This window comes from Streptococcus rubneri, from assembly GCF_004785935.1.
GTDB classification, from domain to species: domain Bacteria; phylum Bacillota; class Bacilli; order Lactobacillales; family Streptococcaceae; genus Streptococcus; species Streptococcus rubneri.
Genome location: NZ_SRRP01000001.1, coordinates 460,255 through 921,627, shown reverse-complemented (window position 1 = coordinate 921,627; position 461,373 = coordinate 460,255). Strand labels below are relative to the sequence as shown.

General features: G+C 40.0%; 422 protein-coding genes, 3 tRNA genes, 13 pseudogenes, 2 riboswitches and 3 other annotated features (1 of these 443 only partly in view). Of the genes and pseudogenes, 345 read left to right on the top strand and 93 right to left on the bottom strand.

Annotated elements, in window-relative coordinates; genetic code table 11:
• From E5S68_RS04670 to E5S68_RS04645, 6 genes are all read left to right on the top strand, one after another.
• Positions 1 to 973, top strand: partial view of an FtsW/RodA/SpoVE family cell cycle protein gene (locus E5S68_RS04670; RefSeq protein ID WP_135782547.1) — the 3' portion only. Its footprint begins 272 nt before the window's first position; only the last 973 of its 1,245 coding nucleotides appear in the window; the start codon falls outside the window, past its left edge; the stop codon is at positions 971 to 973.
• A complete protein-coding gene (locus tag E5S68_RS04665) occupies positions 974 to 1,531 on the top strand; it encodes a DJ-1 family glyoxalase III (protein WP_135782546.1) in 558 nt (185 codons plus the stop codon).
• A gap of 183 nt (positions 1,532 to 1,714) precedes the next feature.
• On the top strand, positions 1,715 to 2,278 hold the full coding sequence (locus tag E5S68_RS04660; protein ID WP_135782545.1) for an HAD-IA family hydrolase: 564 nt from the start codon (positions 1,715 to 1,717) through the stop codon (positions 2,276 to 2,278).
• 12 nt (positions 2,279 to 2,290) lie between these two features.
• Positions 2,291 to 4,240 (top strand): DNA topoisomerase (ATP-hydrolyzing) subunit B, encoded by a 1,950-nt coding sequence (gene gyrB / locus E5S68_RS04655; protein ID WP_135782544.1) that lies wholly within the window; start codon positions 2,291 to 2,293, stop codon positions 4,238 to 4,240.
• Between the two features lie 86 nt (positions 4,241 to 4,326).
• Positions 4,327 to 6,051 (top strand): septation ring formation regulator EzrA, encoded by a 1,725-nt coding sequence (gene ezrA / locus E5S68_RS04650; RefSeq protein ID WP_135782543.1) that lies wholly within the window; start codon positions 4,327 to 4,329, stop codon positions 6,049 to 6,051.
• Between the two features lie 107 nt (positions 6,052 to 6,158).
• Positions 6,159 to 7,271 (top strand): glycerate kinase, encoded by a 1,113-nt coding sequence (locus E5S68_RS04645; protein ID WP_135782542.1) that lies wholly within the window; start codon positions 6,159 to 6,161, stop codon positions 7,269 to 7,271.
• Positions 7,272 to 7,331: 60 nt separating this feature from the next.
• On the opposite strand, the gene E5S68_RS04640 is transcribed toward E5S68_RS04645, so the two are convergent.
• Positions 7,332 to 7,778, bottom strand: a complete 447-nt coding sequence (locus E5S68_RS04640) for a DUF1694 domain-containing protein (RefSeq protein ID WP_135782541.1) — start codon at positions 7,776 to 7,778, stop codon at positions 7,332 to 7,334.
• A 178-nt stretch (positions 7,779 to 7,956) separates the two neighbouring features.
• On the opposite strand from E5S68_RS04640, the gene eno reads away from it, so the two are divergent.
• On the top strand, positions 7,957 to 9,261 hold the full coding sequence (eno, locus tag E5S68_RS04635) for a surface-displayed alpha-enolase (RefSeq protein WP_006597394.1): 1,305 nt from the start codon (positions 7,957 to 7,959) through the stop codon (positions 9,259 to 9,261).
• 101 nt (positions 9,262 to 9,362) lie between these two features.
• Here eno and E5S68_RS04630 read toward each other — a convergent pair whose 3' ends face one another.
• On the bottom strand, positions 9,363 to 9,548 hold the full coding sequence (locus E5S68_RS04630) for a hypothetical protein (RefSeq protein WP_135782540.1): 186 nt from the start codon (positions 9,546 to 9,548) through the stop codon (positions 9,363 to 9,365).
• Positions 9,549 to 9,624: 76 nt separating this feature from the next.
• A complete protein-coding gene (locus E5S68_RS04625) occupies positions 9,625 to 10,635 on the bottom strand; it encodes a lactonase family protein (RefSeq protein WP_200773494.1) in 1,011 nt (336 codons plus the stop codon).
• Positions 10,636 to 10,810: 175 nt separating this feature from the next.
• Between E5S68_RS04625 and E5S68_RS04620 the strand changes: the two genes are divergently transcribed.
• The 3 genes from E5S68_RS04620 (at position 10,811) to budA (ending at position 14,075) form a co-directional block, all read left to right on the top strand.
• Complete coding sequence (locus tag E5S68_RS04620) at positions 10,811 to 11,980, top strand: AI-2E family transporter (RefSeq protein WP_048691022.1); 1,170 nt, start codon at positions 10,811 to 10,813, stop codon at positions 11,978 to 11,980.
• Positions 11,970 to 13,208: a tetratricopeptide repeat protein gene (locus E5S68_RS04615; protein ID WP_023027056.1), complete on the top strand. Its 1,239-nt coding sequence runs from the start codon at positions 11,970 to 11,972 to the stop codon at positions 13,206 to 13,208. The genes E5S68_RS04620 and E5S68_RS04615 overlap by 11 nt, the downstream gene beginning before the upstream one ends.
• Before the next feature lie 150 nt (positions 13,209 to 13,358).
• The gene (gene budA / locus E5S68_RS04610; RefSeq protein WP_023023795.1) at positions 13,359 to 14,075 is read left to right on the top strand and encodes an acetolactate decarboxylase; all 717 of its coding nucleotides are present in this window, start codon (positions 13,359 to 13,361) and stop codon (positions 14,073 to 14,075) included.
• A gap of 40 nt (positions 14,076 to 14,115) precedes the next feature.
• Here budA and E5S68_RS04605 read toward each other — a convergent pair whose 3' ends face one another.
• A complete protein-coding gene (locus E5S68_RS04605; RefSeq protein WP_135782538.1) occupies positions 14,116 to 15,777 on the bottom strand; it encodes an Rqc2 family fibronectin-binding protein in 1,662 nt (553 codons plus the stop codon).
• 179 nt (positions 15,778 to 15,956) lie between these two features.
• Positions 15,957 to 16,191 (top strand) — a binding site (T-box leader).
• A 132-nt stretch (positions 16,192 to 16,323) separates the two neighbouring features.
• On the opposite strand from E5S68_RS04605, the gene trpX reads away from it, so the two are divergent.
• The 35 genes from trpX to E5S68_RS04430 all read left to right on the top strand — a co-directional run bounded on the left by trpX (position 16,324) and on the right by E5S68_RS04430 (position 53,079).
• Positions 16,324 to 17,328 (top strand): tryptophan ABC transporter substrate-binding protein, encoded by a 1,005-nt coding sequence (gene trpX / locus E5S68_RS04600; protein ID WP_135782537.1) that lies wholly within the window; start codon positions 16,324 to 16,326, stop codon positions 17,326 to 17,328.
• A gap of 123 nt (positions 17,329 to 17,451) precedes the next feature.
• The gene (locus E5S68_RS04595) at positions 17,452 to 17,871 is read left to right on the top strand and encodes a chromosome partitioning protein ParB (protein WP_135782536.1); all 420 of its coding nucleotides are present in this window, start codon (positions 17,452 to 17,454) and stop codon (positions 17,869 to 17,871) included.
• A 313-nt stretch (positions 17,872 to 18,184) separates the two neighbouring features.
• Entirely contained in the window at positions 18,185 to 19,231 is a 1,047-nt protein-coding gene (gene pheS / locus E5S68_RS04590; RefSeq protein WP_023023788.1) for a phenylalanine--tRNA ligase subunit alpha, read from the top strand.
• Positions 19,232 to 19,233: 2 nt separating this feature from the next.
• Complete coding sequence (locus tag E5S68_RS04585; RefSeq protein WP_135782535.1) at positions 19,234 to 19,749, top strand: GNAT family N-acetyltransferase; 516 nt, start codon at positions 19,234 to 19,236, stop codon at positions 19,747 to 19,749.
• A 157-nt stretch (positions 19,750 to 19,906) separates the two neighbouring features.
• Positions 19,907 to 22,312: a phenylalanine--tRNA ligase subunit beta gene (gene pheT / locus E5S68_RS04580; RefSeq protein ID WP_135782534.1), complete on the top strand. Its 2,406-nt coding sequence runs from the start codon at positions 19,907 to 19,909 to the stop codon at positions 22,310 to 22,312.
• 234 nt (positions 22,313 to 22,546) lie between these two features.
• Positions 22,547 to 22,855 carry a hypothetical protein gene (locus E5S68_RS10840; RefSeq protein ID WP_061455075.1) on the top strand — a complete coding sequence of 103 codons (309 nt, stop codon included), beginning with the start codon at positions 22,547 to 22,549 and terminating at the stop codon, positions 22,853 to 22,855.
• A gap of 13 nt (positions 22,856 to 22,868) precedes the next feature.
• Positions 22,869 to 23,078: a helix-turn-helix transcriptional regulator gene (locus tag E5S68_RS04570; RefSeq protein ID WP_003002675.1), complete on the top strand. Its 210-nt coding sequence runs from the start codon at positions 22,869 to 22,871 to the stop codon at positions 23,076 to 23,078.
• A 2-nt stretch (positions 23,079 to 23,080) separates the two neighbouring features.
• The gene (locus E5S68_RS04565; protein WP_135782533.1) at positions 23,081 to 23,854 is read left to right on the top strand and encodes a DUF3169 family protein; all 774 of its coding nucleotides are present in this window, start codon (positions 23,081 to 23,083) and stop codon (positions 23,852 to 23,854) included.
• A gap of 11 nt (positions 23,855 to 23,865) precedes the next feature.
• Positions 23,866 to 24,759: an ABC transporter ATP-binding protein gene (locus E5S68_RS04560; protein WP_125335951.1), complete on the top strand. Its 894-nt coding sequence runs from the start codon at positions 23,866 to 23,868 to the stop codon at positions 24,757 to 24,759.
• Positions 24,756 to 25,970 (top strand): ABC transporter permease, encoded by a 1,215-nt coding sequence (locus E5S68_RS04555; RefSeq protein ID WP_135782532.1) that lies wholly within the window; start codon positions 24,756 to 24,758, stop codon positions 25,968 to 25,970. The genes E5S68_RS04560 and E5S68_RS04555 overlap by 4 nt, the downstream gene beginning before the upstream one ends.
• A 104-nt stretch (positions 25,971 to 26,074) precedes the next feature.
• Complete coding sequence (locus tag E5S68_RS04550) at positions 26,075 to 26,998, top strand: aldo/keto reductase (protein WP_135782531.1); 924 nt, start codon at positions 26,075 to 26,077, stop codon at positions 26,996 to 26,998.
• Between the two features lie 148 nt (positions 26,999 to 27,146).
• Positions 27,147 to 27,722, top strand: a complete 576-nt coding sequence (locus E5S68_RS04545) for a TetR/AcrR family transcriptional regulator (protein WP_048789192.1) — start codon at positions 27,147 to 27,149, stop codon at positions 27,720 to 27,722.
• Entirely contained in the window at positions 27,719 to 28,399 is a 681-nt protein-coding gene (locus E5S68_RS04540; RefSeq protein ID WP_048789191.1) for an ABC transporter ATP-binding protein, read from the top strand. Before E5S68_RS04545 ends, E5S68_RS04540 begins: the two co-directional genes overlap by 4 nt.
• 3 nt (positions 28,400 to 28,402) lie before the next feature.
• Entirely contained in the window at positions 28,403 to 29,548 is a 1,146-nt protein-coding gene (locus E5S68_RS04535) for an FtsX-like permease family protein (protein WP_048789190.1), read from the top strand.
• Positions 29,549 to 29,805: 257 nt separating this feature from the next.
• Positions 29,806 to 31,569, top strand: coding sequence for a glycerophosphoryl diester phosphodiesterase membrane domain-containing protein (locus tag E5S68_RS04525; RefSeq protein WP_135782530.1), 1,764 nt, complete (start codon positions 29,806 to 29,808; stop codon positions 31,567 to 31,569).
• Between the two features lie 285 nt (positions 31,570 to 31,854).
• A complete protein-coding gene (locus E5S68_RS04520; RefSeq protein WP_135782529.1) occupies positions 31,855 to 33,603 on the top strand; it encodes an ABC transporter ATP-binding protein in 1,749 nt (582 codons plus the stop codon).
• Positions 33,593 to 35,461, top strand: a complete 1,869-nt coding sequence (locus E5S68_RS04515; RefSeq protein WP_135782528.1) for an ABC transporter ATP-binding protein — start codon at positions 33,593 to 33,595, stop codon at positions 35,459 to 35,461. The genes E5S68_RS04520 and E5S68_RS04515 overlap by 11 nt, the downstream gene beginning before the upstream one ends.
• A 117-nt stretch (positions 35,462 to 35,578) precedes the next feature.
• On the top strand, positions 35,579 to 36,508 hold the full coding sequence (locus tag E5S68_RS04510; RefSeq protein WP_135782527.1) for an Rpn family recombination-promoting nuclease/putative transposase: 930 nt from the start codon (positions 35,579 to 35,581) through the stop codon (positions 36,506 to 36,508).
• Positions 36,509 to 36,792: 284 nt separating this feature from the next.
• Positions 36,793 to 37,170: a YbgA family protein gene (locus tag E5S68_RS04505; RefSeq protein WP_135782526.1), complete on the top strand. Its 378-nt coding sequence runs from the start codon at positions 36,793 to 36,795 to the stop codon at positions 37,168 to 37,170.
• On the top strand, positions 37,171 to 37,536 hold the full coding sequence (locus E5S68_RS04500; RefSeq protein ID WP_135782525.1) for a TIGR02328 family protein: 366 nt from the start codon (positions 37,171 to 37,173) through the stop codon (positions 37,534 to 37,536).
• Between the two features lie 364 nt (positions 37,537 to 37,900).
• Positions 37,901 to 38,188 (top strand): hypothetical protein, encoded by a 288-nt coding sequence (locus tag E5S68_RS04495; RefSeq protein ID WP_135782524.1) that lies wholly within the window; start codon positions 37,901 to 37,903, stop codon positions 38,186 to 38,188.
• Entirely contained in the window at positions 38,189 to 38,380 is a 192-nt protein-coding gene (locus E5S68_RS04490; RefSeq protein ID WP_135782523.1) for a hypothetical protein, read from the top strand. It begins immediately after the preceding gene.
• A 1-nt stretch (position 38,381) separates the two neighbouring features.
• Positions 38,382 to 38,555, top strand: a complete 174-nt coding sequence (locus tag E5S68_RS10510) for a hypothetical protein (protein WP_167470829.1) — start codon at positions 38,382 to 38,384, stop codon at positions 38,553 to 38,555.
• On the top strand, positions 38,552 to 38,833 hold the full coding sequence (locus E5S68_RS04485) for a hypothetical protein (RefSeq protein WP_135782522.1): 282 nt from the start codon (positions 38,552 to 38,554) through the stop codon (positions 38,831 to 38,833). Before E5S68_RS10510 ends, E5S68_RS04485 begins: the two co-directional genes overlap by 4 nt.
• Positions 38,834 to 38,886: 53 nt before the next feature.
• Entirely contained in the window at positions 38,887 to 39,099 is a 213-nt protein-coding gene (locus E5S68_RS04480) for a hypothetical protein (RefSeq protein WP_234697717.1), read from the top strand.
• 50 nt (positions 39,100 to 39,149) lie between these two features.
• On the top strand, positions 39,150 to 39,377 hold the full coding sequence (locus E5S68_RS04475; protein WP_135782521.1) for a 16S rRNA processing protein RimM: 228 nt from the start codon (positions 39,150 to 39,152) through the stop codon (positions 39,375 to 39,377).
• 251 nt (positions 39,378 to 39,628) lie between these two features.
• Positions 39,629 to 42,622: a type I restriction endonuclease subunit R gene (locus E5S68_RS04470; protein ID WP_135782520.1), complete on the top strand. Its 2,994-nt coding sequence runs from the start codon at positions 39,629 to 39,631 to the stop codon at positions 42,620 to 42,622.
• A 138-nt stretch (positions 42,623 to 42,760) separates the two neighbouring features.
• Complete coding sequence (locus E5S68_RS04465; RefSeq protein ID WP_135782519.1) at positions 42,761 to 45,340, top strand: AbiH family protein; 2,580 nt, start codon at positions 42,761 to 42,763, stop codon at positions 45,338 to 45,340.
• Between the two features lie 16 nt (positions 45,341 to 45,356).
• A complete protein-coding gene (locus E5S68_RS04460) occupies positions 45,357 to 46,574 on the top strand; it encodes a restriction endonuclease subunit S (protein ID WP_135782518.1) in 1,218 nt (405 codons plus the stop codon).
• Positions 46,575 to 46,587: 13 nt separating this feature from the next.
• Positions 46,588 to 48,180, top strand: a complete 1,593-nt coding sequence (locus E5S68_RS04455) for a TIGR04141 family sporadically distributed protein (RefSeq protein WP_135782517.1) — start codon at positions 46,588 to 46,590, stop codon at positions 48,178 to 48,180.
• Positions 48,181 to 48,203: 23 nt separating this feature from the next.
• Positions 48,204 to 49,811 carry a type I restriction-modification system subunit M gene (locus E5S68_RS04450; RefSeq protein WP_200773491.1) on the top strand — a complete coding sequence of 536 codons (1,608 nt, stop codon included), beginning with the start codon at positions 48,204 to 48,206 and terminating at the stop codon, positions 49,809 to 49,811.
• Between the two features lie 118 nt (positions 49,812 to 49,929).
• Positions 49,930 to 50,268 carry a type II toxin-antitoxin system RelE/ParE family toxin gene (locus tag E5S68_RS04445; RefSeq protein WP_135782516.1) on the top strand — a complete coding sequence of 113 codons (339 nt, stop codon included), beginning with the start codon at positions 49,930 to 49,932 and terminating at the stop codon, positions 50,266 to 50,268.
• Positions 50,261 to 51,343 carry a HigA family addiction module antitoxin gene (locus E5S68_RS04440; RefSeq protein WP_135782515.1) on the top strand — a complete coding sequence of 361 codons (1,083 nt, stop codon included), beginning with the start codon at positions 50,261 to 50,263 and terminating at the stop codon, positions 51,341 to 51,343. The genes E5S68_RS04445 and E5S68_RS04440 overlap by 8 nt, the downstream gene beginning before the upstream one ends.
• Positions 51,344 to 51,540: 197 nt before the next feature.
• Positions 51,541 to 52,392 carry a VOC family protein gene (locus tag E5S68_RS04435; RefSeq protein ID WP_135782514.1) on the top strand — a complete coding sequence of 284 codons (852 nt, stop codon included), beginning with the start codon at positions 51,541 to 51,543 and terminating at the stop codon, positions 52,390 to 52,392.
• 147 nt (positions 52,393 to 52,539) lie between these two features.
• Positions 52,540 to 53,079, top strand: a complete 540-nt coding sequence (locus E5S68_RS04430; protein ID WP_135782513.1) for an NADPH-dependent FMN reductase — start codon at positions 52,540 to 52,542, stop codon at positions 53,077 to 53,079.
• Positions 53,080 to 53,536: 457 nt separating this feature from the next.
• Here the strand turns inward: E5S68_RS04430 and E5S68_RS04420 are convergent, their stop codons facing one another.
• Entirely contained in the window at positions 53,537 to 54,232 is a 696-nt protein-coding gene (locus E5S68_RS04420; RefSeq protein WP_135782512.1) for a VIT1/CCC1 transporter family protein, read from the bottom strand.
• A gap of 191 nt (positions 54,233 to 54,423) precedes the next feature.
• Here E5S68_RS04420 and E5S68_RS04415 point away from each other — a divergent pair, with 191 nt between their 5' ends.
• The 7 genes from E5S68_RS04415 to trxA all read left to right on the top strand — a co-directional run bounded on the left by E5S68_RS04415 (position 54,424) and on the right by trxA (position 64,987).
• Entirely contained in the window at positions 54,424 to 55,461 is a 1,038-nt protein-coding gene (locus E5S68_RS04415; RefSeq protein WP_135782511.1) for a M42 family metallopeptidase, read from the top strand.
• Positions 55,462 to 55,564: 103 nt separating this feature from the next.
• Positions 55,565 to 56,146, top strand: coding sequence for an aminodeoxychorismate/anthranilate synthase component II (locus tag E5S68_RS04410; RefSeq protein ID WP_135782510.1), 582 nt, complete (start codon positions 55,565 to 55,567; stop codon positions 56,144 to 56,146).
• Positions 56,147 to 56,423: 277 nt separating this feature from the next.
• Positions 56,424 to 58,418, top strand: a complete 1,995-nt coding sequence (locus E5S68_RS04405; protein WP_135782509.1) for a peptide ABC transporter substrate-binding protein — start codon at positions 56,424 to 56,426, stop codon at positions 58,416 to 58,418.
• A 321-nt stretch (positions 58,419 to 58,739) separates the two neighbouring features.
• Positions 58,740 to 59,939 (top strand): argininosuccinate synthase, encoded by a 1,200-nt coding sequence (locus E5S68_RS04400; protein ID WP_135782508.1) that lies wholly within the window; start codon positions 58,740 to 58,742, stop codon positions 59,937 to 59,939.
• 12 nt (positions 59,940 to 59,951) lie between these two features.
• Positions 59,952 to 61,337, top strand: coding sequence for an argininosuccinate lyase (gene argH, locus E5S68_RS04395; protein ID WP_135782507.1), 1,386 nt, complete (start codon positions 59,952 to 59,954; stop codon positions 61,335 to 61,337).
• Between the two features lie 165 nt (positions 61,338 to 61,502).
• Positions 61,503 to 64,568: a CocE/NonD family hydrolase gene (locus E5S68_RS04390; RefSeq protein WP_135782506.1), complete on the top strand. Its 3,066-nt coding sequence runs from the start codon at positions 61,503 to 61,505 to the stop codon at positions 64,566 to 64,568.
• A gap of 104 nt (positions 64,569 to 64,672) precedes the next feature.
• On the top strand, positions 64,673 to 64,987 hold the full coding sequence (trxA, locus tag E5S68_RS04385; RefSeq protein ID WP_135782505.1) for a thioredoxin: 315 nt from the start codon (positions 64,673 to 64,675) through the stop codon (positions 64,985 to 64,987).
• Positions 64,988 to 65,363: 376 nt separating this feature from the next.
• On the opposite strand, the gene E5S68_RS04375 is transcribed toward trxA, so the two are convergent.
• Entirely contained in the window at positions 65,364 to 66,815 is a 1,452-nt protein-coding gene (locus E5S68_RS04375) for an alpha-amylase (RefSeq protein WP_135782504.1), read from the bottom strand.
• Between the two features lie 458 nt (positions 66,816 to 67,273).
• Between E5S68_RS04375 and E5S68_RS04370 the strand changes: the two genes are divergently transcribed.
• The 4 genes from E5S68_RS04370 to E5S68_RS04355 all read left to right on the top strand — a co-directional run bounded on the left by E5S68_RS04370 (position 67,274) and on the right by E5S68_RS04355 (position 74,562).
• Positions 67,274 to 70,384: a CocE/NonD family hydrolase gene (locus tag E5S68_RS04370; RefSeq protein ID WP_135782503.1), complete on the top strand. Its 3,111-nt coding sequence runs from the start codon at positions 67,274 to 67,276 to the stop codon at positions 70,382 to 70,384.
• 122 nt (positions 70,385 to 70,506) lie between these two features.
• Positions 70,507 to 72,081, top strand: a complete 1,575-nt coding sequence (locus E5S68_RS04365; protein ID WP_420880641.1) for a M20/M25/M40 family metallo-hydrolase — start codon at positions 70,507 to 70,509, stop codon at positions 72,079 to 72,081.
• 101 nt (positions 72,082 to 72,182) lie between these two features.
• The gene (locus tag E5S68_RS04360; RefSeq protein WP_126404466.1) at positions 72,183 to 72,926 is read left to right on the top strand and encodes an ABC transporter ATP-binding protein; all 744 of its coding nucleotides are present in this window, start codon (positions 72,183 to 72,185) and stop codon (positions 72,924 to 72,926) included.
• Positions 72,916 to 74,562 (top strand): hypothetical protein, encoded by a 1,647-nt coding sequence (locus E5S68_RS04355; protein ID WP_135782501.1) that lies wholly within the window; start codon positions 72,916 to 72,918, stop codon positions 74,560 to 74,562. The genes E5S68_RS04360 and E5S68_RS04355 overlap by 11 nt, the downstream gene beginning before the upstream one ends.
• A 192-nt stretch (positions 74,563 to 74,754) precedes the next feature.
• Here E5S68_RS04355 and E5S68_RS04345 read toward each other — a convergent pair whose 3' ends face one another.
• Positions 74,755 to 75,597: a DegV family protein gene (locus tag E5S68_RS04345; protein WP_135782500.1), complete on the bottom strand. Its 843-nt coding sequence runs from the start codon at positions 75,595 to 75,597 to the stop codon at positions 74,755 to 74,757.
• A 127-nt stretch (positions 75,598 to 75,724) separates the two neighbouring features.
• Here E5S68_RS04345 and E5S68_RS04340 point away from each other — a divergent pair, with 127 nt between their 5' ends.
• Positions 75,725 to 76,303 (top strand): TetR/AcrR family transcriptional regulator, encoded by a 579-nt coding sequence (locus tag E5S68_RS04340; protein ID WP_135782499.1) that lies wholly within the window; start codon positions 75,725 to 75,727, stop codon positions 76,301 to 76,303.
• A 26-nt stretch (positions 76,304 to 76,329) separates the two neighbouring features.
• Here the strand turns inward: E5S68_RS04340 and E5S68_RS04335 are convergent, their stop codons facing one another.
• The 3 genes from E5S68_RS04335 to coaA all read right to left on the bottom strand — a co-directional run bounded on the left by E5S68_RS04335 (position 76,330) and on the right by coaA (position 78,201).
• Positions 76,330 to 76,860: a DNA topology modulation protein gene (locus E5S68_RS04335; protein ID WP_135782498.1), complete on the bottom strand. Its 531-nt coding sequence runs from the start codon at positions 76,858 to 76,860 to the stop codon at positions 76,330 to 76,332.
• Between the two features lie 65 nt (positions 76,861 to 76,925).
• On the bottom strand, positions 76,926 to 77,174 hold the full coding sequence (gene rpsT, locus E5S68_RS04330) for a 30S ribosomal protein S20 (protein WP_023027010.1): 249 nt from the start codon (positions 77,172 to 77,174) through the stop codon (positions 76,926 to 76,928).
• A gap of 106 nt (positions 77,175 to 77,280) precedes the next feature.
• Complete coding sequence (gene coaA / locus E5S68_RS04325) at positions 77,281 to 78,201, bottom strand: type I pantothenate kinase (RefSeq protein WP_135782497.1); 921 nt, start codon at positions 78,199 to 78,201, stop codon at positions 77,281 to 77,283.
• A 95-nt stretch (positions 78,202 to 78,296) separates the two neighbouring features.
• Here coaA and E5S68_RS04320 point away from each other — a divergent pair, with 95 nt between their 5' ends.
• From E5S68_RS04320 to E5S68_RS04285, 8 genes are all read left to right on the top strand, one after another.
• Positions 78,297 to 78,890 (top strand): class I SAM-dependent methyltransferase, encoded by a 594-nt coding sequence (locus E5S68_RS04320; protein WP_135782496.1) that lies wholly within the window; start codon positions 78,297 to 78,299, stop codon positions 78,888 to 78,890.
• A complete protein-coding gene (locus E5S68_RS04315) occupies positions 78,887 to 80,164 on the top strand; it encodes a pyrimidine-nucleoside phosphorylase (protein WP_135782495.1) in 1,278 nt (425 codons plus the stop codon). The genes E5S68_RS04320 and E5S68_RS04315 overlap by 4 nt, the downstream gene beginning before the upstream one ends.
• A 22-nt stretch (positions 80,165 to 80,186) precedes the next feature.
• Positions 80,187 to 80,849, top strand: a complete 663-nt coding sequence (gene deoC, locus E5S68_RS04310) for a deoxyribose-phosphate aldolase (RefSeq protein ID WP_135782494.1) — start codon at positions 80,187 to 80,189, stop codon at positions 80,847 to 80,849.
• Complete coding sequence (locus E5S68_RS04305) at positions 80,836 to 81,225, top strand: cytidine deaminase (RefSeq protein WP_135782493.1); 390 nt, start codon at positions 80,836 to 80,838, stop codon at positions 81,223 to 81,225. The genes deoC and E5S68_RS04305 overlap by 14 nt, the downstream gene beginning before the upstream one ends.
• A 78-nt stretch (positions 81,226 to 81,303) precedes the next feature.
• A complete protein-coding gene (locus E5S68_RS04300) occupies positions 81,304 to 82,359 on the top strand; it encodes a BMP family lipoprotein (protein ID WP_120701814.1) in 1,056 nt (351 codons plus the stop codon).
• A gap of 137 nt (positions 82,360 to 82,496) precedes the next feature.
• Complete coding sequence (locus E5S68_RS04295; RefSeq protein ID WP_135782492.1) at positions 82,497 to 84,029, top strand: ABC transporter ATP-binding protein; 1,533 nt, start codon at positions 82,497 to 82,499, stop codon at positions 84,027 to 84,029.
• Positions 84,022 to 85,077 carry an ABC transporter permease gene (locus tag E5S68_RS04290; RefSeq protein WP_135782491.1) on the top strand — a complete coding sequence of 352 codons (1,056 nt, stop codon included), beginning with the start codon at positions 84,022 to 84,024 and terminating at the stop codon, positions 85,075 to 85,077. Before E5S68_RS04295 ends, E5S68_RS04290 begins: the two co-directional genes overlap by 8 nt.
• Before the next feature lie 2 nt (positions 85,078 to 85,079).
• The gene (locus E5S68_RS04285; protein ID WP_006596014.1) at positions 85,080 to 86,036 is read left to right on the top strand and encodes an ABC transporter permease; all 957 of its coding nucleotides are present in this window, start codon (positions 85,080 to 85,082) and stop codon (positions 86,034 to 86,036) included.
• 58 nt (positions 86,037 to 86,094) lie between these two features.
• Here the strand turns inward: E5S68_RS04285 and E5S68_RS04280 are convergent, their stop codons facing one another.
• Positions 86,095 to 86,982, bottom strand: coding sequence for a polysaccharide deacetylase family protein (locus E5S68_RS04280; protein WP_135782490.1), 888 nt, complete (start codon positions 86,980 to 86,982; stop codon positions 86,095 to 86,097).
• A 256-nt stretch (positions 86,983 to 87,238) separates the two neighbouring features.
• Between E5S68_RS04280 and E5S68_RS04275 the strand changes: the two genes are divergently transcribed.
• The 28 genes from E5S68_RS04275 (at position 87,239) to E5S68_RS04140 (ending at position 120,752) form a co-directional block, all read left to right on the top strand.
• Positions 87,239 to 87,937: a hypothetical protein gene (locus tag E5S68_RS04275; protein WP_135782489.1), complete on the top strand. Its 699-nt coding sequence runs from the start codon at positions 87,239 to 87,241 to the stop codon at positions 87,935 to 87,937.
• A gap of 14 nt (positions 87,938 to 87,951) precedes the next feature.
• Positions 87,952 to 88,671 (top strand): hypothetical protein, encoded by a 720-nt coding sequence (locus E5S68_RS04270; RefSeq protein WP_135782488.1) that lies wholly within the window; start codon positions 87,952 to 87,954, stop codon positions 88,669 to 88,671.
• A 303-nt stretch (positions 88,672 to 88,974) separates the two neighbouring features.
• Entirely contained in the window at positions 88,975 to 90,261 is a 1,287-nt protein-coding gene (locus E5S68_RS04265; RefSeq protein WP_135782487.1) for a homoserine dehydrogenase, read from the top strand.
• 1 nt (position 90,262) lies between these two features.
• Entirely contained in the window at positions 90,263 to 91,129 is an 867-nt protein-coding gene (gene thrB / locus E5S68_RS04260; protein WP_135782486.1) for a homoserine kinase, read from the top strand.
• Between the two features lie 168 nt (positions 91,130 to 91,297).
• Positions 91,298 to 92,221 carry a hypothetical protein gene (locus E5S68_RS04255; RefSeq protein WP_135782485.1) on the top strand — a complete coding sequence of 308 codons (924 nt, stop codon included), beginning with the start codon at positions 91,298 to 91,300 and terminating at the stop codon, positions 92,219 to 92,221.
• Positions 92,222 to 92,359: 138 nt separating this feature from the next.
• Positions 92,360 to 93,262 (top strand): UDP-N-acetylmuramate dehydrogenase, encoded by a 903-nt coding sequence (gene murB / locus E5S68_RS04250; protein WP_135782484.1) that lies wholly within the window; start codon positions 92,360 to 92,362, stop codon positions 93,260 to 93,262.
• Positions 93,263 to 93,468: 206 nt separating this feature from the next.
• Complete coding sequence (locus tag E5S68_RS04245) at positions 93,469 to 94,626, top strand: ABC transporter ATP-binding protein (RefSeq protein WP_135782483.1); 1,158 nt, start codon at positions 93,469 to 93,471, stop codon at positions 94,624 to 94,626.
• Positions 94,607 to 95,413, top strand: a complete 807-nt coding sequence (locus E5S68_RS04240; protein ID WP_135782482.1) for an ABC transporter permease — start codon at positions 94,607 to 94,609, stop codon at positions 95,411 to 95,413. The genes E5S68_RS04245 and E5S68_RS04240 overlap by 20 nt, the downstream gene beginning before the upstream one ends.
• The gene (locus tag E5S68_RS04235; protein WP_135782481.1) at positions 95,410 to 96,183 is read left to right on the top strand and encodes an ABC transporter permease; all 774 of its coding nucleotides are present in this window, start codon (positions 95,410 to 95,412) and stop codon (positions 96,181 to 96,183) included. The genes E5S68_RS04240 and E5S68_RS04235 overlap by 4 nt, the downstream gene beginning before the upstream one ends.
• Positions 96,180 to 97,250, top strand: a complete 1,071-nt coding sequence (locus tag E5S68_RS04230; RefSeq protein ID WP_135782480.1) for an ABC transporter substrate-binding protein — start codon at positions 96,180 to 96,182, stop codon at positions 97,248 to 97,250. The genes E5S68_RS04235 and E5S68_RS04230 overlap by 4 nt, the downstream gene beginning before the upstream one ends.
• Positions 97,251 to 97,524: 274 nt before the next feature.
• The gene (locus E5S68_RS04225; RefSeq protein WP_135782479.1) at positions 97,525 to 100,512 is read left to right on the top strand and encodes a CocE/NonD family hydrolase; all 2,988 of its coding nucleotides are present in this window, start codon (positions 97,525 to 97,527) and stop codon (positions 100,510 to 100,512) included.
• Between the two features lie 186 nt (positions 100,513 to 100,698).
• Positions 100,699 to 101,409, top strand: coding sequence for a glycosyltransferase family 2 protein (locus tag E5S68_RS04220; protein WP_135782478.1), 711 nt, complete (start codon positions 100,699 to 100,701; stop codon positions 101,407 to 101,409).
• Between the two features lies 1 nt (position 101,410).
• Entirely contained in the window at positions 101,411 to 101,740 is a 330-nt protein-coding gene (locus E5S68_RS04215; RefSeq protein ID WP_135782477.1) for a DUF2304 domain-containing protein, read from the top strand.
• Entirely contained in the window at positions 101,730 to 103,013 is a 1,284-nt protein-coding gene (locus E5S68_RS04210) for a lipopolysaccharide biosynthesis protein (protein ID WP_135782476.1), read from the top strand. The genes E5S68_RS04215 and E5S68_RS04210 overlap by 11 nt, the downstream gene beginning before the upstream one ends.
• Positions 103,003 to 103,785 (top strand): glycosyltransferase family 2 protein, encoded by a 783-nt coding sequence (locus E5S68_RS04205; protein WP_135782475.1) that lies wholly within the window; start codon positions 103,003 to 103,005, stop codon positions 103,783 to 103,785. Before E5S68_RS04210 ends, E5S68_RS04205 begins: the two co-directional genes overlap by 11 nt.
• Positions 103,786 to 103,794: 9 nt before the next feature.
• Positions 103,795 to 105,273, top strand: coding sequence for a DUF2142 domain-containing protein (locus tag E5S68_RS04200; RefSeq protein WP_135782474.1), 1,479 nt, complete (start codon positions 103,795 to 103,797; stop codon positions 105,271 to 105,273).
• A gap of 86 nt (positions 105,274 to 105,359) precedes the next feature.
• A complete protein-coding gene (locus E5S68_RS04195) occupies positions 105,360 to 106,301 on the top strand; it encodes a glycosyltransferase family 2 protein (protein WP_135782473.1) in 942 nt (313 codons plus the stop codon).
• Positions 106,285 to 108,192 (top strand): putative glycosyltransferase family protein, encoded by a 1,908-nt coding sequence (locus E5S68_RS04190; RefSeq protein WP_135782472.1) that lies wholly within the window; start codon positions 106,285 to 106,287, stop codon positions 108,190 to 108,192. The genes E5S68_RS04195 and E5S68_RS04190 overlap by 17 nt, the downstream gene beginning before the upstream one ends.
• 80 nt (positions 108,193 to 108,272) lie before the next feature.
• On the top strand, positions 108,273 to 109,124 hold the full coding sequence (gene rfbD, locus E5S68_RS04185) for a dTDP-4-dehydrorhamnose reductase (RefSeq protein ID WP_135782471.1): 852 nt from the start codon (positions 108,273 to 108,275) through the stop codon (positions 109,122 to 109,124).
• A 59-nt stretch (positions 109,125 to 109,183) separates the two neighbouring features.
• Positions 109,184 to 110,221, top strand: coding sequence for an acyltransferase family protein (locus tag E5S68_RS04180; RefSeq protein ID WP_167470828.1), 1,038 nt, complete (start codon positions 109,184 to 109,186; stop codon positions 110,219 to 110,221).
• 154 nt (positions 110,222 to 110,375) lie between these two features.
• Complete coding sequence (gene cps2T / locus E5S68_RS04175; RefSeq protein ID WP_135782469.1) at positions 110,376 to 111,524, top strand: beta 1-4 rhamnosyltransferase Cps2T; 1,149 nt, start codon at positions 110,376 to 110,378, stop codon at positions 111,522 to 111,524.
• A complete protein-coding gene (locus E5S68_RS04170; RefSeq protein ID WP_135782468.1) occupies positions 111,521 to 112,462 on the top strand; it encodes a glycosyltransferase family 2 protein in 942 nt (313 codons plus the stop codon). The genes cps2T and E5S68_RS04170 overlap by 4 nt, the downstream gene beginning before the upstream one ends.
• Positions 112,462 to 113,268, top strand: coding sequence for an ABC transporter permease (locus tag E5S68_RS04165; RefSeq protein WP_135782467.1), 807 nt, complete (start codon positions 112,462 to 112,464; stop codon positions 113,266 to 113,268). The genes E5S68_RS04170 and E5S68_RS04165 overlap by 1 nt, the downstream gene beginning before the upstream one ends.
• Positions 113,268 to 114,491, top strand: a complete 1,224-nt coding sequence (locus E5S68_RS04160) for an ABC transporter ATP-binding protein (protein ID WP_135782466.1) — start codon at positions 113,268 to 113,270, stop codon at positions 114,489 to 114,491. Before E5S68_RS04165 ends, E5S68_RS04160 begins: the two co-directional genes overlap by 1 nt.
• Positions 114,492 to 114,503: 12 nt before the next feature.
• Positions 114,504 to 115,853 carry a glycosyltransferase gene (locus E5S68_RS04155; RefSeq protein WP_135782465.1) on the top strand — a complete coding sequence of 450 codons (1,350 nt, stop codon included), beginning with the start codon at positions 114,504 to 114,506 and terminating at the stop codon, positions 115,851 to 115,853.
• Position 115,854: 1 nt separating this feature from the next.
• Positions 115,855 to 117,606, top strand: coding sequence for a rhamnan synthesis F family protein (locus E5S68_RS04150; protein WP_135782464.1), 1,752 nt, complete (start codon positions 115,855 to 115,857; stop codon positions 117,604 to 117,606).
• Entirely contained in the window at positions 117,603 to 120,122 is a 2,520-nt protein-coding gene (locus E5S68_RS04145) for an LTA synthase family protein (protein ID WP_135782463.1), read from the top strand. The genes E5S68_RS04150 and E5S68_RS04145 overlap by 4 nt, the downstream gene beginning before the upstream one ends.
• 141 nt (positions 120,123 to 120,263) lie before the next feature.
• Positions 120,264 to 120,752: an EbsA family protein gene (locus E5S68_RS04140; protein WP_135782462.1), complete on the top strand. Its 489-nt coding sequence runs from the start codon at positions 120,264 to 120,266 to the stop codon at positions 120,750 to 120,752.
• Here E5S68_RS04140 and E5S68_RS04135 read toward each other — a convergent pair.
• Positions 120,749 to 120,946: a ferredoxin gene (locus E5S68_RS04135; protein ID WP_167470827.1), complete on the bottom strand. Its 198-nt coding sequence runs from the start codon at positions 120,944 to 120,946 to the stop codon at positions 120,749 to 120,751. The genes E5S68_RS04140 and E5S68_RS04135 overlap by 4 nt on opposite strands.
• A 45-nt stretch (positions 120,947 to 120,991) precedes the next feature.
• Between E5S68_RS04135 and E5S68_RS04130 the strand changes: the two genes are divergently transcribed.
• From E5S68_RS04130 to E5S68_RS04030, 21 genes are all read left to right on the top strand, one after another.
• A complete protein-coding gene (locus E5S68_RS04130) occupies positions 120,992 to 121,435 on the top strand; it encodes an SAG1386/EF1546 family surface-associated protein (RefSeq protein ID WP_135782461.1) in 444 nt (147 codons plus the stop codon).
• A 10-nt stretch (positions 121,436 to 121,445) separates the two neighbouring features.
• Positions 121,446 to 122,129 carry a (d)CMP kinase gene (gene cmk, locus E5S68_RS04125; protein WP_135782460.1) on the top strand — a complete coding sequence of 228 codons (684 nt, stop codon included), beginning with the start codon at positions 121,446 to 121,448 and terminating at the stop codon, positions 122,127 to 122,129.
• Positions 122,130 to 122,149: 20 nt separating this feature from the next.
• Positions 122,150 to 122,280 (top strand) — a sequence feature (ribosomal protein L20 leader region).
• A 15-nt stretch (positions 122,281 to 122,295) separates the two neighbouring features.
• Positions 122,296 to 122,826: a translation initiation factor IF-3 gene (gene infC / locus E5S68_RS04120; RefSeq protein WP_006597373.1), complete on the top strand. Its 531-nt coding sequence runs from the start codon at positions 122,296 to 122,298 to the stop codon at positions 122,824 to 122,826.
• A gap of 33 nt (positions 122,827 to 122,859) precedes the next feature.
• Positions 122,860 to 123,060, top strand: coding sequence for a 50S ribosomal protein L35 (rpmI, locus tag E5S68_RS04115; RefSeq protein WP_001125942.1), 201 nt, complete (start codon positions 122,860 to 122,862; stop codon positions 123,058 to 123,060).
• 49 nt (positions 123,061 to 123,109) lie between these two features.
• Positions 123,110 to 123,469 (top strand): 50S ribosomal protein L20, encoded by a 360-nt coding sequence (gene rplT, locus E5S68_RS04110; protein ID WP_000124834.1) that lies wholly within the window; start codon positions 123,110 to 123,112, stop codon positions 123,467 to 123,469.
• 130 nt (positions 123,470 to 123,599) lie between these two features.
• Complete coding sequence (locus tag E5S68_RS04105; RefSeq protein ID WP_023023644.1) at positions 123,600 to 124,067, top strand: deoxycytidylate deaminase; 468 nt, start codon at positions 123,600 to 123,602, stop codon at positions 124,065 to 124,067.
• 121 nt (positions 124,068 to 124,188) lie between these two features.
• Positions 124,189 to 125,682 (top strand): hypothetical protein, encoded by a 1,494-nt coding sequence (locus E5S68_RS04100; protein WP_234697716.1) that lies wholly within the window; start codon positions 124,189 to 124,191, stop codon positions 125,680 to 125,682.
• 299 nt (positions 125,683 to 125,981) lie between these two features.
• Entirely contained in the window at positions 125,982 to 126,422 is a 441-nt protein-coding gene (locus E5S68_RS04095) for a hypothetical protein (RefSeq protein WP_135782459.1), read from the top strand.
• Positions 126,423 to 126,601: 179 nt separating this feature from the next.
• Positions 126,602 to 126,982 (top strand): hypothetical protein, encoded by a 381-nt coding sequence (locus tag E5S68_RS04090; RefSeq protein WP_135782458.1) that lies wholly within the window; start codon positions 126,602 to 126,604, stop codon positions 126,980 to 126,982.
• Positions 126,983 to 127,117: 135 nt separating this feature from the next.
• Positions 127,118 to 128,296 (top strand): hypothetical protein, encoded by a 1,179-nt coding sequence (locus E5S68_RS04085; RefSeq protein ID WP_135782457.1) that lies wholly within the window; start codon positions 127,118 to 127,120, stop codon positions 128,294 to 128,296.
• Between the two features lie 179 nt (positions 128,297 to 128,475).
• Complete coding sequence (gene metK / locus E5S68_RS04080; RefSeq protein WP_135782456.1) at positions 128,476 to 129,666, top strand: methionine adenosyltransferase; 1,191 nt, start codon at positions 128,476 to 128,478, stop codon at positions 129,664 to 129,666.
• Positions 129,667 to 129,820: 154 nt separating this feature from the next.
• On the top strand, positions 129,821 to 130,255 hold the full coding sequence (locus E5S68_RS04075) for a CopY/TcrY family copper transport repressor (RefSeq protein ID WP_135782455.1): 435 nt from the start codon (positions 129,821 to 129,823) through the stop codon (positions 130,253 to 130,255).
• Positions 130,252 to 132,480: a heavy metal translocating P-type ATPase gene (locus E5S68_RS04070; protein WP_135782454.1), complete on the top strand. Its 2,229-nt coding sequence runs from the start codon at positions 130,252 to 130,254 to the stop codon at positions 132,478 to 132,480. Before E5S68_RS04075 ends, E5S68_RS04070 begins: the two co-directional genes overlap by 4 nt.
• Before the next feature lie 47 nt (positions 132,481 to 132,527).
• Positions 132,528 to 132,737 carry a heavy-metal-associated domain-containing protein gene (locus E5S68_RS04065; RefSeq protein ID WP_135782453.1) on the top strand — a complete coding sequence of 70 codons (210 nt, stop codon included), beginning with the start codon at positions 132,528 to 132,530 and terminating at the stop codon, positions 132,735 to 132,737.
• Positions 132,738 to 133,027: 290 nt separating this feature from the next.
• Positions 133,028 to 134,290 (top strand): UDP-N-acetylglucosamine 1-carboxyvinyltransferase, encoded by a 1,263-nt coding sequence (locus tag E5S68_RS04060; protein ID WP_135782452.1) that lies wholly within the window; start codon positions 133,028 to 133,030, stop codon positions 134,288 to 134,290.
• Positions 134,291 to 134,302: 12 nt separating this feature from the next.
• Positions 134,303 to 134,854: a GNAT family N-acetyltransferase gene (locus tag E5S68_RS04055; RefSeq protein ID WP_135782451.1), complete on the top strand. Its 552-nt coding sequence runs from the start codon at positions 134,303 to 134,305 to the stop codon at positions 134,852 to 134,854.
• Positions 134,847 to 136,124 carry a CBS-HotDog domain-containing transcription factor SpxR gene (spxR, locus tag E5S68_RS04050; RefSeq protein WP_135782450.1) on the top strand — a complete coding sequence of 426 codons (1,278 nt, stop codon included), beginning with the start codon at positions 134,847 to 134,849 and terminating at the stop codon, positions 136,122 to 136,124. The genes E5S68_RS04055 and spxR overlap by 8 nt, the downstream gene beginning before the upstream one ends.
• A gap of 18 nt (positions 136,125 to 136,142) precedes the next feature.
• Positions 136,143 to 137,003, top strand: coding sequence for a methionyl aminopeptidase (locus E5S68_RS04045; RefSeq protein WP_135782449.1), 861 nt, complete (start codon positions 136,143 to 136,145; stop codon positions 137,001 to 137,003).
• Between the two features lie 87 nt (positions 137,004 to 137,090).
• Positions 137,091 to 138,068, top strand: a complete 978-nt coding sequence (locus tag E5S68_RS04040) for a YihY/virulence factor BrkB family protein (RefSeq protein WP_135782448.1) — start codon at positions 137,091 to 137,093, stop codon at positions 138,066 to 138,068.
• Between the two features lie 113 nt (positions 138,069 to 138,181).
• Positions 138,182 to 138,646, top strand: coding sequence for a MarR family winged helix-turn-helix transcriptional regulator (locus E5S68_RS04035; protein WP_135782447.1), 465 nt, complete (start codon positions 138,182 to 138,184; stop codon positions 138,644 to 138,646).
• The gene (locus E5S68_RS04030; protein ID WP_135782446.1) at positions 138,643 to 139,350 is read left to right on the top strand and encodes a B3/B4 domain-containing protein; all 708 of its coding nucleotides are present in this window, start codon (positions 138,643 to 138,645) and stop codon (positions 139,348 to 139,350) included. The genes E5S68_RS04035 and E5S68_RS04030 overlap by 4 nt, the downstream gene beginning before the upstream one ends.
• Positions 139,351 to 139,403: 53 nt before the next feature.
• On the opposite strand, the gene E5S68_RS04025 is transcribed toward E5S68_RS04030, so the two are convergent.
• On the bottom strand, positions 139,404 to 139,841 hold the full coding sequence (locus E5S68_RS04025; protein ID WP_135782445.1) for a GtrA family protein: 438 nt from the start codon (positions 139,839 to 139,841) through the stop codon (positions 139,404 to 139,406).
• Positions 139,842 to 139,870: 29 nt separating this feature from the next.
• A riboswitch (PreQ1 riboswitch) is annotated at positions 139,871 to 140,001 on the top strand.
• Between E5S68_RS04025 and E5S68_RS04020 the strand changes: the two genes are divergently transcribed.
• The 4 genes from E5S68_RS04020 (at position 139,999) to pulA (ending at position 145,970) form a co-directional block, all read left to right on the top strand.
• The gene (locus tag E5S68_RS04020; RefSeq protein ID WP_135782444.1) at positions 139,999 to 140,508 is read left to right on the top strand and encodes a QueT transporter family protein; all 510 of its coding nucleotides are present in this window, start codon (positions 139,999 to 140,001) and stop codon (positions 140,506 to 140,508) included. Its footprint overlaps the riboswitch before it by 3 nt.
• Positions 140,509 to 140,649: 141 nt before the next feature.
• Positions 140,650 to 142,608 carry an NAD-dependent DNA ligase LigA gene (gene ligA, locus E5S68_RS04015; RefSeq protein WP_135782443.1) on the top strand — a complete coding sequence of 653 codons (1,959 nt, stop codon included), beginning with the start codon at positions 140,650 to 140,652 and terminating at the stop codon, positions 142,606 to 142,608.
• Between the two features lie 8 nt (positions 142,609 to 142,616).
• Entirely contained in the window at positions 142,617 to 143,588 is a 972-nt protein-coding gene (locus E5S68_RS04010; protein ID WP_135782442.1) for a diacylglycerol kinase family lipid kinase, read from the top strand.
• 72 nt (positions 143,589 to 143,660) lie between these two features.
• Positions 143,661 to 145,970, top strand: coding sequence for a type I pullulanase (gene pulA / locus E5S68_RS04005; protein ID WP_135782441.1), 2,310 nt, complete (start codon positions 143,661 to 143,663; stop codon positions 145,968 to 145,970).
• 21 nt (positions 145,971 to 145,991) lie between these two features.
• On the opposite strand, the gene E5S68_RS04000 is transcribed toward pulA, so the two are convergent.
• Complete coding sequence (locus E5S68_RS04000) at positions 145,992 to 148,187, bottom strand: LTA synthase family protein (protein WP_135782440.1); 2,196 nt, start codon at positions 148,185 to 148,187, stop codon at positions 145,992 to 145,994.
• Positions 148,188 to 148,429: 242 nt separating this feature from the next.
• Between E5S68_RS04000 and E5S68_RS03995 the strand changes: the two genes are divergently transcribed.
• The 27 genes and pseudogenes from E5S68_RS03995 to E5S68_RS03865 all read left to right on the top strand — a co-directional run.
• On the top strand, positions 148,430 to 149,593 hold the full coding sequence (locus E5S68_RS03995; protein ID WP_135782439.1) for a class I SAM-dependent rRNA methyltransferase: 1,164 nt from the start codon (positions 148,430 to 148,432) through the stop codon (positions 149,591 to 149,593).
• On the top strand, positions 149,590 to 150,267 hold the full coding sequence (gene aroD, locus E5S68_RS03990; protein ID WP_135782438.1) for a type I 3-dehydroquinate dehydratase: 678 nt from the start codon (positions 149,590 to 149,592) through the stop codon (positions 150,265 to 150,267). The genes E5S68_RS03995 and aroD overlap by 4 nt, the downstream gene beginning before the upstream one ends.
• A complete protein-coding gene (aroE, locus tag E5S68_RS03985; protein WP_135782437.1) occupies positions 150,257 to 151,162 on the top strand; it encodes a shikimate dehydrogenase in 906 nt (301 codons plus the stop codon). The genes aroD and aroE overlap by 11 nt, the downstream gene beginning before the upstream one ends.
• Before the next feature lie 70 nt (positions 151,163 to 151,232).
• Positions 151,233 to 152,297, top strand: a complete 1,065-nt coding sequence (aroB, locus tag E5S68_RS03980; protein WP_135782436.1) for a 3-dehydroquinate synthase — start codon at positions 151,233 to 151,235, stop codon at positions 152,295 to 152,297.
• Positions 152,298 to 152,317: 20 nt separating this feature from the next.
• A complete protein-coding gene (gene aroC, locus E5S68_RS03975; protein WP_135782435.1) occupies positions 152,318 to 153,484 on the top strand; it encodes a chorismate synthase in 1,167 nt (388 codons plus the stop codon).
• A 12-nt stretch (positions 153,485 to 153,496) separates the two neighbouring features.
• Positions 153,497 to 154,603 (top strand): prephenate dehydrogenase, encoded by a 1,107-nt coding sequence (locus E5S68_RS03970; RefSeq protein WP_135782434.1) that lies wholly within the window; start codon positions 153,497 to 153,499, stop codon positions 154,601 to 154,603.
• A 95-nt stretch (positions 154,604 to 154,698) separates the two neighbouring features.
• Complete coding sequence (locus tag E5S68_RS03965; protein ID WP_135782433.1) at positions 154,699 to 155,037, top strand: YlbF/YmcA family competence regulator; 339 nt, start codon at positions 154,699 to 154,701, stop codon at positions 155,035 to 155,037.
• Positions 155,038 to 155,156: 119 nt separating this feature from the next.
• Complete coding sequence (gene aroA, locus E5S68_RS03960; protein ID WP_135782432.1) at positions 155,157 to 156,440, top strand: 3-phosphoshikimate 1-carboxyvinyltransferase; 1,284 nt, start codon at positions 155,157 to 155,159, stop codon at positions 156,438 to 156,440.
• Positions 156,433 to 156,918 (top strand): shikimate kinase, encoded by a 486-nt coding sequence (locus tag E5S68_RS03955; protein ID WP_135782431.1) that lies wholly within the window; start codon positions 156,433 to 156,435, stop codon positions 156,916 to 156,918. The genes aroA and E5S68_RS03955 overlap by 8 nt, the downstream gene beginning before the upstream one ends.
• Positions 156,909 to 157,763: a prephenate dehydratase gene (pheA, locus tag E5S68_RS03950; protein ID WP_135782430.1), complete on the top strand. Its 855-nt coding sequence runs from the start codon at positions 156,909 to 156,911 to the stop codon at positions 157,761 to 157,763. The genes E5S68_RS03955 and pheA overlap by 10 nt, the downstream gene beginning before the upstream one ends.
• A complete protein-coding gene (locus tag E5S68_RS03945; RefSeq protein ID WP_135782429.1) occupies positions 157,760 to 159,079 on the top strand; it encodes an LCP family protein in 1,320 nt (439 codons plus the stop codon). Before pheA ends, E5S68_RS03945 begins: the two co-directional genes overlap by 4 nt.
• Before the next feature lie 63 nt (positions 159,080 to 159,142).
• Positions 159,143 to 160,504, top strand: coding sequence for a 23S rRNA (uracil(1939)-C(5))-methyltransferase RlmD (gene rlmD, locus E5S68_RS03940; RefSeq protein ID WP_135782428.1), 1,362 nt, complete (start codon positions 159,143 to 159,145; stop codon positions 160,502 to 160,504).
• 208 nt (positions 160,505 to 160,712) lie between these two features.
• Positions 160,713 to 160,886: a hypothetical protein gene (locus E5S68_RS03935; protein ID WP_000159607.1), complete on the top strand. Its 174-nt coding sequence runs from the start codon at positions 160,713 to 160,715 to the stop codon at positions 160,884 to 160,886.
• On the top strand, positions 160,883 to 161,662 hold the full coding sequence (locus E5S68_RS03930; protein WP_135782427.1) for a replication initiator protein A: 780 nt from the start codon (positions 160,883 to 160,885) through the stop codon (positions 161,660 to 161,662). The genes E5S68_RS03935 and E5S68_RS03930 overlap by 4 nt, the downstream gene beginning before the upstream one ends.
• Positions 161,663 to 161,760: 98 nt before the next feature.
• Positions 161,761 to 163,119: a DNA (cytosine-5-)-methyltransferase gene (gene dcm / locus E5S68_RS03925; protein ID WP_135782426.1), complete on the top strand. Its 1,359-nt coding sequence runs from the start codon at positions 161,761 to 161,763 to the stop codon at positions 163,117 to 163,119.
• Positions 163,103 to 163,552, top strand: a complete 450-nt coding sequence (locus E5S68_RS03920; protein ID WP_135782425.1) for a hypothetical protein — start codon at positions 163,103 to 163,105, stop codon at positions 163,550 to 163,552. Before dcm ends, E5S68_RS03920 begins: the two co-directional genes overlap by 17 nt.
• Entirely contained in the window at positions 163,545 to 163,925 is a 381-nt protein-coding gene (locus E5S68_RS03915; RefSeq protein WP_000566546.1) for a thioredoxin domain-containing protein, read from the top strand. The genes E5S68_RS03920 and E5S68_RS03915 overlap by 8 nt, the downstream gene beginning before the upstream one ends.
• A 12-nt stretch (positions 163,926 to 163,937) precedes the next feature.
• Positions 163,938 to 164,171, top strand: coding sequence for a hypothetical protein (locus E5S68_RS03910; RefSeq protein ID WP_000840776.1), 234 nt, complete (start codon positions 163,938 to 163,940; stop codon positions 164,169 to 164,171).
• 2 nt (positions 164,172 to 164,173) lie between these two features.
• A complete protein-coding gene (locus E5S68_RS03905) occupies positions 164,174 to 164,761 on the top strand; it encodes a CPBP family intramembrane glutamic endopeptidase (RefSeq protein ID WP_135782424.1) in 588 nt (195 codons plus the stop codon).
• Between the two features lie 333 nt (positions 164,762 to 165,094).
• Positions 165,095 to 165,394, top strand: coding sequence for a hypothetical protein (locus E5S68_RS03900; protein ID WP_135782423.1), 300 nt, complete (start codon positions 165,095 to 165,097; stop codon positions 165,392 to 165,394).
• The gene (locus E5S68_RS03895) at positions 165,384 to 165,872 is read left to right on the top strand and encodes a hypothetical protein (protein WP_135782422.1); all 489 of its coding nucleotides are present in this window, start codon (positions 165,384 to 165,386) and stop codon (positions 165,870 to 165,872) included. Before E5S68_RS03900 ends, E5S68_RS03895 begins: the two co-directional genes overlap by 11 nt.
• Positions 165,872 to 167,749, top strand: coding sequence for a VirD4-like conjugal transfer protein, CD1115 family (locus E5S68_RS03890; protein ID WP_135783095.1), 1,878 nt, complete (start codon positions 165,872 to 165,874; stop codon positions 167,747 to 167,749). Before E5S68_RS03895 ends, E5S68_RS03890 begins: the two co-directional genes overlap by 1 nt.
• 20 nt (positions 167,750 to 167,769) lie before the next feature.
• On the top strand, positions 167,770 to 168,012 hold the full coding sequence (locus E5S68_RS03885; RefSeq protein ID WP_000627865.1) for a hypothetical protein: 243 nt from the start codon (positions 167,770 to 167,772) through the stop codon (positions 168,010 to 168,012).
• Between the two features lie 16 nt (positions 168,013 to 168,028).
• A complete protein-coding gene (locus E5S68_RS03880; protein WP_135782421.1) occupies positions 168,029 to 168,883 on the top strand; it encodes a VirB6/TrbL-like conjugal transfer protein, CD1112 family in 855 nt (284 codons plus the stop codon).
• Positions 168,884 to 168,936: 53 nt separating this feature from the next.
• Positions 168,937 to 169,296: a PrgI family protein gene (locus tag E5S68_RS03875; RefSeq protein ID WP_074324869.1), complete on the top strand. Its 360-nt coding sequence runs from the start codon at positions 168,937 to 168,939 to the stop codon at positions 169,294 to 169,296.
• Positions 169,247 to 171,604: a VirB4-like conjugal transfer ATPase, CD1110 family gene (locus tag E5S68_RS03870; protein WP_135782420.1), complete on the top strand. Its 2,358-nt coding sequence runs from the start codon at positions 169,247 to 169,249 to the stop codon at positions 171,602 to 171,604. Before E5S68_RS03875 ends, E5S68_RS03870 begins: the two co-directional genes overlap by 50 nt.
• Positions 171,605 to 171,768: 164 nt before the next feature.
• Positions 171,769 to 174,429, top strand: a pseudogene (locus tag E5S68_RS03865) (phage tail tip lysozyme); the annotation flags it as partial.
• Between the two features lie 30 nt (positions 174,430 to 174,459).
• Here the strand turns inward: E5S68_RS03865 and E5S68_RS10505 are convergent.
• The gene (locus tag E5S68_RS10505; RefSeq protein WP_167470826.1) at positions 174,460 to 174,648 is read right to left on the bottom strand and encodes a hypothetical protein; all 189 of its coding nucleotides are present in this window, start codon (positions 174,646 to 174,648) and stop codon (positions 174,460 to 174,462) included.
• Positions 174,649 to 174,666: 18 nt separating this feature from the next.
• Between E5S68_RS10505 and E5S68_RS03855 the strand changes: the two genes are divergently transcribed.
• From E5S68_RS03855 to E5S68_RS03775, 18 genes are all read left to right on the top strand, one after another.
• Positions 174,667 to 175,233 (top strand): PBECR4 domain-containing protein, encoded by a 567-nt coding sequence (locus tag E5S68_RS03855; protein WP_135782418.1) that lies wholly within the window; start codon positions 174,667 to 174,669, stop codon positions 175,231 to 175,233.
• A gap of 151 nt (positions 175,234 to 175,384) precedes the next feature.
• A complete protein-coding gene (locus E5S68_RS03850; RefSeq protein ID WP_014713375.1) occupies positions 175,385 to 175,795 on the top strand; it encodes a thrombospondin type 3 repeat-containing protein in 411 nt (136 codons plus the stop codon).
• A 47-nt stretch (positions 175,796 to 175,842) separates the two neighbouring features.
• Positions 175,843 to 182,061, top strand: a complete 6,219-nt coding sequence (locus tag E5S68_RS03845) for a helicase-like domain-containing protein (RefSeq protein ID WP_195412012.1) — start codon at positions 175,843 to 175,845, stop codon at positions 182,059 to 182,061.
• Between the two features lie 74 nt (positions 182,062 to 182,135).
• Positions 182,136 to 182,420 carry a DUF5962 family protein gene (locus tag E5S68_RS03840; RefSeq protein ID WP_000969640.1) on the top strand — a complete coding sequence of 95 codons (285 nt, stop codon included), beginning with the start codon at positions 182,136 to 182,138 and terminating at the stop codon, positions 182,418 to 182,420.
• Positions 182,413 to 182,721 carry a DUF5966 family protein gene (locus E5S68_RS03835; RefSeq protein ID WP_135782416.1) on the top strand — a complete coding sequence of 103 codons (309 nt, stop codon included), beginning with the start codon at positions 182,413 to 182,415 and terminating at the stop codon, positions 182,719 to 182,721. Before E5S68_RS03840 ends, E5S68_RS03835 begins: the two co-directional genes overlap by 8 nt.
• A gap of 250 nt (positions 182,722 to 182,971) precedes the next feature.
• A complete protein-coding gene (locus E5S68_RS03830) occupies positions 182,972 to 183,844 on the top strand; it encodes an Rgg/GadR/MutR family transcriptional regulator (protein WP_135782415.1) in 873 nt (290 codons plus the stop codon).
• A gap of 96 nt (positions 183,845 to 183,940) precedes the next feature.
• The gene (locus E5S68_RS03825) at positions 183,941 to 184,282 is read left to right on the top strand and encodes a PqqD family protein (protein ID WP_000157487.1); all 342 of its coding nucleotides are present in this window, start codon (positions 183,941 to 183,943) and stop codon (positions 184,280 to 184,282) included.
• Positions 184,272 to 185,321, top strand: a complete 1,050-nt coding sequence (locus tag E5S68_RS03820; protein WP_082782024.1) for a radical SAM/SPASM domain-containing protein — start codon at positions 184,272 to 184,274, stop codon at positions 185,319 to 185,321. Before E5S68_RS03825 ends, E5S68_RS03820 begins: the two co-directional genes overlap by 11 nt.
• A gap of 89 nt (positions 185,322 to 185,410) precedes the next feature.
• The gene (locus tag E5S68_RS10790; protein ID WP_267472554.1) at positions 185,411 to 185,536 is read left to right on the top strand and encodes an SSH motif RaS-RiPP peptide; all 126 of its coding nucleotides are present in this window, start codon (positions 185,411 to 185,413) and stop codon (positions 185,534 to 185,536) included.
• A 100-nt stretch (positions 185,537 to 185,636) separates the two neighbouring features.
• Positions 185,637 to 186,662: a radical SAM/SPASM domain-containing protein gene (locus E5S68_RS03815; protein ID WP_135782414.1), complete on the top strand. Its 1,026-nt coding sequence runs from the start codon at positions 185,637 to 185,639 to the stop codon at positions 186,660 to 186,662.
• Complete coding sequence (locus E5S68_RS03810) at positions 186,646 to 188,175, top strand: ATP-binding cassette domain-containing protein (protein WP_135782413.1); 1,530 nt, start codon at positions 186,646 to 186,648, stop codon at positions 188,173 to 188,175. The genes E5S68_RS03815 and E5S68_RS03810 overlap by 17 nt, the downstream gene beginning before the upstream one ends.
• Before the next feature lie 327 nt (positions 188,176 to 188,502).
• Complete coding sequence (locus E5S68_RS03805; protein ID WP_135782412.1) at positions 188,503 to 189,144, top strand: peptidylprolyl isomerase; 642 nt, start codon at positions 188,503 to 188,505, stop codon at positions 189,142 to 189,144.
• Between the two features lie 9 nt (positions 189,145 to 189,153).
• Positions 189,154 to 190,239: a thioredoxin domain-containing protein gene (locus tag E5S68_RS03800; protein ID WP_135782411.1), complete on the top strand. Its 1,086-nt coding sequence runs from the start codon at positions 189,154 to 189,156 to the stop codon at positions 190,237 to 190,239.
• Positions 190,240 to 190,289: 50 nt separating this feature from the next.
• Positions 190,290 to 190,523 carry a DUF5965 family protein gene (locus E5S68_RS03795; protein WP_000152426.1) on the top strand — a complete coding sequence of 78 codons (234 nt, stop codon included), beginning with the start codon at positions 190,290 to 190,292 and terminating at the stop codon, positions 190,521 to 190,523.
• A complete protein-coding gene (locus tag E5S68_RS03790; RefSeq protein ID WP_135782410.1) occupies positions 190,520 to 190,903 on the top strand; it encodes a DUF5945 family protein in 384 nt (127 codons plus the stop codon). The genes E5S68_RS03795 and E5S68_RS03790 overlap by 4 nt, the downstream gene beginning before the upstream one ends.
• A gap of 37 nt (positions 190,904 to 190,940) precedes the next feature.
• Complete coding sequence (locus E5S68_RS03785; protein WP_135782409.1) at positions 190,941 to 191,216, top strand: hypothetical protein; 276 nt, start codon at positions 190,941 to 190,943, stop codon at positions 191,214 to 191,216.
• An 81-nt stretch (positions 191,217 to 191,297) separates the two neighbouring features.
• A complete protein-coding gene (locus E5S68_RS03780) occupies positions 191,298 to 191,930 on the top strand; it encodes a DUF3990 domain-containing protein (RefSeq protein WP_135782408.1) in 633 nt (210 codons plus the stop codon).
• Positions 191,921 to 192,148 (top strand): hypothetical protein, encoded by a 228-nt coding sequence (locus E5S68_RS03775; RefSeq protein ID WP_135782407.1) that lies wholly within the window; start codon positions 191,921 to 191,923, stop codon positions 192,146 to 192,148. Before E5S68_RS03780 ends, E5S68_RS03775 begins: the two co-directional genes overlap by 10 nt.
• A 158-nt stretch (positions 192,149 to 192,306) precedes the next feature.
• Here E5S68_RS03775 and E5S68_RS03770 read toward each other — a convergent pair.
• Positions 192,307 to 192,468, bottom strand: a pseudogene (locus tag E5S68_RS03770) (transposase); the annotation flags it as partial.
• Here E5S68_RS03770 and E5S68_RS03765 point away from each other — a divergent pair.
• Positions 192,469 to 192,888, top strand: a pseudogene (locus E5S68_RS03765) (zeta toxin family protein); the annotation flags it as partial.
• Positions 192,889 to 193,266: 378 nt separating this feature from the next.
• On the opposite strand, the gene E5S68_RS03760 reads toward E5S68_RS03765, so the two are convergent.
• Positions 193,267 to 194,163, bottom strand: coding sequence for a tyrosine-type recombinase/integrase (locus E5S68_RS03760; RefSeq protein WP_135782405.1), 897 nt, complete (start codon positions 194,161 to 194,163; stop codon positions 193,267 to 193,269).
• 91 nt (positions 194,164 to 194,254) lie between these two features.
• Here E5S68_RS03760 and E5S68_RS03755 point away from each other — a divergent pair, with 91 nt between their 5' ends.
• Entirely contained in the window at positions 194,255 to 196,534 is a 2,280-nt protein-coding gene (locus E5S68_RS03755; RefSeq protein ID WP_135782404.1) for a tetratricopeptide repeat protein, read from the top strand.
• Here E5S68_RS03755 and E5S68_RS03750 read toward each other — a convergent pair.
• Positions 196,518 to 197,759, bottom strand: coding sequence for an aminotransferase class I/II-fold pyridoxal phosphate-dependent enzyme (locus tag E5S68_RS03750; RefSeq protein ID WP_135782403.1), 1,242 nt, complete (start codon positions 197,757 to 197,759; stop codon positions 196,518 to 196,520). The two genes, E5S68_RS03755 and E5S68_RS03750, sit on opposite strands and share 17 nt — an antisense overlap.
• A gap of 669 nt (positions 197,760 to 198,428) precedes the next feature.
• Between E5S68_RS03750 and E5S68_RS03745 the strand changes: the two genes are divergently transcribed.
• Entirely contained in the window at positions 198,429 to 200,498 is a 2,070-nt protein-coding gene (locus E5S68_RS03745; RefSeq protein WP_135782402.1) for an ATP-dependent nuclease, read from the top strand.
• On the top strand, positions 200,485 to 202,299 hold the full coding sequence (locus E5S68_RS03740; protein WP_135782401.1) for a UvrD-helicase domain-containing protein: 1,815 nt from the start codon (positions 200,485 to 200,487) through the stop codon (positions 202,297 to 202,299). The genes E5S68_RS03745 and E5S68_RS03740 overlap by 14 nt, the downstream gene beginning before the upstream one ends.
• A gap of 84 nt (positions 202,300 to 202,383) precedes the next feature.
• Here E5S68_RS03740 and E5S68_RS03735 read toward each other — a convergent pair whose 3' ends face one another.
• Positions 202,384 to 203,559, bottom strand: a complete 1,176-nt coding sequence (locus tag E5S68_RS03735) for an ATP-binding protein (RefSeq protein ID WP_023026930.1) — start codon at positions 203,557 to 203,559, stop codon at positions 202,384 to 202,386.
• A 364-nt stretch (positions 203,560 to 203,923) separates the two neighbouring features.
• On the opposite strand from E5S68_RS03735, the gene E5S68_RS03730 reads away from it, so the two are divergent.
• Genes E5S68_RS03730 through E5S68_RS03720 form a run of 3 tightly spaced genes read left to right on the top strand, consistent with a single transcriptional unit; the run spans position 203,924 to position 206,515 of the window.
• On the top strand, positions 203,924 to 204,286 hold the full coding sequence (locus tag E5S68_RS03730; RefSeq protein WP_042361122.1) for an SAG1252 family conjugative relaxosome accessory protein: 363 nt from the start codon (positions 203,924 to 203,926) through the stop codon (positions 204,284 to 204,286).
• A 2-nt stretch (positions 204,287 to 204,288) separates the two neighbouring features.
• Positions 204,289 to 204,654, top strand: coding sequence for a plasmid mobilization relaxosome protein MobC (mobC, locus tag E5S68_RS03725; protein WP_135782400.1), 366 nt, complete (start codon positions 204,289 to 204,291; stop codon positions 204,652 to 204,654).
• Positions 204,641 to 206,515, top strand: coding sequence for an SAG1250 family conjugative relaxase (locus E5S68_RS03720; RefSeq protein ID WP_135782399.1), 1,875 nt, complete (start codon positions 204,641 to 204,643; stop codon positions 206,513 to 206,515). Before mobC ends, E5S68_RS03720 begins: the two co-directional genes overlap by 14 nt.
• A 104-nt stretch (positions 206,516 to 206,619) precedes the next feature.
• Here the strand turns inward: E5S68_RS03720 and E5S68_RS03715 are convergent, their stop codons facing one another.
• A complete protein-coding gene (locus E5S68_RS03715) occupies positions 206,620 to 207,483 on the bottom strand; it encodes a helix-turn-helix domain-containing protein (RefSeq protein WP_135782398.1) in 864 nt (287 codons plus the stop codon).
• A gap of 204 nt (positions 207,484 to 207,687) precedes the next feature.
• Here E5S68_RS03715 and E5S68_RS10785 point away from each other — a divergent pair, with 204 nt between their 5' ends.
• The 8 genes from E5S68_RS10785 (at position 207,688) to E5S68_RS03680 (ending at position 217,307) form a co-directional block, all read left to right on the top strand.
• The gene (locus tag E5S68_RS10785; RefSeq protein ID WP_338104514.1) at positions 207,688 to 207,846 is read left to right on the top strand and encodes a PhrA family quorum-sensing system peptide; all 159 of its coding nucleotides are present in this window, start codon (positions 207,688 to 207,690) and stop codon (positions 207,844 to 207,846) included.
• 102 nt (positions 207,847 to 207,948) lie between these two features.
• Positions 207,949 to 208,173, top strand: a complete 225-nt coding sequence (locus tag E5S68_RS03710) for a lichenicidin A2 family type 2 lantibiotic (protein WP_135782397.1) — start codon at positions 207,949 to 207,951, stop codon at positions 208,171 to 208,173.
• A 6-nt stretch (positions 208,174 to 208,179) separates the two neighbouring features.
• The gene (gene pneA2 / locus E5S68_RS03705; protein ID WP_135782396.1) at positions 208,180 to 208,368 is read left to right on the top strand and encodes a two-peptide bacteriocin subunit PneA2; all 189 of its coding nucleotides are present in this window, start codon (positions 208,180 to 208,182) and stop codon (positions 208,366 to 208,368) included.
• Between the two features lie 116 nt (positions 208,369 to 208,484).
• Positions 208,485 to 211,475 (top strand): type 2 lanthipeptide synthetase LanM family protein, encoded by a 2,991-nt coding sequence (locus E5S68_RS03700; RefSeq protein WP_135782395.1) that lies wholly within the window; start codon positions 208,485 to 208,487, stop codon positions 211,473 to 211,475.
• Between the two features lie 349 nt (positions 211,476 to 211,824).
• Complete coding sequence (locus tag E5S68_RS03695; protein ID WP_135782394.1) at positions 211,825 to 212,529, top strand: flavodoxin family protein; 705 nt, start codon at positions 211,825 to 211,827, stop codon at positions 212,527 to 212,529.
• Positions 212,510 to 213,439: a M50 family metallopeptidase gene (locus tag E5S68_RS03690; protein WP_135782393.1), complete on the top strand. Its 930-nt coding sequence runs from the start codon at positions 212,510 to 212,512 to the stop codon at positions 213,437 to 213,439. Before E5S68_RS03695 ends, E5S68_RS03690 begins: the two co-directional genes overlap by 20 nt.
• Positions 213,436 to 215,544 (top strand): peptidase domain-containing ABC transporter, encoded by a 2,109-nt coding sequence (locus E5S68_RS03685; protein ID WP_135782392.1) that lies wholly within the window; start codon positions 213,436 to 213,438, stop codon positions 215,542 to 215,544. Before E5S68_RS03690 ends, E5S68_RS03685 begins: the two co-directional genes overlap by 4 nt.
• 23 nt (positions 215,545 to 215,567) lie before the next feature.
• Positions 215,568 to 217,307, top strand: coding sequence for a S8 family peptidase (locus E5S68_RS03680; protein WP_135782391.1), 1,740 nt, complete (start codon positions 215,568 to 215,570; stop codon positions 217,305 to 217,307).
• Positions 217,308 to 217,412: 105 nt separating this feature from the next.
• Here E5S68_RS03680 and E5S68_RS10900 read toward each other — a convergent pair.
• A pseudogene (locus E5S68_RS10900) lies at positions 217,413 to 217,661 on the bottom strand (IS5/IS1182 family transposase); the annotation flags it as partial.
• Between the two features lie 309 nt (positions 217,662 to 217,970).
• Between E5S68_RS10900 and E5S68_RS03665 the strand changes: the two are divergent.
• From E5S68_RS03665 to E5S68_RS03585, 15 genes and pseudogenes are all read left to right on the top strand, one after another.
• Positions 217,971 to 218,168 (top strand): helix-turn-helix domain-containing protein, encoded by a 198-nt coding sequence (locus E5S68_RS03665; protein WP_135782389.1) that lies wholly within the window; start codon positions 217,971 to 217,973, stop codon positions 218,166 to 218,168.
• Between the two features lie 997 nt (positions 218,169 to 219,165).
• Positions 219,166 to 219,387, top strand: a complete 222-nt coding sequence (locus E5S68_RS03660) for a helix-turn-helix domain-containing protein (protein ID WP_049498444.1) — start codon at positions 219,166 to 219,168, stop codon at positions 219,385 to 219,387.
• Positions 219,388 to 219,877: 490 nt separating this feature from the next.
• Positions 219,878 to 221,656: a recombinase family protein gene (locus E5S68_RS03650; RefSeq protein WP_135782388.1), complete on the top strand. Its 1,779-nt coding sequence runs from the start codon at positions 219,878 to 219,880 to the stop codon at positions 221,654 to 221,656.
• 513 nt (positions 221,657 to 222,169) lie between these two features.
• Positions 222,170 to 222,895, top strand: a complete 726-nt coding sequence (locus E5S68_RS03640) for a CPBP family intramembrane glutamic endopeptidase (protein ID WP_234697724.1) — start codon at positions 222,170 to 222,172, stop codon at positions 222,893 to 222,895.
• A 407-nt stretch (positions 222,896 to 223,302) separates the two neighbouring features.
• Entirely contained in the window at positions 223,303 to 223,794 is a 492-nt protein-coding gene (locus E5S68_RS03635) for a nucleotidyltransferase (RefSeq protein WP_135782387.1), read from the top strand.
• 119 nt (positions 223,795 to 223,913) lie between these two features.
• Positions 223,914 to 223,997, top strand: a pseudogene (locus E5S68_RS10615) (VOC family protein); the annotation flags it as partial.
• A gap of 78 nt (positions 223,998 to 224,075) precedes the next feature.
• Positions 224,076 to 224,396 (top strand): TfoX/Sxy family protein, encoded by a 321-nt coding sequence (locus E5S68_RS03625; RefSeq protein ID WP_135782386.1) that lies wholly within the window; start codon positions 224,076 to 224,078, stop codon positions 224,394 to 224,396.
• Positions 224,397 to 224,644: 248 nt separating this feature from the next.
• Positions 224,645 to 225,073 (top strand): aminoglycoside 6'-N-acetyltransferase, encoded by a 429-nt coding sequence (gene aac(6'), locus E5S68_RS03620; protein ID WP_135782385.1) that lies wholly within the window; start codon positions 224,645 to 224,647, stop codon positions 225,071 to 225,073.
• A 47-nt stretch (positions 225,074 to 225,120) separates the two neighbouring features.
• Positions 225,121 to 225,729 (top strand): Type 1 glutamine amidotransferase-like domain-containing protein, encoded by a 609-nt coding sequence (locus E5S68_RS03615; RefSeq protein ID WP_135782384.1) that lies wholly within the window; start codon positions 225,121 to 225,123, stop codon positions 225,727 to 225,729.
• Positions 225,730 to 225,835: 106 nt separating this feature from the next.
• Positions 225,836 to 226,714 (top strand): aminoglycoside phosphotransferase family protein, encoded by an 879-nt coding sequence (locus tag E5S68_RS03610; RefSeq protein ID WP_135782383.1) that lies wholly within the window; start codon positions 225,836 to 225,838, stop codon positions 226,712 to 226,714.
• 129 nt (positions 226,715 to 226,843) lie between these two features.
• Entirely contained in the window at positions 226,844 to 227,629 is a 786-nt protein-coding gene (locus tag E5S68_RS03605) for an alpha/beta fold hydrolase (protein WP_135782382.1), read from the top strand.
• Between the two features lie 21 nt (positions 227,630 to 227,650).
• Positions 227,651 to 228,505: an ADP-ribosylglycohydrolase family protein gene (locus tag E5S68_RS03600; RefSeq protein WP_135782381.1), complete on the top strand. Its 855-nt coding sequence runs from the start codon at positions 227,651 to 227,653 to the stop codon at positions 228,503 to 228,505.
• A gap of 46 nt (positions 228,506 to 228,551) precedes the next feature.
• Complete coding sequence (locus E5S68_RS03595; RefSeq protein WP_135782380.1) at positions 228,552 to 229,118, top strand: hypothetical protein; 567 nt, start codon at positions 228,552 to 228,554, stop codon at positions 229,116 to 229,118.
• A 142-nt stretch (positions 229,119 to 229,260) separates the two neighbouring features.
• Positions 229,261 to 229,481: pseudogene (locus E5S68_RS10670) on the top strand (hypothetical protein); the annotation flags it as partial.
• A gap of 48 nt (positions 229,482 to 229,529) precedes the next feature.
• Positions 229,530 to 230,336 (top strand): hypothetical protein, encoded by an 807-nt coding sequence (locus E5S68_RS03585; RefSeq protein ID WP_135782379.1) that lies wholly within the window; start codon positions 229,530 to 229,532, stop codon positions 230,334 to 230,336.
• 30 nt (positions 230,337 to 230,366) lie between these two features.
• On the opposite strand, the gene E5S68_RS03580 is transcribed toward E5S68_RS03585, so the two are convergent.
• Complete coding sequence (locus E5S68_RS03580; protein WP_135782378.1) at positions 230,367 to 231,386, bottom strand: hypothetical protein; 1,020 nt, start codon at positions 231,384 to 231,386, stop codon at positions 230,367 to 230,369.
• 117 nt (positions 231,387 to 231,503) lie between these two features.
• Between E5S68_RS03580 and E5S68_RS03575 the strand changes: the two genes are divergently transcribed.
• The 20 genes and pseudogenes from E5S68_RS03575 to E5S68_RS03480 all read left to right on the top strand — a co-directional run bounded on the left by E5S68_RS03575 (position 231,504) and on the right by E5S68_RS03480 (position 249,303).
• Positions 231,504 to 232,010 carry a YfbM family protein gene (locus tag E5S68_RS03575; protein WP_135782377.1) on the top strand — a complete coding sequence of 169 codons (507 nt, stop codon included), beginning with the start codon at positions 231,504 to 231,506 and terminating at the stop codon, positions 232,008 to 232,010.
• Positions 232,011 to 232,041: 31 nt separating this feature from the next.
• The gene (locus E5S68_RS03570) at positions 232,042 to 232,893 is read left to right on the top strand and encodes a CbrC family protein (protein ID WP_135782376.1); all 852 of its coding nucleotides are present in this window, start codon (positions 232,042 to 232,044) and stop codon (positions 232,891 to 232,893) included.
• An 18-nt stretch (positions 232,894 to 232,911) separates the two neighbouring features.
• A complete protein-coding gene (locus tag E5S68_RS03565) occupies positions 232,912 to 233,394 on the top strand; it encodes a hypothetical protein (RefSeq protein ID WP_200773499.1) in 483 nt (160 codons plus the stop codon).
• Between the two features lie 17 nt (positions 233,395 to 233,411).
• Positions 233,412 to 233,966 carry a hypothetical protein gene (locus tag E5S68_RS03560; protein ID WP_135782374.1) on the top strand — a complete coding sequence of 185 codons (555 nt, stop codon included), beginning with the start codon at positions 233,412 to 233,414 and terminating at the stop codon, positions 233,964 to 233,966.
• A gap of 10 nt (positions 233,967 to 233,976) precedes the next feature.
• Positions 233,977 to 234,474, top strand: a complete 498-nt coding sequence (locus E5S68_RS03555) for a hypothetical protein (RefSeq protein ID WP_135782373.1) — start codon at positions 233,977 to 233,979, stop codon at positions 234,472 to 234,474.
• A gap of 48 nt (positions 234,475 to 234,522) precedes the next feature.
• Positions 234,523 to 235,317: a DUF4261 domain-containing protein gene (locus E5S68_RS03550; RefSeq protein ID WP_135782372.1), complete on the top strand. Its 795-nt coding sequence runs from the start codon at positions 234,523 to 234,525 to the stop codon at positions 235,315 to 235,317.
• Positions 235,318 to 235,399: 82 nt separating this feature from the next.
• Positions 235,400 to 235,828: a hypothetical protein gene (locus E5S68_RS10835; protein WP_338104516.1), complete on the top strand. Its 429-nt coding sequence runs from the start codon at positions 235,400 to 235,402 to the stop codon at positions 235,826 to 235,828.
• Positions 235,821 to 236,837, top strand: a complete 1,017-nt coding sequence (locus E5S68_RS03540) for a hypothetical protein (RefSeq protein WP_135782371.1) — start codon at positions 235,821 to 235,823, stop codon at positions 236,835 to 236,837. The genes E5S68_RS10835 and E5S68_RS03540 overlap by 8 nt, the downstream gene beginning before the upstream one ends.
• 600 nt (positions 236,838 to 237,437) lie before the next feature.
• Positions 237,438 to 238,892, top strand: a complete 1,455-nt coding sequence (locus E5S68_RS03535; RefSeq protein ID WP_009730806.1) for an aminotransferase class I/II-fold pyridoxal phosphate-dependent enzyme — start codon at positions 237,438 to 237,440, stop codon at positions 238,890 to 238,892.
• A complete protein-coding gene (speE, locus tag E5S68_RS03530) occupies positions 238,893 to 239,753 on the top strand; it encodes a polyamine aminopropyltransferase (RefSeq protein ID WP_006596119.1) in 861 nt (286 codons plus the stop codon).
• Positions 239,750 to 241,009 (top strand): saccharopine dehydrogenase family protein, encoded by a 1,260-nt coding sequence (locus tag E5S68_RS03525; RefSeq protein WP_048717022.1) that lies wholly within the window; start codon positions 239,750 to 239,752, stop codon positions 241,007 to 241,009. Before speE ends, E5S68_RS03525 begins: the two co-directional genes overlap by 4 nt.
• Positions 241,009 to 242,136, top strand: a complete 1,128-nt coding sequence (nspC, locus tag E5S68_RS03520) for a carboxynorspermidine decarboxylase (RefSeq protein WP_135782370.1) — start codon at positions 241,009 to 241,011, stop codon at positions 242,134 to 242,136. The genes E5S68_RS03525 and nspC overlap by 1 nt, the downstream gene beginning before the upstream one ends.
• Positions 242,133 to 243,218: an agmatine deiminase gene (aguA, locus tag E5S68_RS03515; RefSeq protein WP_135782369.1), complete on the top strand. Its 1,086-nt coding sequence runs from the start codon at positions 242,133 to 242,135 to the stop codon at positions 243,216 to 243,218. Before nspC ends, aguA begins: the two co-directional genes overlap by 4 nt.
• A 9-nt stretch (positions 243,219 to 243,227) precedes the next feature.
• The gene (aguB, locus tag E5S68_RS03510; RefSeq protein ID WP_006596123.1) at positions 243,228 to 244,103 is read left to right on the top strand and encodes an N-carbamoylputrescine amidase; all 876 of its coding nucleotides are present in this window, start codon (positions 243,228 to 243,230) and stop codon (positions 244,101 to 244,103) included.
• A 72-nt stretch (positions 244,104 to 244,175) separates the two neighbouring features.
• Positions 244,176 to 245,486, top strand: a pseudogene (locus E5S68_RS03505) (IS1182 family transposase); the annotation flags it as partial.
• A gap of 76 nt (positions 245,487 to 245,562) precedes the next feature.
• A complete protein-coding gene (locus E5S68_RS03500; RefSeq protein WP_135782368.1) occupies positions 245,563 to 245,904 on the top strand; it encodes an NAD(P)H-binding protein in 342 nt (113 codons plus the stop codon).
• A gap of 126 nt (positions 245,905 to 246,030) precedes the next feature.
• A pseudogene (locus tag E5S68_RS10665) lies at positions 246,031 to 246,168 on the top strand (GNAT family N-acetyltransferase); the annotation flags it as partial.
• A gap of 223 nt (positions 246,169 to 246,391) precedes the next feature.
• A complete protein-coding gene (locus E5S68_RS03490) occupies positions 246,392 to 247,465 on the top strand; it encodes a DUF8617 domain-containing protein (RefSeq protein ID WP_135782367.1) in 1,074 nt (357 codons plus the stop codon).
• A 165-nt stretch (positions 247,466 to 247,630) separates the two neighbouring features.
• Positions 247,631 to 248,437 (top strand): alpha/beta fold hydrolase, encoded by an 807-nt coding sequence (locus E5S68_RS03485; RefSeq protein WP_135782366.1) that lies wholly within the window; start codon positions 247,631 to 247,633, stop codon positions 248,435 to 248,437.
• Between the two features lie 11 nt (positions 248,438 to 248,448).
• Positions 248,449 to 249,303, top strand: coding sequence for an ADP-ribosylglycohydrolase family protein (locus E5S68_RS03480; RefSeq protein WP_135782365.1), 855 nt, complete (start codon positions 248,449 to 248,451; stop codon positions 249,301 to 249,303).
• Positions 249,304 to 249,408: 105 nt separating this feature from the next.
• Here the strand turns inward: E5S68_RS03480 and E5S68_RS03475 are convergent, their stop codons facing one another.
• Genes E5S68_RS03475 through E5S68_RS03465 form a run of 3 tightly spaced genes read right to left on the bottom strand, consistent with a single transcriptional unit; the run spans position 249,409 to position 251,737 of the window.
• Entirely contained in the window at positions 249,409 to 250,125 is a 717-nt protein-coding gene (locus E5S68_RS03475) for an ABC transporter permease (protein WP_135782364.1), read from the bottom strand.
• Positions 250,122 to 250,937 carry an ABC transporter ATP-binding protein gene (locus E5S68_RS03470; RefSeq protein ID WP_135782363.1) on the bottom strand — a complete coding sequence of 272 codons (816 nt, stop codon included), beginning with the start codon at positions 250,935 to 250,937 and terminating at the stop codon, positions 250,122 to 250,124. The genes E5S68_RS03475 and E5S68_RS03470 overlap by 4 nt, the downstream gene beginning before the upstream one ends.
• Entirely contained in the window at positions 250,934 to 251,737 is an 804-nt protein-coding gene (locus E5S68_RS03465; RefSeq protein ID WP_135782362.1) for a MerR family transcriptional regulator, read from the bottom strand. The genes E5S68_RS03470 and E5S68_RS03465 overlap by 4 nt, the downstream gene beginning before the upstream one ends.
• 129 nt (positions 251,738 to 251,866) lie before the next feature.
• Between E5S68_RS03465 and E5S68_RS03460 the strand changes: the two genes are divergently transcribed.
• The 12 genes from E5S68_RS03460 (at position 251,867) to E5S68_RS03405 (ending at position 262,074) form a co-directional block, all read left to right on the top strand.
• Entirely contained in the window at positions 251,867 to 252,886 is a 1,020-nt protein-coding gene (locus E5S68_RS03460; RefSeq protein WP_135782361.1) for a DNA/RNA non-specific endonuclease, read from the top strand.
• Between the two features lie 202 nt (positions 252,887 to 253,088).
• Positions 253,089 to 254,837 carry a glycoside hydrolase family 13 protein gene (locus E5S68_RS03455; RefSeq protein ID WP_135782360.1) on the top strand — a complete coding sequence of 583 codons (1,749 nt, stop codon included), beginning with the start codon at positions 253,089 to 253,091 and terminating at the stop codon, positions 254,835 to 254,837.
• Positions 254,838 to 254,923: 86 nt separating this feature from the next.
• Positions 254,924 to 255,463, top strand: coding sequence for an RDD family protein (locus E5S68_RS03450; protein WP_135782359.1), 540 nt, complete (start codon positions 254,924 to 254,926; stop codon positions 255,461 to 255,463).
• Between the two features lie 59 nt (positions 255,464 to 255,522).
• Positions 255,523 to 255,966, top strand: coding sequence for an 8-oxo-dGTP diphosphatase (locus E5S68_RS03445; RefSeq protein WP_135782358.1), 444 nt, complete (start codon positions 255,523 to 255,525; stop codon positions 255,964 to 255,966).
• A gap of 214 nt (positions 255,967 to 256,180) precedes the next feature.
• The gene (locus E5S68_RS03440) at positions 256,181 to 257,041 is read left to right on the top strand and encodes a MerR family transcriptional regulator (RefSeq protein WP_135782357.1); all 861 of its coding nucleotides are present in this window, start codon (positions 256,181 to 256,183) and stop codon (positions 257,039 to 257,041) included.
• Positions 257,042 to 257,191: 150 nt separating this feature from the next.
• Positions 257,192 to 257,503, top strand: a complete 312-nt coding sequence (locus tag E5S68_RS03435) for a hypothetical protein (protein ID WP_135782356.1) — start codon at positions 257,192 to 257,194, stop codon at positions 257,501 to 257,503.
• A gap of 347 nt (positions 257,504 to 257,850) precedes the next feature.
• Complete coding sequence (locus E5S68_RS03430) at positions 257,851 to 258,606, top strand: alpha/beta hydrolase (protein WP_135782355.1); 756 nt, start codon at positions 257,851 to 257,853, stop codon at positions 258,604 to 258,606.
• A 167-nt stretch (positions 258,607 to 258,773) separates the two neighbouring features.
• Entirely contained in the window at positions 258,774 to 259,655 is an 882-nt protein-coding gene (locus E5S68_RS03425; protein ID WP_135782354.1) for a DUF4300 family protein, read from the top strand.
• Between the two features lie 54 nt (positions 259,656 to 259,709).
• The gene (locus tag E5S68_RS03420) at positions 259,710 to 259,901 is read left to right on the top strand and encodes a hypothetical protein (RefSeq protein WP_126404356.1); all 192 of its coding nucleotides are present in this window, start codon (positions 259,710 to 259,712) and stop codon (positions 259,899 to 259,901) included.
• Between the two features lie 53 nt (positions 259,902 to 259,954).
• Complete coding sequence (locus E5S68_RS03415) at positions 259,955 to 260,344, top strand: hypothetical protein (protein WP_135782353.1); 390 nt, start codon at positions 259,955 to 259,957, stop codon at positions 260,342 to 260,344.
• A gap of 67 nt (positions 260,345 to 260,411) precedes the next feature.
• A complete protein-coding gene (locus E5S68_RS03410; protein WP_135782352.1) occupies positions 260,412 to 261,263 on the top strand; it encodes a CbrC family protein in 852 nt (283 codons plus the stop codon).
• A 61-nt stretch (positions 261,264 to 261,324) separates the two neighbouring features.
• Positions 261,325 to 262,074, top strand: coding sequence for a CPBP family intramembrane glutamic endopeptidase (locus E5S68_RS03405; protein WP_135782351.1), 750 nt, complete (start codon positions 261,325 to 261,327; stop codon positions 262,072 to 262,074).
• Positions 262,075 to 262,245: 171 nt separating this feature from the next.
• Here the strand turns inward: E5S68_RS03405 and E5S68_RS03400 are convergent, their stop codons facing one another.
• Positions 262,246 to 262,866, bottom strand: coding sequence for a class I SAM-dependent methyltransferase (locus E5S68_RS03400; protein WP_135782350.1), 621 nt, complete (start codon positions 262,864 to 262,866; stop codon positions 262,246 to 262,248).
• 154 nt (positions 262,867 to 263,020) lie between these two features.
• Between E5S68_RS03400 and E5S68_RS03395 the strand changes: the two genes are divergently transcribed.
• The 8 genes from E5S68_RS03395 to E5S68_RS03360 all read left to right on the top strand — a co-directional run bounded on the left by E5S68_RS03395 (position 263,021) and on the right by E5S68_RS03360 (position 270,691).
• The gene (locus E5S68_RS03395; protein ID WP_135782349.1) at positions 263,021 to 263,608 is read left to right on the top strand and encodes a TetR/AcrR family transcriptional regulator; all 588 of its coding nucleotides are present in this window, start codon (positions 263,021 to 263,023) and stop codon (positions 263,606 to 263,608) included.
• Between the two features lie 161 nt (positions 263,609 to 263,769).
• Positions 263,770 to 264,519 carry a CPBP family intramembrane glutamic endopeptidase gene (locus tag E5S68_RS03390; protein ID WP_135783093.1) on the top strand — a complete coding sequence of 250 codons (750 nt, stop codon included), beginning with the start codon at positions 263,770 to 263,772 and terminating at the stop codon, positions 264,517 to 264,519.
• Positions 264,520 to 264,691: 172 nt separating this feature from the next.
• The gene (locus E5S68_RS03385; RefSeq protein ID WP_135782348.1) at positions 264,692 to 265,351 is read left to right on the top strand and encodes an ankyrin repeat domain-containing protein; all 660 of its coding nucleotides are present in this window, start codon (positions 264,692 to 264,694) and stop codon (positions 265,349 to 265,351) included.
• 193 nt (positions 265,352 to 265,544) lie between these two features.
• Positions 265,545 to 267,053: a glycerol kinase GlpK gene (glpK, locus tag E5S68_RS03380; RefSeq protein WP_135782347.1), complete on the top strand. Its 1,509-nt coding sequence runs from the start codon at positions 265,545 to 265,547 to the stop codon at positions 267,051 to 267,053.
• Positions 267,054 to 267,670: 617 nt separating this feature from the next.
• On the top strand, positions 267,671 to 268,435 hold the full coding sequence (locus tag E5S68_RS03375) for a (S)-acetoin forming diacetyl reductase (RefSeq protein ID WP_023023545.1): 765 nt from the start codon (positions 267,671 to 267,673) through the stop codon (positions 268,433 to 268,435).
• 174 nt (positions 268,436 to 268,609) lie between these two features.
• Positions 268,610 to 269,212, top strand: a complete 603-nt coding sequence (locus E5S68_RS03370) for a hypothetical protein (protein ID WP_135782346.1) — start codon at positions 268,610 to 268,612, stop codon at positions 269,210 to 269,212.
• Between the two features lie 109 nt (positions 269,213 to 269,321).
• Positions 269,322 to 269,957, top strand: coding sequence for a copper homeostasis protein CutC (locus E5S68_RS03365; protein ID WP_023023434.1), 636 nt, complete (start codon positions 269,322 to 269,324; stop codon positions 269,955 to 269,957).
• Between the two features lie 74 nt (positions 269,958 to 270,031).
• A complete protein-coding gene (locus E5S68_RS03360; RefSeq protein ID WP_023023432.1) occupies positions 270,032 to 270,691 on the top strand; it encodes an MmcQ/YjbR family DNA-binding protein in 660 nt (219 codons plus the stop codon).
• A 94-nt stretch (positions 270,692 to 270,785) separates the two neighbouring features.
• Here E5S68_RS03360 and E5S68_RS03355 read toward each other — a convergent pair whose 3' ends face one another.
• The 4 genes from E5S68_RS03355 to E5S68_RS03340 all read right to left on the bottom strand — a co-directional run bounded on the left by E5S68_RS03355 (position 270,786) and on the right by E5S68_RS03340 (position 274,183).
• Positions 270,786 to 271,448: a hypothetical protein gene (locus E5S68_RS03355; protein ID WP_023023430.1), complete on the bottom strand. Its 663-nt coding sequence runs from the start codon at positions 271,446 to 271,448 to the stop codon at positions 270,786 to 270,788.
• A gap of 139 nt (positions 271,449 to 271,587) precedes the next feature.
• Positions 271,588 to 272,856: an aminotransferase-like domain-containing protein gene (locus E5S68_RS03350; protein ID WP_135782345.1), complete on the bottom strand. Its 1,269-nt coding sequence runs from the start codon at positions 272,854 to 272,856 to the stop codon at positions 271,588 to 271,590.
• Between the two features lie 233 nt (positions 272,857 to 273,089).
• Entirely contained in the window at positions 273,090 to 273,737 is a 648-nt protein-coding gene (gene trhA, locus E5S68_RS03345) for a PAQR family membrane homeostasis protein TrhA (RefSeq protein WP_006596247.1), read from the bottom strand.
• A 2-nt stretch (positions 273,738 to 273,739) separates the two neighbouring features.
• Positions 273,740 to 274,183, bottom strand: coding sequence for a DUF1836 domain-containing protein (locus tag E5S68_RS03340; RefSeq protein ID WP_200773503.1), 444 nt, complete (start codon positions 274,181 to 274,183; stop codon positions 273,740 to 273,742).
• A gap of 95 nt (positions 274,184 to 274,278) precedes the next feature.
• On the opposite strand from E5S68_RS03340, the gene yaaA reads away from it, so the two are divergent.
• Complete coding sequence (gene yaaA, locus E5S68_RS03335; protein WP_135782343.1) at positions 274,279 to 275,013, top strand: peroxide stress protein YaaA; 735 nt, start codon at positions 274,279 to 274,281, stop codon at positions 275,011 to 275,013.
• Between the two features lie 149 nt (positions 275,014 to 275,162).
• Here the strand turns inward: yaaA and E5S68_RS03330 are convergent, their stop codons facing one another.
• Complete coding sequence (locus tag E5S68_RS03330; protein ID WP_135782342.1) at positions 275,163 to 275,609, bottom strand: MarR family winged helix-turn-helix transcriptional regulator; 447 nt, start codon at positions 275,607 to 275,609, stop codon at positions 275,163 to 275,165.
• Between the two features lie 299 nt (positions 275,610 to 275,908).
• On the opposite strand from E5S68_RS03330, the gene E5S68_RS03325 reads away from it, so the two are divergent.
• Complete coding sequence (locus E5S68_RS03325; RefSeq protein ID WP_135782341.1) at positions 275,909 to 277,087, top strand: pyridoxal phosphate-dependent aminotransferase; 1,179 nt, start codon at positions 275,909 to 275,911, stop codon at positions 277,085 to 277,087.
• Positions 277,088 to 277,281: 194 nt separating this feature from the next.
• Here E5S68_RS03325 and E5S68_RS03315 read toward each other — a convergent pair whose 3' ends face one another.
• A complete protein-coding gene (locus tag E5S68_RS03315) occupies positions 277,282 to 278,274 on the bottom strand; it encodes a cell surface protein (RefSeq protein ID WP_135782340.1) in 993 nt (330 codons plus the stop codon).
• Between the two features lie 295 nt (positions 278,275 to 278,569).
• On the opposite strand from E5S68_RS03315, the gene asnS reads away from it, so the two are divergent.
• The 4 genes from asnS to E5S68_RS03295 all read left to right on the top strand — a co-directional run bounded on the left by asnS (position 278,570) and on the right by E5S68_RS03295 (position 284,923).
• Entirely contained in the window at positions 278,570 to 279,913 is a 1,344-nt protein-coding gene (asnS, locus tag E5S68_RS03310) for an asparagine--tRNA ligase (RefSeq protein WP_135782339.1), read from the top strand.
• 224 nt (positions 279,914 to 280,137) lie between these two features.
• Positions 280,138 to 281,337, top strand: a complete 1,200-nt coding sequence (locus E5S68_RS03305) for an MFS transporter (RefSeq protein WP_135782338.1) — start codon at positions 280,138 to 280,140, stop codon at positions 281,335 to 281,337.
• Positions 281,338 to 281,453: 116 nt separating this feature from the next.
• Entirely contained in the window at positions 281,454 to 283,190 is a 1,737-nt protein-coding gene (locus tag E5S68_RS03300; RefSeq protein WP_135782337.1) for an ABC transporter ATP-binding protein, read from the top strand.
• Positions 283,187 to 284,923: an ABC transporter ATP-binding protein gene (locus E5S68_RS03295; protein WP_135782336.1), complete on the top strand. Its 1,737-nt coding sequence runs from the start codon at positions 283,187 to 283,189 to the stop codon at positions 284,921 to 284,923. Before E5S68_RS03300 ends, E5S68_RS03295 begins: the two co-directional genes overlap by 4 nt.
• A gap of 195 nt (positions 284,924 to 285,118) precedes the next feature.
• Here E5S68_RS03295 and E5S68_RS03290 read toward each other — a convergent pair whose 3' ends face one another.
• The 6 genes and pseudogenes from E5S68_RS03290 to E5S68_RS03265 form a co-directional block, all read right to left on the bottom strand.
• A complete protein-coding gene (locus tag E5S68_RS03290; protein ID WP_135782335.1) occupies positions 285,119 to 285,817 on the bottom strand; it encodes a hypothetical protein in 699 nt (232 codons plus the stop codon).
• A 15-nt stretch (positions 285,818 to 285,832) separates the two neighbouring features.
• Entirely contained in the window at positions 285,833 to 286,540 is a 708-nt protein-coding gene (locus E5S68_RS03285) for a hypothetical protein (RefSeq protein WP_234697726.1), read from the bottom strand.
• 116 nt (positions 286,541 to 286,656) lie between these two features.
• A pseudogene (locus E5S68_RS10660) lies at positions 286,657 to 286,814 on the bottom strand (IS30 family transposase); the annotation flags it as partial.
• Positions 286,815 to 286,875: 61 nt separating this feature from the next.
• Positions 286,876 to 288,030 (bottom strand): MFS transporter, encoded by a 1,155-nt coding sequence (locus E5S68_RS03275; RefSeq protein WP_167470825.1) that lies wholly within the window; start codon positions 288,028 to 288,030, stop codon positions 286,876 to 286,878.
• Positions 288,031 to 288,208: 178 nt separating this feature from the next.
• Positions 288,209 to 288,949, bottom strand: a complete 741-nt coding sequence (locus E5S68_RS03270; RefSeq protein ID WP_023026884.1) for an amino acid ABC transporter ATP-binding protein — start codon at positions 288,947 to 288,949, stop codon at positions 288,209 to 288,211.
• A complete protein-coding gene (locus tag E5S68_RS03265; protein WP_135782333.1) occupies positions 288,949 to 291,153 on the bottom strand; it encodes an ABC transporter substrate-binding protein/permease in 2,205 nt (734 codons plus the stop codon). The genes E5S68_RS03270 and E5S68_RS03265 overlap by 1 nt, the downstream gene beginning before the upstream one ends.
• 258 nt (positions 291,154 to 291,411) lie before the next feature.
• On the opposite strand from E5S68_RS03265, the gene E5S68_RS03260 reads away from it, so the two are divergent.
• The 13 genes from E5S68_RS03260 (at position 291,412) to E5S68_RS03190 (ending at position 304,042) form a co-directional block, all read left to right on the top strand.
• Positions 291,412 to 292,359, top strand: a complete 948-nt coding sequence (locus tag E5S68_RS03260; RefSeq protein ID WP_200773500.1) for a CPBP family intramembrane glutamic endopeptidase — start codon at positions 291,412 to 291,414, stop codon at positions 292,357 to 292,359.
• Between the two features lie 294 nt (positions 292,360 to 292,653).
• A complete protein-coding gene (gene uvrB, locus E5S68_RS03250; RefSeq protein ID WP_135782331.1) occupies positions 292,654 to 294,642 on the top strand; it encodes an excinuclease ABC subunit UvrB in 1,989 nt (662 codons plus the stop codon).
• Between the two features lie 14 nt (positions 294,643 to 294,656).
• Entirely contained in the window at positions 294,657 to 295,154 is a 498-nt protein-coding gene (locus E5S68_RS03245) for a GNAT family N-acetyltransferase (protein WP_135782330.1), read from the top strand.
• Between the two features lie 94 nt (positions 295,155 to 295,248).
• Positions 295,249 to 295,875, top strand: a complete 627-nt coding sequence (locus E5S68_RS03240) for an NAD(P)H-dependent oxidoreductase (RefSeq protein WP_135782329.1) — start codon at positions 295,249 to 295,251, stop codon at positions 295,873 to 295,875.
• A 632-nt stretch (positions 295,876 to 296,507) separates the two neighbouring features.
• Entirely contained in the window at positions 296,508 to 296,975 is a 468-nt protein-coding gene (locus E5S68_RS03230) for an 8-oxo-dGTP diphosphatase (RefSeq protein WP_200773501.1), read from the top strand.
• A gap of 105 nt (positions 296,976 to 297,080) precedes the next feature.
• A complete protein-coding gene (locus tag E5S68_RS03225) occupies positions 297,081 to 297,485 on the top strand; it encodes a PaaI family thioesterase (RefSeq protein WP_135782328.1) in 405 nt (134 codons plus the stop codon).
• A complete protein-coding gene (locus E5S68_RS03220; RefSeq protein WP_135782327.1) occupies positions 297,460 to 298,212 on the top strand; it encodes an HAD family hydrolase in 753 nt (250 codons plus the stop codon). Before E5S68_RS03225 ends, E5S68_RS03220 begins: the two co-directional genes overlap by 26 nt.
• A 127-nt stretch (positions 298,213 to 298,339) precedes the next feature.
• Positions 298,340 to 298,675 carry a zinc ribbon domain-containing protein YjdM gene (locus tag E5S68_RS03215; RefSeq protein ID WP_006597346.1) on the top strand — a complete coding sequence of 112 codons (336 nt, stop codon included), beginning with the start codon at positions 298,340 to 298,342 and terminating at the stop codon, positions 298,673 to 298,675.
• Positions 298,676 to 298,718: 43 nt separating this feature from the next.
• Positions 298,719 to 299,357 (top strand): Pr6Pr family membrane protein, encoded by a 639-nt coding sequence (locus tag E5S68_RS03210; protein WP_135782326.1) that lies wholly within the window; start codon positions 298,719 to 298,721, stop codon positions 299,355 to 299,357.
• Positions 299,358 to 299,601: 244 nt separating this feature from the next.
• Positions 299,602 to 300,123 (top strand): bifunctional pyr operon transcriptional regulator/uracil phosphoribosyltransferase PyrR, encoded by a 522-nt coding sequence (pyrR, locus tag E5S68_RS03205; RefSeq protein WP_006596278.1) that lies wholly within the window; start codon positions 299,602 to 299,604, stop codon positions 300,121 to 300,123.
• A 93-nt stretch (positions 300,124 to 300,216) separates the two neighbouring features.
• Positions 300,217 to 301,134: an aspartate carbamoyltransferase catalytic subunit gene (locus tag E5S68_RS03200; protein WP_048690641.1), complete on the top strand. Its 918-nt coding sequence runs from the start codon at positions 300,217 to 300,219 to the stop codon at positions 301,132 to 301,134.
• 89 nt (positions 301,135 to 301,223) lie between these two features.
• A complete protein-coding gene (locus tag E5S68_RS03195) occupies positions 301,224 to 302,321 on the top strand; it encodes a carbamoyl phosphate synthase small subunit (RefSeq protein WP_135782325.1) in 1,098 nt (365 codons plus the stop codon).
• On the top strand, positions 302,318 to 304,042 hold the full coding sequence (locus tag E5S68_RS03190) for an ATP-binding protein (protein ID WP_234697727.1): 1,725 nt from the start codon (positions 302,318 to 302,320) through the stop codon (positions 304,040 to 304,042). Before E5S68_RS03195 ends, E5S68_RS03190 begins: the two co-directional genes overlap by 4 nt.
• 64 nt (positions 304,043 to 304,106) lie before the next feature.
• On the opposite strand, the gene pepT is transcribed toward E5S68_RS03190, so the two are convergent.
• From pepT to E5S68_RS03175, 3 genes are read right to left on the bottom strand one after another with little or no spacing between them, the layout of a single operon-like run.
• Entirely contained in the window at positions 304,107 to 305,327 is a 1,221-nt protein-coding gene (gene pepT, locus E5S68_RS03185; protein ID WP_135782323.1) for a peptidase T, read from the bottom strand.
• A gap of 13 nt (positions 305,328 to 305,340) precedes the next feature.
• Positions 305,341 to 306,159 carry a Cof-type HAD-IIB family hydrolase gene (locus tag E5S68_RS03180; RefSeq protein ID WP_135782322.1) on the bottom strand — a complete coding sequence of 273 codons (819 nt, stop codon included), beginning with the start codon at positions 306,157 to 306,159 and terminating at the stop codon, positions 305,341 to 305,343.
• A complete protein-coding gene (locus tag E5S68_RS03175) occupies positions 306,156 to 306,908 on the bottom strand; it encodes a LexA family transcriptional regulator (RefSeq protein WP_167470824.1) in 753 nt (250 codons plus the stop codon). The genes E5S68_RS03180 and E5S68_RS03175 overlap by 4 nt, the downstream gene beginning before the upstream one ends.
• Before the next feature lie 192 nt (positions 306,909 to 307,100).
• Between E5S68_RS03175 and lepA the strand changes: the two genes are divergently transcribed.
• The 14 genes from lepA (at position 307,101) to E5S68_RS03105 (ending at position 321,403) form a co-directional block, all read left to right on the top strand.
• On the top strand, positions 307,101 to 308,924 hold the full coding sequence (lepA, locus tag E5S68_RS03170; RefSeq protein WP_135782320.1) for a translation elongation factor 4: 1,824 nt from the start codon (positions 307,101 to 307,103) through the stop codon (positions 308,922 to 308,924).
• Between the two features lie 140 nt (positions 308,925 to 309,064).
• Positions 309,065 to 309,733: a hypothetical protein gene (locus tag E5S68_RS03165; protein WP_200773502.1), complete on the top strand. Its 669-nt coding sequence runs from the start codon at positions 309,065 to 309,067 to the stop codon at positions 309,731 to 309,733.
• Positions 309,734 to 309,827: 94 nt separating this feature from the next.
• Complete coding sequence (locus E5S68_RS03160; protein WP_135782318.1) at positions 309,828 to 310,322, top strand: YkgJ family cysteine cluster protein; 495 nt, start codon at positions 309,828 to 309,830, stop codon at positions 310,320 to 310,322.
• Between the two features lie 1,099 nt (positions 310,323 to 311,421).
• Positions 311,422 to 312,120 (top strand): pyrimidine 5'-nucleotidase PynA, encoded by a 699-nt coding sequence (pynA, locus tag E5S68_RS03155; RefSeq protein WP_135783090.1) that lies wholly within the window; start codon positions 311,422 to 311,424, stop codon positions 312,118 to 312,120.
• Between the two features lie 50 nt (positions 312,121 to 312,170).
• Positions 312,171 to 312,920: a hypothetical protein gene (locus tag E5S68_RS03150; RefSeq protein ID WP_135782317.1), complete on the top strand. Its 750-nt coding sequence runs from the start codon at positions 312,171 to 312,173 to the stop codon at positions 312,918 to 312,920.
• 123 nt (positions 312,921 to 313,043) lie between these two features.
• Positions 313,044 to 313,316: a 30S ribosomal protein S16 gene (rpsP, locus tag E5S68_RS03145; RefSeq protein ID WP_006596292.1), complete on the top strand. Its 273-nt coding sequence runs from the start codon at positions 313,044 to 313,046 to the stop codon at positions 313,314 to 313,316.
• 19 nt (positions 313,317 to 313,335) lie between these two features.
• Positions 313,336 to 313,575 carry an RNA-binding protein KphA gene (gene kphA / locus E5S68_RS03140; RefSeq protein ID WP_135782316.1) on the top strand — a complete coding sequence of 80 codons (240 nt, stop codon included), beginning with the start codon at positions 313,336 to 313,338 and terminating at the stop codon, positions 313,573 to 313,575.
• Positions 313,576 to 313,618: 43 nt separating this feature from the next.
• Entirely contained in the window at positions 313,619 to 313,951 is a 333-nt protein-coding gene (locus E5S68_RS03135; RefSeq protein ID WP_135782315.1) for a MazG nucleotide pyrophosphohydrolase domain-containing protein, read from the top strand.
• 53 nt (positions 313,952 to 314,004) lie between these two features.
• The gene (gene rimM, locus E5S68_RS03130; protein WP_049496362.1) at positions 314,005 to 314,523 is read left to right on the top strand and encodes a ribosome maturation factor RimM; all 519 of its coding nucleotides are present in this window, start codon (positions 314,005 to 314,007) and stop codon (positions 314,521 to 314,523) included.
• Positions 314,513 to 315,229 (top strand): tRNA (guanosine(37)-N1)-methyltransferase TrmD, encoded by a 717-nt coding sequence (gene trmD / locus E5S68_RS03125; protein WP_135782314.1) that lies wholly within the window; start codon positions 314,513 to 314,515, stop codon positions 315,227 to 315,229. The genes rimM and trmD overlap by 11 nt, the downstream gene beginning before the upstream one ends.
• Before the next feature lie 134 nt (positions 315,230 to 315,363).
• Positions 315,364 to 317,628, top strand: coding sequence for a CAP domain-containing protein (locus E5S68_RS03120; protein WP_135783089.1), 2,265 nt, complete (start codon positions 315,364 to 315,366; stop codon positions 317,626 to 317,628).
• A 156-nt stretch (positions 317,629 to 317,784) separates the two neighbouring features.
• Entirely contained in the window at positions 317,785 to 318,528 is a 744-nt protein-coding gene (locus tag E5S68_RS03115; RefSeq protein WP_135782313.1) for a DeoR/GlpR family DNA-binding transcription regulator, read from the top strand.
• On the top strand, positions 318,525 to 319,436 hold the full coding sequence (gene pfkB / locus E5S68_RS03110) for a 1-phosphofructokinase (RefSeq protein ID WP_135782312.1): 912 nt from the start codon (positions 318,525 to 318,527) through the stop codon (positions 319,434 to 319,436). The genes E5S68_RS03115 and pfkB overlap by 4 nt, the downstream gene beginning before the upstream one ends.
• Complete coding sequence (locus E5S68_RS03105) at positions 319,433 to 321,403, top strand: PTS fructose transporter subunit IIABC (RefSeq protein ID WP_135782311.1); 1,971 nt, start codon at positions 319,433 to 319,435, stop codon at positions 321,401 to 321,403. Before pfkB ends, E5S68_RS03105 begins: the two co-directional genes overlap by 4 nt.
• Before the next feature lie 163 nt (positions 321,404 to 321,566).
• Here E5S68_RS03105 and tnpA read toward each other — a convergent pair.
• Positions 321,567 to 321,854 (bottom strand): annotated as a pseudogene (gene tnpA / locus E5S68_RS03095) (IS200/IS605 family transposase); the annotation flags it as partial.
• A 317-nt stretch (positions 321,855 to 322,171) separates the two neighbouring features.
• Between tnpA and E5S68_RS03090 the strand changes: the two are divergent.
• From E5S68_RS03090 to E5S68_RS02955, 25 genes are all read left to right on the top strand, one after another.
• The gene (locus tag E5S68_RS03090) at positions 322,172 to 322,546 is read left to right on the top strand and encodes a DUF1149 family protein (RefSeq protein WP_135782310.1); all 375 of its coding nucleotides are present in this window, start codon (positions 322,172 to 322,174) and stop codon (positions 322,544 to 322,546) included.
• Between the two features lie 3 nt (positions 322,547 to 322,549).
• Complete coding sequence (locus tag E5S68_RS03085) at positions 322,550 to 323,398, top strand: DegV family protein (protein ID WP_135782309.1); 849 nt, start codon at positions 322,550 to 322,552, stop codon at positions 323,396 to 323,398.
• Positions 323,399 to 323,407: 9 nt separating this feature from the next.
• Positions 323,408 to 324,175, top strand: a complete 768-nt coding sequence (dapB, locus tag E5S68_RS03080; RefSeq protein WP_135782308.1) for a 4-hydroxy-tetrahydrodipicolinate reductase — start codon at positions 323,408 to 323,410, stop codon at positions 324,173 to 324,175.
• Positions 324,172 to 325,392 carry a CCA tRNA nucleotidyltransferase gene (locus E5S68_RS03075; protein WP_135782307.1) on the top strand — a complete coding sequence of 407 codons (1,221 nt, stop codon included), beginning with the start codon at positions 324,172 to 324,174 and terminating at the stop codon, positions 325,390 to 325,392. The genes dapB and E5S68_RS03075 overlap by 4 nt, the downstream gene beginning before the upstream one ends.
• Positions 325,389 to 327,260, top strand: a complete 1,872-nt coding sequence (locus E5S68_RS03070; RefSeq protein WP_135782306.1) for an ABC-F family ATP-binding cassette domain-containing protein — start codon at positions 325,389 to 325,391, stop codon at positions 327,258 to 327,260. Before E5S68_RS03075 ends, E5S68_RS03070 begins: the two co-directional genes overlap by 4 nt.
• Positions 327,261 to 327,270: 10 nt before the next feature.
• Positions 327,271 to 327,801: a DUF308 domain-containing protein gene (locus E5S68_RS03065; protein WP_135782305.1), complete on the top strand. Its 531-nt coding sequence runs from the start codon at positions 327,271 to 327,273 to the stop codon at positions 327,799 to 327,801.
• A 136-nt stretch (positions 327,802 to 327,937) separates the two neighbouring features.
• Positions 327,938 to 328,897 carry an ROK family glucokinase gene (locus E5S68_RS03060; protein ID WP_135782304.1) on the top strand — a complete coding sequence of 320 codons (960 nt, stop codon included), beginning with the start codon at positions 327,938 to 327,940 and terminating at the stop codon, positions 328,895 to 328,897.
• 107 nt (positions 328,898 to 329,004) lie between these two features.
• Positions 329,005 to 329,844 (top strand): thymidylate synthase, encoded by an 840-nt coding sequence (locus E5S68_RS03055; RefSeq protein WP_135782303.1) that lies wholly within the window; start codon positions 329,005 to 329,007, stop codon positions 329,842 to 329,844.
• Positions 329,845 to 330,040: 196 nt separating this feature from the next.
• Positions 330,041 to 340,621: a CshA/CshB family fibrillar adhesin-related protein gene (locus E5S68_RS03050; RefSeq protein WP_135782302.1), complete on the top strand. Its 10,581-nt coding sequence runs from the start codon at positions 330,041 to 330,043 to the stop codon at positions 340,619 to 340,621.
• Positions 340,622 to 340,771: 150 nt separating this feature from the next.
• Entirely contained in the window at positions 340,772 to 341,284 is a 513-nt protein-coding gene (locus E5S68_RS03045) for a dihydrofolate reductase (protein ID WP_135782301.1), read from the top strand.
• A 207-nt stretch (positions 341,285 to 341,491) separates the two neighbouring features.
• Entirely contained in the window at positions 341,492 to 342,724 is a 1,233-nt protein-coding gene (gene clpX / locus E5S68_RS03035; protein ID WP_135782299.1) for an ATP-dependent Clp protease ATP-binding subunit ClpX, read from the top strand.
• Between the two features lie 11 nt (positions 342,725 to 342,735).
• Positions 342,736 to 343,332: a ribosome biogenesis GTP-binding protein YihA/YsxC gene (gene yihA / locus E5S68_RS03030; protein WP_135782298.1), complete on the top strand. Its 597-nt coding sequence runs from the start codon at positions 342,736 to 342,738 to the stop codon at positions 343,330 to 343,332.
• Between the two features lie 146 nt (positions 343,333 to 343,478).
• Complete coding sequence (locus tag E5S68_RS03025; RefSeq protein ID WP_135782297.1) at positions 343,479 to 344,177, top strand: glucosaminidase domain-containing protein; 699 nt, start codon at positions 343,479 to 343,481, stop codon at positions 344,175 to 344,177.
• 191 nt (positions 344,178 to 344,368) lie between these two features.
• Entirely contained in the window at positions 344,369 to 345,166 is a 798-nt protein-coding gene (locus E5S68_RS03020) for a formate/nitrite transporter family protein (RefSeq protein WP_135782296.1), read from the top strand.
• Positions 345,167 to 345,227: 61 nt separating this feature from the next.
• Positions 345,228 to 345,363 (top strand) — a sequence feature (ribosomal protein L10 leader region).
• 38 nt (positions 345,364 to 345,401) lie between these two features.
• Positions 345,402 to 345,902, top strand: a complete 501-nt coding sequence (gene rplJ, locus E5S68_RS03010; protein ID WP_126404284.1) for a 50S ribosomal protein L10 — start codon at positions 345,402 to 345,404, stop codon at positions 345,900 to 345,902.
• 76 nt (positions 345,903 to 345,978) lie between these two features.
• A complete protein-coding gene (gene rplL, locus E5S68_RS03005) occupies positions 345,979 to 346,347 on the top strand; it encodes a 50S ribosomal protein L7/L12 (protein WP_061564003.1) in 369 nt (122 codons plus the stop codon).
• A 204-nt stretch (positions 346,348 to 346,551) separates the two neighbouring features.
• Entirely contained in the window at positions 346,552 to 349,020 is a 2,469-nt protein-coding gene (locus tag E5S68_RS03000; RefSeq protein WP_135782295.1) for a dynamin family protein, read from the top strand.
• 27 nt (positions 349,021 to 349,047) lie between these two features.
• Positions 349,048 to 352,464: an ATP-binding protein gene (locus E5S68_RS02995; protein WP_135782294.1), complete on the top strand. Its 3,417-nt coding sequence runs from the start codon at positions 349,048 to 349,050 to the stop codon at positions 352,462 to 352,464.
• Positions 352,461 to 353,036 (top strand): HNH/ENDO VII family nuclease, encoded by a 576-nt coding sequence (locus tag E5S68_RS02990; RefSeq protein ID WP_244297649.1) that lies wholly within the window; start codon positions 352,461 to 352,463, stop codon positions 353,034 to 353,036. Before E5S68_RS02995 ends, E5S68_RS02990 begins: the two co-directional genes overlap by 4 nt.
• The gene (locus E5S68_RS02985; RefSeq protein ID WP_135782292.1) at positions 353,036 to 353,440 is read left to right on the top strand and encodes an SMI1/KNR4 family protein; all 405 of its coding nucleotides are present in this window, start codon (positions 353,036 to 353,038) and stop codon (positions 353,438 to 353,440) included. The genes E5S68_RS02990 and E5S68_RS02985 overlap by 1 nt, the downstream gene beginning before the upstream one ends.
• Before the next feature lie 144 nt (positions 353,441 to 353,584).
• Positions 353,585 to 354,028, top strand: coding sequence for a hypothetical protein (locus E5S68_RS02980; protein WP_135782291.1), 444 nt, complete (start codon positions 353,585 to 353,587; stop codon positions 354,026 to 354,028).
• Between the two features lie 122 nt (positions 354,029 to 354,150).
• A complete protein-coding gene (locus tag E5S68_RS02975; protein WP_135782290.1) occupies positions 354,151 to 354,621 on the top strand; it encodes a hypothetical protein in 471 nt (156 codons plus the stop codon).
• Between the two features lie 431 nt (positions 354,622 to 355,052).
• Positions 355,053 to 355,694, top strand: coding sequence for a hypothetical protein (locus tag E5S68_RS02965; RefSeq protein WP_234697728.1), 642 nt, complete (start codon positions 355,053 to 355,055; stop codon positions 355,692 to 355,694).
• Positions 355,695 to 355,854: 160 nt separating this feature from the next.
• Entirely contained in the window at positions 355,855 to 357,591 is a 1,737-nt protein-coding gene (locus E5S68_RS02960; RefSeq protein WP_135782288.1) for an ABC transporter ATP-binding protein, read from the top strand.
• Positions 357,592 to 357,603: 12 nt separating this feature from the next.
• Positions 357,604 to 359,388 (top strand): ABC transporter ATP-binding protein, encoded by a 1,785-nt coding sequence (locus E5S68_RS02955; RefSeq protein ID WP_135782287.1) that lies wholly within the window; start codon positions 357,604 to 357,606, stop codon positions 359,386 to 359,388.
• 308 nt (positions 359,389 to 359,696) lie between these two features.
• Here E5S68_RS02955 and E5S68_RS02950 read toward each other — a convergent pair whose 3' ends face one another.
• Positions 359,697 to 361,052, bottom strand: a complete 1,356-nt coding sequence (locus E5S68_RS02950) for an MATE family efflux transporter (protein WP_135782286.1) — start codon at positions 361,050 to 361,052, stop codon at positions 359,697 to 359,699.
• Positions 361,053 to 361,169: 117 nt separating this feature from the next.
• Between E5S68_RS02950 and E5S68_RS02945 the strand changes: the two genes are divergently transcribed.
• Positions 361,170 to 361,724: a GNAT family N-acetyltransferase gene (locus E5S68_RS02945; protein ID WP_135782285.1), complete on the top strand. Its 555-nt coding sequence runs from the start codon at positions 361,170 to 361,172 to the stop codon at positions 361,722 to 361,724.
• 130 nt (positions 361,725 to 361,854) lie between these two features.
• Here the strand turns inward: E5S68_RS02945 and E5S68_RS02940 are convergent, their stop codons facing one another.
• Positions 361,855 to 362,445, bottom strand: coding sequence for an Ltp family lipoprotein (locus E5S68_RS02940; RefSeq protein ID WP_135782284.1), 591 nt, complete (start codon positions 362,443 to 362,445; stop codon positions 361,855 to 361,857).
• 370 nt (positions 362,446 to 362,815) lie between these two features.
• Between E5S68_RS02940 and brnQ the strand changes: the two genes are divergently transcribed.
• The 3 genes from brnQ (at position 362,816) to E5S68_RS02925 (ending at position 365,593) form a co-directional block, all read left to right on the top strand.
• A complete protein-coding gene (brnQ, locus tag E5S68_RS02935) occupies positions 362,816 to 364,135 on the top strand; it encodes a branched-chain amino acid transport system II carrier protein (RefSeq protein WP_135782283.1) in 1,320 nt (439 codons plus the stop codon).
• A 159-nt stretch (positions 364,136 to 364,294) separates the two neighbouring features.
• On the top strand, positions 364,295 to 365,002 hold the full coding sequence (gene ccdA2 / locus E5S68_RS02930) for a thiol-disulfide oxidoreductase-associated membrane protein CcdA2 (protein WP_135782282.1): 708 nt from the start codon (positions 364,295 to 364,297) through the stop codon (positions 365,000 to 365,002).
• Between the two features lie 21 nt (positions 365,003 to 365,023).
• Positions 365,024 to 365,593 (top strand): TlpA family protein disulfide reductase, encoded by a 570-nt coding sequence (locus E5S68_RS02925; protein WP_135782281.1) that lies wholly within the window; start codon positions 365,024 to 365,026, stop codon positions 365,591 to 365,593.
• A gap of 185 nt (positions 365,594 to 365,778) precedes the next feature.
• Here the strand turns inward: E5S68_RS02925 and E5S68_RS02915 are convergent, their stop codons facing one another.
• Genes E5S68_RS02915 through E5S68_RS02905 form a run of 3 tightly spaced genes read right to left on the bottom strand, consistent with a single transcriptional unit; the run spans position 365,779 to position 368,556 of the window.
• Positions 365,779 to 367,014, bottom strand: a complete 1,236-nt coding sequence (locus E5S68_RS02915) for an NAD(P)H-dependent oxidoreductase (RefSeq protein ID WP_135782280.1) — start codon at positions 367,012 to 367,014, stop codon at positions 365,779 to 365,781.
• 18 nt (positions 367,015 to 367,032) lie between these two features.
• Positions 367,033 to 367,638, bottom strand: a complete 606-nt coding sequence (locus E5S68_RS02910) for an NADPH-dependent FMN reductase (protein ID WP_135782279.1) — start codon at positions 367,636 to 367,638, stop codon at positions 367,033 to 367,035.
• 24 nt (positions 367,639 to 367,662) lie between these two features.
• Positions 367,663 to 368,556: an FAD:protein FMN transferase gene (locus tag E5S68_RS02905; protein ID WP_234697733.1), complete on the bottom strand. Its 894-nt coding sequence runs from the start codon at positions 368,554 to 368,556 to the stop codon at positions 367,663 to 367,665.
• A gap of 245 nt (positions 368,557 to 368,801) precedes the next feature.
• Here E5S68_RS02905 and nox point away from each other — a divergent pair, with 245 nt between their 5' ends.
• The 14 genes from nox to E5S68_RS02840 all read left to right on the top strand — a co-directional run bounded on the left by nox (position 368,802) and on the right by E5S68_RS02840 (position 382,923).
• Complete coding sequence (gene nox / locus E5S68_RS02900; RefSeq protein ID WP_135782277.1) at positions 368,802 to 370,178, top strand: H2O-forming NADH oxidase; 1,377 nt, start codon at positions 368,802 to 368,804, stop codon at positions 370,176 to 370,178.
• A 108-nt stretch (positions 370,179 to 370,286) separates the two neighbouring features.
• Positions 370,287 to 371,828 (top strand): ClC family H(+)/Cl(-) exchange transporter, encoded by a 1,542-nt coding sequence (locus E5S68_RS02895; RefSeq protein WP_135782276.1) that lies wholly within the window; start codon positions 370,287 to 370,289, stop codon positions 371,826 to 371,828.
• Positions 371,829 to 371,922: 94 nt separating this feature from the next.
• Positions 371,923 to 372,792, top strand: a complete 870-nt coding sequence (efeO, locus tag E5S68_RS02890; protein ID WP_135782275.1) for an iron uptake system protein EfeO — start codon at positions 371,923 to 371,925, stop codon at positions 372,790 to 372,792.
• Between the two features lie 2 nt (positions 372,793 to 372,794).
• Positions 372,795 to 374,003 carry an iron uptake transporter deferrochelatase/peroxidase subunit gene (gene efeB, locus E5S68_RS02885; RefSeq protein WP_135782274.1) on the top strand — a complete coding sequence of 403 codons (1,209 nt, stop codon included), beginning with the start codon at positions 372,795 to 372,797 and terminating at the stop codon, positions 374,001 to 374,003.
• Positions 373,981 to 375,663: an FTR1 family iron permease gene (locus E5S68_RS02880; protein ID WP_135782273.1), complete on the top strand. Its 1,683-nt coding sequence runs from the start codon at positions 373,981 to 373,983 to the stop codon at positions 375,661 to 375,663. Before efeB ends, E5S68_RS02880 begins: the two co-directional genes overlap by 23 nt.
• The gene (gene tatC / locus E5S68_RS02875; RefSeq protein ID WP_135782272.1) at positions 375,653 to 376,372 is read left to right on the top strand and encodes a twin-arginine translocase subunit TatC; all 720 of its coding nucleotides are present in this window, start codon (positions 375,653 to 375,655) and stop codon (positions 376,370 to 376,372) included. Before E5S68_RS02880 ends, tatC begins: the two co-directional genes overlap by 11 nt.
• Positions 376,373 to 376,374: 2 nt before the next feature.
• Positions 376,375 to 376,572 (top strand): twin-arginine translocase TatA/TatE family subunit, encoded by a 198-nt coding sequence (locus tag E5S68_RS02870; RefSeq protein ID WP_023023286.1) that lies wholly within the window; start codon positions 376,375 to 376,377, stop codon positions 376,570 to 376,572.
• 256 nt (positions 376,573 to 376,828) lie between these two features.
• Positions 376,829 to 376,954, top strand: a complete 126-nt coding sequence (locus tag E5S68_RS10780) for a hypothetical protein (RefSeq protein ID WP_267471994.1) — start codon at positions 376,829 to 376,831, stop codon at positions 376,952 to 376,954.
• 57 nt (positions 376,955 to 377,011) lie between these two features.
• Complete coding sequence (locus tag E5S68_RS02865; protein ID WP_135782271.1) at positions 377,012 to 377,572, top strand: sugar O-acetyltransferase; 561 nt, start codon at positions 377,012 to 377,014, stop codon at positions 377,570 to 377,572.
• Positions 377,569 to 378,291: an alpha/beta fold hydrolase gene (locus tag E5S68_RS02860; RefSeq protein ID WP_135782270.1), complete on the top strand. Its 723-nt coding sequence runs from the start codon at positions 377,569 to 377,571 to the stop codon at positions 378,289 to 378,291. The genes E5S68_RS02865 and E5S68_RS02860 overlap by 4 nt, the downstream gene beginning before the upstream one ends.
• A 179-nt stretch (positions 378,292 to 378,470) precedes the next feature.
• Complete coding sequence (gene guaC / locus E5S68_RS02855) at positions 378,471 to 379,454, top strand: GMP reductase (protein ID WP_061563986.1); 984 nt, start codon at positions 378,471 to 378,473, stop codon at positions 379,452 to 379,454.
• Positions 379,447 to 379,542, top strand: a riboswitch (purine riboswitch). (Overlaps the previous gene by 8 nt.)
• Positions 379,543 to 379,616: 74 nt before the next feature.
• On the top strand, positions 379,617 to 380,198 hold the full coding sequence (locus E5S68_RS02850; protein WP_135782269.1) for a xanthine phosphoribosyltransferase: 582 nt from the start codon (positions 379,617 to 379,619) through the stop codon (positions 380,196 to 380,198).
• Positions 380,198 to 381,460, top strand: coding sequence for a nucleobase:cation symporter-2 family protein (locus E5S68_RS02845; protein ID WP_135782268.1), 1,263 nt, complete (start codon positions 380,198 to 380,200; stop codon positions 381,458 to 381,460). The genes E5S68_RS02850 and E5S68_RS02845 overlap by 1 nt, the downstream gene beginning before the upstream one ends.
• A gap of 116 nt (positions 381,461 to 381,576) precedes the next feature.
• Positions 381,577 to 382,923 carry an MATE family efflux transporter gene (locus tag E5S68_RS02840; RefSeq protein ID WP_135782267.1) on the top strand — a complete coding sequence of 449 codons (1,347 nt, stop codon included), beginning with the start codon at positions 381,577 to 381,579 and terminating at the stop codon, positions 382,921 to 382,923.
• Between the two features lie 177 nt (positions 382,924 to 383,100).
• On the opposite strand, the gene E5S68_RS02835 is transcribed toward E5S68_RS02840, so the two are convergent.
• Positions 383,101 to 383,283: a 4-oxalocrotonate tautomerase gene (locus E5S68_RS02835; protein WP_001117401.1), complete on the bottom strand. Its 183-nt coding sequence runs from the start codon at positions 383,281 to 383,283 to the stop codon at positions 383,101 to 383,103.
• A 112-nt stretch (positions 383,284 to 383,395) separates the two neighbouring features.
• On the opposite strand from E5S68_RS02835, the gene E5S68_RS02830 reads away from it, so the two are divergent.
• The 10 genes and pseudogenes from E5S68_RS02830 to E5S68_RS02785 all read left to right on the top strand — a co-directional run.
• The gene (locus E5S68_RS02830) at positions 383,396 to 383,980 is read left to right on the top strand and encodes a thymidine kinase (protein WP_135782266.1); all 585 of its coding nucleotides are present in this window, start codon (positions 383,396 to 383,398) and stop codon (positions 383,978 to 383,980) included.
• Between the two features lie 21 nt (positions 383,981 to 384,001).
• Positions 384,002 to 384,475 (top strand): GNAT family N-acetyltransferase, encoded by a 474-nt coding sequence (locus E5S68_RS02825; protein WP_135782265.1) that lies wholly within the window; start codon positions 384,002 to 384,004, stop codon positions 384,473 to 384,475.
• A 15-nt stretch (positions 384,476 to 384,490) separates the two neighbouring features.
• Positions 384,491 to 385,570 carry a peptide chain release factor 1 gene (gene prfA, locus E5S68_RS02820; RefSeq protein ID WP_003007273.1) on the top strand — a complete coding sequence of 360 codons (1,080 nt, stop codon included), beginning with the start codon at positions 384,491 to 384,493 and terminating at the stop codon, positions 385,568 to 385,570.
• Positions 385,570 to 386,406: a peptide chain release factor N(5)-glutamine methyltransferase gene (gene prmC / locus E5S68_RS02815; RefSeq protein WP_135782264.1), complete on the top strand. Its 837-nt coding sequence runs from the start codon at positions 385,570 to 385,572 to the stop codon at positions 386,404 to 386,406. Before prfA ends, prmC begins: the two co-directional genes overlap by 1 nt.
• Positions 386,393 to 387,004: an L-threonylcarbamoyladenylate synthase gene (locus E5S68_RS02810; protein WP_135782263.1), complete on the top strand. Its 612-nt coding sequence runs from the start codon at positions 386,393 to 386,395 to the stop codon at positions 387,002 to 387,004. Before prmC ends, E5S68_RS02810 begins: the two co-directional genes overlap by 14 nt.
• The gene (locus tag E5S68_RS02805; RefSeq protein ID WP_135782262.1) at positions 386,994 to 387,425 is read left to right on the top strand and encodes a GNAT family N-acetyltransferase; all 432 of its coding nucleotides are present in this window, start codon (positions 386,994 to 386,996) and stop codon (positions 387,423 to 387,425) included. Before E5S68_RS02810 ends, E5S68_RS02805 begins: the two co-directional genes overlap by 11 nt.
• Positions 387,426 to 387,436: 11 nt before the next feature.
• A complete protein-coding gene (gene glyA / locus E5S68_RS02800; RefSeq protein WP_135782261.1) occupies positions 387,437 to 388,693 on the top strand; it encodes a serine hydroxymethyltransferase in 1,257 nt (418 codons plus the stop codon).
• A gap of 8 nt (positions 388,694 to 388,701) precedes the next feature.
• Positions 388,702 to 389,676 carry a nucleoid-associated protein gene (locus E5S68_RS02795; RefSeq protein ID WP_135782260.1) on the top strand — a complete coding sequence of 325 codons (975 nt, stop codon included), beginning with the start codon at positions 388,702 to 388,704 and terminating at the stop codon, positions 389,674 to 389,676.
• On the top strand, positions 389,676 to 390,278 hold the full coding sequence (locus E5S68_RS02790; RefSeq protein ID WP_135782259.1) for a lysozyme family protein: 603 nt from the start codon (positions 389,676 to 389,678) through the stop codon (positions 390,276 to 390,278). The genes E5S68_RS02795 and E5S68_RS02790 overlap by 1 nt, the downstream gene beginning before the upstream one ends.
• A 228-nt stretch (positions 390,279 to 390,506) precedes the next feature.
• Positions 390,507 to 391,484: pseudogene (locus tag E5S68_RS02785) on the top strand (DUF1002 domain-containing protein); the annotation flags it as partial.
• Positions 391,485 to 391,674: 190 nt separating this feature from the next.
• Here E5S68_RS02785 and E5S68_RS02780 read toward each other — a convergent pair.
• On the bottom strand, positions 391,675 to 392,028 hold the full coding sequence (locus tag E5S68_RS02780; protein ID WP_135782257.1) for a hypothetical protein: 354 nt from the start codon (positions 392,026 to 392,028) through the stop codon (positions 391,675 to 391,677).
• Positions 392,029 to 392,264: 236 nt separating this feature from the next.
• On the opposite strand from E5S68_RS02780, the gene E5S68_RS02775 reads away from it, so the two are divergent.
• Positions 392,265 to 393,782: an NAD-dependent epimerase/dehydratase family protein gene (locus E5S68_RS02775; RefSeq protein WP_135782256.1), complete on the top strand. Its 1,518-nt coding sequence runs from the start codon at positions 392,265 to 392,267 to the stop codon at positions 393,780 to 393,782.
• Between the two features lie 145 nt (positions 393,783 to 393,927).
• On the opposite strand, the gene guaA is transcribed toward E5S68_RS02775, so the two are convergent.
• Positions 393,928 to 395,493: a glutamine-hydrolyzing GMP synthase gene (guaA, locus tag E5S68_RS02770; protein WP_135782255.1), complete on the bottom strand. Its 1,566-nt coding sequence runs from the start codon at positions 395,491 to 395,493 to the stop codon at positions 393,928 to 393,930.
• A gap of 138 nt (positions 395,494 to 395,631) precedes the next feature.
• On the opposite strand from guaA, the gene E5S68_RS02765 reads away from it, so the two are divergent.
• The 12 genes and pseudogenes from E5S68_RS02765 to xerS all read left to right on the top strand — a co-directional run bounded on the left by E5S68_RS02765 (position 395,632) and on the right by xerS (position 406,679).
• Positions 395,632 to 396,330 carry a GntR family transcriptional regulator gene (locus E5S68_RS02765; RefSeq protein ID WP_135782254.1) on the top strand — a complete coding sequence of 233 codons (699 nt, stop codon included), beginning with the start codon at positions 395,632 to 395,634 and terminating at the stop codon, positions 396,328 to 396,330.
• Positions 396,331 to 396,353: 23 nt separating this feature from the next.
• Positions 396,354 to 396,712 (top strand): annotated as a pseudogene (locus E5S68_RS02760) (glycosyltransferase); the annotation flags it as partial.
• Positions 396,709 to 397,686, top strand: coding sequence for an NAD-dependent epimerase/dehydratase family protein (locus E5S68_RS02755; protein ID WP_135782253.1), 978 nt, complete (start codon positions 396,709 to 396,711; stop codon positions 397,684 to 397,686). The pseudogene E5S68_RS02760 and the gene E5S68_RS02755, both read left to right, overlap by 4 nt.
• Positions 397,661 to 398,476, top strand: coding sequence for an MBL fold metallo-hydrolase (locus E5S68_RS02750; protein ID WP_135782252.1), 816 nt, complete (start codon positions 397,661 to 397,663; stop codon positions 398,474 to 398,476). Before E5S68_RS02755 ends, E5S68_RS02750 begins: the two co-directional genes overlap by 26 nt.
• On the top strand, positions 398,454 to 399,722 hold the full coding sequence (locus E5S68_RS02745; protein ID WP_135782251.1) for a F390 synthetase-related protein: 1,269 nt from the start codon (positions 398,454 to 398,456) through the stop codon (positions 399,720 to 399,722). The genes E5S68_RS02750 and E5S68_RS02745 overlap by 23 nt, the downstream gene beginning before the upstream one ends.
• Positions 399,723 to 399,733: 11 nt before the next feature.
• Complete coding sequence (locus tag E5S68_RS02740) at positions 399,734 to 400,678, top strand: 3-oxoacyl-[acyl-carrier-protein] synthase III C-terminal domain-containing protein (RefSeq protein WP_135782250.1); 945 nt, start codon at positions 399,734 to 399,736, stop codon at positions 400,676 to 400,678.
• A gap of 80 nt (positions 400,679 to 400,758) precedes the next feature.
• On the top strand, positions 400,759 to 401,091 hold the full coding sequence (locus E5S68_RS02735; RefSeq protein ID WP_135782249.1) for a putative DNA-binding protein: 333 nt from the start codon (positions 400,759 to 400,761) through the stop codon (positions 401,089 to 401,091).
• Between the two features lie 2 nt (positions 401,092 to 401,093).
• Positions 401,094 to 401,309, top strand: a complete 216-nt coding sequence (locus E5S68_RS10655) for a 2-oxoglutarate:acceptor oxidoreductase (protein ID WP_135782248.1) — start codon at positions 401,094 to 401,096, stop codon at positions 401,307 to 401,309.
• 17 nt (positions 401,310 to 401,326) lie between these two features.
• Entirely contained in the window at positions 401,327 to 402,898 is a 1,572-nt protein-coding gene (ffh, locus tag E5S68_RS02725) for a signal recognition particle protein (protein ID WP_006596361.1), read from the top strand.
• Positions 402,899 to 402,964: 66 nt separating this feature from the next.
• On the top strand, positions 402,965 to 403,732 hold the full coding sequence (locus E5S68_RS02720) for an alpha/beta hydrolase (RefSeq protein ID WP_135782247.1): 768 nt from the start codon (positions 402,965 to 402,967) through the stop codon (positions 403,730 to 403,732).
• Positions 403,733 to 403,837: 105 nt separating this feature from the next.
• On the top strand, positions 403,838 to 404,821 hold the full coding sequence (locus E5S68_RS02715) for an acetylxylan esterase (RefSeq protein WP_135782246.1): 984 nt from the start codon (positions 403,838 to 403,840) through the stop codon (positions 404,819 to 404,821).
• Between the two features lie 787 nt (positions 404,822 to 405,608).
• Positions 405,609 to 406,679: a tyrosine recombinase XerS gene (gene xerS, locus E5S68_RS02710; protein WP_003001539.1), complete on the top strand. Its 1,071-nt coding sequence runs from the start codon at positions 405,609 to 405,611 to the stop codon at positions 406,677 to 406,679.
• A gap of 88 nt (positions 406,680 to 406,767) precedes the next feature.
• Here xerS and E5S68_RS02705 read toward each other — a convergent pair whose 3' ends face one another.
• From E5S68_RS02705 to E5S68_RS02560, 29 genes are all read right to left on the bottom strand, one after another.
• A complete protein-coding gene (locus tag E5S68_RS02705; RefSeq protein WP_135782245.1) occupies positions 406,768 to 407,409 on the bottom strand; it encodes a hypothetical protein in 642 nt (213 codons plus the stop codon).
• A gap of 115 nt (positions 407,410 to 407,524) precedes the next feature.
• Entirely contained in the window at positions 407,525 to 408,415 is an 891-nt protein-coding gene (locus E5S68_RS02700) for a C39 family peptidase (RefSeq protein WP_135782244.1), read from the bottom strand.
• A gap of 14 nt (positions 408,416 to 408,429) precedes the next feature.
• On the bottom strand, positions 408,430 to 409,563 hold the full coding sequence (locus E5S68_RS02695; RefSeq protein WP_135782243.1) for a hypothetical protein: 1,134 nt from the start codon (positions 409,561 to 409,563) through the stop codon (positions 408,430 to 408,432).
• Between the two features lie 70 nt (positions 409,564 to 409,633).
• On the bottom strand, positions 409,634 to 410,260 hold the full coding sequence (locus E5S68_RS02690; RefSeq protein ID WP_135782242.1) for a putative bacteriocin export ABC transporter: 627 nt from the start codon (positions 410,258 to 410,260) through the stop codon (positions 409,634 to 409,636).
• A gap of 1 nt (position 410,261) precedes the next feature.
• Positions 410,262 to 412,271, bottom strand: coding sequence for a DUF1430 domain-containing protein (locus E5S68_RS02685; protein ID WP_135782241.1), 2,010 nt, complete (start codon positions 412,269 to 412,271; stop codon positions 410,262 to 410,264).
• A gap of 373 nt (positions 412,272 to 412,644) precedes the next feature.
• Complete coding sequence (lplA, locus tag E5S68_RS02675; RefSeq protein ID WP_006596373.1) at positions 412,645 to 413,634, bottom strand: lipoate--protein ligase; 990 nt, start codon at positions 413,632 to 413,634, stop codon at positions 412,645 to 412,647.
• A 228-nt stretch (positions 413,635 to 413,862) separates the two neighbouring features.
• On the bottom strand, positions 413,863 to 415,569 hold the full coding sequence (lpdA, locus tag E5S68_RS02670) for a dihydrolipoyl dehydrogenase (protein ID WP_135782240.1): 1,707 nt from the start codon (positions 415,567 to 415,569) through the stop codon (positions 413,863 to 413,865).
• A gap of 41 nt (positions 415,570 to 415,610) precedes the next feature.
• Positions 415,611 to 416,654: a dihydrolipoamide acetyltransferase gene (locus E5S68_RS02665; RefSeq protein ID WP_023918161.1), complete on the bottom strand. Its 1,044-nt coding sequence runs from the start codon at positions 416,652 to 416,654 to the stop codon at positions 415,611 to 415,613.
• A 552-nt stretch (positions 416,655 to 417,206) separates the two neighbouring features.
• A complete protein-coding gene (locus tag E5S68_RS02660; protein WP_023026810.1) occupies positions 417,207 to 418,199 on the bottom strand; it encodes an alpha-ketoacid dehydrogenase subunit beta in 993 nt (330 codons plus the stop codon).
• 16 nt (positions 418,200 to 418,215) lie between these two features.
• Entirely contained in the window at positions 418,216 to 419,184 is a 969-nt protein-coding gene (locus E5S68_RS02655) for a thiamine pyrophosphate-dependent dehydrogenase E1 component subunit alpha (protein WP_006596377.1), read from the bottom strand.
• A gap of 222 nt (positions 419,185 to 419,406) precedes the next feature.
• Complete coding sequence (locus tag E5S68_RS02650; protein ID WP_135782239.1) at positions 419,407 to 420,573, bottom strand: ATP-grasp domain-containing protein; 1,167 nt, start codon at positions 420,571 to 420,573, stop codon at positions 419,407 to 419,409.
• A gap of 21 nt (positions 420,574 to 420,594) precedes the next feature.
• Positions 420,595 to 421,335 (bottom strand): esterase family protein, encoded by a 741-nt coding sequence (locus E5S68_RS02645; protein WP_135782238.1) that lies wholly within the window; start codon positions 421,333 to 421,335, stop codon positions 420,595 to 420,597.
• Between the two features lie 38 nt (positions 421,336 to 421,373).
• Positions 421,374 to 422,201: an alpha/beta hydrolase gene (locus E5S68_RS02640; protein ID WP_135782237.1), complete on the bottom strand. Its 828-nt coding sequence runs from the start codon at positions 422,199 to 422,201 to the stop codon at positions 421,374 to 421,376.
• Between the two features lie 90 nt (positions 422,202 to 422,291).
• Positions 422,292 to 423,629: a methylenetetrahydrofolate--tRNA-(uracil(54)-C(5))-methyltransferase (FADH(2)-oxidizing) TrmFO gene (trmFO, locus tag E5S68_RS02635; protein ID WP_167470822.1), complete on the bottom strand. Its 1,338-nt coding sequence runs from the start codon at positions 423,627 to 423,629 to the stop codon at positions 422,292 to 422,294.
• Between the two features lie 174 nt (positions 423,630 to 423,803).
• Entirely contained in the window at positions 423,804 to 424,508 is a 705-nt protein-coding gene (locus E5S68_RS02630; RefSeq protein ID WP_135782236.1) for a DUF3307 domain-containing protein, read from the bottom strand.
• Positions 424,492 to 425,169 (bottom strand): SatD family protein, encoded by a 678-nt coding sequence (locus tag E5S68_RS02625; protein WP_135782235.1) that lies wholly within the window; start codon positions 425,167 to 425,169, stop codon positions 424,492 to 424,494. Before E5S68_RS02625 ends, E5S68_RS02630 begins: the two co-directional genes overlap by 17 nt.
• A 108-nt stretch (positions 425,170 to 425,277) precedes the next feature.
• Positions 425,278 to 427,365 (bottom strand): type I DNA topoisomerase, encoded by a 2,088-nt coding sequence (gene topA / locus E5S68_RS02620; RefSeq protein ID WP_135782234.1) that lies wholly within the window; start codon positions 427,363 to 427,365, stop codon positions 425,278 to 425,280.
• Between the two features lie 92 nt (positions 427,366 to 427,457).
• Entirely contained in the window at positions 427,458 to 428,300 is an 843-nt protein-coding gene (gene dprA / locus E5S68_RS02615) for a DNA-processing protein DprA (protein ID WP_135782233.1), read from the bottom strand.
• A 76-nt stretch (positions 428,301 to 428,376) separates the two neighbouring features.
• Positions 428,377 to 429,303 carry an ROK family protein gene (locus tag E5S68_RS02610; protein ID WP_135782232.1) on the bottom strand — a complete coding sequence of 309 codons (927 nt, stop codon included), beginning with the start codon at positions 429,301 to 429,303 and terminating at the stop codon, positions 428,377 to 428,379.
• 11 nt (positions 429,304 to 429,314) lie between these two features.
• Positions 429,315 to 430,085, bottom strand: a complete 771-nt coding sequence (locus tag E5S68_RS02605; RefSeq protein ID WP_135782231.1) for a ribonuclease HII — start codon at positions 430,083 to 430,085, stop codon at positions 429,315 to 429,317.
• Positions 430,072 to 430,923, bottom strand: coding sequence for a ribosome biogenesis GTPase YlqF (ylqF, locus tag E5S68_RS02600; RefSeq protein ID WP_135782230.1), 852 nt, complete (start codon positions 430,921 to 430,923; stop codon positions 430,072 to 430,074). Before ylqF ends, E5S68_RS02605 begins: the two co-directional genes overlap by 14 nt.
• Before the next feature lie 127 nt (positions 430,924 to 431,050).
• Positions 431,051 to 431,389 carry an ATP cone domain-containing protein gene (locus tag E5S68_RS02595; RefSeq protein ID WP_006597242.1) on the bottom strand — a complete coding sequence of 113 codons (339 nt, stop codon included), beginning with the start codon at positions 431,387 to 431,389 and terminating at the stop codon, positions 431,051 to 431,053.
• 71 nt (positions 431,390 to 431,460) lie between these two features.
• Positions 431,461 to 432,396 carry a 4-hydroxy-tetrahydrodipicolinate synthase gene (gene dapA, locus E5S68_RS02590; protein WP_135782229.1) on the bottom strand — a complete coding sequence of 312 codons (936 nt, stop codon included), beginning with the start codon at positions 432,394 to 432,396 and terminating at the stop codon, positions 431,461 to 431,463.
• A gap of 87 nt (positions 432,397 to 432,483) precedes the next feature.
• Entirely contained in the window at positions 432,484 to 433,560 is a 1,077-nt protein-coding gene (locus E5S68_RS02585; RefSeq protein WP_135782228.1) for an aspartate-semialdehyde dehydrogenase, read from the bottom strand.
• A 156-nt stretch (positions 433,561 to 433,716) separates the two neighbouring features.
• Positions 433,717 to 434,271, bottom strand: a complete 555-nt coding sequence (locus E5S68_RS02580) for a LemA family protein (RefSeq protein WP_135782227.1) — start codon at positions 434,269 to 434,271, stop codon at positions 433,717 to 433,719.
• Between the two features lie 2 nt (positions 434,272 to 434,273).
• Positions 434,274 to 435,275, bottom strand: a complete 1,002-nt coding sequence (locus E5S68_RS02575) for a DUF3137 domain-containing protein (RefSeq protein ID WP_135782226.1) — start codon at positions 435,273 to 435,275, stop codon at positions 434,274 to 434,276.
• Positions 435,276 to 435,633: 358 nt separating this feature from the next.
• Complete coding sequence (locus tag E5S68_RS02570) at positions 435,634 to 436,293, bottom strand: DNA alkylation repair protein (RefSeq protein ID WP_135782225.1); 660 nt, start codon at positions 436,291 to 436,293, stop codon at positions 435,634 to 435,636.
• Positions 436,283 to 436,816 (bottom strand): GNAT family N-acetyltransferase, encoded by a 534-nt coding sequence (locus E5S68_RS02565; RefSeq protein ID WP_135782224.1) that lies wholly within the window; start codon positions 436,814 to 436,816, stop codon positions 436,283 to 436,285. Before E5S68_RS02565 ends, E5S68_RS02570 begins: the two co-directional genes overlap by 11 nt.
• Before the next feature lie 79 nt (positions 436,817 to 436,895).
• Complete coding sequence (locus tag E5S68_RS02560) at positions 436,896 to 438,566, bottom strand: formate--tetrahydrofolate ligase (RefSeq protein WP_135782223.1); 1,671 nt, start codon at positions 438,564 to 438,566, stop codon at positions 436,896 to 436,898.
• A gap of 268 nt (positions 438,567 to 438,834) precedes the next feature.
• On the opposite strand from E5S68_RS02560, the gene E5S68_RS02555 reads away from it, so the two are divergent.
• The 5 genes from E5S68_RS02555 (at position 438,835) to E5S68_RS02535 (ending at position 442,964) form a co-directional block, all read left to right on the top strand.
• Positions 438,835 to 439,521 carry a phosphopantothenate--cysteine ligase gene (locus E5S68_RS02555; RefSeq protein WP_135782222.1) on the top strand — a complete coding sequence of 229 codons (687 nt, stop codon included), beginning with the start codon at positions 438,835 to 438,837 and terminating at the stop codon, positions 439,519 to 439,521.
• Positions 439,522 to 439,526: 5 nt separating this feature from the next.
• Positions 439,527 to 440,066, top strand: a complete 540-nt coding sequence (gene coaC / locus E5S68_RS02550; protein ID WP_135782221.1) for a phosphopantothenoylcysteine decarboxylase — start codon at positions 439,527 to 439,529, stop codon at positions 440,064 to 440,066.
• Complete coding sequence (locus E5S68_RS02545) at positions 440,063 to 440,635, top strand: ECF transporter S component (RefSeq protein WP_135782220.1); 573 nt, start codon at positions 440,063 to 440,065, stop codon at positions 440,633 to 440,635. The genes coaC and E5S68_RS02545 overlap by 4 nt, the downstream gene beginning before the upstream one ends.
• Before the next feature lie 156 nt (positions 440,636 to 440,791).
• Positions 440,792 to 442,510, top strand: coding sequence for a phospho-sugar mutase (locus E5S68_RS02540; RefSeq protein ID WP_135782219.1), 1,719 nt, complete (start codon positions 440,792 to 440,794; stop codon positions 442,508 to 442,510).
• 106 nt (positions 442,511 to 442,616) lie between these two features.
• The gene (locus tag E5S68_RS02535) at positions 442,617 to 442,964 is read left to right on the top strand and encodes a DUF6568 family protein (protein WP_135782218.1); all 348 of its coding nucleotides are present in this window, start codon (positions 442,617 to 442,619) and stop codon (positions 442,962 to 442,964) included.
• Between the two features lie 180 nt (positions 442,965 to 443,144).
• Here E5S68_RS02535 and mutY read toward each other — a convergent pair whose 3' ends face one another.
• From mutY to yjbM, 5 genes are all read right to left on the bottom strand, one after another.
• The gene (gene mutY, locus E5S68_RS02525; protein ID WP_135782217.1) at positions 443,145 to 444,299 is read right to left on the bottom strand and encodes an A/G-specific adenine glycosylase; all 1,155 of its coding nucleotides are present in this window, start codon (positions 444,297 to 444,299) and stop codon (positions 443,145 to 443,147) included.
• 90 nt (positions 444,300 to 444,389) lie between these two features.
• Positions 444,390 to 445,364 carry a phosphate acetyltransferase gene (gene pta, locus E5S68_RS02520; RefSeq protein WP_135782216.1) on the bottom strand — a complete coding sequence of 325 codons (975 nt, stop codon included), beginning with the start codon at positions 445,362 to 445,364 and terminating at the stop codon, positions 444,390 to 444,392.
• Positions 445,365 to 445,384: 20 nt separating this feature from the next.
• Entirely contained in the window at positions 445,385 to 446,275 is an 891-nt protein-coding gene (locus E5S68_RS02515; protein ID WP_135782215.1) for an RluA family pseudouridine synthase, read from the bottom strand.
• Complete coding sequence (locus E5S68_RS02510) at positions 446,272 to 447,090, bottom strand: NAD kinase (RefSeq protein WP_279635618.1); 819 nt, start codon at positions 447,088 to 447,090, stop codon at positions 446,272 to 446,274. Before E5S68_RS02510 ends, E5S68_RS02515 begins: the two co-directional genes overlap by 4 nt.
• Entirely contained in the window at positions 447,074 to 447,745 is a 672-nt protein-coding gene (yjbM, locus tag E5S68_RS02505) for a GTP diphosphokinase (RefSeq protein WP_135782213.1), read from the bottom strand. Before yjbM ends, E5S68_RS02510 begins: the two co-directional genes overlap by 17 nt.
• A 95-nt stretch (positions 447,746 to 447,840) precedes the next feature.
• On the opposite strand from yjbM, the gene E5S68_RS02500 reads away from it, so the two are divergent.
• From E5S68_RS02500 to E5S68_RS02475, 6 genes and pseudogenes are all read left to right on the top strand, one after another.
• Positions 447,841 to 448,404, top strand: coding sequence for a CYTH domain-containing protein (locus tag E5S68_RS02500; RefSeq protein WP_135782212.1), 564 nt, complete (start codon positions 447,841 to 447,843; stop codon positions 448,402 to 448,404).
• A gap of 66 nt (positions 448,405 to 448,470) precedes the next feature.
• Positions 448,471 to 449,427 (top strand): ribose-phosphate diphosphokinase, encoded by a 957-nt coding sequence (locus tag E5S68_RS02495; protein WP_135782211.1) that lies wholly within the window; start codon positions 448,471 to 448,473, stop codon positions 449,425 to 449,427.
• A gap of 9 nt (positions 449,428 to 449,436) precedes the next feature.
• On the top strand, positions 449,437 to 450,564 hold the full coding sequence (locus E5S68_RS02490; protein ID WP_135782210.1) for a cysteine desulfurase family protein: 1,128 nt from the start codon (positions 449,437 to 449,439) through the stop codon (positions 450,562 to 450,564).
• Positions 450,554 to 450,901 carry a DUF1831 domain-containing protein gene (locus E5S68_RS02485; protein WP_135782209.1) on the top strand — a complete coding sequence of 116 codons (348 nt, stop codon included), beginning with the start codon at positions 450,554 to 450,556 and terminating at the stop codon, positions 450,899 to 450,901. Before E5S68_RS02490 ends, E5S68_RS02485 begins: the two co-directional genes overlap by 11 nt.
• 29 nt (positions 450,902 to 450,930) lie before the next feature.
• A pseudogene (locus E5S68_RS02480) lies at positions 450,931 to 451,136 on the top strand (DUF4649 family protein); the annotation flags it as partial.
• Between the two features lie 96 nt (positions 451,137 to 451,232).
• Positions 451,233 to 451,880, top strand: a complete 648-nt coding sequence (locus tag E5S68_RS02475; protein ID WP_135782208.1) for a redox-sensing transcriptional repressor Rex — start codon at positions 451,233 to 451,235, stop codon at positions 451,878 to 451,880.
• Between the two features lie 113 nt (positions 451,881 to 451,993).
• Here E5S68_RS02475 and radC read toward each other — a convergent pair whose 3' ends face one another.
• From radC to gyrA, 4 genes are all read right to left on the bottom strand, one after another.
• Positions 451,994 to 452,677: a RadC family protein gene (gene radC / locus E5S68_RS02470; protein ID WP_135782207.1), complete on the bottom strand. Its 684-nt coding sequence runs from the start codon at positions 452,675 to 452,677 to the stop codon at positions 451,994 to 451,996.
• 65 nt (positions 452,678 to 452,742) lie between these two features.
• The gene (locus tag E5S68_RS02465; RefSeq protein ID WP_135782206.1) at positions 452,743 to 453,021 is read right to left on the bottom strand and encodes a porphobilinogen deaminase; all 279 of its coding nucleotides are present in this window, start codon (positions 453,019 to 453,021) and stop codon (positions 452,743 to 452,745) included.
• Positions 453,022 to 453,174: 153 nt separating this feature from the next.
• A complete protein-coding gene (locus tag E5S68_RS02460) occupies positions 453,175 to 453,924 on the bottom strand; it encodes a class A sortase (protein ID WP_135782205.1) in 750 nt (249 codons plus the stop codon).
• Between the two features lie 8 nt (positions 453,925 to 453,932).
• Positions 453,933 to 456,395, bottom strand: a complete 2,463-nt coding sequence (gyrA, locus tag E5S68_RS02455) for a DNA gyrase subunit A (RefSeq protein WP_135782204.1) — start codon at positions 456,393 to 456,395, stop codon at positions 453,933 to 453,935.
• A gap of 194 nt (positions 456,396 to 456,589) precedes the next feature.
• Here gyrA and E5S68_RS02450 point away from each other — a divergent pair, with 194 nt between their 5' ends.
• Together E5S68_RS02450 and E5S68_RS02445 are read left to right on the top strand one after the other, a co-directional pair.
• Positions 456,590 to 457,576 carry an L-lactate dehydrogenase gene (locus E5S68_RS02450; RefSeq protein ID WP_117744218.1) on the top strand — a complete coding sequence of 329 codons (987 nt, stop codon included), beginning with the start codon at positions 456,590 to 456,592 and terminating at the stop codon, positions 457,574 to 457,576.
• A 215-nt stretch (positions 457,577 to 457,791) separates the two neighbouring features.
• A complete protein-coding gene (locus E5S68_RS02445; protein WP_135782046.1) occupies positions 457,792 to 459,048 on the top strand; it encodes an ISL3 family transposase in 1,257 nt (418 codons plus the stop codon).
• 99 nt (positions 459,049 to 459,147) lie between these two features.
• On the opposite strand, the gene E5S68_RS02440 is transcribed toward E5S68_RS02445, so the two are convergent.
• From E5S68_RS02440 to E5S68_RS02415, 5 genes are all read right to left on the bottom strand, one after another.
• Positions 459,148 to 459,219: transfer RNA gene (locus E5S68_RS02440), tRNA-Arg, on the bottom strand.
• A gap of 231 nt (positions 459,220 to 459,450) precedes the next feature.
• Positions 459,451 to 460,650 carry a 30S ribosomal protein S1 gene (gene rpsA, locus E5S68_RS02430; RefSeq protein WP_006596419.1) on the bottom strand — a complete coding sequence of 400 codons (1,200 nt, stop codon included), beginning with the start codon at positions 460,648 to 460,650 and terminating at the stop codon, positions 459,451 to 459,453.
• 166 nt (positions 460,651 to 460,816) lie between these two features.
• A tRNA-Gln gene (locus tag E5S68_RS02425) sits at positions 460,817 to 460,888 on the bottom strand.
• A 49-nt stretch (positions 460,889 to 460,937) separates the two neighbouring features.
• A tRNA-Tyr gene (locus tag E5S68_RS02420) sits at positions 460,938 to 461,018 on the bottom strand.
• A 52-nt stretch (positions 461,019 to 461,070) separates the two neighbouring features.
• The gene (locus tag E5S68_RS02415; protein ID WP_006596420.1) at positions 461,071 to 461,301 is read right to left on the bottom strand and encodes a DUF2969 domain-containing protein; all 231 of its coding nucleotides are present in this window, start codon (positions 461,299 to 461,301) and stop codon (positions 461,071 to 461,073) included.
• Between the last annotated feature and the right edge of the window lie 72 nt (positions 461,302 to 461,373).

Sequence of the window (461,373 nt, the reverse complement as noted above, 5' to 3'; positions counted from 1 at the left end):
TTTTTATAATCCAAATTTGGTAGCTTCTACAGGTTCAAAAAACTGGGTGGCTTATAAGGGAATCAGTCTCTTCCAACCATCTGAATTTATGAAAATATCCTATATTTTAATGGTTTCTCGTTCCATTGTCCACTTTTTACGGAAAAATAGAGAAATGGATCGAACCTTGAAGAGTGATTGCTATCTGATTTCACAAGTCTTTGCTTATACCTTACCAATCCTGATTCTCTTGACCTTTCAGCATGACTTAGGAACTTCTTTGGTCTTTATTGCTATCTTTTCTGGATTGATCCTCATCTCGGGCGTTTCTTGGAAAATCATCCTGCCAGTCTTTCTATCTTTGGCAGGAGCGATCGCCCTCTTTTTAGCGGTCTTTCTATCTGATGGTGGTCGAGCCTTCTTACACCAACAATTAGGAATGCCGACCTACCAAATGAATCGGATCTTGGCTTGGTTAAATCCTTTTGACTATGCTCAGACCATGACCTTCCAGCAGGCTCAAGGTCAATTAGCTGTTGCAAGCGGGGGAATTTTTGGACAAGGATTCAATGTATCTAATCTCTTAATTCCTGTTAGAGAGAGCGATATGATTTTCACAGTAATCGGAGAAGATTTTGGTTTTATCGGTTCAACTGTACTTCTCGTGCTTTATATGTTTTTAGTTTACAAAATGTTGCGGATTACCTTGAAATCCAATAATCAATTTTATACCTATATTTCTACAGGTTTTATTATGATGTTGGTTTTCCATATTTTTGAGAATATTGGAGCTGTTACTGGTATTCTCCCTCTAACTGGTATTCCACTCCCCTTTATTTCTCAAGGTGGATCCGCTATTATCAGTAACTTAATTGGGATTGGCTTGTTGTTATCCATGAGCCACCAGAATCGAGTAGCTGAAGAACGAAAAAAAGAGGGGCGCCTTCTACGTCAAAAGCAATTGAGTCGCCTCCAAGAGAAAGGAATGATATAAATGGTCAAAGTAGCTGTATTGTTAGCAGATGGATTTGAAGAAATTGAAGCCTTAACAGTAGTGGATGTCTTGCGTAGAGCGGAGATTGACTGTCAAATGATTGGCTTTGGACAAGAAGTGATTGGCTCTCATGGAATCACTGTCAAGTCTGACCAGGTCTGGTCAGGCTCCTTAGCTGATTTTGACGGGATTGTCCTTCCAGGGGGGATGCCAGGAGCAGCCAACCTTCGTGACCATGATGGCCTCATTCAAGAATTGAAAGAGGCAAGGATAGAAGGGAAGATCTTGGCAGCTATCTGTGCTGCGCCGATTGTATTCGATCAAGCAGGTCTGCTTGAGGGGAAAAACTTCACCTGTTACGATGGCTTTGAACAGGAGATTGGGAATGGACACTATCTGAAAAAAGCAGTGGTCCAAGATGGCCGGATCTTGACCAGTAGAGGGCCGGCTACAGCTCTTGCCTTTGCCTATGCTCTTGTTAACCAGTTCGGAGGAGATGCTAGCAAACTCCGAGAAGGTATGCTTTATCAGGATGTCTTCGGGATGGAAGCTCCTTAATGGGGTAAAATGGTAAAATAAGAAGGTAGAAAGAACTCTACCTTTTTTTGTTTTTTACGTTTAATTTGTCTATGAGATAAAAAGGAATAAACAAGGAAAAATTAGTCAGTAGAGTGTAGGAAAAAACCGTGAAAATATGGGATTTACAAGCTATTTTTTCCAAAATATGGTATAATAAAAGCTATGGATTATCATGATTTTATATGGGATCTTGGTGGGACTTTATTGGACAATTATGAGACTTCTACAAAAGCTTTTGTAGCGACCTTACAGTTTTTCCAAAAGCAGGCTGATCATGATTCCGTTTATGCAGCTTTAAAAGTTTCTACTGATTATGCAGTTCAACAGTTTGCCCCAGATCTTCCTGATTTTTTGCTGGAGTATAAGAAAAGGGAAAAAGAAGCCCTTGAAAGACCATGCTTATTTGAAGGAACTGAGGAATTATTGGACCGCCTGACCAAGGCAGGAGCCCGCCATTTTTTGGTTTCGCACCGTGATCATCATGTGGTGATGATCTTGGAACAGACAGGAATCAGTCACTATTTTACGGAAGTCGTGACAGCTGATGACGGATTTCCTCGTAAGCCAGATCCAACCTCTATGTTGTATTTAAAAAATAAGTACGCCATAGAAAGTGGCTTAGTGATTGGAGACCGTCCGCTTGATATCGAGGCTGGCCAAAGAGCAGGGATGGCGACCTACTTGTTTGATTCCATGGATCAATTAACAAACTATATTTTTAATTAGAAAAGGGAAAGAATGACAGAAGAATTGAAGCAAGAAATGGCTGGTCAAGAATATGATGCTAGTCAGATTCAAGTTTTAGAAGGTTTAGAAGCCGTCCGGATGCGTCCAGGGATGTACATTGGATCCACTTCCAAAGAAGGACTTCACCATTTAGTGTGGGAAATCGTCGATAATTCGATTGATGAAGCCCTTGCTGGTTTTGCCAGTCATATCCAAGTCTTTATCGAAGCGGATAACTCGATTACGGTTGTTGATGATGGACGTGGAATCCCCGTGGATATCCAAGAAAAAACTGGACGTCCAGCTGTAGAAACCGTCTTTACCATTCTCCACGCTGGAGGAAAATTTGGCGGTGGTGGATACAAGGTATCTGGAGGACTCCACGGAGTTGGGTCGTCTGTTGTAAATGCCCTCTCCACTCAGTTAGACGTGCGAGTGCATAAGAATGGGCAAATTCATTACCAAGAATACAAACGGGGGCAAGTTGTTGCAGATCTTGAAGTGATTGGTGAAACAGACCGCACTGGGACAACTGTTCACTTTACTCCGGATCCAGAGATTTTCACAGAAACCACTGAATTTGACTTTGACAAGTTGAACAAACGGATTCAAGAATTAGCCTTCCTGAATCGTGGCTTGCGCATCTCGATTACGGATAAACGAGAAGGTCAGGAACAAACCAAGGACTACCACTATGAAGGTGGAATTGCAAGTTATGTCGAATATATCAACGAAAACAAGGATGTCATCTTTGAAACTCCTATTTATACAGATGGGGAAATGGAAGATATCACAGTTGAAGTTGCCATGCAATACACAACTGGCTATCATGAAACAGTCATGAGCTTTGCTAATAATATCCACACCCATGAAGGGGGGACTCATGAGCAAGGATTCCGTACAGCCCTAACCCGTGTCATCAATGACTATGCTCGTAAGAATAAACTTCTTAAGGACAATGAAGAAAATCTCACAGGGGAAGATGTGCGGGAAGGGTTGACAGCAGTTATTTCTGTCAAGCATCCAAATCCTCAGTTCGAAGGTCAAACAAAGACTAAACTTGGGAACTCTGAAGTGGTAAAGATTACCAACCGCTTGTTCAGTGATGCTTTTTCTGATTTCTTGTTAGAAAATCCGCAGATTGCGAAGAAAATTGTTGAAAAGGGAATTTTGGCTGCCAAAGCGCGTGTCGCTGCTAAAAGAGCCCGTGAAGTGACCCGTAAGAAGTCTGGATTAGAAATTTCAAACCTTCCAGGAAAATTAGCGGATTGTTCATCCAATAATCCAGCTGAAACGGAACTCTTCATCGTCGAAGGAGACTCTGCCGGAGGATCTGCTAAATCAGGACGGAACCGGGAGTTTCAAGCAATTTTGCCGATTCGAGGGAAAATCCTCAATGTGGAAAAAGCTAGTATGGATAAGATTTTGGCCAATGAAGAGATTCGTAGCCTCTTTACAGCTATGGGAACAGGCTTTGGTGCCGAATTCGACGTATCAAAAGCTCGTTATCAAAAATTGGTCTTGATGACGGATGCCGATGTCGATGGAGCCCATATTCGAACCCTCCTATTGACCTTGATCTATCGCTATATGAAACCAGTCTTGGAGGCTGGTTATGTCTACATTGCTCAACCACCAATTTACGGAGTGAAGGTCGGCAGTGAAATCAAAGAGTATATTCAACCAGGTGCCAACCAGGAAGTGGAATTGGCAGCGGCCTTGGAACGCTATTCTGAAGGCCGGTCAAAACCAACCATTCAGCGTTACAAAGGGTTGGGAGAGATGGATGATCACCAATTGTGGGAAACCACTATGAATCCAGAGCATCGCTTGATGGCCCGAGTGTCAGTCGATGATGCAGCAGAAGCAGATAAGATCTTTGACATGTTGATGGGGGACAAAGTTGAACCTCGTCGAGAATTTATCGAAGAAAATGCCGAATATAGTACACTGGATGTATAAAATTCAGCCATATTTGCCTATTATTCGAATTTTTATGATATAATAACTACGATTACTTTCAAGTAATACAATGAAGGAGTTTTTATATGTCTAGTGGACTAATTATTCTCATCATTTTCATAGGTTTCGTACTAGTTGTAGGATACTTTGTGGCAGTGTTATTGAGAAAGCGCAATGAAGCCTTACTGGCAGCACTGGAGGAAAGAAAAGAACAACTGTATAATCTTCCAGTTAATGATGAAGTTGAAGCTGTTAAGAACATGCACTTGATTGGACAAAGTCAAGTAGCATTTCGCGAATGGAATCAAAAATGGGTTGATCTTTCCCTTAACTCATTTGCAGATATTGAGAACAATCTCTTTGAAGCAGAAGGCTACAATAATTCATTCCGATTTTTAAAAGCAAAGCAAGCCATCAGAAGTATTGAGAGTCAAATTGAGTTGATTGACGAAGATATCAAAGCTATCCGTCAAGCTTTGGCAGAGCTAAAAGAACAAGAAGAAAAGAATAGTGGACGTGTGGTCCATGCCTTGGATATGTTTGAAAATTTGCAAAAGCAAGTAGCTTCTGACGTCGATGCATACGGACCTGCTCTCCCAGAGATTGAAAAACAATCTGAAAATATTCAAGTAGAATTTTCTCAATTCGTAACGTTGAACTCTTCTGGAGATCCAGTGGAAGCGGCTGAAATTCTCGATACCGCCGAAAATCATATCGTGGCCTTGACTCATATCGTTGAAAAGGTGCCTGCAATTGTAACAGCCGTTCAGAAAACTCTTCCGGATCAATTAGACGATTTGGAATCTGGTCACCGCAAGCTCTTAGAATCGGGATATCATTTTACAGAGACAGATTTGGAAGCACGCTTCCAGCAATTACATGCTTCTCTTAGAGATAACCTTTCAAATGTAGCATCTCTCGAATTGGATAATGCCATTTATGAAAATGAGCAAATCCAAGAAGAAATCAATGCTTTGTATGATATTTTCACACGAGAAATTGAATCACGCAAAGTGGTTGATAAATTGGTCAAAGCCTTGCCAGGTTATCTTGCCCACGCCAAAGAGAACAATGCCAACTTAGCAGCTGAGGTAGAACGTTTGAGTAAGACCTTTGTTAGCAAAGACCTGAACGACCACCATTTGAAAGAATTAGAAGCTGAATTAACAGCTCAAGAGCTGGTTGTAGAAGATGCATTGAAAGATACATCAGAAACTCAAAAAGCCTATTCTATTCTTCAAGAAGAATTAGAAGCGATTGAAGAACGTCTGAAAGAAATTGAAGATGACCAAGTAGCCCTTAGCGAAACCTTCTCTAAAATTGAGAAAGACGATGCTAATGCTCGTCAAAAGGTGAATATTTATGCCAATCGCTTACATGGGATTAAACGCTATATGGATAAACGGAATCTACCAGGAATTCCTCAATCCTTCCTAACTATTTTCTTTACAGCAAGTGATAATACAGAAGCTTTATTATCTGAATTGGAGAGTGATCGTGTCAATATCGAAAATGCTAATCGTCTCCTGGACATTTTGACAAACGATATGACTGAGCTTGAAGAGGAAACCTATCGATTGGTACAAAATGCGACCTTGACTGAGCAATTGCTCCAGTACTCAAATCGCTACCGTTCATTTGATGACCATGTGCAAGCTGCTTTCGATGAGGCCTTGTATATCTTTGAAAGAGAATACGATTACCCAGCTTCATTCAAAGTCATCTCTGACGCGCTTGAACTAATTGAACCAGGTGTGACAGAACGTTTCGTTACATCCTATGAAAAAACACGAGAATCTATTCGATTCTAAATCAAAACATCCAGGAGAGTCCTGGATGTTTTTTTATAGGATGAAATAAAATTAAACTAGCAAATGAATTGGAGATGAAAGAAATGCCCCCTGCAAAGAAAAAAATAATGAAGATTGTCATAGCACCAGATTCCTATAAAGAAACCCTAGCAGCAAGCCAAGTCGCTAGAGCTATCAAAAAAGGTTTTGAAAGCATCCTTCCTCAAGCTTCCTATGAGATCATGCCTATTGGGGATGGAGGCGAGGGAACCATGATAGCTATTCAGGAATCTATTAAAGGAACGTGGGCAACTGTTGATGTGGAGGGCCCCTTCGGTGAGGCTATTTCCTACCCTTATTTGGTGAAGGGGACTAGTGCCTTGATAGAAACAGCTGATCTGGTTGGTCTATCTTTGGTTCCTCAAGAAAAACGGAATCCCCTCCTGATTTCGACTAAGGGCCTTGGGCAAGTTCTTGCTCATTTGTTGGGGATTGGAATGAAGGATATTTATATTGGTGTAGGTGGTACAGCTTGCAATGATGGAGGCATTGGCATGGCTACAGCTCTAGGCTATTCTTTCTATCATCATGAAAAGTTACTTGAAAATCCAATGGGGAAAGATTTAGGAAAAGTAACTTCTTTTGTAAAAGAAAAAAATGGTGTTTCTTTTGATCAAACGAGGGTGCATATTTTAACTGATGTGACTAATCCCTTGTGTGGTCCTCAAGGAGCGACTAAAATTTTTGCTCCTCAAAAGGGACTCGATTTGAGTAAACTAGAAGAAGTGGACCAGGCCATGCAGTCCTTTTACCAACTCGTGAATCCTGAGTTAGTCCATTTGGAAGGAGGAGGAGCAGGAGGCGGATTAGGAGCTGCTTTGGTCGCCTTTGCAAAAGGAGAAATTGCTTCAGGAATTGATACCTGTCTCGATCTCATCGACTTTGATCGGCGTGTAAAAGATGCAAGCCTGGTCATTGTAGGAGAGGGGAAAATGGATGCCCAATCTCTCGCTGGAAAAGCCCCAATAGGAGTCGCTAGAAGGGTCAAAGGGGGGGTACCAGTAGTTGCTATTTGTGGAAGTTTAGGAGGAGACCTTCCTGATCTGACCTCCTACGGAATTGCAGCAACCTTTTCTGCCCTCCAAAGATTGATGAGCTGGCAGGAGCTCCAACAAACATCTTTCGAGCAACTTGTTGAAAGTTCAAAAAATATAGCTAGGCTTCTTAAATTAAACTTATAGCTAAGAAATAATGTAAAAAAAGCTTGAGACAAAAATCTCAAGCTTTTTCAAGGACCGAATTTATTTAAAAATACGAGACCATAAGGAACCTTTTTTCTCAACCTTTCTGGATGTAGAGGGTGCTTCTGGGATCATGCTGACAAGATTTTTTGCTTCTATTTCAAGGGCATGATCTGTGTGGAGGATGAGACCATAGGGAGAACCACTGCATTCTTCTGAAACGATCGTCGCCACGATACCATTCGTTTGAGCAACCTTTAGATAGAAGACCTGTTTTCCTTCGTCAATATTAGGAGAAATTTTGAGAAAAAGCGGTTGGTATTCCTCTAATAAAGAGGTCAAAATACTCCCCATTTCTTTTTCAAGTTCCCGTGAATGGGCATCTGCAATACTTGAGTAAGCGACAACCCGTTCTTGGTAAGTCTCTAAAAATTTTTTTTGTTCATCTGGTTTGAGACGATTAGCACCAGATGCTTTTTGTGTGATTAGTTTATTAATATCTTCCATAATAGAAGTATATCATATTTCCTCTAAGGAAGATAGAAGCAAATTTGAGAGTTTTCTCACAAAAAAGTGAAAATGGAATCGTTTTCTTCCGGCAAACCCCTGTTTTTTCTTGAAAAAATAGGGTAATTGCGGTATGATAGAGGTGTAAAAAAATTTAACTCAATAAGGAGAGTAGAAAATGTCAATTATTACTGATGTTTACGCTCGCGAAGTCCTAGACTCACGCGGTAACCCAACACTTGAAGTAGAAGTTTATACTGAATCAGGTGCTTTTGGACGTGGTATGGTTCCATCTGGAGCTTCTACTGGTGAACACGAAGCAGTTGAACTTCGTGATGGCGACAAGTCTCGTTACGGTGGTCTTGGAACTCAAAAAGCGGTTGACAATGTGAACAACATTATTGCTGAAGCAATCATCGGTTACGATGTACGTGATCAACAAGCTATTGACCGTGCAATGATCGCTCTTGACGGAACTCCTAATAAAGGTAAATTGGGTGCAAACGCAATCCTTGGTGTGTCTATCGCTGTAGCTCGTGCTGCTGCTGACTACCTTGAAATCCCACTTTACAGCTACCTTGGTGGATTCAACACTAAAGTTCTTCCAACTCCAATGATGAACATCATCAATGGTGGATCTCACTCAGATGCTCCAATCGCTTTCCAAGAGTTTATGATCTTGCCAGTTGGTGCACCTACATTTAAAGAAGCTCTTCGTTACGGTGCTGAAATCTTCCACGCTCTTAAGAAAATCCTTAAATCACGTGGTTTGGAAACTGCCGTAGGTGACGAAGGTGGATTCGCTCCTCGTTTCGAAGGAACTGAAGATGGTGTTGAAACTATCCTTGCTGCGATCGAAGCTGCTGGATATGTACCAGGTAAAGACGTATTCATCGGATTTGACTGTGCATCATCAGAATTCTACGATAAAGAACGTAAAGTTTACGACTATACTAAATTCGAAGGTGAAGGCGCTGCTGTTCGTACATCTGCAGAACAAATTGACTACCTTGAAGAATTGGTTAACAAATACCCAATCATCACTATCGAAGATGGTATGGATGAAAACGACTGGGAAGGTTGGAAAGCTCTTACTGAACGTCTTGGTAAGAAAGTTCAATTGGTTGGTGACGACTTCTTCGTAACTAACACTGACTACCTTGCACGTGGTATCCAAGAAGGTGCTGCTAACTCAATCCTTATCAAAGTTAACCAAATCGGTACACTTACTGAAACTTTCGAAGCTATCGAAATGGCTAAAGAAGCTGGTTACACTGCTGTTGTATCACACCGTTCAGGTGAAACTGAAGATTCAACAATCGCTGACATCGCAGTTGCAACAAACGCAGGACAAATCAAGACTGGTTCACTTTCACGTACAGACCGTATCGCTAAATACAACCAATTGCTTCGTATCGAAGACCAACTTGGTGAAGTAGCTGAATACCGTGGATTGAAATCATTCTACAACCTTAAGAAATAATCTAGTTAACTAGATACAAAAGATCCTTGAGTTTTCTCAAGGATTTTTTTGTTATCGAGCCAAACAAAAATCCTCAACTAGATAGTTGAGGAATCGTTTGATTAGAACAAGCCTTTGATTTTATCAACAGCACCGCTGACGAGATCGTTTCCAGCAACAAGGGCTTTCGCTTGTTCTAAGTAGTCACCAAGGTTCTCCTTGTTGTCATCGATAAATTTTTTAGCAGCATCGAAATCTTTCTTTTCGATCATTTCTTTGACTTGGTTAAACAAATCCATTGGGTTCATGAGGCTTCTCCTATAAACTATTTATTAATATCACTATTTAATCATTTTTCAACCAAACTAGCAAGGATTTTGATTCTTAGTTGAAGAGGACGCAAACCGCCTCTGGTACGTAGAAATCATGGCTCAATTCAGTCAATCTACCACTCGCTTTGTCGCGTTTAAAAACAGTAGCATTGTCTGAATCTTGATGGACAGCAATGAGGTATTCTTGGTCCGGACTAAGAATGAAATCACGTGGATTGAGTCCATTGGTTGGAACGATTTCCAGAAGCACTAAGCTACCATCTGCCAAGATTTCATAAACTGCAATGGAGTTATGGGCACGATTTGAGGCATAGAGGAATTTCCCATCCTCTGAGAGGCGAATAGCAGCGGCCCATTTTTGACCTTCATACTCTTTAGGTAGGGTTGAGATGGTTTGGAAATGTTCAAAGTAGCCAAGTCCGTCATAGAAAAGGACATCGATGGTAGCGTTTAATTCGTTAATGAGGTAGGCGGTCTTGTAATGAGAGTGGAAAATGATATGACGTGGACCAGCACCTGGAGCTGTTTGATAGGTTTGAGTCTTCGTTAGTTTACCAAGATCATCGACTTGATAGACCACTACTTGATCGGTACCCAAATCACAAGTGATGAGTAGCTTATCGGGAGTGAGATCTGCATAATGTACATGGGGACTCGCTTGGTTTTCGTGAGGTCCAGAACCCTGATGAGTCGCTTGGTCGACAAAGGTTAAATGACCATCTTCATGGATGCGATATGAGAGGACTTGTCCCTTGTGGTAGTTAGCTCCATAGACCAAGCCACGCGCCTCATCAACAGAGACATAACAGAGGGGCGCCCCTTCCTCGACCACATGATTGATTAACTGGTGATCAGGACTAAAGCTTGCAATGCCGCCAAGACCTTGCTCCGCACCCACACTGTATAAGAAACCAGCTTTTGAAAAAGCGAGATAGGTTGGGTTTGGCTCTTGAGCAACTAGTTCTAAGTCGCTAAGTTGACCAGTTCTTTCATCGAAGGAAGCCTTATAAATTCCTTTAGAGTCTCGTTTGGTATAGGTTCCGAAATAAATATCTTGCATCACATGCACCTCGACTTTGTTGATAGCTCCATTATATCAGAAAAGAAGGGGATGGAAAACGATTAGGTGAAGGATTGACAAGCTAAGCATTAAAAAAAAGCTCACATTTCAGCTATATCGTGAAATTATGGACTAAAAATGCTAAAATAAAGACAGATTGAAAACGAAGGAGATTCCCGTGGAACATAAAGAAAAAGATTTTAGTTTATCCTGGTTTTTTAAATGGTTTGTAGATAATAAAGCCATTACTGTTTTTCTAGTAACCTTACTGATGGGATTGAATATTTTAGTTCTCAGCAAGATTAGTTTTATTTTTACACCCCTGTTAGAGTTTGGAGCAGCAGTCATGCTACCAGTCATTATTTCAGGGCTCCTCTATTATTTGTTAAATCCAATCGTGGACTTTTTGGAAAGGCACCGAGTCAAACGGATCATTGCAATTTCCATCGTCTTTATTTTGATCGCGCTTCTCATTTTATGGGGCTTGGCTGTCGCTATTCCAGCTATTCAACATCAAGTTCTTAGTTTTATGAAGAACCTGCCAGATTACTTGGAAAAGGCCAATAGGACCATCGATGATGTCTTAGACAACAAAGTGTCGCCAGAAATCAAGCCTCAGCTGGATGAATGGACCAGCCAATTGTCGCAGAATATTACCAGTTGGGCGAGTTCTTTTTCCGCCCGAGCAGTCAACTGGGTCAGCAATCTGATTACTGTCGCCTCTCAGGTCATTATCGCTTTGATTATTATGCCTTTTATCGTCTTCTATCTTTTGAGAGATGGAAAGAACTTAAAAGGGCAAATCATCCGTTTCTTGCCAACCAAGATTCGTAAATCTGCAGACAAAGTACTGTCTGATGTCAATACACAATTGGCTAATTATGTCAGAGGTCAGATTACTGTTGCTATCATCGTAGCTTTAATGTTTATTCTTCTGCTTAAGATCATTGGGCTTCGTTACGCTGTGACACTCGGTGTAACCGCTGGTTTTTTGAACTTGATACCATACTTGGGCAGCTTCTTGGCCATGCTCCCAGCCTTAGTCTTGGGGTTGGTGGCAGGACCAGAGATGTTTGTCAAAGTCGTCATTGTCTTTATTGTTGAGCAAACAATCGAGGGACGTTTCGTTTCCCCACTTGTCTTGGGGAGTCAGCTCAATATCCACCCAATCACGATTCTGTTTGTATTGATTACTTCTGGCTCTATGTTTGGAATCTGGGGAGTCTTCTTAGGAATCCCGGTTTATGCTTCGGCTAAAGTAGTCATCAGTGCTCTATTTGAATGGTATAAAGAGGTCAGTGGTTTGTACGAAAAGGACGAAGTTGAGGAAATTCAAAGTGAAGAATAGTCAAAAAATTCTAGAAGCAATTGAGAAACAAGAGCTAGATCGTCTGCCAGCTTATTTGGATAAGGCTTTGCTAGAAGATGATCCAGCTACCTTGTTAGAATTGGGACAATATTTTGAAAGTATTGGTTTTTACCCAGAAGCCAAGCAAACCTACTTGCATCTGAGAGATGATTATCCAGAGGTCTATCTGAGTCTAGCCACTATCGTAGCGGAAGATGGACTAATGGAAGAAGCCTTTGCTTATTTGGAAGAAATCCCGGAAAGTTCGGAATGGTATCTAGCCAGTCTCTTAGTCAAGGCAGACCTCTACCAAAGTGAGGGCTTGGCAGATGTGGCTCGAGAAAAACTGATGGAAGCAGCGACTCTTTCAGATGACCCTATTATTCAACTAGGCTTGGCAGAGATTGATTTAGAACTTGAAAATTACCAAGAAGCCATTCAAGAGTATGCTCAGTTAGACAACCGTCTCATTTTAGAAGAAACGGGCATTTCCACATACCAGCGGATTGGCTATGCTTATGCGAATCTGGGTCGGTTTGAGTCTGCTATTGAGTTTTTAGAAAAGGCCTTGGAAATTGAGTTTGATGACCAGATTGCCTATGAATTGGCAACCCTTCTCTCTGACCGAGAAGAGTATCAACGTTCTCTGATCTACTTCAAGCAGATTGATACACTGTCGCCAGACTTTGAAGGGTATGAATACGGCTATGCCTTGGCTCTTCAAGCTGAAAATGACCGAGAAACAGCGTTAGCAATAGCAGAGCAAGGAATCCAAAAGAATCCTTTTGACGCTTATCTCCTCCTTCTAGCCTCCCAATTGGCCTACGAGTTGCACCAGCCAGAAAAAGCAGAGAAGTATTTGTTAGAAGCCAAAGAAGTTGCTGAGGATCTTGAAGATATCGCCCTTCGTCTGACAACTCTTTATCTGGAACAGGAACGTTATGAAGACGTCCTTGAATGGCAAGAAGTGGAAGTGGAAAATGTCGTCACCCGTTGGAATATCGCTCGTGCCTTGGTAGCACTCGAAGAGGTTGAAAAAGCGGCTCCGATCTATGAAGAGCTCTACCCAGATTTGAAAGAAAATCCAGAGTACTTAGAAAGCTATAGTTACCTCTTGAGAGAGTTGGGACAAATCGCAAAAGCCCGGGAAGTGGCAGAAGGCTATTTGCAGCTAGTCCCAGATGATGGGCAAATGCAAGCTTTCTATGAGAGCCTGTTAGAAGATTAACTACTTGACCCTTGAAGGGCGGGAATCAGAACAAGTGTGCATCCTTGTTCTGGCCCGCTCTTTTTTAATCAGTCTTTTCTGTCATTGTCCTTGAGAATGTGGTATACTGGAAGGGCTGAAAAGAAGACAAGATGAATGAGGGAGAAGATAATGGAACCGGTGAAATTGTTTCAATACAATACCTTGGGGGCTTTGATGGCTGGTCTCTATGGAGGATCCTTTACCATTAAAGAATTACTAGAGCATGGAGATCTTGGAATTGGGACCTTGGACTCCATTGATGGCGAACTGATTGTCTTAGATGGCAAGGCCTACCAAGCTAAGGGATCAGGGGAGGAGCCAGAGATTGTGGAAGTGGCCCCGGATGCGACAGTCCCTTATGCGGCTATCGTTCCCCATCAGGCCGAAGTGATTTTTCGTCAGCGCTTTGAGATGACAGATGAGGAATTAGAGGCTCGCATTGAATCTTATTATGATGGCGAAAATTTGTTTCGTTCCATCAAGATTCACGGTGATTTCGCCAAGATGCATGTGCGTATGATTCCCAAATCAACTTCAGACACCAAATTTGCAGATGTGGCGACCCATCAGCCTGAATTTACGCGAGAAAATGTTACAGGAACTATTGTTGGTTTTTGGACACCAGAGATTTTCCATGGGGTCAGTGTAGCAGGCTATCACCTTCACTTTATCTCAGATGATCATACCTTCGGAGGTCATGTCATGGATTTTGTTATCAAAGAAGGGATTGTTGAAGTTGGGGCCATTGATCAATTGGATCAACGTTTCCCTGTCCAGGATCGCCAATATCTCTTTGCTAAGTTTAATGTTGACCAGGTCAAAGAGGATATCAATAAAGCAGAATAAAACAAAAGGGCTGAGATGAATCTCAGTCCTTTTACGTTGTCTACTCGCTGATGCGCATAGATTTGATCTTTTCTTCTTCAGGGGTGACCCGTAGGGTTTTTTGACCGGTATAGGTTACAAAGCCAGGTTTTCCTCCGGTTGGTTTGTTGAGTTTTTTGGTTTCAATCATGTCGACTTGGACCAGATTGGAGAGGCGTCCCTTAGAGAAATAGGCTGCCAGCTCAGCTGCATCGGTTTTGACCTCATCGGAAGGGTTGAGGTTACCTGTAATGACCACGTGACTACCTGGAATATCCTTAGCGTGGAACCAGAGTTCGTCCTTTTTAGCCATTTTGAAGGTCAATTCTTCGTTTTGAAGATTATTCCGGCCGACCAGAATAATGGTCTTGCCGTCTGAGGCTAAGTACTTCTCTGGTTTTTTCCGTTTGTGGATCTTTTCTCGGTTGCGTCGTTTGATAAAGCCTGTTTGGATCAGCTCTTCGCGAATCTCGGCTACTTCAGAAAGGCTGGCTTGGGCCAGAGCAGTTTCGACTGTTTCCAGGTAGGAGATGCTTTCCTTGGTTTCTTGGATAAGAGAGGTCAAATGTTTGACGGCTTCTTTTAGCTTCTGGTAGCGCTTGAAGTAGCGTTGTGCATTTTGACTGGGGGTCAAGGCCTTATCCAAGGCAATGGTAATAGGCTGGTTGGTATAGTAGTTGTCTAAGGTGACTTGGTCTTGATCATTTGGGACTTGATGGAGGAAAGTAGTAAGCAGTTCGCCTTTTTGACGGAACTCTTCGGCATTTTCTGTCGCTGCCAGTTCGGCTTCCTGTTTGGCCAATTTTTTCCGGTTCTTTTCTAGGTCATTGTCCACCTTGCGGATCAGTTCCCCAGCTTGTTGTTGGACCCGGTCGCGCTCAGCCTTGTCCAAGTAGTAGTGGTCAAGTAGATCCGATAAGGTCTCGAAGGTCTCCTCCTGGCTATCAGCAAAAGCGAGAGCAGCAAAAGATTTTTTCGTTAGACGGGGATCTGTTGGAGCTTCAAAGAAAGCTCGGAAGGTTTTTAATTTTTCTCCCGTTTCTAATCGACTGGCTAATTCTTGAGCAGTATCTCGACCAATACCCTGGAAATGGGTTTGAAGGTTTTTAGGTGTCAACTCTTCTCGGTGAAGAAAGGCGAATAAGGCTTCGTCTTTAATGGTAAAGGGGTTGACCGCTTCGGTTTTTGGAGGAGCTACATAGGTAGAACCTGGCAAGAGGGTCCGATAGCTGTTTTGAGAGAAGCCCACATGCTTGATCGCTTCGATAATTTTTCCAGTCGTCTTGTCCAGAAGAATGATATTGCTGTGCTTACCCATGATTTCGATGATCAGGGTCACAGATATATCATCTCCAATCTCATTTTTATTAGAGACGGCAATTTCTAAAATACGGTCATTCTCCAGTTGCTGAATCTGCTCAATGACTGCCCCTTGGAGATACTTGCGCATGACCATGATAAAAGTATTAGGGAAGGCAGGATTCTCAAAATTGGTCTGGGTCCGTTGGATCCGACCAAAAACAGAGTGGGAAGAGAGCAAGAGTTTTTGATTCTTGCGGTTGCTACGAATTTGTAAAACCAACTCTTGTTCAAAGGGTTGGTTAATTTTTTGGATGCGACCATTTAGGAGTTCGCTTTGTAATTCATTCACCATATGGTGTAAAAAAAATCCATCAAAAGACATGGGGTTCCTCAACATTCTAGACTAATTCTAGTAAATTATATCAAAAAAGTGCCTGAAAACCCAGTAAGAAGGCGGTTTTCAATCCTTGTAAAAGCATCCGTTAGAAAATGAATTTCAGGAAATGACGAACGTTTTCAAAAAAAACATAAAAAAGTATTGACAAGGTTTACAGAAACATTTACAATGGATTCAATTAGAAAAGTAATAAATGAAAATTTAATAGAGAGCTCACGGTTGGTGGAAGTGGGTAGTGGACATTTATGAAATTGGACTAATGATGAGATGAATTTGAAACAATAAAAATTCGGTCGGCACACCTTATCGTGCAACTTGTTGCTAGACAAGACAGAGAGATGGGAGGAGTTTATCCATTTTCCCATAAGTGAGGTGGCACCGCGATGACACGTCCTCACATAGCTATAGCTATGTGTGGGCGTGTTTTTTGTTTCAAAAAGAAGGGAGAAAAGAAGATGAAGAAACGATGGCGACTCAGTCTTTAACAAAGATGCGAAAAAACGAAAAAAATAAATAATTGAGGTGAAAAATATGAAAAACAAACGTGTATTGGGAATGATCGGTGCTTTGCTAGCTATTATTTTAGTAGCAGTAGTCTATCCAATGTTAAACAATAAAAATGATGCCAATAAAGCAGATGGAACTAAAAAGGTAAAAGTCGGTGTCTTACAGTTGGTCAGCCACCCATCGCTAGACGAAATCTACAAGGGGATTCAAGATGGCTTGGCTGAAGAAGGCTATGACAAGGACAAGATTGAGATCGAATTCCTCAATGCAGAAGGGGACCAAAACAAGGTTGCTACCATGAGTAAGCAATTGGTCCAAAACAACAACGACGTTTTGATCGGAATCGCAACCCCATCTGCTCAAGGTTTGGCTAGTGCAACCAAGGACAAACCAATCGTCATGGGTGCTATCACAGACCCAGTCGGCGCTAACTTGGTCAAAGATTTGAAAAAACCAGGTGGCAATATCACAGGAGTATCTGACCACAACCCAACGGAACAACAGTTGAAGTTAATCAAAGAGTTGACTCCAAACGTGAAAACAATCGGTGTCCTTTACTCAACTAGTGAAGATAATTCTAAAACGCAAGTAGAAGAATTTACAAAATTGGCTGAAAAAGCAGGCTACAAGGTAGTTCCTTATTCAGTACCTTCTACAAATGAAATTGCTTCAACGGTTTCTGTCATGACTGGTAAAGTAGATGCCATCTGGGTTCCAATCGACAACACCATCGCTTCAGCCTTCTCAACGGTAGTCGAAGCAAACAAAACAGCTAAAAAACCAATCTTCCCAAGTGCGACAGCCATGGTCGAAGCTGGTGGTTTAGGGTCAGTCGTTGTCGACCAACACGATCTTGGAGTGGCAACTGGTAAAATGGCTGCGAAAATCTTGAAAGGTCAAAAACCAGGTGATACACCAGTCGAAATCTTCACAGATGGTAAATCTGTCATCAACAAAAAAGTGGCAGAAGAATTAGGCATTACCATTCCAGAATCTGTCTTGAAAGAAGCTGGACAAGTCATCGAATAAAAACAAAAGAATAACAAGAATGGCAGAGGAATTTGGCTTTGGCAGGTCTTTAAATCCTGACCTTTAAAAATGTCCACCAGTGCCCAGGACCAGCTTATTTTACTCTTGGTAGAGGAGAAAGAATTGAAAATCAAAATAACAGATCTTCATCCGACCCAACTATATTTATCAGAAAAGAAGTTACATGATATCCAGATGCTTGATCAGTCGGCGGAAATAATCAATGTGGATCCAATTAGTATTCTTGCGTTTGGAAATTGCTTCTTGATTACAGATGGGCATCACAGGGCATATCAGGCTTTATTGGCTGGTCGGGATACGATTTCTGCTGAGTTTGATAGAGATGGTGGTGATGAGTTCTATCATCTCTATGCGCAAGCTTGCGAGGAAAGAAAGATATACTCTGTTATGGATTTAAAACATCGTATCTTAGCTCAAGATGAGTATGAAGCAAAATGGTATAACTGGTGTGATGGTTTTAACCAAGCAGCAACTCTTCTATTGAAAAGGAAAGCAGATGAAACAGACAAGGCAAATAAATAATGCCCTGCGTCTTGTTTCTTTGTCTATTGAAATTAGTCTCATCTAACTTGTTTTTTAACTAAAAATCTGATAAACTAGAATGTAATTGAATAGAAATCTGCAAGACTAGTACCTCAAGGGAAGTGCAACAGGGAGAAGAGCCGTGACTGAAAGCTCTTTGCATGAAAGCTGAGTGAATTCACTTGCGCAAGGATTTAGAAATTAAGGTCTGAGTTTCAGATAAAAGACGGATGGTACCGCGTGTCAACGCTCCGAATGTGGGTGTGGCGCGTGGTTTTTTCTATGTCTGAGTGAAGACCATGATGGAGGAAATATGTCAACGATTGAAGAACAACTAAAAGCGCTTCGGGAAGAAACGCTGGCAGCTTTGAAGCAGATCTCTGCTGAAAACAAAAAAGAGATGCAAGAGTTACGCGTCTCTGTCCTTGGGAAAAAAGGTTCCCTTACTGAAATCCTTAAAGGGATGAAAGATGTCTCTGCTGAAATGCGTCCGGTTATCGGAAAACACGTCAATGAAGCGCGTGATGTCTTGACGGCTGCCTTTGAAGAAACAGCCAAGCTCTTGGAAGAAAAGAAAGTCCAAGCTAAATTGGCTAGTGAAAGTATCGACGTGACCCTACCAGGACGTCCAGTCGCAAGTGGTCATCGTCATGTCTTGACCCAAACCAGTGAAGAAATCGAAGATATCTTTATCGGGATGGGCTACCAAGTCGTCGATGGGTTTGAAGTCGAAAAAGACTACTACAACTTTGAACGCATGAACCTTCCAAAAGATCACCCAGCGCGGGATATGCAGGACACCTTCTACATCACAGAAGAAATCTTGCTTCGGACCCACACATCACCAGTTCAGGCGCGTGCTATGGATGCGCATGACTTTAGCAAGGGGCCTTTGAAGATGATCTCTCCAGGGCGGGTCTTCCGTCGGGATACAGATGATGCGACCCACAGCCACCAGTTCCATCAAATCGAAGGTTTGGTCGTTGGGAAGAATATTTCTATGGCAGACCTCCAAGGAACGCTTCAGTTGATCGTGCAAAAGATGTTTGGTGCAGAACGTCAAATCCGTCTGCGTCCTTCTTACTTCCCATTCACCGAGCCATCCGTTGAGGTCGATGTATCTTGCTTCAAATGTGGTGGAGCGGGATGTAATGTATGTAAGAAGACAGGTTGGATCGAAATCATGGGGGCCGGTATGGTTCACCCACGCGTGCTCGAGATGAGTGGCATTGATTCGACAGTCTATTCAGGATTCGCCTTTGGACTTGGTCAGGAGCGTGTAGCCATGCTTCGTTATGGAATCAATGATATCCGTGGCTTTTATCAAGGAGATGTTCGCTTCTCAGAACAGTTTAAATAATCATGTTAGTTAGAGTAAAAATCGATCAATTACAGACCTTACGTGACCTAGAGGTGGAAACCTATCGGGAGACCTTTGGTCCCTATATTGTTGAGGAAGACTTGGAAGAGTACTTCTCTACCGTGCTCTCTTTGGAGCAAATCGAGAAGGATCTGCTAGATCCAGAATCTGAAATCTATTTTGTCCTCAATGAAGAACAAGAAATCTGTGGTTTTCTCAAGATCAATTGGGGGCAAGCACAGACGGAGCCAGTAGAGATGGACAAGGCCTTTGAGATCCAACGGATCTATGTCAAAAAGGAATGGCATGGGGCTGGTTTTGGCAAGGAAATGTTTACCTTTGCGCTGGATCAAGCCAAGAACCGTGGCTTTGAGTGGGCTTGGCTAGGTGTCTGGGAACGCAACTTTAAGGCGCAAGATTTTTACTATCGCTTTGGATTTGAACGATTTAGTGAACACCAGTATATCACTGGAGATACCGTGGATACAGACTGGTTGTTGAGAAAGAAATTGATCTAGAAGGAACGAGAAACTTCTATTCTAGAGAAGGGGAGGTTACTAGACCTACCTAAACCAGCCTCGAGCTGGAAAACACAAAATGAAAGGATCAAAACGAGGGTGGATGGAGATCTAGGAAAGATATCTAGATTTCTGCTTAGCCCTTGGTATCTTACATATGTTAGTTAGTTATAAATGGTTAAAAGAATTGGTGGACATTGATGTGCCATCACAAGAGTTGGCTGAAAAAATGTCAACCACAGGGATTGAAGTAGAAGGTGTGGAATCACCCGCTGCTGGTCTCTCAAAAATTGTCGTCGGAGAAGTCCTGTCTTGTGAAGATGTGCCAGAAACACACTTGCATGTCTGCCAAGTCAATGTGGGTGAAGAAGAAGCCCGTCAAATCGTCTGTGGAGCACCAAATGTGCGCGCTGGCATCAAGGTCATGGTAGCTCTTCCAGGTGCTCGCATTGCGGACAACTACAAGATCAAAAAAGGGAAAATCCGTGGCTTAGAGTCACTTGGAATGATCTGTTCCCTTGGTGAGTTGGGCATTTCTGACTCCGTTGTACCGAAGGAATTCGCAGATGGGATTCAAATCTTGCCTCAAGATGCAGTGCCAGGGGATGAAGTCTTCTCTTACCTAGACTTGGATGATGAAATTATCGAACTTTCCATCACCCCTAACCGTGCAGACGCTCTTTCTATGCGTGGAGTTGCACATGAAGTGGCAGCCATCTATGACAAGGCAGTCAACTTTAAGGAATTCAGTTTAACAGAAACAGACCAAGCTGCAGCAGACGCTCTTTCTGTCAGCATTGACACAGACAAGGCACCTTACTATGCGGCTCGTATCTTGGACAATGTGACTATCGCACCAAGTCCACAATGGTTGCAAAATCTTCTCATGAACGAAGGTATCCGTCCGATTAACAATGTGGTTGACGTGACCAACTACATCCTGCTTTACTTTGGTCAACCGATGCATGCCTTTGACTTGGATACCTTTGAAGGAACTGATATCCGTGTGCGTGAAGCGCGTGCGGGTGAAAAATTGGTGACCTTGGACGGGGAAGAGCGTGAGTTGGAAACGAGTGACTTAGTCATTACTGTGGCTGACAAACCAGTAGCCCTTGCAGGTGTCATGGGTGGACAAGCTACAGAAATCTCTGAAAAATCTACTCGTATCGTCCTTGAAGCTGCTGTCTTTAATGGCAAATCTATCCGTAAGACAAGTGGTCGTCTCAACCTTCGTTCTGAATCATCTTCTCGCTTTGAAAAAGGCATCAATGTGGCAACAGTCAATGAAGCCCTTGATGCGGCAGCCAGCATGATTGCTGAACTTGCAGGAGCAACAGTGCGTAAGGGTATCGTTTCAGCAGGTCAGCTTGATACTTCAGATGTAGAAGTTTCTTCAACCCTTGCAGACGTTAACCGTGTCCTTGGGACTGATCTTACTTATGCCGATGTCGAAGATGTCTTCCGTCGCCTTGGTTTTGGCCTTTCTGGAAATGCTGAAAGCTTCACTGTCAGCGTTCCACGTCGCCGCTGGGATATTACTATCGAAGCGGATCTCTTTGAAGAAATTGCTCGTATCTATGGTTATGACCGCTTGCCAACTAGCCTTCCAAAAGACGATGGAACAGCAGGTGAGTTGACTGCGACACAAAAATTGCGTCGTCAAGTTCGGACGATTGCTGAAGGAGCAGGATTGACTGAGATCATTACCTACGCTCTGACAACTCCTGAAAAGGCGGTTGAATTTACGACTGCACCAAGCAACTTAACTGAGCTCATGTGGCCAATGACCGTGGACCGTTCAGTCCTCCGTCAAAATATGGTTTCTGGTATTTTGGATACAGTTGCCTACAACGTAGCGCGTAAGAACAAAGACTTGGCTCTCTACGAGATCGGAAAAGTCTTCGAGCAAACGGGTAATCCAAAAGAAGAATTGCCAAATGAAATCAACAGCTTTGCCTTTGCCTTGACAGGTTTAGTCGCTGAAAAAGACTTCCAAACAGCGGCAACACCAGTTGATTTCTTCTACGCTAAGGGAATCTTGGAAGCCCTCTTTGCTCGCTTGGGTCTTGAAGTGACTTATACAGCAACCTCTGAAATAGCTAGTCTCCATCCAGGACGTACAGCCTTGATTTCACTCGGGGATCAAGTTCTTGGTTTCCTCGGTCAAGTACACCCTGTGACGGCTAAGGCTTATGATATTCCAGAGACTTATGTGGCTGAGCTTAACCTTTCAGCTATTGAAGCAGCCCTTCAACCAGCCGCAGCCTTTGTGGAAATTACGAAGTTCCCTGCGGTCAGCCGTGATATCGCCCTTCTCCTCAAGGCAGAAGTGACTCACCAAGAGGTAGTCGATGCCATCCAAGCTGCAGGCGTGAAACGTTTGACAGATATCAAACTCTTTGACGTCTTCTCAGGTGAAAAACTGGGTATCGGAATGAAGTCCATGGCTTATAGCTTGACCTTCCAAAATCCAGAAGATAGCTTGACCGACGAAGAAGTCGCACGCTACATGGAGAAAATCCAAGCATCACTTGAAGAAAAAGTAGACGCAGAAGTGCGTTAAATCGTAAAAAGATGAAACAGTTGAGAATTTCTCAACTGTTTTTTTCTTACAGGATTTGCAAGTTATAGGCCTTGAAACCCTATTAAAATAGAGAAATTCCTTTAAGTACTCAAAATATCTATGTCAAGCATTCTTCTATTTTTGACAAATATTTTTATTTTTTTGACAAATATACTTGTCAAAAAGAAAAAGAAGTGTTACAATGATTTTAGTTGAAAGAAGGGGAGGTTTCTTATGGGAGCCATATGGATTCTTTTTATCCCTTTTCTGATTATGGTTTATGCGAGCTCAGAAAAGAAGATTAAAAGGTTGAACAAACGCATTAGACGATTAGAAAAACAAGTGAAAGGAAATCAAGACATGTCTAGAATTTTAGAAGAATTAAAAGGCCAAACGGCCACTGTTACAGTGAGTGGTGTTGGATTCGAGTATGAAATTTTGGATATCGACGAAGATTGGGTCAAACTGACTCGTGTGAATAATAAACAACAAAGAGAGACAAAATTAGTTCGCATCGAAGATATTCAAGGTATTCAACTATAAGGGGGCGAAAGCCATGATCTTAAAAAATCGACTGAAAGAGCTGAGGGCGCGTGATGGACTCAACCAATCCGAGCTAGCCAAGCTAGCAGGGGTCTCGCGCCAGTCCATCAGTCTCTTGGAGCGGGGGGAATACACCCCTTCGGTTATCATTGCCATCACCATCGCCCAAATTTTCAAGGAACCGGTGGAGAATGTTTTTAGTCTAGTAGAGGGAGAAGAATAAAAGTGAAAAAGAAGTATAAAGAAAGGTCAGCCCGTTTTCGTTTTTGGAGAAACATGGCCTTGATCCTTTTAGGAATAATCATTGGCTTTTTGACAGGTTATTTTGGTTCAGATCATCCTATTGAAATCCAAAAGCTATTTGATCGAGATATGCTCTATATAGGGTCAATCATTTTATATCTGGTGAGCTTCGGAATTGCGTCTACTTATCTCTTGTCGTCCCGCCAGTCTTATCAAATGATAGAGGAGACAGAAGATGAGGACGAAGCCTACCATTATGAAAGTCAAACGAGAAGGCTTTATGACTTGGCCGCGATTTTCAAAGGCATCATGATTGTTCCCTATCTATTAGTGATTTTCTTTTCTTGCCAAAAACTAGTCTATGAAGAAAAACTAACAGGTGTTTTTGGGAAATACACCATCCCGCTTATTTTCCTTGCTTTGCTCCTTCTTACTTTTGGACTGGAACATCAGTTTAGAAAAACCTTCAAACAGATTTATGGAAAAGCAATCCCACGCAATGCTAGTGGGGCAGAAGTCCGTGAATTAATGATGAGCATGATGGATGAGGCAGAGAAACAAATTTGCTATGAGGAGAACTTCGACATTGTCTTTAAGTTAAGCAATTATGTCTTACCGATTTCCTTAATGGCGATATTCTTAGTGGGCATTACATTCCAGGCAGATATCTTGTTAGCATTAGTAGTTGTATCACTGATTTATATCTATATCTTGGTCTCTCAGTACAAGATTACCAAACGTTACTATAAAGAGTAGAGGAGTTTTCTATGTTAGAAATCAGAAATTTAGAAAAGAGTTTTGGCAAAAAGCAAGTCTTGTTCGGCATTGACTTGACTGCGAAAAAAGGATCCATCTTAGGTTTGATCGGGAAGAACGGAGCAGGGAAGACCACCATCTTCCATAGTATCCTCCGCTTCCTAGAATACAGTGGCGATATCCAATTGGATGGCAAAGCAATCAGTCAAGAAACCTATAAGGAAATTGGTTACCTGCCAGAAGAGCGGAGCCTCATGCCTAAGTTGACCATCTATGAGCAAGTCCGTTACCTTGCCAATCTCAAAGGCATGTCAACAGCTGAGGTAAAGGAGAAACTTCCAATCTGGATGGAAAAACTCCAAGTAAAAGGGAAATTAACCGATAAGATCAAGAGCCTCTCAAAAGGGAATCAGCAAAAGGTGCAATTGATCATTACCATGATTCATGAGCCAAAATTGATCATCCTAGATGAGCCTTTTAGTGGACTGGATCCTGTCAATACAGAAGTCCTCAAGCAGGTCATCTTTGAAGAAAAAGAACGCGGTGCGACCATTATCTTCTCTGACCATGTCATGACCAATGTGGAAGAACTCTGTGATGAGTTGGTCATGATCCGTGATGGATCTGTGATTCTTTCAGGTCCCGTACAAGAAGTTCGTAATAGCTTTGGCAAGACTCGTCTCTTCGTATCCAATGACTTCAGTAAAGAGGAGTTGGAAGACTTGCCTCATGTGACTAAAGTGACTATGACCAAGCAAGGTCTATGGAAGTTGGTATTGGATGATGAGACAGCAGGTCCAGACCTCTTTGACCAGTTGACCAAGGGTCGCTATCTAGCAACCTTTGACCAACAAGCCCCAACCATTGATGAAATCTTTAAATTAGAATCAGGAGTAGAAGTATGAAACAGATGCTGATTGTTATCAAAGAAACTTATTTACGCCAAGTGAAATCATGGAGCTTTTTCCTGATGGTCCTTTCTCCCTTTCTCTTCATTGGATTGACGATCGGAATAAACTATTTCGTTGGCTCTTCTACCTCTGCTAAAAGCAACGTCGCCTTGATTACAGATCAAGCTCCTGTCAAGGAAGGATTGAAAGACACCGATGGCTTGACCTTTGACTATAAGGATGAAGCAGCAGCTAAAAAGGCTATGAAAGAGGAAGAGATCAAAGGTATCCTCACAGTTGAAGAAAAGAATGGCCAGCTAGAGGCTCGCTACCAGAGCGAGGATGCCATGAAGCCAGAGTTCAAATCAATCGTCATGGCAAAATTGAGTCAGGTCCAACAAATGCTCAATGTTTCTAAGGCAGACTTAAGCCAAGAGCAGTTAACAGCCCTTTCTCAACAGGTCTCATTGACTGAAAAAATTGATGAGAAGAAAGAAGGCCTGAAAATGGTGCAGACCATGGTAGCTGGAGGAATCGGTTTTCTTCTCTACATGATTCTGATCTTTTATTCAAGTATCACTGCTCAAGAGGTAGCCAGTGAAAAAGGGACCAAGATTATGGAAGTGGTCTTCTCAAGCATTCGCGCAACTCACTATTTCTATGCTCGTATGATTGGTCTATTCGGGGTGATTTTTACCCATATTGGTATCTATGCAGTAGGTTTGGGAGGCGTTTGGATCTTTAGAGATTCCATTCCGCTTGTGAAAGATATTTTATCACCAGACTCTCCTATTACTCAACATATTGGACAATCCATTTCCTTGAATACCTTCTTCTTTATCATTCTCGGAATCTTCATGTACGTGGTTCTCTCAGCTTTCTTAGGCTCAACAGTTGCTCGTCCTGAAGATACAGGGAAGGCCCTCTCTCCTCTGATGATGTTGGTGATGGTTGGATTCTTTGGAGTGACTACCTTGGGTAGCGCAGGAGATGTCCCACTATTGAAGATTGGATCTTACGTTCCATTCATTTCAACCTTCTTCATGCCATTCCGTACGATCAATGGCTATGCAAGTGGACTTGAATCATGGGGTTCATTCGGAATCGCCTTGGCCTTCACGCTCCTCGGCACTATGATTATTGGAAAAATCTATTCTAGCCTCATCTTACAAACGGATGACCTAGGCTTGGTCAAAACAGTTAAAAAAGCCTTGAGCTATCGCTAAAAGAGACACCTTCAGTAGATGCTGGAGGTGTTTTGACTTTCGAAAATCATTGCTGTTTGATCTTCTTTACATTATAATGAAAGTAGAATGAAAAGGAGGCGGACATGAACTATATTGAGTTTGCTGAAAATGAGCGTCTGTCCACGATTGTCCTTGGGATGATGCGAATCAGTCAGTTGAGTGAAGATGAGGTGGAGGCCTTGGTGGAGGCAGCCTTGTCAATTGGGATCAACACCTTTGACTTAGCAGATATCTATGGCGATGGCCAGTGTGAGGTCCTGCTGGGTAAGGTTCTCAAGCGTCGTCCGGATTTTCGGGACCAGATGTGGATCCAGTCCAAGTGTGGGATTCGCAAGGACGGCTTTACCTATTTTGATTTTTCCAAAGATTATATTTTGGATTCCGTTGATGGCATCCTCGAGCGTCTGCAGATCGAGCGCTTGGATAGCCTCCTCCTTCACCGACCGGATGCCCTCATGGAGCCTGAAGAGGTGGCGGAAGCTTTTGATCAGTTGGAGCAAGCGGGCAAGGTCCGTCATTTTGGGGTGTCCAATCAAAATCCCATGATGATGGAATTGCTTAAGACGGCTGTCAAACAACCTCTCAAGGTCAACCAGCTCCAGTTGAGTGCAGCCTTTACACCGAGCTTTGAAGCTGGTTTTCATGTCAACATGGAAGGCCCAAAAGCAGCTGTGCGAGATGGCAGTGTCTTTGAGTATTGTCGCTTAACTGATACGGTGATTCAAGCTTGGTCTGTCCTCCAGCATGGCTATTTCAAGGGGAATTTTGTCGGCAAAGAAGAATTTGCGGCTCTCAATCATGTCCTTACTGACTTGGCGAAGAAATATCAAGTTACACCGACAGCTATCGCCCTTGCTTGGGTCCTTCGCTATCCGGGTAAGATGCAGGCTGTCATCGGAACGACCAAGCCCCAGCATGTCCTTGAAGCAGGGAAAGCAGCAGAGGTGAATTTGACCCGCAAGGAATGGTACCAAATCTACTTGGCGGCGGGAAATGATTTGCCTTAGAATCTTGTTAGTAAACCAGATTCCACTCTTATCTGTGGACTGGTTTTTTGTTTTGTAGTTTTCAGATTTTTCTTGACAAGTCTTTCTTTTTTATGGTATTCTTTATGCAACAAGTGTTGCGCAACAAATGTTGCGTGAAAGGAGTCTTATGCCACCAAAGGTTAAATTCAGTAAAGAGGCTATCATTGGGATAGCTTTACAATTGGTGAGAGAAGAGGGCATGGCTAGTTTAACTGCTCGAGCATTAGCGGAGAAACTGGGAGCCACACCGAGAGTCATTTTTGGGCAATTTGCTAATATGTCCGAGTTACAAGCAGAGGTTATTGGTGCTGCGGAGATGGTCGTGGTGGAGTATATTCGCAAGGCCTTAGAAGATGAGAAACCTTTTCGATCTGTCGGGGTTGCTTATATCCTTTTCGCCTCAAAAGAACCCCAACTCTTTCAGTTGCTTTTCCAAAATCCTAGCAAAGATACGATTCGTCGCTTTCAAGATTTTCTCCCCATGAAGGATCATAGTTACCAATTGGTTCTGGATTCGATTGTTGCAGACTATCCTTTGACTGTAGAAGAGGCTAGTCGCTTGTACCAGCATCTATTTATCTACTCACACGGGATGGCCTCAATGGTTGCTTCTGGTATTTATCAGTTCAGCATGGAAGAAATGATTGGATTACTGACAGAGGTTTGTCAATCTCTCATCAAAGAAATGGTAGGAAAGAAATGATTCAACTAGAAAATGTGCACAAAAGTTACGGCCAAACCAAGGTTTTAAAGGGGATTGATTTGCAGATTCAGGACCAGGATGATGTGGTTATCCTCGGTCCTTCTGGATCGGGGAAATCAACTCTCTTAAATGTGTTATCAGGCTTAGAAAAGGTTGACGAGGGGCATATCCTCATTCAAGGACAAGATTTATCACAACTCACGGATGCTCAATTGACAACTTTTAGACGTGAGAAGATTGCCTTTATTTTCCAGCAGTATTATCTATTGCCGAATCTGACGGTTAGACAAAATGTAAAGATGGGAGCTGACCTGGCAAACAATCATGACTTTTTGCAGATCATAGAAGATTTGGGACTTGGCGATAAGCTAGACAAGTATCCGAGTGAATTGTCGGGTGGGGAACAGCAGAGAGTCTCCATTGCTCGGGCCTTGGCCAAAAAGCCAGAGATACTCTTCTTAGATGAGCCGACGGGAGCTCTCGATGAAGAAACAGGGCGAAAGATTCTAGACTATATCTGGAAATTGAAGGAAAAGCTGGGCTTTACCCTCATCATGGTGACGCACAACCAAAATATTGCGGATATGGCCAGAACCATCATTCGAGTCAATAGTGGCAAGATTACCGAAGTTGTGACCAATGATCAGCCTCAGACTGCTTATGAGATTGGATGGTAAGCCATGTTTTCAGTAAAAGATATTCGAAAATTAGTTGTCGTCAGCATCATTGGGGCTTGTGCGGTCTTTGTGGCCAATCTCTTCTTGAATTTTTACCTGGATATCGAACAGTTGGAGATTTCGAAAACCAATCCCATGATTCAGACCTATTATGATGCCCAGGTTTCGCTTTCCTGGATGGTGGCCATGGTCAGTGGGGTTGTCTTGTCCTTGACGTCGGTCCTTCTCATGTGTTTTTATATCAAACAATTTGTCGATGACCACAAGGAACAATTAGGAATTTTAAAGGCTTTGGGATACAGCAATGGCCAGTTAGCTAAACGGTTTTGGGTCTTTGGGCTCAGTTTTGGAGCTGGAGCGCTTCTTGGCTATTTCGCTTCTTTTCTTATGATGGGACATTTTTATGACTTTCGTAATGAGAAGGGGATCCTGCCAGAAATCACCATTCATTTTCATTGGCAGCTCCTTCTTGCCTTGGTGATACTGCCAACGAGCTTCTTTATGCTTCTCGCGATTGGTTATGCTAGAAGACAACTACAAACGCCGGCACTCCGCTTATTGAAAAAGTCCCCAATCCCAATCAAGGTCCAAAGGAGAAAGAGGACTCCTAAGAAAGAGAAGGCCTTCCTAAAAGAGCTGTCCTCATCGCTGATTTGGGGGAGAAAATCTATACTGTTTTTTGTAGTCTTTGGCTCTATGTGTTTTGCGGCCATGGTTCAATTGTCCTTTGGCCTCAGGGATTACACAGATGATATCATCCAAACCATGATGATCATGATTGGCTTGATCCTTTCTTTCTCGATACTCTTTTTGTCATTGGGGATTGTGGTCTCTGAAAGTCGCGAAACCTTGGCTCTTATGAAGGCTTTTGGCTACACCGATCGTGAATGCCAAGGTCATATTCTCTCTCCTTATCGTTTTTGGGCTTATTTAGGATTTGTTCTTGGGACAGCTTATCAATATGGCATCATGGAAATTTTGATTGGTGTGATCAAAGATACGGTTCCTGAAAAGATTGAGCATCACTTTGATGGGAATGTGTGCTTTTGGACCTTGATAGGTTTTGCTGTAGTTTACGAAAGCCTCTTTTATCTATCCAACAGAAAACTCCAAAAACAAACGATTAAAGAAGTGCTCTTAGCTGAATAAATAGAAAAGAGAGTGGGACAGAAATCGGTAATTCGTTAGAATTCGATTTCGTCGTCCCACCTCCGCACAGTTGAGTAGGGCTGTAAAAGCTGATGAAATCAGCGTAGTAGAGCCCACTCAACTACTGCGTCTTGCTCGACAATCTAAAGACAATTGAGAGGCCAGGACTTTTGTCCCAGCCTTTTTCTTGTAGAATCATTGACAGGGAGGGGCTTTTCCGCTATTCTAAGGGAATAAAAGAAAGGAAAGGGAATGAGATGAAACGGAGTTATTGGCAGGACCTGAAGGGGGCCTTTTACTTAATCTGGCGTAATAAATGGTCCTTCATCTCTGTGGGGATCCTTTTGCAGTTTGTGGTTGGTATAGGAGCTGCGGCCTTGAGTTGGGTCTTTCAACTGGCCCTCCTCTTATCGGGTGAGTCCAACATTGACAAGAACAATATCCTCACGACCTTGACCAATCCTCTGAGTCTAGTGGCTTTGATTCTCTTTGCCATCGTCTTCGCCTTTCTCTTTATGCTGGAGATGCGGACCATGATCGCCCTGATCTATCTGTCTCGTACGGATCAGCACCTGTCTTTTAAAAAGGTATTTCGCCAGTCTTTTGGTCGCTTAAAGGATTTTAGCGGTTGGAACCTGTTGCATTTTCTCTTTTATATGGTTCTGACTCTGCCCGTAGCGGGTCTCTTCATTGGCTCAACACTGACTGACGGTCTCTATATTCCGAACTTTATCACAGGGGAGTTTAGCAAGACGACTGCTGGGGCCATCGGCCTCTTCATAGTTCAATTGCTTCTGATTTATCTCAATCTACGTCTCATCTATACGGTACCCAATATCGTGATTGAAGAGTTGCCTTTTGGGGCTGCCATGCGTAAGAGTTGGGAGATGACCAAAAAAGGTGGGATTCGCCTTATTTTGCGGATCTTCTCCTTTGAGTTTATCCTTTCTGTTACGGGTATTCTCTTGATCCTTGGCCTGGTCTTTGCATCTAGTCAGCTGGACAAAACGGGCCAGCATATCTGGGTGCAGACTATCTTTTTGGTCTTGATCCGCCTCTATATTTTCCTCTTTTCTGTCATGTCTAAACTGGGAACCTTGGGAATCATCCTGGACAATGGCTGTGAGGCTCCGAGTAGCTCGGTCATCAAGACTCGAGGCTCTCGCAAGATGAAGGGCCTCTTTGTCCTGACCTTTCTTTTCCTCTTGGCTCAGTCAGGGATGGCAGCATTTGATTTAGCGACCTTAGAGGTCAATGATCAGGTAAAAATCGTAGCCCATCGTGGCTATGTGGCTAAGGGGGTAGAGAATTCCCTCGAAGCACTCGAGGCAGCTGCCAAGGAGAAGGCTTCCTATGTCGAGATGGATATCCTCTTGACCAAGGACCATCAATTCGTCGTCATGCATGATTACAATCTCAAACGCTTGGCAGGAGTGGACAAGGATGTCAAAGATATGACCCTGGCTGAGGTGCAGGGATTGAAGATCCAACAGGATGGTCATACCAGTCATATCCCCTCCTTTGAGGAGTTTGTCACCCGGGCCAAGGAGCTGAAGATGCCTCTCTTGGTCGAGCTCAAACCTTACGGTGCAGAACCAGAGAATTACGTAGATCTCTTCGTCCAAAAGATGAAGGAGTTGGGAGTTGAAAAGGACTATCCAACCATGTCCTTGGATCTGTCGGTGATGGAAAAGGTGGAGAAGAAAGCTCCGGAGATTAAGACTGGCTATGTCATTCCGATTCAGTTTGGACAATTTGAAAACACCTCGGTCGACTTCTTTGCGATTGAAGACTTTTCTTATCAGGAGGATTTGGTAACCCAGGCCCATGAGATGAAAAAAGAGCTCTATGTCTGGACCATCAATGACGAAGAAAAGTTAACGGCCTACCTTCAACGGCCGGTAGATGGAATCATCACGGATGAAGTAGCAGAGGCGCAAAGCCTGAAGAAAAACTTGAAGAAGAACAAGACCTACTTTGATCGCTTCTTAAGCTTGGTATCTCTCAGTACCAGTAAATAGAGATACGGTTTAAATAGAACTTTAGCTAACTGGCCTTCAAGATAGCTAAATCGGAATATTCGGTGGAGAGGATGACTAAATGTTTGATTTTTCTCCCATATTGCTCTATACTAAATAGTATGAATAACGAAAGTCGTCCCTACAGTCACGCTGTCAGGGCGCTTTCTGTTTCTCTAACTTTATTGTGCAGGAACGATCCTTTTCAGACCGAAGAGCTGTTTCTTTGTTCGGAAATGGACGTCTTGCTAACGAAAACTGTACTAACTAGTATTTTAGGAGGTATCTATGCTTCAGTCATTGATTGCTGAAATCAAGGAATACAAGAAACCCTCAGTTCTAGCCTCACTCTATATGGTGTTTGAGGTCATGTTTGAGATTTCTATTCCCTTTATCATGGCGACGCTTCTGGACAAGGGGGTTCAGAAGGGGGATATGACCACGGTTCTGACCTATGGTCTCCTCATGTTGGTCTTCGCCTTTCTCTCTCTTTTCTGTGGGATGCAGTCGGCTCGCTACGGGGCTTTTGCATCAGCCGGATTTGCTAAGAATCTACGGAAGGCGATCTTTAAAAAGATCCAAACCTTCTCCTTTGAAAACATCGATAGCTTCTCCTCAGGTGGTCTAGTAACCCGCATGATGACGGATGTGACCAATGTGCAGAACTCCTATCAGATGGTCATCCGGATCTGTGTGCGTGCACCGCTTAACTTGATTTTTGCCATTGTTGCTAGCTATCTGATCAATCCGCAGATGGCCATGATCTTTGTCGGAATCACTCTTTTCTTGGGTCTGGTTTTGGGTGTAATCACTAAGATTGTCTATCCACTCTTTACTAAGGTCTTCGAGGCCTATGATAACTTGAACAATAGCATCCAGGAAAATATCACCAACATGCGCGTGGTCAAGTCCTATGTCAAGGAAGAAGAAGAGACGGTTAAGTTTAAGAAGGCTTCTCGCTTGATCTACAACATGTTCATGAAGGCCATTCGCATCGTGATCTTGAGTAGTCCAGCCATGATGCTGTCCTTGTATGCTTCCTTTATCTTGATCTCTTGGATCGGTGCCCAACTCATCGTGGCTGGAAGCTTTACGACAGGTGAGCTGACCTCTATGTTTGCCTATGTCATGACCATCCTCATGTCTCTCATGATGTTTATGATGATCTTCGTCATGCTCTCGATCTCTATGGCATCTGTGGAGCGGATCAATGAAGTCCTTGGGACAGAGTCAACCATCGTCTCTCCTGAAAATGGTCTGACAGAAGTAGCAGATGGATCTATTACCTTCGACCATGTGAACTTCGCCTACACAGACGAAAATGGCGACAAGGCCCATGTCTTGTCCGATATCAACCTCAGCATTCGCTCGGGTGAAGTGATCGGAATCCTTGGGGGGACTGGTTCTGGTAAGTCTAGTCTAGTCCAGCTCATCCCTCGTCTCTATGATGTAGAGTCTGGTAGTGTCAAGGTAGCTGGTCAGGATGTGCGAAACTATGATCTAGACTATTTGCGCAAGCAAGTTGCCATGGTGCTTCAGACCAATGTCCTTTTCTCTGGTACCATCAAGGAAAATATGCGCTGGGGAAATAAGAACGCGACGGATGAAGAAATCATAGAAGTTTGTAAGATCGCTCAAGCGGATGAATTTATCCAGAACTTTAAGGATGGCTATGATACCATGATCGAACGTGGTGGGGCCAATGTCTCAGGTGGTCAGCGCCAACGTCTCTGTATCGCCCGCGCTCTCTTGATGAATCCGAAGATCTTGATCTTGGATGATTCGACCTCAGCTGTCGATACCAAAACGGATAGTCTGATCCGTCAAGGTCTAGCGACTAGTCTCAAGGACACGACCAAGATCATCATTGGGCAACGGATCTCTTCTATCCAAGATGCAGATCGGATCGTGGTCATGAATGATGGGAAGATCGATGCGATCGGTAGTCACCAAGAACTGATCGAGAGCAATGCCATCTACCGTGAAGTCTATGACATGCAAACCCAAGGGAAAGGAGGACAAGCAGATGAAGAATAAGAAAAAAGCTAGCTGGGACTCTCTCGTACGCTTGCTAGACTATATGTGGAAACAGTATAAGTTCGTCCTTCTTTTAGCAGCTGCCCTCATCGTAACAGCCTCCCTCTCCACGGTCTATATCACGTCCTCTATCCGGGCCTTGGTGGACCAATACATCCAACCCATGTTGGATTCAGGAAGCAAGGATTTTGGACCCCTCTTAACTTTCTTATCGACACTGGCTGTGATTGGAGTGGTGGGAGTTTTGGCCAACTATGGTTTCTCCCTCATTATGTCGACAGTGTCTCAGGATACCCTGCGCTCTCTACGAAACCAGCTCTTTGCCCGCATGCAAAAGCTCCCTGTCAAGTACTTTGATACCCACCAGCACGGGGATATCATGTCAATCTACACCAATGATATTGACGCTCTTCGCCAAGCAATCGAGCAGTCTATCCCTCAGCTCTTGCAGTCTGCCATCACCATCATCGGTGTAGCCGTCAGCATGATCATGATCAGCCCTCTCCTTTTCCTTCTCGTTCTTTCGATGGTCGGAGTCATGGCCTATGTCATCAAGGAAATCTCTGGTAAGTCTGGTCGCTATTTCGCTGACCAACAAAAGAACCTAGGGATTGAAAATGGCTTTATCGAAGAGATGATGTCTGGTCAAAAGGTGGTCAAGGCCTTCGTGCATGAAGAAGAGAGCATTGAAGCCTTTGAGCGGATCAATGACCAACTCTTTGAATCTTCTTATCAGGCCAACCGCTATGCCAATGTCTTGATGCCTGTCTTGGGGAACCTGGGAAATGTCTCCTTCGTCTTGACCTCACTGGTCGGAGGGATCTTCGCCTTGAATGGCATTAGTGGGCTCACCATTGGTGGCCTCATGGCCTTTCTCCAGCTCAACCGTTCCTTCAACGGACCAATCACCCAAGTATCGCAACAGTTGAACTTTGTCCTCATGGCTCTGGCTGGGGGAGATCGGATTTTCGATCTCTTGGATGAAGAAGTCGAAGTGGATGAGGGAAAAGTCACCTTGGTCAACTATGAAGAGGTCGATGGTCGCATGATCATCACTGATAAGAAGACCAACCTCTGGGCTTGGAAACACCCTCGGGAAAACGGCGACTACGAACTGGTCAAACTGGTCGGAAATGTCGTCTTTACCAATGTAGACTTCTCCTACAATGAGAAGAACCAAATCCTCTACGATATCAACCTCTATGCGGACAAGGGGCAAAAAGTGGCCTTTGTCGGCGCGACAGGAGCAGGAAAGACCACCATTACCAACTTGATCAACCGTTTCTACGATATCCAATCAGGATCTATCACCTATGATGGGATCGATGTGAAGCTGATCGAGAAGGCTTCACTCCGTCGCTCGCTAGGGATCGTCTTGCAGGATACCCATCTCTTCACTGGAACCATCGCAGAAAATATCGCCTATGGTCGATCAGATGCGACCCGGGAGGAAATTCTGGAAGCAGCCCGCATTGCCAATGTAGACTCCTTCGTCAAACATTTGGACCAAGGCTACGATACCGTCTTGAGCGATGATGGAGCCGGTCTATCCAACGGTCAACGTCAGCTGATCGCCATTGCGCGTGCTGCCTTGGCCAATGCGCCGGTCTTGATCCTTGATGAAGCAACTTCCTCGATCGATTCACGGACAGAGAAGATGGTCCAAGAGGGGATGGATCGCCTGATGGCAGGACGGACTGTCTTTGTCATCGCCCACCGTCTCTCAACCATCGTCAACTCGGACGTGATCATGGTCATGGACAAGGGACGCATCATCGAGCGAGGCAACCACGCTTCCTTGATGGCAGAACGCGGGACTTATCACCGCCTCTACACCGGTGGCCTAGAAATTGATTAACAAAAAAGTCTGAGCGTTGGCTCAGGCTTTTTTTCGTGGGAGCGAATCTTTTTACGAATGATATAAGTGAGGGAGGAGTTGGTTCTCCCTTATTAAGAATGTAAAAGGAGGAAAAAGATGCGCAAACGCCATCCCCATATTTCACCTACTCTGGATCTGATTGCGAAGAAAATTTTTAGTCTTCCAGATGTCACTGCAAAATTTATCCAAGAGGTCCTGGACTTATCCATCCGCTCGGTAGAAATCTTAGAAGGCAATCAAATCCATGAACAAGGTTTCCTAGGAGATTTCCCATTTGAAACTTCTGTAGATGTGCGGGCCAAATTGGATACAGGCCTAGAAGTCATTATTGAGATTCAAGTCATGAAGCAGGAGTATTTTGTCAATCGTTTTTATTATTATCTGGCCAACCAGTTGATTGAAAATGTCCGAAAGAAACGGAAGAAAGGCAAAACTCATCAGATGTACGAGGATCTGGTTCCAGTCTATGGGATTGCGATTTTGGAGAAAAGTATTTTCCCTGATGAGGCTTCTCCTGTAAATGTTTATGAAGTGCGTCATGCCATCCATGGTGGTCCCTTACTGTCCAATAGCAAGGGGAATCAGCGTCATAATCTATTGCGACTTGCCTTTTTAGAATTGGACAAGTATAATGAAAGTAGAGGGACGCAAGTGAGTGATCCATTGCAACAGTGGCTAGAATTCTTCGGGAATCATCCTTTTAGCCATCAACCTGATCAGGTGATCGAACAAGCAGAGTCACTCTTAATCCCATCCAATTGGACCAAGGAGGAAAAAGACATGATAGATGAACGCATCCGCCTCAGAGAAAACTGGAATATGTGTATGGAAACCTTGCTCAAAGAAACCAAGGAAGAAGCTGGCAAGATTGCATTAGAACAAGGTTTAGAACAAGGAAGAATGCAGGGGTTAGAACAAGGACGGGAAGAAGCTACCCTTCGTATCGCCCAAGAGCTCTTGGCCAATGGCTTTAGCACTGAGGATGTCCAACAGTATACCTATTTAAGTGAAGAGCAGATAGAATAGTTAAAAGCCTCCCTTTGATAGATAGAGAGGAGAGAAAGAGGCTAGGACAAAAGTCCTAGCCTCTCAATTGTCTTCGGATTATCGAGCAAGACGCAGTGGTTGAGTGGGCTCTACTACGCTGATTTCATCAGCTTTTACAGCCCTACTCAACTGTGCGGAGGTGGGACGACGAAATCGAATTCTAACGAATTATCGATTTCTGTCCCACTCTCTTTTTATGACTTAACTCATTTCCATGGTATAATGGGAGGACTATTTATAGAGAAGATCAAAAGGAGACAAGAGTGGATCAAAAACATCACTGTCAAGTCCTATGGGCGAAAAATAAATACCTGGTGCTCAGTCGTTCCAGTAATCTCTACAAGGAAATCCGGGAATACCTCAAGCAAGACCAGGTAGAGGTCAGCCACGTCGAAGGCTTGATCCAGCAAGCGCTAGCCCTGCCGGAAAATCGTGGCCAGGTCTCCAATGCCTTTCAGCATATCTGGGGCTATTTCAAAAAGCAGGCGACTCCTGAGGAAAAGGCGGACTTTATGTTGCTACTTGAGAAGTACCAGCATGGCCAAGCTAGCCAAGAGGATCTGATCAAGGGGATCCAAACCCTCCTTGAGCGCTACCCGAATCGCTACTTACAAGACTCGACGCTACTAGGAGGTCAATAGATGAGACTCTGGCACCAAGACTTGATTCCCAAACTCCCTCGTCCCCAGCTCCTGGGCCAACACCGGGAATGCTGCGCCCTTCGAGGCAATGGCTGGGGCAAGAAGCACGCGACGGTCAACTATGTCTTTGACTGCTCGCCCTATCGTCTCTATGCCTATCACCGCCTGATCATGGAGGAGATGACCGCTCGTGGCTACAAGGTCAGCCCAGAGTGGTGGGAGTCGACCTACCGTGGCAAGACCTGCCCAGCCTATCCAGAACTAGAAGAGGAATCTTTGAGTACCCCCATCTATCCCGAGCACCAGGCTACTTACCTCCAAGAATGCCTAGACAACCTAGCAGAAAAAGGGATCCATTTAGATTAAGAAAAACGAACCAGACCAGGTTCTTTTTTTGCGCGAAAAACCAACAAAATGTTGTAATTTTTTTTAACTGTAACAGGCTATGAAGCTTTGAAACTAAGCACTTTAGGACTCTATCCTAGAGTGCTTTATTCTTTTTACTACCTTTTTAGTTACCTATGACTGATTTTTTATAAATTGCTAATAGTTATCTAAAAGCTGAGATGCCGCTGTATTTTGCTAAAAACTATAGAGAGGGCGCTTTGTTAGCATAGGAATAGTCCTACGCTTCATTTTTGTTTCTTTAAAAAAATGAAGCACTTGTTAGGGTATATTGTACTTTAGTAAGTTAGGTATGCTATAATGCTTTTATTAGGAGGGTGGGGCGATGAGATGCAGTCAACAAGTATTAGACATGCTACAGCAAGCAGTCACTGGCCAGATTGATAATTTTTGGGACTTTTCCTTTAAGTTTAACGCTCTTTTGGGAGAAAATGAGGAGTTTGCCGAGGCTTGGTATAATGAAAACCCTGAAATGTTTGACGCTCTCAATGACTTTGAGCTGATGATGTTCTTAGAGGAACATGACCCAAGAGATAAGCAAGGATTTATCAATTTCCTAACACCTTACTGCGAACGAGCAAAGCAATTAGCCAATATTGAAAGGGATATTTAAATGAAGCTCTGGGAATTTAACCGTACAGATGTAGTTATTACTCTAAAAAATGGTGTGATAGTTAGAGGGTTTGTAGAGGACTATTGTGACGCCTTAGACAATGCAGAAGAGATGGACTCGTTGCTTGTAGATGTTAACGGTACTCTTTATGAATATTTTGAGGATGAAATTCTTAGTATCACAGAGGTTTAACATGAATTTATCAGAGGCTTTTTCTCAAATTGACTCAATGGGGTTGAGTTCTCCAAAGTTTAACCTATCTGAGATGACAGATGAAGAGCTATCACATTTGAGGTTTACTACGTTCTCAAAAGAAGATGAAGAGGATATCATGGCTGAACTCAAGAAAAGAGGTCTAGTGTTATGAAATACGGTCAACAAGTCTTAAATATGCTAAAAAGAGGAGTAGATGGTGATGTTGATGATTACTATGACTTTTTTCTTGAACTCACTGCCAAATTAGGCGAAGATGAGGCTTTTGCTGATGGATTGATAGCAGAGAATGAGCCCCTTTTTGACCTTATCAATGACGAACCAATGTATTTTTTCTATGTTGAAGAAGATACAGAAAATAGAGAATTGTGTAGGAAATTTCTTGAACCATACTACAACAAAGCAAAACAGTTAGTAAAACATAGCGCTTAGTACATTCTAGGCGTTTTCACCTGCAAAAAACACTTTGGGAAAGGAGACCGTAAATGAGTAAACAACTTTGGGACTACCTACGATCAAAAGTTCAGGTGGTAACTAGTGACGGTAAAGTTATAAAAGGCTTTGTCACAGATTTTATTGACGAAATGGACAATGATGAGCAACTATCCTCATTGACAATCCTAGCCCTGATGAACCAACTGAGATTTCTCTCTTTGAGAGTGAAATTATCTCAATTAAAGCAATCTAGTAGCGCTTAGAACAATCTAGGTGCTTTCACCTATCAAATCACTATGGGAAAGGATTTTTTATGGCGATATTAGATGATTTACAAGCGTTATATGATAACGGCTGGGACGCCTCTTTTGATTATAATGGTCAAGCTTGTGGGATTTTTCCTAATTCTGTTCATGATTTTGTAGTGGTTATTGGAGATAAGGAATATCAGGTATCATCATTAAATGAACTGATTTCTTTAAAAATTGGCGATAATACTTTAATAAATATTATGGATGGAATTGAAGTGCAGTATTATTAAAATAAAAAGCACCTATGACAGGTGCAATTTACTTGCTTACTGAACTCATCGATTTAATCCCTTTTAGTTACCCTTTGTATTTTATCTGCTTATTTATAAGCAATAAAATTTGGTAGAAACAGGAAAAGAAACAGAGCAGGCTTAGGCCTGTTTTTTTGCGCGAAAAACCAACAAAATGCTTTGAAAGCGTTAATTTCTTTCCCAAACATGCTATAATAATAGGAGATTATGTAGAGGAAAAGGATAGACGGATGAAGGCAGTAGCAACTCCAGAACTTGAGATTGAAAGACAGTTGATCCAGCAGTTGACATCAGGGGAGAGTCAGTGGACCTATCGTGAGGATCTCAAGAACGAAGACCAGTTATGGGATAATTTTTTTGACAAGCTCGCGCAAAACAATGTCGCCTTGCTGGCAGACCACCCCTTGACCGACCAGGAAAAGCGCCAAATCAAGAACCAGCTCAACTTTGTCAGCTATTATGAAGCAGCCAAGTGGCTTGCGGGTGAAAATGGTATCGCCAAGGTTGAAGTCCAACGTGAGGATGCCAGTCTAGGGACCATCCGTCTGGCGGTCATCTGGCGGGACAATATCGCAGCTGGTAAGTCGAGCTATGAAGTGGTCAACCAAGTCGAACGCGACAAGGCCTATCCGCTAGACCAGGATCGAAGGCTCGATACGACCCTTATGATCAATGGCCTGCCCCTCATCCATATCGAACTCAAGAGTCCACGAGTGGCCTTTCTAGATGCCTTTCACCAGATAAAAAAGTACGACCGTGAAGGCAAGTTCCGGGGCATTTACTCCAGTTTGCAGATGTTTGTCGTGACCAATAAGGTTGACACACGCTATATCGCTGCGGCCCGTGAAAGCAAGCTAAATAAGCAATTTCTGACCAAGTGGGTGGACAAGGGCAACCAGCCCATGATCGATCTCAATAGCTTTGCTCATGAGGTCCTCTCCATCCCCCGGGCCCACCAGATGGTCATGCAGTACTCGGTCATCGACGATAGCAAGAAAGCCCTCATCCTCCTGCGTCCCTACCAGATCCATGCCATCGAGGCCGTGCAGGAAGCCTCCCGCCGTCAAGAGTCAGGCTATATCTGGCATACGACCGGTTCAGGTAAGACCCTGACCTCTTACAAGGTAGCACGCAATCTCTTGCAGATTCCAGCCATCCAAAAGACCATCTTTGTCGTCGACCGCAGAGACCTGGACCAGCAGACGACCTCGTCCTTCCTCTCTTATGCGGCCAATGATGTCATCGACATCGACGAGACGGACAATACCCATGAGCTGGTCAAGCGCCTAGGGGGCAATGACAAGCGCGTGGTGGTCACGACCATCCAGAAAATCACAACCATGATGCGCAAGTTCGAAGAAGGGAAGTACCAGCGGGATGCTGGGAAGATCAAGGATTTGCGCGTGGCCTTTGTCGTGGATGAGTGCCATCGGGCGGTTACGCCACAGACACAAAAGGAGATCAAGGCCTACTTCAAGAACTCTCTCTGGTACGGCTTTACAGGGACTCCGATCTTCAAGGAAAACAAACGCAAACAAGTGGGAGACCTGGCTCAGACCACCCACCAACAGTATGGCGATCGCCTACATGAATACACTGTCAAGGAAGCCATCCATGATGGAGCGGTTCTAGGCTTTAAGGTCGACTACCGCAATACCATCATCTCAGATCTCCTAGAAGAAGAAATCCCAGACCAGGCCTATGAGGAAAAGGAGCACATGCTAGAAGTCCTAGATGCCATCCTCAATAAGAGCCAGCAACAGCTCAATATCCCTAAAGGGGTCGGAAAGAGCAATGAGGGTATCTTGACGGTCAAGTCTATCCCACGAGCACAGGCTTACTATAATCTGCTCAAGAGCATTCTCGCTGGCAAGGAGCGGGTCAAGGTCTCTGAGCGGGTCAAACGTTATTTGCCAGATTTTCCAAAGTTTACCATCACCTACTCAGTATCTGAAAATGAGGAAGAATCTATCGGCTACCAAGACCACATGAAGCAGGTCATGGAGGACTACAACCAAGAGTTTGGTACGCATTTTAGCATAGCGGATCTGCGGGGCTTTAATAGCGATATCAACAATCGCCTGGCCAGAAAGCAGGACAAGTACCTCTACCGCAATGAGCAGTTGGACCTGGTCATCGTGGTCGACCGTCTCTTGACAGGCTTTGATGCACCTTGTCTTTCTACGCTTTTTATCGATCGCAAGCCTATGCGCCCACAGGACTTGATCCAGGCCTTCAGCCGGACCAATCGGATCTTTGATGACAAGAAGCACTTTGGTCATATCATCACCTTCCAGCGCCCTCAAGCCTTTAAGGAAGCTGTCGACAATGCCCTCAAGCTCTACTCCAATGGAGGAGAAAATGAGGTCCTAGCACCAAGCTGGGAAGAAGAGAAGCGCAACTTCTTAAAAGCCTGGGCAGAGTTTAAAGGCCAAGTCACAGACTTGGAAGAAGAAGGAGTCGCCCTCGAGCAGGTCCCAACAGCGCAGCTCCGCAAGGTTGCTAAAGCCTATCAGGTCTTTGACAAGTACCAAGCTTCTATCCGCGTCTACTCAGAGTACGATAAGGAAGAGATCTATCGGGAAACAGGTCTTAGCGACAGACAGCTTGAAGCCTATCTAGGCTTCTATCAAAATATCCTGGCGGAGATCAAGAGCAGGGATCCAGAAGTGGACAGCCAAGATGAGCTGGATATCCACTATGAGCTGGAGTCTGTCCAAGTCGATGAGATCAACTATGCCTATATCCTGATGCTGATCCAGAGTATGATCCAGCAGGAGGAAAATGACGAGCAAAGCCTGAGTGACAAGGATATCGCAACTGTGGATAGCTATATCGAGAGACTGAATCGGACCAATCCAAGCCTAGCAGAGATCATCCAAAATCTCTGGACCCAAGTCCAAGAAGAGCCCGAACGCTACCGAGGACAATCCATCACCGGAGTCTTGGACCAGATGATCGAATCCATCATCGATAGCCATATCGTAAGCTTTGCCAAACGCTGGTATATCGGAGCTGACGAGCTGCGCTACTATATCCAACACTACCGCAAAGGCGCCAAAAAACAAGCTGGCGAAAGCCAACTGACCAAGAGCCAACGCTACAAAGACTACAAGGCAGAAGTAGCAGACGCCCTCAACCCACTCAGCTACAAAAAACAAATCAAAGAAGCCTATACCCAACTGATCGAAGAGGTGATTGAACCACTGAGAGTGGGGAGGTAGAGTTTTAAAACTGTAGTTAGATAATTGTTTAGATTTTTCATTTAAAATAATAATAATCTGAACTTAAATAAATATCATAATTTAGACAAATTTATTTATTAGTGTAATTAAGAACTAAATAGAGAGGTATTCATATAAATGTCTGAGGATATTATTGAAAATAAATTAGTACACTCTGATGTAATCAATGCTAATTCAAGCAATCCTAAAATGATTATAGTAGGAAACGGATTTGATATCAGTGTAGGGATAAAAAGTTCGTATAATAATTTTGTAGACCACTTGAGGGTTGAAGAGAAACTTGAAACAAATGAAGATATTTATAATTTTAATAAATTATTTTTACAAAAATTTGATGGGAAATCATTAAATTGGAACGATTTAGAGTCAATTTTTGAAAATCATATTAAAGAGATTAATGAGATAACTTACAATAGTGACGATGAAATCAGGAGTATATATAGTGTTACTGAAATAAATGCGTATCTTAAAGAGTTAGAAGATTTATTTTCGTCCTATTTGTCTGAATTTTACGAGAAATGGCATAATTCATACAGAGTTCAAAGAAATAATAAAAGCAGTTTGGTAGTTAATGAGGTTTATAAAAATATATTTAAAGATGCTGATGTAATTAACTTTAATTATACAAGTACTTTATATGATTTAAACCTAGTTCAAACTGGGAGTGTTAGTAATCAAAAATACTTTCAAGTACACGGATCTTTAATTGAGAAGAATATTATTTTTGGAGGTGGATTCACTGGGAATGAAGAGTACAGTGGGTTTAATGTTCCGGGTTCTATGGACAATGACAAACTGATTCGAATAAAAAAAGATACTTATTTATTTGAAAAACGCACCCAATTGATAGAGAAAATAAAGAAATATAAGAGAAATTCAGTTGATACCTATATTATAGGTCACTCTATTTATGGAAGTGATTTACCATTCTTGTCAAAAATATTTGAAAAATCAAATAGAATTTATTTGTTTTATTTTGGTAATGATTATCTAATCAAATTACAGAAGATTAATAAAATTTTGAATAACGATATCTTAGAAAAAATAGTTTTAGTACCATTCTATGATATTTTGGTCAAAGACAGTAAGAAAAATTTAGAATTTGGAGGCAATAATACTACTTCAATTCAGCTGGACAATAATGATATTGAATTATTGAAAAGAATGTTCAATGTATCTTTGCCGATAATATATCCTTTTGACAAATTCATACTGACTAATAAACTTTTTATATTCAATCAGTTTCAATATTTAAAAATATCGAGTATTATAGAGTGCGAATCTTTAAAAAAGATTTTAAGTTTTTTAGATATAAAAGAAACATACAATGAAAAACTTCATGTAATAATTGATGGAGTCGGAGCAAAATCTGATGATAGGTTGCTTTTGGATGAGTTGTTTGATATGAAAGAGTTTATTGAATGTATAAAAAATAGTGAATCTATTGAAATTACAAACTCATCGTTAAGTATTGAGAAACTAAAAAATTTAATTTCAAGTACTGAAAAATGTAGAAAAATAAAAATTAGTAATTGTGCAATTTATTGTGAAGGTGTTGAAAACGTTGAGATTGATATCAGTCAGCTTCAGAATATTGAATATTTTGAAATGTGTAAAAACAATATCAGTGAGGAACATATAGTAAATATCATTGCTTCTAAAAATATAATTAGTAACACTTTGAAAAAAATAATAATTCGTGAAAATGAAAATATTAAGATAGATTATTCTTTGCTAAATTTTGTTAGTAATAGTCGCTATATTGAATTGGATTATCCAGAAAATAGTGAGTTTGGTTACGATATTTACTTTCCCAATGTGTCAACATTCATTCTTGATGCTCAGGAAGTAGATGTGGATCCAATTATCACTGGAATTATTCTGTCTCCAAAAATTAGAAGTTTAAAATTGCTTGGTGTATCTTTGTCAGAGAAAACAAATGAAATAAAAGGAGAGACAGATACTTATAGATTTTCTTCGTTATTTAAGTTTGATGATAATAATCAAACAGATAAAACCCAATATTTGTCCAATCTGACTGAAATAGAAATATCAGTTTTTGATGGTAGTCAAAAATTAATATTTGATGTTGTTCCTAATCTTAGATATATTACATATAATGGCGAAGAGATGTCACTGTTAAATATGTGGGTTGAAGCACAAAATATACAACAAGAAGCAAATGATAAAAAGCGTGAGGAGATTAGAAATATAGAAAATAAGAAAGACAAAGACTCGACAGATACTTTAGGATTTACTTATATAAATAATCATAAGATAAGTAGGGGAGAAGAAAGTATTGAAGATAATCGAGAAAATACTAATATTAAAAAAATGTCTTTTGAAACAAAAGATGATGTCTTTGATGCAATTTTAAAGTATATTTCTGAAAATAAATTAAAACACTCCGAAAATGTAGATGAAGCAAATTATGTTGAGGCAAAAAACATTGAAAAAGAAATCAATGAATTTGCTAAAACATGGGCAGTTGATAGCCAAGCGTTGACTTTTTATGTACTAAATTTTGATGTTGAAAATAAAAATGAAAAACAATTTGGAGAAACGGCTCTAAAAGACACAGCAAATTATGAAGAGTATCCTCTCAAGAATAACAAAATTAAATTGATCTATAAACAAGAACTTAATACTGCAATAAGGAAATTTGCGACTACTCTACATAAAAAATATAGTTTGTGAATGGAGAGAAAAATAAATGGAAGAGAAAATCTTACCTATTTTAAGATTTGATAATTTTAACGATTATTGGCGGACGTCTTCGTTATTATCTCAAGTAGAAGTAAGAAGAGGTCTGACCTATAACCCAAACGATGTAAGAAGTAAGGGAGCACGGGTTTTAAGAAGCTCGAACATAGTAGATGATTCCTTCGTGATATCAGATGATGATGTGTTTGTAAGTAAAGACGTGATAAATATTCCCCGAGTAAGCAATGGAGATATTTTAGTAACTGCAGCTAATGGATCCACTAAGCTAGTCGGAAAACATGCAATTATAAAAAATTTACCAGATGATGAGATAGTTGTCCATGGTGGTTTTATGTTATTGTTTAAAACTGAGCAGAATTACTTCGTAAATGCTTGGATGAGTTCAAATGAGTATAAACGAGTGTTACAATTTGTACAAGGGGGAAATGGTGCGATTGGAAACTTATCTAGTGTAATATTGAAAAGTATGAAAATGAGCGTTCCATCTTTCTCTGAACAATCTGCCATTGGCTCCCTCTTCAGCACTTTCGATGACCTTCTGGCGAGATACAAGGATAATCTCACTAACTACCAATCACTCAAGGAGACCATGCTTGCCAAAATGTTTCCCAAAGCTGGACAGACTGTTCCCGAAATTCGTTTAGATGGATTTGAAGGTGAGTGGAAAGAAAGGACATTAGGCAGTTTGGGTTCTGTTGCTATGAATAAACGTATTTTTAAAAATGAAACTAGTGTAAATGGTGATATTCCTTTCTATAAAATTGGAACATTTGGAGGAACTGCTGATGCTTTTATATCTAAAGAAAAATTCAAAGAGTATAAAGAAAAATATCCTTATCCTGAAATAGGCGATATCCTTATATCTGCATCTGGCAGTATTGGTAGAACTGTTGTATACAACGGTGAAGCTGCCTATTATCAAGATTCAAATATAGTATGGTTAAAGCATGATCAGCAATTAGATAATTCATATTTGAAACAATATTATGGAATAATAAAATGGTCTGGAATTGAGGGAACAACAATAAAACGACTATACAATAAGAATATATTAGAAACGAATATCTTTTTACCTCCGAATGTAGCTGAGCAACAAGCCATCGGTGCCTATTTCTCAAACCTAGATAACCTCATCAATTCTCACCAAGAAAAAATTTCTCAGTTAGAAACACTGAAAAAGAAACTTTTGAAAGATATGTTTGTTTAAGATTGGAGAGACTATGACTGAAAGATTAAAAACTACTCAAATTTCTTTGTTTCTTAATAGCAAATCAGTTAAAAAATTTGAAGACTGTCTAAAAGATAAGATTAAGTATGATGAATACCCATTAAATAGTAAAATTGGACTAAATGGGAAAATATTTGTTCAGAAATCAGATCCTAAATTGCCTTCTTGGCAGGATGAGTTAAATCAACTATCTGCCCTAAAAATAAAGTTTTCTGAAAATGTTCCCAATAAAGCCGTGGTTGTAGTGAAGCTAAGAAATAGATTTTTTAGTATAACTTATGGGTATGGCAGATCAATGCTAAATGATTTAAAAATAGTTAGAAATTTTGGTTTGAAAGTAGCGGCAAATCTAATTGATAAAGATAAAATAAGAAGTATGAATATAACCAGTATTGAAGATGTCATAGTCTCATCCCAAAGACAAAGTTCAATTTACGCTTCTCAAGATATATTTGATTTAGATACTCGAAAAAATTTACTACAATCCGTTTCTGGAGCACCTAGTCAGGAAAGTGTGGCAACATTTCTGGTAGGAACAGATAGTTTAGTAGCTAGTCGAAAAATGAGTATAACTAACATTAAAGAAAGTATTGATTATTATTTTAGTAGCTATAAAAAAGATGATTATAAAAACAATGGTTTTTCATGGCTTGATAATATTTTGGAAGTGAGAGAAAAAAATTTAAAATCCGATTTAGATAATCAATTATACCTAGAGATAACAACGGGGAACTATCCAACCATTGCTCCTAATACTTTACTTGATTGGGAGAATATAGAAGGCTTTTTTCTTACTGGAACTGGAAAAAGAGAAAAAGAGTTTTCAATTGAAATTGATTCGAATGCATATTTCTCAACAATAGGAAAAAATAAATCAAATAGCTCTTTTATATCGTCTTTAAAACGGAATAAATTAGTTACCAAATATAAAGACACAGATGAGGAAAGAATAGTTGGAAGCTTATATTCATCATTAATTTTCGAAATAGATTATAACAAAGAAAAATATATTTTATGTTATGGTTCTTGGTATAAAATTAATAAAAAATTTTTTAATACTATAAAAACTGAAATTGATAATATTGTGGATACTATGCTTCCAATTGTTCTCCTAGCTTCTAATGGACAGAGTGAAGGAGATTTTAATAAAGCATTTTCTGCAAGTCATCCAGATTACTATATATTGGATAAAGAAATGTATCATGGGGATAGCTATGGAAGAAGTAGTGTTGAAGTGGCAGATATTGTGACCAAAGACAAAAAGTTAATTCATGTAAAAAAAGGAGGTTCTTCGTCAAAATTAAGTCATTTATTTTCTCAGGGTGTTGTGTCTGCCACTATATTAGCTCAGGATATTAAAATGAAAAAATTCATTAATAAAAAATGCGGTTGTAAAATACTGAATCTATCAGAGACAAATAATGAGTTGGAAATTGTATTTGCAATTTTAGATAAACGAGTAAAAGGAGGAGTAAGAAATTCTGATATATTACCATTCTTTTCAATGGTTAATTTATTCAATGCGATTCAACAATTAAAAAGCATGGGATTTAAATATTCAATTTTAAAAATTCCAGTAGTTTAAAAAGAAAGAAAAAAATTAGATCTATGATTAAAGAAACAACACAAACGTCCCAGTCGCTCTACCAAGCCCTGTGGAACTCAGCGGATGTTCTCCGCTCTAAGATGGATGCTAATGACTACAAGTCTTATCTCTTGGGCATGGTCTTTTATAAGTATCTGTCAGACAAGATGCTCTTTTTCGTGGCGGAGACCATGGAAGAAGGGACAGATAGTCTTGAGGATGCCCTTGAGGTCTATCGCAACTACTATGAGGATGCGGATACTCACGAGGATCTTCTTGCAGTCATGAAGGATGAGCTCAACTATATTATCAAGCCAGACTTGACCTTTACGGCTCTGGTAGCACGTGTCAATGAGGGGACTTTCCAGCTGGAAGACTTGGCTCAAGGTTTTCGTGATATCGAGCAGAGTGATGATCTCTATGAAAATCTCTTTGAAGATATCGACCTCTACTCTAAAAAGCTAGGGGCAACTCCGCAAAAGCAAAATCAAACGGTAGCAGCAGTCATGAAAGAATTGGCTGTGCTAGATGTGGCTGGTCATGCAGGCGATATGCTGGGGGATGCCTATGAGTATCTGATTGGTCAGTTTGCGACCGACTCGGGTAAGAAAGCAGGTGAGTTCTATACACCTCAGCCTGTAGCCAAGCTCATGACCCAGATTGCCTTTTTAGGGCGTGAAGACGAGCGGGGCTTTACCATCTACGATGCCACCATGGGATCAGGATCCCTCTTGCTTAATGCCAAGAAATTTTCTCACCAGCCTCAAACGGTCCAGTACTTTGGTCAGGAGCTCAATACCTCTACCTACAACCTGGCTCGGATGAACATGATTCTACACGGGGTTCCAGTGGAAAACCAGTTCTTGCATAATGCCGATACCTTGGACGAAGACTGGCCGACCCAAGAGCCGACCAACTTTGATGGGGTCCTTATGAACCCACCCTACTCAGCTAAGTGGTCTGCAAGCTCTGGTTTCCTCCAAGATCCTCGCTTCTCCCCATTTGGCAAGCTGGCGCCTCAATCTAAGGCTGACTTCGCCTTTCTCTTGCACGGTTACTATCACTTGAAACAAGACAATGGTGTGATGGCCATCGTCCTTCCTCACGGGGTTCTTTTCCGTGGCAATGCGGAAGGAACCATTCGCAAGGCCTTGCTGGAAGAAGGAGCCATTGATACCGTAATCGGACTACCTGCCAATATCTTCTTCAATACTAGCATCCCAACGACGGTCATCATTCTCAAAAAGAACCGGACCAATCGGGACGTATACTTAATTGATGCTTCTAAGGAATTTGACAAGGGCAAGAACCAGAACATCATGACGGATGCCCATATCGAGAAGATCCTCCAGGCCTATAAGAGTAGAGAAGACATGGATAAGTTCGCCCATCTGGCTAGCTTTGAGGAGATCGTCGAGAATGACTATAACCTCAATATCCCACGCTATGTAGATACCTTTGTGGAAGAAGAAGTAGAGCCACTGACAGATATCGTGGCTAAGATCAACCAAACCAACGCCACTATTGAGGTCCAGACAGCCTCCCTCCTAGACATGCTCAGCCAGCTTCATGGGACGACACCTGAAGCCGATGCCGAACTCAAGAAATTTGTCGAGGAGTTTAAGGGGTAAGGTATCAGTCTTTGATAAAATAAGTACCAGTTAATGAAAGTTTTAACTGGTCTTTTTGTTGCTAATCTGATACAATTAAATTACCTAAAAGGTAATTTAATTCAACAGAAAGGGACATATGAAGCTTATCTATACAAATAAAACTGTTGAAAAGCAGTGCACAGAGCTGAGGCGAGCGAAAAAGGATTTTTCGGATAAGATTGCTGTAAAGTTGCATCAGTTGATTACCTTTTTGGAAGCAGCAGATTCTTTGGCCAGTGTGATAGCTTTTCCTAAATATCACTTTCACCAACTCAAGGGGAAGAGACAGGGACAATTTGCTTTGGATATAGATGGTCGGAAAAGTTCCTATCGGTTGATTGTAGAATTTCGTGAGGAGGATCTAGAAAAGGTATTTCCTAGTCCTGTTGAAATTGAAATCCTAAAAATAGAGGAGGTCAGCAATCATTATGAGTAAAAAAATTGTTGAATACAAAGACCTGATTGCTTTTCATCCAGGTCAGTATGTTAGTGAGTTAATCGAAGATTACAATGTGACGCAGAAGGAATTTGCGGAGCGCTTAGGAGTTTCGGCAAAGACTGTCAGCAAGCTCGTCAATGCTGAGGAGTCGATCAGTAAGGAAACGGCGCATAAATTAGCCAAGCTAAGCGGAGTTGCCATGCAAACTTGGCTCAATCTTCAAAATGCTTATGATGTAAAAGTTGCAGAGATTGTAGAACAAAAAGAGCTAGAAGAAGGTAGCGAGAAAGAAATCAGTGAGGTGATTGATTTCAAGTATTTTAAGGAAGAAGGCTACGTGCCAGACAAACGCTATAGCTTGAAGGAAAAGATTATCGAGCTTCGCAAGATTCTAGGTGTTGCAAGTTTAGTAAACCTTACATCTTTTAACCATCTAGTCAGCTATCGGAATACGCGTGAGTTCACGACTAAAAGTATAGTCAACTCCAATATCATGCTGGAGTTGGCATCTAAAAAAGCACGTGATATAACGACTACTAAGCTCAATCGCAGAAAGCTTGAGAGAAGCTTGCCTGCTTTGAGAAAGTTGACCAGACAAAATCCTGAAGTCTTTCCTCAACGCTTATATGATATCTTGCTAGATTGTGGTGTTGTCCTAGTCGGTCTACCTGCTTTGCCAAATGCCAATCTAAATGGTGCTACGAGAAAATTTGGAAATGGTAGTGCCATGCTTTTACTCACAGATCGAAATAAAGCGTCCGATATTTTCTGGTTCTCACTTTTCCATGAGATAGGGCATATTCTAGAAAACGATTTTTCATCAGATGATGGAAATAGTGAATCCTACCGTCGTTCTGAGGAACGGGCAGACCAGTTTGCAAAAGATCTCTTGATTAGCCCAGAAGACTATCAGGCTTTTGTTGAAAAAGGAAATTTTGATAAGTCGGATATTCAACGCTTTGCTGAGGAAATCGATATCCATCCTAGTATTGTTTTAGGTCGCTTGCAGAAGGATCAGTATCTTGGATATGAGCAGTTCAGAGAGTTGAAGGTGAACTATTACTTTGTTTAAGTACATGGTGACTGAATAGGATTTTGTGTCTTGATGTGACTGTAAACTGTTTAGTTAAGGATTATCATAACTCACCCTCCTTAGTTTTCTAAGGAGGTTTTTCTGTCGAGTTATTTTATTTGCTTCTTTGGAAAAAGAGTGTATAATGTTGTAACACAAAAATTTACAACAAAAACAAAACCGAAAAGGAGATACCCATGACCTACGCCTACAATAGCAAGATTTACTTGGCAGAAGCTGCGCTCAATGTGAAAGACCTGGCGCGCCAGACCGCTTTTTATACTCAAATGTTGGGCTTAGAGATTCTGTCTCAGACGGAGGAGGAAGTTCTTCTTGGGGCTGGAGGCAAGCCCTTGGTCCATCTCATCCAAACGAATCGGACTGAGGCAGTTAAGGGGAGCTATGGTCTCTATCACATGGCTATTCTCCTACCTAGTCGGGAGGACTTGGCGGATGTCTTCAAGCATATGGCTGAGCTGAAGGTTCCCTTTGTCGGGGCTGCGGACCATGGCTACAGTGAAGCTCTCTATCTCGAAGATCCCGAAGGCAATGGTATTGAGCTCTACCGGGATAAGCCGGTGGCGGAGTGGGATATTCGTGAGGATGGCCGCATCATTGGGGTGACAGAGGAGCTATCTGCTCAAGAGATCTATGAAATGGGTCGCAAGGTGGAGCCCTTCCAGATAGCGTCCGCTACCCGCATGGGTCATATCCACCTCTCCGTAAGGGATAGCCGAGCAGCATCAGCCTTTTACCAAAAGGTGCTGGAATTATCGAATAAGTTTACTGCTCCATCTGCCAGCTGGATCGCTTCTGGAGTCTACCACCATCACCTGGCAGTCAATGAGTGGGCCGGCAAGCACTTGGCCAAACGGGAAGCCCAGCTTCCTGGCCTTGCCTATTACGTCGTCCACGTAGAAAAGAAAGAAGACTTGGTTGCCATCGCCGAGAGAGCAAAAGAGCAGGAGGCAGCTGTCACCTGGCTGACCTCAAGTGAGCTCGCGTTTACAGATCCGGATGGGATCGTGACTCGAGTCAGAAAGGTTTAGAAAGCCTGATAAATTAGGCTTTTTGATAGAAAAAAACTAAATAGTAAAAATTAGTGATATTTCAAGTTGTAATTCTTGACATTACATCTAGGCCGTGTATAATAGTTTTTGTAATAAATAGTCTTACAACAGAAAGAGAAAACAGCTATGAAAAACATTTTATTTATCGTCGGATCCCTTCGTCAAGGATCTTTCAACCACCAAATGGCTCAGAAAGCAGAAAGTCTTCTTGAAGGAAAAGCAACTGTGACTTACTTGGACTACAAGGACATCCCTATGATGAACCAAGATTTGGAAACGCCAACCTTGCCAGCAGTGCAAGCAGCTCGTGATGCGGTCCTTGCTACGGATGCCATCTGGATCTTCTCACCAGTCTATAACTTTGCCATTCCAGGTGTAGTGAAAAACTTGATCGACTGGCTCAGCCGTGCGCTTGACCTATCAGAAACTCGTGGCCCATCTGCCCTCCAAGACAAGATCGTAACCGTCTCTTCAGTCGCTAACGCAGGACACGAGCCAATGTTTGCGGCTTACCAAGCCCTCTTACCATTCGTTCGTACCCAAGTAGTGGGTGACTTCACAGGAACAATCGTTAACCCAGAAGCCTGGGCAACAGGTGAATTGGTCTTGACAGACGAAGCCATCGCAGGATTGGAAAAACAAGCCCAAGCCTTATTGGAAGCATGAGAAAAGAGAGTGGGACAGAAATCGGTAATTCGTTAGAATTCGATTTCGTCGTCCCACCTCCGCACAGTTGAGTAGGGCTGTAAAAGCTGATGAAATCAGCGTAGTAGAGCCCACTCAACCACTGCGTCTTGCTCGATAATCCAAAGACAATTGAGAGGCTAGGACTTTTGTCCCAGCTTCTTAGAATGTGGGCAAACTACTTTTTGCATAGACTATCTAGATGATTCATTAAAATAATGACTTTTATTTTTAGTCATTTAAGAAGAACAAAAACTTTCCGCTGTGAAAAAAGTGCCTGAAACGTAATTGTTTCAGGCACTCGGGAGTTTTGGAACCTTAGGTCCAAAACTAAGTCATGGAACTTCTACGAAGTTCGCTGACGTCCGTACTCACCTAAGGAAAGTTTTTTTGAAGATTAAATCTTCAAATTGAGCTGAGACTTCTGTCTCAGCTTTTTTTAGATACTAAACAATTGTCCGAAGAGATAGGTAACACCCATGGTAAGTAGTCCAATGACCAAGTTACGGATCATGGCTTGCTTGGTAGGGGCCTTTCCTAACTTGGCACTGGTGTAGCCAGTAAAGAGAAGGGAAAGGGCCACGATGATCACTGTTGCTGGGATCCGGATTTCTTTTGGAAAGAGAAGGATGGACAGCATAGGAGGAAGGGATCCGAGGACAAAGGCAACAAAGCTCGAGATGGCCGCATGCCATGGATTGGTAAACTCTTCAAACTCCAGGCCATACTTTTCTTCCACCAAGGCCTTGAGAGGGTGTTTGAGAAAGGCCCGCTCGGTCATGATTTGAGCAGCCGTTTCACATTCCCCATTTTGGATATAGGCTGCATAGAGGGAGTCTCGTGCAGCTTTTGGATTCCGATCCAGAAGGGCTTGCTCCCGACTCACAGCGGCTTCTTCTGTATCCTTTTGGGTCGATACAGACACGTATTCACCCCCCGCCATAGAGAAGGCACCAGCCAGAATGGCTGAAAGACCAGAGAGGAAGATGATCCAAAGGTTACTGGTCGCACTGGCAACCCCGATCACAACTCCAGCGATTGAGATAATGCCATCATTGGCACCGAGCACTCCAGCCCGTAAGATATTTAAGCGGTCGTTGAATGAAGCATCAAGACCATGTTTGGTTTCAGTCATACTCGTCTCCTAAGATTTATTTAGAATGATTATAATTAAAGTTGAGTGATTTTGCAAGCCTTTTGTCCTAAATGATAAAAGTCCGACAATTTAAGAAAAGACTGGGAGGATTTGTGGGTCCCTCGCTTTTTCTAGTTTTTTGTGCTGACTCGTGCTATAATCGTACTAGCAGATTATTGAAGGAGAAATTCATGAATCAAACAGTCGAATATCTAAAAGAACTCACAGCCATCGCATCACCGACAGGCTTTACGGAAGAAGTGGCAGCTTACTTGGTCAAGACTTTGACAGACATGGGCTACAGCCCTGTTCGGACAGCTAAGGGAGGCGTAACCGTTGTCCTCAAGGGGGAAAATGACGAGCAACACCGCTATATCACGGCCCATGTGGATACTTTGGGAGCAATTGTCCGTGCCATAAAACCAGATGGCCGTCTCAAGCTGGATCGTATCGGTGGCTTCCCTTGGAATATGATCGAAGGGGAAAACTGTACCGTCCATGTAGCCAATACAGGAAAGACACATTCGGGTACTATCCTTGTCCACCAAACCTCTTGCCATGTCTACAAGGATGCGGGAACTGTGGAGCGGACCCAGGACAATATGGAAGTGCGCTTGGATGAAAAAGTGACCAATGAAAAAGAAACGCGTGACTTGGGGATCGAAGTTGGAGATTTTATCAGCTTTGATGCTCGGACTATCGTCACAGATACGGGCTTTATCAAGTCTCGTCACTTGGACGATAAGGTCAGCGCTGCTATCTTGCTCAACCTTCTCCGCATCTACAAAGAAGAAGGAGTGACCCTTCCAGTAACGACTCACTTTGCCTTCTCTGTCTTTGAAGAAGTGGGCCATGGGGCTAACTCCAGTATCCCAGCTCAAGCTGTCGAATACTTGGCAGTGGACATGGGGGCGATGGGAGATGACCAGCAGACAGACGAGTACACAGTTTCTATCTGTGTCAAAGATGCTTCTGGTCCTTACCACTACGGTTTCCGTCAGCACTTGGTGGCCTTGGCCAAGGAGCAAAATATCCCTTACAAACTGGACATCTATCCTTTCTATGGATCCGATGCCTCCGCAGCCATGAGTGCAGGAGCAGAAGTTAAGCATAGTCTTCTCGGAGCAGGGATCGAGTCTAGTCACTCCTATGAGCGGACCCATGTGGATTCAGTGGTGGCGACAGAGCGCATGGTCGATGCCTATCTCAAGAGTGACTTGGTGAAATAAGGTTCGTTTTCGAAATCACTGTACTCCCTGATCACTTGTAATAGAGAGGGTTAATTACAAAATCCTATGAAAAGAATACAAAAGAAAAATTTGGAGATAGATAGTGATTTTACTAGTTGATAACTATGATTCTTTTACCTATAATTTAGCCCAATACCTCAGTGTTTTTTCAGAGGTGAAAGTCCTTCGAAATGATGATGAAGACTTGTATGAAGAGGCTGAGAAGGCAGCTGCTCTCGTTTTTTCACCTGGTCCAGGTTGGCCTGCGGATGCAGGTCTGATGGAGAGGATGATCCAGGATTTTGCTGGGAAGAAGCCTATGCTTGGAATATGCTTGGGCCATCAAGCTTTAGCCGAAGCATTTGGTGGTCAACTTCGTCTGGCAAAACATGTGATGCATGGGAAGCAAAGTCATCTGCTCTTTCAAACTCCTTCTCGAATTTTCAAGGGAATTGAAAACAATGTTCCCATCATGCGTTACCATTCATTGGTGGTAGATCAGTTGCCAGAGGATTTTGAAGTCACTGCCATTACAAATGATGACCAGGAGATTATGGCCTTACAACATAAGAACCTTCCGATTTATGGTCTCCAGTTCCATCCGGAGAGTATTGGTAGTCCAGATGGACTTAAGATGATTGAGAATTTTGTTTACTTGGTTCAAGACCAGCTGGGAGAAGAATGATTTAATTGAATCGCTGTTTCTTAAGTGATAACTAATTCGTCCCTCTCTACTGGGTAATCCAAAAAAAACATCAAATACTGATTTTCAGAATTTGGTGTTTTTTTGTTTTTCCCCTTGAAAGAAAGATTAGCAGGTGAGTCTTAAATTTTATTCTCAAATGGGGGTGGTAAAGACTTAAAGTTACAAAATTTAATAAATTTTCAGAAAATTACTTCTCTTCTGAAAATCTTTGTGATATAATCTTATGACAACCTTAAAAATTTATTAGGAGTAACAAATGAAAAAAAGAAACGTCATTGCTCTTGCAGGAGTAGCTCTCCTCTCATCAGCTCTCCTCGCTGCTTGTTCAGGTGGTTCTAAATCATCTAGCTCAAACTCAAGTGAATCAGGCCAAAAATTCTCCTATGTCTATGAGACTGAACCTGAAAACTTGAACTACATCACATCAGGTAAGGCTGCGACTCATGAAATCACAGGTAACTTGATTGATGGATTGTTTGAAAATGACAAATATGGGAATTTGATTCCTTCACTTGCAGAAGATTGGTCAGTTTCAGAAGATGGTTTGACTTATACTTACAAACTTCGTAAGGATGCCAAATGGTATGACTCAGAAGGAGAAGAGTATGCTGATGTGACAGCTCATGACTTTGTTACTGGGATCAAATATGCTGCAGACCACAAGTCGGAAATGCTCTATATCATTCAAAATTCAATTAAAGGATTGAATGAATACGCTGGTGGAAAGAATTCAGACTTCTCAAATGTAGGCATTAAAGCAGTCGATGATCATACCCTTCAAATCACTTTGAACCAAGCAGAGCCTTTCTGGAATTCTAAATTAACTCTTGGGATTACCTTCCCAGTCAACGAAAAATTCGTGGAATCTAAAGGGGATAAATTTGCTCAAGCGAGTGACACAAGCTCCCTTCTATACAACGGTCCATACATCTTGAAGAGCTTCACTTCTAAATCATCTATTGAGATGAGCAAGAATGAAAACTACTGGGATAAAGACAATGTTCACATCACAGATGTTAAGCTAGAGTATTATGATGGTCAAGATCAAAGTAAATTGGCTAATTCATTTGAGGACAACGCTCTCAGCCTTGCTAAATTGTTCCCAACAGGACCTGGATTTACAGATCAAGCCGAGAAATTCAAGGATGAAATCATCTACACTCCACAAGATGCTAGCACTTTCGTTATGGGGGTAAACATTGACCGTCAGTCATACAAGTACACCTCTAAGAAAACAGATGAAGAGAAATCATCTACTAAGAAAGCTCTTTTGAACAAGGACTTCCGTCAAGCGATCAGCTTTGCCTTTGACCGTGAAGCCTATGCTGCGCAGGCAAATGGTAAGGATGGTGCAAGCAAACTGATCCGTAACTTGTACATCCCACCAACATTCGTTCAAGCAGATGGCAAGACCTTTGGTGAAATGGTCAAAACTCAGTTGGTGACTTATGGAGATGAGTGGAAAGATGCCAATCTTGACGATGGGCAAAATGGTCTCTACGATGCTAAAAAAGCCAAAGAAGAGTTTGCGAAAGCGAAAACTGCTTTGGAAGCGGAAGGCGTGAAATTCCCTATCCACTTGGATATGCCTGTAGATCAAACCACTCAGTCAAAAGTTCAACGGACCCAATCCTTCAAACAGTCTGTTGAAGAAGTACTTGGTAAAGAAAATGTCGTGATCGATATCCATATGGTCTCAAAAGAAGATCTCTTGAACGTGACCCTCTTTGCTGCTAAAGCAGAAGATGAAGACTGGGATATTTCTGACAACGTTGGATGGAGCCCAGACTATCAAGATCCATCAACTTACCTAGATATCTTGAAAGCTTCTTCTGGTGAAAACACTCGTACCTTCCTTGGATTTGATCCAAGTGAAAACAACGAAGCTGCTAAAAAAGTTGGTCTCTATGATTTTGAGAAGATGCTTAATGAAGCAGGAGCTGAAACACAGGATCTTAACAAACGTTATGAGAAATATGCAGTGGCTCAAGCTTGGTTGACAGATAGTGCACTTGTGATCCCTACAACATCTAAGACAGGTCGTCCATTCTTAACTCGTGTAGAACCATTCTCAGCACCATTCGGCTGGACCGGTGGTAAAGGAAAAGACAACGTTGTTTATAAAGGCATGAAGCTTCAAGACAAGGCTGTTACTACAGAAGAGTACAACAAAGCTCTTGAAAAATGGAAGAAAGAACAAGCTGAGTCAGTTCAAAAGGCTCAAGAAGAAGTGAAATCTCACGTGAAATAAGCTTTACATAGATTTATAAGGAAAGAGAGAACGTAGTTCTCTCTTTTTATGCATTCCAAATAGCCGAAATTGGGCTTTTTACCCAATTTTAGGTCACTATCCAGCTAATCATTCTAGTTTAGCCGGTTTTTTTGATGCTTTAAATCACCTATATAAAAGGATTTGCAGACCTTTTCCTTCAGTTAAAAATGCTCATTAAAATATATGAATAATTATTTATAAAACGTTTATATTTAAATAAATATCAAAAATCGCTTGACTTTCAAAGTTTCATAAAGTAGAATGTTAAACAATATAATTTTAGAAGGTAGAGGTAATCCTATGGTTAAAGAGAAAGTCATACTAGCTTATTCGGGTGGTTTGGATACGTCAGTGGCCATTACATGGTTGAAGAAGGATTATGATGTCATCGCTGTCTGTATGGACGTGGGTGAAGGGAATGATTTGGACTTTATTCATGCTAAGGCCTTGAAAGTCGGAGCAATTGAATCTCACGTGATTGATGTGAAAGACGAGTTTGCAGAAGACTATGTCTTGGTTGCGCTACAAGGACACACCTTCTACGAACAGAAATACCCTCTAGTGTCCGCTTTAAGCCGACCATTGATCTCAAAAAAATTAGTCGAAATTGCTCATCAGACAGGGGCTACGACCATTGCCCATGGGTGTACCGGAAAAGGAAATGACCAAGTTCGTTTTGAACTTGCCATCGCGTCACTTGATCCAAGCCTTAAGGTGATTGCTCCTGTACGGGAGTGGAAGTGGTCGCGGGAAGAGGAGATCAATTATGCTAAGTCAAATGGTGTGCCGATTCCAGCTGATTTAGATTCCCCCTATTCGGTGGATCAGAATCTTTGGGGGCGTGCCAATGAATGTGGTGTTCTAGAAAACCCTTGGAATCAAGCGCCAGAAGATGCCTATGATCTGACAGTTACTCCTGAAGTGGCACCTGATACACCCCTTTATGTTGAAATTGAGTTTGAGGCGGGTATACCTGTTGCCCTAGATGGAAAGAAAATGAAGCTAGCTGATTTGATTTTGGAATTGAATGACTTGGCAGGTGCTCATGGCGTAGGTCGGATTGACCATGTGGAAAATCGTCTTGTAGGAATTAAGTCTCGTGAAGTCTATGAATGTCCAGGAGCTGTAACCCTCTTAGCAGCCCATAAGGAAATTGAGGATTTGACTCTGGTCAGAGAATTAGCGCATTTTAAACCTATTATTGAAAATGAGTTGTCCAATCTGATCTACAATGGACTCTGGTTTAATCCAGCGACGGAAGCCTTGATTGCTTATCTAAAAAAGACGCAAGAGGTGGTCAACGGGACGGCCAAAGTAAAACTTTACAAAGGCTCTGCAACAGTCGTAGCTCGGAAGTCAAGTAACTCTCTTTACAATGAAAGCCTAGCAACTTACACGAGTGCAGATACTTTTGACCAGGATGCTGCTGTAGGCTTTATCAAACTTTGGGGGCTACCATCTAAGGTTTACGCTGAAGTACAGGCCCATCAGGACAACTAGAAAGGATTGACCATGGCAAACCATAAATTGTGGGGCGGACGCTTTGAAGCCTCTTTAGAAGATTGGGTGGAAGAATTTGGGGCGAGCATCGGCTTTGACTATCGTCTAGCTCCATATGATTTGCAGGGCAGTTTGGCACATGTCAAAATGTTGGGTCAGACTGGTATTTTAACCCAAGAGGAAGCCAAGGCCATTGAGGAAGGCTTGGGAACTTTACTGGCCCGCTATCAGGCTGGAACACTGGCCTTCGATGTGGGTAATGAAGATATTCATATGAATATAGAATCCCTCTTGACCCAAGAGATTGGCTCTGTTGCTGGGAAACTGCATACGGCTCGCTCTCGGAATGATCAGGTGGCAACGGATATGCATCTCTATCTCAAGGATCAGCTACAGCAGATTGGACAGAAGCTATGGCATCTCCGTCAGGTTTTAGTAACGATAGCAGAAGAGCACGTCGAAACTATCATGCCAGGCTATACCCACTTGCAACACGCTCAGCCTATTAGCTTGGCTCATCACCTCTTAGCTTACTACCAAATGTTTACACGGGATAGTCAACGTTTTGCTTTTAACATGGAGCATACGGACCTATCGCCTTTGGGGGCAGCAGCTTTGGCGGGGACTACTTTTCCGATTGACCGAGAATTGACGGCTAACTTGATGGGCTTTAAAGGGGTGTATCACAATTCTTTAGATGCTGTCAGTGACCGGGACTTTATCTTGGAGTTTCTATCTAATTGTAGCATCTTGATCATGCATCTTTCTCGTCTCTGTGAAGAATTGATCCATTGGTGTAGTTACGAATACGGTTTTGTTAGTCTATCAGATACCTTTAGTACCGGGTCTTCCATTATGCCACAGAAGAAAAATCCGGACATGGCAGAATTGATCCGTGGCAAGAGTGGACGGATCTATGGTCATCTCATGGGGCTATTGACCATTATGAAGTCCTTACCACTTGCTTATAACAAGGATTTGCAGGAAGACAAGGAAGGCATGTTTGATACTGTGGACACCATTAAAAAATCGCTAGACATTATGGCGGGCATGCTATCCACGATGACGGTCCATTCGGATCGGATGCTGGCCTCCACCCAAGGGGACTTTTCAAACGCGACGGAATTAGCAGACTATCTAGCTAAAAAGGGCCTCCCTTTCCGTGAAGCACATGAGATTGTCGGTAAATTGGTGCTCGAATGTAGTAAATCTGGTTTCTATCTCCAAGACATTCCCTTCAGCCGTTATCAAAAACTATCTCCTTTAATAGAAGAAGATATTTATCAAGTCTTACAATCTCATACAGCTGTCCAGAAGCGAAATTCCTTAGGAGGAACAGGCTTTGAACAGATTAGTCTAGAACTAGAAAGGGCCAAACAAGACTTGGGAACTCTATAAATATAGAAGGAAACATCGCATAATGTTGCGGTGTTTTTTGCTGAGAAGGAGTCATGAAAGTGATAAAGGGAGGCTTTTATTACTAGAATCATCAATTAGAGATTGCTACAAAAGCGCTTACATAGTATAATGGAGGTGTTGATTACAAAAAAGTGAGGATTCTTTATGAAAAAGAAAACAATGGTTTCAATTGTAGCTTCGAGCTTGTTACTAGCCCCCTTTGTCCTGAACCAGGTGGTAGCAGCAGATGAGAATGTTCTTGAAACAAGTAATGCGACAGAGGTCGTAAATCAGGCTAGCTCTGAGCCGGTGACTAGTTCAGAATCTAGTCCGGTGGTTGCTACAGTTGCTGAAGATCAAGGAACGAATCGTCCAGAGGCCACTAGCTCCCAGCTACCTGCAAGTCCAGTTGTGGCTAAGCCAGTAGCTCTTCCTTCAGAAAAACCACTTACTGAAAACAGGGACGCTCAAGGGACTTCAAGCACGTCTGAAAGAAATGTCAGTCCTTCCGGAGACAATGGAGAGACAAGTCCAGTAGCTAGTCCCATCGCACCTGCTGGTCCAGTAGCGACAGGACAAGCCTTATCCTCCTATACGGGTGCCTTGTCTAAAGCAGAACTCAAGGACAAGGAATTAACGGTCCAAGATGCCGTTGATGAATTGCTTCAATGGGCTGCGACAGATTCTAAGCAGGTCGGTCAATCTGCTATGGATAGGGAACGTTTCGCTAAGAGTCTGGGCATGATTAGTAACCAAGATGACTTGAACCGCAAGGTTAGCCAAGAAGAGCTAACCAATATGTACGGCATCGCTAAAAAGCTCTACGACGCTTATCGCTCTGAAAAGAAAGCCCCTCTCTTTTTAAATGGGCGGGCCCAACCGATTTTCCCATATACAACTGGTGAAAAAGCAGATGAAGATTACCACTATGAGGATAGTGAAATTGTTCGTTTCCCAGTCTATGTAGAGACCGATTACGATACAGATGGGGATGGCAAGCGTGACTTAGTTAAGGCCATTGTCCAGTTGCCAAAAGCTGTTGCTAGGGGAGACTTTAAGGCAGCGACCATTCTTGAAGCGCGTCCTTATGTGGCAGGAACCTTGGATGAGAACTACGTGACCCTTGAAAGTCTGGGCTTACCAACAGATGGTTCCTACGATATGAAGAAGTTACGGGAGCAACCTGCTAAACGACAGGCTGTCGGAAGCTCTTCGACAGTCGAAGCAGCCAAGAAAGCCAAGGCTTCGGATTGGTACTACTACAGTCCCTACGAGTATATCTATGACTACGAAAACTTGAACTGGTACGACTATTTCTTGGTCAGAGGCTATGCCTTTATCTCCAGTGCTGGTCTAGGAACCAAGGGATCAGAAGGATTTAATACAACAGGTTCTGATCTCGAAATCAATGCCTTCAAGAATATTATCGAGTGGGTCAATGGCAAGCGCAAGGCCTACACCGATAAGACTAGCAATATCGAAATCAAGGCAGATTGGGCTACAGGAAATGTTGCCATGACCGGTCTATCCTGGGCTGGAACCACGACCTTTGGTGTGGCAGGAACAGGAGTTGAAGGCTTGAAGACCATCGTACCAGCTGCTGGGATCGCTTCTTGGTATGATTATTTCAACAGTCAAGGAACAGCTTATGGGAACCCACCATATAGTGATTTATCTTGGTTGTCCCTCTATGTCGGTACTCGGATTCTAGATGAAAAAGACTGGGCTGGTATTTGGCAAAATTATGCCAACTATATCAACCAGCTCAACAAGGATCAAAATGCGCATGAGCGCAATTACAGCGATGTCTGGAAGGAGCGGGATTATACCCTGCATCCTGAAAAATTCAAGACTAGCGCCCTCTTGGTTCACGGCTTGAATGATGACAACGTTAAAACCAAGCATTTTGAACTCATGTACGATGCCCTTAAGAAGGCAGGCCAAGATGTCAAACTCTATCTCCACCAAGGGGACCACGTCTATCCAGCCGCTATGTCTCGTGGCTATGGCATTAAGGCTCAGGGACAGGACTTCTATGATCTCTTGAATACCTGGCTCAGTCATTACTTATATGGAGTCGATAATCAGGTTGATAAGTTACCAGCTGTCTTGGCCCAAAACAACTATGACCCAAGCAAGTGGACCACTTATGATAACTGGAAGACCTCACAGCGCCTCTTCCTCAACGCTCAGTCGAAACGCTTGGAAGAAACCATTTCGAGCGATTATGCCGGAGCTGGTGTAGAAGTTGCAAAGCGCGATGAAACCGTTAGCCAGGGTTCTTCAAAAGCCAACATGACCTTTGTGTCAGAAGTGACAGAAGATACAACCATTAAAGGACATATCCCTGTTCACTTCAAGGCAGCCCTGGCTAAGGGACAAGGCAAGAACTTCCAAATCAATGCCCTCTTGGTCGACGTCTCTGATGAGGAATTTGATGTGGTCGGCAACGGTGGCGTCAAAGCAGATAAAAAAGCAGATGGCTTCTGGATGGGAAGTACCCTCTCTAATCTCTCTGTAGCAGAGTTTGAGACCATTAAGACAAAATACAAGGTTATTGCCAAAGGTTGGATCAACCTAGCCAACCCTGAGTCTGGCTATGATTCAGCAAGCTCAAGAAATAGTATTGAGCCAAAAGTTGGAGAATTTCACGACTATACGGTCCATCTCCAACCAAACCTTTATACGGTCAAAAAGGGACATAAGCTGGCCTTGGTCTTCAATACCTATGACCCATCAGACCTAACAGTGGAGAATCCTTATGAAGTGACCTTCAAGACGGATTCTATTCATGCGACTATTCCAATCGTAGAAGGTACTCGTTCGCAGGTAGCCTCTTATCTTCCTAACACGGCTGATACAGCATATGCTGCCCTTCCTGAGATTCAAGGGGCAAAATTAGTAGAACCAGCAATTCATTACATCGAAGAATACCATTTGCCAGTTCTTCCAGAGCCTGAAACATATGGTAGACCAGAGATTCCTGCTAGTCCAAGTCTTCTTCCTCTTGTTAAAACAGCTGAGCAAGAAACTACAAAACCAGAGTCTCTATCTGTTTCTTATGGACAAACATTTGTCTCCGAGACGGTTGAAGAAGCAACTCCAGCACAAGAAAAAGCAGGTCAGCTTCCTCAAACAGGTAGCACAGAAAACCAGCTGGGGCTCTCTGGACTAGCTGGTCTCATGGTATCTAGTCTTCTTTTCTGGAAGAAAAAGAAGGAAGAAATTTAAGCCGGAGATCTCGTAGCAAATATTTCTAAAAACTTGAATTTTGGTGTAGAATAAAGTTATCAATGAGTGATGAGTAGTAAAATCTACTGATCAAAGGAGGAACTATGGTACACGTACTTACAGATGCAAGATTTGAAGAAGAAACCAGCCAAGGTTTGGTCCTTGTAGACTTTTGGGCTCCTTGGTGTGGTCCTTGTCGGATGCAAGGTCCCATCTTGGAACAGCTAGCTGAAGAAATCCATGAAGATGACTTGAAAATTTTCAAAATGGATGTGGATGAAAATCCAAATACAGCTCGTAACTTTGGCATCATGTCGATTCCAACTCTCTTGTTCAAAAAAGATGGCCAAGTGGTCAAACAAGTAGCTGGTGTTCATACCAAAGAACAACTCAAAGCGATTGTGTCTGAATTGAGCTAAGAAGCTCTACTCAGACTAGTCAAGTCGAAAGAAAACACTTGTTCCTACCTCTTTTTATGAGGGAAAAGGAAGGAGTGTTTTTTTCTTTATCATTTCTATTGAAAATCTTGGGGTAAAGATTGACAGCGCTTACACGAAGTGTTAGAATGGACCTGTAGTTTGCTATAAAATATAAGAAAGAGAGTGGGACAGAAATCGGTAATTCGTTAGAATTCGATTTCGTCGTCCCACCTCCGCACAGTTGAGTAGGGCTGTAATAGCTGATGAAATCAGCGTAGTAGAGTCCACTCAACCACTGCGTCTTGCTCTACAATTCAAAGACAATTGAAAGGCTAGAACTTTAGTCCCAGCCTCTTTACTCGATTTCATTTTCTAGTTAGTCTGCCAAAACCCATACGCTGACGGCTCTTTCTGCAACTGGGAAATTAGCCCAGCCGTCTTCTTCAATTTGGACGGTATCTTGGTGGTTTCCAAGAGCATCGCAGTAGGTCCGTCCTGCATATGCTTGGCCGATTTCCATCCGTTTGTCAGATGCAGCAGCATTTGAAATGACGCAGGCGATAGGAGCAGACTCTTCAGTTCCAGATCGGGTCCAAGCGATACAGTTAGGATCGTCAAAGTAGTCTCTTTGTTCACCGTAGGCTAAGTCTTTGCGAATCCGAAGGAGTTGATCAAGCTCCGCTTGGAAAGATTGCTGGGCAAAATCGCCTGAGATTCCGTAATAGTCTCCATAAAAGACACATGGAATACCGGCTTCGCGGAGGAGAATAAGGGCGTAAGCAGCAGGCTTGAACCATTCACCGACTGTGGACTCTAAGGCTTGTCCTCTTTGGGTATCGTGATTATCGACAAAGGTTACCGCACTTTCTGGATGATTGCTTGCAAGAGTGCCATTGAAAATAGTCGTTAAATCAAAGTTTTCCCCTTCTTGGCTAGCTCTAAAGAGATTGTGGTGAAGGGCGACATCGACTAAGTCGAACTGATAGTCAATACTGGCCAGGTAGTCATTGTTGCTTTGTTCATCCCCATTCCAAAACTCACCAAATACATAGAAATCTTCTCCATATTTGTCCGTGATTTGTTGAATGAAGTTCTTCATAAAGAAAGAGTCGATGTGTTTGACCGCATCTAGACGGAAACCTTGAACTCCAGTGGTTTCGATAAACCATGTAGCCCATTGGTTGAGGTTTTCGACCACTTCTGGGTGTTTAAAGTCGATATCGGCATACATAAGATAATCATAGTTTCCATTTTCACTGTCAACGAGATCATCTTGTGCCCAACCTTTGTTGTCTCCTTGGATCTGGAAAATCCCACTCTTATTGCGGGAAGCATCGTAGTCTGTACCGGTAAAGTGGTACCAGTGCCAGTGGAAGTCATTGTAGGCTCCATTTCGGCCATCAAAGGTAAATTTTGTCCATCCTTTGATAGTAAAAGGCTCTGTCAAGACGATGGTACGATCGTTAGGGTCCACTTCGACCACTTCAAACTTTTCAAGGCCATCGGCAGCTGCTTTATGGTTGAGAACCACATCGGCCATGGGCTGGATCCCTTCTTCTTTTAAGGCTTGGATTGCTTGTAAGTAGTCTTCTTTGAAACCATACTTGGTACGGACAGTGCCTTTTTGGTTAAACTCGCCAAGGTCAAAAATATCATAGACGCCATAGCCGACATCATTAGCAGATGTTGCTTTAAAAGCAGGTGGCATCCAAACTTTACGAATACCAAGATTTGCCAGGTGAGGTGCATCTGTAACTAGGCGCGACCAGTGATGACCATCGGAAGGTAAGTACCATTCAAAATATTGCATTAAGGTTTGATTTTCCATTTTGTTCTCATCTTTCGTGAATAATGCCTTATTCTACCAAAAATAGGAAGATAGAGCAATCGTTTGCGCTTGACGTTAGGAAATCCCTAGAAAATTAATGATAGCTGCTTAAAAACCTCTTACCTCAAGATTTAAGAAGCTTAAAGCTTTCTCGGCCATTTGTTGTGGTCCTTTCTTTTAGGCATCTTGCTTCAAATTGTCTAATTTGGAAGAGACAAGTCTTGCCAATCTGTCTTAAAGGCCTGGGTTCTAGTTGAGAGTTAGGGAGTTTTTTAAAAAAATTTTTGAAGAACAATGATGAAAGGAGGGGGATCTTTAGATTCAAGAGGGGAGGTCTAGTTTATGAATCTAAAGAGGTTTCTAAAAAGAATTCTATTGTCTGCTTGCCAGTCGTTTTTTAGAGAAGCAGGTTTCCTAGATAAACGACTCAAAACTACATTTTTTTAAGGAGTTTGTATATGAAAAAATCAACCATCGTTTCGATTGTGTTTGCAAGTTTATTAATTAGTCCAGCAGTTTTAGCTCGCCATGTTCAGGCTGATGAAGTGGCTACCAATAGTGTAGAACCAGCATTGACCACTAGCCTAGAACCTGCAAGTCCATCTGAAGCAAGTCTTGCAACAGATAAAGGTCCAGCAGTCTCTGAGCTTTCCCCTAAGGTGGAAGTGTCCCATCAGCCTGAATTGAATATACCAGTAGCTGATACAAGCCCTGTGGCAACACCAGCAGTAACTAATCAGGAAACGACGACAAATAAGGCAGTTGTTGCAGAAAAGGATCCGGTCTCTCTTCCTGCAGACAAGCCGATTAGTGGGAGCCCTCAAACAAGTCTATCTCCTGAAGGAGATGGGGCAGAAAAAAGTGTCAGTCTTCTTTCTAGCGCTCCTAAGGTGACTCTTGGGGAACTTTCAGAGGTGACTGGTCAAGCTGTAGAGGAGCAAGAAGCTAAGAAGGATGCAACTGTGACGGATGCTGTCAACCAGCTCTTGAAGTGGGCGTCGACAAAAGATGGTCAAGTAGGAGCAACTGATAAGGATCGTTTAGCCTTTGCTAAAAGTCTTGGTATGATCAGTGAGGATACAGAAGGAACGGCTCCGGTGACTGACTTAGCTTCCATGGTTGAGGTAGCTAAAAAACTCCATGCGGCCTACCGCGCTGATCGCAAAGAACCTCTCTTTTTGAATGGACGGGCCCAGCCAATCTTCCCATTTTCACCGGGAGATGACATTGAGCATTATTCATATGAAAAGAGCGACATTGTCCGCTATATTGTCTATGTTGAGACGGATTATGATACCGATGGAGATGGCAAGCCAGACTTAGTGAAAACCTTGGTACAAGTTCCTAAGGCTGCAGTCAAGGGGGATTATAAAGCACCGACTATTTTTGAAGCCAGTCCTTACGTAACAGGTACGACAGAAGAACGCACCCTTGAGGGCTTGGGCCTGAAAGAAGGTGGGAATTTTGATATGGCAAGACTCTACAGCAAGCCAGAAAAGAGAAAAGCTATTAAAGAAGTCTCGACAGAAGAAGTGGCAAAGGCTGCAGATCCAAAAGAATGGTACTATGTTAATCCTCGTGAAAGCTCGGATGACTATACCCACTATGACTATGAAAACCTGAATTGGTACAATTACTACTTGGTTCGCGGTTATGCAGTAGTAACCAGTAGTGGTCTGGGATCCAAAGGTTCTGATGGGATTAATACGACTGGCTCTGACCTAGAAGTTGCGGCCTACAAGAATATCATTGAGTGGTTGAATGGCAAGCGTAAGGCCTATGCGGATAAAACCAGCAATCGTGAAGTAAAGGCTGACTGGTCTAGTGGAAATGTGGCAATGACAGGCTTGTCTTGGGCTGGGACAACGACCTTCGGTGTAGCCTCTACTGGAGTCGAAGGTCTGAAGACTATTGTTCCTGCTGCAGGTATCGCCAGTTGGTATGACCATTTTAACAGCCAAGGATCTCCTCTTGATACAGGAGCTTCCAATGACCTTTCTTGGTTGTCAGTCTATACCTCAGGCCGTATTCTTGATAAGGAAGATTGGGACAAGGTTAAGGACTACTATGCAGCCTATATTACCAAGCTTAATGAGCTCCAACACAAGGATGGCCACAATTACAACGAAGAGTATGTCAAACGTGACTACACCTTGAACGCAGCCAATTTGAAAGCTGCACCATTGATTATTCAAGGCTTGAATGACGACAATGTCAAGCCAAAACATTTTGAATTAATGGTTCAAGCCTTCAAGAAAGCAGGAATTGATCCGAAAGTCTTGCTCCACCAAGGAAACCATGTCTATCCATCTACCCGTTGGTCTGGGACTAATGTTGCGGGTCAAGCCTTCAATGATTTGATGAATCTATGGTACAGCCATTATTTGTTTGGAATTCGAAATGGAATTCAGTATCTGCCTGAAGTCACCGCACAGGACAACTTGGATCCGTCTAAGTGGCGAAAATTTGATAAGTGGGAATCAACCAATAGCATCAATGCGCGTGCTTATTCTAAGAGAGAGGATGTGACAGTATCTAGTGATTTCTATGGTACCGGTGAAAACTGGACCACCAGAAACCAAGATGCAGCCTTCCATTCATCTGCTGTCAGTGCCTCTTATGCTGCACCAGTCGATCAAGACATCACTATCAAAGGGCATATTCCTGTGAATTTTAGTGCTAGTTTCTTAAAAGGAGATAAGAAACATGCCCATGTCAGCGCGACCCTAATGGACGTTTCTGACGAAGAATTTGATGTTGTTAAAGAAGAAATCACCTATGATAAGGACGGCTACAGTACTCGTACCCTTGAAAAAGAAACCCTGGATGAAACGGGCTACTGGAGTGGTAGCAATTTGGACAGTCTCCCTCTGAAACGTTATAAGACGCACAAGGTCAAGAGTGTAGTCATTTCAAGAGGCTGGCTTAACTTGGCTAATCCTGGCTCTGGATTTGATTCAGCAAGTTCTAGCCACTCGATCGATCTAAAGGAAAATGAGTACCACAACTATACCATGTATTTACAACCGAACCTCTACACCGTTAAGAAAGGACATCGCCTAGTTTTGACGCTTCATGCTTTTGACCCAGACTTCATCTATTATGCTGATCCATACGAAGTCAAGTTTAAGACGGATTCAATCTCAGCAAGAATTCCGATTCTTGAAGATAGCCGTTCTCTCTTACTTCGTTACCAGCCAAATGAAAAGGATACCGAGTATGCAAGCTTGGCAGATCGTATTCTCCCAATCGCTAAGAAGAATCCGACGGTAGTGGAAGAAGCCGGTAAGGGCTCTGTTCCTGATCAGGCTAGTCATCAGGAACAAGAACCACCAGTCGGACGAGACCAAATGGACTTCCGTAAAGAACAGAAAGAAGAATTGGCTCAATTAGCACACGTCAGCGAAACCACAAGCCAAGGAGAGGAAAGTGTCACTCGCTTACCTGAAAAGGAGGAAACTCGCTTACCTGAAACTGGAGAGAAAGCTAATACCTTGACAGTCTATGGTTTGTTAGCAGTCCTTGTCACCAGCATGTGGAAAGTGGTTTATCGCCACAAAAAAGATTAATAATGTCCATTCTGTCCCCTTATGAGATAGAGAACAAAGGGATCTAGTCCAAGAGAAGGAGGCCTCCATTGAGATCCACAGAGTATTTCCAAGAACAAATTGCCACTATATTTCAAGAAGCCATGGCAATTCCCAGCTTTACCAATACCGAAAGTGAGCGTGGCATTGAGGATTATTTAGACCAGCGTCTCGCTTCCATTCCTTATTTCCAAGAGCATCCCCATCTGTTTGGTCGCTATCAGATTCCTCAGGATCATCTGCACAGGAGTATCAACTGGGCTTTAGTCGACAAAGGTAAGAAAAAAACTATGATCCTCTTTCACCACCATGACACGGTGGACTTAGAAGATTATGGTCCTCTTGCCTCTATTGCTTTGGATTCTGAAGCTCTTGCCCAGACCTTAAAAGAGATCGATCTTCGACCAGAGATGCAGGCTGATCTGGATTCAAAACAATGGCGCTTAGGTCGTGGCTCTTGTGATATGAAGGCGGCCTTAGCTCTCCAACTGGGAGTCTTAGAAGCTTATGCATCGGATCCAGCCGGTGGACAGGTCAACTTGCTTTATCTATCTGTTGGAGATGAGGAGTCCTATTCTCGGGGCATGAGAGCGTCTTTGGGCATACTCTGCCAATTAAAAGAAGAGTTTCATTTGGACTATGTACTTGCTATCGATTCGGAACCATTTGATTCTACTGATGCGCAAGAAAAAGTCCTACACATTGGAACGGTCGGCAAGCTCATGCCGGTTATCGTAGCTCAAGGGGTTCTCTCCCATATGAAGGAGCCTCTAAAGGGGATGAATGCTTTATCTCTCTTAGTAGCAGTGGCCTCAAAACTAGATCTTCATCCTGATTTATCAGACCGTGCTCTAGGCGAGCAGTCTCCTCTACCTTCTTGGTCTTATCTAAGGGATTTAAAGGACCAGTATGATGTATCGACTGTCCTTCATGCAGCAGGCTATTTTAGCGTTCTACATTTGAAAAAGACTCCCCAGCAGTTGTTCCAGCGAATTCAAGAATTGACCCAGGAGGCCTTAAATGAATTCTATGAAAAATACTGGACTCTACAAGAGAGAGCAGAACAAGAGCACCTTATTTCTCGACCACTAGCTATTAGTTATCAAGAATTAATGAATCGTTGCCAAGAGAAGGAAGGTTTTTCTGCCTTTCAAAAAGAGCGCGAGCAAGTGGCCTATCAAGAATTTTTGAAGGGTGTTAGCTACCAGACCATTGCCATTCACCAGATTCAAAGCTACTTAGACTTTCTGGGAGATAAGGATCCATTGGTGGTCATAGGTTTTGCTCCACCTTATTACCCGTCTATGAACTGCCGCTCCTTACCAAAAACGAGCCTTAAAATTGGGATTCTAGTAGATGACTACCGTCGTTATTTAGAAAAAAGAGGTCAATCCTTGAAAGTGGAAGAATACTTTATGGGTATTTGTGATACTAGTTACTGTGCCTTGGAAAAGGATGTTTCCACTTATCAAGTCGTGCTGGATAGTTTAGCGACACCTTCTCAGGTCTACGAATTAGATCTGGAAAAAATTGCTCAGATCCAAGTGCCAGCGGTAAACCTAGGTCCTTGGGGTAAGGAGCTTCACAAGAGGGGAGAACGAGTATTTATAGAGGATTTCTTAGATACGATTCCTACCTACCTCTTAAAACTCCTCTATCGCTTTAATGAATTACTCTAATTTTTTGGTTTTTCGTTGACACTTTTTTAAAATAGGAATAAAATATAAGCAATTACATGGAGATGTTCCGTTTTAAAAGAAGAAAGGCAGAAGGAGAATCTATGATTGAATTTCAAGGAGTCACAAAAGATTACGATGGGCATCTGGCATTGAACCACTTGAATCTGACCATTGAAGATGGGCAGATTGTCGGCTTGATTGGCCATAATGGAGCCGGAAAATCAACGACCATTAAGAGTCTAGTCAGTGTCATCACCCCAACGACCGGTAGCATCCTAGTAGATGGAAAGGACCTCTATAGCAATCGCCTAGAAATAAAGAAGAAAATTGGCTATGTAGCTGATTCACCAGATCTCTTTCTTCGTTTAACGGCCAATGAATTCTGGGAGTTGGTTGCCACGTCCTATGACATGAGCCAGCAGGAATGTGATGACCGCTTGGATCATTTGCTCCACCTTTTTGACTTTACTAGTCATCGCTATGAAGTCATCGAGTCTTTCTCTCATGGGATGCGCCAGAAGGTATTTGTTATCGGGGCTCTACTATCTGATCCAGACATCTGGGTTCTAGATGAGCCCATGACTGGTTTGGATCCCCAAGCCTCTTACGACTTGAAGCAGATGATGCGGGAGCATGCGGATAAGGGAAATACCGTCATCTTCTCCACCCATGTCCTCGAAGTGGCAGAGCAACTCTGTGATAAGATTGCCATCCTGAAGAAGGGGAACCTCATCTTTTATGGAACTATCGAGGAGCTGAAGGGGCAACACCCAGAACAAAGCCTAGAGTCCATTTATCTTGGACTGGCCGGTCGAAGAGAAGAGGTGAGTCCAGATGCGTCTTAAGATGGTTCGTCGCCTAGTGGATGTCAACATCATTTATGCTACTCAGCCGGCCCAATTAGCGAAATTTCGTAAAAAGCAGGAAAAGGATCCCACTAGGAAGGTCAATGTTTCCGCTCAGTCCATTCGGACCTATATTTTTATCGGTCTCCTTTATCTTTTCCTTTTTGGGATTCTCTCGAGTGCCAATGATTTTGTCTCTAGCCCTGGTCCCTTTGTCAATATGATTACGCTCTTTGCGCTCTTAGCTATATCACAAGGTTTGATGAGTTTTTACAATGTCTTTTACGAGAGCAAGGATTTGCAATTTTATCGTCCCTATGCCTTTTCGGATGCAGAAGTGATTGCAGGAAAGAGCATCTCGGTCATTTTAGTGCTCTTGATGGCCCTGCTTCCAATGATCAGTTATTTCATCATTCTGCCCATCCAAGCAGGGGGAAATATTCTGGTAGGGCTTCTTCTTGGCCTTCTTTGTGCCATGATTCTCCTCTCCATCCTCTTTTTGGGCACCTTGTTCTTATCCCACCTGATTACCAAATCAGCTATCTTTAAGAAGCACACGAGTTTGGTGTCTAACCTCATCATTGGCTTGAGTAGTCTCATTTCCATTGGAGCTTACCTCTATATTAATATGCTCCAATCAGAGCATTCGGTGGCTGGTGATCTGGTTACTCAACCCAGTATTTTTCCTCCGATAGAGGTCTTTCATAGCTTTATCTTGAATCCTTTGGATTCAGGAGCTCTACTTGGGATCTTGGCTTGGATTCTGCTTCTAGCGGTTCTCATTTGGCTGGTCAAAAGTCAGGTCTTGCCTCATTTTTATGATGCTGCCCTTGAGGTTTCTTCCAGCCATGCGGTTAAGGAGCGGGTGAGTCAGATGAAGGTGGGAGATCAGAAGGCCTTCCATCGCTTTACTGTTTCCTATCATAAACGGCTTCTAAGTGATGGTACCTTGCTGACGCAGGTCATCTTCATGATGGCGATTTTCCCTTATCTTTTCACATTTGGCTTGTTTTTAGGGGCGTCGCGAGCTTCCCTTCAAATTGAAAACTACCTCACACCCCAATATTTACTTCCCTTATCCCTCATCGCTTTCATGATCGGAGTCTTCAACTCTGTGGAAAGCTTGACCAGTATTGGGATCTCTTTGGAACGGGAAAATTTCGCTTATCTTCGTGCCCTTCCGATTGACTTCAAACGCTATTGTTTGAAGAAATTTTGGATTCTCTTTTCGGTTCAGTCTGCTTTGCCGACTGTGCTTTTGGTAGGGGTATCCTGTTACTTTGGTGTCCATCCCCTCTCCCTTCTAGCCATGCTTTTGATTTGGTTTTTGACCAGTTTGAGCTTGAGTGTGATCGCTTTTCGACGTGACTACAAGCTCTTAACGACTAATTGGTCGACTGTAACAGACCTGATGAACCGTAATAGAGGAAATGCAGCCCTGAGAGGATTATTGATCTTCGTATTTATTATCGTTATGCTAGTCCTGATAGGCTTTACCTTCTATCTATCCGCTGTGGCTTTCACTACCCTGATTGCTAGTGTGATTTATCTTCTCATTGCTGGTATAGGTGCTCTTGCGACTTACTTTATTTATAAAGGTACTTTCTACAAATTTAACCAAGAAATTGGTGAATAAAAAAGAGAGTGGGACAGAAATCGGTAATTCGTTAGAATTCGATTTCGTCGTCCCACCTCCGCACAGTTGAGTAGGGCTGTAAAAGCTGATGAAATCAGCGTAGTAGAGCCCACTCAACCACTGCGTCTTGCTCGACAATCCAAAGACAATTGAGAGGCTAGGACTTTTGTCCCAGCCTCTTTTTATGTTGATTTAAATTTCATAGCCGATTAAGAGGCCACCTTCTTCAGCATAGAAGCTACAGAGGCCTGAGGTCGGAAGAGCTTCGATATCCGCATTGGCGAACTTTTCATGGACCAAGGCAGAGAGTTGTTCTACGAATTTATCGTTGCGACGGTGAGCAATGGTGATATGCCCTCCTTTGTAGCCGGCTTTAAGCATCTCTTCAAAAGTAGTGGTAATAGCTTTCTTTTGGCCACGGGCTTTATGGAGAAGCTCCAGGGTGCCAGTATCGCTGGCTTGGCCGACCATACGGATGTTTAAGAGGCCGACAACAGTTCCGATAATTTTATTGAGTCGGCCATTTTTGACCAAATTATCGACCTTAGCAAGCACAAAGATCAGCTTGGTTTTTTCCTGGTATTTAGTAATGACTTCAACCACTTGATCAAAATCAAGGTCTTGAGCGATTAATTGATGGAGTTTGCGAACGAGTAGATCCACTTCACCACCAGCTGATAAGCTATCAATCACATGAATGTTGGTAGTCGGATGATCTTCTTGATAAAGTTTTTTAGCGACTTGAGCACTATTGTGGCTACCGGACAAAGTACCAGTGATGGTAACAACGATAATATTGTCAGCTCCCTCAAAGGCTCTCATATAGTCATCAGGACTAGGACAAGCTGATTTGGAAGCAGTAGTCGTTGCATACATATCTTCCATCATTTTATCTGTATCCAGATTAGCGTCGTCTGAATAGATGGTCTCACCAATCTGAATGGTAAGAGGCACTGAAACAAAGCTAGTATCTGGTGCAGCACTTTCGTAAGTACGATAATCACAGCCAGAATCTGCAATAATTTTCCATGTCATTTTTATTACCTCAAAATGTAAATAATTGTACATTGACAAGTGGTTAGTCTTTTTTTACAATTATATCATGAAGTTGCATTCTCTGAAAGCAGATACATTCAGATGATACAGATAGAAAGTAAGTGTTATGGCAGAAAGAAAGATATCAGAAAAATCCTTAGAAAATTTGAAACGGTCCAACCAAGAAAGCAATGCCATCACACGGGAATCCTTGGAGATTTCCTTGCTTCAGTTGTTGGATAAAAAGGACTTGAAAAAGATTACCATTTCAGAATTGGTGGAGAGAGCAGGAGTTTCTCGCGCAGCCTTTTACCGAAATTATGAGTCGAAAGAAGAATTGCTGGAATCCATCTTCCAATCAACTGTTTCGAATATTACCAAGTCTTTAGAGGGGTATAATTTTAAGACCGATTTGTACCAGATTTGGGTTTATCTCTTTAAAGAGGCCAAGAAGGAAGCACGCATTATCAGCTTGGCCGTCGATTATAATTTTGAGAAACTGCTTACCAAGGCTGTTTATGAGTTTCTGGAAAAGAGAAGTAAAAGTCAGAAATCCTCACAAGGACCGGCTAGTTATTTGAATTCCTTCCTCAGTTCAGCCATTGTCTCTGTCTTAGCCAAATGGATTAAGGATGGCATGAAGGTGCCAGCGGAGAAGATGGCTTCTTTAGGACTTCCCTTGTTTCCTCAAAAGAAAAGAAAATAAGAAAAATGATCTACTAGATCGAGTATTTACTTCGATTCCAGTAGATCATTTTTGATGTTATTGAGGAAACGGTCTAATTCCTTTTGGTTTTTGAGAGTGATGAATTTATCGGGATAGGTAGAACGGATATTTCGATACCTTTCTTTGGCATTCTTAGTTCGACCATCCCAAAGAATCCAACGGATGAATTCCCAGTCAAAGCGTTCAGGGCAACCTGCAGCCATACTCTCCCGGACTTTACCTTTATAGCGACGGTATCGTTTCCATCCTCTATAGAGGCAGTTCCAACGAGAGAAGTTGAGAAAGATAATGTAATCTGCTTGCTCCATTCTTTCCTCATAGCAACACCAAGAGTAATTGCCATCAATGACCCAGTCTCTATGATCGTTGAGAAACTGTTTCATCTCTTTCTCCATCCAATCCCGGTCACTGTCTATCCAACCCGGTTGAAATTGAAGGGTATCCATGTGGAGTTTGGGGATGGAGTAGGATCGGGCCAAGTTTTCAGCCAAGGTAGATTTTCCAGAACCAGAATAGCCGATAATCGTAATTTTCATCGTATCTCCTCATATGGAAGCAACAAAAAAAGCTCCGGAGAGCTCATTTTGTATGCAATTCTTGATTAGCCAAGTTTCGCTGCAAGACGTGCTTTATCACGGCTAGCTTTGTTTTTGTGGATCAAACCTTTAGTTTCTGCTTTATCGATAGCTGAGCTAGCAGCGCGGTAAAGTTCTTCAGATGGGTTTGCTTCAAAAGCTTTAATTGCAGTACGCATAGCTGATTTTTGAGCTGAGTTTTTTTCGTTGTGTTTAACGTTCAATTCAGCACGTTTGATAGCTGATTTAATGTTTGCCAATTTTTTCACCTCCAATGATATTCTAACTCTCTTATTATATCTGAAAACTTTTCTTTTGACAAGCCCAAACTAATTTTTCTTCGAATCGCCATCTTTTGGGGGTCATTTTGTTACAATCTCTTTATCTCTTAAGATAGATTTCATCAATCTCATGGTTGGCAGCTTTGTGCAGAATCAGTTCGGCTCGGTTTCGAGTGGGTTCGATATAGTCTTTTAGATTTAAGAGATTGATTGACTCCCATACCTGATGAGCGAAGGCTAGGACTTCAGCTTCTGGTTGCTGGGTAAAGCGGTGGTAGTAGTTGCTTTGGTCATCCTTTGCACGGTCCAACAACTTTTTAAAGCGATCAATATACCAAGACTCAATGTTGGCAACCTCAGCATCCACATAGATGGAGAAATCAAAGAAGTCCGTCATATAGAGTCGATCATTTTGAGGATTCTGAAAGACGTTGATCCCTTCAACAATAATGAAGTCTGCAGCTTGGATGGTTTGCTTCTGGTCAGGGACGATATCATAAATCTCATGAGAATAGACGGGAATCTGGTAACTCTGACCATTTTTTAGCTGATTCAGGAAATCCAAGAGAAGTTCCATATCATAGCTTTCAGGGAAGCCCTTGCGATTGAGAATGTTTTGTTCAATCAAGGTCGCATTGGGATATAAGAAGCCATCTGTCGTCACTAGCTCCACTGTAGAACCGGAAAAGGTTCGAGAAAGAAGGATTTGAAGGAGGCGGCTCGTCGTTGATTTGCCGACAGCCACAGATCCTGAAATTCCAATCATAAAGGGCTGTTTTTTGCTTTCCTGTTGGAGAAAGATGCCTTTAGAGAAAGCTAAGTCTTCTTTCGCTTTTTTGTAGATTTGAATTAAGTGTGTCAGGGGTAAATAAATGTCTGTTACATCTTGTAAACTAATAAGGTCATTAAAACTCTTGATGGAATTCAATTCCTCTTCAGATAGAGGAGGAGTTGATTTTCGGTGGAGATTTTGCCAAGTTTGTCGATTAATCTTTTCGAAGTGTAGAAATTCTTTATCCATTTCAAGCTTTTCCTCCATAGTGACCTTTAGTATATCAGTTTTAAGATCTTCTGTAAACGATTTAAAAATAGGTTAAATTATGCTATAATGCTAGTATGAGTAAAATGTACTATGATGAACATCCAGATGCTCAACATGATATCCATGAGTTACATGTGGTCCTTCTAGGAGAGCGGATGAAATTTTTTACGGATGCTGGTGTTTTTAGTAAGAAAATGATCGATTTTGGCAGCCAGGTCCTCTTGTCTTGTCTGTCTTTTCAGCAAGGAGAGGCGGTTTTGGACGTCGGTTGCGGGTATGGTCCTCTTGGTCTCTCTTTGGTCAAGGCGCAAGGGGTTCATGCTACTATGGTAGACGTGAATACACGTGCCCTTGATCTGGCTCAGAAAAATGCGGCTTTAAATCAAGTCAAAGCTAAGATCTTCCAATCCAATGTTTATGATGAGGTTGAGGGGTGCTTTGACCATATTATCAGTAATCCTCCCATTCGGGCTGGGAAAAAGGTAGTTCATGAAGTACTTTCTGGTAGCTTTGACCATTTGAATCCTGGTGGAGACCTAACCATTGTCATTCAGAAAAAACAAGGTGCTCCCAGTGCGAAAGCAAAAATGGAAGAAATCTTTGGAAACTGTGAAATCCTCAAAAAAGACAAAGGTTATTATATTTTAAGGAGTGAGAAAGTTACATGAGAGCTGTAGATATCATTCAGAAAAAACGTGATGGCATTGAGTTGAGTAAAGAAGAAATTCACTGGCTGATTGAGGGCTATGTAGCGGGAACAGTACCAGACTATCAAATGGCTGCCTTTGCCATGGCGGTTTATTTCAAGGGAATGACGACTCGAGAAATATCAGATTTGACCATGAAGATGGTGGAAACAGGGGAGCAATTCGACCTCTCTGTTATTAAAGGCATCAAGGTGGACAAACACTCAACAGGTGGTGTAGGGGACAAAGTAACGATTGTACTGGCCCCTCTAGTAGCCAGCTTTGGAGTTCCAGTAGCCAAGATGAGTGGTCGTGGATTGGGTCACACAGGGGGGACCATTGATAAGTTAGAATCAATAAAAGGATTCCAGATTGAGCGGACCCAAGAAGAGTTCATCAAACAAGTACAAGACATTGGTCTTTCTGTTATCGGCCAGTCGGATCAATTGGTCATGGCAGATAAGCTTCTCTATGCACTTCGAGATGTGACGGCAACAGTTGACACGATTCCCTTGATTGCGAGTTCCGTCATGAGTAAGAAGATTGCGGCTGGAGCAGATGCTATCCTTCTCGATGTTACCGTTGGAGAAGGGGCCTTTATGAAGACCATCGAAGAGGCGCGTGAATTAGCCCGCACCATGGTGGATCTTGGAAATGCTGTCGGTCGCAAGACCATTGCTGTCTTGACGGATATGAGCCAACCTTTGGGAACTAGTATTGGGAACCGATTGGAAATTCTCGAAGCCTTAGATATTCTTCAAGGCAAAGGCAAAGAAGACGTGACCCACTTCATTTGTGAATTGGCTCAAATTATGTTGGAGCTTGGCGGAGTGACGGCTAGCTTGGAAGAAGTCAAGCAACATCTGACAGCCGGCAAAGCTCTGAAGAAATTTGAAGAAATGGTCCTTGCTCAAGGTGGGGATTTAGAAGATCTCTACCGTCCAGTTCAGGTAAAAGAACAAGTGCCTGTCTATGCAGAAGAGGATGGCTATATTGCAGCCTTGCCTGCTATGGAACACGGTCTCTTTGCCATGCGTCTAGGGGCTGGCAGAGCAGTCAAATCAGATGATTTAGACTATGAGACAGGGATTGTTTTTGCTAAGAAAGTCGGGGATTCTGTTCAAAAAGGGGAGCTTGTTGCAACTATTTATACAAACTTAGAAATTTGTCAAAAAACCATTGCAGAATTCCAAAAAAATGTTAAAATACTAGACAAGGTTGAAAGCGTTTCAGAGATTATTGAAATCGTATCGTAATTCGTTTAGGGGAGATTCACTAATGAAATTAAACAAATACATAGACCACACACTATTAAAACCTGATGCACAACAGGAACAGATCGAACAATTGATCGAAGAAGCAAAAGAATATGATTTTGCAAGTGTTTGTGTGCAGCCAACTTGGGTAAACTTCGCTGCAGAGGGTCTACGTGATACAGATGTCAAAGTCTGTACAGTTGTCGGGTTTCCACTGGGGGCAAATACACCAGAAGTCAAAGCTTTTGAAACCGAGAATGCTATCCAAAATGGGGCAGATGAAATTGATATGGTCATCAATATTGGTGCACTTAAATCAAAAAATCTGAGTCTCGTTGAAGAAGATATTCAGGCAGTTGTAGATGCAAGCGGTGATCACCTTGTCAAAGTCATCATCGAAACCTGCCTCTTGACAGAAGATGAGAAGATTGTAGCGTGTCAGATTGCTAAGTTAGCAGGAGCTGACTTCGTGAAGACTTCTACAGGATTCTCGACTGGTGGGGCTACGCCTGAGGATGTGGCTCTCATGCGAAAAGTTGTTGGACCTGACATGGGGGTGAAAGCATCTGGAGGCACTCGTAGCTATGAGGATGCTCAAGCTATGATCCAAGCGGGTGCTAACCGAATCGGTACTTCCTCTGGAGTAGCCATCATGAAGGGAGAAGTAGCCCATGGCGACTACTGAGTTGATTGACCTAGCTGTAAAAACAAGCGAGAATGCTTACGTGCCTTATTCTCACTTTCCAATTGGAACTGTCTTAGTTACAGCAGAGGGAAAGATTTATACAGGAGTCAATGTTGAAAATGCGAGTTTCGGGTTGACCAATTGTGGTGAGCGAACAGCTATCTTCAAGGCTGTTTCAGAAGGCGAGCGTTCATTTAAGGAATTAATTATTTATGGTCAAACTGAAAAACCAGTTTCACCCTGTGGTGCTTGTCGCCAGGTGATGGCTGAATTTTTCGAGCCAGACCTACCGGTTACTCTGGTAGCCAAAGATAAATCGACGGTCGTGATGACGGTCAAGGAATTGCTTCCATATTCCTTTACAGATCTTACCTAGTAACTTCTGTAAAGGCGGTCTATTGACCCTTTCATTAATCCGCAACATAGTTGCATATCTTATTTAGGAGGTTCAGAAATGAACAAGAAACAATGGTTAGGCCTAGGTCTAGTAACTGTCGCTGCAATCGGACTTGCTGCATGTGGAAATCGTGCGTCTCGCAAAGATTCTTCAGATGCAAAAACTGATTTAAAAGCTGCTATCGTTACTGACACAGGTGGTGTTGATGACAAATCATTTAACCAATCTGCATGGGAAGGTCTACAAGCTTGGGGTAAAGAAAATGGTCTTTCTAAAGATAACGGCTTTACTTACTTCCAATCTACAAGTGAAGCAGATTTCGCGAATAACTTCAGTCAAGCTGCTACAAACGGCTACAAATTAGTGTACGGTGTTGGTTACAAACTTGCTCCAGCTGTTACTGCTGCTGCAGATGAAAATGCTGATATCAACTATGTTATCATTGACTCTGTTGTTGGTGATAAGAAGAACGTAGCATCTGCTGTTTTTGCAGATAATGAAGCTGCTTATCTTGCAGGGGTTGCTGCTGCCAAAACTACGAAGACAAACAAAGTTGGTTTCATCGGTGGAGCACGTGGTGAAGTTATCACTCGTTTTGAAAAAGGATTTGAAGCAGGCGTGAAGTCTGTAAACAAAGACATTTCAGTTGATGTACAATATGCTGAAGACTTCAACAACCCTGAAAAAGGTAGAACAATTGCAGCAACACAATACGCTGCAGGAGCTGACGTTATTTACCAAGCTGCTGGTGGTACAGGAGCTGGTGTCTTCAAGGAAGCAAAAGACTTGAACGAGAAGAAAAACGAAGGCGAAAAAGTTTGGGTTATTGGTGTAGACCGTGACCAAGTTGATGAAGGTAAATACACTTCAAAAGATGGTAAAGAATCTAACTTCGTATTGGCTTCTACTCTGAAACAAGTTGGTAAAACTGTTCAAGAAATCGCAACTCAAACTGCTGACGGTAAATTCCCAGGTGGAAAAGTGATCACATTTGGTTTGAAAGATGGTGGTGTTGATTTGACAACTTCAAATCTTTCTGAAGATGCTAAAAAAGCAGTAGAAGATGCTAAAAAACAAATTATTGATGGTAGTGTAAAAGCACCTGAGAAATAAAACCTTCCAGAAGCGATCCATCCTTCTTGGGTCGCTTTTTTATGAGGTGTTGAGACATTTTGTCTCAATAGAACTTACTAACTCGTTTAGCAGGTCCTACTGAAATAAAATATAGTTTTCTAGAAAGGAATATTCGAATGGCACACGAAAACGTCATTGAGATGCGTGAAATTACCAAAATTTTTGGTGAATTTGTCGCAAACGACAAAATCAACCTCGAATTGCGTAAAGGTGAAATTCATGCACTTCTTGGTGAAAATGGAGCTGGGAAATCAACCCTGATGAATATGTTGGCTGGTCTTTTGGAACCAACGAGCGGAGAAATTGTGGTCAATGGGAAATCTGAAAAACTAGATTCTCCTTCAAAGGCTGCTTCTCTAGGGATCGGGATGGTTCACCAGCACTTCATGTTGGTAGAAGCTTTCACTGTTGCAGAAAATATCATTCTTGGTAGCGAAGTAACGAACAAGGGTGTATTAGATTTGAAAAAAGCTAATGCAGATATTCTAGAGTTATCTGAACGCTACGGCTTGGCTGTGGATCCTACAGCAAAAGTTGAAGATATTTCTGTTGGGGCTCAACAACGTGTAGAAATCTTGAAGACACTCTATCGCGGAGCTGATATTCTGATTTTCGACGAGCCTACAGCAGTGCTAACTCCTGCTGAAATTTTGGAGTTAATGGATATTATGAAAACCCTCGTTAAAGAAGGGAAATCCATTATCCTCATCACTCACAAACTGGACGAAATTCGTGCCGTCGCAGACCGTGTCACAGTTATTCGTCGTGGGAAATCCATTCAAACGGTTAGCATCGAAGGTGCTACCAATAAAGATTTGGCAGAAATGATGGTTGGGCGCTCAGTTTCTTTCGTAACAGAAAAGGAAGAAGCGCAACCTAAAGAAGTGGTTCTGCAAATTTCTGACTTGGTCGTGAATGAAAACCGTGGTGTTCCTGCGGTCAAAGAACTATCTCTTGATGTTCGTGCAGGTGAAATTGTCGGAATTGCAGGGATTGACGGAAATGGTCAGAGTGAATTGATCCAGGCTATTACCGGACTTCGCAAAGTTAAATCAGGCAGTATCAAAATTAAGGGACAAGAAGTTGTTGGCCTTTCCCCACGTAAGATTACTGAAATGAATGTCAGCCACGTGCCTGAAGATCGTCATCGCGATGGTCTTGTGCTCGAAATGATGCTTTCTGAAAACATCGCACTTCAAACTTACTACAAAGAACCACTTAGCAAGAATGGTGTGTTGAATTACAATCAAATTAATTCCTATGCTCGCAAGTTGATGGAAGAATTTGATGTTCGTGCAGCCAACGAGATTGTTCCAGCAAGTGCTCTATCAGGAGGAAATCAACAAAAAGCCATCATTGCTCGTGAAGTTGATCGGAATCCAGATTTGTTAATCGTTAGCCAACCGACACGTGGATTGGACGTTGGTGCGATTGAGTACATCCATAAACGTTTGATTGGTGAACGTGATAAAGGGAAAGCCGTCCTCGTTGTCAGCTTCGAATTAGACGAAATTCTAAATCTATCAGACCGGATTGCTGTTATTCATGATGGAAAAATCCAAGGTATTGTGAAGCCGTCTGAGACCAACAAACAAGAGCTTGGTATTCTAATGGCTGGTGGAGAAATCAAGGAGGCTTCAAATGAATAAAAATACAAGACAAATTGCTATTCCTTTTATTTCTGTAATCCTAGGAATCATCCTCGGAGCCATTATTATGTGGATCTTTGGTTATGATGCTCTTTGGGGTTATGAAGAACTCTTCAAGACAGCTTTTGGTTCCATAAAAAATGTGGGTGAAATTTTCCGTACTATGGGGCCACTGATATTGATTGCTCTCGGATTTGCGGTAGCCAGTCGAGCTGGATTTTTTAATGTCGGCTTACCTGGACAAGCTTTGGCAGGTTGGATTGCGGCTGTATGGTTCGCTCTATCCTTCCCAGATATTCCTCGCGTTCTGATGATTCCTTTGACCGTCCTTGTGGCTGCAATTGCCGGTGGTCTCATTGGATTAATTCCAGGACTCCTACGAGCATTTTTGGGAACGAGTGAAGTGATCGTTACCATTATGATGAACTACATCGTACTGTTTGCTGGAAATGAAATCATCCGGAACTTCCCTAAAAAGTTTATGGTCGATTCTGAATCTAGTATCACAGTAGGAGCAAATGCAAGTTACCGCCTAGGGTTCTTGACAGAATTGACTAAGTCACGGATGAATATCGGGATCTTCATTGCCTTGATTGCTGTTGCAGTGATTTGGTTCATTATCAAGAAGACAACACTTGGCTTTGAAATTCGTTCTGTTGGTCTTAACCCCAATGCTTCAGACTATGCAGGGATGTCAGCTAAACGGACCATCATCCTTTCCATGGTGATTTCAGGGGCCCTCTGTGGGATCGGTGGAGCAGTAGAAGGAATTGGTACCTTCCAGAACGTTTATGTTCAAGCTGGTTCCTTGGCTGTTGGATTTAATGGGATGGCAGTTGCTCTACTTGCTAGCAATTCTCCTATTGGGATTGTCTTTGCGGCCTTCTTGCTTGGAACCTTGCAAACAGGTGCGCCAGGTATGACCACAGCGACTATCCCACCAGAACTTGTCAATATTGTGACAGCTTCGATTATCTTCTTTGTAAGTGCTCATTACATTATCGAAAAATACATCAAGCCTAAGAAACAAATGAAAGGAGTAGAGTAAGAATGAATACTGTTGCTATACTAACGATTCTTGTATCGAATATGCTGGTCTATGCTGCTCCCCTCATTTTCACTAGTATCGGAGGAGCCTACTCCGAACATGCTGGTGTCGTTAATGTCGGTTTGGAAGGTATCATGGTTATGGGTGCTTTCACAGGGGTTGTGTTTAACTTGACTTTTGCTAGCTCTCTTGGTGGCATGACAATCTGGCTATCTCTCCTTGCAGGTGGTTTGGTTGGTCTTATTTTCTCTGCCATCCATGCGGTAGCGACTATTAACTTCCGTGCTGACCACGTGGTAAGTGGTACAGTATTGAACTTGTTGGCTCCTGCCTTAGCCGTCTTCTTGGTAAAAGCCATCTATGGAAAAGGCCAAACCAACAACATCGATTTGTCATTTGGTAAATTTGATTTTCCTTTCTTATCTGATATTCCTGTCATTGGCGATATCTTCTTCAAGAATACAAGTTTAATGGGATATGTCGCGATTGGATTTTCATTTGTAGCATGGTTTATCATGTTTAAAACGAAATTTGGTCTTCGCCTTCGCTCAGTCGGTGAACATCCACAAGCTGCGGATACCCTAGGGATTAATGTTTACCTCATGCGTTACTATGGTGTGCTCATCTCTGGATTTTTAGGAGGAGTTGGGGGTGCCTTGTATGCGCAATCTGCTTCTGTCAATTTCTCTGCCACTACCATTGTGGGACCTGGATTTATCGCCCTAGCGGCTATGATCTTTGGTAAATGGAGCCCAATCGGTGCCATGCTATCAAGTCTATTCTTTGGACTTTCACAAGCCTTGGCGGTTGTATCTACGCAGATTCCTTTCCTTGCCCATATTCCTGGAGTATACCTCCGTATTGCTCCGTATGTGTTGACCATCATCGTACTAGCAGCCTTCTTTGGTAAGTCGGTTGCACCAAAAGCAGATGGTGTGAACTACATCAAATCGAAATAAAAGCCTCTATTATGGAGAAAGAAAGCACGAGTCATTCGGACTCGTGCTTTTTGTATGTTTATGGATTAGTTTGCATTTCGGTAAGTAGGTCTTCTGCTGTTGTAGTTGGTAAGATCCGCAGGCGTTTTAGTGAGTAGAGGCCATCGTCTAGACTAGCTAGTCCATTGTTGGTCGTTAAGCCCATTTTGTAACCATTGTTTTCTGCTATTTCCATGGTGAGATCAGAGTAGCGGCCGGAAGGGTAAACAATGGTAGTAGTGGTTTGATGGAGTTTCTTGTCTAGTACTTGTTTGGAAGTCGCCAATTCAGATTCCTGACGAGAGCTATCTGATCGGGCCAAATCTGGATGAGATACTGTATGACTCTCAAACGTCATACCTTGCGCTTTCATTTCTTTGATCTGATCGAAGGTTAAAACACTGGGTCTTTCTTCGTCAGAAAAGGAAGTAATGATATTGTTGGTTGCGGTCATTTGGTATTTTTTTAAGAGTGGATAGACTATGGTATAAAAGTCAGCAATTCCATCATCAAACGTTAACCAAACGACTTTGCCACCTTTCGGCAGTTCATTTTTTGTGAGCGCCCGATAAGCTTCTTCAGGAGTGAGGGTATAGTAGCCGGCCTTCTTTAAGGCTTTGAGATGACTTTCAAAGGTTTCTGGTGCCACGATGAGGTTGGCATTGGCTTCTTCTGATGGATCCATGTTATGAACCGAATGATACATAAGAATCGGAATTTTGACTGGTTTTTTTTGTTTGATCCACTGATGGCTAGCTATTCGTTGGGAAATCAAGTTTTCTTGAGATTTTTCTTGACTTGTAGTAGTGGGAGACAGTAGACGACCAACAATCAGAGTCCCTAAGACAAGCATGGATAGAATCAAAAAGGCATTTAAGAATAATAAGAGTTTGATTTTCTTTGGAACATATCTTTTTCGTATAGACATAAAAGCTCCTTTCTAAACATCTCTATTATAACATAAGAAATTGGTCAGTAAGGGACTGTTACGAAACTGTAAAAATCGTCCCCTTACTCTAGTCAGTAAATGTAAAAGATGTTTTAAAGGGCGCGCCGTTTTTTATAGTTAGTGACCCTACTATAAAAAAAATGGAAAGAAGACTAGTCTAGATATTTCGCTACCTTGAAAACGCATTCACATTAGGTTATAATAAATTAATAAAATATATTTAGGAGGCTTTTTCATGAAACATTGGCTCAAGAAATTTTTGTTTGTTGCCCTAATGGCTCTATGTGGACTCGCACTTGTAGGGTGTAATACAACTACGACTAGCCAAAAAACCACTAAGGAAACAAAATCAGAGAAAAAAATTGTCCAAAAAACGGATACACTTGAAGGAACCTGGGAATTAGTGGATGCTCCTATCACTCTTCAAAAGAGTATGATACTACGTGAATCAAACATCGATGCCTATCCTTATATTTTAGAAGATTTTGCTAAATTTAATCCTAAATTAATCATTTCTGGTGATTCTGTAGAATTCAAATATAGCTTAGATTATACAACTTTCTTTGATCACTTGTATGATAAAGTTGCAAAAAACGTCATGAAAAAAGAGGAATACTACAAGGCATACATTACGAGGCTTAAAGATAATGCTTCTTACTTCAAAGTGACAAAAATGAAAGTGCATCCTTCTAAGGCAAAATACACCTACTCTTTACCAGATGGTAGATTGGATGAGGCAAATAAAACCATTAGCTTTAAAGAAACACCGTCCTTGCTCATTAACTACTCATTTGGTACGACAAATTTAGTTTTGGATAAAATGACTTATCAATATGAGTGGAAGGGAGATACTCTGATCTTAACTGCTGAAGGAAACACTGAAAATGGAACATACGCAACCATGAAGATGACTTTCAAAAAAGTGTTGAAATAGAAAGGAGAAGTAACATGTTTAAATCATTCTTTAAAAAATATTCCATCTGTATAGCTTTCCTCCTGCTTTTCTTTCTTGTTGGATGCGCACAAAAAAATGTAGAAAAGACTACAAAAGAAAGTTCTTCTGCCTCTGTTTCGAAAGTAGAAAAAACAACACAAGAAACCTCTCCAACTCCTGTTTCTTTAGATGGCACATGGAAGGTTCATAATATTCGTGAAACTCTTGAAAGGTTTGCAATATATCAAAATTTCAAAGAGGACGGGGGGTTGAAACTTGTGAATTTGTTGTCTTCCCTTATCAATGCTGAGTTGACGATTAATGGGACCGACGTTCAATACCATATTGCTTATGACAATACTGAAGTCTTAAAATTAGATTACGAAGTTAGTGGAAGTTACAATTATGATTCGTTTGACGAATACATTCAGCATCTCCAGATGACCAAAGACTATTTGTCTAAGTTACCAAATAGCTCAGGTGGCTACAACGAGGATATGACAGCTGTTGATTTAACCATGAATGGGGGAGTTTTAGATCCAAATAAAGGAACTATTAGTTTCGAACGAGCATTGTGGCTCACACCAAATTTCTTTTTAATTCCAGATCCAGCTGGTACCTCACCAATTTATGAATACACGCTTGACGGTGATATCTTAACCTTAAAAATATCAGGGTATGACAAGTGGGAGGAAAATAACAAATATTACTTTATTCAATTTAAGAAAGAATAATGCCTATATTCGGAACGACCTCATTTGAACCTATTAAAGACGACCTCCTTCTCACAGAAAGTTTCTGAATTAATGTTAAAAACTGCTGATTGAGTATAGTGAATAACTTATTTGATACGATAGGGACAAAAATCCCTATCGTATTTTCTATAATGAAAAACCATAAAAAGTCATTGATAGATGAGCTAGTCCTATTGTTTTTTGAAAATAAAGAAGATTCTATCCTAAATAGTCATAGAAGTGGCCAGATACTGCATTTTTTTGATATAATGGAGCTATATTTTGAAATTCAAGGAGACGAAAATGTCTGTAAAAATTGCTTTATTAGGATTTGGAACTGTTGCGAGTGGAGTGCCGTTTTTGTTGAAGGAAAATAAAGAGAAGATTCTTCAATCAGCTCAGTCTGAGATTGAAGTGGCTAAAGTACTTGTCAAAGATGATGCGGAGAAAGACCGCTTATTAGCAGCTGGCAATGATTTTGATTTTGTGACTAATGTAGATGAGATCTTGGAAGATTCAGATATTGCCATCGTGGTTGAATTGATGGGGCGGATCGAACCTGCTAAGACTTTTATTACACGTGCTCTTCAAGCTGGAAAACATGTCGTAACTGCTAATAAAGATTTGCTTGCCGTTCATGGGGCTGAGTTGATTGCAATAGCCAAAGAACATGGTGTTGCCCTCTATTATGAAGCAGCAGTAGCTGGGGGAATTCCAATCCTTCGTACCTTGGTCAACTCTCTTGCTGCAGATAAGGTCACTCGTGTCCTCGGTGTGGTGAACGGAACATCTAATTTCATGATGACCAAGATGGTCGAAGAAGGTTGGTCTTATGAGGATGCCTTAGCTAAGGCACAAGAGTTAGGCTATGCGGAAAGTGATCCGACTAATGATGTAGATGGAATTGATGCGGCATACAAGATGGTTATTCTCAGCCAGTTTGCCTTCGGAATGGATGTACAATTTGACCAAGTCGGTCATAAGGGCATTCGTAAGATTACTCCTCAAGATGTTGCTGTGGCTCAAAGTTTGGGCTATGTGATTAAATTGGTCGGTTCTATTGAAGAGACTCCTTCCGGCCTTGTAGTAGAAGTAACTCCAACTTTCTTGCCAAAAGCTCATCCACTAGCTGGAGTTAATGGTGTCATGAATGCTGTCTATGTGGAGTCTATTGGGATTGGAGAGTCCATGTACTATGGACCTGGTGCTGGTCAAAAACCTACAGCCACTAGCGTAGTAGCAGATATTATCCGGATTGTTCGTCGCCTCAATGAGGGGACGATTGGTAAATCCTTTAACGAATACAGCCGTCCTGTTCAATTGGCTAAACCAGAAGATGTGAAGAGTGATTACTACTTCTCGATTCAAACACCAGACATGAAGGGACAATTGCTGAAGTTGGCACAAATTTTCAATCAAGAAGATGTTTCCTTTAAGCAAGTCCTCCAAGAAGGTGCCAAAGATTCTGTGGCAAGAGTTGTCATTATTACTCACCAATTGAATCAAACGCAACTGCAACACATCATTGAAAAAATTGATGAAGAAGCAGACTTTACCTTGTTGAATACCTTTAAAGTATTGGGAGAATAAGATGAGAATTACAGTACCAGCGACCAGTGCCAATGTCGGTCCAGGATTTGATTCTGTTGGAATCGCTGTTTCTAAGTATTTGATCATTGAGGTATTGGAGCCTCGAGCGAGTTGGCTAATCGACCATGACCTTGGAGAAGAAATTCCTACGAATGAGGAGAATCTCTTACTTAAAACGGCGCTTCAACTAGCACCAGATCTCCCTCCCCATCATCTTAAAATGATCAGTGAGGTCCCTCTAGCACGTGGCTTAGGATCATCTAGCTCTGTCATTGTAGCCGGTATTGAGCTAGCCAACCAGTTGGGCAACTTATCCCTTTCAGACCACGATAAACTGGAGATCGCCACTAAAATTGAAGGGCATCCCGACAACGTAGCTCCAGCCATTTTTGGGAATCTTGTGGTTGCTAGTTATGTGGATCAGCAAACCAATCATTTGGTTCTTCCATTTCCTGAATGTGCTCTGGTTGCCTTTGTTCCGAATTACGAACTAAAGACCAGTGATAGCCGGAATGTCCTTCCAAAAGAGTGGACCTACAAAGAAGCAGTTGCTGCCAGTGCGATTGCGAATGTGGCTATTGCGGCTCTTGCCAAGGGAGATTTGAGGACAGCTGGTCAAGCCATTGAGTCTGACCGCTTCCATGAACGCTACCGTCAACAATTAGTTGCGGAGTTTCCTGAGGTAAAGGAAGTAGCGCATCAACATGAGGCCTATGCAACTTATCTCTCCGGTGCAGGTCCAACTATTATGACCTTGCTCCCAGTTGATCATGCAGAAGCATTTGCTAAAGACTTGGAGTCTAAGGGCTTAAATGGTCAAGTCTTTGTCTTAAGCGTAGATACGAGAGGTGTTTCGGTTAAGGACTAAGCCAAGCGTATTTTAGATCAAAAAAAATGATTAGATAGGCCTTTAGGGTCTATCTAATTTTTGGATTCTATGATAAAATAATGGTGTTAAAAATTATTGGTCTGTCAAATTATTTTAGGATAAAAATAATGTTTTTGGTCCATTGATAGACAAAAGAGGGAGTATACAATGAAAGATTTTGAACGTCACCAACTGGCTACAGAACTTGGTTTGCAATTTGACCCAGAAACTTCAGTTATTTTTGGAGAAAATTCCGGCTACTTTTTCTTGATCCAGGAAACGGATAAAAATGTTTTTCGTATTACGATTTCTGTTAGCCGTGATGATGAAGACTATGGTGCAAGTGAATTGCAACAATTGGTTTCTGATTCTTCTGTTCTTAAAAGTATCGAACGAAACCAATATACAACGACGTACTTGGTTAAAACTGGTATGACCAAGAAAAAAATGAGTGAAAATATTCAACAGGCTGTGACTGATATTGCTCAATTGCTTCAAACAAAAGATTTCCATAATATTTGTGGGTTCACAGGTCAAGCTGGAGAAGTCGGTCTTTACCAGATTGATGATTCACTCTTTATCATGAATGAGGATAGTTTCCAACAAGTAGCAGCTCAACAAAAACTTGAAGCAGATTCTTATAAGAGTCAGAAAGAAAATGTCGTCATGGGAATCGTAGGAGCCTTTTTGGGGGCTATTCTCGGTGGAGCAGTTGCTTTAGTGATTGCGCGTTTAGGCTATGTGTCTTATATTTCTGGTTTTGTCCTTGGAGTCTGCATTGTTAAGGGGTATGAATTGCTAGGGAGAAAGTTCACCAAGAAGGGGGCTTTGATTTCGGTAGTCTTTATGCTTCTTGCCATCGTTCTTGTTCACCAATTCGACTATGCTTTCGAAATTGTGAAGCAGTTGGGCTATGATTTTACGGATGCCTTTGCTCTCATTAATGAAGCTGCCTTAGCTGGTGATGTTCCGGAAAATTATTTCTTTAATTTCTTCATGTTGCTAGGTTTCACAGGTATTGGGGCTGGGGTTGCTATTAGTTCAGCGATGTCAGTACAAAAGACTAGAGGACTCGTTCGTAAGATTGCCTAAGACTTCCCTCTTGAAAACACAATTTAATAGATAATATTCGGAATCAGTTAAAAGCTGGTTCCGTTTTTGACTTCCTAGTCGAAAAATAGGTCGCTTTTTGATATAATGGATGAGATAATGTAAAGAAAGAGTAGCGAGATGGAAATCCTAGAATTATTAAAAGAAGACTTAGATGGCATTGAGGTTTTGTTCAATGAGCCACTCAAGCAATATACCTATACCAAGGTGGGAGGGGCCGCAGAATATTTAGCTTTCCCTCGCAATCAATATGAATTAAAACGAATTGTCACTTTTGCCAATGCTCATGAGATTCCATGGATGGTTTTGGGGAATTCGTCTAACATCATCGTCCGTGATGGTGGAATTGACGGCTTTGTTATCATGTTTGACCATTTCCGTGATATCAAGGTTAATGGTTACGTCATTGAAGCAGAGGCAGGAGCTAAGCTGATCGATGTGACCCATGTGGCGCGCTATCATAGCTTAACAGGCTTTGAATTTGCTTGTGGGATTCCAGGTAGCATTGGTGGAGCTGTTTATATGAACGCTGGTGCCTATGGTGGTGAGATTGCCCACATTCTCCAATCGTGTAAGGTCTTGACGTCAGAAGGAGATATTAAAACCTTAACAGCAGAAGAATTAGCCTTTGGCTATCGTCATTCCAAGATCCAAGAGACAGGAGATGTGGTGATTGCTGCTAAGTTTGCCTTAGCTCCAGGTAATTATGATCAGATCAATCAAGAAATGGCTCGCTTGACACATTTGCGAGAACTGAAACAACCTCTCGAATACCCGTCTTGTGGTTCGGTCTTTAAACGGCCAGTTGGTCACTTTGCTGGTCAATTGATTAGTGAAGCAGGACTGAAGGGACACCGGATTGGTGGTGTAGAGGTTTCTGAAAAGCATGCTGGCTTTATGATCAATGTCGATCATGGTACTGCCAAAGATTATGAAGACTTAATCGCTCATGTCATCGCGACAGTTGAAAAATCAGCTGGTGTGACCTTGGAGCGCGAAGTCCGTATTATTGGGAAAGATTAAGGGTTCGAGATGGAATAAGGGCTACTCTAGGGTAGACCTTTCCTACTTTAGAAGGGGGGTGAGTGCCTATCGATACCGAAAATAGGTGGGGCAGTCTTATAAGTCCCCGAGAGGTGTTGGTGGTCTGACGGGTCCGCTCGTCAGCCTATGAGACTAGTTGGTTGGTCTCAGAAGGAAACGCATGAAAAAGAAGGAATTTATGTGAATTGAAAAAACCAATTATTGAGTTTAGAAATGTCTCAAAAGTATTTGAAGACAGCGATACAGTGGTTCTCAAAGATATCAACTTTGAGTTGGAAGAAGGGAAATTTTATACCCTCCTCGGTGCTTCAGGATCTGGTAAATCAACGATTCTGAATATCATTGCCGGTTTGTTAGACGCTTCAACAGGGGATGTCCTCTTGGATGGTGTTCGGATCAATGATGTGCCGACTAACAAACGGGACGTCCATACCGTCTTCCAATCCTATGCCCTTTTCCCACACATGAATGTGTATGAGAATGTTGCCTTCCCCCTTCGTTTGAAGAAGGTAGACAAGGCTGAAATCGAGAGACGAGTGACAGAAGTCCTTAAGATGGTGCAATTGGGAGGCTTTGAGAAACGTTCCATCCAGAAACTTTCTGGTGGACAACGCCAGCGGGTAGCCATTGCACGGGCGATTATCAATGAACCGCGAGTGGTCCTTTTGGATGAGCCCTTGTCTGCTCTCGATTTGAAGTTGCGGACAGACATGCAGTATGAGCTCCGTGAATTGCAACAACGCCTGGGCATTACCTTTGTTTTTGTAACCCATGACCAGGAAGAAGCGCTAGCGATGAGTGACTGGATCTTCGTCATGAACGAAGGAGAAATTGTCCAGTCAGGGACACCAGTTGATATCTACGATGAGCCCATCAACCATTTTGTTGCGACCTTTATCGGTGAGTCCAACATCCTTCCAGGGATCATGATCGAAGACTACCTAGTAGAATTCAACGGCAAACGCTTTGAGTCGGTCGATGGAGGGATGAGGCCAAACGAACCGGTCGAAGTCGTGATTCGTCCCGAAGACTTGCAGATTACACTGCCTGAAGAAGGCAAGCTGCAGGTGAAGGTGGATACGCAACTTTTCCGTGGCGTTCACTATGAAATCATTGCTTATGATGAATTAGGCAATGAGTGGATGATTCACTCGACGCGTAAGGCTATCGTGGGTGAGGAAATCGGTCTGGACTTTGAGCCTGAAGACATCCACGTCATGCGTCTCAATGAAACGGAAGAAGAGTTTGATGCTCGGATCGAAGAATACGTAGAAGTGGAAGAGCAAGAAGCTGGATTGATCAATGCCATCGAGGAGGAAAGAGATGAAGAAAACAACCTCTAACCTCTTTGTGGTCCCCTACTTTCTCTGGATTCTCCTCTTTGTCTTGGCTCCTGTAGCCTTGATCATTTGGCAATCCTTTGTCAATGTCCAGGGGCAGGGTTCCTTAGAGAATTATCAAACCTTTTTTACAGCGCAGAATTGGACTTATTTGAAGATGAGTTTTAACTCCATTCTCTACGCTGGGATCGTTACCTTTGTAACGCTTTTGATTTCTTACCCGACAGCTTATTTTTTGACCCAACTCAAGCATCGTCAACTCTGGCTCATGCTGATCGTCCTTCCGACCTGGGTCAACCTCCTGCTCAAGGCTTATGCCTTTATCGGGATCTTTGGTCAAGGGGGATCTATTAACCAATTCTTGAGCTTTATTGGGATTGGTCCTCAACAGATCCTCTTTACGGACTTTTCTTTCATTTTTGTCGCTAGTTACATTGAGTTGCCCTTTATGATCCTTCCTATCTTCAATGTCTTAGATGATTTGGATCCAAATCTCATCAATGCTAGCTATGATCTAGGAGCTAATAAGTGGGATACCTTCCGTCGGGTTGTCTTCCCGCTGTCTATGAATGGGGTTCGTTCTGGTGTCCAATCGGTCTTTATTCCAAGTTTGAGTCTCTTCATGTTGACGCGTTTGATCGGAGGAAACCGAGTGATTACGCTGGGGACTGCCATCGAGCAACATTTCCTCACAACGCAAAACTGGGGAATGGGTTCGACCATTGGAGTGGTCTTGATCCTTGCTATGCTCTTAGTCATGTGGGGAACGAGAGAAAGGAGTGAACGATGAAAAAGATTTCACGTATCTATTTAGGATTGATTTTCCTGCTCCTTTATCTACCAATCTTCTACTTGATTGCCTATGCCTTTAATGCTGGCGGGGATATGAATGCTTTTACAGGCTTTACCTTGGAGCATTTCCAAAGTCTCTTTGAGGATACGCGTCTCATGTTGATCCTCTCACAGACCTTCCTTTTGGCCTTCTTGTCAGCCTTGATTGCGACCATTATTGGGACCTTTGGGGCGATCTATATCTACCAATCTAAGAAGAAGTTTGAAGGACCGTTTTTGTCCGTCAATAACATCCTCATGGTGGCACCTGACGTTATGATTGGGGCTAGCTTCCTGATCCTCTTTACGACGATTAAGTTCCAGCTTGGCTTTGCCTCTGTCTTGATGAGTCACGTGGCCTTCTCGATTCCAATCGTAGTCTTGATGGTCTTGCCACGCTTGAAAGAAATGAACCGTGATATGGTCAATGCAGCCTATGATCTAGGAGCTAATCAGGTGCAGATGTTGAAGGAAATCATGCTTCCTTATTTGACACCTGCCATTATCGCTGGTTATTTCATGGCCTTTACCTATTCCTTGGATGACTTTGCGGTGACCTTCTTTGTCACAGGAAATGGTTTTACGACCTTGTCTGTTGAGATTTACTCACGTGCTCGCCAAGGGATTTCATTAAATATCAATGCCCTTTCTGCCCTGGTCTTCCTCTTCAGTATCTTACTGGTGGTCGGCTATTACTTCATCACTAGAGAGAAGGAGGAGACAGTATGAAAAAACTCTATTCATTCTTGCTAGGGATTGTCGTTGTAATCCTCGTGTTAGCGGGGCTAAGTGCCCGTCTTGAAGCCAAGACCAATCCAAAAGACAGTGACAAGCTGGTCATCTACAACTGGGGAGACTATATTGATCCAGAATTGCTCAAGGAATTTACCAAAGAAACAGGTGTTCAAGTCCAATACAATACCTTTGATTCTAATGAAGCCATGTATACTAAGATCAAGCAAGGGGGAACGGCATACGATATTGCTATCCCAAGTGAATACATGATCGCTAAGATGATGGACGAAAACCTGCTTGAAAAGTTGGATAAGTCCAAACTGAAAGGCTTAGACAATATCGACCCACGTTTCTTGGACTTGGATTTTGATCCGGACAATCAGTATTCAGTTCCTTATTTCTGGGGGACTCTTGGCATCATCTACAATAGCAAGATGGTTGATAAGGCTCCTGAGCACTGGGCGGATCTATGGAGACCAGAGTACAAGAATGACATCATGATGTACGATGGGGCGCGTGAGGTTATGGGGATTGGACTCAATAGCTTAGGCTATAGTCTCAATTCCAAGGATCCTCAGCAATTACAAGAGTCTGTTGATAAGCTCTATACCTTGATGCCCAATATCAAGGCCCTTGTAGCCGATGAAATGAAAGGCTACATGATCCAGAACAATGCGGCTATTGGGGTAACCTTCTCCGGTGAAGCCAGTCAAATGCTAGACGCTAATGAAGACCTTCGTTATGTGGTCCCATCAGAAGCCAGCAACCTTTGGTTTGATAATATTGTCATTCCAAAGACGGTGAAGAATAAAGAAGCAGCATATGCCTTTATCAACTTTATGCTTCGTCCAGAAAATGCATATAAGAATGCGCTCTATGTCGGTTATTCCACACCGAACAAAGAAGCTAAGAAGATGCTACCAGAAGAGATCCAAGAAGACCAGGCCTTCTACCCAAGTGATGACACGCTAAAGAATTTAGAAGTCTACGAACAACTTGGCAAGAAGTGGTTGGGCGTCTATAACGATCTCTACCTACAAGTGAAGATGTATCGCAAGTAGGATAAAATTCTATAAAAGTTAAAGCAAGTTTCTACTGGAAAAAAACCGGATTGAAACTTGCTTTTTTGTGTGAAAAGAGGGTTTGAAAACAATAAAATATTTATCATAGGTCCTTTCAATTATTTCAACTTTCAGAAAGATTATATTTATATGATACTTATTTATTTGATTTGACTATAAAGTGTGGAGGGATTACAATGGGAATGTAAACGCTGTCATTATATTTGAAAGGTCTTCCTTATTTCAAACTATAGAAACTTAAAGGAGTTTTATTATGAGGAAAAAGAAGTTGTCTATTATCTTGTCTGCTTTATTGCTCTCACCTATAGTAATAGCCACTCAGGTTCGGGCTGATGAAGTCTCCGAAAAGTCTACTGGAGCAGATACTGAACTAGTCGGTTTGCCAGAACTTGTTTCTACAGAAAATCCTCAGATCAATGCCCAGTATGAAGCTACAAGCCTTGAGTCAGTAGAGGAAGTAGATGCTGAGAAGGAGCGCCCAGTGGAGGTGGACGCTAGCAAGCTAACTGAAACTGACGATACTTTAGGAGGGTTACCGAAACCTTTATCGGTATCAGAAACGCCTGAAAAACTTTCTAGTCTGATTGAAAACCCACATGTGGCAAATCAGAATCTAAGTATAGGGGAAACAGCAGTTGAGTTACTCAAATGGGCAGAGGCCAAACCGGATCAAACGGGTGCAACGGTTGAAGATCGTCTTGAGTTTGCAAAGAGCTTGGGGATGATTCCAGATGGGGTAGGCAAGGATGGGCCTGTCCAGAATCTAAACCATATGATTTCAATCGCTAAGAAATTAAAAGAGGCCTACCGTGCAGAGAAGAAAGCACCACTAATCCTAAATGGAAAGACTCAGCCTATTTTTCCTTTTACTCCGGGTGATGTAGAAACTGGCTATTCCAATGAAAAGAGTGATATTGTCCGATTTGTGGTCTATGTCGAATCAGACTATGATACAGATGGAGATGGTAAAAGAGATCTTATTAAAACATTTGTTCAACTACCGAAAGCTGTTGCCAATGGGGATTTCAAAGCCTCTACTATCTATGAGGCAAGTCCTTACGTAGCAGGAACGACTAATAAGGAAACCCTTGGCGAAATTGGCCTAAAAGAAGAGGGCGAGTTTGACAACAAGAAACTCTATCGTTATGTAGATCCTCGTCGTCAAAATGGTTCTACTACGACTTTATCACATGCCAAAAAGGCGGATTCCAAAGACTGGTACTATAAAAATCCAAACGAGAGTGATGCGACCTTCACTCGCTACGATTATGAAAATATTAACTGGTACAACTATTTCTTGGTTCGGGGCTATGCGGTCGTCACCACATCTGGATTGGGAAGCTATCAGTCAGAGGGAATTAATACAACAGGAAGCGACCTGGAAGTAGCGGGTTATAAGAGTGTCATTGAATGGCTAAATGGCAAACGGGTTGCTTATACAGATAAGACATCGAATATTGCTATTAAAGCAGACTGGTCAAATGGAAAAGTCGGTATGACAGGCCTGTCATGGGCAGGAACCACTACTTTTGGGGTGGCTGCGACAGGAGTCGAAGGCTTGAAGACTATTGTCCCTGCAGCTGGAATCGCAAGTTGGTATGATTATTACAACAGTCAAGGTACGACCTTTAACGTCGGTCCTTATAGAGATTTGTCTCATTTGTCTGTCTATGTATCCAATCGGATTCTAGATCCAGCCGATTGGAGCAAGATTAAAGAGGACTATGCCCGCTACATTACTCAGTTGAATCGCGATCAACATAAACATGGCTATAATTATAGCGACATCTGGAAAAATCGCGATTATACCCTTCATCCAGAAAAATTCAAGGCCAGTGCCCTAGTCATGCATGGGCTAAATGATGATAATGTCAGAACCAAACACTTTGACCTCATGTATCAGACCTTGAAAAAGGCTGGACAGCCCGTGAAACTCTATCTTTATCAAGGGGATCATATTTATCCTGTCAATAAACGCTTCGGAATTAAAGAGGGCCAACAAAGTGTTAGTGACCTTCTCAATCTTTGGTTTAGTCACTACCTATATGATGCAGAAAATCAGGTAGAGTCTTTACCAGAAGTAACCGTGTCTAATAACTACGATCCATCTAAGTGGGAACACTATTCTAGCTGGGAGTCTAGCAATCAATTGACACTGAAGACCCTTTCTAGACGAGAGGAAGAAACCATTAATAATGATTACTATGGGGCAGGGATGGATTGGACCAATCGGGATTCTCATACCACCAAGCAATCGTCTACTGCCAATGCTTTGTTTGCAGCTGAGGCTACCGAAGATGTGACTATTAAAGGGCATATTCCCGTCCATTTCCAAGCTGCCTTAGCCAAGCTAACCAATCAAGAGATCAAAGACTACCAAGTCAATGTGCAACTGGTCGATCTCTCCGATGAGGAATTTGATGTCGCTTCCAATAAGATTACCTATGATGAAGCTGGCTACAAGTACCAAGAAATGCCTCTCAATACGCTTTCTGAATCAGGCTACTGGATGGGAAGCAATCTAAAAAATATTGCCAACAAACAATTTGGAACCATTAAAACCAAGTATAAGGTCATCTCTTCTGGTTGGATCAACCTAGCAAATCCTGATGCAGGCTATGCCTCCGCTAGCTCAGGTAGTAGCATCGATCCCAAGGTAGGAGAGTTTCGGAACTACACCGTCTATCTACAACCAAATCTTTACACGGTTAAGAAGGGGCATAAACTGGGCTTAGTCTTTACCACCTTTGATAGTAACTATGTCTGGACGGATGATCCGTACTCCTATCGCTTGAAAACACGGTCCATCGTAGCAGAAATACCAACTGTTCAAAAAAGTAGTCTTCGCTATGCTTGGTATGTTCCAAATGAAAAGGATGAGGCTTATCAGGTCCTTCCACTGGTTGAAGAACCCCTACCAGAGTATCCATTGGATCCCCTTGTACCATCCGTGAATCAGAAGGAGCAGACACCAAACAAGGAATATACACCATACAAGTCAGGTTCATTAGCAGTTAAGTCTAGCAAGAAGGATACGATGGCACCACTAGCTGTCAACTACCAACAAGAAACACCAGAGACGGTGGATGAAGAGCTCCCTCAAGTAAGCAGTACTCGTAAGGAAGGCCTTTATTTGCCGCAAACTGGAATGACCACCAACTTTGAAGTCACTTCAAGTGTATTAGGAATCGTTCTTTTAGTCGGAATGGGAATGATCCAACTAAAAGAAAGAGAAAATTAGTACTGTTAAGGACAGTGAGTACAAGACCATAATCGTCGTTTGAAGAACGGTTATGGTCTTTTTACTAATAAGTAGGAGAGATGATTTTTTAGTAGTTTGCGTACTTCTAAGCACTATCCTGAACTAGAAAAAAAGCCTTAAATATAGTATAATGAAGTGATACACTAAGAAGGGAAATTGTAAGGATTGAGAACTTCAGAATTGCTAATTATTATTCCTGCTTACAACGAAAGTGGGAATATTGAAAAGACAATCAAGATGATTGAAGATCATACTCCGGAGTTTGATTATGTTATTATCAATGATTGTTCAACGGATCATACTCTAGAGATTTGTAAGAAGAATCACTTTAATGTCATTGATTTACCCATCAATTTAGGAATTGGTGGTGCTGTTCAAACGGGTTATCAATACGCTGTTCAAGAGGGATACCAGTATGCAGTCCAAGTAGATGGCGACGGGCAACACAATCCGGAATTTATTAAAAATATGTTGAGGGTGCTTCAGGAACGAAAGGTCAACATGGTCATTGGATCACGGTTCATTGAAAACCAAGGTTTCCAATCCTCCTTCCTTCGTCGAATCGGGATCACCTTCTTTGAAAAATTGATTAAATTATTGACGGGACAGAAGGTAACTGACCCAACTTCAGGCTTGCGCGTAGTTGATAGGAAAGTGATTGAGGAATTTGCTAAGCAATATCCAAGTGATTATCCAGAACCTGAGACTATTGTTTCTCTCTTGATGTCAGGCTACTCGGTTACTGAAGTGCCAGTCTTGATGAATGAGCGAGAACATGGTGAATCATCTATTACCCTAAGTAAATCAGTCTATTATATGATTAAAGTGACAGTGGCCATGCTACTAGCAAGAATGACTGGAGGCCAAAAGAAGTAAGATGTTAAATATTTGGTTATCGCTTATTGTTATTGCATTTCTTGTTTACATACTTAGATTGGTTGTTAAACAAGTCGTTGAGATGAAAAATGTCATTTCTTGGCTCTTACTCTGTGTACTCTCTTTACCAGTAATCTGGTTTCCGAGAGTAATAGAAGGGGCATCTAAATTTATAGGGATCCAAGTTCCAAGTAATTTAGTCTTCTTTTTAGGTTTTTGTTTACTGGTTTATTTGAACTTTTCATTAACTCGTTTGACCTCTAAACAAGCCGTTCAAATTAGACAACTAGCACAAAAGATTGCTTTACAGGATAAGAACCATGAAGAGTAATCAAAATGTTTCAACAGAAAAAATCTATCTTTGGAATTTAATTGGGAATTTAGCTTTCTCAGGATCCTCTGTTTTATTTACTTTAATTGTGACGAGATTAACCTCTCCTATTGAAGCAGATTCTTTTAGTCTGGCATACGGTATTGCGGCTATTTTGGTAGTTGTTGGCATGTTTCAGGTTCGTAGTTATCAAGCAACAGATGTTTCTTTTAGACATAGTTTTACCAGTTATTTCTTAGCAAGGTGTATATCATTGACCTTAATGGTCCTAGTATTTTTTCCCTATTTATCAATCTCTAAAATTGACTTAAACGAGAGGGAAAAGGTTGCTATTATTGCTCTTTATGTCCTATTTCGTATGTGTGAAGCAATATCGGATCTATTTCAAGGTCTTTTTCAACAACATGAACGATTGGATATTGCTGGAAAGTCTATGACCATTCGGTACACTTTCAGTACTATTTTCTTATTTATTTTGCTCTATACTACTAAGTCCCTTGTAAGCTCTTTAACATTATTAGTAGTTCTTAATTTTCTTTTCGTTATGGGATATGATTTTGTGAAGGCAAGATCATTCGAGAGAATAGATTTTTCTTCTATAGAGTTTAAGAGTCTTTTAGTTGATGCATGTTCAATATTAAAAAATTGCATCCCCTTATTTATTAGTGGTTTTTTGCTAGCCTATATTTTCAATGAGCCAAGAATTGCAATAGATATGGAGATTCGGCTGGGTCACTTAATTGAGGGTACGCAAAGGGATTACAATATTCTTTTCATGCCAGTGTTCTTTATGAGTCTATTTATTTTAATTCTTAGACCTTTAACCACGCAATTAGCCATCTTCTGGAAGGATAAAGAATATAAAAGGTTTGATGGGATTATTGTTAAATTACTTGTGATTATTTTAGGACTTGGATTTGTTTTGACTCTAGTTGCTTATTTTATTGGGACTCCAATTTTGAGTGTTGTTTTTGGGTTAGATTTAAACCGATATAAAGAAACATTAGCTATTCTTGTATTTTCTGGAATATTATATTCGATTGGAATTGTATTTGGGGATGTGATGACTGTTTTAAGACGTCAATCCTATCTATTACCCGTCTATTTATTAATGTTTGTTGCCTCTAAATTGACAAATTTACAATTTGTACAAAGAAGTGGTCTATTTGGAGCGTCCCTTAGTTTTTTACTGGTAATGGTTGTATATTTTATTGGGAGTATTGTCTCTTATTGGATTGCAAGAAGGTTAGAAAGGAAGGATTATGTCCTTTAAAGATCAACATACTTGGGTAATTTGTGCCTATGGCGAAAGCCATTATTTAGAAAATTGTATTTTGTCCCTCAAAAATCAAACGGTGAAATCTCAAATTATATGTTACACCTCCACCTTACTTCCGTCTATTGAGGACTTGTGTAAAAAATACAATATTCCACTTTTCCATAAAGTGGGAGGGGGAATCGGAAAAGACTGGAACAATGCCCTCTCTTTTGTAGAAAGTCAGTATACAACTATTGCTCATCAGGATGATTATTACGAACCGACCTATCTGGAAAAGATTGCAAATAAGATCGGTGGTAAGGAGCAATGGAGCATTGCATTTTCTGATTATTTTGAGGAGAAAAATGGGACAGTCATTCCAGCGAATGCTAATTTAAAGATTAAATCCTTAATGTTACGAACTATGGCTGTTTTCCCGTCCTCGAAATGGTGGAGGAAGAGGATTCTAGCTTTTGGAAATCCGATTTGCTGTCCAGCAGTTACTTATAATTTAAGTGCATTAAAAGATTTTCAATTTGATGAAAAAATGAGAGTAAGTTTGGATTGGTATGCGTGGTACAAGATCAACCAGTACCCCGGCCAGTTTGTATATGTACCTGAGAAATTGATGTGCCATAGGATCCATGAAGAATCGGAAACCTCAAAGACAATTTCTGACAATACTAGGACGATTGAAGATCAGATGATGTATGAAAAATTTTGGCCAAAATGGATTGCGGATTTGTTAATGAATCAATATGTGAAAAGTCAGAAGACAAATAATTAGGAGGAGAGGATGAATTTTCTTATCGAAAGTTATGAGAGAAATAAAAAGTACGCCGTTGCATTTCTTGCTTTAGCATCCTGCATCGCTATTATTTATACAAAATGGTTTATTGATTTTCCTAAAATTGGTGTTTTGTGTGCCATCAGTTTTTCACTATTAATCTTCTTCTTACCTAAAAAAAATATTGGAACTTTTTTAGCCATGCTTGTAAGCGGAGTGGCATTTGCTATCATCACACCCGTTTTAAATACACCAGACGAGCAGGTCCATCTGGCTAGAACGATTCATATTGTCGAAGGTGATGTCAATATGGATAATAAAAATATTCATATTACGGAAGACTATTTTGATGTCTATAAGAATTTTAAAGCCCCTTTTACTAAATCCTCTTTATTTCATGAAGAGCAAACAACGAAACAGGTTGGATTCGGGAAAGAAACGGATTATCGAGCAACTAATTCATATTGGTTTATAGGATATCTTCCACAAGCAATCGGTTACGGAATAGGAAAAGTTCTTCATCTAAGCGTGGGTGTATCCTATTACTTGGGAAGAATATTTAATGTCTTTGCTTATTGTATTCTCGCCTTTATAGCGATTAAATTGAGTGGGAAGGCTAAGCAACTAATGACTATGGTTGCCTTGTTCCCAATGAACCTTGTACTTGCAGCTTCTTATAACCAAGACAGTGTTTCCTTAGGTTTGATTTACATCATTGTCTCTTTGTTTATTAATTTTGTAAGCAATGAAGACAAGATTGTTCAATTAAAAGACTTATTGCTATTCACTTCCTTGTGTCTTCTTCTGGTGACGATGAAATTACCATACGTTTTATTGATTGGCTTATTATTGTTTATTCCTAGGAAGAAAATAAATTGTAGGTATTATTACCTATTGGCTATTGCTTTAATTGCCCTTGTATTTGCATTTACAATATTCTGGTATGTTTTATCTCAGCAAGTGAGGATTGAAAATTTCAAACTAGATGGGGCTGATGTTAAGAACCAACTAATGAATCTTCTTACTAAGCCTAAATTGTACCTTCCAGTTGTTTTGAAGGAAGTTTTATTATCTGTTAGCCATTTAAACCAGTTGTACACTTTTGGTTGGTTGGACCTATCTATGTCAGAAGTTCTAATCCCTATCTATTCTCTCTATACGCTGATTACGTTTTCTAATGTAGGAAAAATAAAGTTACCAAAAGTTTCAGTGGTAGGTGCTTGCTTAGTATCTCTTGCGATTGTAGGATTGATTTCTTTAACACTATACTTAACCTGGACACCAGTTGGAAATGCTGAAGTACTGGGGGTACAAGGTCGGTACTATTTAGGAGTTGTTGCGTTGATGCTTCCTGTCATTTGTAGCATCTTTAAAAAACAAGAGTCAGAAGAAAAAACATTTTCTGATACATTTATTGTTCAAAGTAGTTTAATCGTTTTAGCTTTAACGGTGATTCATACAATTTCAGTATTATATGCTATTGTATAGGTGAATTAATCTAATTTTTACGTTAATACTAGGGGAAACCCTAGTTTTTTGTTACAATAGAAGGTGAAGTATACAAGGAGAGTGTTATGACAATATCAGTAGTAGTGCCCTGTTTTAATGAAGAAGAATCCATCCCTTTATTTTATGCAGAGATGGAAAGAGTTCGGGAAGTTATGGGTACTGAATTTGAATATATTTTTATCAATGATGGATCTTCGGACAATACACTATCCGTTTTGCGTGATCTCAATCTAGTTAATCCTAAGGCCCACTATATTTCTTTTTCAAGGAATTTTGGAAAGGAGGCAGCACTCTATGCTGGGCTCCAACATGCCAAAGGAAATTATGTGACTGTTATGGACGTTGATCTTCAAGACCCGCCAGAATTGCTCATTGAAATGAAGAAGCGATTGGATGAAGTTGTGGAATTGGATTGCGTTGGAACAAGACGGGTTACACGTGAGGGAGAACCACCCATTCGTTCTTTCTTTGCCCGAATGTTTTACAAACTCATTAATCATATTAGTCAGGTAGAGATGGTAGACGGGGCGCGTGATTTTCGTTTGATGCGTCGTCCAATGGTGGATGCTATCCTTGAGTTATCCGAATACAATCGTTTTTCAAAGGGGATTTTTGCTTGGGTCGGCTTTGAGACTCAATATCTGGAGTATAAGAATGTGGAGCGCGTGGCCGGGAAAACATCTTGGAATTTCTGGTCTCTCTTTAAATACTCTATTGAAGGGATTGTCAATTTTTCAGATGCTCCTCTAAATATTGCCTTTGTAGGTGGCCTTTTATCTTGGTTCCTAGCTTTTATCATGGTTGTATTTATAGTAGTGCGAACGCTGGTATTTGGAGATCCAACCTCTGGATGGCCTTCCTTAATGACAGTTATCCTTTTTCTGGGTGGTTTCCAATTGCTGACAATTGGCATTCTAGGGAAATACATTGGTAAGATCTTCATGGAGACCAAGAAACGTCCGGTTTATGTGATAAAAGAGAAAAGTGACAATGAAAAATTATTCTAGGAAACAGGGAACCATTAAGCTAAAGATCCATTCACTTTACGATAAAGTTGATACCATCCTTGATCAGCTTTTGCAGTGGAATGTTACTAAACGACTAAATAAAGTGGTAGACAGAGGAAACATTTTTTTTAATGGATTCCGTCATTCATTTTTTTACCTATTTTTGGTTCTGTATTCTATTTTCTTTACAGTCGTTTCTCAAAATGTCATTTTATTTCAAAGTCAGTCCTATGATTATGCTTTTCATCTATCTCGTATTGTCGGATTAGCTGAATCAATTAGTCATTGGGATCTACTTCCAAATCTAAATTTCTTATTTTCATATGGGACTGGATATGCTTCTCCTATGTTTTATGGAAATTGGCAATTCTATCCGTCAGCCATTGTTTACGTGATAAGTCAGGATGCAAATCTTTCCTATCTCCTCTTTGCCTTTCTGATTGTGGTTTGTACCTGTTTATCCAGCTATATTGTCATTGCTAAAATCATGTACAACAAGCTAGTAGCTTTGGCTGTTGCCTTGACCCTTCCTTGCTACTATACTTTGTTTGGATTTGGAATGACAATGGTTTTGCCTTTAGTTCCAATACTATTTTACGCTATCTACAGAGTAGTCTTTTTGAATAAAAAGAATCCTCTTTATCTTGGAGTTGTTGTAGCCCTATTGGTTCAAACCCATATTTTATCGACTATCATTTTAGCTATTGCCTCCTTTATTTTTTTATTGCTTAACTATAAGAAAATTACAATCGAAAAGCTAGCGTCTTTCGTATTTTCAATTGTATTTGCGCTCTTTCTTTCTGCAGGCTATATTTTCCAATACTTAGAACAAGTATCATCTCAAAAATTTTTATTTTCTTGGATGGGAAGGAGTTTCCCTGTGAATGTCAAAGATACATTTTCAGTACCCTATCCTTTTCAAGTAGATCGCTCTGGCTTTTATAAACCATTTACACCATTAGAATGGCCAATTCATCAAATGATTCGAACTGGTTTGATTGTCTTTACTTTCCTAGTTCTAATCTTTTATCGTCGAATCAGTAAGCTTAGTAAGTCGAGCTTTTTTGTCTGTTGGCTTCTGTATTTTATGGCAACGAGTCTTCTTCCATGGAGGTCCTTGTTGAAGTACAGTTTTATGGGAAGTATTCAATACTCAGGACGTCTCTTGTTTTTTATACCATTATTCTTTATTTTCTTTCTAGCTTTTGTTAATAAGAATGGGATTCTTTCGTTTATACTCTGTTGTTTGAGTCTTTCTTTCTTTTATAATAATTTGGTTCCAAATTATCATACGAGTTCGAAATACTATAAACAGATGCGAGTGGTGAATCGAAAGGACAATAAGCTTTTGAAGTCAACTTATAAAGGGAAAAAATCAAACTTTGTAAATCCTGTCGGGGACGAATATTATAACCTAGAGGTAGATAATCAGCGTGTTCGTGATCCTCATTTTTCTGAATTTCAATTAGGTAAGGGCCTGTCAGTTTCTAATGTAAATACTCAATATAATTTACTTGAATTCGATGTAGAGAGTGACTCTTCAAAAGGGAATACCAGTATGGTGGTTCCGCTCATCTGGTATAAAGGATATACCGTTAATTATTCAGAAGGAGCATCTGGTACAGAAGCGAGTATGGCTCATCGTTCATATAAGCAGGAAGAATTAAACAAAAATCAAAATTTAAGAAAACCAAAGCTAGCGGACAAAATTTTGAATGATGGAAAAATTTATCTAAAAATCAAAAGTTCAGGTCATGTAGCGATCTCATATCATAAAACCTTCCTTCAATATTTAGGTTATATAATTGAATCGCTTGCTTGGTTTGTGGTTGCTTATATTTTTAAAGTTGTCTATGAAAAGAAGAAAAATAAATCAATCAAAACCAGTTAAGACGAACTAGTTTTAAAAGCAGAAATCTTCTGCTTTTTTTGCTATAATGATAGGGAAAAAGCATTTGAAAGGAATTTAACATGATTTTAATTACAGGTGCAAATGGTCAACTTGGAACGGAGCTTCGCCATTTGTTAGATGAACGAAATGAAGAATATGTAGCTGTTGATGTAGCTGAAATGGACATCACAAATGCAGAGAAAGTAGATGAGGTTTTTGCGCAAGTGAAGCCAACGCTAGTTTATCACTGTGCTGCTTATACAGCCGTTGATGCTGCTGAAGATGAAGGAAAAGAGCTGGACTATGCTATCAACGTGACTGGTACGGAAAATGTAGCGAAGGCGTCTGAAAAACACGGTGCAACCTTGGTCTATATTTCTACGGACTATGTGTTTGATGGAAATAAGCCAGTTGGGCAAGAATGGGAAGTAGACGATCAACCAGATCCCCAAACAGAGTACGGTCGTACCAAACGTATGGGAGAAGAATTGGTTGAGAAGCATGTTTCGAACTTCTACATCATCCGTACAGCTTGGGTCTTTGGAAATTATGGTAAAAACTTCGTCTTTACGATGCAAAACCTAGCTAAGACTCACAAGACTTTGACCGTTGTTAATGACCAACATGGTCGTCCAACCTGGACACGTACTCTTGCAGAATTTATGACCTATTTGGCTGAAAACCGTAAAGAATATGGTTATTACCACTTATCAAATGATGCAGAAGAAGACACAACTTGGTATGACTTTGCAGTTGAGATCCTCAAAGATACGGATGTTGAAGTGAAACCAGTGGATTCTAGCCAATTCCCAGCTAAGGCGAAACGCCCACTTAACTCAACGATGAGCTTGGCTAAGGCCAAGGCGATAGGTTTTGTCATTCCAAGCTGGAAGGATGCCTTGAAAGAGTTTTACAAACAAGAAGTGAAATAATTAAAATGAAAAGATGGTGACATGCCATCTTTTCATTTGCTAATATGATAAGGAGAGTTATGAAAGAGAGAAAATTAAATATAGATTTACTTAAATGTATTGCAATAGTATTTGTCGTAGGTGTACATTTTTTTCTCCATACTAATTATTATGGACAGTCCTTTACTTTTAAAAGTATTTTCTTGTCATCTTTTATTTGGATGATTCTAATGACCTGTGTACCTTTGTTTATCATGACTACAGGCTATTTGATGAAAGATAAGACCTATAGTGAAGACTATTTTATAAAACTACTTCCAGTAATTGGAATTTATGCTCTTACAGCAGCAGTTTATACTTTCTTTGATATGAGAGTTGTCAATGAAGAATACCTCGGAAAGTTATTTGAAAATATTTTTTCCTTTAGTCACTATGCATGGTATGTTAATTTGTATATCGGCTTATACATGTTAATTCCTTTCTTGAATGCAGGTTTCAATTCGTTAACTAGCCGTAAGAATCAAGTTGTGGTTTTAGGTATTTTAGTGTTATTCACTATTGTACCGCCTACTCTTTCATTGTTGAACAACAATGAACAAAATTTTATGATTTTACCGCACATCATTCCAGATTATTGGAAAGGACTCTGGCCTATCACATACTATCTTCTTGGAGCTTTTCTCGCTTCATCAAAGAAGAAATCGAGTTTCAAGGAACTTGTTTTTGTTATTTTTATTCTTGATATTTTAAGTGTTTTTGGATTAGCAGCAATATCTGAAACTACCTTTGGTATCGAATATGGAGTTCTTCCGGTATTCCTATTGTCTAGTTTAATCTTTTATTCAGTTATACACTTAAAAGTCTCTATAAAAAATGAGTGGTTGCAAAGAGTTGTTCTATTTATTTCAAAGAATACTCTTCCAATTTATTTACTATCTGTGATTGGAGATTATTATTGGTACCCTAAAATGGTTGAGAAATGGGGGGATTTTACAAACATCTTCTCGAGATTTCCTCTGATTGTGATATTTTTGTTGATACAAGCTATCTTGATGACTTTCATTTTAAATACACTACTAAAATTTATCAAAACAATAATTCTGAAATTTGCTAAGTAAATGACTTGTTGAATGAATACATCATATTGAGTTATTCATATTAAATCAAGATTTTGATAGCGACTCTAGAGGGTCGCTTTTCTGTTTGAATTAGGCAAAAAGCCTAGAAAATGGTATAATTGAATAGACTGTAAATTGTTAGAAAGGGAATATTATGCAACACGTTTTTATTATCGGAAGTCGTGGGCTTCCGGCTCAATATGGCGGTTTTGAGACTTTTGTGGACCAATTGGTCTCCCATCAAGTGTCTTCGGAAATCCAGTACCATGTTGCTTGCCTTTCTAATGATCAAGCCTATCAACATTTTGACTACAAGGGTGTCGATTGTTTTACGATTAAAGCACCGAAACTTGGGCCAGCTCGGGTCATTGCCTATGATATGATGGCCATCAGTTATGCCTTGAAGGTTATCAAAAAGCAAGGAATTACACAGCCGATTTTTTATGTTTTGGGCAATACAATTGGGGCCTTTGTGGCACCCTTTGCGCGTAAGATTCATAAAATGGGTGGGAAATTCTATATCAATCCAGATGGACTGGAGTGGAAGAGGGCCAAGTGGGCTAAACCGATTCAAGCCTATCTCAAGTATTCTGAAAAAATCATGACACGCCATGCGGATTTGGTGATTTCTGACAACCCTGGTATCGAGTCCTATATCAAGGAAGCCTACCCTTGGTCCAAGACGACCTATATTGCCTATGGGACGGACTTATCTCCGACCAGCCTGACCAGTCAGGATAGGAAGGTCAGAGAATTCTATCAGAAATGGCAGACACAGGAGAAGAACTATTACTTGATCTTGGGCCGCTTTGTCCCAGAAAATAATTATGAGACCGCCATTCGTGAATTTATGATCTCTTCAACCAAGCGGGATTTGGTCATCATTTGTAACCATGAAGGCAATCCCTATTTTGAAGAGCTTCGAGCTCGAACGAGCTTTGATCAGGATCCACGCGTCAAGTTTGTAGGAACGGTCTACGATCATGACCTGTTGAAGTATATCCGTAAAGAAGCCTTTGCCTATATTCATGGTCATGAAGTGGGCGGGACCAATCCGGGACTCCTAGAGGCTCTTGCTCAGACGGACCTCAATTTGGTTCTAGGTGTTTCCTTTAACCAAACGGTTGCAAAGGACACAGCCCAATATTGGACCAAAGAAAATGGGAATTTGGCGCATTTGATCAACCAGGTTGATTCTTTAGAAGATGTATCTAAATGGGGTCAATTAGCCAAAGCCAACATGAAGCAAAACTTTACCTGGGAAAAAATTGTAGGTGAGTACGAGGAATTATTCTTATCATGAAAGTAAATATCTTGTTGTCCACCTACAATGGTGAGCAGTATCTAAAAGAGCAGGTCAAAAGTATCCAAGAGCAGACTTATCCAGACTGGCAACTCTTGATCCGGGATGATGGGTCAAGAGATGGTACGGTGGAAATCATTCAAGAGCTGGTAGCTCAGGATGAGCGCATTCGCTTTATCAATCAAGGTTCTATCGAAAATCTTGGTGTTATCAAGAGCTTCCATGCTCTTCTGAAATATGAAAAAGCCGATGTCTATTGTTTTAGTGACCAAGATGATGTCTGGCTACCAGAAAAGATTGCACTTCAGGTAGCAGAAGCCGAGAAACATCTGCAAGAAGAGCCTTTGCTGGTCTACACAGATTTAAAAGTGGTTGATGAAAACTTGAATGTGCAGCATGAAAGTATGATTCGCACCCAGTCTGATCATGCCAATACAGAACTGATTCAAGAATTGACGGAAAATACGGTAACTGGTGGAGTAGCCATGATTAACCATGCCCTGGCGGAATTATGGACAGGTCAGGAACAACATGCGCTTCTCATGCATGATTGGTACCTAGCATTGTTGGCAACTGCCTTCGGGAAGCTCATCTATATCGATCAACCGACAGAGTTGTACCGTCAGCACAGTAGCAATGTTCTGGGGGCTCGTACCTTTAGAAAACGGGTTAAAAACTGGGTTCGCCCTCATATTTTGTTTGCTAAATATTGGAATCTCATCGAGTCCAGTCAAGAACAAGCAAAAAATTTATTGGATCTGCCAGTCAGTCGCCAAAATAAAGAAATTATTGAGAACTTTGTGACCATCATGGACGTACCGCTAAGAGAACGTTTGAGACGGATTCGTCAGTATGGTTTCCGTAAGAACCGAGCTTTTCACACCTTTGTGTTTACTAGCTTGATTCTGACAAAGTTTGCATATCGAGGTAAAAAATAATGTTTGACGTTTTTAGTCAGAAAAATCGAATTTTATTACGAGAGTTAATTAAAACAGACTTTAAATTACGCTACCAAGGATCAGCAATTGGTTATCTTTGGTCGATTTTAAAGCCTTTGATGACCTTTAGTATTATGTATATTGTCTTCATCCGATTCTTACGCTTGGGTGGAGATGTACCCCATTTCCCAGTTGCCCTTTTGTTGGCAAATGTAGTCTGGGGGTTCTTCTCAGAAGCGACCTCCATGGGGATGGTGTCGATCGTTAGTCGAGGCGACCTGTTACGGAAGTTGAACTTCTCCAAACACATCATTGTCTTGTCCGCAATTTCAGGAGCAGCAATTAACTTTGTCATTAACCTTGTTGTGGTCTTGATTTTTTCATTCTTTAATGGGGTGACATTTTCTTGGATAGCCTTGATGGTCATTCCGCTATTCTTTGAGTTATTCTTGATGGCGACAGGATGTGCATTGATCTTAGCGACATTTTTTGTCCGTTTCCGTGACCTAGGTCAAGTTTGGGAAGTGCTCTTGCAAGCTGGTTTGTATGCAACGCCAATTATCTACCCGATTACCTTTATCGCAGATCGCAATCCATGGGCTGCTAAGTTGGTCATGATGAATCCCTTGGCTCAAATGATTCAAGACATGCGTTATTTCTTGATTGATAAGGCTAACACCCCAGTCTGGCTTTTGGTGGAGAATAAGTTCTTGGTACTGATTCCTTATGTCTTGCCAATTCTTATTTTTATCGCTGGCTTTGCTTACTTTAACAAACATGCTAAGAAATTTGCGGAGATTCTCTAATGACAGATAAACAAATTGCAGTAAAAGTAGACCATGTCAGCAAGTACTTTAAGTTGCCAACAGAGGCAACCAACAGTCTTCGGACAGCTATGGTTAATCGCTTCAAAGGCATTAAAGGCTATAAAGAACAGCACGTTCTTAAAGATATTTCTTTTGAAGTAGAAAAAGGAGACTTTTTCGGGATCCTCGGAAGAAATGGTTCTGGGAAATCGACTCTTTTAAAAATTATTTCAGAAATCTATGTGCCGGAAAAAGGTTCCGTCACCATCGATGGGAAGTTGGTATCCTTTATCGAGCTTGGCGTCGGTTTTAACCCTGAATTGACCGGTCGAGAAAATGTCTATATGAATGGTGCTATGCTGGGCTTCTCAACAGCTGAAATTGATGCCATGTATGATGACATCGTAGACTTTGCTGAGTTGCATGACTTCATGAACCAAAAACTCAAGAACTACTCATCAGGGATGCAGGTTCGTCTAGCTTTTTCGGTTGCGATCAAGGCCCAAGGTGATATCTTGATTTTGGACGAGGTCCTAGCAGTAGGAGACGAAGCCTTCCAGCGCAAGTGTAATGATTACTTCCAAGAACGGAAGAAATCAGGAAAAACCACTATCCTGGTTACCCACGATATGGGTGCTGTCAAGAAGTATTGTAATAAGGCTGTTTTGATTGAAAATGGTTTAGTGAAGGCAATTGGGAGTCCTGAAAATGTTGCCAACCAGTATAGTTTTGATAATACAGCTCCTTTGCAACAGGGAGGAGAAGCTGGTGGAGCGGGTAAGCCCAACCAGGAAGAACAAGTCTTGGTTGAAAACTTTCAGCTTCAGTTGTTAAGTTCCAACAAGTTACGACCCCAAGATAAGATTCACTTCCAAATTGATTTTGATGTACGTGAAGATATCCAGACATATATTGCACTGTCTTTAACAGATATCGATCGGAATATTTGGATCTACAATGATAATTCTATGGATCAGCTGATGAGTGGGGCTGGACATAAAACAGTTCACTACACTTGTTCCCTTCCAACGGTGAATGACTTGAAAATGAAATTAGAAGTGACAGTAAGGGATGCTGAAGGACAGATGCTGGCCTTTTCAGATGCTACGCAAACTCCACTAATTTTTATCAATCGAGATGATATCGCTTTGGATGATAAATCATCAATGGATGCAGCAAGTGGCTTAATCCAACGCAATGGAACATGGTCAATGACTGACTAGACTGAGGGAGATATGGAAACGACGCCTTTTGTTTCGATTATTTGTACAGTTTTTAATAAAGAACCCTGGCTTAAGAAGACAATCGATAGCTTCCTAGCGCAACAAACAGAGTTTGCTATTGAGATTATCTTGGTGGACGACGCTTCAAGCGATGGATCTCGCTCCATTATTCAGGACTATCAAGCAAACTACCCTAATCTGATTCGTGCTTTTTATCAGGATGAAAATCAGGGAATCGCCAAAACCTGGGTAGCTATCTGTAAGGAAGCGCGTGGGTACTACATTGCTCGCTGTGACGGAGATGATTTTTGGATAGATCCTTTAAAACTTCAGAAGCAAGTAAACTTATTGGCCAGTAAGCCAGACTGCAAATGGTCTAATACTGATTTTGATATCTATGATGAGCATGGCAATTTTGTTTCTAATGCTGGCTTTGCCAATCAGACGATTCCATTAGCAGATACCTATGAAAAAATGCTTGCAACTAGAGGCTTTACCATGGCATCGACCTGGTTAGTAGATCGAGACCTGATGTTAGATGTGAACCAAGAACTAGATCTTACGACATCAGACGATACCTTTAATCTACAACTGGAACTCTTTCAACGGACTTCTTTAGCCTATCTGGATGAAGCAACGGTTGCCTATACTATCAACCAAGGATCGGATTCTCGTCCTTGTGATTTTAGAAAATTGGAACGTCGCTTCCATAAGCTACTGCAAACTCAATTAGCCTATCTTGATAAATATCCAAATGCAGATTTTAAAGAGATGACAAAAATTCTCTTAGATCGTACTAATACTTATGAGATTCGCTTGTCTAAACCAATGGACTCCCTTTCACATATTGGGATGGAATCTGTTAAGATTTATTTGGGAGATGAAGAAAATACCTATTCGGAAGATCGCACTATGACTAAACTGCTTCAAAAAGAAGATCGTCTCACTATCGAAATTCCGAAAGGAACGTCGGTTATTCGAGTGGATCTTTCGGAACAGCCAAGTTACTACTCCCAGGTTGAGTTGAGAGATGCAAGAGGGAACCTAATTCCTCCAGTTTATACGAATGGTGTCGTCTCTGACGGCTATTATCTTTTCAGCGAGCCTGATCCACAACTGATCTATGATGTTGAGGAAGAAGGAATCTACTATTTAAGCTACAAGATGCTCTCAGTAGATGATCCTTCTGCATCTGATTATATCGGAAAAGTTTTTGCAGCTTCAATGTTGCAGTCTATTAATAACATGAAGAGACTAGAAGCAGAGCTGGAAACTGCGAAAGAAGCATACAGAACTGTTATTACTTCAAGACGTTGGACCATCCCAACAAAGATCTTGAAATTCTTAAGAATAAGGAAATAAGATGGAACGTTTACTTTTATATGTTCATTTTAACAAGTTTAATTTTATAAGTGGACATGTCCTTTATCAACTAGAAAAAATTCGTCCCCTGTATTCACGAGTGGTCTTCATCTCAAATAGCAAACTACCTGAAGACATCAAAGTTGAGCTATCACAAAGTCACTTAGTGGATGATATTGTAGAACGTCAAAATATTGGATTTGACTTTGCTGCATGGCGGGACGGAATGAAGACAGTAGGCTTTGATCAACTGGCTCATTTTGATTCTCTTACCCTCATGAATGATACTTGCTTTGGCCCTCTTTGGGATTTAGAGCCAATCTATCAAAAATTTGAGAATGATGATGAGGTTGATTTCTGGGGTATGACCAATTACCGGAAAGACAAGGATTTTAACGAGCATATTCAGAGTTATTATCTCAGTTTTAAAAAGCAGGTGCTAGAATCAAGTACCTTCCGTGAATTTTGGCAGGGTGTTCAAGATTTCACCAATGTTCAAGATGTGATTGATCACTACGAGACCAAGGTCACAACAAATTTCTTGGATGCAGGTTTTCGCTATAAGACAGTGTTTGATACCATTCAAGAAGACACAACGGGGATGCTCTACCCAGACTTTTCTTATTACAATCCTACAGCGATTCTCAATCATAAGGTTCCTTTCATTAAAGTCAAAACCATTGCCAACAATGAAGGGATCATGCCTTACATTTTTGATGAATTGGAGCGGGTTTCGGACTATCCATTGGATTTAATTCTCAACCACATGTCTATGATTGATCGTCCGGACTATCCGTATCTCTTATCTCGTAAGTATTTGAAAGATCAAGAACTAGATGGAACTTTTGATAAAAAAGTAGCAGTTCACCTCCATGTCTTTTATGTGGACCTCTTGGAAGAATTTTTGGATGCCTTTCAGGAGTTTCATTTCTCCTATGATCTATGGGTGACCACTGATCTAGAGGAAAAGAAGCTGGAAATCGAGCAAATCTTATCTCATCGTGGACAGATGGCTAGCATTTTGGTGACTGGTAATGTTGGTCGAGATGTCTTACCGATGTTGAAATTAAAAGATCAATTGTCACAGTATGATTATGTAGGACATTTTCATACCAAAAAATCTAAAGAAGCAGATTTTTGGGCAGGCGAGTCTTGGAGAAAAGAGTTGATTGACATGTTGGTGAAACCGGCAGATCAAATCCTTGCTAATATGGAGGGTAATCCAAAAGTCGGAATGACCATCGCAGATATTCCAACTTTCTTCCGATACAATAGAATTGTCGTTGCTTGGAATGAAGCCTTAATCTCACCAGAGATGAATAAGCTCTGGCAACGAATGGGAGCGACCAAGAGTATCAATTTTAAAAATCTCAATACCTTTGTTATGAGCTACGGTACCTTCGTCTGGTTTAAATATGAAGCCTTGTCTCCTCTCTTTGCTCTGAATCTAACAGAAGCTGATGTTCCTGCTGAACCCTTGCCACAAAATTCTATCTTGCATGCGATTGAGCGCTTATTGATCTATATTGCCTGGGATCAGAAATTTGATTTCAGAATCTCACAAAATCCGATTTCCCTGACACCGTTTATCGACAATAAGCAGTTGAACAATCGTGAAGATCTCCAGCCACATACCTTCGTGGATTTTAATCAAATCGGAGGGATTAAAGGTGCTTTGAAGTATATTGTAATAGGGCCTGCAAGAGCAGTGAAGTATATAATTAAAAGAATGATGATGAAAGCGAAGGAATGAAAAGAAAAAAGAAATTTGATTTGATTACGTTTTTGACTAACTTAAAACGTAAAATTACAAGAACACAATTTTATTATGCAACTACATTTGTGCTATTTTTCTTCTTTAATTTTTATCTAGCACAAAATAATTTGGCGATTCATAATAAGGCGACTGGAACCGTTCTTCAATATGTGAATTTTTTGGGAATTCTTTTTGGAATTAGTTTTGCATTGTTAGTGGTCATTATGTCCCAGTTTAACTTTAAAAAATGGTTCCCTTTAAAATTAATCGTTAGTTATTTTATCTACAATACCCTATCTTATCTTACGGAAATAACCCTTTATCTCAATAATCCAAAATATAAGGTGTGGAATTTACAGAAGAATCCATTCTTTCGAACGAATTCTTTTCTGGTAATAGGGATATTGTTTGCCTTGACCGTGGTACTTGTTTTGCTAAGGTATCATTATGATCGGGTGTCCAACCGTAAAAGACATAGGGATGAAATTAATGAAAATTATCAATATGTTATCCTTTCTCAATTATTAATTACCTTTATTGTTACGGATAAAAATTTTTCAACGTTAATATACCGAACGGATAACTTTTTGTACAAAGCCTTGGAGATTGGAAAGTATTCTGCTCAACAATTTTGGTTGACGAATGATTTCTTATTTTTTCTCTTTCCTTTGCTCTCTGCCCTTGGTTTTCTCTATACAAAAGGTCAAAGAGATTTTGTAAAGAATAAATCCAGTTTATCATTAGCATTTTTCTCTAGTGTAACTACGGCAATTGTTTTAAATTATTTCCTTCAATTTAGTTTGGGACGAACAGAGCCATTTCTTGGGATTCATTTCACTATTCCGGATGCTATCTTATTCCAGATATTGGTGCTGACAGCCGTGATTTTCTTTGTCTATATTTGTATCAACCAGTATTGGATTGCTTCTTGCTTGGTTCTCCTAGTTTCGGTGTTTTTTGTCATTGCTAACTTTATCAAATTTGGGATGAGAAGGGAGCCGGTTCTACCAAGTGATTTAACTTGGTTAAGTAAGCCAGCTACTTTGCTTGGTTTTGTTGATAGCTCCCAAATAGTTTTTACTGTCATGAGTCTGCTAGCGATAGTTGCTCTATCTGTATTTGGGATGAAGTTCTTTTTCAAGGGGAAAATCATTTCCTCTTGGAAGATCCAAGTACTTCTCATAATAACCATGTTTTTCTCTTTTCGAAATGTAATGTCTATCTTTTCAGACAAAGAAAATGGGAAAATTAGATCAAATGTTCCGATTATCACTACCTTGAATAACTACCAGGACATCAACTGGTTAGGCAATACCTCCAATGCTCGCTATAAAGGGCTTGCCTATGTTTGGATGAATCAATTGACCACAGAAGTGATTCAGAAGCCTGAAGGATATTCCAAGGAACGACTTGCAAAAATTCAAGAGAAGTACCGAAAATTGGCGGAGGTCATCAATAAAGAGAGAAACGGTTACTTGAGTGATCAGACGGTGATTTATATATTGAGTGAAAGCTTCTCTGATCCTAGAAAAATTTCAACGGTAGAAGTGACACAGAATCCAATTCCAAACATTGAAAATATTATGCAGACCCACACGAGTGGGCAGATGCAATCGGATGGTTATGGTGGTGGAACTGCTAATATGGAATTCCAGACCTTGACTGGTTTACCATTCTATAACATTTCTCAGACCGTATCAGTTTTGTATACGGAAGTATTTCCTAAAATTCACGATGTGCCATCGATTAGTAATGTTTATGCAACGGAGGATAAAATTGCGATTCACTTAGCTGGTAAATCTAATTATTCGAGGGATATTGTCTATTCCCGCTTGGATTTTAAAGATTTCATCACGACTAATACAAAGGGAGTCAAGTATAGAAATGAAGGCATTAGTCCTAGTGATGAGTCGACTTACGATTTAGTCATAGAGAATCTAAGTCCTCAAAAGGGACAATTCTTTTCAGTAATGACCATGCAGAATCATTCTCCTTGGCTGGAGGCAAATCCTGAAACGTTAGATGCCAAAGGACAAGGCTTTACTTCAGAGGAAAATTCTAAATTAACTTTCTATAGTCGCCTCCTTTATCAGACTGATGCTGCTACCCAAGCCTTCCTTGAAAAGTTATCGAAAATTGATAAAAAAATTACGGTAGTCTTTTATGGGGACCATTTGCCAGGCTTGTATCCAGAGTCAGCCTTCAAGGATTATCCAGAGGGACAGTATCAGACAGACTACTTTATTTGGAGCAATTTTGATGCTCCAAAAATGGACTACCCTTTGGTTAACTCGAGTGACTTCTCAGCTATGGTCTTTGAACAAACCAATTCTAAGGTATCTCCTTACTATGCTCTCTTGACTGAGGTCTTGAAAAAGGCCAGTGTCGATAAAAAGGCCCTTGAGGGAGAAGCGTTAGAAATTGCAGATGATTTAAAAATGGTCGAATATGATCTTATCAGTGGGAAGGGATATCTAACGAAAGATTTCTTTAAAGTTCCTGTAGCAAAATGATAAGTCAAACGGGCTTTGATGTAAGAATCTGATAGAAACGGTCTTAGGTTATTTGATGACTTAAATAATTTAAAATAGAACAGGCTTTCCTGTTCTATTTTTGCTAAATTTATGCTAAACTAGTAGGAGGGGGTTAAGCATATGATCAAGATTTTTGGAAAAATCCGCTACCATTGGCAGCCGGATCTATCAATGTTGATTACTTATTGGTCTTTATCAGTGATCCCAGTCTTTATTGGTCTGGCTCTTATGTATGAGAGTTCCAGTATTCCAACACTGGTACTATTTTCCTTTTTCCTCTTTATGGCTATGATGGCTGTAGGGGTTCATCGTTACTTTACCATATACGATGATGGAATCTTACGGATCATCACTGCAAACCCATTTACACCTATTAAAGTGCCTATTTCCAGTATTGATAAAGTTGAGGTTACAAAGAACTCCATCAGATTGATTTTTAATGATGGATCTAGAAGTCGTACCTTCTGCATGCGTAAGTGGCCTAAGAAATACTTTATTAATGCCCTGGCCTTAAATGACCATTTCAAGGGTGAGATTGAGTTGACGGATAATTTTATTCACGTAGATTACTACCAACTCTATTATGCAGACAATGAAAAAAGCTCTTAATCTTTGATCAGAGCTCGGGTAGGACAATTTTTGATAGCTTCTAGGACAGAGGCATCTTGGATAATTTCTTTTTCTAAGAGGTCTTCTGCAGAAGCAAATTTGACAATGCCATTGTCATGGTAGTCAAAGAGGTCAGAATAGGTTTGACAGAGCCCGCAGGCGATACAACGTTCTGGTATTAGAGTTACTTTCATACTTATATTGTAATGATTTTTAGAGGAAAACACAAGGAGGAAGTCATGGCAAAAGAACCATGGGAAGAAGAGATTTATGATGATGGAGAAGAAACATTGAAACGGACAAGTAAATTAAATGGAATCAAGGCAGATCGCCTATTAACAATTTTAGCCATTATTTTCTTTGTGATTGTAGTGATGATGGTTTGTCTTTTGATTTTCCTTTCAACAGGAGGAAGCGATAAGAAGAAACAAATGAATGGTTTCTACAATGGAGAGACCACAGTTGTATCATCAAGTAGCGCAGCTCCTGAAGCACAAAAATCAGAAGCTTCAAGTGATGATAAGCCAGAAGAAGGAACCATTACAGTCTTAGAAGGTGAAGGGGAAGCTGCTATCGCAGCTCGTGCAGGTATCTCAATTGCTGAGTTGGAGAAACTGAATCCTTCCCATATGTCTACTGGATCATGGTATGCCAACCCAGGAGATGTCGTCAAGATTAAATAAAGGATAAGCTATGAAACAGATTCAAATCGCGATTGATGGTCCTGCATCTAGCGGGAAGTCAACTGTTGCTAAGATTATTGCTAAAGAGCTAGGTTACACCTATCTGGATACGGGTGCCATGTACCGAGCAGCTACTTATTTGGCTCTCCGTCATGATTTGACTGAAGCAGATGTTGACCAGTTGGTTGATCTACTGAACCAATATCCTGTTAGCTTTGGTCGGTCTGAAGATGGCCAGCAATTAGTCTTCGTAGCTGATGTCGACGTGACACATCCTATCCGTGACAATGAAGTGACCAATAATGTCTCTTGGGTATCTGCCTTGGCACCTGTTCGTGAACGCTTGGTAGCGCAACAACAGCAGATTGCAGCTCAAGGTGGAATCGTGATGGATGGCCGCGATATTGGAACGGTTGTCTTGCCAGATGCAGAGTTGAAGATTTTCTTAGTAGCTTCTGTAGAAGAACGTGCAGAGCGTCGCTATAAGGAAAATTTGAGCAAGGGCATTGAAACAGATTTAGAAGTATTGAAAAAAGAAATTGCTGAGCGGGACTATAAAGACAGTCACCGAGAGGTTTCTCCATTGAAACCAGCAGCAGATGCCATTCATTTTGATACGACTGGTGTCGGGATTGATCAAGTGGTTGCATTTATTGAAGAAAAAGCAAAAAAAATCCTTGACAATCCATCATAAACTTGATATCATATAAAAGTTGAGAAAAGCAGAAGTGAGAACTTCTCGCCTTGCGACTAACGTTGTCTGGCCCCTACGGATCAAGTTTCAGAAATGAACTATAATCATGTAGTGCGGGTTTGCGTTAGCAAGTCCGCTCTTGTTTTTCTCTAAAATAAAAAAAGAGGTGAAAACCATAGCAAAGCAAGACTTATTCATCAATGATGAAATTCGTGTACGTGAAGTTCGCTTAATCGGTCTTGAGGGCGAACAATTGGGTATCAAACCACTTGGTGAAGCGCAAGCACTTGCAGACGACGCTAATGTGGACTTGGTTCTCATTCAACCTCAAGCTAAACCTCCTGTTGCGAAAATTATGGACTACGGTAAGTTCAAATTTGAGTACCAGAAGAAACAAAAAGAACAACGCAAAAAACAAAGCGTTGTGACCGTGAAAGAAGTTCGTTTGAGCCCAGTTATTGACAAGGGTGATTTCGATACAAAACTTCGCAATGCTCGCAAGTTCCTTGAAAAAGGGAACAAAGTGAAGGTTTCCATTCGCTTTAAGGGTCGTATGATCACCCATAAAGAGATTGGGGCAAAAGTTTTAGCCGACTTCGCTGAAGCAACTCAAGATATTGCTATCATCGAACAACGTGCTAAAATGGATGGTCGTCAAATGTTCATGCAGTTGGCGCCAGCAACTGACAAGAAATAATCTGTCAGAAAGTTAAAAAAAGGAGAAAATATCATGCCAAAACAAAAAACACACCGCGCATCAGCTAAACGTTTCAAACGTACAGGTTCTGGTGGACTTAAACGTTTCCGTGCTTACACTTCTCACCGTTTCCACGGAAAAACTAAGAAACAACGTCGTCATCTTCGCAAAGCATCTATGGTGCATTCAGGAGATTTCAAACGTATCAAAGCAATGCTTACTCGCTTGAAATAATCGCGTATTTGTAAGTAAAGAATTCTAGGAAATATTGGAGGAAATATAAATGGCACGTGTTAAAGGTGGCGTTGTATCACGCAAACGTCGTAAACGTATTCTTAAATTAGCTAAAGGTTACTATGGAGCTAAACACATCTTGTTCCGTACTGCAAAAGAACAAGTAATGAACTCTTACTACTATGCATACCGTGACCGTCGTCAAAAGAAACGTGACTTCCGCAAATTGTGGATCACACGTATCAATGCGGCAGCTCGTATGAACGGTCTTTCATACTCACAATTGATGCATGGTTTGAAATTGGCTGAGATCGAAGTAAACCGTAAAATGCTTGCTGACTTGGCTGTTAACGATGCAGCAGCTTTCACGGCTCTTGCAGACGCAGCTAAAGCAAAACTTGGTAAATAATTGATAAAGAGATCCACATGGATCTCTTTTTTTGGATGATGGAATCGGCTGTGACAGTGTCATCTTTTTTTCTTGCTGATTTCGTGCTATAATGAAAAAAATTAGAAGGTTTATGAAGGAGGATAAGACTGTGGGACACAAGCGATTAGCCTGGGATGAGTATTTTGCAGCACAGGCTTTGTTAATATCAAATCGAGCAACCTGTAAGCGGGCAAAGGTAGGTGCTGTATTGGTCAAGGATCATAAGGTGGTTGCGACGGGCTACAATGGCTCTGTCTCTGGTACAGAACATTGCTTGGATCATGACTGTCTCATGGTGGAAGGGCACTGTGTTCGAACCCTCCATGCGGAAGTCAATGCCATTTTACAGGGAGCCGAACGGGGGATTCCCAAAGGTTTCACAGCCTATGTGACCCATTTCCCTTGCCTCAACTGTACCAAGCAGTTGCTTCAAGTTGGTTGCAAGCGGGTGGTTTATATCCATCAATACCGTATCGATGAATATGCTGAGTACCTCTACCGTGAAAAAGAAGTAGAACTAGTCCATCTCCCATTGGAAGTGGTCAAAGAAGCTATTGCAGAGGCTGATTTTATTTAGATGATTTTGTCTTTGTGGGAAAGTTGGTTAAAAAAGGTTTAGTTTCTACTAATTCCATTTATAATTATTTTAAAGGAATTCTTCCTATCCATTTTAGGATGTGAATGAGAGGAAGGTGAATATGATGTCACGAAAGTTTTGGTATGGCCTCCTATTCCTTGTTCAAATTCTTGGAGTAGCGTATCAAGGTTTCTTGTTGCTGTCAGGATATACTGGAATTGGGGAGAACCATCCAGTGATTGGTTTTTCTTTGACACAGATACTGCTGTGGCTTGCCTTCCAAGTGAGTCTGACGGTTCTTGTCATGAGAAATGAAGAAAGAATAGAAGGCTTCCTTCCTTATAGTGTTCTATTGACCCTTAGTATGTTTTGGCCTGAGGCGCTGCCTATTGGTATCTATGGTAGCGGGTTTATGGTTGTATGCTTTCAAATCCTCTCTTTTGCTATCCTTATGTTTCTTATAGGGAAAGTGGATTGGCTACGATTATGTTCTTCGATTAGAAAAGAAAATACCTGGTATCCAATGCTTCCTCTTGTTTCCTTGGGGATCAGTATCTTACAATTGGTAGATCGGATTCCTGTTCTCTTACGCTTCTGGAATATATTGGATCATTCAAAATCTGATTTTTACTGGAGATTATTTGAAGTTGTGGACGATGAAGTTCTACTAATAGCCTTGCTAACTAGCTTTCTCATAATGAAGAATAAGAAATTTCTTGTGATCGTGACTTGTCTATACTGTTCTTTTTATGTTCCCTCAGTCTTACTAAACTTGCTTGTTTTAAAAACTACTTCACCAATCCCTTTTTACCATTCTGTCATTTCCCTTTACTTAGTTTATAGACAGAAGGAAAGTTTGCAGAAGCTGTTTGGGATGCAGGCAAACGCCTATACTGACAAAGAAGGGGGTGCAAGTGGAGATGAAGAAGGCACAGCTGAGCGGTTAAAAAGTCAAAGAAGCTCAAATGAAGGGCGCTCCGGAAATAAGGAATCTTCGTCCTTATTATCCTATTTGCTTTCTCACCCAAAACGGCTAGGCTATCCTAATTATTTCTCGCTAATCAGAGAAAAATTGTTTATTGCTCCACTTGTTATGTTATTTGGGAACCAATCGAGTGACAGAAGTGAAAGAGTAGTAACAAAGGGGTTAGAGGCTGGGCAAGAAAGGCCTACAGTGGACGTGACTTTGGAGCAAGCCGACAATAGCAATCAGTCGTTTGAGAACTCTAGACAGCCTGTTAACGGGGTCTTAACCAATAAAGAAAATGCATCGTCTCTTTATTCGTATCTTTTTGCTCTTCCCAAATGGCTAGGTCTTACTTATTATGGCTTGGGAATCATCGGTCTTTTACTAACAGGCCCTGTTGCATTCATATTCTTTTATGCAACCCATCTTCATTTGATCTTATTCACGATAGGATTTGCTTTATCCCAGTACGCTTTGAATATAGATTCTCGACTACTTTGGAGCACATCAAGTATATTCTACGTTCTATCTGTTGTAGTTGGCTTGATACTCCCTTTACAACTTCTATCCCTTTCAGTATTTATTGTTGTCATACTTGGTGCTATCTTTTGGGAAAAACGGCCAAAGGTACTGAGAGACAGGTGGTGAAGTGAAGGAGATTAAGAGCTAGACAGAATTATATATTTTAAGTTAAGTAGTTTCTGCTAGTTGTGTAGAAAACAGGGGTTAATCATTTGCCGATGTAAAAACATCAACTTTCTACCAGCTCTATGGGAGATGAAATGACAGTTTGCATTGGTTGTTCAGAAATTCAGTCTGCTCCTATAACTGATGTTAAACATCAAAAATAGTTGATTGTTTAATAAATCAATATAGTTAAGGTTTGACTGTGTTGGAAACTTCCTTAAATAAGAGTATTTAAAAGAGTAAAAGAGAGGGATGAAAGAATGGCACATCAAAATAAATATTTGGAAAGAAAAAATGAGATAGATAAGTCACTTGACGAGATCCAACACTCGGAAATGACTCAAAATGAGTCAAAAGAAGTTCGCTACACTTCTGGCTTGCTTTCAGTCGCCTTTTACCTATCCACTATCTATCTTGTATTGTTTATCTCTTTATTTGCCCTTTCGGATATCGGTTGGGGATTTGTCGTTTTGATTTTCCTTGGTCCAAATTTATTAAGTCTTGCGATTGGAGCCTTTTTACTTCGACTAGGGATGAAGAGAAGAAACAAAACCTTGCTCTATGCGAGTATTGGACTCTATCTGCTGTCTATCATCTTGGCTTTTGATCCAGACTGGGAAATTTTTCGAATTGCACCGATAGTTTTAGGTATTCTGGTTTTAATTGGAACGCTCCTAGTTAAAGACGAGAAAAGCTATTAATGAAAAGATAGGGATGGATAACTCTACTCAATAAAAAGTATTCGGGCTGATCAAAGCTATAATTAAATCAATTCTTCCTGTCGATTTTTGAGTGCTATTCTTTGAAAGAGTAAGTAAGAACCTTAGGAGAAAGTTATGACAGATCAACAAAATTATAAATCAAACCAAGAAAAGAGAGTGTGCTTGAAGAGAATGTTCAGCCACCAATTGTTGAGCAAGATCAACAAAAGCATGTCACTACTTCAGGAATTCTAACTCTTACATTTTACCTAGCTCTCGGCTATCTTGGCTTTGTTTTATGTGGTGCTATCGCAGTAGGACCATGGGTAATTTTGTACCTACTTAACATATTGCTTCATATGGTCTGTTTTATTATTGCGACCGTTCTACTACGGAATGGGAAAAACAAGGGGGATAAAACAACTCTATATGTAGCGACAATTTGTTATTTTATTTCTGTAATTGCGGTAAATGATCCGTATTGGCATTTTAATCAGTTTATATCATTTTTAATAGCTGGGATGGTTTTTATTGGAACTTTATTGCTTCCAAATGAATAATGATGATAGAAGATGGGATGAGAAATCCTATCTTTTTTATATAGCAAGAAAACTTAGAGTAAGCGGTTACAAAATGTGGTACAATGGGAGTGAATAAATCAATTTAGACTTTACTTTGATCGTGGAGGGAAACTTATGTCTAGAAAAACATGGTATCAGGGCCTAATTTATTTAGTAGTGTTTCTTTATATTTCGACTGTTTGGATAGCAGGTAGTGAAAATGGATCGGGTTCTTTAGAGCCGCTCTCTCTTCTATTTGACATACCGAAGTATGGGTTTATCTGCTGGTTTTTATGGAAAATTCAGGAGAGAAAACTAAATGTTGAAGGATTGGTAGGGCTTGCGATTTTATCATTTAGTCAATTTATTCATTCTCTCCTATTGTTTTACCTTAGTCCAAACAAGTCAATTATACTAGCAAGTTTATTTGGTATTTGTTTCCTGTCGACTTCCATGCTACTAAGGAAGGTGGAGCTGAAACAGCTCTTGGTTTCGTGGAAGACTAGACGTAGTTGGCAAACGGGGACTTGTTTTCTTGGCCTAGCATTAGCAACTTTTGAACTGTCTACTAATAGTCTATATTTTGCAGTTCCTTCTTATGTAATCATCCAGTATTTTCTTGCCTTTGCCTTTAATGTTGCTGTGGTTTTACTTTTTCTGCTCCTAATGACAAAAGAGGATTTAAGATCCTTAAAATTATATTCGACGATATTATTGCTACTGTGTTCGGTTAAAACAATTGGTTATTTGGTGCAACCTTATGATTTATCGTCTACAGTAATATTTTATCTTCTTTTATCTATTTACCAAGTGTGTCGTGTTAATGGTGTTTTTGATCAATATGCGATAGAAGGACTAGCTGAGAATGGATCGGAGGAAGTCAGTGAAACTTCTGAAATTAAACGATTGAAATCAGATGATACAGGGGATGAAGTGATAAAAGAAAGTCCTGAGCAAAGTGAATGTCAAGCTGATTCGGACAATGATCCAAAAGGGCTCTCGCTAAATTCCCCTTGGCTATGGACATCCTTGGCTATAGCTGTGTTAAGCCTCAGTTTTCTTTTTCTTGCCCTAATGAGTGCAGGAAGCTATGCGATCCTATATCTAGCTTTTACGTTTCTTTTCCATGGCCTTTATCTTATTGCGACAATTTTACTTTGGTTAGGAATGAAGCGGGGGAGAACAGGATTTTTAAGCGCAGCGATGGTATTTTTTGGGCTTTCCGTTTTTGTATCTCGTAGTCCTGTATCTATTTTGTTAGTAATTCTTATCTGGATTGGTTCTCGGGAGAGTGAAGAAGAAAGCACAAGTTAAAAAGATATAGTTTTAAACTATATCTTTTTCTTTTTAGAAAGAAAGAAGCTCTATAGGAAATTATGGTATAATGAAGTGTTATATGGTCCCGATAAGGTGATTGAAATTTATCGCTAATGGTTTTTCTATCAGTACTTTGTAACTCTATAACACTATTTTTTTAAGGGGGGACATTTTTTATGTCAGAACGTAAATTATTCACGTCTGAATCTGTATCTGAGGGGCATCCGGATAAGATTGCAGACCAAATTTCAGATGCTATCTTGGATGCTATTTTAGAGCAGGATCCAGAGGCACACGTGGCTGCTGAAACAGCTGTTTATACTGGTTCCGTTCATGTCTTCGGTGAAATTTCAACGACAGCTTATGTCGATATTAACCGTGTGGTACGTGATACGATTGCAGAGATTGGCTATACCAATACAGAGTACGGTTTTTCTGCGGAGACGGTAGGAGTTCACCCATCCTTGGTGGAGCAATCTCCAGATATTGCCCAAGGGGTTAATGAAGCCTTGGAAGTCCGTGGAAATACGGATCAAGATCCACTTGACTTGATTGGAGCTGGAGACCAAGGTCTCATGTTTGGTTTTGCGGTGGATGAGACAGAAGAACTCATGCCATTGCCAATCTCACTCAGCCACAAGTTGGTTCGTCGCTTGGCAGAGCTCCGTAAGTCTGGTGAAATTAACTACCTTCGTCCAGATGCGAAATCCCAAGTTACGGTTGAGTATGATGAAAATGACCAGCCAGTGCGCGTGGATACAGTTGTTATTTCAACCCAACATGATCCAGAAGTTACCAATGAACAAATTCATGAGGATGTGATTAACAAGGTTATCAAGGAAGTGATTCCAGCTTCTTACCTGGATGATGAGACTAAATTCTTCATTAATCCAACAGGTCGTTTCGTTATCGGAGGTCCTCAAGGGGACTCAGGTTTGACCGGTCGTAAAATCATCGTGGATACCTATGGTGGATATTCACGTCACGGTGGTGGTGCCTTCTCTGGTAAAGACGCGACTAAGGTGGACCGTTCCGCTTCTTATGCAGCTCGTTACATTGCAAAAAACATTGTAGCAGCAGGTCTTGCTAAGAAAGCAGAAGTGCAATTGGCTTACGCGATTGGGGTAGCTCAACCTGTATCTGTCCGTATCGATACTTTCGGTACAGGAACAGTCGCTGAAAGTAAACTTGAAAAAGCAGCGCGTCAAATCTTTGACCTTCGTCCTGCAGGAATTATCCAAATGCTGGACCTTAAACGTCCAATCTACCGTCAAACAGCGGCTTATGGACATATGGGACGGACAGATATTGATCTTCCATGGGAACGTTTAGACAAGGTAGAAGCCTTGAAAGAAGCAGTTAATTGATTAGATAGAAAGAATCTAGAACAACCGTTCTAGATTTTTTTATGAAATAAATCTACAAATGTAAACAAAACTATTGACAAGAAAAAAATAAGGTGTATAATTAAACTACAAATGTAAATATATTGTCTTTGATAGGAGATAGAAAGGAAAAACAATGGCGAAAATTTCAAGTGCTGAATGGGAAGTCATGAGAGTTCTCTGGACCAAGGGAGAAACGACTTCTACAGAAATAACCAAGATTCTCTCCACCAAGCAAGACTGGTCAGCTTCAACGGTAAAAACCCTCTTGGGACGGTTAGCAGATAAGGGCTATCTAACGAGCCGGAGAGAAGGTCGGACCTATTTGTATCAGGCTGTCCTTAATGAAGAAGAGGCCAATTTAACAGCTGTTCAAGAAGTATTAAGTAAGATCTGCTTGACCAAGCATCATCATTTATTGGGGAAATTGATCCAGCAAACACCAATGACGAAAGAACAGATCAAGGACTTGCAAGAGATTCTCGCCTCTAAGGAGAGCGTGGAGCAGGTTCAATGTGATTGCCAGCCAGGCCAATGTCATTGTGTCAGTCATGTGGAGGGAATTAAATGAAAGAAGAAACCTTTGTCGTCAATGGGATGACTTGTGCATCCTGTGTGATCAATGTGGAGAAAGCTGTCAACCATCTGGACGGTGTTGAAAAAGCGACAGTGAACCTAACCACTGAAAAAATGACAGTGGAATACAATGGGGAACCATTAAGTCCAGAAGCTATTTCAAAAGCGGTAGCGGATGCCGGTTATGAGGCAGTAGTATATAATCCAGATACAGCTAAGAGCCAAGAAGAGAGAGAAGGTGACAAGCTACAATTGATCCGAAAACGGCTCTTTTGGTCTTCCATCTTCACCCTGCCACTCTTTTATCTAGCGATGGGCCCCATGATTGGCCTACCAGCACCTGCATTTGTTTCACCTGATCGAGCACCTGTGGCTTATACTCTTGTTCTTTTGTTCTTGACCATTCCTGTGATGATCTTCGGACGAGCCTTTTATCGAAATGGCTTCCGGACCCTTTTAAAAGGCCATCCTAATATGGATGCTTTGGTGGCTTTGGCGACTAGTGCAGCCTTTCTTTATAGTCTTTATGGGACTTATCACATTTTGCTTGGTCACCACCATCACGTACACCAGCTTTATTTTGAGTCTGTAGCCGTGATTCTGACCCTGATTACTCTAGGTAAATATTTTGAAACCCTGTCCAAAGGACGTACTTCTCAAGCCATCAAAAAGCTCATGCATCTGGCTGCCAAGGATGCGACGGTCTTACGTGATGGAAAAGAAGTAAAATTGCCTGTAGAAGACTTGGTCATTGGAGATCAGATCCTGGTCAAGCCAGGTGAAAAAATAGCCGTTGATGGTCAAGTGGTTTCCGGACAATCAGCCATTGATGAAAGTATGCTGACGGGTGAATCAATCCCAATCCAAAAAACTGAAGGGAGTCCAGTTTACGCTGGTTCCATCAATGGTCAAGGAAGTTTGATCTATCAGGCTGAAAAAGTTGGTCGGGATACCTTGCTAGCACAAATCATTCAGCTGGTGGAAGATGCCCAACAAACCAAAGCGCCAATCGCTAAGATTGCTGATCAAGTGGCAGGAGTTTTTGTCCCTGTAGTTATGGGGATTGCCCTCTTATCTGGTCTCTTTTGGTATTTTATCATGGGTGAAACCTTCACCTTTGCTATGACGGTAACGATCAGTGTCTTGGTCATTGCCTGTCCATGTGCCCTAGGCTTGGCTACTCCGACAGCCATTATGGTAGGCACAGGATTAGGGGCAGAACATGGGATCCTCTACAAGAGAGGGGATGTCCTTGAGTTAGCTCATCAAGCACAAGTCTTGGTCTTCGATAAAACGGGGACCATCACTCAAGGAAAGCCTCAGTTGTCTTCTTCTTATACTTATGGACAAGCTGGGAATGCCTTACAAATACTAGCCTCTCTGGAAGCTAAGTCCGAGCATCCACTAGGACAAGCCATTCTGGATGCTGCCAAGGAAGCGCATATAGACATCTTAGAGATGGAAAACTTCTCTAGTCTAACAGGAAGAGGCCTTACAGCTAGCTATGCTGGGAAGGTTTATCTGGCTGGGAATCAAGCGCTCATGGAAGAGGAAGGGGTCGATATTCATCTTGCCAAGGCTGACTTGGAAGTCTTGACCCAGGATGGACAAACCCCGATTTTCTTAGCTGAAGATGGAAAACTCATGGCTCTATTTGGCGTAGCAGACCGCATCAAGGAAGATAGTTCAGAAATGGTTGCTAGTCTAGAAAAAATGGGCAAGAAGGTCATCATGCTGACTGGGGATAATGAACGGACTGCTCAAGCTATTGCTAAGAAGGCTGGAATCCAGCAGGTCATCAGTCAAGTCCTTCCTCAAGAAAAATCACGGGTGATCCAAGAGTTGCAAGCAGAAGGCAAGTCTGTGATCATGGTGGGAGATGGAATCAATGATGCACCGGCTCTTGCAACTGCTGATATCGGGATTGCGATGGGTTCTGGGACAGATATTGCCATGGAAAGTGCGGATATCGTCGTCATGAAACCGCAATTGATGGATGTTGTCCGGGCTTTGGAAATCAGTCGCTATACGATTAAGACCATCAAAGAAAACTTGTTCTGGGCCTTTATCTACAATGTTTTAGCTATTCCGGTGGCGATGGGCCTTCTCTATCTCTTTGGGGGCCCGCTCTTAAACCCGATGCTAGCAGGTCTAGCTATGAGTTTTAGTTCAGTATCGGTTGTACTGAATGCTCTAAGATTAAAGAGAAAAAAATTGTAAAAACTAGGAGAAAAATCATCTCCTCATGCAAAAGAAAGGAAAGAATCATGTCAAAAACATATGAAATTACAGGAATGAAATGCCAAGGTTGTGCCAATGCTGTCACTGAAAAACTATCTTCTGTAAAAGGCGTAGAAGAAGTAAGTGTCGATTTAGAAAAGAATCAAGTAACCATTGAAGGGAAACCTTGGAAATGGGCCTTGACCCGAGCTCTAAAAGGTAGTAAATATGAACTGGGTAAGCAAGTAAACCATTAAAATAAATGGAGTGTAACAGAAGGTGAAAAATAATCCTTATCTGTTACACTTCTTTTCTTTTTAATGAAAGAGGGAGGATTAGAACGACTCCTTCAATACTGGAATCTGGTAAAGCTGTCAAGGCTAGGTGCTGTCCACTGAAATAATTGTATAGAAAATTATAAATTGTAGAGATTTTGTTATCAAAATGTCATATGGATAGGCACGAACGAATAGAAAAAAAAGCCAATCTGTGATATAATAGATACGGTATTTTTACCGAATGATTGAAAGAGCTAATACTGATTAATATGAAAAAAATTATTATTAATGGAGGTCGCCCCCTAAAAGGAGAGGTGACCATTAGTGGTGCAAAAAATAGTGTCGTGGCCCTCATTCCGGCGACGATTTTATCAGATGAAATCGTGACCCTTGATGGGGTTCCAGATATCTCGGATGTTGCTAGTTTGATTGAAATCATGACCCTGATGGGTGCGACTGTGGAGCGAGATGGAGAAACCTTGGTCATTGATCCGCGTGGTGTTAAAGATATGCCAATGCCGTTTGGAAAGATCAATAGTCTTCGGGCCTCTTATTATTTCTATGGTAGTCTATTAGGGCGGTATGGTCGTGCGACAGTTGGTCTTCCTGGAGGATGTGATTTAGGTCCTCGTCCAATTGATCTCCACCTTAAAGCTTTTGAGGCGATGGGGGCCCAGATGACCATGGATGGTACCAGCATGAACTTATCTACCAATGGTGAGCAATTACACGGCACTGGGATCTATATGGATACCGTCAGTGTTGGTGCGACCATTAATACAATTCTCGCTGCGGTGAAGGCAAAGGGGCGTACGGTTATTGAAAATGCGGCCCGTGAACCTGAAATTATTGACGTCGTGACCCTTTTGAACAATATGGGGGCTCATATCCGTGGTGCCGGTACAGACATAATCACCATTGAAGGGGTTGATTACCTACATGGGACTCGTCACCAAGTGATTCCTGACCGGATTGAAGCAGGGACCTATATCGCCATGGCAGCTGCTATTGGACAAGGAATCCAAATTAATAATGTCCTTTATGAACACTTAGAAAGCTTTATTGCAAAACTAGAGGAGATGGGGGTTCGGATGATCATCTCTGAAGATAGCATTTTTGTCGAAAAACAAGAAGCACTGAGAGCTGTTCACATAAAAACCTCTCCGTATCCTGGATTTGCCACGGATTTGCAACAACCATTGACTCCTTTGCTTTTAACTGCAAATGGAAAAGGGACCATTATAGATACCATTTATCAAAAACGGGTCAACCATGTGGCTGAATTGATGCGCATGGGAGCAACCATTGAAACTGTTGGAGACCGTATCGTCTATCATGGACCAAATAAGTTGACTGGTGCACCTGTCAAAGCAACGGATTTACGGGCAGGAGCTGCTCTTGTGATTGCGGGATTGATGGCCGAAGGACAAACTGAGATTACCAATATTGAGTTTATCCTACGTGGCTATTCTCACATTATTGAGAAATTGCAACAATTAGGAGCAGACATCGCTCTTGTGGAAGAAGTATAAAGAAAGAAATTGATGAATATTTGGACGAAACTAGCTGCCTTCTCATTTTTTGAAACAGAGCGCCTCTTCTTGAGGCCCTTTCTATTCAGTGATGCAGCAGATTTTTATAAAATTTCTTCCAATCCCGAGAATCTTTCCTTTATTTTTCCAGCACAAGCCTCTCTTGAAGAATGTCGGTATGTCTTAGCCAATTACTTTTTAAGGAATCCCTTGGGAATTTGGGCTATCTGCGACAAGCAATCTGAGCAAATGATAGGTTCAATCAAGTTTGAAAAGTTAGATGAGATCAAAAGAGAAGCTGAACTTGGCTACTTTTTACATAAGGATTTTTGGGGGAAGGGTTTAATGACAGAGGCTGTCAAAGAGATTACCTTTTTGGCCTTTCAAGAGTTTCAACTCAAGCAAGTTCGAATCATCACCCACGTGGAGAATGTGGCTAGTCAGAAAGTAGCCTTACATGCAGGTTATTCGCTAAAGAGACAGTTTAAAGGAAGCGACCGCTATACCCGAAAGATGCGAGATTATTATGAATTTTGCATCGATAGAGGAGAATGGAATGAGTAAACATCAAGCTATTTTGGACTATTTAGAGAAGCTTCCAGTTGGAAAGCGCGTGAGTGTTCGAAGCATTTCTAATTATTTGCAAGTTAGTGATGGAACCGCTTATCGAGCGATCAAGGAAGCAGAGAATCGTGGAATTGTCGAAACTAGACCGCGAAGTGGTACGGTACGCGTTAAGTCTAAAAAAGCTGTCATAGAGCATCTGACCTTCCGTGAAATTGTTGAGATTACCAATTCTGAAGTTTTAGCAGGTCAAGAAGGGTTGGAGCGAGAATTCAACAAATTCTATATCGGAGCTATGACAGAAGAACACATTCTCGACTATGTATCAGAGGGAGGGCTCTTGATTGTTGGGGATCGGACCAATATTCAACGCTTAGCTCTGGAGCATGATAATGCTGTTTTGGTAACGGGTGGTTTTGAGGTTGATTCCTCTATTCTGGAGATGGGGAGTAAGGGGCAAATTCCGATTTTACGAACTAGCCATGATACCTATACCGTTGCGACCATGATCAACCGGGCCCTAGCCAATATGCAAATCAAGACAGATATTTTAACAGTAGAACAAGTCTATTCCCCAATGCACGAATATGGTTTTTTGCGGGAAACAGATACAGTTCGTGATTATCTAGACTTGGTACGCAAGAGCCGTTTTAGTCGCTTCCCTGTCGTCAACCAACACCAGATGGTAGTTGGAGTGGTGACCATGCGGGATGCAGGAGATAAGGCACCACAGACCACACTTGACAAGGTCATGTCACGAACTGTCTTTACAACGAATCTATCCTCAAGTATTGCTAATGTCAGTCAGCGGATGATTGCAGAAGATTTTGAGATGATTCCTGTTATTCGAGGCAATCAGACCTTGCTCGGAGTTATTACCCGTCGGGCTGTTATGGACCGGATGAGCAAGGAACAATTGTCTGGCTTACCAACTTTTAGTGAGCAAATCAGCCAAAAGGTAGTCCATCAAGCCAATCACTTTGAGCTAACAGTTGAACCTAGTATGCTTGAAAAAAGTGGGGTTCTCTCGAATGGTGTACTGACAGAAGTGTTGACAACTATCACTCGACAGCTAATGATGAATACAGGAAAGAACTTGATTATTGAACAACTCTTGGTTTATTATCTACAAGCTGTTCAGGTGGATGATACCCTACGAATCGAAACTCGAATTGTTCGCCAGACGAGACGGTCAGCTATTATTGATTTTGACCTTTACTTGAATTTGCAGTTGGTCTCTAAGGCGACAGTTACTTTGAAAATAAATTAGATTGGAATTACAAACATCATGATAACATTGAAATCACAACGTGAAATTGAAGCTATGGATCGTGCAGGAGACTTTCTTGCTAGTATCCATATCGGTTTACGTGATTTAATTAAGCCAGGTCTAGACCTTTGGGAAGTCGAAGAATATGTCCGCCGTCGTTGTAAGGAAGCCAATGTATTACCACTTCAAATTGGGGTAGAAGGCAGCGTGATGGATTATCCATATGCGACTTGTTGTGGCATCAATGATGAAGTAGCTCACGCCTTTCCTCGCCATTACATTTTGAAAGATGGTGACCTCTTGAAGGTGGATACGGTCTTATCAGAGCCATTAGACAAGTCAGTCGTCGACGTATCAAAGTTGAATTTTGATAATGTGGCACAAATGAAAAAGTATACCGAGAACTACTCTGGTGGTTTGGCAGATTCCTGTTGGGCATATGCGGTTGGAACTGTTTCTCAAGAAGTAAAAGACCTTATGGATGTAACCAAGGAGTGTCTCTACAAGGGGATTGAGCAAGCAGTTGTAGGAAATCGCATTGGAGATATCGGTGCGGCTATTCAGGAATATGCTGAAAGCAAAGGTTATGGTGTTGTCCGTGACTTAGTAGGTCATGGAGTTGGTCCAACCATGCATGAAGAACCAATGGTTCCCCACTATGGACGGGCGGGACGTGGTTTGCGTTTGCGTGAGGGCATGGTCTTGACCATTGAACCGATGATTAATACGGGTACATGGGAAATTGATACCGATATGAAGACAGGTTGGGCCCACAAGACATTAGATGGTGGACTATCTTGTCAGTACGAACATCAGTTTGTCATCACCAATGATGGTCCGGTCATTTTAACCAGTCAAGGTGAAGAAGGAACTTATTAAGAAATTGTAGAGGAAAGAATGGAGCTGAAGTCAAAGATCCGGTTTCGCTCTTTGCTCTTTTTTGATCTTGAGTTGGAAGGGGATCCTATGAAAAAGTTTATAAAATGGTTGCTCGAGCGACCGTTTATTAAGGGATTTATGCGCTTTTATATGGCTTCAGAATCGGATATCACAAGTATAGCAGTAGCCTATTATTTATTGATTTCTATTCTCCCCTTATTGCTGATTGCAGCCAATATCCTTCCCTATTTTAAAATTCGTCCGACACAGATTTTATTAACCCTGCGAGAAGTCTTACCGGCTTCTATGTATCGAATCGTCCTACAAGTGATTTCTAGTGTTTTGACGAAACCTTCTACTGGCTTGCTTAGCTTCTCTATCATTTCTGCATTATGGGTCTCCTCTCAATGCATTGCCTACTTGCAAAGGGCCTTTAATAAGAGTTATGGAGTGGAGAAGGAAAGGGGGATTATCTGGTCCAGAATTTTTAGTGTCCTGATTAGTTTTGCCTTACAAGGTTTATTTGGTCTCTCTTTACTTTTGACGATGTTTGGTCGCATGATTATTCGTTCAGTCTACCAATTTTTCGAGTTTGATGAAAGCCTTTATATCCGTCTCTTAACGATTACGGGGCCATCAGTTTATCTGCTTCTTTTTCTTACCCTACTCATGCTCTATTACACATTACCTAATATCAAAATTCCTAAGTTTCGCTATGTCTTCCCTGGGGCTATCTTTGTAACGGTGATTCTCTATGTAACCCTCAATATCTTCTGGAAGTATGTTGATCGTTATATTACTAATTTCTTGGATGCCCGTTTCTTCGGTTCAGTCCTCTTAGCGGTAATTATGTTTTGGTTTATTTTAGTTGCCAAGGTGCTGATTATCGGTTGCATTTTAAATGCTAGTGTGCAATATGCTATTGAAGCGAAATTTGAAACACGTGATGGTGATGTGGTGGCTAAATATCAATCGAGTCGCGTGGCTTTCCATCAGAAGAAATCCTCTTTTAAACGTCGTTTTCGTCTTAAGAAAATAGGAAAAAAGCCTGAGAAGGCTGAATAAGATTAGAATTGATTGTAAAAGTCAGGTGTTCCTGGCTTTTTTTAAAACATTTCTTTTGTTGCATTTGCAATAAAAATGTGTTAGACTATTTTTACGATGAAAGGAGGAAAACTATGACAATCCTACGGGAGATTGGTATTATTGCACGTGCCCTGGATTCTATAGCCAATATTGAATTTCGTGATTTGGAACTTGCTAGAGGTCAGTATCTCTATCTGGTTCGTATTGGAGAAGAACCAGGGATTATTCAAGAGGAATTATCAGATCGGCTAAAGGTAGATCGTTCCACAGTAGCCCGGTCTGTCAAAAAATTAGCCGATAAAGGATTAATAGAGGATCTAAAAGATAATACTAATCAAAAGTCCAAACAGTGGTTTCTTACGGAGAAGGGGAAAGCAGTTTATCCTTTTATTCTTGCAGAGCATCAGTATTCAGAGAAAATAGCTTTAGAAGGTTTTTCTAAAGAAGAAGCTATACAATTAGAAAAGTGGTTAGCTAAGGTAAGGATGAATGTTGCAGCTGATTGGGGATTGGTGAAAAAAGGTCAAAAAAGAAACTATAGTGAGGAAAAGAAATGAAATTTACAGTAGATCAAGAGTTTTGGGACTTATTTCCCCAAGCACAAGTAGTAGTGATGACAGTAGAAGGTATTGACAATCATGTCGATGAGAGCAAGGATCCTTATTTTAAGGATCTGCTCGACAAGGGAGTCGCACGATCAAAAATCTTCATTGATGATGAACAATTCACTGCCAGCCCTGTTGTTCAGGAATGGCGTCAGGCATTTACAAAATTTAAGACCAAAAAGGGAGCCCGTTCTTCCATTGAAGCTTTATTGAAACGTGTTTCGCAAGGACGGGAGTTTTATCCCATCAATCCGTTAGTGGATCTGTATAATAGTGTATCTCTTGCCTATGCTATCCCATGTGGTGGTGAGGATATGGAAAAATTAGCTGGAGGCTTATCTTTAGGGAAAGCCAAGGGTGGAGAGCCATTCTTCCCATTAGGAGCTGAGGAAGATGCTCCAGCTTTGCCGGAAGAGATCATCTATTATGACCAAGAAGGGGCTGTTTGCCGTTGTTTGAATTGGAGGGAAGCTCAAAGGACCATGCTGACAGAAGAAACTAATAGGGCTATTCTTGTGATGGAAGCAGTGACTGAAGAACAAGCAGAACGTGCCAAAGAAGCGATGGAAGAATTAAAAGTTTTGGTAAAGGACTATTTTGGAATAGAGGGAAAAATTTACCAACTAACAGCTCAACAAACGAGCCTAGATGTATAAAAAAATCGTCAGGAACAGTGTGTTTCTGACGATTTTTATAAATGTAGAGATTTTTATTTCTTGTTTCGGAAGACGAAGACTTTACTAAAAATATAATTGAGCACAATAATCAAAACTTGGGCAAAGATGGTTTCAATACCGTTAATAGCAGAACGATTCATGTTTACAAACTGACCAATAATCTGAGGATACTGAGTGACAAAAAGGAAGGTTAAAAGGACATCAAGTAGAAGAGTTCCAAGACGGGCAATTCCAAAAGCGATCAGTCTTTTGAACCAGCCCTTTCTCTCTTGCTTAAAAACGATGGTGTCATTGGTGACAAAGGCAAAGATAATCCCAGCAATATTTCCAATGATGGTAGCTAGCTGTTCTTGGTCAGTCCAGTGAAAAACTAGGAGCCGAGTAGAGACAGCAACCAGAGTGGTCGCCACACCAAAAAAGAGGTAGGCCAAGACTTCATTATCAAAAAAAATTTTTATATAGCTTTTCATACCATTTAGTCTATCATAATTCTATTTTTTATGCTATACTTGAAAGGTTGATTTACTTATCTCTTTTCCAAGGCTGAGAGAGATAGGAGCAACCCTTGGTGCTTAGCTTCTTTCACCAAGCATATTACACGCGGGAAAACCGCTAAAGGAGAAAATGATGAAAAACTATTCTGTTCGTGACATGGCCCAGATTGCCCTTGTCGCAGCCCTCTATGTTGTTTTGACCATTACGCCACCCTTGAATGCTATTGGGAGTAATGAGATCCAATTTCGTGTCTCTGAAATGCTCAATTTTATGGCTTTCTACAATCGGAAATATATCCTTTCATTGACAATTGGATGTATGATCTCGAACTTCTTAAGTTTTGGGATAATCGATGTGGTTGTTGGTGGTGGATCTACCTTGGTCTTCGTCACACTTGGGGTTTATCTATTTAAACGATTTGAAAAGGAAGAGCTTTTTAATGGATGGATTCGCAAGGATCATTTCTATTTCTCTATTTTCTTTGCCCTTTCTATGTTCACGATTGCTTTAGAATTGCATATCCTTAATGGTACTCCGTTCTTCTTAAATTGGTTAACCACCGGTATAGGAGAGTTTGCTTCCCTTATTGTAGGAGCGATTCTGATCAAACGTATTTCAAATCAAATTGATTTAACTCAATAAAGTACGAGTCTGAAGCATTGCTTCAGGCTTTTTTTGGTCATTGAAGAAGGTTTTTGGACGAGAAGCAAAAAAATGCTATTTTTTCTAGCAGGAAATAATCAGAAAGCCCACAGTATAGGCTTTTTATGGTAAAATAGAAGCATGGAAGCCAGAATAAAAGAGTTAGTAAATTTACTCAACCAATATGCGGAAGAATATTATACAAAGGATGCCCCATCAGTATCTGATCAAGAGTATGATCGTCTATACCGTGAACTAGTGGAATTAGAAGAAGCCTACCCAGAATTGATCCAAAAAAATAGCCCAACACATCGGGTGGGAGGGACGATTCTAACAGGATTTGAAAAATACCAGCATGAGTATCCACTTTATAGTTTGCAGGATGCATTCTCCTACGAGGAATTGGTTAGTTTTGATCAACGGGTTCGCAAAGAATTTCCAGCAGTCACCTATGTGTGTGAATTAAAAATAGATGGTCTGTCGATTTCACTAACCTATGTGGATGGCGTTTTACAGACTGGAGCTACACGTGGGGACGGAAGCGTCGGAGAAAACATCACAGAGAATCTCAAGCGGGTTCGAGATATTCCTTTAGTCCTGCCGGAGCCAGTTAGTCTGACAGTGCGTGGAGAGTGTTATATGCCACGTGCATCTTTTGATGCTGTGAATTTGATTCGACAAGAGAATGGGGAGGCAGAGTTTGCCAATCCTCGAAATGCTGCAGCAGGTACCTTAAGACAGTTAGATACTAAGATTGTTGCGGAGCGCAAGCTTGCTACCTTCCTCTATAATGAAGCTAGCCCGACAGATTGTACCAGTCAGGAAGCTGTTTTGGAAAAACTTAGTGGTTTGGGCTTTGTAGTTAATCCAAATCGCAAAATCGCTAATAGTATCGAAGAGGTTTGGGATTTTATTCAAGAGGTTGCAGATACTCGAGATCAGCTTGCTTACGATATCGATGGTGTAGTCATTAAGGTCAATGACCTGGCACTTCAAGAAGAACTTGGTTTTACCGTGAAAGCACCTAAATGGGCAGTGGCTTATAAGTTTCCTGCAGAGGAAAAAGAGGCCCAGCTTTTATCAGTGGACTGGACGGTTGGTCGGACAGGTGTGGTGACTCCAACAGCTAATTTGACTCCGGTTCAATTAGCAGGGACGACAGTTAGTCGGGCGACCCTCCATAATGTAGATTATATCGCAGAAAAAGATATTCGAAAAGATGATACGGTTATTGTCTATAAGGCCGGAGATATTATCCCTGCTGTTTTGCGGGTTGTTATGGATAAGCGGGTTTCAGACGAAAAATTAGCGATTCCAAGCCACTGTCCAAGCTGTCAGAGTGAACTCCTCCATTTTGAAGATGAAGTGGCCTTGCGCTGTATCAATCCTCTCTGTCCAGCTCAAATCAAGGAAGGTTTGGCCCACTTTGCTAGTCGGGATGCCATGAATATCACAGGCTTGGGACCAGCAGTGGTAGAAAAACTTTTTGCTAAGGAACTGGTTCAGGATGTAGCAGGCATTTATCGTCTTACTAAGGAAGACCTCTTACAATTAGAGGGCTTTAAAGAAAAATCTGCTCAGAAATTGGTAGATGCTATTCAAGCTTCTAAGTCTAATTCTGCTGAAAAACTATTATTTGGTTTGGGAATTCGTCATGTAGGAAGTAAGGCCAGTCAACTTTTACTTCAAGAATTTCATTCTATCCCAGCTATAGCAGAGGCGGACAGTGAGAAGATTGCAGCCATCGATAGTCTAGGAATGGTGATTGCAGAAAGTCTCAAGCGTTATTTTGCCCTAGAGGGCACACAAATTCTTTTAGATGAACTTAAGGTAGCTGGCGTAAACTTAGACTACCTTGGTCAAAAAGCTGCAGCGGATGCCCCACTAGCTGGAAAGACAGTTGTCCTAACTGGAAAACTCGAACGGTTAACGCGTTCAGAAGCTAAAGCAAAACTTGAAGCCTTAGGGGCTAAAGTAACAGGATCCGTATCCAAGAAGACAGATTTAGTCGTCGCAGGTAGTGATGCGGGAAGCAAATTAAGCAAAGCTCAGGAATTGTCCATCGAGGTACAGGATGAGGCCTGGCTTGAAAGTTTATAGAGGCATGTATGGAAGATAGAATTAAAAAAGCACGCGTAATTTATAATCCTACCTCTGGTCAGGAAATCATCAAGAAGAACATCGCAGAAGTATTGGATGTTTTAGAAGATGTGGGCTATGAAACTAGTGCCTACCAGACGACTCCTGAGCCTTTGTCAGCTCAACGGGAAGCTGAACGGGCAGCCAAAGCAGGCTTTGATTTAATTATTGCGGCGGGTGGAGATGGGACTATCAATGAAGTCGTTAATGGGGTTGCTGGTCTAGATCACCGGCCTAAAATGGCTTTTATTCCAACCGGAACCACCAATGATTATGCTCGAGCTCTGAAGATTCCTATGGGAGATCCTGTTGCAGCGGCTCGCATTATAGAGAAGAACCAAACGATTAAAATGGATATTGGTCGTGCATTTGGAATCAAATACTTTATTAATATTGCTGCAGCTGGGACTTTGTCAGAATTAACCTTTAGTGTGCCAAGTGATGTCAAATCCCGTTATGGCTATTTTGCCTATGTAGCAGAGGCTGTAAAGAAGCTTCCTAAAAATAAGACTCGTAAAGTTCGGATTGAACATGACAATGGAGTGTATCTTGGGCCAGTATCCCTCGTTTTCGTAGCTTTAACGAATTCTATTGGAGGGTTTGAAAGTGTGGCACCAGATGCTAAGCTGGATGATGGTAATTTTACATTGATTATGGTCAAGACTGCTAAACTATTTGATATGCTATCCCTCATAATGCAAGCTGTAAATGGTGGCAAACATGTCAATGATTCCAATGTTGAATACCTGAAAACCTCCAAATTGAAAATTGAAGTTTTGGACAATAAAGAAGAGTTGAAAATCAACTTGGATGGAGAATATGGGGGTGATACGCCAGTGGAGCTAGAAGTCTTCCACAATCACCTAGAGTTTTTTGCCAACATCGATGAAATAAATGACAATGCATTGGTTCATGCAGTTTATCAAGCAGAAGAACAATAGATCAAAATTGCGGAGAGTGGGCAAAGCCTCGTTCTTCTTTCAAACGGAAATGAGAAATAGGAAAATAGAAAGATGCATCAGTATCAAGTGAAAGTTCATTACCATCATCCGGTCGGAGATTATTTCTCACGGGATATGTGGAAATGGCATGAAGGGGTCTGGGGAGAGGAAGTCTCTTTCTCGAAACTAGATTATTTTGGAGTTGAAGGGAAGCTTGTCTATCGTAGTGAAAAACCACTGCAATCTGGGCATGTCATCTTCAAAGAAGGCAATTGGGTGAGTCAATCGGATGAATACCAAATCGAATTACTGCCTGAAGGGCGTGTCAGAGAAGTTTGGTTGATCCAAGGGGATGATACGGTGTATTATTCCTTGCAGGCAGCGATGACCAGTCATGAGTATAGTAGACGTAAGCCACATGCTTTTGATATGGCCACTCATCATGAAGAGTTCGATGCTCAATGGGCCTACCAAGGATGGTTGGGCTACCGTGAAGAGGAGAATGAATACCGCTTCAAATTATGGGCTCCAACAGCTAATAAGGTTGACCTCCTGATTTATGACTCCGTAGCGAATGATAGCCAAGTTTGGAAGGTTGTCCCAATGGTTCATGGACAGAGGGAAACCAGTGACCATATGAGGAATAATTGTGGGGTCTGGTATGCGGATATCTTAGGTAATCTTAGTGGACTATCCTATCAGTATAAGGTCTATTTTGACTACCATACAGAAATTGCGCGTGACCCCTATACGATTGCCACTAGTGAAAATGGCAAAAAATCCGCTATTCTTTCCAATCGTGATCGTGTCTTTGCCCCATTTCAATCAGAAGCCTATGAGCGTGCAGACTGGCGCCTAGAAAATCCTTGTCAGGCAGTCATCTATGAGATGCATGTACGAGATTTGACTATCTCTCCAAGTTCTGGTGTCGATCAAGCCTATCGAGGGACTTATCGAGGAGCTCACCAAACAGGAACTAAGAATGCTCAGGGTGATGCCACTGCTTTTGATTACATTAAGGAATTAGGGGTCAATGTGGTTCAACTGCAACCAGTTAGTGACCGCTATAAGAGCTATGATGAAGAGGGGAATGTTCTCTATAACTGGGGTTATGATGTACAGAATTATTCTGCACCTGAGACTTGCTATTCAACCAAGCCAGAAGATCCTAAGACCACCATGCGGGAACTGAAAGAATTGATTCACGCCTACCATGAAGCTGGAATTTCGGTTGTCATGGATGTCGTTTATAATCACATTTATTCGACGGAGGATGGAGCTTTTCAAACTACTGTGCCGGATTACTATTACCGGATGAATCCTAATGGTTCCTTCCAGAATGGAACAGGTGTTGGTAACGAAACTGCTAGTGAACATGAAATGTACCGTAAGTTCATGATTGATTCACTGACTCATTGGGTAACGGAATACAAGATTGATGGTTTCCGCTTTGACTTGATGGGGATTCATGATGTGGATACCATGAATGAAATTCGTGAAGCTATGGATGCTATAGACCCACGCATTCTCCTATACGGAGAAGGTTGGGACATGGGGACCGGCTTAGCACCAAAAGATAAGGCCAAGAAAGACAATGCCTATCAATTAGCTGAAATTGGTTTCTTTAATGATAGTGCTCGTGATGCTATTAAGGGAGCAGAGGTCTTCGGATCCATCAAACGAGGCTATGTTAGTCGGAAGTCAACGGAAGATATTATCGCACGTTCTGTTTTAGGCAGCGCTGAGTTGGGATCCTTCTTAACACCTAGCCAAGTTCTCAACTATGTTGAGGCCCATGATAATTACAACCTACACGATTTGCTTTCTTATGTCCATCCAACTGATTCCAAAGAACAAATTAAGAAACAGATAGAAGTGGCGACAGCTATGAACCTCCTCTTCCAAGGCATGTGCTTTATGCAGGTCGGCCAAGAGTTCCTGCGTACCAAGTTGGTTGCAACAGGAGAAGATGGAGAGGTAACAGCCCAAGATAGAGAAAGGGCTATGAACTCTTTTAATGCTCCAGATGCGGTCAACCAAGTTGATTGGAATCTGGTTTCTGTGCACAAAGATACCATTGACTATGTTCGTCGATTAATCAAGCTCAAGAAAACTCTTCCTGTCTTCTCACTAGATTCTTATGAAGATATTTACCAGCATGTCTTTGTCCATACAGCTGATATGGGAAGTGGTGTTGTTGTATTTGAACTTAACTGGGATAAACGATATCTAGTTATCTTCAATACTAGCGGTTTGCCATTCTATCTACAGAATGCCGACCAACTTCATCTCTTGGTCGGGAATAGCCGACACAAACGTCCATTCTACGTTGAAAATTTGACAGCCTCTGTCTTTGAATGGAAAAAATCAGATAAAAAATAATAAGGTTGGGAATTCCCAACCTTATTTTTTTTCTGATGAAGAGGATGAAGAAGAACTCGAACTATCCGAACCTGACGATCCACTTGAGGAAGAGGGGCTAAACTGTTCTGGATGGAGCTCTTTGTAGCTTGGAGCTTTGAAGAGATCAACCGTTGATTGATTGCCTCTCTGGCTATAAAGACTGGTTGATTCGACTCCTTTCTCTTTTTCGATTTTCTTCAAGGCTTTCATCGAATTATTGTAAGAGTAATCATCTGGATTAACTTTTCCAAGATCATTTCCAGTATAGAAGCGGAGGAGATCTCCTGTTTGGATACAATCACTGATCTGAAGCTGAAGATTGGCTGCCTCTCGGATTTTATCAAGTTGCTCTTTCGTTGTTTCATCCGGATTGGTAATCTCTTCGCCTGTTTTAGTATAATAGGTGCGCCCACTATAACTTGTATACTCTGGTGTTACAAAATAGTTAGAAGAACGGAATGCTACGATCTGACTGTGAGCAGGTGACAGGAGGTCTTGTCCGACTTGAAGGAAGTTCTTCGAATCAATTCCTAACAGGTGTTCCAATGTTGGAAGCATATCAATCTCACCACCGTAAGTTTCAATCACTTTCCCCTTGTCCATACCTGGAATCACTACCATATAAGGCACGCGTTGCAACATAGCATTGTCATAGCTAGACCAAGTTTCAGAATTCTTATCTAGCAAAGGAGCTAGAGCTGGATTCCGAGAGTTTGAAATACCATAGTGGTCACCGTACAAAACGATAATGGATTTCTCATATAAGCCAGAAGCTTTGAGATAATCGAAGAAGGCCTTAATGGATGAATCTAGATAATTGGCTGTTGCGAAATAACCATTAATGGTTTCATCCTGCGTTTCAGCTAGAGGGAATCCAATTTCATCGCCAATTAAACTGGTTGTATAAGGATAATGATTGGAAACCGTAATGAACTTCGTATAAAACGGTTGTTGCATGTGTTCCAAGTACTTGATAGAATCCTTCAACATGATCTTGTCGTTGAGTCCATATTGGAAGGAGTTGGTATCATCTTGCTTGGTAAAGTATGAGGCATCAAAGAAGTAATGGTAGCCCCATTGTTTATAGGCTGTATTACGATTCCAGAAGCTTCCTGCATTTCCGTGGAAAACAGCACTGGATTGATAGCCATTTTTAGAAAGAATGAAGGGTGCGGCTTGCTGGGTATTGGTACCACCATAGTTAACCATGAAGGAACCCTGGTTCAATCCGAACAAGCCCGTTTCAATCATCGTCTCTGCATCAGATGTCTTTCCAGCTTTTACCTGGTTAAAAACATTGGCAAATGCAAAGGTTTCATTTGAATGATAGAGCGAGTTGATAAAAGGGGTCACTTCGTATTCTTTGTCATCGATTTTTAATTTGTAATCGATCAAGAATTGTTGGAAACTTTCCAAGTGAATATAGATGACATTACGACCTTTAGCAAGACCGAAGGTTTCAGGATTTGGTTGAGCGTAATGACTAGCAACATACTCTTCAACTGGCTGCAAATCAACTTCTGATGCTTTGGAGCGTTCTTTGTTGGCCATGTAGGTCTGGTTAGCACTATAACCCAAGAAGGCCGGTAAACCAAGAGCACGAACAACATAGTAGTTAGAGAAGCCACGAGTCAATAATTCAGGCCGATCAATCTCAGCTAGGAAAAGGTTAGCCGAAAAGAGCATGGCAGATAAAGAAGTTACTGCAAAACTTGCCCGTTTATTAAAAGGGCGACGATCCAGCTTGACCAATTTCTTTATAAAGAGGAAAGCTAGAATCGGGAAATCAAGAATATAGATGACATCCCAAGGTCGGAATAATTCCAATGCAGCAGCTCCAAGACCAGCAGATACCTTACTAGAAGCTAGCATGGTATTGACCGTTACAAAATCTGTAAATTCTCGGTAGTAGATCGAATTGGAAATCAGCCAGATAAAAAGAAGGACATAGATTGTGAAGGCTATAAAATAAAACCGTTTGGTTCCTTTAATATAAAAAGCTAGTCCAATTAATAAAAGACTAATGGGAATAGGGTTGATCACTGCCAGAAATACTTGGTAGAATCCTTGAATATCTAAATTAAAGTCTACTGTATATGCCCACATGGTTTTAAACCAATAAAGCAAGAGTAGGGTCAAGACAAATCCTAGTCTGGTACTCATAAGATTGAGTATCTTTTGGGTAATTTTTTTCACAAAAATATACTTCCTTGTCTTATTTCCTAAAAATTTTCTTACATCAGTATACCATAATTTATAACGATTTGAAAATAAAGGCCTTTTATCTTATGCTATTTTAATGTGAATTAGTGATTGAAACGGAGATTAAATAAACAAATTAATCTCTTGTGTCAAACTGTTTGTAAAGGAAAAAGAAAAGACTCATTTAATAAGAAGTGACTTTGTGAATTTTCAAAAAATTTGTTATAATATAAGCCATGAGAAAGCTGACAGTAAACCGACAAGTTGAGAAGAAAATTCAAAAAGGTCATAAAATTTTAGAAAAAATTGACTTTGAAGAACTACCCATTGAGAACCAATTAGTAGAACTGGTATCTGGGTCAGGTCGTTCTTTGGGGACGGCTTACTTGTCCGAGCAAAATAAGGGTATAGGCTGGGTTCTTTCTTCTCAAAAGATTTCGCTAGATCAAGCTTATTTTACTAAGCTATTTAGCCAAGCCAAGGCTAAGCGTCAGTCTTACTATCAATCGGATTTAGATACAGCTTTTCGTCTCTTTAATCAAGAAGGAGATGGATTTGGTGGTTTAACCGTAGATCTCTATGGAGACTATGCTGTCTTTTCTATCTATAATCATTTTGTATTCAGTATCAGAGAGCTATTAGTTGCAGCTTTTCAGGAAGTCTTTCCAGAGGTTTTAGGGGGATATGAAAAGATTCGCTTTAAAGCTCCAGGTTATGAGTCGGCCCATCTCTTCGGCCAAGAAGCTCCAGAGACCTTCTGTATTTTAGAAAATGGAGTTCACTATCAAGTCTTTCTAAATGATGGCTTGATGACTGGGATTTTCTTAGATCAACACGAAGTACGTGCCAGCTTAGTAGATGGCTTAGCTACGGGGAAATCTCTTTTGAACATGTTTTCTTATACCGCGGCCTTTTCTGTAGCTGCAGCGATGGGGGGAGCATTAGAGACAACTTCTGTGGATCTCGCCAAGCGTAGTAGAGAACTATCAGAAGCTCACTTTTTGGCAAACGGATTAGAGTTGGACCAGCATCGCTTAATTGTGATGGATGTCTTTGATTTTTATAAGTATGCCAAACGTCATGAATTGTCTTATGACGTGATTGTTCTAGATCCACCGAGTTTTGCTCGTAATAAGAAGAGGACTTTCTCGGTGGCAAAAGACTATCATAAATTGATTGAACAATCTCTAGAAATCCTAAATCCTAAAGGAATTCTGATTGCTAGCACCAATGCTGCCAATGTCAGTCGAGATAAATTTAAAAAGGAAATTGAAAAGGGCTTTAAAGGCCGGAAACATCGCTATATCAGTGAGGTCGGACTTCCAGCTGATTTTCGATACAACGAAAAAGAAGAAAGTAGTAATTACTTAAAAGTATTTACGATTAGGGTGGATGAATGAAATTAGTTGTTTCTGTAATGCCTAGAAATTTGGAGGACGCTCAGGCTCTCGATGCCAGTCGCTATCAAGATGCAGATGTCATCGAATGGCGGGCAGACTTCTTGGATAAGAATGATATTCTACCGGTTGCACCTGCAATTTTTGAAAAATTTGCGGGGCGTGAAATTTTGTTTACCCTGCGGACTCGTCCAGAGGGAGGACAAATTGATCTCTCAGGTGATGAATATGTATCGATTATCCACGATATCAATACGATCTACCATCCAGATTATATAGATTATGAATATTTTAGTCACAAAGTTGAGTTTGAACAGATGATGAATTATTCCAATCTGTGCCTCAGCTATCATAATTTCCAGGAAACTCCTGAAAATATGATGGAGATTATGTCGGAGTTAACCAGCTTTACCCCTAAATTGGTCAAGGTATCTGTCATGGCTCATACCGAGCAGGATGTTCTCGATTTGATGAACTATACACGTGGCTTTAAAACGCTAAATCCAGAACAAGAGTTCGTCACCATTTCTATGGGGAAAATCGGCCGAATCTCTCGCATTGCTGCCGATTTAACTGGTTCGGTTTGGTCCTATGCAAGTGTTGGAGAAGAAAGTGCACCAGGTCAAATTAGTTTAACTAGCATGCACAAAATTCGGGAGATTCTAAATGGAGATTGATGGCTATACGCGAATGGCGGCCGTGATTGCCAATCCCATTCGTCATAGTATCTCACCCTTTATTCACAATCAGGCTTACCAACTAACCGCAACCAATGCAGTCTATCTTGCTTGGGAAGTGGAAGAAGAACAAGTTGAACCAAGTCTTCAACAGTTACGAGTACTCGATATGTTGGGCGCCAATATTTCCATGCCCTATAAGAAAAAGGTCTTGCCATTTTTAGATCAGGTAGATGGAAGCGCGCAACTTATTGGTTCGGTCAATACAATTGTTCAGAAAGATGGTTGTTTAACAGGCTACAATACAGACGGACTTGGTTTTCTAAAGAGTCTCCCCAAGACTTTTTCAATAAAGAATAAGAAACTTGTCCTTTTAGGAGCGGGTGGGGCTGCGACTGCTATTGTCGTAGAGGCTATTCGGCAAGGAGTTGGAGAGATTCATTTATTTGTTCGTCCAGAAAGTTTAACCAAGTATCAAGCTATCTTTTCTCCACTATCCCAAGCTCTTGCTTTTTCAATTGTCCTCCATGACTTATCCAGTCGGGATCAGTTGAATGCAACGATAGAAGGGACGGGTTTACTGATTAATGCTACAGGACTTGGAATGGATGGGGCTACTCTCCCTATTCCGAAAGACTTTAACTTTCCTAAAGGATGCCTAGTGGCTGACTTAGCTTATTTTCCCGCCAAGACACCTTTTCTTCAATTAGCAGAAGAACAAGGGGTTAGTTGTTTAAATGGTTTGGGAATGCTGTTTTATCAAGCAGAGCTTGCTTTTGAGTTGATGACCTCTACAAAGTTTCCGGAAGAAGAAGTATGGCAAGCCTTAAAGTCCAACTTTCCTAATTATGTATTAGAAAATGATGTTAGAAAACAGAAAAACTTAGTTAAGTAGCCTCTGTTTTCTATTTTTATACAATAGTGAAATTGTAATCTTTTTCACATGGATTTGAAAGGAGATCCTTATGAAGGTGAATGTTGATCTGCCAAAGAATGGTTATGATATTGTCATTGAGAATGGCGCAATCCAAAAGGTTGGAACTTGGCTCAGTCAATTATGGAAAGCTCAAAAAGTAGCAGTCATAACAGACAACCATGTGGGATCTCTATATGCAGGTCAGGTTGTGAAAAGCCTTGAAAGTAAAGGTTTTACAGTGGTTAGCTATGAGTTCCTAGAAGGAGAAGCCAGTAAAAATCTGACAACCGTTCAAAAAGTCTATGAATTCTTAGCCAAGAATGGCATGACACGATCAGACGGCATTCTCGCTCTTGGAGGTGGTGTTGTTGGTGATCTAGCTGGCTTTGTAGCTTCTACCTATATGAGGGGCATTCATTTCGTTCAAGTACCGACTAGTTTGACGGCTCAGGTTGACTCCTCTATCGGAGGTAAGACCGGAGTCAATACACTCTATGCTAAGAACATGGTAGGAACCTTTGCCCAACCGGATGGGGTATTGATTGACCCTGAAGTGTTGCGGACTCTTGGCCAGCGCGAGTTGATCGAGGGCATGGGGGAAGTCATTAAGTACGGTCTCATCGAAGATCCTGCCTTATGGGAAGAACTGGATCAAATGGATGGCTCCATTGAGTCTATTTATGAGCATGCAGAATCCCTGATTGCCCATTCCTGTCAAGTCAAGCGCAAGATGGTCGTCGAAGATGAGCTAGACCAAGGCATTCGCCTATATCTAAATTTTGGTCATACCCTTGGCCATGCGATCGAAGCAACAGCCGGTTATGGCCAGGTCATGCACGGGGAAGCCGTAGCGATTGGAATGGTGCAAGTTACTAAGGTGGCAGAAGCTAAGGGATTGGTTCAAGCCGGTTTAACGCAGGCTATTCGCCAAATGTGTCAAAAATTTGGCTTACCAGTAGAATTCCATACTTGGGATAAGGAAAAGCTTTATCAGGCCTTGACCTTGGACAAGAAGGCCAGGGGCAATCAATTGAAACTCGTTTTGGTACCAGAAATCGGGACTTGTCAAATCCATCCAGTCCCATTGGAAGAAATGAGAGACTTCTTACACTAGAAAGCGACAAAGGAGATAGCATGCGTTATTTAACAGCAGGAGAATCACACGGACCACGACTTACAGCTATTATCGAAGGAGTGCCAGCAGGGCTCCCTTTGACCGCTGATTATATCAACGTCGAATTAAAACGTCGCCAGAGTGGCTACGGTCGTGGAGCACGGATGAAGATTGAAAGCGATCAGGTCGAGATCACCTCTGGTGTTCGCCATGGCTTGACCATGGGAGGTCCTATCACCTTGAATGTCACCAATCTAGACCATCAAAAATGGTTGGAGATCATGTCTGTCAGTGATGTGGAGGAAAAGAAGAAGGGGCTTCGGAAAATTACCAAGCCTCGTCCAGGCCACGCCGATTTGGTCGGTGGCATCAAGTATCGTTTCGATGACTTGCGAAATTCTTTGGAACGGTCATCGGCTCGGGAAACAACCATGCGAGTAGCAGTTGGTGCAGTAGCCAAACGTCTATTGGAAGAGATTGGGGTTCAAGTAGCCAGCCACATCGTCAATTTCGGAGGAATCGAAGTAGAGGTTCCGGAAAATCTAACAGTTTCCCAAATCAAGGAAGCGGTCGCTCAATCAGAAGTTTCCATCGTTAATCGAGAGCGAGAAGAGGAAATCAAGGCCTATATCGATAGCGTGAAGAAAGAAGGGGAAACCATCGGAGGAATCGTCGAAACGATTGTAGGTGGTGTGCCTGTCGGTCTGGGTTCTTTTGTCCAATGGGATAAGAAATTGGATGCCAAGATCGCTCAAGGGGTTGTCTCTATCAATGCCTTTAAAGGTGTAGAGTTCGGGCTAGGCTTTGAAGCAGGTCGTCGAAAAGGCAGTCAAGTCATGGATGAAATTCTCTGGTCTGAGCAGGATGGGTATACTCGTCGAACCAATCATTTGGGTGGATTTGAAGGTGGTATGACCAATGGAGAGCCGATTATCGTCCGTGGTGTTATGAAACCAATACCGACTCTTTACAAGCCCCTCATGAGTGTCGATATTGAAACACACGAAGCGTATAAGGCAACGGTGGAGCGGAGTGACCCAACAGCGCTTCCAGCTGCAGGGGTTGTCATGGAGGCTGTGGTGGCAACGGTTTTAGCCACAGAAGTCTTGGACAAGTTCTCTTCTGATAATCTGGAAGAATTGAAGGAAGCTGTCGAGCGTCATCGGGCCTATACCAAAGCTTTCTAACTGGAGAAATAGATGGAAGAAAAGGTTGTTTATATTGTCGGTCTAGGACTGATTGGCGCTTCGTTAGCCATGGGCATCCGAAAAGCCCATCCTCAAGTAACTCTACTAGGTTATAATCGTAGTCAGGCCTCACGAGATATTGCTCTGAAGAAGGGAATTGTTGATGAGGTGACAGCTGATTTGGAAGATTTTGCTAGTCATGCAGATGTTATCATCGTCTCATTGCCCGTCAAGCAAACCATTCAAACCTTTCAGCAACTGGCGAGAATGCCACTGAAAGAAGGAGTCATTGTGACGGATGTGGGCTCCACCAAGGGGGCCATTGTAGAAGCTGGGGAAAATGCTTTTAGACATCTCCCAGTCCGTATTGTCGGCGGGCATCCCATGGCGGGGAGTCATAAGACGGGAGCTGCCTCAGCTGACTCCACCCTCTTTGAAAATGCCTACTATATTTTTACGCCAACAGCTACGACAGACCCAAGTGCGGTCTTGGAATTGAAGGACCTCCTCTCAGGGCTTGGAGCCCGTTTCATCGAGGTAGATCCAATAGAACACGATCGGGTTACTTCTCAGATCAGCCACTTTCCTCACGTATTGGCGGCTACCCTGATGGGACAAGCAGCTGCTTATACAGAGGAGCATAGCCTAGCTGGTCGCTTTGCTGCAGGAGGATTTCGTGATATGACGCGGATTGCAGAGAGTGAGCCTAGCATGTGGACTTCTATTTTACTGTCCAATCCAGCTGCTGTTCTCGAGCGGATAGCGGATTTTAAGGATCGTCTTGAGCAAGTTGCTGATATGATTCGCCAAGGAGAAGAGGATGCCATTTGGTCCTTCTTTGACCATAGTCGAAACCAACGGCAGCATATGCAGATCCATAAGAGAGGAGGGGTGGAAAGTACCTTCGATATTTTTGTGGATGTCCCAGATGAAGAAGATGTCATCCTTCGGATCTTGGAGCTGCTTCGTGGTACCTCCTTGGTCAATATTCATATTAATGAAGAAAACCGGGAAGATGTCTACGGGATCCTTCAGATTTCCTTTAAGACGGCTGCAGATCAAGCGCGGGCTGAAGCCCTGATCACCGAGCAAACGGATTATAGTGTGGTGATCAAATAGGACCAGAGGCTGATTTTAATAAAAATGAAACTTGGCTCTAACATTTTCCGGAAAATCTTTGTATAATAGAACTATTACTTTAAAGGAGTAGCAGAATGTCAAATATTTATGATTTAGCAAATGAATTATCTCGCGGACTTCGAGACTTACCAGAATATAAAGCTGTTGTGTCCAGCAAGGAAGCTATTGATACTGATCCAACTGCTAAAGCCCTCTTTGATGATTATCTCGCCTTTCAACATGAGTTGCAAGCAGTGATTCAATCAGGGCAAATGCCGAGCGCAGACCAACAAACCAAGATTCAAGAATTTGCTGGGAAAATCCAAGGAAATTCAGTAGTGAATGAATTTTTCGCAAAACAACAGCAATTGTCAGTATACATTGGGGACCTTGAGAAAATTATTTTTGATCCGATTGAGGACTTGTTTAAATAAGGGGAAAAGAGGTGGTTTGCCACCTCTTTCTTTGTCTAGGAGAGCATGACTCCCTAGAGGAGATTGAAAATGACCTTACTTTATGGTAAAATTTTTAGAAAAGCTTGAAGGGGTAAGGAATGAAATTACAAACAAATTGCAAAGGTTTGAATGGTATTATTCGTGTTCCGGGTGATAAGTCCATCAGCCACCGTTCCATTATCTTTGGAAGTATCGCACATGGAACCACCAAGGTCTACGATATATTACGTGGCGAAGATGTGCTCTCTACCATTCAAGTCTTTCGTGATTTAGGGGTTCAGATTGAAGACGATGGTCAAATGATCACCATTGAAGGGAAAGGGTTTGAAGCCTTTCAAACGCCTAAAAATGACTTGGATATGGGAAACTCCGGTACCTCGACTCGTTTGATTTCAGGTGTCTTAGCGGGAAGTCTTTTTCCTGTCACTATGATAGGGGATGATAGTTTATCCAAGCGTCCTATGGATCGGGTAGCTATCCCTCTTCGTGAAATGGGAGTGACTATTCAAGGTCAGACAGAACGCGATATGCTCCCTCTCCACTTTCAGGGAAGCAAACATCTAAGACCAATTCATTATTCCTTACCAGTCGCATCTGCTCAGGTGAAATCAGCCCTTCTTTTTGCAGCCATGCAGGCAAAAGGGGAGTCCCTTATTATAGAGAAGGAAGTTACTCGGAATCATACTGAAGATATGATCAAACAGTTTAGTGGCCAGATTAGTGTGAATGGCAAAGAAATTCGTCTGCGTGGGCCTCAATACTTACAAGGGTGTGAGGTGACGGTACCAGGTGATATTTCCAGTGCAGCTTTTTGGTTGGTGGCTGGTTTGATTGTCCCTAATAGCAAGATTCGACTAGAAAATGTTGGGATTAATGAAACTCGTACAGGAATCCTTGAGGTGATTGAAAAGATGGGAGGAAAGATTGAGCTTCTCGATAGGGACCCTCTTGCTAAGTCTGCGACGATTTTGGTAGAGACCTCCGACCTTCATGGAACGGAAATTTCAGGCGATTTAATTCCTCGCTTGATTGACGAACTTCCTATTATCGCTCTATTGGCAACCCAGGCTTCTGGGCAAACCATTATCAAAGATGCTGAAGAGCTTAAAGTCAAAGAAACCGATCGCATCCAGGTAGTGGCTGATAGCTTAAACGCTATGGGAGCTAAGATTCAACCAACAGCAGACGGTATGATTATTGAAGGGAAGACTTCCCTGCATGGAGCTAACCTGCAAACATATGGTGATCACCGTATTGGGATGATGGGTGCTATTGCAGCCCTTCTCGTAACAGATGGTGAAGTTCTGCTAGAGCGAGCTGAGGCAATTAATACCAGCTATCCAACCTTCTTCAAGGATTTGGAGATCTTATCCCATGGCTAAAGTTTTACTCGGTTTTATGGGGGCTGGGAAAACAACAGTTGGTCGGCTCTTGGATCCTTCTTTTTCAGACATGGACCAACTGATGATTGGTAAGTTAGGGATGCCAATCGCAGACTTTTTTACTCAATATGGAGAAACCGCATTTCGCCAGCAAGAGTCTCTCTTGTTGCAAGAATTACTAGCTAGTCTAGTACCTGTCATTTCAACTGGCGGAGGCATCGTTCTAAATCCGGACAATCGTAAACTACTTCAAGCGAATCCTTGTAATATTTATTTGAAAATTGATTTTGAGACCTTATATGATCGAATTAAAAAGGATCAAGACCATCAACGCCCCTTATTTCTCACCAATAATCAAGAAGATTTTAAAGTTTTGTTTGAGAAACGATTGCCATTGTATGAGGAAGTTGCTACCCATATCATAGACGTTACGGACAAGACACCAGAAGAAATTGTGGAGATTATCAGATGCTTGTAGCTTATTTAGGTCCAAAGGGATCCTTTACCCATCATGTTGCCTTAGAAAGTTTCCAAGATGCAGACCTATGCCCATACGGCTCTATTACAGAAGTTATCAAGGCCTATGAAAGAGAGCAGGTGGATTACGCTGTGATTCCTGTCGAAAATTCGATTGAGGGAAGTGTTCATGAGACCATCGATTATCTCTTCCACCAGGCGAATTTCCAAGCCATTGCTGAAGTGGTCTTCCCGATTAAGCAACAGTTGTTAGCATGCTCTATGGAGCGACCAATAGAGGTGATTTATTCCCATCCTCAGGCCTTGGCCCAGGGGAAGGCTTATATTCAAGAACATTTTCCACATGCTCGACTGGAGATGACGACATCGACTTCCTATGCAGCTCGTTATGTCTCACAGCATCCAGAACTACCGATTGCTGCAATTGCTCCATTGGAAGCTAAAAATGAATATGGCCTAATAGTTGTGGCAAGGGATATTCAAGAAATGGATAGGAACTATACAAGGTTTTGGATACTTGGCAGAAGCTCTTATCTAGTCAGTCCGTCTCTTAAAGTGGATGTACAGAAGGTCAGTTTGGCCATTACGCTACCAAGTGATGTTGCAGGTTCTTTGTGTCAAGCCCTATCTACCTTTGCTAATCGGGAATTAAACCTTACCAAGATTGAAAGTCGCCCTTTAAAGACGGCCTTAGGTGAGTATTTTTTCATTATTGATATCTTAGAAAGGCAAGCAGAACTCCTTGAGGATGCATTTGAGGAACTTGATTCCTTGGGAGTCCATATTAAAATTTTAGGCCAGTATTCGGTCTATATGCTAAAAGAAAATGAAACGGAGAAAGAATGAGCAGAGAATCAGAAAACTTATCCCATCATGAACAAAAGCGTCTAGAATACCTCTATTCAAACTATCATTACTTGAATGAGAAAGAACAGTTAGAGTACCAATACCTAAAACAAAAATCAGAAGGGCAAATAGAACAAGTTGTAGTGCCTGCTCTTGAAGAAGACATTCAAGAATCAGCTGGAAAATCTGAAGTAGTCTTTGATGACTTACCGGTCTATCCCAGCCGGACTCGGAAATCCAAGGCCAAGGATTCAGGTGTTGAACCTATGCCAAAGTTGAAACAGTCAAAAAAGCCTAAGAAAAAGATTCGTGTTAAACGGGTTTTAAAATGGTTAGCAGTCTTCCTCTTATTGGTTATTATTGGAATGGTTATTATGTTCTTCAAGGGCTTAAATAGTAAGCCAAGAGGAGACGCTAAACCTGCAGTCCAAGAATACTTTAATGGACAGAAAACCAAGGACGGAGTCAACATCCTTATTCTGGGAACAGATGGTCGGATCGGTGAAAGCTCAGAGGAGACTCGAACGGACTCTATCATGGTTGTAAATGTTAACAATAAGTCTGGAAAAGTTAAGATGGTCAGCTTTATGCGGGATACCTTGGTTCACATTGATGGCGTAAGTCAGCAGAGCGAACCGGATTATTCAGATTACTATGATCAAAAACTCAATACAGCCTTTACCATTGGGGAACAAAATAACAACCAAGGAGCGGAGTTGGTTCGTCAAATGTTGAAAGATAATTTTGATATTGACATCCAATACTATGCCATGGTCGATTTCCAAACCTTTGCGACGGCTATTGATACCCTCTTTCCAAATGGAGTGGAGATGAATGCGCAGTTCTCTAAGGTTGACGGCGAAAAAGTCAGTGAAGTTGAGGTTCCGGATGACTTAAATATGAAGGATGGGGTCGTTCCAAATCAGACCATTAAGGTCGGAAAACAACGGATGGATGGACGAACCCTCCTCAATTACTCTCGTTTTCGTAAGGATGATGAAGGCGACTTTGGTCGGACGAGACGCCAACAAGAAGTCATGTCTGCCATTGTTCACCAAATCAAGGATCCAACTAAGCTCTTCACTGGTTCTGAAGCACTTGGTAAGGTTTTTGCAATGACCTCGACCAATATTCCTTTCTCTTTCCTTTTGACCAACGGGATTGGGCTAGTCGGAAGTGCCAGCAAGGGAATTGAACGCATTACCATCCCAGAAAATGGGGATTGGGTCGATGCTTATGATATGTATGGCGGACAAGGTCTCCTAGTGGATTTTGAAGCTTACAAAAACAAATTGTCCCAAATGGGCTTAAGATGATATAATTAAGGGATAGGAGTCTGAAAACTCCATCCCTTTTATTTTTTAGAAAGATTGAACACCATGTTAAAGAAAAATGAGATTGTAACCGTTGAGATTGTCGATTTGACCCACGAAGGAGCAGGAGTGGCTAAGGTCGATGGCCTGGTCTTTTTTGTGGAGAATGCCCTACCAGGAGAAGTGATCCGCATGCGCGTGCTTAAAGTCAACAAAAAGATCGGCTACGGTAAAGTAGAGGAGTACCTAGAAAAGTCCCCTCACCGCAATGAAGAACTAGACCTGGCTTACTTACGAACTGGAATTGCCGACTTGGGTCACCTAGCTTATCCGGAGCAACTGAAATTCAAGGCCAAGCAGGTCAAGGATAGTCTTTACAAGATGGCAGGTATCTCTGATATCGAAGTACCCCTGACCTTGGGGATGGACCACCCTGTCCAGTACCGCAACAAGTCCCAAGTTCCAGTTCGTCGGGTCAATGGTAAGGTCGAGATAGGCTTCTTTCGGAAGAACTCTCATGATTTGATGCCAATCGAAGATTTCTACATCCAAGATCCAGTCATTGACCAAGTGGTCTTGGCGCTTCGGGATTTGATTCGTCGTTTTGATCTAAAGCCTTATGATGAGAAGGAACAGTCTGGCTTGATTCGCAATCTGGTGGTTCGTCGAGGACATCATTCTGGAGAAATCATGGTCATTTTGGTCACCACTCGTCCTAAGGTGTTTCGTGTGGACCAGTTGATCGAGCAGCTGATCAAGCAATTCCCAGCTATCAAATCTGTTATGCAAAATATTAATGACCAGAATACCAATGCCATTTTTGGGAAAGAATGGCGTACGCTTTATGGTCAAGACTATATTACGGATCAAATGTTGGGAAATGATTTCCAAATCTCTGGACCAGCCTTTTATCAGGTCAATACCGAAATGGCAGAGAAGCTCTACCAGACAGCCATTGACTTTGCGGAATTAAGAGAAGCGGATGTGGTCATTGATGCCTACTCAGGAATCGGAACTATTGGATTATCTGTCGCTAAGCATGTCAAGGAAGTTTATGGGGTAGAAGTCATCCCTGAAGCTGTGGAGAATAGCCAGAAGAATGCTAGTCTAAATGGCATCACCAATGCCCACTATGTCTGTGACACAGCTGAAAATGCCATGAAGAATTGGCTCAAGGAAGGCATCCAACCAACTGCCATCCTGGTCGACCCACCACGCAAGGGCTTAACCGAAAGCTTTATCAAAGCAAGCGCCCAAACAGGAGCTGACCGTATTGCCTATATCTCCTGTAATGTCGCAACCATGGCGCGTGATATCAAACTCTATCAAGAGTTGGGATACGAATTGAAGAAAGTCCAGCCAGTGGATCTTTTTCCGCAGACGCATCACGTGGAGTGTGTAGTGTTGCTACAACGAAAAAAAGGGTGAAAATCCTTGATTTTAAGCTATTTTACAAGCATTTTGTCTTTGTAGATAAAGGCAATTTTGACGTCAAAAAAGTTCTAAAAAGGCACATAGATGTATATGTATTTGTAGATGTTGTTTGCGCATCTGAAAAATGAATACAACAATAAATATTTATCTAAAGAGAGAACAATTGTATATTGTTCTCCTTTTTTTATTTTCTGGAGGGAAAATGACAAAAGAATTACAATCATCACGCTATATTGTCATTTCATTTTTAGTACGTGAAATGGGAATAGATATTGTTGAGGCCATCTCTCTTATGGCTGAATTAGAAAAAAGTGGCTTGGTTCGATTGGAATCAAGTGGAGATTTAATACTCAAAGAACTTGGAGGAGCGCTATGAAGCGAATTACCGCAAATCAATACCAAACTTCAGAACGGTATTATAAATTACCTAAAATTCTTTTTGAGGATGAGAAATATATGGATATGAAACTAGAAGTAAAGGTGGCTTATTCTATTTTAAAAGATCGTTTAGAATTATCTCTTAGTCGTGGTTGGATAGATGAAGAAGGAGCAGTCTATTTAGTATTTTCTAATTCTAAACTGATGAAGCTGTTAGGTTGTTCGAAGTCAAAATTATTGTCCATCAAAAAAATTCTTAAAGAATATGACTTAATTGATGAAGTCCAACAGTCTTCAAGTGAGAAAGGAAGACTAGCTAATAAGATTTATTTAGGGGAATTATCTTCTACCCCAGTAGCTAATTCAAACAGGCCTAGTGTTAAAAAAAGACTAGGGCAGGATGAAAATGAAACGGCCCCCGTCTCACATTTAGCCCCTAGTGAGACTGAAGTTAGTGAGACTAAATATAGTGAGACTGATTCTTTATTTATTGAGGATGAGGAGGAGAGGAATACTCAACCTATCTTGAAAAGAAATGTAGAAAAGGTCACAAAATATGATCGAGATTATATTTGGGGATTGGTACAAGATCAATTTAGACGAGAGGGGTTTTCTGAAACAGCCAGTGAAATTGCTATGACTGATTTTGAGAGAATCTATCAGTATGCTCTTGACAATGTTCGCTTTGTTAGACGAGCGGAAGTACTTGCTGAATTTGTGTTTAATGGCCTGTATTCTGTTTGGAATAACCGTGTTAGAAAAGGAGGTGGTTAGATGTCGTCAATCGAGTGGATATTAGTTTTGCTCATTTTAATTTCAAGCGGTATGACTCTTTGGGCATTGATAGTCGATCAGAAAGGGGTGATAAAGAAATGAGATTTATTGATTTATTTTCAGGTATCGGTGGCTTTCGACTTGGAATGGAAAGTGTCGGACACGAGTGTATTGGATTTTGCGAGATTGATAAATTTGCTAGAGAATCTTATAAATCCATTTTTCAAACGGAAGGAGAAATCGAATTTCATGACATACGAGATGTTTCAGATGACGAATTTAAAAAACTTAGAGGGAAAGTCGATATCATCTGTGGGGGATTCCCTTGTCAAGCATTTTCAATCGCAGGAAGACGATTGGGATTTGAAGATATTAGAGGAACTTTGTTCTTCGAAATTGCTCGGGCGGCCAAACAAATCCAACCACGTTTTCTTTTTCTTGAAAATGTTAAAGGCTTACTCAATCACGATAAGGGACGGACGTTCACCACAATCCTTACCACACTTGATGAGTTGGGGTTTGATGTTGAGTGGCAGGTGCTTAACAGTAAGGATTTTGGCGTTCCCCAAAACAGAGAGAGGGTGTTTATTATCGGACATTCTAGAAAGAAAGGTACCCGACTCCTATTTCCTTTCAGACGAGAAGGTCAAGCAACTAACTCTGAGACTTTAAAAACACTAGGAAATTTGAATCCATCAAAAAGTGGCATGAGCGGTAAAGTCTATTATTCAGAGGGGTTAGCGCCAACATTAGTTCGTGGAAAAGGAGAAGGATTTAAAGTTGCGATTCCTTGTATGACACCAGACAGATTAGAAAAAAGACAAAATGGTAGACGATTTAAGGAAAACCAAGAGCCAATGTTTACTTTGAATACTCAGGATCGCCATGGTATTGTTGTTGTTGGAGATTTACCAACTAGCTTTAAGGAGACTGGTCGCGTATATGGAAGTGATGGGTTATCTCCAACACTAACTACGATGCAAGGTGGAGATAAAATTCCCAAAATACTGATCCCAGAACCAATCCATTTTCTAAAAATCAGGGAAGCAACTAAAAAAGGGTATGCTCAAGCAGAGATTGGAGATTCAATCAATTTAGAAAGACCAAGTTCTCAGTATAGGCGTGGTAGAGTTGGAAAAGGTATAGCTAATACTTTGACAACTAGTGGTCAAATGGGAGTAGTAGTGGCTAGCTATGAAGGAGAAGATAAGCAAGTTTACCATGTAGCTGGTGTCTTAGTAGATGGACAATTTTACCGTTTGAGAATACGACGAATCACCCCTAAAGAGTGTTTTCGCCTGCAGGGATTTCCTGATTGGGCTTTTGAAGCTGCTAGAAAAGTCTCTAGTAATAGTCAGCTCTATAAACAAGCTGGTAATAGTGTAACCGTACCTGTGATTGCTGCAATCGCAAAGAAATTAAAAGAAATAGAGGAAAAAGATGAAAGCTTTAAATAAAGAGTCAATACTAGATTGTGACGAATTAGAAACAGAATTACATGATGCAGAAATCAAACAGCTGGATGAACAAATATTTTTAATGCCCAATTATCCATGTGAGTTTGAAGTGACATTTTTAGATGATTACCATAAAAAACACAACTATCCACTATTTTATGAATCCTATCTTCAAAACGTTATGGAATTCCTCGAAAGTCAGGATATAAAGAACGGAGCTGATGCCTTTGTAGATGATAATCAGAATCTTGTTTTTGTTTTATATGGACAAGGCTATCGAGCCGAGGGAAAAGAGGGAATACTTACAACCCAAGTAACTGTAAAAGCTTATGATGAAGACAAGCAACCGATTAACTTCGCAAATTTATTAGAATCCTTAATCGTATCAGAATATCAAATGGAACCGAATCTTTGGGAGGTCTCCCATGATTGATCTCTATCTAAGTAAAAATAGCCAAAGAAATCAACTTCTTTTAGACTTCTTCCAAAACTATGGCATCGAGGTATCTTGTCATTCAGTTTCTGAAATGACAAAGGACAAATTAATTGAGATGATGAGCTATTCTTCAGATTGTTTTGAATTTTTATCTCCCAATTTATTACGATTTAAGAACCGTGACAATCTAAGATTAACGGATTTCATTGAAATGATATTAAAAAATCCTGAACTAACCATCAGGCTTCCTCTTGCGGTTTCAAATAAGCGAGTTTATCCAAATCTGAATCTAGAGGAGGCTAGAGCTCTATTGCCAAGAGATACGAAACAATTGATTTACATGGCACAAACACATTATTTATCTAACTAAAGGAGAAGCAATATGGCAGAACGATTTTGGGAGAACTTGTCCATTATTTTGGCTGAAAGAAATATCAGCTGGATTGAGTTAACCAGAAAAATGTTTGCGGGAGAGTTTCACTATCCAAGTGAATTGAATCGTTTGTATCAAAAGATTCGGCACTACAAGATGGAACAACGAATGCCTCAAAGTCCATGGGTAGAAAGGATTGTGCAGGTATTAGATTTAGATTATGAAGATTTATTTCGGAGGTAACTATGAAAAGAATAATTCCAGTTTATATATTCCAACAAGTAAATGTCCTATTTGTATCTCTATACTTACTGAAATTTCTTTGTATCGGTGAGTTAACTATACTACAGATTCTCTATGGTACGTCGCTCATTTCTTTTTTATGGATGTATGATCAACGAAAACAAGTGGTCAAAGTCAATATGAAAACTAGGATGAAATGGCTTGGTATTGGATTTGTTAGCCTACTGATTATAAGTCTATGTTTTAGTCTAATCCATGCTCAAGGCACTACGAATCAAGCAAACTTAATTGGCCTTCAACATCAAGTTCCTTGGTTTTCATTTTTATTGTTCTTAATCAATGCGAGTATGGTTGAAGAATTTCTGTATCGAGAAATTTTATGGAACTTGGTCAGAAAATTAGATATTCGAGTTGCTTTGACAAGTGTTTTATTTGCCTTAGCACATCATCCAGGAACCATTCTAGCTTGGTGTTTATATATTTCACTTGGGATGTTTTTAGGGCTTGTACGCTACAAATCGGACTTATGGGGCAGTATGGGGCTACATTTGGTGTGGAACCTACTAGTTTATAGTTTGCTGCTTTTTTAGACCAAATTAGCTTGTTTTAGGGAAATGAAATGCTAACGTTATGTAACTATGTTAGTCTTTTATTTCAAAATCTTTGTTTAGTATGAATTTAGCTCTACAGAAAAATAAAAAATGTGATAAAAATTTCAACTACTCTTATCTATAATAAAGCTACCTGTTCTTTGAAAATTGAATCCACTCCGTCTTGATTAGCGTGCCTGTGTAAGTAGGGACTGAGAGTATTTCCCTGTGAAGGGCAACTGGCACAAGACGTGTGTGAGAATTTTCTAACAGACACGGAGTTTATCGTTACCAGACTCAAACGATGCGACAAACTAGATAAAGGAGTTAATCATGAAGGTAGTAAACTTATATGATTTGAAACAAATGGGAAATAAAGGTGGTTGTACCATCCAATTGATTCATCACTTTCCCTTTGGTATGGGCTTAGGACATCTCAAAAAAGACTACATTGAATTTAAACGTGTTGGTATCGTTGATGGGAAGGCAGTAGAAGTTACTCTTCGAGAACCTTATTCGAGAGATCTACTGCAGGTTGTCAAGTCAATTAAGCAACATCAGAAATTGATAGCTTATCGCTATAAAGAAGGAAAACTGCTATTTGTTAAGAAGGAGGTGTCAGATGTCCTCTGAACAACAGGAACGAATAGCAGTTCAATATGCAGAGCGTAGCCTTTTATTTACTGTAAGAAGTCTCTTAAAGATTCTAGAATGGTCTAGACGTCAGGCTTTAGCACAGGATTCCGCCTATAAGATAGGGGCACAGAAATTAGAAGAATTGCTACAATCTCCCTATTCGATTGATACAATTAATCTGAAAAAAGATTTTTTAGACAAACCAATTGATATAGAGAAGTTTAAAGCTTTTTTAGAAAAAGAAGAGATTCCTTTAGCCATCGCTTGGCAAGGGGATTCTCTGCATTTCTACACGAAAGACCGTTCGATTCTAGACAATCATTTAGATCATCTGTTAGAAAAAATGGTTAATGATCCGGAGAAATTAGCTGATCTTACCATGGATAAGTCATTAGACGATGCAATTGATGAGGCTAAATCCCAAATTACCTTTAGACAAGAAGGAGCCGTCAAACAGAAAGAGATGGTGAGATGATGTACAGTGGAAAGAAATTCCTACTATTCTCACTGTTAGGTATCTTACTAGGTTATCTTTTTCATCGTTTGACGCTTTTGTATGATTCCTATACTGGAAATAGCTTAGATAAATGGACTCATCTTCTAATGGAAGGTCAAGATGAAGTTCTTCAGTCGCCATGGAATGTTTCCTTTACTGGAAAATCCAGTGCTTTTTTTCTACTAGGCTTTGTGATGATGTTGCTGGTTTATCTCTATCTAGAGACTGGCAAAAAACAATACCGAGAAGGGGTAGAATACGGGAGCGCCCGTTTTGGAACTCTAAAAGAAAAGAAGCTCTTTTACGGTAAGAAATTTTCACATGATACGATCTTAGCACAAGATGTTCGTTTGACATTATTAGATAAAAAACCACCCCAATATGATAGAAATAAGAATATTGCGGTGATCGGAGGTTCAGGAAGTGGGAAGACATTTCGCTTTGTGAAACCCAATCTGATTCAGATGAATACTTCTAATATTGTAGTGGATCCTAAAGATCACTTGGCCGAGAAAACAGGCAAACTCTTTTTAGAACATGGCTACCAAGTAAAGGTGTTAGATTTAGTCAATATGAAGAACTCAGATGGCTTTAATCCTTTTCGCTATATAGAGACAGAAAACGATTTGAATCGCATGCTGACGGTTTATTTCAATAACACTAAAGGCTCTGGCTCCCGTAGTGATCCATTTTGGGATGAAGCTTCTATGACTTTGGTACGAGCTTTAGCCTCCTACTTGGTCGATTTCTATAATCCACCCAAAACAAGAGAACAGCTCATAGAAGAAAGTCGTTTAAGTCAAAAGGAATACCAAAACTTGTTGAAACGTCAAAAAAAAGAAGTGGAAGAGCGAAAAAAACGAGGGCGTTATCCAAGTTTTGCTGAAATCTCAAAACTCATTAAACACCTATCCAAGGGTGAAAACCAAGAAAAAAGTGTCTTAGAAATTCTATTTGAAAATTATGCTAAAAAGTATGGAACTGAAAATTTTACCATGCGAAATTGGGCAGATTTCCAAAATTATAAGGATAAGACTCTGGATTCTGTGATAGCTGTAACCACTGCTAAATTTGCCCTCTTCAATATTCAAAGTGTCATGGATTTGACCAAAAGAGATACCCTTGATATGAAGACATGGGGCCAGGAAAAATCAATGGTTTACTTAGTTATCCCAGATAACGATAGTACCTTTCGCTTTCTTTCAGCCCTCTTTTTTTCAACCGTATTTCAAACTCTAACAAGACAAGCAGATATTGATTTTAAGGGTCAATTGCCTCTTCATGTGAGAGTTTACTTAGATGAGTTCGCAAATATCGGAGAAATCCCAGATTTTGCTGAACAAACCTCAACAGTCCGTTCTCGAAACATGAGTCTCGTTCCTATTCTACAAAATATTGCCCAACTTCAAGGGCTCTATAAAGAAAAAGAAGCTTGGAAAACCATTTTGGGGAACTGTGATAGCTTAGTCTACTTAGGTGGTAATGATGAAGACACCTTTAAATTTATGAGTGGGTTACTCGGTAAACAAACCATTGATGTTCGAAATACTAGTCGTTCCTTTGGCCAGACAGGTTCAGGATCCCTTTCTCATCAAAAGATTGCTCGTGATTTAATGACACCTGATGAAGTCGGAAATATGAAACGGCATGAATGCTTGGTTCGAATTGCCAATATGCCTGTCTTTAAAAGCAAAAAATACAATTCCACTAAGCATCCAAACTGGAAGTACCTAGCCAATCAAGAAACCGATGAACGGTGGTGGAACTATCAGATCAATCCTTTGAATCAAAGACAAGAAAATCATCTTGAAGGCCTTAGAATTCGTGATTTAACTTTTGAATCTAGTTTAAAATAAAAATAGAAAAGAGGAAATAGATGATTACGCATTTTAAAGGTTTTGTTTATGGAGTAGACGCAAGTGCTATGTTTGCACAAGCTATGTCTTTGTTACAGAAGGGATTGATTGCGGTTGGTGCCTTTCTCGTTGTTGTAGGGATTGTCAACCTTGCAACCAATATTAAAGATGGTGGACCAGGTGTTCGGAATGCCATTCTTGAAATTGTCGGTGGTGTTATGGTAGGGGCTGCTGGAGCCTTTGTAACTCAAATTTCAATTTAGGAGGATAAACAATGACATGAATCTAAGTTTAGTCTCACCCTTTGTTTACCTTGCATCTGAAAAAATATCAGCTGAAAATTTATTTGAAGGATTTAATGTGGATTTACAATCTACGGTAGATCTGATTAAATCCCTATCTAGCTACAATCCAACAGTTTGGACTTACATGTCTAGTATTACTAAAAGTGTCATGCAGCCTCTTGGAGTTGCGATTTTATCAGTTGTTCTCATCTTAGAATTTTCGAAGATGGCAAAGAAAATTGCTAACTCTGGTGGAGCGATGACCTTTGAAGCCTTAGCGCCAATGCTGATTAGTTATATTATGGTCGCAGTTGTAATTACCAACACTACCGTCATTGTAGAAGCCATCATCGGGATTGCGAGTCATGCCATTGAACAAGTGGCCTCGATTGTGGCTCACGGTGGGGCAAAGTATGATACACTCTCTGGATTAAAAGGGTCAGGATTTATTGGCCGGATGATTGTGGGCTTTTTCGCCCTCCTCATTTGGCTTGTTCGGATAGTAAGTGCAGCCATGGTTAATCTTTTGGTATCTATTCGATTTATTCAACTCTACCTTATGATCCCATTTGCCCCTCTTACGTTTCCAACATTTTTAAGTGATGAATGGAAGTCTATTGGTATAGGCTATTTAAAAAATATTATGGTCTATGCGGTACAAGGGGTTCTTATTTTTCTGATTGTTTCTCTTGTTCCTTTGTTTGAATCTGCTGGTAAAATAGCTGTTTCAAATGGTGCAGGAGTCCTGCAATCACTTGCGATTATGTTTGGTAGTTTGGTACAAGCTATCTTACTGATTATTGCCCTCGTTGGTTCTCAACGTACTGCTCGCTCAATCTTAGGTATGTAATTAGATAAAGGCTAGGAAGTGGTTGCTTCTTAGCCTTTTTAGAAAGGAAAGTCATGAATACACGTGTTTTTAAAGACATCTCAAAATACCAACACAGGGCTTGGTTAGGTTTCACCACAAGACAAATCATCTTTGTTTTACCAGCCTTTATTGTCACAATTATTGTTTTGGGCTTGAATCTCTTTTTCTGGCAATTTGGAGATTGGTTTGTTTACGGTTTTGTGTTTGCTTTTACCATCCCCCTCTTGCTTTTTGGAGTCTATAAACCCAATGATTTATATTTTGAACATTATTTGAAATACCGTCTTCATTTTGAACTAACGATACCCCTACGCACAATTTCAGGAAAGAAAGGACTTGAACATGAAAAGAAAATCAAATACATTAAAGAAACAAAAAACTTCAACGACTAATAAAAAGGAAGAAGTTAAAGATAAAAAAGAGGAAGTGTTACCATCAACGGCTAATACTCTTTCCTATCAAGCCTTGTATCAAAATGGTCTGATGCAGGTAAAAGAAGATTATTTCTCACAAAGCTATTTACTTGGTGATGTCAATTACCAGACTGTTGGTTTAGAAGATAAGGGAGCAATCATTGAGAAGTATTCTGATTTGATTAACTCTTTAGATGACCAAACCAACTTCCAATTGACCATTTTTAATAAAAGATTGAATTTAGAAAAATTCAGACACAGTGTTTTGTATGAGGAAAAAGAAGATGGGTACGATAGCTATCGTAAAGAATTGAATCGGATGATGAATCAAAATTTAGATAGTGGTGAAAATAACTTTTCGGCTGTGAAACTGATTAGTTTTGGTAGAAAGGATTCTAATCCCAAACAAGCTTATCGTTCCTTGTCTCAAATAGGCGAATATTTCAAGAGTGGTTTCTCAGAAATTGATGCTCGATTTGGATCCTTGACTGGAGAAGAACGGGTGAACTTGTTGGCAGATATGCTTAGAGGAGAACACCATCTTCCTTTTTCTTATCGTGATTTAACGAGATCTGGCCAGACAACTCGTCACTTCATAGCACCTAATCTATTGGATTTTAAAAACAAGAATTACCTACAAATCAATGACCGCTTATTACAGATTGTCTATGTGAGAGACTACGGTATGGAATTAGGGGATCAGTTTATCCGAGACCTCATGCAAGGAGATCTGGAATTGATTGTAAGCCTTCATGCTCAAAGTTCGACCAAGGCAGATGCCATGAAGAAACTACGAACAAAGAAAACCTTAATGGAATCCCAAAAGATTGGGGAACAACAAAAACTAGCTCGTACAGGTATCTATTTGGAAAAAGTAGGTCATGTATTAGAAAGCAATATCGATGAAGCTGAGGAACTCTTAAAAACCATGACCGAGACAGGAGATAAACTATTTCAAACGGTCTTCTTGATTGGGGTCTTTGGTCAGGATGAAGAAGAACTCAAACAAGCCCTAGACACTATCCAACAAGTGGCCGGCTCAAATGACCTAATGATTGATAAACTTCCATATATGCAAGAAGCAGCCTTTAATAGTTTGCTACCATTTGGTTGTGATTTTTTAGAGGGAGTATCACGGAGTTTATTAACGTCCAATATAGCAGTGAACTCACCTTGGACTTCAGTAGATTTACAAGACCGTAGTGGGAAATATTACGGTATCAATCAAATATCAAGTAATATTATTACCATTGATCGCAGCCTATTAAATACACCGTCTGGTCTGATTTTAGGAACATCTGGAGCTGGGAAAGGGATGGCAACCAAGCATGAAATTATCACGACCAAAATCAAGGAATCTGGTGAAAATACTGAAATTATCATCGTGGATCCAGAAGCAGAGTACAGTGTCATTGGACGGACTTTTGGGGGAGAAATGATTGATATTGCGCCTGACTCCCAAACCTATCTCAATGTCCTTGACTTGTCTGAGGAAAATATGGATGAAGATCCTGTAAAGGTAAAATCAGAATTTCTTTTATCCTTTATCGGCAAGTTATTGGATAGAAAAATGGATGGAAGAGAAAAATCGATTATCGACCGAGTTACGAGACTCACCTATCAGTCATTTAAAGAGCCTTCTTTGGAAGAATGGGTCTTTGTATTGAGTCAACAACCAGAAGAAGAAGCGCAGAATTTGGCACTTGATATGGAACTGTATGTCGAAGGTTCTCTTGATATTTTTTCTCATAAGACAAATATTCAGACAGGATCTAATTTCTTGATTTATAACGTTAAGAAGTTAGGAGATGAGCTGAAACAAATCGCCCTTATGGTTGTTTTTGATCAGATATGGAATCGTGTCGTTCGGAACCAAAAATTAGGGAAGAAGACCTGGATTTATTTTGATGAAATGCAGCTTCTCTTATTAGATAAATATGCCAGTGATTTCTTCTTTAAATTGTGGAGTCGTGTCAGAAAATATGGAGCTAGTCCGACTGGAATAACTCAAAACGTCGAAACCTTATTGTTAGATCCAAATGGTAGACGGATTATTGCAAATAGTGAATTTATGATTCTCCTCAAGCAAGCAAAAAATGATAGAGAAGAACTGGTTCAACTCTTAGGCTTGTCAAAAGAACTTGAAAAATACCTTGCCAATCCAGAAAAAGGGGCAGGACTGATAAAAGCTGGTTCAGTTGTTGTTCCCTTTAAAAATAAGATTCCTCAAGGTACTCAATTGTTTGATATCATGAGTACAGATCCTGATAAAATGGCTTCTAATTAAGGGGAAGGTAAATGAAGGATAAAAGAGAAATCATACGTGCCCGAAAGGCATTTAGAAGAATTCTAAAAGATGAGAAGAAATTCTTGAAACAAGGAAAGAAGGAGGTGAGGAAACAGAAAAATGATTCCGCTGGACTAGATGAAAAAGCATGGAAAAAAGAGATAAAAGAAAAGCTAGAGGAGATGAGAGAAGCTTCAAAGGAGAGAGTAAGACAAGCAAATGAAGACTACAATCATATTCTTCAAAATAGTCCTCCATCTCTTTTGAATCGGAAAGAATTAAGAGACAGACGGTTGCCTCATGCTAGGAAACGATTGAAAATAGCCAAGAAGCAATTTAGAGAAGCCAAGGTAGAAGCAAAAGAAGAAAGAAAAGAGAGTCGTAAAGAAAGAAAAACCAATCAAAAATTTCTTTACAGTCAGGAATCGAAACATAAATCTAATTTTTCCTTTCAAGGGAAGAGTTTAGAAGAATTAAAAGCTAAGAAAGAAGTCAAGGCCGCAAAAGAGAATCTAAAATCTACTAAACAAGCCTATAAGTCCAAAAAAGTCAGTAGGAAAGCCAAAACTTTTCTTTATGTCCTTGGACGTGAAGGTGGAGAGTTAGCTTCAGAAAATGAAGATTTAGAAGCTTATCGCACTCTAAAAGATACCATTAGAAAAGGGAAACGCTACAGTCGGATTTCTTATAACCTTGGAAAAGCTAGTGTCAAAACAGGACAAGCAACAGGTCGTTTTACCAAGAAAAGGCTGACCAACACAAAAGAGCGATACCATCATTTTAAGGATGGAAAAGGATGGAAACTAGCGAAAGATAATCCAAGTTCCTTTAAAAATCGGTTTCGAAAATTAAAGAAACAAGGTCTTACAAGTGTCCGAAATATCTATCAAAAACTAAAAGCAGCCTTTTCCTTCTTTACATTTGCGGCTGGAAATCCTGTAACCTGGATAGTTGGAGGAATAGTCTTTCTTCTTTTACTTATAATGAGCTTCTTTTTAGGATTTTCATCTGCCAGTTTGATTCAACAAGATGAATTTGAATTAACAAAAGCTTATACCCACCTAACTTGGGAAGATGCAGAACATACTCGCACAAATGACAAAGGAATTACTTATTACACAAAAGTTGATGATGTGATGGGGTATATGAACTTTAAATTCCATGACTATGAGTTACACAAACCAGTTCACTTATTTAGTTCAGAAACTTACAAGGATTATCTGTCTACTTTGTGGCATGATTTAAACGATGGGGATGATTTGAAATCCATGCAAGACCTCTATGAAACTCCTAAGTATAAACTATCGAAAGACGATCAAGAGGAAATAAAGGAACTAAAAGAAGAGGGTGTCTATGCTTCCATGCAGGAATTGGACAATCCATTTGAGGGGAAAAGCAACGAAGATAGTCTAACCATGACTTATCGTTATGGATACTATGATTTAGACGGAAAACCTACTCTTCAGGAGTATATTCTACTAGAAGCGAAGGCTCACCAAACAATTGTCGCACCAATGGATGGTGTTGTATCTCTAGACGGAGATGATGTTATTCTAACTAACGGAAAAGGAGAGAATGAGAGTCGATTGACCTTGTATTCTATTCATAATGGCCGTGCGATTGAGGGGACAAGAGTCCTAACGGGTGATATTATTGGTGAAACACCAGACGATACAGGTTTGAAAGTTTCCTATCAAAAGTATAAAAACAAGAAAGAAAAATTGGTGTATGTCAATCCGCAATTTTATTTTCCAAAAGTCATTCAACTTCAGACCACTATCTTACCAGCCATTGGTCAGTTTGGTGGAGATGAGTTTGAACGAGCAAAACATATTTATGAGTTTTTGAAATCTCAAGGGGCAAGTCCCCAAGCCATTGCGGCAATTTTAGGAAATTGGTCGGTAGAGTCTTCTATTAATCCTAAACGAGCTGAAGGAGATTATTTATCTCCTCCTGTTGGCGCTACCGATTCCTCATGGGATGATGAAAGCTGGTTAGCGATTGGAGGTCCAGCCATTTATAGTGGTGCTTATCCTAATATTCTTCATAGAGGTCTAGGTTTAGGGCAATGGACAGATACCGCAGATGGTTCAACACGTCATACAGCTTTATTGAATTATGCACATATCAAAAATAAGAAGTGGTATGATTTAGACCTCCAACTTGATTTTATGCTTCACGGGGATAGTCCTTACTATCAAAGTTGGTTAAAGGATTTCTTTGGAAATACGGGCAGTGCAGCCAATCTAGCCCAACTCTTCCTTACCTATTGGGAGGGAAATTCTGGTGACAAACTACTGGAAAGACAAACCAGAGCAACGGAATGGTATTACCAAATTGAAAAAGGCTTTAGCCAAACAAATGGAGGACATGCAAAGAGTGACCCGCAATCCCTTGAAGGTGTCCGTGGAGACTTGTATGAGAATTCTGTTCCTGGTGGTGGAGATGGTATGGCCTATGCCTATGGACAATGTACATGGGGTGTTGCGGCTCGTATGAATCAATTAGGTTTAAAATTAAAAGGAAGTAATGGAGAGAAGATTTCAATCATTAATACCATGGGAAATGGTCAGGACTGGGTTGCGACAGCGTCAAGTCTTGGTGGAGAAACGGGTTCCACACCAAGAGCAGGTGCTATTGTTTCTTTTGTGGGAGGTACACATGGCACACCAGCCATCTACGGTCATGTGGCTTTTGTAGAGAAGGTCTATGATGATGGTTCTTTCCTTGTGTCTGAAACCAACTATGGTGGCAATCCTAACTATACCTTTAGAAAAATCTCGCAAGCAGATAGCGCTATTAGTTTTGCCTATACTACGAAATAGAAGAGTTTACACTTGAAATTTTAGCCATTTTCAGGTAGAATAAATAGTGTAGATGAGTGGTCGGCTCATGGTCAATCTGATAGTAATCTTGGACATAAGGGCCAAGCGGTGGCGGACACCAGAACGAAATCCGATAGCAATCTTGGACGTAAGGGCCAAGCGGTGGCAGACACCAGAATAAACCGACTGACTAGGTGGCTTACAGATTCTGTAAACCACCTTTTTTGTGAGGAAAAAATGGCAAATTCTAGAGATTATTGTAATCCAAATTACACCGAAAAAATAAAACTTCAGCATTTTTTTAATCAGTTACATATTGCGGCTTCTTTTTTTAAAGAGCACTTCGTTGGCAAAATCATGTATTATGAAACGGAAATAGAAAGTGTTGAACTTCATTTTTCACCTACTAATTTCATGCACCTATGTGGTGTTGATTACCGAAAAGGTGCAGGCAGTTTCTTTGACGATTGTTTAAATAGACATATCATAATTGATGAGTTGAAAATAAAAAAAGATGGAACCACGATGCAAAAGTTACAAGTTTTAGGATCCATTGAGGAATTATTGGGAAAACATGTTCATCTAACTGGTTCAGGACGTTATTTGTATTTGGAGTTTGACTATGCTCTACGTACAAGAAAACAGATACTAGCATTAACATTGAAAGAGACATCAAAGAAAATTGTTCCTCAATCTTTATTAGATTTGAAGAGAAAGACAGTATTTCCAAAAGGTCAAAAAGTAATTTCAATTTACTCAAAACATTTACAAACGTCGGAACTTTTTTATTATTTAAAAGATTAGTTTACATATTTTTTGTAGCATAATATATATTTTTATCATTTTAAGGAGAACGCAGTTTTGGCTCGTTCTCTTTTTTTGTTGTGATACTTCTTTCAAGGAATATTTGGTAGGATTGGAGTGAAAAAAGATTAACTAGGAAAGAAGGAAGTATATGGAAGCCATTTATCAACGTGATTCGGATCAAGATGGACTAACTGATGCTCAAGAATTGGCGCTAGGAACCAATCCTCTTAGCGCAGATTCTGATGGTGATGGACGTTCAGATTTAGTGGAAATAGAAGAAGGAACCAATCCCTTAGAAAAGGATTTACAAGACATAGACCAAACAAGTATCACTGAACCGTCCTCAGTATTTATGGAAATGAAACAAAAGATTTCAGATATGATGGAGAGTCACTACAAGGAATTTATACAGGCTCTGATTAGTATTGAAACAGGGATTGAAAACCAACAAGACCTAGAAGACTTATATACTTACTACATGAGAACGGATGCCGTTTCTCTTTTATCTAGTGATTTAGAAATCAGTCCTCAAGAGGTTGAAATGGAGATAGAGTTGTAGGGGAATCATGTGATTCTCCTATTTTCGTATAGATGAAAGGAGCGAGTATGGAAGTAATGCAATTATTGGCTATGTTTCGTGGAACAATTCCAAAAGATAGGGAGAAAATGGACCTATTTCTTCGTTATCAAGCGCAACATTTTGATGAGAAATGGCAGGATTTGGTAGAGAGTTTTTTGACTAAAGAGGGCAAAATAGAAGAGATACCTCATGTCTATTCGTTTCATCAAGATATTGTTTCTTTCCTAGAGGCCAGTTCTGAAAATAATGACCAAGATTTAGAAAGTTACACAAGAAAATTTGGACAAGCAGGTCTAAGTAAATTATCTCAATTAAGTAATTTTGAGAAAAACTTGGTGCTAGAAGTCGCAACCTATAACCTTTCCACTCGATTTTATATCCAATCTGAAAAAGAGAAGCTAACACCATTAAGTGAGCTTGTATTTCATCAGAATCAGGATGTCAATTTAGTCAATGTCTATCGGGTTGCGAATAATCTATCTGACCGTATTAGTAGAGATATAGAGGAATTTCTTCTAATGGTTGATTCCAAAGAACTAAAAAAAGAACTTCTTGAGATTCATTTTGAAGAAAAAGAGGGAGATGCTCTAGCCTATTTGGGTTCAGAATTGATGGCTACTTTAGATACCGTTACGGATCTTGTCCATCATGAAGAAAACTACACACAACTCCCACTGACACAAAAGCTGAAGATTATTACTCATTTTGATGAAGTGAAAGCTATAAGAGAAAAGTCTAAGCAAGTAGCGGAAGCGGTCTTACCTTTAGATAATATTGACCAGGTAGAAGAAAATGTGGAAGTTCATTCCCTATCTAAAGTAGATAAAATTGTAGAAGAAGCTTTGAGGGAATATCCAATCGGTTCACAAGTAAGTTATAAAGGACAAGTATTTCAATTGGTTTCGATTGAAAATGCACAGTTAAATGACTTAGTTCGCCTAGAGCTATTCAATGATTCTAACCAGTTATTTGAAGAGAACCCTATTTTATACTTGAACAGTTTGGAAGAGATTGAACAAGTATTGTCTCATGTAGAACTTGAAAAAGAAGATTCAGAGATTGAGATTAATCCATCAAGTGAAAGTCAGGAAATAGATTTGTTTTCCTACCTGGAAGAAGATAATGAAAAGGATAAGGAAATAAAACCTTTAATTTCAGGTATAGAAGAGACGGATGTTACTGTTCAAGATTTTGTTTTTCCAGATGACTTAGAGGACTTTTATCCTAAGACAAATCGAGAAAAGATTGAAACGAATATCGCCGCAATTGAACTTGTTAAAAGATTAGAAAAAGAGGGACGACAAGCGAATCCAGAAGAACAAGAACTACTAGCCAAGTATGTTGGATGGGGTGGTCTTGCCAATGAATTTTTCGATGAACTCAATCCAAAGTACGAATCAGAACGTTTAACTCTTAGGAGCTTAGTAAGTAAATCAGAATACTCCACCATGAAACAAAGTTCTCTTACAGCCTATTATACAGACCCAATGATTATTCGCCAGATTTGGCAAAAATTACTGGATGATGGTTTTGAAGGAGGAAGGATTTTAGATCCTTCTATGGGGGCTGGGAACTTCTTTGCGGCTATGCCTAGAAGTATACGAGAGAGGTCAGAACTCTATGGAGTTGAATTAGACAGCGTGACAGGCGCAATCGCAAAACAACTCCACCCCAATACCCATATTGAAGTGCGAGGATTTGAAGAAGTTTCCTATCAAAATAATAGTTTTGATTTAGTCTTAACGAATGTTCCATTTGGAAATTTTCGCATTGCAGATAAAAACTATGATAAACCTTATATGATTCATGATTACTTTGTCAAACACTCACTTGATTTAGTAAGAGATGGAGGACAAGTTTCGATTATCTCTTCTATTGGCACAATGGATAAGCGGACAGATAATGTCTTACAAGAGATTAAAACCAAAACTCATTTTTTAGGGGGTGTTCGTTTGCCGGATACGGCTTTTAAAAAGATTGCAGGTACTCGAGTGACCACAGATCTCCTCTTCTTTCAAAAGGATCAAGCAAAGAATCTTAATGAGGAGGAACTTGTTTTTAGTGGCTCTATTCCCTTTGAGGAGGATAAGCGTGTCTGGATCAATCCTTATTTTGATGGGAAATACAATACACAAGTTTTGGGTCAATATGAGGTACGTAATTTTAATGGAGGAACCCTCAATGTTAAGGGGGAATCAGAAACATTAGCTACTGACATAATGAAAGCATTAGAGAATGTAGAAGCACCTAAACAAATTGACAATTCTTTGAAAGCACCTGTTTTTATCCAAGAAGAAGTGGATAATTCTATCCCAAGTCGTATACGTGAGGACTTAACGCTCTATTCTTTTGGATATGAGGGAAATCAAATTTATTACCGAGATACGCATGGCATTCGGAAAAGTTCAAAAGTTGACGAAATTAGTTATTATGTAGATGAGAAGGGAGATTTTAAAGCTTGGGACAGTTCTTTGTCTGAACATAAAATAGACCGATTCGTGCAACTTCATTTGACTGATGAGGAAGCACTAGATGTTTACAAGTCAGAAGAAGCGAGTAAAAGGGGGAAATATAAGGGACTGTTCAAAAAAACTGTCTTTTATGAAAGTCCCTTATCGGATAAGGATATTAGTCGCATTAAGGGCATGGTTGATTTGAGAGAGACCTATCAATCCTTAATTGAAATTCAACGTCATCCAGATTATAGTCGGACAGATTTTCAGGTATTACTTAGTAAACTCAATCGTGACTATAATCGCTTTGTAAGTCAATTTGGATACTTGAATGCCTCAGTCAATCGGAACTTATTTGATAGTGACGATAAGTATTCTTTACTAGCAAGTTTAGAAGATGAATACATTGATTCTAAAGATCAGAAAGTAAAATATAAAAAATCTTTAGCCTTTGAGAAAGCATTGATTAGGCCGGAGAGAGTGATTGCAAGAGTTTCAACGGCTCTAGATGCCTTAAACTCTAGTTTATCGGATGGTAGAGGGGTTGATTTAGACTATATGGTATCAATTTATCCCGAACATAGCCAAGCTGCTATTTTAGATGAGTTAGGTGACCAGATTTTAATGGATCCAGAAAGTTATTTAAGAGGAGAAAGAAAATATCTTTCTAAGAACCAGTTTTTATCAGGAGACATTCTCAACAAGATAGAAGTAGTTCAACTATTAGTGGAGGAAAACAACCAAGAATATGATTGGAACCATGCTTTAGATTTGTTAGAATCTGTTCGCCCTCCAAGGATTCATCTGGCAGATATTGAGTTTAAAATAGGGTCACGTTGGATTCCTCAATCCGTTTATGGTAAATTTGCTTTTGAATGTTTTACCAATCGTGAATTTGAATTGTCTTCGCCAGATGTTGAACAAGTCATTGAAGTGAATCCTGTCGATGGCCAGGTTCATTTAAGGACATCATTTGCTTATCGCTATCCAAGTGCCAAAGATAGTAGTCTTGGAGTCAGTGGGTCACGTTATGATACAGGAAGAAAGATTTTTGAGAATTTACTTAATTCGAACCAACCGACGATTACCATGACTGTTACGGAAGGAGAAAAGAAAAAGACTATCACAGATTTGGAAAAAACCTCTGTTCTAAGAGCAAAAGAGCAGCATTTACAAGAGCTCTTTCAAGAATTTGTATCACGGTATCCAGAAGTCCAACAAGTCATTGAAGAAAGTTACAATCGTCTTTATAATCGAACGGTTAGTCGAGAGTATGATGGTAGCCATCTAGTCATTGATGGCTTGGCACAAAACATCAGTCTTCGCCCTCATCAAGAGAATGCCATTCAAAGAATCGTAGAAGAAAAAAGAGCTTTATTAGCTCATGAGGTAGGTTCAGGAAAGACCTTGACCATGCTTGGTGCTGGGTTTAAATTAAAAGAGTTGGGGATGGTTCATAAGCCCTTGTATGTGGTGCCCTCTAGTTTGTCTGCTCAATTTGGCCAAGAAATCATGAAATTTTTCCCTACTAAAAAAGTCTTTGTGACCACTAAGAAAGATTTTGTGAAGGCGAGAAGAAAACAATTTGTGTCACGTATTATTACAGGAGATTACGATGCCATTGTCATTGGGGATTCTCAATTTGAAAAAATCCCTGTCAGTAAAGAAAGACAGATGAATTATATCGAGGATAAACTCAATGAACTACGAGAGATTAAAACACATTCTGAAAATAAGTATACCGTTAAAGAAGCAGAACAATCAATAAGTGGTCTAGAGAAACAATTGGAAGAACTCCAACGTTTCAATCGTGATAGTTTTATTGATTTTGAGAACTTAGGAATTGATTTTCTCTTTGTGGATGAAGCACATCACTTTAAAAATATTCGTCCAATTACTGGACTTGGAAATGTAGCAGGGATTACCAATACAACCTCTAAGAAGAACGTGGATATGGAAATGAAGGTTCGACAGATTCAGGAAGAACATGATTTTAAAAATATTGTCTTTGCGACAGGAACACCTGTTTCAAATTCAATTAGTGAGCTGTATACTATGATGAACTACATTCAACCGGATATCTTAAAACGCTATCAAGTTGATTATTTTGACTCTTGGGTAGGTGCTTTTGGAGAAATTCAAAACTCTATGGAATTAGCTCCTACAGGGGATAAGTACCAGCCTAAGAAACGATTTAAAAAGTTTGTCAATCTACCTGAGTTGATGAAAATCTATAAAGAAACAGCCGACATTCAAACGCAAGATATGTTGGATTTACCTGTTCCAGAAGCTCGTATTATACCTATTGAGAGTGAGTTAACTGAAAACCAGAAACTCTATTTAGAAGAATTAGTTATGAGGTCAGATGCGGTTAAATGTGGAACAGTTGATCCAAGCCAGGATAACATGTTAAAGATAACAGGTGAGGCACGAAAATTAGCTATTGATATGCGTTTATTAGACTCTAGTTATAGTCTAGCAGACAATCATAAACTGCTTCAGGTAGTGGATAATGTTGAAAGAATTTATCGTGAAGGAATGGAAAATAAGGCTACTCAGATGATTTTTTCAGATATTGGAACACCTAAAAAAAAAGACAATGGCTTTGATGTTTATTCTGAGATTAAGGCTTTATTAGTTGATAGAGGAGTCCCTAGTAAGGAAATTGCCTTTGTACATGATGCCAATAGTGATGAAAAGAAGAATAGTTTGTCTCGAAAGGTCAATGCAGGAGAGGTGCGGATCTTACTTGCCTCAACTGAAAAAGGAGGAACAGGTTTAAATGTTCAGAGCAAGATGAAAGCAGTTCATCACCTGGATGTACCGTGGAGACCAAGTGACATTCAGCAACGCAATGGACGGATTATCCGACAGGGAAATGAAAACAAGGAAGTGGATATTTACCACTACATTACCACAGGTTCATTTGATAATTATCTATGGGCAACTCAGGAGAACAAACTCCGTTATATTAAGCAGATTATGACTTCTAAGGAGCCGATTCGTGCTGCAGAAGACATTGATGAGCAGACCATGACAGCTTCTGATTTTAAGGCACTAGCAACAGGTAATCCTTATCTCAAATATAAGATGGAACTAGAGAATGATCTAACTCTATTAGAAAATCAAAGACGCGCCTTTCAACGCAGCAAGGATCACTATCGTCATACAATCTCTTACTGTGAAGAAAATATGCCCATTCTTGAGAAACGATTAAGCAAATATGAAGGAGACATTCAACAGTCTGAAATGTCGAAAGACCAGGCATTTTCTATGACGGTAGGTAAGCAAGCTTTTGATCAACGATCTGAAGCAGGGGAATCCCTACACCGTCTTATCCGTCATAATCAAGCTGACAGCAAAGAATTCCGTACCCTAGCAAGCTATCGAGGATTTGACATTAAAATGCTTAGTCTTCCAACAAATCAACCTCTTCCTGAAACCTTCTCTGTTAAGATTGTAGGAGAAAATCAGTATTCTGTCAGTTTAGATCTGTATTCTCCTTTGGGGACAATTCAAAGGCTTCAGCATACGATTGATCACATTAAAGAGGACCAAGTGAAAACTCAGAACTTATTGGATGAATTAAAGGATAAATGGAATACTGCTAAAGTAGAAATTGAGAAAAACTTTCCAAAGGAAGAGGATTATCAAACTAAAAAGGCCGAATACGATGTACTCGCGCCATTGATTGAAACGGAAACGGATTTAGATATTATTGATCAGGCCTTAAGACAATTCCATGAAAAAGGAAAAGAAAAGCAAGAACAACTTTCTTTTGAATTGGAGTAAAAAATAGATACAAATAGCGGACAAGAAAAGAAAAGCGCGGTAGAATAAGGATAGAAAGAAACGAGGTAACAATTATGATGGAAGATACCTATTATCAATTAGAAGAGGCTTTGGTACAGGGATTTCAAACACCTGAAGAATACCAAGCCTACAAGGAACTAAAGGAACATTATGAGGAAGTGACAGGGGATTACAGTTTTTCTAAACGAGAACTTACTAGTCAATTGGAAATTGCTCTTCAGAATCATCGAGGTGTGGACTTTGAAGAACATGAGAAAGAGGAGTATTTGGACTTAGTTCAAAAATTAGAAGAGTTTGATTCCTCTCTTGCCACCCATTATCGTCAATTGATTGACTAGAAAGGAGAAAGTCATGAATGATTTATTCCTTATCCCAGTATTTTTTTTAGCAGTAGGAGGAATTCTCATTCTTTTATGGAGACTCTTTCTTATTGCCAGTGGACTTTTCCTTATTGGTTTTGTCAGTTTTCTTATTTTTGTAGAGGTCTATGGAATTTATTTATTCTTTACTGAACCGACCCTTTATATGGAAGATTTATCTCAGAATGGTCTGATCAGTTTTACAGTATTTTATGTAACTTTTAATCTAGCCTTTCTTGTCTTTGGTATTTTAAAAATTATCAGTTGGAAAAGAGAGTAAAAAAACAGTTGAACAAGGTTGTTCAGCTGTTTTTTATATAGGCGCTAAATTACAGAATTGTAATTATAAGGCGATGATAATGATGATTTCAAGTAAAATCAATATGAATCTTCTTTTGGGAATATTCATGTGAAACCTCCTTTAATAAATTAATAAAAACTTTAATTATTATGGTATAATCTAGTCATATTTTATCACATGGATAGATTTTATTTGAGATTTGTCCCATATTTGCTCATGGAGGTATAGGATGTTAAAAAAATTTGGAGAAATATATAAATTATTTAGAGAATCAAGAAAAATTACTCTTAGAGAGATTGAGCACAAAGGAATATCACGTTCACAGCTGTCTAGGTTTGAAAAGGGGGAGACAGATTTAACGATAACAAAATTTTTGTTGGCTCTTGAACAGATAAATGTTCCCATCGAGGAATTTATGTTTGCAGCTAATGATTTTAAAAGAGATCACTTTTATCAACTTATAGATGAAGTTAAGCAGTGTTTCCTTAAGAGAAACGTGGCTAAATTACATAAAATGTTGATTAAACTCATGGAAAATGATGATTTATCTATTTTTTCAACAATCGAAATTATTTTTTTAAAAATAAAATTACAAGAACTTTCTAACGAAGAATATTTCAGCGATACGGATATAAACAGAATAACCAATTACTTATTTAGTGTTGATTATTGGGGAATGTTTGAAATTTTATTATTTGGAAATATCATGTATATTTTCAATCATGAAACATTTCTATTATTATCTAAAGAGATGTTACATAGAACTGAGTTTTATCATGACATACCTAGTTATAGAAGAGTAATCGCTAGTATGGCTCTAAATGCTTTTATCATTTGTATTGAAAGAGATTATCTAACGGATGCAAAATATTTTGAAAAACAAATTTCGCATTTTTATTTTGATGAATCCGAAATTTATGAACGGTTGATTTTTACATATGCACGCTCTTTTTATGAATTTAAAAAAGAACAGACAACAAAATCAATCCTAAAAATGAGAAAAGTAATTGGATTTATGCGTGCAGCAGAATGTGAGAAACTTGCAGAAAGATATGAGGAGCATTTAATTAAAATATTAGCACCTTTATCAGATGATAAATGAAAGTGCAGATTTGGGACAAAATAGAATTAGATTTATAAAGTGATAAACTATGCTCGTAAGCTTACAAATATAATTTAAAGCAAAGAAGGGATAGTCATGGCTAGTTTAGAGAAATATGAATTGATGGAAACTGAACTAACAGCAATTAGTACAGCAGATTCAGAATTATCAATGAGGTATTATTATTCGAAACAGTTAGCCTGGCAAATGGAGCCAACGACAGGGGTAGTTTATATTTTAGATAAACAGATAAATAAAATGTTTTTACTGGAAGATTCCTCAAAAGATATTTGGCTTTCTTTTTCCAAGCAGAGGACTTATAATCAAGTTTTACTAAGCCTTTCTGAGATATATGGCTGTGACATTTCTGAAATTAAGTCACTGGTAGATGAGTTTGTACTAGAACTCTTAGAGAATGGACTAATTTATGAACTCTGAATTCTATGATAATGATATATACGCTTTAGCTTCAAAAAACAAAACATTACTATCTGTTACTATAGAATTAACAACAAGGTGTAATTGGCGGTGTAAGCATTGTTATCTTCCTTCGTATGTCACTAAGGGGATTTCAAGAGAATGTCTTTATGAATTGTTTCAGGATTTGAGAGAGATGGGGACGTTTGAATTGCTCTTTACAGGTGGTGAGATATTTACACGACCAGATACATTGGAAATTATTAGAGATGCTAGAGAGATGTTCTTTGATGTTAAATTGTTTACGAATGTTTCATTGTTGAATGAGGAGATAATTAAGGCGTTAGCTGAATTGAATATTTCTCAAGTATCATGTACGGTGTTTTCAATGAATGAAAATATCCATGATCAAATAACTTCAGTTAAAGGTTCACTAAAGAAAACGGTAGCCAATTTGAATTTATTAAAAGAATACGATATACCAGTGGAAGTTAAACAGATTATTCTTACTACCAACCAAAATTGTATTGATGAAGTGTCAGAGTTTTGTAAAAATATGAATTTTAAGCATTTAGCTACAACGAATATCTTTTATAAAACTGATGGTAATGCCACCCCGTCTATATTTCGTGTGAGTGATCAGTTCTTAAATGAGAATATAGTAAAAATAGACACAATTAGAAATTTTAGATGTTTCGAAAATAATTCAAGTATGTATGTCTGTAATGCAACAAGATACAGTTGTACTATTGAATCAAATGGAAATTTTTTAGCATGTAATAATTTAAACATGCCTATTGGAAACATATTAAACACTTCCATCAAGGATATTTGGTTAAATTCTACTACTTTACACGAGATTCAAAATAAGAAATTTAGCGAATTGGAGAAGTGCCCAAGTTGCCCACTTAATAAGTATTGCAATAGATGTAGTGGTATAGCATTACTTGAGGATAAATCTCTTTGGGGATGTTTAAAATCTGAGCGTCAAGTAGCTAGAGCAAGGTATGTTAATCAAGACTATTATTCTGGCATTGGTATAACGAGTTTTCATTGTTAATTTTTAGTTAGAGAGATATGAAGTGTTATTTTTAATTCCTCTGGAGAGAGGCATATAAGTACTACATGATGGGAAAGGAGAGAGGGTTCATGGCTAAAGTTTTCAAAAAACCACAATTGGTTGTTAAAACACCAACAGTTGTTGTCAGTAGTACAAAGTCAGCACTATGTAGTGGTGGAAGTTCTCATATTGTTGTTGACACAAGTAGTAACTAATCAACTTTTGATTAGACGTTGCTAAAGGTAATGCAAAGGATGATTAAATAATTTTAACTTGTATCATTCTTTGCTTACCTTTTTAGGAGTTGTGATATGCATGACTGAAACTATTAAAGATATAACAGATGTTATAAAATTATACCGAGAAAATCGTAATTTATACTCAGTAACGATTGAAATAACTTCGTTTTGTAATTGGAGATGTGAACATTGTTACATTTCAGAATATAATCAGAAAGGATTTGATTTAGATACTTTTAGAAATCTCTTAGTTCAATTACGAGAGTTAGGTACATTTGAAATTGTTTTTACAGGAGGAGAAGTGTTTGCACATCCTTTTGCTATGAAATATATTAAGATTGCTAGGGAAATGTTTTTCAATGTAATTATCTATTCAAATGTGTCAATGTTGAATGAGCAACGTATTGCAATTTTGTCAGATCTATATATTGATTATATTTCTTGTACAATATTCTCAATGGATAAAGAGATTCACGATCAGATTACCAATAAAAAAGGTTCATTGGAAAGATGTCTTCATAATCTAGAATTATTAAAGAAATTTGATATTCTAGTAGAGGTAAAAACACCTCTATTTTTACAAAACATTAACTCCATTGATAAAGTATATGATTTTTGTAAGAAAAATAATTTCAAATATAAGGTTGATACCCAAATTGTTCCAAGGAGAGGTACGATAGGAAATGAGGTTAGAGTGAAATCGTTGACTCTAAAACAACTAATTCCAATACAGAAAAAAATAGATGAAATAAATGGTGTTACTTTTGTTCATAAGAATGAAAATTTTTTAACGTGTAGTTCTGTGGAGTTATCACTATATATAACATGTTTAGGAGCAGTACAACCATGTTCTCTTTACAGTAGGAGTATTGGAAATATATATCTGACCCCTATCAGAGAAATATGGAATAGATCGGCTTTCAATAAGATAGCAAAATACACTTTAAAAAACAGTAAGAATTGTAGTACATGTGCGATTTCTAATTATTGTACGCAATGTCCTGGTATTGCATTATCAGAATCGGGAGACAGTAGAAATTGTTCTACGATATGCAAAAAAACAGCTTTAGCAAGGAGTATAGTCTATGCAGATTTATCTTAAACCGCTGCGTTGGTATCTTTTCTTTAATCTGGTTTTTGGTGGTATTTCCAATGTCTGCACTGCCTTGCTACCCTATTTCACCCAGGAATTGGTTAGGGGGCATTATCAAATTGCCTTGTATGGCTACTGCCTGGCGGTGTTGTGCTATCTGGGTTGCAACTATATCCAGATGCGTTTGGATTGGAAGCAGGCAATTCTCTTTTCCACTCATCTTAAAAATGACTGGTTTCAGGCGCTTTTGGAGCTGGGACACCACGATTTCAAGCAGAAAACGGTGGCAGAGTACATTTCCTATCAATCAAACGACCTAGATTCCTTGGAGAAGGACTACCTACCACCTCTTATGAGTTTTATCAAGCAAATTCTGAGGATTCTCATTTACACTGTGGTGATTAGTCGCACCATCAATCCTTTGGTCGCTTTGATTTTGCTTGTTTCGACAGCTGTCAGTATTCAAATTCCCAAGATTGTGGGGAAGTTAACCGCCCAACGTCGGCAGGTTTATCTAGAAAAGCAGGGAAATTACTATCGTACTTTGGAGGATTTGCTCAAGGGACACCATCTGGTCAATCAAGTCACCTTGTCTGGCTTTCAGGACCAGCAACGAAATGCTCTAAACACCTTGCAGGATAAGTATCTGGGCTATGGTTTGACCAAAATCATGGGTATCCTGCTGACGGGGCTTTCCTTTGAGTTTATCAGCATTGTCCTTTTCGCTTATCTCGCTTACTCCCTTGCCACCCAGCAGTTGGGCATTCCTGAGGTTGTGGCTAGCTTTGGCTATATCACTGCTTTTTCGGAGCCAATTCAGGAAATCCTATACGACTTGCAAATGCTGGAGTCGGTCAAACCTGTGGTGCAAAGTTTTCAAGCAATTGTCAGCTGTCCGTCCGCTGTTCAGGCACCTCAGATGTCTTTCGAGACCCTGATGCTAAACCATATCACCAAGCGACTGGGGGAGTCTAGCTTGACTATTCCCCACGTTGAAATTCGCAAGGGGGACAAGATTGCCCTCATCGGCGAAAATGGTTCTGGAAAGAGTAGTCTGCTCAACATTTTAAACGGGACTGACCGAGATTTTCAAGGCGAAATCTTACTTGATCATCTCCCTGTTCATCAACTCTGGGGCAAATTTGGTATGATTTTGCAGCAGGAGCATACTTTTATTTCTTCTTATGACAATAATGTCACCATTTTCAAGACTTTAGATGAGAATTTCAGGGATGAGGAGTTTGAAAAGACACCACCCCAATCTCTATCAGGTGGACAGCAACAACGCATGTATCTTAATCGTGAGAAAAATCGTCAGAGTCCGCTGATTATCATGGATGAGCCTTTTTCTGCCTTGGATGCTAGCCAGTTTCAAAAGGAATTGGACAAGGTTCTCAGCTTGCCAAGTGCTGTTATCATCACCCTCCACCGTCAAGAAGAGGCGTTAGAACGATTTGACCAGGTCTGGGAAATCAAGGATGGGGAGTTGGTTGTTGTGAGAAGAGTTCTAAAACATGACTAACATAAGCTTTTCAAAAGTTCAAAAGAGTTTTCATAAGAATGTGATTTTGGATATTCCTGATTTTCATCATCTATTATCTAGTCATTATAAAACTGATCATACGCTTTCAACGCATTTCGGTTTTTTTGGGGGTTTAAATGCCGTGCGCTTGTTTTAGTCAGGCCTCGTTTTTCCTGTGATCAGCTCGGTGAATTTGAGACAATTATTTGATAGTATTATAAAAAATTAAGGATTCTTTTTCAATGTAGAGTCCTTTTTCTATTGTGATACTTTTTTCAAGATTTATCTGGTATGCTTGACCTAGTTTTTATAGAAAGAAGGTCTAAGATGTTAAATAAAGTCAAAACTAAAGCCTTAATTAGTGTTGGAGCAGTGGCTGCAACTAGCTTTATTCTCATGATGGGATATACTGCTGGTCAACATTCTACTGCTAAACAAAGTCGTAAAGAGATTGAATTGGCTGCAGCTAAACTTGTAGAGGACAAACAAGCAGAAGATAAAGCAAGTATTTTGTCATCAGATACTGTAAAAGAATTTTTGACACAGTACTATACGAAAGAAAAGCTCGGAGAAAATAATACACGTATTCAACCTTATATGACTGAATCAGCTTATTCTCAAGAATTGTCAAGTCAAAATGATGCCATGAACCAAGTGTATAAGGATTATATTTTGGATTATCATTTTGAAAAAGCTAATATCTTTGTCAATCAGACTACGAATCAAGCCATTGCTATGGTGTCTTATAATGTAACCTATGTATCCGATTTAAAGAATGCCAACCAATCAAAGACCAATCAGACAGAAACCAGAACGGTTAAGTTGTCTTATTCGAAACTACCAGGTAAGTTATTGGTCAATCAAGTACAGGTTTGGAAATCTGGGTTAGATGATTTAGATAAGGCAACTCCTAAAACTTTAGAAGAATCATCATCAATACCATCACTGCCAAATACTACGACAAAATGATGATGTTTGATGAATATAGAGGAATGTAAGCAAATTTCAATTCTTGATGTAGCCAATCGTTTAGGTATCTACTTTAAACAAGTTTCGAGCAGTGTCTATGAGCATTCTGAACACGATTCATTTCGGATTTTTTCAACTACCAATACTTTTAAATGGTTTTCAAGAGATATTCAAGGTGATGTCATTGATTTTGTTCGACTTGTTAAGGGAATTTCCTTTAAAGAAGCTCTAGCCTTTCTTTCTGAAGAACCTTTTCAAAAAGAAGCTGTTCAAGAAAATAGAGATAGACCATTTTATTATCCTTTAAAGAGAATAGAAGATTCTAGCTGTAGTCTGGCTAGATATTATTTAACAGAATGTAGAGAAATCTCAGAAGAAATCGTACAAAAGATGATTCAACAAGGTTTGATAGCACAAGCCAGTTGGAAAACAAATGAAACTGTTGAACCTGTTATTGTTTTTAAAAGTTTTGATCATCGTCACAAACTGCAGGCAACAAGCTTACAAGGAATTTATAAGAATCACTCTCTTCCTAGAGAAAGGTTAAAAACGATTCTAAAAGGAAGCCATGGACATGTTGGAATATCCTTTGACATTGGTAAACCAAATAGACTGGTCTTTTGTGAATCGTTCATCGACTTGATGAGCTATTACGAACTTCATCAACAAAGTCTATCAGATGTTCGCTTGGTATCTATGGAGGGATTAAAAAGGTCTGTTGTCGCTTATCAAACTTTACGACTGATAGCTGAAGAAAATCAGAAGTTGGAATTCTTAGATACAGTAACACCTTCAAAGTTATTGCCTTTGATCAATACAATTCGTGATACCACTACCTATTTCAATAATCATCCTGATTTATTGACACTTGCGGTAGATTGTGATGATGCAGGTAAAGATTTTTCTGATAAGTTATCTCAATCAGGATTTCCTGTTTTACTGGATTTACCTGATAATGAATCTGGGAAAGAAAAAAGAGACTGGAACGATATTCTTCGGGAAAAGAAATCAGATTTACAATTGATGATCGAGACTACAAAAGAGACATTGAGGAATCAACCAGTAAGACAAACCTCTCAATGTTTAGAATTGTGATAACAAAATCAAGATGTTTTAGCTAATATTAGAATGAAGGAGGATCGTATATGACCATTATTGAACGCTTAGAAGAAAAGGTCACTAGGCAAGAGAGTAAGGTAGCAAGAGAGACAGAAAAACTCGCTACTTACAAAGAACAACTGGAGACAGCGATGTTTGCGACGTTCAAAAGGCGTCAAAGCATCAGTCACATGAGTTTTGAAGAAGCACTTGACCATGCCTTTGGTAAAGAAAGGCAATTCGATGATTCTGAATTTAGAAAGGATGAAATGAGTGAATGACAAAAGATTGGAATTTTAATCAGCCATTAGAAAGTAAATCAGAAAATCAAGGGGATTCAGATAAAATTGCGGCCTTATTTGGAAATCATCAAGGAGGTAATGAAGTAAATTATGAAGCAGCTTTTCAAAAGCGAAAACAAGCACCTGTGACGGAATCAAATCCTAGTTCTAAACCCAAAGTTGCAGAGGTTAGAACAGGAAAAGAGACAGATATCACTACAAGTTATCAGCAACATCTTAAAAGACTGATTGCGGATAACAATAGCGATATTGAAAGTAGTCAAAAGAAAATTGAAGGGCTACATACTTTGATTGACACAAAGAATAAAGACAATAAGAAATTGCAGTCAATTTATGATGCGATTTCCGAATTACACTAAGCAGTCCTGATAGGCTGCTTTTTTTGGGAGGTTATAGATGTTTACAACATTTTTTAAGAAAAACCAAGACAATGGTGATGTATTTAAGAAGCTAATTTATAGACTATCTGATATGTCTGTCCAAGATCTTGAAAAAATAGACCGACTGTTAGATATCATTTTTACTCCAAATCAAGAATCACAACAACTAAAAACAGAATCAACTTACAGAGAAGAAACTTTGGATGACACATTAAAGGAAGCTAAGAATCAACTTCATAAGGAACAATTGGAGAAGAATTTAGAGAGGTTTAGGAAAGACGGAAGGAAGTGAATAGTTTTATACAATTTTCTTTTACTTGAATAAAGTCTTGTGTTATACTTTTAGTATAGACTAGAGAAGGAAGTAAATATTTTGGAGTTGACTACCAAGCAGGAAAAGCAACTAGGTCAGACGCAGTGGTTTCATGCTACATTATTGAGACATTTAGAATCCTTAAAAAGTGGTATAGATGTTAAATTTAATTTAGGAAGTGAGCTAGATTTTGGTCCTGGTTTCTATATCACGCCTGACTTTGAACAAGCTAGAAAATTTATTAACAAGCAAGTTGAAGTATTAAATCGAAGCAGCTCTAATAATAATATTTTTGACTCAGAAGAAGAAGTAGGAATTATAGTAGAATTTCGTATTTCAAATTTTATAGAAATTTTTAAGAACCCTGACTATCATTGTCACTATTTTGCAAAACATAAAAAGTCAGAGTCAGATTTAGATTTTGCTGAATTTGTCGTTCAAAATCGGGAAAATCCAGATGAATTACAACACCATTTTGATTTTATCTATGGTGTTCAGACTGATGACAATCCAACCCAAGCTTTAGCTCGTTTTCGTCAGAATGAAATTACAAAAGAAGAAATGCTTGCTGAGTTTAGAAAACCATATTCTTTTAAACAATTATCCATCCACAACCAATCTTTTTGTGATATAATGAAAATAGAGATGGTTTATCAATCAAAAACAGGAGAGGAGTTACAAAAATGGCAGTAGTATCATTGGAAAATAATATTAGACTATATAGTTCAGAATTATTTCAAGCACTATTAAAAGCCTCTAATTATAAATTGGATAAGCGTATTGCTCAGACTGTTGCAGAAGGCTATGCTCGTAATCTAGATTATTCTGATCCTGAACTGATGCATGTTGGTGTAACTTCGGTTGCTAACAATCTGCTTACAAAAATTAAACAAGAGTATTTTAATGTATAGTATTTTAAAAAGCCACCGAAAAAGGAATTACTCTTTAAGGTGGCTTTTTTAGGAGTAAAGTTTAGGCTAGAAAAACAAGAAGTAACGCACCAAAAATGGTGCATTTCTTTTTTCTAAATGTTATGGCTCTTTGTCAACTGCAGTGGGTTGAAGAAAAGCTAAGATCTAGAAAGGACACATTTCGTCCTTTCTTTTTTGATGTTCAGAGCGATAAAAATCCGTTTTTTGAAGTTTTCAAAGTTTCGAAAACCAAAGGCATTTCGTTTGATGAGTTTAATGAGATTATTAGTCGCTTCCAATTTGGCGTTAGAATAGGGTAGTTAAAGGGCGTTGACGTTCCAAAGGAAACAGCACAACTCTTGAAAAGTATGGGATATGAAGTACAATTAGCTTTGATTGCGACAAAGCCTAAGCTGTCCTATCTGAGCACCCTTATCCGTTATGAAGAACTGTACGCTATCAATCCAGATCAAGCACGCGCAACTCCAAAAGAACATCATGATTTCATTGTAAATTATCTAGTTGATAATACAAGACAATTGGAAAAACTAGCTATCTTTGAAAGAATTCAAATTCACCAACGAGATAGAAGTTGTGTATACGATTCAGAAGAAGATAAAACTTCAGTAGCAACCGTTCTTCATGATTTACTATTTGGCGAATGGAATCAAGTTGAGAAAGAGATGCTTAAATCAGGAGAAGAAAGATTGAAAGATTTAACTAATCGAAATGGTTGTTAGATCTTAAGTTTTAAAATATAGTCTACTTATAACTTTTGTTAGTTGTTTAAGGTGGGCGAAACTTTTTTAGAACTAAAAAACGCATAGTCTCAGGTGTTGAAAAACTTGAAATTATGCGTTTTCTTGTGGGAAGATTTACTCCATTTTCTTCAGGAATTGAGATTTTGCCCATCTCTTTTTATTATATTTAAGGATACTTGAAAGTTATATTTTAGAAAAACAATTATGGAGTTCTTAATACGGAATATAGTATAAATGCTGATTCAAAGTGGAGTTTTGCATGCTTTTTGCTTTTGTTGAGTATAAAATCTATTAACTAAAGTCGAACTACAAACATTAATTTAAGATGAAGTAAACTGTAACCTTCGGAAATGTCTCTTACTCGATTTCAGAATGAATCACTGACATAGGATTGAAAGAACTAAGTATTTCTTTTTGTTTTGAATGAGATACGTGAGTATAGATTTGTGTGATTGATATAGAACTGTGTCCAAGAATTTGTTGAATATATCGAATATCTACATCATTATCTAGAAGCATTGTTGCAAAGCTATGTCTAAACATATGTGGTGTAATAGTTTTAGATAAGCTATTTTGTTCAACGATTCTCTTTAAAATTAAACGTACACTTTGCTCTGACAATGGTTTAGGCGAATGTTTTCCTGGGAATAGGAAATCATTAGATTCCTTTCCGTTTTTATTTATATATGTTTCTAATAAATTGAAGGTTGTTTGATCTCCTAAAAATAGGATACGCTCTTTCTTACCTTTTCCTATAATATGGAGTGTCTTATTGGAAAGATTAATATCTTTGAGATGAATGTGACAAAGTTCAGAAATTCTGATACCTGTTGAAAGTAATAGGGAAATAATTAGTAGATTTCTTTCAGCTTTTTGTTTTTGATAGTCAGTTTTAGATATAACTACTCTCTGCTCTAAATATGAAAAAATATTTTTCAGAATATCATACGGAATCGTTTTAGGCAATATTTTTTCAGTTCTAAATTGAAAGCGTAATTGATTGAAGGGATTCTCTTCAATTATGTGCTGGTATTTTAGATAGTTATAAAACACCTTTATACAAGCAATTTTTCTTCTTAATGTATTCGTTTTTATGTTAGATTGTGTCAACTCTTCGATATAGGATTCGACATTATCATAGTTTGAATTATAAAATTGCATAAGATCATTCTTATAAGCTCGAATCGTGTGTGAACTCAAACGCTTATGAGTTTTGCAATAATCTAAGTAAGTAGAAATAAGCTTATAATCCATAAAAATCTCCTTTATCAATAATCATGCTATTATAAACCTATTTGAGTGCTTTGTATAGTGATAATAAATTGTTATCGGTAGGAGATGTTTTATGTATTACGGTCGCGATACTGAAATAGAAGAATTAAAACAGCATTTTAAATTTTCTAGTAATGATAAAAATAGTTTATATATTATTAATGGTTTAAGTGGTAGTGGTAAAACCGAGCTAATCAAAGAGGTTTGTCAACAAGTTTACAGCCATGATAAAGAAGCCTTTATTCTCTACATTGATGTTATAAATGATGGGTTTGAAAGTAATAAATTTTTTGAAAATCTACTAAAAGGAGCGTATGTCCCAACACAATTCAGAAGAAATCTATGCTTATCAATACCTCAAAAATATTCGTTTTCAAATTATTTAAGAAAACAAAAACTAACAAATCTAACTCTGAAACATAGTTTTAGGTTAATCAGATCGTTTATTGCATTCGATACAACTTACAAAAAAGTAATTGATTATCCTTGGGAAGAAGTTATTACTGAAATAAAGGAGGGAATATTTGAAAATGATTTATATTTAAGATATTTCAGTCATGTTTCAAAAAAAATCCGTCTTAATATTATTATTGATAATTATCAATTTTTATCTGAAGATATAAAAATAAAATTTGAAGATGACTTTAATACACTTCAAAGCGGAATCTCTTTAACAATTATAAACCGAACAAATGATAAGATAAAATCGATTGATAAACTAGATACATTGGACAATTATACTCCTACTGTATTAAATTTATCGTATCTTACTGAGGATGAGTGTAAATTACTAATAAGAAATAAAATTGCTTTACTTGATAATGTCAAATTGAATCAAATATGGCAGATAACACAAGGTAATTATAAAGATATTGAATTAATTATTAACAGACTTATTGATAATCCAAATTCAGAATTATTTAATATTTCTGATATATATGACAAACTTCCAGATATTCAAAAAAATATACTTATCATATCATCGATTTTTCCTGCTGGTATGAGAAAAGATATAGTTTTTAACTACATTAAATCTATATTAGACGAAAATACTGAAGTAGTTGATTCTCTAAAATCCCTTATTGATGCAGGTTTTGTCTATATTAATGGAGATACAAATGATAAAATCAAAATTTCACACGAATCAATTGTAAATGGTATTTTAAATCACACAAATGCTTCTGATCTTCAATTAGTAACCAACAATCTAAAAATATATTTAGAGCAAACTATCCTATCTATAGGAGTTGGTGGCGAGTTAGCTTATTTAATTCACTGCTTAATAAATATATGTAATATTGAAGAGTTGCGGCAAAATGTAGAATATATCAAACAGTTACTTGAAATCGAATACAGGAAAAATTCATATTTTTACATTGTATCTTTGAGTAAGAAGATACTTCATTTAATAGAATTATTACCCGAAAAATACTTACATTATATATTGAACTCGTACCAGTGGATTTCTGATTTTAATGGAGGTTTAGCTATTTTAAACAGTCTTCAAAAAGATAATTATTCAAAAGATTTACAGCTATACTATCCTAGATTTCAAATTCAAAAATATGAATTTGAGGAGGCGCTAAAATCACTGGAAAAGTTAGAAAATTGCTCTGGAACATTACTCTACAAGCTAAATGCTTATGGTCATTTAGGTAAAGATCGAGAGGCAATTAAACTCCTTAATGAAAGCATGAATTCTGTAGAAAAAGACGACTTCTATTATATTATTTTACGAAATTCTGCTCATTATTTCCCAACTAAAGAAGCTACCGAAAATCTCAAACTAGCATTGGACTATTTTCAACGTAATGAATATCAAATACCTGTTGCAACAGTATATAATAATTTAGGTGTTGTTAATATCTGGGACGGAGAATATGATATAGCTTTAGAGAATCTAAATAAGGCCACAAAAATACTAAAAAAATATGATTCAAATGAAATTTTTGAACCATATTGTAATAAATCAATTATTTTTTTGATGAATAAAAATTATCAACAATCTCTGAAGTATATAAATAAATCACTTCAAGAATGTCCTAAAGCTTTGACCTTAGATATTAGGATGCTCAAGTTAAACAAATTAATTATTGAATTGATTTCTGAAAGAATCTCTTTTACAGAATTTCAAAATTCACTAAGAAATTTTGAGGAAGAAATTCCACTCATAGACGATCCTTGGTATAAATTTCAAATAGTATACAATTTACAACAATTTGATGATATTCCTTTTGTTTGTGAAAAAACTTATATTGATGATTATCAAGACGGACTCACTAAATACTATCTGTTGATTCCTTACAAAAAATATAATTTCTGTATAGGTCTTTCTCCTAATTGGAGATATTAATTTGTTCATGGTACTTGCGAATGAGATCTAAATATATGGAATAATCATATTGTTTATATTTTAATAAATTAGCTACTAGTTTAGCTAATTTTTTAATATCATCATCAGTATAGGATAAATTTGTAATTCCGATTGTTCCTAATCTTATTCCTGAAGTCGTCATTGGTCCGTGTGTATCATTTGGAATTTGATTTCGGTTAACTAATATTTTATGTTGAAAAAGTAGATTCTCTGCATCCTTACCACTCAAGTTTAGATTCAGTAGATTAACTAAAATTATATGAGTCTTTGAGTTTTTATAAACAACATCAACCCCTTCTTTACTTAATTGTTTTATAAACAATAAAGTATTTTTTATAACCTGTTGTGCATAATCTTGAATATCTATTGATAATAATTTGATTAAACAGATACATTTCGCAAATAATGCATTTTGTGTAGGACCTCCCTGTGTTCTTGGAAAAATTGAATTAGTTATTTTTTCTTCAAATATAGAACGATACATTAGTACTCCTCCTTGAGGCCCACGTAAGCATTTATCCATTGTAAAAGTAACGAAATCCACATATGGAAAAATCGACTTATGTAGCTTTGCCATAATATATAAAACACTATGGCAAATATCCGCTAAAATAAGGGTATTGGGGCTAACCTCTTTTATAATTTCATAAATTTGTTGATAATTAAATTCATTTCCATACGATGAAGCACCAATAATAATCAATTTAGGTTTATATTTATCTAATAATTCCTTTAATTCGATATAATCAATATTTAAATCATGATCTAAGTGATAATATTTTACAGTACCTTTGCCTGTATAAGTGTGTGAAATATGTCCTCCGTCTTTTGGAGATAACGATAAAATATAATCGTCACTTTCTAAAACACAATTATAGACTATTTGGTTAGCCTGAGTTCCTGAATGTGGTTGCACATTAACTCTATAATCACCAGGATTTAAATCAAAAAGTTGAAGACACAATTCTTCTGAATATATTTCAATATTATCCAATGAAGTACAATGAGGAAAAAAGCGTTTTTCAACAGCTCCCTCTGTTGGCAGAGTAGCGAGAGGGAAACTTTGAATCTCTAATACTTCGGTGAATGGATAGCTAATACATGCAGCAAGATTTACTACGCTATTCTGTTCTTGGTTATATGAATCAAGAATTTTATTTAACTTCTGATAGATTTCACCTTCAAATTTATTAATTTTATACACTGACTTCTCCTACCGATAACAATTTATTATCAGTAGTATATCATAAATTCATCTTTAGTAGCTTGATTTGTATAATGATTTTTTTAGTTAAAATTAAATGATATTGGCCAACTATAAAGTAAAACACTGTTTTGTAATTATATCGAATACCTTTGAGTCAATTAAAAACTTACAACAACTAGAGAGTTGTGTAATTTGAAGGAAATAAGTACAAGTTTATTAGAAAAGTAACATTTTATAGAATTATCACGAAAAATTCTAATTTTAGTATTATACTTTCTATTAATTTAGAACCTATTTTTTAATTTTTAAATGTTATAATAGCGTTATCAAGTAAAAGGGGCATACTATAATTGGTAACAATATAAAATTCTACGAAAGACACATGACCTGACAAAAACAGATTTGCTCGAATTGTATAAATTTTACGCAATAGCCCTTAGCTGTTATAAAAACGGAACAAGTACCATTTCAACAGAATTTATAGACACTATTTGCCAGGAATTCATAGAATATGTGTCTATGCTTTAAAAATAGATCAAGGTTAAGTATCTGTCACTCTTCAATGATGCCTTTTTGGGAAATATAGTAAGGTTGAGGAAGATATGTTGAAGGTGGAAAATAGCACTTAAAATTAAAACAATTGAATTTAGGAAACGAGGACAAGTAATGAAGTTAACAAAAATGGTTATTAATAATTTTAGATCTTTTGGGGAGTGTCAAGCAATTAACTTTAATAATCAAACTGTACTGATAGGGAATAATAGTTCAGGAAAGACAAGTGTATTACAGGCATTGAGTAAATTATTTTCAGATAAACAAAGTGATAGAATCATTCGAAAAAGTGATTTTCATTTACCAAAAGGGTTAAGACCTGGTGAAAACACAAGAAATCTTTTTATAGAAACTATTTTTGAGTTTGATGAACTTGATGGAACGGTCTATGGACCAGCCATTCCAACATTTTTCGAGCACTTTTCAGTTTCTCAAGATGGTGCAAAACCTTTTTTACGAATCAGATTAGAATCCTCCTGGGAAGATGATGGAACAGTTGAAGGAAGTATTGATACTCAAATTTATTATATTTCATCTGATGAAGATACTATTAGAGATGAAGACAAACATCGTGCTCCTAGAAAGGATTTGGATAAAATTAGGGTACTTTATGTACCTGCTTCAAGAACGCCTGAGAAGGAGTTGGGAAATGCTTCAGGTAGTATGTTAAGTAGGTTGGTAAATAGTATAAATTGGACCGAAGATGAGATAAATGAAATTACAGATAAAATTGATGAGTTGAATAACACCTTTTTATCTGAAAATGGAGCATTGACTCAGATCAACAATGAGATTCAGAAATCATGGGAATTATATCATGAAGATAACCGTTTTTCTCAAGCAGAGTTGATTATTAATTCTTCTGAGATGGGGGCAGCACTTAGACAGATTGCCTTAAAATTTTCACCAACAACCACTGAAGAAGCATTTACAGTTTCAGATCTAGGAGATGGACTGAGATCTATTTTTTATTTTTCACTTGTTGATTCGATACTTGATATTGAGTTAGAAATTAACAAAGACCGTGAAGAAAATCCTGATAATCCAAGATTTAAGTTGATTCCACCAGTACTAACTATCCTAGCAATAGAAGAACCAGAAAATCATATTGCTCCACATCACATTGGAAAACTGATAAAAAGGTTTAAGCAATTAGGCAATAATGACAACTCTCAAGTAATTTTAACGTCACATTCTCCAGCTATTGTAAAAAGAATTGACCCAGAAGATTTGAAGTATTTAAGAATAGAAAATAATGACAGAGTTCTTCAAACCATTGTTTCTGATATACAGCTACCTCCAGCTATAGATGAATCTTATAAATATATTAAAGGAGCAATTCAAGCTTATCCTGAACTATATTTTGCGAAGTTAATAGTTCTAGGTGAAGGCGACAGTGAGGAACTGCTATTACCAAAGTTTTTTGATTTACTTGGGAAAGAGGTAGATAGTTCTCAGATTTCAATTGTCCCTTTAGGGGGCAGACATGTCAACTATTTTTGGAAATTATTGAATGCTCTCAGAATTCCTCATATTACCTTGTTGGATTTTGATAATGAGAGATACGGTGGCGGTTGGGGAAGAATAAAATATATTTCTGAATATTTGTATGAGTTGAACACAGAGTTCCGAGAATGGTTCCGCACTCAGGGACTTGATTTCAGTGAGATTGGAGAACGAGAGTTTGAATCAATAGATGCACCACGCCTGAATAATTGGTTTAATAAACTCGAAGAATTTAATGTCTACTTTTCATCTCCTTTAGATATTGATTTCTTGATGCTACAACATTATAAAGACAATTATCTGAATACTTTATCCTCAATAGAAGGACCAGTTGTTTCATATAATGATTCGGATGGAAGTAGTAAAAAAGTGAAATTGAGTGATTTAGACTGTCTTGATAGATTGCAGTTAGAAGGTTTCAACAAACGTAAAGAGGAAGCAATAAGAGCTACTTTAAAAGATAAGAGTGGGTCAGGTGATAGTTTTACTGAAGAGGAAAAGAAACTCATGATTTGGTATCAATATTTCTTTTTAGGTAGAGGAAAACCAACAACTCACATGCAATTTTTATCATCTATTAGTGATAATGAATTAAAAAGATTTCTACCTCCTGTGTTTGAAAAAATGGTTAAACGAGCTGAAGAATTACTTGGAGTTATTGAACATGATGAAGAATGAAGAGTGGCATCCTAAAGTAGATATTAATATAGAGAAGGCTGCTTTAGGAGCTGCCAAGGATGTGACCAACTGTCTAGTCATTGCTGGACCAGGTGCTGGAAAAACTGAATTATTAGCTCAAAAGTTAGACTATCTTTTCTCTACAAATAAATGTATTTCTCCGAAAAAAATTTTAGCATTAAGTTTTAAGACAGATGCTGCATCAAATTTGAAAGAAAGAGTGAAAAAACGTTATGGGGCTGAATATGCTTCTCGATTTACCTCTCTAACTTATTCAGCATTTGAAAAGAGGATTTTAGACCAATTTAGAAATGTTCTTCCTGGAGAGATAAGACCGTCGAAAGATTATTTGATTGAAGAAATGGAAGTCATAAAAGAGGTTCTTTATAGAAATGGATTAAATACTACTGGAATGAGGATGAATAGCATTAAGGAAATTGCAGAAAGTATTGCCTTGAGTGATAATGATTCAATTATAAAAAATGATCTGTTAAAAGGTACTCAGAGTAATAAGCCAGTCCTTTTTTACAGACAAATAACAAAGTTGGCTACTCAAATAATAGCTAATAACGAATACGTCTGTAAAGCACTTCGAATGACATATGAATTTGTATTTTTAGATGAATTTCAGGATACTACGTATGACCAGTATAATTTATTAAAAATATGTTTTTTAGATTCGACTTGTAAATTGACTGCAGTAGGTGATAATAATCAAGCCATTATGAGATGGGCAGGTGCAAAGCCTGATATTTTTCCAGACTATATTCGAGACTTTAATTCAAATAAATATCAATTATTGATGAATCACCGCTCTGTACCTAAACTTGTAGAATTTCAAAAAGAGGTTCATCAGATATTAAATAGTAATCATAGATCTATTCAGACAAATAATTATCCAGAATTTCAAGAGGGTGAAATAACATTATTTGAATTTGAAAATGAAAGTTTAGAAGCTGAGTTAATTGCAAATGATATAGAATCAAAAATTCAAGGAGGTATACGACCATCAGAAATTTGTATCCTAGCAAAACAGAAGGTTGATGATTATAGTTCAAAATTGATAACTACATTAAACAGTAAAGGGATTAAAGCAAGAATTGAAAATGAATATCAAGAACTTTTAAAAGACCCTACTTGTAACCTATTATTAGATTTAATATCATGTAGTCAAGGAAAACGAGATCCTTTAATTTGGGAAAATATTAGTAATTTTTATGGAAATATCAATGGAATAGATGAATTTACTGATGATTTAATTTTAGCAAAATCTTATAAGGAGATTGACAATATAGTTAGTGATATTACTTACCTAATTTCAAATTTTATTCCCAATGAAGAAAGTATGATAAAATTAATTGATTGTATTATTGAAAAAATAGATGAAAAAAGAATTATTTCCAATTTTTCAACATACAATGGAAAAAGTGACCTAGATATCATTGTCAAGAACTTTTCAAAGTTATTATACATAGAATATTCTCAAACACAAGGTGAATGGCTAGATACAGTCTCTAGTTTCAAGGGTGAAAACTCAATTCCAATTATGACTATCCATAAGAGTAAAGGATTAGAATATGAGGTAGTCTATTTTCTAGGCTTGGAGGATTCTGCATTCTGGAGTTTTAATGATCAACCGGAAGAAGATAAAAGTGCGTTCTTTGTCGCACTTTCAAGAGCAAAAAGTCACTTAATATTCACATACTGTAAATTGAGAAATAATAGTCCGCAAAATAATAGAAATATTAATGAGATATATTCATTGTTGACTCAATCCAATTTAGTTGATGTTATTAATTAATAATGATTAAGGCATAGAAATTAGTTTTTTAGATAAACTAATTTCTATGCCTGTTTTATCTTTTTTACTAGTTAAAAAGATTGATTATAGTGGGTTATCAAGATATGTTTTTTGAAAACTATTCAATAATCTAACTAAGTTTAATTCAGTTAGATTTACTTGATTTTCTTGTATGCTATAATCAGGATTTTTATGTCTAGCTTTTTTATAGTAAAAATCGAAATCTTTTTCTGTAACTTCAAGTTGATTCACTATGTCTTTTGATGAGAATTTACTATTTATCAAGTTGTGAGTCTTTTTCAATTCTAATTTTGTGTCATAAATTACTATACTATTTTTAAATCTAGTTAAAGGATATTTTTCGAGACCAGGTATTGAAGAAAATACTTTCAGCAATTGGTACTTTAAAGTATTTTTGTATAAACAGTGATAATAAATAGTCTCCTGATAATCTATTTTAAAACTTTCTACTTCAGGGGAAGGGACTAGACAATTACCTTGATCTAAATACATAGCCATACATTCGTCAATTGTAAGATGACGATATCGAAGTTGTACTAATTGCCAATCAATATTAGTCTGGTATTGATTTAAACTATAAGGCATAGTTTTGAAACGATTTGCATCATCGTCGGCAAGTTTAATATAAAAATCGGGATTAGGATTATAAATAAAAAATCTTCCGTCTTCATTTTCAATGAAGAACCAATTTTTATAGTCTTTTAAAACATGAAAATACTGCTCTTTGATATTTAAGTCGGTATGATTAAACTTTTGAAACAACTTATTTATTAACTCAAAAGGAGCAGAGGAGTCTTTAGGAGTATTTATAGAGCCATTTCTAGCATATATTAATCCTTTTGGTAATGCAGTATCTTTCTTAGGCTTATAATCTTTTGTTAAAAATACAGGAACTTTATCTGTATCATGAATAATTAAGATGTCAATTTCTTTGTTGTCTATAGTTTCAGTTTGTATGCTAATTTTAATTTGATTATTTGTTGATATAAAGAGTTTATGTAGTAAATCTGTTAGATCTTCTTCATTTCTTCTATTATCATCATTGTTTACACCAATTATATCTAAAGTGATATTATCAATTCCAAAGATGATATAACAATCTTCGTGATGTGATGTATTGACAAAATTTAAGATATCACGCACCAATTCAGTTTTTGAATGATGCCATTTTTGTTTAAAATCATGAAACACATCTTCGGGAGTATTCAATAGTAAATGTATTTGATCAAGACTCAGCATTTTTATTTCTCCAAAAATTAGTTTACAGAAATTTTATCATAGAATCAGAGAAAGTCAATCACAACTATATTAGCTGTGATACCTTTTTCAAATCTTCCCTGTTATCCTAATATCATTCCTAAGAAAATCAAGTCTTGATTTTTGACTGGGGGTTTGGGGGCATAGCCACCATAGTTTCTTATCGTTGGCTGACAGAACTTAGAAGGTTTTGATCGGCTGGCGATATGATTTTTGGGATATTGTGGACACAATATCTGAGCTCGCAAAAGCCGAAAAAGAAACTTTTGAGGCTTTTAGGAAGTGTACTGACAGTGTGAGGCTGCCTTACATTGTCAGGCAAGTAATTTTTTGAAAGGATAAAACCATGAGACAAGATATTAAGTTAATCAGAAAACAATTCAGGATAACAAGACAGGAGGATAATAAGATAAAAGAAATGATGAGAGAACAGCAATTGGAGAGTTTCTCCGAATTCCTTCGCCAAAATTTATTGAAAAAAGAGTCTCACGAAGACGTTTTGATTCGCTGGTTTACTCTCTGGCAATCTCAAAAGATTGAACAAATCAGCCGAGATATTTTACAGGTGACTACCTTGGCTGAACAAAGCAACCAAGTCACAGCAGAGCACCTACGGATTATCTTGACCTGCGTACAGGAGCTAATAGCAGAGGTTAACCAGGCTATCCCACTTAGTCAAGACTTTCGGGACAAGTACATGGGAGGTTAGGGATGGAAAATCGTTACCGAACTAATCTTAAAAAAGTTTTTCTGACAGACCAAGAACTTGCGACCTTGTACGACCGTATCGGACAGAGTTGCTGTAAAAATTTCTCTGCTTATGCCAGAAAAGTTTTGCTTAACCCTAACATGACCTTCCTAACCATTGATACCAGCAACTATGAAGATCTGGTCTTTGAACTGAAGCGTATCGGAAACAACCTTAATCAAATTGCACGGACGGTCAATCAGACTCACATCTTAAAACCATGTGACCGTGAGTTGTTGGTACAGGGCATTGGTCAATTGATTAAAGAAGTTGAAAGTGACTTTAATATTAAATGCCAGCAACTGAAGGAGTTTTATGGTAGTCACTAAGCACTTTGCGGTTCACAGCACCAAGTACCGCAAGAGCCTCATCAAGTATATTCTCAATCCTGAAAAGACGGAGCAGTTGAAGTTGGTTTCTGATTTTGGCATGAGGAACTATTTGGTTTTTCCTAGTTATGAGGAGATGGTGGATATGTATGAGGCCAACTTAATTAACAATGACAGGCTCTACGATTCCAGAAACGACCGCCAACAGATCAAACAAACTAAAATCCATGCCCATCACTTGATTCAGTCTTTCTCGCCTGATGATAAGCTGACACCAGAGGAAATCAACCGCATTGGCTACGAGACCATTAAGGAACTGACAGGTGGAAACTTTCGTTTTATCGTGACAACCCACACAGATAGAAACCATGTGCATAATCATATCCTGATAAACTCTGTCGACCTCAATTCTGACAAGAAGCTCAAATGGGATTACGCTCAAGAGAGAAACCTTCGCATGATTTCTGACCGCTTGGCCAAGGAAGCAGGAGCAACGATTATCCAGCCTAACCGTTATTCGCACGAGAAGTTTGAGGCTTACCGCAAGACCAATCATAAGTTTGAACTCAAGCAACGGCTTTATTTTCTCATGAAACACAGCAAAAACTTTGAGGACTTTTTGGCCAAGGCTTCTGCTCTAAATGTGGAGATGGATTTTTCCCACAAGCACGCCAGATTCCTTATGACTGACCGAGAGATGAAACAGGTCATTCGCGGTAAGCAGCTGGATAAGAGACAGCTCTACACCGAGGACTATTTCCGAGAGCAGTTTGCGACACGAGCCATTGAGCAGCGATTGGATTTTCTTTTGCCTAGAGCCCGTGACCTCTCTCATCTTTTGGAAATGGCAGAGCAGTTAAACCTGACAATCTCCTTGAAGAAAAAGCATGTGACCTTTACCTTGACTGAGAACGGTCGAACCATTTCTATAGAGAATAAAAAGGTCAGTACGAAGAATTTGTACGATGTCCAGTTCTTTGAGGATTATTTTGACCAAAGAGAAAGCATAACAGAGTCTGACTTGACTAACTTTGTCTATGATTTGAAGACCTATCAAGAAGATCAGGACAAGGATAAACTCTCAAGTGAGGAACTCCTAACAGCCTATAAGGAGTTCAAAGAGAAACATGACCAGATTCAGGAGTTTGAAGTTGTTCTAGCCGAGTATCAGATTGATAAGGTGGTCAAGGAAGGTCTTTTCATCAAGATGAATTACGGCGTCAAAAAAGACGGCTTGGTCTTTATCCCAAACCGAAACTTGGATATTCATGAGAACGAACAAGACAAGTCCTACCATGTCTTTATACGAGAGACCGCCCAGTTTTTCATCTATAACAAAGAAAGTTCAGACCTCAATCGTTACATGAGAGGGCGTGAACTAATCCGTCAACTTACTCACGGCAGCACGCATATCCCTAAACGTAGGCGGTCAACCATTGCCAACCTCAAAGAGAAAATCGCAGAGGTGAATCTTCTTATCGAATTAGACCTTAACAATCAGTCTTACCAGGAAATCAAAGATGAGTTAATCAAGGAAATCGCCCAGCTGGATTTGACCATTACAGATTTGCAGGATAAGGTTGCTCATCTAAACAAGGTAGCAGAGGTCTTAATCAATCTCAACAACTCAGACCCAGAAAATAGAAGACTGGCAAAATATGACTATGCCAAGATGAACCTGACTTCAGCTATCAAACTGGAGCAGGTGGAGAAAGAAATCGAAGAAAATCAAAGATTTATGACTAAATGGATAGATGATTATGAATATAAGGTTAGGAGATTAGAGAATTTTATCAATATATTTGATAACACAAGAAATCAAAATGTTACTAAATTAGAACGGGAAACAAAATCAGTATAGTTATTTGAGATACCATGGAAAAATTATAAGGCTGATAGTATTAATTTCACTATCAGCCTTACAGGTTATTTAACGTTTCAGAAAAACTATAATGTCAAGATTAACTAAACAGTATCTAATTCTTTCAAATAATTTTCTATCTTCATCAACATTAAAGGATTGTTATAAATCTTGCATAGCTCTCTTGCTTCTATATAATAATTTTTGACTTGTTCTTTGTCTAGAAATTTGGCTCCAGCATTTCCTACAAGAATAAGTAGAGGAGCCAGTTGGTAGCTTGTCTGTCTTTGTTTACAGAGTTCAATCGTCTCAAGAGCTTCTTGGATGGCTTCGTTATATTTTTCCTTTGACACTAGGTAGTGAGCGTAGTTGTAACGAACTCTGATGTAGCCAAATAAAAACTCTTGATGCTCAAAATTTTTTGTCTGATATAACTCCATTAAATGAGAGTAGTTTGCCTCATATTCTTGTTCACGACCCACTAAGGAATAGAAATTAGATAGAGTATTTAATACCTTTAAATAAATCAGAGTATTTGAGGAGACTTTTAATAATATATTTTCCAATGAAGAAATAGCCTCACACTTACTGTCATATTGATAGAAGTCAATAATAGCTTTAATCCATTCAAGGTAAGTTCGATCTTCTAGTGTTAGAAAGCTACCTCTCTCTATCTCTATTTTATAAAGATATTCTAAATCGTTATAATTTCTATCATCCAATAGGCGAGCAGATAATTGCTTGAAATTAGAGAGGTTAGATTTAATTTCAATTTGTTCATTAAAAAAATAATCTAATGGTACTTCAAGTCGTTGTGAGAGTTTGAACAAAAGGTCTGCGGAGGGAATGAAATGCCCTCTCTCAATTTTACTAATCTGACTTTGTTCACAAATTCCTTCTGCAAGAGTTTGTTGGGAGAGTCTCAACTCTTTTCTTTTCAATCTGAATTTCTCTGCGAGTGTATTCATTAAAGATAATAAACCTTCCTATTTGCTTAATTTCATTATAAAATTTTTAGTTCAAAATAGCAAGTTAAAGGAATAAATAATTCTCTATGGTAATAAAAAAAAAAAAAAGTTCAAAATGTAATAAAAACAATTGACTAAGTAATATATATATGTTAGAATAAAAACAAGGAAACAGAAAGGGGTTTCATTGCATGAGAAAAAAACGTGGAAATAAAAAAATTAGTTACATTTGTATTACTAGGTGTTTTTATGTTTAGTAATACAATTCCTTACCAACAGTTTATTCAGAAAGATAGGCAATATGACATTCGAGTGAAGTCACAAAAGAAGTCTAATGGACTTGATGTAGGTAAGGCGGATTAAAACCCGATATTTTGCACGAGAATGAGAGAATTATAATTTATCTGAAAAAACGAAAAATATAGAGCAACTTATTTAACTTTTTATAAGGAGGAGTTATTAGTTATGACCAACTTTAATTCAAACGAAAAATTTTGTGGAAAAAGTTTAAAATCATTGTCTGCTGATGAAATGAGTTTAATTTATGGTGCATCTGATGGTGCAGAGCCACTTTGGACGCCTACTCCTACTATTTTGAAATCAGCTGCACGTAGCTCGAAAGTATGCATTAGTGCAATTATTTCTGGTATTGGGGGGATATTTAGCTACAATAATGATTGTTTGGGGTAAATTAAAATGAAAAATGATTTTGTAATCGGAAAGAGTTTGAAAGAATTATCCCTTGAAGAAATGCAATTGGTTTATGGTGGCACAGATGGTGCTGACCCTAGATCATCAATTATATGTTCTGCTACATTAAGTTTTATTGCATCATATTTGGGTTCAGCTCAGACTCGTTGTGGCAAAGACAACAAGAAAAAATAAAATATTCAATTTTAAAAATAAAAGTTGCTCTTTATTTTCCTCTCTCGTAACTAATAATTTTGAGAGAGGTTTTTTTTTAAAAACAATAGTAAGTCGTATAGGTTGGAGGTAAGTAAATGAAATATAAATTTAAAAATGTGCATAAAACATTGTTTATTAAGGAAAGATATCAAATATTATCTGAACGAAATGATAATTCCTTAAATAACTTTTCATTAAATAATTGGCGTTCTACAATGTCAATTATTTCTGAAAATACTTTTGAAGAAATGTTGAAATTAAATAATTACAATAAAAAAATATTTTCTAACACTGTGAACTATGATTATACCGAGGAACAGATAAGACTATATTCAGAATATGCCGAAAATTCGGAATGGTATAAATTTGCGGAGGGTTCATTTGAAATATTTAGAAAACATCCCCAAAGAATTAATTTTAAGAAAGATTTTTCTAGAATTTTGGAACCCTTTATTATTAATTTGCTTAAATTAATCAATAATTATCTAGAGAATAAAGAATACGAGTGGGTTGACAAGAATGGAAATATTTTTTCCTCTCTAGTATTTTATTTAGAAGATTTAATCTATCCTTGGATTGTTAAACCTTTGGTTTTAGAGATAAATTCATTGCGTGAAAAAGGTTTACTTGAAGGGGAATCGGAGCAGCAACGGTACAAATATTTTATAACATTGTTTGACAAGGAAGAGAATATATTAAATTTTTATAACAAATATCCCGTTTTACTGAGGCAAATATCGGAGTCTTGTCTTCGGTTCTATACTTATTTTATAGAAATTTTATCAAATTTAGAAAATGATTTTAGTGTGCTAGAAGAAGAATTAGGGCTAAGGGGGAAATTAAATGATATAAAATTTGGAAAGGGTGATACACACAGCCAAGGAAAAACTGTTTTGATACTCTTCTTTGATGACGCGAAAATTGTTTACAAGCCTAAAAATTTAATAATCAATAACTCACTAAATACTATTGCTGAGTATATCCGAAAGGTTGATGAAAAAATTAGGATAAGAATACCTCGAACTATTGCTTATTCGGATCACAGCTATGAAGAATTTATTGATTATCTACCTCTAGAGCAAAAGAAAAAATTACCTGAATATTATTATAATTTTGGTGTGCTTTTAGCATTTATATATTTATTTAATGGGTGTGATATACATTTTGAAAATTTGATTTCCTATGGAGATATGCCTGTAATAATAGACTTTGAAACAATGTTACAGCAACCTCTATTTGATGATAAAACTGGTCAGAGTTTGCTGGATACCCTGTTTCACAGGGTGACTCGAACTTTGCTTCTTCCAACAGAGGGAGTAAAAAGGGAGGATGGTCTTGATGTTGAGATTAGTGCTCTTACAGGAAGTTTTAAGAAGGATGCTTTTAATGGTCAAGTTTTAATTAATTTAAATACTGATAAGGTAAAGTTTGATATTGGGAAAATTGATTTTGAAGGTGGGAAAAACCTCCCTATTCGGGATGGTGATATAGAATTTGATAAGTATATAAAAGATTTCAAAAAAGGTTTTAGGGATTTTTATTTGATATTTGAAGAGTTAAATAAAACAGAAGAATTTAAAATGCTATTAAAAGCAAACTTGTATGGTTTAAAGACAAGGGTACTTTTTAGAGACACAAATAGCTATGCTTCAGTACTATCTTTTTTATATCATCCTGATTTTTATGAAGAAATGTTAGATAGAGAAAAAGCATTGGAAAATCTCTGGAGCAATAAGTTTTCTAATCAAGGTATTGTAGCAAGTGAATGTGAACAAATGAGGTTATTAGATATTCCGATTTTTTATACAGATACAAATATCAATGAAATCTACGATGATTTTGGAAATCATTTTATTTCCCTACATCAATTTTCTGGATATGACTATTTTATGAAATATTTACCTAATAATAATTTGGAAAATTTAGAAAAGCAACTTGATATCATTGAAATTTATTTTCCAAGCTTTGATCAGCGAAAAAAAGGATATAAATTAAACTTATCTAATAGAAAAAAACTCCCAAATGAAAGTTTAGTTACTATTCTGCATAATGAAGTAGAAAATATTGCAGACTCTTTGGTTATTAATAATATTTATGACGAATATCCAATTTGGAGTATACCTGTTAATTTTAAAGATTCTAAATGGTGTCTTGAACAAACGGGTAATGATATGTATAGGGGTAGAGCTGGAATACTACTGTTTATGTACTATGTAAAAGTATTGAAAGATAAATCATCATATACTCAACTGTACAATAAAATGTTATCTGCAATTCCGCAATCTGTTTCTTTATCTAAGACCACATTTGGTTTAACTGGGGATATAGGATATTTCATTGTTCTATCCATTATAGAGGATTACGATACAAATACTCTCCCATGCTTAAATTATATAAAGAGTGTTTTAACTGAGCTTGAAAAGACTGATTTTGCAAGTGTTTCAAACAAGTCTGACTATATTAATGGTCTTCTACCTTTAATTAATACACTGGTAAGATATTATAGGAGAGGAATAGAGAGGGAACGTGTTCTAAGGCTAGTATTAAGTTTAGGTGATACGCTATATAATGATGTAAGCGAGAGAGATAATAGTAATTTTGGATATAGTTTTGGCCATGGACTATCAGGTGTAATTTTTACATTAAAAAATATTTATAAAGTGACAAGACTTAAAAAATATAAAGAATTAATTTTACAACTAGTTCCTAGGGAGAAAATCAAAATTCATTCTTTGAAGTGGTGTAGTGGAGAATTTGGGACATTAGTTAATTATCCCCAAAGTGTTCCAGAGGGAATTGTAGCTAGTTTAGATAATGATACATTTTGCCATGGAAGTATGGCCATAATAAATTTTTACATCGACTACATGAAAGAAATGGATACTAGTATGGAATTGGAGTCTTTATTGTGCAGTGTTGTAATGAATAAATCAAAAGAAGGAGAGTATCGTATCGTCCAAACAAGCAATTTCCCAAATTTTTCTTTGTATACAGGTGTGACTGGTATTGCTTATACTTTTTTAAGGTATATCGCACTGAATCAGAATGACAAAAAGATAGTTATCCCCTCATTACTTGAGATCTAGCTTAATTTATAGTTTTGTTTCTAAAATAGAGGTGTCCACTCATTAAGCAATATAAAAATACCAAGATTGACTAGTTTAATATGTAATTCTATAAAATATTTTTAATAGTGTAGCTTTTCATTAGAATAATAATATAATAAAGAAAGGTTCTATTCTAATTGCTAAACGGCTTGAGGTATATGCTACTGTTATAGAAATGATTTTAAACTAAAATCAAAACTACTCCAAAAATAGTATTGATTTTGGTTTAATACAAAACATATGTAATAATGTGAGCCAACAAAAGTCTGTTTTTGTACCATACTATCTTGAAAAATCTACTAAATTCAAATTGAGAGGATGAATTAAAATGAATAAAATATTTATATATGCAGGAGTGCGAAATCATAACTCTAAGACTTTAGAGTATACTAAGAGACTTTCAAGTATCATTTCTAGTAGAAATAATGTTGATATATCTTTCAGGACACCTTTCAATTCAGAGCTAAAAATATCTAATTCTGATTCAGAAGAGTTGTTTAAGAAAGGAATTGATAGGCAAAGTAATGCTGATGATGGAGGTATTATAAAAAAAGAGTTATTAGAGTCTGATATTATAATTATCTCTTCTCCTGTATATTTACAAAACGTATCTGTGGACACAAAAAACTTTATTGAAAGGATTGGGGGGTGGAGCCATCTTTTTCGATTAGCTGGAAAGTTTGTTGTAACATTAGATGTTGCTGAGAGTAACGGCTCTGATAATGTGTCAGAATATCTTAAAGATATATTTTCATATATGGGAGGACAGATATTACACCAAGTTTCAATTACCAATTCACTCAAAGATATTGCAGAGGCTCAGTTGATGGAGGCAACTTATAAAATTGAAGATGTACTTGAAGGGAAAATTAAGTACAAAACAACGGATTATCAAGAAAGAGCTTACCAGACATTAAAATTAATTTTAGAAAATTATGATTCCGAACATTTTGAGAAGATGTATTGGGAGAAAAAACGCCTTTTTGAAGCTAATAGTTTAGAGGAATGGTATTATGTTGAAAATATTAAATAACTCTGTCATATATTTATGTTTGGCTCCGTTATTGTTCCTATTATTGATAATTTTTCCAAATGATTCATTAATCTATTTTTTTCGATTGATTTTAATTTCGTTAATATCAGTTATATTACATGAACTAGGTCATTTTTTAGTGGGAAGATGTTTATCTTATAAACTAGAGATGCTTGCTACTCCCTTTTTCTTCTATTTTAGAAAAAAAATATATTTCAAATTTCCAGTGTTATTAGCATTCGGTTATTGTCAAATGAGTAATAGAAACATTACTAATGAAAAAAATAGTGATAGGAATTTGGTGTTCTACTTCTTTGGGGGAGGTGGAGCTAACCTAATTGTCGCAATATTAGCACTTTTGGGATTTGTGCCGTACGCATCAGAATTTTTTATTTTGAATATAATTCTTTTTCTAGTTACGGTATGTTTACCAATTGATGGAACAGATGGCAATGCTATTAGAGAGATAGTTTTGTATTCAAAAGATTCAAAAACATATCAAAGATTCTTTGCGAATAGTTTCTATAATAATCCTCATATAACAATCGACGATTTTGCAAAATTAACCTCTAAAGAAAAATCTTTTTTTTCAAAATTTGAAAAATGTTTGATAAACCTTTACTTTGAAGTAAAAGGTGAAGGATCAGCATTTACAATTGCTAATAATGAAGTTTTTGATTCAAATATTCAGGAAAATATTATCCGTGAGTACTATAAATTACTACATAAATCTTCTGATTGGTTTATTCCACAGAACTTATCTTCAGAAGAAGTTGTTTTTACCTTGTCAAACTATATTTACTCGAAAAATAATAAATATTTAAAAAAGATTAAGTATCTAAAGAAATTAGTAGATTTTAGACAAGAAGAAATTATCGACTTTATTTTGAACAAGGAGGGAGTATTGTGAAAGTTCCAATGATATATCAAATGGAAAATTCAGAATGTGGATTAGCATGCTGTGCCATGATATTGAACTATTTTAAATATGAAATTTCTTTAAATGAACTACGTGAAATCTACCCATCATCCAGATCTGGATACTCTCTCCTATCTATAAGTAAAGTTTTAGGAGATTTTAATATAAGTTCCAATGCTTTTAAAGCTTCGGCAGGAGATTTAAAATCTCTCAGTTTCCCACTCATTTGCTTCTGGGAGAGTTCTCATTTTATTATTCTTGAAAAAATTAGTAAAAACAAATTTTATATTTTAGATCCTGCAAAAGGCAGGCAGAGAATGTCAATAAGTGAATTTGAAAGACATTATTCAAATATCATTTTAACATTTAAAAAGTTAGATAGCTTTATGCCTCATAAAGATAATAAAAAGTCGCCTGTTTTAAAATATTTTTTTAAGTATAGGAATAAGCTAGGGATTTTATTTTTTGTAACAGCATTATTGTATGTAATACAATCATTAGTACCTATAGCTAATAGACACATAATTGACATGAATTTCAAGGACGATTCGTATTCGTCTAGAATGTTATTTACTATATTATTTATATTTACTATTTCATTCTCACTAATGTATTTATTAAGACAGATATATGTTGCGTCTTTGAAATATATAATGGATAAAGAGATTAGCTATGACTTTATGAAACATTTGATATATTTACCTTACAGTTTTTATGAAAAACGTACTTTAGGGGATATACTTTTTAGAGCTAATTCTATTGTTTATATAAGAGAAATACTATCGAATAATTTTATAGCAGCTATACTTGATTTGTTAATGATTGTGGTTTATGCTGTGGTTTTATTTAGCTATTCTAAGTACATGGTGGTCTTTTTAATATCACTAAGTCTAGCTCTATCTATTGTAATGTATCCAATCATAAAAATCTCAAAAAATTTAATTGATAAAAATATAAAAGAAAAGGTTAATGTTCAAAATATTACTTCTGAAGTAATTTCTAAAAATAGTGATATTAAGCTAACTGGAGAAGAGGAATTTTGGATTAATAAATGGGATAATTTTAATACAAAACAGCTCATCATAGGTCGAAAACTTGATATACATTTATCAATTGTTAGTAGTATAACGAATGTTTTACAAATTATTCTCCCTGTTTTGACCCTTATTGTAGGTGTAAATATAAAAACATTCGAACAATTGACGTTAGGACAAATTGTAGCAATAAGTACAGTCTCACCATACTTTATTTCTCCTATAATTTCTTTAAGTGACAACTATATACAATTAATGTTATTAAAGGGATATTTTTTAAGAATAGAGGATGTGTTTAATACTAAATCCGAATTAATTCCAGAAAGAGTCAGTCAAGAAATAAAATTTGATAAAAAAATAGAATTAAAAGATATTTGGTATAAATATGGATTATTTGATGATTATGTTTTGAAAGGAATAAATGTTACTATTAAAAAAGGAGAAACTGTTGCTATTGTTGGAGAATCAGGTTCAGGTAAGAGTACATTAGCTAAAATTTTATTAGGTTTATTAGAACCTAATATTGGTTCAATAGAAGTTGATGGAGTAGAAAAAGAAGAAATTGGTCAAACATTGTATAGAAAGATTTTTGGAGCAGTGTTACAAAATTCAACCCTGAGTTATGGTACCTTAAGAGAGAATTTGACATTTGGACACTTTGTTTCAGATGAAGAATTAATGACAAATCTAAATTCAATTGGTCTTAGCAATGTAGTTAAATCTTTACCTCTTGGATTAGAGACAATCATCGCTGAAGAAGGTAATAACTTTTCTGGAGGACAGCAGCAAATGATACTTTTAGCTCGTTGTCTTTTGTCGAAACCTTCGGTAGTTGTTTTGGACGAAGCAACAAGTAGTTTAGATAATTTATCTCAACAAATTACAACTTCTTACTTAAGTGAAATCGGTACCACTAAGATTTTAATTGCACATCGACTAGATACTATCAAATCTGCAGATAAGATCTTAGTAATGGATAATGGTGAAATTGTAGAGATTGGGACCCATAGAGAACTTCTTGAATTAGGAGGCATTTATAAGCAATTGTATTCAAATAATTAGTTTTGGATTAAAAGGGTAAATTTATGAAGATTATGAAAAAAAAATATTGGACTTTAGCGATATTATTCTTTTGTTTGTTCAATAATTCTGTTACTGCTCAAGAAATACCTAAAAATCTTGATGGCAATATAACTCACACTCAGACTAGCGAAAGTTTTTCTGAATCTGATGAAAAACAGGTTGACTATTCTAATAAAGATCAAGAAGAAGTAGACCAAAATAAATTTTATATTCAAATCGATGAGGCAGAATTATTTGTAACAACAGATGAACATTTAGAAAAAAACTGTTGTAAATTGGAACTTGAATCACAATTAAATAACGATATCGTTAACTCTGAAAGTAATAATTTACTAGGCGAAGATAATTTAGATAATAAAATTAAGGAAAATGTTTCTCATCTAGATAATAGAGGAGGAAATTTAGAGCATGACGAAGATAACTTAGAATCGTCGATTGTAAGAGAATATAAATGGGATATAGATAAAGTTACTGGTGGAGGCGAAAGTTATGAATTATATCCCAAAAGTAATTCTGAAGTTGCAATTGCTATTTTAGATTCAGGAGTCGATTTACAAAATACTGGATTACTGAAAAATCTTTCAAATCACTCAAAAAACTATGTCCCCAATAAAGGATATTTAGGAAAAGAGGAGGGAGAGGAAGGAATAATATCAGATATTCAAGATAGATTAGGTCATGGTACGGCTGTTGTAGCTCAAATTGTAGGGGATGACAATATTAATGGAGTAAATCCTCACGTTAATGTTAACGTCTATAGAATATTTGGTACGTCGTCGGCTAGTCCAGATTGGATTGTAAAAGCAATTTTTGATGCTGTAGATGATGGCAATGATATTATCAATCTTAGTACTGGACAATATTTAATGATTGATGGAGAATATGAGGACGGAACAAATGATTTTGAAACATTTTTGAAGTATAAAAAGGCTATTGATTACGCGAATCAAAAAGGAGTAATTATAGTAGCTGCATTAGGGAATGACTCCCTAAATGTATCAAATCAGTCAGATTTATTGAAACTTATTAGTTCACGCAAAAAAGTAAGAAAACCAGGATTAGTAGTTGATGTTCCAAGTTATTTCTCATCTACAATTTCGGTCGGAGGCATAGATCGCTTAGGTAATTTATCAGATTTTAGCAATAAAGGGGATTCTGATGCAATATATGCGCCTGCAGGCTCAACATTGTCTCTTTCAGAATTAGGACTTAATAACTTTATTAATGCAGAAAAATATAAAGAAGATTGGATTTTTTCGGCAACACTAGGAGGATATACGTATCTTTATGGAAACTCATTTGCTGCTCCTAAAGTTTCTGGTACGATTGCAATGATTATTGATAAATACAAATTAAAAGATCAGCCCTATAATTATATGTTTGTAAAAAAAATTCTGGAAGAAACATTACCAGTAAAAAATGGTATAAAAGTGTTAAATATACCAAACGTATTGAGATATGATTTGAATATGTTACAATCAGAATATAAAAATGAACAAAGTTGGGATAGTTTCATAGATAATGTTAATTTAATTGAGTTGGAAGAGAGAATTCAAACTACTATTGAAATTAAACAAATAAACACACACAATATTATTACTATTGACCGAGAAGGGTACTCTCAAAATTATTTACCTAACACTTCAGAAAATACATATAATTCATTACAAGTCAGTTTAGTTGGAGTATTACTACTTTTTATAAGTATGGTAAATATTTTATGGGCTCAAAAAAGTAAATGAAAATAAAATTTGGAGCCCTCTGAAAAAGTAAGTCCTACAGTTCAACTAAAATGAGTCAAAAGAGGAATCTATCTCATAATTGGGTAGATTCCTCTTTACTTTTCTCTATTTTTGGTTGATTAATGTCATAATCCTCTTCATATTCTCCACTAATATGGTCGTGGTAGCCTGTAACTCCATGTTGAAAAGAACTGATGCCCTCGCAACATCAAAACTGTGCCTTTGTTTCAATTTCTCATTCTTAGCTTCAATCTTATACCGGTGCTTAGCCATTTCTTGAAAATAAGCCGTTTCCTGAAATCTTTTCTGAAAGTGATGGTCGTTGCTCTTGATTATGATGAAGTAGGTTTTACTATGACTTATCTTCTAGACAAAATACCTAACGAGGAGACGTTTGCTAAAATAGAGGTTTTAGGGGATTATTTATCGTGGGCTGAAAAAATTCTGGAAAAGTACAAATAGAAGAATCGTTCCAGGGTTTAAGTTCCTTTGGAACGTTTTTCAATATACTTTGTTATGGGACGGTTGCTCCGTTCATATCTTTTACTTAAGGATAAAGATCCCTCTAGCTTCTGATTTCTCTAAAAAAATCCTTTATGCAAGTTTTGCATAGGATTCCCTTTTTGATTTTTGAATGATTAAAATAATATCAGAAGGGTTTCTATGTATATTCGGATAAAAAATTTAAGAAAAGACAGAGATTATAATCAAAGTCAAATTTCACGATACCTAAATTGTTCCCAGTCTACATATTCAAGAATAGAAAATGGTATTCATGATGTTCCAACTCAATTCTTAAAGAAATTAGCAAAGTTATATGGAGTAACTACGGATTTTTTACTAGAGATGGATAAGGAATAATACCCTTCTTTTGTCCCTTGACAACTGAATAGACCAAAGTGGGACTTTAATCATTTGTAGAGCAATTTAGCCAGATACGCCGTGAGATGAGCGAGAACTGTCAGCTATAAAATAGAGTGGTACTCTATCAACCATGACACAAGTGAGGACAATGATACTTCTAACCGTTTAGGCTGCCATCGTAAAAAGATAGTGGGTGAAACTCCCATGAGTAGTAATATCACCAATCATTCCCACTGGGATCAACTTAGAGTAACTTGTTATTAGGAGGGAATGTTTTGAAATAATCAGTAGTAAAATATAGTGTGCAACTTTCAATGCTTAATTTTTTATACTCCTGAAATATGCTGACTAATAGTCACATAATCAAAATGTTGGAATTTATAAGTGTGAATAAAAGTTTTCATACTATGTCTCCTTGGTTTTTCTTTCTTAACTTATGTGAACTCTGTCAGAAAGTCAGGCTAAATCTTATTTAGTTATAAGTAATAGCTAGCTTCTATAGAATGATAATGAAAATTCTAGATTGGATTTGCATAATACTGTTATCAGTAGATCTTCTATCATTGATTTGTTTCACCGGTATTACAGAATCTCGGTTAGTTTTACAAATAAAAATAGAACGTTTTCTATCCTAACGACGAGCAGTATAAGCAGTTTTTTCCTTTGTTTAAATAAAACTAAAATTTAGTATTGTTCAGCTTCAGAGAAGTGCTTGTGTGATTGATTTGTGAATATTTTCTATAATTTTGTAATATTTTTGAGACTATAATATATTAGATAAACATTTCTTTTGTGTTTCACTTTATTTTACAATAAGACTAATTTTTGAAAGTCAGTAATTTTAAATAGTTGATAAAATCTTTGCTCTCAGACGGTTAATAGATATGCTTATGAGAAGTGTTTAATAAATTAATTTTAGTTCAAAATGTCCAGTTTGGACACTTTGAAAGATTTCTTAGTTTTATATATTATACTTTTCTCAGGAGAAAGCTAGATGTACAGACGTTTGAGAGATTTGAGGGAAGATCACGATTTGACCCAAAAACAAATAGCTAAAATACTTTCGTTTACAAACTCAGCTTATGCTAAAATTGAACGGGGTGAGCATGCCTTGACGGCAGATGTATTGGTAACTCTCTCAAGCTTTTACGATGTCAGTACAGACTATCTATTGGGATTGACAGATTTTCCTGATAAAATTCGCTTTAGAAAATAATCTCCTCAATTTCGTAGTGTGTGAAAATGAGGAGATTTTTTATTTGTTCTTTGACAATTGAATAGTCCAAAATGGTACTTTCCTCATTTGTGGAGCAGTTTTGAATGGCTCGCCATGATAAGAGCGACATTAAAACCATCAATAAAATAGAGCGATACTTTATATGCCATGATACAAATGATATACAATGATACTTCTGACCGTTCAGGCTGCCACCGTAAAAGAGCAGCAAGTGTAATTCTTATGATGACTTCATCAGTCATGCCATGGAGGAGATTGATAAAAGATAAAAGGGAAGTGATTTTTTGAAATCAAATTTAGAAAATTATATAGTCGAGCTAGAGATGCTAAATCTATTATTCCTAAAAAAACTTATTAGTGAAAAAGAATATGAAAAAATAAAGCTGAAACTGCGTAAAATATACACAAATTAGCTGACCTTTTTTATTGGTTGCGGTAAAATAAATGCAGATAAATAGGAGGTTAAGCCATGTCAAATAACGTTGAAATTATAAAAGCAAATCCTTTAGTAACTAGAAGAAATGATAATAGTGGTTCTTTATCGAGGAGAGTAGCAGCATATTGTCGTGTTAGTTCCGATAGTGATGATCAAAAAAATAGCTATGATTCTCAAGTTCGTCATTATAGAGAGTATATATCACAGCACCAAGATTGGAATTTGGTTGACATTTATGCTGATGAAGGGATTTCAGGAACTCAAGTTGGAAAAAGACAAGATTTTCAAAGATTGATTTCAGATTGCCTTGATGGAAAAATAGACTATATCATTACCAAAGCCATTGCTCGCTTTGCTAGAAATACATTAGATACTCTCAAATATGTTCGTTTGCTCAAAGATAAACAAATTGGTGTATATTTCGAAGAAGAAAATATTGATACTTTAACTATGGATGGTGAGTTGCTATTGACGATATTGAGTTCGGTGGCTCAACAGGAAGTTGAAAATACATCTGCCCATGTTAAAAAAGGTTTAAAAATGAAGATGCAACGTGGAGAACTTATTGGTTTTCAAGGTTGTCTTGGTTATGACTATAATCAAGATACAAAGTCGATATCAATAAATGAAAAAGAAGCCAAGATAGTACGTTATATTTTTGAACGATACATTGATGGTATTGGGGGTAGGGCAATAGCTAGAGAACTTGATGAACTAGGTTATAAAACTCCGAGAGGTCTTGATCACTGGCAAGATACAACAGTTTTAGGAATTATTAAAAACGAGAAGTATAAAGGTGATATTCTAATGGGAAAAACTTTCACTGTTGACCCCATTAGTAAGAGACGTTTAATAAATTTCGGTGAAGAAGATAAATACTACATTAAAAATAATCATGATGCAATAATTAGTCCAGAAATTTTTACACAGGCGCAAGAAATTAGATTACGGAGATCAGGAAACAAAAAAACCATAGCAAATACAAAAGGTAAACGAGAAAGATATTCAAGAATGTACCCTTTTAGCAGTAGATTAGAATGTGGTTTTTGTGGTACTGTTCTGTCTAGAAGAAGTTGGCACTCTAGTTCAGAGTACAAAAAGATTATTTGGCACTGTACAACATCTATAAAGAGAGGTAAAAAGTATTGCATTCATAGTAAAGGAATAGAGGAAAAAGCAATAGAAAATGCTTTTTTACAGAGCTACCAACAGTTGTTTTATGAAAATCATAACCTAACTGAAGACTTTCTTGAAATTATAAAAGAAGAGCTTACTGATGATACCTTAAAAGTGGAATTGAATAAGATAGTTAGTAAATTAAATTCGTTGTACAAAAAAGAAGAAAAATTAGTTTCAATGAATCTTGATGGAAAAATAAGTGATTCTGTATATGAAGATAAATTTAATCAAATACAAATTGAGAAAGAAAAACTTTTAGAAGAAAAAGTAAACTTAGAAGTAACTTTAAAATCAGAAGTTGATATAAAAAGTAGATTAGAGAATTTTAAAGAAATTTTAACTTCACAAAAGACTTTGACGGAGTTTGACAAGGACATTTTTGAAAGTATCGTTGAAAAAATAATAGTAGGCGGAATAAATTCTGATGGAGAAATTGATCCAGCAATGTTGACTATAATTTTTAAAACGGGAGATTCTTCGACTAAAGATGCAAAATCTTACAAATCTAAAAGAAAGAATGCTAAAATAGAAAACGATAAATTGTGTTTTAATGCCGTAACCGATGACGAAAAAAAGTGTACAAATAAAGGAAACAGCGCATGTCGAGTGTGTAAGTTTGTTAGTGAAACGTAGATAATCCTCAAACGCACCATATTGAGGCAGTATCACTGCTTGTACGAGCTGAGGTATCAGCGAAGTAGAAGCAGATGATCTGCCCATGCGACAAGGTGAGACCGAAGGTCGAGAAGGTGCCCTGGGGTATAGGACTCGTAGAATGAGGAGAGAAACCGACGAAATGATACGGTAAGTCTGAACCGCCGAGTGTGTGGCACTTTTGTCCAAACTTGATGTCAAGATGTAAATAATCCAGTAGACACTATGTTTAAGACACTGGGGTGGAATAGATGTCTATTACAAAAAAGAAGAGGGTAGATTTCTTCTGCAGATAAAGGGGAAGAATACTATGTTTTATTGGGCATAGCTGTATGGACCGTATGTTTAAGTTTTGTATCATAGATATGGACTATGTAATGCACGGATTATATAATTGGACATCAACAGCTAATAATAATGATGAAACCTTAGCCACTGCATTTGATCATGAACTTGCAACAAAGTTTGCTAAATAGTTTATGGAATTAAATAATGGGATTTATTTTTAAACAAAGACAAATTAGAATTTATGGAGGGAATAATTATATGTGGGGTTATACTAAAATAAAAAATAAGACATTCTATATAACAATGACGGGGATTGCTTTGATGGCTATATTATCTTTGACAAAGATAAAACCCGAAACATCCATTGCAGGAGCTTCAGTTATAGCAGGAATCCTATTTTTCTTTGTTGTCGATAACATGGACAAAAAATTGCAAATAGAATCAGGATTACGCTTTAAAACTTTTTTTAGTGATATGAAAAAACAATGGGTAATTCCTCTGGTACTACTTACAGTAGCTACGGCTATAGTGTCGGTGGTTATTGGAGATATTATATTTAATGGGATGTATTCTGCTCATGTTATTGGAAGAACAGATACAATGTTGTCCTATAATAAAATACCGCTTCTTACGATTCAAATAGTTATTGCAGCGTTAGTAGAGGAGATTGCATGGCGTGGATTTTTCCTTGGTAAAGCAATTAAATTTTTTCCATTTTGGGTTTGTGCATTTATGTCTGCTTTATTGTTTGCAATAGCCCATATTGCTATCGGAAACTTTGGACTCGTATTCTATGATGTTTTTACGATTTTTATTGACAGTATAATCTATGCCATAATTTATAAAAAGACAGGAAATTGTTTGATTACAACAGTTTCGCACATTCTTTGTAATGTAGCTGGAATTGTATTTTTAATGATATTTATGTAGTATTTTTGAATTTTATATATTTAAAGGTATCATATTAAACAAATACCAGTTTGTAGAGGTAATAACTTTTAACGATAACCTTATGCTATCGTTAAAAGGTCTATAGACATGTTGCCATATGCAGACAGGTTCACTTGACATACTTAGTGTTCACTCGTTTCACGTATAGTGTGTGAGTTTGTTAGTGACATGTGGATAATCGTTCAAAAATCAGAAGGACTAGAGATGTATATGTTGGAATTATATCAAAATCCTTCTTATAAAGATCTAGTCGCATTTGGGTCCTTAAAAGAAGGAAAAGAATTTGTATCCTAAACAACTGGATATACTCTAGAAAATGAAGGTGATTTTGTTTAAGGTAATAAAGTAGAAATAACGAACAGTTAGATGAAAGGTTTAGAATAAACATGAGTCTCTTATTTGAAGAATTTAAAACCATTTGTTTCCATTTAAATCGAGTCGGAATTACACCAACACTGATGGGTTCTTTGGGATTGGAGTTTAGAACGAAAGAAAATTGGGAGCCGTCTGACATTGACATTCATGTGCCTGGTGACCCTAGAGGTTGGGAAGCACCTGATCATCTCAGAATTTATGACTGGGACAAGATAATGAAAGTGATGAAAGACTTAGGCTACGTCTTAATAGACATTCATGAGCATGAATTCCAAAAGGATAGAGTGAGTGTTGAATTTGGAAGTATCGATTCCTTACCTGATTTTGCAGGAGTTTCGGAATCGGATATAGAGCTTATTCACATTGAAGGCATCACTTTTCGTCTTCCAAGTCTGGAGCAGTATCTAAGTATTTACAAAGCTTCTTCTCAAGACTCCTATCGAAATGATCACAATGACAATAAGGATTTTAAAAAGATCGAGTGGTTGGAAAGACATTTGTAAATTATCATATGAAAAGTAGTAAGTTGTAAGACTGGCTGCTATGTTATTTTTATTATCATTTTTATTGCTTATTTAATTTCTACTATATTTGCGAGTACTAGAATTAGTAATAAAAAGCAGGTGGAAAAATTGTAAAAGAGCCACAGGGACTTTTCTGGGGTGGATATCACGCATATTTTTCGGATTTAGATGGATATTATTGAGAAGTTTCTTGGAGACCCAATTTTCAATTTGATGAAAATGGACTATTGAAATTTTAGTAATTAAGGGAGATAGCAAAAATGGCTTCAAGTAAAGAATATTTAGATTTCATTTTAGAACAATTGTCCGAGTTGGAAGAAATATCATATAGAGCAATGATGGGTGAATATATAATTTATTATCGAGGGAAAATCATGGGTGGAATTTATGATGATAGATTTTTAGTGAAGCCTGTCAAATCTGCAATTGCGTATATGCCGAATGTAGAATACGAATTGCCGTATGAAGGTGCAAAGGAAATGCTATTGGTGGATAATGTTGACAACAAAGAATATTTAACCGGCTTATTCAATTCAATGTATGATGAGTTACCTGCACCAAAACCAAAGAAAAAGAAATAATAAAATCTCAGTTTATCTAGGTAATACCATTTAACGATAACCTTATGCTATCGTCAAAAAGTTTATAGAACAGACAAGACTACCTAGCATAATTAGTGTTCGCTCGTTTCATGTTGAGGTCGTACCACTGCTCTTCCAATCTGAGACAGTCGAAAAGTAGAAGGGGATGGTATTGGTATCAATCAATGAGTAACAAAGTAACAGCATGATTCGTAACATTTGCTTGTAATTCGCGGAGGAACATCAATATGGATGGAATAACAAAAGATTCTATAAAAACGGCTAAACTAATGAAACAATTATGGCCCCAATTGACCGATAAAGAAGCTATTGATGAAGTAAAAAAATATACGAATGGCAAAAATACTGCAATCTTTACTGAAGTTGAAGGTGACACAATTGTAGGTCTAGCACTATGTTCACTCAGATTTGATTATGTTGAAGGTTGTAAATATAGTCCTGTTGGATACTTAGAAGGGATTATTGTCGACGAGGAATATCGTTTAAAGGATATTGCTAAAAATCTCTGTAAAAAATGTGAGGAATGGGCGAAAAATAAAGGATGTAAGGAATTTGCAAGTGACTGTACTTTAACGAATACGGATTCTATAAGATTTCATCTCAATATTGGATTTCAGGAGGCAAATAGAATTATTCATTTTAAGAAGAAATTATAATTTCAGAACGTAGTCAAAATTTATGTATCTTTAGGAAGTGTGAAAGATTGGACGTACAAATTTTTTTGATGGGTGGAAATCCGCCGATAAAGAACCATACGATTGTTAATAAAATTGTGTCATCAAGGAAGATCGAAAGAATTGTCATTTTTACAGTTTATCGAGAAAATTGGGAACCGTATATGAAAAAGTACACGGAAGTTTTCCGAAGCCATTTTTCTAACCTAAACACTGATTACTTACTCTTGGACACTGAGCAGATTAATTTTGATAGCTATCTAGATGCTGATCTAATTATTATCGGTGGTGGAAATACGGAAAAGTATCTAGCTACTTATGTCAATCAGGAGTTCAAAAATTATATCGATCGTATGTTGAATAAAGGGGTGAAAGTTATGGGATTTTCTGCAGGAGCCCTATTATTAGGAGAAAAAGTCTATGTCTCACCTAATGATAATGTAGATCATCAGATAAAGATAAAAAATGGATTAGGACTTTTTAGTCAATTTTTAATTAGTGTCCATTATGATTCCTGGAATGATAAAGCTAATAAGGATAGAGCTGAAGAACTCGTTAATGTTCCCATAATTCCACTAAATGATCATTCCTGTCTTGTATTGGATAAACTTGGAAACATAACAGAGAAAATTGACTAGTTTTCATTATCTAAATCTTGATCTAGGTGACTAAAGTGTAGACGAACTGGATGGGTTACTAGTAAAAACTGCAAGAAGTGTTGGAAAGTGAATCGGAGAGTGCTTGATGGATTTTAGTAGTAAGATAGCCATAAATAAAGGCTGGTCAGATGATAAAAAATATTGTGTGACAGATCAAAATCAGCAAAAATATTTCTTGCGTGTTTCTGATAAGGATAAGTTAGATTCTAAAAAATTTGAATTTGATATGATGGAGAAAGTAGCTTCTCTTGGAGTTCCTATGTGTAAACCGATTAGCATAGAACTCTGCGATGACGAGGTACACTCTTTACACGAATGGATAGACGGGAAAGATGCAAGAGAAACCATTTTAATTGTTTCGAAAGAACAACAATACACTTACGGAGTAAAAGCAGGAAGAATCCTTCAAAAAATTCATTCACTTCCTGTTACAGAAGTTCGTGAAGATTGGGAATCCTTTTTTAATCGTAAAATTGATGACAAAATCAAAAAATACAAAGAATGCCCCGTTCAATACGAAAATGGTCAGATTTTTATTGATTATTTAAATGCAAATCGAGAATTGTTAAAAGACAGACCTCAGGTTTTCCAACATGGAGATTATCATATCGGAAATTTCATGATTGGTGAAGATGGAGAAATTTATGTCATTGACTTTGATCGATTTGATCTTGGAGATCCTTGGGAGGAGTTCAATCGCATTGTGTGGTCCGCTCAAGTTTCGCCTTCTTTTTCATCTGGTATGATAGATGGATATTTTGATGGTAAGGTTCCAGATTTATTTTGGAAACTTCTTGCTATCTATATTATAAATAACATAGTTGGTGCTCTGCCATGGTCTGTTCCTTACGGAATCGAAGAAATAGCAGTAATGCAACATCAAGCTAAGGAAATTTTAGAATGGTATGATAATATGGAGCAAATCATTCCTAGTTGGTATTTGATTGAGAAAAAGGCTGAATAATAAAAGAGCTTAAATATCAATTTGAAGAAACGTCAGGATTATTTGCTCAATTTCAAATATATCTAACTATCTTTAAAACAGATGATTTTTATCCCTACGAGTTAAAGTCTTACAGTAAGGAGTTTAAACATGAAATTCCATGAATTTGGTGATAAGAATTTGCCTCCTATCTTGCTGATACATGGCGGTGGTAGTTCTTGGTGGAACTATCTTCGCCAAGCACGATTCTTGTCAGAAGAATACCGTGTTATTTTACCTACTTTGAATGGCCACGGCGAAGAATATCAACTTGATTATGTTTCTACGGAAGATTCTGCCTTGGAAATCTTGGACTATATCAAAGAGAATTGTGGTGGAAAGTTGTTTGCGATTAGTGGTGTTTCACTTGGTGGTCAAATTGCTATGGAGCTTTTGTCCTTAGACAGCGAGATAGCTGAGAAGGCCATTATAGATGGAAGCCTCTGTATTCCTCAACCAAGGTTAGCTAAACTCAGCATCTTTCTAGTGTCCCTATTTGGCAAACTGATGTTCAGTAAATTCTCTTGTAAACTCCAGTTAAGCATGATGAACAAACTCTATCCTAAACTGGCTTATCCAGAGGAGATAAAAGCTTATTATTTGGAGGATCTGCCAAGGACGCCTATCAAAACATTAGTGACTATTTACAAAACCTATATGGGGCGTTACAAGCTCAAGGATACAATTTCTACTAGCAAGGCCAAGGTTCTGTATATCTATGGTGAAAAAGAAATGAACTGTGTGAAAGCATCGGCAAAATTATTTCTGCAGCTCCATCCCAATACGATCCTGTATGAAGCAAAGGGCTATAACCACGGCTATTTATCAGCTTATCTGCCTCAAGAGTGGATTGAGTTGGTGGTACCATTTTTAAAGAGCGACCCATTGGAAATCTGATATGCTGTAAGGAGAAATCTTATGCTAGGGGCAATAGTTGGAGACATTGTAGGTTCTGTTTACGAATGGGGCAACATTAAAACGAAAGACTTTCCATTATTTCGTGAGGATTGTTTTTTCACTGATGATACGGTAATGACCTGTGCTGTTGCTGAAGCCATCATGAACGGTAGTCAGAAGGATGACTTTATTGATGCCATGAAGAAATATGGTAGAATGTATCCCGATGCTGGTTACGGGGCTAGATTTGGGAATTGGATTGATGGCGACGATCGAGAACCTTATAATAGCTTTGGAAATGGCTCAGCAATGCGTGTTTCTCCATGTGCCTGGACCATGGATTGTAGTTTCTGTGCACGAACGGGAGCCTGGCCGTCCAGAAGAGCAGTTGCACGACTTTCTGCAGAGGTGACTCATAACCATCCAGAGGGGGTCAAAGGAGCTATGGCGACGTCTGATGCTATCTTTATGTGTCGTTATTACTTTGGAGGTTACAGTGGCGACTATGGAAAACCGATTAACGATAACCCTACAGAGTGCAAGAGACTCATCAAGGAATACATAGAGCAAGAGTATGGATATAATCTTTCTCAAACACTAGATGAAATTCGTCCTACTTATCGTTTTAATGAAACTTGCCAGAATACGGTACCTCAGGCCATCATTGCCTTTCTTGAAAGTACAGATTTTGAAGATGCTATTCGAAATGCGATTTCTCTTGGTGGGGATAGTGATACTCTTGCTGCTATCACAGGAAGTATCGCCGAAGCAGCTTATGGAATCCCTGATTGGATAAAGGACAAGGCCTATACCTATCTAGATGAGCCTTTGAAAGATGTGCTCAGACGATGGGAAGAAACGGTTGTAATAAAATAATAGATAGGCGTTATGCGGACCGATACTGAATGACGGAGGGTTATCGATGGTTATATTGGAATTGTATCAAGGTGATTATCAAAAGGATTTAGTCGCGTTTGATTCTTTAGAAGAGGGAAGAGCCTTTGTAGCGCAAATCCCGGGATATACTTTAGAAAAAGAAGATAGTTTTGATGTGGAGTATTTTAATCCAAAAAATCTACCGGATTATATGGAGATTGTCTTCAATGGAAATATTGTCCCTTTATCTAGATTTTCGTTTAATTCTGAGGAAAATGTGGACATTATTTGGAAAGAAATTTCGAATCTATCCGTTAAAAACGATAAAATGATCGAAGGAGCTACAAAAGTCGATGCATATGTCGTGAATAACGATGAAGTGAAAGCTTATGTCGAAGCCAGAGAATCTAACTTCCGCAAGGCAAAAGCATTCCTAGAAAACAAAGGGTATGAAGTTGACAGAAGCTTTTTCGGAAGTGAAGACGGCGAAGCGATTGTCTACAGAAAACGCGACACCGAAGATTGGCACTTCCTATGTCACTTAGACCCAATGTTTGTAGAGATTGAAGATGTCGAAGAATATGTGAAAGAAGCGATGGAAGATATTCAATAGTCAAACAAAGTTCTTTGTGAGTGTATGCCACTGCTTGAGTAGACGGATTGAGCAGTAAAGAGAAACATCTAGCACTATCTAGCTTCTTAAGGAGAAATATCTATCATGAAAATGGAAATCTGGAAAACCTATCTTGTAAAATAAGATTATCGCATTAATTCCTCAAGATATGATTAAACGGATTCCATTTTTTTTATAAAACATGCTATTACACGTACTGTTAAGAGAGTATCGCTCGAGTATCCGGAGTTGTATGCTGTAGCTGAACAAGAAGGCCAACTTCCTGAAAAGGAAGCTCAAGAATTGCGACAAATTCTTACAGATATTTTCCAAGAGAAAATGAACAAGCATAAGATTAAATAAGCTTTGAGATTTATCAATAAGATGTCGATTGAGCATTAGGAGTTGAGAATGGCAATTGATGGCGTTAAAATCATTGACAGTGATCAAGGGTATGACATTTACAATGAGGTAGTTGGTCGCTATAGAGATGGTGATCATGTAGGCAATATTATCAAGGATATCCTCGATGCGGAGAAAGATTACTGTCAAACAGACTTTTTTACAGAGATTTATTGGACTGCTCTTGCCTACTCACTGTGGAAGATTGGTCACCTGACAGACGATATCAGAGATAAAACCTTGGAGCTTATCAAAAAAGGGGCTGATCCATTTTGGTTGGAAATAGATTCAAAGGCTTTGAAGCAAAGGCAAAAGTTCTTGGATAAACTTGCTATCCAGTTGCAAACTGAAAATCCTAGACCTCTAAAGGTCACTAAAGCCAAAACTAAACGTAAACCTTATTTTGAAGAAGGAGATCTCCTTACTGTTAAGTTCCAAGATGAGTATGGTCTTGTCTTTTTATCTATGGTTGAGCAGAGTCCTAGAAAGCTTGAGTATCATTTGGCTTGCACACGCCTCTTACAAACAAAAAAGCCCTCCATCGATGGTTTTTTGACCAGTCAAATCTCCTGTAAGATGGACAATACAAAGTTTGCTCTCGTTACAGATTGCTGGTTCAATCACAAAGATTTAGGGCAATTATTAGAAAATATTGAAAAAATTGGACAGGTGAAACTTAGACCTTTTAGTCTTTGGATGTTGGCACCTGCCCAAAATTTAGAAGATATTTATGAAGAAATCACTAGAGATAAAGGTTCCTCTGGCCTTCGATTCATCGAAACCTATAAACTTGTCGACGATATTTTTCCAGTTTAATGCTTATGTGATAAAGGGGGAAATGGTGAATCATTCCCACATGCTATGTTGGGCTCTGACTCCATAGCTATCAATCGAACCATCTGAATTGAACTTGGATTCAATACGGTATCTTTTCCAGAGGTCGTAATCTGCTGTTTGGATGGTTAGGATAAAGTTGTTATCCTTATCAGAGACGTCATAATCAGCTGGATTGACTTCAAAGATATCGATTAATTTTCGTGTTTGAAAATCTTGGAGCTTGAGATTTGCTAGCTTGACATGATTGATGGAAATTTCTTCTAGTTGCTTGTTATCCTTAGGTGATCTGTAATAGGTGATGATGCAGTTTTTGAGCTGATCAGTATCTTTACCTGTGGGGGTAAGGCTCATAAAGCCAAAGGACTGATTATCCCGCTTGACTTCGAGAAGCTGACCGTAGTAGAAGTGGTCGTTTTTGGGATTGGTGATGGAGCTCTCTGCGCCTTTATCTCCAAAGGTATAGCCTTGGTCTAAAAGCTCGGAAGCCTTGGTCTCCCCGATAATGACAGTGGTATCTTGAATGGTTACTGGAACGGGTTGAGCTGGAAGGCCACTCATCATCATGCAAAACATAAAAACATAACTCGTTAAAAAAGCTGTCCCGATAAAAGCGTTGGTTGATGCATAGGCATGACTGTTTTGAAAGTTTTTTCTTATAGCTAATACGATAAATTTCCCAATACTTTTTAAAACCATACTAACAAGTACGATAAAAAATTGTTTTTTCAAACATTCATAAATGGCTTGAGGAAAGCTATTACCATGATAGTAGAAGCCAGCCAATACGAGTAGATTTACGATTAAATAGATTAGCAAGAACCAATGAATCTCTTTAAGGGCATTAGCATCAGTGGTTTCTTCATAGTCAACGTGAATTCTTCCTTGAACAGCTTGGCCAAGTTTGTAGATCCATTTTGGGACATCTTTCCTTTGTCTGACCGCAACTAGAAGTCTGATATAGAGATAGATAGTAAAAGATAAGGATAGAAAGAAAAGAGCATAAAACCCTAAAACAATACTAGTGAACATGACTATTCCCTCTATTTAACATTCAATAAAACAATTTCTTAGCTCCATTATAGCATTTTCTATAAAATAGAGCTAAAAACATCAGTATTATCCTACAAGATTCAAAGGAGAAAAATCATGGGAATGATTGCCAATTATCAATATTTACCAGACAATGAATTAGAACAAATAAAATGTCTTTCTAACCAAGAAGATGACTTGTTAGATTTTGCTGAGGATTCCGCTGATACTCATGATATCTTAATAGATATTGACAAAATGTGGGATGCTCTTCTCTTTGTCATGACAGGATTTAGTAGTTCAGAATTTTTGGATGACAATCCCTTGAGAGAAGCTGTTTTAGGGGTGACTCCTCTAGAGGATGTATCTGAATATATCGCCTATACTGAAAAATCGAGAATTTCGGCTATCAGTCAAGCTTTAGAAGAATTTGATATGGACAAGGCTTTGAAAGACTTTAGTATGGAAGCATGCAAGAAAGCCGACTTGTATCCTGATATTTGGGATTATCTTGAGGAAGAGGAAGAAATCAAGGATGATATTTTAACCTGCTTTGTCAAAATGAAAGACTTTTACAAGGAAATCTTAAACCACAAGGGGAATGTCTTAGTGACCATTTGTTAAGGTTTTTATATTCCATTAGAAAGGTAGTCCCATGAATCCATTTCTAGAAAAGTATATTACTTTAAAAAATCAATACATGGAACAAGATGGAAATTCTTCCAGTGTTGCGGCACTCTATGATTTAGCTGATGAATTAGCTAAGTCTGAGGATTTAGAAGCTAAAAAAGTCTTAGTTGACCTCTATGACCAATTGGGTCTCTACACTAGTGCCTATAGCTTATTTACCGAAATCTTAGATAAACCAGACCGAAAACAATTAAAGAAACTGAGCCGTTTACAAGAAATGAGTCAGAGTCATGGTGATCGTTTTGCCCTTCCTCGTCCTCTAAGAAAAGAAGAGAAGAAGCAAAGACAGGACTTGTTAAAAAACTTGCCTCATTTTCTCTATCATCCAGATCCCTTAGCTACAGGTTCATTTGTTGAAGGAGAAGCCAAGCTTTGTACATCTTGTGGGAAAGAAAGCAATGTTTATTATGCCTTGATCCCTTATTGTATCGAGGATATAGAATACCTTTGCCCAATGTGCATTGCAAACGGTCAAGCAGCTCAGAAATTCGATGCAGAATTTATCCAAGATGCCGAGTGGCAGGGTGAATTGGATCCAGAAAAGAATCAGCTGCTTTTTTGTCAGACCCCAGGCTACTCTAGTTGGCAGGGAGAATATTGGCTTTCTTGTTGCCAAGATTATTGTGCTTACTTGGGTACAGTTGGAACTCGAGAATTGAAGGATATGGGAATCGCTGAGCAAGTCTTGGCAGACTATGAAGCGCGTGAAGAATATCAAGAGATAGAGGACTACTTGGTCAAAGACGGGCCTATCTGTGGTTATTTGTTTAGATGTCTCCATTGTCAAAAATACCAGATCTGGGTCGATGCAGATTAAATCGAAATGTGATTAGCTATGAAAATTAAAGAGAAGACTATGGAAGAACTAGAATTATTCGAAGCCGCCTCCAAAGATTTATTTGATACTATGCAGGGATTTAAAGACAATCTATCTGTTCAATTTCCCCTATTAGATAGTGATAACTGGCAGTATGACAAGGGATCGATAAAAGTTTGTAAGGCTGATGAGTCAGGATTCAAAAAAAGATGTAGGGTCGGAATTAGCTACAACTTGAAAGTCTCCCTATTAAACGAAGATGCCGAGCAAATCTGGTTACTGTTTAAAGACTGGTTCAATACTAGCAGATTGGGTCAAGTTGAAAGAAATCCTAATAATGAGGATTTGGGAAGATATGTCTTCTCAGCAAGTTCCCCTCTAGGTGATCAGATAGATTGTTCGATTTATTTACCTAATGAGTGGAATATCCCTCAGATTAGCTTTTCAGGCTATCTAACAGCTCGTTATAGGGCTTGTGATCTTGATAAATTGCAAGAATAAGATGGAGGTTTTTAGAGATGAGAAAGATTGATTGGGACAAGATAAAGACTCTCTTAGATGCCTTGCTGGTCATTGATGAGTATCTAACAGATCCGAGTGAGGATTGGCTTAGACTCGTGATTAAGACTGAGGAAGACTATGGACTCCGATATCTTATTGACAATGGCTCTGGTGATTCTTTAGATGTGATTTTGACTGATAAAATGATCCTTATAAAAGGCTTTGATCATGAAAGTAGTTTAAGCCAGTTTGCTGCTGACGAGTGGAATCAAGATATCATCGATAGTTTTTATAAAGGACTGGATGAAAAGTATGTCTCACTTTATTCAGAAGACCAAAAAGATGAAACAACCTTCTTTATCTGGTATGATGGTCACGCGCATCAACAGACTTACCAAAATCAGGATGGCGGAGAATGGTTGCTCTCTTACCTTTTTGATAGCTTTGAGAGATTTCATGAGTTTGTGACTGACTATTATGAAATTACCGTAGATAAAGATTTACTTAGGAAACTCTACATGGATGGACAACTTTCAGACATAGAAGTAAAGCAATTAATCCAGGATGATTAAGAGGCTTATTATGAAAGTGAACTATAAAAATACCCCTGAAAAATATCAAACTGTAGCAGAAATAATCATCACACCATTGCTTGATTTACTCAAAAGTTTAACCTTGTTAGAAGAGGAAATTTTTGAGCATAACAGAGCACTGGATAAGGAAAAAGAAGCCCTTGGCATCCCATCTAATCAGCTTCACCCTTTGTGGAATGATCTTATGGATGACTATTTTCATAGACAAATACAACTTATAACTGGACGAGTGACTCAAAAATGCTTGGAAGGAGGAGTTCGAAATTCTTATGGCTCCCCAAGTGAGTATAACTATGTTCAAAGGAATGATTTTTCTGTAGATTTTATCATGACAAAAGCTGAAGAAGCAAGAGTCATCACCCATTATCAAGAAGCTTTAGAAATGAAGCATCAGTTTGTACTTAGATTGGTGGATGGAAATTGGCTACTTGATGAGAAATTCTACGGTTTTGAGGATGAGGAAACTTGGCATCTCGACTCACTTTGACCAAGATAGCTTTGCTTCCTAACTGATATGAAATAAAGGAGAAGTCCTATGAATTTTTTAAAAAATCTATTTACTAGTAAGAAAGAAAAGTCAGAGAAGAAAAAACAACTGATCTTGTCCATGACCCTCTTCAAAGACAAGCAGGCCTATTCTTTAGATCAGGTCGTTCAGGAATTGAAAACTCACTGGGGGCTTGAAATTTCTGAAGTTTCTGGGGATGATTCTAGTGCAACCTTTGTGATTGATGGTGCTCTCGTTGCGCTGGCTTTAATGGATTTACCTATCCCAAGTCAAGAATTTGAAGAATTGTATGCCTATTCTTACCTCTGGCAGGATGTTGAGAAGGAAACACAGGAGCACACACAACACGCCATTGTTTCTATTTTGTCTGACAATCTTTCGCCAGTAGAAACTTATTCCCTATTAACTAAAGTCAATGCCTCTATCCTAAAAACTAGTCAATCAGCTATTGGTATTTATCAGGGTTCTACCACCTTGCTCTTACCCAAAGATCTTTATCTAGACCTGGCTGACCTTTTGAAAGAAGAAATGCTTCCCCTTCAACTCTGGATTTATATGGGAATTATCAACCAGGGAGATAAAACTAGTATTTACACTTATGGTTTGAAAGAGTTTGGAAAAATTGAGATTGAAATTATCGAGTCTCCTATGAATAGCGATGACTTATATTATCTCCTCTTGTCTATTCTTCAGTATGTTTTAGGCAGTGATGTCACCTTAAAGGACGGTGAAACCATTGGCTTTTCAGAAGATCAAAAAATCAAAATCACTGAGTCAAAAGCAGTTTATTTGGAAGGCAATTCCTTGAAATTAGATGTTTAGACCATGATTTATAATTCAATGTCCTTCTTAGATTGGGGATTTTATGAAGCGTGATATAAAAAAGTATTATCTCTACTGATTTCTGGCCTATAGATTTGAAAAACTCTCTTGTAAGAATCCAAGTCTCAAGGAAATAAAACCAGAGAAGAGAGAAAAAATCGTTCTAGAGGCTACTCGAACTAGTCAAAAGATTATTCTAGTCCTTGGAATTCTTTATGTTTTGCTATATTCTGCTATGTTCATTTACCTAAGGCGCAATGATTTTCAAAATCCCTTATTGACTTGGTTTACTAACTACATCGACTATTTTGGGGGACTGATAAACGGAGAATGGGGCGGTAGTTGGCATCAAAAGCAAGCTAGTTTTTTGATGATTGCTATACTGGCTTTACCGATTGTACTGATAGAAGGAGGCCCCTTCTTCTTAATGGTTTTATTGATTGGGAATTGGACATTAAAGAGAAAGATAAGATTTGAGAGAGAACATAAAGGAGTAGAGAGCCATGGGTAGAACGGTGATTATAGGTACTTTAATTGCTTTTGCAATTTTTAATCTGCTACTCGGTCTGGGCTTTTATCTCTTTCTAAAAAGGAGGAAAGAGAATGGACAGTCATTGTACGAATCCCCTGTAAACCAACAAACTCGAACAGAAAAACTGGGTCTAGGCGAGATTTTGGTCTACCTGTCCCTGATTGCAATCGCAGGGATCTTTGCTTTTCAGACCTTAAATAGAGGCGGTGTGGGGAATTCTATTTTAGCTAAAATGATCCTCCTACCTGCTCTAATGGCCCTTTTCAATGCAAGAAAAAGGACTGGAAAGTCATTACTTGCCCTCCTTATAACCTTGATGGTCTTTCTAGTAGGAGTCATATTTCATCTCACGATTGGTTTGCCACCTCAAGCACCAATTTTGCAAATTAATGAAAGTAAAATCACGTTAGCAGAAACCAAAGCAAGTGATCTGATGGAAGCTGGATTTGATATCTATGTAAGACAAGGTGATGGTGGTAGCGACTACGAAGAACTCCTGACAGATGGCAGTTTCAAAAAGTATTCAGGAGATAAATCAGTCACTATCGAAAAAGGCTTCAGACTTGATAGCAATGCTGTTCCCTACGCTCCCTATCTCTTTGCAAAAGATGGCATAGTTCTTGGGAGTATTTCCTTTTACGGGGCAGAAGATAAGAACGTGGTTCTAGAAGATTCTAAGGTTATTCAGGTTCGATTTAACAAGGATAGCATTGAAGCAGCTAAGAAACATTCTATCACTTTGAAATTGGATGAACTCGACTTGACTAGTCGACTTGATGTTCCACGTGTTCAAGAAACTTTCAAAAAGCATCTATGGTCAATCCCACCATCAAATACAAGTGATGTCACTCAATTATGGTATGGATTACAGTGGTCAAGTAACAGTGACTCTCTATTTTGGAATGAGTATTATAGTCTTATCCATCTAGATGAAAATTATTTGATGACTGATTTTAAACTAGCTGCCAAAGTAGCGCGTGATGAGTAAATACGATTTTGAATAGTTGAATTTGCTTATGCCTATCTAAAGGAATTAATTTATTTAGTTCCTTTTTTTTTGTTTTTGATTTAAATTTAAAACGATTTCTATTTCTGGGTTGAATAAATTACACGAACTAAATATTAAATTGTTTTAAAAAAGTTCTGAAAATACTTTACAAGTCTCTGAAAACATGATATATTGATGAAGCTTAGAAAATGAGATGATGTTTTCTAGCAAATATAAACCCGAGTAAAAAATGCCTACGGACAGGCAGGGTTGAATGCCGAAGCGTGGTTGAAAAGCCACATTATTGATAGGGTTAAAAGCCTACTTTTATAAGTTGATGTTAGGACATTAGTTCTAATTCGTATACATTTGTTAGTGTGGTGAAAGCACACGTCATCTTGTGAAACGATCAATAAAGTACGTAATATTTGCTACTAGAGAGTTAGGAAACATCAGGAACAGACATACTCAAAAGAAACAAACATAAACACGTCAATAGATTGTAGAGCAGGTGCCAACCTGCTCTTTTTTCATAAGTTTGCTATAACACCTGATTTTAGCTCAGGTGTAGAAAATAAAGTAAAGGAGTATGTCTTCATAATGTTAAATCAGAACCAAGCTCCCATTTATGAGGGGTTAGTTAAGTTACGAAAGAAAAGGATTGTTCCTTTCGATGTACCAGGTCATAAGCGTGGCCGTGGGAATCCAGAGTTAGTTGAACTTTTAGGGGAAAAATGCGTTGGTATTGATGTCAATTCTATGAAGCCCTTGGACAATCTTGGGCATCCTATTTCGATTATCAGAGATGCAGAAGAGCTAGCAGCAGAGGCTTTTGGAGCTGCCCATGCCTTTTTAATGATTGGCGGAACAACCTCATCCGTGCAAACCATGATTCTTTCCACCTGTAAAGCAGGTGATAAAATCATCCTACCACGAAATGTCCATAAATCAGCCATCAATGCACTCGTTTTATGTGGAGCTATTCCCATCTATATCGAGATGAGTGTGGATCCCAAAATCGGTATTGCTTTGGGGCTTGAAAATGATCGTGTGGCACAAGCTATTAAGGACCATCCGGATGCCAAGGCTATCTTAATCAACAATCCTACCTACTATGGGATTTGTTCAGACTTAAAGGGGCTAACAGAGATGGCCCACGCTGCAGGAATGAAAGTCTTAGTAGACGAGGCACACGGTGCTCATCTCCACTTTACAGATAAACTTCCTCTATCTGCTATGGACGCTGGAGCAGATATGTCAGCCGTATCTATGCATAAGTCTGGTGGCAGCTTGACTCAAAGTTCGCTTCTTTTAGTTGGCGATCAGATGAATCCTGAGTACGTGCGTCAAATCATTAACCTGACCCAATCAACATCAGCATCCTATTTGTTAATGTCTAGTTTGGATATTTCACGCCGCAATTTGGCCCTTCGTGGTAAAGAGTCATTTGAGAAGGTCATTGAGCTATCTGAGTACGCTCGTCGTGAAATCAATGCCATCGGTGGCTACTATGCCTACTCAAAAGAGCTAGTAGATGGTGTATCGGTTTGTGATTTTGATGTAACCAAGCTGTCAGTTTACACTCAGGGAATTGGGCTAACAGGTATTGAAGTTTATGATCTCTTACGGGATGAATATGACATTCAGATTGAGTTTGGTGATATTGGCAATATCTTGGCCTACATTTCGATTGGTGACCGTATCCAAGACATTGAACGCTTGGTTGGTGCTCTAGCTGATATCAAGAGACTATACTCACGAGATGGGAAGGACTTGATCGCTGGCGAATATATCCAACCAGAGTTGGTGCTATCTCCACAGGAAGCCTTCTACTCAGAGAGAAGAAGCTTAACCTTGGACGAGTCCGTTGGACAAGTCTGTGGGGAATTTGTCATGTGTTACCCTCCTGGGATTCCTATCCTAGCACCTGGTGAACGAATTACACAAGGTCTTGTCGATTATATCCAATTCGCAAAAGAACGTGGTTGTTCCCTCCAAGGAACGGAAGATCCAGAGGTCAATCATATCAACGTTATTAAGAGAAAGGAGAACTAGATGGATTTATGGTTTTCTGAAGTTCATACTCCAGATGTGAAATTATCATTGAGAACTGCCAAACAACTCTACGCTGGAAAAAGTGAATGGCAAGATATTGAAGTATTAGATACTCCAGCTTTTGGGAAGATTTTGATTTTAAATGGGCATGTCTTGTTTTCAGATGCAGATGACTTTGTCTACAACGAAATGACCGTCCACGTTCCTATGGCTGTTCATCCCAATCCAAAGAAAGTCTTGGTTATTGGGGGCGGTGACGGTGGTGTTGCCCAAGTATTAACACTCTATCCAGAATTGGAACAAATCGATATCGTGGAACCAGATGAGATGCTGGTTGAGGTTTGTCGAGAATATTTTCCAGATTTTGCTGCTGGGCTAGATGATCCTCGTGTTACTATTTACTACCAAAATGGACTAAGGTTTTTGAGAAACTGTGAAAATGATTACGACATTATCATTAACGATGCGACTGATCCATTTGGCCATACGGAAGGGCTCTTTACCAAGGAATTTTACGGCAATAGTTACAGAGCCTTGAAAGAGGACGGAATCATGATTTATCAGCATGGTAGTCCCTTCTTTGACGAAGATGAGTCAGCTTGTCGAAGCATGCACCGTAAGGTTAATCAAGCCTTTCCAATCAGTCGAGTTTATCAGGCACATATCCCTACCAGTCCTGCAGGCTATTGGTTATTTGGGTTTGCATCTAAAAAATACCACCCTGTCAAAGATTTTGACAAGGAAGGTTGGAAAAAACGCCAGCTTTTCACAGAATACTACACTGCAAACCTACATATTGGTGCCTTTATGTTGCCTAAGTATGTAGAAGACATTTTAGAAGAAGAGGAAGGAAGAAAATGAGTCGTTTATTAGTTATCGGATGTGGGGGCGTTGCCCAGGTTGCTATTTCAAAGATTTGTCAAGACAGCGAAACTTTTAAAGAGATTATGATTGCAAGCCGTACCAAGTCAAAATGTGATGACTTGAAAGCTAAATTAGAAGGCAAAACAAATACTAAGATTGAGACAGCTGCTCTTGATGCTGACAAGGTAGAAGAAGTGATTGCCTTGATTGAAAGCTACAAACCAGAAGCTGTTTTGAACGTAGCTCTACCATACCAAGATTTGACTATTATGGATGCTTGTTTGGCAACAGGTGTCCACTATATCGATACTGCCAACTATGAGTCTGAGGACACAGAAGACCCTGAATGGCGTGCTATTTATGAGAAACGTTGTAAGGAACTTGGTTTTACAGCTTACTTTGACTACTCATGGCAATGGGCTTACCAAGAGAAATTCAAGGAAGCAGGTCTGACTGCCTTACTTGGATCTGGTTTTGATCCAGGGGTAACCAGCGTCTTTTCAGCTTATGCACTCAAACATTACTTTGACGAAATCCACTATATCGATATTTTAGACTGTAATGGTGGTGACCACGGTTATCCATTTGCGACAAACTTTAACCCAGAAATCAATCTACGTGAGGTTTCTGCACCAGGTTCTTACTGGGAAGATGGAAAATGGGTAGAAGTCGAAGCCATGTCTATCAAACGTGAGTATGATTTCCCTCAAGTTGGTCAAAAAGACATGTATCTCCTCCACCATGAAGAAATCGAATCATTAGCAAAGAACATTCCAGGTGTTAAACGAATTCGCTTCTTTATGACTTTTGGTCAATCTTATCTAACTCACATGAAATGCTTGGAAAACGTTGGTCTCCTTCGTACAGATGCAATTAATTTTAACGGACAAGAAATCGTACCAATCCAATTCTTGAAAGCCTTGCTTCCAGATCCTGCAAGCCTTGGCCCACGTACTGTTGGTAAAACTAATATTGGATGTATCTTTACAGGTGTCAAAGATGGCGTTGAAAAGACCATCTACATCTACAATGTTTGCGACCATCAAGAATGTTACGCAGAAGTTGGTTCACAAGCCATTTCTTACACAACAGGTGTTCCAGCTATGATTGGGACAAAATTAGTGATGGATGGTACTTGGAAACAACCAGGAGTTTATAACCTTGAAGAGTTGGATCCAGACCCATTCATGGAAGCTTTGAATAAATTCGGTTTACCATGGGTTGTGGTAGAAAATCCACAAATGGTAGACTAATGAAGTTAGAACAAGTACCAACACCTTCTTATATCATTGACTTAGGAAAATTAGAAGAGAATTGCCACATTTTACAAGAGGTTCAAGAAAAAACTGGCTGTAAGGTTCTACTGGCTCAAAAGGCTTATTCCCTCTATAAAACCTATCCTTTGATTAGTCAGTATCTGTCAGGTACGACGGCTAGTGGACTCTATGAGGCTAAGTTAGCTAGAGAAGAGTTCCCTGGGGAAGTCCATGTTTTTGCGCCAGCTTTCAAGGAATCAGATATGGAAGAGTTGCTTAAAATATCTGATCATATTGTCTTTAACTCAGAGAGACAATTACGAAAATATGGTCAACGTTGTCGTGAAGCTGGTATCAGTGTCGGTCTACGCCTCAATCCTAAATGTTCAACTCAGGGTGACCACGCGCTTTATGATCCTTGTGCTCCTGGCTCTCGTTTTGGAGTGACTTCAGACAAGATACCTAGTGATTTGCTGGACTTGGTTGACGGGCTTCATTTTCATACTCTTTGTGAGCAGGGGGCAGATGATTTAGAGACAACCTTGAAAGCAGTAGAAGAACAGTTTGGAGCCTATTTGCATCAAGTTAAATGGCTCAATATGGGTGGTGGTCATCATATTACGAGAGATGACTATGATGTGGACTTACTGATTTCTGAGATTAAACGCATTCGAGAAACTTATAACCTTGACATCTATATCGAGCCAGGAGAAGCTATTGCCCTTAATGCGGGCTATCTAGCGACAGAAGTCTTAGATATTGTTGAAAACGGGATTGAGACCTTGGTGTTAGATGCTTCAGCAAGCTGCCATATGCCAGATGTTCTTGAGATGCCTTATCGCCCTCCATTGAGAGATGGTTTTGAAGCGCAAGAAAAACCTTATACTTATAGACTCTCTTCAAATACTTGTCTTACAGGGGATATCATTGGGGATTACAGCTTTGAAAAACCGATTGAAATCGGTGATCGCCTCTATTTTGAAGACATGGCTATTTACTCCTTTGTCAAAAATAATACCTTTAACGGCATTGGGCTTCCAAGTTTGTATCTCATGGATATAGAGGGTGAGTGCAGTCTAGTCAAAGCATTTGGCTACCAAGACTTTAAGGAGAGATTATCATGATGGATAGCCCAAAGAAATTAGGTTATCGGATGCCTGCAGAGTATGAACCCCATCATGGGACTCTCATGATATGGCCTACTCGACCAGGGTCTTGGCCTTTTCAAGGAAAGGCTGCAAAAAAAGCTTTTAGCCAGATTATCAAAACTATTGCTCAGGGGGAAACAGTCTACCTTTTGGTTGAGGAGGACTATCTATCTGAAGCGCAATCCTATCTAGGAGACCAGGTTGTTTATTTAGATATTCCGACAAATGATGCCTGGGCTCGTGATACAGGTCCGACCATTCTTCTTAATGATAAAAGGGAAAAGATGGTGGTAGATTGGTCTTTCAATGCCTGGGGTGGTGCTGTTGATGGTCTCTACCAAGACTATGAAGCAGATGACCAAGTAGCTAGTCGTTTTGCTGAGGAGTTGGAAATACCTGTTTACGATGCCAAACCTTTTGTACTGGAAGGTGGAGCTATACATAGTGACGGTCAAGGAACTATTCTCGTAACTGAAAGTTGCTTGCTTAGTCCTGGTCGTAATCCTCACCTGACTAAAGAGGAGATTGAAAAGATCTTACTAGAGAGCCTTGGTGCCGAAAAAGTTATTTGGTTGTCTTACGGTATTTATCAAGACGAGACAAATGAACACGTCGATAATGTTGCTGCCTTTGTTGGTCCTGCTGAGGTTGTTTTATCTTGGACAGACGACCAAGATGATCCTCAGTATGCCATGTCTGCAGCAGATCTAGCTATTTTAGAGAAGGAAACCGATGCAAAAGGTCGAAGTTTCACTATTCATAAACTTCCAATCCCAGCTATTCATCAAGTAGTGACGGAAGATGATTTGCCGGGCTATACTTATGAAGAAGGCGAAGAAGAACGCTATGCAGGTGAACGTTTAGCAGCTTCCTATGTAAATTTTTACATTGCTAATAAGTCTGTATTAGTGCCGCAATTTCAGGATGTAAACGACCAAGTAGCCTTGAATATTCTGAGCCAGTGTTTCCCAGACCGTGAAGTTGTCGGAATTCCTGCAAGAGATATTCTTTTAGGTGGTGGAAATATCCACTGTATTACCCAACAAATTCCAGAATAGGAGAAAAAGATGAGAAATGTAACGGTTGCAGCTATTCAGATGCAATGCGCTAAGGATGTGGAAACCAATATCCAAACAGCTGAACGCTTAGTTCGACAAGCTGCAGACAAAGGAGCCCAAATTATTCTCTTGCCTGAATTATTTGAACGTCCCTATTTCTGTCAGGAACGTCAGTATGACTACTACCAGTATGCCCAGTCGGTGACAGAAAATACGGCTATTCAGCATTTTAAAGTGATTGCCAAGGAACTAAAGGTCGTTTTACCGATCAGTTTCTATGAAAAAGATGGTAATGTATTATACAATTCCATTGCTGTCATTGATGCAGATGGAGAAGTACTAGGCGTTTATCGGAAGACACACATACCAGATGACCATTATTATCAAGAAAAATTCTTCTTTACTCCTGGAAACACAGGTTTCAAGGTCTGGGATACTCGCTATGCCAAGATTGGTATTGGCATTTGTTGGGATCAGTGGTTCCCAGAAACAGCCCGTTGCCTTGCACTAAATGGCGCAGAATTGCTCTTTTATCCAACAGCCATTGGTTCAGAGCCTATTTTGGATACAGATAGTTGTGGTCATTGGCAACGTACCATGCAAGGACACGCAGCAGCAAATATTGTGCCAGTTATTGCAGCCAATCGTTATGGTTTAGAAGAAGTCACTCCTTGTGAGGAAAATGGAGGGCAAAGTTCTAGTCTTAATTTCTACGGTTCATCCTTTATGACTGATGAAACAGGAGCTATTTTAAGTCAAGCAGAACGACAAGGCGAAGCTATCTTGTTAACTACTTATGACCTTGACAAGGGAGCGAATGAGCGCCTGAATTGGGGTCTCTTTAGAGACAGAAGACCAGATATGTATAAAGATATTGTCAGATGAAAAAGCCTATCGTAGGCTTTTCTTTTTGGAAAGTCGTATAATAGAGGTAAGAAGAGTTGTGAGGTGTTCCCTATGTTTCACTAAGAAAAACCTGATTATAATCGCAAGCAATATGGTTTCTATACAATAGACGAATTGGTCCCAAAAGATCACTTTCTTCGACAAGTAGATTCAAAGGTTGATTTTGACTTTATTTATGACTTGGTAGAAGATACCTATAGTCCAAATAACGGTCGTCCTAGTCTTGATCCCGTCATGTTAGTCAAAATTCCTTTAATCAAATGTTTTTATGGTATTCGTTCCATGCGCCAAACCATGAAAGAGATTGAAGTAAACGTGGCCTATCGCTGGTTTCTTGGACTAACTTTAGATGATAAGGTCCCTCATTTTACTACCTATGGAAAGAATTACAGCCGTCGTTTTCAAGATAAAGAACTCATTTCCGAGATTTTTTCCCAAGTTCTCAACCATGCTTTGTATGCTGGCTTAATTGATCCTTCTGAAATATTTGTGGATGGTACCCATATCAAAGCGGCAGCTAATAGTCACAAGTATCGTAAGGAAATGGTAGACCAACAAGCTAAATTTATGAGTGAACAATTGGCAGTTGAGATTGATTTAGATCGGAAAAAACACGAAAAAAAGTCCTTAAAGCCCGCAAAAGAAAGTGAGGCTAAGGAAAAGAAAATCTCAACGACAGATCCCGAGTGTGGATGCTTCCATAAGGGCGAACACAAGGAAGTATTTGCCTATTCTGCTCAAGTTGCTTGCGATAAGCATGGATGGGCCTTAGCTTATACGGTTGAAGCAGGAAATGTTCATGATAGTCAGGCTTTCCCTGCTCTTTTTTCAAAGTTAGAGCCATTCTCCCCACACTATATTATTGCGGATTCAGGTTACAAGACCCCAGCTATTGCCCATTATTTGTTAGAACGTAATATCATTCCTGTCTTCCCTTATACTCGACCAAAGGGAGTAAAGGGGAACTTAAGGCCTAGTAATTTTGTTTATGATGCAAGTGATGACTATTATGTCTGTCCAGAGAATCAAGTATTAAGCTATCGCACTACTACTCGAGAAGGCTACCGTGAGTATAAGAGTAATCCCAAAGTATGTGTTTCCTGTCCTTTATTATCCGTTTGTACCCAAAGCAAGAATTTTCAAAAAGTAGTAACGAGACATGTCTGGAAAGATGCCCTTGAATTTTGTGAGGAGATTCGTCACAAAAGAGAAATGAAAGAGCTCTATAAGAAGCGCAAAGAAACAATTGAGCGGGCTAAGGAGTACCATAATTTGAGATACACTAGAGAGAAAGGAAAGTCCAAAATGGAGGATCAGGTTGGGCTTACTTTGGAGTGTTTAAATATCAAAAAACTGGCGAAATGGATAGGTGAACTGCACCCCAAAAGTTAGACAGAAAAAATCTAACTTTTGGTGTGTTTTATTATGAAATTGAATTATGAAGATAAAGAGACTTATTTTTATTTCAAGTGTTGGAAGCCTTAATGAAGTAACACAGCCATTTTCTCGAATTGCACTGGCGGCTTTTAAAAAACTTAATCCAGGATATATTGAAATGCACCAACGTTTAGTAAAAGTGATTGAGTCTTCAGACTTTGATTACACGATCATTCGCCCAGGTTCCCTCATCAATGCTGACAAAATTGCCTACAGTATTACACACCGTGATGAACCATTTAAAGGCTTGTTTGTCTCACGAAAAAGTGTTGCCGATTTTGTTGTGAATATTATTAAGTCTCCAAACTCGTATATTCAGGAAAATATAGGACTCGCAGAGTAGACTCTAAAGATTATTATTCCGATATAGAATGGGGAATTATCAATTATTCTCGAACAGCAAAAATTCGGAATATGGTGAAGGGCCTAGGAATAACTATCTATCGGTTCTTCTTTACGTGGGCATGTTTTTTCAGCACCTGAGACATACGCCATCGTTTTAAAAGAAAACATGCAGCCAGTGGGTAGCATCGGATTGATGATCGGCTCTGCAAGTGATAAAGGGATTCCGGATACTGAGGCGGAGATTGGTTACTGGATAGGAGTTTGGCCAAATTCATTAGCCGTTTTGAAAGCGCTATCATGTGCCAAATTCTCGACAACATCACAATTTCAGAAAGTGGATAAATTTCTGTAACCTTTCTTGAAGAAACAGAAGTTGACTTGTAAGAGACTGCAATCGAAAGGTTGCAGTTTTTTGTGTTGTTTCGTGATATAATAGGCTAAAACGATAAACGGTATGAATTGTTACTAGCTTTAGGAGTTATATTATGGGTAAGTGGACTTGTCAATGCGGATATCCAATGAATGACCATGCTGCCCCAGACCCGAATGCTTTTTCGGTATTCTCGGATGAGTTATGGGAAGAGATAACGGATACCGCAGATGAAAATAATAAGATTGATTATTATGATATTACTGATGCTTCGTACTATGCTTGGCAATGTCCAAATTGTCATAGCTTGATGGTATTCGGTGAGGATGAGAATCCAAATTGTTATACTTTCTATAAGTGGATAGATTTAGATTGTAAAGAGAAGGGGCTAACTGATCAAGAAACTGATTCAAATTCATCAGATGTAGTTTATAGAGTTGCATCAGTCACTTTCTCAGAGTTTGGCGAGGAGTACACCTATATTTGTGAGGATGAATCAATCAGGGAAGACCATTTTGTGGTTGTTCCTGTTGGAATCAACAACGTTGAAAAGGTTGCTCATGTTGTGAAGGTATATCAGGCTTCGCAAAAAGACATCTCATATCCAATTGACAAGTTAAAGCGTGTGATTAAGCGTTATTCTGATTTTGATAAAGAGAAAGCAAAGGGGATTGCAGCTGAATTATTAAGGTCAGGTCGATGTTTGCAAATAAATGATTTTTCTAAATCAGTAGAAGCAGACGAATATTTTGATATTTTGCACAATAAACTTGGATACTGGTGGTTGGAACTGAATGGCGTTCCCATTCCGATGAAGGTTGTCCTATTGAATACCAATTATGAAAAGTATCACGTTGACTGCGCTATACATATCAAACCTTACAATATGCACTATAGTACTTTCCAATCGTTGAAGTTATGTACCGACTTTGAGATTGACGCTTCCCGCTGGGTTGATGTCATTTCTTATGAATATGTTTGGGGAAATTCCTGGGAACTTGATGGTATCCAGTTTGGGATTACCTGTCAGGAATCATTAGAGGAGGATGAGGTGACAATTAGCAAATACAGCCGTGTCCCATATTATAACGACTGGCATCCAGATTGGAGCGATAGATACGGTTTTAATGTAGCTTGGAAACCACATGAATCTGATGAAGACTTGTCGGTAGGTTTTTACATTTCTTAAAGTGATAAATTCGTTCAATCATATAATAACAAAGCCAGACTAGTCACTTTTCGTTCGATAATATAGATGTTTGCTAGCATCACATGTTGAGGCAGTATCATTGCTTGTACGAGCTGATTGAACAAGGATGTAGCTAGTGAAAATACTACAGTAAGGAGTTTAAACATGAAATTCCATGAATTTGGTGATAAGAATTTGCCTCCTATCTTGCTCATACATGGTGGTGGTAGCTCTTGGTGGAACTATCTTCGTCAAGCACGGATCTTGTCAGGAGAATACCGTGTTATTTTACCTACTTTGAATGGCCACGGTGAAGAATATCAACTTGATTATGTTTCTACTGAAGATTCTGCTTTGGAGATTCTAGACTATGTCAAAGCAAACTGTGGTGGGAAATTGTTTGCAATCGGTGGTGTTTCACTTGGTGGTCAAATTGCTATGGAGCTTTTGTACTTAGACAGCGAGATAGCTGAGAAGGCTATCATAGACGGAAGCCTCTGTATTCCTCAACCAAGATTAGCTAAAATCAGCATCTTTCTAGTGTCCCTATTTGGCAAACTGATGTTCAGTAAATTCTCTTGTAAACTCCAGTTAAGCATGATGAACAAACGCTATCCTAAACTGGCTTATCCAGAGGAGATAAAAGCTTATTATTTGGGGGATCTGCAAAGGACGCCTATCAAAACATTAGTGACTATTTACAAAACCTATATGGGGCGTTACAAGCTGAAGGACACGATTTCTGCAAGCAAGACGCAGGTTCTGTATATCTATGGTGAAAAAGAATTGAACTGTGTGAAAGCATCGGCAAAATTATTTCAACAACTATATCCAAACACGATCTTGTATGAAGCTAAGGGCTATAACCACGGCTATTTGTCAGCTTATCTACCTCAAGAGTGGATTGATTTGGTGGTACCATTTTTAAAGAGTGATTCATTGGAAATGTGTAATGAATCTGATATATCATAAGGAGGAATCTGATGCTAGGAGCAATAGTTGGAGATATTGTTGGTTCTGTTTATGAATGGGACAACATTAAAACGAAAGACTTTCCATTATTTCGTGAGGATTGTTTTTTCACAGATGATACGGTTATGACCTGTGCTGTTGCAGAAGCCATTATGAATGGCGGTCAGAAGGATGACTTTATTGATGCCATGAAAAAATATGGTAGGATGTATCCCGATGCAGGTTACGGTGCAAGATTTGGGAATTGGGTTGATGGCGACGATCGAGAACCTTATAATAGCTTTGGAAATGGCTCAGCAATGCGTGTTTCTCCATGTGCCTGGACCATGGATTGTAGTTTCTGTGCACGAACGGGAGCCTGGCCGTCCAGAAGAGCAGTTGCACGACTTTCTGCAGAGGTGACTCATAACCATCCAGAGGGAGTCAAGGGAGCTATGGCGACGTCTGATGCTATCTTTATGTGTCGTTATTACTTTGGAGGTTACAGTGGCGACTATGGAAAACCGATTAACGATAACCCTACAGAGTGCAAGAGACTCATCAAGGAATACATAGAGCAAGAGTATGGATATAATCTTTCTCAAACACTAGATGAAATTCGTCCTACTTATCGCTTTAATGAAACTTGCCAGAATACGGTACCTCAGGCCATCATTGCTTTTCTTGAAAGTACTGATTTTGAAGATGCTATTCGAAATGCCATTTCTCTTGGTGGGGATAGTGATACTCTTGCTGCCATCACAGGAAGTATCGCCGAAGCAGCTTATGGTATCCCTGATTGGATTAAGGATAAAGCCTATACCTATCTAGATGAGCCTTTAAAAGATGTGCTTAGCCGATGGGAGCAAGAAGTTTCAATAACATAACAGAGATTAGATAAAAACAACTAAAAATAGTAAAGCGACGAGATAAGAAACAATCTCGTCGCTTTTTGCTTAAAAGTTAATGTTGCTATGGATTTATTCAGGCACCTAGTTAGATTTTTGCTGATTCAACAGGAGGATACATGATATTACTGCAATAAAAGATACAAGAATCAGATACCAAAGGTTTTCAAGACCAAAACCATAATCGACCATCAAGCGGTATCCCCAAGAAGCGGGGAAAAGACGCCCGATTGCTTGAAGAAAATCAGGTAGTAAGTTGCTAGGAAACATAATCCCCGAAAGCATAATTGAAGGCAAAAATACAAGTTGTGCTATCATGGTCAGCTTTGCTTGATTATTAACAGTAAGGCCCAGTATACTTCCGATACTCAACGATACAAAAATGTAGATGGCAAGCGCGAGAAAGAATAAGGGAAATTGACTTGGTAGATTTGCTTTAAATAAAATTGGAGCAAGTAGTAGGATTACCATGCAGGTCATCATCAAATGAAGAAAGGCAGAGAGAACCATTGTCACCAATCCTAAATGAATAGGCACACCATTTGCTTTATAAATCTTTTTTATGTCGCTTCCGTATGTTTCAATCAAGGAAGGCGGTAAACCGAGAAAGGCTCCCATTGAAACACTCATGACAATCATTGACTGTATAAGTGTGCTACCCATTTCAGGCATAACGGAAGTAAAAATACCACCCATGAGAAGAAAGAAAATAAGCGGTACAATATAGTAAGTAACCAAGAGAGACTTACTTCGTATGTCCAATTTCCACTGTAATGTTAGGCTATATAAAAACCCAGTCATTCCAAACCCCTCCTTGCTATTTCAATGAAATGCTGCTCCAGTGTGCCACGATCAACCTTGATATCCAATATCTGGATATTTTTCTGTTTGCATTCTTCCAATAATGAAATTAAGCTATCCTCGATCGTATCTGTTTCATATGTATTCTCCCCTTCCTGTGTTTTTAAATGGATGAAATATTTTCTTCCAAGTTTTTCTGTCAGTTCTGAAGGAGTACCACAAAAAACGATCTTACCACTATTCAAAATGGCAATGCGGTCACATAGGGTTTCAACTTCGGCCATATCGTGGCTTGCCAAGACGATTGTCTTTTCCTGTGATTTGAGCTTTCGGATTTGTTCATGGAGAGATAGTCGTCCTTCAACATCAAGTCCCGCTGTCGGTTCATCGAGAAAAATAATATCTGGATTACTGATAAGTGCAAGAGCAAGATGTAATCTTCTTTTTTGCCCAGTGGATAATTCTATGTATTGCGACTCTTCAATTTCTTTTATGCCAAGGGCCTTTAGCATAACATCATCAATGTGTGTATGATTCCATTTTGCAAAGAGTTTTATGGCTTCCATCGGTTTGATGTGAGCGGGTAGAGAGGAGGACTGTAGTTGAATTCCGGTTTTCCCATTTACAACTATAGTGCCTTCGTCATATTTTCTCAGACCTTCGATACATTCAAGCGTTGTTGTTTTACCAGCTCCGTTTACTCCGAGCAGAGCAAATATTTCTCCTTGTTTGATTTGAAAATCGAGGCCTCCAAGAACCAATTTTCTACCATAACTTTTCTTTAATCCAGAAATCTTTATCGCGTCTTTCATGGTTCCACCTCCTCAAAGGGATTTGTTCCAAGCCTTGAAAAATAGACTTGTAGAGCGGGTCCTATATAGTCATTGACGATTTTTTGCTTTTCTTCCCAAGCGTTTGAGGCGGTGTCAATAGTACCAACTTCCATCAACTTAGGAAGCATGCTCATATCACCATTTGTAAACTCCATAATCAAGCCCCAGTATTCTTTCACAACCTGTTGGCTTTGTTCGCTTTCAGCTGGTACGTTTTCTTTTTGAAGCTCTACGATTTGATCACTTAGGCGGTTCAATCTGTCCATAAAGTCAAGTCCGCTTTTCTTGTCAAATCGACTGCGTATCTGGTCGAGTGTATTATCATCAAAGCGCTTAATGAGAGAGTAGGAGTCATTCTTCATCTGTAGATTGACGATGATGTCTGCATACTTCTTAAAATTGACCGTCTGTATTTGTAAAACTTCTACCTTTAGCTGCTCTATTGCGACTAAAGAATCCTTAAGTTGTTCAATATTTTTACGAATAGTATCTGCTTGCTCTGTAAGAGCATTGGCAACATCATCAGGTGTTTTCAAAGAGATCAAACGCCCCTTTATATCCTTGAGAGAAAAACCTAATGATTTTAAAGACAATATCTGATGGAGTAGCACTAAGTCTTTATCGGTATAAAGCCTGCGACCTCCCTCACTTTCTGCCGATGGGGAAAGCACCCCTTCTTTATCATAGTATTGTAGAGTACGGACAGTAAGGTTCATTTTCTTAGCAAGTTCCCCAACCGTCATAAATCCTTCCGGAATTGCTCTGTATTTAGCCATCATTACTCACCTCCTCATACTTATTATACATCGTTACGTAAGGTCATGAACAAGAGTTTTTGAAAAAAAAATCTTTTGTAACTGCATTTTTCTGCTATAATATCACTAGATAGAAATGTGGGAGTTTCAATTATGGTTACAAAACGGTTTTTGAAAAATGTTATTGTTGCGATAGTCTCGGTTTTTATGTCCTTGGTCGTTGTTCAAGGAGTTCAAGCCCAGCAAACTGGACTCGACTATCAGAGTCTTAACCTGCTACCTTTTACTGGTAACAAGCAGCTCGTTCTAGGTGAGTTTGATCATTTAGGTCGGGCGACCTCCGCTCATATTCAGCTGCAGGACAAGGATGAGCCAAAGAAAAAAAGAGAACCACGGCTCAGCTATAATCCGGTTGGTTGGCACAATTATAAGATTGCTTATGGAAACAAGGGAAAGAAGGCCTGGTTGTTCCACAGAGGGCATTTGATCGGCTATCAGTTTAGCGGTCTGACCAATGAAGGGAAAAATCTGGTTCCTCTAACTGCCTGGACCAATACGGGGAATTATAAAGGAACAGCGGATAGTAATGTGGAGGGCATGCTCTACTACGAGAAACGACTCGATAGCTGGCTAGCCACCCACCCAAATTACTGGTTAGACTACAAGGTGACACCAGTCTATACGGGGGATGAATTAATTCCTCGGCAGGTGACCTTGCAATATGTAGGAATTGATCGAGATGGCAACCTTCTACCAATCAATTTAAGTAGTCCCAAAGAGTCAGTAGATGCTTATGGGATTACCACCGTTACCTTGGACAACTACTCTAAGAATGCGACCATTGACTATCTGAAGGGAACTGCCAAGCCATCTTTAGTGCCGACAGAGCCAAGTAGTCAACCTCAACCTGCTAGTCCTTCTGTAGAGACGCAACCAAGTCAAGCCCCTCAACCGAGTCAAGCAGTAGAGCCAGCTCAGCCAGTTCAACCTGTAGAGCCTACAGAACCTAGTCCTCAATTGGCTCCAGTAGTATATGTGGCAAGAAATGGGAGTGCGGATGTCTATTGGTACTCACTAGATAATATGCCTCGCAATACTAATTTTTCTAAGGTTGTTCAAATGTCAGAAGAGCAAGCGCTAAGTCTTGGAAAGCGGCATACAAGTAAGGAATGAGGATCAGTTATTCTGCTGATTGAAAAGCCCAATTACTGGGCTTTTTGTGTTGCATTACAATCTTAAAAAGCTAGTAATCTAAAATGATCTCTCAGAATCTTGCAAACCTATTTATAAAGTTGTATACTAGTAAATGATTTTGTGTAATCGTTTGCATAAACTGTTAAATGATGAAAAGAATGTAAAGTAGGAGACAAGACAGATGGAATTAACAGCTATTTATCATCGGCCTGAATCGGAGTACGCCTATCTATATAAGGACGGCCAGCTTCACATTCGCATCCGGACTAAGAAAGAGGATATCAAACGGATTGTCTTGCACTATGGGGATCCCTTTATTTTTATAGAGGATCTTTATGAGGCGACCAAGGAAATGGACAAGGTGACGACCGACGACCTCTTTGATTATTGGCAAGTGTCGGTATCGGTTCGTCATGCACGGATCCAGTACCTCTTTGAATTAGAGGACACAGCGGGAGAGAAGATCTTGTACGGGGACCGAGGTGTGGCAGCCTACACCAACGAGAGCCTGGACTTCGTCATGAACGGTTTTAAGCTTCCTTTTATCCATGAGATTGATGGGTGTGCTGTTCCGGATTGGGTGGCGCAGACGGTTTGGTACCAGATCTTTCCTGAGAGATTTGCTAATGGGAATCCAGCCATTTCACCAGAAGGTGTCCGTCCTTGGGATGCCTCTATTGCTCCTCAAATCTTGGATTCCTTTGGTGGTGATTTGCAAGGCATTATTGATCATTTAGATTATTTGCAGGAGTTAGGAATTACAGGGCTCTATCTTTGCCCGATTTTTGAATCGCCGAGCAATCACAAGTACGATACCATTGACTATTTTGAAATTGATCGGCATTTTGGAGGTAAGGACACCTTCCGCCAGTTAGTGAGAGAGGCCCATGCGCGTGGGATGAAGATCATGCTGGATGCCGTCTTTAACCATATTGGCTATGATTCACCCCAATGGCAGGATGTGGTCAAACACGGGGAGAATTCGATTTACAAGGACTGGTTCCATATCAAAGAGTTCCCTGTCTCCTCAGAAAATCTGTGGAATAGTCGCGACTTGTCTTACCATGCTTTTGCCTTTGCAGGCTATATGCCTAAGCTCAATACGGCTAATCCTGAGGTGAAGGCTTATCTCCTGAAGGTTGCGAATTATTGGATTGAAGAGTTTGATATCGATGCTTGGCGACTGGATGTGGCCAATGAAATTGATCATCAATTCTGGCGGGATTTCCGTAAGGCGGTCTTGGTCAAGAAGCCGGATCTCTATATCCTCGGGGAAATCTGGCATTCGTCCCAACCTTGGCTCAATGGCGATGAGTTCCATGCCGTTATGAACTATCCCCTCTCTGAAAGTATTAAGGATTATTTCCTGCGGGGGCATAAGGAGACGCAACGCTTCATTTGGGAGATCAATAGCCAGTCTATGTACTACAGGCAGCAGATTTCTGAGGTTATGTTTAACCTCTTGGACTCCCACGATACAGAGCGCATCCTGACGACGGCCAAAGGCGATCTTCAGTCTGTCAAGTCTGCTCTCGCCTTCCTCTATCTGCAACGAGGAACGCCTTGTATTTATTATGGAACGGAGCTAGCCCTCATCGGTGGTCCAGACCCAGATTGCCGCCGTGTCATGCCATGGGAGCGCGTGGCAGCGGATAATGACATGCTAAACTTTATGAAGGACTTGATCCAGCTCCGAAAAGAAGTATCAGGCATGATTCAGTATGGTAAAGTGAGTCTGGAAGAAGTAGAGCCAGATGTGGTGGCAGTAGAATGGCAGCATGAAGGTAACATGCTCAAAGCCTATTTTAACCAGTCGAAGAAAGACGTTGTCTTAGAAAGAGGACAGGCAGATCTGATCAGTCTTGGGAATATATCCGATGGTCGATTGATCATCCAACCAAATGGCTTTGTTATATATAGAGAAGATTAGTAAGAAAGAAGACTGGAATTTAGGTATTTCAGTCTTCTTTTTATAAATGGTTGTTTATGGTTGTCAGTATAGTATAATAGTAGCAAATGATAAAGGAGGAGACGGTGATGAAGGTGTTAGCAATTAATTCTATTTCGTTTAAAAAAAGGATGATGGAATTACTATTTGATTATCTTTTCATACTAGCTTATTTAGCGCTTCTGTTTATAGGTTCGATGCTTTTTTACATTATTTTTTTTAATGGTATCCCAGAGTTTACAGAAATTCAGTCGCAGTGTCTTGCGTTTTTTACCTCTGTTTTGCCAATCACTCTACTTTTTACATTCTTAGATTATACAAATAATGGGAGTTTTGGGAAGGCGAAAGCTGGACTTCAATTGGTTTACCAGAAAAAAACAGTGCAAGCTAGCTTGATTAGAAACACCATTAAATTTTTGCCTTGGCAACTCGGTCATATGGGCACGATACATGGTGTCTATAGTGAGTTTGATGTGTTATCCATTAGCCTCTCTATTTCGGCGACTCTCCTCGCAGTTTTGCTACTGGCAATGACGCTGTTTAGAAAAGATAAGAGGCATCTAGGTGACCTGCTAGCCCATACGCAAGTTCAGCAAAAAGGTGACTAGGATACAGATTGTCTATTCTGTCCTCAATGGAAAAATACACATAGTTAGGAAGTATCTATATGAATGAAAACGTCGAGTTTACGAATCTTTGTATGGTAAGAGATGGCGATAGAGTTCTTGTTATGGATCGTAAAAAAGAGGACTGGCCAGGCATAACCTTTCCTGGTGGTCATGTCGAAGTGGGAGAGTCATTTACGGAAGCAGTGATCCGTGAAGTGAAGGAAGAAACTGGCTTAAGGATAGCTTCTCCCCAGATTTGTGGAATGAAAGATTGGGTAGAAGACGGCATTCGTTATGTAGTTCTCTTTTATAAGACAGAAAAGTTTGACGGAGAATTAATATCCTCTGAAGAGGGGGAAGTCTGGTGGGAGGACCTGAAAGAATTTCCAAAACTAGACCTCTCCTTAGATATGGAGGATATGCTTCGTATTTTCCTTGAAGAAGACCTTTCTGAATTTTTCTACTACCAAGATGGAGAAGATTGGAAATACGATTTAAAGTAAATTTTAATACTAACTCTTCTAAAGATTTAATTTATTTTTTTAAGCAGTTAACTGGATGGTTAGCTGTTTTTTTTTATGACTGATTTATTCGTGGAACCTTGTTATAATAGGAGATGAAAGTGATTAGAAAAATGATCGTTTTCTGTTTATAAGGTAAAGGTTGACATGTCCCTTGGGGACAGGAGTATCATATAGATAAAGGGGGTGCAAGATCATGTTAAGAAATGATATTCAAAAAATAACAGGTTTAACTCGAAAAGCACTAGAATACTATGAAGAAAAAGGTTTTATTCATCCTCGAAGACTAGAAAATGGGTATAGGGAATATTCGGAAAAGGATGTAGAGATTCTGAATAAGATTGCCTTGTTTAAAAAATTAGGGCTAACCATAACAGAAATAAAGGACTGTCTGAAGTCAGATGGGGCTACTGCATCTAGTATTCTCAGAAGAAAAGAGCAAGAACTAGAAAGTGATGAGAAACGGAAAGTAGTGTTCGATCTCTATATCAAAGGTGCAGATACGGATCTGATCAATGAAAAACTTGCGGTCATCGAAGCTGAGGACTCCATTTATAAGAGACTCGAAAGAGCATTTCCAGGATACTTGGGGCAATGCTTATTTGCTGCCTATCAACCTTTTTTACAGGAGCCCTTGTCAAAAGATGGAGAAGAAGCATTTAAGAAGTATATTCAATATTTAGATAGCCTTCCAACCTTTGAGTTAAGCAGAGAAGAACAGGATTATGTTGATGAACTGAGTTCTAGTTTTAATATGAAGACCTTAAAAGAGGTTAATGAAGCTAAGATAGCTGCGATAGAAAGTTATGAAAAGTGGCATAATGAAAATAAGGACACAATTTCTATTTATGATCGCTATTTGAACAGTGATGATTACAAAACAAGTCCACTGAAAAATATTCAAGATCAACTGAAAACATTTTTGATTAACCATCACTACTATGAAGTAGCTATTCCTCTGATTAGACAATTTAGTAAGAGTTACGATCATTATTATAAAAAACTAACTGAGGCAAGTGACTATTATTTAAAGCAAAAGGGAGATGCTCCACAGTAAATCTGAAATCAATATACTTCATAAGATTTAACGATTAAAAGATAGAGTTAGGGATGACTTACCCATGTTCTATTTTTCAGTTCCTTTAATTGTACTTTCCCCTACATAGGTGTATAATATGTCCTTAGATAAACAAATGAGGAATTTACTATGGAATTAAAAGATTTTACAGAAAAAGAAAAAGAACAAATCAAGCAAGGATTGAGTACAGCTGAGATTTCTGATAAAGAAGCGGCGAAGAAGTTGCTCGCTCTTGTCCCGCAGGAATGGATCAAGCGTATTCCTTTCTTTGTCAGAGGGCATGCAACAACAAAGACGATTGAACGTGTGGCTATGCGCTATCCTGAACTCTATGCCGTGGCCAAGCGTCAAGGAGACCTTCCTGAAAAAGAACGGGAAGAATTGCGTGTCATCATGACAGAAATCTTTGAAGAAAAGATGAACAAACACAAGATTAAATAGGATTCATTATTCATTGAGAGCTGGATAGTCTGCCAGCTCTTTTTATTGTTATTTTGTTAAAAATAGTTGGACTTGAATTGAATTTAAACTATAATATAAGAGAAGGAGACTAGGTATCCATCCGCAATGTCTAGTAAGCTCCGTTTCATATGCTGTAGAGTATTTAAGGTCCTCAAGCTATGAACTGACATAAAAATTAAACTATCATATGTGTGCAAGAGTTGCTCTCCACCAATAAGTGAAAATATACTTGGATATAACTGGATCATGCGAGTCAGATAGTTACCTCCATTGCAGTTTTTTTATAGAGAATAAAATGATTTAGGAAGGTATAATAGGGTCCTGATATGAAAATGCTTGATGTGAATTCTGAAAAGAATAAGGTCGTATTGTTAGTCCATCCAATGCTATCCTCTGCCCAAGGAATGAAACAGTTGTTATCAGATCAGATGGGAAATGAATACAGGTATTTGATTCCAGATTTATCCGCACACGGTGAAGCAGCTACTATTCCCTATCTATCTGCAAAAAGGGAAAGTGAGTACATTTATGAGTATTTAAAAACTCATCAAATTGATGAGTTGGATCTAGCTTTTGGTGCTTCTTTAGGTGCTGTGGTTTTACTTCAATTGTTGAATTACAAGGACATTAAAATCCATAAAGCCGTGTTTGAAGGTTGTAGTGTCTGGCAAGCTTCGAGGCTCCATGAAGTATTTTCAAGGATATTCTTTATCTATAAGCATCGGATGGCCATCAAGAATAGAAGTTTAGCGGTCAAAAAAATAGTTGCACTTTATGGTGAAACGGCAGAAGTAATGGCTGATAACTTTATAGCTATGGATGAGGATAGTATCAGACATATTTGTCATGATTGTGCATTTGTTGAATTGCCGAGTCTATCAAAAGAGGAACAGTTGAACTGCACTTTCTCATATGGATCGAAAGAATTTGATCTGATTGGCGCTAGAAGGATTTTACCAGAGAAATATCCTTTTGCAAAAATGAAGATTTGGAATGGATACCAACATTGCACCAAACTAACATCAGACCCACTCGCCTATGGTGATATGTTAAAAAATGAGATGATAACAAACAGAATTTAAGGAAAGCTAGTGGCTAACTGTGAAAGTAGAATTCCTACTATAGGCAAGATGCTAAGAAATCTAAAAAGTATCTGACAGAGAACCTTACTGTGCAAAGGTTACTAACTTTCTATTTAAGAATATCATCCAAACACGAATGATCAAAATGATTTAAAAAGGAACCAATAATGAAACAATTAAAAAAAACAATGCTCCTTAGTGCCTTGGCAATCTTTGCTTTAGCGGCTTGTGGGACCAACCAAAAGCAATCCAAGGAAAAGCAGGAAAGCTCCACTGTCCAAAAGGCTAGTTTAGACAAGGAGCACTACAAGGGAACATACAGCAACCTCAATAGCAAGGAAAGTGTCGAAGAAGTGCGGGCTCTCTTGTCTGCTTATTTGGATCAGGAAAGTGTAGACAAGTTTCTTGGTCTAGTCACGGACTATGATAGCATTGTTGGCTCTGTAGGCTTGACGGGCGACTTCAGCAAGTTCAAGAAAACAGACTACAATGTCGAGAAGATCAGTGACTTGTGGACCAAGAAAAAGGGAGATTTTGTCGGAACCAACTGCCGGATTAATAGTTATACCTTGTTGAAGAACCGCATCGAGATTCCTAAGATGAAAGCGGATAGTGAACTCTTGTTCGTGGACAATGATGCCATTGACAAAGGGAAGATCTTCGATGAGGCAGACAAGGAAGCCTTTAACATTCTGTATTCACGGGTTCCGACAGAGGCTACAACGGATGTCAAGGTTCACGCCAAGAAGATGGAAGAGTATTTTTCTCACTTCAAGTTCAATGAAAATGCCCGCATGCTTTCCGTTATCGTTCATGATAACCTAGACGGAAATACCCTTTTTGTCGGGCACGTCGGTGTCTTGGTTCCTGCCAAGGACGGCTATCTCTTTGTTGAAAAGCTAACCTTTGAAGAGCCCTATCAAGCGATCAAGTTTGCGACTAAGGAAGATGTCTACAAATACTTGGAGACCAAATACCAAGATTACACCGGTGAAGGTTTAGCTAAGCCCTTTATCATGGACAATGAAAAATGGGTTGAAACCAAATAGAATTTCCAGCTAGTTAAGTTTGATGGGAACTCCAGCTAAGGAAAGGAGCTAAAGATGAATAAAAAACGGAGCTACTTTGCTCTAGCCCTTATTCTTATCGGTTTTCTATTAGTAGAATCAAGTATGTATATCCTACCCTATATTGAAGGATTTAAAGAATTAGAGCTTGCTGTTTTTATAATTGGAGTTCTAATCTTAGTGGGTGTCATCATCTTATTAACAAAGACTAAAAAGCATACTGATTAAGGCCGAGTCAACAATTGTATTGTGTATTTAGAATTTATGGTGGGAGAAATGGAATGGAGATTTTAGAATCTGGACCACTATTATTAGGTGTTGTTTTTATTGGGTTCTTCAGTATTACTTTATTCGTTCGTCGGTGGTTTGCTAGTCGACGTAGCGGAGGTTCATTTTTTTCACCTTACCACATTTCGAATGGCATCTTCTACATTCATGTGCCTTTGTGTTTCAGCCGTCGTATGATCCCATTGAAAGAGATGAAGCAGATAACCTATTTATTGCTCCGTGGTCGCGCTGGTGGTGGGAGTCGCTATGCTTTCTATATCGAACTCAGAAATGGAAAGACCATTCCCTTCTTTTTTGGTAAAAGTAAACAGAATGAACTGTTGGTTGAAAAACTCAAGCAAAATGCTGGTAAGTATGGGTTTAAAGTACATTTTCAACGCTAGAATACAATCACCTGAAGGAAACAAAACTAGGATTTGATTCTCTGTAAAAACGAAAGTGAGCAATTCTATGAACGATTCTATGAAAGAATATATCCACTTAAAAAAGCAGTTCCAAGCGCAAGATAAGGATTCATCCAGCGTGCTGGCTTTCTATGAATTTGCGGATCGGCTGACCTTACTGGAAACTCCAGAAGCTAAGCAGGTCTTGGTGGATGTGTATCAGGAGTTGGGCTTGTATGCCAGTGCCTTTGCTCTCTTCTCAGAGCTAGTAGACAAGTCTGATCGCAAGCAAGTTAAGAAACTTTTCACCTTAGAAAAGATGAGTCTAAGTCATGGAGATCGCTTTGCTCTCTCTCGTCCCTTGACCGAAAAAGAAAAAGAGGCTCATAAGAAGAAAGTCAGCGAATTGCCAACCTTCCGCTATCATCCAGATCCACTAGGGACTGGTGCCTTTAAGGAAGGGGAGCCTAAGACCTGTCCTTCATGTGGGGAAGACCACACCATCTATTATGCTTTGAGACCCTATTGTCTGGAGGAGCTAAGACATCTCTGTCCAACTTGTATCTCTACTGGTCGTGCTGCCCAGAAGTTTGAAGCAGAGTTTATCCAAGATGCTGATTGGCAAGGGGTCATGGATAAGGAAAAAGACCAGATCCTCTTCTGTCAAACTCCAGGCTATAGTAGCTGGCAGGGCGAATATTGGCTCTCCTGTTGCCAAGACTACTGTGCCTATCTGGGGACAGTGGGCACTCGTGAACTGGAAGAAATGGGCATTGCAGAGCAAGTTTTGGAAGAATATGAGGCGCGTGATGAATTTCAGGATGTGGCTGAATACTTAGTCAAGGATGGTTCTATGTGTGGCTATCTCTTTCGATGTCTCCATTGTGAACAATACCATCTTTGGGTCGATGCGGATTAGGGGGATGCTCCAAATCTAATAGAGTCATGAACTAGATGAAAGAATAGAAAAGGAATCACGAATGAGTAGAAAGCAAGCCCTATCTATGTATTTGTTAGGAACCTTTGGTCAAGTATTAGGAGTCAGCCTTTTGGTTTGCCTTTTAAGAGTAGGAGGAGTCAAGGTTGATTTTACATCACCAATGGGGATTATCGCTGTTATTGTAGGTGGGTTGTCATCAGCTTTGTGGGGCAGTCTTGCAAGCATTAGTTACCATCAATCTAGTTTTAAACAAGTTCTCAAAGATTTTTTTCAAGTCAAAGACAGTTTAGCAAATTATTGTTTGGTGCTTGTTTTCTTGCTGCTCGATTTTTTCCCATTTATCTTAGGTGGTAAGATTACCACTCAATCGTTGGTCTTACCAGTGGTGCTCTTTTTCAAGGCTCTTCTTTTTGGTGGGATTGAAGAAATTGGCTGGCGTTATTTCTTTCAACCAACTTTGGAGGAAAGAATACCTTATCTTTCAGCTACTGTGATCACCTTTTTAGCCTGGTCTAGCTGGCATCTTTTTTACTTTTACATTGATGGTTCTTTAGCTGTCATTCAGTTGCTTCCGTTTCTAGTTGGACTGCTAACTAACTGTTTTATCTTATCGGCCTTGTATCATAAAACGAAAAATTTATGGATTTGTGTCATGACTCATGCGTTGATCAATTCTTTATCGCAACTGTCATCAACTGAGAGCGTATGGCTATCACTTGTGATTAAGGTGTTGATAATCCTTCTTGCCATGAGAATTGCTAGTAGCAGTATAGAGAAAGCTAAATCCTAAGCTGGGTTAATTTCCATTGCTTCATAAAGTTGTAAATCAAAAGAGCAGTTATTTTGAACTGCTCTTTTGATATGGCTTTAAGGTTTTAGTAAAAATCTAATGAACTCGTCATCTTTTCCTTTGCCCTAAATACTTTTAGGGTGAATTCAAGCTCAACAAGTAGAGTAAGAGCTATTTGGTCGCCATTTGACTCTTATTTTTTTCACTTTTCGTGACAATATATAAAACCCATTTGTGATTTTGCCTTTCTTCAATCTTTGAAAAGCCAATACTTGTTAATAACTGACTCAATTCAGAACTTGTTCCATAATCTGTCATATGATACTTAATTTTTTCTTTTTCGGAAGCAATAATCAGAGTAGAATGATTGGACATGACTCGATAGATTTCCTGAAAGCTTTGTTTTAATTCTTTCCAGAAAATATGGGTCTGAATGGCAAAGACAAGATCAAAATAATGATTTTGGTAGGGAAGGTTTTCAACATTTCCAACCATCAGCTGGACACTATCGTTTTCTATTGACTTTAAAAGCATCCGTTTAGCGGTTTGATAAGACTCCTTGGAAATATCAATGCCATGAATGTCAAGATTTTTATCTAAAGCAAGTAGGTTTTTGATAGTGCTACCACCGCCATAACCGATTTCTAAAATCCGACTATTATCTGAAATAGTAGTCTGTTTGATTGCCCAAAGACTGAATTTCTTAAAATAGGACGACCAGATGTTGGTAATTAATCGCCCGATAAGACCACTAGGATTTCTAGACTGTTTTATAAGATATTGAATGAGCATGTTCCTCCCCCTTTTGCAAATAAAGTTTGAAATAGCAATAATTAAATTTCAAACTTTATTATAGAGAAAAGTAGTCAGAATAGCAAGAAAAAATGAAATATACAAGTATATATTCCAAACTTATGCTACAATTGGTAGTAACTGAGGTGTTCACATGAATCAATATCAAAAGACGACTGAGAAAAAGAAGCAAGCGATTATTCAAGCAGCTTTGCATCTATTCAAAGAAAAAGGTTTTAAGGAAACGAGTATAAAATCTATTGCAGAGGTAGCGAAAGTATCACCTGTTTCTATCTACAATTATTTTGGGAGCAAAGATAATTTGGTGACTCTCTGTGTTAATGACTTGTTTGAAGAAATAACCCAGCAAGCCGAGGATATTTTAAAAAGTAATCTAGCTTTTAATACAAAATTAGACCAGGCTTTAGACCTATGTCAGGAGAAAATGAGTCAGCAAATCTCGGACTATTTTCAAGATAAAACGGTGAGAGATCCCGCTTTCTCAAGTCTCCTAACGAAAGCGATAACCGCAAAAAAACGGGATATTTATCGCACTTATATTAATCTCGGGAAAGAAGAGGGGCTGATTGCTAGAGACTTGTCAACAGAGCTTATTTTAAATGTCATGGATGCTCTCAATAGTGTAGGAAATCAGTTAGCCCATAGTGATAATTTAGAAACAGACGTTAAGCAAATCCATCAGATCTTTTTGTACGGTATTTTAGGAAAAAAGAAATCATGATTTTCCTTATTCTATGATTGTTCACAGCTAGCAACATCCCATCCCAATTAGTTGTATATTCTCATGTAAGAGTGTAAAATCTACTATATAAAGATAAGGAGGAGTAGGTTATGGACTTAAAAGATTTTACAGAAAATGAACAGGAGGAAATCGAGAAAGGTTTGAGCAAATTTATTTCAAAACAATCAGTCGCTATCTGGTATGCACTGACTGCCCTCTTTGCTACATATATAGTAGGGCAAGTTATCCTATGGTGTTTCCCAGATGGGAGTAGTATGGGAGGCTCTTTGCTTTTTATCCTGATGAATTTGATTCCCATGACAACGGCTCTTTGCTTTTCCTTCGTCTTAGGTGAGACTAAATCCCTGGGAGAATTTTTCAAAAAGGTCTTTCTTCAAAAAGAAAGTAACCTGTCCTGGATGCTAGCTTTCTTCATCCCAGTCATCTATTATGGGATCTCAATCTTGCTCATGAATGTTCGCTTTACTGGAAACTCCCTCTTGGCCTTCTTCCTCTATTTTCCCTGGACCTTTTTATATGGAGGTCTGGAAGAAGTCGGTTGGCGTTGGTTTTTACAAGATCATCTTTCCTTTAGCAAGCACTTTATAACTAAAATGATGGTCCTTTCCCTTGTCTGGTTCCTCTGGCATATTCCTATCTATCAACTCCCTTGGATTACAGCAGGTTCGTCCAACTATCTCATCTTTTACTTGATGATTTTAGGGAATACTTTCCTATTTGGAGCGCTCAAGGAGTACTCGAAAGGAGCTGTTCCTTGTATCCTCGCTCATATGTTGATCGATACTCTAGCTGTTCTCATGCTGGTTCAGAGTTCTCTTCTTCAGATTATCCTTCTAGTTATTATTGAAATCCTAGTATCCTCTTGGCTAGTGGCTATACGAAAATCATAAAAATAGAGTTGTACCTCTCACTAAATTTCGGTGGGAGGTTTTTTATATGGTGATAAAACGAAAACTTTTTAGCTAATGACGCATTCCAGCATATAGGAATCTGTAAAATGATATAATTAGTTTAACGAAGAACTCAGAGATAGGATTATCGATCATTTAAGGAGAAAAGGCCATGCAAAAAACTTTTCAGTTATTGAGAAGAGGTGATATAGAGGCTGTCCGTCAGATATTGGATAAAAAGCCCGAAGAAGTCAATGCTGTTTCGGGTGACAAACCTAAAAGAGATCAAGGCCAATCCCTTCTTCAAGTCGCTATTAAATCGGGACATTTAGATATTGCGGACTTACTCATTGATAGAGGGGCAAATCTTAACTTTATTGAAGAACCGACAGAGCTAAATCCATTTTGTCAACCGGTCATCCAAACTGCCGGTGGAAGAGCTGTATTTGACTGCAGGCGCATGATCAAACGTTGGAATGGTCAATATGAGATGTATTCGTCTAAGGAAAAGGCTGACCAATCCTTCAAGGTTTTTAAAAAAATGTTAGAACTTGGAGCAGATATCTCTCAGAAGGATAGTCATGGGGGAACTTTATTGCAAAATATTTTAATAGAAACCAAGGAAGTTCTGCCATCTTATTATTGGAAAACAAAAGAAATGAGCGATAATGTCCTCATTACGGATGAATTACGTCATGATTTAAATCGTATTTATGATCTCTTGATTCGTTACGGTGTGACATCGGAAGAGATTTCTGCCTATCATAAGATTCCTCTCAAAGAACTTTACCAGGATAGTCCGACCATGGAATTCTTAAATCGGTTGGATTAAAGCAGATCTTGATAAGCATTTGAAATACTAGGAAGACCTTAGGCTCTTTTAATTTGATCTGATAGAGTTAGAAGCAGAAGGAAAATTTAGACTGTAATTTATTAAAAAAATGGATACAAATCCTAGATGAAATAGAGTATACTAGTTTATGAAAGAACAAGATGTTTAAGTACCTTATTTAGGAGGACAGTTTATGTCACCAGAAACCTATATCATGGCGATTGACCAGGGAACCACTAGTTCGCGGGCAATCATTTTTAACAAAAAAGGCGAGCAAGTTAGCTCTAGCCAAAAGGAATTCACTCAGATTTTTCCGCAGGCTGGTTGGGTGGAGCACAATGCTAATGAGATTTGGAACTCGGTGCAGTCGGTGATCGCTGAAGTCTTTATTGAAAGTGGCATCAAGCCCAATCAAATAGAGGCGATCGGCATTACCAATCAACGGGAAACGACAGTTGTTTGGGATAAGAACACAGGCCTTCCTATTTACAATGCTATTGTTTGGCAATCACGGCAAACTGCTCCACTGGCTGAAGAGCTCAAAAACCAAGGCTATGTAGAGACCTTCCACCAAAAGACAGGTTTGGTCATCGATGCCTACTTTTCAGCAACTAAAGTTCGTTGGATTTTGGATCATGTTAAAGGAGCACAAGAGCGTGCGGAAAAAGGAGAATTGCTCTTTGGGACCATTGATACTTGGCTGGTCTGGAAGCTGACGGATGGAGCAACCCATGTGACAGACTATTCCAATGCAGCCCGTACCATGCTCTACAATATCAAGGAACTGAAATGGGACGATGAAATTTTAGAAATTCTCAACATTCCTAAAGCCATGCTTCCTGAGGTGCGTTCAAACTCTGAAATCTATGGTAAGACAGCTCCTTTCCATTTCTACGGTGGACAAGTGCCGATTGCGGGGATGGCAGGAGACCAGCAAGCCGCCCTCTTTGGCCAATTGGCTTTTGAACCTGGTATGGTCAAAAATACCTATGGAACTGGATCTTTCATCATCATGAATACCGGTGAGGAGATGCAGTTATCAGAGAATAACCTGCTGACGACGATTGGTTATGGGATAAATGGCAAGGTCTACTATGCATTAGAAGGTTCTATCTTTATCGCTGGGAGTGCTATTCAATGGCTTCGTGATGGCCTGCGTATGATAGATAATTCACCTGAATCGGAAGCCTATGCTCTGAAGTCCCAGAACCAGGATGAAATCTATGTGGTCCCTGCCTTTACTGGTCTTGGAGCACCATACTGGAATCAAGAGGCGCGTGGTTCTGTCTTTGGACTTACCCGGGGAACGACCAAGGAAGACTTTATCAAAGCAACCCTTCAATCTATTGCCTATCAAGTACGCGATATCATCGACACCATGCAGGTAGATGCCAAAACTCCTATCCCTGTCCTAAAAGTAGACGGTGGAGCAGCGAAAAATGATTATTTAATGCAGTTTCAGGCAGATATTCTTGGAATTGCGATTGCTCGCGCCAAAAACTTGGAAACAACTGCTTTAGGGGCAGCCTTCCTAGCAGGTCTGACAGTAGGCTATTGGAAGGACTTAGATGAATTAAAATCTCTTCATGGAGTAGCCCAAATCTTTGAACCCAAGATGGATGAAGCTCGCAAAGAGAGATTGTACAAGGGGTGGAAGAAAGCAGTCAAAGCCACTCAAGTATTTGCAGAGTCTGATTACTAAAGGGACTCATCAAATGAAAAGTTTATGAGAAGCCTTCGAAAGAAGGCTTTTTAGTTTTCGTAGATCTATGCAAGCTGAAAGAGGTTACATAAGTGTAGGATAGGTTTGATTACTGTGGAAAACAAAAACAACTTTCCAAATAAGAAAAGTTGTTTGATAGTGAGGTCTTGGTTTAAAGTTTAAAACAAGCTATAAGAAATGTAAAACGCAATAAAGAAAATAATGATCGCAATAATGTATTGAACTGGCTTAGGTAGGTTATTCAATTTATCCATGAATTCTTTCATTATTTGACCTCCTTATTGTTTGATTTTCTTATAATTAGTGTAGCATGAAATAAGTCGCAAAACAATAGGCAATAGGAGTGTTTTTGTCAAGATATAAAACCCTTTTCAAAATTATTTTGATCAGTTAATCTATTACTAAATAAAGATAAGATAGATTGTAAATTACTTTAGAAAATAACAGGCCAGAGTTTGACACTATTTTCACAAAGGAGTATACTGTTACCATAGTTTTGGAAGGAACTTATAATAGATTCATACAAAACTGACTGTCAACCTTTGCTGTTCTTCTATGAACGTTTGCTGGTATCGGGGATACCAAGGAGGAATCATATGTCTAAAGTAGCTATTGTCACAGGTGCAGGTCAAGGGATCGGTTTTGCGATTGCAAAACGATTGGTACAAGATGGCTTCAAGGTCGGAGTCTTAGACTACAATGCTGAGACAGCAGAAAAAGCAGTAGCTGAGTTATCAGCAGAGAATGCTTTTGCGGTCGTTGCTGATGTCTCCAAACAAGCTGAAGTGGCTGCAGCTTTCCAAAAAGTTGTGGATCATTTTGGAGATTTAAATGTTGTCGTTAACAACGCTGGTGTTGCTCCAACTACACCACTTGATACGATTACAGAAGAACAATTTGAACGCACTTTTGCCATCAACGTTGGTGGTGTCATCTGGGGTGCTCAAGCTGCACAAGCTCAATTCAAGGCGCTTGGCCATGGCGGAAAAATCATCAATGCAACTTCACAAGCAGGTGTTGTAGGTAACCCTAACTTGACTGTCTATGGTGGTACTAAGTTTGCAGTTCGTGGTATCACTCAAACTTTGGCACGTGACTTGGCTGATTCAGGTATTACTGTCAATGCGTATGCACCTGGTATCGTTAAGACTCCAATGATGTATGATATCGCTCATGAAGTTGGTAAGAACGCTGGTAAAGATGACGAATGGGGTATGCAAACTTTCGCTAAAGATATTACCCTTAAACGTTTGTCCGAACCCGAAGATGTCGCTGCAGCGGTTAGCTTCCTTGCTGGTCCTGATTCAAACTACATTACAGGACAAACCATCATCGTGGATGGTGGGATGCAATTCCATTAACATTCAAATAGGGGTTGGGATTTTTTCCACCTCTTTTCTTATGTGCACCTTATTCCTCTCGTTCGCTTTTTTTGAAAAATTAGGGTAGAATAGAAGTCGTATTTTAAAAAGAATAGATCAATAGTGATAGAGGTGAATTCTCTTCTATCCATCAAAACGAAAAGAGGTGACCATATGTGGAAATGGATCAAACGACTCATCGGACTGACCTTCCTCCTAGTTATTGTCTTAGCAGTTTTCTTGATACCAGCAAAGGTTTCGACTCAAGAGCAATTTAAAAATGTAACAGTGAATACTTCGCTGGTAGATCTGGCTCAAGAAGGCTTCTCTACAGCAGACGTGACTGCTTCTGGCCTGCAAACAGAGCTTCAACTGAATTCTCCTCAATTGCGCCAAGTTATTAAATCCATGGCAGGGGAAATGACAGATGAAACTCTCCTCAATACAGCAGTTGCTATGAATGGAGAGTATATCAATGTTCAGGTTCCGATTGAACTGGGACCGGTGGAAACCATGGTGAGCATGGACTTTTCAGCTAGTGTGACGGATCAACAATTGACCTTGAACCTAGAACGGGCCCGTCTTGGACATCTGCCGATTCCACGTAGCTTGGTTGCTTCAAAGATTGCTGAAAAAGTTAACCAAGAGGGCACAGGAGCTACTATGATAGGGAATCAAATCCAATTGACCATGCCGACAAGTGGCTACCGAATCTATTCTGCGAAGGTCGAAAAAGGGAACATGGTATTACAGATTATTGTTCCAATTTCCTATTAAGCATCAACCATTGGTTTCTGATGAGGCTGATGGTTTTTCTAATTGACAAAGAAATGAAAAAAGAGTAAGGTAGAACAAGAAAACGATTTCAAATACAGGGAGATTTAGGATGCCGTTATATGAATTTTGTGCAGAGAACATAACACTGTTAGAGAAGGCTTTTCAAGCAGGAGCGCGTCGTGTAGAATTATGTGATAACTTAGCGGTTGGAGGTACGACTCCAAGCTATGGTGTGATCAAAGAGGCTGTGAAGCTTGCTAAAGATTATCAGGCAAAGGTCATCGTTATGATTCGTCCACGAGGTGGAGATTTTGTATACTCTGAGCAAGAGCTAGACATAATGTTAGAAGACTGGAAAATTGCCCGTGACCTGGGTGTTGATGGTTTAGCTGTTGGGGCTTTGACTGCTGACAATCAGCTGGATAAAGATGCCATGCTTCGTTTCATCGAAGCCAGTCAAGGATTTGAATTGACCATGCATATGGCATTTGACCAGATTCCTTTAGAAGATCAAGCTGCGAGTATCGAGTGGATGAAGAAAGTAGGCGTGACGAGACTATTAACAAGAGCCGGCAGTCCAGAAACAGACTTAGAACAACGGTTGCAACGCTACGAAGAGTATGCCCAGCTTGCAGATCGCCAGTTAGAAATCTTGGCAGGTGGAGGAGTCTCTTTGGAGAATCGTCAGCTTTTCCTTGATGTTCCAGGGGTGGATCAGGTCCATGGAACTCGTGTTGTCTTTTAAAGATATATGAGTTGAGGAAGAAATCTCAGCTCTTTTTTCTTGATTTTTGGTATACTGGAGGAAAGGAGTAGTACGTGTTTTTACCAGATTATTTTGAGAAATACAGTATAGACAATGAAAAAGCTCTAGCTTATGGGTTTTCAAAGCAGGGAGAGAAGTTTCACTATGATCAACAGATCCTGGATGGAGACTTCAAACTTTATGTGACTGTCCAAAGTAAGCAAGTGCATTTTTGGCTAGTGGATCAGGAGACAGGCGACGACTATGTGCAGCTTCATATGGACCAGATGGTTGGTCAATATGTTGGCCAAGTCAGAGAAGCTTGCCAGCAGGCCTTAGAGGATATCAGAAGCTCCTGTTTTGCTGTCAAAGATTTTTTGTATCCTCAGACCAAGCGCTTGGTGGATTGGATCAGCCGGCAATATGACCGTCCTATCGAATACCTCTGGGACCGTTCTCCGGACTCGGGCGTCTTCCGTCATCAAAAGGATCTCAAATGGTTTGGCGTCTTGATGAAGATAGACTGGTCCAAGCTAGATGCGAGGCAGGAAGGGAAGATTGAGGTCTTAAATCTTAAACAGGATCATGTCAGCCAACTCTTAGAAGAACCCCATTTCTATCCGGCTTATCATATGAACAAGAAGTACTGGATCAGCATTCCCTTGGATGGTCGAGTGGAGGATGATCTTCTCTTTGAGCTTGTGGCTAAGAGCTGGGCCCTGACTAAGAAGTAAGGGTTTAACCCAATTGATTTGTGAAAGTGAATAAAACATAAAAAAAGAATGTTGAGGGTCAACATTCTTTTTTTTATTAGAGAATTTCCTGTCCTTATTGCTCTTTGGTCAATGAGAAGTGGAAATCTCTGTAATTGCTATAGTCAAATTCTGTATTGATATCTGTTGTGAAGGCTATCGGAGTATAATGACCTTCCTCAAGGATAAATCCTGGTTTGAAGCGGAAATTTGCTACTCCTAAACCAGTAATACCAGGAAGAAGAGCATCTGCGCCATTAAGACCTTCTGACTCCCAGTAATAGACATTACCAGATGCTTGAATAGCTCTTGCAGTATAGGTGGCTGTGCGGGTTGGTTCACTATCATTTTTAAAGCTAACGACAGTTGTAATATCTCCATTAGCTTCAATAGTCATTTTGATGCTATCCGCCTGAGGGCTAGATCCTACCCAAGTGCCGACAAGTGCTGCAGGAACAACTGCTTGATCAGTTGAAGATGTATCTTCTGCCTTGTTCGGTTCAGTTGAAGCTGACGGGTTACTTGCCTGACTTGAAGGAGTAGTATTTTCTTTTGCTTGAGAAGAAGAAACTGTAGCTTTTTTATTTAAGCTAGCTTTTGGTTTTTTCTCAACTTTTGAGCTAGAAGCTTTTTCGGATGAGGAAGTTGTTTTATCTTTTGAGCCACACCCTCCCAAAGCAAGTCCAAGTGATGCAGCCACAAGAGAGGCTGCAGTCCAACGAATCAAAGATCGTTTCATAATATCACCTCTTTATCTTTCTGACTTAGATTATACTCCTATTGTTACAGATGTCAAGTGATTTTTGTAATAAATGTAATATTTTCGTAACATAGTTTTGTATATAAAATTACTCAAGAAATAGAAGGGTGGGATTGAATCATAGATAAGCGATAATTTGGGGTAAAACCTCTTCCAGTTTGTCCTGATTGATACGGGCAAAGGCATAGGGACAGCTTTGAATATAGGCAGATTCGAAGAAGTGGAGAGGGAGACCGCTATGTTTCAGTCGAGCGACCGAAGGGACCTGTCTTAAATCTAGTAAGACTCCTCCAATGACCGGCCATACAGGGACGGATAGGGAATGTTGCTGGAGTAGGGAAGAAGCTTGCTCTTTTTGGATGGCTTGCTGTTGGTGAAGGAGTCCTTTATTTTTGGCAAACATGCCATTGTCAATATAGAGACTCAAGGCCTTCTGCATGACCAAGTTACTCTCGTAGTCAAGTGTTCCCTTTAATTTTAAGACAGGGGCTAGGAGGGCTTGGGGCAAGACCATAGAAGTGATCCGAAGGGCAGAGAAGAGGCTGGTAGAAAAAGACTTGATGTAGATGACCCGGTCGGATGCATCCAGGTAATGAAAGCTAGGAGAAAAATGTGGATCATAATCCCCCAAGTAATCGTCTTCGACAATATAGACATCATAAAGCTTTGCTAAGGCTAATATCTGTTCCTTCTCTTGCTTGCTATAACTATGTCCCAGCGGGTAATGGTGGCGCGGAATGGTATAGAAAAATTTGATCTTGCCGGTTTTAAAGATCGTTTCCAATTGATCAAAGTCAATTCCTTTGGGCGTACGACTAATACTTTGGTAAGGCAAGTCCTGGTCTTTGATGAGCTTATTGATACGATAGTAGGTTGGCTGCTCTACTAAGATTTCTTCTTTTTGGTTCGGAAAGGCTACCTGGCTTAGGAGGTAGAGAGCTTGCTGGGTCCCTGAGGTAATAATGATTTGTTGCTCTTGGGTGTATATCGCATCTTCTCGAAGAAGGGAAGCAATAGACTGACGGAGGTCAACGAGGCCCTCCTGTTTTTCATAGTAGTTGAAGAGGTAATTATCACGGCCGACAAGGGTTTCGTTGATACAAGTCCGAAAGTCTTCAAAGGCCTGAAAGCGATCTTCCTTGAGACGGAGAGGCAGGTCGGTATGCTTCACTGTCTCTTCCTCCAAGACATAGTAGCCACTTTGGGGTTTAGCATAGATGTAGTTTTTATAGCTGAGCTCAAGCAAGGCACGCTGAACAGTATCCTTGCTACAAGCATACTGACTGGCCAGTTGGCGAACAGAAGGCAGGCGGTCTCCGGTTTTTAGGATTCCTTGGTCAATCTGGTTTTTCAATATTGTAAAAATCTTTTGATATTTGGTTGTCATAACTGTCCCCGTACAATTTTTCTTTATTGTAGTCAATTGGGGTTAAAATTGCAAGTAAAGAATAATAAAAGAGACTCCCATTTTGAGAGTCCCTGATTGATGATAAAGTTTCACTATCTATTTAAATCAAGCTACTAGTCATTCATTTTAACTTTTTCAGCATCACTTGAATTGTATTAAATAAAAATGTAGGTCAATATTCTTAGACTCCCATTTTTTGTACTACCAGTCTCTTACATGACATACACAATCGCGATATATTGGAGAGCAGAAGCAGCTAGGATGAAGAGATGCCAAATCATATGAAAGTAAGGCTTCTTTTTGGCGTAAAATCCAGCTCCAACTGTGTAACATAGGCCACCCATCAGCATCAAGCCCCAGAAGGTTGGACTTGTTTGGCTAATGATCTGCGGGATGATGAAAATCACCAACCAACCCATAATCAAATAGAGGGCCAGACTGAATTTTTCATTTACCTTCTTAGCAAAAATCTTGTAGAGTATCCCAAAAATAGTCGTCCCCCATTGAATCAGTATAATGGCATATCCGAACCAGTTGTTCATGAGAGAAAGGACGACGGGTGTGTAGCTTCCTGCAATAGCAATATAAATCATGGAGTGATCGATGATTCGAAGGACATACTTCTGAGGTGAGTCATAGGCCATAGCATGGTAGATGGTCGATGAGAGAAACATGAGAAAGAGACTGATGACAAAAATAGAAGTCCCGACAGCTGATAGAGTCCCATGTGTTTCATAACTATAAATAGCAGAAGTTGGTAAGAGAAAGAGCATCAAAACGGCACCGACTGCATGGGTGACACTATTTGCGACTTCCTCTCCAAAGGATAATCGTTTACTTAATTTACTAGCATAATTCACTTTTATTTTTCCTCCTCAGAATGAACATGGATATAGGATAGGGTTTCTTGGTAGAGTAGCACGGTACGACAGGCAGATTGGATAATAGGCGCCAAAGGTTCTTTTTCCTCATGTAGGAAGTCTACAAAACTATTATAGAGGTCTGCGGAATCAGCTTGACTATGCAAGAGATTCAAGGTAGCCGAGATCTCTTGTATCGAAAAAACTGTCTTTAAGGTCGTAATAGCAATGAGACGGGCAACCTGCTGTCGCTTGTATTTCTTCTTATCTGGTTTTGGCAGATAGCCGTGTTTAACGTAATTATTGACCATGGAGGCTGTCAAGCCCTTGTCTGTTTCTGAGATAAAAGGCGCGCAAACCTTATTGACATAGAGGAGGACTTGGTCCAAATAAAGGTCAATATCAGGAATTTCTTCCCACTTGGGATAACTGTAGTTGAATAAAATAGTTGTCACCTCTTTGATATCTAGTTTTAGTAACTAGATGATAACATGTTGATGATTTTATGTCAAGGGAAAATGAAATATGGTACAATAATTCTATGAAACTATTAATTCCAACTGCAAAAGAAATGAATCTGGATACCCTAGAAAAAACGGGGAATCCTGTATCAAATGAGACACAAGAGGTCATCGATGCCTTAGCTTCATTATCTCTAGAAGAGTTAGCCTCACTTTATAAGATTTCTGAAGAGCGAGCAAGTGAAGAAGAGAAGCGGATCCAAGCGCTCAAGTCTGGTACAGCTAAGACATACTCTGCTTTGAGGCTCTTTGACGGCCTCATGTATCGGAATATTCGCCGAACAGACTGGACAAAGGAAGAAGAAGCTTACGTGAATGAGCACCTCTTGATCACCTCAGCTCTTTATGGGGTGATTCCAGCCCTTGCCCCGATTGCTCCTCATCGTTTGGACTTTCTAATGAAGCTCAAGGTCCAGGGGAAATCCTTAAAGACTTTTTGGAAGGCTAGCTATGATCAAGCCCTTCAGGACGAAGACCTGATTATTTCTTTACTTTCCAGTGAGTTTAAAACAGTCTTTTCTAAGGAGATTCAAGATCGGATGGTGACCTTTAAATTCCTAGAAGAGAAAAATGGTCAGTTAAAGGTTCACTCGACTATTTCAAAGAAAGCGCGTGGTGCTTTTGTGACAGCTTTATTAGAGAAGCAGATTACAAAGGTAGAAGAGATGAAGAACTTAAGCTTCGCTTGTTTTGGCTATAGAGCTGATTTGTCAACAGATAATCAATTAGTCTATGTGAAAGCTTTGCCAAATTAGCTCCATAAAGAAGTAAAGAACTAGTAGACAGGTTTGTTACTACTAGTTTTTTCAATGATGAAATAAAAAAGCCATGTCAAAAAAGTCGTTCGCTGAATCTACATAAGATCAGGTCGACTTAATCAACATAGCTAGGGAGACTTTTACACTTAATTCACACCTTTAAATTTTTTTAAGAGAGTTTGGAGTTGAACTTGCTCTTCCTCAGTAAAGACTTTCATGAGTTTTTGAACATTGGAGACATGATCAGGAAGGGCTTCGATAATTTTCTTACGCCCCTTTTCAGTCAAGGAAACGATACTAGCACGACGATCATCGGGATCCGTTTCTCGCTTGATCCATCCATCACGAACCATATTACGAATCACTACTGTCATGTTCCCTGACGTAGCAAGGATGCTATCAATTAGGTCTTGAATCCGCAATTCTCCTTTACTATAGAGGGTTTCTAAGACTGAAAATTGAGTCGGTGTTAATTGATGGTCTTTAAAGACATGGGATTCTGTTGCTCGAAGGGTTCTTTCAGCCTTGTGAAAGACGATCATTGTTTTTAAATCTGTGTGGGCTTCTTCAAATAATTTCTCTAATTTCTTCATACATCTATTTTATCAATAAATAGTATTAGACGGCATTAAGGCTTATTGTCAAATTTATTACAGGTCAGTAACAAATAAAAATATTCTCAACAGAAAAGATATCTCTGTTAACTTTATGTTCAAACTATTTAAAAATTAAAGGATCGAGCTTGTGATGAGAACTAGAGAAAAGCTAGTAAAATCCTTGCTCCCTCGCTTCAACATGGTGTATAATAAGTGTATTGTTACTAGTTAATTCCTTGTCATTTAAATGTCATTGTGGGGAAGCAAAGGAAGCCCCCAGTAGAAAGTAGGTTGCTATGAAAATTTCTGATCGAGTTTTAAAAATGGAGGAAAGTGTCACCTTGGCTAGTGATGCTAAGGCGAAAAAACTAAAGGCAGAGGGGAAAGATGTCCTCTTCCTAACCTTGGGGCAGCCTGATTTTCACACTCCAGAGAACATTCAAGATGCTGCAGTAGAAGCCATTCGTGATGGACGGGCCTCCTTTTATACGGTTGCTTCCGGCCTGCCTGCATTAAAGGCTGCCGTCAATACGTATTTCGAACGCTACTATGGCTACTCCGTTTCACCAAACCAAGTTACCTTTGCGACAGGAGCTAAGTTCTCGCTTTATACCTTCTTTATGGCTGTGGTCAATCCTGGCGATGAAGTGCTCATTCCAACACCTTATTGGGTTAGTTACGGGGACCAAGTTCTTATGGCAGAAGGTGTTCCCGTTTATGTGAAGGGAACTCAAGCCAATAACTTTAAAGTCACAGTGGAGCAATTAGAAGAGGCTCGAACAGAAAAGACTAAGGTCTTGGTTTTGAACTCCCCTTCTAATCCGACGGGGATGATTTATAGCAAGGAAGAACTCTTAGCCATTGGAAATTGGGCTGTTGAGCATGACATTATTATCTTAGCAGATGATATCTATGGTCGTCTGGTCTATAACGGGAATGAGTTCGTTCCAATCTCTAGCTTATCCGAAGCCATTCGCAAACAAACGATTGTGATCAATGGGGTTTCCAAAGCTTATGCTATGACAGGTTGGCGAGTTGGTTATGCTGTTGGGGATCCAGAGATTATTGCAGCCATGAGTAAATTGACCGGTCAGACGACTTCGAACCTGACAGCTGTGTCACAGTATGCAACAATTGAAGCTCTAACTGGGGCACAAGACTCAGTAGAGGTAATGCGTCAAGCCTTTGAGGAGCGCTTGAATACTATTTATCCTCTCTTGTGTGAAGTCCCTGGTTTTGATGTTCTCAAGCCACAAGGAGCCTTCTATCTTTTCCCAAACGTCACAAAAGCCATGGAAATGAAAGGCTATACGGATGTGACAGAGTTTGCAACTGTCATTCTAGAAGAAGTGGGGGTTGCCCTTATTACAGGTGCTGGATTTGGAGCTCCAGAAAATCTCCGTCTTAGCTATGCAACTGACTTGGAGACCCTGAAGGAAGCTGTTCGCCGCTTGCATCAATTTATGGAAAATTAAAAATTAAGAGGCTGGGACAAAAGTCCTAGCCTCTCAATTGTCTTTGGATTTTCGAGCAAGACGCAGTGGTTGAGTGGGCTCTACTACGCTGATTTCATCAGCTTTTACAGCCCTACTCAACTGTGCGGAGGTGGGACGACGAAATCGAATTCTAATGAATTACCAATTTCTGTCCCACTCTCTTTTCTTTAGAATTATAAGTAATCGACAGAAAGAATAGTGTTTCCTTTTTTTACAGGTACACGGGTCTTAGCCCCATTGTTCCCTTTGGGGAGGCGAAGTTTTTTGCTTTCTGGACTAGAAGGTTTTGATTGAGTCTTCTTGCTAACAGGTACACGTGTTTTCACTCCGTTATTTCCTTTTGGAAGACGGAGTTTTTGAACAGGTTTTTCTGGAACTGAAGGAGTTACCGGTTTCTCAACAACTGGACTGATGACTTCTTTATAGAAATAGGTCACAGTAACCAAGTTAGAAACATGAAGTTTGTGGGAGGTCAATTCTTCTTTGTCAGCTGATTGGAAGGTATACGTTTTTCCATTGGCTTGGATTTGAGCGGGTGCTGTTGGTAGACCAGCTTCATTAGCCAAATCGAGGCTGCGCTCGACGCTGTTTTCTTGGGAAGGCGCAATTTCTTGTCCCTTTTCGTCTACAAAACGAACACGTTTTACAACTTCCGGATTCAAATCGATATCATCATAGAGATGGATGACTTCAATGACGGGTGCGGTGGCAGTGCCTTTTTCAGGAGCGCTATTGTATGCAAAGCCATCTTTAGCACCTAGATCGAAGTATCTTATGCGGTACCATGTTTTTCCATTTTCGTCTGTAACCGTTGCTGGTCCATTTCCAGAGGCGTCATATTCGGTAAAAGCACGGGCTTCAACTGTTTTGTAGACGACATCTGTTGAACTAGCAACTGGAGAAAAGCCTGGTTTCAGAGTCCGACGACGATGGATCACACGAACTTCAGAGATTCGTGGATCTACTGGCGTAACTAAATTTGTTGTCGATTCTTCAACAGGCGAAGCTACTAATTCTGAACTTTCATTCGAAACAGGAATGAGAGAAGTTCCATCCTGAAGTTCTGCACTAGGAAGCGTATGTTTATCTGCTAGAGTGGTAGTTGCGAGACTGAGGGTCAATACAGCTGCACACAATCCCGTGGTGAGTTGAATTTTCTTTTTCATATATTCCTCCTTATAGAAACTGATAGTATAACTTGCAAGCTTTTTACTTGTCAAAAATGACTGCTATTGAGACTTAAAATGACTGAATTTTCCTTTGAAAAATCAAAATATAGGATAAAATATTTAAATCGGTTCAAGAATTTGAAAAAGATGATTGCCTTTTTTTAAAAAAGTCAGTTTTCGTTAAAAAAAGGTGGATTTTAGTTTGTGAGAGATAGCTATCGGCTCTTATTTGTGGTAAAATGAAAGGTGATCATGTCTTTGGACAAGTTTAACGAGAAAAGGAAGATGTATTATGACAAAACGGATTACCATCATTGAAGTTAAAGACTATGTCGGTCAAGAAGTGACTATCGGTGCTTGGGTTGCTAACAAATCAGGAAAAGGGAAAATTGCTTTCTTGCAATTGCGTGACGGGACTGCCTTCTTCCAAGGTGTAGCTTTCAAACCAAACTTTATCGAAAAATTCGGTGAAGAAGTAGGTCTTGAAAAATTTGATACCATCAAACGCTTGAGCCAAGAAACGTCTGTCTTTGTGACTGGGATTGTCAAAGAAGATGAGCGCTCAAAATTTGGTTATGAGTTGGATATTACAGACATTGAAGTCATCGGTGAATCTCAAGATTACCCAATCACTCCAAAAGAACACGGTACAGATTTCTTGATGGACAACCGTCATTTGTGGTTGCGTTCACGCAAACAAGTAGCAGTGATGCAAATTCGTAACGCAATCATTTATGCAACTTATGAGTTCTTTGACAAGAATGGCTTCTTGAAATTTGATAGCCCAATCCTTTCAGGAAATGCTGCAGAAGACTCTACAGAACTTTTTGAAACAGACTACTTTGGAACACCAGCTTACTTGAGCCAATCAGGACAGCTTTATCTTGAAGCAGGTGCTATGGCCCTTGGTCGCGTCTTTGACTTTGGTCCAGTATTCCGTGCGGAGAAATCAAAAACTCGCCGTCACTTGACTGAGTTCTGGATGATGGATGCGGAGTACTCATACTTGACACACGACGAGTCACTTGACTTGCAAGAAGCTTATGTTAAAGCGTTGCTTCAAGGTGTTCTAGATCGTGCTCCTCAAGCCTTGGAAACCTTGGAGCGTGATACAGAGCTCTTGAAACGCTACATTGCTGAGCCATTTAAACGCATTACTTACGATGAAGCGATTGACCTCTTGCAAGAGCATGAAAACGACGAAGATGCTGACTACGAACATTTGGAACATGGAGATGACTTTGGTTCACCACACGAAACGTGGATTTCAAACCACTTTGGTGTACCAACCTTTGTGATTAACTATCCATCAGACATCAAGGCCTTCTACATGAAACCAGTTCCTGGGAACCCAGATCGCGTGCTTTGTGCAGACTTGCTTGCGCCAGAAGGTTATGGAGAAATCATCGGTGGTTCCATGCGTGAGGAAGACTATGATGCCCTTGTCGCTAAGATGGAATCACTTGGTATGGATCGTACAGAATATGAATTCTATCTTGACCTTCGTAAATACGGTACAGTCCCACACGGTGGATTTGGTATCGGTATCGAGCGTATGGTAACCTTCGCAGCTGGAACTAAACACATCCGTGAAGCTATTCCATTCCCACGTATGTTGCACCGTATCAAACCTTAATAGCCATAAAAACGCCGTCTGGCGTTTTTATACTCTTCGAAAATCAAATTCAAACTACGTCAGCTTCACCTTGCCGTACTCAAGTACAGCCTGCGGCTAGCTTCCTAGTTTGCTCTTTGATTTTCATTGAGTATTACTTTAAATGAATGAGGTGGAGAAAATGTAGGCAACTCTAAGTAAGTCTTTTAGAAACAGTCATACTACATATGGAAAGAGAGAAAACAATGTTTAAAAGAACTTACAAAGGTAATATTCCACTCCTAGCAGGACTGGAATTCACATCTTATTTTGGAATTACCAGTTTTTGGATTTTATTTTTCATTCAGAATGGTCTTTCCCTGCTTCAAATCGGTTTACTAGAAAGTATCTTTCATGGGACCAGTCTCTTGTGTGAAATCCCATCTGGTATGTTGGCTGATCGATTTAGTTACAAGACCAATCTCTATTTGGCTCGCTTGGCCAGTATTGTGTCCTCTATCTTGATTTTGTTTGGTCAGGGGAGTTTTTGGATCTATGCGATTGCGATGATGATTAATGCTTGGTCCTACAATTTTGACTCGGGGACCAGCACCGCTTTCTTATATGATTCGGCGGTTGAAGCGGGTCAAAAGGACCGATATCTTCAGATTTCTAGCTTTTTGTCTGGTGTAGCAGAAGTCACCCGAACCCTAGGTACAGTTGTGGCAGGCTTCTTTATTCACGGAGCATTGGCTTGGACCTATCTGATTGCTATTGGACTATCCTTGCTATCCATTCTCCTTATTTTTCTGATGAAAGAGCCAGAGAGCAAGAGTGGTGAAAGAAATCACTTGACCATAAAGCGTATATTGGAGGTAGTGAAACAAGAGTGGCAGGAGAAACCAGTCTTGTTTTACTGGATGTTCACCTATCAGCTGGTAGGAACCATCATGTGTATGTTTTATTTTTACTACCAACAGAAAATCAGTGACCTAGTCAGTTGGCAAGTTTCGCTCATCATGTTGATTGGTAGTGGATTCAATCTTCTAGCGGTTTATCTAGCTAGTCAAATTGGGAAGAAATGGAATAGCAATCAAGTCTTTCCAATTCTGGTTGCACTGACAGGTTTGTCCTTGCTTTTGGTAGTCTTGAGGACTCCCTTCGCATATTTGAGTGTCTATCTCTTGACCAATGCCCTTTATGCAGTGTATCAACCCATTTACTACAATGATTTACAAGCTTATTTGCCTTCTAGTGTACGAGCAACCATGCTGAGTATCAATTCGATGATGTTTAGTTTGTCTATGATTGTGATCTTCCCACTGACTGGTTGGTTGATTGATACTTGTGGATTTGTAGCTGTTTTTCTTGTGCTAGGCCTGATAACACTTTTTTCTTACCCTCTCTTACTGATTGGATTAGGGAAAATGGGCAAGATCTTAAACAAGGGGGCAAAGACGGAATAATATTCCTGACGTACATTGGGTCGTTTTTCAACTCTCTCTGCTTTGCAGGGAGAGTTTTTCTCTCTTTCTAAATTGTGGTAAAATAAGTACATCCATTAGAAAGAGAAACTAGTAGTATGAAAGACTTATTGAAATACTTCAGGAATTATAAAAAAGAAACCATACTGGGACCGTTTTTCAAGTTGTTAGAAGCAAGCTTTGAATTACTGGTTCCACTTTTAATTGCCCAGCTTGTCGATCAGCTGATTCCCCGTCAGGATCAAGGTGGAATGCTTGGGGTGGTTGGTCTCTTATTTGTTTTTGCTACTTTTGGCGTTCTTGTAGCGATTACGGCCCAATATTATTCATCAAAGGCAGCTGTTGGGTATACGAAGGAGTTGACCAATGATTTGTATGCGAAAATTCTTAGTTTGTCTAAGGAGCAGAGGGATCGCCTAACCAGCTCAAGTCTAGTGACGCGCTTAACCAGTGATACCTATCAGATTCAAACGGGGATTAATCTATTTTTACGTCTATTCCTCAGAGCGCCCATTGTCGTGTTTGGATCTATCTTTATGGCCTTTACCATTAGTCCGCAACTGACAATGTGGTTTATTGGTATGGTTTCTTTCTTGACCTTAATCATTGTCGTCATGTCTCGTCTGGTCAATCCTCTTTATGCACGCATCAGGAAGATAACGGACCGAATGGTTACCATCACGCGTCAGCAGTTACAAGGAATGAGGGTTATCCGCGCTTTTGGGCAAGCAGCTCATGAAGAAGCAGAGTTTAATGAGATCAACCAAGACTATACCAAATGGCAATTACTAGTATCCAAATGGTCTAGTTTGATTAGTCCTCTAACCTTCTTAGTCGTGAATGGAACTTTGATTTGTATTCTTTGGCAGGGACAAGCCTCCATTCAAATGGGGAGGCTCAGTCAAGGAATGTTGGTAGCCTTGGTCAATTATCTGCTTCAAATTTTAACGGAATTACTAAAGTTAGCCATGTTGGTGACCTCGCTCAACCAAAGCTATATTGCTGCTGGTCGGATTGTCCAAGTATTTGATGAGAAGAGTGAAGATTTGGATCAAGAGTTAGATGAGCTATCTGCTTCAAATCCTCAACTGGCTCTCCAGATCAAAGATCTTGTTTTTACCTATCCCTTAGCGGCAAAACCGTCTTTAGAAGGCATTCACTTATCTTTGAACAAGGGACAAACCTTAGGAATCATTGGAGGGACAGGATCAGGGAAATCTACCCTGGTTCAATTGTTAGGATATCTTTATGGCCCAAGTCAAGGAAATCTAACCATTTTTAAAGATGGACAGAGTCCCAAGACTCTTAGTCAGTGGCGTGACTGGGTAGCAGTGGTTCCACAAAAAGCAGAGCTCTTTAAAGGAAGTATTCGTTCGAACCTAACGCTGGGATTAAACGAGGAACCGAATGAAGAGCAGTTGTGGTGGGCCTTGGAAGTTGCGCAAGCAGCTGATTTCGTCCGTGAGAAAGAAGGGGGGCTAGACGCTCTGGTAGAAGCTTTTGGACGAAATTTTTCTGGGGGGCAACGGCAACGTCTCACCATTGCTCGAGCTGTCCTTCGCAAAGCTCCATTTTTGGTGTTGGATGATTCCACTTCAGCCTTGGACTATTTGACAGAAGCACGGCTTTTAAAGGCTCTAAAAGAGGAATTGACGGAGACAAGTCTCATCCTCATCTCGCAACGGACCAATAGTCTGCGAAGCGCTGAGCAAATTCTCGTCTTAGATAAAGGCAAACAGGTCGGCTTAGGAAGGCATGAAGACTTGGTGGCAACCAATCCTTTATACCAAGAGATTCATTTCTCCCAACAGAAAAGAGAGGAGGGGACAGAATGAAACAGAAGACATATTTACGGCGCTTGCTTGCTGATATAGGCAAACAGCCCATCTGGCTCATCTTAGCCAGTCTGGGAACCATCTTACAAGTCTTGTTAACCGTCTATATCCCCATCCTAATCGGGCAGGCAGTAGACTTAGTGGTGCTCCCTGATGCAGCACATCTCTTGCTCCCACTTATCTTACAAATGGGTCTAGTAATTCTTTTTGCAAGTCTGATTCAATGGTTGAATCCCTTGGTTTACAATCAGATGATCTATCGCTATAGTAAAGACTTAAGGGAGAAGGTCATCCAGAAAGTCCATGTCCTTCCTTTATCTTACCTGGATCGTCAAGGTACTGGGGATTTGGTCAGTCGCTTGACAACTGATGTTGAACAATTAAACAATGGTTTATTCATGGTCTTCAGTCAGTTCTTTGTTGGTCTTCTTACAATCTTAGTGACCATCGCTAGTATGGCCCGATTGGATTGGATGATGATGGGGATGGTTTTGATCCTGACTCCTTTATCACTCTTTATCGCTCGTTTTATTGCCAAGCGTTCCTACCATCTTTTTCGGATGCAGACCCAAGCTCGTGGGGCTCAGACGCAGATGATTGAAGAATCTCTCAGTCAAGAAAGCTTACTCCAAGCTTTTAATGCACAGGGTCAGTTTAAAGACAAGTTTATTGAGATCAATGGCAACTATGCTGGTTATTCTCAAGAGGCGATTTTTTATTCCTCTACTGTTAATCCAGCGACGCGTTTTGTCAATGCCCTGATTTATGCGTTGGTGACGGGATTTGGTGCTTTCCGCATCCTATCTGGAACGGGCTTTACTGTTGGCCAGTTGGTGACCTTCCTCAACTATGTCAATCAGTATACCAAACCCTTCAATGACATCTCCTCTGTCCTTGCTGAGTTGCAAAGTGCCTTGGCCTGTGCCGAACGGCTCTATAGTGTCTTGGATCAAGAGGAAGTGAAAGAAAGTGGCAAGAAAGATTTGCAAGAAGAGGCTGTAGAAGGAGCTGTCCAATTTGATCGTGTCAGTTTTGGGTATCGACCTGATCAGCCCCTCATAAAGGATCTCTCCATTTCTATCCCACCCGCTAGTAAGGTAGCCATTGTTGGACCAACAGGTGCTGGAAAATCCACACTGATTAACCTTCTCATGCGGTTTTATGAGGTCGATCAGGGGCGCTTGCTCTTGGATCAAGAAGCTGTAACTAGCTATACTTTAGCTAGTTACCGTAATCAGTTTGGGATGGTCCTTCAAGAGACTTGGCTCAAGGTGGGGACCGTTCATGAGAATATCGCATTTGGTCGACCAGATGCTAGTAAGGAAGAAGTGGTCCAAGCAGCTAAGGCCGCCAATGCTGATTTCTTTATTCAACAGCTTCCAGATGGCTATGATACCTATCTAGCCGATGCGGGAGACTCCCTCTCTCAAGGACAAAGACAGCTTTTGACCATTGCTCGGGTCTTTCTTGAAGTGCCTAAGATTCTGATACTAGATGAGGCAACATCTTCCATTGATACGCGGACGGAGTTGCTCATCCAGGATGCCTTTAATAAGCTGATGGTGGGTCGGACCAGCTTTGTGATCGCCCATCGCCTTTCTACGATTGAAAATGCGGATCTCATCCTGGTCATGGTGGATGGAGATATTGTTGAACATGGGAATCATACGGAGTTGATGACACTTAAAGGTGTCTACTATAATATGCAATCAACTCAGCAACAGATTAGTTAATAAAAAAGCAATTTCTATTTGAAATTTCATTATATTATATAGTTAGAAAAATAATTTAATCAGAGGTCTTCGTTTTGTATTCTACAGAATGAAGTCCTTTTCGATTTATCCGAAGCCGTTTACTATAAAGAAACACCCTAAAAGGTAGATTCCATGATCAATCTTTTAGGGTGTAGTTTTATCTGTAAAACTTTTTTATTTAGAATCAGCGTCTGCAATTTTTTTAAACTTGACCTTGAAATACGCTGTTAAATCATTATTTTCATCGCGATCTTCTAATGTTAATGTTAGAAGATCACCTTCAAGAGTATAGTGATATGTTTTCTCACTAGTTACATTACCAATAGAAATTTTTACCAACTCTATAATGTTTGGAGTTTCGGGGAATGTGATCGTTTGATTATCTGTATCGATTTTTCCGTTTTTCAGAAGACCATGAACGGTTAAATTAGCAGTATCATATTCTAAAGTATTATTCGTAGTAGATTGAAATTGTTTTGTTAGTTTGTAAAAACGGGCTTCAAGATATTTTTCTTTTGTTATATCTGTATCTGGATCTGTTTTCTTAAAGTAATCATAAAACGTACTTAAAGGTTTTTTCATTGAAGCAGTATATTCGAATTCAACAGCATCACCAGAAATATTTAATGTTGGTGCTAGATCTTTCCATCCATCAGAATAACTGAAACGCATAGGTTGTTCTTCGTCGAATTGTTGGTAACCCATGCTTCGTTCGATCGTACTTCTGAAGTCAATTGCTTCCCATTTCCCATCTAAAGTGACGTTTTTTTCAGTAGTGGATTGAGTTGATGGTGTGTTGCTGTTTCCACATCCAGCGATAAAGAAGAGAGAGCAGCATACAATCAATAATGGTTTTAAATATTTTTTAAACATAGTAGCTTCTCCTATCTATTTCTTTTCTTGGTTTTGAACTGGCTTGAAGCGCAATTCAAAACGAACTGGAAGGCCATCTTCGTTTCTAGCATCATCATATAAATAAAGAATGCCATCTTTAATTTCGTAGTTAAAGGTTACAGGAGTTTGACGCTCATCTACAGAATATTGGAATGAGTTAAAAATCGTAAATCCCTCAGGGAAGGTGACTTTCTTTTCTTGTTCATCAATGGTTCCTTTTGCAGCATAACTGTAAATACCCGTTTTTTCATCCATACTTACGGTATATTTTTTGAAGGTTGAAGCAAACTCAGTTTGAGCACCGAATAACATTTTAACGAATTCATCTTCAGTGTATTTATCTTTGTCTTTTGCGATAGAGTAGAAAGCTTTTGCGAAAGGCTCTACATCTTCCTTATAGCTAATGGTTGCATAGTCTCCATCGACTTTCAGTTTCATCTTGAAGTCTTTAAACGCTTCGATGAATCGTCCAAAAGTCAACGGCTGAACTCCTTTAAAGAAAAATGCTTTTTGAAGCGATTCGAGTTCATCAACTGATTCCCATTCACCAGTAAGCGTTGATGGATTATTTTCTTTTTGCGTCTGTTGCACGTTATTGGCATTTTTATCTAAAGCTTGGTTCCGTACACATCCAGCAATTATAAAAAGAGCAAGAAGAGAGAGCAGACCAAGAAAGAGTTTCTTAGATTGTCTAATCATCATTAAACCTCCTTAAGGGGAATGTTGTTCTATATCTATATTTTATTATTTTCATTCGATGTTTGTCAAATTAGGTTAGATTTTTCACGTAACTTTAAAAAAAGTCGAAATAGTGTTTGATCATTCAAAGATTTCCAGTTAGAAAACTCTATCTCACAATCAAAAGTTATCGACTTAAAGAGATGGCTGGGGACCTAAACAACCATTGATTGATGGAAGGATCAATATCATTTGCTTTCCGTCTATTGGTTTTCAGTGTGATGATGGCTTTTTCTATCTAGCTTCATTTTAGAAATTGGGAAATCGAAAAGACTGGAGGCCTATCCAGTCTTGCTTGTTTATTCATGATAATCCTTTAATAGATAGAGGAGAGAGAAGGATAGGAATGCCATAGCCAATCCTAAGATGGTAAAGATAAAGGCATTGTTTTGTGAAATGAGACCAATGAAGGTGAGTGCAAATGGAGTAATGGCTGCCCCAGTACTACAACCCAAAACAGCTACTGAGGTTACTTGATTTAAACGTTGAGGTGGAATATTAGCTGATAAGATTTGGAAAACCATGGTAAGAGCAGTGCTATAGGTATAGCCAGAGATAAGAGCAGAAAAGGCCAGAACTGAAATATTCGGAGAGAGGGCAACTGCTAGTAATGAAAGACCATAGGCAATTCCAGCGTAAGTTATTAACTTTGTTTTGAATAGGTGGACAAATCCAGAGAAGGTAATACCTGCTAGAATCCCAATTAATTGCATGGCACTAAGAATTAAGCTGGATGAGTTGTGCTGGTCCTTAAAGGTGTAGGCAACAATACTTGGAATACGAAGTGTAACTGCAACATTACAAAGAACAATCATTGCAGCTAGGATTGCTAAAATAATGGTTAAACGCCACTCTTCTTTTTTTAGAGGTTCTTTTTGACTGGTTTGAACATGGTGTTCTTCTTCAAGATGATGATAAGGAACAAAAATCATGAAGAGGAAAAGGACAAGAAAACCAGCAGCGTAAGCTAGAAAACTAGTAGTCCATCCAAATTGGAGGAGAAAACCCACCAATAAGGTGATCAGGGCTGTCCCAACAACCTCAGCAGATCCCCTAAAGCCAAGAGTTTGCACTCGTTCACGACCATGGTAGCGTTCGCTGATAATGGAGATAGCTTTGGCATTGATCAATCCAACTCCCATCCCAAAGATTAAACGAGAGATGAAAAGGATGGGATAGGCTTGGTTAAAGAAAGGAACCATCCCAGAAACGGAGAGAATCGAGAGTCCGCTAATAATCATCTTCCTCTCATCCAAGAAACGTTCAATAAAGGGATTGAGGAAAAGAGTGGCCATAATCCCTGCTGATGGAAGAGATACTAAGAGTTCGATTTGACTTTTTGGAAGTTCCTTATAGTATTCAAACATTGAGGGAAGGGCACTAGAAATCGAAAACGACGTCGTTAGGACAAGAGATAAAGAAAGGATACTAACCTTTTCTAATAATTTTTTCATAATAATCCTTAAATGAAATATTTGATCAAAAGATACTCTACTATGGTATAGTTTTTTGCGTCATTTAGCAAGTTATTTGGATGAAAAATAGTTCCACATTTTATAGAATTTTACTTGATAAATTGTAAAATATAGTGCAACAAAAAAACTGGAGGTTTAACTCCAGTTTTTATTTCTATTAAACGTTTAACACTTTATCCAAGAATTCTTTCAATCGTGGGTGCTGTGGGTTGTCGAAGATTTGGTCTGGTTTGCCGTCTTCGAGGAATTCCCCATCTGCTGTAAAGATAACACGATTGGCCACTTGGCGAGCGAATCCCATCTCGTGGGTGACGATGATCATGGTCATCCCTTGCTTAGCCAAGTCTTTCATAACGTTGAGTACATCTCCGACCATCTCAGGGTCAAGGGCCGAAGTCGGTTCGTCAAAGAGCATGACATCTGGTTTCATTGCCAAACCACGCGCAATGGCCACCCGCTGTTTCTGACCACCTGATAAACTATCAGGACTGACGTCAGCCTTGTCTGCAAGTCCAACCTTTTCCAAGAGTTCCATTGCTAGTTCTCTAGCTTCTTCTCGACTCATGCGTTTGTGCTCCAAAGGAGCAAACATGATGTTTTCGATGACACTCATATGAGGGAAGAGGTTGAAGTGCTGGAAGACCATCCCAACATTTTCACGAACGATATCAATGTTGGTTTTTGGATCAGTAAGATCATAGCCGTTCACGGTAATCTGTCCCTTGGTTACTTCTTCGAGAAGATTGAGACTGCGTAGGAAGGTGGATTTACCAGAACCAGATGGACCGATAATACAAACCACATCTCCTTCGTAGAATTTTGTTGAGATGCCTTTTAGGACCTCATTTTCACCGTAATATTTATGGAGGTCATGGACATCAATTTTTAATTTAGCCATTAGTTAGCCCTCTTTTCTAATTGTTTTGCAAAGCGTGTCAATAAGGTAATGATGACGAGGTAGAAGACAGCAAGGATTGCATACATCTTGAAACTTTGATAATTTCGAGCGATGATAATCTTACCAGTCTGGAAGAGCTCGACCAAACCGATAGCTGACACGATCGTCGTATCTTTCAGTGCAATGACAAATTGGTTGACGAAGTTTGGAAGCATGAGTTTGGTTGCTTGAGGCAAGATAATCTTGCGCATGGTCTTGCTGTATGAGATCCCGAGACTTCGACTAGCTTCCATCTGTCCAGCTGGTACGGCTTGAATCCCACCACGAACAATCTCAGCAATATAAGCAGCAGCATTGAGGGAGAGAGCAATCGTACCTGCAAGGAAGTCATTGATTGGGGATTGCTGACCCGTCATGGACTCGATCAAATTAGGAATTCCCCAGAAGATAAAGGCAGCAAGAATCATCAGTGGGATACCACGGATGACATCGACGAAAATCTCAGCAGTCCAACGAAGCCATTTATAAGGACTGACACTGAACATCCCGAAGATGATCCCGATCACCATAGCAATCGCAAATGAAAGAAGTGCTAGTGCAATAGTGACACCAAGTCCACTTAACAATTGTTTGTAGTTGTTTTGGAGCAAGCCCCAGATAGTCGTTTCATCTACTGAAGTAGAGTCTGTGGTTTCATCACTATCACTTGAAAGGTACTTATCCAAGATCTTTTGGTATTCGCCACTTTCTTTTAAATTGGCCAAACCGTTGTTGAACATTTCAATCAATTCAGGATTCGAATCTTTATGGACAGCGAAGGCAACTTGCCCACTTGGTGTTCCTTCAATTGGTGTTTTGAATTTACGCCCTTGTTTAATGGCGTATTTGATCACAGGTTCGTCATCCATGATGGCAGCTACAGAACCTGAGTTCAAACTGTCATACATAGAAGCCCCATCTGAGAAGGTTTTGATTTTGTAGCCATACTTGCTCTTGTTTTCCTCGAGGAAAGTTTGAGAAGCAGTACCATTTTTGACACCAACTGTTTTTCCTTTTAGATCTTCATAGGAAGAAATGTTACTACTTTCTTGAACTGCTAGGATTGAATTCGTTGTGTAGTATGGATCTGAGAAGTCAAAAGTCGCCTTACGCGCATCAGTAACAGTCATCCCTGCAATCATTCCATCGGCATTACCATTCTGGACATCACTGACAGCAGCATCAAAACCTGGATTGCTAATTTCTAGGGTAAATCCTTGGTCTTTGGCAATGGCCTTAATCAATTCCATATCAATCCCAGTGTATTTACTTTGATCATTTTGGAAGACGAAGGGAGCAAAAGAGGAATCACTAGAAATTTTATACGTTTTCTTCTTAGGAGTCGCCTTTTGTCCTGCTTCAGTGCTCGTTTCTGGAACAACAGTAGTGCTAGCGGTAGTTGTTGCTGTAGATGATGATTGGCTGCTACCAGTCCATTTTTCAATAATTTGATCTAGCGTACCATCTTTCTTCATTTGGGCAAGAGCAGCATTGAACTGTTTGATGAGTTTTTCGTGGGAACCACCTTTTTTAACCCCAAAGGCAAAGCTTCCGACAGCTTCTCCTTCCATATTAATAGAAAGATCTTGTCCTTGCTTAATGGCGTATTCGATGACAGGTTGGTCATCCATAATGGCATCCACTGCACCGGTTGATAAACTGTTATTCATCAAATCACTGGTGTCGAAGGTCTTGATCGTATAACCGTACTTGTCCTTGTTCTTTTGAAGGAAACGTTGGGCTGCTGTTCCATTTTTGACTCCGACTGTTTTGCCTTTAAGTTGATCATAGGAAGTGATCTTGTTAGCTTTCTTGGTTGCGATCACGACCTTTGTGTCATAGTAGGTATCGGACATATCAAAGACTTGTTCACGTTCCTTGGTCTTGGTCATCCCTGCCATAATGGCATCGGCTTGTCCGGATTGGACCATGTTGACGGCCGCATCAAAGCCAGGGAAAGACTTTTCTATGGTCCAACCGTTGATTTCAGCGACCTTATCCAAGATTTCAACGTCAATTCCTTTATAAACTTGGTCTGAGTCTTTGAATTCGAAGGGCGCATATGCCGTATCGAAAACGACTTTAACAGTTTCAGCCTGTGCTGGACTCGCAAAGGCGAATAGTGGAAATAAGAAAAGCAAACAAGCTAATAGTTTTTTCTTCATTTCGTTCTCCTTTATATCTAATCCAATAGGCTCATAATGAGCTATGGAAGGAATACCCAAAAGGGTAAAAAAAAAGAATCCATACTGAAAACAAGTATGAATTTCATCATTTATTTTTTACAAGTATTATCATATCATAAATAAAATCTAAAATCAAGAAACCCAACCAATCCATGTTAGGTTATCTAACATAACATTGTCTTGCAGTCTCAGGTTTTCTTTGTTACAATGGACCTATTAGATAAATGGAGGTTGATCATGAAGAAAGGGAAAATCATTCAGGATATAAAAACTAACACCACTTGGCCAGTGCTCATTTCTACACTGTTCTATGTCTTTTTAACCTTCCTATTTGTTGAAGGTGGGCTTTGGCTTGGGAATGAATTGCTTGGACCATTTTCTCTAGTCATAGAGTTTTTAACAGAGCTCTTTTCACCAGGCAATGGAGGAGCGAGTGTCCAAGAATTTTTCTACCATTATTTTCTTTATTATGAACTTTTCAGTTTTGTATTCATTCTCTTACTCTTTATTTTTTGGGTGAAGTTCATTGAGAAGAATCCTCTATCGACTTTAGGTTTTGTAAAAAAGAATTGGCTCAAGTATCTAGGTTGGGGGATCTTGCTTTCACTGCTTCAAATGGGTGTGATTGCCCTTGTCTACCAGTTGGGTGGAATTGGGTCTTTTGAGCTGAATGAATTAAGTTTAGAACCCATCCTCTTTATTCTAGGCTTATTCCCATTTTGGCTCCTTCAAGGAGGAACGGAAGAAGTGGCGACGCGGGGTTGGCTCCTAACTCGGATTGCTGCAAGAACTAATTTGCCTTTAGCGATCGCGATTTCTAGTAGTCTCTTTGGCTTTCTCCATCTGGGGAATTCAGGAGTGACCTTCTTATCCGTACTAAATATTGTCCTTGATGGAGTGCTAGCTGGTCTTCTCCTTATCTACACCGATAGTATCTGGCTAGTGGTCGCTCAGCACGGGACCTGGAACTATGTACAAGGAAATCTCCTTGGTTTTCAAGTTAGTGGGACGGGCGCAGATGCCTCTATCTTTAGCTTTAGCATGGGTGCTGGCCCTGACTGGCTTACCGGAGGAGCATTTGGTGCAGAAGGATCGATTATCACTACCCTGGTTCTACTTTTATCTATAGTGGTCGTTTATCGCTTAGGGGAGAGGAAAGAAAGAGTTGTTAATGAACAAGTGTGAAATGGCTGAAAGGAAATAATGATGAATACGAGAGGCTGGGACAAAAGTCCTAGCCTCTCAATTGTCTTTGGATTGTCGAGCAAGACGCAGTGGTTGAGTGGGCTCTACTACGCTGATTTCATCAGCTTTTACAGTCCTACTCAACTGTGCGGAGGTGGGACGACGAAATCGAATTCTAACGAATTACCGATTTCTGTCCCACTCTCTTTTCTGTACTAGAATCCTCTCATCAAAAGTCAGAGAAATATCCTTCATTATGGTAAAATAAAGGCAGTACAGCCGAAGGAAGAAAGTATGATTAATAGAATTACAGACAACAAATTTAAACTAGTATCAAAATACCAACCGTCTGGGGACCAACCGCAGGCCATCGAGCAGTTGGTAGATAACATCGAAGGTGGCGAGAAGGCCCAAATCTTGATGGGGGCGACTGGTACGGGGAAGACCTATACCATGAGCCAGGTCATTGCCCAGGTCAATAAACCGACCCTAGTCATCGCCCACAATAAAACGCTAGCAGGTCAGCTCTATGGGGAGTTCAAGGAATTCTTTCCAGAGAATGCTGTCGAGTATTTCGTCTCTTACTACGATTACTACCAGCCTGAAGCCTATGTGCCATCGAGTGATACCTATATCGAAAAAGATAGCTCTGTCAATGATGAGATTGACAAGCTGCGTCACTCAGCAACCTCCGCTCTTTTAGAACGAAATGACGTCATTGTAGTTGCGTCTGTTTCATGTATCTATGGGTTGGGTTCTCCCAAAGAATACTCGGATAGCGTGGTGAGCCTGCGCCCAGGTCTCGAGATTTCCCGCGATAAACTGCTGAACGACTTGGTGGATATCCAATTTGAACGCAATGATATCGACTTTCAACGGGGGAAATTCCGTGTCCGTGGGGATGTGGTCGAGATTTTCCCAGCTTCGCGTGATGAGCATGCCTTTCGAGTCGAGTTTTTTGGCGATGAGATTGATCGTATCCGTGAAGTTGAAGCTTTGACCGGTCAGGTGCTTGGTGAAGTGGACCACTTGGCTATTTTTCCGGCTACACACTTTGTGACCAATGACGATCATATGGAAGTGGCCATTGCCAAGATTCAGGCGGAACTGGAAGAGCAGTTGAAGGTCTTTGAAAAAGAAGGCAAGCTCTTGGAAGCCCAACGATTGAAACAACGGACTGAGTATGACATTGAAATGTTGCGAGAGATGGGCTACACTAATGGCGTAGAAAACTACTCCCGTCACATGGACGGACGGAGTGAAGGAGAACCACCTTACACCCTTCTTGACTTCTTCCCAGAAGATTTTCTCATTATGATTGACGAAAGTCACATGACTATGGGGCAAATCAAGGGTATGTACAATGGAGACCGCTCGCGCAAGGAGATGTTGGTCAACTATGGCTTCCGTTTGCCGTCGGCCTTGGACAACCGGCCACTGCGTCGAGAGGAGTTTGAAAGCCATGTCCACCAGATTGTTTATGTGTCTGCGACACCAGGCGACTATGAGATGGAACAAACCGATACCATCATCGAGCAAATTATTCGTCCGACTGGTCTTCTGGATCCAGAGGTGGAAGTGCGTCCGACTATGGGTCAAATGGACGATCTATTGGGTGAGATCAATGCGCGAGTCGAACGTGGAGAGCGGACCTTTGTCACCACCCTGACCAAGAAGATGGCAGAAGATTTGACCGACTACTTCAAGGAAATGGGTGTCAAGGTCAAATACATGCACTCGGACATTAAGACCTTGGAGCGGACGGAGATTATCCGTGATTTGCGTTTGGGTGTCTTTGATGTCTTGGTCGGTATCAACCTTCTTCGCGAAGGGATTGATGTACCGGAAGTTAGTCTAGTTGCCATTCTCGATGCGGATAAGGAAGGATTCCTTCGTAACGAACGGGGGCTTATCCAGACTATTGGACGGGCTGCCCGTAATAGTGAGGGTCACGTGATCATGTATGCGGACACCGTGACCCAGTCTATGCAAAAAGCCATCGATGAAACAGCCCGTCGTCGTCAGATTCAGATGGCCTATAATGAAGAGCATGGCATCGTCCCACAAACCATTAAGAAGGAAATCCGTGATCTCATCTCTGTTACTAAGGCTGTGGCCAAGGAAGAAGACAAGGAAGTGGACATTACCAGTCTCAACCGCCAAGAGCGCAAGGAATTGGTCAAGAAACTGCAAGGTCAAATGCAAGAAGCCGTCGAAGTGCTTGACTTCGAGTTGGCAGCCCAAATCCGCGATATGATGTTGGAAGTCAAGGCCTTGGATTAGATAGGATAAAACGAATGAAGATTATCATTAAAACAATGGAAACACCTGAAGAGATAGAAGGTAAATCTATTGTTCACTGGCATACGTGGAGAGAGGCTTATGACGACCTTTTGCCTGCAGATTATCAGGAGACGATGACATTAGATAGATGTCGTTTCTTTAGTCAAAAGTATCCAGAAAATACTTTGATTGCGATGGATGGAAAGAAGGTCGTTGGTTTTATCAGTTATGGAAAATTTCGTGGTGAGACTATTCAAGCTGGTGAAATCATTGCCTTATATGTTTTAAAAGATTACTATGGAAAAGGTGTGAGTAAACAGTTAATGCATGCTGCATTTGTTGCTCTTGATCAATTCTCTGAAATTTATTTATGGGTATTGAAAGATAATAAGCGAGCCATTGCTTTCTATCAAAAAATGGGTTTTACTTTTGATGGCCAAGAACAAATACTTAAACTTGGAAAACCTGTTAAGGAATTGCGGATGATATGTTCTTCAAATAAAAATTCCTAAAGGACGTATCTATCAATCTTGGAACCATTATCAATTAATCAAGTATAAAGAATGAAAGAGATTGAACGAAAAAAAGACTTGAAGGAGAATACGAATGAAAATTTTAGTCATCAATGGGCATCCCGATAAGGAAAGTTACTGCCAGACTATTTTTCAAACCATTGTCGAAAATATTAACTCAAATCGCCACGTGCTAGAAGTGATCAATCTCAATGAAGAGGATTTTGACCCGGTCCTTCGCTACGGCTATCGAAAGCGGATGGAGGAAGATCCTTTTATTCTTCGTTCCCAAGAATTAATCCAGTGGGCGGATCATCTGATCTTTGTTTATCCCATCTGGTGGAGTAGTATGCCGAGCCTTATGAAGGGCTGGATCGACCGGGTCTTTACACCGGGGATTGCCTACTCGGCCAATGATCAGGGAAGCTTCATCTGGAATTACCTTAGAGGCAAGCAATTTAAGAAGTTGCTTAAAGGCAAAACAGCTAGTATTTATGCGACCTCCATGGCGCCTACTTGGTGGTACAAGATCTTTTCAGGCCCTCTCAACATTCCTGATAGTTATGGTATCTCTGTTTTGAAAAATGCCGTCTTGAACCATTGTGGGATCAAAACCAAGCGTGTCTGTATTTTAGGTGAAGTCGGCCGGGATGTGAATACCGCTAACATGAGAGAACAGCATCTCAAAAAGGTAGCAGAAGAAGTGAAGAAACTATCTTGAAACAAGATTCTAAGAGACACAAATAATTAAAAAATAGTACAAGGTAAAGAGAAAGACAGATAACTAGACCGATTTGAAAAAAGGGTAAGAAGCTAATGGAGAAAATCCACTCAAATGAAAAATAATCAAAGAAAATCAAATACAAAAAAGAATCTATCAAGGAGAGAAAGTTTTCAGCTCTGGCTAGATTCTCATAAAATTATAGGCTTTTTCCTGATCCTTGATCTCATCTTAGGAATAGGAATAGGTATCAATATTATTTTTAAGAGTCTTCCTATTCCGTCGCCCTATAGAGATATCAATTATAGTTTTCCATTATATATAAATCTTTTTTGTCTGGTGTATCGATTATTTGACTATTGGTTCCTAGACTTTTCTAGGACAAGGATGACTCTAACAAGATTTGCTGGATTGTTCGTCTATCTTAATAGTATCGGTTTAATAGTCCATCTCTTTATTGGAATTAGTGGGAAAAATAGTAAGGGGCTCCTGCCTTCCCTCTTATCTCTAGATCACAGTTACATTTGGTTTCCTATAGCAACCTATCTGGTCTTTTTTACCGTGTCTGCTTTAACGATTTTGCTTATGAAATATATTGAAACAAAAAGGAATAAATCATAGAAAGGAAATTTATGTCACGTACAACGCCTACTATACTAACAAATCTATGTCTGATCGAAGACTGTGCATCGAATAAAGTGGTTCTCCAATACCGCTCACCTGAAAAGACTCACTGGTCTGGCTATGCTTTTCCGGGTGGCCACATTGAAGAAGGAGAAAGTTTGGTCGAGTCCGTCATCCGTGAGATTGAGGAGGAAACCGGCCTCACCATTTTTAATCCCCAGTTAGTAGCTGTGAAAAACTGGCAGTTGGAGGATGGCACCCGCTATATCGTCTTTTGCTACAAAGCGACAGAATTTACTGGCCAGCTCAGATCGTCTGATGAAGGAGAAGTTTCTTGGGTTGAGAAGGACCAATTAGAAAAGTTGGACTTGTCCTACGATATGCTTCCTCTGCTGGAAGTGATGGAAGACCCAGATTTATCCGAGTACTATTATCGCAAACGGACAGACGATGGTTGGGAAAAATATCGCTATTAAGGAGTTAGGTAACACTAGCTCTTTTCTTATTCTTGTAAGAAGTGGAAAAAAATAGTATGATGGAAGAGTTTAGGAATACCTTATATAGAGGGAAGAGGTTTTAACATGAAGGATTTTCACTTTGATGCCATTGCTGCATTTGAAAATTATGACATTAAAAAGATGAGAGACGGCCATGTCATTGTGACAACGAAGGTCGTTGAATCCTCTCTCAATTATTATGGAAATGCCCACGGTGGCTATCTCTTTACTTTGTGTGACCAGATCAGTGGCTTGGTCGTGATTTCACAGGGAGTAGATGGTGTGACCTTGCAGTCTTCCATCAATTATTTGAAAGCAGGGCGCCTAGGAGATGTTCTCACGATTCACGGGGAATGTGTCCACAGTGGGCGGACAACTCGGGTTGTCGATGTCGATATTACGAATCAAGATGGTGCCAATGTCTGTAAGGCTACCTTTACCATGTTTGTAACGGGAGAAAGAGATGAATCAGCAAAAGTACGCATTTAAAAACTATATTTTTGATTTTTATGGAACCTTGGTCGATATCGAAACCGATGAGTCGAGTCCAGTCTTGTGGGAGACCATGGCCCAAATCTACCAATCCTATGGTGCTCATTATACAGGGGAAAGCTTGCAAGCACGATATAAGGAGTTGGTGAAGCAAGCTGAGGAAAGTATCGCTAAGGAAAAACAAGTCACTTATCCGGAGATTGACTTGACCGTGATCTTTGTTCAACTTTATCTAGAAAGTCATCCAACAGGAGCCAGTGTCCATCATCTCAAAGAGTGGGGGCGTTTGATTGCTCGGACCTTCCGTGTTCTCTCTCGCAAACGCTTGGAGCTTTACCCACACACGAAAGAAGTCTTAGAAGATATGAAAGAGTCAGGTTGTCGGCTCTATCTCTTATCTAATGCACAAGCGGACTTTACCAACCCAGAGATTGATTTGGTCGGCTTGAGAGAGATTTTCCATGATATTTATTTGTCGTCAGATGCTGGGATTCGCAAACCTCAGTCCGAATTTCTCGTGAAAGTGATCAAAGAACACCAGTTGAATCCTGATAAAACGGTTATGGTAGGGAATGACTTTACTACAGATATAGCTGTAGCGAAAAGTATTGGTATGCAAAGTATCTTGATCAATACCTTCCCATACTCTGAAGCTGAACTGCGCGAGAAGAATCAAGCAGGAGTACGCGTGATTCGAGGCATTCAAGAATTACAAGAAGATTAAAGGTTATCATCGATTCTAGGAGGACAAGTCGCCCCCTTTTTTTAGGATGTGCTTCAATAGAACGGTATTTGTCAAATTTTCCCTTTCATGGTATACTATGGGAGTTAATTTTGCTAAGGAGATTAAAATGAATAACTTACCAAACTGTCCAAAATGTCATTCTGAATATGTCTATGAAGATGGTGCCCTCTTGGTCTGTCCAGAGTGTGCTTATGAATGGAACCCAGCTGAAGTCGTTGAAGAAGATGGTGTCGTTGCGATTGATGCCAATGGAAACAAATTGGCTGATGGGGATACCGTCACCTTAATCAAAGACTTGAAAGTCAAGGGCGCACCAAAAGATTTGAAACAAGGAACGCGCGTGAAAAACATTCGCATTGTTGAAGGCGACCACAACATTGATTGTAAGATTGATGGATTTGGCGCAATGAAACTCAAATCAGAATTTGTGAAGAAGATTTAAGAATAAGAAGAAGGGCTTAGCCCTTTTCTTTCAGGAGAATACTATGAAATTCAAACTATTGTTTAGTTATCGTTTTCTATTGTTTATCTTAAGTGTCATCGGTGTTTATCTGCAACTCACTAAGCATGGTGGCTTTGGGATGATGCTTTATTACACCATTTTGTCTAATATGTTGGTCATGTTCTTCATGGGAGATATGGTTTGGCGCATGCTTCGTGGTCGTTCGACCCAGACCCAGGGTTATCTTCGCTTGAAGGGTGGTATCACCATGTCTATCATGATCACCTGTGTCATCTACCACTTTATGCTAGCACCAATCGCGACACCTGAGAAGTTTTACCGTTTGGAAAACTTCCTCTGTCATTACATTGTTCCTTTGATGTTCTTCTTTGATACCCTGGTCATTGATAAACCCAAACAGTACCGTAAGTCGGATCCGTTAGCTTGGACCTTGCTTCCTTTGCTCTATATGGTCTTTGCTCTTCTCAACGGTTTGGTCCTTAAATGGCCAGTACCTGGCGCTAAAGACAGTCCTTTCCCTTATTTCTTTATCAATGTCAATCGTTTTGGCTGGCTCTATGTCGCTAAGATGGCGACGATCATTTTTGTCGCTTATTTACTAGCTGGATGTGGCCTGTTTGCCCTGAAGAGGATTGGTAAAAAAGGAACAGATCATTATTAAAGAGAAGATTTGTTGATAAAAATCCGAACATTAGTAGAAAAAAATAAGTTTTTTCTTGCATCCCACTATAAACTGTGATATAGTATGGATAATTAAATAGTCCTTTAATCCTGTCCCGTGAGGCAGGCAAGGAGTCTGATCAAAATAAGGGGTGAACTAGATGCGTTCTAGGTCTTATCTCTTAGTATTTTTCTGAAGCCTCCTTGATAAAGGGAGGCTTTTTTCTATCAATTAGGAGGAAAAAATGAAGATCAAAGAAGTCGTTGATGATCTGACCATGAAGCGGGCTATTACTCGCATCACCTATGAAATCATCGAACGGAATAAGGATCTGAGCCAAATTGTTTTGGTAGGGATCAAAACTCGTGGCGTATTCATTGCCAATCGCATCAAAGAACGGTTAGCACAACTAGAACAAATAGAAGTTCCAGTCTGTGAATTGGATACCAAGCCTTTCCGTGATGATATTAAAGTAACAGAAGATTCAACCGTTTTACCAGTAGATATTACTGGCAAAGATGTCATCCTGATTGATGATGTCCTTTATACAGGTCGGACTATTCGAGCAGCCATCGATAATCTTGTCAGTCGCGGACGCCCATCGCGTGTTAGCCTGGCTGTCCTAGTGGATCGTGGTCATAGAGAATTGCCGATCCGACCAGATTATGTTGGAAAGAACATTCCAACAAGTCGATCAGAGGAAATCATTGTCGAAATGACTGAGCTAGATGGTCAAGATCGCATCTTGATCGAGGTGAGTGAATAAGGTAGTTTTCAAATCGTCGCTATATACAGGAGCGACTGAGGGAGCTTCCTGTATCGTTTTCACATATGCATATCTTTGGAATGGAGTTACAACATGTCTACAAATCAAATCGCACTTAAAAACCTTGTCTCAATGGAAGCTTTATCAAACGAAGAAGTTATGGCTTTGATTAAGCGTGGGATTGAATTTAAAAATGGAGCAAAAGCTCATTATGACGAGCAACATATCGTGGCCAACCTCTTCTTTGAGTCGTCAACACGTACGCACAAAGCATTTGAAGTGGCTGAGTTGAAATTGGGTTGTGATCTCCTTGACTTTGATGTGAAAACGAGCTCTGTAAACAAGGGTGAAACTCTCTATGATACGATTTTGACCATGTCAGCTCTCGGAGTAGATATCTGCGTCATCCGTCACCCAGAAGTAGACTACTACAAGCAATTGATTGAAAGTCCAACCATCACAGCCTCTATTGTTAACGGGGGAGATGGGTCTGGTCAACACCCAAGCCAAAGTTTACTAGACTTGATGACCATCTATCAAGAGTTTGGTCACTTTGACGGACTCAAAGTTTGTATCGCTGGTGACTTGGATCACTCACGGGTTGCAAAATCCAATATGCAAATCTTGAAACGCTTGGGCGCAACCCTCTACTTTGCTGGTCCAGACGAGTGGAGAAGTGCGGAGTTCGAAGAATATGGAACCTTTGTGACGATTGATGAAGTCATTGAAGAGGTCGATGTTATGATGTTCCTCCGTGTGCAACACGAACGTCATGACTACGAATCACTCTTCTCAAAAGAAAACTACCATCGTTTGCATGGCTTGACACAAGAACGCTATGATCGTATGAAAGATACAGCTATCTTAATGCACCCAGCTCCAGTAAACCGTGATGTGGAGATTGCTGACCACTTGGTAGAAGCTCCTAAATCACGCATTGTGGAGCAAATGACCAACGGTGTCTTTGTCCGCATGGCTATCATCGAAGCGGTTTTAGCTGGACGGAAATAATAGAGTTAGAAAATAGAAAGGAGAAGTGAGAGAGTCTACAAAAGGTGGTCTTTTCTCACTTTTCTTTTTGGAGTCTGTAAGGAGAGTTTATGGTAAAACGTCTCTTAGTATTAGAAGATGGGACGGTTTTTGAAGGAACTGGTTTTGGAGCTGATACCTATGTCAGTGGGGAATTGGTCTTAAATTCTGCCATGACGGGTTATCAAGAATTGATTACCGATCAATCCTATAAGGGTCAAATATTAGCCTTTACTTTTCCAGTTATTGGAACAACAGGAATCAATCGAGATGATTACGAATCGATTTTTCCAGGGTGTCTAGCTGTGGTAGTGAACCAATTAGCTAGCCATCCCAGTAATTGGCGCATACAGCTGTCCTTGGATGCCTATCTGAAGAAACACAATATTCCAGGGATTCAAGGGGTTGATACCAGAAAACTGGCTAAAATTGTTTCAGAACATGGAAGTATCAAGGCAACAGTGGTTAATGAAGGGGATGCGATTGAGCATATCCTAGATCAACTTCGGGCAACCGTCTTGCCTTTTGACCAGGTTCGTCAAGTGTCTACCAAAACCCCTTATGCAGCACCAGGATTTGGTAAGAGTATTGTCTTGATCGATCTGGGCTTGCGTCATTCGGTTTTGCGTCAATTAATCGCGAGAGGGTGTAATGTAACGGTCGTTCCTTATTCGATTAAATTGAAAGAATTAAAGGATCTCCAGCCAGATGGGATCATCCTATCCAGTGGTCCAGGGAATCCCCATCATATTGATAGTATTTACCAGGTCATTGCTAAAATTGATCCTCATATACCTATTATGGGGATCGGCTTGGGGGCAGAATTACTGGCCCTTGCCCACGGAGGCAGCCTCAACAACCTAAAAAGGCCTCATCGAGGACTCAACATTCCAGTAAAAGAGGTTGCTACTGGGAAGGTCGAAATTACTAGCCAGAATCACCAGTACAACATTGAACGCGATACCCTTCCACGTGATTTTCTGATTACCCATGAGGAGCTTCATGATCACTCTATCGAGGCTTTTCGTCACCGCTATCTTCCCTTGATTGGTGTCCTCTATCATATTGAGTCCAGTCCAGGACCAAGAGAAAGTCTCTATTTCTATGATGAATTTATGGATCTGATTGAAAGTAAATTAGACGAAAGAAGGGAGGAGTTATGGTCATGAATCAAGTAACACTTTTGTGTGCAGAATCCTTCAATGATGTCAGTTTGCTTGGAGCACTCACTTCTTGTCCCTTATTAAAAGAACGTGGCTACCAAACAGAAATCCTCTATTGTGGAGATGAGAACGAGATTACCAAAGAAGCTGGAGATGCTGTTTCAGTTATTCGTTTAAAGTTGGATAGTCTAAAAGAAGCCCTTCTAGCGACAAATACAAGAAACTTACTACTGTCTTTTGCGGACAAGCAACTCCTTGGCTTATTATTCCGATTGGAGGAAATTGGGTTTCTTAAGGTGCATAAGATCCGTATTCTAGGAACTTCGCTTAGGCAGTACAGAGCCTTTTACCATCAGGCAGACCAAAAGACATTTTTACAGGACTTGGGTTATCAAGTTCCTTCCTCTTCCTTGGTTTCGACAGTCAGAGAGGCCATTGAGTTTTCGGAGCAGATTCAATTTCCTATTGTTGTTTGGCCACTTGCCAGTAAGCATGGGCAAGGGCGTCGAATAGCTAATAACTTGGATGATTTATGTGAGGCTGTCGAAAATGGGCTAGAAGTATCGCCACAAGGTCAGTGTTTGTTGGAGTTCTCGACAGTTGGTTTCAAGGAGTTGGAATACGTCGTAGTCCGAGATCGACAGGATAATTATTATCTTGCGGGAAATATTGAGAGTGTAGACCCGGTGGGGATCCATTCCAGTGATTCCTATCAAGTCATCCCTAGTCTGACACTGACAGATACAGAGCATCAAACCTTGCGGGAGGCAGCTTTATCAATTGTGCGCCATTTACGATTGGTTGGAGCGACCTCCATCAAGTTTGCCTTGGACCCAAAGAGTTACCAATTTTATATCCTTGAGGTCAATCCATTTGCCTCTGATTCTTTTTCGTCCATGTCCATGGCCTTAGGTTATTCCCTTTATCACCAAGCCTTATGCTTAAAATTAGGCGACCACCTTTTGGATCTTCCTCACCCGACGATGAAAGGTCTTACCGCCCTGTTTGAACCGAGTCTTGACCGAATTTTCTTTAAACTCCCTGTCTTTCCAATAGAGAAAGTTTCAAGGGTCCTCAATACTCAGATTAACTCAATCGGTGCTCTCTATGGGTTTGGGACTAGTCTAGAAGAAGCCTATCAACAAGCTGTTGAAAATTTTGGTTCGGACCAATGGCCTAAGAATATTCTAAAAGATGTTTCTGACGATGAATTGATTCAACGGATTGCTAAACGGATGCCCTACAGATTTTCATCTATTTTAGAAGCTCTACATAGAGGATTTGAAATGGAGGAAGTTTGTGACTTGAGTCGGATGGATCCTTTCTATTTGCAATTCCTCTATAATATCTATTTATTTGAACAGGAAACAAGGCCCGTCGAGACTCAATCCTTAAAATTTCATCCCTTGGACTTGTCAGCCGGCTTTGAAAAAACTGGTGAAACTGTCTCTTATTTTACCTCTGTAAGTGGGGAAGATGAAGCGCCAGATTGGAAGGAATGGATCCTCTTGGTTGACCAAGGAGACCCAGCAGATTCAAGAGTAATTCTCAAAATCCTCAAGCGTCTAAGACTAGTAAAAGAATCTGGAAGAAAAGTAGCTCTTATCAGTAGCCGTCCCTTCGTTGCCCATGAGACAAAGACCTGCTTACGAATCCCCATCTCTATCTATGAAAGCTATCAAACTCAAATCGATGCTCAGTTTGCCCAAGTTGAGGTTATCAAATAAAACAAACAAAAATGCTTCAGTACAATTGTACCGAAGCATTTTGTGATGATAAAACATAGTTAATTTATACGTGGCTAACAATACCGATGATGGTATCAACTGCACGTTCCATGGTTTGAAGGCTCACATACTCAAAGCGACCGTGCATATTTTCGCCACCAGCGAAGAGGTTTGGAGTAGGGATTCCCATAAAGGAAATCTTAGAACCGTCTGTACCACCGCGGATTGGTTCAATAATAGGAGTAATGCCTAGATCTTCCATAACTTCCTTAGCCAAATTGACAGGTGTCATATCTTTCTCGATGACCTGTTTCATGTTGTAGTACTGGTCTTTGAGATTTAAAAGGACACGTTCGGCACCAAGTTCTTGGTTCATCTTGCTTGCGATGTCTTCCATCATGGTTTTACGAGCTTCAAAGTTTTCTGACTCAAAGTCACGAATGATGTAACTAGCATGCGCTTCCTCAACAGTCCCATCGATATTCATCAAATGGAAGAAGCCTTGGTAGCCATCTGTTTTTTCTGGGCGGTCTTCTTCAGGGAGTTGATTGTGGAAGTCAATTGCTAACTGAAGAGCATTGACCATTTGATTCTTAGCAGTTCCTGGGTGAACATTACGTCCTTTGAAGATGATTTCAGCACCTGCAGCGGAGAAGGTTTCGTATTGCAATTCACCAAGAGGACCACCGTCCACTGTATAAGCGAAGTCCACATCGAAGTCTTCTGCATCAAACTTATCTGCTCCGACACCAATTTCTTCATCTGGACCAAAACCTACTCGGATTTCACAGTGTTTGATTTCAGGGTGTGCTGTCAAGTATTCAATGGCTGTCATAATCTCAGCAATCCCTGATTTGTCATCTGCACCAAGAAGGGTCGTACCGTCAGTAGTGATCAAGGTCTGTCCCTTGTAGTTGTGGAGGTTAGCAAAGTCAGCAGGGTCTAGTGAATAACCAGAATCACCAAGAGCAATGGTACCACCATCATAGTTTTCAATGACTTGAGGACTGATATTCTCAGCATTGAAGTCAGCCGTATCCATATGTGAGATAAAGCCAATCTTTCGTGTGAGACTTGGGTCATTAGCTGGTAAAGTTCCAATAGCAAAACCATTTGGAAGATAATAAATATTATGCAGTCCAACTCTTTCCATTTCAGGAATCAGTACATTCTTTGCAAATTCGACTTGGGATGGAGTACTAGGAGTTGTTGTTGAAGTCTCGTCAGAACGAGTGTTGACTCTGACATAGGTTAAAAATCTTTCCAATAATGTAGGGTATTTCATTAGTTTTCCTTTTCTAGTTTTGATTAGTCAAGACGTAGCGTCTAATTGCAGTAGCGACACCATCTTCAGCATTAGTAGTAGTCGTGACATCTGCCAATTCCTTAATATGGTTAGCTGCGTTGCCCATCGCGACTCCAAGACCTGCGTACTCAATCATTTCAATATCATTGTTCTCATCGCCAATAGCCATGACTTGCTCTCTAGGAATACCCAGGTGGTCCGCAAGAGCTTTTAAACCAGTAGCTTTGTTGACATCTTTTGGAAGAATTTCAAAGAGAATAGGCTGAGAGCGAATGGTATGGAAGCGTTGGGTTAATGCTTCTTCATAGGTATCTTGGAAGGCATCAATTTGCTCTTTCTGATCAATAAACATCCCTTGGAAAATTGGTTGGGCCTCAAGGACTTCTTCTAAGCCAAGTGGTACGGGTACTGTAGAAACAATACCGGCATCCATTTTGGCTATTTCGGAAGGTTCCTGATTCAAAATAATATAGCGATTTAAATCAAATAAACTTAATTGAGGATGAATCTCCTGCGTCAGTTGATCGAGATAAACCAAATCTTCTTCAGATAAGGCATCATAACTGATAACAGACCAATCCAAAGATTTTACAGTTGTACAACCGTTATTGATCACTGAGTAGGAGTGGTCACTTTTAAAACCGATCTCCTCAAAAATCGGACGGACCCCAGATAGAGGGCGTCCGGTACAAATGACAACATGTACGCCAGCTGCCTCTGCATCTAATAGAGCTTGTTTATTAGCAGGGCTGATAGTTTTATCAGGAGAAAGAAGTGTACCATCCAAATCAATGGCTATTAACTGAATCATAGATCCTCCTCTCTAGCCGGTAGAAAGGATGCAATCACCTTTCCAATAACACGTGGTTCTTCGTCTAGAGGAATAACCTTGTCGCTATACTTTTTGTTAAGAGAAACCAGACGAATCCCTTGAGCTTCTCGAAAGACTCGCTTAATGAGAGTTTGGCCATCATACTCAATGGCGTAAATAGCACCAGCAGTATCATAGAAAGTTTGCTTAATCAATGCTACGGAACCCTTTGGATATTTTGGTTCAAGGGAATCCGTATGAATCCATAGAGCTAAATCGTAAGACAATTTTTGATCAAACCAAACTAAATCTCCCTTGCTAGCGCTTTGACTAGCAGCATAGCTATCAAACACAGTATAAGGAGTGTATTTCTTCTCAATTCGTTTTCGCTCTGACTGCAATACTAACAAGCGATTGGCTTCTTCTAAAAGTGTATCTTGAAAATCTTCGTCTAGTTGTTTGTAGATAAATTCTATCTTGGAATCCTCTAAGGCATCCGACTTACCATAACGAGGGTCTAGGTCTGATAAGGGAATTTCAAAGAAACTAGCAATCTTTTCAAGGTTCTCACTAACAGGAAGGGAAGTCCCTTTCACATAGCCAGTTAAGGTACTAGCAGGAATACCAGTTGTACGAGATAAATCGACTTGTTTTTTGTTTTGAACTTTTAGTAGTTCTCTAATTTTTTCAGAAATAATGCGCAAGGCTTCTTTGTCTTGTGGGCTTGCTTTTCCTCGTCCTCTTGCCAAGAGACTCACCTCCTTTTTTTGTCACCTTCTATTATAATGAATTAAATCGAAAAAGTAAATAGAAACTAGTGATAAATGAAGAAAAAATTGATTTTGAATTAAAACGTATTATTAGGGATTTTATTCCTTTAAACTAGCCAAGCTCATGGCTTTTTGTTATAATATACTGAACAGTTTTATAAGGAAGAAGAAATGAATTTAGAAGAATTAAAGAAACGTCAGGAGAAGATCCGTAACTTTTCTATTATTGCCCATATCGACCACGGTAAATCTACCCTGGCCGATCGGATTTTAGAAAAAACTGAGACGGTCTCTAGTCGGGAAATGCAAGCCCAGCTTTTGGACAGTATGGATCTGGAACGGGAACGCGGGATTACCATCAAGCTCAATGCTATCGAGTTGAACTATACAGCAAAAGACGGAGAAACTTACATTTTCCACTTGATTGACACACCGGGTCACGTGGACTTTACTTACGAGGTTTCTCGTTCGCTTGCCGCCTGTGAGGGTGCCATTCTCGTAGTCGATGCGGCTCAAGGGATTGAAGCGCAAACACTAGCAAATGTCTATCTTGCTTTGGATAATGACTTGGAGATCCTTCCAGTTATTAATAAGATTGACTTACCAGCCGCTGATCCGGAGCGTGTGCGGACAGAAGTGGAAGATGTCATTGGTCTGGATGCTAGCGAGGCAGTCTTAGCTTCTGCCAAGGCTGGTATCGGGATTGAAGAGATTTTGGAGCAGATCGTTGAGAAAGTCCCTGCTCCTACAGGGGATGTTGCAGCTCCTTTGCAAGCTTTGATTTTTGACTCGGTATACGACCCATATCGTGGAGTCATTCTCCAAGTTCGGGTGGTCAATGGTATGGTGAAGCCAGGCGATACCATCCAGTTGATGAGTAATGGTAAGACCTTTGATGTCACAGAGGTGGGGATCTTCACTCCTAAAGCGGTTGGTCGTGATTTCCTTGCGACCGGAGACGTTGGTTATATTGCAGCCTCTATCAAGACGGTTGCAGATACTCGTGTCGGGGACACTGTGACCTTAGCGACCAATCCAGCAGCTGAGCCTCTTCATGGATACAAACAAATGAATCCAATGGTCTTTGCAGGTCTTTATCCAATCGAATCCAACAAATACAACGATCTTCGGGAAGCTCTGGAGAAGTTGCAATTGAATGACGCTAGTCTTCAATTTGAACCGGAAACTTCTCAAGCCCTTGGTTTTGGTTTCCGTTGTGGTTTCTTGGGGCTTCTGCACATGGATGTTATCCAAGAGCGCTTGGAACGTGAGTTCAATATTGACTTAATCATGACGGCGCCATCTGTAATCTACAAGGTCAATTTGACTGATGGCGAAGCACTGGATGTGTCAAACCCTTCTGAGTTCCCAGATCCAACCAAGATCGCTTCAATCGAAGAACCTTATGTCAAAGCGCAAATCATGGTGCCACAAGAGTTTGTCGGAGCTGTCATGGAATTGGCCCAACGCAAACGTGGGGATTTTGTGACCATGGATTACATCGATGAGAATCGTGTCAATGTCATCTATCAAATCCCACTGGCGGAAATTGTCTTCGATTTCTTTGATAAATTGAAATCTTCGACTCGTGGCTATGCAAGCTTTGACTATGAGTTGTCTGAATACCGACCTTCTAAACTGGTTAAAATGGATATTCTCCTCAACGGGGATACTGTCGATGCTCTCAGCTTTATCGTTCACAAGGACTTTGCTTATGAACGTGGTAAATTAATCGTTGAGAAACTTAAGAAGATTATCCCTCGTCAACAGTTTGAAGTGCCTATCCAAGCTGCCATCGGTCATAAGATTGTGGCCCGTACAGATATCAAGGCCCTTCGTAAGAACGTCTTGGCCAAGTGTTATGGTGGGGACGTCTCACGGAAACGCAAGCTTCTTGAAAAACAAAAAGCTGGTAAGAAACGGATGAAGGCTATTGGATCTGTTGAAGTTCCACAGGAAGCCTTCTTGTCTGTATTATCAATGGATGAAGAATAGGCATAAACTCTTATTAGTAAGTGAACTGTAACGCCCTTTTTGGGCGTTTTTTTTGGCACTAGTATCAGCCTTGACAAAAGCCTCTTTTAAATTGAGAAAAAAGGTGGTAGACTAGTAGTAGATAACAGTAGAAGTGGAGAATGAGAATGAAAAAAAGATTAGTTTTGTGCACGGTAACTGCCTTATCAATTTTTTCTCTTGTAGCTTGTATAAATCCAAGTAAGAGGAACTCTCAACAATCTTCTGGGACATCGTCCAGTTCCAACAAGGTTAAAAAAACGTTGAGCAGTTCTTCTAGTGAAGAGGAATCTTCTAATGAAAAATCTCAGTCTTCCTCTGAGGGAAAAGTGACTGGAACTACCCAACGAGTAGGATCTTCTGACTATGGTTACATTGATATTCCTAGTAATTGGATTAGATTTCGTGATGTTAATGGTGGGGATGATATCCAATACACGGATGGAAGTGGGTACAACATTATCACCTTAAATGCCTTAACGGAAGAGAAGGCAAAGCTTGGGCCTGGTGAAACCTTTACTGCTAATCTCGTTGCCAATCGACTCGCTTCCCATTGGCAGGATAGTCAGGATGTTGAAAAATTATGGGGGGCGAAAACAACTGTTTCTGGTAATGAAGCCTACCAATTAAACGTTATAATGAAATCGGGACAGTATGTTATCACTTGGGTCTTTCAAAGTGGAGAAAAGATCTATTTGATTGCTTTTGAAGGTGACAAAGAGACTTTGGGGACTATTATTCCATATGTCGAAGAAACATGGAGTTTAGATAAAAAAGGTTCGGCTCTTTAATTATATTTTCAAGAGATCTGCACAGTTAGCAGATTTCTTTTTTGATTGAGTATGGTATAATGCTTTTATCTGTTTAGCAAATAGAAAGTAGTTTATGACCCAAGAAATTGACCTTGAAAAATACCATCAATTAGCCCTACAAAAGCAAAAGGAGCATCGCAAATTCTTAGCCACTTTAAAAAAGAAGGCTCCTAAAAATTTGGATAAGATAGCACTTGAAATCCATGATGAAGTTTTTCAAGAAATTGACTGTTTAGCTTGTGCCAATTGTTGTAAGACGCTAGGACCTAATTTTAAGGAAGCCGATATCACGCGCATTGCTAAATATTTCAAAATGAAGCTTCCCGCCTTTGAGGCTGAATTTCTTCAAGTCGATGAAGATGGAGACAAGGTTTTCAAAGCCATGCCCTGTCCTTTCCTTGGTGGAGATAATCTTTGCTCCATCTATGATGTTCGCCCTAAGGCTTGTCGGGAATTTCCACACACCGATCGTAAGAAGATTTACCAGATCAACCATCTGACTATCAAGAATACTCTTACCTGCCCAGCAGCCTATCTCTTTGTTGAAAAATTGAAGGACCGTTTGTAGTATTTTTATATTTTCAAAATTATATTACAATAAGTTTTGAATTAACAAAATAACATACTATAGAGAAGTTAAACCATTTATAAAACAAGGGAGTTTTATTATGTGTAAAATACTAGAAGGAAAATATAAGAAGTTATTTAATATTAAAGATTCTAATGAATACTATGATACTTATTTAGAGATTTTTGATAGTTTAGTAAATTCGTCTAAACCAATAGATTTGGAAAAAATTAAGTGTAAATTATTAGAAAAAAATCCTTGGAATGACAAAGATAATGTTAGTAATCATTTTAAAACTCTTGCCCCTACGGATAGTAAAATATTAACTCCTTTGTTAAATGACAATATAAATAGGTTATCTAATTCTAATGCAAGTATAGTAATAAATAATAGATTTGAAAATTTCGAACATGCATTTGATGGCAATTTCAATAATCCAAAAGTGATAATAATAGGTATCAATCCTAAAATGAATTCTTTAGAACATGCTCCATATGATAATATTGAACAAATTTATGATAATCCTTTTGATAGTTACAGAAAACCATTGATTAATGACTATTATATTAAATTAGATAATGGTGAGCCTTTAAAAGGTGGTTTATTTTATGCAAGAATGGATAAAATAAAGCATAAAGAATTAAGAGAAAAACATTATAATTTGATTTCTAGTAATGAAGAATATACACCGTACGCTTTATTAGAAGTTTTTCCTTACGCTTCGGAAAACGAGAAATACTGGTACAAAGATGAGCATGGATTTGAGTACAAAATCAGTTCTAAAATAAAATCATTCTTTAATTTTAAAACCGTTTTGCCAAGTCAAATTTGGTTAATTTGTTTACTAACTTATTCGATAAAATATTCTCAATTAACTAATAATAATCTAACGATATTTGTAACGAAGAAAGGTAAATTTAAACATAATTTTTTATATCCTTACTTCAAACTGTTAGAGATAGACAAGTATAAAAATATAACTGTTTTAGAGAAGAAAAACAATCAACAAAGATCTCTATCTTTAGGAAATGTGAAAAACTTTTTTACAGAATCAAATCTAGCTGTAAGAACTGACAGTATTGAAAAATTTTTTGAAGATATTTGGGGATTAAAAGTCTATAAATTTTTACTTTTTGACCTAGATCACACCTTGTTAGATTTTGACACAGCAGAGGAAGTGGCCTTAACGCAATTTTTCCAGGATCAGGGGGTTCAAGAGATTCAAGCCTTTAAGGATTACTACAAGCCCTTGAATCAAGGGCTTTGGAAGGATTTGGAGCAAAAGAAGATTAGTAAAAAAGATTTGATTAATAGCCGGTTTGCCATCGCCTTTGCCCATTTTGGAAGACAAGTAGATGGTGAAGAAATGGCTTTGCGTTACCAGGACTACATTAGTCAACAGGGACAGAGTTTCCCAGGAGCGGAAGACATGTTAGCCAAGTTGGTAGAAAGAGGTTACCAGCTCTACGGTGCTACCAACGGCGTTACCGCTATTCAGCAAGGGCGTTTGAAGCAATCTTCCATCACCCCTTATTTCAAAGATATCTTCATTTCTGAACAATTAGGAACTCAAAAACCGGAAGTGGCCTTTTATGAAAAGATTAGTAACCTGATTCCAGGTTTTACCAAGGAGCAAGCTCTCATGATTGGGGATTCTCTGACGGCCGATATCGCCGGAGGGAATGCTGCGGGGATTGATACCGTCTGGTACAATCCGGATTACAAAGAAAATACCAGCCCAGCAGTGCCGACTTATGTTGTTTCTGACTATCAAGAATTACTGGCTATCCTTAAGTAAAGATTTATTTCAAACTAGCTCTCGGGCTAGTTTTTTGGTATCATAAATGCATGAATATATTTAAGACAATACCATTCAACATTAAAAAATGGTTTTTTTATCTGCTTCTTGCATTCTTCATAGCGGTCACACTCTTGACTTGTTTTTTCTTCTTTCTTATCAATCAAGAAGAAAAGAAAATCCAAGAGCAAATTTCTGGCTTTTATCAGGAAGCTGGATTTAAAGGAGACCTACATTTTAAAGCAGCTGAATTCCATGGTCTGTCGACCAAATATGCTTTTAGATATCAAGAAGGAGTTGAGGGTAAGACGGTTCAGTTTGATTTTCTTTATGCAAGCCTCCTATCCAAAGAAGAAATTGGGAGAAATTATGACACGGCTGAAGAACTAGCTCAACATTACAACAGTTGGTTAGTAGCTCCGTTCTTCGAAAGAGCCTTTACGGAATCTCAAGGATTTAAACAATTAAAGCAAGAGATAAAAGAGAGATTCCATCAACAGGGCCTCGAGGTAAGCGAGATTCGTCTCCAGTTACCAATTCAAAATCCTGATTTTGAAGATCAGTTAGCAAGAGACTTGCTAGCTGCCGAGAAAGCTGGAGAAACGGATCTTCGAGGGATTCTGACCTTGGATTATGCTACCTACCGCCAAATTAAGGGGTTTTCCTTTACCGTTACAGTGACTTCCCTCGCCAAAGAATTTGAAGGGAAGCACTTGGATGTATCCGGTCTTCCTCCTGGGAACTATGTGATTGAATCGGATTCCAAAGATGAAGAATCTTATTACTTTGAGATCGATTAAAAAATTTTTAATAGTGTCAAGTTTTTTTCTTGACAGGTCTATAAAATGTGTTATAATAGATCATGTGCTAAATAGCTTGTCTATTTCACCGAAAATTAAAATATAGAAAAGAGACTTATAAAAATGGCAGTTAAAATTCGTTTGACTCGTATGGGTTCTAAGAAAAAACCTTACTACCGTATCAACGTAGCAGATTCACGTTCACCACGTGATGGTCGTTTCATCGAAACAGTTGGAACTTACAATCCACTTGTTGAAGAAAACCAAGTAACTTTGAAAGAAGACCGCGTTCTTGCATGGTTGGCTGATGGAGCTCAACCTTCAGATACAGTTCGCAACATCCTTTCAAAAGAAGGTGTATTGAAGAAATTCCACGATTCTAAATTCTCAAAATAATCATAAAGTAGGTTGATGTATGGATACGATTGAAAATCTTATTATTGCAATTGTGAAACCCTTGATTTCACAACCGGATGCCTTAACCATCAAGATCGAAGATACTCCTGAATTCTTGGAGTACCACCTTGACCTTGATCCTAGCGATGTTGGTCGAGTGATTGGTCGGAAAGGTCGCACGATTTCTGCGATAAGAACGATTGTCTACTCTGTCCCAACTGAAGATAAAAAAGTAAGAATCATTATTGACGAAAAATAAAAGGCGGGACTCTGTCCCGTTTTTTTTGTTCTAAGGAGAAGAAATGAATGAAGTCACTATTCATCAATTACAAGCCTATTTAAAAGAACATTACCAGAATACTCGGACAGAAGAGGGGCTGTTTATCAAGCTTGTCGAAGAGGTTGGGGAAGTGGCCGAGGTCTTAAATGGGCGTTCTGGACGAAAAGAAGGGGTTCAGGACTCAAATGAGGAATTAGCTAAAGAACTAGCTGATATCATTCACTATACAGTCGCCATCGCAGCTATCAATGACATCCACCTCACTAAAACCATCTTTGAAAAGGATAAAACAGCAGCTGTCAAATACCAGCACAAGAAGGATTTAGAGCAGTTTCTAGCAGAAAAGAGCATTTGAGAAAATCCTATGAACGTGATAAAATAGAGTGAATAAACTACACTGGAGAAATCATGAATTATTTTAACGTTGGGAAAATTGTCAATACCCAAGGCTTACAAGGAGAGATGCGGGTCCTATCTGTGACAGACTTTGCGGAAGAGCGTTTTAAAAAAGGAGCAGAGTTGGCTCTCTTTGATGAGAAGGATCAGTTTGTCCAAACGGTGACCATTGCTAGTCACCGCAAGCACAAGAACTTTGATATCATCAAGTTTAAGGATATGTACCATATCAATGCTATCGAAAAGTTCAAGGGCTTTAGCCTAAAGGTTGCGGAAGAAGACTTGACGGATTTGGAGGATGGCGAATTCTATTACCATGAGATCATCGGCCTTGATGTTTATGAAAATGACCAGCTAATCGGTCAGATCAAGGAAATCCTGCAACCAGGTGCCAATGATGTCTGGGTCGTGAAACGAAAAGGGAAACGTGATCTTCTCTTGCCTTATATCCCACCAGTGGTGCTCAATATCGATATTCCAGGAAACCGGGTAGATGTGGATATCTTAGAAGGGTTAGACGATGAAGATTGATATTTTAACCCTCTTTCCAGAGATGTTTTCGCCTTTGGAGCACTCCATTGTAGGAAAGGCGCGTGAAAAGGGACTCCTTGAGATTACCTACCATAATTTCCGCGAAAATGCAGAGAAGGCGCGTCACGTGGATGATGAACCCTATGGTGGGGGGCAAGGTATGCTTCTACGAGCGCAGCCAATCTTCGATGCCTTTGACGCCATCGAAAAAAAGAATCCGCGCGTAATCTTACTGGACCCTGCTGGTCGGACCTTCGACCAAGCTTATGCAGAAGAATTGGCTCAGGAAGAAGAATTGATCTTTATCTGCGGTCATTATGAGGGCTACGATGAGCGGATCAAGACCTTGGTAACGGATGAGATTTCACTGGGGGATTATGTTCTGACGGGTGGTGAGCTAGCTGCCATGACCATGATTGATGCGACAGTCCGCTTGATTCCAGAGGTGATTGGAAAAGAATCCAGCCACCAGGATGATAGTTTCTCGTCTGGTCTTCTAGAATATCCTCAATACACACGGCCTTATGAATACCGGGGGATGACGGTTCCAGATGTCCTCATGAGTGGTCACCATGAAAATATCCGTCAATGGCGTCTCTATCAGAGTTTGAAAAAGACACTAGAGCGACGTCCAGACCTATTAGAACATTATGAATTAACAGTCGAAGAAGAGCAACTTCTGGAGAAAATTCGTCAAGAAGAGTAGCAGTTTCGACTGTTTTTTCTTTTGTCATAAAATTGTAATCAAATTTCTTTTCAATCACACTAGTTATTGCTTTCAAAATGTGATATGCTTAAGGTTAGATAAAAGGACCTGGAAAAGTTTTGGGGGTGATAAGAATGGGGAAAAAATTAGGTAAATCTGTCTTTACAACAGGTGTCGCAGCAACGACCCTGTTTTCTGGTATGCTTGGCCATAAGGCGCACGCAGAGGAATTGGTACAAAACGAAAATAAAGACAATCAATCAACTGGCATTTCTGGCAACAAACCAACGCTCGCTGATGTTGAAAATTTGAATGATCATGTAGTCGAGGCTGAGAGCCAAGTGAACTCACAGAGAGAGAGCTTAAGCAAGGCGCAGGATGAGTTTAACCAAGCGCGTGAGGATGTTCAAAATGCTGAAACAGGCCTGGAAGAAGCAGAGACGAACGTTGAAGATGCAACTCCTAATGCGATAGCTCGAGCTGAAAATGACATCAAAGTAGCAGAAGCGATGGTGACCATTGAAGAAGACAAGGTTCGTCAAGCATCTGAAGCTGAAGACCAACTCACAGCTGCGATTAAAGAACAAGAAAATAAGGTGGCTGCTCAACAACTCTTAGTAGATGTTGCTCAGAATGAGTTGAATCAAGCTAAACAACCTACCAATAATGACGAAGCTGTCTTAGCAAATGCGCGTGCAGTAGTTGCACAAGCTCAAGCTGAATTAGAAAATGCACAAGCTGTCCTTGCAAATTTGCAAGCTGAGCAGGCTAAAGTTCCTGAGGTTTTAAGCCAGGCGAACGTGGAAGTGGGTAATGCGCAAGCTCGTGTAACTGAATTAAGTAACCAAATTGCTGCTAAAGAAGCCACCTTGAATGTTGCACGTGAGGTAGCAGCTGTCAGTCCAGGTAATCTCCAACAAACCACTTATGAGTCTCTTCTTCAGGAATGGGCTAATAGTGGTGACCCTCAAGCCGTCCAAGCCCTTGCTCTTTATCGTCGAGGTCGCGAGGAAGATCAGCTGTCAGGTGGTAGCTCTGTAACGCTGGATAATAATTTGCGAGCGCTTGAAATTGTAGATGCTATTAACCAGTACCGTCGTCAAGCTGGTTTACCTGATTTACTTGTAGATCCTTATCAATTCCCTGCTAGTCAGATTCAAGCAGAATATTTTGCTGCTAATGAGGCCCATATGTTTAAGTACCAAGCAAATGAGAATGTTGCTTGGGGCTTCACTCCTCAAGAAGCAGCAGCTTTCTGGTACAGTGAAAAAGATCTTTATCAACGAGTGGCGGCCCAATATGGTCTGCCTACAGATGAAACTCAGTTAGATGCTAACCAGATTTACATGAAGGTTGGAGCAGATGTATTTGCTAGAATTGGGCATTATGTCCAAATGATGGGAAACCAGTTTAATTCGGTTTCAGTCGCCTATGATCCTGCTCATCAAATTTCAGAAGCGGCCTTCTTAAATAGCAGTGGTCAGCTATTCTCGACTGCCGAATTAGCCCAACGCCTCCGATCTGGGGCGAATGCATCGACCACAACGGCCGATGTGAAGGCTTTGGAGAATGAGATTGCAACGCTTCGTGTAGAGCGGACCAACCAAGCTTCTCGGATTGATATTCTCTCTGCTCGTCTTCAAGATGTGAAGAATTCTGTTTTAAATAATGAGCAAGTCATCAATCAGGCTAAGACAAAGGTTCAAGAGGCTCTTGCTAAGAGACAACTAGCCACTACACAAGTAGCAGAAGCTGAAGAAAGCTTGGCTGTTTCACGAGCTCGCATCCTGTCTTCTGTGACTCCTAAGGAAGAAGCATTAGAAAAAGCTAACCAAGCTTTAGCATCTGCTCAAGCTCATTTGTTAGAATTGCAAAACCAAGAAAAACAAACCTTTGCTAAGGTTCAAGCGGCCCAAGCAGAATTACAAAAGGCTAAGGATCGTTTAACTGCTGCAAAAGAGCGGTTAGACCTTTTGAAAAATGCACCAGAATTATTAATCCGAGCACGTGCAGTAATGGCTACTGCTAAGGCTAATCTCGAAGACAAAAAGGATAAACTAGAGAAAGAGTTTGAAACCTTTATGGCTTATCAGGAAACAGCGACTAGCTTGAAGGCACAGTTTGATGATCTAGTATCTCGAGTAGACCCTGCAGTTCTTGCAAGCTCTCGATTTGCGACAGAACCAGTTGAAAAGGAACAACCTGCATATCAAGGTCAAGTATCTCTTGTCGGAGTCACTACACAAGCAACTGATCCAACTTCAAACAAACAAGAAGTAGAATCTGAGCAATTGAAGGAACTTCCAAATACAGGATCTAAGTCTAATGATTGGTCTCTTGCAGGATTCCTCCTTGCTATCCTATCATTCTTTGGATTGGGCAAAAAAAGAAAATCTTAAATCTAGAATAGAAAAAACCTGAATTGTCAACATTCAGGTTTTTTTGTATAACATTGTATAATTTGATAGATAGTGAAAGAAATTGATAGTTTTAGCTTGACAAAAGAATTTAATGTCGTATAATAGAGACTGTAATCGATATCGGAAGGAGGTTGTATGCTAAAATCTGAACGCAAACAAATCATTTTAGAAAAAGTGATTAAGGAAAGAATTGTCACTCTAGAAGACTTAGTGCATACGCTAAATACATCTGAATCAACGGTTCGACGCGATTTAGATGAGCTGGAGTCGGAGAATAAATTGCGACGTGTCCACGGTGGCGCAGAAAGCTTGCACTCACTCCAAGAGGAGGAAAGCAACAAAGATAAAGCAATCAAAAACATTCAAACTAAATCAGCTATTGCAAAAAAAGCAGCTGAATTGATTCAAGATTTTGAAGTGGTTTTTATTGATTCAGGGACAACCACTGAACTGCTAGTCAAAGAGTTAGCAAACCCAACTGTTACGGTAGTGACTAATTCCATTCACCATGCAGCCAGCTTGGTAGAGCGGGATATTCCAACGGTGGTTATCGGAGGAATGGTGAAAACATCAACCGATGCTAGTATTGGGGGAATGGCTCTGAATCAAATTGGTCAGTTGAATTTTGACAAGGCCTTTCTTGGAATGAATGGAGTAGATTTTGAATTTTACAGTACTCCTGATTTAGAAGAGGGGGCTGTAAAACGGGCTATCTTAGAAAATGCAAAGAAAACTTATATCTTGTTAGATTCTTCCAAGGTTGGCTTGACTTCTTTTGTTAAGGTGGCACCAGTAAAGCGAGCAACCATCATTACCAATGCTTCAGATACGGAAATCCTTTCTAAATTAAAAGAAAAAACGGAGGTTATAGAGGTTTGATTTATACAGTTACATTAAATCCAGCGATTGATTACATCGTCCGTCTCGATCATGTAGAGACAGGGGCGGTCAATCGGATGGCTTCGGAAGATAAATTCGCCGGTGGTAAGGGAATCAATGTCAGTCGTGTCTTAAAGCGTATCGATATCGAGAACACAGCGACTGGATTTATCGGTGGTTTCACAGGACGCTTCATTGAAGACGTACTGACCAGCGAAGCTATTTCAACCAACTTTGTGACAGTGGACCAAGATACCCGGATCAATGTCAAGATCAAGGCCGATGAGGAAACCGAGATTAATGGGAACGGCCCAGAAGTGACGGAAGCTCAGTTGCAAGAATTGCTCAGCATCCTATCCAGCTTAACAGCAGATGATGTGGTAGTCTTTGCAGGATCTGCCCCATCTTCACTTGGAAATGCCGTTTACAAACAATTGATCGCAACAACTCGTGCGACAGGTGCACAAGTCGTTTGCGACTTTGAAGGGCAAACCTTGATCGATTCCTTGGAGTTCAATCCCCAATTGGTCAAACCAAACAACCATGAGTTGGGAGATATTTTTGGTGTTACCTTGACAGAGTTGCCAGAAATTGAGCGTTATGCCAAAGAAATCTTGGAAAAAGGAGCACAAAACGTCATCATTTCCATGGCGGGTGATGGTGCTCTTCTAGTCAGTCCAAGTGGCACTTACTTCGCAAAACCAATCAAAGGTCAAGTGAAGAACTCTGTTGGAGCAGGAGATTCCATGGTGGCAGGTTTCACTGGGAAACTTGCAACGACAGGAGATGTCATCGAAGCCTTCAAATGGGGTGTGGCTTGTGGCACAGCAACCACCTTCTCAGATGATTTGGCGACAGCTGACTATATTAAAGAAACTTATGAAAAGGTAGAGGTAGAAAAACTATGAAAATTCAAGACGTTTTAAATAAAAACGTGATGTTGTTTGATCTCCAAGCAACAGATAAAGAGGGTGTGATCAATGAGATGGTCCAATCGCTCGTTGACAATGGTGTGGTGACAGATTTTGAAACCTTCAAGACTGGGATTATGAACCGTGAAGCACAAACTTCAACTGGTTTGGGTGACGGAATTGCCATGCCCCACAGCAAAAATGAAGCAGTCAAAGAAGCAACGGTCTTGTTTGCAAAATCAAACAAGGGTGTGGACTACGCATCACTTGATGGCCAACCGACTGATTTGTTCTTCATGATCGCAGCTCCAGAAGGAGCAAACGACACTCACTTGGCAGCCCTCGCTGAATTGTCTAAGTACTTGATGAAACCAGGATTTGCGGACAAACTTCGCCAAGCAAGCACTCCTGATCAAGTGATCGTAGCCTTTGATGCAGAAGAGCAAGGAGCTGCAGCTGAAGAAGCGAAAAAAGCAGAAGCTGTCAAAGAAGCAGCTTCATCTGACAAACCGCTCATCGTTGCCGTTACAGCATGTACAACAGGTATCGCCCACACTTACATGGCAGAAGAAGCCCTCATCAAAAAAGGTGAAGAAATGGGTGTTACGGTCCGCGTTGAAACCAACGGGGCATCTGGTGTCGGCAACCGCTTGACAGCTGAAGAAATCGCTAAAGCTGAAGGGGTCATCATTGCGGCAGATAAAGCAGTTGAAACCGCTCGTTTCGATGGTAAAAAATTGATCTCTAAACCAGTCGCAGCCGGTATCCGTCAGACAGAAGAATTGATCCAAACCATCTTGGATGGCAAAGCAGATGTCTTCCACTCTGAAAATGCTTCACAAGCTAGCGCAAGTCAAGAAAAATTGAGCTTGGGTGGAGCCTTCTACAAACATTTGATGAGTGGGGTTTCTCAAATGCTTCCATTCGTTATCGGTGGTGGTATCTTGATCGCCCTTGCCTTCTTGATTGACCAAATTCTTGGGGTGCCTCAAGATCAATTGTCTCAACTTGGTTCATACCATGAATTAGCAGCTCAATTTAAAACAATCGGTGGTGCAGCCTTTGGCTTCATGCTTCCTGTACTTGCAGGGTACATCGGATTCTCCATCGCTGAAAAACCTGGTTTTGTAGCAGGTTTCGTTGCTGGTTCTATTGCGAGCTCAGGTTCAGCATTTGGTAACATCGCTTTCGGTGCTGCTAAAGGCGAATTGCCAGCCGCTGTATCATCTGGTTTCCTTGGAGCTTTGGTAGGTGGTTTCCTTGCGGGTGGAGTCGTTCTCTTCCTACGCAAAGCACTTGCAGGTCTTCCACGTTCACTCGAAGGTATCCGCTCGATCCTTCTCTTGCCATTACTTGGTGTTGGTTTGACAGGATTCTTGATGTTCCTTATTAACATTCCAATGTCAGCGATCAATACCTCTTTGAACAACTTCTTGACTAGCTTGTCAGGTAGCTCGGCAGTTCTTCTTGGTCTCCTTGTTGGTGGTATGATGGCTGTCGATATGGGTGGACCAGTCAACAAAGCAGCTTATGTATTTGGTACAAGTACGTTGACAGCTTCAGCCCTTACTAGTGGTGGTTCAACCGTTATGGCGGCAGTTATGGCAGCTGGTATGGTTCCTCCATTGGCAGTCTTTGTAGCATCCGTCTTGTTCAAAGACAAATTTACAGAAGAAGAGCGCAATTCAGGTTTGACAAACATTATCATGGGTCTTTCCTTCATCACAGAAGGTGCCATTCCATTCGGTGCAGCTGACCCAGCTCGTGCTATCCCAAGTTTTATCGCAGGTTCTGCTTTGACAGGTGCTCTTGTTGGTCTTGCAGGCTTGAAACTGATGGCTCCTCACGGAGGAATCTTCGTTATTGCCCTTACTTCAAATCCGCTTCTTTACATCTTGTTCGTATTGATCGGTGCAGTCGTAAGTGGTATCTTGTTCGGATTGCTTCGCAAACCTAAAAACTAATCATGACCACCCGTTAAACGGGTGGTTTGTACCTGAGCTATAAGCCCAGATAACCAGCCAGCGCCTAAAGACGCTGGCTTTCACTTTGTTCAAGCCTTATTGCTCTTCTTGACTCGTCACTTGCCTCTTAAAGAGGCTTGAGTATTACTTAGCACTATCCCTAATTGGCTTGTTTATCGAACATCATTAGAGCGCTTTTCCCTTTTAAATATCCCATGAAACTTGCAACGCTAATTCTAGGTGGAATGCTCACTAACATATGAACATGATCTGGCATTAAATGGCCTTCAATAGTCTCAACACCTTTATAACTACATAATCGATGGAATATTCCTCCCAAACTACTTCGATATTGATTATAGATCACTTTTCGTCTATACTTAGGGGTGAACACAATATGATATTTACACATCCATTTTGTGTGTGATAAACTATGTGCTTTTGGGGCCATATTTTTCTCCTTTCGCTTTACAATTGTCTTGAACACCTTAATTGTATCGCGTTTGGAGTTTTTTTGGTATAACCTTCGATGCGCACCCGCATAGCAGGTGGTTCTTTTGTCTCGCACCTAACGGAGCGAGACGGACTGAAAGTCACATAATATAAAATAAAAAGATTGGAATTTTCCAACCTTTTTATTTAGCCAAAGAAGTGTAAAAACAGACGATGCTGTCACATAAAAGAAATTTATTTGATGTAGTTCTAAAATAGCATCTTATTTCAGTTTATGGTATAATTTTCGTAACGCTTATTTTTAGGAGAACTAGTATGGACATCCAACGTGAAAAAGAATTTGTCAGCCAGTATCATTATGATGCACGTAACTTTGAATGGGAAAAAGAAAATGGAACCCCTGAGACAAAAGTTGATGTGAATTTTCAATTGATTCAGCGTGATACGGAATTTAATACAACCTCATTAATTGTTATTTTGACTTATATGATTGTGTTTGATGGATTTGTCATTAGTGGGACAATCACCCAGATCAACCACATCCACAATCGTTTAGTCAATGAACCAAGCGATTTTAGCAAAGAAGAAGTAGAAGAACTAGCTCGTCCTTGCTTAAATATGCTCAATCGCTTGACCTATGAAGTGACAGAAATTGCCCTTGATTTACCGGGTATTAATTTGGAGTTTTAATACATGAAATTAGCAGTCATCACAGATTCTTCGGCCTATCTTTCAGAAGAAGTTCGCGGGCATGATGATTTATTTGTCTTAGATATCCCTGTCGTCATCGATGGAGTCTCTTACGTGGAAGGTGAGAATCTTTCAGCTGAAGAATTTTATCAAAAGATGGAAGTTTCATCTGAGCTTCCAAAAACCAGTCAGCCAAGTATTGCAGAACTGGAAGAGTTGTTGCCACAGATAGAGACTAAAGGCTACACCCATGTCTTAGGTATTTTTCTTTCTTCTGGAATTTCAGGTTTTTACCAGAACATCCAGTATCTGAAAGAGGAATTTCCGAATTTAACCATTGCCTTTCCAGATTCTAAGATTACCAGTGCCCCTTTAGGTTGGATGGCCGAGGAAGCCTTGAAGTGGGCTGGAGAAGGACGTTCTTTTGACGAGATTCTCGCCAATATCCAGATGCAAATTGATGGAACAGCTGCTTACATTATGGTAGATGACCTCAACCATTTAGTAAAAGGTGGTCGTCTCTCTAATGGGGCTGCTATTCTGGGTAATCTTCTCAGTATCAAACCGATCTTGTATTTTAACGATCAGGGGGTGATTGAAGTCTTTGAGAAGATTCGAACAGAGAAAAAGGCTGTTAAACGCTTGGCTGAGATTGTCAAAGAAGGGACCTCTCATGGAGATTACCAGATTATTGTGATTCATGGGAATGCATTGGATAAGGCAGAGGCTCTCCGTGATCTCCTATACGATAATGGGTTTGCAGGTGAGATTCCTTTTGCGACCTTTGGCAGTGTCATCGGGACTCATCTAGGAAACCATAGTGTTGCCATTAGCTTTGTACCGAAAGTATAAGGAGAAAAGATGCCAATTAAAGTAGTGATTGCAGGTTTTAAAGGGAGAATGGGCCAAGCGGCTTATCACATGGTGTTAGAAGATCCTGAGCTTGAACTAGTTGGCTTGATTGATCCCCATGCTTCTGAAAAGGACCTGGCAGGTGTTCCGGTCTTTCATGACAAGGAAGGGGTTTTGTCTCTGGATGCGGATGTGTGGATTGATTTCACCATCCCTAAAGTTGCTTATGAACATACCCGTTTTGCTTTGGAGCATGGACTGGCACCTGTAGTTGGGACAACTGGATTTACAGCTGTAGAAATTACTGAGTTGGTTGAATTGTCTCGTAAAAAGGGGCTTGGTGGCTTAATTGCTCCCAACTTTGCTATTGGGGCGGTCTTGCTCATGCAATTTGCAGCCCAAGCTGCTAAGTATTTCCCAAATGTAGAGATTATCGAATTGCACCATGATAAGAAAAAGGATGCACCGAGTGGGACTGCTATGAAGACGGCTGAACTCATCAGTCAGGTCCGTCAACCACTAGAGCAAGGAGCGCTGGACGAAGAAGAAAGTCTTCTTGGAGCTCGTGGTGCCAACTATCAAGGCATGCACATCCATTCGGTTCGCTTGCCTGGTCTGGTAGCTCACCAAGAAGTAATTTTCGGTAGTCAAGGAGAAGGATTGACCTTACGCCACGATTCCTACGATCGGGTGTCCTTCATGACAGGGGTTAATCTAGGAGTAAAAGAAGTGGTCAAGCGTCATGAGCTTGTCTATGGTTTAGAACATCTATTATGAGATTAAAAAAACTGCCTTCTGAATTTCAGGAGGCTTTGCCAATATTAGAGAAGATTCGAAAAGCTGGATATGAAGCTTATTTCGTCGGAGGCTCTGTGAGAGATGCCATTTTAGGTCGTCCCATCCACGATGTAGACATCGCTTCTTCATCCTACCCAGAAGAAACCAAGGCGATTTTCGAGCGGACCATTGATGTCGGGATTGAACATGGGACTGTTTTAGTCCTTGAGAATCATCGAGAATATGAAATCACTACCTTTCGGACAGAGGATGTCTATGTCGATTTCCGAAGACCCAGTTCAGTTACTTTCGTACGTTCCTTAGAAGAGGATCTCAAGCGCCGTGATTTTACTGTCAATGCCTTTGCTTTGAGTGAAGAAGGGGAAATCATTGATCTCTTCAATGGACTGGAAGATTTGGAAACTCGTATCCTACGTGCAGTCGGAGAAGCGACAGAACGTTTTAACGAAGATGCTCTTCGAATCATGCGTGGTTTTCGCTTTCAGGCCAGTCTTGGATTTGATCTAGAGGAAGCAACCTTTAAGGCTATGGCAGATTGCGCTCCCTTGCTGGAGAAAATCTCTGTCGAGCGAGTCTTTATTGAACTGGATAAACTACTCTTAGCTCCTTTTTGGCGCAAGGGTTTGGAGGGTGTGATTGCTAGCCAAAGCTATCAGTACCTACCTCTCTTGCAAAATAGCCAATCATCACTAGAGAAACTGTTCCAGCTGTCCATGGACTATACCTTTACGAGTTCCGAGCAAGCTTGGGCCGCTTTACTCTTAACCTTAGATGAGAATAAGGTCTCTGCTTTTTTCAAGAAATGGAAAACCTCTCGTGACTTCGCTAAGAAGGTGGAGCAATTGGTTGAGATTTATCAGTTGCGTCTAATGGGATCCTTGAATCGACGAGATGTCTACCGCTATGACAAGTCTCTTCTCTTATCATCTGAAGAACTGCGTCAGGCTAAAGGTCTTGCTGTTGATTTCCAAGCCATCGAAGAATTGTACGATTCATTGACCATTCATGATAAGCATGAGATTGTAGTTAATGGTGGGATGCTGATGAAGGAATATGGCTTAAAACCAGGTCCAGGTCTAGGACAAGTGCTTTCTGCTATTGAATGGGCTATTGTGGATGGTGAATTAGAGAATGACAAACAAGCAATTGGTGATTTTTTGAGCCACTATCTTGAAGCTAAGAAGGGGGAAGTATGAGCGATTTTATTGTTGAAAAACTAACCAAGTCCGTCGGGGATAAGACGGTCTTTAAAGATATCTCGTTTATCATTCATGACTTAGACCGAATTGGACTAATCGGGGTCAATGGGACAGGGAAAACAACTCTCTTAGATGTTTTGTCGGGTCGTGCAGGCTATGACGGAGATCGTTCCCCTTTTTCTGCAAAGAATGACTATAAGATTGGTTATCTAACCCAAGAACCTCAATTTGATGATAGCAAGACGGTCCTTGATACAGTCTTGTCAGAAGATGTGAAAGAGCTCCAATTGATTCGTCAGTATGAGTTGTTGACGAGTCAGTACGATGAGAGCCAACAAGCCAAACTGGAAAAAGTCATGGCGGAGATGGACTCTCTCAATGCTTGGGAAATCGAAAGCCAAGTCAAAACAGTCTTGACCAAGCTGGGGATTCAGGATTTGTCTGCTAGGGTGGGGAGTTTGTCTGGTGGTCTGCGTCGCCGTGTCCAGCTAGCACAGGTTCTCTTGGGAGACCATGACTTATTATTATTAGACGAACCGACCAACCATTTGGATATTGATACCATCGAATGGTTGACCAACTTCTTGAAGAACTCTAAGAAAACCGTTCTTTTCATCACCCATGACCGTTATTTCTTGGACAATATTTCAACTCGTATTTTCGAACTGGACCGTGCTGGTCTAGTCGAATACCAAGGAAACTACCAGGATTATGTCCGCTTAAAAGCTGAGCAGGACGAACGGGATGCGGCTCTTCTTCACAAGAAGCAACAACTCTATAAGCAAGAATTGACCTGGATGCGTCGCCAACCGCAAGCGCGTGCTACCAAGCAACAGGCGCGGATCAATCGCTTCCACGACCTCAAGAAGGACCTATCTCACCAGGTTACAGAAACAGATTTGGAAATGTCCTTTGAAACCAGTCGAATCGGTAAGAAAGTCATTGAATTTCAAGATGTCGATTTCGCCTATGATCAAGGACCGATTCTGCAGCGGTTTAATCTATTGGTTCAGAACAAGGATCGGATTGGTATTGTAGGAGATAATGGAGTTGGGAAGTCAACCTTGCTCAACCTGATTGCAAGATCTCTACAACCAACTTCTGGGAAAGTCATCATTGGTGAAACGGTACGCATCGCTTACTTCTCGCAACAGATTGAAGGTCTGGACGAAAGTAAGCGGATGATTAACTTCCTGCAAGAAGTAGCGGAAGAAGTCAAGACCAGCGCAGGCTCTACATCAATTGCCGAATTGTTGGAGCAATTTCTCTTCCCTCGTTCGACCCACGGCACCTTGATTGAAAAACTATCCGGTGGTGAGAAGAAACGCTTGTATCTCTTGAAGCTCCTCATTGAAAAACCAAATGTCTTACTCTTGGACGAGCCGACCAATGATTTGGATATCGCTACCTTGACAGTGTTAGAGAATTTCCTACAAGGATTCGGCGGTCCGGTCATCACGGTTAGTCATGACCGCTACTTCCTAGACAAGGTTGCTTCTAAGATTTTAGCTTTTGAAAATGCTAGCATTCGTGAGTTCTTTGGAAATTATACGGACTATCTAGATGAGAAAAAGTTCGAGATAGAAATGGCTTCGGAGACTTCCAAGCCTGAAAAAGAAAAGACGGTTAAGGTCCGTGAAGAGAAGAAACGGATGAGTTACCAAGAAAAGCAGGAGTGGGCTACTATTGAGAGTGAGATTGAAGAAATCGAAGAGAAGATTGCTACCATTGAGGCAGTGATGAATGAGAATGGCTCTGATTTTGGGAAACTAGCTAGCCTACAAAAGGAAATGGATGAAGAAAACGAACGTCTACTTGCTAAATATGAACGTTATGAGTATTTGAGTGAGTTGGCCGAAAACTAAAGGAGGCTGTATGATTCAACTGAGTAAATTAAGTATCCTCTTATCCTCTATTTTGTTTATTGGGATTGGAATTGTTCTTTTTGTGAATCCAATTGAGAAAATAGCCACCTTTAGTTGGCTCATTTCTCTAGGTTTTTTCTTGATTTCTTTCTCCCGTCTTTCACGCTATTACAGAGAACGAACGAGGAGATCCGCTTATAGTCCTTCTCTGCTTCAGAGTGTGATTTCCCTGGTCTTTGCAGTCTACCTACTCTTATATGGCTACCAGACCTTGCCAATTGTCTTCCCTATCACTTTGGGAATCTGGCTCTTGTATAAATCAGCTCTTAGTTTAAGAAAGGCTCATTATCTTTCCAAACGGTCTGAGGAATTATCAAAGAAATTTACCTTCTGGGGTCTCATTCAATTATTCGTTGGTCTATTCTTGATTGTTAGTCCCCTGTCTATTAGTCTATTTTTATTAAATATTTTAGGGCTTTTCTTTTTGATTATCGGGATTCAATCCCTTAGACTATTTATGAAACTTCAAAATGATCGGTAGAAGATGAACTTGTTTGCCTTTAGGCTGACAAGTTCTTTTTTTGGTTCAAAATTGATAAAAATCATGAAAAACATTTGAAACCCTTTTCATAATTTGGTATACTAGTTTCAGTATGAAAATATAGAAGGAGAAAAACATGGCGAAAAAGATTATTGGTATTGACCTAGGTGGAACTTCTGTCAAATTTGCAATTTTGACACAAGAAGGAGACATTCAAGAAAAATGGTCTATCAAGACAAATATACTTGATGAAGGAAGCCATATTGTTCCGGATATCATTGCCTCCATTCAGCATCGTTTGGAACTTCTAAACTTAACATCTGAGGATTTCCTTGGGATTGGAATGGGCTCTCCTGGGGCAGTTGATCGCTTTGAAGGAACGGTTATCGGTGCCTACAACCTCAACTGGAAGACCCTTCAGCCAATTAAGAAAGATATTGAATCTGCCTTGGGAATTCCTTTCTTCATTGATAATGATGCTAACGTTGCTGCTCTTGGAGAGCGCTGGAAAGGTGCTGGTGAAAACCAACCGGATGTCGTCTTCATGACACTTGGAACTGGTGTTGGTGGCGGTATCGTAGCAGAAGGAAAACTCTTGCACGGTGCAGGTGGTGTTGCTGGTGAACTTGGCCATATCACAGTTGATTTTGATCGTCCATTTGATTGTACCTGTGGTAAGAAAGGTTGCTTGGAAACAGTAGCTTCAGCGACTGGTATTGTCAATTTGACCCGTCGCTATGCCGATGAATATGCAGGAGATGCGACCTTAAAACGTCTAATTGATGATGGTGAAGAAGTTACAGCTAAGACAGTCTTTGATCTTGCTAAAGATGGAGATGAGTTAGCACTGATTGTCTACCGTCATTTCTCTCAATACCTCGGTATCGCTTGTGCCAACATCGCTAGCGTCTTGAACCCAGCCAACATCGTCATCGGTGGTGGTGTATCAGCAGCAGGTCAATTCCTCTTGGATGGGGTTCAAAAGGTCTTTGACGAAAATACCTTCCCACAAGTACGGACATCCACTCAATTGGTTCTTGCCAATCTTGGAAATGATGCAGGTGTGATTGGAGCAGCTTCGCTCGTTCTCCAATAAAAAAATGAAATATGGAGATTCAAATCGAATGGTTTGAATCTCATTTTTTTTGTGAGCTGTGTTATAATGAAGACATTATTGCATTCAAGGAGAGTCCGTAATTCATTATGACTAAGGCAGATACTATATTTAAAGAAAATATTCGTAAAATCATGGAAGAAGGTGTCTGGTCCGAACAGGCCCGTCCAAAATATAAGGATGGTAGGACTGCTAATTCCAAGTACATTACCGGTGCCTTCATGGAATTTGACCTAGCTAAAGGTGAGTTCCCGATTACCACCCTTCGTCCTATCGCCATCAAATCAGCTATCAAGGAAATGTTATGGATCTATCAGGATCAGTCCAATAGCTTGGATGTTTTAGAGGAGAAGTACCAAGTTCACTACTGGAGCGACTGGGAAGTGGGGAATTCTCGTACCATTGGTCAGCGCTATGGGGCTGTAGTCAAAAAGCATGATATCATCAACAAGATTCTCAAACAGTTAGAAGAGAATCCGTGGAATCGTCGCAACATCATTTCTCTTTGGGACTACGAAGCCTTTGAGGAGTCAGAAGGCCTTTTACCTTGCGCCTTTCAAACCATGTTTGATGTCCGTCGGGTCGATGGCGATATTTATCTGGATGCAACTCTGACTCAGAGGTCCAATGATATGCTCGTCGCTCACCATATCAATGCTATGCAGTATGTAGCTCTTCAAATGATGATTGCCAAGCATTTTGGCTGGAAGCTTGGGAAATTCTTCTATTTCATTAACAATCTTCATATTTATGACAATCAGTTTGAACATGCTGAGGAATTGCTTCGTCGGGATCCATCCAATTGTCAGCCACGATTGAACTTAAATGTACCTGATGGTACTAATTTCTTTGACATCAAAGCAGAAGATTTTGAGTTGGAAGACTATGACCCTGTCAAGCCTCAATTGAAGTTTGATTTGGCAATTTAATGAAAGCGCATAAGCTCTTATTTCATGTGGAATTAGGAGCTTTTTTTTGTTACAAAGATTTAATCTATATTAAACAATATTTTTAAGCAAATCCCTTTGAACTATCGCATAAATTTGGTAGAATAAATGAGGTTAAGCTAAAAAAGCTAAACACATTTTAATATAAATGTTTAAAATGAAAACACGGAGGAAATAAATGAGTAAGGATTTATTCAACGACCGCATTAGCCGGTTCTCTATTCGTAAATTGAATGTGGGAGTCTGCTCGGTCCTCTTAGGAACACTCGTGATGGTTGGTACAGCAACTGGTGTTGCTGCTGAAGAAGCATCAGAAGCATCTTCTGATGTAGTTTCTACAGTTGCAAGTCCAACAGAAACATCAACAGCTACAGCAAGATCTGCAACAAGTGATCCAAGTGCTTCAACGGCAGCGACAACCTACCAAGCCGACGCACCGGTAACACCAGTAACGGAAACTCCTGCCAGTGTTTCGTCCTCAGCGAGTCCGGTAGCTTCTGCGGCATCTGAGGAGTCACAGGCAGTAAAAAGCTCAGAAAATCCAAAAGTAGAAGCAGTAAATCGTCCAGAGAATACTGCCACAACTACGACTGAAACAGTTAACAAAGTAGTAGATACACTTGCTTCAGGTCAACCTGTATCTAACACTCCAGTTACTGCTGAAACAGGTGGCCGTCGTCGAAGTCGTCGAGCGATCGGGGACCCTAATGATGAAAGCTTGATTGGGGATGATGTTGAAGATGCAACAGCAACTCCAAAAGTTGAAAAACCTGGCTTTACAACAAATCTTGATGCCAAATCTATGACTAGCCAAATCTCTTGGTTGGACTTTGGAGATGTAGCTAACTGGACAGGAGCAAAAACAATCCAGGTCGCTAAAAAGGAAGTTAAACCAAATGAGCTAGAAGAGGCCTTAGCTCTTCAAGTTGGGGCAACCTATACCAAGGAAATCATGCCTGGTTATGTAGTCACTGTAAAAGTCAAATCCTTGAAACCATTCCAAGCAACTGAAATCTATAAAAAACGGATGGAAGAACAAGGGGCTACAGAAGCTGAAAAAGCGACCTATGATCCAAATGCAAAAAATGGCTATGTAAGTGGTGTTACTTCACCAATTGCTAGGCAATATTTTGCTGATGGCAAAGAAGCCGACGTTATCGCTGATGCCCAAAACCGTTGGACTGAAATCAAACAGGAAAATGTTGATACAAAATCCAAGAAGACTACCATGAGTTCTGCATATAATGGTGGGAATATTGGAGTTCAGTTTGAAATTTCTGCAACCTTCCGTGGAAAGACAGTTAAGCCAGCTATTGTTATGGCTGATGGTGAGTCTGCTAACCCTGGTGAATTTGTTATGTTCACTACCAACGGAGAAGGTTGGCAGCACATTGGGGAATGGAAGAAAACTACTAGACCAGCCACCTCTGTTCCTTATGAACCACAAGATACTGAGAACCTTTTGGGACCTACACCTAAATATAATAATACTAACCTTAATCAAATTCGTAGATCTACTGAAGTTGGGCCAGAAAAGAAACCAGTAGCTTGGAAGTACTTTGGAAATCCTGACAAAGTTACGGGTGGTCTAGGAACCGGTATCTTTGGACCAAACATTTCTGAAGGAAATAGAACAGTTCCACTCGTAATGACGCGTGGAGCATCTGAAGTGGGACTTTATATTGCTTCAGCTGGTAAACAGTCTGCAATGCTAGGATTCTTCCCACTTGATGAAGGGGATGCTCCTGAGTCATATGGTAAGGCAGTTCATACCATTGCAACTGTAGACGGTGTTACTGGAGCTAAAGTAAATCAACCGTATCTTGGTAACGTAAGCCCAGATATGGATGAGAATACAACTCTCGACTGGTTCGGTGATGATAACTCTACTACGGCCGATGAAGGAATTAACCAATTGCTTCCAAGCGATCTCAAAGGGACAACCAATGAGATGATCAAGATGGACCGTACACGCCCAGGTAACTACAAGATGTCAGTTGAAGCCCATTTGGATGGAGCTTCAGAAGCACATATCTATGGTTGGGTAGACTTTAACCAAAATGGTAAATTCGATGAGGATGAACGCTCAAATCTCGCTACAATCACACAAGATGGCACTGTTGAGTTGACCTTTGCAAACAGCAAAACTTTTATTGATCCTAGCGTCAACGAGCTTGGTGCTCGTGTTCGTATCGCTAAGAAAGCGAACGAGATCGAAAGCCCAACTGGTATGGCCTTTTCAGGGGAAGTAGAAGACTTCAAGACTCAAATCACCCATCCACCAAAAGGGGAATTTAAGGAAACTTCTGGTCCTCAAGCTACTAAACAAACAGCAACAGTAACCTTTACAGCTCGTGGTGAACACAAGTATGAACGTAATTCTACTGCTGTTATTGATGAAACTGTAGAACCATACATCGTTGACAAAGATGGCAACCGTGCAACGCTTGATGCAGAAGGTTACTATGTTGTCCCAGGTCAAGGGAAATACAAAATCACTGCCAACGGTAAAGATGTAGACGTTGAGTTTATTCCTGAGGATAACTTCCTTGGAACAGCTGATGGTATCTCTATCCGTCGTTCAGATAATAATGGTTATGATACTGGTTGGTCAACAAAATTCCCAGATCAAGAAGCAAACATTAATGGTCAGTTGAATACCATGGATGGTCAATACGTTCCAACAGTCACTCCGATTGAAATCGAAGGGGTTGACAAGACATCGACTGATGTTCAAGGGGCAACTCAAAAAGAAACACCTACCTTTAATACAACTGCTACTAACTTAAATGGTGATAAAATTGCGATCACTCCAAGTGCAGAATATCCTGCTAAGTTGGTAGACCCAGCTACAGGTCTTACTACGGATGCGCCATCTGTAACAGTTAAAGGGGAAGGAACTTATACGATTAATCCTTCAACTGGTGAAGTAACCTTCACTCCAGAACCAGACTTTGTTGGAACAGCCAAAGGTGTGGATGTTACATTATCAGCACCAGTTGGACGCAATAAAAATGGTAAGGTTCAAGAGGAGTACATTAAGACAGCTACGGCTAAGTACACTCCAACTGTAACTCCAATTGCTATCACTCCAACAGACAAGGTTTCTGAGGATATTCAAAACGTTCCACAAACACAAACACCAACCTTTGATTTGAGTAACGATAAGACTGCGAAAATCACAAGTAAAAAATTAATAGATCCAGCGACTGGACAACCTACTGATGAATCTACTGTGACAGTCGCAGGTGAAGGAACATACACGATTGATCCTACTTCAGGAGCGGTAACATTTACTCCTGAAAAAGACTTTGTTGGAACTGCAAAAGGTGTTAGCGTTCAAGCTACTGCAACCATTACAAATGCCAACGGTAAGACAGCATCTATTACTTCAGATGCAACCTACACACCAACCGTTGTAGCCGCTGTTCCTACAGCAAGTCCTGCAACTTCAAAAGATATCCAAGGTGCCACTCAGGTTGGAATACCAACCTTTGCAGGAACTACTGTTCAAGTAAATGGCCAAGATAAAGCTATTGCGATTAAAGATAATAGCTATACACTTTTGGATAATGATGGTAACGAAGTTTCAAGCACGCCAGCTTATGCGGAAGATGGAACGACTCCAATTGGTACATTTTCAATCGATCCAGCAACTGGTAAAGTGACTTTCACACCAACGGATAAATCATACACCGGTAAAGTAACTCCAGCTAAGGTTCAAGCTGAAAGTTCAAACGGTATCAAGGTAGATACAACTTATACTCCAGAGATTGTACCGGTTACACCAACAGCAGCACCAGCTGAGACAACTGACATTCAAGGTGCAACACAAACTGGTAAACCTGAATTCAAGGGCGGAACGGTTACGATTGATGGAGTTAAGAAAACAGTAGAAATCAATGATGCTGTCCCAGCAACATTTGACGATGGAACAACTAAAAAGACTGTTGAAGGTGTTGGTACCTTCACAGTAGCAGCAGATGGTACTGTTACCTTTGTTCCGGAGAAATCATACGTTGGAACAGCGCCAGCTGTAACTGTGGTTCGTGAAGATAAGAATGGAACCAAAGCTTCAGCAATCTATACACCAACAGTTACCCCTGTTAAGCCAACCGCTGAAGATGTAAGTTCAAAAGATATCCAAGGCTCTACGCAAACTGGTAAACCAACCTTCACTGAAGGTGACCCACGTGTACCAATAGATGATAACGTTCCAGCGACCTTTGACGACGGTTCAATCATTCGTGTTGTTCCAGGTCAAGGAAGTTACGCTGTGAAGCCTGATGGAACTGTAACCTTTAAACCTGAGAAGTCCTTTACTGGAACTGCTAAAGGTGTCACAGTTAAACGTGTTGATAAGAATGGTACAGTAGTTACAGCTAAGTATACACCAACCGTTGTCCCTGTGACACCAACCGCGACACCAGCTGAAACTACAGATATCCAAGGTGCCACTCAAACTGGTAAACCTGAATTCAAGGGTGGAACTGTTGACATCGATGGTGTTGAGAAATCAGTTGCCATTAATGAAGCTGTTCCAGCAACATTTGATGATGGTTCAACAACTAAGACAGTTGAAGGAGTTGGTACATACACAGTTGCTCCAGACGGAACAGTGACATTTGTTCCAGAAAAATCATTCGTTGGAACTGCACCAGCAGTAACCGTTGTTCGTGAAGATAAGAATGGAACGAAAGCTTCTGCAACCTACACACCAACAGTATTACCTGTAACACCTGAAGCAACACCAGCTGAAACAAAAGACATCCAAGGTGCTACTCAAACAGGTAAACCTGAATTCAAGGGTGGAACTGTAACGGTTGATGGCGTTGAGAAATCAGTTGCCATTAATGAAGCTGTTCCAGCAACGTTTGACGATGGTTCTACAACTAAGACAGTGGATGGAGTTGGTAAGTTTACGGTTGCTGCTGATGGAACTGTTACATTTATTCCAGAACCAAACTTTACTGGTACTGCCCCAGCGGTAACCGTTGTTCGTGAAGATAAGAATGGAACCAAAGCATCAGCAACTTACACACCAACTGTAAATCCAGTTACTCTTACTCCAACTAATAAAGTTTCTGAAGACATTCAAAATGTACCTCAAACAGAAACGCCTACATTCGCTTTGAGTGATGATAAGACTGCTCAAATTACAAGTAAGAAGTTGATTGACCCAGCAACTGGCCAACCTACTGATGAAACAACAGTAACTGTTGAAGGTGAAGGAACTTATACAATCGATCCGACTACAGGAGCAGTGACTTTCACACCTGAAAAAGACTTTGTTGGAACTGCAACTGGAGTGAAAGTCCAAGCGACAGCGACGATTACAAATGAAGATGGTAAGACAACAACCATCACTTCAGATGCAAGTTACACACCAACAGTTGTAGCAGCTGTTCCAACAGCTAAACCAGCTACGTCTAAAGATATCCAAGGTGCTACTCAAACAGGGACACCAACCTTTGAAGGTGCAACTGTTCAAGTAAATGGTCAAGATAAAGCGATCACAATCAAAGAGAATAGCTACAAACTTTTGGATAACGATGGTAATGAAGTTTCAAGTACACCAGCCTTTGCTGAAGATGGAACAACACCAATTGGTACATTCTCTATCGACCCAGCAACTGGTACTGTAACTTTCACACCAACTGATAAGTCTTACACAGGTAAAGTAACACCTGTTAAGGTGCAAGCTGAAAGCTCAAACGGTATTAAGGTGGATACAACTTACACACCTGAAATCGTTCCAGTAACCCCAACTGCAACACCAGCAGAAACAACAGATATTCAAGGTGCTACTCAAACAGGTAAGCCTGAATTCAAGGGTGGAACTGTAACGGTTGATGGCGTTGAGAAAACTGTTGAAATCAACGAAGATGTTCCAGCGACATTTGACGATGGATCAACTACGAAGACCGTTGAAGGTGTTGGTACTTACACAGTAGCAGCAGACGGTACTGTTACATTTGTACCAGAAAAATCATTTGTCGGAACTGCACCAGCAGTGACCGTTGTCCGTGAAGATAAGAACGGAACTAAAGCCTCTGAGACCTACACACCAACTGTAACTCCTGTTAAACCAACAGCTACACCAGTTGAAACAACAGATATTCAAGGTGCGACTCAAACTGGTAAACCTGTATTTACTGAAGGCGATAGCCGTGTGCCAATGAACGATGATGTTCCAGCAACATTTAACGATGGCTCAACAACGAAGACAGTAGAAGGTGTTGGTACTTACACAGTAGCTCCAGATGGAACAGTGACATTTGTACCAGATAAATCATTCGTAGGAACTGCACCAGCGGTAACCGTTGTTCGTGAAGATAAGAACGGAACAAAAGCTTCTGCAACTTATACACCAACTGTAACACCAGTTACACCAACTGCAGAAGATACAACATCTACTAACAAACAAGGTCAAACGCAAACAGGTACACCAACCTTCACACCAGGAAATCCAAATGTCCCAATGGATGATGATACACCAGCAACCTTTGAAGATGGTTCAACAACCAAGACAATTCCAGGTGAAGGAACTTACACAGTTGCTCCAGACGGAACTGTAACCTTTGTCCCAGAAAAATCATTCACAGGTACAGGTACAGGCGTAACGGTTAAACGTGTCGATAAGAACGGTACTCCAGTTACTGCTAAGTACACACCAACAGTGACACCAGTAACACCGACTGCAAGCCCAGCTGAATCAGAAGGGCCTCAAGGTGTGGTTCAAACTGGAACTGTAACCTTCACAGAAGGTGATCCAGTGGCACCAATCGATAAGGATACCATTACTCTTCTTGATGAAAATGGTCAACCTGCTGCATCTGTAGTTGCTAAATCACCAGAAGGTAAAGAAATCGGTACTTTCACAGTTGATAAAGCAACTGGTCTTGTAACGCTCACTCCAACTAATAAATCATATTCAGGTGAAGTCGTTCCAGTTAAGGTTCAAGCCAAGGATGCAAACGGCACTCCAGCTGAAACAACCTACACTCCTAAGATTACTCCAGTTGTCCCAACTGCGAATCCAGCAACATCTACTGATATTCAAGGTGCAACTCAAACAGGTAAACCAAGCTTCACTGAAGGTAATCCTAATGTACCAATAGATGATGATACGCCAGCAACCTTCGAAGATGGCTCAACAACTAAGACAGTTGAAGGAGAAGGAACATACACAGTAGCTCCAGACGGAACTGTAACCTTTGTCCCAGAAAAATCATTCACTGGAACAGGCACAGGCGTAACAGTTAAACGTGTTGATAAAAATGGAACACCAGTTTCAGCTAAGTACACACCAACAGTAACTCCTGTAACACCAACAGCTGAAAATGCAACTTCAACTGATAAACAAGGTCAAGAACAATCAGGTAAACCGATCTTCACTCCAGGTAACCCAAGTGTACCAATGGATGACGAAGTTCCAGCAACCTTTGAAGATGGTTCAACAACTAAGTCAGTTGAAGGAGAAGGAACTTACACAGTAGCTCCAGACGGAACTGTAACCTTTGTCCCAGAAAAATCATTCACAGGTACAGGTACAGGCATAACGGTTAAACGTGTCGATAAGAACGGTACTCCAGTTACTGCTAAGTACACACCAACTGTGACTCCAGTAACCCCAACAGCAACTCCTGCTGAATCTGAAGCACCTCAAGGTGTGGTTCAAACTGGAACAGTAACCTTCACCGAAGGTGATCCAGTTGCACCAATTGACAAAGATACCATTACTCTTCTTGATGAAAATGGTCAACCAGCAGAATTTGTAGTTGCTAAATCACCAGAAGGGAAAGAAATCGGTACTTTCACAGTTGATAAAGAAACAGGCCTTGTAACCTTCACACCAACTGATAAATCATATTCTGGTGAAGTCGTTCCAGTTAAGGTTCAAGCTAAAGATACAAATGGAACTGTTGCTGAAACAACTTACACACCTAAGATTACTCCAGTTGTACCAACTGCTGAACCTGCAACATCTACAGATATCCAAGGTAAAACACAAACAGGTACACCAAGCTTCACACCTGGTAACCCTGCAATCCCAATGGATGATGATGTGCCAGCAACCTTTGAAGATGGTTCAACTACGAAGACAATTCCAGGAGAAGGAACTTATACAGTTGCTCCAAACGGAACTGTAACTTTTGTACCAGAAAAATCATTCACAGGAACAGGTACAGGGGTAACAGTGAAACGTGTTGATAAGAACGGTACTCCAGTTACTGCAACATACACACCAACTGTAACACCAGTAACCCCAACTGCTGAGCCAGCAACTTCAACTGACAAGCAAGGTCAAACTCAAACAGGTAAACCAAGCTTCACACCAGGAAATCCTAATGTTCCTATGAACGATCAAGTTCCTGCAACCTTTGAAGATGGTTCAACTACGAAGGAAATTCCGACTGTTGGTATCTACACAGTAGCAGCGGATGGAACTGTAACCTTCACACCAGATCCACGCTTTGTAGGTGAAGCACCAGCAGTAACAGTTGTACGTGAAGATGTGAACGGAACAAAAGCTTCTGCGACCTACACACCAACTGTAACTCCAGTTACTCCAACAGCAGAACCAGCTTCATCAGAAGCTCCTCAAGGAATTGTTCAAACAGGCAAACCAACCTTCACAGAAGGGGATCCAATCGCCCCAATGAACCCTTTAACCTTGAAACTTTACGATGACTCTGGAGATCCAGCTGATCAATTGGATGCCTTCTCACCTGCAGGAGATATCATCGGTATCTTCACAGTTGACAAAGAGAAAGGCCAAGTGATCTTCACTCCAACTAACAAAGCTTACTCAGGTAAAGTTCTTCCTGTAGGCGTTTCAATGGAAGATGCAAATGGTACCACTGCACGTACAACGTACACACCATTCATCACTCCAGTAGTTCCAACAGGAGAACCAGCTACATCAACTGATATCCAAGGGGCTACTCAAACAGGCAAACCAAGCTTCACTGAAGGAAATCCTGCAGTACCAATGGACGATGCTGTACCAGCAACATTTGTCGACGGTTCAACTACTAAGGTTGTTCCAGGTGAAGGTACATACACAGTTGCTCCAGACGGAACTGTAACCTTCGTACCAGAAAAATCATTTGTTGGAACTGCAGCAGGTATCGTGGTTCAACGCCAAGATAAGAATGGTACAGTTGTGAAAGCTATGTACACACCAACAGTAACACCAGTAACACCAACAGGTACACCAGCAGTATCTACTGATGTACAAGGTGCAACTCAAACTGGTAAACCAAACTTCACTGAAGGTGATAGCCGTGTGCCAATGAACGACACCGTTCCAGCTACATTTGAAGATGGCTCAACTACGAAGACAGTTGAAGGCGTTGGTACTTACACAGTAGCAGCTGACGGAACAGTTACCTTCGTACCAGAGAAATCATTCGTCGGAACTGCACCAGCAGTGACAGTGGTTCGTGAAGACGTGAACGGCACTAAAGCACAAGCGACCTACACACCAACTGTAACTCCTGTGACGCCAACAGCTGAACCTACAACATCTACAGACATCCAAGGTCAAACTCAAACAGGTAAACCAAGCTTCACACCTGGTAACCCAAGTGTACCAATGGATGATGATGTGCCAGCAACCTTTGAAGATGGTTCAACTACGAAGACAATTCCAGGTGAAGGAACGTATACAGTTGCTCCAGACGGAACTGTAACCTTCGTACCAGAAAAATCATTCACAGGAACAGGTACAGGCGTAACTGTTAAACGTGTTGACAAGAACGGTACAGCTATTACAGCGAAGTACACACCAACTGTGACTCCAGTTGCACCAACAGGTGAACCAGTTACTTCAATTGGTAAGAAGGGTGCTACTCAAACAGGTAAACCAAGCTTCACCGAAGGTGATAGCCGTGTACCAATGAATGATCAAGTTCCAGCAACCTTTGGTGATGGTTCAACTACGAAGACCATCCCAGGTGTTGGTACCTACACTGTGGCAGCAGACGGAACTGTAACCTTCACTCCAGAACCTGAATTTACCGGAACTGCACCAGCAGTGACAGTAGTTCGTGAAGATGTGAATGGAACAAAAGCTTCTGCAACTTATACACCAACTGTTCTTCCAATCACTAAGTTTGTTGATAAAGAAGGTAAGGAAATCCCAGGATATCCTACAGTTGATGGAGAAGAGCCAAAAGCTGAAATTCCAGGTTACTGCTTTGTGGAAACGAAGAAATTGCCTAATGGTGATACTGAACACGTCTATGAAAAAGTGAGAACTTCATACGTAGACGAAAACGGTGATCCTATCCCAGGTAACCCTACAGAAGATGGGGAACAACCGAAGAAAGAAATCCCAGGTTATGACTTCGTGAAGACTGTTGTAGATGCAAGCGGAAATACCCAACACATCTACAAGAAGACAGTAACACCAGATCCAGCACCTACTCCGGATCCAGTTCCAACACCAGATCCAGCACCTACTCCGGATCCGGTTCCAACACCAGATCCAGTACCTACTCCGAATCCGGTTCCAACACCAGATCCAGCACCTACTCCGGATCCAGTTCCAACACCAGATCCACAACCAAAATCAGAAGAATCTGTCGTTCCACAAGTGAAGGAAGAAGTTCGCTTTATTGATCCATCTAATCAAACTGCTCAACTTCCAAACACTGGTACGAAAGAAACTTCAACTCTTGGTCTTTCTCTTCTAACTGCCCTAACTGGTCTTTCCTTATTTGGGTATGCTAAGCGTAAGAAAGAAGATTAAGAAATCGACTGATCTGTAAAAAAAAACCGCGAGAAATCGCGGTTTTTTTAATTTTAGTAGTATAAAATTTCCTTGCTTTTAGGGTAGTTGGAAACAGTCAATTCGTAAAAAATTTGATAGAATAGTAGTATCAGTGTAAAGGATAAGACAATGAATAAAAAAGTAATTGGGATATGGGCACAAACCAAGAATGGAGTGATCGGAAAAGATCAAGTGATGCCTTGGCATTTACCTGCTGAATTGCGCCATTTTAAAGAAACGACGATAGGTCAAGCCATTCTAATGGGAAGAGTAACCTACGAAGGTCTAAACAAGCGTGTCCTTCCAAATCGTATCAATATCGTCCTTTCTAGAGATCCTCAATATAATGTAGAGAATGATCAAGTGCTCGTCTTTTCTTCTGTCGAGATGGTTTTAGACTGGTACAAAAAGCAGTCTAAATCTCTCTTTATCATTGGAGGTGAGAAAGTTATCAGACTTTTTGAGCCTTACTTGGAAGAATTATATCAAACAATCATTGATGCGGAGCTTGAAGGAGACACTTTCTTTCCGGCGACTTTTGATTGGACCCACTTCAACCTACTTGAAGAGAAGACCATTATAAGTGATGAAAAAAATCCTTATGATTTCACCATCAAACACTTTGAAAGAAAGGATTGCTAACCAATGGAACGGAGTATTTTTGGCTTTTTCACAGCAGTACTTGGTGTAATTTGCCTTGTCTGCGCATCACAAACCTTTCGGAAGAAGCGCTTCGGATTAGCTATTCTCTTTTTATTGAATGCTTTCACCAACTTGGTGAATTCTATCCATGCCTTTTATATGACACTTTTTAAATAACTTTTAAAGATTAAGAATACGGAGATTACAATGCCTACTAATCAATCAAATGAGATGATGGTTTATTGTTCGTTCTGTGGTAAAAACCAAGACGAAGTTCAGAAAATCATCGCCGGTAATAATGCCTTTATCTGTAATGAATGTGTGGAACTCGCACAAGAAATTATCCGTGAAGAACTAGCAGAAGAAGTTCTCTCAGATCTTTCAGAAGTTCCAAAACCAATCGAATTGCTAAACATCCTTAACCATTATGTGATTGGTCAAGATCGTGCTAAACGTGCTTTGGCTGTTGCTGTTTATAATCACTACAAACGTATTAACTTCCATGAAAATCGCGAAGAAGACAATGATGTAGATCTTCAAAAATCAAATATTTTGATGGTTGGGCCGACTGGTTCTGGTAAGACTTTCCTAGCGCAAACACTTGCTAAGAGTTTAAATGTCCCATTTGCCATTGCAGACGCTACTGCCTTGACTGAAGCTGGTTATGTTGGTGAAGATGTCGAAAACATCCTTCTCAAACTCTTACAAGCCGCTGACTTTAATATTGAACGTGCTGAACGTGGGATCATTTATGTAGATGAAATCGATAAGATTGCTAAGAAGAGCGAGAACGTTTCTATTACTCGAGATGTATCTGGGGAAGGAGTTCAACAAGCCCTCCTCAAGATTATCGAGGGTACTGTGGCAAGTGTTCCTCCTCAAGGTGGCCGTAAACATCCGCAACAGGAAATGATTCAGGTAGATACCAAAAATATTCTCTTTATCGTTGGAGGAGCCTTTGATGGGATTGAAGAGATTGTGAAGCAACGTCTTGGAGAAAAGATTATTGGATTTGGTCAAAATAGCAAAGCTATTGATGAGTCTAGCTCCTACATGCAAGAAATTATCGCTGAAGACATTCAAAAATTTGGTATTATCCCTGAATTGATTGGTCGTCTTCCTGTATTTGCGGCCTTGGAGCAGTTAACAGTCGATGATTTAGTCCGTATTTTGAAGGAACCTAGAAATGCCCTTGTCAAGCAATATCAAGCTCTCTTATCCTTTGATAATGTTGAATTAGAATTCGATGATGAAGCTCTTCAAGAAATTGCTAATAAAGCAATTGAGAGAAAAACTGGGGCACGTGGTCTTCGTTCCATCATTGAGGAAACCATGTTGGATGTCATGTTTGAAGTTCCAAGTCAAGAAAATGTTAAATTGGTTCGAATTACTAAAGAGGCAGTTGATGGGACAGAGAAACCAATTTTAGAAACTGCCTAGAAAGAAACGATATGAAAGTCAATACCCATAATGCAGATATTCTTTTGAGTGCTGCGAATAAGAGTCACTATCCTCAAGATGATATCCCAGAAGTTGCACTTGCCGGTCGCTCAAATGTCGGCAAGTCTTCTTTTATTAACACCATGCTTAATCGCAAAAACCTAGCTCGTACCTCAGGAAAACCTGGAAAAACACAGCTCTTAAATTTCTTCAATATTGATGATCAACTCCGATTTGTCGATGTCCCAGGATATGGATATGCTCGCGTTTCAAAAAAGGAACGGGAGAAGTGGGGGAAAATGATTGAGGAGTATCTCACAACAAGAAAAAACCTTAAAGCAGTTATTAGCTTGGTTGATCTTCGTCATGAGCCATCTGCTGATGATGTTCAGATGTATGAGTTTTTAAAATACTACGAGATCCCTGTTATTTTGGTCGCGACAAAAGCCGATAAAATTCCAAGAGGTAAATGGAATAAACATGAGTCGATGATCAAGAAAAAACTAGACTTTGATAAAAGCGATACCTTTATCATCTTCTCCTCAGTTAATAAGGCGGGAGTTGAAGAATCTTGGTCTGCAATTTTTCAAAAAATATTTACGGAATAAATCGTATATTGTTATTCTTGTTATAAATGTGTTTGATTTATCTCGATAATGTAATCGAAATGTAATATTATACCCAACAAAATATACTCTTTCTGTGTTATAATTTTTGATATAAGATATTCATTTTACATTAGGAGATCACAAAATTGAAAAAGTTACTAAATAAATCGAAAATAATCGGATCATTGGTAGCACTAGTAGCAGTAGGAACTGTAGCTGCAGCAATGAGCGAACACATTGGTAAGGTTGGAGCAAACGATGAAGGTTATAGCCAGTATTCGGATCCAACAGAAACCTTTATTTCTCAAATTGGTGAGTCTGCTCGCCAAATCGGTCAAGAAAACGATCTATATGCATCTGTTATGATTGCTCAAGCAATTTTGGAAAGTGGTGCAGGTCAATCAGGTCTTTCTTCTTATCCGCATTATAACTTATTTGGAATTAAAGGAAGTTATGCTGGTCAATCTGCATACATGCAGACTTGGGAAGATGATGGCTACGGGAATGCCTATACGATTAATGACGCTTTCCGTTCTTATCCAAGCTACTACGAGTCTTTACTAGACTATGTAGCCGTATTGAAACAAGGACATTTTGCTGGTGCCTGGAAGAGTAATACAACTAGTTATCAGGATGCCACAGCAGCTTTGACTGGTGTGTATGCGACAGATACTAGCTACTATGCTAAATTGAATAACATCATAGAAACCTATAATCTAACCCAGTATGATGTTCCAAGTGTTCAAGGTGGTTATGAAGGGACTGTATATAACCCATACCGTCAACAGTTTACTTCACAAGAAATCCTTAATTTAGATATCGCTTGGGCAAGTCGTTTTCAATAAAATATGATTTAAATAGAAATTCTGCAGGCTAAAGTAGCCTGCTTTTTTACTTTTAATGTTTTAAATCAAATTCCTTTATCTGTTGAATGCTCCTGGTTTATTTACTATTAATTTTTCTGAAAACCTTTTCAGAAAGTCTATTATATGATATAATGAAGAAGTTCACAAATTCAATATATAAGGAGATTCAGATGGGAGAATCAAATTTTGTTCTTAAGGTAGAAGCAGCATGTCAGAAGAAGGAAGAATTGTATACGGCTTCTAAAGCTCGTTATGCGGTTCGCTCTATGTTCGCGGGTGCGTTTTTGACAATGAGTACTGCAGTAGGGATTGTGGGGGCAGATCTTCTCAACACTTTCTTGCCAGGTTCTGGTCGTTTCTTATTCCCATTTATTTTTGCGTGGGGATTGGTTTATTTACTATTCTTAAATAGTGAGTTAACGACTTCCAATATGATGTACCTTACAGCTGGTGTTTATCTAAAGAAGATTGATTGGAAGAAAGCTTTAGAAATTTTACTCTATTGTACATTTTTTAATCTAGTTGGTGCCTTGTTCCTCGCATTTCTCTTCAGTCAGACAAGTGCTTTTGCTAATTTGAATCAAAAGGGCTTCCTTGGTTCGGTTGTAGAGATGAAATTGCAACGTTCTAATCAATTGGTCTTCTTTGAAGGGATTATTGCCAACATCTTTGTTAATATAGCTATTTTGTCCTATTTATTCTTTAAAGATGAAACAGCGAAAGTTCTGATGGCTTTGTCAGCTATTTATATGTTTGTATTTCTTACAAATGAACACATTGCTGCAAACTTTGCTTCCTTCTCACTGGCTACGTTTAATTCTATTTCTAAAGATTTGCCTCATCTAGAGTTCTTCAATGTTCTTCGTCATTACACTGTCACTTTTGTAGGGAACTGGGTAGGAGGAGGAGTCATCATGGGCTTGGCCTATGCGTGGCTCAATCGTACAAAGACTATTTATAAAGATTAAGATTTTTTAAAAAAGTTTGCAAAAATACTTGCATTCTTTTTTTTTATGTGATACACTTAATAACGGTTTGAAAAAACTGCCTAAGACAGTAGGGGAGCTAGACTCATAAATATCCTACCGAGGACAAAACGTATCATGTAAAAAGAAGCGTATTGTACTTTCGTGTCTAGGTTTGGGCGCGTTTTTCTTTTGGAAAAATTCCCCAAGCAAAATAATTACGGAGGTGAACACACTAATGAGTGAAGCAATTATTGCTAAAAAAGCAGAACTAGTTGACGTAGTGGCTGAGAAAATGAAAGCTGCTGCATCTATCGTCGTGGTTGACGCTCGTGGTTTGACAGTTGACCAAGATACAGTTCTTCGTCGTGAGCTTCGTGGAAGCGAAGTTGAGTACAAAGTTATTAAAAACTCAATCTTACGTCGTGCAGCTGAAAAAGCTGGACTTGAAGATCTTGCATCTGTGTTTGTTGGACCATCTGCTGTAGCATTTTCTAACGAAGATGTTATCGCACCAGCGAAAATCTTGAACGATTTTTCTAAAACTGCTGACGCACTTGAAATCAAGGGTGGTGCAATCGAAGGCGCTGTCGCATCAAAAGAAGAGATCCTTGCTCTTGCAACTCTTCCAAACCGCGAAGGACTTCTTTCTATGCTCCTTTCTGTACTTCAAGCGCCAGTGCGCAACGTTGCTCTTGCAGTCAAAGCGGTTGCAGACAACAAAGAAGACGCAGCTTAATCCTAAGCTACGCAGCGTAGCCTAGCTACAAAAAAATAAAAAAACTAATTTTAAAACTTATTTGGAGGAAATAACAATGGCATTGAACATTGAAAACATTATTGCTGAAATTAAAGAAGCTTCAATCCTTGAATTGAACGACCTTGTAAAAGCTATCGAAGAAGAATTTGGTGTAACTGCAGCTGCTCCTGTAGCTGTTGCTGCAGCTGGTGCTGCTGACGCTGGTGCTGCTAAAGACTCATTCGACGTTGAATTGACATCTGCAGGCGACAAGAAAGTCGGCGTTATCAAAGTTGTACGTGAAATCACAGGTCTTGGACTTAAAGAAGCTAAAGAACTTGTTGATGGAGCACCTGCAGTTGTTAAAGAAGGTGTTGCTACAGCTGAAGCTGAAGAAATCAAAGCTAAATTGGAAGAAGCTGGAGCTTCAGTTACTCTTAAATAATCGAGTTTCCAATCAAAATGAAAACCGAGGTTTAGACCTCGGTTTTTTTTTTTTTAAATTCTTATTTAGATTATTAATTATTTTTAAAAAGATAACATGAATCTTCTTATTCTTTATAATAAGATTTTTTGATACTCAATTCACAATTTTTATCATATTATGATATAATTTGGTCATATAGGAAAAGTCTTAGGAGTTAATTTGATGAATAAAGTTAAAATCATTAGTAATCCTTATGAAAAGAAGGTTTTATTTGAGCGTTGGAATAACCAATTAAATTCTTGGGTAACGATTGATCAAGAAAGCAATTCGAATAGTAAACTGATCAGTAACGATTTTCAGACTGGTTTTTTTCCGTTTAAAGTATATGAAATTGTTCATCAGATCATCGATGAGTACTCAGTATCTGAAGATCCCTTGCTCATTAGTTTTTCGGGTAGTGATGATGAATTTCAAGAATTGGAGAATCTACTATTAGATACACAATTTGAAAATATTGAACTCGAAAAGTCAGAAAATTACTTGGAGAATGCTCGTGATGTCTTACCTGAGATTAATAAAATTTTTAAAAAATTAGATCCTCTCATCACAAAGAACATCGAAGACGAGAGTGGTGAGATTCAACAGCAACTCAAACGCTTCTCAGATGCTTCAAACGATATCGTTCCAATTTGTGTTTTAGGAACTTACAGTGCTGGTAAATCAACATTTATTAATTCCTTAATTGGTTGTGAGTTACTGCCTAGCGCTGAAACTCCTGTAACAGCGAAAGTTTATAAATTATCCTCCACTAATCAAAAAGACAGAGCTAGTGTACGATTTACGTTTAAGGATGAAGAAGTCAGAATTCAGGCTCGTGCTGATAAGTTAGTATTTGATGGGTTAAAAGTTGAAGAAGAACTGATTGATTCTATTAACCTTGCTATCCAGGAGGAAAAGGCATCTTCCATCATTGAAAAAGTCCATCTCATATTGGAAGAGTTAAATGACTATTCGGATAGCGAAATTGGAGACTTAATTGAAATTGAAATTCCTTTTGGAAGAAGTACACTTGATGAAGTTAATTATCAAATAGCTATCTTTGATACCCCTGGATCTAACTCTTCTACAAACCTTCAACATTCAGATGTTTTAGACAAATCTATGAAAGGCATGTCTAATGGACTACCAATTTTTGTAACAGATAGCAGTTCAATGGACAGTACAGATAATGATAATCTAAAAGATAAATTAAAAAAAGTTTCTGGATTAGATAGTCGTTTTACTATGATTGTAGTAAACAAGGCAGAAAGTGCTGATATTAATTTAAGAAAATTCAAAAAGGATTCATTCAGACAAAAGATTATGAATCAGTCGATTCCGAGAGAACTATATGCACAAGGTATCTTCTATGTTTCTTCTATTCTTGGTTTGGGTTCGAAATTAAATGGAGAACTACGAGGGGAATTCTATTCGGAATTATTCGATACATATAAAGTTAAATACTCTGATTCAAGCAATGATTATTATAAGAGACTGTTCGATTTCAATATTGTACCTCCTCAGATGAAACAGACCATGGTAGAATCAGCTGAAGCGAATCAAAATTGCATTTATGCAAATAGTGGGTTGTTAACCATAGAAGATGCGATTAAGAACTTCGTTATTAAATACTCACATTATGATAAGTGTCAACAAGCCAGAGAGACTCTAAATCGATTGATTGTTATTACGGATAAGGAAATTGATGAGAAAAATGAGGATTTGAGCGGAAGAAAACTGGAGTTACAAAACAAACTGGATGATAAAAAAGCCAGCACGTTAGCAACTATTGATGATAGAATTTCTAAAGAAAGAGGAGAACATACAACTAGGTATCCTCAAGAAATGGCAAGCTTTATCCAGAGTTTGACCCAGACATTGAAAAAAGAAAATGTTGAATCTCTTTATTCTAACTATTATGAAAAGTATTCTCAGGAGTATCCTGAAATAGTAATAGAAGACGGGCATGATGAAACTAATTTATTCCGTAAATTAAAGGGACAGTTTGATGGAGCAGTTCAACAGTTTAAATCATCGGAAGAAAGACGGAGAAAGATTGAGGAGAAAGCTTCTGTAGAAGTTCTGGATGATGTTAAAAAACAATTTAGTGATCGGATGATTAAAGCTAAAGAAAGTTTCAATCAGTTTTCTAAAGAGTTTTGGGTAAATGCTACTAGTGATATTCGTACAGAATTGGAAAAAGTAATTGCTGGAGATTTAGAACTTGAACCAGAGAAAAGAAAAGAAATTTCAGAAATGATTATTTCCTATGAAGATATTAATTTTGATCGATTTGACTTAGGGAAATTCAATCGAGATGAACTAAGCTATATATTTAGAATAGGTGATTTTAAACTGAAGTCAAATAAAATTAATATTTCTGGTTTAACAAATACATATAACAAAGAATTTAATGCGAAATTGACAGAATTTAGCGATACCATTCGTTCTGAACACGAATTAAAATTTTATAATTGGACACAGGATTTAGGTAGCTTAATTAAAAGTAATATTATTGAATTTAGTCCAGAACTAAAAGAACTGGACAAGAAAATTGAAAAGATAAGCAGAGAGATTTATAGTTTGGAGATTCAGCAAAAGCAAATCACAGCCTATGTCACTCAAATCAAACGGATGATATCTTGGAAATAAGTGGAGTGCTAATTTGAGGGAAAAGTTATGGGGATAAAAAATTTAATTAACAAAGCGGGAGCAAAAGCTGCAGACAAGGTGGCTAAATTGTCTGCTCTAAGTCCTGAACAATTAGAAGCAGTTGAAAAGCAAAAGGAAAAATATCTTGCTGATCAACCAAATGTTAGTGATGAAGAATTAACCAATAGATTATTGGCATCATGTGGTGTAGAAGTATTCAACTCTTACTTAGACCAAATAAAAGAGCTCTATGTACCTCTTGAAAGTACTGCTGAATACGAGGATGAATTTCACCCGTCCTATAACATTCGTTACTTCAATATTACGAAGTGGGTGACGGATAAGAAAGAAAACTCTCTAGAAAAATTGGTCAATGTCTACGAAGTGCTTTCTAATGAGCACTGTAATATTGCCTTGGTATTCCATCGTACAAGTAGCAATACCAAAGTCTATCTTGCAGTCGTAAATACTGAAAATGCTAACGATAACGTTAATGTCGAAAATTATAGAAAGCGTCTGCTTGAAGCTATAAAAGGAAATTTCCCCGGATCAACTATCAGCGAGGAAGTTGGACGAGGTCGTATTCCTTGTTTGAATCTTCAAAAACCATTTTCTGTAGCTACAGTTTCCAATCTACCGACAACTAAGTCAGAGAAGTTTATCAGCCAAACGATCGAGAAACTAATCGATGGGATTGTGCCAGAGAATCCTAGTCAAGACTATACTTTGATCCTTTTGGCTAATCCTATTCAAAATATTGAAAATCACAAACTACGCTTATCTGAACTGTATTCAGCTCTAGCCCCCTTTAAAAAATGGCAAACGAACTATACCTTTACAGAATCAGATTCGACGACCTCTATGGCGACATTTGGTGTTAATATCGGGGCTAGCGCAGGTATCCAACAAGGCCAAAATCAGGCAACAAATCAGAATACCGGACAATCAGAAACTACTGGTGATTCCACAACGGATTCAACTGGCGAATCAGATGGAACCAATACGAGTCATACTAGTGGAAGTAACGAAGGTTCTTCAAGTACCAAAACAAAGGGAAAAAATGGAAATTTAAATTTAAAAATTTTTAGTTATGGAGAAAATGTTGGTACTAGTAAAACAACTTTAACTGGAGCATCCGTCTCAGATACAGTTGGAAGAACCATCACCAAGACTGTCGGGAAAGCCCTGACCAAAACAGCTAGTAAGGCTATTTCTGAAACTTTAGGAAAAACGGTGGGTGCAACTAAAGGGATTAATTTAGGTACCAATGTTGGAGCGAATTTTGCGCGTGCGTCTAATGTTACAGCGTCAGTTGGTAAAAATGAAGGCATTACTCAGTTCTTTATGAACCACAATATCCAACATGCCTTAACAGTTTTAGATGAACAAATGAAACGCTTTGAAAAAGGGACTGCGTTGGGAATGTGGGATTTTGCAGCCTATGTTCTTAGTGAAGATCAGAATATTGCTAACAATGTGGCCCATACCTATCTAGCACTGACACAAGGTGAAGAATCTTACATGAGTAAGTCCTCTGTTAATCTTTGGCGGGGAGATATGGGAGAAAAAAGTGGAGATACAGAAGAAATTGTGAACTACATTAGGGATTTGCGTCATCCAATTTTTGGACTCAACCCGAATCTCCTAGAAAAAGATGCAACATTTTATGTATATCCCTCTGTCATCACGCCGACGGTTCCATTATCTGGCCAAGAGCTAGCCTATTCATTGAACTTTCCTCAGAAATCCATACCAGGTTTACCAATACTTGAGTGTACAGAATTTGGTAGAAATATTGTTTCCTATGATTTGGAAGAGAAAGAGGAAGAAAAAATACGATTAGGCAATATCTTCCATATGAATCGTGAGGAAACAGTACCAGTTGAGTTATCTCAAAACTCCTTGAGCTCACATGTTTTTATAACAGGAAGTACGGGTTCTGGTAAAAGTAACACCATTTATCAACTCTTAGCTGAAGCCAAAGAAAATCATATCAAGTTTCTTGTAGTAGAGCCGGCCAAAGGAGAATACAAACATATCTTTGGTCAGGAAGAGGACGTTTGTGTATATGGAACCAATCCTCAATTAACCCCTTTATTAAAATTGAATCCGTTTAGCTTCACAAAAGAAACACATATCCTCGAACACTTAGATCGCTTAATTGAAATCTTTAATGTTTGCTGGCCTATGTATGCTGCTATGCCTGCCGTGTTAAAGAAAGCAGTTGAAAAATCATACATAGACTGTGGATGGGACTTGATAAAGTCCGTAAATGAGTTTGGTGGTATCTACCCAACCTTTGCAGATGTTGCTGAGAATATTAAAGAGATTATTGATTCTAGTGAGTATGATAATGAAAACAAAGGAGCATATAAAGGTTCCTTGCTTACACGCATTGAATCACTTACGAATGGAATTAATGGCTTAATCTTCTCACAAGAGGAGTTGTCCAATCAGCAATTATTCGATTCTAATGTCATCGTTGATCTTAGTCGGGTCGGTTCTAGTGAGACCAAGTCATTGATCATGGGGATTCTTGTCTTGAAATTACAAGAATATAGAATGTCTCAAGCAGATATGAATTCAAGCTTGCGCCATTTAACTGTGTTAGAAGAAGCGCATAATTTGCTAAAGAGAACTTCTACAGAGCAAGTCTCAGAATCGAGCAATCTTATCGGAAAAAGTGTTGAAATGCTAGCCAATTCGATTGCTGAAATGCGGACGTATGGAGAAGGTTTTATCATTGCTGATCAAGCACCGGGGCTATTGGATTTATCTGTTATTCGAAATACTAACACAAAGATTATCATGCGACTTCCTGATTGGTCAGATAGAGAGTTGGTAGGTAAATCTGCTAATCTAAACGATGATCAAATCCTTGAATTGGCAAGATTACCAAAAGGTGTGGCAGCTGTTTACCAAAACGAATGGATTCAACCAGTCTTGTGTAAGGTTGATAAGTTTGACGATGGAGACAAGGTGTACCAGTATAGAGCGGAGTTGGAAATAGAATCAAGTTCATCTGCAGATCTATATTTGATGATCAGTAAATTCTTAACTGGAAATCAAACAATTGAACAGATAGACCTAGAAAAGATGGAGCAGGATTTATTTAAAGCTCCTATTAGTGGGAAAACTATTTATCAGGTGTTAAATCTTCTTCGTCAGCAAGTTTATGAAGTGGATATGGTAAAAATTGCACCAATAATCTCAAACTTTTATCCAAGTCTTTTAAACAAAGCACGGGAAGCAGAAAAGAAAAATAGCGATAAAAAATCTATTACATCAGATATAGTGAATGAGTTCAATAAGGTAGTTGAAGGTCCAGTAACACAACAAGTAAGATTAAATATCATACAAGCTATTTTGACTCAGTTATATGTAAATGAATTAAAAAATAATGCAAGTCTCGAGGAATGGAGACAACAAGGAGGATTATTGTGAGTATCGAAAAAATGAGTCTCTCAGATTTGAAAGAAGCAGTTCCTAAAAAGGACGTTAGCTCCTCTTCCTTCAATCCTAAACAAAGATTAGAAGTGAACAATGAAGCAAGTGCAAAATTAAACGATATTGCGCATTATGAAAAAACTCCACTAGGACAGAGTGATAAACAGGACTTGAGATCTGAGACGGGTTGGTCAAAAAATATTGTTGATAACATGAGATGGAAAGAGGAGGCAAGTGTTTATAAAGATTCAAATTTAGTTGAAAAGGATGTAAATGGCAGACCTTGTTTCCAGAGAACAGATATCGATTACAATGCAAAAGATGATTTAGGAAAGACGAACAAGGAGCGGATGCTTGATGGTAAGGCCCCCCTAGCAGACGGTAAACCAGTCGAATTACATCATATCGGTCAAAGACAGGACTCTCCATTGGCAGAATTAACTTTCAATGAACACAAGAGTAACTATAGTAATCTTCATGAAGTTCCACCTCAATCGTCTCAAATTGACAGAGGAGAATTCAGAAAAGAAAAAGCAGAGTATTGGAGAATGAGAGGGGAAGAGCTATAATGAAAAATTTAACAAATGAATTGAAAAAAGTCTCAGATCTAGTTTCTACAAAAGGCGCAAGTAATGAACAGATAGTGGAAGCACAAAATAAGTTATCACTACAATTCCCAACTGACTTCATTGAATATTTGAAAGAGTTTGGACTTGTGACATTTTATGGAGTTGAATGGCAGGGATTAAATGGGCCAGATTATTTAAATGTTGTAACATCAACCCTTGAGGCTCGTGAAACCTATCCTGATTTTCCAGTAAATATGTTTATTCTTGAAGATTTAGGGTTTGACGGTCTTCTAATCTTAATTGATACAAAAGGTTCTGTTTATGAGTGGCAATATGGAAACTGTAAAAAAATCTACCCAAGTATAGTAGAGTATCTTAAAGAATGTCTTGAAAAAAATGACTAGTCTATCCAATATTTCTCGGTCTAATCTTCTTGATTCATTTGACTTTCTTTACTAATTTTATAATTCAATTACTTTCTATATTCAATGGTTTGTATCTCAAGTTTTTGGTATAATGGTCTTATCAAACTTTTAAAGGAGATCAAAATGAAATCTGTTAAACGAATTTTCTTAGCAACCATGTTAGCATTTGCTGCAGTCCTTCTTGTAGCTTGTGGATCTAAAAATGATAACGGGACCTATGTTTTTGAACCAACTGCTGAAGAGGCTAAAGAAATGATGCCGTCTGAACTTCAATCTTTAGTAGGTGATGATTACAAAGTTAAACTTACGATTACAATTAAAGATGATAAGGCAGACTACAAGACCGAGACAGAAATTGCTGGTAAAAGAAACGACATGTCCTTCGAGTATAAAGTAGATCAAAAAGCTAAGAAAATGGAATATGAACTAGAGGGTATGAAAGCAGAGCTGACATATGAAATCTCTGGAGATGTCCTGACATTTAAGGATGTTAAGAACTCTGTATTAGATAATAGTAACTTATTCAGTAATTTTATGAAGGTTGCTAAGTTCAAAAAAGTTAAATAATAAATGAGGCGGGATGGAGATCCTGCCTTTTTCTAAGTTGATTCAGAACTTGAAATCGACGATAAGAGAGTGGATGTCCTTAGTCATGAATAAAAATCATTAAAAATTTGATAGGTAATAACATGAAAAAATCTAAATGGATACTAGGAATGGCCTTCCTATTCATCAGTCTAAGCAGTCTGATGGCTTGTTCAGTTAATAAGGATAATCAGGAAAAAAGAACATTTCCAGACAACGGGACTTATATCTATGAGCCCAGTAAGAAAGAATTAAAAACGCTACTAGAGAAGCAAGGAACACCAAGTGAGGTCCTTCAATCCCTAGATGAGTACTATAATTACAAGATCGACCTTACCATTAAAGGGAATCAAGGAACCGTACAATTCAGCATAGAAATCTTAGGACAAGTCAAGAATGAACAGTTGACTATTGCAGTAGATCAAGATCAAAGGATCATCCATACAGTCGAAGGGCCTTCCCTCTACTACCAAGTAGAAAATAATCAGTTAACCTTTACTCATTTTTCAGAGAAAATATCTGATGAATCGTCTCTAGCCCTTTTAAAGAATATCGTCTTTAAACGTTCTTCTTAAATAGTGACTTAGCTTTCACAAAACAATCTACTATCGAATAGATGGGAATCACATGCTATGATAGTGAGTATTGATGTCAAAATAAGGAGACAAACGATAAAACGTTTGAAACACATAGTCCTATTAAGTCTATTAGTGATTGGCTCTATTGTACTAGTAGCTTGTTCACCAAAAACTGATAATGGGACCTATGTCTATGATCCAAGCAAGGAAGATATTAAAAAAACATTGAAGAACAAGGAAAAAATACTGAAGGGTTTGATAAAGCAGAAAAAACCTTCTCCCTCAAGCTTTCAATTAAGATTGCAAATGATTAAGGTCAATTGAAATTAGAGAGTAAGGTCTTTGGACAAATTTCCGAGCAATTCTATGATGTCAAAGTGGACCAAAAGAAAAAGACTATCCAACTTAAAAATGGAAAAGGAGGAAAGATGCCTTATAAAATTTCCGGGGATGTCTTAACATTGAATATTTCAAATTTAGACTCTAGTCTCAAGCTGATGTCGCAATTTCCCAAAAGGTCAAATTCAAACGAAGCAATTAACCCTAGCAGGGCGGGGCAGACCTCGCCTTTTGATTTGACCTATTTTTACTTTCTATATTATAATAGGATTAGAAAAGAGGTGTGTCCTATGTTAAAGAGAATCTTATTCTTTTTATTTTTAATAGCTTCTGTTTTTACTTTGGGAGCTTGTTCTACTAATGAAAACACCAGCTATGTCTACCATCCTTCTAAAACAGAATTGGCTAAGTGGATGAAAGCGGAAGGAGCCGATCAAGAGACGACTGATTTTTTGGCTAATCGGATGGATCTAAAGGCTACCCTAACTTTCAATGACCATCATGCAAAACTTACTTTGTCTACGAAAGTTGTAGACGAAACAAACCATTGGGATTATGAATTCACGGTGGATCGAGAAAAACAAATCTTGAAAGGTTCTTCCCCTTCTAGCAGAATCCCTTATAGGATAAATGGGGATGAATTGACTTTGGATATCTCTAAGAATACGGATGAGTCCCTCCAAAGTACACTGGTCTACCTGAAAAACGCTACTTTTAAGAGAAGTAAATAGGAAAGTCGAGGATATCTTTATTCTCGACTTATTTCTTGCGAGCCTCCTAGGGATCTGATATAATAAGGATGAATTGAAGGAGAAGGAGGCATGCGTGCTTTCTAGAATAGTTTAAAAAGTACTTGAGGGTGCTTTTTTATTGTATAGGGAGGAGAAAGTTATGGGATATATTTGGTCCTATTTAAAAAAATATCCAAATTGGCTATGTTTAAATTTAACAGCAGCCATCTTTTTCGTAGTGGTAAACCTCGGTTTACCAACAGTTCTTGCTCGCATGATCGATGAAGGGATCAATCCTAGAAATATCGACCGGGTTTATTTTTGGGCCTGGGTCATGTTCGGAGTGATCATTGTCGGGATTCTAGGTCGAATCGTTTTAGCCTACGCTGTTGGGAAGCTTACCACAACTATGGTCATGGATATGCGAAATGACCTTTATGAGAAACTTCAGGAATATTCTCATCATGAGTACGAAAAGATTGGTGTCTCTTCCTTGGTGACGCGCATGACGTCTGACGCCTTTGTCTTGATGCAATTTTCCGATCAGATGTTAAAGCTTGGAGTCATTACTCCCATCATGATGGTTTCAAGTGTCCTCTTGATTCTTCAGACCAGTCCTTCTTTGGCCTGGATTGTTGCTGTTTCAGTTCCTTTCTTAGCAGTGGTCGTCTGGTATGTAGCTACAAAAACCAAGCCTTTGTCAGAGAAGCAACAGGAAACCCTGGATCGCCTAAATCAGTATGCTCGTGAAAACCTTACGGGACTTCGAGTTATTCGAGCTTTTGCACGTGAGGAATTCCAGGAGATCAGATTTGGCCAAGCCAATGCGGTCTACGCTGATAATTCCAATAAACTCTTCAAATTAACTGGTTTGACCGAGCCACTTTTTGTTCAAATCATCATCGCTATGATTGTAGCCATTGTGTGGTTTGCCTTGGATCCTCTAGGGGATGGAAGCTTAGAAATCGGGAATCTAGTCGCTTTTATCGAATACAGTTTCCATGCTTTGCTATCCTTCTTATTCCTAGCCAATCTCTTCACTATGTACCCACGAACAGCTGTTTCAAGCCAACGTTTGAAGGAAATCATGGACATGCCCATTTCTATCGATCCAAATGAAAACGGGATTACAGAGACTGAAACCAAGGGCTATCTGGAGTTTGATAATGTTACTTTTGCCTATCCTGGTGAAACAGAGAATCCTGTCCTTCACAATATTTCCTTTAAGGCTAAGCCAGGGGAGACCATTGCCTTTATCGGATCGACTGGTTCTGGTAAGTCCTCTCTCGTCCAGCTCATTCCACGTTTCTACGATGTAACCTTAGGGAAAATACTAGTCGACGGAGTGGATGTGCGAGATTTTAACCTCAAAGCCTTGCGCCATAAAATTGGTTTCATTCCACAGAAAGCCTTGCTCTTTACAGGTACTATTGCTGAAAACCTTCGCTATGGGAAGGAAGATGCGAGTATAGAAGAGCTAGACAAAGCGGCAGATGTGGCCCAAGCCAAGGAGTTTATCGAGAGCAAGGAAGAACAGTTTGAGACTCATCTTGCTGAAGGCGGAAGCAACTTATCTGGGGGACAGAAGCAACGTCTCTCCATTGCGCGTGCGGTCGTTAAGGAACCGGACATCTATATCTTTGATGATTCCTTCTCGGCTCTTGACTATAAGACAGATGCAACTCTTAGGAAACGTCTCAAAGAAGTAACAGGAGATGCGACCGTCTTGATCGTAGCCCAACGGGTTGGTACGATTATGGACGCGGATCAAATTATCGTCTTGGATCATGGGGAAATCGTCGGTCGTGGAACCCACGAAGAACTTCTAGAATCCAATGAAATCTACAGCGAGATTGCCCGTTCTCAATTGAACAATCAATCACTGACAGAAGAATAGGAGGAGGAGAAAATGAAAGAAAAACGTTCAAGTTTTGTACGCCTTTGGGGCTACTTAAAAACCTATCGCTATGCCGTTATTTTCGCCACTCTTCTTAAAATTCTGAGTGTAGTCATGAGTGTAGTTGAACCTTATATCCTAGGCCTCGCCATTACGGAATTAACTGCTAACCTGACAGATATGATGAAAGGAGTGCCAGGGGCACAGATCAACGCTAGTTATGTTGGTTGGGTCATGATTATTTATCTCTTCCGTGGAGTACTCTACGAACTAGGATCCTATTTTTCTAATTACTATATGACCAATGCCGTCCAAAGTACAATCGAGGATATGCGCAATGATTTATCTGAAAAAATCAACCGCATCCCAGTTTCTTACTTTGATAAGCACCAATTCGGAGACCTTCTCGGTCGTTTTACAAGTGATGTTGAGACAGTATCCAATGCCTTGCAACAGTCCTTCTTACAGATTGTGAATGCTATTTTCACCCTTATTCTGGTCATTGCTATGGTCCTCTATCTCAACTTAACCCTTGGGTTAATCGTGATAGGATCTATTCCCATTACCTTCTTTGGCGCTCAGTTCATTATGAAGAAATCCCAGCCTTACTTTAAGCAACAAGCTGATGCGCTTGGAGCATTAAATGGGTTTGTTCAGGAAAATTTAAGTGGTTTTAACGTTTTAAAACTTTACGTGCGAGAAGAATCGTCACAGGAAGACTTCCGCGAAATTACTCGGCGACTGCAGAAAGTGGGATTTAAAGCGAATTTCATCTCTGGACTCATGATGCCGGTTCTAAACGCCATTTCCGATCTTACCTATCTTCTAGTTGCTCTTGTAGGGGCACTACAAGTCCTAACAGGACGACTCACAGTCGGAAACATGCAGGCCTATGTCCAGTATGTCTGGCAGATCAATCAACCGATTCAAAACCTTAGTCAGTTGGCCAGTACACTGCAAAGCGCTAAGTCCTCACTCGATCGGGTCTTCCAGGTCTTAGACGAGCCAGACGAAGTGCTTGGTAAGAATGAAGCCCTTAAAAAGGATCTCACCGGACAGGTTAGTTTCAATCATGTTGATTTCCAGTATGTGGAGAATAAACCCTTGATCCGTGATTTTAACCTTGAGGTCAATCCTGGGGAGATGGTGGCCATTGTTGGTCCGACAGGAGCAGGGAAAACGACCCTGATTAATCTTCTTATGCGTTTCTACGATGTGACTAAGGGATCTATTACGGTTGATGGTTACGACATTCGTGATTTATCTCGCCAAGACTATCGCAAGCAGTTTGGGATGGTTCTACAAGATGCTTGGCTCTACGAAGGGACCATTAAAGAAAACCTTCGTTTTGGAAATTTAGATGCTACAGATGAAGAAATTGTCACTGCTACCAAGGCTGCCAATGTTGACCACTTTATCCGGACCCTTCCGGGGGGCTACAATATGGAGATGAACCAGGAGTCTAGTAATATCTCTTTGGGACAGAAGCAGTTGTTAACCATTGCGCGTGCCCTTCTAGCTGATCCTAAAATTTTGATTTTAGATGAAGCGACCTCTTCAGTTGATACGCGTCTGGAACTCTTGATTCAAAAGGCTATGAAGAATTTGATGAAGGGGCGGACCAGCTTTGTCATTGCCCACCGCTTGTCTACTATTCAAGAAGCAGACAAGATCTTAGTTCTCAAAGAAGGCCAAATTATTGAACAAGGAAACCATGAATCGCTATTAGCTTCAAAAGGTTTCTACTATGAATTATACACCAGTCAGTTTTCTAAAAAAGAAGAAGCAGGATCATAAGCAACATCAAAAAGAGAGAATCATCGCTCTCTTTTTATTGTATTTATAATTGATAAAACGGAAATCCAACTGAAAAAAAAGAGGGCCAAATCGGTCCTCTGAATAAATAAGTCTTTGGCTCGTCTAAAACTACTGAATGGCCTTCAGACATTACAAAAATATGCGATCAAACCAGATCTACCCAAACAAGCAAAACTATCATCCCTATATGCACAATGACAGGATTTTGGCTCTAGCAAATTGTTTGGCTAGCTTATACACCAGCAATCATCATTGAAAGGAAAGACAAGTCTATGGCGCAAGTCATCCTAATTTTTGATACGTCTTCCTTCTTGAATGACAGGATGATGATAAAGAGAATAGATTAATTGGAGAGTCATGAGAATCCATACAATTGGCTCGCAGAGAATAATTCCTAAATAGCTCGTTTGAGGGATAATAAGAATAACAAAAGCAATCTTCCCAAAAAGTTCAATAAAACTGGAAATAAGGGGAAGAAGTTTTTGTCCAAGTCCTTGAAGACAATTTCGATAGATTAAAAGTAAACTAAGAACTGGATAAAAAATCGAACTAATCTTGAGATATGCACTTCCATTTTGAATCAAATAAGGATCGCTAGAAGAAGCGATAAAGGAAACAAAACGTTCGCTAAATAAGAAGAGCAGGCCGGATACTAGAAGCGACCAGAAGATGACCAGTCGACTTCCGATGCTTATGCCTTTTACAATTCGATCTGATCGTTTCGCGCCGTAGTTTTGCGAAGTAAAGGTCGTGATAGAGGAAGAGATAGAGGCCAGAGGTAGCAGGGCAAAAGACATGATGCGTCTAGCAGCTGTTTGTGCACTGATGATGATAGTACCAAGCGAATTAACGGAAGATTGAAGAATGACGCTGCCGATAGAAACGAGCGAATTCATCAACCCCATGGCCAATCCTTGACCAAGTAGATCAAGATAAAGGTCCTGGTTCCATTTAAAATGTTTCCTTTCAGGAAGGAGTATAGGTGCTTTCTTACGGATATAAAAGAAGCAGAGAATGGCTGAAAGACCTTGAGAGAGAATCGTTGCTAACCCTGCAGATTGAACCCCCATATGAAGATAAGTAATAAAAAGGAGATCCAGAATAATATTAACCAAAGCAGAAAAGAGAAGAAAACCTAATGCTGCTAAACTATTGCCAATAGCTCTCAGTAGTCCGGCAAAGAGATTGTAGGCAAAGCTAACACCTACACAGGAGACAATCATAGAAATATATTGATAGGATTGTGGGAGAATTTCTTTTGGAGTTCCTAACAGTTGCAGTAAGGGATACAGGCCTAAAAAACCTAGAAGCGTCACTAGACTACTTAGAATAGCCCCCAAGATCCAGGTGGCAGCAACAGCTTCTTTAATTTTTTTAAAATCTCTGGCCCCATAGAAGCGAGCAATGACAACGCCCATGCCATTACCAACACCTAGGGTAAATCCTATAATCAGATCAAAAATTGCAGTGGTAGCCCCAACAGCCGCAAGAGCAGGTCCCCCTATAAAGCGACCAACAATGAGAATGTCCGCAGTATTGTACAATTGCTGAAAGAGGTTAGACAATAAAATAGGAAAGGCAAAGCTCAAAAGAGCAGGGAGGATTGGACTGTGAACTAGGTCCACTGTGGCTTTCTTTTTCATACAGCCATTATAACAAGTTTAAAAACAGCAAACAAGGGGGGAAAAGGAGCGTAGCAAGAACTCTCTCTTGAAAGCGCTTTGAATTTCTGATATAATCGAAGCAGAAATGGAGGCTTTATGCGCTTAACCAGCCAATTAATCACTGAAACGTTCCCAGATCTGGATAAGGTCGAGCGGTTGAATACCGAGGCATTCCCTGAAGAGGAACGGATTCCTTTATCGGAGTTTTTACGCTATACGGATAATGATGATGCTCATTTTTTTGCTTTTTATAATGAGGAAGAATTTGTCGGGTTTGCCTTTGCTATTTCAAATGCCAAGGCCTTTTACGTCAGCTTCTTTGCCATTATGCCACACTTACGAAGCCACGGCTATGGTCAAGAAATTATTGAAAAATTAGTCGAGTTTTACCAACGGACCATGCTCTTAGAAGTTGAGCGATTGGATGAAGAATGTGATAATCTAGAACAACGACGGGCTCGAATGGACTTCTATTTGCGGAACGGCTTCAAATCAGCCAATGCCTTTTTAGAATACGATGACCTGAGTTTTGAGATTCTTTATCGAGGCGATCAATTTGATGAAGAGGCTTATCGGGACATCTTCCATAAACTGCAAGCAGAGAATTACTTTGATTTCCGGATTGAATACAGACGCTTTAGTGATCATTAGAAATAACCCCTTTATATACAAAAACATCAGAAAGCAACCAAAGGTCGCACCATAGACCTTTGGCTATTTATTTACTCATCTAGAAAGCATAAATAATCCAGAAAAAAACAGAGATTTCTCTCTGCTTTTTTTATTGATCTAGATGCTCTATAGCGTAGTTAGCTTCCTGTTCTGTGAAATATTCAAATTCTACTAATCTTTTCTTTATTTCTTCAGGAGAACGATTCCCATATTTTCGAAAGTCCCTCGCTTTCTCTAAGGCTTGCAAGTTCCAATCAGCTTTAACATGTTCTACTGCGTAGGCTGCTTCTTCTTGGGTGAATTTTTCATAGCCACTAAGATGACTCAGGAGTTTATATTTAGAAAAATGGACAGTCTTTAGATACGTTTCTGCCTTTTTAACGGCGTTAGCCTTCCAATCAACCTCATCAGTAATTTCATCTATCGCAGCTTGTACTTCATCTTTTGAAAATTCCTCAGATTCAATCAATTTTTTTTTGAGTCCTTCTTTGGAGGATGGGAATATCTCTAGATAATACTTCGCTTGTTCAAGGGCATTTTTATAGCCAGTTGATAAGCTTTCTTTACTTGAAGCTGATGTTTTTTGTTCCATTTTTGCTTCTGATGATGACGAATCATTCTTGCTAACAGGTTTGATAACACAAGCAGTCAGGGAAATTGTAGACAAACTCACAAGGGCAAGGGTGATTAGTTTCTTCATGAGAGGTCCTTCTTTCTAATTTTAATGCCATTCATTTTTGGCACATTTCTTTAGTTTAATACCATTTTAATATAGAAGGTTTTTAAAAGCAATCCCACCTAGATATCTTTCTGTTATTTTTAAAAGTCACAAGGTTCAAATCAATTTAAAGCTATGCGGGGCAAGGAAGAGGAAGCGAGTCATTATTGGAATAGGAAATTCAGTAGATGACTAATCTCATTAAGTAACCTAGGAAAGATTAAGAAAAGCAGAAATGCTAGATGGGTCTTCCAGTAGCTTTATGTTAAATGACATAAATTCAGTAAAAATTATTGCTACGGAGGATGAAAGCTGTTATACTAGAAAAGATTCAACATAAAAAGGAGAACATATGTTACGAAAAGGTTCCTTAACAGGTTTACTGTTATTTGGTATTTTCTTCGGTGCAGGAAACTTAATCTTTCCGCCTGCACTAGGTGCCCAATCGGGTAGCCATTTTTGGCCAGCTATTGCTGGATTTGTCTTATCAGGAGTAGGGATTGCGATTATTACCTTGATTGTTGGTACACTCAATCCTAAAGGGTATATCCATGAGATTTCACGAAAAATTGCTCCTTGGTTTGCCATCGTTTATCTGGTAGCCTTGTATCTGTCTATTGGTCCCTTCTTTGCTATTCCAAGAACAGCTACTGTTTCCTATGAGGTTGGGATCGCTCCATTGTTAGGACAATCAAGTGGTAGACTGAGTCTCTTTGTCTTTACCTTAGTTTATTTTTGTTTAGCCTATTTGATTGCCTTGTACCCTTCTAAAATCCTAGATAGTATTGGTCGGATTTTAACACCTGTCTTTGCTATCTTGATCGTTGTCCTCGTTGTCCTTGGTGCTCTCAAGTACAGCGGAAACGCGCCTCAAGTGGCAACAGAAGCCTACCAAGCATCTGCCTTTGGTCAAGGTTTCCTTGAAGGGTATAACACCTTGGATGCTCTTGCTTCAGTAGCCTTTAGCGTCATCGCAGTGACTACTCTTAATCAACTTGGTTTCACCAGCAAGAAAGAATACATTAAAACGATCTGGATTGTTGGCATCGTTGTAGCCATTGGCTTTAGTATTTTGTATATTGGATTGGGTTACCTTGGAAATCACTTCCCAATTCCAGCAGAAGTGATGGCTTCCGATGCCAATAAGGGTGTTTATGTCCTCTCAGAAGCAACCAAGGCTATCCTTGGCTCAGTTGCTCAAATTTTCCTTGCAGGCATGGTGACGGTGACTTGTTTCACAACAACAGCCGGTTTGATCGTATCGACAGGGGAATTTTTCCATAACACTTTCCCTAAAATTTCTTACAAAGTCTATGCAACTCTCTTTACCTTGATTGGATTCTCCATTGCCAATCTTGGTTTGAGTGCCATTATTGCTTATTCATTGCCTGTTTTGATGATCCTCTATCCAATCACCATTACTATTGTGTTGATTGTGATTGTAAATAAATTTACTCAACTATCAAAACCAGGAATGCAGCTGACTATGTTCCTAGTTAGCTTGGTTGCGATTGCAGATGTTCTGTCAAGTACCTTTAAACTTGCAGGACTAGCAAACATCATTAAGCACTTGCCTTTTGCTACCCAATCCCTCCCATGGTTACTACCAGCAGTAGTTGGTATTGTCCTATCGCTTTTCTTGCCAAATAAACAAAGTGCAAAAGAGGAATAGATAGTCAATTGAACTCCAAAGTTATGTTCTTTGGAGTTTTTATTTGGTTTTGAAACTAGTTTCTAACTGATTATTTAATAATCAAAGCGTAGCAGAAATTTTTAATTTAGCTGTTGGAGTGCTATACTAGTTGTATCATATCAATATACGGAGTAAGTTATGAACCAAATTGTTTTCTCGTCGACTGTCTTTCTTGCCGGCGTCCTCTCTTTCTTCTCCCCCTGTGTCTTTCCATTGCTTCCGGTGTATATCGGCGTCTTGCTAGGAAGCGATCAGGAAAAATCCGTTCAGATTTTTGGGAAAAAGATTCGCTGGCATGGGATTGTAAAGACCTTGTGTTTTATCGCAGGGATTTCTGTTATTTTCCTCCTCATTGGTTTCGGGGCAGGTTTGCTTGGTCAGATCATGTACACCAACTGGTTCCGTTACCTGATGGGAGCGTTGATCATTATCCTTGGTCTTCATCAGATGGAAGTCTTTCATTTTAATTTCCTAGAGAAACAGAAGACAATGGATTTCGGGGCAAACAAGCACAAGAATGAATTATTTTCAGCTTTTCTCCTTGGACTTGGTTTTAGCTTTGGATGGACGCCATGTATCGGTCCTGTTCTTGGCTCTGTACTTGCCTTAGCAGCATCCAATGGCCAAGATGCCCTTATGGGAGCCGTTTACCTTTTCATTTATACATTAGGGATGGCTATTCCATTCTTGCTTCTAGCTATAGCATCTGGGATCGTTCTCCCATACTTTAATCGTCTAAAACCCCATCTCTTGTTACTAAAGAAGATTGGTGGCTTGATCATCATCATTATGGGGATCTTATTGCTTTTGGGACAATTGAATAGCTTGTCTGCTATCTTTTCTTAAATTTAACGGAGGTTTTTTACCATGAAATTTTTTAAATATACTTGTTTTTCAATCCTGTCACTCGCTTTACTGACCGCTTGTTCTATGGAGCAATCCAGCGAGACTAGTATGAACAATATGAACAAACAAACAACGACAAACACGGCTACTAGTAAACATCCTTTAGTCGGAACAGAAGCGAGTGACTTTGAACTCAAAGACATGAAGGGAAATACGGTTAAACTTTCAGACTACAGAGGTAAAAAGGTTTACTTGAAATTCTGGGCGACTTGGTGTGGTCCTTGTCGCCAAAGCATGCCTGAACTCAATAAATTAGTTGAAGAAAAGGACCGGGACTTTGAGATTCTCACGGTTATGGCGCCTGGAATGCAAGGGGAAAAAACAGAAGATGAGTTTGTTGAATGGTTTGCCCAACAAGATTATCAATCAGTGCCTGTTTTGTACAATCCAGACGGATCTGCCTTTATGGATTACCAGGTTCGTTCGATCCCTACTGAAGTCTTTATCGATAGCCAAGGAAAGATTGGACATGTTCAATTAGGGGCTATTTCAAACGAAGATGCCAAGAAGATTATCAAAGAGTTGAAATAAAAAAGAGAGTGGGACAGAAATCGGTAATTCGTTAGAATTCGATTTCGTTGTCCCACCTCCGCACAGTTGAGTAGGGCTGTAAAAGCTGATGAAATCAGCGTAGTAGAGGCCACTCAACCACTGCGTCTTGCTCGACAATCCAAAGACAATTAAGAGGCTAGGACTTTTGTCCTAGCCTCTTTTTATTAGTTGCTTGCACCAGATGTAGCATCAGCAGCTGCGTCACCGTGTCCTCCAGCATCTGAAGCACCTGAAGTTGCATCTGCATCCCCATGGCCACCAGCAGGAGCAAATGGTCCGCTACCGCCTACAAGGCGTTGACCTGTTGTTTGAAGATACCAGTCCAACCATGGTTGGAAGTTGAAGACGATCTCATTGATACCAGCATATGAGCCATCTGGATAGTACATTGCTTGGTAGTTATGAGTATTGATCACGCCTTCAGGAGATCCTGGAACAATGGTACGAACATATTCCTGGTTTCCGTTGCGAAGAGTGCCGATTACCCATTCAACGTTTTTCATACGTGCTGGTGGAAGTGAACCATGAACAGTTGACATCCGGCTACCAGATTGAGGTGGCACGCGTTTAGCAAACATGGTATCTGGATCTTGGTGAGCATTGTTGTAGTAGAGGAACTGGTTGTTATCATCCGCATAAGTTAACTCAAATGGCATAGCTTTTAAGAACATATCGATTTGATTAACAGTCAGGATACCGTGGTCCAATTTGACATAAGTATCGCCTGATACAGCACCTGTAATTTCTGCGACTTTTTCTACCCAATCTGGATCATCTGGGTCAACCTCAGTGATGGTAGTAGCGATTGGTTTTCCGCAATCCAAATCTTCTGGATCAATTGGTTTTGGTTTTTTCAATTTAGAAACGACTCCTACGTATTTCACAAAGTTATCTAAACAAGTTTCAAGGAATTTTACAGTTCCTTCGTTCGTGATGTTGCCATCTGCGTCAAAAGCTTCTTTCGCTTTTCCGAGAAGGAATTCGTTCCCTGGAAGGGTATAGGCATTGACACCTGGAGCATCAAGTATTTTACGAAGGTGAACTTGAGCACGAGAAGTCCCTTGGTCGTAGTAAGAAGCACCTACAATCATGACCGGTTTGCTTTCAAAAGGATGCACTTCATAGGAAAGCCATTCTAAAACAGATTTTAGTCCTGCTGAAATGGTGTGGTTGTGTTCAGGAGTTGCAATAATGACTCCATCGGCACGAGTGATTTTATTGTTAAGGAGACGCAATTGGAAGCTTTCGTCCCATTTTTCATCTTGGTTGAACATTGGAACTTCGTCGATTTCAAGAACTTCTAATTCAAATTTGATCTTAAAATGACGACGGATGAATTCCAAAAGTTTGCGGTTATATGATTGGTCGTAGTTAGATCCTACAAGTCCTACAAATTTCATGCTAGTATGTCTCCTATCTTACAAGTTTTCCCAGTCGAAGTCTTCGGCATCTTTACGAAGTAATTCTTGAGCGTTGCGCAATTTTTCAGTAACTTTAACAAAGATACGGAAGTCATCAAAGATAGCATCCAATTTCTTGATGACGTCAAGATCTACTAAGTCACCATTTTGATCAAATGCTTGAAGAGAGTGAGAAAGCAAGAATTCGTCTGGAAGGACAGTGGCTTTAATTTCTGGTGAGTTCAAGATTTGACGCAGTTGCAATTGGGCACGAGAGGAACCAAGTGTACCATAAGAAGCACCAGTAATCATCACTGGTTTGCTTAATAATGGGTAGATCCCGTAAGATAGCCAAGCAAGTGCACTCATCAATACAGCAGGGATGGAGTGATCATATTCTGGCGTACCAATGATGACGCCATCAGCTTCCTCAATTTTCGTAGCAATCTCTAAGATAGTCTCAGGGACTTGTTTGTTGGCTGGCTTGTTGAAGACAGGGATATCTTTAATCTCAACCAATTCAATCTCTGCCTTATCAGCAAAATGCTTTTGCATGTATTGAAGTAGTTGGCGGTTTGTTGAACGTTTGGAGTTTGTTCCAACGATCGCAATAAGTTTTGTCATGGAAATTCCTTTCTGAAATTAAAATTACAAATAATCATGAAGCCCACTAGTATAGGCGAGGCGACCTGACTGATAGACTAGAATAGCATCCATGCCAGGTAAGGTTTCAACAATGTTTAAAATGTTGCTCGGTTCTTCACCGAACAAGCGGGTGGTCCAAATCTCTCCGTCAACTGATCGATCAGAAATAATCGTGAGACTTGCCAGTTCCGTTTCGACAGGATAGCCGGTTTGGGGATCAAAAATATGATGGAAGGACTGGCCGTCAACCTCGAGGTGACGAACATAAGTACCTGACGTCACGACGGACTTATCTGTTACAGATAGAACCAGTAAATGTTCTCCTCTTGGAAGCTGAGGATCTTGAATCCCAATTCTCCAAGGGCGATGACTGACAGGGTTTTGACCGATGGTAAGAATATTGCCCCCCAAATCAATTAAAGCCTGTTCAATCCCCTGACTCCTGAGATAGTTAGCTAGTAAATCAGCACTAAATCCCTTTGCTAAAGCACCTAGATCAATTTTCATCCCTTTTCTTTTGAGAAAAACAGTTTGTTGATCCGGATCCAAGCAAATCTGATGAGAGTCGATGACTGTTAGGGCTTGTTCAATTTCCCCTTGATCAGGTTTCCTAGCATCAGAGAAACCAATTCTCCAAGTTTGGACAAGTGGACCAATCGCAATGTTTAAATGACTTCCTTGCGCTTGACTATGTCTGGTTCCTAGAGCAATCAATGAAAAAAGATCAGGATGAACCTCTACGGGTTCAATGCCAGCCTTTTGATTGACCTCCATCAATTCAGAAGAAGGGTCATTAGCACTAAAGCGATGCTCATAGGATCGCAGGAGACTAAAGCAATCTGCCAGTATTTGGTCAGCTTGTTGATGAGAAATCGAAACGGTTATGGTGGAGCCCATTAGGCGTTCGGATCGACTAGTTAGTTCCACAAATAGTAAACCACCTTTCCAATATTCACCTACTTCAAGTTTAACAAAAAGAAAGCCATTTCACAATCCCCCCGAGCAAATTTATTGACATTTTTCAGAACTTATGAAAATAGAATTGAAAATATTATCACAAACTGTAAGCAAAAAAATTGGAAACGATACCATTTTCATGTTATAATTGTATGGTAAATAAAATTAAAGGTAGGATTATTTCTATGAGTAAAATCGTAGTTGTGGGTGCTAACCACGCTGGAACTGCATGTATCAACACAATGTTGGATAATTTTGGAAACGAAAATGAAATCGTTGTTTTTGACCAAAACTCAAACATCTCATTCCTTGGATGCGGAATGGCTCTTTGGATTGGTGAACAAATTGATGGACCTGAAGGCTTGTTCTATTCTGATAAAGAAAAATTAGAAGCTAAAGGCGCTAAAGTTTACATGAACTCACCAGTTCTTTCAATTGATTACGACAACAAAGTTGTGACTGCAGAAGTCGAAGGTAAAGAACACAAAGAATCATATGAAAAATTGATCTTCGCAACTGGTTCAACTCCAATCTTGCCACCAATCGAAGGTGTTGAAATTGTTAAAGGTAACCGTGAATTCAAAGCAACTCTTGAAAATGTACAATTCGTTAAATTGTACCAAAACGCTGAAGAAGTTATTAAGAAACTTGAAGACAAGAGCAAACACCTTGAGCGTATCGCTGTTGTCGGTGGTGGTTACATCGGTGTTGAGCTTGCTGAAGCTTTCGAACGTCTTGGAAAAGAAGTGGTACTCGTTGATATCGTTGACACTGTCTTGAACGGATACTATGACAAAGACTTCACACAAATGATGGCGAAAAACTTGGAAGACCACAATATCCGTTTGGCACTTGGTCAAACTGTTAAAGCCATCCAAGGTGACGGTAAAGTAGAACGCTTGGTAACTGATAAAGAAACATTCGACGTTGACATGGTCATTCTTGCTGTTGGTTTCCGTCCAAACACAGCCCTTGCTGATGGTAAGATCGAACTCTTCCGTAACGGTGCCTTCCTTGTTAACAAGAAACAAGAAACTTCTATCCCAGGTGTATTCGCTGTAGGTGACTGTGCGACTGTTTATGACAACGCTCGTAAAGACATTAGCTACATCGCTCTTGCTTCAAACGCTGTTCGTACTGGTATCGTAGGTGCTTACAATGCTTGTGGACATGAGCTTGAAGGAATCGGTGTTCAAGGATCAAATGGTATCTCAATCTATGGTCTTCACATGGTTTCAACCGGTTTGACACTTGAAAAAGCAAAAGCAGCAGGATACAACGCTGTTGAAACTGGCTTCAACGATCTTCAAAAACCAGAATTTATCAAACATGACAACCATGAAGTTGCTATCAAGATCGTTTATGATCAAGATAGTCGTGAAATCCTTGGTGCCCAAATGGTATCACGCGATGCTGCAATCTCAATGGGTATCCACATGTTCTCACTTGCTATTCAAGAACACGTTACAATTGAAAAATTGGCTTTGACAGACCTATTCTTCTTGCCACACTTCAATAAACCATACAACTACATCACAATGGCGGCTTTAACTGCTGAATAATTAAGTGAAAAAAACGCTCATTCGAGCGTTTTTTTTGATGATCTCATACTCAGGAGTTGCGAAAAATAGTATAATAAAGACAATCAATCTTGGAGTTTAAGAAAATTTATGAAACAAAGTCAGCAAATCCAAAAAGAATTTCAGTCAACTTCAAAATCTATTTTGTCACAGGTTGCTAGGGGAGCTTTGGTAGGAGTAGTTGTCGGAGCTATTGTTTCTAGCTTCCGTTTCTTCATCGAGCACCTTTTCAATTTTGTACAGCAGCTCTATAAAAATCTAGACCATTCCCCTCTCAATTGGGCCGCCATCCTTATACTCTATCTTTGTATCATCCTATTAGCTTGTCAATTCATCAAAAAGAATTCAAACGTAAAAGGTTCCGGAATTCCTCAAGTTGAGGCAGAATTGAAAGGGCTCCTTCAAATTGACTGGTGGTCAACTCTCTGGCAGAAATACATTTTAGGGATCTTAGCGATCGCCAGTGGCTTGATGTTAGGACGTGAAGGACCTAGTATCCAATTGGGTGCCATGGGAGGAAAGGGCTTGGCTAAAAAACTTGCTCTTAGTCCAGTAGAAGAAAGGGCCTTGATTGCAAGTGGGTCTGCAGCAGGTTTGGCAGCAGCTTTCAACGCTCCGATTGCGGGTCTTCTCTTTGTAGTAGAAGAAGTTTATCATCACTTTTCTCGAGTCTTCTGGGTATCTACCTTGGCTGCTAGTTTGGTCGCCAACTTTGTCTCTCTCAACGTTTTCGGTCAAACTCCTATTTTAAACATGCCCGATCACATCCCCCATATCGATTTATCCAGCTATTGGATTTTTCTTGCCATGGGTATTTTTCTCGGACTATCTGGCTATCTCTATGAAATAGCTGTTTTAAATATTGGACGTGTCTATGAAAAACTTGGCAACTGGCTTCATGTAACAGCTCCTTATCGTCCCATCTTTGCCTTTCTTTTAATTCTACCAATTGGTTTCTATTTCCCTCATCTACTGGGGGGTGGTCACCACTTAGTTTTAGACCTAGCCCACATTCCTCATAGCGTACAGACCTTATTCCTTTATTTTGCTATTCGTTTTATCTGGAGTATGATCAGTTACGGTAGTGGTCTTCCTGGTGGCATCTTTCTTCCGATTCTAGCTCTTGGCTCTGTCTTAGGAGCCTTGGTTGCTGCAGTGTTATTGCAGCTTGGTCTCATTCAGCCAAATCAACTGCCCTTGTTTGTTATTTTGGGAATGAGTGGTTATTTCAGTGCCATTTCAAAAGCGCCCTTAACGGCAATGATTCTAGTGACCGAAATGGTAGGAGATATTCGAACCTTGATGCCGATTGGCTTGGTTACTTTGACAGCTTACATTACCATGGATCTAGTAAAAGGTGCCCCTGTCTACGAAGCTATGCTGGAGCAATTGATGCCTGAGGTGACCAGCGGTTCTGATGTCTTAACCCTGATCGAAATTCCAGTATCAGAGAAAATAGCAGGCCGTCAGGTTCGAGATTTAGACCTACCGAGAGACCTCCTAATCACAACTCATCAGCATAATGGCAAAAATAGTACAGTACATGGTAGCACCCGCCTCTATCTAGGAGATAGCATCTACCTGGTAGTAAAAGAGACAGATATCGGTCGGGTGAAAGAATTACTCCTTTAATTCAATTTATTAAAGTTTTCTGACAATTGTTGAAAAATGAGAAAATTTTTGCTATAATAGACCACGTAAAAAAACGAATCCAGGAGAAATTCTCATGAAAAAACTTGCAGTAACACTCTTATCAGTCGCTTTATTAGCAGGCTGTGCCAATACATCTTCAAAAAACACAACTACAAACAGTTCTTCTTCAACAGTGAAATTGTCCAAAGAAGACCAAAAATCCTTGGATGAAGCGACAAGTGAATACAAGGAGTTTGTGCAAGGCCAAATCGATCAATTGTTAAAAGATACAGAGGAATTTCAAAGAGTCCTCAAAAGTGGTGATTTAGAAGAAGCTAAGAAGGTCTATCCTTTGATTCGGATGTCTTATGAACGCTCTGAACCGATCGCTGAAAGCTTCGGAGAATCTGATGTCAAGATTGACTTCCGACTTGTTGACTATGTTGATGAAAACAAATCTGAAGAAGGTTGGTCAGGCTTCCACCGTATCGAACGCATCTTGTGGGAAGAAAACACAACCGAAGGCACTGTAAAATATGCAGAACAATTGGTAAATGATATCAAAGAGTTGAAAGCCAAGATTGCGACAGTAGAAGTGACCCCAGATTTGATGTTGACAGGTGCAGTTGACCTCTTGAATGAAGTGGCGACACAAAAGATCACTGGGGAAGAAGAAATTTTCTCTCATACAGATCTCTATGACTTCCGTGCCAATATCGAAGGGGCTGAAAAGATCTTTGCTCTCTTCAAACCTCTTATTGAGAAAAAGGACGCTAAGCTAGTGAAAACCCTAGAGACAGAATTCAAGGCGGTGAATGACTTGTTAGACAAACATATGACGGATGAATCTAACTATAAATCATATACTGATCTAACAGAAGAAGATACCAAAGAACTAGCAGAAGCAGTTACAAAATTGGGAGAACCTCTCTCTCAAATGGGAATCATTTTAAACGGTAAATAACGATGACAAAAGACGAAAATTTTTTTGAAAAGAAGATGGATCGTCGCGAATTTCTGAAAAAAGCAGGTATTGGGGGAGCAGGCTTAGCACTTGGTCTCTCCGGTGCTTCTGCTTTTTTCGCTAATAAGGAGCACGGCTCCAAGCAAATCGCAGACGGTCAAGAAGAAATTAGTTTTTACGGCAAGCACCAGGCAGGGATTACAACCCCCATGCAGAAGAATATCTATTTTGTGGTGCTCGATCTCCGGACGACAGATAAAAACGAATTGATACAGTTGTTTAAAGATTGGACAGATTATAGCCAGAAATTAGTCAATGGCGAACTGGTCAAAAAGGATGGTTCCAACGCTCTCTTGCCACCAAGTGACACTGGGGAAACTGTCGGACTAAATCCTTACCGCCTCACCCTAACCTTTGGTGTTTCGGCTAGCTTTTTGACCAAACTAGGCCTTGAGAAGAAGCGTCCCAAACTCTTCCGGGATTTGCCAGCTTTTCCTAAGGAACAGTTGAGAGAGCAGTATACGGGTGGTGATATCGTTATCCAAGCATGTGCAGATGATGAGCAGGTGGCCTTTCATGCTGTCCGCAATCTGATCCGTAAAGGACGGATCAAGGTGACCATGAAGTGGAGCCAATCAGGCTTTGCTGCTATTGGGGATCGTATGGAAACTCCAAGGAACCTTTTTGGCTTTAAGGATGGGACTGCCAACGTCACAACGGAGAAAGATTTTGATAAGGTGGTCTGGGCTGATAGTAATGACTGGATGAAAAACGGTTCTTATATGGCTGTCCGCAGGATTATCATGCACCTAGAGACCTGGGACCGGACCAACCTGCAGGAGCAAGAAAATACCTTTGGACGCTATAAAGAAAGTGGCGCACCATTTGGAAAGCAAAACGAGTTTGACGAAGTGGACCTCTCCCTCTTACCAGTTGATTCACATGTCCGTTTGGCTAAAGAAGTGGATCTGCCAATTTTGCGACGCTCTTATTCTTACTCTGATGGGATTGATCCGAAAACGGGGCAGTTTGATGCAGGATTGCTTTTTATTGCCTTTCAAAAGGATCCAGACAGCTTTGTGAAAATCCAAACCAATCTAGGGGCAGACGATAAGATGAATGAATATGTGACCCACATTGGCAGTGGCCTCTTTGCCTGCTTCGGAGGTGTGAAGGAAGGAGGGTACATTGGTCAAGACTTATTTGAATAAATTGTTAGTCGTCCTAGTAGCCTGCCTCTTTTTCATCGTCACCCCTGTCCAAGCTGAGTCCTATAGTGATCTCTTTATCAAAATCACAGATGCAACGACAGCAGTTCGGGATAAGGATCAAGAAAAAGCTCACACTCTTGTCGCAGAGATAAAAGAAGAATTTCTTAAGAAAGCCGATCATGATTCCAAGGCAGGAAAAGAAGTCCAGAAGAGTTTGGACTTGGAAGGCGAGATCACAGAAAAGCAATTGGTGACTGTCTCCACTTCCTTGCTAACCTTTGAAAAAGAGCAAAATCCAGTCGATCTGGATGCTGAAAAGGAGAAGCTAGAAACTCGCTTGCAGCCTTACTTTGAGAAGTTACAAGAGGCGATCACAGCAAAAGATCTCCAGACAACACGAAAGGCTTATGCCGATTTAAACAACACTTGGACTCGGAATGAAGCGGTTGTCAGAGATCATAGTACAGCTTACTATGGAAAAGTAGAAACAGCTATCTCCTTCTTGAGAAGTGCAATCGAAACGGAGCCTACAAACTTTGACTCCATCCAATCTTCTTACAATGACCTAAAAAATGTGTTGGATCAATTTATCAGTGGGGAAAAGATTGAGGAAACAAGCTCCAATCTGACCCTTTCAGACGGAATTAAGCTCCTCAAGAAAGCTCTTAGTCTCTTCCAAGCAAATGAGACTAGCCAAGCTAGTCAAGTCATGAAGGAGTTCATTACCATTTGGCCAACAATCGAGGGCGATGTCAGCACGACCAATCCTGGTCTCTATACTCGGGTGGAAAGTCAAAGTCCTGTCATCATGGTCAAGGGAAATGAAAGCAAGTATCAAAAGCAACTAGAAGTCCTGATTAGGGATCTGTCTGCTATTGATACCACCGCCTCTTATTCGGCGGTTGACGCTATGTTGATCCTCTTACGCGAGGGAGTCGAAGCACTTTTGATTGTCATGGCTTTGGTGACAGTTCTCAAGTCAGCAAAACTATTCAAAGGCTTGAAATGGGTCTATGCAGGGGCTCTTCTAGGTATCCTAGCCAGTGCAGCCATTGCAGTCGCTCTTCAATTCTTATTCCCTGCTGTTACCTCTGCTTCCAACCGTGAGGTCATAGAAGGAGCAGTAGGGATCATCGCAGTAGGGATGATGATTGTCATTGGGATTTGGTTGCATCGCAAGTCCTCTGTAAAAAAATGGAACCAATTCATGGAAAGTCAGATGAAGGCTGTGACAGCAACTGGAAGTTTCATTTCCATGTTTGCTCTCAGTTTCTTAGCTGTCTTCCGTGAGGGAGCTGAGACCATTCTCTTCTATGTGGGAATCCTCCCTCGTATTCGCTCCTTTGATTTCTTCCTAGGGATCGGTTTGGCTCTTGCAGTTTTAGCCATTCTTGCCATTCTCATGACCAAGGCAAGCCATCTGGTCAAGCCACATAAGATTTTCTTCCTCTTGACTTGGATGATTTACGCCCTGGCCTTTAAGATGCTAGGGGTGAGCCTACACTCGCTCCAATTAACCAACATGCTTCCCAATCATATCTTGAGTAATTTCCCAACCATCGATTGGGCTGGAATCTACCCGAGCTGGGAAGTTCTTGCTTGCCAAGTTCTATTCGTTCTTATTGTCGGGATTGTGACGGTGAAGCAAGATGAAAAATGAAGATAGAAGGCTCACTATTGTAGAGCATTTAAGCGAGTTTAGGCGACGCTTCATCGCTTGTATCCTTTGTTTTTTCCTTGTCTTTTGTGGAGCCCTCTTGTTTTCTGATCAGCTTTATGCCTATTTGACGGCTGGATTTCGAGAGAAACTCTTGGTCCTTGGCCCTAATGACATTTTAAGCATCTACCTTCAGTTGGCAAGCTTAATGGCTTTTACCATCACCCTGCCCTTCACCCTCTTTCAAGTCTGGCAATTTGTAAAGCCAGCTTTGAGAAAAGGAGAAGCAGGAGCTATTCTGCTCTATGTGCCCGCTAGTTTGATATGTTTCTTGCTAGGCTTGGTCTTCGGCTATTATCTAGTTAGTCCAGCTATCTTAGAGGTACTCTTAACGTTAGGACAAGGACAGTTTACCATTCAGTTAACGGCACAGAACTACTTGGCCTTCATCTTTCATACGACCGTTCCTTTGGGGGTCTTGTTTGAATTACCGGTCATTGTAGCCTTTTTGACCTCGATTCATATCTTAACGCCAGACTGGTTAAGTCGCTATCGGCGGATAGCCTACTTCCTATTGCTGGTACTAGCCGTCATCCTGACCCCTGCTGATTTTATCAGTGATCTAGCTATGACCGTGCCTCTTATCTTGCTTTACGAAGTAAGTCTGAGCATCAGTCGCATCATCTATAACCGTATACAAAAAAGGAGATAAATATGGGAATTTTACGTGATATCGGTGCACCAGGCCTGATTATTATTATCCTGGGAGCCCTCTTAATCTTTGGACCAAAGCGTTTGCCTGAGTTAGGACACTCGCTTGGAAAAATGTTTTCTGAATTCAAGTCAGCCGTCAACAATGGTGCAACTGAAAAAGAAGAGGAGAAAGAAAAGACTGATAAGCTCGAAGAATAATAGCTTACCTTTCATAATATTTTCTGACAGAACTATCTTTTTTTCTTTCATTTTCAATAATAGTAAAAAAGCAGGAGTAGATAGTTAAAACGATATCTGAGTAAGAATCCTGCTTTTTATTATTTTTGAACCGTCTGAAAATTTTTGTAAATTACAAATTGAAAACAAATCAAATTTTGATAGCGTTTTCCTTGAATCTAAAATAAGCCAGGAGTATAATAGAGGGTGGAAAAAGTACATTAAATAGGAGTGTGTCATGATGATCATTAGTGTGATTTTTGCTGTAGCTTACTTCTTGCTGCTTGCCCTTGTTGCTGCTCTTGTTTTCCGAGCGATAGGAAAAATATTTGAGCTCTTCGATGGCTACCTGATGTACCATTAAGAGATAAACAAGCCCACTCACTATGAGTGGTTTTTTACTATCAGACGGGAGATAATTATGAAAACGGAATATGAAAAGATGATTACTGGCGAGTTCTACAGTCCCATGGATCCAGAATTGAGGAAGTTGGCCCAAGAAGCTCGGACCAAGCAATTTACCTTTAACCAAGATGCAGATGGGGAGAAACGGAGCCAACTCATAAAAAGTTGGTTCGGATCCACAGGGAATAATGTTTCCATTCATCCTTTTTTGGCTTGTGATTATGGAGTGAATATCCACTTGGGAGAGAACTTTTATGCCAACTGGAACCTAACCATGCTGGATGTTTGCCCGATCAGGATTGGAAAGAATGCCATGATTGGCCCCAATTGCCAATTTCTCACCCCTCTCCATCCGCTAGATCCAGATGAGCGGAATTCAGGAAAAGAATATGGAGCTCCAATAACGATTGGAGACAACTTCTGGGCGGGTGGGGGAGCTATCATCCTTCCAGGCGTGACCATAGGCGATAATGTCGTGGTTGGAGCAGGAGCAGTGGTGACCAAATCCTTCGGGGATAATGTGGTCCTAGCTGGTAATCCAGCCAGAATCATTAAGAAAATAGAGGTGAAAGAATGAAGTTTTACTTTATCGGAGGTCTCGGAAGTAACAAAAATCATATGACCGAATTTGCTTCCTACTTTCCTTTTCCCATCACCTATCTAGATCCCTATAGGGTGAAACTGGAATCTGCAAAAGATTTAGTAGATTGGTTTGAAGCCCATGCGGATTCTAATGAAAATACTTGTATCATTGCCCATTCACTGGGTGGAGATTTGGCTCGATACCTAGCATCCAAAATGCCGCAAATTACACGCCTGGTTCTGCTAGATGGTGGCTATCTTGATATGGACCAGATCTTACCACTAGAACAGGAAATCGAAGAGACACTCGCCTATCTGAAGCAACAGGTATTTTCATCTCTAGAGGAAGCAGTTGCAAGTGAACTTGGAGATACTGACAATCCTTCGCAAGCCACTGTAAAGGCCATCCAATCCAGTTATCGTTGGAATCCTGACCTCCATCATTATGAACTGGATCTAGATCCACAAGCTGTTCTTTCCCTGCTGAGAGTCAGAAGGGAGCTTCGATCTTTTCAAGCTCCACTAACGGATACCAAGGCCTTATTCATCGGACCTAAATACGAAGATGAGCCCGATTGGAGAACTAGAGCACTTGAAAATTTAGATCCTTCTATCAAGAAGGTACTCTTAAAGGATCTCAGTCACGATTTTTATACAGCCGTTCCTAATCTTGTCAGCAAAGAAATCATCAATTGGCTTCAGATTTGTTCATAAACAACTCAAATAAAGAAGTTGCTCTAACTAATCGTCTGGTAATTTCCGAACATTAATTCAATAATCAGCATACTAATTGAATCGACTCCGTATCTTTGCTATAATCTTGAATGGAAACGTCGGAAGACGTAGTGATGACGCATCACGATTTAAAATTTAGAAACGAGATTCCAATCCGTATGTTAAACGAATTTCCAATCTTTGATTACGAAGATATTCAATTAATCCCTAACAAGTGTATTATCAAAAGTCGTGCAGAAGCTGACACGACCGTTCAGTTTGGTAAGCACACCTTCAAGCTACCAGTGGTACCTGCCAACATGCAGACTATCCTGGATGAGGATGTGGCAGAACAACTGGCTAAAGGGGGATATTTTTACATTATGCACCGCTTTGACGAAGCTGGTCGCATTCCCTTTATCAAACGTATGCACGATCAGGGCTTAATTGCTTCCATTTCAGTTGGAGTAAAAGACTATGAGTACGACTTTGTGACTCAACTCAAGGACGACGCACCAGAATACATCACCATCGATATCGCTCACGGACACTCAGATAGCGTCATCCAAATGATCCAGCATATCAAGAAGGAATTACCAGATACCTTTGTCATCGCAGGAAATGTCGGAACCCCAGAAGCTGTTCGTGAGTTGGAAAACGCCGGAGCAGATGCTACCAAGGTCGGGATCGGACCTGGTAAGGTCTGCATCACAAAAGTGAAGACTGGCTTTGGTACTGGCGGTTGGCAATTAGCTGCCCTTCGTTGGTGTTCAAAAGCAGCTCGCAAGCCGATTATTGCAGATGGCGGAATTCGGACCCATGGAGATATTGCGAAATCCATTCGTTTTGGTGCTAGTATGGTCATGATCGGTTCTCTCTTTGCAGGTCACATTGAAAGCCCAGGAAAAACCGTTGAAGTCGATGGGGAAGCCTTTAAAGAGTATTATGGATCTGCTTCAGAGTACCAAAAAGGGGCCTATAAAAATGTTGAAGGTAAGAAAATCCTTCTACCAGCCAAAGGTCATCTGCAAGATACCTTGACAGAGATGGAGCAAGACTTGCAAAGTTCTATTTCCTATGCTGGAGGTCGCAAGGTTGCTGATCTCAAGCATGTCGATTATGTCATCGTAAAGAATTCTATCTGGAATGGTGACTCTCATTAAAACTACAATTACTTATTTATCTTGCGGATTGGCGCAAGGTCTCTACAAGGTGCCGGAACACCTAACAATAAGTAAGTCTTAGATTGATCCAGTGATACTTGGATTCTGTAGAGGCTTACTTAGTAAGTCTCTATTTTTGTTCCAAACTGTTTAGGAGAAAACATGAAATTATTAGAAGAACGCATATTGAAAGACGGATATGTCTTGGGAGAGAATATCCTCAAGGTCGATTCCTTCTTGACCCACCAAGTGGATTACCAGTTGATGAAAGAAATTGGGAAGGCTTTTGCGGACCGCTTTAAAGATGCTGGTCTGACCAAGGTTGTGACCATTGAAGCATCCGGGATCGCTCCTGCCCTCTATGTGGCAGAAGCTTTGGAACTTCCCATGATCTTTGCCAAAAAAGCCAAGAATATTACCATGAATGAAGGGATTTTGACAGCAGAAGTCTATTCCTTTACCAAGCAAGTGACCAGTACGGTTTCCATTGCTAGCAAGTTTTTAACACCAGATGATCGCGTCTTAATCGTTGATGACTTCCTAGCAAATGGCCAAGCAGCTAAGGGCTTAATCCAGATCATCGAACAAGCTGGTGCCAGTGTAGAAGCGGTCGGTATCGTCATCGAGAAATCTTTCCAGGATGGCCGTGGACTACTAGAAGAACTCGGCTACCCAGTTGTTTCACTTGCTCGTTTGGACCGTTTTGAAAATGGTCAGGTTGTATTTAAGGAGGCAGACATCTAATGCAAAAACAAGAAAACCATTCACAGGCAGCCATTCTAGGCTTGCAACACCTATTAGCCATGTATTCGGGTTCTATTCTAGTACCGATTATGATTGCGGGCGCTTTGGGATATAATGCCCAGCAACTAACCTATCTCATCTCTACAGATATCTTTATGTGTGGGGTAGCCACCTTCCTGCAATTGCAGTTAAACAAACATTTCGGGATTGGTCTTCCAGTCGTCCTTGGGGTGGCCTTCCAGTCTGTAGCACCTCTTAGCATGATTGGGGCTAGCCATGGTAGTGGGGCCATGTTTGGTGCCTTGATTGTTTCAGGGATTTACGTGGTTCTGGTCTCAGGTTTCTTCTCAAAAATCGCCAACCTCTTTCCATCCATCGTGACAGGATCTGTCATTACGACCATTGGTTTGACCTTGATTCCAGTAGCGATCGGAAATATGGGAAACAACGCCGAAGAACCAACGGTTCAAAGTTTGCTCTTGGCCGTGATTACCATTCTCATTATTCTTGTAGTCAACATCTATACGACAGGCTTTATCAAATCCATCTCTATTTTGATTGGGTTGATTGTAGGAACCGCTATCGCGGCTTCTATGGGCTTGGTGGACTTCGCACCCGTATCACAAGCTCCAGTCGTTCACGTTCCCACACCATTCTTCTTTGGAGCCCCTAAGTTTGAAATCACTTCAATCGTCATGATGTGTATCATCGCGACAGTTTCTATGGTCGAATCGACTGGTGTCTATCTTGCTCTTTCAGATATTACAAAAGATCCAATTGATAGCACGCGCCTCCGTAATGGCTACCGCGCTGAAGGGTTGGCCGTACTTCTAGGTGGTATCTTCAATACCTTCCCCTACACAGGGTTCTCACAAAACGTCGGCTTGGTGAAATTATCTGGTATCAAGACCCGTCTTCCAATCTACTACGCGGCTGGTTTCCTCGTTCTTCTTGGTCTCCTTCCTAAGTTTGGAGCTTTGGCGCAAATCATCCCAAGTCCAGTACTTGGTGGAGCTATGTTGGTCATGTTTGGTTTTGTATCTATTCAAGGGATGCAGATCCTTGCGCGTGTTGATTTTGAACACAATGAGCACAATTTTCTCATCGCGGCTGTATCGATTGCAGCAGGGGTAGGATTGAACAACAGCACCCTCTTTAATGGCCTACCAAGCGCCTTTAAAATGTTCTTTGCAAACGGAATTGTTGTTGCCAGCGTCTTAGCAATTATTCTGAACGCCATCTTGAACCGCAACAAAAAATAATCTAAATAAACTGAGGATCCGTTAGATCTTCAGTTTTTTAATTTTTTTGACATTTAAGGAGACATATAGTAGAGTGGTAAGAGAAAATTTTAACTTGATAAGAAGAGAGTCCTACCATGTATTTAACCCATCATTTTAAAGAGCGCTTGCGCTTATTTGTCAGTCTATTTATCCCTCTCCTGGTCTATCAACTTGCTAACTACTCTGCTAGTTTTGTTGATACAGCCATGACAGGACAATACAATACCTTGGACTTAGCTGGAGTTTCGACTGCCACTAGTCTTTGGAATCCCTTTTTTACCTTTTTAACAGGGATTGTGTCAGCTTTAACACCAATTATCGGTCATCATTTAGGGCAGGGGAATAAAAAAAGAATTGCTTCTGATTTTTATCAATTCATTTATCTCTCTTTTATGATGGCTGTCCTCTTGATCGCTTTTGTCTTGCTGATTGCACCGATTGTCTTAAGAAAAATCGGTTTAGAAAGTGTCGTAGCTGGGATTGCGACCCATTATTTAGCCTTTCTCTCTCTAGGAATTTTGCCTCTTTTACTCTTTAGTGTGGTCCGTTCCTTGCTGGATACCTTAGGGCTCACTCGCTTGTCCATGTACCTCATGCTCCTCTTATTGCCTTTAAACGCTAGTTTTAACTACATGTTGATCTATGGAGCTTTTGGTCTACCTGAGCTAGGAGGAGCAGGAGCGGGACTAGGGACATCCTTGGCCTACTGGGTCCTCCTCATCATTGCTTTTTTGATCCTCTTTAAGCACCCTAAAGTAGCTATCTACCAACTATGGAAGATTCAACCTCTCAACCTCAAAGAGATGAAAGAGACGATTCGCCTGGGCTTACCGATTGGAGGGATTGTATTTGCTGAAGTGATTATCTTCTCTGTAGTCGGCTTGCTCATGGCTAAATTCCCATCTATGACTATTGCCAGTCACCAGTCGGCCATGAACTTCTCAACCCTTATGTACGCTTTCCCAGCTAGCATCTCCAATACCATGGCTATTATTGTATCCTACGAGATTGGGGCTGGTCGTCCCGATGTCGTTCGTCAATATTGTCGGATCGGACGCTGGACAGCCTTTGGATTTGCCTTCTTTACCCTTACTTTCCTCTATCTGTATCGCTATCAAGTGGCGGGTCTCTATGGAACTGATCCGAAATTTATCCACCAGACAGCCATCTTTATGACCTATAGTCTACTGTTCCAAATAGCAGATACAGTCGCAGCACCGATTCAAGGGATTCTTCGGGGTTACAAGGATACTACCGTTCCCTTCTTACTTGGTGTCTTTAGTTACTGGTGTGTCTCTATTCCATTGGGGATCTTTTTAGACCATGTCACCAACCTAGGTCCGTATGCCTACTGGATTGGCTTAATTTCTAGCATTGTCGTTAGTGGTATTTGTTACCAGATGCGACTATGGCAGATTCAAAAGAAATACCAAATTTCCTAAAAGAGGCTGGGACAAAAGTCCTAGCCTCTCAATTGTCTTTGGATTATCGAGCAAAACGCAGTGGTTGAGTGGGCTCTACTACGCTGATTTCATCAGCTTTTACAGCCCTACTCAACTGTGCGGAGGTAGGACCACGAAATCGAATTCTAACGAATTACCGATTTCTGTCCCACTCTCTTATTTAGTGCGCATCTCACCTTGAGGGAAGTAGGTTCCTTCAGGCATATCATTGATAATGACATGGACAGCAGATTGTGGTGCACCTGTATTCCGAACGACAGCCTCGGTTACTTCCTTGGCCAAAGCTTTCTTTTGTTCCAAGGTGCGCCCTTCGAATAAATCAATACGTACAAATGGCATTGCGCCACCTCCTCTATAAATCTTAAGTCTATTTTATCACATTTTGGGATACAAAGCTGGGCAAAAATATGGTAAAATATAATGAAACACTTTTAGAGAGAACAGAAGGAAAATGGCACAATTATATTATAAATATGGGACGATGAACTCAGGTAAAACCATCGAAATTTTGAAGGTAGCCCATAATTATGAAGAACAAGGCAAAGGCGTGGTCATCATGACTTCTGCCATCGATACACGTGATGGTTTTGGAGTAGTCTCTAGCCGGATTGGTATGAAACGGGAAGCCATCGCAATTGAAGACGATACAGATATCTTCGGTTATATCCAAGGGCTAGAAGAAAAACCCTACTGCGTCTTGGTCGATGAAGCTCAGTTTCTCAAACGCCATCACGTTTATGACTTGGCGAGAGTCGTTGATGAACTAGATGTGCCCGTCATGGCTTTTGGCCTCAAAAATGATTTCCGAAACGAACTCTTTGAGGGTTCTGAACATTTGCTGTTGCTAGCGGACAAGATCGAAGAGATCAAGACCATCTGCCAATACTGTTCTCGTAAAGCGACCATGGTCTTGCGCACCCAAGCGGGCAAACCTGTCTACGACGGAGAGCAAATCCAGATTGGTGGGCATGAGACCTATATCTCGGTTTGCCGCAAGCATTATTTTAATCCAGACATCCCAACTGAAAGCGTCTAGAACGTTTTAGAGAGGATAAAAATGTCTATTTGTTTAAAATATATTACAATAGAGAATTATTTTAACGTTTTAAATCTAGAAGTTCATCCAAACCAAAGGAATTTTATTGCATCCAATTCCATTAGTTTAGCTGAAGCCTATGTATATGATAAAAATGGTGATTTTATAGCTCCCTTAGCAGTTTATGATAAGGAAGTATTAATTGGTTTTGTTATGATTGCCTATGACCGGAAAATTGGGATCAGTAAGGGGAACTACTTGTTATTTCGTTTTATGATCGATAAACGATTTCAAGGTTTAGGCTATTTTAAACCGACTATGGATGCAGTCATTGACTTTGTTCGAACAGAGCCAGCTGGAAAAGCAACAAGTCTTTGGTTATCTTATGAACCAGAAAATAAACATGCGAGATCTTGTTATCTCCATTATGGATTTAAAGAGACTGGCCAAGTCATAGAAGACGAAATTGTAGCAATCTATGATCTAACAACCTAGAATTAAGGAGCAAACATGAATATCTATGATCAACTACAAGCTGTAGAAGACCGTTATGAAGAGTTAGGAGAATTACTGAGTGACCCTGATGTAGTCTCTGATACCAAACGCTTTATGGAGCTTTCAAAAGAAGAGGCTTCCACTCGCGACACGGTGACAGCCTACCGAGAGTACAAGCAAGTGCTTCAAAATATCGTCGATGCTGAAGAAATGATCAAGGAAGCAGGCGGAGATGCAGATTTGGAAGAAATGGCCAAGCAAGAGCTGAAAGATGCCAAGGCTGAAAAAGAAGAGTATGAAGAAAAACTGAAGATCTTACTTCTTCCAAAAGATCCAAATGATGACAAGAACATTATCTTGGAAATCCGTGGAGCAGCAGGAGGGGACGAAGCTCAGTTGTTTGCTGGCGACCTCTTGCAGATGTACCAAAAATATGCGGAAAGCCAAGGCTGGCGCTTTGAAGTCATGGAAGCTTCCTACAATGGCGTTGGCGGAATTAAAGAAGTAGTGGCCATGGTTTCTGGTCAATCGGTCTACTCGAAACTCAAGTATGAATCTGGTGCCCACCGGGTACAACGCGTTCCTGTGACGGAAAGCCAAGGTCGTGTCCATACCTCTACAGCAACCGTTCTGGTCATGCCAGAAATTGAAGAAGTTGAGTACGACATTGATCCAAAAGACCTTCGGATTGACATCTACCACGCATCTGGTGCGGGTGGACAAAACGTCAACAAGGTTGCAACAGCCGTTCGTATCGTCCACTTGCCAACCAACATCAAGGTAGAGATGCAGGAAGAACGGACCCAACAGAAGAACCGTGAAAAAGCCATGAAGATCATCCGTGCGCGTGTGGCTGACCACTTTGCTCAGATTGCCCAAGACGAGCAGGACGCTGAGCGTAAGTCTACTATCGGTACTGGTGACCGTTCAGAGCGGATCCGGACTTACAACTTCCCTCAAAACCGTGTGACCGATCACAGGATTGGCTTGACCCTTCAAAAATTGGATACCATCTTATCTGGTAAATTAGATGAAGTGGTCGATGCTTTAGTCTTGTATGATCAAACACAAAAACTAGAAGAGTTGAACAAATAATGTTGTTGGGACCATTATTAGCCCAGTATGAAGAAGCATTAATAGCCGTTGGAGAGGAAGCAGAAAGCCTCTCCTTCGCATATCGTGCTTTAAAAAACTGGACCTTTACAGACTTTGTCCTTGCCTTGCAAAAAGAAGTGGAAGTAGAGGATCAGGCCTTACTTGATTCCATCTTTGAGCAGTTGAAACATCACGTCCCTGCCCAGTATATTATTGGGAGCGCCGAATTTTGTGGCCATGTTTTTACGGTTGATAAGCGCGTGCTGATTCCACGACCTGAAACAGAAGAATTGGTCTCTCTCATTCTGGAAGAAAATGATGGGGATACCTTACAAGTTCTGGATATCGGAACAGGTAGTGGCGCCATTGCGATTAGCTTAGCCATTGCTAGACCTTCCTGGCAGATTCAAGCTAGTGATGTGTCAGAAGAGGCTTTGGAGCTTGCTCAAGAAAATGCTAACCAGCTAGAAGCAGTAGTTGATTTCAAAACTTCAGACGTTCTGGACCAGATAGAAGGTCCTTATGACCTGATTGTGTCTAATCCTCCCTATATCTCTCGGGATGATGTAGATGAAGTTGGAGAGAACGTTTTAGCCTCTGAGCCCCACTTAGCCCTCTTTGCGGATAGAGACGGCTATGCTATCTACGAAAAGATTGCCCAGCAAGCACCGAGTGTTTTAACACCAGACGGAAAGATTTATTTAGAAATTGGTTATAAGCAAGGAGCCAAAGTCAAAGAGCTCTTTCAAGAGGTATTTCCTGACAAACAAGTTCGAGTTCTAAAAGACCAATTTGGACAAGATAGAATGGTAGTAGTAGACAATGGATTCATTTGAGAAAGAAATAGAAGCTGGCCGCGCAGTTGTCTTACCGACAGAAACCGTCTATGGCCTCTTTGCCAAAGCTCTGGATGAAACAGCAGTTGATCAGGTATATTCTCTAAAGCAACGCCCTCGCGAGAAGGCTATGAATTTAAATATTTCCAGCGAAAAAGAAATTCGATTTTATTCGAAGAATCAACCATCCTACCTGTCCAAATTGGTTGCAAGTTTTTTACCAGGCCCTTTAACCATCATCCTTGAGGCTAATGAAAAGGTTCCAGCTTGGATCAATTCCGGGATGGCTTCGGTTGGCTTTCGGATGCCAGCGCATCCAAAGACATTGGAATTAATTCGTAAAACGGGTCCCTTGATCGGACCTTCTGCCAATCTCTCAGGGAAAGCTAGTGGAACCCAGTGCCAGCAAATTCTTAAGGAACTTGGCCATGGAGTTTTAGGACTTGAAGACGATAGCTTTCTAACTGGCCAAGATTCAACTATTCTAGACCTCACGGGTCCTAAAGCTCGCATCTTGCGTCAGGGTGCCATTACACGTTCGGAGATCCTTGAGCGTGTACCAGAGATTCCTTTCTGGGAGGAAGAAGATGTTACGTAACCTTTTATTAACAGATGTGGAGGCTTTAAGTCAGATTAACGAGCAAGCATTAGGCTACTCTTTTTCTACTGAGAAAACAGCCCAGCAACTAGCTAAACTAACTAAAGATGCTCACCATTTTTTCATCGGGTTTGAAGATAGCGAGACCCAACAACTGCTTGGTTATGTTCATGCAGAAGTTTACCAGTCACTTTACTCGGATCCAGGTTTTAATGTTCTGGCTCTTGCGGTTTTACCAGATCAGCAAGGAAAAGGCATCGGGAAAACTTTGCTTCAAGGATTAGAACAAGAAGCCAAACAAAGAGTGTACGCTTTTATTCGCTTAAACTCAGCTGATTACCGCATTGAGGCTCATGCCTTCTACGAACATGTCGGTTATAGCTGCGATAAGCTACAAAAACGTTTTATAAAATTTATTTAAGGAGAAGATCTATGATTTTTGATAAAGAAGATTACAAAGCTTACGATGCGGACCTATGGAATGCCATCGCGAAAGAGGAGGAGCGCCAGCAAAACAATATCGAGTTGATTGCTTCTGAGAACGTCGTTTCAAAGGCAGTTATGGCTGCACAAGGGTCTATCCTGACCAATAAATATGCCGAAGGCTATCCGGGTCGTCGTTACTACGGTGGGACAGATGTTGTAGACGTCGTTGAAAGCTTGGCGATTGAACGAGCAAAGGAAATTTTTGGTGCTAAGTTTGCCAATGTTCAACCCCACTCAGGTAGTCAGGCTAACTGTGCTGCCTATATGGCCTTGATTGAGCCTGGAGACACTGTTATGGGAATGGATCTGGCTGCTGGTGGCCATTTGACTCACGGTGCTTCTGTGAGCTTCTCAGGTCAAACCTACAACTTTGTATCCTACAGTGTGGATCCTGAAACAGAACTCTTGGATTTTGACGCTATCTTAAAACAAGCCCAAGAAGTCAAACCAAAACTCATCGTTGCTGGTGCTTCAGCCTACTCTCAGATTATTGATTTCTCAAAATTCCGTGAGATTGCAGATGCAGTAGGGGCCAAGCTCATGGTTGACATGGCCCATATCGCTGGCTTGGTAGCTGCAGGTCTTCATCCAAGCCCAGTTCCTTATGCTCACATCACGACTACGACGACTCACAAAACTCTTCGTGGCCCACGTGGTGGCTTGATTTTGACAAATGATGAAGATTTGGCGAAGAAGATCAATTCTGCAATCTTCCCTGGTATCCAAGGCGGACCTTTGGAGCATGTCATCGCAGCCAAAGCAGTAGCCTTCAAGGAAGCACTTGATCCTGCCTTTAAAAAGTATGCAACTAATGTGATTAAAAACAGTAAAGCCATGGTAGATGTCTTCTTGCAAGATTCAGATTTCCGTGTCATTTCTGGTGGAACCGAAAACCATCTTTTCCTTGTTGATGTCACCAAAGTTGTCGAAAATGGCAAGGTAGCTCAAAACTTGCTGGATGAAGTCAACATCACCCTTAACAAAAACTCTATTCCTTATGAAACCCTATCTCCATTTAAGACTAGTGGGATTCGGATTGGGACAGCAGCCATTACAGCCCGTGGCTTTGGTGAAAAAGAAAGCCGTACAGTTGCTGAATTGATCATCAAAGCATTGAAGAATGCGGATCAACCAGCTGTTTTAGAAGAAGTACGGGACCAAGTCAAAACCTTGACAGATGCCTTCCCACTTTATGAGGACTAAACCATCTTATGGATATTTACGTAAAGAAAGCCATCATTCATCAATTCAGCCCAGACGATACTGAACTCTATTTAGCGGATAAATTCCTGAATATCACACCAAAAATTGAGGAGTACTTGCGCAAAAAGATTGAGCAGGTCTATTCCGATGAGGCCAAGACTGGTATTTTTGAGGAAGACAATCCATTCCTTGAGATGATCACGGATGATCTCCTAGAAACTTCAGTAGCCGTAGCCAATCGCTGGAAAGAAGAATTTGTCGTCTCTGAGAATCAAAAGACCAACGATTTGGTGTTTATCCAATTCTCAAAAGAAGGGGTGGATCATTTTGCCTTTCTTCGGATCGCCTTGCGGGAAACCTTGACCCATCTTGGTGGGGAAGTGGATAACCCAATCAAGCTAACTCAGAATAACTTACCTGGTTTCGGAACAGGTGCTGACGAGGCTTTGGTAATCAACTTACAAAGTCGAAAATACTATTTGATTGAAAAACGAATCAAGTACAATGGAACCTTTCTTAATTATTTTTCGGATGCCTTACTCCAAGTAGCTCCAAAAATTTCCCCTAAGAAATCCATCAAGGAAATTGAGAAGACAGCTAACCGTATTGCTGAGAATTTTAATCAGGATGATTTCCAATTCCAATCCAAGGTCAAGTCTGCTATTTTCAATCAATTGGAAGAGAAGAATGAGCTCTCACCCGAAGAACTCGCTAATGACCTATTTGATTCCAATCTTACAGCTCGTCTCAGCTTTGTCGACCAAGTCAAAGAAGCTATTCCTGAGCCTGTCCGTTTTGATGAAATTGATGCCAGCCGCCAATTAAAGAAATTTGAGAACCAGAAACTATCTCTCTCCAATGGGATTGAACTCCTAGTTCCCAATCATGTCTACGAAGATGCAGAATCGGTAGAATTTATCCAGAACGATAATGGAACCTACTCGATTTTGATTAAGAATATAGAGGATATTCAGAGTAAATAATGATCAAACGAATAATTAAAATTTTCTTTTGTCTCTTGCTCGTTTTCGGCATATACAAGGGCTATCATATCCATCGCGATGTCAAACAAGTCATGACCTATCGGGACTTGGTGCGCGAAGTCTTAGCAGAAGAGGATACTAGCGCTAACGAGGATCTCATCCTTGCCATGATTTATACTGAGACCAAGGGTAAAGAAGATGATGTCATGCAAGCTAGTGAAAGTGCAACCGGGCAGACCAATTCGATCACCGATAACAAAGAAAGTATTCGTCAAGGTATTTTAACCTTGTCTGATAACCTGCGTAAGGCCAAAGACAAGAAAGTAGATTCTTGGACCGCTGTTCAAGCCTATAACTTTGGCCAGGATTATATTGATTACGTGGCTAAAAATGGTGGAAAGAACAGTCTAGACTTGGCCCGCCAATACTCAAAAAAGGTGGTCGCGCCGAGCCTTGGTAATGTAACAGGGAAAACCTATCTCTACCTTCACCCCATTTCTATCCTACATGGATCAGAGCTTTACGTAAATGGTGGAAATTATTATTATTCGCGTCTCGTTGAGGTCAATCAATTGATCATGAAACTCTTTTCTTGGTTTTGATCATTATCTTATAGATAGCTGAAGGGGTTTAAGGTCCCCTTTTTTATTACTTTGATACACAAAATAATATGTCATATCTTTTTAAAATAGTTGTAAGAAATAATTAAGATTGATGGAGTAAAATAGACAACAGGTAAACAACGGGTGTTTGTTTCCTTTTTCATTGCTAAAAAGAGAAGAACTAATCTGTTATCCAATTCATAGAAGAGAAAATGTGGGGAATAGAATATGAAAACTAAACTGAAAAAAATAACCATCGCATTGGCTAGCCTACTTACCTTGGTCTCTGGATTCCCAAGTGTTTCAGCTGATACTAACGTTCAAAAGGTCATCGATGAAAGCTATGTCCAGCCGGATTACGTCCTTGGCTATTCACTAGATGCTCTCCAAGTTGAACAAACTCTTGGTCTTTTGAATTATGACAGTGAGAAAGATAAGAAGGAGTGGAAAACCATGACTCCTTCTGTCTACTCATCAATTATGAATGTAGCCAACGATGATAGTCTCGAACTATACTCATCTGTCAAGATTCAAAAACTTGGCAATAAGGAAACCCTTGAAGTCAATATTGTGACCCCACAAAACATCACCAAGGTATCGGCTGATATGTACCGCAATGCCGCCATCACACTTGGAGTAGAGCATGCCAAGATCACAGTGGCTTCCCCTGTTCAAGTCACTGGAGAGAGTGCTCTTGCAGGAATCTATTATTCACTAGAAAAGAGCGGTGCTAAAGTTCCTCAAGAAAACAAAGAGTTGGCACAAGAAGAATTAACGACCCTTGCGAAGATTAACGAAGAAAATGCTGGTAAAGACAATTACCATGCAGACAAGTTAAACGTTGCCTTAACGGACATTAAAGCAGCCATAGCAAATGCTAAAAATAAGAATCAAGATCTAACAAAGGAAGATGTTCAAAAAATCGTTGAAGAAACCCTAAAAAACTATCAGCTAGACGGGGCTATGACTAACAATCAGATCACACTTATTGTCAACTTTGGTGTTAAACTTTCCAAGAGCAAGGTCATTAACAGTAAGAATTTTACCAAAACTCTAACTGACTTGAAGGACAATATTATTGAAAAAGCTGGGGATACCTTTGACAATATCAACCTAAATTTCGATGCGAATGGCTTATTAAAAGATAGTGGGAACTTTTTCACGAATCTTTGGGATGGGATTGTAAGCTTCTTTAGGAACCTTTGGACCCCATTCTCTGACTTCTTTACCAATCTCTTCCATACGATTATTGATTTCCTTCTAGGCCTTATTCAAGCTATTATTAACTTCTTTAAAAGCTTTATTGCTGGCTAACTAGCATCCACATGAATGGAACATTTCCTCATTTGACCATAGATGAAAACACCTCCCAGACTACTGAGAGGTGTTTTGCAATTTATACTTTCTTTTTCATAAAAACAAACCTGAGACCTGCTCCACAAGCCAGGCCTATTAATGCGCATACTTCATAGGCTAGTAAATACAAGAGGATGAAGTCATTTAGAGTGAGGATGGTAAAACAAAAGATGAGAGCAACTCCAAGCAACCACCACATCGTAAAATGATGGCGATAACAATATAGGAAGGAGACCAAGAAGGTCGCTAGAGGAGAATAAAAGAAAAGATTATTGATAAGGACTCCCTTCTGGACGAGTGGATCTGTGATCAGAAGAAAAATCAACTCATAGAAGGGCCAATAAAAGAAGAGAAGAACCAAATAGTAAGGAAGAGTGTGCAAGATTTTACGCATCCTTCATCACCTCGCTTTCTTTGAACGAAGCCAAAAATATTATACGTTTCCTCATCTATATTATAACACAGAAACAAGCTGATAGCTAACGTCATTATTTCTTGTCTCAAAATTCTATAAAGCCAATCGAACTTCTTGATTTCAATTTGAAATATAGACCTTAGAGGAGTATAATACGACTATAATAGGATAGTGTCTCATTTCAATTCGAAGGGATGATAGAAGAAGGATAAACCATGAAAATCTTACTTACAGGTGCCTCTGGTGCAATGGGCCAAGAAAGTTTGAAAGCAATTCTAGCAGGAGAGAGAAATTTTGACTTGCTCTTACCTGTAATGGATACGGATAAAGATCGAACCATCATGCGTCCTTATGTCTCAATTCCTAAGATTCAGATTGTTTATGGAAATTTGACTGATCCAGCCTTCGTCACTGAGTTGATGAAAGGAATAGATCTGGTCATTCACATTGCTGCCTTTGTCTCACCAGCTGCAGATTATGATCCCATAAAAGCCATGCAGGTTAATTTTGGGTCCATGAAAAATCTTGTCTCCGCCATCTACCATTGGGGACAGGAGACAGCAACCAAACTTGTTAGCATTGGCACAGTCGCACAAACTGGAGATCGTATGCCAGGGCTTCATTGGGGGAGAGTCGGGGATCCCATCAAACCTTCTATCTTCGATTACTACGCTGTTTCAAAGGTGACAGCCGAACGCTATCTAATTGAATCTGGTTTGTCTTATTGGGTGAGCCTACGACAGACAGGAATGATGGGCCCTGCTATGGCTAGTATTCGAGATGCGATTATCTTTCACAATTGTCTAGATAATGTCCTAGAGTATGTTTCGGATCGTGATTCAGGTCGAATGATTGCCCATCTCTGCCAGTATGAGGCAGCAGGAAGCCTAGCAGAGGATTTTTGGAATCATGTCTACAACATTGGAGGTGGTGAAAGTTGTCGCGTCAGTACCTATGAGCTCTTTCAGGCCTTTTACGGTGGTAAGCTGGGCTTTAGCAACTTAGATAATGTCATTAATCCTAAGCTCTATGCAACCCAAAATTTTCATGGCCATTACTATTTGGATTCTGACATCTTAGAAAATTTTTTACATTTCCAGAGCGATTCCATTGACTACTTTTATAGCTCTTTAGAAAAAAATGTAGGTTGGGGAATCCATGCTATTCGTCTGATAAACAAGTTGCCAGGAGGCCAGAAGCTCTTAGGGAAGATTATTCAGTATCAATTCAAGAAAATCGCCCGCACGCGCTTTGGAACCCTCCGTTTTATCGAAGATAACCTAGAACCACAAATTGAAGCCTACTGGGGAAACCGAGACAAATGGAAGTCTTTGCCAAATAAATTGAGTGACATGGAGCATTTTACAGCATGGTCCACTCAGCAAATCATAGACCATGGTTATGATGAAAGTAAATCTCCAGAACAATTGGATCTAGAAGATCTGAGAGGAGCAGCAGTCTTTCGTGGAGGAGAGTGCCTCTCTTCACAGATGGAAAAAGGGAACTGGTCTGAGAAGTTGCATTTTCGCTGTGCCTTTGGCCACGAATTTACCGCCAGTCCAAAGTTGGTACTAGAAGCTGGCCATTTTTGCCCATTATGTGAAAGTAGCTCTTGGAACTATGGAGAAAGAGCCAAACGTGAACCCTTCCTGGCCCAAGTTTGGAGTCCCCACCATGATCCATCTGAAGTTCGAGAATACCCAAAGATTGTGTCTGAGAAAGACGTTGAGTAAAAGGATAACAGCAAGAAAGAGTACCAATTATTTAAACGTATTAAGTAGTCTAAGTAGAATAAAACACCTTTAGATTGTGATTCAAAAAAATACCCTATTAGAAAATTAATTTCTAATAGGGTATTTTATTTTTCTAATAGTTATTCTATTCCCACTCAACGGTTGCAGGTGGTTTACTTGTGATATCGTAGACGATACGGTTAACGTGGTCAACTTCGTTTACGATACGAACTGAGATTTTTTGGAGAACTTCCCAAGGAATCTTAGCGAAGTCAGCTGTCATTCCATCGATAGAAGTGATAGCACGGATGGCAATGGTATAGTCGTAAGTACGACCATCGCCCATAACACCTACTGAACGAACGCCAGTGTTAACAGTGAAGTATTGCCAGATGTCGCGGTCAAGACCAGCTTTAGCAATTTCTTCACGAAGGATAGCGTCTGATTCACGGACTGTTTCGAGTTTTTCTTCAGTGATTTCACCCATAACACGGATTGCAAGTCCTGGACCTGGGAATGGTTGGCGCCATACGATGTGGTCTGGCATACCAAGTTCAGTTCCAAGAGCACGAACTTCATCCTTGTAAAGAGTGTTGAGCGGCTCGATCAGTTCAAACTGCATATCTTCTGGAAGACCACCCACGTTGTGGTGAGACTTGATAGTTTGAGCAGTATCCGTACCTGACTCGATGACGTCTGTATAGAGTGTTCCTTGAGCAAGGAATTTCACGTCTGTTAGTTTGCTTGCTTCGTCGTCAAAGACATAGACAAACTCGTTACCGATAATCTTCCGTTTTTGTTCAGGGTCAGATACACCTGCCAATTTATCCAAGAAGCGTTTCGCAGCATCAGCTTTGACAATGTTCAAACCAAACTTACCACCAAGCATATCCATGACTTGGTCAGCTTCTCCTTTACGAAGAAGACCGTGGTCTACAAAGATACAGATCAATTGATCCCCGATCGCTTTTTGGAGAAGAACTCCAACGACAGAAGAGTCAACACCACCAGAGAGACCAAGGAGGACACGTTTGTCTCCAACTTTCTCACGGATTTGTTTGATTTGCATCTCGATAAAGTTATCCATTGTCCAGTCACCTTTGGCACCACAGATATTCAAGGCAAAGTTACGAAGGATATCATAGCCGTGAACTGAGTGCCGAACTTCAGGGTGGAATTGGATACCGTAAATTTTCTTGTCTGGGTTTTCAATCGATGCATAAGGACAGTCAGCAGAAGTACCTGTACGGACAAAGTCAGCAGGGATTTCTGTTACAGCATCACCGTGGCTCATCAAGACCAACTGTTTATCAGGTGTTCCCTCAAAGAGAGCAGAAGATTCAGCTAAGTTTAGCTCAGATTGACCATACTCACGGTTACCAGCGTCCCCTGCGGGTACAACCTTTCCTCCAAGCTTGTGAGTTAATAGCTGCATTCCATAACAGATCCCAAGAATTGGAATTCCAAGTTCAAAAATTTCAGGATCAATATCGAAAGACCCTTCTTCATACACTGAGTTTGGTCCGCCTGAAAGAACGATCCCAACTGGATTGATTTCACGAACTTCAGCTGCAGTAATTTTGTGGCTCTTCAATTCTGAAAAGACACCAATCTCACGAATACGACGTGAAATAAGCTGATTGTACTGGCTACCGTAGTCAAGCACGATAATTTTTTCAACATCATGCAAATCAGTTGATAGGTTTGTCATCTTTTCCCCTTCTTCTAGAAAATTCTTTTCCTCTATTCTAACACAAAAGGCCCTTCATTACCAATCAAGACTGACTAGGATTGAAGATTTGATAAATTTGCGCTACAATAGGTTTTAACAGATAGAAAGAGTAGCAATATGATCCCAGCATACATTCAAATTCACGACCAAATCAAGGCAGAGATTGACCAGAAAATCTGGAAAATCGGACAACGCTTACCAAGCGAACGGGACCTGGCAGAAAAGTTCCAGGTGAGTCGGATGACCCTCCGTCAAGCCATCACTCTCTTGGTAGAAGAAGGAGTACTGGAGCGTCGTGTAGGCAGTGGGACCTTTGTCGCTAGCACGCGCGTCCAGGAAAAGATGCGGGGGACAACCAGTTTTACTGAAATCATGAAGGCCCAAGGAAAGATCCCTTCGACACAGGTAATTTCCTACAAACGCACCATTCCAAGCCTTCAAGAAGTAGATAAGCTTGGTATCGACAAGACTGAAACCATCGTACGTATGGAACGGGTTCGTTATGCGGATGGGGTCCCTGTTGTTTATGAAGTTGCCTCGATTCCAGAGAAGTTTATCAAAAACTTCAAAAAAGAAGAAGTAACCAGCCATTTCTTCCAAACCTTGGAAAAACACGGCTATCGCATTGGTAAATCACAACAAACTATTTACGCTCGCTTGGCCAAAGAAAAGATTGCTGAATATCTAGAAATCCCTAAAGGACAGGCCATCCTTGGCCTGACGCAAGTTTCTTACTTAGATAATGGCACAGCCTTTGAATATGTAAAGAGTCAGTATGTTGGAGAGCGGTTTGAATTTTACTTAGAAAATAATTGATTTACATAAATTATATTATGTAAATACAAAATGTATCTATCCTTACCTATCTCCCTTATGAAAGCTATATCCTACAAATGGATTATGTTATCCACCATGGTGGTGCAGGGATTTTCTTTCAATGCATCAAAAATGGGATTCCAGCTTTAATCCTCCCGCATGACTATGACCAATATGATTACGTTATTCGTGGAGTAGAAGCAGGAGTAGCCTTGCAAGCTCCCATGGACAAGAGTCAAAAGATTGCTCAAGCCTTTGAGCATTACTTGCAAGAAAAGACTGGTCCCAACTCAAAGAGCTCCAAAAGAGAGCCTTGGCCTATGATGTCACCAGCATTTTAAAGAAAGAAATTCATCACTTAGTTAAAAAGGAGGCGCTATGAAAGTACTTGTAACAGGGGCAACAGGTTTTCTAGGAAAATACGTGGTAAAAGAGTTAGTAGCAGAAGGCTACTTTGTTCGCGCCTTTGGTCGGAATGAGGCAGTAGGGCAAAGCTTGGTTTCAGACCAGGTGGAATTCTTCAAAGGAGATCTGAGTTCCAAGCAAGCAGTAGAAGAGGCCTGCAAGGGCGTTGAAATGGTCGTCCACGCTGGAGCTTTATCAACGGTTTGGGGTCCTTGGGAGAGTTTTTACCAAGCTAACGTCCTTGGTACCCAGCATGTTTTAGAAGCTTGTCGTACTAATAAAATACATCGCTTGGTCTATGTTTCTTCACCAAGTATTTACGCTGCTCCAAAAGACCAAATCGGCATCAAGGAAGAAGATGCTCCAGCTGAAAATCATTTAAACAACTACATCAAAAGTAAGCTCTTATCAGAGAAGCTCTTTCCTGCTTACCCGGATGTTCCAACCATCATCCTCCGTCCACGTGGGCTCTTTGGCGTTGGGGATACAAGCATCCTTCCTCGTGTTCTCAAGCTAAGCCAAAAAATTGGAATCCCCTTAATCAAAGAGGGCAAGCAATTGATGGACATGACCTGTGTCGAGAATGTTGCCTTGGCCATCGCTTTGGCTCTGAAAGCAAATCAGGCAGAAGGTCAAGTCTACAACATTACCAACGGCGAGCCGACTCCCTTTAAGGAACTGATCGAAGAAGCCTTGCAGGGCTTGGGACTTCCTATTCGTTATAAAAAACTACCGGCCTTTCTTCTAGGTGGCTTAGCTTCGAGCTTAGAAGTTCTTTATCGGGTCTTACCTCTAAAAGGAGAGCCACCATTAACTCGCTATACCTACTACCTGTTGCGTTATAGCCAGACTCTTGATATTTCAAAAGCAAGAGAGGAGTTGGGCTATGAGCCACGCATCAGCATCAAGGAGGGAATTGCCAAGTATGTCCAAGATTATCGAAAGCATTAAGTACTTCCCTGCTGGCTATTGTACCAGCGATCTTGCCTTGCTCTTTAAGGGGCAGAAAAGAAAGAAGATGGTTTTTCCAGCCGGCGTCTATCTCCTCAAACACCGAGAGCATGGTTATATTCTCTACGATACGGGCTATCATTATGAGATTAAAAGCAAATTCCGTTATCTTTATTACCGTCTTGGAACTCCTATGCAGATGAAAAAGGAGGACCAGATTGATTGCTTGCTTCAAGCGACTGGGATTTCACCAGATGACATATCTTATGTCATCCTCTCACATTTTCATCCAGACCATCTAGGAGGTGCGGGTTGTTTCAAACAGGCGCGCTTCTTGGTTACCGAGAGAGCCTATCAGGTCTACCAGAAGCCCAGCTTTAAGGATTTAATTTTTAAAGAGTTTTTGCCGGATTATTTTGAAGAATCCGTCCAAATCATGCAACCTCAAGAAACCAATCCTCTTTTTCCTTATACGGCAACAGAGGATGTCTTTGGAGACGGCAGTATTCTCCTTAGTTCCCATGATGGGCACGCTAAGGGACAGGGTTGCCTATTCCTTCCAGAGTACCAATTGTTTATCGGGGCTGATCTCTGTTGGGGAATTGACCTTCTTCCCTTGACAGAGCAGATGCGCTGGATTCCTAGTCAAGTTCAGGATAATGTTGAGGCCTATTTAGAAAACGTCAATTTCTTGCGGTCCTTGGTACATCAAGGGATTGCTGTTCTTGTCAGTCATGATCCAATGGATCGGGTAGAAAGGATACTAGATGAAAAAATGGACCTTTCTTAAAACCTTTTGCCAGACCCGCTGGGAGCACCGCTTTAAGAACCGAGAGGAACTCGAGCGCTACCAAGAGAAAGAGCTGCAAAAATACCAGGACTTCTTACTCCAACATTCGCCCTATTTCGCTCAAGGCCTTCCAAAGGACTTCCGCTATATGGACAAGACCTTTATGATGGATCATTTCAATGAGTTAAACACCCAAGGAATCGACCGGGACCAGGCTCTTGAAATGGCCATTCGCGGAGAGCAGTCTCGTGATTTTACAGAGATGCAAGGAGAAGTGGCAGTGGGTCTTTCCTCTGGTACCTCCGGCCACCGAGGCATTTTTATCACCACAGAAACAGAACGTAGTATGTGGGCAGCCGCTATTCTCGCTAAAATGCTTCCCAAAGGGAAGCTCTTTGGGCACCGCATTGCCTTTTTCCTCCGAGCTGATAACGAGCTCTATCAAACCATCAATTCTCCCTTGATTCGCTTAGAATATTTTGATATTTTCAAAGATAGCCAAGAGCATATCGGGCGTTTGAATGACTACCAGCCGACTATCCTTGTGGCTCCAGCCTCTACCTTATTGGATTTAACCAAGTATTTAGAAAATCAGACCCTACAGATTCAACCACAAAAGGTCGTTTCCGTAGCTGAAATCTTAGAGGATAGAGACCGAGACCTTATCCGTCAGGCATTTCATCTGTCTAAGGTCGATCAGGTCTACCAAGCGACAGAAGGTTTTTTAGCCTGTACCTGTTCTGAGGGGAACTTGCACCTCAACGAGGACATTTTATTAGTGGAAAAAGACTATTTGGATGACCACCGTTTTTATCCTATCATTACAGATTTTAAACGTAGTAGCCAACCTATTTTCCGCTACCGGCTCAATGATATTCTGGTAGAGGATCCTGAGCTCTGCAGTTGTGGTTCTGTCTTTACACGGATTGCTAAAATAGAGGGCCGCTCGGACGACATCTTTTATTTCAAAAAAGCAGATGGCGAGCTACAGATGGTTTATCCAGACTTCATTCGGCGTTGTATCCTTTTTGTAGAAGGGATTCAAGACTATCAAGTGACTCAAACAGAAGATGGACAAGTTCAGGTTGCCCTCAGCAAACGTTCACCTGAGATAGAAGAGGCTATCCTCAACCAATTTCAAGTCTTAGCAGATCAAAAGGGCTTTATCATCCCCAACCTTACCTTTATTGACTACCAATGGGACACAAGTCGCAAACTCAAGCGCGTACAACGTCTTCACAAATAGGAGGAAGCATTATGACAAGTGTACAAAGACACGTTCGTATTAAAGGCTATGGAACAGCCTTACCCAAGCATCAAGTCACCTTTAAGGACCAGACACGTTACCGAGTAAAAGAAGATGAAGAATCTCAGATTGACCTAGCCGCTCGTGCTATTGAACAGGCTCTAAAGCAGGCAGAATTGACCATGGCAGATATTGACTGCCTAGTTTCAGCGAGCGCCGTAGGGGTTCAGCCGATTCCATGTACGGCAGCTCTAATCCATGAACGAGTGGCCAAAGACTTGACCATTCCCGCTATGGATATTAATACCACTTGTACCAGCTTTATTTCAGCCCTTAGTACTATTTCTTATCTGATCGAAGGTGGCGAGTACAAGCGTGTCCTCATTGTTTCAAGTGAGGTGGGAAGCCTAGGTCTCAATCCAAAGCAGAAAGAAAGCTATGAATTGTTTAGTGATGGGGCTGCTGCTTTTATCTTTGAAAGCACGACGGAAGATTTAGGAGTGATTGCAAGCCTTCAACGGACCTGGTCTAAGGGGGCCCATGATACAGAGATTCGCGGCGGTTTAACAGCCTACCATCCAAAACATTATAGTGAAGCGACCAAAACCGATTTTATGTTTGACATGAAGGGTAAGAAGATTTTGCTTCTATCTGCGCGTGTTATTCCAGAAATGTTCCAAGAATTTCAAGACAAGGTTGGCTTATCGCTTGCCAATGTAGACTATATCATTCCTCACCAAGCCAGTCGTGCTCTTCCTTTGGTCATGGAGAAATTAGGCGTACCAGACCATCAGTATCTTAACATCGTTAGCGATTATGGCAATATGGTTTCTGTTGCTGTTCCTTTTGGTTTAGCCTATGCGCTTGATCATGGCTATGTGAAGGAGGGAGATACCATCTTCTTGATAGGAACTGCAGCAGGGATGACAGTCAATATGTTAGCACTAAAACTCTAATGATAGATCCTATTATTTCAAGCTCAAAAAGCATCAAGTCCCGCTAGTCTTTAGTGGGCTTTTTTGATATAATGAAAGGTATGGAAATTGAGAAAACCAACCGAATGAATGCTCTCTTTGAGTTTTACGCAGCACTTTTGACAGACAAGCAGATGAACTATATCGAGCTCTATTATGCAGATGATTACAGCTTGGCTGAAATTGCGGAAGAGTTCGGTGTTAGTCGCCAAGCTGTTTATGATAATATCAAACGTACAGAAAAGATACTGGAAGATTATGAAATGAAGCTTCATATGTATTCTGACTACATTGTTCGCAGTCAGATTTTTGATCAGATTTTGGAGCGTTATCCAGAGGATACTTTTCTACAAAAGCAAGTTGAGATTTTAACAAGTATTGACAATCGGGAGTAATCATGGGCAGTCTCGTTATTTATCAAGGAATACCTTGCAAACTATTAGCCGCAGAGGAACCATTTCCTACTAGACTACAGATTATCTCGCCCAATGATATCTCTAAAGCTATGCAAATAGGTTTTAGCTGTTGGGGATATCCAAATGAAATCATGAAAGAAGTCACACCCGAAGAACTAGAGTGTTTGCAACATTTCGGACGATTTCCACTGAATTGAATAAATAGGAGAAAAATATGGCATTTGAAAGTTTAACCGAACGTTTACAGAACGTCTTTAAAAATCTTCGTAAGAAAGGAAAAATCTCTGAAGCGGATGTCCAAGAAGCAACCAAAGAAATTCGTCTAGCCCTCTTAGAGGCCGACGTTGCCCTTCCTGTTGTAAAAGACTTTATCAAACGCGTCCGCGAGCGGGCCGTAGGGCATGAGGTCATTGAAACCCTCAACCCTGCCCAACAAATCGTGAAGATTGTCGATGAAGAATTGACAGCCATTTTGGGTTCTGAGACAGCAGACATTATCAAGTCGCCTAAGATTCCAACTATTATCATGATGGTCGGTCTTCAGGGGGCTGGTAAAACAACCTTTGCTGGGAAATTGGCTAACAAATTAGTCAAAGAAGAAAATGCACGTCCTTTGATGATTGCGGCCGATATCTATCGTCCAGCTGCCATTGATCAGTTGAAGACTCTTGGTCAACAGATCAATGTCCCTGTCTTCTCACTCGGTACAGAAGTCCCTGCAGTTGAGATCGTTCGTCAAGGTTTGGAGCAAGCAAGAGCCAACCACAATGACTATGTCTTGATCGATACGGCTGGTCGTCTGCAAATCGATGAAAAACTCATGGGCGAGTTGCGCGATGTCAAAGCTCTTGCCGAGCCAAATGAAATCCTCTTGGTTGTGGATGCCATGATCGGTCAAGAAGCAGCCAATGTGGCGCGTGAGTTTAACGAACAACTCGAAGTGACCGGGGTCATCTTGACCAAGATTGATGGGGATACCCGTGGTGGTGCAGCCCTTTCTGTCCGTCAGATTACTGGGAAGCCAATCAAATTCACTGGTACTGGTGAAAAAATCACTGATATCGAAACCTTCCACCCAGACCGCATGTCTGGCCGGATCCTCGGTATGGGGGATATGCTGACGCTGATCGAGAAGGCTTCTCAAGAATACGATGAGAAACGCTCCATTGAACTCGCTGAGAAGATGCGGGAAAATACCTTTGATTTCAACGACTTTATCGACCAGTTAGACCAAGTTCAAAACATGGGACCAATGGAAGATCTACTCAAGATGCTTCCAGGTATGGCCAACAATCCAGCCATGAAGAACCTTAAGGTAGATGAACGAGAAATTGCTCGGAAACGCGCCATTGTATCTTCTATGACCCCAGCTGAACGCGAAAATCCAGATTTGTTAAACCCTAGCCGTCGTCGTCGGATTGCTGCTGGTTCAGGAAACAGCTTTGTCGAAGTGAATAAATTCATCAAGGACTTTAACCAAGCCAAGCAGATGATGCAAGGTGTCCTCTCTGGTGATATGAACAAGATGATGAAACAAATGGGGCTTAATCCAAATAATATGCCGAAGAATATGCCAGGTGGCATGCCTGATATGTCTGCCCTCGAAGGGATGATGGGTCAAGGCGGGATGCCTGACTTATCAGCTCTTGGCGGAGGCGCTGGGATGCCTGACATGAGCCAAATGTTCGGTGGTGGTCTCAAAGGAAAAGCCGGCGAGTTCATGATGAAACGGGCGATGAACAAGATGGCCAAACAAATGCGCAAGAATAAGAAAAAACGGAAATAATTATTTCTAATAAGGGCCTGGAACACACTGTTCTGGGTTCTTTTAGAAACTACTACTAGAGGAAACATGTTAAAAAAACTATTTCAACAACTCATTCGTTTCTTTGTAAGACTCTTTTCTTCCCACAGCAAGCCCTTTGAATTCCCAAAAGGGTCGAAGAAACCACCGATCAGACCGATCATCTTTGTACCTGGTAGTTCAGCCAGTATCCAGCGTTTCAATGGAACCATCCGCATGCTCCATCGCTTTTCCAGAAAAAAACAGAGTCTCTTAAAAATAAAAGTCAATAAAGATGATTCTATAGAGATGGAGGGAAGACTGAATACAAAAGAGCCGAATCCGATGATTGTGATTGGCTTTGAGAATAATCGAGATGGTTACAGCAATATCAAGCAGCAAATCGAATCCCTTAAGATCGCTCTTACCTATCTTCTTGATCACTATTATTTTACAGAGTTCAAGGCAGTCGGGCACTCCAATGGTGGTCTAGTTTTGACTGGTTTATTGGAAAGTGGCTTTTTAGAAAAGAAAAAGCTGACCGTAAGGAAGCTCGCTATTATTGGTAGTCCTTACCAATTCAACCAAGAGATGTATGATGATTTTCAAACATGGAAGCATCGCCTAGGAAAAGAAGTAGAGGTCCTTAACTTTGTTGGTAGCTTTTCTGGAACATCAGATGGCATCGTCCCTCTTTCTAGTGCAAAAGCAGCACAATCAATTTTTGAGAAACAAGCCTATACAGAAGTAAATTTAAAAGGACGCAAGGCTCATCATTCAGCTTTACCCACTAATCCAGATCTAGTGAAACAATTAAGTCTATTTTTGAATCTATAAGTAAATTACATAATTTCGGTTATGTAATTTTCATTTGTCTCTTGCAATCCTTAAGTAAATATGGTACATTTTTGGTAGCGATTACATATACCTAAGGAGGGTTTTATGAAAGATCCTAAATTACTAGAATTAATGAAAGATTACAGGGGACGGGATGAAGTGCCCGCAGACTTTGATACCTTTTGGGATCAAACCCTAGAAAAGATTACTGAACTGCCTAAATACAAGCTCGAAGAGCAAAATTTCAGCATTCCAAATGTTGTTTGTTATGAATTAAGCTTTAAAGGAACACGAGATGGTCTTGTTTATGCACGGGTTGTTTTCCCAAAAACAGATCAAAAGATTCCAGTTATTTTCCATTTTCATGGTTATATGGGCCGTTGTTGGGATTGGACAGACATGCTGGCTTATACAGTAGCTGGCTATGGAGTTGTGTCTATGGACGTAAGAGGTCAATCAGGCTATTCAACAGACGGAGATCGATCACCACTTGGAAATACTGTAAAAGGACAGATTATCCGCGGAGCTGTGGAAGGTCCAGATGAGCTATTTTATAAGGATGTCTACTTAGATCTTTACCAGTTAATTGAAATTGTAGCTAGCTTTCCTCAAGTTGACGACAGCAAACTAGCCAGCTATGGAGCCTCTCAAGGTGGTGCCCTGGCCCTGGTAGCTGCCGGATTGAATCCCCGAATCCAACAAATAGTAGCCATTTATCCATTCTTATCGGATTTCAGACGTGTATTAGAGATTGGAAACACCAGTGAAGCCTATGACGAGCTTTTCCGTTATTTCAAATTCCATGATCCGTTCCATGAAACGGAAGACCAAATCATGGAGACCTTAGCCTATATTGATGTGAAAAATTTTGCCCATCGCATTAAAGGACAGGTTCACATGATTACAGGATTAGATGATGATGTCTGTTATCCTGTGACACAGTTTGCCATTTATAATCGATTAGAAGGTCCAAAAGAGCATTTAATCATGCCAGAATATGCCCATGAAGCTATGAATGTCCAAGTCAATGATCGTGTATACAATTGGCTCTGTGGTAGCAAGATTTCCTTTCGATATGTAGAAAAATAAGATACAGAAGAAAAACAATCAGTAGATCCGTGAGATTTGCTGATTGTTTTGTTAAAAAAGGTATACAGTAAAACCATAAGTTTATGTACAATTGACTTAACATGAGCTAAACAATTGATACAACTGAATTAGAAGCATAAAGTACATTCTTTAAGAAGTGTACTTTATTTTTGTTTTGTACATTATTCTGGAGTGGTATTTTGTATGTTTTCTAGTACTTAATATCCTCTAATCTGAGAAATTAATTTGTACATTATTTTCAATGATAATCAATGTATAATAAAAAATTTAAAGTTCAAATTCTGAAACTACTTTCACATATAAATAATTGAATATAAATTGCTGTAGACCTATAATAAAGATAGGGATAATAAGAATTCTTCCTAGAAAGGAGTATACTGTATCTTAAGGGTCAGTATTATTAATAAATCATGAAAAAAATAATTATTATTATCTTGTTAATCTTCTTAATCCTTTCTATTATTGCAATTTATACATACTACATGTTCTAAAAAATAAATAAAGAGATATTTTTGACACATGTAATATAATCAAATTGTCGAATAAACAGCTCAAGGATACACTAAATCCCTAGAAGACAACAGTCCTTTAGGGATTTTTTACGTCGGTTTTTGATTAAAGTGTATTTTGGAGCTGAAAATGGTTTATCCTAAAACTAAAACAGTCCTATATAAACCCTATAACATCTTTCCGAAAAACTATAATTTTCTTGAAAAATATATCTGGCTATGCTATACTACTAGTATAGAAAGATTTGGAGAAAAACATGAAACGCGAGATCTTATTAGAACGGATTGATAAACTCAAACAAGTCATGCCTTGGTACGTATTGGAATATTACCAATCAAAACTGGCCGTTCCATACAGTTTTACGACCTTGTACGAATACTTAAAGGAATACGATCGATTTTTCACCTGGGTTTTGGAATCTGGTATATCGGATGCTGATACCATGGCCGAGATCCCTTTAGATGTTCTGGAGCACATGACCAAGAAAGACATGGAATCCTTTATTCTTTACTTACGTGAACGTCCTCTGCTCAATGCCAATACGACAAAAAACGGGGTTTCCCAAACAACGATTAACCGCACCCTTTCTGCACTGTCTAGTCTCTATAAGTATTTGACTGAGGAAGTTGAAAACGAGCAAGGGGAACCGTATTTCTACCGCAATGTCATGAAGAAGGTTGCTACCAAGAAAAAGAAAGAAACCTTGGCTGCTCGAGCTGAAAATATCAAGCAAAAACTCTTTTTAGGGGATGAAACAGAAGGTTTTCTTAACTATATCGACCAGGAGTACCCTCAAACACTCTCAAATCGCGCCTTATCCTCCTTTAATAAGAATAAAGAGCGAGATTTAGCCATTATCGCACTCCTTCTTGCCTCTGGTGTCCGTTTATCTGAGGCAGTCAACTTGGACCTTCGTGACCTTAATCTTAAGATGATGGTCATTGACGTCACTCGAAAAGGTGGAAAACGAGACTCTGTTAATGTTGCTGCCTTTGCTAAGCCTTATCTGGAGCAATATCTTGCAATTCGAGACAAACGTTACAAGACAGAAAAAACTGATACAGCCCTATTCTTAACCTTGTATCGAGGTGTTCCAAACCGGATTGATGCTTCTAGTGTTGAAAAGATGGTGGCCAAGTATTCTGAAGACTTCAAAGTCCGAGTGACGCCCCATAAACTACGCCATACATTAGCAACGCGTCTCTATGATGCAACCAAATCACAGGTTTTGGTCAGCCACCAGCTGGGACATGCTAGCACCCAAGTTACAGACTTGTATACGCATATTGTTAATGATGAACAGAAAAATGCCTTGGATAGTTTATAAGATTACATAACGGAAATTATGTAACAGCTATTCTATTAGAAAAAGAGCGTAAGATTTTTTTATGGAATCTTACGCTCTTTTATACTTTCTATAAAAATTCGATCCAATAATTACGGTGTGGCTCAATAATGACTGGTTTTCCCCAGAATGATTTTAGATAGGCCAAGTTTGCAGGGGTGACGGGTCTTTTCTCACCATTGAACTTCTCTGCACTCTCTTCCGTTAGAAAGCATTTAACTGCGTCATATGGTGTACCATCGCTCGCTATTCGATCAATTCCTAAATACGCAATTTCATCACCTGCTTTTGGAAAATCTGTAAATAGTTTACCAATAAAATAAACCGTCTTATCTTTCATTAATTCATAAGCCTTACTATTTTCCAGTCTGTTATTCGCTGCAGCGTACATAATACAAAAACTATCTACAATATCTTTCAAAGGCATTAATTCTTCTTTGCTGACTATAATTTCGTCGGGAGCAAGTCCGCCAAGGATTAAATTTTTATAATGAGGTTGCTGGATGATATTATCTAAAGCCATTCCTAATGGTAGTTGGACAGCTTGATAACCTAATGGCTCTAGCTCTTGCTTTTTCTGGTCAAGGTGTTCTTGTGTAATACTGATATTCAAATCATATGGACTTGAAGGTTGTTGCTTGCTAAAAAAAGCCACTACTATACGATCTAATTGTTCAAATAGACCAAGATTTTCAACTGGAATTTTCATCATCGAATATGATCCCCTTTTTTGTTCAGATTTCCTCTATATTCTACTCTCATTATTTTTGAATATCAAGAAAAGAGGCCGTGTCATGAACTAACTTTCGTTTTACGACTATATTTTCTCACCAGGCATAATTTTTCTCACCGCATGTAACCATGGCTGCTAATAACTCCTCTGGTGTCAGTTTCTTCAAGCCTCCATAGGTTGGATCCTGTACATGTGTATCGGGGTCTAGATAATAGATTGCTGAGATGTCCTTTCCATCTGCTGTCAATTCATAGCCTACTCCAATCACATTATGTTCCCCACTTTTTCCAGGATAGATTTGTGCCACATTGAAGGTGTAATAGAGAGGATAGCCATCATCAATATCTTTGCGCACGCGTTCTTTAAAGATTCGGATATCTTCAGAATCTGGACGAGCGTCTGTTACAGTAGCTAGTCGATAACCTGCTTGGTTTCCACTTGGTTCTGGATAGCCAAATAGATTCTGATTCAAGACGCGAATCGCATCTCGATTATGAGTCCCATAGGGATTATAAGTCCCCATTTCCTTAGCCAATTGATGTTGAGAGACGCTAACCCCTCGACTAGCCAGCATCATATGGACTGTCGCAGGAGCACAGAAATACCATTCTTCTTGAAGTTTTAAAGAAATAGGCAATAGTTTTCGGATTCCTTGATTCTCTTTGGTCGATGTTTCTTGTTTGATTGATTGAGAAGGTTGCGTAGCCTCTTGCAATGAAGCTTGTTTCTGGTTTAAGGATGGTAAAGTTTCCTGACTACCGGCTTCCGTATTGCCTTCCTTAATTTTCAATCGCTCTGCTACCTCTGCTGGCATTGGTGGATTGGGTTCCGTACGCTCCTTTGTTTCTACACTAACTGTTGTTGATAAAGAGGGTGTGACCTTACGAGAGCTGGAAGGACTTGTTTTACTTTCTTTTGGTGTCTCTTTACAGCCAGATAAACCAAGCAAAGTCAGAAGTACAAGGAATAAATGAACTTTTTTCATGATTTTTCTCCTTTCTACCATTCTTGATAGCGCATCACGGAGTTTTCATTTCGATAGATTTCACCTTTTGGAATCTCACTATCCTTCTTTTTGAATTGAATCCATAAAATTCCTTTATCTGATAGCAAAATGGGGCCATGATCATATAAATAATGAATCTGATGCTTTAAATCCCACAAATAATACTGTGATTTAACTCGCTCCTCACTTCTTCTTTCTCCCATATAGGTGAGATAAATATTGCGATATATGGAGGTTTCTGCCTGCGAAGTAGAAAATATCTTCTTATGGTTTTTATTTTCAAAGGTAAATGAAGCATCTTTATTATTTGCAACCAAGTAAAGGAGATTGTGCCCATTCGTCAATAAATCGACATAATAGCATTGATCATCCTTTGTTTGATCTATAACCTTTTTCTGCCCATCACTTAAGGAGTAGGCTACAATTTTTGTGGTTAAAGCTGTGTTATCAATTTGTACATAATACAAGTAATCTTTAAAGACATTCGGAAAACTGCTATTTTCTGATTCAATCGTCTGATGAGACCCTGTTTCAAGGTCAAATTCTTCAATTTGATATAGGCTATCGCCTACTTCATAATTTATAAAGAGTTTCTGGTTGGATCGAGCTACTTGAGTAACTGGAACCGTTCCAATAGGTCTCCTATCGATCAGTGTCGTTAAAGATGCGTCTTTTATCTTCCAAAGATAGTAAATCCCTGTCTGATTGAGTTGATCATACTCTTCAAAAATAACAATATCATGGTCTACATAGCTAACAGCTACATGAGTCAGATTAGATGTCTTTTCAACATCTTTTATCTTTTGAAACTCCTTGGTATGTATATTCATACTGGCAAGATAATTCTGATCTTCGTGTCCTTGGTCAACAGCCTCGCCATAAGCAATCCCATCATTTGACAGCGCGGTAGGTGTAAAGATTTTCCCATCTGGATAAGGAATAGAAATAGAATTTTTTAATAAATCTTCTGCCTTTCTTTCCTCGAATCCTATTTTCCTAGACACATTGGTACTACCGGAAGGAGATTTTTTTTGTGGTCCTACAAGAGTGCAGGCTGATAAGAGTATGATAATCCCAATGATGATAAAACTTAAAAATTTTTGTTTGACATGATCTTTTTTCTTCATCAGCCTATACCTCATGAATAGCTAGCTATAAAAGATAATGTAGAAAATCAAACTATTCTTCAGCCATGGACTAGTTGAGCTTTACCACTTCGTCAGCTTTTTCCCAAATTACTGGATTATGGGTTGCAATAATGATTATACGCTCTTGACTCTTTAACATTAAGAGCAAGTCCATCACCTCTTGTGAGGTTTCTGGATCCAGTGCTGCAGTTAGTTCATCTGCCAAAATTAAAGGTGGATCTTTTAAAATAACTTTAGCTAATGCGACACGTTGCGCCTCTCCCCCAGATAATTCATAAATCTTTTGATCCAGAGCAAGGTAAGCCAATCCTACTTTCTTGAGCACTTCTTCTTCTTGCTGTTTCTTCTCTTTTTTCGTTAATTTTTGCCCAATCAAACCCAGATCTAAATTTGTAGCGATAGTCTCGTTTTCAAGTAGGCCAAAGTTTTGAAAGAGATAGCCTAATTCATGCTTAAAAAAGTGATGCTGTTTGATCTGTTTCAGTTCTTGCCCTTTATAGCTTATACTCCCTTTTTCATAAGGCTCTATCTTCGCCAAGATATTAAGCAAGGTTGTTTTACCACACCCACTATTTCCGATCAGAGCATAGACCTTACCTTCTGTAAATTGCAAGCTCAAATCTTGAAAGACCGTTCGTTGGCCAAATGATTTGGTTAAATGTTCTATGCTAATCATATTAGGCTCCTTTCAGTACAGTGGCTAACAAGTGGTCTTCTTTATGAGACCGGTACAGGAGAATGAACCAAGCATTAGTAATAAATAGAAAGAGAGTGACAAGAGCAATCCACCATTCTTGAGTGAGAAGGAATACCAAGAGGCTTCCTAATAGCAAGAGGCTACTTTCTGAGAGCAAAATCATTTGGTGAATGTTTACAAATCCCAGACCTGCAATCTTCTTCAAGAAGATTTGTTTTCTAAACTCTTCAAAATATAGGAAATTCATAGTGTTAAAAAGAAGAACAGAGGTTGCTATACCAAAGACTCCTCCTGCAATCGCCATGAGATTTTCTATTTGTATTTTTTGGGCCATTTGCTGGTAAACGTCCACTGCATAGTCGTACTGACTAACACTTTTTTCAAGATTATACTCAGCGATTAGCTTCTTACTATTCTGAAGCCCATTAAAATAAAGGTAGGAATCAAGGTGGGTGAAATATGGATTCTCATAGCCTCCAAAACTTTCAGGTTGAATAACCACTAAAACCGGATCGGTAAAGAATTGCTTATAGCTAATTGGTGTGTTGTTGTAGATAAAGCGTTTTTGATGATTCGGAATATACGTTACCTGCGCCTTCATTGATAAGGTGATATTTCCTTGATCATCTCGAGGAGATAGATAATCTTCATATCGTTTGATCATCTCCTCTTCTCGACCTTTTAATTTTTCCGGAAGTAAGAGTCCAAATTCTCCAGCTTGCAAGTGATTCAAGCGCTCTTTTTCCTCAGGGGAAACTGAGATCCTTTGGATATCAAGATAATTTGGAGTGACATACAGGCTATTGGCAAGAGGATCGTAATCTGTGATTGAAAACTCTTTACCTGTACTAGGATCCGTCATAACTCCTTTTGAACTAAAAGATACGAGATTATGATAAGCTAAAAGACCACCATTTTCAATACCAGACTCGATGAGCTTAGACCATTTTGCTCTGTCCTCAATTTGCGTCTCTTTGTTTGTTTTCTGTGAAAAATCCTCCCGACTTGTACTAATTTGGACCCAATTCGACTGTTTTAACCAAGCCTCACTTCCCTCTTGGTGAGTTTGCCAGACTGATCCATAAATACTGATTCGATGAATCGCAAGGCCAATTAATGCCACAGCGAGAAATTGACAAATAAAGAGGAAAACCAATATGCGCTTCAATGGAACCTTCCCTTTTAAAAGGGGGACTAAATGAATCGTTTGAATACTATATGCAAAGAGGAAAGATAAGAAAACAGACAAAATTAGTAAAATCCCATTGTAAATAATACTACTGAAAATGACGATGGAATAGGAAAAAGGTGTCAATTGAAAACAATAAATCAGAACAGCACCCATTATACTTGCGCCAATACATCCCAAAAGCAACTCTATACTATCATCTTTTAGAGAATGTCCGAAAACTTGCAAGCGTCTCATTCCTGAAATATATCGAATCCCAGCACTTCTCATTTCAAGTGTTTTTTGTATAATCGTCAAAGAGCTAAAACTAATGATAAAAATAACCAAGGCAAGTGATTGTGAACCTGAGCCAAAAAAGGCAATAAGGGTCTGCAGAGGATTCGGTTTCTCAATAAAAGTTTGTGAGAAACCAAGAGTATGAAGAGTTTGATCCAGCTTTTCAGTTTCCAAATCACCTGTTAATATATAATAATTCTTTAGCAGGCTTTCTTTGGCAGCCAGTTCTTTCTTCTCTCTTTTAATCCCAAGAGGAAGTTTTCCCTCTCCGTAGATTTCATAGGTGAAAACAACCTGCCCCTTAGAGTCTGTTCTTTGTATCTGACGGGCAATTATACTATGATTTTCCCTTGCCAAGCGGTCTAAACTGGAAGATAACTCTTCATATGTGACGCTCTTTTCTTGTTTCACCACACCTACTACCGGAAGACTGCGGTGGATAACCGTATTTGGAGAAATAAAGGCAATCCAAATCAAAAAGCTAGAGATGAAAAGGTTTGATAAAATAATAAAGACACGTTTCATATCATCACACTTTCTAAAGCAGAAAAGGAAAGTAATACCTAGCTAGTCAATTAATTTCGTTGTTTAATAATTACTGAGTTTTACAAATTACAGTTACATTCTTTGTAAGCGAATACACTTTTCCACCTTTACTATACTACAAAATCCTTAGTAAAACAATAATTTTTATGTGAAACTAGTTTCAAAAAAAGAGGCTGGGACAAAAGTCCTAGCCTCTCAATTGTCTTTGGATTGTCGAGCAAGACGCAGTGGTTGACTGGGCTCTACTACGCTGATTTCGTCAGCTTTTACAGCCCTACTCAACTGTGCGGAGGTGGGACGACGAAATCGAATTCTAACGAATTTCCGATTTCTGTCCCACTCTCTTATGACTTTATTCCACCACTGCTTCAGCAATTTCTTCTGCAGTGATTCCTGCGAAGTAACGACCTAGGTTAATGGTTTGTAGGGCTTTAAGAACGTCTTCGCGTTCGTATTTGACACCACGAAGGACATCTTCTACTGCCGCTACGTCTTCGATACCAAAGAAGTCACCGTAAATCTTGATATCTTGAATTTTTGATTCAATGACGTTAGCGAAGATTTCAACCTTACCGCTAGGGAATTTAGTGCCACGACGGACATTGTATTCAGGAGACTTTCCATAGTTCCAATCCCAGGTACCAAACTTGGTTTCCTTGATACGATTGATTTCAGCCAATTCTTCATCCGAGAAGACATATTCTGTCATCTCAGGGTATTCTTTCTTCATGTAGTCCAAAAGTAGGTCCCGGAACTCTTCAACCGTGATTTTTTCTGGCAACTCATCGATAATATTAGTTACTCGAGCACGGACTGATTTAACCCCTTTTGATTCAAACTTATCTTTAGAAACTTTAAGTGCGTTAGCTAGGACTGACAAATCCACGTCAAAGAGAAGACAACCATGGTGCATGATCCGGCCATTGATATAGGCTTGGGCATTGCCACAGAATTTCTTACCGTCGATTTCTAAGTCGTTACGGCCTGTAAATTCAGCTTTAACACCAAGTTCAGCCAAAGTATTGATAACCGGAGTAGAGAAGCTCTTGAAGTCAAAGGCCTTGTTTTCATCTTCTTTTGAAATGATGGTATAGTTAAGGTTGTTCAAATCATGGTAAACAGCTCCACCACCACTGATTCGACGGACTACTTCAATTCCATTTTCACGAACATAGTCACGGTTAATTTCCTCGATGGTATTTTGGTGACGTCCTACAATAATAGATGGTTTGTTAATCCAAAGAAGGAAGATTTGATCCTCGTCCAAAAGGTGTTTAAAAGCATATTCCTCTAAAGCAATATTAAAAGCAGTGTCGTTTGAATGATTGATAATGTATTTCATAGTAATTCCAAAAAATTCGTTTTATAAATCCTACTCATAGCAGGATGAGCATTAGACAGAAATAGTTGAATTTCACTTAATTTTCTGAAGTAGTAAAAAGAAATGTAACGAGTTATCGTTACATTTCTCGGAAAAATTGAGACAAGAGGCTCAATTTTTAGGCATGGAACTCTAATAGAGGTCGCTGCCGTCCGTACTACTTTAAGAAAATCAATTGAAAGGATAATATTATTTTTTCTTAGGTGAATGGATGGCCATTCCAAGTACATCCGCAAAGGCTTCGTACATCACTTCTGAGAAGGTTGGGTGCCCATGGATGGTCTTGAGCATTTCTTCTACAGTGATTTCCATCTCAATGATAGTTGAAGCTTCGTTGATCAATTCAGCTGCTGCTGGACCAATGATGTGAACCCCAAGAACTTCACCATATTTCTTGTCTGCAATGACCTTAACAAAACCTTGAGCCGCATCTGATGCAATGGCACGTCCGTTTGCGGCAAAATTGAATTTACCGATTTGGACATCATATTTCTCACGAGCTTGTTCTTCTGTCAAACCAACAGCCGCAACTTCTGGAAGTGTGTAGATAGCTGCAGGAGTTAAGTTCAATTTGGCAACAGCGTGATTTCCTTTAAGGGCATTTTCAGCAGCAACTTCACCCATACGGAAGGCAGCGTGAGCCAACATCTTCGTACCGTTGATATCACCTGGTGCGTAGATACCTGGAACAGATGTTTCCATGTATTCATTGACCTTGATACGACCACGATCCAATTCAAACTCCACTTCACCGATTCCTTCAAGATCTGGAACACGACCGATTGAAAGAAGAGCTTTATTTGCAATGATATCGTCTTTTCCTTCAACCTTGATACGGAGTTTGCCATCTTCTTCAATGATTTCTTGCAGTTTAGTATCTGTCAAGATAGTCATACCTTTGCGTTCAAGGATCAAGCGAAGGTTCTTAGATACTTCCGCATCCATTGCTGGGACAATGCGATCCATCATTTCGATGACCGTAACCTTAGAACCAAAGGTCATGAAGGCTTGACCAAGTTCGATACCGACAACCCCACCACCAATGATCACAAGGCTTTCTGGGACTTCATTCATATCCAAGATGTCATCACTGGTCATTACAAGGGATGATTCCATGCCAGGAACGTTAATCTTGCTGACTTTTGAACCACCAGCAAGGATAATCTTCTTAGTTTCAAGTAACTCAGAACCATTAACCAAAACATTCTTATCTTTCGTAATGGTACCGATACCCTTATGAACATCAACTCCGTAGCTACGAAGAAGTCCTGCAACACCACCAACCAAAGTATTTACAACCTTGTTCTTGGTTTCAAGAACCTTGTCCATATCTACTGTGAAGCTAGGATTATCAATGATGATCCCACGGTTTGCCGCATGACCGATATTTTCAATGATTTCAGCGTTGTGTAGGTAAGTCTTAGTTGGGATACATCCGCGGTTCAAGCAAGTTCCACCAAGTTCAGATTTCTCAACAAGAGCAACCTTACCACCTAATTGAGCTGCTTTAATGGCAGCAACATAACCAGCAGGTCCACCACCAATAACAACGATATCATAAGCATCATCGCTCTTATTGTCATCATTTGAAGCACTTGCTGCAGCTGGCGCTGGACTTGCTTCTGGAGTAGCTGCTCCAGCTGTTGGAATGTTCTCCCCTTCTTCACCAAGGTAACCAATCACTTCTGTTACAGGAACAGTCTCGCCGTCCCCTTTTAAGATAGCAATCAAGTAGCCATCTTCTTCAGCTTCCAATTCCATGCTGACTTTATCTGTCATGATTTCAAGGAGAATTTCTCCTTCTTTTACAAATTCGCCGACTTTTTTATTCCACTGAACGATTTGTCCTTCGGTCATATCTACGCCGGCTTTTGGCATAATTACTTCTAAGGCCATTTTATTTCCCTCTTTTTCTTGTTTCTATTCTCTCTCGTTGATTAGACCAACATTGAAATCGGGTCTTCAATCAAGGCTTTCAAGTCTTTCATGAATTTGGCACCAGCCATACCATCGACAACGCGGTGGTCAATGGTCAAGCCCAAGCTCATGATTGGACGAATGACGATTTCACCATTAACTACAACTGGTTTTTCAACAGTTGCGCTAACCCCAAGAATGGCAGAGTTTGGTTGGTTGATAATCGGTCCAAAAGATTGAACACCAAACATTCCCAAGTTACTGATAGTAAAGGTTGAATTTTGCAATTCGCTTGGGGCTAATTTACCGTCCAAGGTACGTCCGATAACGTCCTTGAAGGCTACCACCAACTCTGATAAAGTCATCTTTTCTGCGTTATAGACAACCGGTGTCATCAGTCCATTGTCCATCCCAACCGCCATAGCCAAGTTGACATAGTTGTGAGTGATGATGGTTTTGCCATCTTCCGTCAATGACGCATTGATGTATGGATGTTTCATCAAGGTCTTAACAACCGCAAGAGAAAGCAAATCTGTTACAGTGACTTTCTTGCCAGTTGCTTCCATGATTGGATCCAATACCTTCTTACGAAGGGCCAACATTTGAGACATATCGACGTCATAGTTCAATGTAAAGGTTGGTGCTGTCAAATAAGATTCCACCATCCGTTGAGCAATCACCTTACGCATTGGTGTCATCGGAATTCGCTCGATCTCACCATAAGGTGTTACATTATCAGGAGCCTCTTCTACCTTCTCAATTTGGGCAGGTGACTTAATGGTATCCTTCTCAATATTCTCAGGAAGGAAAGCAAGGACATCCTTCTTCATGATCTTACCACGATGACCAGTTCCTTGGATTTCTTGCCAAGCAATATTGTGTTCTAAAGCAATTCGTTTTGCAAGTGGTGAAATGCGAACCACATTTGTGTCTTTATATGTTTCCACGTCTTCTTTGTGGACACGACCGTTTGCGCCTGAACCAGAAACATCATAGAGGTTGATCCCAAGATCATCCGCTAATTTTCTAGCCGCAGGAGTCGCTCTTAGCTTATCATCAGCCATGACCTCTCCTATTCTATTTATGATGCAAAGGGCGTTTAAAAGCGACCGAAAAATAGGAAATCAACGCAGACTTCGATGAAGTCAAGGAGATTTATCTTTTTTCCGAGCTTTTAGCCCGTGCTCTAATCTAAGATATCAAGGACGAAGAGGACAAAGAAAAAATAGGAGATTGACGATGTGTTCGATGAACACAAGGAAATCTATCTTTTTTTCACAGGCCTCCGTCCGGATTCATTTACAAGATACTAAGGGCGTCAAAAGTCAAAGTGAAAATAGGAAACTTGACGAAGAAACTTTAGTTTCTAGGAAAGTTTATCTTTTTCACACAGACTTTAGCCCCGAGTTCAATTTTATGATGCAAAGGGCGTTTAAAAGCGACCGAAAAATAGGAAATCAACTCAGACTTCGATGAAGTCAAGGAGATTTATCTTTTTTCCAAGCTTTTAGCCCGTGCTCTAATCTAAGATATCAAGGACGCAGAGAACTTTGCATCTTAAAGATACAAAGTTTCTTCGTCTGATTCAATAAATGCTACATAATTTAAATTATGTCTTATTCTTTATTATACGTTTTACGAATGGCATCTTTGATGCTTTCAACTGTTGGAATCATTGCATTTTCAAGGTTTTGTGCGTAAGGCATTGGCACATCTTCACCCGCACAACGACGGATGGGTGCATCCAAGTAATCAAATGCTTCTGATTCAGAAATGATAGCTGAGATTTCACCGATATAACCACTTGTTTTATGGGCGTCATTGACAAGGACGACTTTTCCTGTTTTCTTAACAGAATTAATAATAATCTCTTTATCAAGTGGAACCAAGGTACGTGGGTCTACTACTTCTACTGAAATGCCTTCTTCAGCTAATTCTTCAGCTGCTTGCATAACACGACGAAGCATTTTCCCGTAAGTTACGACAGTGACATCAGTACCCTCACGTTTGATTTCTCCGACACCAAGTGGAATGGTATAGTCGGGATCAACAGGCACTTCCCCTTTTTGGTTGAATTCTGATTTGTACTCAAGAATGATAACGGGGTTGTTATCACGGATAGATGACTTGAGAAGTCCCTTCATATCCGCTGGAGTTCCTGGAGCAACAACTTTCAAACCAGGAATATGGGTGAACCATGATTCCAAGGATTGGGAGTGTTGAGCTGCAGAACCAACTCCGTTACCAGCAGCACAGCGAACGGTCATCGGTACTTGCCCTTTTCCGCCAAACATGTAGCGCGTCTTCGCAGCTTGGTTAACGATAGCATCCATGGCAATCACTGAGAAATCCATGAAGGTCATATCAACGATTGGACGAAGTCCAGTCATGGCTGCACCAGCTGCTGCACCTGAGATCGCAGCCTCAGAAATCGGACAATCACGAACACGTTCTGGACCAAATTCCTCTAGCATCCCTACAGAAGTTCCAAAGTCTCCACCGAAAACTCCGACATCTTCCCCCATCAACAATACATTTTCGTCGCGACGCATTTCCTCAGACATAGCAAGGATAATGGTATCGCGGAATGACATTAATTTTGTTTCCATAATTCTCTACTCCCCCTTAGTCTGCGTAAATATCTTCGAAAGCTGATTCGAGTGGAGGGAATGGGCTTTCTTCCGCAAATTTCACTGAAGCTTCAACGGCTTCTTTCACTTCTTCTTGAATCTGATCCAATTCTTCTGCGCTCGCAATTTCATTTTCAAGGAGATACTTGCGAAGATTTTCAATCGGATCTTTCTTCTTCCACTCTTCGACTTCTTCACGAGTCCGGTATTTACCAGGGTCAGATGAAGAGTGACCAAGCCAACGATAGGTGACACTTTCGATCAAGACAGGACCTTTACCGGAGCGGACGTGTTCAACAGCTTTTTGGAATCCTTCATAGACATCAATGACGTTGTTACCATCAGGAATAAACATTCCTGGAATGCCGTAAGCAGCACTACGCTCATGAATGTGCTCCACATTTGTCATTTTCTTGATGTCAGCAGAGATTCCATAACCATTATTGATACAGTAGAAAATAACTGGAAGATTCCAGATGGAAGCCATATTGACCGCTTCGTGGAAGACACCTTCATTGGTTGCGCCGTCCCCAAAGAAGCAGACAACAATCTTTCCAGTCTTATGCATTTGTTGGGTAAGAGCTGCACCTACGGCAATCCCCATACCACCACCGACGATACCGTTGGCACCGAGGTTCCCGGCATCAAGGTCGGCGATGTGCATAGAGCCACCCTTTCCTTTACAAGTACCGGTATACTTACCAAGGATTTCAGCCATCATTCCATTCAGGTCGATTCCTTTTGCAATGGCTTGTCCGTGACCACGGTGGTTAGAGGTCAGCAAATCGTCATCATTTAAAGCCAGCATCGCTCCAACATTTGCTGCTTCTTCCCCTACAGAAAAGTGCGTCATTCCTGGCACTTTCCCTTTTTTTACTAACTGTGCAATTTTTAAGTCCATGCGACGGATTTCTTCCATTTTACGGAACATATCCAATAAGAGACTTTTGTCTAATGTTGCCATTCTTTCGCCTTTCTAAGCAATTATTCATTCATTTTCATTCTAGCCAAAAATGAAAACACTGTCAAAAATAATGCTCAATTTTCTTCACAAACTAATCTTCATAAGTTCTTGATATAAATGGTTTTTACAACTGTTATATAAAAGATTCACAAAGTTTTATATTGAAATATTCTTGATGATTTGGGAATAAAAAACCGATAGGAAAGACCTATCGGCACAATTTTATTCAGCGCGTTGACCAAAGTCCTGAATCATTTGTTCTAATTCTTCACGACTTGGTGTTGTTAACATGTAAAGGTAATCACCTTGGAGTTCCGCAAAGGCTGCAGGCATCTCCTTCTTCACTCGGAATTGATGCTGGTATTTGGCCAAAACTTCTTCCTCAGAAAGGGCATAGGCCGCATTAGCACGACGCGAAGTTGCCAAGCAATACAAAGGCTCAAATTCAGAAGCTGGGAAAGGTTCTCCAGCTACGAGAGCTGCATAGCCACGGTACAAGTCAATAGAGTGTGCATAATTGTAGACATCAATGGTAAAGCCACCTGCTGGACGATTATTGTACTCGATTGCAATATAGTCATCCCCATCACGGAAGAACTCAATGTGGAAGAAACGTTCCTTCATGCCAAAGGCTTTCACAATCGCTTCCCCATACTGACGCAATTTTGGATCCATCTCTTTGAGGACATAATAAGAATTGTCCATTTTGTAGAGCATCAGGTCAAGTGGTGTATAAGCATAGTCAAAAGTCGTCGAGAAGACAATATTGCCGTCGCGGTCCACCAATCCATCAAAGGTACAAATCTCACTAGAGGTTACGAATTTCTCAAAGAAGTACTCTGTATATCCATCCCATTCTGCTTTAAAATGATCGACATCTTCTGGCGTCTCAAGTTTAAAGGTCGCTGCTGCTCCCACTCCATTATCTGGCTTAGCAATCAAAGGTAGACCAATTTTCTTCACAGCCTTATCAATATCTTTTTCTGCTTTAACCACAGCACCAGGTACGACAGGAACTCCTGCTTTTTTGAAGAGTTTCTTCATTTCTGATTTAAACTTAGTTTTCTTCAGATCTTTTGGCTTGGCACCAAAGACATTGAATTGCTCGCGTAGAGCTGCATCCAATTCTAACCAGTATTCATTATGGGACTCAATGCGATCAATTGGCCCATGTTTGTAGAAAAGAAAAGCTACTGCGCGTTTGACTTCGTCCAGATTTTCCAAATTCTCAACACGGAAATACTCTGTCAAACTATTGCGCAATGGTTCGTCTAACTGTTCATAAGGTTCTTGACCAATCCCCAAGACAGTGATACCTTTATTAGCAAGCTCAATGGTGAATTGTTGGAAATTTTGTGGATAATAAGGTGAAATAACAAGATAATTCATAGAGGTCTCCTCCCTTTTGACTTATAGATACATTTGTCCTAGGAAATAGGGCATTTGTTTGCGCCACCATTCCCAATCGTGGGCTACATCATGGCCCCATTCAGCAAACCAAGCAGGGATGTTTTTGTGGTCAAAGGCTTCTTTCAGTTTGTAGAAAGATGGTAGACCATCTTGTTCCCAAGCTCCAAGACCGGTACAAACGACAATTTCCGCCTGACGGTAACGGTCGATAAACCAGCCATCATTTTGATGCCAAATGTAATCAGATGGAGAGTTTTGGTAAATCGCTTCATCCCCACCAAACTCACCAACAAAGAAACGAGCATCATAGACACCACTCAAAGCTATAACTTTGTTGAAAACATCTGGATGTTGCAAGAAGAAATTAAGGGCATGGTAGGCTCCCATAGAGCAACCGGTTGTCATCATTGGGTCAAACCAACCCGTTTTGTGCTTAATGAAAGGAATGGCTTCTTCAATCACGTAGCGTTCATAGGCACGATGCATTTCTGCACGGTCGTGAGGGTTTTTCCAATTACAAAGCCAGCTTTCACTATCGACACTTGAAAGGGTGAAAAATTGAACCCGACCTTCTTCGATAAACTGAGCACAGGCATCAATCATACCAAAGTCGTAGTACTCATTATGGCTTCCACCTGATGAAGCGAAGACCACTACAGGAATCCCTGCATGTCCATAACGGTTTAGATACATTTCGCGGTTAAGTTGGCCACTCCAGTGGCTAAGATGTTCTATATTCATAGGTTCCCTCTTTCTTTATGATAAAAATTTAAAAGCTTCTAGTCCCACTTCTCTGCTAAGAAACGAAGACATTCCGGTAAATGCTCTGCCCAGGCTTCTTCATGGTGGATAGCCCCAGATTGAATTCGAATGGCGATATTTTCTAAAGCTACTCCTTGTTGAATAATGTCATGATAATACCGAAGAGATGAGTCAATATAGGCTTGCTTGATATTCCCCGCCATCAGCGTTTTATCTGTATCATCAGCCTCTTCAGTCCCCACATAGATGTAAATGCGTTGATCTGCGTATAATTTTTTACGCTCGATATAGCGGTCAAAAGCCTCTTGGTGCAACCAGTTGGCAGAGGAGAAGACTCCCAGACAACCGATTTGATCTTGGTATTCTAGGCCCAAAAATTGGGTAATATTTCCACCAAGCGAAGAGCCAATCATGGCTGTATGTTCTCGATCAGCAAGCGTTCGATATTCTTGATCAATGAAAGGTTTGACCACTTCCATAACAAACTCTCCGTACTCAATACCCTTGCCACCAAATTGCATCCCAGGAATATTGGACTCCTTATACTTCCAAGCAGAGTATTCGTTCATCCGCTGTAAGCCATCATTATCAATGGCAACGACAATCATCCGACTAATGTCAGGATTCCGCTTAATGGCTGGAATGACTTTCCAAGAGTGACCTACATAGGCTTCCTTGCTATAGAAGACATTTTGCCCATCATGAAAATAAACTACGGGGTAGCGCCGATCAGTATCTGTTTCATAATTCTTAGGTAATAAGACTCGCACACGACGGAGTTTTCCGGTATAAGGCACTTTCAACTCGTGTGTCTTCATCTCTAAATAAAAATAGGATTTATTCATTGTCAGAAAACTCTCTATATTCTAAATTTTTATTCATTATACCATTTTTATAAGAAAAAGTCTGGACTTGTCCTAACTTTTTGCTATTTTCTATAGTTTTTCCATAAAGCTTGCTAAATCTTCTAAGGAACGTTGGGCAATCTTTTCATAGCGCTCCTTCTTATCACGAATGCGTGGACCTTCCAGCTCCTTGATAATCCCAAAGTTGACATTCATGGGTTGGAAATGCTTGCTATCAGCATGGGTGATATAGTGAGCCAAGCTTCCGATAGCTGTTGTTTCAGGGAATACAGCTGCTTCTTCACCTTTAAAGAGGCGAGCTGCATTGATCCCAGCCACCAAACCTGAAGCAGCTGACTCGACATAGCCTTCCACCCCTGTCATTTGCCCTGCAAAGAAGAGGTTAGCTTTTTTCTTAGAGCGATAGGTCTGTTCAAGCAAGTTTGGTGAATCCATATAAGAATTGCGGTGCATGACTCCATATCTTACAAACTCAGCATTTTCCAAACCAGGGATCATTTGGAAGACCCGTTTTTGCTCGCCCCACTTGAGATGCGTTTGGAAACCGACGATATTGTAGAGACTTCCAGCCGCATTGTCTTGGCGAAGCTGAACCACCGCGTAAGGTGTCTTGAACTCCCCATCACGAGGTCCTTTGTAATCATCCGGATACTCGAGGCCAACTGGCTTCATAGGACCATATAGCATAGTTTTAATCCCTCGTTTAGCCATGACTTCAATTGGCATACAGCCTTCGAAATACTTTTCTTTTTCAAAAGAGTTAAGAGGAGCTTCTTCTGCATTGACCAAAGCCTCATGGAAAACCATAAACTCTTGTTTGGTCATAGGGCAGTTGAGATAAGCTGCTTCTCCTTTGTCATAGCGTGACTTGAGATAAACCTTGTCCATATCGACAGTATTAACATCGATGATTGGTGCAGCTGCATCATAAAAATAGAAGCCATCGCCTCCGTTAAGCTCATGAATCTTTTCAGCTAAAGCATCACTAGTTAGAGGACCAGTTGCAACAACGGTAATGGCATCCGTTGGCAATTCTGTGATTTCATCACGAATCACTTCGATGAGAGGGTGTTGGGATACCTTCTCAGTTATCCGATTAGCAAAGCCTTCGCGGTCCACTGCTAGAGCTCCACCAGCTGGTACTCGAGTCGCTTCAGCTGCTTCAAGGATGACAGAACCCAAGCGACGCATTTCTTCTTTGAGGAGACCGACAGCATTGGTCAGAGAATCTCCTCGAAGAGAGTTCGAACAAACTAACTCAGCAAAATTGTCTGTTTTGTGTTGTGGAGTGGATTTGACCCCACGCATTTCATAGAGCTTCACTGGGATTCCCTGTTGGGCAATCTGGTAAGCCGCCTCCGAGCCAGCAAGGCCTGCACCGATAACATTGATATAAGATTGAGACATGACACTAATACCTCTTTGGGTGGAACCTAAGTCCATATTAAAACAACCAACTGGACTGTTTGACACCCACAAATCTTTCTAAATTCATACTTGGTCCATTATACCAAAAAGACAAGTAAAAAGACAGGAAGGCTCCTCCTCTCCTGTCTAGACTTTAGTCTGTTATTTGTTTTCTTATAGACATAACCAAGCAGCAAAGAGGGCAGATAGGATACTAAATAAGGACCCAATCAAATAATACTCCGCAAAGGCTGGATTCTCCGAAATCTTATTGTAGCGAGCGATAGATTTAGCTGTAAAGACAAGGCCGATAGAAGCAAATTGGCCATACAGGAGACAGGCTCCAATAACCAAACGCTCTAAAAAGCCAATCATGGAACCTGCTCCGGCAATCGTATCCATCTTCTTTTTCATGTTTGGTTGGTACTTGGCAAAAAGAATTTTAAAAACAATATTGGTTGGTTTCCCAACTAGGAGAACATAAAAGATTAGCTTTAAACTGTCCATAGGCAGATAGCTAGTGCCATTTTTTGCTCCCAAAAGGACTAGGAAACTAATGATACCAACATGCAAGACTTGATCCAACGCAAAAGTCCAAGAGGTTTTCAGCTTTAACTTCTTTTGAAGCCATGGCTTACCATAATCTATTCCTGCATGGCTTAGCAAAATAAGCGAGCAAATCCACCACAAATCCAGATGAACAAGCACCACAACAAAAAGAGGTAGCGCCACATAGAGAATATGACGTCCTAATACCTTTATATCCTTATCCTTGCGATCCGCCATCTTTTGGCTTTGAAAATAATAATCCGATAACAAATGACAAATCAACAAGAGAATCAAATACGAATTCGTTACGATATTAGACAATCCTGTCATGACCATCTCCTTTTGCTAAAGCTTGGATGCTAGCAAGGCCAGCTTCTCTCCCACGTAAATATACGCGAATACTACTACTCTTCAAACGTTTAGACAATGCACTTGGGTTGATAGTGAGTGATTGTGCCAAGTCTTGCTGGCTAAAATTTTCACTATATACAAATCTCTTAAGAAGATCTTGTAGAATTTCTTCCTGACTGCCACGCCAACCCGAACGAATGGCTTCTCCAGAAGCGATGAGCGCATTTACAAAAAAGTCATGCTTCTCATTCCCACTGGAAAAATAGATTTGGGTATTACCATAATCATTTTTCTGATGAACCATATTGATGGCTGCGCGTGCATTCCAATAAGCTGGACCATCTGCTCCAATACTTATCAAGGGATTAATAGCAGTTACAATCTCTCCAAGGCCAATACCAAAACGAAGCTGGGTAGGACTAATTTCCGAACGTAAGGTATCAATGATATGAAAAATAGGAGCATCCACTTTTAAAAGCGCCTGAAACTCATCCCCCAAGGTTAAGGTAAAACACGATGCCAAGTAATCTGCAAATAACTCATTCATCTTCTGAAGCGTTTTTTCTAACTGTTTTTGCAGGTCAAAACGTTCTTGAACTATTTTGGAATCAATAACATCTGCAATCAGAGCAAGATACATAAGCCTCACCTCCATATGTCTATTATAACAGAAAAAACAAAAAATGTCTATTATAACAGACATTTACAAAAATTGCCGTTATAATAGACATCAAATAATTCTAAATAATTATTTGACTTTTTCTTCTTCATAGTCGCCATTGCTACATACGACCTGCTTACCACCACCACGAACTTTCTTTTCAACCAAATACTGACCACATTTTGGACAGTCCCGACCGATGGGCTTGTCCCAAGAGGTGAATTCACAGTCCGGATAACGATTGCATCCATAGAAGATACGGTTCCGTTTGGTTTTACGTTCAATGATTTGTCCCTGGTGACAATTTGGACATTCCACCCCAATCTCCTTCACGATGGCTTGGGTATGGTGACAATCTGGGAAATTACTACAAGCATAGAACTTTCCATAACGGCCTAGCTTGATAACCATCGGGCTGCCACAGACTTCACAATCAAAACCAGCTGGTTCGTCTTTGATTTGGATTTTTTCCATCTCTTCTTCAGCCTTCGCGACTTCTTTAGAGAATGGTTTGTAGAAGGCATCAATGACTTTTTGCCACTCTTCTTTTCCGAGTTCGACATCATCGAGTTTCCCTTCCATTTCAGCAGTGAAGGTCACATTGACGATATCTGGGAAAAATTCAACAATCAACTTATTAACGATTTCCCCTAACTCAGTCGGTTCAAAACGTTTAGCTACAAGCTTCACATAATAGCGTTTTTGAATAGTTTCAATCGTCGGAGCATAGGTTGAAGGACGACCCACTCCGTTTTCTTCTAGCGTCTTAATCAGGGTCGCTTCAGAATAACGGGCTGGTGGTTGGGTAAAGTGCTGTTCAGGTTTGCTGTTGACCTGAGTGACAGTGTCCCCTTCTTCCATATCTGGTAGCATCTTATTCTTATCCGAATCGTTATAGATGGCTAAATAACCGTCGAACTTCACTTGACTTCCATTTGCCGTATACTGGACCCCATTTTGCCCTAAACGGACATTCATGGTATCAAACACAGCTGCTGTCATCTGACTAGCTACAAAACGATTCCAGATCAAAGTGTAGAGCTTGAGCTGGTCCTTGTCCAGGTACTTAGCAATTTTCTCAGGCGTATTGTGGACACTAGAAGGACGAATGGCTTCATGGGCATCCTGGGCACCAGAAGCATTCTTAACCCGGCTACCCTGTTTGGAATAATTCGCTCCAAAACGATCCACAATAAACTGAGCTGCTTCATTTTGAGCGACAGGACTAATCCGAGTCGAATCCGTACGCATATAGGTGATCAAACCTTGGACACCTGATCCGATATTGATTCCTTCATACAACTGCTGAGCAACCATCATGGTCTTACGTGTACGGAAGTTAATCTTATTGGCCGCATCCATCTGCATAGAAGAAGTTGTGTAAGGAAGGGGTGCATTGCGTTTGCGCTCCTTTTTCTCTACCTTTTCAACCACGTAATCTTTTCCCTTAAGATGTGAAAGAACTGCTTTCACATCCTCTTGATTTTGCAACTTCATCTTCTTGCCATTCATTCCATAGAAATTGGCTTGAAATTGCTTGGTCCCCTTTTTGAAGGTGCCGTCTATTGTCCAGTATTCTTCTGGTTGGAAGGCATTAATTTCTTCTTCCCGATCAATGATCAATTTAAGGGCAACGGATTGTACCCGACCAGCAGAAAGGCCTTTCTTTACCTTTTTCCAGAGAATCGGTGAAATCGAATATCCTACAATCCGGTCCAAAACACGGCGGGCTTGTTGGGCATCCACCAAATCCATATCAATCTTGCGCGGTTCTTGAAAGGCATTTTTAACCGCATCTTTGGTGATTTCATTGAAGACCACCCGGTTCTTTTCGTCCTTATCCAATTGCAAGATATGAGCTAAATGCCATGAAATAGCTTCTCCTTCACGGTCCGGGTCACTTGCGAGAAAGACTTGCTTAGCTTTTTTAGCTTCTTTCTTCAGGTCATTGATCAAAGGACCTTTTCCTCTAATATTAATATACTCTGGCTCGTAATTGTTATCAAAATCAATCGACATGGTCGATTTTTTCAAGTCCCGAATATGACCCACGCTGGCCATGACTTTATAATTTCTGCCAAGATATTTTTCAATTGTCTTTGCTTTTGCAGGAGACTCCACGATGACTAAATTCTTTTTAGCTGTTGTGGTTTTCTTTTTTGTTTTTGTAGCCACTCTTCTACCTCTATTTTGTAATAAACCTCATAGAGTGTAAACTATTTTTTCCAGGATGTCAACCGTGAAGTTTTCCTATAGGAAAACTCATTTTAAAATTCGAACTCATCTAGAACATCTTTTCCGCTAGTGACAAGCTTTGCTCCCTCCTGAATTAAGTGATGACAACCATCAGATCGACCATCTATGATCGAACCTGGGATAGCAAAAACATCTCGCCCTTCTTCTAGGGCACGTTCACAGGTAATCAAGCTCCCCGAGCGCATACGAGCTTCAGCAACAATTACTCCTCGTGATAGACCAGCAATAATCCGATTGCGTTCTGGGAAATGGTGCTTTTGCGGTCCTTGCCCTGGACCATACTCTGTAAGGACTAGGTAACGTTCGCTCATATGCTTCTGCAACTGTTTATTGCATCGAGGATAATAGACATCTAATCCAGTTCCAATCACCCCTATGGTCTTTCCTCCATTTCGTATAGCTGCATAATGGGAAGCTGCATCAATTCCTTTGGCAAGTCCACTCACCACCACCAATTCATTGTTTAATTCATTGATAATTTTCTCAACAGAATGAATCCCTGTTCGGCTACAACGACGACTCCCAACAACAGCAATTTTTGGGTGTTTGAGCAGATCAATATTTCCTTCATAAAAGAGCAAAACAGGTGGATTGTGCATCCAAAGGAGTTCTTCTGGATACTCCTCATCCATAATGGAAATAGAATCAAACTCTTTAAATTCTTCCCTCAGTATTTGGTCATCAATCCGAATATAACGCTCTATAAAAATAGCCTGATTGCGACACCCTGCTAGCTGAGCAATCTGTTCTAAATCCGGCCAGTCCCCATTCATTTCCCAATAGGATACAATCCTAAATACTTGTTCATTCGAGAGTCCAGCAACCTTTAACTTATAAAGTTCGTATTTGTTCATCATAAAACCTCATTTTCTACTATCTATTTATAATATTCGTAAAAGAAAACAAAAAAAGCTCTAAAAATAGAACTTTTTAATGATTTTCTAAGATTTTAAAATGACAAACTGCCCCTAAAAGATTACTGGAGTTGTGGTAACGAGCTGCTTGAATCTCCACTAAAGAAAATCGTTGCTCCCTACTTTCATCCATCAGGCTTTTATACTGATAGTTGATCTCTTCTAAAAGAAGATCTTGGCTACTAATTCCTCCACCAATCGTGACTTTTTCAAGCCGAACAAGCGACTGAAGATTATAGATCAGAATCGCAATCTCCCGACAATAAGAAATAAATAAGTTTTGTAATTCCTCATGATGACCAGCGTGAAGGGCTTCAAAAACCTGAATGCCATCCTCTTCCGACAGTTGCAAGAGTTGACTAGCCTGGGCTACAAAATTGACAGCTGAGCCTAAATTTTGAACCAAAGTGGAAATCCCATGCTTCAAAATCTCCCTCTGAAATTGTTTTTGTTCTGGAGCCGTTGGTGGCTCTTCTGGGTTCGGCCAACGAAGATAATCCTTGAGATTCCAGGTGGAAATTAAGGAACCATTGGAAGTCAAGGATAATCCTACTCCAGTCCCTAAAACAAAGGTGGCTCCACAGCCACAATCCTGGAGGTTCCCAATTCGAGCTTCCGCCAAACCTGCAGCATCCCCATCGTTGAGGACGGTCACTGGGACTTGAAACGACTTGTTTAAACGAGAAGCTAATGGAATATTTCTCAGATAGGGAATGAGGCCACCTTTAAAGACAAAACCAAGTCGACTATTGATTTCACCCGGACAAGAGATGGCAATCCCAGTCATTCGATTTTGGAACAAGCAAATCACGTGCTCGAGAGCTTCCCAGAATTCCTCAATAGTATCTGGTGTCGGGACTTTAGAAGAATCACTCACCTGATAGGCTTCATCGACTAAGGCATATTTAATAAAAGTTCCTCCAATGTCAAAGGCTAAGAGCATTTCCTTCCCTCCTAATCAACATACGTCATGGACTTAATGGGTTCGAAGCTTCGGCGATGGATAGGAGTAACCCCATATTTTTCCAATCCTTCAAGATGCTTGCTTGTCCCATACCCCGCATTCTGACCAAAATCATAACCTGGATACTCTTGGTCATAGGCTGCCATCATCTGATCCCGGGTCACCTTAGCCACAACAGAAGCTGCCGCGATAGACAGGGAATTAGCATCTCCTTTAATAATGGATGTCTGTGAAATAGGCAAATCTAATTTCATAGCATCGATCAAGAGATGTTGAGGCTGTTGGTCCAATTCTTGAATAGCCTCTAACATGGCTAATTTCGTTGCTTCATAAATATTGACCTGATCAATGACCTGATTGTCTTTAACCCCAATCCCAACCGAAAGAGCCTGATCTAGAACTGCTTGGTAAATAGCTTGATGCTTCGATTTAGGGATTTTCTTGCTATCATTCAAACCTGGGATCTTACAATTTTCAGGCAGAATAACGGCTGCAGCAACTACAGGGCCAGCCAAAGGGCCTCGCCCTACTTCATCTACTCCTGCAATGAGTTGAATCCCTTGAGCATAGAGCTCTTTTTCATAGGCTAACATTTTTTCCAAACGCAGGTCTTCCTCAACTTGCTTTTGGAGTTCGCGTTTTCTTTTACTAATAGCAGCCTGAACACCTGCTCGACCATCGGCGATCAACTCTTCAAACAAGGGATGATCCAGCCTATCAATCATTGCCAAACGCTCTTTGATTTCTCTAATCGTTGGCATCCACTTCACCTACACGATCAAGGGTATAGCGACCCAAACGACCATCGCGTACATCCTTGACAAACAAGCTGTAAAAGCGATCGTAATCATCTCGGAAGCCTAGACGTTGAGTCATCTCCATGATGATTTCCGGTGCTTCCTGTTCCAAATCCATTTGCTTATAGCGTTCTTGCAACTCTTTTGGATAGTGGGATTTAAAATACTCTAGACCAAAAATAGTCACCTCATCCATTGGTAGGAGCTGATCCTTAATGGCACCCGTTAAAGCTAATTTTAAAGCTACATCTTCATCTTCAAATTTTGGCCAAAGAATCCCTGGGGTATCCAAGATTTCGAGGTCCTTATTGGTTTTCAACCACTGTTGTCCCTTAGTCACCCCTGGTTTATTTCCAACGACGGCAATTTTTTTCCCTGCTAAACGATTCATCAGCGTTGATTTACCAGCGTTGGGAATCCCAATAATCATGGTCCGAAGAGTTTCGATTTGAATCCCCCGTTCCTTCTGACGGGCAATTTTATCGGCCATCAAAGACTTAGCCGCATCCGTGACCTTCTTAACCGTTGACTGCTCTTTGGAGTTAATAGACAAGGTTCTGATACCTTGTAATTCGAAATACTCCTGCCATTCTTTTGTTGCGACAGGATCAGCCAAGTCAACCTTGTTTAAAATCATCAATTTAGGTTTGTCACCAACAATTTTTGTTAACATGGGATTTTGACTAGATAAGGGCAAACGCGCGTCCACCAAAACCGTCACAAAATCCACAAATTTCAAATTTTCTTGTACTTGTCTTCTAGCTTTGGACATATGTCCAGGAAACCATTGAATAATCGCCATGAAATGAAATCCTTTCAACATTCAATCCTATCTATTATACCATGAATTCAGATTTTTGCTTTTGAAACTGCTTCCCATTTTCGCCCTACAAAAAAACGAAGCTACAACCGTAACTCCGCGTATTCTTTTATCTTATTTGCTCAAAATGCAAGTGAACAGCAATGTGATCACCATAACCACTTCGTTCCAAATCTCGTTGCAAACGATAAGAAATATAGTGTTCAGCAATGGTAATATAACCAGCACCAAGTAAGCGGTGCTCAACCATTGACTGGATCATGCTGATAGTGGCACGTTCCACTTTCGCTTCTTCCAAATCCATTACAACTTTCTTGGTCACTTGCGCCAAGTTTTGGCGAAGATCATCCGTCAAGACATAGACTGTTTGTGCCGCCTTCAAAACAGCTTGATAGATTTTATCTGGGTCAAATTCTACAACTTCACCACTACGTTTAATGACTTCCATCTTATTCTCCTTGATCATCAATATACTTCTATTATCTTAATAAATAGGGGATTTGTCAAGAATCTAAGACATCAATAATCCGGACGAAGAACTCCCGTAATGATTTCTTTGGTCGCATGGTAATCTCCATCCACTACAACCTTGATGATGCGCTTAGCTTCCTCAGCGGGTGCTGGTACCAATGGCAGACGGGTTGGACCTGCTTCAAATCCCATATAGTTCAAGACTGATTTGACAGGAGCTGGGCTTGGATAAGAGAAGAGAGCATTGACTTTAGGGATAAATTGGCGCTGGATAGCCGCTGCCTTTTTAATATCATTATTCTCAATAGCTTGGAACATTTCATGCATTTCATCACCATTAGTATGAGATGCTACTGAAATCACACCGTCTGCTCCAAGGTTCATAGCGTGGAAAGCATCCCCGTCTTCCCCTGTATAGATGAGAAACTCCTCTGGCTTGTGCTCGATTAAGTAAGCCATATTGGCAAGGGTTGTACACTCTTTGACCCCGATGATGTTTGGATGTTCGGCCAAGCGGAGCATGGTTTCTGGTGTCATTTCGACCACCACGCGCCCAGGAATATTGTAAATAATAATTGGCAAGTTAGAAGCGTCCGCAATAGCCTTAAAATGCTGGTACATACCTTCTTGAGAAGGTTTGTTGTAGTATGGAACAATGGCCAAACCAGCAGCAAAGCCACCAAACTGATCTACTTCCTTTACAAACTCAATGGAATCTCGGGTCTCATTGGTCCCGACACCAGCAATCAAAGGAACACGTCCGTTCACCACCTTTTGAACTGCAGCAAATAATAAGAGCTCTTCATCGTGTGTCAGTGTCGGACTTTCGGCCGTGGTACCAGCTAAGAGAATTCCATCTGTGTGATGGGCTAGTAAATGCTCAATTAAGGGCGGAATAGCCTCAAAGTTGATCGAGCCATCTTCATGAAAGGGGGTGATAAAGGCGGTAATCATTTTACAATCTTTTAAATCTTGATAAGACATTGATGCTCCTTCTCGAATCAATCATAGGGAAGAGGGACAGCACCAAAGTTGATGACTGTCCCCATTACATATTATTCAGTTATAGAATCATTTCAACTCAAACTTCAACTCAGCTGTTGGGCGCACGAGTCCACGTTCATGAAGGGTTTCTGCAATTTGAACTGAGTTCCAAGCAGCTCCTTTAAGAAGGTTATCAGAAACCACCCACATATGGATTCCCTTTTCAGCATCCAAATCTTTACGGATACGACCAACAAAGGTATCGCGAGAACCAACAGCGTTAATCGCTTGTGGGTATACTTGATGAGCGACATCATCTTCCAAGACAGCACCAGGGAAGGCAGCAATGGCCGCTTTCACTTCTTCGATTGGAGCTACTTCCTTGGTCTCGATGTAGACAGACTCTGAGTGAGCTGACAAGACGGGGATACGCACACAAGTTGCAGAAACGGCGATCCTATCGTCTTCCATGATTTTCTTGGTTTCATTGGTCATCTTCATCTCTTCGTAAGTGTAGTCATTGTCAGTGAAGACGTCGATTTGTGGAAGTGCGTTAAAAGCGATTGGATAATGTTTCTTATCGCCACCTGATGGTAAGATTTCTGCATGCAAATCACGTGGATCCACCCCATCATTCAAAACTTCCCGAAGTTCACGTTGGGTTTCAAGAATGGCTCCCATACCAGCACCTGAAACAGCTTGGTAAGTTGAAACGATAATCCGGTTCAAGCCCCATTTCTGACGAACAGGCTCAAGAGCTACCATCATTTGAATCGTTGAACAGTTAGGACAGGCGATAATCCCATTATGGGCATCAAGCGCATGTGCATTTACTTCAGGAACTACTAATGGTACATCTGGATTTTGACGGAAATAAGAAGTATTATCTACTACGACTGCACCTGCCTTTACAGCATAAGGTGCATATTTTGCAGAAGTAGAACCACCAGCTGAGAAGAGAGCGATATCTACCCCTTCGAAGGCAGTTTCTGTTGTTTCTTCAATCGTAATGTCTAGATCCTTAAATTTCAATACCTTACCAGCTGAACGAGCAGAAGCAAGGAAACGAATTTTATCAATCGGAAGATTGGATTCTTCCAACATCTTGATCATTTGAGCACCAACGGCACCTGTCGCACCGACAACAGCAACTGTATATCCCATAGTATAACCTCTTTCGGAATTTTCTAAAAATTTGTGAATTTTATCTATTATACTATTTTTCCTAGTAAATGAAAAGCGTATTTTACATTTATGAAAACAAAAAATCCCGATCAAAGACCGGGATAGTTTCTAGATATATGATGCTTTAATTAAAAATTAATGGATCTCATAATCCAAATCACTTAAATCCTTCTTACCTTGAGTATCTTCCAAAAGGAACTGGACCTGTTGCATCCCTTTGATACCCGCAACTACTGAAGTTGGGAAGGTTACAATGGCTTGGTTGATTTGGCTAATATTGCTATTGACAATGCGTTTAGAAGCTGCCAAATCTTCATTTTCGTCTGCAATTTCTTTTTGCAAGGCCAAGAATTGGTTAGAAGATAAGAGCTCCGGATAATTCTCACCCACTGCTCGGATTTGTGCCAAAACATCATTTTGATTGGCAATAACTTGATTGGATTCTTGGATAGAGGCACCTTGGCGAAGGGCTACCAATTCGCTAAAGACTTTCTCTTCATGTTTGGCATAAGCCTTAGCAACCTTCAACATTTCCGAAATGGTGTCGTAGCGTTTAACCAAGGTGATATCAACCGTCCTCTTTGATTCTTCAATCATGACCTGATAACGGTTCAAGCGATTGCTTTCTCCGATAAACCACATAACAACTACTAGTGCAAAAACAATAAGTGCAATAATGAAACCTGACATCGTCATTCTCCTTTAAAAATATTGGTTAATTCATCAATGATATCAATCTCCATACAGAGTTTTTGATACTCTGCAGCTAAGGAAAGATTCTCAACAGCTTGTTTCTTTCTTGGTGTTGGAAAAATATAGCGATTGGTATACAAGGAAATATAGAGACGATCCTCTACCAAGTAGACACACATCGCATTTTGAGCAATCTGCTTGTCGAACCAATCTAACACCTTAGGCTTCAAAAATTTTCGAGCAGCAAATTCATCCGTACAATAGATATTGTAATTCTCGTTGTTCTGGATATCTTCTGTTTCAATTTGTACCTCATTTTTTCCAGGACCTGGATAGGCTCCTTTGACTTCTCTTTTGAAAAAGAAGGATTTCTTGGTCGGAACCACCCGCATATGTCCTGGGAAGGGACTAGGTGCCTTCAGAGAAAAGAGTTGGCCAACGAAATCCGTCACTTCTTCTTGGACAGTTCTGGTATGCCCATTTGAGTCTGTTTCATACCTGGTCTCTGTATGGTGACCATAAAGGTTGGCGACTGTGAGATTTCTTTCATCATGGAAAGACAGTTGATTAAAGAGATTAAACTTGGTCGACCGAGGACTAACAACCTGTAAGGCATCCATAGCATAGTTTGCAGTCAAAGTTAACTCTGCTTGAGGAAAAACTTCTTTCAGAATAGGACAGAGAAAATCATTAATATAGATTTCGTCATTGGAGCGAACATTATCCCCGAATAAAGCCTTCCTTTTGTTGTATTGAGGTAAATAATAGAAAACTAGAGCAGGAAGAATGATAATAACCGCTCGAAATCTCAAAAGTAGGAAAGATAGAACAGCTAAAATAATACCAAGAATGGTAACGGCCCTCCAATGAAGATTGCTCTTCATCTGTTCCTTCATTAAAAACAGTCTGTCTTGATACTCTTTTGAATTTTCTAGCTCACTAATTCGCTGGGATTTTTCTTGCGACCACCTAGTTGTTGACTGATTTTGTTCAACTTCCATAGACATCTCCTTTCCATGGTTGATATGAAAGACAGCGCTATATCTTTTCACCCATTATACCACTGCGACGAAATAAGAGCAAATTTACTATTGGAGTCTCTTCTTTTTCATAAGAGTTTATAGGACAACAGACTAGATAAGCAATCTAATCAATGAGCTCCTCAGCTAAGAAACCAAAAAATCCCCTACCAAACGGTAAGGGATCGAGGCATCTTTCGATGAGAACAGCCGGTTCACACAACTGTTCAAGGTCCGTTCCTGCGTTACAATTGAATGTAGACCTCCTCAGCGCAAAAGGCTCCTAAGAGCCAATCGACTCATCGCATAAATCTAGTTTACCATGAACATCCACAAACTGTCAAGAAGGTAGGTACTTGCTTCCTTCTCGAATGCTCAAAGGAGATAACTGCTCTCGATATCGCTCGATAAAGGCCCCTACCCAATCTGGATTGACCTTAGAATAGTTGCGTAAGCTCCAGCCGATTGCCTTATTTATAAAGAACTCGCTTTGACCTAGATTATTGAGGATCACTTTTTCTAACAAATCCGTATCTGTTTTTTCTTTCCTCATAAGCTGGTGATCAATGGCAATCCGCCTCAACCAAAAGTCCTGATCCTTACTCCAATCCAGCATAACCTGCTTGGTTTCTGGATAGGTGAAAGTAATCTCTCCTATGATGCGGTCCAACTGATCAATACTATCCCACCAGGACTTGGTCTGAGCTAACTGTTTCAGCTTTGGAAAATCTTCGGGCTTCAAGTTCTTTTTCACTTGATCTAAATAATCCATGGCTACATACTGAAACTCCCGATAGGGTTGTGTCCAACAGGCTTCAACAAAGTCCCAATCGACTGTTTTTCCTATGTGGCCTTTAAAAAATTCTTTCTCAATCCTATGTAAGGTAGGCTTTTGAATACCAAGAAATTTGAAATGCCCCTTCATATAAGCTTCCATATCAGGGACCTTTTCAGGAACTGTTGCTGCTTCTAAAATGGGAATCAAGTCTTCAATCTTCATCTTCTTCCTCACATTTCAAGAGTGTTACTGGCCCATTGATCGTCTTTTGCATCCAGATAATATCATGCCATTTGTTGAACTTATACCCAATCTTTGGGAAATGAGCGACTTGAACATAGCCCCGCTTTTCATGAAGGGCAATACTAGCTGGATTTGGTAGGGCGATGCAAGCTAAAAAACGTAAATAACCACGCGCCTCCAACTCCGACTCTAACGCCTCATACAAACGAGTACCCAGTCTTTGCCCGTAATAATCTTGATCCACATAGACGGATACTTCCACCGCCCAATCATATGCTGATCGATCATAATAGGTTGAGGCATAGGCATAAGCAAGGACTTGACCATCTACTTCAGCTACTAAATAGGGAAATCGTTGAAGGATCTTTTCGATACGCCCTTCAAATTCCTCAATTGTCGGAATCTGGTATTCGAAAGTGATGGCTGTTTTCTCAACATAAGGAGCATAAATCCTGACAAGTTCAGGAGCATCTTTAAGAGTGACTGGTCTTATCTTCAACATGGTCTTCTCGCTTTCTATCTCTCTATTATACCCCAAAAGCACAAAAATAGAGGTTGTCAGCCAACCTCTATATATTTTTTTAGAACAAGCCTAAAGCAGTACCATCTTCTGCTACATCCATGTTCAAAGCTGCAGGACGTTTTGGTAATCCAGGCATAGTCATCACTTCACCTGTCAAAGCAACAATGAAGCCTGCACCAGTCTTAGGTACCAATTCGCGAATGGTAATGTCAAAACCAGACGGCGCCCCGAGGAGACTTGGATCATCTGAGAAACTATATTGAGTCTTAGCCATACAAACAGGTAACTTGTCCCAGCCATTTTTTACGATTTGAGCAATCTGAGTTTTGGCTTTTTTCTCAAAGACAACATTGTCTGCACGGTAAATTTCTTGGGCAATCTTAGTGATCTTTTCTTCAACAGAAAGGTCATTATCATAAAGACGAGAGTAGTTGGCTGGAGTTGTTTCAAGTGTCTCCACTACTGTTTCTGCTAGGGCCACCCCTCCATCAGCACCATCAGCCCAAACGCTCGCCAATTCAACAGGAACTTGAATAGAAGCACAGAGTTCTTTCAGAGCTGCAATTTCAGCTTCTGTATCTGTTATAAATTCATTAATAGCCACCACTACAGGAACCCCGAACTTACGCATATTTTCCACGTGGCGCTCCAAGTTAGCAAAACCTGAACGAACAGCTTCTACGTTTTCCTCAGAAAGAGCATCTTTGGCAACCCCACCATTCATCTTTAAAGCACGGATTGTTGCCACGATCACCACTGCAGATGGGCTAACAGGAAGATTTGGTGTTTTGATATCCAAGAATTTTTCAGCTCCCAAATCCGCCCCAAAACCTGCTTCTGTCACTACGTAATCGGCTAAACGAAGAGCGGTTGAGGTAGCTAAAACAGAATTACATCCATGGGCAATATTAGCAAAAGGTCCACCATGAACAAAGGCTGGAGTTCCATAGATGGTTTGAACCAAGTTTGGCTTGATCGCATCTTTCAGAATCAAGGCAAGCGCCCCTTCTACTTCTAAATCACGGACATAAACTGGACTACGATCATAGCGGTAACCAATGACAATATTAGCCAAACGGCGCTTCAAGTCTTCAATATCTGTCGCCAAGCAAAGGATGGCCATGATCTCAGAAGCAACGGTGATATCAAACCCGTCTTCACGAGGGATCCCGTTAAGAGGGCCACCGAGACCGACAGAAACATGACGCAAAGCACGGTCATTCAGGTCCACTACCCGTTTCCAGATAATCCGACGTTGGTCGATGCCTAGCTCATTTCCTTGATGCAAATGATTGTCGATTAAAGCTGAAAGAGCATTGTTGGCTGTCGTAATGGCATGCATATCACCCGTGAAATGAAGGTTGATATCCTCCATAGGGAGAACTTGGGCATAGCCTCCACCTGCTGCTCCCCCTTTAATCCCCATTACTGGACCTAAGGAAGGTTCACGAATGGCAATCATCGTTTGTTTCCCGACTTTATTTAAAGCATCTGCCAAACCAATGGTGATGGTAGACTTCCCTTCACCTGCTGGAGTCGGATTAATAGCTGTCACCAAGATAAGTTTTCCTGGCTCTTCCTTCTGAACTTCTTGGATCTTATCAAAGGTTAATTTCGCCTTGTACTTCCCATAAAGTTCAAGGTCATTGAAGTCAATCCCCAATTTCTCTACCACATCTGTGATAGGTTTCAATTCAACACTTTGTGCGATTTCGATATCTGTCTTCATCTAAATCTCCTTACTATTTCATACAACTATTATACAGAATTTTCTTCAATTTATAATCCATTTTTTGATATTCAGAAGCCTTTGTTCGTCTTTTGCCTATTCTCTTAAAGGGAAAGCGACCCTATTCTATTTTCCTATTAGAATTTATATGAAATAGCTATAGGATTCTTGTAAGCCTTCTTTCTTCATGAATTTTAGACTAGAAGGGCAGTACAAGCTTCTGTATTCCTCGCTTTACTTAAATATAAAATTCTTGTAAAATAAGCCTATGAATATTTTGATTACTTCTGGTGGAACCAGTGAAAAAATCGATCAAGTTCGCTCTATAACCAATCATTCTACTGGTCAATTAGGAAAAATGATCGCTGAGCGGTTTCTTGACGCTGGCTTCCCTGTGACGCTAGTTACTAGCCCAACGGCTGTTCGTCCAAAAAAGCACCCCCTTTTAACAACGTTTCTAACGGCAAACGTCGCAGAACTTCAGCTAGTTCTAAAGGAACAAACTACCAAACACCAAGTTCTCATCCATGCCATGGCGGTTTCAGATTATAGCCCCATCTATATGACTGGATTTGAAGCTATAAAAGGAGCCAGTAATCTAGAACAATTTCTTCATTGCGCGAATCAAGAGTCAAAAATCTCTTCAGACGACGACTACCAAGTTCTTTTTTTAAAGAAAAATCCTAAGTTGATTTCCCTGGTAAAAATTTGGAATCCTGAGATTCGCTTGATTGGTTTTAAACTCCTAGTTGATGTAGCCCAGGATCAACTACTATCAGTTGCTCGTGCTAGCCTTGAAAAAAATCAGGCAGAAATAATTGTGGCCAATGACTTGAGAGATATCCAAGATGGAAAGCATCGTGCATACTTGATCAGTGAACAAGATGTTCAAGTAGCTGAAACCAAGGCAGAAATCGCACAAAAAATTTATAATTACATTATCAATAAAGGATAAAACCTATGGCCAATATTCTACTAGCTGTAACAGGGAGTATTTCTGCCTATAAGGCGGCAGACATCACCAGTCAATTGACCAAGCTCGGTCACCAGGTGAAGGTTCTCATGACTCCAGCAGCCACAGCTTTTATCACCCCCTTGACTCTCCAATCCCTCTCCAAACAATCTGTCCTAGTGGACCTGATGGCAGAAGAGACACCAGACCAAATCCAACACATTGATTTAGGGAAACAAGCTGATCTCTTTCTAGTCGCTCCAGCTAGTGCCAACACCATTGCAAAATTAGCCCATGGTTTCGCAGATAATATCGTTACTAGTACTGCTTTGGCCCTACCAACAAATGTTAAAAAAATCCTAGCACCCGCTATGAATACCAAGATGTTGGAGCATCCCGCTACACAAAACAATATCGAAACCTTAAAAAGCTACGGCTACCAGATAATCCCTCCACGAGAAGCATTATTAGCCTGCGGGGATCAAGGAGCAGGTGCCTTAGCTACCATTGAAATCATTCTTACTACAATACAGGAGTCCCTTACATGAGAAAATCTTCTTCATCTATTGCACAGATCTCTATCTTTTTTGCGATCATGGTAACCATTCACTACACATCAACCATGATCTTCCAATTCTTCCCTTTTCTAATCCCGCCGACCTTCGTCCATATTCCAGTAGTTATTGCATCTATTCTTTACGGGCCTCGCATCGGTGGTATTCTCGGACTCTTGATGGGGCTCTTCAGCCTAACCATCAATACGATCGTTCAACTACCAAGTAGTTATTTATTCAGTCCCTTTGTTGAAAAAGGGAACCTCTACTCTCTCATTATCGTACTTGTTCCTCGCATTCTCATTGGGATTACTCCTTATTTTGTTTACAAGTTCATTCACAATAAAACTGGGCTCATGATAGCCGCTGCAGCTGGGTCTATGACCAATACCTTCTTTGTTCTTTCAGGTATCTTTATTTTCTTTGCAAAAAATTATCCTGGTGGCATCCAAGCCTTCTTGGGAGCTGTCTTAACCACTAACTCTTTGATTGAAGTACTAGCCACAGTTATTCTAACTCTAGCTATTGTTCCACCTCTCTCAAAAGTAAAAAAATCCTTATAAGACCTCAGTTTTATCACACTTTCTAAAAGAAAGTGTGTTTTTTATTTTTAGTGCATTACCATATAAATTTGAAAACAATTGCTATTGAATCTAGTTTTTTCAGAAAAAAAATGCTATAATGTAAGCGATTAATTTATAGAAATAAGGAGTTGCACTATGACTTATCAAGAAAACTTCCAAAAATGGGCTGATTTCGCTGACCTACCAGATTACCTTCGTCGTGATTTGGAAAACATGGATGAAAAAACCAAAGAAGATGCCTTCTACACAAACCTTGAATTCGGTACTGCTGGTATGCGCGGATTGATTGGTGCGGGTACAAACCGTATTAACATCTATGTGGTTCGCCAAGCAACTGAAGGTTTGGCTCGTTTGATCGAATCTAAAGGTGGAAATGAAAAAGAACGCGGTGTAGCCATCGCCTACGATAGCCGTCACTTCTCTCCAGAATTTGCCTTTGAATCTGCAGCAGTTCTTGCTAAACACGGAATTAAATCTTATGTTTTTGAAAGTCTCCGTCCAACTCCAGAGCTTTCATTTGCTGTTCGTCACCTCAACTGCTTCGCAGGTATCATGATTACTGCCAGCCACAACCCTGCTCCATTTAATGGTTATAAGGTTTATGGTGAAGATGGTGGCCAAATGCCTCCACACGATGCGGACGCTTTAACAACTTACATCCGTGCGATTGAAAATCCATTTACTGTAGAAGTTGCGGATGTGGAAGCTGAAAAAGCTTCTGGCTTGATTGAAGTCATCGGCGAAGCTGTCGATGTGGAATACCTCAAAGAAGTTAAGGACGTTAACATCAACCCTGCCTTAATTGAAGAATTTGGTAAAGACATGAAGATTGTCTACACACCACTGCATGGTACTGGTGAAATGTTGGCTCGTCGTGCTCTTGCCCAAGCAGGATTTGACTCTGTTCAAGTTGTCGAAGCGCAAGCAACTCCAGACCCAGACTTCTCAACAGTTAAATCTCCAAATCCAGAAAGCCAAGCAGCCTTTGCCCTTGCTGAAGAACTTGGTCGTCAAGTAGGCGCTGATGTTCTTGTCGCAACGGACCCTGACGCTGACCGTGTCGGTGTTGAAGTCCTTCAAAAAGACGGTAGCTATCTCAACCTCTCAGGTAACCAAATCGGTGCTATCATGGCTAAGTACATCTTGGAAGCTCACAAAAATGCTGGAACTCTTCCAAAAAATGCAGCCCTATGTAAATCAATCGTATCCACTGACTTGGTAACCAAGATTGCTGAAAGCTACGGCGCAACCATGTTCAACGTCTTGACTGGTTTCAAATTTATCGCTGAAAAAATTCAAGAATTCGAAGAAAAACACAATCACACCTACATGATGGGATTTGAAGAAAGCTTCGGTTACTTGATCAAACCATTCGTACGTGATAAAGATGCCATCCAAGCTGTCCTTGTAGTTGCTGAACTTGCAGCCTACTACCGCTCTCGTGGTTTGACTCTTGCTGACGGTATCGAAGAAATCTACAAAGAGTACGGCTACTATGCTGAAAAAACAATCTCTGTTACTCTTTCTGGTGTTGACGGTGCTGAGCAAATCAAAGCCATTATGGCGAAATTCCGTGAAAATGGTCCAAAAGAATGGAACGCAACAGAAATCACAGTCGTAGAAGACTTTAAAGCACAAACATCCACTGCCGCTGATGGTACTGTAACAGCCTTAACGACTCCTCCAAGTGATGTCTTGAAATACACACTTGCTGATGGTTCTTGGATTGCAGTTCGTCCTTCCGGTACTGAACCAAAAATCAAGTTCTACATTGCCGTTGTTGGAGAAAGCAACGAAGATTCACAAGCTAAGATTGCTAATATCGAAGCTGAAATCAATGCCTTTGTAAAATAAACAATTAAAAGATGAGATCAACCAATCTCATCTTTTTTCGTATCAAAATACAGCAATTTTTCGTCCTTTATGGCATACTAGATTTATAAGAAAGCGAGGTAATCTCATGGAACAATTTTTAGAAGATATTAAAGATCTTGAAGTAACCACTGTTGCGCGTGCGCAAGAAGCCATCGACAAAAAAGAAACAGCAACCTTCTTTATTGGACGCAAGACTTGTCCTTACTGTCGAAAGTTCGCTGCTAAATTAGCAACTGTCGTAGCTGAAACAAAAGCTCATATCTACTTCATTAATAGTGAAGAACCAAATCAACTGGATGCTTTGCAAGCCTTCCGTTCTACCTATGGTATTCCAACTGTTCCTGGATTTCTACATGTCGAAGCCGGTGAAGTTACTGTTCGCTGCGACTCATCTATGTCGGAAGAAGAAATCAAAGTATTCGCTCATCTATAAAAGAAATGAGGCTGGGACAAAAGTCCTAGCCTCTCAATTGTCTTTGGATTGTCGAGCAAGACGCAGTGGTTGAGTGGGCTCTACTACGCTGATTTCATCAGCTTTTACAGCCCTACTCAACTGTGCGGAGGTGGGACGACGAAATCGAATTCTAACGAATTACCGATTTCTGTCCCACTCTCATTTTTCGTTTTCCGTAAAAGTCGTCCAAATCTTTTGCTGGGGTTTAGCAAAAGGATAATTCGAAAATTCTTTAGGTCTTAACCAAACAGTCGATTCACTTGATTCTTGCTCTCCTTCTTTTACCAGACCGTAACGAAGTTGAACCTGCCACTTGCGATGTGAAAAGACATGTTGGACGATGGGATAAGACCTATCCTGCCATTCGATGACCAAGTCATAGTCCTGTTCAAAAGAAAGTATTTCAGGGTTGTCCTCCGCTTCCTGTTTCCCATCCAGTAGAGACAATTGCCCTAGGTTCTCTGTTAGGCTATCCACTTCAATCAAAGGAAAATGCCAAAAGCCTGACAAGAGCCCTTCTCGCTCATTTTTCTCCAACAAGTAACGCCCCTGATTATCCTTGATAATAAAGGCTGTTAAATAGACTGGTACAGGTTTCTTCTTAGGAGCCTTAATGGGATAACGATCCATGGTCCCGTTTTTGTAGGCTCCACTAAACTCCTTAACAGGACTCTCTTCAGGCCGTGGGTTGACTGGGGACTCAATATCTGAGCCCAAATCCATCAAGGCTTGATTGAAGTCACCAGGACGGTCCGGATCAATCAAGAACTCCATCATCGCTTGAAAAATCTTGCGATTGTTCGGGATTCCAATATCATAGTCCACTTCAAACAAGCGCGCCAAAACCCGCATAACATTGCCATCTACTGCTGGCTCTGGCAAGCCAAAAGCAATACTAGAAATCGCACCAGCTGTATACGGACCAATACCCTTGAGTTTAGAGATAGCCTCATAGCTTGATGGGAAAATACCTCCATGGCTCTCCATGATTTGCTGTGCAGCTGTCTGCATGTTGCGGACCCGTGAGTAATAGCCCAAACCTTCCCAAGCTTTCAAGAGCTTTTCTTCAGGAGCCTGAGCTAGATCAGCAATCGTCGGAAACCAGTCTAAAAAGCGCTCATAATAGGGAATAACAGTATCTACCCGTGTCTGCTGAAGCATAATCTCTGAAATCCATATTTTATAGGGATCCTGCGTTCGTCTCCATGGAAGGTCCCGCTTATGCGCATCGTACCATGCTAATAACTTTTCTCGGAAAGAAGCAATTTTTTTCTCCTCCCACATGGTAATTCCGTAATCTTTTAAATCTAACATGTTCTTAGTATACCATAGAATGATACAGGAATAAGAAATTCTGTTTTAAACAGAAAAAGACTCAGGTGGTTCCTGAGCCTAACTAGATTCTTATTGTTCTACCGCTTGAGCAGCTGTAATCAAGGTCAATTTAAAGACATCATCAGCATTACATCCACGAGAGAGGTCATTCACTGGCTTGTTCAATCCTTGCAATACTGGACCGACTGCTGCAAAGCCGCCAAGACGCTCTGCCATCTTGTAACCGATGTTACCAGCTTCAATACCTGGGAAGATAAAGACATTGGCTTGTCCAGCCACCTTGCTTCCTGGAGCTTTTAGAGCTGCAGTTGCTGGTACAAAGGCTGCGTCAAATTGTAATTCTCCATCAATTTCGAGGTCTGGGCGCAACTCATGAGCAAGTTTTGTTGCTTCAACTACCTTATCAACACTTTCACCGAAGCCTGAACCTTTTGTTGAATAGCTCAACATGGCGATTTTTGGATCGATTCCAAACATCTTAGCAGTAATGGCAGAGTTGATGGCAATTTCAGCTAAGCCTTCAGCATCTGGATTGATGTTAATAGCACAGTCTCCAAACAAGTAACGTTCAGATCCACGAACCATGAGAAAAGCACCTGAAGTCCGTTTTACATTTGGACGAGTCTTAATGATTTGAAGAGCAGGACGAACTGTTGCTGCAGTCGAGTGAATAGCACCTGAGACCATTCCATCAACAATTCCCATGTGGACTAACATAACACCAAAGTAGTTGACATCTTCAGTTAAAACTTGACGCGCTTCTTCTTCTGTCATTTTTCCATTACGACGCTCTACCAAGGAAGCCACCATCTCTTCAAACTGAGGGTAAGCTTTTGGATCAATCACTTCATAGCCCTCTAAGATGCCTTCAATTTCAAGATAGATGCTGATTTTATCTGGATTCCCTAGTAAAATAGGGGTAACTTCTGTTTCATTCACAATCCGTTTAGCCGCTTGAAGAATACGTGGTTCTTCACCTTCTGGTAACACAATACGAGCATTCTTACCAACAAGGTTGGCTTTGAGACTTTCGAAAACTTCCATGAGTTTCTCCTTTGAAAAAATTAAATATTTGATAACTGTTGTAAGACTTGGCTAAAATCATCTGGCAAAGAACTTTCAATTCGAAGTTCTTCTTCCAAAAAAGGATGATAAAAAGCCAAGGAATGGCAATGCAAGGCTTGTCTAAGAATCCCATCTTCTAACGACCCTCCATAGAGATCATCTCCCAAAAGTGGAAAACCGATATGGGAAAAATGAACGCGTATCTGATGGGTCCGACCTGTATGCAACTGGATATCCACTAGATGAATATCACCAAAAGACTGAACAACTTGGTAGCTGGTATGAGCATACTTGCCACCTTTTGCTACCTTTCGCGTAATGATGGAGTCTTCATCACGCGCAATGGGAACAATGATGTCACCCTCATCTTCCAGACGGCCTTCTCCCTTAACCAGTGCATAATAGCGTTTTTGAATGGTCTTAGCTTGCAGTTGTTTATCCAAGCGAGCATGGGCATACCCATGCTTAGCAAAGAGCATAATTCCACTGGTATCCTTATCCAAGCGGGTTACAATGTGAACCAATTGATTTTCATAATTTTGACGGACATAATAGCCCTTCACAAAATTCGCAATGGTATTAGAATGAAGAACACTAGGAATCGAAGCCACACCATGGGGTTTGTTTATCACTAAAAAGTGATCGTCTTCATATAGGATATCTAAATCACGATCGATTGCTTCCAAGCCTTCATAGCCGATCTCAGAAGGGATATCAATGGAGACCTTGTCTCCAATATCAAGGAGGTAAATGGCATTTTGTTCGACCCCATTGACTAGGATCTGACCCCCGCAAAACTTAATTTTAGCTAAAAGCCCTTTGGAGATTTGGTGCTTCTTCAGAAAGGTTTTAACCTTGACATGTTCGTCAGCGATAAACTCAAACCTCATTCGTCAATATCTCCGATAAAGGCATCCTTAACCCGATTCCAAAAACTAGTGTGACTAGGACTAGCTACGAAATTGATCTTGTGGTTATCAATCTGGTACTCGATATGCGCGATATTTCGATAAGAATAAGTTGAATTATCGACAGAGAGAATATGGAAGCCTGGCCGAGTTGGAGTGATCTCTATCTTGTCTTTCTTAGGAACGATAATTGACGATCCCAAAGTTCGATACACACGATTGTTCAGACTGGCAATTTCAGCAATCTGTAAGGCCTCAATGGTCGGATGAAGAACTGCTCCCCCCAGAGACTTATTGTAGGCCGTGCTTCCTGTCGGAGTCGATACCGTAATGCCATCTCCACGGAAGCGCTCAAAATGGACCCCATTGATGGTCATGTCTGCCACCATAGTTCGATCACTTCGTTTGATGGTTGCCTCATTTAGGGCCCGCATTATCTTGGTTTCTCCATTCTCAAAAGTGACTTTCACATTTAAGATAGGATATGAAACTTTAGCACCTTTATCATACTTGAGATTTTCTACCAACTTGTCAATCTCATCATCTAAATAGTCTGTATAAAATCCTAAATGTCCTGTGTGAACGCCGACAAATCTCACACGATCTAATTGGGTCTCATATTTATGGAAGGCAGATAGCAACATGCCATCTCCCCCAATGGAGATGACAATATCTGGATGCTTCTCAGTTAAAATAAAATTATTCTTTTTCAATTTGTAGCGAAGTTGTTGAAAAACCTCTTCACTCTGGCGTTTCCGATTTCGAATAATCGAAACCTTTTTACCTGTAGTCCTCATCTGTATCATCACTATTTCCAACACCATCGTTTAACTTACGATGGACCGGATCATATAGGGCTTGTGCCTCCTGAATGGCATCACGAATAGCTCCCATTTCCTCATCCAGTTGGTAAGCCAAATTTGCTGTGATTTCAAGCCGTTTCTTGATCTCGTCTGGAAAATCTCCTTTATATTTGTAATTTAATGAGTGTTCAATGGTGGCCCAGAAATTCATAGAGAGAGTCCGAATCTGAATTTCTGCTAGAATGGTCTCATTGCCACTAATGGTATCTACAGGATACTCCACCACTACGTGATAGCTCCGATAACCACTCGACTTTCTATGCCGAATATAATCTCGTTCCTGTACCACGCGCATATCCAATCGTTTCCGCAAAACTTCCAAGACCTCGTCTACGTCATCGACAAATTGAACCATGATCCGTAAACCTGCAATGTCCTGCATGTCCTGTGCTAGGTTCTCTTCAGAAATACTTCTACGCTCCATCTTCTCGATAATGCTCTCAATCGGCTTTACACGACCAGTTACAAATTCAATTGGGGAATGCTTTTGTTGCTTATGATACTGCTTCCGTATTCCACGTAGCTTAATCTTCAGCTCCCCAACTGCTTGGATATAGGGGTCTAAAAAATTTTCCCAATCAATCGCCATTGAATCACCTTGTCATCTCAAAGTTTTTTGTATAAAATAAACACAGCTATTATTATATCATAAAATGCATCTAAACGAAAGAAAAGGAAGAGAGCATGAACCATTTAGAAATCGAATTTAAGACCTTATTGACCAAGGAGGAATACCTGGCCTTGGAACCCTTTTTCGAAGGCCAAGCAGTCATCTACCAAACTAATCACTATATCGATACACCTACTCATGCTATCCATGACCTCAAAATGGCCTTACGGATCCGTATTCTGCCTGAAAAAGCTGAGCTAACCCTCAAGGTTCCTCAAGATGCTGGCCACTTTGAGTACAATCAATCTCTTAGTCAAGCACAAGTCAATCAATTTTTAACACAAGATCAGCTTCCAAAAGGCGAGATTCATGACTACCTTATCAAACATAACATTCCCGTAAAAGACTTAGCTGTTTGGGGAAGTTTAGAAACAGAGAGACGGGAAAAAAGAATTGAAAATGGCCTCTTAGCCTTTGATCGTAGCCGTTATAACTCGCAAGAAGATTATGAGCTTGAAATGGAAGTTGAGGATGCTTCTGATGAAATCTATTTTCACAAATTTATAAAGGAAAACGGCATTGAATGGAAGCCAGCTAAAAGTAAAGTTGCAAGATTAGCTCAAAGTTTAGCAAAATAGCTGAAATTATTGATATTTTTTGCTAAAATAGGGCTAGATCAAAATATCTAAATGAGGAACATACACATGTCAGAAAAAAACAATATGAAGCTCTTCGCTCTCAACTCTAATCAAGAAATTGCACAAAAGATTGCTGATGTTGCTGGTATCCCTCTTGGGAAACTTTCCTCACGTCAATTTTCAGACGGTGAAATCCAAATCAATATTGAGGAAAGTGTTCGTGGATACGATATTTATATTATCCAATCTACTAGCTTTCCAGTAAACAATCATCTGATGGAATTGCTGATTATGGTAGATGCCTGCCAACGAGCAAGTGCTCACACTGTCAACGTTGTCCTACCATACTTCGGATATGCTCGCCAAGACCGAACTGCTGCTCCACGCGAACCAATTACAGCTAAATTGGTGGCCAATATGTTGGTAAAAGCTGGGGTAGACCGTGTCGTTACTTTGGATCTACACGCTGTTCAGGTCCAAGGTTTCTTCGATATTCCAGTGGATAACTTGTTTACAATTCCTCTTTTTGCTGAACATTACATAGAGCATGGTCTGACTGGTCCTGATGTAGTTGTGGTCAGCCCTAAAAACTCTGGCGTCAAACGAGCTCGCAATCTTGCTGAATATTTAGATACTCCAATTGCTATCATCGATTACGCTCAAGATGATGCTAGCCGGGATCAAGGGTATATTATTGGAGATGTAGCTGGAAAGAAAGCTATTTTAATCGATGATATTCTTAATACAGGAAAAACCTTTTCAGAAGCTGCAAAAATTGTGGAACGTGAAGGGGCAACAGAAATATATGCTGTATCCAGTCACGGCTTATTTGTCAACGGAGCTGCAACATTACTGGATCAATCTCCAATCAAAGAAATCCTCGTTACAGATTCTGTAGCAACCAAGGAACAAAAACCAAAGAATGTTAAGTACATCACAGCAAGTGAATTACTTGGAGATGCCTTGGTACGAATCCAGGAGAAAAAACCGGTCAGTCCACTCTTTGCTTACCACAAGAAATAAGGTGATGGTGTGATTTATTTTGACAATGCGGCGACTAGCCCTCTCAGCCCTAGTGTTATTGAAGCAATGACCCAAACCATGGGAACTGTATTTGGCAACCCATCCAGTCTGCATGCGCATGGACGCGAGGCGAAAAAGCTCCTCAGAGATGCTCGCCAAACTATAGCTAGTTGCTTACATACCAAAAGCGATCAAATTACCTTTACTTCTGGTGGAACTGAAAGCAATAATACTGTGATCAAAGGATACTGTCTCAAACATCAGGACAAAGGGAAGCATATTATTACAACTGCCATTGAGCACCACGCTGTTCTTGAGCCAATTGACTATTTAGTAGACCAGTTTGGTTTTGAAGTCACGGTCATCCAACCAGTAAACCAGACAATCCGCCCTGAAGATATTCAGGCAGCTCTTCGTCCGGATACCATCCTCGTTTCTACTATGTTCGCTAATAATGAAACAGGAGATTTATTACCTATTAAGGAAATTGCTGACCTCTTACAAGATCATCCTGCAGCCTATCATGTCGATGCTGTACAAGCAATTGGAAAAATTTTAGTCGCTCCAGATGAACTAGGCATTGATTTCCTAAGTGCTTCAGCTCATAAATTTCATGGACCAAAGGGTGTTGGCTTTCTCTACGCAAAGACTCCAAACTTCTTTAACCTTCTCCACGGAGGTGATCAAGAGGGGAAACATCGGGCCAGTACCGAAAATCTTGTTTCGATTGTAGGAATGGCTCAAGCCCTTAAAGAAGCCTGCGAACAGATGGACTCCCATTATCAGTCCATTAAAAATCTTTCTGACCAACTCATAGATGGCTTGGGAGATTTGAACTATTATCTAAATGGGTCTGACCATAAGCTTCCTCATGTATTAAACATTGGCTTTCCAGCTGTGAGCAACGATACCCTTTTACTTCGTTTGGATCTTGCTGGCATCTCAATTTCTACAGGCTCTGCTTGTACTGCTGGGACCGTGCAACCCAGCCATGTCCTAGCAGCTTATTATGGGGCTGAGTCCCCTCGCTTGAAAGAATCTATTCGGATTAGCTTTTCCGAATTCAATACTTCTGACGAAGTAACGAGCTTTATTAAAACAATTCATCAACTATTAGGAGAACTACATGGCATTTGAAACATCTGTCTCATTGACGAACTGCGACTATACCTACGCAATTCATCCAAACATTAAGAAATATACTCTGCGTGATAACACCTTTTCTGTCACTAAGGTAGGAAACTACGAATTAAATCGTCTTTTGGAAGCTGTACCAAATAGTGGAGATGGCTTTAAATTAAAGATTATCTTCAATAAGGACCTTACAGGATTTAAGATCAATATCACGGATAAATCCGGCCTTCGTTTGGTTAACATTTTTAAAAATCCAGGAAACAAAATCATCCAACAAAAATTCTACTTCCTAATGGATAGTCTAGTAGAACGTGAGATCTTTGAAAAAATTGAAAACTAAGGGTAAAGGGAATGATGACCCTAACCTAACTAGATGCCTACCACGTTCAACGTCAGGTATCCTTTGAGAACTTAGACTCCTGTCCCATATCCTTCTCTGGTTGCGTCTCTCTTCCTGATTCTTATCAAGTAAACTCACTGACTTACCAAGGTCTTCTTCTTCCCTTTTATGGGGAATTGGCGACCTTTATCGTTGCCTTTTTCAGTTCCATGAAAAAGAGAGTAAACTTTCATAAATACATATATAACACCAAATATTGGTGTTTTTTTATTAGAGATAGTTGATTTTTTCACAAACTTTTTATAAAATAGATTAGAAAGGTTGTGATATTGTGAAACAAGATAAGAATAATCCAATTCCTCGCGCCACTGCAAAACGGCTTTCCTTGTATTACCGCATTTTCAAGCGCTTTAATGCAGAAAACATTGAACGAGCCAACTCCAAACAAATTGCGGAAGCCATTGGGATTGACTCTGCAACTGTTCGTCGTGACTTCTCCTACTTTGGTGAGTTAGGACGTCGTGGTTTCGGCTACGATGTCAAGAAGTTGATGAACTTTTTTGCAGACCTCTTGAATGATACTTCAATTACCAACGTTGCGATTGTAGGAATTGGAAATATGGGAAGTGCTCTACTCCACTATCGTTTCCATGAACGGAATAAGATGAAAATCGTTATGGCTTTCGATACGGATGATCATGAATTGGTTGATACTAAGAGCAAGGATGGGATTCCTATTTTCGGTATTTCAAGTCTAAAAGAAAAATTAGCTGGTCAGGATATTCAGACGGCTATTTTAACCGTTCCGAGTGTTAAATCCCAAGAGGTAGCAAGCCTACTGGTAGAAGCTGGCATCAAGGGAATATTAAGCTTTTCACCTGTTCATCTATCAGTCCCAAAGGATGTCGTCGTTCAATATGTAGACCTAACAAGTGAGTTACAAACTCTACTCTACTTTATGAGAAAAAATAATCCTTAAATCGGAGCCGATTCAAGAAACTGGACTAGAAGAAACCAGGTTTCCTAACGAAAAAAGGAGCGAGGAGAGTGATCCTATCATTCACCTCGCTTCTTTTTATCTTTCTATACACTTTAGACCAAGAGGTCCGTTTCTTCCCTATAGCTATAATAATCATCAGCAGAGACAATCAAATGATCTAAAAAGACGATTCCTAAGCAATTACAAGCATCCAGCATCTGTTGTGTGACCCTATCGTCATTCTTACTAGGTCTTATAAAACCGGAAGGATGATTGTGAACGAGAATGACGGAAGTCGCCATATGCTTCACAGCATAGTGAAGAATCTCTCTAGGCTCAGCAATGCTTCGATCGACCGTTCCAATAAAAATGACCTGTTGATGGATAATATGGTTTTGAGTATTTAAATAGAGTGCTACGAGATGCTCCTGTTTTTTTTGCCCTATTTCTTGTTGCATCATATGAGCAAGCTTTTGGCTACTTATGATTTGCTCAGTTTCTATGACTTCTGCAGCCTGTACTCTTTTTCCAAGTTCGATGGCCGCCAACAGCTCAATCGCCTTTACCTTTCCAATACCAGGGATTTCTTGTAATTCCTGTAGACTTAAACTCCCAAGATCTTTCAGACTCTTGAGAGTTGCTAAAAGGTCCTGAGAAATTTCATAAACATTCTTTGATTTGTTCCCCGTTCGCAAAAGAATAGAAAGTAATTCTTGATGACTAAGTTTGTCTGCCCCTTCTGCAACCATTCGTTCTCTTGGTAAGAGACCTGATTCTTGAAAAACGATATTATACATAAAAAACCTCCTCAATTAATAATTCGCAATTGAGGAGGAAAATGGTTGCTTCTTTAGAGAAATTTTTAAACGGGACAAACCTCTTCCTTAAGGTTCTCCAATATTCTAGTCTCTTCATTTGTAAATGAAATTCGATAGCCTTTTTGGACCTGGTCCAGAGTAGCTAAAAATTGACGGATTTCACATCGAATTAAATGTTCTTGTCCTGAAGGAAGGCTTTCAATCGCCTCATAGACTTGTTCAACTTCATAGATTCCCTTGGTAACAAGACCAGTCTTTGGGAAATCATTGACAAGCAAACCATAAAAATGACTTAAGAGTTTATAAATATGGTCCTTACTCATCTATCATCCTCCATATTGTTTTCTATCACAACTATATTATAGAACAGAAACCTTCAAAAGATATGTCAGTATGGTTACAATTTGTAACCGTTTGCTTACAAGTTGGCAAAAGAATAACAAGAAAAGAGGCTTTTTAACCTCTTTTCTTTTTGATTACAATTGCATTTGATTGTAAGACTTGCTGAAAGCTTCTAAAATCTCTTTTGGAGCTTGATCATAGTCTACAGATGTTTCTAACGTACCTTTAACAATAATCCGATTGGTTGCAGCTAAATCATCACAGGTAACCAAAGTAATCTCATTAACACCTTCGTGGTCAGCAATGACATCAATACGATCCGGAGATACTGTTTCCAAAGAGGTAATCACATAGGTATAGATCTTTTCTTTATCTGTGACATAGATTTTCATTCCAGCCTTGGCATTGTCCAATGGAGAAAAGAGCATAGCATTCGCGCCTGTTAATCCAAAGACATGGTGACTAGCTAAGGAGTAATTCCCTTGGCCCATGACTTGATCTTCCTTCATGGTACCAGCTCCATAATAGAGACCCACATTGTCCAAACCTTTAAAAATAGGAAGATTCATCTTTAATTCTGGGATTGCAATTCCTCCAATTACTGGTAACTTCTGTGCCTGCCATTGAGCATTAATCACTGCCTCTGTCGACAGAGATTTTACCTCTTGAAAATCAAAGCTAGTCTTAGCTTCCTTATTCTTCTCAATAGTCTTTTTCGAAACTTTGCTCACCTGGTACTTATTTGTATGCCAGACCATAATCATGTTTCGAATCGGTGCATTAAAAATGAGAGCAATTGATAAAAGGATTAACAAGGTTGCAACAATATTTATCAGACGATTGCGCAAACTTTTTTTCACTTTTTTTCTTTTTCTAGATGCCATTCTATATCTTATCCTTCACTTTCAGTTTCAATTTCTGAGTCATCTTTTTCATCCGCTTGAACGGTTGTAAAGGTTACGATTTGAGCATCTTGATCTAAACGCATGACTTTTACACCCATAGTCGAGCGACCAGTTTGTGAAATATTGGCAACACTCGTACGAATCATAACGCCTGTGTTGGTGATAATCATTAAGTCTTCATCTCCCTTGACAGTCATGAGACCAGCCAGAGGACCATTCTTATCGACGACATTAGCAGTTTTAATCCCTTTACCACCACGTCCTTTTGTTGGATACTCATCAGCACGCGTGCGTTTACCGTATCCCTTTTCAGTGATAATCAATACTTCATCTTGATCGGTAATCACACTTGCACCGACCACTTGGTCACCTGGACGAAGATTAACCCCTCGTACTCCGGTCGCTGAACGCCCCATATTCCGAACAACAGACTCTTTGAAGCGGACCGAATATCCATATTTAGTCCCTATGATAACGTCTGTATTTCCATCGGTGAGGAAGACGTTAATCAACTCATCCTCATCTTTCAGATTAAGAGCTTTCAAACCATTTTGACGGATATTGGCAAACTCGGTCACACTGGTCCGTTTAACTAGTCCAGAACGAGTTGTAAAGAAGAGATAGGCGTCTTCACTCCGATCTTGAGCAACATTAATAATGGTCTGAATCGATTCTCCATCATCTAACTTAAGCAAGTTAACAATAGGTAGCCCCTTGGCTGTACGACCATATTCTGGAATTTCATACCCTTTCAGACGGTATACACGCCCCTTATTGGTAAAGAATAGTAAACGATCATGAGTACTGGTAGAAACCAATTCGCGGACGAAATCATCATCCTTAACACCAGTCCCTTGAACACCGCGGCCACCTCGTTTCTGAGCAGTAAATTCGTCCTGATCGAGACGTTTGATGTAGCCTTTATTAGACAGCGTAATCAATACATTGGTCTCTTCAATCAAGTCTTCATCTTCTAGTGAAAGAACTTCTCCCACCATCAACTCCGTGCGACGTGGATCTCCAAACTTGCGTTTTACTTCATCCAGCTCTTCCTTGATAATCGTAGCTACACGCTCAGGCTTGGCTAGGATATCTGTAAGATCTGCAATCAAGGCAATGAGGTCATCGTATTCGCTTTGGATCTTATCGCGTTCCAAACCAGTCAAACGACGAAGACGCATATCCAAGATAGCTTGACTTTGTCGCTCAGAAAGCTTGAACTTACTCATCAATTCTGCCTGTGCTTCTGCATCTGTCTGGCTATTCCGAATGATTTTAATCACTTCATCGATATGATCAAGAGCGATTAGGAGACCTTCTAAAATATGGGCACGTGCTTCTGCCTTCTCTTTATCAAAGATGGTCCGACGAGTCACCACTTCTTTTTGGTGTTCAATATAAGACCCTAAAATCTCACGAAGCGAGAGAATCTTTGGAACACCATTTTGGATGGCCAACATATTGAAACCAAAGTTGGTTTGCATTTGGGTCATCTTGAAAAGATTGTTTAAGATAACATTGGCTGAAGCATCCCGGCGGACTTCAATGACGAAACGGACCCCCTCACGGTTGGACTCATCTCGAACTGCCGTAATTCCATCAATCCGTTTTTCTTGGACTAAACGAACAATATGTTCATGGACTTTTGTCTTATTGACCATATAAGGAAATTCTGTAACAACAATGCGTTCACGGCCTGTCTTGGTCTCTTCAATTTCTGTCCGAGACCGTAAGACAATTGAGCCTTTTCCTGTTTCATAGGCCTTATGAATACCTGATTTGCCCATGACCAAGGCCCCGGTTGGGAAATCTGGTCCAGGAAGCACTTCCATCAGTTCGCGCGTTGTCACGTCCGGATTGTCCATCATTAACTTGACCGCTTCAATGGACTCTCCAAGGTTATGTGGAGGAATATTTGTCGCCATCCCAACCGCAATCCCTGTTGCACCATTGACTAGTAAATTAGGGAAGCGGGCTGGAAGAACATTCGGTTCACGTTCGCTAGCGTCGTAGTTATCTGTAAAGTCAACCGTATTCTTGTTGATATCACGGAGCATCTCCAGCGCAATTTTGCTCATACGAGCTTCAGTATAACGCTGGGCGGCAGCTCCATCTCCATCCATAGAACCAAAGTTTCCATGGCCGTCTACGAGCATATAGCGATAGCTCCACCATTGAGCCATCCGAACCATAGCCTCATAAATAGAGGAGTCACCATGCGGATGGTATTTACCCATTACATCCCCAGTAATACGGGCAGATTTCTTATGTGGTTTATCTGGTGTAACCCCAAGTTCATTCATTCCATAAAGGATCCGACGATGAACTGGCTTTAAACCATCTCGCACGTCAGGAAGAGCCCGAGACACGATAACACTCATAGCGTAATCGATAAAACTGGTCTTCATTTCTGATGTTAAATTAACATCAATTAAATTATTATCCTGCATTAAAACAATGCCTCTCTTTAATTAATTCACTCTACTATTATAACATATTCTGCCTTATTTTTCTGGTTTCTAACACATTCATAAAAACGTTTACATAGGCAAAACGATCGTAATTCCGTGACAAAAAAATGCAAAAGTGGTAGAATAAAACCGAATGGGGAAAGCCCAAAAAAAATGAAGGAGACGTTTAGAAAATGACTTTAACTAAACAACATAAAAAAGTTATCCTTGTTGGTGATGGTGCGGTAGGTTCATCTTACGCTTTTGCACTTGTTACTCAAGGAATCGCACAAGAACTTGGTATCATCGAAATCCCTCAATTATTTGAAAAAGCGGTTGGTGATGCAGAAGACCTTAGCCATGCCCTTGCCTTCACTTCACCTAAGAAGATCTATGCTGCTAAGTACGAAGACTGTGCGGATGCGGACTTAGTTGTTATTACAGCAGGCGCTCCTCAAAAACCAGGCGAAACTCGTCTTGACCTCGTTGGTAAAAACCTTGCCATCAACAAATCTATCGTTGAGCAAGTCGTTGCTTCAGGATTTGATGGTATCTTCCTTGTAGCCGCAAACCCAGTTGACGTCTTGACATACTCTACTTGGAAATTCTCAGGTTTCCCTAAAGAACGCGTTATCGGTTCTGGTACTTCTCTTGACTCAGCTCGTTTCCGTCAAGCCCTTGCTGAAACTATCGGCGTTGACGCTCGTTCAGTCCATGCCTACATCATGGGCGAACACGGTGACTCAGAGTTCGCTGTTTGGTCACATGCCAACGTTGCTGGTGTAAAATTGGAACAATGGTTGCAAGCAAACCGTGACTTGAATGAAGCTGACCTTGTAGATCTCTTCATCTCTGTTCGTGATGCTGCCTACTCCATCATCAACAAAAAAGGTGCTACATACTACGGTATCGCCGTTGCCCTTGCTCGTATCACTCGTGCCATCCTTGATGACGAAAATGCAGTTCTTCCACTTTCAGTCTTCCAAGAAGGTCAATACGGTGTTGAAAACGTCTTTATCGGTCAACCAGCGATCGTTGGTGCACACGGTATCGTTCGTCCAGTTAACATCCCATTGAACGACGCTGAAACACAAAAAATGCAAGCATCTGCAAAAGAATTACAAGCGATTATCGACGAAGCATGGAAGAACCCAGAATTCCAAGCAGCTTCTAAAAACTAAACAAATACTTAAACACCATGTCTTAGGACATGGTGTTTTCTTGATCTCATCGAAAAGGGCTCTGAGAGTCCGATACTGCTCTTAAAAATTCAGGCTCTATAATTTCTGTAGTGGGTAAAACCACCATAGGAATTATGGAGTCTATTTTGTTGTAGAAAAAAAGCCCCATAAGACCTATAATGAAAAGTGACCAAACCATCATTAGAAAGAATCTTATGGAACAATTAAATTTTATCACAAACATACTCGGAATTAAAGACAAGAACATCATAATCTTGGATTATCTGGATTCTGGAACACATAAAGAAATCATCGCTAAGCTAGATTACCCTACACCTAAGTGTCACAGCTGTCATGGACAAATGGCTAAATATGACTTCCAAAAAGAATCCAAAATTCCCTATCTAGAGTGTGCGGGCTACAAGACTCTCATTCGATTGAGAAAACGACGTTTTCGTTGTAAAGTCTGCGGGAAAATGGCAGTTTCAGAAACCTCCTTAGTCAAGAAGAATCACCAGATCGCAACCATCGTCAAACAGAAAATCACTCAAAAATTGATTGAGAAAGTCCCTATGACTAGCATAGCCGAAAGTTTATCCGTCTCTACTTCAACAGTTATTCGTCAGTTACATAAATTTAAATTTAAGACTAACCTTAACTACCTTCCAGAACATATGAACTGGGATGAGTACGGCTTCAAGAAAGGTAAGATGAGCTTTATTGCACAGGACTACGATACAAGAAAGATCGTGGCTATCCTAGATGGACGGACTCAAGCAACTATTCGCAATCATTTCCTTCGTTATTCTAAACAAGTGAGAAGTTGCGTGAAAGTCATTACTATGGACATGTTTAGTCCCTACTACGATATTGCCAGAAAACTTTTTCCAAATGCTAAAATCGTTCTTGATCGCTTTCACATTGTCCAGCATCTCAGTCGAGCAATGAATCGCGTACGCATCCAAATTATGAATCAGTTTGATCGAAGATCACACGAATATAAAGCACTGAAACGTTACTGGAAACTCATTCAACAGGATAGCCGTAAACTCAGTGATAAACGATTTTATCGACCAATTTTTCGGTCACACTTGGCCAATAAAGAGGTTCTAGAAAAGTTGCTTTCATACTCTCAAGAACTTAGACAGCACTATGATCTCTATCAACTCCTACTCTTTCATTTTCAAGAGAAACAGACGGACCATTTCTTTAGTCTTATTGAAGAAACAATTTCTTCTGTAAATCCTATTTTTCAAACTGTATTTAAGACCTTTTTGAAAGATAAGGACAAGATCATGAATGCACTGGAACTTCCCTACTCAAACGCAAAACTTGAGGCCACAAATAACCTCATCAAAGTCATCAAGCGAAATGCTTTTGGCTTCCGGAACTTTGACAACTTTAAAACTAGAATTCTAATTGCTTTGAACATCAAAAAGGAGAGAACCAATTTGGTCCTCTCCAGGTTGTAACTTTTCATCAACCCACAACAGTTGACAAAGAGCCAAAATTCACAGGTATCTTTCCATCTAGATACAAAAAAAGAGAGCCACTCCGCTCTCCTATCCTTATCCACCCTGAGGGAATCGAACCCCCATCTCAAGAACCGGAATCTTACGTGATATCCATTACACTAAGGGTGGCAACTGTTATAGTATATCAAATTCTCGAGAATATTACAAGTAAAAAAGAGAGTGGGACAGAAATCGGTAATTCGTTAGAATTCGATTTCGTCGTCCCACCTCCGCACAGTTGAGTAGGGCTGTAAAAGCTGATGAATTCAGCGTAGTAGAGCCCACTCAACCACTGCGTCTTGCTCGATAATCCAAAGACAATTGAGAGGCTAGGACTTTTGTCCCAGCCTCTTTTGAATATTACAATTCGATATCGCCAAACAAGTCAGCCATTGAGAATCCAGTTTGAGTTTCTGGAAGTTCAAAGTCACGTTTTTCTTGTTTTGGACGACGTGGACGTTGTTGACGTTTTTCTTGTTTTTCGCCTTCTTCTTGAGCTGGACGTTCTTCAAGAGCTTTGATAGAAAGTGATACACGTTCATCAGCAGCATTTACTTCAAGAACTTTAACAGTTACTTCTTGTCCAACTTTAAGCACATCTTTTGGATTTTCAACACGTTTGTGTGAAATTTGTGAGATGTGTACAAGTCCATCGATACCTGGCAATACTTCAACGAATGCACCGAAGTCAGTCAAACGTTTAACAGTACCTTCGATTACATCACCAGCAGCCAATTTTTGTTCTACGCCATCCCATGGTCCAGGTGTTGTTGCTTTCAATGAAAGTGATACGCGACCTTCTTCTTCGTTCAAGTCAAGAACTTTTACTTCAATTTCTTCACCTACAGTTACGACTGACTTAGGTGAAACGTTGCGTTCGTGTGACAATTCAGTCAAGTGAACCAATCCATCAACCCCACCAAGGTCGATGAAAGCACCGAAGCTAGTGATACGAGCAACTTTACCAGTTACAACGTCACCAACGTTCAATTTACCAAATACTTCAGCGCGAGCTGCAGCTGATGCAGCTTCAACAACTTCACGACGAGAAAGGATGAAGCGGTTTTCTTTTGCGTCAACTTCTTTGATTTTAGCATCAAATTCTTGACCTACGAAACGTTCAGTGTTACGTACAAAACGAGTATCAAGCATTGAAGCTGGAATAAATCCACGAAGTCCTTCAAATTCTACTGAAAGTCCGCCCTTAACAGCGCGAGTTCCTTTAACAGTAACAACTTCTTCTTCACGTCCGACCAATTTGTCCCATGCTTTGCGAGCTTCCAAACGTTTTTTAGATACAAGGTAAGTTACTGTATCAGTATCTTTACCAACTACTTGACGAAGAACAAGCAATTCAAGTGTTTCACCTGGTTTTACCAAGTCGTTGATGTCAGCATCACGATCGTTTGTCAATTCGCGAAGAGTCAAGACACCTTCGACACCAGTTCCAGAGATTGCAACGTTAGCTTGTGTAGCGTCAACTGTTAATACTTCAGCAGTAACGACGTCACCTGGTTCAACTTGGCTAACACTGTTTAGCAAATCTTCAAATTCATTCATCTAAAAAATCCTCCAACAATCAAGTTTTCTAAACTTGACATACTTATAATTATTTTTCCTAAGCAAGCACTCGCAACGACATCAAATGATCTATAACGATTTCATCATATAAAGAAATAAAATACCTGAGTAGATATTTTACCACCTTATCTGATATTACCTAGAACTGGGGTAGCTGGATTCGAACCAACGCATGAGGGAGTCAAAGTCCCTTGCCTTACCGCTTGGCTATACCCCAAAAAGAGCGCTGACCTTAGTCACTTTATCATCGTCACAATGAACGCCAATGGAGAGAGAGGGATTCGAACCCCCGAACCCGAAGGAGCGGATTTACAGTCCGCCGCGTTTAGCCTCTTCGCTATCTCTCCAAGCAAATCAACAGTCACAATTATACCATTGATTTAATTAAAATGCAACCCCTTATTTGTTCAAATTGTAATTTTCGATGGCACTTTCCACTGCTTTTTCAAGGGATTTATAGAGACTGTCTACAGATGCATTTTTAACAAGGGCAAATTGGGCACCCATATCAGCAATCTCAGCAATAGCCTTCTTCCCAATCGTTAATTGGTAGCCATCAAAGGTTTCCTTACCTACAACCACTTTACTATCTGCAATTTGAATTTCGATTTTTTTATCTTTTTTACTCATTCTTCTACCTCATTTCAACCCCTTTATTTTACAAAAATTTTCACATGCTTGCAAGCCGAAAATGTTTCATGA

Bases quoted from the DNA above. Each gene is read 5' to 3' on its own strand.
- E5S68_RS04665 (WP_135782546.1), top strand. From the start codon at position 974: ATGGTCAAAGTAGCTGTATTGTTAGCAGATGGATTTGAAGAAATTGAA.
- E5S68_RS04660 (WP_135782545.1), top strand. From the start codon at position 1,715: ATGGATTATCATGATTTTATATGGGATCTTGGTGGGACTTTATTGGAC.
- gyrB (WP_135782544.1), top strand. From the start codon at position 2,291: ATGACAGAAGAATTGAAGCAAGAAATGGCTGGTCAAGAATATGATGCT.
- ezrA (WP_135782543.1), top strand. From the start codon at position 4,327: ATGTCTAGTGGACTAATTATTCTCATCATTTTCATAGGTTTCGTACTA.
- E5S68_RS04645 (WP_135782542.1), top strand. From the start codon at position 6,159: ATGAAGATTGTCATAGCACCAGATTCCTATAAAGAAACCCTAGCAGCA.
- E5S68_RS04640 (WP_135782541.1), bottom strand. From the start codon at position 7,778: ATGGAAGATATTAATAAACTAATCACACAAAAAGCATCTGGTGCTAAT.
- eno (WP_006597394.1), top strand. From the start codon at position 7,957: ATGTCAATTATTACTGATGTTTACGCTCGCGAAGTCCTAGACTCACGC.
- E5S68_RS04630 (WP_135782540.1), bottom strand. From the start codon at position 9,548: ATGAACCCAATGGATTTGTTTAACCAAGTCAAAGAAATGATCGAAAAG.
- budA (WP_023023795.1), top strand. From the start codon at position 13,359: ATGGAACCGGTGAAATTGTTTCAATACAATACCTTGGGGGCTTTGATG.
- E5S68_RS04605 (WP_135782538.1), bottom strand. From the start codon at position 15,777: ATGTCTTTTGATGGATTTTTTTTACACCATATGGTGAATGAATTACAA.
- trpX (WP_135782537.1), top strand. From the start codon at position 16,324: ATGAAAAACAAACGTGTATTGGGAATGATCGGTGCTTTGCTAGCTATT.
- pheS (WP_023023788.1), top strand. From the start codon at position 18,185: ATGTCAACGATTGAAGAACAACTAAAAGCGCTTCGGGAAGAAACGCTG.
- E5S68_RS04585 (WP_135782535.1), top strand. From the start codon at position 19,234: ATGTTAGTTAGAGTAAAAATCGATCAATTACAGACCTTACGTGACCTA.
- pheT (WP_135782534.1), top strand. From the start codon at position 19,907: ATGTTAGTTAGTTATAAATGGTTAAAAGAATTGGTGGACATTGATGTG.
- E5S68_RS10840 (WP_061455075.1), top strand. From the start codon at position 22,547: ATGGGAGCCATATGGATTCTTTTTATCCCTTTTCTGATTATGGTTTAT.
- E5S68_RS04570 (WP_003002675.1), top strand. From the start codon at position 22,869: ATGATCTTAAAAAATCGACTGAAAGAGCTGAGGGCGCGTGATGGACTC.
- E5S68_RS04560 (WP_125335951.1), top strand. From the start codon at position 23,866: ATGTTAGAAATCAGAAATTTAGAAAAGAGTTTTGGCAAAAAGCAAGTC.
- E5S68_RS04555 (WP_135782532.1), top strand. From the start codon at position 24,756: ATGAAACAGATGCTGATTGTTATCAAAGAAACTTATTTACGCCAAGTG.
- E5S68_RS04550 (WP_135782531.1), top strand. From the start codon at position 26,075: ATGAACTATATTGAGTTTGCTGAAAATGAGCGTCTGTCCACGATTGTC.
- E5S68_RS04545 (WP_048789192.1), top strand. From the start codon at position 27,147: ATGCCACCAAAGGTTAAATTCAGTAAAGAGGCTATCATTGGGATAGCT.
- E5S68_RS04540 (WP_048789191.1), top strand. From the start codon at position 27,719: ATGATTCAACTAGAAAATGTGCACAAAAGTTACGGCCAAACCAAGGTT.
- E5S68_RS04535 (WP_048789190.1), top strand. From the start codon at position 28,403: ATGTTTTCAGTAAAAGATATTCGAAAATTAGTTGTCGTCAGCATCATT.
- E5S68_RS04525 (WP_135782530.1), top strand. From the start codon at position 29,806: ATGAAACGGAGTTATTGGCAGGACCTGAAGGGGGCCTTTTACTTAATC.
- E5S68_RS04520 (WP_135782529.1), top strand. From the start codon at position 31,855: ATGCTTCAGTCATTGATTGCTGAAATCAAGGAATACAAGAAACCCTCA.
- E5S68_RS04515 (WP_135782528.1), top strand. From the start codon at position 33,593: ATGAAGAATAAGAAAAAAGCTAGCTGGGACTCTCTCGTACGCTTGCTA.
- E5S68_RS04510 (WP_135782527.1), top strand. From the start codon at position 35,579: ATGCGCAAACGCCATCCCCATATTTCACCTACTCTGGATCTGATTGCG.
- E5S68_RS04500 (WP_135782525.1), top strand. From the start codon at position 37,171: ATGAGACTCTGGCACCAAGACTTGATTCCCAAACTCCCTCGTCCCCAG.
- E5S68_RS04495 (WP_135782524.1), top strand. From the start codon at position 37,901: ATGAGATGCAGTCAACAAGTATTAGACATGCTACAGCAAGCAGTCACT.
- E5S68_RS04490 (WP_135782523.1), top strand. From the start codon at position 38,189: ATGAAGCTCTGGGAATTTAACCGTACAGATGTAGTTATTACTCTAAAA.
- E5S68_RS10510 (WP_167470829.1), top strand. From the start codon at position 38,382: ATGAATTTATCAGAGGCTTTTTCTCAAATTGACTCAATGGGGTTGAGT.
- E5S68_RS04485 (WP_135782522.1), top strand. From the start codon at position 38,552: ATGAAATACGGTCAACAAGTCTTAAATATGCTAAAAAGAGGAGTAGAT.
- E5S68_RS04480 (WP_234697717.1), top strand. From the start codon at position 38,887: ATGAGTAAACAACTTTGGGACTACCTACGATCAAAAGTTCAGGTGGTA.
- E5S68_RS04475 (WP_135782521.1), top strand. From the start codon at position 39,150: ATGGCGATATTAGATGATTTACAAGCGTTATATGATAACGGCTGGGAC.
- E5S68_RS04470 (WP_135782520.1), top strand. From the start codon at position 39,629: ATGAAGGCAGTAGCAACTCCAGAACTTGAGATTGAAAGACAGTTGATC.
- E5S68_RS04465 (WP_135782519.1), top strand. From the start codon at position 42,761: ATGTCTGAGGATATTATTGAAAATAAATTAGTACACTCTGATGTAATC.
- E5S68_RS04460 (WP_135782518.1), top strand. From the start codon at position 45,357: ATGGAAGAGAAAATCTTACCTATTTTAAGATTTGATAATTTTAACGAT.
- E5S68_RS04455 (WP_135782517.1), top strand. From the start codon at position 46,588: ATGACTGAAAGATTAAAAACTACTCAAATTTCTTTGTTTCTTAATAGC.
- E5S68_RS04450 (WP_200773491.1), top strand. From the start codon at position 48,204: ATGATTAAAGAAACAACACAAACGTCCCAGTCGCTCTACCAAGCCCTG.
- E5S68_RS04445 (WP_135782516.1), top strand. From the start codon at position 49,930: ATGAAGCTTATCTATACAAATAAAACTGTTGAAAAGCAGTGCACAGAG.
- E5S68_RS04440 (WP_135782515.1), top strand. From the start codon at position 50,261: ATGAGTAAAAAAATTGTTGAATACAAAGACCTGATTGCTTTTCATCCA.
- E5S68_RS04435 (WP_135782514.1), top strand. From the start codon at position 51,541: ATGACCTACGCCTACAATAGCAAGATTTACTTGGCAGAAGCTGCGCTC.
- E5S68_RS04430 (WP_135782513.1), top strand. From the start codon at position 52,540: ATGAAAAACATTTTATTTATCGTCGGATCCCTTCGTCAAGGATCTTTC.
- E5S68_RS04420 (WP_135782512.1), bottom strand. From the start codon at position 54,232: ATGACTGAAACCAAACATGGTCTTGATGCTTCATTCAACGACCGCTTA.
- E5S68_RS04415 (WP_135782511.1), top strand. From the start codon at position 54,424: ATGAATCAAACAGTCGAATATCTAAAAGAACTCACAGCCATCGCATCA.
- E5S68_RS04405 (WP_135782509.1), top strand. From the start codon at position 56,424: ATGAAAAAAAGAAACGTCATTGCTCTTGCAGGAGTAGCTCTCCTCTCA.
- E5S68_RS04400 (WP_135782508.1), top strand. From the start codon at position 58,740: ATGGTTAAAGAGAAAGTCATACTAGCTTATTCGGGTGGTTTGGATACG.
- argH (WP_135782507.1), top strand. From the start codon at position 59,952: ATGGCAAACCATAAATTGTGGGGCGGACGCTTTGAAGCCTCTTTAGAA.
- E5S68_RS04390 (WP_135782506.1), top strand. From the start codon at position 61,503: ATGAAAAAGAAAACAATGGTTTCAATTGTAGCTTCGAGCTTGTTACTA.
- trxA (WP_135782505.1), top strand. From the start codon at position 64,673: ATGGTACACGTACTTACAGATGCAAGATTTGAAGAAGAAACCAGCCAA.
- E5S68_RS04375 (WP_135782504.1), bottom strand. From the start codon at position 66,815: ATGGAAAATCAAACCTTAATGCAATATTTTGAATGGTACTTACCTTCC.
- E5S68_RS04370 (WP_135782503.1), top strand. From the start codon at position 67,274: ATGAAAAAATCAACCATCGTTTCGATTGTGTTTGCAAGTTTATTAATT.
- E5S68_RS04365 (WP_420880641.1), top strand. From the start codon at position 70,507: ATGGCAATTCCCAGCTTTACCAATACCGAAAGTGAGCGTGGCATTGAG.
- E5S68_RS04360 (WP_126404466.1), top strand. From the start codon at position 72,183: ATGATTGAATTTCAAGGAGTCACAAAAGATTACGATGGGCATCTGGCA.
- E5S68_RS04355 (WP_135782501.1), top strand. From the start codon at position 72,916: ATGCGTCTTAAGATGGTTCGTCGCCTAGTGGATGTCAACATCATTTAT.
- E5S68_RS04345 (WP_135782500.1), bottom strand. From the start codon at position 75,597: ATGACATGGAAAATTATTGCAGATTCTGGCTGTGATTATCGTACTTAC.
- E5S68_RS04340 (WP_135782499.1), top strand. From the start codon at position 75,725: ATGGCAGAAAGAAAGATATCAGAAAAATCCTTAGAAAATTTGAAACGG.
- E5S68_RS04335 (WP_135782498.1), bottom strand. From the start codon at position 76,860: ATGAAAATTACGATTATCGGCTATTCTGGTTCTGGAAAATCTACCTTG.
- coaA (WP_135782497.1), bottom strand. From the start codon at position 78,201: ATGGATAAAGAATTTCTACACTTCGAAAAGATTAATCGACAAACTTGG.
- E5S68_RS04320 (WP_135782496.1), top strand. From the start codon at position 78,297: ATGAGTAAAATGTACTATGATGAACATCCAGATGCTCAACATGATATC.
- E5S68_RS04315 (WP_135782495.1), top strand. From the start codon at position 78,887: ATGAGAGCTGTAGATATCATTCAGAAAAAACGTGATGGCATTGAGTTG.
- deoC (WP_135782494.1), top strand. From the start codon at position 80,187: ATGAAATTAAACAAATACATAGACCACACACTATTAAAACCTGATGCA.
- E5S68_RS04305 (WP_135782493.1), top strand. From the start codon at position 80,836: ATGGCGACTACTGAGTTGATTGACCTAGCTGTAAAAACAAGCGAGAAT.
- E5S68_RS04300 (WP_120701814.1), top strand. From the start codon at position 81,304: ATGAACAAGAAACAATGGTTAGGCCTAGGTCTAGTAACTGTCGCTGCA.
- E5S68_RS04295 (WP_135782492.1), top strand. From the start codon at position 82,497: ATGGCACACGAAAACGTCATTGAGATGCGTGAAATTACCAAAATTTTT.
- E5S68_RS04290 (WP_135782491.1), top strand. From the start codon at position 84,022: ATGAATAAAAATACAAGACAAATTGCTATTCCTTTTATTTCTGTAATC.
- E5S68_RS04285 (WP_006596014.1), top strand. From the start codon at position 85,080: ATGAATACTGTTGCTATACTAACGATTCTTGTATCGAATATGCTGGTC.
- E5S68_RS04280 (WP_135782490.1), bottom strand. From the start codon at position 86,982: ATGTCTATACGAAAAAGATATGTTCCAAAGAAAATCAAACTCTTATTA.
- E5S68_RS04275 (WP_135782489.1), top strand. From the start codon at position 87,239: ATGAAACATTGGCTCAAGAAATTTTTGTTTGTTGCCCTAATGGCTCTA.
- E5S68_RS04270 (WP_135782488.1), top strand. From the start codon at position 87,952: ATGTTTAAATCATTCTTTAAAAAATATTCCATCTGTATAGCTTTCCTC.
- E5S68_RS04265 (WP_135782487.1), top strand. From the start codon at position 88,975: ATGTCTGTAAAAATTGCTTTATTAGGATTTGGAACTGTTGCGAGTGGA.
- thrB (WP_135782486.1), top strand. From the start codon at position 90,263: ATGAGAATTACAGTACCAGCGACCAGTGCCAATGTCGGTCCAGGATTT.
- E5S68_RS04255 (WP_135782485.1), top strand. From the start codon at position 91,298: ATGAAAGATTTTGAACGTCACCAACTGGCTACAGAACTTGGTTTGCAA.
- murB (WP_135782484.1), top strand. From the start codon at position 92,360: ATGGAAATCCTAGAATTATTAAAAGAAGACTTAGATGGCATTGAGGTT.
- E5S68_RS04240 (WP_135782482.1), top strand. From the start codon at position 94,607: ATGAAGAAAACAACCTCTAACCTCTTTGTGGTCCCCTACTTTCTCTGG.
- E5S68_RS04235 (WP_135782481.1), top strand. From the start codon at position 95,410: ATGAAAAAGATTTCACGTATCTATTTAGGATTGATTTTCCTGCTCCTT.
- E5S68_RS04230 (WP_135782480.1), top strand. From the start codon at position 96,180: ATGAAAAAACTCTATTCATTCTTGCTAGGGATTGTCGTTGTAATCCTC.
- E5S68_RS04225 (WP_135782479.1), top strand. From the start codon at position 97,525: ATGAGGAAAAAGAAGTTGTCTATTATCTTGTCTGCTTTATTGCTCTCA.
- E5S68_RS04215 (WP_135782477.1), top strand. From the start codon at position 101,411: ATGTTAAATATTTGGTTATCGCTTATTGTTATTGCATTTCTTGTTTAC.
- E5S68_RS04210 (WP_135782476.1), top strand. From the start codon at position 101,730: ATGAAGAGTAATCAAAATGTTTCAACAGAAAAAATCTATCTTTGGAAT.
- E5S68_RS04205 (WP_135782475.1), top strand. From the start codon at position 103,003: ATGTCCTTTAAAGATCAACATACTTGGGTAATTTGTGCCTATGGCGAA.
- E5S68_RS04200 (WP_135782474.1), top strand. From the start codon at position 103,795: ATGAATTTTCTTATCGAAAGTTATGAGAGAAATAAAAAGTACGCCGTT.
- E5S68_RS04195 (WP_135782473.1), top strand. From the start codon at position 105,360: ATGACAATATCAGTAGTAGTGCCCTGTTTTAATGAAGAAGAATCCATC.
- E5S68_RS04190 (WP_135782472.1), top strand. From the start codon at position 106,285: ATGAAAAATTATTCTAGGAAACAGGGAACCATTAAGCTAAAGATCCAT.
- rfbD (WP_135782471.1), top strand. From the start codon at position 108,273: ATGATTTTAATTACAGGTGCAAATGGTCAACTTGGAACGGAGCTTCGC.
- E5S68_RS04180 (WP_167470828.1), top strand. From the start codon at position 109,184: ATGAAAGAGAGAAAATTAAATATAGATTTACTTAAATGTATTGCAATA.
- cps2T (WP_135782469.1), top strand. From the start codon at position 110,376: ATGCAACACGTTTTTATTATCGGAAGTCGTGGGCTTCCGGCTCAATAT.
- E5S68_RS04170 (WP_135782468.1), top strand. From the start codon at position 111,521: ATGAAAGTAAATATCTTGTTGTCCACCTACAATGGTGAGCAGTATCTA.
- E5S68_RS04165 (WP_135782467.1), top strand. From the start codon at position 112,462: ATGTTTGACGTTTTTAGTCAGAAAAATCGAATTTTATTACGAGAGTTA.
- E5S68_RS04160 (WP_135782466.1), top strand. From the start codon at position 113,268: ATGACAGATAAACAAATTGCAGTAAAAGTAGACCATGTCAGCAAGTAC.
- E5S68_RS04155 (WP_135782465.1), top strand. From the start codon at position 114,504: ATGGAAACGACGCCTTTTGTTTCGATTATTTGTACAGTTTTTAATAAA.
- E5S68_RS04150 (WP_135782464.1), top strand. From the start codon at position 115,855: ATGGAACGTTTACTTTTATATGTTCATTTTAACAAGTTTAATTTTATA.
- E5S68_RS04145 (WP_135782463.1), top strand. From the start codon at position 117,603: ATGAAAAGAAAAAAGAAATTTGATTTGATTACGTTTTTGACTAACTTA.
- E5S68_RS04140 (WP_135782462.1), top strand. From the start codon at position 120,264: ATGATCAAGATTTTTGGAAAAATCCGCTACCATTGGCAGCCGGATCTA.
- E5S68_RS04135 (WP_167470827.1), bottom strand. From the start codon at position 120,946: ATGAAAGTAACTCTAATACCAGAACGTTGTATCGCCTGCGGGCTCTGT.
- E5S68_RS04130 (WP_135782461.1), top strand. From the start codon at position 120,992: ATGGCAAAAGAACCATGGGAAGAAGAGATTTATGATGATGGAGAAGAA.
- cmk (WP_135782460.1), top strand. From the start codon at position 121,446: ATGAAACAGATTCAAATCGCGATTGATGGTCCTGCATCTAGCGGGAAG.
- rpmI (WP_001125942.1), top strand. From the start codon at position 122,860: ATGCCAAAACAAAAAACACACCGCGCATCAGCTAAACGTTTCAAACGT.
- rplT (WP_000124834.1), top strand. From the start codon at position 123,110: ATGGCACGTGTTAAAGGTGGCGTTGTATCACGCAAACGTCGTAAACGT.
- E5S68_RS04100 (WP_234697716.1), top strand. From the start codon at position 124,189: ATGATGTCACGAAAGTTTTGGTATGGCCTCCTATTCCTTGTTCAAATT.
- E5S68_RS04095 (WP_135782459.1), top strand. From the start codon at position 125,982: ATGGCACATCAAAATAAATATTTGGAAAGAAAAAATGAGATAGATAAG.
- E5S68_RS04085 (WP_135782457.1), top strand. From the start codon at position 127,118: ATGTCTAGAAAAACATGGTATCAGGGCCTAATTTATTTAGTAGTGTTT.
- metK (WP_135782456.1), top strand. From the start codon at position 128,476: ATGTCAGAACGTAAATTATTCACGTCTGAATCTGTATCTGAGGGGCAT.
- E5S68_RS04075 (WP_135782455.1), top strand. From the start codon at position 129,821: ATGGCGAAAATTTCAAGTGCTGAATGGGAAGTCATGAGAGTTCTCTGG.
- E5S68_RS04070 (WP_135782454.1), top strand. From the start codon at position 130,252: ATGAAAGAAGAAACCTTTGTCGTCAATGGGATGACTTGTGCATCCTGT.
- E5S68_RS04065 (WP_135782453.1), top strand. From the start codon at position 132,528: ATGTCAAAAACATATGAAATTACAGGAATGAAATGCCAAGGTTGTGCC.
- E5S68_RS04060 (WP_135782452.1), top strand. From the start codon at position 133,028: ATGAAAAAAATTATTATTAATGGAGGTCGCCCCCTAAAAGGAGAGGTG.
- E5S68_RS04055 (WP_135782451.1), top strand. From the start codon at position 134,303: ATGAATATTTGGACGAAACTAGCTGCCTTCTCATTTTTTGAAACAGAG.
- spxR (WP_135782450.1), top strand. From the start codon at position 134,847: ATGAGTAAACATCAAGCTATTTTGGACTATTTAGAGAAGCTTCCAGTT.
- E5S68_RS04045 (WP_135782449.1), top strand. From the start codon at position 136,143: ATGATAACATTGAAATCACAACGTGAAATTGAAGCTATGGATCGTGCA.
- E5S68_RS04040 (WP_135782448.1), top strand. From the start codon at position 137,091: ATGAAAAAGTTTATAAAATGGTTGCTCGAGCGACCGTTTATTAAGGGA.
- E5S68_RS04035 (WP_135782447.1), top strand. From the start codon at position 138,182: ATGACAATCCTACGGGAGATTGGTATTATTGCACGTGCCCTGGATTCT.
- E5S68_RS04030 (WP_135782446.1), top strand. From the start codon at position 138,643: ATGAAATTTACAGTAGATCAAGAGTTTTGGGACTTATTTCCCCAAGCA.
- E5S68_RS04025 (WP_135782445.1), bottom strand. From the start codon at position 139,841: ATGAAAAGCTATATAAAAATTTTTTTTGATAATGAAGTCTTGGCCTAC.
- E5S68_RS04020 (WP_135782444.1), top strand. From the start codon at position 139,999: ATGAAAAACTATTCTGTTCGTGACATGGCCCAGATTGCCCTTGTCGCA.
- ligA (WP_135782443.1), top strand. From the start codon at position 140,650: ATGGAAGCCAGAATAAAAGAGTTAGTAAATTTACTCAACCAATATGCG.
- E5S68_RS04010 (WP_135782442.1), top strand. From the start codon at position 142,617: ATGGAAGATAGAATTAAAAAAGCACGCGTAATTTATAATCCTACCTCT.
- pulA (WP_135782441.1), top strand. From the start codon at position 143,661: ATGCATCAGTATCAAGTGAAAGTTCATTACCATCATCCGGTCGGAGAT.
- E5S68_RS03995 (WP_135782439.1), top strand. From the start codon at position 148,430: ATGAGAAAGCTGACAGTAAACCGACAAGTTGAGAAGAAAATTCAAAAA.
- aroD (WP_135782438.1), top strand. From the start codon at position 149,590: ATGAAATTAGTTGTTTCTGTAATGCCTAGAAATTTGGAGGACGCTCAG.
- aroE (WP_135782437.1), top strand. From the start codon at position 150,257: ATGGAGATTGATGGCTATACGCGAATGGCGGCCGTGATTGCCAATCCC.
- aroB (WP_135782436.1), top strand. From the start codon at position 151,233: ATGAAGGTGAATGTTGATCTGCCAAAGAATGGTTATGATATTGTCATT.
- aroC (WP_135782435.1), top strand. From the start codon at position 152,318: ATGCGTTATTTAACAGCAGGAGAATCACACGGACCACGACTTACAGCT.
- E5S68_RS03970 (WP_135782434.1), top strand. From the start codon at position 153,497: ATGGAAGAAAAGGTTGTTTATATTGTCGGTCTAGGACTGATTGGCGCT.
- E5S68_RS03965 (WP_135782433.1), top strand. From the start codon at position 154,699: ATGTCAAATATTTATGATTTAGCAAATGAATTATCTCGCGGACTTCGA.
- aroA (WP_135782432.1), top strand. From the start codon at position 155,157: ATGAAATTACAAACAAATTGCAAAGGTTTGAATGGTATTATTCGTGTT.
- E5S68_RS03955 (WP_135782431.1), top strand. From the start codon at position 156,433: ATGGCTAAAGTTTTACTCGGTTTTATGGGGGCTGGGAAAACAACAGTT.
- pheA (WP_135782430.1), top strand. From the start codon at position 156,909: ATGCTTGTAGCTTATTTAGGTCCAAAGGGATCCTTTACCCATCATGTT.
- E5S68_RS03945 (WP_135782429.1), top strand. From the start codon at position 157,760: ATGAGCAGAGAATCAGAAAACTTATCCCATCATGAACAAAAGCGTCTA.
- rlmD (WP_135782428.1), top strand. From the start codon at position 159,143: ATGTTAAAGAAAAATGAGATTGTAACCGTTGAGATTGTCGATTTGACC.
- E5S68_RS03935 (WP_000159607.1), top strand. From the start codon at position 160,713: ATGACAAAAGAATTACAATCATCACGCTATATTGTCATTTCATTTTTA.
- E5S68_RS03930 (WP_135782427.1), top strand. From the start codon at position 160,883: ATGAAGCGAATTACCGCAAATCAATACCAAACTTCAGAACGGTATTAT.
- dcm (WP_135782426.1), top strand. From the start codon at position 161,761: ATGAGATTTATTGATTTATTTTCAGGTATCGGTGGCTTTCGACTTGGA.
- E5S68_RS03920 (WP_135782425.1), top strand. From the start codon at position 163,103: ATGAAAGCTTTAAATAAAGAGTCAATACTAGATTGTGACGAATTAGAA.
- E5S68_RS03915 (WP_000566546.1), top strand. From the start codon at position 163,545: ATGATTGATCTCTATCTAAGTAAAAATAGCCAAAGAAATCAACTTCTT.
- E5S68_RS03910 (WP_000840776.1), top strand. From the start codon at position 163,938: ATGGCAGAACGATTTTGGGAGAACTTGTCCATTATTTTGGCTGAAAGA.
- E5S68_RS03905 (WP_135782424.1), top strand. From the start codon at position 164,174: ATGAAAAGAATAATTCCAGTTTATATATTCCAACAAGTAAATGTCCTA.
- E5S68_RS03900 (WP_135782423.1), top strand. From the start codon at position 165,095: ATGAAGGTAGTAAACTTATATGATTTGAAACAAATGGGAAATAAAGGT.
- E5S68_RS03895 (WP_135782422.1), top strand. From the start codon at position 165,384: ATGTCCTCTGAACAACAGGAACGAATAGCAGTTCAATATGCAGAGCGT.
- E5S68_RS03890 (WP_135783095.1), top strand. From the start codon at position 165,872: ATGTACAGTGGAAAGAAATTCCTACTATTCTCACTGTTAGGTATCTTA.
- E5S68_RS03885 (WP_000627865.1), top strand. From the start codon at position 167,770: ATGATTACGCATTTTAAAGGTTTTGTTTATGGAGTAGACGCAAGTGCT.
- E5S68_RS03880 (WP_135782421.1), top strand. From the start codon at position 168,029: ATGAATCTAAGTTTAGTCTCACCCTTTGTTTACCTTGCATCTGAAAAA.
- E5S68_RS03875 (WP_074324869.1), top strand. From the start codon at position 168,937: ATGAATACACGTGTTTTTAAAGACATCTCAAAATACCAACACAGGGCT.
- E5S68_RS03870 (WP_135782420.1), top strand. From the start codon at position 169,247: ATGAAAAGAAAATCAAATACATTAAAGAAACAAAAAACTTCAACGACT.
- E5S68_RS03855 (WP_135782418.1), top strand. From the start codon at position 174,667: ATGGCAAATTCTAGAGATTATTGTAATCCAAATTACACCGAAAAAATA.
- E5S68_RS03850 (WP_014713375.1), top strand. From the start codon at position 175,385: ATGGAAGCCATTTATCAACGTGATTCGGATCAAGATGGACTAACTGAT.
- E5S68_RS03845 (WP_195412012.1), top strand. From the start codon at position 175,843: ATGGAAGTAATGCAATTATTGGCTATGTTTCGTGGAACAATTCCAAAA.
- E5S68_RS03840 (WP_000969640.1), top strand. From the start codon at position 182,136: ATGATGGAAGATACCTATTATCAATTAGAAGAGGCTTTGGTACAGGGA.
- E5S68_RS03830 (WP_135782415.1), top strand. From the start codon at position 182,972: ATGTTAAAAAAATTTGGAGAAATATATAAATTATTTAGAGAATCAAGA.
- E5S68_RS03825 (WP_000157487.1), top strand. From the start codon at position 183,941: ATGGCTAGTTTAGAGAAATATGAATTGATGGAAACTGAACTAACAGCA.
- E5S68_RS03820 (WP_082782024.1), top strand. From the start codon at position 184,272: ATGAACTCTGAATTCTATGATAATGATATATACGCTTTAGCTTCAAAA.
- E5S68_RS10790 (WP_267472554.1), top strand. From the start codon at position 185,411: ATGGCTAAAGTTTTCAAAAAACCACAATTGGTTGTTAAAACACCAACA.
- E5S68_RS03815 (WP_135782414.1), top strand. From the start codon at position 185,637: ATGACTGAAACTATTAAAGATATAACAGATGTTATAAAATTATACCGA.
- E5S68_RS03810 (WP_135782413.1), top strand. From the start codon at position 186,646: ATGCAGATTTATCTTAAACCGCTGCGTTGGTATCTTTTCTTTAATCTG.
- E5S68_RS03805 (WP_135782412.1), top strand. From the start codon at position 188,503: ATGTTAAATAAAGTCAAAACTAAAGCCTTAATTAGTGTTGGAGCAGTG.
- E5S68_RS03800 (WP_135782411.1), top strand. From the start codon at position 189,154: ATGAATATAGAGGAATGTAAGCAAATTTCAATTCTTGATGTAGCCAAT.
- E5S68_RS03795 (WP_000152426.1), top strand. From the start codon at position 190,290: ATGACCATTATTGAACGCTTAGAAGAAAAGGTCACTAGGCAAGAGAGT.
- E5S68_RS03790 (WP_135782410.1), top strand. From the start codon at position 190,520: ATGACAAAAGATTGGAATTTTAATCAGCCATTAGAAAGTAAATCAGAA.
- E5S68_RS03785 (WP_135782409.1), top strand. From the start codon at position 190,941: ATGTTTACAACATTTTTTAAGAAAAACCAAGACAATGGTGATGTATTT.
- E5S68_RS03775 (WP_135782407.1), top strand. From the start codon at position 191,921: ATGGCAGTAGTATCATTGGAAAATAATATTAGACTATATAGTTCAGAA.
- E5S68_RS03760 (WP_135782405.1), bottom strand. From the start codon at position 194,163: ATGGATTATAAGCTTATTTCTACTTACTTAGATTATTGCAAAACTCAT.
- E5S68_RS03755 (WP_135782404.1), top strand. From the start codon at position 194,255: ATGTATTACGGTCGCGATACTGAAATAGAAGAATTAAAACAGCATTTT.
- E5S68_RS03745 (WP_135782402.1), top strand. From the start codon at position 198,429: ATGAAGTTAACAAAAATGGTTATTAATAATTTTAGATCTTTTGGGGAG.
- E5S68_RS03740 (WP_135782401.1), top strand. From the start codon at position 200,485: ATGATGAAGAATGAAGAGTGGCATCCTAAAGTAGATATTAATATAGAG.
- E5S68_RS03735 (WP_023026930.1), bottom strand. From the start codon at position 203,559: ATGCTGAGTCTTGATCAAATACATTTACTATTGAATACTCCCGAAGAT.
- E5S68_RS03730 (WP_042361122.1), top strand. From the start codon at position 203,924: ATGAGACAAGATATTAAGTTAATCAGAAAACAATTCAGGATAACAAGA.
- mobC (WP_135782400.1), top strand. From the start codon at position 204,289: ATGGAAAATCGTTACCGAACTAATCTTAAAAAAGTTTTTCTGACAGAC.
- E5S68_RS03720 (WP_135782399.1), top strand. From the start codon at position 204,641: ATGGTAGTCACTAAGCACTTTGCGGTTCACAGCACCAAGTACCGCAAG.
- E5S68_RS03715 (WP_135782398.1), bottom strand. From the start codon at position 207,483: ATGAATACACTCGCAGAGAAATTCAGATTGAAAAGAAAAGAGTTGAGA.
- E5S68_RS03710 (WP_135782397.1), top strand. From the start codon at position 207,949: ATGACCAACTTTAATTCAAACGAAAAATTTTGTGGAAAAAGTTTAAAA.
- pneA2 (WP_135782396.1), top strand. From the start codon at position 208,180: ATGAAAAATGATTTTGTAATCGGAAAGAGTTTGAAAGAATTATCCCTT.
- E5S68_RS03700 (WP_135782395.1), top strand. From the start codon at position 208,485: ATGAAATATAAATTTAAAAATGTGCATAAAACATTGTTTATTAAGGAA.
- E5S68_RS03695 (WP_135782394.1), top strand. From the start codon at position 211,825: ATGAATAAAATATTTATATATGCAGGAGTGCGAAATCATAACTCTAAG.
- E5S68_RS03690 (WP_135782393.1), top strand. From the start codon at position 212,510: ATGTTGAAAATATTAAATAACTCTGTCATATATTTATGTTTGGCTCCG.
- E5S68_RS03680 (WP_135782391.1), top strand. From the start codon at position 215,568: ATGAAGATTATGAAAAAAAAATATTGGACTTTAGCGATATTATTCTTT.
- E5S68_RS03665 (WP_135782389.1), top strand. From the start codon at position 217,971: ATGTATATTCGGATAAAAAATTTAAGAAAAGACAGAGATTATAATCAA.
- E5S68_RS03660 (WP_049498444.1), top strand. From the start codon at position 219,166: ATGTACAGACGTTTGAGAGATTTGAGGGAAGATCACGATTTGACCCAA.
- E5S68_RS03650 (WP_135782388.1), top strand. From the start codon at position 219,878: ATGTCAAATAACGTTGAAATTATAAAAGCAAATCCTTTAGTAACTAGA.
- E5S68_RS03640 (WP_234697724.1), top strand. From the start codon at position 222,170: ATGGGATTTATTTTTAAACAAAGACAAATTAGAATTTATGGAGGGAAT.
- E5S68_RS03635 (WP_135782387.1), top strand. From the start codon at position 223,303: ATGAGTCTCTTATTTGAAGAATTTAAAACCATTTGTTTCCATTTAAAT.
- E5S68_RS03625 (WP_135782386.1), top strand. From the start codon at position 224,076: ATGGCTTCAAGTAAAGAATATTTAGATTTCATTTTAGAACAATTGTCC.
- E5S68_RS03610 (WP_135782383.1), top strand. From the start codon at position 225,836: ATGGATTTTAGTAGTAAGATAGCCATAAATAAAGGCTGGTCAGATGAT.
- E5S68_RS03605 (WP_135782382.1), top strand. From the start codon at position 226,844: ATGAAATTCCATGAATTTGGTGATAAGAATTTGCCTCCTATCTTGCTG.
- E5S68_RS03600 (WP_135782381.1), top strand. From the start codon at position 227,651: ATGCTAGGGGCAATAGTTGGAGACATTGTAGGTTCTGTTTACGAATGG.
- E5S68_RS03595 (WP_135782380.1), top strand. From the start codon at position 228,552: ATGGTTATATTGGAATTGTATCAAGGTGATTATCAAAAGGATTTAGTC.
- E5S68_RS03585 (WP_135782379.1), top strand. From the start codon at position 229,530: ATGGCAATTGATGGCGTTAAAATCATTGACAGTGATCAAGGGTATGAC.
- E5S68_RS03580 (WP_135782378.1), bottom strand. From the start codon at position 231,386: ATGTTCACTAGTATTGTTTTAGGGTTTTATGCTCTTTTCTTTCTATCC.
- E5S68_RS03575 (WP_135782377.1), top strand. From the start codon at position 231,504: ATGGGAATGATTGCCAATTATCAATATTTACCAGACAATGAATTAGAA.
- E5S68_RS03570 (WP_135782376.1), top strand. From the start codon at position 232,042: ATGAATCCATTTCTAGAAAAGTATATTACTTTAAAAAATCAATACATG.
- E5S68_RS03565 (WP_200773499.1), top strand. From the start codon at position 232,912: ATGAAAATTAAAGAGAAGACTATGGAAGAACTAGAATTATTCGAAGCC.
- E5S68_RS03560 (WP_135782374.1), top strand. From the start codon at position 233,412: ATGAGAAAGATTGATTGGGACAAGATAAAGACTCTCTTAGATGCCTTG.
- E5S68_RS03555 (WP_135782373.1), top strand. From the start codon at position 233,977: ATGAAAGTGAACTATAAAAATACCCCTGAAAAATATCAAACTGTAGCA.
- E5S68_RS03550 (WP_135782372.1), top strand. From the start codon at position 234,523: ATGAATTTTTTAAAAAATCTATTTACTAGTAAGAAAGAAAAGTCAGAG.
- E5S68_RS03540 (WP_135782371.1), top strand. From the start codon at position 235,821: ATGGGTAGAACGGTGATTATAGGTACTTTAATTGCTTTTGCAATTTTT.
- E5S68_RS03535 (WP_009730806.1), top strand. From the start codon at position 237,438: ATGTTAAATCAGAACCAAGCTCCCATTTATGAGGGGTTAGTTAAGTTA.
- speE (WP_006596119.1), top strand. From the start codon at position 238,893: ATGGATTTATGGTTTTCTGAAGTTCATACTCCAGATGTGAAATTATCA.
- E5S68_RS03525 (WP_048717022.1), top strand. From the start codon at position 239,750: ATGAGTCGTTTATTAGTTATCGGATGTGGGGGCGTTGCCCAGGTTGCT.
- nspC (WP_135782370.1), top strand. From the start codon at position 241,009: ATGAAGTTAGAACAAGTACCAACACCTTCTTATATCATTGACTTAGGA.
- aguA (WP_135782369.1), top strand. From the start codon at position 242,133: ATGATGGATAGCCCAAAGAAATTAGGTTATCGGATGCCTGCAGAGTAT.
- aguB (WP_006596123.1), top strand. From the start codon at position 243,228: ATGAGAAATGTAACGGTTGCAGCTATTCAGATGCAATGCGCTAAGGAT.
- E5S68_RS03500 (WP_135782368.1), top strand. From the start codon at position 245,563: ATGAAGATAAAGAGACTTATTTTTATTTCAAGTGTTGGAAGCCTTAAT.
- E5S68_RS03490 (WP_135782367.1), top strand. From the start codon at position 246,392: ATGGGTAAGTGGACTTGTCAATGCGGATATCCAATGAATGACCATGCT.
- E5S68_RS03485 (WP_135782366.1), top strand. From the start codon at position 247,631: ATGAAATTCCATGAATTTGGTGATAAGAATTTGCCTCCTATCTTGCTC.
- E5S68_RS03480 (WP_135782365.1), top strand. From the start codon at position 248,449: ATGCTAGGAGCAATAGTTGGAGATATTGTTGGTTCTGTTTATGAATGG.
- E5S68_RS03475 (WP_135782364.1), bottom strand. From the start codon at position 250,125: ATGACTGGGTTTTTATATAGCCTAACATTACAGTGGAAATTGGACATA.
- E5S68_RS03470 (WP_135782363.1), bottom strand. From the start codon at position 250,937: ATGAAAGACGCGATAAAGATTTCTGGATTAAAGAAAAGTTATGGTAGA.
- E5S68_RS03465 (WP_135782362.1), bottom strand. From the start codon at position 251,737: ATGATGGCTAAATACAGAGCAATTCCGGAAGGATTTATGACGGTTGGG.
- E5S68_RS03460 (WP_135782361.1), top strand. From the start codon at position 251,867: ATGGTTACAAAACGGTTTTTGAAAAATGTTATTGTTGCGATAGTCTCG.
- E5S68_RS03455 (WP_135782360.1), top strand. From the start codon at position 253,089: ATGGAATTAACAGCTATTTATCATCGGCCTGAATCGGAGTACGCCTAT.
- E5S68_RS03450 (WP_135782359.1), top strand. From the start codon at position 254,924: ATGATAAAGGAGGAGACGGTGATGAAGGTGTTAGCAATTAATTCTATT.
- E5S68_RS03445 (WP_135782358.1), top strand. From the start codon at position 255,523: ATGAATGAAAACGTCGAGTTTACGAATCTTTGTATGGTAAGAGATGGC.
- E5S68_RS03440 (WP_135782357.1), top strand. From the start codon at position 256,181: ATGTTAAGAAATGATATTCAAAAAATAACAGGTTTAACTCGAAAAGCA.
- E5S68_RS03435 (WP_135782356.1), top strand. From the start codon at position 257,192: ATGGAATTAAAAGATTTTACAGAAAAAGAAAAAGAACAAATCAAGCAA.
- E5S68_RS03430 (WP_135782355.1), top strand. From the start codon at position 257,851: ATGAAAATGCTTGATGTGAATTCTGAAAAGAATAAGGTCGTATTGTTA.
- E5S68_RS03425 (WP_135782354.1), top strand. From the start codon at position 258,774: ATGAAACAATTAAAAAAAACAATGCTCCTTAGTGCCTTGGCAATCTTT.
- E5S68_RS03420 (WP_126404356.1), top strand. From the start codon at position 259,710: ATGAATAAAAAACGGAGCTACTTTGCTCTAGCCCTTATTCTTATCGGT.
- E5S68_RS03415 (WP_135782353.1), top strand. From the start codon at position 259,955: ATGGAGATTTTAGAATCTGGACCACTATTATTAGGTGTTGTTTTTATT.
- E5S68_RS03410 (WP_135782352.1), top strand. From the start codon at position 260,412: ATGAACGATTCTATGAAAGAATATATCCACTTAAAAAAGCAGTTCCAA.
- E5S68_RS03405 (WP_135782351.1), top strand. From the start codon at position 261,325: ATGAGTAGAAAGCAAGCCCTATCTATGTATTTGTTAGGAACCTTTGGT.
- E5S68_RS03400 (WP_135782350.1), bottom strand. From the start codon at position 262,866: ATGCTCATTCAATATCTTATAAAACAGTCTAGAAATCCTAGTGGTCTT.
- E5S68_RS03395 (WP_135782349.1), top strand. From the start codon at position 263,021: ATGAATCAATATCAAAAGACGACTGAGAAAAAGAAGCAAGCGATTATT.
- E5S68_RS03385 (WP_135782348.1), top strand. From the start codon at position 264,692: ATGCAAAAAACTTTTCAGTTATTGAGAAGAGGTGATATAGAGGCTGTC.
- glpK (WP_135782347.1), top strand. From the start codon at position 265,545: ATGTCACCAGAAACCTATATCATGGCGATTGACCAGGGAACCACTAGT.
- E5S68_RS03375 (WP_023023545.1), top strand. From the start codon at position 267,671: ATGTCTAAAGTAGCTATTGTCACAGGTGCAGGTCAAGGGATCGGTTTT.
- E5S68_RS03370 (WP_135782346.1), top strand. From the start codon at position 268,610: ATGTGGAAATGGATCAAACGACTCATCGGACTGACCTTCCTCCTAGTT.
- E5S68_RS03365 (WP_023023434.1), top strand. From the start codon at position 269,322: ATGCCGTTATATGAATTTTGTGCAGAGAACATAACACTGTTAGAGAAG.
- E5S68_RS03355 (WP_023023430.1), bottom strand. From the start codon at position 271,448: ATGAAACGATCTTTGATTCGTTGGACTGCAGCCTCTCTTGTGGCTGCA.
- E5S68_RS03350 (WP_135782345.1), bottom strand. From the start codon at position 272,856: ATGACAACCAAATATCAAAAGATTTTTACAATATTGAAAAACCAGATT.
- yaaA (WP_135782343.1), top strand. From the start codon at position 274,279: ATGAAACTATTAATTCCAACTGCAAAAGAAATGAATCTGGATACCCTA.
- E5S68_RS03330 (WP_135782342.1), bottom strand. From the start codon at position 275,609: ATGAAGAAATTAGAGAAATTATTTGAAGAAGCCCACACAGATTTAAAA.
- E5S68_RS03325 (WP_135782341.1), top strand. From the start codon at position 275,909: ATGAAAATTTCTGATCGAGTTTTAAAAATGGAGGAAAGTGTCACCTTG.
- E5S68_RS03315 (WP_135782340.1), bottom strand. From the start codon at position 278,274: ATGAAAAAGAAAATTCAACTCACCACGGGATTGTGTGCAGCTGTATTG.
- asnS (WP_135782339.1), top strand. From the start codon at position 278,570: ATGACAAAACGGATTACCATCATTGAAGTTAAAGACTATGTCGGTCAA.
- E5S68_RS03305 (WP_135782338.1), top strand. From the start codon at position 280,138: ATGTTTAAAAGAACTTACAAAGGTAATATTCCACTCCTAGCAGGACTG.
- E5S68_RS03300 (WP_135782337.1), top strand. From the start codon at position 281,454: ATGAAAGACTTATTGAAATACTTCAGGAATTATAAAAAAGAAACCATA.
- E5S68_RS03295 (WP_135782336.1), top strand. From the start codon at position 283,187: ATGAAACAGAAGACATATTTACGGCGCTTGCTTGCTGATATAGGCAAA.
- E5S68_RS03290 (WP_135782335.1), bottom strand. From the start codon at position 285,817: ATGTTTAAAAAATATTTAAAACCATTATTGATTGTATGCTGCTCTCTC.
- E5S68_RS03285 (WP_234697726.1), bottom strand. From the start codon at position 286,540: ATGATGATTAGACAATCTAAGAAACTCTTTCTTGGTCTGCTCTCTCTT.
- E5S68_RS03275 (WP_167470825.1), bottom strand. From the start codon at position 288,030: ATGAAAAAATTATTAGAAAAGGTTAGTATCCTTTCTTTATCTCTTGTC.
- E5S68_RS03270 (WP_023026884.1), bottom strand. From the start codon at position 288,949: ATGGCTAAATTAAAAATTGATGTCCATGACCTCCATAAATATTACGGT.
- E5S68_RS03265 (WP_135782333.1), bottom strand. From the start codon at position 291,153: ATGAAGAAAAAACTATTAGCTTGTTTGCTTTTCTTATTTCCACTATTC.
- E5S68_RS03260 (WP_200773500.1), top strand. From the start codon at position 291,412: ATGAAGAAAGGGAAAATCATTCAGGATATAAAAACTAACACCACTTGG.
- uvrB (WP_135782331.1), top strand. From the start codon at position 292,654: ATGATTAATAGAATTACAGACAACAAATTTAAACTAGTATCAAAATAC.
- E5S68_RS03245 (WP_135782330.1), top strand. From the start codon at position 294,657: ATGAAGATTATCATTAAAACAATGGAAACACCTGAAGAGATAGAAGGT.
- E5S68_RS03240 (WP_135782329.1), top strand. From the start codon at position 295,249: ATGAAAATTTTAGTCATCAATGGGCATCCCGATAAGGAAAGTTACTGC.
- E5S68_RS03230 (WP_200773501.1), top strand. From the start codon at position 296,508: ATGTCACGTACAACGCCTACTATACTAACAAATCTATGTCTGATCGAA.
- E5S68_RS03225 (WP_135782328.1), top strand. From the start codon at position 297,081: ATGAAGGATTTTCACTTTGATGCCATTGCTGCATTTGAAAATTATGAC.
- E5S68_RS03220 (WP_135782327.1), top strand. From the start codon at position 297,460: ATGAATCAGCAAAAGTACGCATTTAAAAACTATATTTTTGATTTTTAT.
- E5S68_RS03215 (WP_006597346.1), top strand. From the start codon at position 298,340: ATGAATAACTTACCAAACTGTCCAAAATGTCATTCTGAATATGTCTAT.
- E5S68_RS03210 (WP_135782326.1), top strand. From the start codon at position 298,719: ATGAAATTCAAACTATTGTTTAGTTATCGTTTTCTATTGTTTATCTTA.
- pyrR (WP_006596278.1), top strand. From the start codon at position 299,602: ATGAAGATCAAAGAAGTCGTTGATGATCTGACCATGAAGCGGGCTATT.
- E5S68_RS03200 (WP_048690641.1), top strand. From the start codon at position 300,217: ATGTCTACAAATCAAATCGCACTTAAAAACCTTGTCTCAATGGAAGCT.
- E5S68_RS03195 (WP_135782325.1), top strand. From the start codon at position 301,224: ATGGTAAAACGTCTCTTAGTATTAGAAGATGGGACGGTTTTTGAAGGA.
- E5S68_RS03190 (WP_234697727.1), top strand. From the start codon at position 302,318: ATGAATCAAGTAACACTTTTGTGTGCAGAATCCTTCAATGATGTCAGT.
- pepT (WP_135782323.1), bottom strand. From the start codon at position 305,327: ATGAAATACCCTACATTATTGGAAAGATTTTTAACCTATGTCAGAGTC.
- E5S68_RS03180 (WP_135782322.1), bottom strand. From the start codon at position 306,159: ATGATTCAGTTAATAGCCATTGATTTGGATGGTACACTTCTTTCTCCT.
- lepA (WP_135782320.1), top strand. From the start codon at position 307,101: ATGAATTTAGAAGAATTAAAGAAACGTCAGGAGAAGATCCGTAACTTT.
- E5S68_RS03165 (WP_200773502.1), top strand. From the start codon at position 309,065: ATGAGAATGAAAAAAAGATTAGTTTTGTGCACGGTAACTGCCTTATCA.
- E5S68_RS03160 (WP_135782318.1), top strand. From the start codon at position 309,828: ATGACCCAAGAAATTGACCTTGAAAAATACCATCAATTAGCCCTACAA.
- E5S68_RS03150 (WP_135782317.1), top strand. From the start codon at position 312,171: ATGAATATATTTAAGACAATACCATTCAACATTAAAAAATGGTTTTTT.
- rpsP (WP_006596292.1), top strand. From the start codon at position 313,044: ATGGCAGTTAAAATTCGTTTGACTCGTATGGGTTCTAAGAAAAAACCT.
- kphA (WP_135782316.1), top strand. From the start codon at position 313,336: ATGGATACGATTGAAAATCTTATTATTGCAATTGTGAAACCCTTGATT.
- E5S68_RS03135 (WP_135782315.1), top strand. From the start codon at position 313,619: ATGAATGAAGTCACTATTCATCAATTACAAGCCTATTTAAAAGAACAT.
- rimM (WP_049496362.1), top strand. From the start codon at position 314,005: ATGAATTATTTTAACGTTGGGAAAATTGTCAATACCCAAGGCTTACAA.
- trmD (WP_135782314.1), top strand. From the start codon at position 314,513: ATGAAGATTGATATTTTAACCCTCTTTCCAGAGATGTTTTCGCCTTTG.
- E5S68_RS03120 (WP_135783089.1), top strand. From the start codon at position 315,364: ATGGGGAAAAAATTAGGTAAATCTGTCTTTACAACAGGTGTCGCAGCA.
- E5S68_RS03115 (WP_135782313.1), top strand. From the start codon at position 317,785: ATGCTAAAATCTGAACGCAAACAAATCATTTTAGAAAAAGTGATTAAG.
- E5S68_RS03105 (WP_135782311.1), top strand. From the start codon at position 319,433: ATGAAAATTCAAGACGTTTTAAATAAAAACGTGATGTTGTTTGATCTC.
- E5S68_RS03090 (WP_135782310.1), top strand. From the start codon at position 322,172: ATGGACATCCAACGTGAAAAAGAATTTGTCAGCCAGTATCATTATGAT.
- E5S68_RS03085 (WP_135782309.1), top strand. From the start codon at position 322,550: ATGAAATTAGCAGTCATCACAGATTCTTCGGCCTATCTTTCAGAAGAA.
- dapB (WP_135782308.1), top strand. From the start codon at position 323,408: ATGCCAATTAAAGTAGTGATTGCAGGTTTTAAAGGGAGAATGGGCCAA.
- E5S68_RS03075 (WP_135782307.1), top strand. From the start codon at position 324,172: ATGAGATTAAAAAAACTGCCTTCTGAATTTCAGGAGGCTTTGCCAATA.
- E5S68_RS03070 (WP_135782306.1), top strand. From the start codon at position 325,389: ATGAGCGATTTTATTGTTGAAAAACTAACCAAGTCCGTCGGGGATAAG.
- E5S68_RS03065 (WP_135782305.1), top strand. From the start codon at position 327,271: ATGATTCAACTGAGTAAATTAAGTATCCTCTTATCCTCTATTTTGTTT.
- E5S68_RS03060 (WP_135782304.1), top strand. From the start codon at position 327,938: ATGGCGAAAAAGATTATTGGTATTGACCTAGGTGGAACTTCTGTCAAA.
- E5S68_RS03055 (WP_135782303.1), top strand. From the start codon at position 329,005: ATGACTAAGGCAGATACTATATTTAAAGAAAATATTCGTAAAATCATG.
- E5S68_RS03050 (WP_135782302.1), top strand. From the start codon at position 330,041: ATGAGTAAGGATTTATTCAACGACCGCATTAGCCGGTTCTCTATTCGT.
- E5S68_RS03045 (WP_135782301.1), top strand. From the start codon at position 340,772: ATGAATAAAAAAGTAATTGGGATATGGGCACAAACCAAGAATGGAGTG.
- clpX (WP_135782299.1), top strand. From the start codon at position 341,492: ATGCCTACTAATCAATCAAATGAGATGATGGTTTATTGTTCGTTCTGT.
- yihA (WP_135782298.1), top strand. From the start codon at position 342,736: ATGAAAGTCAATACCCATAATGCAGATATTCTTTTGAGTGCTGCGAAT.
- E5S68_RS03020 (WP_135782296.1), top strand. From the start codon at position 344,369: ATGGGAGAATCAAATTTTGTTCTTAAGGTAGAAGCAGCATGTCAGAAG.
- rplJ (WP_126404284.1), top strand. From the start codon at position 345,402: ATGAGTGAAGCAATTATTGCTAAAAAAGCAGAACTAGTTGACGTAGTG.
- rplL (WP_061564003.1), top strand. From the start codon at position 345,979: ATGGCATTGAACATTGAAAACATTATTGCTGAAATTAAAGAAGCTTCA.
- E5S68_RS03000 (WP_135782295.1), top strand. From the start codon at position 346,552: ATGAATAAAGTTAAAATCATTAGTAATCCTTATGAAAAGAAGGTTTTA.
- E5S68_RS02995 (WP_135782294.1), top strand. From the start codon at position 349,048: ATGGGGATAAAAAATTTAATTAACAAAGCGGGAGCAAAAGCTGCAGAC.
- E5S68_RS02985 (WP_135782292.1), top strand. From the start codon at position 353,036: ATGAAAAATTTAACAAATGAATTGAAAAAAGTCTCAGATCTAGTTTCT.
- E5S68_RS02980 (WP_135782291.1), top strand. From the start codon at position 353,585: ATGAAATCTGTTAAACGAATTTTCTTAGCAACCATGTTAGCATTTGCT.
- E5S68_RS02975 (WP_135782290.1), top strand. From the start codon at position 354,151: ATGAAAAAATCTAAATGGATACTAGGAATGGCCTTCCTATTCATCAGT.
- E5S68_RS02965 (WP_234697728.1), top strand. From the start codon at position 355,053: ATGCCTTATAAAATTTCCGGGGATGTCTTAACATTGAATATTTCAAAT.
- E5S68_RS02960 (WP_135782288.1), top strand. From the start codon at position 355,855: ATGGGATATATTTGGTCCTATTTAAAAAAATATCCAAATTGGCTATGT.
- E5S68_RS02955 (WP_135782287.1), top strand. From the start codon at position 357,604: ATGAAAGAAAAACGTTCAAGTTTTGTACGCCTTTGGGGCTACTTAAAA.
- E5S68_RS02950 (WP_135782286.1), bottom strand. From the start codon at position 361,052: ATGAAAAAGAAAGCCACAGTGGACCTAGTTCACAGTCCAATCCTCCCT.
- E5S68_RS02945 (WP_135782285.1), top strand. From the start codon at position 361,170: ATGCGCTTAACCAGCCAATTAATCACTGAAACGTTCCCAGATCTGGAT.
- E5S68_RS02940 (WP_135782284.1), bottom strand. From the start codon at position 362,445: ATGAAGAAACTAATCACCCTTGCCCTTGTGAGTTTGTCTACAATTTCC.
- brnQ (WP_135782283.1), top strand. From the start codon at position 362,816: ATGTTACGAAAAGGTTCCTTAACAGGTTTACTGTTATTTGGTATTTTC.
- ccdA2 (WP_135782282.1), top strand. From the start codon at position 364,295: ATGAACCAAATTGTTTTCTCGTCGACTGTCTTTCTTGCCGGCGTCCTC.
- E5S68_RS02925 (WP_135782281.1), top strand. From the start codon at position 365,024: ATGAAATTTTTTAAATATACTTGTTTTTCAATCCTGTCACTCGCTTTA.
- E5S68_RS02915 (WP_135782280.1), bottom strand. From the start codon at position 367,014: ATGAAATTTGTAGGACTTGTAGGATCTAACTACGACCAATCATATAAC.
- E5S68_RS02910 (WP_135782279.1), bottom strand. From the start codon at position 367,638: ATGACAAAACTTATTGCGATCGTTGGAACAAACTCCAAACGTTCAACA.
- E5S68_RS02905 (WP_234697733.1), bottom strand. From the start codon at position 368,556: ATGGGCTCCACCATAACCGTTTCGATTTCTCATCAACAAGCTGACCAA.
- nox (WP_135782277.1), top strand. From the start codon at position 368,802: ATGAGTAAAATCGTAGTTGTGGGTGCTAACCACGCTGGAACTGCATGT.
- E5S68_RS02895 (WP_135782276.1), top strand. From the start codon at position 370,287: ATGAAACAAAGTCAGCAAATCCAAAAAGAATTTCAGTCAACTTCAAAA.
- efeO (WP_135782275.1), top strand. From the start codon at position 371,923: ATGAAAAAACTTGCAGTAACACTCTTATCAGTCGCTTTATTAGCAGGC.
- efeB (WP_135782274.1), top strand. From the start codon at position 372,795: ATGACAAAAGACGAAAATTTTTTTGAAAAGAAGATGGATCGTCGCGAA.
- tatC (WP_135782272.1), top strand. From the start codon at position 375,653: ATGAAAAATGAAGATAGAAGGCTCACTATTGTAGAGCATTTAAGCGAG.
- E5S68_RS02870 (WP_023023286.1), top strand. From the start codon at position 376,375: ATGGGAATTTTACGTGATATCGGTGCACCAGGCCTGATTATTATTATC.
- E5S68_RS10780 (WP_267471994.1), top strand. From the start codon at position 376,829: ATGATGATCATTAGTGTGATTTTTGCTGTAGCTTACTTCTTGCTGCTT.
- E5S68_RS02865 (WP_135782271.1), top strand. From the start codon at position 377,012: ATGAAAACGGAATATGAAAAGATGATTACTGGCGAGTTCTACAGTCCC.
- E5S68_RS02860 (WP_135782270.1), top strand. From the start codon at position 377,569: ATGAAGTTTTACTTTATCGGAGGTCTCGGAAGTAACAAAAATCATATG.
- guaC (WP_061563986.1), top strand. From the start codon at position 378,471: ATGTTAAACGAATTTCCAATCTTTGATTACGAAGATATTCAATTAATC.
- E5S68_RS02850 (WP_135782269.1), top strand. From the start codon at position 379,617: ATGAAATTATTAGAAGAACGCATATTGAAAGACGGATATGTCTTGGGA.
- E5S68_RS02845 (WP_135782268.1), top strand. From the start codon at position 380,198: ATGCAAAAACAAGAAAACCATTCACAGGCAGCCATTCTAGGCTTGCAA.
- E5S68_RS02840 (WP_135782267.1), top strand. From the start codon at position 381,577: ATGTATTTAACCCATCATTTTAAAGAGCGCTTGCGCTTATTTGTCAGT.
- E5S68_RS02835 (WP_001117401.1), bottom strand. From the start codon at position 383,283: ATGCCATTTGTACGTATTGATTTATTCGAAGGGCGCACCTTGGAACAA.
- E5S68_RS02830 (WP_135782266.1), top strand. From the start codon at position 383,396: ATGGCACAATTATATTATAAATATGGGACGATGAACTCAGGTAAAACC.
- E5S68_RS02825 (WP_135782265.1), top strand. From the start codon at position 384,002: ATGTCTATTTGTTTAAAATATATTACAATAGAGAATTATTTTAACGTT.
- prfA (WP_003007273.1), top strand. From the start codon at position 384,491: ATGAATATCTATGATCAACTACAAGCTGTAGAAGACCGTTATGAAGAG.
- prmC (WP_135782264.1), top strand. From the start codon at position 385,570: ATGTTGTTGGGACCATTATTAGCCCAGTATGAAGAAGCATTAATAGCC.
- E5S68_RS02810 (WP_135782263.1), top strand. From the start codon at position 386,393: ATGGATTCATTTGAGAAAGAAATAGAAGCTGGCCGCGCAGTTGTCTTA.
- E5S68_RS02805 (WP_135782262.1), top strand. From the start codon at position 386,994: ATGTTACGTAACCTTTTATTAACAGATGTGGAGGCTTTAAGTCAGATT.
- glyA (WP_135782261.1), top strand. From the start codon at position 387,437: ATGATTTTTGATAAAGAAGATTACAAAGCTTACGATGCGGACCTATGG.
- E5S68_RS02795 (WP_135782260.1), top strand. From the start codon at position 388,702: ATGGATATTTACGTAAAGAAAGCCATCATTCATCAATTCAGCCCAGAC.
- E5S68_RS02790 (WP_135782259.1), top strand. From the start codon at position 389,676: ATGATCAAACGAATAATTAAAATTTTCTTTTGTCTCTTGCTCGTTTTC.
- E5S68_RS02780 (WP_135782257.1), bottom strand. From the start codon at position 392,028: ATGCGTAAAATCTTGCACACTCTTCCTTACTATTTGGTTCTTCTCTTC.
- E5S68_RS02775 (WP_135782256.1), top strand. From the start codon at position 392,265: ATGAAAATCTTACTTACAGGTGCCTCTGGTGCAATGGGCCAAGAAAGT.
- guaA (WP_135782255.1), bottom strand. From the start codon at position 395,493: ATGACAAACCTATCAACTGATTTGCATGATGTTGAAAAAATTATCGTG.
- E5S68_RS02765 (WP_135782254.1), top strand. From the start codon at position 395,632: ATGATCCCAGCATACATTCAAATTCACGACCAAATCAAGGCAGAGATT.
- E5S68_RS02755 (WP_135782253.1), top strand. From the start codon at position 396,709: ATGAAAGTACTTGTAACAGGGGCAACAGGTTTTCTAGGAAAATACGTG.
- E5S68_RS02750 (WP_135782252.1), top strand. From the start codon at position 397,661: ATGTCCAAGATTATCGAAAGCATTAAGTACTTCCCTGCTGGCTATTGT.
- E5S68_RS02745 (WP_135782251.1), top strand. From the start codon at position 398,454: ATGAAAAAATGGACCTTTCTTAAAACCTTTTGCCAGACCCGCTGGGAG.
- E5S68_RS02740 (WP_135782250.1), top strand. From the start codon at position 399,734: ATGACAAGTGTACAAAGACACGTTCGTATTAAAGGCTATGGAACAGCC.
- E5S68_RS02735 (WP_135782249.1), top strand. From the start codon at position 400,759: ATGGAAATTGAGAAAACCAACCGAATGAATGCTCTCTTTGAGTTTTAC.
- E5S68_RS10655 (WP_135782248.1), top strand. From the start codon at position 401,094: ATGGGCAGTCTCGTTATTTATCAAGGAATACCTTGCAAACTATTAGCC.
- ffh (WP_006596361.1), top strand. From the start codon at position 401,327: ATGGCATTTGAAAGTTTAACCGAACGTTTACAGAACGTCTTTAAAAAT.
- E5S68_RS02720 (WP_135782247.1), top strand. From the start codon at position 402,965: ATGTTAAAAAAACTATTTCAACAACTCATTCGTTTCTTTGTAAGACTC.
- E5S68_RS02715 (WP_135782246.1), top strand. From the start codon at position 403,838: ATGAAAGATCCTAAATTACTAGAATTAATGAAAGATTACAGGGGACGG.
- xerS (WP_003001539.1), top strand. From the start codon at position 405,609: ATGAAACGCGAGATCTTATTAGAACGGATTGATAAACTCAAACAAGTC.
- E5S68_RS02705 (WP_135782245.1), bottom strand. From the start codon at position 407,409: ATGATGAAAATTCCAGTTGAAAATCTTGGTCTATTTGAACAATTAGAT.
- E5S68_RS02700 (WP_135782244.1), bottom strand. From the start codon at position 408,415: ATGAAAAAAGTTCATTTATTCCTTGTACTTCTGACTTTGCTTGGTTTA.
- E5S68_RS02695 (WP_135782243.1), bottom strand. From the start codon at position 409,563: ATGAAGAAAAAAGATCATGTCAAACAAAAATTTTTAAGTTTTATCATC.
- E5S68_RS02690 (WP_135782242.1), bottom strand. From the start codon at position 410,260: ATGATTAGCATAGAACATTTAACCAAATCATTTGGCCAACGAACGGTC.
- E5S68_RS02685 (WP_135782241.1), bottom strand. From the start codon at position 412,271: ATGAAACGTGTCTTTATTATTTTATCAAACCTTTTCATCTCTAGCTTT.
- lplA (WP_006596373.1), bottom strand. From the start codon at position 413,634: ATGAAATACATTATCAATCATTCAAACGACACTGCTTTTAATATTGCT.
- lpdA (WP_135782240.1), bottom strand. From the start codon at position 415,569: ATGGCCTTAGAAGTAATTATGCCAAAAGCCGGCGTAGATATGACCGAA.
- E5S68_RS02665 (WP_023918161.1), bottom strand. From the start codon at position 416,654: ATGGCTGATGATAAGCTAAGAGCGACTCCTGCGGCTAGAAAATTAGCG.
- E5S68_RS02660 (WP_023026810.1), bottom strand. From the start codon at position 418,199: ATGGAAACAAAATTAATGTCATTCCGCGATACCATTATCCTTGCTATG.
- E5S68_RS02655 (WP_006596377.1), bottom strand. From the start codon at position 419,184: ATGGCAACATTAGACAAAAGTCTCTTATTGGATATGTTCCGTAAAATG.
- E5S68_RS02650 (WP_135782239.1), bottom strand. From the start codon at position 420,573: ATGAATTATCTTGTTATTTCACCTTATTATCCACAAAATTTCCAACAA.
- E5S68_RS02645 (WP_135782238.1), bottom strand. From the start codon at position 421,335: ATGAATATAGAACATCTTAGCCACTGGAGTGGCCAACTTAACCGCGAA.
- E5S68_RS02640 (WP_135782237.1), bottom strand. From the start codon at position 422,201: ATGAATAAATCCTATTTTTATTTAGAGATGAAGACACACGAGTTGAAA.
- trmFO (WP_167470822.1), bottom strand. From the start codon at position 423,629: ATGTCTCAATCTTATATCAATGTTATCGGTGCAGGCCTTGCTGGCTCG.
- E5S68_RS02630 (WP_135782236.1), bottom strand. From the start codon at position 424,508: ATGACAGGATTGTCTAATATCGTAACGAATTCGTATTTGATTCTCTTG.
- E5S68_RS02625 (WP_135782235.1), bottom strand. From the start codon at position 425,169: ATGTATCTTGCTCTGATTGCAGATGTTATTGATTCCAAAATAGTTCAA.
- dprA (WP_135782233.1), bottom strand. From the start codon at position 428,300: ATGAACAAATACGAACTTTATAAGTTAAAGGTTGCTGGACTCTCGAAT.
- E5S68_RS02610 (WP_135782232.1), bottom strand. From the start codon at position 429,303: ATGCTCTTAGCCTTTGACATTGGAGGAACTTTTATTAAATATGCCTTA.
- E5S68_RS02605 (WP_135782231.1), bottom strand. From the start codon at position 430,085: ATGCCAACGATTAGAGAAATCAAAGAGCGTTTGGCAATGATTGATAGG.
- ylqF (WP_135782230.1), bottom strand. From the start codon at position 430,923: ATGGCGATTATTCAATGGTTTCCTGGACATATGTCCAAAGCTAGAAGA.
- E5S68_RS02595 (WP_006597242.1), bottom strand. From the start codon at position 431,389: ATGGAAGTCATTAAACGTAGTGGTGAAGTTGTAGAATTTGACCCAGAT.
- dapA (WP_135782229.1), bottom strand. From the start codon at position 432,396: ATGTCTTATCAAGATTTAAAAGATTGTAAAATGATTACCGCCTTTATC.
- E5S68_RS02585 (WP_135782228.1), bottom strand. From the start codon at position 433,560: ATGGGATATACAGTTGCTGTTGTCGGTGCGACAGGTGCCGTTGGTGCT.
- E5S68_RS02580 (WP_135782227.1), bottom strand. From the start codon at position 434,271: ATGTCAGGTTTCATTATTGCACTTATTGTTTTTGCACTAGTAGTTGTT.
- E5S68_RS02575 (WP_135782226.1), bottom strand. From the start codon at position 435,275: ATGGAAGTTGAACAAAATCAGTCAACAACTAGGTGGTCGCAAGAAAAA.
- E5S68_RS02570 (WP_135782225.1), bottom strand. From the start codon at position 436,293: ATGAAGATTGAAGACTTGATTCCCATTTTAGAAGCAGCAACAGTTCCT.
- E5S68_RS02565 (WP_135782224.1), bottom strand. From the start codon at position 436,816: ATGTTGAAGATAAGACCAGTCACTCTTAAAGATGCTCCTGAACTTGTC.
- E5S68_RS02560 (WP_135782223.1), bottom strand. From the start codon at position 438,566: ATGAAGACAGATATCGAAATCGCACAAAGTGTTGAATTGAAACCTATC.
- E5S68_RS02555 (WP_135782222.1), top strand. From the start codon at position 438,835: ATGAATATTTTGATTACTTCTGGTGGAACCAGTGAAAAAATCGATCAA.
- coaC (WP_135782221.1), top strand. From the start codon at position 439,527: ATGGCCAATATTCTACTAGCTGTAACAGGGAGTATTTCTGCCTATAAG.
- E5S68_RS02545 (WP_135782220.1), top strand. From the start codon at position 440,063: ATGAGAAAATCTTCTTCATCTATTGCACAGATCTCTATCTTTTTTGCG.
- E5S68_RS02540 (WP_135782219.1), top strand. From the start codon at position 440,792: ATGACTTATCAAGAAAACTTCCAAAAATGGGCTGATTTCGCTGACCTA.
- E5S68_RS02535 (WP_135782218.1), top strand. From the start codon at position 442,617: ATGGAACAATTTTTAGAAGATATTAAAGATCTTGAAGTAACCACTGTT.
- mutY (WP_135782217.1), bottom strand. From the start codon at position 444,299: ATGTTAGATTTAAAAGATTACGGAATTACCATGTGGGAGGAGAAAAAA.
- pta (WP_135782216.1), bottom strand. From the start codon at position 445,364: ATGGAAGTTTTCGAAAGTCTCAAAGCCAACCTTGTTGGTAAGAATGCT.
- E5S68_RS02515 (WP_135782215.1), bottom strand. From the start codon at position 446,275: ATGAGGTTTGAGTTTATCGCTGACGAACATGTCAAGGTTAAAACCTTT.
- E5S68_RS02510 (WP_279635618.1), bottom strand. From the start codon at position 447,090: ATGAGGACTACAGGTAAAAAGGTTTCGATTATTCGAAATCGGAAACGC.
- yjbM (WP_135782213.1), bottom strand. From the start codon at position 447,745: ATGGCGATTGATTGGGAAAATTTTTTAGACCCCTATATCCAAGCAGTT.
- E5S68_RS02500 (WP_135782212.1), top strand. From the start codon at position 447,841: ATGAACCATTTAGAAATCGAATTTAAGACCTTATTGACCAAGGAGGAA.
- E5S68_RS02495 (WP_135782211.1), top strand. From the start codon at position 448,471: ATGTCAGAAAAAAACAATATGAAGCTCTTCGCTCTCAACTCTAATCAA.
- E5S68_RS02485 (WP_135782209.1), top strand. From the start codon at position 450,554: ATGGCATTTGAAACATCTGTCTCATTGACGAACTGCGACTATACCTAC.
- radC (WP_135782207.1), bottom strand. From the start codon at position 452,677: ATGTATAATATCGTTTTTCAAGAATCAGGTCTCTTACCAAGAGAACGA.
- E5S68_RS02465 (WP_135782206.1), bottom strand. From the start codon at position 453,021: ATGAGTAAGGACCATATTTATAAACTCTTAAGTCATTTTTATGGTTTG.
- E5S68_RS02460 (WP_135782205.1), bottom strand. From the start codon at position 453,924: ATGGCATCTAGAAAAAGAAAAAAAGTGAAAAAAAGTTTGCGCAATCGT.
- gyrA (WP_135782204.1), bottom strand. From the start codon at position 456,395: ATGCAGGATAATAATTTAATTGATGTTAATTTAACATCAGAAATGAAG.
- E5S68_RS02450 (WP_117744218.1), top strand. From the start codon at position 456,590: ATGACTTTAACTAAACAACATAAAAAAGTTATCCTTGTTGGTGATGGT.
- E5S68_RS02445 (WP_135782046.1), top strand. From the start codon at position 457,792: ATGGAACAATTAAATTTTATCACAAACATACTCGGAATTAAAGACAAG.
- rpsA (WP_006596419.1), bottom strand. From the start codon at position 460,650: ATGAATGAATTTGAAGATTTGCTAAACAGTGTTAGCCAAGTTGAACCA.
- E5S68_RS02415 (WP_006596420.1), bottom strand. From the start codon at position 461,301: ATGAGTAAAAAAGATAAAAAAATCGAAATTCAAATTGCAGATAGTAAA.